General features: G+C 60.0%; 406 protein-coding genes, 9 tRNA genes, 3 rRNA genes, 1 other RNA gene, 3 pseudogenes and 1 riboswitch (1 of these 423 only partly in view). Of the genes and pseudogenes, 237 read left to right on the top strand and 185 right to left on the bottom strand.

Features of this window, described 5'->3' with window-relative positions; genetic code table 11:
* Together AB4O45_RS09675 and AB4O45_RS09670 are read right to left on the bottom strand one after the other, a co-directional pair.
* Positions 1–1,564 carry the 5' portion of a C13 family peptidase gene (locus AB4O45_RS09675; protein WP_056790669.1) on the bottom strand. Its footprint begins 164 nt before the window's first position, so only the first 1,564 of its 1,728 coding nucleotides appear in the window; its start codon is at positions 1,562–1,564; its stop codon lies off the left edge, out of view.
* A 102-nt stretch (positions 1,565–1,666) separates the two neighbouring features.
* Positions 1,667–2,122, bottom strand: coding sequence for a MaoC family dehydratase (locus AB4O45_RS09670; RefSeq protein ID WP_016773011.1), 456 nt, complete (start codon positions 2,120–2,122; stop codon positions 1,667–1,669).
* A gap of 193 nt (positions 2,123–2,315) precedes the next feature.
* Here AB4O45_RS09670 and AB4O45_RS09665 point away from each other — a divergent pair, with 193 nt between their 5' ends.
* Genes AB4O45_RS09665 through AB4O45_RS09655 form a run of 3 tightly spaced genes read left to right on the top strand, consistent with a single transcriptional unit; the run spans position 2,316 to position 3,995 of the window.
* Entirely contained in the window at positions 2,316–2,678 is a 363-nt protein-coding gene (locus tag AB4O45_RS09665; protein ID WP_016773012.1) for a CidA/LrgA family protein, read from the top strand.
* On the top strand, positions 2,678–3,394 hold the full coding sequence (locus tag AB4O45_RS09660) for an LrgB family protein (protein ID WP_236168742.1): 717 nt from the start codon (positions 2,678–2,680) through the stop codon (positions 3,392–3,394). Before AB4O45_RS09665 ends, AB4O45_RS09660 begins: the two co-directional genes overlap by 1 nt.
* A 10-nt stretch (positions 3,395–3,404) precedes the next feature.
* Positions 3,405–3,995 carry an LON peptidase substrate-binding domain-containing protein gene (locus tag AB4O45_RS09655; protein ID WP_041477716.1) on the top strand — a complete coding sequence of 197 codons (591 nt, stop codon included), beginning with the start codon at positions 3,405–3,407 and terminating at the stop codon, positions 3,993–3,995.
* Between the two features lie 87 nt (positions 3,996–4,082).
* Here the strand turns inward: AB4O45_RS09655 and AB4O45_RS09650 are convergent, their stop codons facing one another.
* From AB4O45_RS09650 to AB4O45_RS09635, 4 genes are all read right to left on the bottom strand, one after another.
* Positions 4,083–7,553 (bottom strand): calcium-binding protein, encoded by a 3,471-nt coding sequence (locus tag AB4O45_RS09650; RefSeq protein WP_460161346.1) that lies wholly within the window; start codon positions 7,551–7,553, stop codon positions 4,083–4,085.
* A gap of 69 nt (positions 7,554–7,622) precedes the next feature.
* Positions 7,623–9,494, bottom strand: coding sequence for a hypothetical protein (locus AB4O45_RS09645; RefSeq protein WP_460161345.1), 1,872 nt, complete (start codon positions 9,492–9,494; stop codon positions 7,623–7,625).
* 402 nt (positions 9,495–9,896) lie between these two features.
* On the bottom strand, positions 9,897–11,213 hold the full coding sequence (locus tag AB4O45_RS09640; protein ID WP_041477718.1) for a bifunctional DedA family/phosphatase PAP2 family protein: 1,317 nt from the start codon (positions 11,211–11,213) through the stop codon (positions 9,897–9,899).
* A 153-nt stretch (positions 11,214–11,366) separates the two neighbouring features.
* Entirely contained in the window at positions 11,367–12,092 is a 726-nt protein-coding gene (locus AB4O45_RS09635; protein WP_056790657.1) for a DNA-3-methyladenine glycosylase, read from the bottom strand.
* A gap of 177 nt (positions 12,093–12,269) precedes the next feature.
* Here AB4O45_RS09635 and AB4O45_RS09630 point away from each other — a divergent pair, with 177 nt between their 5' ends.
* The 14 genes and pseudogenes from AB4O45_RS09630 (at position 12,270) to AB4O45_RS09565 (ending at position 26,113) form a co-directional block, all read left to right on the top strand.
* The gene (locus tag AB4O45_RS09630; RefSeq protein WP_460161344.1) at positions 12,270–13,541 is read left to right on the top strand and encodes a glutamate-5-semialdehyde dehydrogenase; all 1,272 of its coding nucleotides are present in this window, start codon (positions 12,270–12,272) and stop codon (positions 13,539–13,541) included.
* On the top strand, positions 13,510–14,232 hold the full coding sequence (gene nadD, locus AB4O45_RS09625; protein WP_460161343.1) for a nicotinate-nucleotide adenylyltransferase: 723 nt from the start codon (positions 13,510–13,512) through the stop codon (positions 14,230–14,232). Before AB4O45_RS09630 ends, nadD begins: the two co-directional genes overlap by 32 nt.
* Before the next feature lie 72 nt (positions 14,233–14,304).
* A complete protein-coding gene (gene rsfS / locus AB4O45_RS09620) occupies positions 14,305–14,799 on the top strand; it encodes a ribosome silencing factor (RefSeq protein ID WP_016773024.1) in 495 nt (164 codons plus the stop codon).
* Positions 14,800–14,808: 9 nt separating this feature from the next.
* Complete coding sequence (rlmH, locus tag AB4O45_RS09615; protein WP_011063671.1) at positions 14,809–15,276, top strand: 23S rRNA (pseudouridine(1915)-N(3))-methyltransferase RlmH; 468 nt, start codon at positions 14,809–14,811, stop codon at positions 15,274–15,276.
* A gap of 10 nt (positions 15,277–15,286) precedes the next feature.
* Positions 15,287–17,182 (top strand): penicillin-binding protein 2, encoded by a 1,896-nt coding sequence (gene mrdA / locus AB4O45_RS09610; protein WP_041477721.1) that lies wholly within the window; start codon positions 15,287–15,289, stop codon positions 17,180–17,182.
* A gap of 31 nt (positions 17,183–17,213) precedes the next feature.
* Complete coding sequence (rodA, locus tag AB4O45_RS09605) at positions 17,214–18,317, top strand: rod shape-determining protein RodA (RefSeq protein ID WP_050977864.1); 1,104 nt, start codon at positions 17,214–17,216, stop codon at positions 18,315–18,317.
* A 17-nt stretch (positions 18,318–18,334) separates the two neighbouring features.
* The gene (mltB, locus tag AB4O45_RS09600) at positions 18,335–19,345 is read left to right on the top strand and encodes a lytic murein transglycosylase B (RefSeq protein ID WP_150638407.1); all 1,011 of its coding nucleotides are present in this window, start codon (positions 18,335–18,337) and stop codon (positions 19,343–19,345) included.
* Positions 19,345–20,353: pseudogene (locus AB4O45_RS09595) on the top strand (septal ring lytic transglycosylase RlpA family protein). The gene mltB and the pseudogene AB4O45_RS09595 overlap by 1 nt, the downstream one beginning before the upstream one ends.
* 187 nt (positions 20,354–20,540) lie before the next feature.
* Positions 20,541–21,698, top strand: coding sequence for a D-alanyl-D-alanine carboxypeptidase family protein (locus AB4O45_RS09590; RefSeq protein ID WP_016773028.1), 1,158 nt, complete (start codon positions 20,541–20,543; stop codon positions 21,696–21,698).
* Positions 21,699–21,784: 86 nt separating this feature from the next.
* Positions 21,785–22,060: a DUF493 domain-containing protein gene (locus AB4O45_RS09585; RefSeq protein ID WP_024014446.1), complete on the top strand. Its 276-nt coding sequence runs from the start codon at positions 21,785–21,787 to the stop codon at positions 22,058–22,060.
* Positions 22,060–22,707, top strand: coding sequence for a lipoyl(octanoyl) transferase LipB (gene lipB, locus AB4O45_RS09580; protein ID WP_076564273.1), 648 nt, complete (start codon positions 22,060–22,062; stop codon positions 22,705–22,707). The genes AB4O45_RS09585 and lipB overlap by 1 nt, the downstream gene beginning before the upstream one ends.
* Before the next feature lie 25 nt (positions 22,708–22,732).
* A complete protein-coding gene (gene lipA, locus AB4O45_RS09575) occupies positions 22,733–23,731 on the top strand; it encodes a lipoyl synthase (protein ID WP_160768663.1) in 999 nt (332 codons plus the stop codon).
* Between the two features lie 132 nt (positions 23,732–23,863).
* Positions 23,864–24,811 carry a S66 peptidase family protein gene (locus AB4O45_RS09570; RefSeq protein ID WP_256810269.1) on the top strand — a complete coding sequence of 316 codons (948 nt, stop codon included), beginning with the start codon at positions 23,864–23,866 and terminating at the stop codon, positions 24,809–24,811.
* Between the two features lie 306 nt (positions 24,812–25,117).
* The gene (locus tag AB4O45_RS09565; protein WP_460066159.1) at positions 25,118–26,113 is read left to right on the top strand and encodes an IS110 family RNA-guided transposase; all 996 of its coding nucleotides are present in this window, start codon (positions 25,118–25,120) and stop codon (positions 26,111–26,113) included.
* A gap of 76 nt (positions 26,114–26,189) precedes the next feature.
* On the opposite strand, the gene AB4O45_RS09560 is transcribed toward AB4O45_RS09565, so the two are convergent.
* The 5 genes from AB4O45_RS09560 to leuS form a co-directional block, all read right to left on the bottom strand.
* On the bottom strand, positions 26,190–27,512 hold the full coding sequence (locus AB4O45_RS09560; RefSeq protein ID WP_460161342.1) for a lytic murein transglycosylase: 1,323 nt from the start codon (positions 27,510–27,512) through the stop codon (positions 26,190–26,192).
* A 61-nt stretch (positions 27,513–27,573) separates the two neighbouring features.
* Positions 27,574–27,738 carry an alternative ribosome rescue factor ArfA gene (gene arfA / locus AB4O45_RS09555; RefSeq protein WP_095181898.1) on the bottom strand — a complete coding sequence of 55 codons (165 nt, stop codon included), beginning with the start codon at positions 27,736–27,738 and terminating at the stop codon, positions 27,574–27,576.
* 181 nt (positions 27,739–27,919) lie between these two features.
* Positions 27,920–28,957, bottom strand: coding sequence for a DNA polymerase III subunit delta (gene holA, locus AB4O45_RS09550; RefSeq protein WP_041477726.1), 1,038 nt, complete (start codon positions 28,955–28,957; stop codon positions 27,920–27,922).
* Between the two features lie 39 nt (positions 28,958–28,996).
* Positions 28,997–29,602, bottom strand: a complete 606-nt coding sequence (locus AB4O45_RS09545; RefSeq protein WP_252868342.1) for an LPS-assembly lipoprotein LptE — start codon at positions 29,600–29,602, stop codon at positions 28,997–28,999.
* A gap of 88 nt (positions 29,603–29,690) precedes the next feature.
* Complete coding sequence (gene leuS, locus AB4O45_RS09540; protein WP_252878951.1) at positions 29,691–32,297, bottom strand: leucine--tRNA ligase; 2,607 nt, start codon at positions 32,295–32,297, stop codon at positions 29,691–29,693.
* 255 nt (positions 32,298–32,552) lie between these two features.
* On the opposite strand from leuS, the gene AB4O45_RS09535 reads away from it, so the two are divergent.
* Together AB4O45_RS09535 and AB4O45_RS09530 are read left to right on the top strand one after the other, a co-directional pair.
* The gene (locus tag AB4O45_RS09535; protein ID WP_024014441.1) at positions 32,553–32,876 is read left to right on the top strand and encodes a hypothetical protein; all 324 of its coding nucleotides are present in this window, start codon (positions 32,553–32,555) and stop codon (positions 32,874–32,876) included.
* Positions 32,877–32,980: 104 nt separating this feature from the next.
* Entirely contained in the window at positions 32,981–33,742 is a 762-nt protein-coding gene (locus tag AB4O45_RS09530; RefSeq protein ID WP_150742306.1) for a YdcF family protein, read from the top strand.
* A 116-nt stretch (positions 33,743–33,858) separates the two neighbouring features.
* Here the strand turns inward: AB4O45_RS09530 and lnt are convergent, their stop codons facing one another.
* The 5 genes from lnt to miaB all read right to left on the bottom strand — a co-directional run bounded on the left by lnt (position 33,859) and on the right by miaB (position 39,333).
* The gene (gene lnt / locus AB4O45_RS09525; protein ID WP_460161341.1) at positions 33,859–35,382 is read right to left on the bottom strand and encodes an apolipoprotein N-acyltransferase; all 1,524 of its coding nucleotides are present in this window, start codon (positions 35,380–35,382) and stop codon (positions 33,859–33,861) included.
* 14 nt (positions 35,383–35,396) lie between these two features.
* Positions 35,397–36,236, bottom strand: a complete 840-nt coding sequence (locus tag AB4O45_RS09520) for an HlyC/CorC family transporter (RefSeq protein WP_024014438.1) — start codon at positions 36,234–36,236, stop codon at positions 35,397–35,399.
* 5 nt (positions 36,237–36,241) lie between these two features.
* Positions 36,242–36,736 carry an rRNA maturation RNase YbeY gene (gene ybeY, locus AB4O45_RS09515; protein ID WP_016773042.1) on the bottom strand — a complete coding sequence of 165 codons (495 nt, stop codon included), beginning with the start codon at positions 36,734–36,736 and terminating at the stop codon, positions 36,242–36,244.
* Complete coding sequence (locus AB4O45_RS09510; protein WP_016773043.1) at positions 36,729–37,721, bottom strand: PhoH family protein; 993 nt, start codon at positions 37,719–37,721, stop codon at positions 36,729–36,731. Before AB4O45_RS09510 ends, ybeY begins: the two co-directional genes overlap by 8 nt.
* A gap of 283 nt (positions 37,722–38,004) precedes the next feature.
* Positions 38,005–39,333 carry a tRNA (N6-isopentenyl adenosine(37)-C2)-methylthiotransferase MiaB gene (gene miaB, locus AB4O45_RS09505; protein ID WP_041477732.1) on the bottom strand — a complete coding sequence of 443 codons (1,329 nt, stop codon included), beginning with the start codon at positions 39,331–39,333 and terminating at the stop codon, positions 38,005–38,007.
* Positions 39,334–39,464: 131 nt separating this feature from the next.
* Between miaB and AB4O45_RS09500 the strand changes: the two genes are divergently transcribed.
* Positions 39,465–39,794 carry a DUF1820 family protein gene (locus AB4O45_RS09500; protein WP_016773045.1) on the top strand — a complete coding sequence of 110 codons (330 nt, stop codon included), beginning with the start codon at positions 39,465–39,467 and terminating at the stop codon, positions 39,792–39,794.
* A gap of 124 nt (positions 39,795–39,918) precedes the next feature.
* On the opposite strand, the gene AB4O45_RS09495 is transcribed toward AB4O45_RS09500, so the two are convergent.
* The 4 genes from AB4O45_RS09495 to AB4O45_RS09480 all read right to left on the bottom strand — a co-directional run bounded on the left by AB4O45_RS09495 (position 39,919) and on the right by AB4O45_RS09480 (position 43,436).
* Complete coding sequence (locus tag AB4O45_RS09495) at positions 39,919–40,473, bottom strand: tetratricopeptide repeat protein (protein WP_041477733.1); 555 nt, start codon at positions 40,471–40,473, stop codon at positions 39,919–39,921.
* Positions 40,474–40,697: 224 nt separating this feature from the next.
* Positions 40,698–41,981: a glutamate-1-semialdehyde 2,1-aminomutase gene (hemL, locus tag AB4O45_RS09490; protein ID WP_460161340.1), complete on the bottom strand. Its 1,284-nt coding sequence runs from the start codon at positions 41,979–41,981 to the stop codon at positions 40,698–40,700.
* Between the two features lie 15 nt (positions 41,982–41,996).
* Positions 41,997–42,620, bottom strand: coding sequence for a thiamine phosphate synthase (gene thiE, locus AB4O45_RS09485; RefSeq protein WP_056790629.1), 624 nt, complete (start codon positions 42,618–42,620; stop codon positions 41,997–41,999).
* Positions 42,621–42,638: 18 nt separating this feature from the next.
* Complete coding sequence (locus AB4O45_RS09480) at positions 42,639–43,436, bottom strand: hydroxymethylpyrimidine/phosphomethylpyrimidine kinase (RefSeq protein WP_007909650.1); 798 nt, start codon at positions 43,434–43,436, stop codon at positions 42,639–42,641.
* Positions 43,437–43,911: 475 nt separating this feature from the next.
* On the opposite strand from AB4O45_RS09480, the gene AB4O45_RS09475 reads away from it, so the two are divergent.
* From AB4O45_RS09475 to AB4O45_RS09460, 4 genes are all read left to right on the top strand, one after another.
* Positions 43,912–46,263: a hybrid sensor histidine kinase/response regulator gene (locus AB4O45_RS09475; protein ID WP_252876954.1), complete on the top strand. Its 2,352-nt coding sequence runs from the start codon at positions 43,912–43,914 to the stop codon at positions 46,261–46,263.
* A gap of 95 nt (positions 46,264–46,358) precedes the next feature.
* The gene (locus AB4O45_RS09470) at positions 46,359–48,014 is read left to right on the top strand and encodes an acyl-CoA dehydrogenase family protein (RefSeq protein ID WP_460161339.1); all 1,656 of its coding nucleotides are present in this window, start codon (positions 46,359–46,361) and stop codon (positions 48,012–48,014) included.
* A gap of 182 nt (positions 48,015–48,196) precedes the next feature.
* Complete coding sequence (gene amn, locus AB4O45_RS09465; protein WP_016773051.1) at positions 48,197–49,696, top strand: AMP nucleosidase; 1,500 nt, start codon at positions 48,197–48,199, stop codon at positions 49,694–49,696.
* A gap of 72 nt (positions 49,697–49,768) precedes the next feature.
* Positions 49,769–50,404, top strand: a complete 636-nt coding sequence (locus AB4O45_RS09460) for a pseudouridine synthase (RefSeq protein ID WP_056790617.1) — start codon at positions 49,769–49,771, stop codon at positions 50,402–50,404.
* Here AB4O45_RS09460 and AB4O45_RS09455 read toward each other — a convergent pair.
* Together AB4O45_RS09455 and AB4O45_RS09450 are read right to left on the bottom strand one after the other, a co-directional pair.
* On the bottom strand, positions 50,399–50,608 hold the full coding sequence (locus AB4O45_RS09455; RefSeq protein ID WP_016773053.1) for a DUF2788 domain-containing protein: 210 nt from the start codon (positions 50,606–50,608) through the stop codon (positions 50,399–50,401). The two genes, AB4O45_RS09460 and AB4O45_RS09455, sit on opposite strands and share 6 nt — an antisense overlap.
* A 675-nt stretch (positions 50,609–51,283) precedes the next feature.
* Entirely contained in the window at positions 51,284–51,763 is a 480-nt protein-coding gene (locus AB4O45_RS09450; protein ID WP_007909658.1) for an Lrp/AsnC family transcriptional regulator, read from the bottom strand.
* A gap of 449 nt (positions 51,764–52,212) precedes the next feature.
* On the opposite strand from AB4O45_RS09450, the gene AB4O45_RS09445 reads away from it, so the two are divergent.
* Complete coding sequence (locus tag AB4O45_RS09445) at positions 52,213–53,151, top strand: DUF6515 family protein (RefSeq protein ID WP_095181888.1); 939 nt, start codon at positions 52,213–52,215, stop codon at positions 53,149–53,151.
* Here AB4O45_RS09445 and AB4O45_RS09440 read toward each other — a convergent pair.
* Positions 53,145–54,041: a cation diffusion facilitator family transporter gene (locus tag AB4O45_RS09440; protein WP_073475637.1), complete on the bottom strand. Its 897-nt coding sequence runs from the start codon at positions 54,039–54,041 to the stop codon at positions 53,145–53,147. The two genes, AB4O45_RS09445 and AB4O45_RS09440, sit on opposite strands and share 7 nt — an antisense overlap.
* Before the next feature lie 13 nt (positions 54,042–54,054).
* A complete protein-coding gene (locus AB4O45_RS09435; protein WP_042610556.1) occupies positions 54,055–54,474 on the bottom strand; it encodes a hypothetical protein in 420 nt (139 codons plus the stop codon).
* 110 nt (positions 54,475–54,584) lie between these two features.
* On the opposite strand from AB4O45_RS09435, the gene hrpB reads away from it, so the two are divergent.
* From hrpB to AB4O45_RS09420, 3 genes are all read left to right on the top strand, one after another.
* The gene (gene hrpB / locus AB4O45_RS09430) at positions 54,585–57,104 is read left to right on the top strand and encodes an ATP-dependent helicase HrpB (protein ID WP_460161338.1); all 2,520 of its coding nucleotides are present in this window, start codon (positions 54,585–54,587) and stop codon (positions 57,102–57,104) included.
* A gap of 130 nt (positions 57,105–57,234) precedes the next feature.
* Positions 57,235–57,807: a hypothetical protein gene (locus AB4O45_RS09425; protein ID WP_256810310.1), complete on the top strand. Its 573-nt coding sequence runs from the start codon at positions 57,235–57,237 to the stop codon at positions 57,805–57,807.
* 13 nt (positions 57,808–57,820) lie between these two features.
* The gene (locus AB4O45_RS09420) at positions 57,821–58,246 is read left to right on the top strand and encodes a hypothetical protein (protein ID WP_052392144.1); all 426 of its coding nucleotides are present in this window, start codon (positions 57,821–57,823) and stop codon (positions 58,244–58,246) included.
* An 11-nt stretch (positions 58,247–58,257) separates the two neighbouring features.
* On the opposite strand, the gene AB4O45_RS09415 is transcribed toward AB4O45_RS09420, so the two are convergent.
* Positions 58,258–59,337: an endonuclease/exonuclease/phosphatase family protein gene (locus AB4O45_RS09415; RefSeq protein WP_315435492.1), complete on the bottom strand. Its 1,080-nt coding sequence runs from the start codon at positions 59,335–59,337 to the stop codon at positions 58,258–58,260.
* Between the two features lie 75 nt (positions 59,338–59,412).
* A complete protein-coding gene (locus AB4O45_RS09410; RefSeq protein WP_016773061.1) occupies positions 59,413–60,087 on the bottom strand; it encodes a YciC family protein in 675 nt (224 codons plus the stop codon).
* Between the two features lie 177 nt (positions 60,088–60,264).
* On the opposite strand from AB4O45_RS09410, the gene AB4O45_RS09405 reads away from it, so the two are divergent.
* The 3 genes from AB4O45_RS09405 to AB4O45_RS09395 all read left to right on the top strand — a co-directional run bounded on the left by AB4O45_RS09405 (position 60,265) and on the right by AB4O45_RS09395 (position 62,432).
* A complete protein-coding gene (locus tag AB4O45_RS09405; RefSeq protein ID WP_150742355.1) occupies positions 60,265–61,026 on the top strand; it encodes a DUF2076 domain-containing protein in 762 nt (253 codons plus the stop codon).
* 285 nt (positions 61,027–61,311) lie between these two features.
* On the top strand, positions 61,312–61,791 hold the full coding sequence (locus AB4O45_RS09400) for a LabA-like NYN domain-containing protein (protein ID WP_016773064.1): 480 nt from the start codon (positions 61,312–61,314) through the stop codon (positions 61,789–61,791).
* Positions 61,792–61,826: 35 nt separating this feature from the next.
* Entirely contained in the window at positions 61,827–62,432 is a 606-nt protein-coding gene (locus AB4O45_RS09395) for a 3'-5' exonuclease (RefSeq protein ID WP_024014425.1), read from the top strand.
* A gap of 116 nt (positions 62,433–62,548) precedes the next feature.
* Here the strand turns inward: AB4O45_RS09395 and AB4O45_RS09390 are convergent, their stop codons facing one another.
* Complete coding sequence (locus tag AB4O45_RS09390) at positions 62,549–63,229, bottom strand: hypothetical protein (RefSeq protein WP_460161337.1); 681 nt, start codon at positions 63,227–63,229, stop codon at positions 62,549–62,551.
* Positions 63,226–63,552 carry a hypothetical protein gene (locus AB4O45_RS09385; RefSeq protein WP_460161336.1) on the bottom strand — a complete coding sequence of 109 codons (327 nt, stop codon included), beginning with the start codon at positions 63,550–63,552 and terminating at the stop codon, positions 63,226–63,228. The genes AB4O45_RS09390 and AB4O45_RS09385 overlap by 4 nt, the downstream gene beginning before the upstream one ends.
* 445 nt (positions 63,553–63,997) lie before the next feature.
* Here AB4O45_RS09385 and AB4O45_RS09380 point away from each other — a divergent pair, with 445 nt between their 5' ends.
* The gene (locus AB4O45_RS09380) at positions 63,998–64,510 is read left to right on the top strand and encodes a BRO-N domain-containing protein (protein WP_236168721.1); all 513 of its coding nucleotides are present in this window, start codon (positions 63,998–64,000) and stop codon (positions 64,508–64,510) included.
* A 106-nt stretch (positions 64,511–64,616) separates the two neighbouring features.
* Here the strand turns inward: AB4O45_RS09380 and AB4O45_RS09375 are convergent, their stop codons facing one another.
* On the bottom strand, positions 64,617–65,069 hold the full coding sequence (locus AB4O45_RS09375) for an Lrp/AsnC family transcriptional regulator (protein WP_056790591.1): 453 nt from the start codon (positions 65,067–65,069) through the stop codon (positions 64,617–64,619).
* Positions 65,070–65,231: 162 nt separating this feature from the next.
* Between AB4O45_RS09375 and yedA the strand changes: the two genes are divergently transcribed.
* Together yedA and AB4O45_RS09365 are read left to right on the top strand one after the other, a co-directional pair.
* A complete protein-coding gene (yedA, locus tag AB4O45_RS09370) occupies positions 65,232–66,167 on the top strand; it encodes a drug/metabolite exporter YedA (protein WP_256810318.1) in 936 nt (311 codons plus the stop codon).
* A gap of 52 nt (positions 66,168–66,219) precedes the next feature.
* Positions 66,220–67,560 (top strand): DEAD/DEAH box helicase, encoded by a 1,341-nt coding sequence (locus AB4O45_RS09365; protein WP_041477749.1) that lies wholly within the window; start codon positions 66,220–66,222, stop codon positions 67,558–67,560.
* A 150-nt stretch (positions 67,561–67,710) separates the two neighbouring features.
* Here AB4O45_RS09365 and AB4O45_RS09360 read toward each other — a convergent pair whose 3' ends face one another.
* Both AB4O45_RS09360 and AB4O45_RS09355 read right to left on the bottom strand, forming a co-directional pair.
* Positions 67,711–68,955, bottom strand: a complete 1,245-nt coding sequence (locus AB4O45_RS09360; protein WP_460161335.1) for a TIGR03862 family flavoprotein — start codon at positions 68,953–68,955, stop codon at positions 67,711–67,713.
* Positions 68,956–69,248: 293 nt separating this feature from the next.
* Positions 69,249–70,169 carry a histone deacetylase family protein gene (locus tag AB4O45_RS09355; protein ID WP_264365807.1) on the bottom strand — a complete coding sequence of 307 codons (921 nt, stop codon included), beginning with the start codon at positions 70,167–70,169 and terminating at the stop codon, positions 69,249–69,251.
* A gap of 82 nt (positions 70,170–70,251) precedes the next feature.
* Between AB4O45_RS09355 and AB4O45_RS09350 the strand changes: the two genes are divergently transcribed.
* The 3 genes from AB4O45_RS09350 to AB4O45_RS09340 all read left to right on the top strand — a co-directional run bounded on the left by AB4O45_RS09350 (position 70,252) and on the right by AB4O45_RS09340 (position 72,392).
* Positions 70,252–70,821 (top strand): GNAT family N-acetyltransferase, encoded by a 570-nt coding sequence (locus AB4O45_RS09350; RefSeq protein WP_122706014.1) that lies wholly within the window; start codon positions 70,252–70,254, stop codon positions 70,819–70,821.
* 111 nt (positions 70,822–70,932) lie between these two features.
* On the top strand, positions 70,933–71,802 hold the full coding sequence (gene tesB / locus AB4O45_RS09345; protein ID WP_056790579.1) for an acyl-CoA thioesterase II: 870 nt from the start codon (positions 70,933–70,935) through the stop codon (positions 71,800–71,802).
* Entirely contained in the window at positions 71,799–72,392 is a 594-nt protein-coding gene (locus AB4O45_RS09340) for an HAD family hydrolase (protein WP_076564193.1), read from the top strand. Before tesB ends, AB4O45_RS09340 begins: the two co-directional genes overlap by 4 nt.
* Before the next feature lie 133 nt (positions 72,393–72,525).
* Here the strand turns inward: AB4O45_RS09340 and AB4O45_RS09335 are convergent, their stop codons facing one another.
* On the bottom strand, positions 72,526–73,479 hold the full coding sequence (locus AB4O45_RS09335) for an alpha/beta hydrolase (RefSeq protein WP_252878939.1): 954 nt from the start codon (positions 73,477–73,479) through the stop codon (positions 72,526–72,528).
* Positions 73,480–74,364 (bottom strand): KPN_02809 family neutral zinc metallopeptidase, encoded by an 885-nt coding sequence (gene ypfJ / locus AB4O45_RS09330; protein WP_460161334.1) that lies wholly within the window; start codon positions 74,362–74,364, stop codon positions 73,480–73,482.
* 391 nt (positions 74,365–74,755) lie between these two features.
* Here ypfJ and AB4O45_RS09325 point away from each other — a divergent pair, with 391 nt between their 5' ends.
* Positions 74,756–75,634, top strand: a complete 879-nt coding sequence (locus AB4O45_RS09325) for a DMT family transporter (RefSeq protein WP_041477756.1) — start codon at positions 74,756–74,758, stop codon at positions 75,632–75,634.
* A gap of 132 nt (positions 75,635–75,766) precedes the next feature.
* Here the strand turns inward: AB4O45_RS09325 and AB4O45_RS09320 are convergent, their stop codons facing one another.
* Positions 75,767–77,104: an MFS transporter gene (locus AB4O45_RS09320; protein ID WP_056790566.1), complete on the bottom strand. Its 1,338-nt coding sequence runs from the start codon at positions 77,102–77,104 to the stop codon at positions 75,767–75,769.
* A 361-nt stretch (positions 77,105–77,465) separates the two neighbouring features.
* Here AB4O45_RS09320 and quiC point away from each other — a divergent pair, with 361 nt between their 5' ends.
* Together quiC and AB4O45_RS09310 are read left to right on the top strand one after the other, a co-directional pair.
* On the top strand, positions 77,466–79,367 hold the full coding sequence (gene quiC, locus AB4O45_RS09315) for a 3-dehydroshikimate dehydratase QuiC (RefSeq protein ID WP_460161333.1): 1,902 nt from the start codon (positions 77,466–77,468) through the stop codon (positions 79,365–79,367).
* A gap of 102 nt (positions 79,368–79,469) precedes the next feature.
* Entirely contained in the window at positions 79,470–80,147 is a 678-nt protein-coding gene (locus AB4O45_RS09310; protein ID WP_016773079.1) for a TetR/AcrR family transcriptional regulator, read from the top strand.
* Between the two features lie 118 nt (positions 80,148–80,265).
* Here AB4O45_RS09310 and AB4O45_RS09305 read toward each other — a convergent pair whose 3' ends face one another.
* The 4 genes from AB4O45_RS09305 to AB4O45_RS09290 all read right to left on the bottom strand — a co-directional run bounded on the left by AB4O45_RS09305 (position 80,266) and on the right by AB4O45_RS09290 (position 84,208).
* On the bottom strand, positions 80,266–81,120 hold the full coding sequence (locus tag AB4O45_RS09305; RefSeq protein WP_095181871.1) for a shikimate dehydrogenase: 855 nt from the start codon (positions 81,118–81,120) through the stop codon (positions 80,266–80,268).
* A 5-nt stretch (positions 81,121–81,125) separates the two neighbouring features.
* On the bottom strand, positions 81,126–81,566 hold the full coding sequence (gene aroQ, locus AB4O45_RS09300; RefSeq protein ID WP_041477760.1) for a type II 3-dehydroquinate dehydratase: 441 nt from the start codon (positions 81,564–81,566) through the stop codon (positions 81,126–81,128).
* A 270-nt stretch (positions 81,567–81,836) separates the two neighbouring features.
* The gene (trmA, locus tag AB4O45_RS09295; protein WP_315435485.1) at positions 81,837–82,916 is read right to left on the bottom strand and encodes a tRNA (uridine(54)-C5)-methyltransferase TrmA; all 1,080 of its coding nucleotides are present in this window, start codon (positions 82,914–82,916) and stop codon (positions 81,837–81,839) included.
* Positions 82,913–84,208 carry an NCS2 family permease gene (locus tag AB4O45_RS09290; protein ID WP_016773083.1) on the bottom strand — a complete coding sequence of 432 codons (1,296 nt, stop codon included), beginning with the start codon at positions 84,206–84,208 and terminating at the stop codon, positions 82,913–82,915. The genes trmA and AB4O45_RS09290 overlap by 4 nt, the downstream gene beginning before the upstream one ends.
* A 220-nt stretch (positions 84,209–84,428) precedes the next feature.
* Here AB4O45_RS09290 and AB4O45_RS09285 point away from each other — a divergent pair, with 220 nt between their 5' ends.
* On the top strand, positions 84,429–84,875 hold the full coding sequence (locus AB4O45_RS09285) for a DUF4879 domain-containing protein (RefSeq protein ID WP_460161332.1): 447 nt from the start codon (positions 84,429–84,431) through the stop codon (positions 84,873–84,875).
* Positions 84,876–84,942: 67 nt separating this feature from the next.
* Complete coding sequence (locus AB4O45_RS09280; protein ID WP_150638450.1) at positions 84,943–85,494, top strand: DJ-1 family glyoxalase III; 552 nt, start codon at positions 84,943–84,945, stop codon at positions 85,492–85,494.
* 5 nt (positions 85,495–85,499) lie between these two features.
* Here AB4O45_RS09280 and AB4O45_RS09275 read toward each other — a convergent pair whose 3' ends face one another.
* Positions 85,500–86,735 (bottom strand): MFS transporter, encoded by a 1,236-nt coding sequence (locus tag AB4O45_RS09275; RefSeq protein ID WP_460161331.1) that lies wholly within the window; start codon positions 86,733–86,735, stop codon positions 85,500–85,502.
* 470 nt (positions 86,736–87,205) lie between these two features.
* Between AB4O45_RS09275 and AB4O45_RS09270 the strand changes: the two genes are divergently transcribed.
* The 3 genes from AB4O45_RS09270 to AB4O45_RS09260 all read left to right on the top strand — a co-directional run bounded on the left by AB4O45_RS09270 (position 87,206) and on the right by AB4O45_RS09260 (position 89,915).
* Entirely contained in the window at positions 87,206–88,651 is a 1,446-nt protein-coding gene (locus AB4O45_RS09270; protein WP_041477768.1) for a cytochrome ubiquinol oxidase subunit I, read from the top strand.
* Positions 88,652–88,654: 3 nt separating this feature from the next.
* Positions 88,655–89,662 carry a cytochrome d ubiquinol oxidase subunit II gene (cydB, locus tag AB4O45_RS09265; protein WP_016773089.1) on the top strand — a complete coding sequence of 336 codons (1,008 nt, stop codon included), beginning with the start codon at positions 88,655–88,657 and terminating at the stop codon, positions 89,660–89,662.
* Between the two features lie 85 nt (positions 89,663–89,747).
* Positions 89,748–89,915, top strand: coding sequence for a DUF2474 domain-containing protein (locus tag AB4O45_RS09260; RefSeq protein WP_016773090.1), 168 nt, complete (start codon positions 89,748–89,750; stop codon positions 89,913–89,915).
* Positions 89,916–89,987: 72 nt separating this feature from the next.
* Here the strand turns inward: AB4O45_RS09260 and AB4O45_RS09255 are convergent, their stop codons facing one another.
* Complete coding sequence (locus tag AB4O45_RS09255) at positions 89,988–91,112, bottom strand: methyltransferase (RefSeq protein ID WP_236168709.1); 1,125 nt, start codon at positions 91,110–91,112, stop codon at positions 89,988–89,990.
* Positions 91,113–91,286: 174 nt separating this feature from the next.
* Positions 91,287–91,997, bottom strand: coding sequence for an autoinducer binding domain-containing protein (locus tag AB4O45_RS09250; protein ID WP_177434230.1), 711 nt, complete (start codon positions 91,995–91,997; stop codon positions 91,287–91,289).
* A 313-nt stretch (positions 91,998–92,310) separates the two neighbouring features.
* Between AB4O45_RS09250 and AB4O45_RS09245 the strand changes: the two genes are divergently transcribed.
* Complete coding sequence (locus AB4O45_RS09245; RefSeq protein WP_095181864.1) at positions 92,311–93,087, top strand: ferredoxin--NADP reductase; 777 nt, start codon at positions 92,311–92,313, stop codon at positions 93,085–93,087.
* 45 nt (positions 93,088–93,132) lie between these two features.
* Here the strand turns inward: AB4O45_RS09245 and mscL are convergent, their stop codons facing one another.
* The gene (mscL, locus tag AB4O45_RS09240) at positions 93,133–93,546 is read right to left on the bottom strand and encodes a large-conductance mechanosensitive channel protein MscL (RefSeq protein ID WP_024014404.1); all 414 of its coding nucleotides are present in this window, start codon (positions 93,544–93,546) and stop codon (positions 93,133–93,135) included.
* Positions 93,547–93,831: 285 nt separating this feature from the next.
* Here mscL and katB point away from each other — a divergent pair, with 285 nt between their 5' ends.
* From katB to radA, 3 genes are read left to right on the top strand one after another with little or no spacing between them, the layout of a single operon-like run.
* On the top strand, positions 93,832–95,373 hold the full coding sequence (gene katB, locus AB4O45_RS09235) for a catalase KatB (RefSeq protein WP_460094698.1): 1,542 nt from the start codon (positions 93,832–93,834) through the stop codon (positions 95,371–95,373).
* 60 nt (positions 95,374–95,433) lie between these two features.
* Positions 95,434–95,979: an ankyrin repeat domain-containing protein gene (locus AB4O45_RS09230; RefSeq protein ID WP_150742268.1), complete on the top strand. Its 546-nt coding sequence runs from the start codon at positions 95,434–95,436 to the stop codon at positions 95,977–95,979.
* Positions 95,980–96,026: 47 nt separating this feature from the next.
* Positions 96,027–97,394, top strand: a complete 1,368-nt coding sequence (radA, locus tag AB4O45_RS09225; protein ID WP_095181861.1) for a DNA repair protein RadA — start codon at positions 96,027–96,029, stop codon at positions 97,392–97,394.
* Positions 97,395–97,566: 172 nt separating this feature from the next.
* On the opposite strand, the gene AB4O45_RS09220 is transcribed toward radA, so the two are convergent.
* Positions 97,567–97,935, bottom strand: a complete 369-nt coding sequence (locus tag AB4O45_RS09220) for a PilZ domain-containing protein (protein WP_041477779.1) — start codon at positions 97,933–97,935, stop codon at positions 97,567–97,569.
* Between the two features lie 159 nt (positions 97,936–98,094).
* Between AB4O45_RS09220 and AB4O45_RS09215 the strand changes: the two genes are divergently transcribed.
* From AB4O45_RS09215 to yjiA, 3 genes are all read left to right on the top strand, one after another.
* Positions 98,095–100,161, top strand: a complete 2,067-nt coding sequence (locus AB4O45_RS09215; protein ID WP_041477781.1) for a carbon starvation CstA family protein — start codon at positions 98,095–98,097, stop codon at positions 100,159–100,161.
* A 15-nt stretch (positions 100,162–100,176) separates the two neighbouring features.
* On the top strand, positions 100,177–100,374 hold the full coding sequence (locus AB4O45_RS09210; RefSeq protein WP_003228401.1) for a YbdD/YjiX family protein: 198 nt from the start codon (positions 100,177–100,179) through the stop codon (positions 100,372–100,374).
* A 152-nt stretch (positions 100,375–100,526) separates the two neighbouring features.
* On the top strand, positions 100,527–101,504 hold the full coding sequence (gene yjiA / locus AB4O45_RS09205; RefSeq protein ID WP_252868312.1) for a GTPase: 978 nt from the start codon (positions 100,527–100,529) through the stop codon (positions 101,502–101,504).
* Positions 101,505–101,618: 114 nt separating this feature from the next.
* On the opposite strand, the gene AB4O45_RS09200 is transcribed toward yjiA, so the two are convergent.
* The 5 genes from AB4O45_RS09200 to morA form a co-directional block, all read right to left on the bottom strand.
* Positions 101,619–102,323: a GntR family transcriptional regulator gene (locus AB4O45_RS09200; RefSeq protein WP_460161330.1), complete on the bottom strand. Its 705-nt coding sequence runs from the start codon at positions 102,321–102,323 to the stop codon at positions 101,619–101,621.
* Between the two features lie 18 nt (positions 102,324–102,341).
* Positions 102,342–103,046: a FadR/GntR family transcriptional regulator gene (locus AB4O45_RS09195; protein WP_016773102.1), complete on the bottom strand. Its 705-nt coding sequence runs from the start codon at positions 103,044–103,046 to the stop codon at positions 102,342–102,344.
* Positions 103,047–103,095: 49 nt separating this feature from the next.
* A complete protein-coding gene (locus tag AB4O45_RS09190) occupies positions 103,096–104,409 on the bottom strand; it encodes a C4-dicarboxylate transporter DctA (protein ID WP_041477785.1) in 1,314 nt (437 codons plus the stop codon).
* Positions 104,410–104,743: 334 nt separating this feature from the next.
* Entirely contained in the window at positions 104,744–105,997 is a 1,254-nt protein-coding gene (gene glyA / locus AB4O45_RS09185) for a serine hydroxymethyltransferase (RefSeq protein WP_460161329.1), read from the bottom strand.
* Between the two features lie 233 nt (positions 105,998–106,230).
* Complete coding sequence (gene morA / locus AB4O45_RS09180; protein WP_041477787.1) at positions 106,231–110,079, bottom strand: cyclic di-GMP receptor MorA; 3,849 nt, start codon at positions 110,077–110,079, stop codon at positions 106,231–106,233.
* 287 nt (positions 110,080–110,366) lie between these two features.
* On the opposite strand from morA, the gene ettA reads away from it, so the two are divergent.
* Together ettA and gdhA are read left to right on the top strand one after the other, a co-directional pair.
* Entirely contained in the window at positions 110,367–112,031 is a 1,665-nt protein-coding gene (gene ettA, locus AB4O45_RS09175) for an energy-dependent translational throttle protein EttA (protein WP_016773108.1), read from the top strand.
* 349 nt (positions 112,032–112,380) lie between these two features.
* Positions 112,381–113,718, top strand: a complete 1,338-nt coding sequence (gene gdhA / locus AB4O45_RS09170; RefSeq protein ID WP_460161328.1) for an NADP-specific glutamate dehydrogenase — start codon at positions 112,381–112,383, stop codon at positions 113,716–113,718.
* On the opposite strand, the gene AB4O45_RS09165 is transcribed toward gdhA, so the two are convergent.
* From AB4O45_RS09165 to AB4O45_RS09150, 4 genes are all read right to left on the bottom strand, one after another.
* Entirely contained in the window at positions 113,715–114,209 is a 495-nt protein-coding gene (locus AB4O45_RS09165; protein ID WP_460161327.1) for a GreA/GreB family elongation factor, read from the bottom strand. The two genes, gdhA and AB4O45_RS09165, sit on opposite strands and share 4 nt — an antisense overlap.
* Before the next feature lie 70 nt (positions 114,210–114,279).
* Positions 114,280–114,636, bottom strand: coding sequence for a hypothetical protein (locus tag AB4O45_RS09160; RefSeq protein WP_460161326.1), 357 nt, complete (start codon positions 114,634–114,636; stop codon positions 114,280–114,282).
* Between the two features lie 219 nt (positions 114,637–114,855).
* Positions 114,856–116,709, bottom strand: coding sequence for an Lnb N-terminal periplasmic domain-containing protein (locus tag AB4O45_RS09155; RefSeq protein WP_252876927.1), 1,854 nt, complete (start codon positions 116,707–116,709; stop codon positions 114,856–114,858).
* 95 nt (positions 116,710–116,804) lie between these two features.
* The gene (locus AB4O45_RS09150; RefSeq protein WP_016773112.1) at positions 116,805–117,293 is read right to left on the bottom strand and encodes a DUF3015 domain-containing protein; all 489 of its coding nucleotides are present in this window, start codon (positions 117,291–117,293) and stop codon (positions 116,805–116,807) included.
* Between the two features lie 302 nt (positions 117,294–117,595).
* Here AB4O45_RS09150 and AB4O45_RS09145 point away from each other — a divergent pair, with 302 nt between their 5' ends.
* Together AB4O45_RS09145 and AB4O45_RS09140 are read left to right on the top strand one after the other, a co-directional pair.
* Positions 117,596–120,034 (top strand): Lon protease family protein, encoded by a 2,439-nt coding sequence (locus AB4O45_RS09145; protein WP_016773113.1) that lies wholly within the window; start codon positions 117,596–117,598, stop codon positions 120,032–120,034.
* A 324-nt stretch (positions 120,035–120,358) separates the two neighbouring features.
* Positions 120,359–120,679: a PA4575 family protein gene (locus AB4O45_RS09140; protein WP_016773114.1), complete on the top strand. Its 321-nt coding sequence runs from the start codon at positions 120,359–120,361 to the stop codon at positions 120,677–120,679.
* Here AB4O45_RS09140 and AB4O45_RS09135 read toward each other — a convergent pair.
* Positions 120,676–122,505, bottom strand: coding sequence for a hypothetical protein (locus tag AB4O45_RS09135; protein WP_460161325.1), 1,830 nt, complete (start codon positions 122,503–122,505; stop codon positions 120,676–120,678). The two genes, AB4O45_RS09140 and AB4O45_RS09135, sit on opposite strands and share 4 nt — an antisense overlap.
* A gap of 160 nt (positions 122,506–122,665) precedes the next feature.
* On the opposite strand from AB4O45_RS09135, the gene AB4O45_RS09130 reads away from it, so the two are divergent.
* From AB4O45_RS09130 to AB4O45_RS09120, 3 genes are all read left to right on the top strand, one after another.
* A complete protein-coding gene (locus AB4O45_RS09130) occupies positions 122,666–123,154 on the top strand; it encodes a TIGR00645 family protein (protein ID WP_016773116.1) in 489 nt (162 codons plus the stop codon).
* Between the two features lie 130 nt (positions 123,155–123,284).
* On the top strand, positions 123,285–123,590 hold the full coding sequence (locus AB4O45_RS09125) for a DUF6482 family protein (protein WP_150638478.1): 306 nt from the start codon (positions 123,285–123,287) through the stop codon (positions 123,588–123,590).
* 120 nt (positions 123,591–123,710) lie between these two features.
* Positions 123,711–124,328 carry an FKBP-type peptidyl-prolyl cis-trans isomerase gene (locus AB4O45_RS09120; RefSeq protein ID WP_039761705.1) on the top strand — a complete coding sequence of 206 codons (618 nt, stop codon included), beginning with the start codon at positions 123,711–123,713 and terminating at the stop codon, positions 124,326–124,328.
* A gap of 139 nt (positions 124,329–124,467) precedes the next feature.
* On the opposite strand, the gene AB4O45_RS09115 is transcribed toward AB4O45_RS09120, so the two are convergent.
* The 3 genes from AB4O45_RS09115 to AB4O45_RS09105 form a co-directional block, all read right to left on the bottom strand.
* Positions 124,468–124,725, bottom strand: coding sequence for a PA4570 family protein (locus tag AB4O45_RS09115; protein ID WP_016773118.1), 258 nt, complete (start codon positions 124,723–124,725; stop codon positions 124,468–124,470).
* A 204-nt stretch (positions 124,726–124,929) separates the two neighbouring features.
* Complete coding sequence (locus AB4O45_RS09110; RefSeq protein ID WP_016773119.1) at positions 124,930–125,271, bottom strand: zinc ribbon domain-containing protein YjdM; 342 nt, start codon at positions 125,269–125,271, stop codon at positions 124,930–124,932.
* A gap of 181 nt (positions 125,272–125,452) precedes the next feature.
* Positions 125,453–126,421: a polyprenyl synthetase family protein gene (locus AB4O45_RS09105; protein ID WP_016773120.1), complete on the bottom strand. Its 969-nt coding sequence runs from the start codon at positions 126,419–126,421 to the stop codon at positions 125,453–125,455.
* A gap of 241 nt (positions 126,422–126,662) precedes the next feature.
* Here AB4O45_RS09105 and rplU point away from each other — a divergent pair, with 241 nt between their 5' ends.
* From rplU to AB4O45_RS09080, 5 genes are all read left to right on the top strand, one after another.
* Positions 126,663–126,974 carry a 50S ribosomal protein L21 gene (gene rplU / locus AB4O45_RS09100; protein ID WP_007924746.1) on the top strand — a complete coding sequence of 104 codons (312 nt, stop codon included), beginning with the start codon at positions 126,663–126,665 and terminating at the stop codon, positions 126,972–126,974.
* A gap of 35 nt (positions 126,975–127,009) precedes the next feature.
* The gene (gene rpmA / locus AB4O45_RS09095; RefSeq protein ID WP_016773121.1) at positions 127,010–127,267 is read left to right on the top strand and encodes a 50S ribosomal protein L27; all 258 of its coding nucleotides are present in this window, start codon (positions 127,010–127,012) and stop codon (positions 127,265–127,267) included.
* A gap of 193 nt (positions 127,268–127,460) precedes the next feature.
* Entirely contained in the window at positions 127,461–128,684 is a 1,224-nt protein-coding gene (gene cgtA, locus AB4O45_RS09090) for an Obg family GTPase CgtA (protein ID WP_016773122.1), read from the top strand.
* A gap of 137 nt (positions 128,685–128,821) precedes the next feature.
* The gene (gene proB, locus AB4O45_RS09085; RefSeq protein ID WP_039761700.1) at positions 128,822–129,940 is read left to right on the top strand and encodes a glutamate 5-kinase; all 1,119 of its coding nucleotides are present in this window, start codon (positions 128,822–128,824) and stop codon (positions 129,938–129,940) included.
* Positions 129,941–129,950: 10 nt separating this feature from the next.
* On the top strand, positions 129,951–130,418 hold the full coding sequence (locus AB4O45_RS09080; protein ID WP_041477794.1) for a CreA family protein: 468 nt from the start codon (positions 129,951–129,953) through the stop codon (positions 130,416–130,418).
* 185 nt (positions 130,419–130,603) lie between these two features.
* Here the strand turns inward: AB4O45_RS09080 and rpsT are convergent, their stop codons facing one another.
* Positions 130,604–130,876, bottom strand: coding sequence for a 30S ribosomal protein S20 (rpsT, locus tag AB4O45_RS09075; protein ID WP_003228351.1), 273 nt, complete (start codon positions 130,874–130,876; stop codon positions 130,604–130,606).
* Between the two features lie 252 nt (positions 130,877–131,128).
* Between rpsT and murJ the strand changes: the two genes are divergently transcribed.
* The 6 genes from murJ (at position 131,129) to ispH (ending at position 138,681) form a co-directional block, all read left to right on the top strand.
* Entirely contained in the window at positions 131,129–132,667 is a 1,539-nt protein-coding gene (gene murJ / locus AB4O45_RS09070; RefSeq protein WP_016773124.1) for a murein biosynthesis integral membrane protein MurJ, read from the top strand.
* 129 nt (positions 132,668–132,796) lie between these two features.
* Entirely contained in the window at positions 132,797–133,735 is a 939-nt protein-coding gene (ribF, locus tag AB4O45_RS09065) for a bifunctional riboflavin kinase/FAD synthetase (RefSeq protein WP_016773125.1), read from the top strand.
* A 13-nt stretch (positions 133,736–133,748) separates the two neighbouring features.
* Positions 133,749–136,580, top strand: coding sequence for an isoleucine--tRNA ligase (ileS, locus tag AB4O45_RS09060; RefSeq protein WP_056790497.1), 2,832 nt, complete (start codon positions 133,749–133,751; stop codon positions 136,578–136,580).
* Entirely contained in the window at positions 136,573–137,085 is a 513-nt protein-coding gene (gene lspA / locus AB4O45_RS09055; RefSeq protein ID WP_150742253.1) for a signal peptidase II, read from the top strand. The genes ileS and lspA overlap by 8 nt, the downstream gene beginning before the upstream one ends.
* Positions 137,078–137,530, top strand: a complete 453-nt coding sequence (gene fkpB / locus AB4O45_RS09050; RefSeq protein WP_122698534.1) for an FKBP-type peptidyl-prolyl cis-trans isomerase — start codon at positions 137,078–137,080, stop codon at positions 137,528–137,530. Before lspA ends, fkpB begins: the two co-directional genes overlap by 8 nt.
* A 206-nt stretch (positions 137,531–137,736) precedes the next feature.
* A complete protein-coding gene (gene ispH, locus AB4O45_RS09045; protein ID WP_016773129.1) occupies positions 137,737–138,681 on the top strand; it encodes a 4-hydroxy-3-methylbut-2-enyl diphosphate reductase in 945 nt (314 codons plus the stop codon).
* Here ispH and AB4O45_RS09040 read toward each other — a convergent pair.
* Positions 138,638–139,207 (bottom strand): GspH/FimT family pseudopilin, encoded by a 570-nt coding sequence (locus AB4O45_RS09040; RefSeq protein WP_095181845.1) that lies wholly within the window; start codon positions 139,205–139,207, stop codon positions 138,638–138,640. The genes ispH and AB4O45_RS09040 overlap by 44 nt on opposite strands.
* Positions 139,208–139,337: 130 nt before the next feature.
* On the opposite strand from AB4O45_RS09040, the gene AB4O45_RS09035 reads away from it, so the two are divergent.
* From AB4O45_RS09035 to thiO, 7 genes are read left to right on the top strand one after another with little or no spacing between them, the layout of a single operon-like run.
* Positions 139,338–139,811 carry a GspH/FimT family pseudopilin gene (locus AB4O45_RS09035; RefSeq protein ID WP_041477800.1) on the top strand — a complete coding sequence of 158 codons (474 nt, stop codon included), beginning with the start codon at positions 139,338–139,340 and terminating at the stop codon, positions 139,809–139,811.
* Positions 139,808–140,257, top strand: coding sequence for a type IV pilus modification protein PilV (pilV, locus tag AB4O45_RS09030; protein ID WP_024014356.1), 450 nt, complete (start codon positions 139,808–139,810; stop codon positions 140,255–140,257). Before AB4O45_RS09035 ends, pilV begins: the two co-directional genes overlap by 4 nt.
* Positions 140,254–140,967: a PilW family protein gene (locus tag AB4O45_RS09025; protein WP_460161324.1), complete on the top strand. Its 714-nt coding sequence runs from the start codon at positions 140,254–140,256 to the stop codon at positions 140,965–140,967. Before pilV ends, AB4O45_RS09025 begins: the two co-directional genes overlap by 4 nt.
* A 10-nt stretch (positions 140,968–140,977) precedes the next feature.
* Complete coding sequence (locus AB4O45_RS09020; protein WP_460161323.1) at positions 140,978–141,457, top strand: pilus assembly PilX family protein; 480 nt, start codon at positions 140,978–140,980, stop codon at positions 141,455–141,457.
* The gene (locus tag AB4O45_RS09015) at positions 141,444–144,533 is read left to right on the top strand and encodes a pilus assembly protein (protein ID WP_460161322.1); all 3,090 of its coding nucleotides are present in this window, start codon (positions 141,444–141,446) and stop codon (positions 144,531–144,533) included. The genes AB4O45_RS09020 and AB4O45_RS09015 overlap by 14 nt, the downstream gene beginning before the upstream one ends.
* Before the next feature lie 15 nt (positions 144,534–144,548).
* Positions 144,549–144,950, top strand: coding sequence for a type IV pilin protein (locus tag AB4O45_RS09010; RefSeq protein ID WP_041477804.1), 402 nt, complete (start codon positions 144,549–144,551; stop codon positions 144,948–144,950).
* A 57-nt stretch (positions 144,951–145,007) separates the two neighbouring features.
* Positions 145,008–146,108: a glycine oxidase ThiO gene (gene thiO / locus AB4O45_RS09005; protein ID WP_315435470.1), complete on the top strand. Its 1,101-nt coding sequence runs from the start codon at positions 145,008–145,010 to the stop codon at positions 146,106–146,108.
* A gap of 92 nt (positions 146,109–146,200) precedes the next feature.
* Here the strand turns inward: thiO and AB4O45_RS09000 are convergent, their stop codons facing one another.
* The 4 genes from AB4O45_RS09000 to AB4O45_RS08985 all read right to left on the bottom strand — a co-directional run bounded on the left by AB4O45_RS09000 (position 146,201) and on the right by AB4O45_RS08985 (position 150,500).
* Positions 146,201–147,547: a sigma-54-dependent transcriptional regulator gene (locus tag AB4O45_RS09000; protein ID WP_460161321.1), complete on the bottom strand. Its 1,347-nt coding sequence runs from the start codon at positions 147,545–147,547 to the stop codon at positions 146,201–146,203.
* Complete coding sequence (locus tag AB4O45_RS08995; RefSeq protein ID WP_460161320.1) at positions 147,544–149,133, bottom strand: sensor histidine kinase; 1,590 nt, start codon at positions 149,131–149,133, stop codon at positions 147,544–147,546. Before AB4O45_RS08995 ends, AB4O45_RS09000 begins: the two co-directional genes overlap by 4 nt.
* Entirely contained in the window at positions 149,123–149,356 is a 234-nt protein-coding gene (locus AB4O45_RS08990) for a PP0621 family protein (RefSeq protein WP_056790465.1), read from the bottom strand. The genes AB4O45_RS08995 and AB4O45_RS08990 overlap by 11 nt, the downstream gene beginning before the upstream one ends.
* A 127-nt stretch (positions 149,357–149,483) precedes the next feature.
* Complete coding sequence (locus AB4O45_RS08985; protein WP_056790462.1) at positions 149,484–150,500, bottom strand: outer membrane protein assembly factor BamD; 1,017 nt, start codon at positions 150,498–150,500, stop codon at positions 149,484–149,486.
* A 151-nt stretch (positions 150,501–150,651) separates the two neighbouring features.
* On the opposite strand from AB4O45_RS08985, the gene rluD reads away from it, so the two are divergent.
* The 8 genes from rluD (at position 150,652) to AB4O45_RS08945 (ending at position 157,529) form a co-directional block, all read left to right on the top strand.
* Positions 150,652–151,614, top strand: coding sequence for a 23S rRNA pseudouridine(1911/1915/1917) synthase RluD (gene rluD, locus AB4O45_RS08980; RefSeq protein WP_016773140.1), 963 nt, complete (start codon positions 150,652–150,654; stop codon positions 151,612–151,614).
* Positions 151,611–152,333 (top strand): peptidoglycan editing factor PgeF, encoded by a 723-nt coding sequence (pgeF, locus tag AB4O45_RS08975; protein WP_310220195.1) that lies wholly within the window; start codon positions 151,611–151,613, stop codon positions 152,331–152,333. Before rluD ends, pgeF begins: the two co-directional genes overlap by 4 nt.
* 130 nt (positions 152,334–152,463) lie before the next feature.
* Positions 152,464–155,028: an ATP-dependent chaperone ClpB gene (gene clpB / locus AB4O45_RS08970; protein ID WP_056790458.1), complete on the top strand. Its 2,565-nt coding sequence runs from the start codon at positions 152,464–152,466 to the stop codon at positions 155,026–155,028.
* 297 nt (positions 155,029–155,325) lie between these two features.
* A tRNA-Asn gene (locus AB4O45_RS08965) sits at positions 155,326–155,401 on the top strand.
* 9 nt (positions 155,402–155,410) lie between these two features.
* Positions 155,411–155,487 (top strand) — tRNA-Pro (locus AB4O45_RS08960).
* Positions 155,488–155,492: 5 nt separating this feature from the next.
* Positions 155,493–155,568 (top strand) — tRNA-Lys (locus AB4O45_RS08955).
* A gap of 97 nt (positions 155,569–155,665) precedes the next feature.
* A tRNA-Pro gene (locus AB4O45_RS08950) sits at positions 155,666–155,742 on the top strand.
* 161 nt (positions 155,743–155,903) lie between these two features.
* The gene (locus tag AB4O45_RS08945; protein ID WP_041477812.1) at positions 155,904–157,529 is read left to right on the top strand and encodes a methyl-accepting chemotaxis protein; all 1,626 of its coding nucleotides are present in this window, start codon (positions 155,904–155,906) and stop codon (positions 157,527–157,529) included.
* A gap of 208 nt (positions 157,530–157,737) precedes the next feature.
* Here the strand turns inward: AB4O45_RS08945 and AB4O45_RS08940 are convergent, their stop codons facing one another.
* From AB4O45_RS08940 to AB4O45_RS08925, 4 genes are all read right to left on the bottom strand, one after another.
* Positions 157,738–159,036, bottom strand: a complete 1,299-nt coding sequence (locus tag AB4O45_RS08940) for an NAD(P)/FAD-dependent oxidoreductase (RefSeq protein WP_460161319.1) — start codon at positions 159,034–159,036, stop codon at positions 157,738–157,740.
* 63 nt (positions 159,037–159,099) lie between these two features.
* Positions 159,100–159,273: a DUF3094 domain-containing protein gene (locus AB4O45_RS08935; protein ID WP_007909875.1), complete on the bottom strand. Its 174-nt coding sequence runs from the start codon at positions 159,271–159,273 to the stop codon at positions 159,100–159,102.
* Between the two features lie 51 nt (positions 159,274–159,324).
* Entirely contained in the window at positions 159,325–159,852 is a 528-nt protein-coding gene (locus AB4O45_RS08930) for an MOSC domain-containing protein (RefSeq protein WP_160768590.1), read from the bottom strand.
* On the bottom strand, positions 159,849–160,475 hold the full coding sequence (locus AB4O45_RS08925) for a DUF1780 domain-containing protein (RefSeq protein WP_007909887.1): 627 nt from the start codon (positions 160,473–160,475) through the stop codon (positions 159,849–159,851). The genes AB4O45_RS08930 and AB4O45_RS08925 overlap by 4 nt, the downstream gene beginning before the upstream one ends.
* Before the next feature lie 190 nt (positions 160,476–160,665).
* Here AB4O45_RS08925 and AB4O45_RS08920 point away from each other — a divergent pair, with 190 nt between their 5' ends.
* Both AB4O45_RS08920 and AB4O45_RS08915 read left to right on the top strand, forming a co-directional pair.
* A complete protein-coding gene (locus AB4O45_RS08920) occupies positions 160,666–161,355 on the top strand; it encodes an energy-coupling factor ABC transporter permease (protein ID WP_252868300.1) in 690 nt (229 codons plus the stop codon).
* Between the two features lie 65 nt (positions 161,356–161,420).
* Positions 161,421–161,636: a hypothetical protein gene (locus AB4O45_RS08915; protein ID WP_016773148.1), complete on the top strand. Its 216-nt coding sequence runs from the start codon at positions 161,421–161,423 to the stop codon at positions 161,634–161,636.
* Between the two features lie 7 nt (positions 161,637–161,643).
* On the opposite strand, the gene yacG is transcribed toward AB4O45_RS08915, so the two are convergent.
* Genes yacG through pilB form a run of 5 tightly spaced genes read right to left on the bottom strand, consistent with a single transcriptional unit; the run spans position 161,644 to position 166,255 of the window.
* Entirely contained in the window at positions 161,644–161,844 is a 201-nt protein-coding gene (gene yacG / locus AB4O45_RS08910) for a DNA gyrase inhibitor YacG (RefSeq protein ID WP_016773149.1), read from the bottom strand.
* The gene (coaE, locus tag AB4O45_RS08905; protein WP_460161318.1) at positions 161,841–162,464 is read right to left on the bottom strand and encodes a dephospho-CoA kinase; all 624 of its coding nucleotides are present in this window, start codon (positions 162,462–162,464) and stop codon (positions 161,841–161,843) included. Before coaE ends, yacG begins: the two co-directional genes overlap by 4 nt.
* On the bottom strand, positions 162,461–163,333 hold the full coding sequence (locus AB4O45_RS08900) for a prepilin peptidase (protein WP_217865200.1): 873 nt from the start codon (positions 163,331–163,333) through the stop codon (positions 162,461–162,463). Before AB4O45_RS08900 ends, coaE begins: the two co-directional genes overlap by 4 nt.
* A gap of 1 nt (position 163,334) precedes the next feature.
* Positions 163,335–164,552 (bottom strand): type II secretion system F family protein, encoded by a 1,218-nt coding sequence (locus tag AB4O45_RS08895; protein WP_460161317.1) that lies wholly within the window; start codon positions 164,550–164,552, stop codon positions 163,335–163,337.
* 2 nt (positions 164,553–164,554) lie between these two features.
* The gene (pilB, locus tag AB4O45_RS08890) at positions 164,555–166,255 is read right to left on the bottom strand and encodes a type IV-A pilus assembly ATPase PilB (RefSeq protein WP_056790439.1); all 1,701 of its coding nucleotides are present in this window, start codon (positions 166,253–166,255) and stop codon (positions 164,555–164,557) included.
* A 226-nt stretch (positions 166,256–166,481) separates the two neighbouring features.
* Between pilB and AB4O45_RS08885 the strand changes: the two genes are divergently transcribed.
* Together AB4O45_RS08885 and AB4O45_RS08880 are read left to right on the top strand one after the other, a co-directional pair.
* Positions 166,482–166,898, top strand: coding sequence for a pilin (locus AB4O45_RS08885; RefSeq protein ID WP_071173630.1), 417 nt, complete (start codon positions 166,482–166,484; stop codon positions 166,896–166,898).
* Between the two features lie 291 nt (positions 166,899–167,189).
* Positions 167,190–167,543 carry a BON domain-containing protein gene (locus tag AB4O45_RS08880; RefSeq protein WP_315435464.1) on the top strand — a complete coding sequence of 118 codons (354 nt, stop codon included), beginning with the start codon at positions 167,190–167,192 and terminating at the stop codon, positions 167,541–167,543.
* A gap of 235 nt (positions 167,544–167,778) precedes the next feature.
* Here the strand turns inward: AB4O45_RS08880 and AB4O45_RS08875 are convergent, their stop codons facing one another.
* The 14 genes from AB4O45_RS08875 to dksA all read right to left on the bottom strand — a co-directional run bounded on the left by AB4O45_RS08875 (position 167,779) and on the right by dksA (position 187,478).
* Positions 167,779–168,078 (bottom strand): DUF2845 domain-containing protein, encoded by a 300-nt coding sequence (locus AB4O45_RS08875; RefSeq protein WP_252878910.1) that lies wholly within the window; start codon positions 168,076–168,078, stop codon positions 167,779–167,781.
* Complete coding sequence (locus tag AB4O45_RS08870) at positions 168,075–171,026, bottom strand: DUF748 domain-containing protein (RefSeq protein ID WP_460161316.1); 2,952 nt, start codon at positions 171,024–171,026, stop codon at positions 168,075–168,077. Before AB4O45_RS08870 ends, AB4O45_RS08875 begins: the two co-directional genes overlap by 4 nt.
* A 222-nt stretch (positions 171,027–171,248) precedes the next feature.
* Positions 171,249–172,265, bottom strand: coding sequence for a class I SAM-dependent rRNA methyltransferase (locus tag AB4O45_RS08865; RefSeq protein WP_460161315.1), 1,017 nt, complete (start codon positions 172,263–172,265; stop codon positions 171,249–171,251).
* A 135-nt stretch (positions 172,266–172,400) separates the two neighbouring features.
* Positions 172,401–174,338 carry an acetate--CoA ligase gene (gene acs / locus AB4O45_RS08860; protein ID WP_041477824.1) on the bottom strand — a complete coding sequence of 646 codons (1,938 nt, stop codon included), beginning with the start codon at positions 174,336–174,338 and terminating at the stop codon, positions 172,401–172,403.
* A 201-nt stretch (positions 174,339–174,539) separates the two neighbouring features.
* Positions 174,540–176,204 carry a glucose-6-phosphate isomerase gene (gene pgi / locus AB4O45_RS08855; RefSeq protein ID WP_016773160.1) on the bottom strand — a complete coding sequence of 555 codons (1,665 nt, stop codon included), beginning with the start codon at positions 176,202–176,204 and terminating at the stop codon, positions 174,540–174,542.
* Positions 176,205–176,563: 359 nt separating this feature from the next.
* On the bottom strand, positions 176,564–177,424 hold the full coding sequence (gene panC, locus AB4O45_RS08850; protein ID WP_460161314.1) for a pantoate--beta-alanine ligase: 861 nt from the start codon (positions 177,422–177,424) through the stop codon (positions 176,564–176,566).
* Positions 177,421–178,221: a 3-methyl-2-oxobutanoate hydroxymethyltransferase gene (gene panB, locus AB4O45_RS08845; protein WP_041477826.1), complete on the bottom strand. Its 801-nt coding sequence runs from the start codon at positions 178,219–178,221 to the stop codon at positions 177,421–177,423. The genes panC and panB overlap by 4 nt, the downstream gene beginning before the upstream one ends.
* A 436-nt stretch (positions 178,222–178,657) precedes the next feature.
* A complete protein-coding gene (folK, locus tag AB4O45_RS08840; protein WP_310220213.1) occupies positions 178,658–179,143 on the bottom strand; it encodes a 2-amino-4-hydroxy-6-hydroxymethyldihydropteridine diphosphokinase in 486 nt (161 codons plus the stop codon).
* A 3-nt stretch (positions 179,144–179,146) separates the two neighbouring features.
* Positions 179,147–180,547 carry a polynucleotide adenylyltransferase PcnB gene (locus tag AB4O45_RS08835; RefSeq protein ID WP_039761624.1) on the bottom strand — a complete coding sequence of 467 codons (1,401 nt, stop codon included), beginning with the start codon at positions 180,545–180,547 and terminating at the stop codon, positions 179,147–179,149.
* A 733-nt stretch (positions 180,548–181,280) separates the two neighbouring features.
* Positions 181,281–182,717, bottom strand: coding sequence for a sigma-54-dependent transcriptional regulator (locus AB4O45_RS08830; protein ID WP_041477828.1), 1,437 nt, complete (start codon positions 182,715–182,717; stop codon positions 181,281–181,283).
* 22 nt (positions 182,718–182,739) lie between these two features.
* Positions 182,740–185,694, bottom strand: coding sequence for a sensor histidine kinase (locus AB4O45_RS08825; RefSeq protein ID WP_460161313.1), 2,955 nt, complete (start codon positions 185,692–185,694; stop codon positions 182,740–182,742).
* A complete protein-coding gene (locus AB4O45_RS08820) occupies positions 185,678–185,854 on the bottom strand; it encodes a hypothetical protein (RefSeq protein ID WP_003176118.1) in 177 nt (58 codons plus the stop codon). Before AB4O45_RS08820 ends, AB4O45_RS08825 begins: the two co-directional genes overlap by 17 nt.
* A gap of 77 nt (positions 185,855–185,931) precedes the next feature.
* A complete protein-coding gene (gene gluQRS / locus AB4O45_RS08815) occupies positions 185,932–186,825 on the bottom strand; it encodes a tRNA glutamyl-Q(34) synthetase GluQRS (protein WP_150638523.1) in 894 nt (297 codons plus the stop codon).
* Positions 186,826–187,034: 209 nt separating this feature from the next.
* A complete protein-coding gene (gene dksA / locus AB4O45_RS08810) occupies positions 187,035–187,478 on the bottom strand; it encodes an RNA polymerase-binding protein DksA (RefSeq protein WP_041477831.1) in 444 nt (147 codons plus the stop codon).
* A 332-nt stretch (positions 187,479–187,810) separates the two neighbouring features.
* Here dksA and AB4O45_RS08805 point away from each other — a divergent pair, with 332 nt between their 5' ends.
* Positions 187,811–188,980 (top strand): pyridoxal phosphate-dependent aminotransferase, encoded by a 1,170-nt coding sequence (locus AB4O45_RS08805; protein ID WP_150638524.1) that lies wholly within the window; start codon positions 187,811–187,813, stop codon positions 188,978–188,980.
* Positions 188,980–189,693: a DNA/RNA nuclease SfsA gene (gene sfsA / locus AB4O45_RS08800; RefSeq protein WP_258707209.1), complete on the top strand. Its 714-nt coding sequence runs from the start codon at positions 188,980–188,982 to the stop codon at positions 189,691–189,693. The genes AB4O45_RS08805 and sfsA overlap by 1 nt, the downstream gene beginning before the upstream one ends.
* Here the strand turns inward: sfsA and AB4O45_RS08795 are convergent.
* The gene (locus AB4O45_RS08795) at positions 189,690–190,007 is read right to left on the bottom strand and encodes a Rieske (2Fe-2S) protein (protein ID WP_122506697.1); all 318 of its coding nucleotides are present in this window, start codon (positions 190,005–190,007) and stop codon (positions 189,690–189,692) included. The two genes, sfsA and AB4O45_RS08795, sit on opposite strands and share 4 nt — an antisense overlap.
* Positions 190,008–190,171: 164 nt before the next feature.
* Between AB4O45_RS08795 and AB4O45_RS08790 the strand changes: the two genes are divergently transcribed.
* The 4 genes from AB4O45_RS08790 to AB4O45_RS08775 are packed head-to-tail and all read left to right on the top strand — an operon-like array spanning position 190,172 to position 193,713.
* Positions 190,172–191,044 (top strand): heme/hemin ABC transporter substrate-binding protein, encoded by an 873-nt coding sequence (locus AB4O45_RS08790; RefSeq protein ID WP_460161312.1) that lies wholly within the window; start codon positions 190,172–190,174, stop codon positions 191,042–191,044.
* A 50-nt stretch (positions 191,045–191,094) separates the two neighbouring features.
* Positions 191,095–192,078 carry a FecCD family ABC transporter permease gene (locus tag AB4O45_RS08785; protein WP_162999784.1) on the top strand — a complete coding sequence of 328 codons (984 nt, stop codon included), beginning with the start codon at positions 191,095–191,097 and terminating at the stop codon, positions 192,076–192,078.
* The gene (locus AB4O45_RS08780) at positions 192,078–192,845 is read left to right on the top strand and encodes a heme ABC transporter ATP-binding protein (protein WP_423663076.1); all 768 of its coding nucleotides are present in this window, start codon (positions 192,078–192,080) and stop codon (positions 192,843–192,845) included. The genes AB4O45_RS08785 and AB4O45_RS08780 overlap by 1 nt, the downstream gene beginning before the upstream one ends.
* A gap of 19 nt (positions 192,846–192,864) precedes the next feature.
* A complete protein-coding gene (locus AB4O45_RS08775; protein ID WP_423663078.1) occupies positions 192,865–193,713 on the top strand; it encodes a ChaN family lipoprotein in 849 nt (282 codons plus the stop codon).
* Between the two features lie 232 nt (positions 193,714–193,945).
* Here the strand turns inward: AB4O45_RS08775 and AB4O45_RS08770 are convergent, their stop codons facing one another.
* The 4 genes from AB4O45_RS08770 to AB4O45_RS08755 all read right to left on the bottom strand — a co-directional run bounded on the left by AB4O45_RS08770 (position 193,946) and on the right by AB4O45_RS08755 (position 197,310).
* Positions 193,946–194,740, bottom strand: coding sequence for a Crp/Fnr family transcriptional regulator (locus tag AB4O45_RS08770; protein ID WP_423663080.1), 795 nt, complete (start codon positions 194,738–194,740; stop codon positions 193,946–193,948).
* Positions 194,741–194,755: 15 nt separating this feature from the next.
* Complete coding sequence (locus AB4O45_RS08765; protein WP_016773175.1) at positions 194,756–195,028, bottom strand: TfoX/Sxy family protein; 273 nt, start codon at positions 195,026–195,028, stop codon at positions 194,756–194,758.
* A 289-nt stretch (positions 195,029–195,317) separates the two neighbouring features.
* The gene (locus AB4O45_RS08760; RefSeq protein ID WP_056790397.1) at positions 195,318–195,662 is read right to left on the bottom strand and encodes a pentapeptide repeat-containing protein; all 345 of its coding nucleotides are present in this window, start codon (positions 195,660–195,662) and stop codon (positions 195,318–195,320) included.
* Between the two features lie 91 nt (positions 195,663–195,753).
* Positions 195,754–197,310 carry a bifunctional aminoglycoside phosphotransferase/ATP-binding protein gene (locus AB4O45_RS08755; protein ID WP_460142353.1) on the bottom strand — a complete coding sequence of 519 codons (1,557 nt, stop codon included), beginning with the start codon at positions 197,308–197,310 and terminating at the stop codon, positions 195,754–195,756.
* A gap of 116 nt (positions 197,311–197,426) precedes the next feature.
* Here AB4O45_RS08755 and mrcB point away from each other — a divergent pair, with 116 nt between their 5' ends.
* The 3 genes from mrcB to AB4O45_RS08740 are packed head-to-tail and all read left to right on the top strand — an operon-like array spanning position 197,427 to position 200,852.
* On the top strand, positions 197,427–199,751 hold the full coding sequence (gene mrcB, locus AB4O45_RS08750; RefSeq protein WP_095181816.1) for a penicillin-binding protein 1B: 2,325 nt from the start codon (positions 197,427–197,429) through the stop codon (positions 199,749–199,751).
* 16 nt (positions 199,752–199,767) lie between these two features.
* Positions 199,768–200,517 (top strand): tetratricopeptide repeat protein, encoded by a 750-nt coding sequence (locus tag AB4O45_RS08745; RefSeq protein WP_041477844.1) that lies wholly within the window; start codon positions 199,768–199,770, stop codon positions 200,515–200,517.
* A complete protein-coding gene (locus AB4O45_RS08740) occupies positions 200,517–200,852 on the top strand; it encodes a YqcC family protein (RefSeq protein ID WP_056790386.1) in 336 nt (111 codons plus the stop codon). Before AB4O45_RS08745 ends, AB4O45_RS08740 begins: the two co-directional genes overlap by 1 nt.
* A 124-nt stretch (positions 200,853–200,976) precedes the next feature.
* On the opposite strand, the gene AB4O45_RS08735 is transcribed toward AB4O45_RS08740, so the two are convergent.
* A complete protein-coding gene (locus AB4O45_RS08735; RefSeq protein WP_095181815.1) occupies positions 200,977–201,393 on the bottom strand; it encodes a DUF4124 domain-containing protein in 417 nt (138 codons plus the stop codon).
* A 399-nt stretch (positions 201,394–201,792) separates the two neighbouring features.
* On the opposite strand from AB4O45_RS08735, the gene AB4O45_RS08730 reads away from it, so the two are divergent.
* The 14 genes from AB4O45_RS08730 to AB4O45_RS08665 all read left to right on the top strand — a co-directional run bounded on the left by AB4O45_RS08730 (position 201,793) and on the right by AB4O45_RS08665 (position 217,244).
* Positions 201,793–203,517 carry an acetolactate synthase 3 large subunit gene (locus AB4O45_RS08730; RefSeq protein WP_252876901.1) on the top strand — a complete coding sequence of 575 codons (1,725 nt, stop codon included), beginning with the start codon at positions 201,793–201,795 and terminating at the stop codon, positions 203,515–203,517.
* Between the two features lie 2 nt (positions 203,518–203,519).
* The gene (gene ilvN, locus AB4O45_RS08725; protein WP_003176102.1) at positions 203,520–204,011 is read left to right on the top strand and encodes an acetolactate synthase small subunit; all 492 of its coding nucleotides are present in this window, start codon (positions 203,520–203,522) and stop codon (positions 204,009–204,011) included.
* Positions 204,012–204,057: 46 nt separating this feature from the next.
* Entirely contained in the window at positions 204,058–205,074 is a 1,017-nt protein-coding gene (gene ilvC, locus AB4O45_RS08720) for a ketol-acid reductoisomerase (RefSeq protein WP_003228216.1), read from the top strand.
* 148 nt (positions 205,075–205,222) lie between these two features.
* The gene (gene pssA / locus AB4O45_RS08715; RefSeq protein WP_016773182.1) at positions 205,223–206,080 is read left to right on the top strand and encodes a CDP-diacylglycerol--serine O-phosphatidyltransferase; all 858 of its coding nucleotides are present in this window, start codon (positions 205,223–205,225) and stop codon (positions 206,078–206,080) included.
* A 63-nt stretch (positions 206,081–206,143) separates the two neighbouring features.
* Positions 206,144–207,157: a protein-methionine-sulfoxide reductase catalytic subunit MsrP gene (gene msrP / locus AB4O45_RS08710; RefSeq protein WP_095181814.1), complete on the top strand. Its 1,014-nt coding sequence runs from the start codon at positions 206,144–206,146 to the stop codon at positions 207,155–207,157.
* Positions 207,157–207,780, top strand: coding sequence for a protein-methionine-sulfoxide reductase heme-binding subunit MsrQ (msrQ, locus tag AB4O45_RS08705; RefSeq protein ID WP_095181813.1), 624 nt, complete (start codon positions 207,157–207,159; stop codon positions 207,778–207,780). The genes msrP and msrQ overlap by 1 nt, the downstream gene beginning before the upstream one ends.
* Before the next feature lie 541 nt (positions 207,781–208,321).
* Positions 208,322–209,858 (top strand): 16S ribosomal RNA (locus AB4O45_RS08700).
* Between the two features lie 81 nt (positions 209,859–209,939).
* Positions 209,940–210,016: transfer RNA gene (locus tag AB4O45_RS08695), tRNA-Ile, on the top strand.
* Positions 210,017–210,046: 30 nt separating this feature from the next.
* Positions 210,047–210,122, top strand: a tRNA-Ala gene (locus AB4O45_RS08690).
* 247 nt (positions 210,123–210,369) lie between these two features.
* A 23S ribosomal RNA gene (locus AB4O45_RS08685) occupies positions 210,370–213,263 on the top strand.
* 153 nt (positions 213,264–213,416) lie between these two features.
* Positions 213,417–213,532: ribosomal RNA gene (gene rrf / locus AB4O45_RS08680) — 5S ribosomal RNA — on the top strand.
* The 16S, 23S and 5S rRNA genes sit together here with 2 tRNA genes alongside, the layout of an rRNA operon.
* 146 nt (positions 213,533–213,678) lie before the next feature.
* Positions 213,679–214,338, top strand: a complete 660-nt coding sequence (locus AB4O45_RS08675) for a paraquat-inducible protein A (protein ID WP_150741809.1) — start codon at positions 213,679–213,681, stop codon at positions 214,336–214,338.
* Positions 214,325–214,948, top strand: a complete 624-nt coding sequence (locus AB4O45_RS08670) for a paraquat-inducible protein A (protein WP_056790346.1) — start codon at positions 214,325–214,327, stop codon at positions 214,946–214,948. The genes AB4O45_RS08675 and AB4O45_RS08670 overlap by 14 nt, the downstream gene beginning before the upstream one ends.
* Positions 214,941–217,244, top strand: a complete 2,304-nt coding sequence (locus AB4O45_RS08665) for a PqiB family protein (protein ID WP_016773187.1) — start codon at positions 214,941–214,943, stop codon at positions 217,242–217,244. The genes AB4O45_RS08670 and AB4O45_RS08665 overlap by 8 nt, the downstream gene beginning before the upstream one ends.
* Before the next feature lie 175 nt (positions 217,245–217,419).
* Here AB4O45_RS08665 and mksF read toward each other — a convergent pair whose 3' ends face one another.
* Genes mksF through mksB form a run of 3 tightly spaced genes read right to left on the bottom strand, consistent with a single transcriptional unit; the run spans position 217,420 to position 222,228 of the window.
* On the bottom strand, positions 217,420–220,260 hold the full coding sequence (mksF, locus tag AB4O45_RS08660; protein ID WP_460161311.1) for an Mks condensin complex protein MksF: 2,841 nt from the start codon (positions 220,258–220,260) through the stop codon (positions 217,420–217,422).
* Positions 220,257–220,958 carry an Mks condensin complex protein MksE gene (gene mksE / locus AB4O45_RS08655; RefSeq protein WP_460161310.1) on the bottom strand — a complete coding sequence of 234 codons (702 nt, stop codon included), beginning with the start codon at positions 220,956–220,958 and terminating at the stop codon, positions 220,257–220,259. The genes mksF and mksE overlap by 4 nt, the downstream gene beginning before the upstream one ends.
* Positions 220,948–222,228: an Mks condensin complex protein MksB gene (gene mksB, locus AB4O45_RS08650; RefSeq protein WP_160768349.1), complete on the bottom strand. Its 1,281-nt coding sequence runs from the start codon at positions 222,226–222,228 to the stop codon at positions 220,948–220,950. The genes mksE and mksB overlap by 11 nt, the downstream gene beginning before the upstream one ends.
* A 242-nt stretch (positions 222,229–222,470) precedes the next feature.
* On the opposite strand from mksB, the gene AB4O45_RS08645 reads away from it, so the two are divergent.
* Together AB4O45_RS08645 and rimI are read left to right on the top strand one after the other, a co-directional pair.
* Positions 222,471–223,217 (top strand): energy transducer TonB, encoded by a 747-nt coding sequence (locus AB4O45_RS08645; RefSeq protein WP_460161502.1) that lies wholly within the window; start codon positions 222,471–222,473, stop codon positions 223,215–223,217.
* Positions 223,210–223,662 carry a ribosomal protein S18-alanine N-acetyltransferase gene (gene rimI, locus AB4O45_RS08640; RefSeq protein WP_039761243.1) on the top strand — a complete coding sequence of 151 codons (453 nt, stop codon included), beginning with the start codon at positions 223,210–223,212 and terminating at the stop codon, positions 223,660–223,662. Before AB4O45_RS08645 ends, rimI begins: the two co-directional genes overlap by 8 nt.
* 119 nt (positions 223,663–223,781) lie before the next feature.
* Here rimI and AB4O45_RS08635 read toward each other — a convergent pair whose 3' ends face one another.
* Positions 223,782–224,186 (bottom strand): serine kinase/phosphatase, encoded by a 405-nt coding sequence (locus AB4O45_RS08635; RefSeq protein ID WP_460161309.1) that lies wholly within the window; start codon positions 224,184–224,186, stop codon positions 223,782–223,784.
* Positions 224,187–224,326: 140 nt separating this feature from the next.
* Here AB4O45_RS08635 and can point away from each other — a divergent pair, with 140 nt between their 5' ends.
* On the top strand, positions 224,327–224,971 hold the full coding sequence (gene can, locus AB4O45_RS08630; RefSeq protein WP_039761245.1) for a carbonate dehydratase: 645 nt from the start codon (positions 224,327–224,329) through the stop codon (positions 224,969–224,971).
* A 9-nt stretch (positions 224,972–224,980) separates the two neighbouring features.
* Here can and AB4O45_RS08625 read toward each other — a convergent pair whose 3' ends face one another.
* Entirely contained in the window at positions 224,981–225,505 is a 525-nt protein-coding gene (locus AB4O45_RS08625) for an SET domain-containing protein (RefSeq protein ID WP_095181644.1), read from the bottom strand.
* Between the two features lie 174 nt (positions 225,506–225,679).
* Entirely contained in the window at positions 225,680–226,852 is a 1,173-nt protein-coding gene (locus AB4O45_RS08620; protein ID WP_460161308.1) for a hypothetical protein, read from the bottom strand.
* Positions 226,853–227,069: 217 nt separating this feature from the next.
* Here AB4O45_RS08620 and AB4O45_RS08615 point away from each other — a divergent pair, with 217 nt between their 5' ends.
* Positions 227,070–227,360: a nucleotidyltransferase family protein gene (locus tag AB4O45_RS08615; protein WP_042609686.1), complete on the top strand. Its 291-nt coding sequence runs from the start codon at positions 227,070–227,072 to the stop codon at positions 227,358–227,360.
* Between the two features lie 60 nt (positions 227,361–227,420).
* On the opposite strand, the gene AB4O45_RS08610 is transcribed toward AB4O45_RS08615, so the two are convergent.
* Positions 227,421–228,839: a short-chain fatty acid transporter gene (locus AB4O45_RS08610; RefSeq protein ID WP_016773194.1), complete on the bottom strand. Its 1,419-nt coding sequence runs from the start codon at positions 228,837–228,839 to the stop codon at positions 227,421–227,423.
* 342 nt (positions 228,840–229,181) lie between these two features.
* On the opposite strand from AB4O45_RS08610, the gene AB4O45_RS08605 reads away from it, so the two are divergent.
* From AB4O45_RS08605 to AB4O45_RS08590, 4 genes and pseudogenes are all read left to right on the top strand, one after another.
* Positions 229,182–230,495 carry an MFS transporter gene (locus AB4O45_RS08605; protein WP_460138350.1) on the top strand — a complete coding sequence of 438 codons (1,314 nt, stop codon included), beginning with the start codon at positions 229,182–229,184 and terminating at the stop codon, positions 230,493–230,495.
* A 114-nt stretch (positions 230,496–230,609) separates the two neighbouring features.
* Positions 230,610–231,338: pseudogene (locus AB4O45_RS08600) on the top strand (PAS domain-containing protein); the annotation flags it as partial.
* A complete protein-coding gene (locus AB4O45_RS08595; RefSeq protein WP_435406314.1) occupies positions 231,318–231,926 on the top strand; it encodes a methyl-accepting chemotaxis protein in 609 nt (202 codons plus the stop codon). The pseudogene AB4O45_RS08600 and the gene AB4O45_RS08595, both read left to right, overlap by 21 nt.
* A gap of 216 nt (positions 231,927–232,142) precedes the next feature.
* Positions 232,143–232,742: a flavin reductase family protein gene (locus tag AB4O45_RS08590; protein ID WP_041480012.1), complete on the top strand. Its 600-nt coding sequence runs from the start codon at positions 232,143–232,145 to the stop codon at positions 232,740–232,742.
* A 53-nt stretch (positions 232,743–232,795) separates the two neighbouring features.
* Here the strand turns inward: AB4O45_RS08590 and ggt are convergent, their stop codons facing one another.
* From ggt to AB4O45_RS08560, 6 genes are all read right to left on the bottom strand, one after another.
* Complete coding sequence (gene ggt / locus AB4O45_RS08585) at positions 232,796–234,628, bottom strand: gamma-glutamyltransferase (protein WP_310218375.1); 1,833 nt, start codon at positions 234,626–234,628, stop codon at positions 232,796–232,798.
* A 216-nt stretch (positions 234,629–234,844) separates the two neighbouring features.
* The gene (locus AB4O45_RS08580) at positions 234,845–235,093 is read right to left on the bottom strand and encodes a bacteriocin immunity protein (RefSeq protein WP_457265289.1); all 249 of its coding nucleotides are present in this window, start codon (positions 235,091–235,093) and stop codon (positions 234,845–234,847) included.
* Positions 235,094–235,143: 50 nt separating this feature from the next.
* The gene (locus AB4O45_RS08575) at positions 235,144–235,413 is read right to left on the bottom strand and encodes a bacteriocin immunity protein (RefSeq protein WP_095181649.1); all 270 of its coding nucleotides are present in this window, start codon (positions 235,411–235,413) and stop codon (positions 235,144–235,146) included.
* Between the two features lie 9 nt (positions 235,414–235,422).
* Complete coding sequence (locus AB4O45_RS08570; RefSeq protein WP_150638766.1) at positions 235,423–236,670, bottom strand: S-type pyocin domain-containing protein; 1,248 nt, start codon at positions 236,668–236,670, stop codon at positions 235,423–235,425.
* A gap of 226 nt (positions 236,671–236,896) precedes the next feature.
* Positions 236,897–236,973 (bottom strand) — tRNA-Met (locus AB4O45_RS08565).
* Positions 236,974–237,088: 115 nt separating this feature from the next.
* Positions 237,089–239,146 (bottom strand): methyl-accepting chemotaxis protein, encoded by a 2,058-nt coding sequence (locus AB4O45_RS08560; protein WP_095181651.1) that lies wholly within the window; start codon positions 239,144–239,146, stop codon positions 237,089–237,091.
* Positions 239,147–239,578: 432 nt separating this feature from the next.
* Between AB4O45_RS08560 and AB4O45_RS08555 the strand changes: the two genes are divergently transcribed.
* Positions 239,579–240,796 carry an MFS transporter gene (locus AB4O45_RS08555; protein WP_039761258.1) on the top strand — a complete coding sequence of 406 codons (1,218 nt, stop codon included), beginning with the start codon at positions 239,579–239,581 and terminating at the stop codon, positions 240,794–240,796.
* A 144-nt stretch (positions 240,797–240,940) separates the two neighbouring features.
* Here AB4O45_RS08555 and ychF read toward each other — a convergent pair whose 3' ends face one another.
* The 8 genes from ychF to AB4O45_RS08515 all read right to left on the bottom strand — a co-directional run bounded on the left by ychF (position 240,941) and on the right by AB4O45_RS08515 (position 247,865).
* Positions 240,941–242,041, bottom strand: a complete 1,101-nt coding sequence (gene ychF, locus AB4O45_RS08550) for a redox-regulated ATPase YchF (RefSeq protein ID WP_016773202.1) — start codon at positions 242,039–242,041, stop codon at positions 240,941–240,943.
* 22 nt (positions 242,042–242,063) lie between these two features.
* Positions 242,064–242,648, bottom strand: a complete 585-nt coding sequence (pth, locus tag AB4O45_RS08545; protein ID WP_016773203.1) for an aminoacyl-tRNA hydrolase — start codon at positions 242,646–242,648, stop codon at positions 242,064–242,066.
* A 173-nt stretch (positions 242,649–242,821) separates the two neighbouring features.
* Positions 242,822–243,424: a 50S ribosomal protein L25/general stress protein Ctc gene (locus AB4O45_RS08540; protein WP_056790308.1), complete on the bottom strand. Its 603-nt coding sequence runs from the start codon at positions 243,422–243,424 to the stop codon at positions 242,822–242,824.
* A 141-nt stretch (positions 243,425–243,565) separates the two neighbouring features.
* Positions 243,566–244,507 (bottom strand): ribose-phosphate pyrophosphokinase, encoded by a 942-nt coding sequence (locus AB4O45_RS08535; RefSeq protein WP_003171603.1) that lies wholly within the window; start codon positions 244,505–244,507, stop codon positions 243,566–243,568.
* Positions 244,508–244,552: 45 nt separating this feature from the next.
* Positions 244,553–244,627: transfer RNA gene (locus AB4O45_RS08530), tRNA-Gln, on the bottom strand.
* Positions 244,628–244,664: 37 nt separating this feature from the next.
* The gene (gene ispE, locus AB4O45_RS08525; protein ID WP_460161307.1) at positions 244,665–245,516 is read right to left on the bottom strand and encodes a 4-(cytidine 5'-diphospho)-2-C-methyl-D-erythritol kinase; all 852 of its coding nucleotides are present in this window, start codon (positions 245,514–245,516) and stop codon (positions 244,665–244,667) included.
* 3 nt (positions 245,517–245,519) lie between these two features.
* Entirely contained in the window at positions 245,520–246,137 is a 618-nt protein-coding gene (gene lolB, locus AB4O45_RS08520) for a lipoprotein insertase outer membrane protein LolB (protein WP_016773207.1), read from the bottom strand.
* A gap of 3 nt (positions 246,138–246,140) precedes the next feature.
* Entirely contained in the window at positions 246,141–247,865 is a 1,725-nt protein-coding gene (locus tag AB4O45_RS08515; protein WP_130928618.1) for a tetratricopeptide repeat protein, read from the bottom strand.
* 182 nt (positions 247,866–248,047) lie between these two features.
* Between AB4O45_RS08515 and hemA the strand changes: the two genes are divergently transcribed.
* From hemA to AB4O45_RS08485, 6 genes are all read left to right on the top strand, one after another.
* Complete coding sequence (gene hemA / locus AB4O45_RS08510; RefSeq protein ID WP_016773209.1) at positions 248,048–249,334, top strand: glutamyl-tRNA reductase; 1,287 nt, start codon at positions 248,048–248,050, stop codon at positions 249,332–249,334.
* Positions 249,331–250,413 (top strand): peptide chain release factor 1, encoded by a 1,083-nt coding sequence (gene prfA, locus AB4O45_RS08505; RefSeq protein WP_016773210.1) that lies wholly within the window; start codon positions 249,331–249,333, stop codon positions 250,411–250,413. The genes hemA and prfA overlap by 4 nt, the downstream gene beginning before the upstream one ends.
* Entirely contained in the window at positions 250,414–251,244 is an 831-nt protein-coding gene (gene prmC, locus AB4O45_RS08500; protein WP_041480004.1) for a peptide chain release factor N(5)-glutamine methyltransferase, read from the top strand.
* On the top strand, positions 251,238–251,993 hold the full coding sequence (locus AB4O45_RS08495) for a molybdopterin-synthase adenylyltransferase MoeB (protein ID WP_095181653.1): 756 nt from the start codon (positions 251,238–251,240) through the stop codon (positions 251,991–251,993). The genes prmC and AB4O45_RS08495 overlap by 7 nt, the downstream gene beginning before the upstream one ends.
* The gene (gene murI, locus AB4O45_RS08490) at positions 251,986–252,777 is read left to right on the top strand and encodes a glutamate racemase (protein ID WP_122747842.1); all 792 of its coding nucleotides are present in this window, start codon (positions 251,986–251,988) and stop codon (positions 252,775–252,777) included. Before AB4O45_RS08495 ends, murI begins: the two co-directional genes overlap by 8 nt.
* A gap of 111 nt (positions 252,778–252,888) precedes the next feature.
* Positions 252,889–253,407 carry an acyloxyacyl hydrolase gene (locus tag AB4O45_RS08485; protein WP_041480001.1) on the top strand — a complete coding sequence of 173 codons (519 nt, stop codon included), beginning with the start codon at positions 252,889–252,891 and terminating at the stop codon, positions 253,405–253,407.
* Between the two features lie 133 nt (positions 253,408–253,540).
* Here the strand turns inward: AB4O45_RS08485 and AB4O45_RS08480 are convergent, their stop codons facing one another.
* The 12 genes from AB4O45_RS08480 to AB4O45_RS08425 all read right to left on the bottom strand — a co-directional run bounded on the left by AB4O45_RS08480 (position 253,541) and on the right by AB4O45_RS08425 (position 263,663).
* The gene (locus AB4O45_RS08480; RefSeq protein WP_024014290.1) at positions 253,541–253,846 is read right to left on the bottom strand and encodes a YkgJ family cysteine cluster protein; all 306 of its coding nucleotides are present in this window, start codon (positions 253,844–253,846) and stop codon (positions 253,541–253,543) included.
* Positions 253,847–253,898: 52 nt separating this feature from the next.
* A complete protein-coding gene (locus AB4O45_RS08475; RefSeq protein WP_150741822.1) occupies positions 253,899–254,390 on the bottom strand; it encodes a DUF2878 domain-containing protein in 492 nt (163 codons plus the stop codon).
* The gene (locus AB4O45_RS08470) at positions 254,383–255,648 is read right to left on the bottom strand and encodes an SAM-dependent methyltransferase (protein ID WP_236168897.1); all 1,266 of its coding nucleotides are present in this window, start codon (positions 255,646–255,648) and stop codon (positions 254,383–254,385) included. Before AB4O45_RS08470 ends, AB4O45_RS08475 begins: the two co-directional genes overlap by 8 nt.
* Positions 255,635–256,450, bottom strand: a complete 816-nt coding sequence (locus AB4O45_RS08465; RefSeq protein WP_056790285.1) for a DUF1365 domain-containing protein — start codon at positions 256,448–256,450, stop codon at positions 255,635–255,637. Before AB4O45_RS08465 ends, AB4O45_RS08470 begins: the two co-directional genes overlap by 14 nt.
* Positions 256,447–257,694 carry an NAD(P)/FAD-dependent oxidoreductase gene (locus AB4O45_RS08460; RefSeq protein ID WP_150638784.1) on the bottom strand — a complete coding sequence of 416 codons (1,248 nt, stop codon included), beginning with the start codon at positions 257,692–257,694 and terminating at the stop codon, positions 256,447–256,449. Before AB4O45_RS08460 ends, AB4O45_RS08465 begins: the two co-directional genes overlap by 4 nt.
* On the bottom strand, positions 257,691–258,473 hold the full coding sequence (locus tag AB4O45_RS08455; RefSeq protein ID WP_252886792.1) for an SDR family NAD(P)-dependent oxidoreductase: 783 nt from the start codon (positions 258,471–258,473) through the stop codon (positions 257,691–257,693). The genes AB4O45_RS08460 and AB4O45_RS08455 overlap by 4 nt, the downstream gene beginning before the upstream one ends.
* On the bottom strand, positions 258,470–258,892 hold the full coding sequence (locus AB4O45_RS08450) for a nuclear transport factor 2 family protein (RefSeq protein WP_071173575.1): 423 nt from the start codon (positions 258,890–258,892) through the stop codon (positions 258,470–258,472). The genes AB4O45_RS08455 and AB4O45_RS08450 overlap by 4 nt, the downstream gene beginning before the upstream one ends.
* The gene (gene phrB, locus AB4O45_RS08445; RefSeq protein ID WP_252886791.1) at positions 258,885–260,330 is read right to left on the bottom strand and encodes a deoxyribodipyrimidine photo-lyase; all 1,446 of its coding nucleotides are present in this window, start codon (positions 260,328–260,330) and stop codon (positions 258,885–258,887) included. Before phrB ends, AB4O45_RS08450 begins: the two co-directional genes overlap by 8 nt.
* 16 nt (positions 260,331–260,346) lie before the next feature.
* A complete protein-coding gene (locus AB4O45_RS08440; protein WP_016773222.1) occupies positions 260,347–261,288 on the bottom strand; it encodes a MerR family transcriptional regulator in 942 nt (313 codons plus the stop codon).
* On the bottom strand, positions 261,288–262,250 hold the full coding sequence (locus AB4O45_RS08435; RefSeq protein ID WP_041479992.1) for a YbgA family protein: 963 nt from the start codon (positions 262,248–262,250) through the stop codon (positions 261,288–261,290). The genes AB4O45_RS08440 and AB4O45_RS08435 overlap by 1 nt, the downstream gene beginning before the upstream one ends.
* Positions 262,251–262,464: 214 nt before the next feature.
* Positions 262,465–262,680, bottom strand: coding sequence for a TIGR02450 family Trp-rich protein (locus AB4O45_RS08430; protein ID WP_076564097.1), 216 nt, complete (start codon positions 262,678–262,680; stop codon positions 262,465–262,467).
* Positions 262,677–263,663: an NAD(P)/FAD-dependent oxidoreductase gene (locus AB4O45_RS08425; RefSeq protein WP_041479990.1), complete on the bottom strand. Its 987-nt coding sequence runs from the start codon at positions 263,661–263,663 to the stop codon at positions 262,677–262,679. Before AB4O45_RS08425 ends, AB4O45_RS08430 begins: the two co-directional genes overlap by 4 nt.
* A 197-nt stretch (positions 263,664–263,860) precedes the next feature.
* Here AB4O45_RS08425 and AB4O45_RS08420 point away from each other — a divergent pair, with 197 nt between their 5' ends.
* Positions 263,861–264,763: a TIGR01777 family oxidoreductase gene (locus tag AB4O45_RS08420; RefSeq protein WP_236168901.1), complete on the top strand. Its 903-nt coding sequence runs from the start codon at positions 263,861–263,863 to the stop codon at positions 264,761–264,763.
* A 13-nt stretch (positions 264,764–264,776) separates the two neighbouring features.
* Positions 264,777–265,802 carry a ferrochelatase gene (gene hemH, locus AB4O45_RS08415; protein WP_122507857.1) on the top strand — a complete coding sequence of 342 codons (1,026 nt, stop codon included), beginning with the start codon at positions 264,777–264,779 and terminating at the stop codon, positions 265,800–265,802.
* A gap of 105 nt (positions 265,803–265,907) precedes the next feature.
* Here hemH and AB4O45_RS08410 read toward each other — a convergent pair whose 3' ends face one another.
* Positions 265,908–267,182: a uracil-xanthine permease family protein gene (locus tag AB4O45_RS08410; RefSeq protein ID WP_071173568.1), complete on the bottom strand. Its 1,275-nt coding sequence runs from the start codon at positions 267,180–267,182 to the stop codon at positions 265,908–265,910.
* 2 nt (positions 267,183–267,184) lie between these two features.
* Positions 267,185–267,823, bottom strand: coding sequence for a uracil phosphoribosyltransferase (gene upp / locus AB4O45_RS08405; protein ID WP_024014279.1), 639 nt, complete (start codon positions 267,821–267,823; stop codon positions 267,185–267,187).
* Positions 267,824–267,987: 164 nt separating this feature from the next.
* Here upp and AB4O45_RS08400 point away from each other — a divergent pair, with 164 nt between their 5' ends.
* From AB4O45_RS08400 to AB4O45_RS08390, 3 genes are all read left to right on the top strand, one after another.
* The gene (locus tag AB4O45_RS08400) at positions 267,988–268,545 is read left to right on the top strand and encodes a hypoxanthine-guanine phosphoribosyltransferase (protein ID WP_016773231.1); all 558 of its coding nucleotides are present in this window, start codon (positions 267,988–267,990) and stop codon (positions 268,543–268,545) included.
* Positions 268,546–268,724: 179 nt separating this feature from the next.
* The gene (locus tag AB4O45_RS08395) at positions 268,725–269,204 is read left to right on the top strand and encodes a hypothetical protein (protein ID WP_315435722.1); all 480 of its coding nucleotides are present in this window, start codon (positions 268,725–268,727) and stop codon (positions 269,202–269,204) included.
* Between the two features lie 63 nt (positions 269,205–269,267).
* Complete coding sequence (locus AB4O45_RS08390; protein WP_460161306.1) at positions 269,268–269,555, top strand: PA4642 family protein; 288 nt, start codon at positions 269,268–269,270, stop codon at positions 269,553–269,555.
* A 137-nt stretch (positions 269,556–269,692) separates the two neighbouring features.
* On the opposite strand, the gene mqo is transcribed toward AB4O45_RS08390, so the two are convergent.
* Both mqo and AB4O45_RS08380 read right to left on the bottom strand, forming a co-directional pair.
* The gene (gene mqo, locus AB4O45_RS08385; protein ID WP_150741831.1) at positions 269,693–271,201 is read right to left on the bottom strand and encodes a malate dehydrogenase (quinone); all 1,509 of its coding nucleotides are present in this window, start codon (positions 271,199–271,201) and stop codon (positions 269,693–269,695) included.
* A gap of 704 nt (positions 271,202–271,905) precedes the next feature.
* Positions 271,906–272,139, bottom strand: a complete 234-nt coding sequence (locus AB4O45_RS08380; protein ID WP_073473490.1) for a hypothetical protein — start codon at positions 272,137–272,139, stop codon at positions 271,906–271,908.
* A gap of 205 nt (positions 272,140–272,344) precedes the next feature.
* On the opposite strand from AB4O45_RS08380, the gene AB4O45_RS08375 reads away from it, so the two are divergent.
* Positions 272,345–272,929: a YajG family lipoprotein gene (locus tag AB4O45_RS08375; protein WP_039761315.1), complete on the top strand. Its 585-nt coding sequence runs from the start codon at positions 272,345–272,347 to the stop codon at positions 272,927–272,929.
* Between the two features lie 346 nt (positions 272,930–273,275).
* Here the strand turns inward: AB4O45_RS08375 and AB4O45_RS08370 are convergent, their stop codons facing one another.
* On the bottom strand, positions 273,276–273,482 hold the full coding sequence (locus AB4O45_RS08370; protein WP_095181665.1) for a hypothetical protein: 207 nt from the start codon (positions 273,480–273,482) through the stop codon (positions 273,276–273,278).
* 193 nt (positions 273,483–273,675) lie between these two features.
* Between AB4O45_RS08370 and AB4O45_RS08365 the strand changes: the two genes are divergently transcribed.
* A complete protein-coding gene (locus AB4O45_RS08365) occupies positions 273,676–273,954 on the top strand; it encodes a hypothetical protein (protein WP_016770663.1) in 279 nt (92 codons plus the stop codon).
* A gap of 94 nt (positions 273,955–274,048) precedes the next feature.
* On the opposite strand, the gene AB4O45_RS08360 is transcribed toward AB4O45_RS08365, so the two are convergent.
* A complete protein-coding gene (locus tag AB4O45_RS08360; protein ID WP_041479984.1) occupies positions 274,049–275,215 on the bottom strand; it encodes a 1-acyl-sn-glycerol-3-phosphate acyltransferase in 1,167 nt (388 codons plus the stop codon).
* Between the two features lie 138 nt (positions 275,216–275,353).
* Between AB4O45_RS08360 and AB4O45_RS08355 the strand changes: the two genes are divergently transcribed.
* The 3 genes from AB4O45_RS08355 to AB4O45_RS08345 are packed head-to-tail and all read left to right on the top strand — an operon-like array spanning position 275,354 to position 276,465.
* The gene (locus tag AB4O45_RS08355; protein WP_041479983.1) at positions 275,354–275,536 is read left to right on the top strand and encodes a CPXCG motif-containing cysteine-rich protein; all 183 of its coding nucleotides are present in this window, start codon (positions 275,354–275,356) and stop codon (positions 275,534–275,536) included.
* Between the two features lie 9 nt (positions 275,537–275,545).
* The gene (locus AB4O45_RS08350) at positions 275,546–275,806 is read left to right on the top strand and encodes a putative signal transducing protein (protein WP_041479982.1); all 261 of its coding nucleotides are present in this window, start codon (positions 275,546–275,548) and stop codon (positions 275,804–275,806) included.
* Between the two features lie 35 nt (positions 275,807–275,841).
* The gene (locus AB4O45_RS08345; RefSeq protein WP_039761324.1) at positions 275,842–276,465 is read left to right on the top strand and encodes an SOS response-associated peptidase; all 624 of its coding nucleotides are present in this window, start codon (positions 275,842–275,844) and stop codon (positions 276,463–276,465) included.
* 205 nt (positions 276,466–276,670) lie between these two features.
* Here AB4O45_RS08345 and AB4O45_RS08340 read toward each other — a convergent pair whose 3' ends face one another.
* Both AB4O45_RS08340 and AB4O45_RS08335 read right to left on the bottom strand, forming a co-directional pair.
* Positions 276,671–277,375 carry a methyl-accepting chemotaxis protein gene (locus tag AB4O45_RS08340; protein WP_370695149.1) on the bottom strand — a complete coding sequence of 235 codons (705 nt, stop codon included), beginning with the start codon at positions 277,373–277,375 and terminating at the stop codon, positions 276,671–276,673.
* A gap of 198 nt (positions 277,376–277,573) precedes the next feature.
* Positions 277,574–277,633, bottom strand: a pseudogene (locus AB4O45_RS08335) (hypothetical protein); the annotation flags it as partial.
* 1,430 nt (positions 277,634–279,063) lie between these two features.
* Here AB4O45_RS08335 and AB4O45_RS08330 point away from each other — a divergent pair.
* Positions 279,064–279,882 carry a M48 family metallopeptidase gene (locus AB4O45_RS08330; RefSeq protein ID WP_016773242.1) on the top strand — a complete coding sequence of 273 codons (819 nt, stop codon included), beginning with the start codon at positions 279,064–279,066 and terminating at the stop codon, positions 279,880–279,882.
* Between the two features lie 157 nt (positions 279,883–280,039).
* Here the strand turns inward: AB4O45_RS08330 and AB4O45_RS08325 are convergent, their stop codons facing one another.
* The 3 genes from AB4O45_RS08325 to AB4O45_RS08315 all read right to left on the bottom strand — a co-directional run bounded on the left by AB4O45_RS08325 (position 280,040) and on the right by AB4O45_RS08315 (position 282,872).
* Positions 280,040–280,624 (bottom strand): TMEM165/GDT1 family protein, encoded by a 585-nt coding sequence (locus AB4O45_RS08325; RefSeq protein WP_041479980.1) that lies wholly within the window; start codon positions 280,622–280,624, stop codon positions 280,040–280,042.
* Positions 280,625–280,712: 88 nt separating this feature from the next.
* A riboswitch (yybP-ykoY riboswitch) is annotated at positions 280,713–280,837 on the bottom strand.
* A gap of 39 nt (positions 280,838–280,876) precedes the next feature.
* Positions 280,877–281,875, bottom strand: a complete 999-nt coding sequence (locus tag AB4O45_RS08320; RefSeq protein ID WP_056790248.1) for a class I SAM-dependent methyltransferase — start codon at positions 281,873–281,875, stop codon at positions 280,877–280,879.
* Positions 281,876–281,906: 31 nt separating this feature from the next.
* Positions 281,907–282,872: a 2-hydroxyacid dehydrogenase gene (locus AB4O45_RS08315; protein ID WP_460161305.1), complete on the bottom strand. Its 966-nt coding sequence runs from the start codon at positions 282,870–282,872 to the stop codon at positions 281,907–281,909.
* Between the two features lie 240 nt (positions 282,873–283,112).
* On the opposite strand from AB4O45_RS08315, the gene AB4O45_RS08310 reads away from it, so the two are divergent.
* The 7 genes from AB4O45_RS08310 to AB4O45_RS08280 all read left to right on the top strand — a co-directional run bounded on the left by AB4O45_RS08310 (position 283,113) and on the right by AB4O45_RS08280 (position 293,783).
* Positions 283,113–283,742, top strand: a complete 630-nt coding sequence (locus AB4O45_RS08310; protein ID WP_056790244.1) for a LysE family translocator — start codon at positions 283,113–283,115, stop codon at positions 283,740–283,742.
* Between the two features lie 268 nt (positions 283,743–284,010).
* Positions 284,011–285,693, top strand: coding sequence for a fatty acid--CoA ligase (locus AB4O45_RS08305; RefSeq protein WP_460138347.1), 1,683 nt, complete (start codon positions 284,011–284,013; stop codon positions 285,691–285,693).
* 337 nt (positions 285,694–286,030) lie between these two features.
* Positions 286,031–287,920, top strand: a complete 1,890-nt coding sequence (locus tag AB4O45_RS08300; RefSeq protein ID WP_073473478.1) for a DUF1302 domain-containing protein — start codon at positions 286,031–286,033, stop codon at positions 287,918–287,920.
* Between the two features lie 27 nt (positions 287,921–287,947).
* Positions 287,948–289,312 (top strand): DUF1329 domain-containing protein, encoded by a 1,365-nt coding sequence (locus tag AB4O45_RS08295; protein ID WP_024014265.1) that lies wholly within the window; start codon positions 287,948–287,950, stop codon positions 289,310–289,312.
* A gap of 175 nt (positions 289,313–289,487) precedes the next feature.
* The gene (locus AB4O45_RS08290; RefSeq protein WP_460161304.1) at positions 289,488–292,223 is read left to right on the top strand and encodes a LuxR C-terminal-related transcriptional regulator; all 2,736 of its coding nucleotides are present in this window, start codon (positions 289,488–289,490) and stop codon (positions 292,221–292,223) included.
* Positions 292,224–292,283: 60 nt separating this feature from the next.
* Positions 292,284–292,928 carry an MBL fold metallo-hydrolase gene (locus AB4O45_RS08285; RefSeq protein ID WP_024014263.1) on the top strand — a complete coding sequence of 215 codons (645 nt, stop codon included), beginning with the start codon at positions 292,284–292,286 and terminating at the stop codon, positions 292,926–292,928.
* Between the two features lie 120 nt (positions 292,929–293,048).
* Positions 293,049–293,783: an OmpA family protein gene (locus AB4O45_RS08280; protein WP_041479972.1), complete on the top strand. Its 735-nt coding sequence runs from the start codon at positions 293,049–293,051 to the stop codon at positions 293,781–293,783.
* 255 nt (positions 293,784–294,038) lie between these two features.
* On the opposite strand, the gene AB4O45_RS08275 is transcribed toward AB4O45_RS08280, so the two are convergent.
* The gene (locus AB4O45_RS08275) at positions 294,039–294,473 is read right to left on the bottom strand and encodes a Z-ring associated ZapG family protein (RefSeq protein WP_042609742.1); all 435 of its coding nucleotides are present in this window, start codon (positions 294,471–294,473) and stop codon (positions 294,039–294,041) included.
* A 144-nt stretch (positions 294,474–294,617) separates the two neighbouring features.
* On the opposite strand from AB4O45_RS08275, the gene AB4O45_RS08270 reads away from it, so the two are divergent.
* The 3 genes from AB4O45_RS08270 (at position 294,618) to zapE (ending at position 297,812) form a co-directional block, all read left to right on the top strand.
* Positions 294,618–295,247, top strand: a complete 630-nt coding sequence (locus AB4O45_RS08270) for an alpha/beta hydrolase (RefSeq protein ID WP_252887985.1) — start codon at positions 294,618–294,620, stop codon at positions 295,245–295,247.
* 24 nt (positions 295,248–295,271) lie between these two features.
* Positions 295,272–296,627: a tryptophan--tRNA ligase gene (locus AB4O45_RS08265; RefSeq protein ID WP_460161303.1), complete on the top strand. Its 1,356-nt coding sequence runs from the start codon at positions 295,272–295,274 to the stop codon at positions 296,625–296,627.
* Between the two features lie 90 nt (positions 296,628–296,717).
* The gene (gene zapE, locus AB4O45_RS08260) at positions 296,718–297,812 is read left to right on the top strand and encodes a cell division protein ZapE (RefSeq protein WP_460161302.1); all 1,095 of its coding nucleotides are present in this window, start codon (positions 296,718–296,720) and stop codon (positions 297,810–297,812) included.
* A 46-nt stretch (positions 297,813–297,858) separates the two neighbouring features.
* On the opposite strand, the gene AB4O45_RS08255 is transcribed toward zapE, so the two are convergent.
* From AB4O45_RS08255 to AB4O45_RS08235, 5 genes are all read right to left on the bottom strand, one after another.
* Entirely contained in the window at positions 297,859–298,845 is a 987-nt protein-coding gene (locus tag AB4O45_RS08255) for an asparaginase (protein WP_460161301.1), read from the bottom strand.
* A 69-nt stretch (positions 298,846–298,914) separates the two neighbouring features.
* Positions 298,915–300,120, bottom strand: a complete 1,206-nt coding sequence (locus AB4O45_RS08250; RefSeq protein ID WP_460161300.1) for a hypothetical protein — start codon at positions 300,118–300,120, stop codon at positions 298,915–298,917.
* Between the two features lie 14 nt (positions 300,121–300,134).
* Positions 300,135–301,022 carry a nitrilase family protein gene (locus AB4O45_RS08245; RefSeq protein WP_130900203.1) on the bottom strand — a complete coding sequence of 296 codons (888 nt, stop codon included), beginning with the start codon at positions 301,020–301,022 and terminating at the stop codon, positions 300,135–300,137.
* A 176-nt stretch (positions 301,023–301,198) separates the two neighbouring features.
* Entirely contained in the window at positions 301,199–303,148 is a 1,950-nt protein-coding gene (locus AB4O45_RS08240) for a flavin monoamine oxidase family protein (protein ID WP_460161299.1), read from the bottom strand.
* 183 nt (positions 303,149–303,331) lie between these two features.
* Positions 303,332–304,228, bottom strand: coding sequence for a GlxA family transcriptional regulator (locus AB4O45_RS08235; RefSeq protein WP_163012735.1), 897 nt, complete (start codon positions 304,226–304,228; stop codon positions 303,332–303,334).
* A 250-nt stretch (positions 304,229–304,478) separates the two neighbouring features.
* Between AB4O45_RS08235 and AB4O45_RS08230 the strand changes: the two genes are divergently transcribed.
* Positions 304,479–305,615, top strand: a complete 1,137-nt coding sequence (locus AB4O45_RS08230; protein ID WP_460161298.1) for an acyl-CoA dehydrogenase family protein — start codon at positions 304,479–304,481, stop codon at positions 305,613–305,615.
* Positions 305,616–305,771: 156 nt separating this feature from the next.
* Here the strand turns inward: AB4O45_RS08230 and AB4O45_RS08225 are convergent, their stop codons facing one another.
* Positions 305,772–306,812, bottom strand: a complete 1,041-nt coding sequence (locus AB4O45_RS08225) for an NADP(H)-dependent aldo-keto reductase (RefSeq protein WP_039761359.1) — start codon at positions 306,810–306,812, stop codon at positions 305,772–305,774.
* A gap of 244 nt (positions 306,813–307,056) precedes the next feature.
* Between AB4O45_RS08225 and rplM the strand changes: the two genes are divergently transcribed.
* The 7 genes from rplM (at position 307,057) to AB4O45_RS08190 (ending at position 311,946) form a co-directional block, all read left to right on the top strand.
* The gene (rplM, locus tag AB4O45_RS08220; RefSeq protein ID WP_003228062.1) at positions 307,057–307,485 is read left to right on the top strand and encodes a 50S ribosomal protein L13; all 429 of its coding nucleotides are present in this window, start codon (positions 307,057–307,059) and stop codon (positions 307,483–307,485) included.
* A gap of 14 nt (positions 307,486–307,499) precedes the next feature.
* Positions 307,500–307,892 carry a 30S ribosomal protein S9 gene (rpsI, locus tag AB4O45_RS08215; RefSeq protein WP_003228056.1) on the top strand — a complete coding sequence of 131 codons (393 nt, stop codon included), beginning with the start codon at positions 307,500–307,502 and terminating at the stop codon, positions 307,890–307,892.
* A 273-nt stretch (positions 307,893–308,165) separates the two neighbouring features.
* Positions 308,166–308,759, top strand: coding sequence for a ubiquinol-cytochrome c reductase iron-sulfur subunit (gene petA / locus AB4O45_RS08210; protein ID WP_041479967.1), 594 nt, complete (start codon positions 308,166–308,168; stop codon positions 308,757–308,759).
* Entirely contained in the window at positions 308,759–309,970 is a 1,212-nt protein-coding gene (locus AB4O45_RS08205) for a cytochrome b (RefSeq protein WP_016773261.1), read from the top strand. Before petA ends, AB4O45_RS08205 begins: the two co-directional genes overlap by 1 nt.
* Positions 309,970–310,752, top strand: coding sequence for a cytochrome c1 (locus AB4O45_RS08200; RefSeq protein ID WP_460161297.1), 783 nt, complete (start codon positions 309,970–309,972; stop codon positions 310,750–310,752). Before AB4O45_RS08205 ends, AB4O45_RS08200 begins: the two co-directional genes overlap by 1 nt.
* 146 nt (positions 310,753–310,898) lie before the next feature.
* Positions 310,899–311,516: a glutathione S-transferase N-terminal domain-containing protein gene (locus AB4O45_RS08195; protein ID WP_007961620.1), complete on the top strand. Its 618-nt coding sequence runs from the start codon at positions 310,899–310,901 to the stop codon at positions 311,514–311,516.
* A 16-nt stretch (positions 311,517–311,532) separates the two neighbouring features.
* The gene (locus AB4O45_RS08190; RefSeq protein WP_016773263.1) at positions 311,533–311,946 is read left to right on the top strand and encodes a ClpXP protease specificity-enhancing factor; all 414 of its coding nucleotides are present in this window, start codon (positions 311,533–311,535) and stop codon (positions 311,944–311,946) included.
* A 48-nt stretch (positions 311,947–311,994) separates the two neighbouring features.
* On the opposite strand, the gene AB4O45_RS08185 is transcribed toward AB4O45_RS08190, so the two are convergent.
* The 4 genes from AB4O45_RS08185 to AB4O45_RS08170 all read right to left on the bottom strand — a co-directional run bounded on the left by AB4O45_RS08185 (position 311,995) and on the right by AB4O45_RS08170 (position 315,438).
* Entirely contained in the window at positions 311,995–312,573 is a 579-nt protein-coding gene (locus AB4O45_RS08185; protein ID WP_024014250.1) for a BON domain-containing protein, read from the bottom strand.
* Positions 312,570–313,163, bottom strand: coding sequence for a phosphoheptose isomerase (locus AB4O45_RS08180; protein WP_008082788.1), 594 nt, complete (start codon positions 313,161–313,163; stop codon positions 312,570–312,572). Before AB4O45_RS08180 ends, AB4O45_RS08185 begins: the two co-directional genes overlap by 4 nt.
* A gap of 101 nt (positions 313,164–313,264) precedes the next feature.
* Entirely contained in the window at positions 313,265–313,627 is a 363-nt protein-coding gene (locus AB4O45_RS08175) for a YraN family protein (RefSeq protein WP_016773265.1), read from the bottom strand.
* Positions 313,627–315,438, bottom strand: coding sequence for a penicillin-binding protein activator (locus tag AB4O45_RS08170; protein WP_423523300.1), 1,812 nt, complete (start codon positions 315,436–315,438; stop codon positions 313,627–313,629). The genes AB4O45_RS08175 and AB4O45_RS08170 overlap by 1 nt, the downstream gene beginning before the upstream one ends.
* A 177-nt stretch (positions 315,439–315,615) precedes the next feature.
* On the opposite strand from AB4O45_RS08170, the gene rsmI reads away from it, so the two are divergent.
* From rsmI to lpxC, 18 genes are all read left to right on the top strand, one after another.
* Entirely contained in the window at positions 315,616–316,521 is a 906-nt protein-coding gene (gene rsmI / locus AB4O45_RS08165; protein ID WP_016773267.1) for a 16S rRNA (cytidine(1402)-2'-O)-methyltransferase, read from the top strand.
* Between the two features lie 73 nt (positions 316,522–316,594).
* Positions 316,595–316,948, top strand: an RNA gene (rnpB, locus tag AB4O45_RS08160) — RNase P RNA component class A.
* 402 nt (positions 316,949–317,350) lie between these two features.
* Positions 317,351–317,806 (top strand): division/cell wall cluster transcriptional repressor MraZ, encoded by a 456-nt coding sequence (gene mraZ, locus AB4O45_RS08155; RefSeq protein WP_007917012.1) that lies wholly within the window; start codon positions 317,351–317,353, stop codon positions 317,804–317,806.
* Complete coding sequence (gene rsmH, locus AB4O45_RS08150; RefSeq protein WP_024014247.1) at positions 317,803–318,750, top strand: 16S rRNA (cytosine(1402)-N(4))-methyltransferase RsmH; 948 nt, start codon at positions 317,803–317,805, stop codon at positions 318,748–318,750. The genes mraZ and rsmH overlap by 4 nt, the downstream gene beginning before the upstream one ends.
* Entirely contained in the window at positions 318,747–319,040 is a 294-nt protein-coding gene (gene ftsL / locus AB4O45_RS08145; RefSeq protein ID WP_016773269.1) for a cell division protein FtsL, read from the top strand. The genes rsmH and ftsL overlap by 4 nt, the downstream gene beginning before the upstream one ends.
* Positions 319,040–320,779: a peptidoglycan D,D-transpeptidase FtsI family protein gene (locus tag AB4O45_RS08140; protein ID WP_174823877.1), complete on the top strand. Its 1,740-nt coding sequence runs from the start codon at positions 319,040–319,042 to the stop codon at positions 320,777–320,779. Before ftsL ends, AB4O45_RS08140 begins: the two co-directional genes overlap by 1 nt.
* Positions 320,779–322,242 carry a UDP-N-acetylmuramoyl-L-alanyl-D-glutamate--2,6-diaminopimelate ligase gene (locus AB4O45_RS08135; RefSeq protein WP_375122669.1) on the top strand — a complete coding sequence of 488 codons (1,464 nt, stop codon included), beginning with the start codon at positions 320,779–320,781 and terminating at the stop codon, positions 322,240–322,242. The genes AB4O45_RS08140 and AB4O45_RS08135 overlap by 1 nt, the downstream gene beginning before the upstream one ends.
* Positions 322,235–323,602: a UDP-N-acetylmuramoyl-tripeptide--D-alanyl-D-alanine ligase gene (locus tag AB4O45_RS08130; RefSeq protein ID WP_095181682.1), complete on the top strand. Its 1,368-nt coding sequence runs from the start codon at positions 322,235–322,237 to the stop codon at positions 323,600–323,602. Before AB4O45_RS08135 ends, AB4O45_RS08130 begins: the two co-directional genes overlap by 8 nt.
* The gene (gene mraY, locus AB4O45_RS08125) at positions 323,602–324,684 is read left to right on the top strand and encodes a phospho-N-acetylmuramoyl-pentapeptide-transferase (RefSeq protein WP_016773275.1); all 1,083 of its coding nucleotides are present in this window, start codon (positions 323,602–323,604) and stop codon (positions 324,682–324,684) included. Before AB4O45_RS08130 ends, mraY begins: the two co-directional genes overlap by 1 nt.
* 5 nt (positions 324,685–324,689) lie before the next feature.
* Entirely contained in the window at positions 324,690–326,036 is a 1,347-nt protein-coding gene (gene murD, locus AB4O45_RS08120) for a UDP-N-acetylmuramoyl-L-alanine--D-glutamate ligase (protein ID WP_460161296.1), read from the top strand.
* Entirely contained in the window at positions 326,033–327,250 is a 1,218-nt protein-coding gene (gene ftsW, locus AB4O45_RS08115) for a putative lipid II flippase FtsW (protein WP_016773276.1), read from the top strand. The genes murD and ftsW overlap by 4 nt, the downstream gene beginning before the upstream one ends.
* Positions 327,240–328,310, top strand: a complete 1,071-nt coding sequence (gene murG, locus AB4O45_RS08110) for an undecaprenyldiphospho-muramoylpentapeptide beta-N-acetylglucosaminyltransferase (protein WP_122611820.1) — start codon at positions 327,240–327,242, stop codon at positions 328,308–328,310. Before ftsW ends, murG begins: the two co-directional genes overlap by 11 nt.
* Positions 328,303–329,763, top strand: coding sequence for a UDP-N-acetylmuramate--L-alanine ligase (murC, locus tag AB4O45_RS08105; protein WP_039761387.1), 1,461 nt, complete (start codon positions 328,303–328,305; stop codon positions 329,761–329,763). Before murG ends, murC begins: the two co-directional genes overlap by 8 nt.
* Positions 329,760–330,734 (top strand): D-alanine--D-alanine ligase, encoded by a 975-nt coding sequence (locus AB4O45_RS08100; protein WP_016773280.1) that lies wholly within the window; start codon positions 329,760–329,762, stop codon positions 330,732–330,734. Before murC ends, AB4O45_RS08100 begins: the two co-directional genes overlap by 4 nt.
* A 4-nt stretch (positions 330,735–330,738) precedes the next feature.
* Complete coding sequence (locus AB4O45_RS08095; protein ID WP_039761388.1) at positions 330,739–331,605, top strand: cell division protein FtsQ/DivIB; 867 nt, start codon at positions 330,739–330,741, stop codon at positions 331,603–331,605.
* A 15-nt stretch (positions 331,606–331,620) separates the two neighbouring features.
* Positions 331,621–332,880: a cell division protein FtsA gene (ftsA, locus tag AB4O45_RS08090; protein ID WP_016773282.1), complete on the top strand. Its 1,260-nt coding sequence runs from the start codon at positions 331,621–331,623 to the stop codon at positions 332,878–332,880.
* A gap of 105 nt (positions 332,881–332,985) precedes the next feature.
* Positions 332,986–334,182, top strand: a complete 1,197-nt coding sequence (gene ftsZ / locus AB4O45_RS08085) for a cell division protein FtsZ (RefSeq protein ID WP_016773283.1) — start codon at positions 332,986–332,988, stop codon at positions 334,180–334,182.
* Between the two features lie 112 nt (positions 334,183–334,294).
* Complete coding sequence (gene lpxC, locus AB4O45_RS08080) at positions 334,295–335,206, top strand: UDP-3-O-acyl-N-acetylglucosamine deacetylase (RefSeq protein WP_007916984.1); 912 nt, start codon at positions 334,295–334,297, stop codon at positions 335,204–335,206.
* Positions 335,207–335,355: 149 nt separating this feature from the next.
* Here the strand turns inward: lpxC and AB4O45_RS08075 are convergent, their stop codons facing one another.
* From AB4O45_RS08075 to AB4O45_RS08045, 7 genes are all read right to left on the bottom strand, one after another.
* Positions 335,356–336,864, bottom strand: a complete 1,509-nt coding sequence (locus AB4O45_RS08075; protein ID WP_460161295.1) for a sensor domain-containing diguanylate cyclase — start codon at positions 336,862–336,864, stop codon at positions 335,356–335,358.
* A 185-nt stretch (positions 336,865–337,049) separates the two neighbouring features.
* Positions 337,050–338,366: an OprD family porin gene (locus tag AB4O45_RS08070; protein ID WP_460161294.1), complete on the bottom strand. Its 1,317-nt coding sequence runs from the start codon at positions 338,364–338,366 to the stop codon at positions 337,050–337,052.
* Between the two features lie 194 nt (positions 338,367–338,560).
* Positions 338,561–338,782: a hypothetical protein gene (locus tag AB4O45_RS08065; RefSeq protein WP_016773285.1), complete on the bottom strand. Its 222-nt coding sequence runs from the start codon at positions 338,780–338,782 to the stop codon at positions 338,561–338,563.
* 299 nt (positions 338,783–339,081) lie between these two features.
* On the bottom strand, positions 339,082–340,446 hold the full coding sequence (locus AB4O45_RS08060; RefSeq protein WP_305381509.1) for a heavy metal sensor histidine kinase: 1,365 nt from the start codon (positions 340,444–340,446) through the stop codon (positions 339,082–339,084).
* Positions 340,436–341,113: a heavy metal response regulator transcription factor gene (locus tag AB4O45_RS08055; RefSeq protein WP_016773287.1), complete on the bottom strand. Its 678-nt coding sequence runs from the start codon at positions 341,111–341,113 to the stop codon at positions 340,436–340,438. Before AB4O45_RS08055 ends, AB4O45_RS08060 begins: the two co-directional genes overlap by 11 nt.
* A gap of 7 nt (positions 341,114–341,120) precedes the next feature.
* Entirely contained in the window at positions 341,121–344,234 is a 3,114-nt protein-coding gene (locus AB4O45_RS08050) for a multidrug efflux RND transporter permease subunit (RefSeq protein ID WP_460161293.1), read from the bottom strand.
* Positions 344,231–345,391 (bottom strand): efflux RND transporter periplasmic adaptor subunit, encoded by a 1,161-nt coding sequence (locus tag AB4O45_RS08045; protein ID WP_150741849.1) that lies wholly within the window; start codon positions 345,389–345,391, stop codon positions 344,231–344,233. Before AB4O45_RS08045 ends, AB4O45_RS08050 begins: the two co-directional genes overlap by 4 nt.
* Before the next feature lie 406 nt (positions 345,392–345,797).
* Here AB4O45_RS08045 and AB4O45_RS08040 point away from each other — a divergent pair, with 406 nt between their 5' ends.
* A complete protein-coding gene (locus AB4O45_RS08040) occupies positions 345,798–346,037 on the top strand; it encodes a hypothetical protein (RefSeq protein WP_016773292.1) in 240 nt (79 codons plus the stop codon).
* Between the two features lie 134 nt (positions 346,038–346,171).
* Here AB4O45_RS08040 and AB4O45_RS08035 read toward each other — a convergent pair whose 3' ends face one another.
* The 5 genes from AB4O45_RS08035 to norR all read right to left on the bottom strand — a co-directional run bounded on the left by AB4O45_RS08035 (position 346,172) and on the right by norR (position 351,005).
* Positions 346,172–346,921, bottom strand: a complete 750-nt coding sequence (locus AB4O45_RS08035) for a YkgJ family cysteine cluster protein (protein ID WP_460161292.1) — start codon at positions 346,919–346,921, stop codon at positions 346,172–346,174.
* Between the two features lie 83 nt (positions 346,922–347,004).
* Complete coding sequence (locus tag AB4O45_RS08030) at positions 347,005–347,331, bottom strand: hypothetical protein (protein WP_252884808.1); 327 nt, start codon at positions 347,329–347,331, stop codon at positions 347,005–347,007.
* A 144-nt stretch (positions 347,332–347,475) separates the two neighbouring features.
* Positions 347,476–347,958, bottom strand: a complete 483-nt coding sequence (locus AB4O45_RS08025; protein ID WP_460161291.1) for a GNAT family N-acetyltransferase — start codon at positions 347,956–347,958, stop codon at positions 347,476–347,478.
* Between the two features lie 3 nt (positions 347,959–347,961).
* The gene (locus AB4O45_RS08020; RefSeq protein ID WP_016773296.1) at positions 347,962–348,864 is read right to left on the bottom strand and encodes a chemotaxis protein CheV; all 903 of its coding nucleotides are present in this window, start codon (positions 348,862–348,864) and stop codon (positions 347,962–347,964) included.
* Between the two features lie 578 nt (positions 348,865–349,442).
* A complete protein-coding gene (gene norR, locus AB4O45_RS08015) occupies positions 349,443–351,005 on the bottom strand; it encodes a nitric oxide reductase transcriptional regulator NorR (RefSeq protein ID WP_252878862.1) in 1,563 nt (520 codons plus the stop codon).
* 163 nt (positions 351,006–351,168) lie between these two features.
* Between norR and hmpA the strand changes: the two genes are divergently transcribed.
* The 10 genes from hmpA to AB4O45_RS07965 all read left to right on the top strand — a co-directional run bounded on the left by hmpA (position 351,169) and on the right by AB4O45_RS07965 (position 360,195).
* Positions 351,169–352,350, top strand: coding sequence for an NO-inducible flavohemoprotein (gene hmpA, locus AB4O45_RS08010; RefSeq protein ID WP_460161290.1), 1,182 nt, complete (start codon positions 351,169–351,171; stop codon positions 352,348–352,350).
* Between the two features lie 222 nt (positions 352,351–352,572).
* Positions 352,573–353,082: a disulfide bond formation protein B gene (locus tag AB4O45_RS08005; protein ID WP_041479949.1), complete on the top strand. Its 510-nt coding sequence runs from the start codon at positions 352,573–352,575 to the stop codon at positions 353,080–353,082.
* Between the two features lie 827 nt (positions 353,083–353,909).
* Complete coding sequence (gene cyoA / locus AB4O45_RS08000; protein ID WP_024014231.1) at positions 353,910–354,851, top strand: ubiquinol oxidase subunit II; 942 nt, start codon at positions 353,910–353,912, stop codon at positions 354,849–354,851.
* Between the two features lie 3 nt (positions 354,852–354,854).
* Positions 354,855–356,885, top strand: a complete 2,031-nt coding sequence (gene cyoB / locus AB4O45_RS07995; protein WP_041479948.1) for a cytochrome o ubiquinol oxidase subunit I — start codon at positions 354,855–354,857, stop codon at positions 356,883–356,885.
* Positions 356,886–356,888: 3 nt separating this feature from the next.
* Complete coding sequence (cyoC, locus tag AB4O45_RS07990) at positions 356,889–357,512, top strand: cytochrome o ubiquinol oxidase subunit III (RefSeq protein WP_024014230.1); 624 nt, start codon at positions 356,889–356,891, stop codon at positions 357,510–357,512.
* Positions 357,512–357,847: a cytochrome o ubiquinol oxidase subunit IV gene (gene cyoD, locus AB4O45_RS07985; RefSeq protein WP_011335842.1), complete on the top strand. Its 336-nt coding sequence runs from the start codon at positions 357,512–357,514 to the stop codon at positions 357,845–357,847. The genes cyoC and cyoD overlap by 1 nt, the downstream gene beginning before the upstream one ends.
* 10 nt (positions 357,848–357,857) lie before the next feature.
* The gene (gene cyoE, locus AB4O45_RS07980; RefSeq protein ID WP_016773305.1) at positions 357,858–358,745 is read left to right on the top strand and encodes a heme o synthase; all 888 of its coding nucleotides are present in this window, start codon (positions 357,858–357,860) and stop codon (positions 358,743–358,745) included.
* 115 nt (positions 358,746–358,860) lie between these two features.
* Positions 358,861–359,205, top strand: a complete 345-nt coding sequence (locus AB4O45_RS07975; RefSeq protein WP_041479945.1) for a hypothetical protein — start codon at positions 358,861–358,863, stop codon at positions 359,203–359,205.
* Entirely contained in the window at positions 359,202–359,516 is a 315-nt protein-coding gene (locus tag AB4O45_RS07970) for a helix-turn-helix domain-containing protein (protein ID WP_041479944.1), read from the top strand. The genes AB4O45_RS07975 and AB4O45_RS07970 overlap by 4 nt, the downstream gene beginning before the upstream one ends.
* A gap of 187 nt (positions 359,517–359,703) precedes the next feature.
* Entirely contained in the window at positions 359,704–360,195 is a 492-nt protein-coding gene (locus tag AB4O45_RS07965) for a RidA family protein (RefSeq protein WP_016773306.1), read from the top strand.
* A 363-nt stretch (positions 360,196–360,558) separates the two neighbouring features.
* On the opposite strand, the gene AB4O45_RS07960 is transcribed toward AB4O45_RS07965, so the two are convergent.
* Positions 360,559–361,260: a hypothetical protein gene (locus AB4O45_RS07960; RefSeq protein WP_016773307.1), complete on the bottom strand. Its 702-nt coding sequence runs from the start codon at positions 361,258–361,260 to the stop codon at positions 360,559–360,561.
* Positions 361,261–361,394: 134 nt separating this feature from the next.
* Positions 361,395–362,321 carry a LysR family transcriptional regulator gene (locus tag AB4O45_RS07955; protein ID WP_460161289.1) on the bottom strand — a complete coding sequence of 309 codons (927 nt, stop codon included), beginning with the start codon at positions 362,319–362,321 and terminating at the stop codon, positions 361,395–361,397.
* A gap of 102 nt (positions 362,322–362,423) precedes the next feature.
* On the opposite strand from AB4O45_RS07955, the gene AB4O45_RS07950 reads away from it, so the two are divergent.
* Entirely contained in the window at positions 362,424–363,596 is a 1,173-nt protein-coding gene (locus tag AB4O45_RS07950; RefSeq protein WP_305381502.1) for an aspartate aminotransferase family protein, read from the top strand.
* Between the two features lie 123 nt (positions 363,597–363,719).
* Here AB4O45_RS07950 and AB4O45_RS07945 read toward each other — a convergent pair whose 3' ends face one another.
* The 3 genes from AB4O45_RS07945 to AB4O45_RS07935 form a co-directional block, all read right to left on the bottom strand.
* Positions 363,720–365,639, bottom strand: coding sequence for an alkaline phosphatase D family protein (locus AB4O45_RS07945; RefSeq protein WP_041479938.1), 1,920 nt, complete (start codon positions 365,637–365,639; stop codon positions 363,720–363,722).
* Between the two features lie 71 nt (positions 365,640–365,710).
* Positions 365,711–366,445, bottom strand: coding sequence for a hypothetical protein (locus tag AB4O45_RS07940; RefSeq protein ID WP_056790172.1), 735 nt, complete (start codon positions 366,443–366,445; stop codon positions 365,711–365,713).
* 100 nt (positions 366,446–366,545) lie between these two features.
* On the bottom strand, positions 366,546–366,911 hold the full coding sequence (locus tag AB4O45_RS07935; protein WP_016773311.1) for a hypothetical protein: 366 nt from the start codon (positions 366,909–366,911) through the stop codon (positions 366,546–366,548).
* 115 nt (positions 366,912–367,026) lie between these two features.
* Here AB4O45_RS07935 and AB4O45_RS07930 point away from each other — a divergent pair, with 115 nt between their 5' ends.
* Positions 367,027–367,776 carry a hypothetical protein gene (locus AB4O45_RS07930; RefSeq protein ID WP_056790170.1) on the top strand — a complete coding sequence of 250 codons (750 nt, stop codon included), beginning with the start codon at positions 367,027–367,029 and terminating at the stop codon, positions 367,774–367,776.
* Positions 367,777–367,811: 35 nt separating this feature from the next.
* On the opposite strand, the gene AB4O45_RS07925 is transcribed toward AB4O45_RS07930, so the two are convergent.
* On the bottom strand, positions 367,812–368,141 hold the full coding sequence (locus tag AB4O45_RS07925) for a hypothetical protein (protein WP_041479934.1): 330 nt from the start codon (positions 368,139–368,141) through the stop codon (positions 367,812–367,814).
* Positions 368,142–368,361: 220 nt separating this feature from the next.
* Between AB4O45_RS07925 and AB4O45_RS07920 the strand changes: the two genes are divergently transcribed.
* Positions 368,362–368,610 (top strand): DUF6429 family protein, encoded by a 249-nt coding sequence (locus AB4O45_RS07920; protein ID WP_460161288.1) that lies wholly within the window; start codon positions 368,362–368,364, stop codon positions 368,608–368,610.
* Between the two features lie 223 nt (positions 368,611–368,833).
* Here AB4O45_RS07920 and AB4O45_RS07915 read toward each other — a convergent pair whose 3' ends face one another.
* Positions 368,834–369,388 (bottom strand): winged helix-turn-helix domain-containing protein, encoded by a 555-nt coding sequence (locus AB4O45_RS07915; protein WP_460161287.1) that lies wholly within the window; start codon positions 369,386–369,388, stop codon positions 368,834–368,836.
* A 325-nt stretch (positions 369,389–369,713) separates the two neighbouring features.
* Between AB4O45_RS07915 and AB4O45_RS07910 the strand changes: the two genes are divergently transcribed.
* Together AB4O45_RS07910 and AB4O45_RS07905 are read left to right on the top strand one after the other, a co-directional pair.
* The gene (locus AB4O45_RS07910; RefSeq protein ID WP_460161286.1) at positions 369,714–372,086 is read left to right on the top strand and encodes an ATP-binding protein; all 2,373 of its coding nucleotides are present in this window, start codon (positions 369,714–369,716) and stop codon (positions 372,084–372,086) included.
* Positions 372,083–373,000 carry a response regulator gene (locus AB4O45_RS07905; RefSeq protein ID WP_460161285.1) on the top strand — a complete coding sequence of 306 codons (918 nt, stop codon included), beginning with the start codon at positions 372,083–372,085 and terminating at the stop codon, positions 372,998–373,000. The genes AB4O45_RS07910 and AB4O45_RS07905 overlap by 4 nt, the downstream gene beginning before the upstream one ends.
* Here the strand turns inward: AB4O45_RS07905 and AB4O45_RS07900 are convergent.
* The 3 genes from AB4O45_RS07900 to AB4O45_RS07890 form a co-directional block, all read right to left on the bottom strand.
* A complete protein-coding gene (locus tag AB4O45_RS07900; RefSeq protein ID WP_460161284.1) occupies positions 372,939–374,273 on the bottom strand; it encodes a DNA cytosine methyltransferase in 1,335 nt (444 codons plus the stop codon). The genes AB4O45_RS07905 and AB4O45_RS07900 overlap by 62 nt on opposite strands.
* A gap of 731 nt (positions 374,274–375,004) precedes the next feature.
* The gene (locus tag AB4O45_RS07895) at positions 375,005–375,385 is read right to left on the bottom strand and encodes a hypothetical protein (RefSeq protein WP_460161283.1); all 381 of its coding nucleotides are present in this window, start codon (positions 375,383–375,385) and stop codon (positions 375,005–375,007) included.
* Between the two features lie 252 nt (positions 375,386–375,637).
* Positions 375,638–375,722 (bottom strand) — tRNA-Leu (locus AB4O45_RS07890).
* A gap of 108 nt (positions 375,723–375,830) precedes the next feature.
* Between AB4O45_RS07890 and queA the strand changes: the two genes are divergently transcribed.
* The 6 genes from queA to AB4O45_RS07860 all read left to right on the top strand — a co-directional run bounded on the left by queA (position 375,831) and on the right by AB4O45_RS07860 (position 381,935).
* Entirely contained in the window at positions 375,831–376,895 is a 1,065-nt protein-coding gene (gene queA, locus AB4O45_RS07885) for a tRNA preQ1(34) S-adenosylmethionine ribosyltransferase-isomerase QueA (RefSeq protein WP_460059094.1), read from the top strand.
* Positions 376,896–376,909: 14 nt separating this feature from the next.
* A complete protein-coding gene (tgt, locus tag AB4O45_RS07880; protein ID WP_160768392.1) occupies positions 376,910–378,025 on the top strand; it encodes a tRNA guanosine(34) transglycosylase Tgt in 1,116 nt (371 codons plus the stop codon).
* A gap of 43 nt (positions 378,026–378,068) precedes the next feature.
* Positions 378,069–378,407, top strand: coding sequence for a preprotein translocase subunit YajC (gene yajC / locus AB4O45_RS07875; protein WP_016773317.1), 339 nt, complete (start codon positions 378,069–378,071; stop codon positions 378,405–378,407).
* Between the two features lie 65 nt (positions 378,408–378,472).
* The gene (gene secD / locus AB4O45_RS07870; RefSeq protein ID WP_016773318.1) at positions 378,473–380,341 is read left to right on the top strand and encodes a protein translocase subunit SecD; all 1,869 of its coding nucleotides are present in this window, start codon (positions 378,473–378,475) and stop codon (positions 380,339–380,341) included.
* A 9-nt stretch (positions 380,342–380,350) separates the two neighbouring features.
* A complete protein-coding gene (gene secF / locus AB4O45_RS07865) occupies positions 380,351–381,265 on the top strand; it encodes a protein translocase subunit SecF (protein ID WP_041479932.1) in 915 nt (304 codons plus the stop codon).
* A gap of 121 nt (positions 381,266–381,386) precedes the next feature.
* Positions 381,387–381,935: a glycine zipper 2TM domain-containing protein gene (locus AB4O45_RS07860; protein WP_041479931.1), complete on the top strand. Its 549-nt coding sequence runs from the start codon at positions 381,387–381,389 to the stop codon at positions 381,933–381,935.
* A 242-nt stretch (positions 381,936–382,177) separates the two neighbouring features.
* On the opposite strand, the gene suhB is transcribed toward AB4O45_RS07860, so the two are convergent.
* Positions 382,178–382,996 carry a type III secretion system regulator SuhB gene (suhB, locus tag AB4O45_RS07855; protein WP_016773320.1) on the bottom strand — a complete coding sequence of 273 codons (819 nt, stop codon included), beginning with the start codon at positions 382,994–382,996 and terminating at the stop codon, positions 382,178–382,180.
* Positions 382,997–383,141: 145 nt separating this feature from the next.
* On the opposite strand from suhB, the gene trmJ reads away from it, so the two are divergent.
* The 21 genes from trmJ to AB4O45_RS07750 all read left to right on the top strand — a co-directional run bounded on the left by trmJ (position 383,142) and on the right by AB4O45_RS07750 (position 402,095).
* Positions 383,142–383,912 (top strand): tRNA (cytosine(32)/uridine(32)-2'-O)-methyltransferase TrmJ, encoded by a 771-nt coding sequence (gene trmJ / locus AB4O45_RS07850; protein ID WP_041479930.1) that lies wholly within the window; start codon positions 383,142–383,144, stop codon positions 383,910–383,912.
* A 3-nt stretch (positions 383,913–383,915) separates the two neighbouring features.
* The gene (cysE, locus tag AB4O45_RS07845) at positions 383,916–384,692 is read left to right on the top strand and encodes a serine O-acetyltransferase (RefSeq protein WP_024014221.1); all 777 of its coding nucleotides are present in this window, start codon (positions 383,916–383,918) and stop codon (positions 384,690–384,692) included.
* Between the two features lie 240 nt (positions 384,693–384,932).
* Entirely contained in the window at positions 384,933–385,424 is a 492-nt protein-coding gene (gene iscR, locus AB4O45_RS07840) for a Fe-S cluster assembly transcriptional regulator IscR (protein ID WP_016773323.1), read from the top strand.
* A gap of 50 nt (positions 385,425–385,474) precedes the next feature.
* On the top strand, positions 385,475–386,689 hold the full coding sequence (locus AB4O45_RS07835; RefSeq protein ID WP_039761430.1) for an IscS subfamily cysteine desulfurase: 1,215 nt from the start codon (positions 385,475–385,477) through the stop codon (positions 386,687–386,689).
* A gap of 100 nt (positions 386,690–386,789) precedes the next feature.
* Positions 386,790–387,176, top strand: a complete 387-nt coding sequence (gene iscU / locus AB4O45_RS07830; RefSeq protein ID WP_003227907.1) for a Fe-S cluster assembly scaffold IscU — start codon at positions 386,790–386,792, stop codon at positions 387,174–387,176.
* A 34-nt stretch (positions 387,177–387,210) separates the two neighbouring features.
* Positions 387,211–387,534, top strand: coding sequence for an iron-sulfur cluster assembly protein IscA (iscA, locus tag AB4O45_RS07825; RefSeq protein WP_003227904.1), 324 nt, complete (start codon positions 387,211–387,213; stop codon positions 387,532–387,534).
* A gap of 8 nt (positions 387,535–387,542) precedes the next feature.
* A complete protein-coding gene (gene hscB, locus AB4O45_RS07820; RefSeq protein WP_460161282.1) occupies positions 387,543–388,064 on the top strand; it encodes a co-chaperone HscB in 522 nt (173 codons plus the stop codon).
* Positions 388,065–388,114: 50 nt separating this feature from the next.
* On the top strand, positions 388,115–389,980 hold the full coding sequence (gene hscA, locus AB4O45_RS07815) for a Fe-S protein assembly chaperone HscA (RefSeq protein WP_039761433.1): 1,866 nt from the start codon (positions 388,115–388,117) through the stop codon (positions 389,978–389,980).
* The gene (fdx, locus tag AB4O45_RS07810; RefSeq protein ID WP_016773327.1) at positions 389,980–390,321 is read left to right on the top strand and encodes an ISC system 2Fe-2S type ferredoxin; all 342 of its coding nucleotides are present in this window, start codon (positions 389,980–389,982) and stop codon (positions 390,319–390,321) included. Before hscA ends, fdx begins: the two co-directional genes overlap by 1 nt.
* A gap of 14 nt (positions 390,322–390,335) precedes the next feature.
* On the top strand, positions 390,336–390,536 hold the full coding sequence (gene iscX / locus AB4O45_RS07805) for a Fe-S cluster assembly protein IscX (RefSeq protein WP_122507802.1): 201 nt from the start codon (positions 390,336–390,338) through the stop codon (positions 390,534–390,536).
* An 87-nt stretch (positions 390,537–390,623) separates the two neighbouring features.
* Complete coding sequence (ndk, locus tag AB4O45_RS07800; protein WP_024014216.1) at positions 390,624–391,049, top strand: nucleoside-diphosphate kinase; 426 nt, start codon at positions 390,624–390,626, stop codon at positions 391,047–391,049.
* Between the two features lie 28 nt (positions 391,050–391,077).
* Positions 391,078–392,226 (top strand): dual-specificity RNA methyltransferase RlmN, encoded by a 1,149-nt coding sequence (gene rlmN, locus AB4O45_RS07795; RefSeq protein WP_024014215.1) that lies wholly within the window; start codon positions 391,078–391,080, stop codon positions 392,224–392,226.
* A 12-nt stretch (positions 392,227–392,238) separates the two neighbouring features.
* Complete coding sequence (gene pilW / locus AB4O45_RS07790) at positions 392,239–392,997, top strand: type IV pilus biogenesis/stability protein PilW (protein ID WP_252876855.1); 759 nt, start codon at positions 392,239–392,241, stop codon at positions 392,995–392,997.
* Positions 392,997–394,016 carry a RodZ domain-containing protein gene (locus AB4O45_RS07785; RefSeq protein WP_460161281.1) on the top strand — a complete coding sequence of 340 codons (1,020 nt, stop codon included), beginning with the start codon at positions 392,997–392,999 and terminating at the stop codon, positions 394,014–394,016. Before pilW ends, AB4O45_RS07785 begins: the two co-directional genes overlap by 1 nt.
* A gap of 3 nt (positions 394,017–394,019) precedes the next feature.
* Entirely contained in the window at positions 394,020–395,129 is a 1,110-nt protein-coding gene (gene ispG, locus AB4O45_RS07780; protein WP_016773332.1) for a flavodoxin-dependent (E)-4-hydroxy-3-methylbut-2-enyl-diphosphate synthase, read from the top strand.
* A 22-nt stretch (positions 395,130–395,151) separates the two neighbouring features.
* A complete protein-coding gene (gene hisS, locus AB4O45_RS07775; RefSeq protein WP_024014212.1) occupies positions 395,152–396,441 on the top strand; it encodes a histidine--tRNA ligase in 1,290 nt (429 codons plus the stop codon).
* A 41-nt stretch (positions 396,442–396,482) separates the two neighbouring features.
* Positions 396,483–397,124 (top strand): tetratricopeptide repeat protein, encoded by a 642-nt coding sequence (locus AB4O45_RS07770; RefSeq protein ID WP_016773334.1) that lies wholly within the window; start codon positions 396,483–396,485, stop codon positions 397,122–397,124.
* A complete protein-coding gene (gene bamB, locus AB4O45_RS07765) occupies positions 397,117–398,268 on the top strand; it encodes an outer membrane protein assembly factor BamB (protein ID WP_016773335.1) in 1,152 nt (383 codons plus the stop codon). Before AB4O45_RS07770 ends, bamB begins: the two co-directional genes overlap by 8 nt.
* 135 nt (positions 398,269–398,403) lie before the next feature.
* Positions 398,404–399,876 (top strand): ribosome biogenesis GTPase Der, encoded by a 1,473-nt coding sequence (gene der, locus AB4O45_RS07760; protein ID WP_024014210.1) that lies wholly within the window; start codon positions 398,404–398,406, stop codon positions 399,874–399,876.
* 291 nt (positions 399,877–400,167) lie between these two features.
* Positions 400,168–401,316: a pyridoxal phosphate-dependent aminotransferase gene (locus AB4O45_RS07755; RefSeq protein ID WP_460161280.1), complete on the top strand. Its 1,149-nt coding sequence runs from the start codon at positions 400,168–400,170 to the stop codon at positions 401,314–401,316.
* Positions 401,304–402,095, top strand: a complete 792-nt coding sequence (locus AB4O45_RS07750) for an amidohydrolase (RefSeq protein WP_122507799.1) — start codon at positions 401,304–401,306, stop codon at positions 402,093–402,095. Before AB4O45_RS07755 ends, AB4O45_RS07750 begins: the two co-directional genes overlap by 13 nt.
* 177 nt (positions 402,096–402,272) lie before the next feature.
* Here AB4O45_RS07750 and leuA read toward each other — a convergent pair whose 3' ends face one another.
* From leuA to xseA, 3 genes are all read right to left on the bottom strand, one after another.
* Positions 402,273–403,952: a 2-isopropylmalate synthase gene (gene leuA / locus AB4O45_RS07745; RefSeq protein ID WP_016773339.1), complete on the bottom strand. Its 1,680-nt coding sequence runs from the start codon at positions 403,950–403,952 to the stop codon at positions 402,273–402,275.
* A 463-nt stretch (positions 403,953–404,415) separates the two neighbouring features.
* Positions 404,416–405,237: a peptidoglycan DD-metalloendopeptidase family protein gene (locus AB4O45_RS07740; RefSeq protein WP_252868233.1), complete on the bottom strand. Its 822-nt coding sequence runs from the start codon at positions 405,235–405,237 to the stop codon at positions 404,416–404,418.
* Between the two features lie 3 nt (positions 405,238–405,240).
* Positions 405,241–406,620, bottom strand: coding sequence for an exodeoxyribonuclease VII large subunit (gene xseA / locus AB4O45_RS07735; protein WP_460161279.1), 1,380 nt, complete (start codon positions 406,618–406,620; stop codon positions 405,241–405,243).
* 219 nt (positions 406,621–406,839) lie between these two features.
* Here xseA and AB4O45_RS07730 point away from each other — a divergent pair, with 219 nt between their 5' ends.
* The 4 genes from AB4O45_RS07730 (at position 406,840) to guaA (ending at position 411,525) form a co-directional block, all read left to right on the top strand.
* A complete protein-coding gene (locus AB4O45_RS07730; protein WP_460161278.1) occupies positions 406,840–407,607 on the top strand; it encodes a sulfite exporter TauE/SafE family protein in 768 nt (255 codons plus the stop codon).
* Positions 407,608–407,743: 136 nt separating this feature from the next.
* Entirely contained in the window at positions 407,744–408,292 is a 549-nt protein-coding gene (locus AB4O45_RS07725) for a sugar ABC transporter ATPase (protein ID WP_041479923.1), read from the top strand.
* A gap of 105 nt (positions 408,293–408,397) precedes the next feature.
* Positions 408,398–409,867, top strand: coding sequence for an IMP dehydrogenase (gene guaB / locus AB4O45_RS07720; protein ID WP_016773343.1), 1,470 nt, complete (start codon positions 408,398–408,400; stop codon positions 409,865–409,867).
* Between the two features lie 80 nt (positions 409,868–409,947).
* Positions 409,948–411,525: a glutamine-hydrolyzing GMP synthase gene (gene guaA / locus AB4O45_RS07715; protein ID WP_016773344.1), complete on the top strand. Its 1,578-nt coding sequence runs from the start codon at positions 409,948–409,950 to the stop codon at positions 411,523–411,525.
* 77 nt (positions 411,526–411,602) lie between these two features.
* Here the strand turns inward: guaA and AB4O45_RS07710 are convergent, their stop codons facing one another.
* Positions 411,603–414,731 (bottom strand): membrane-targeted effector domain-containing toxin, encoded by a 3,129-nt coding sequence (locus AB4O45_RS07710; RefSeq protein WP_460161277.1) that lies wholly within the window; start codon positions 414,729–414,731, stop codon positions 411,603–411,605.
* A 100-nt stretch (positions 414,732–414,831) separates the two neighbouring features.
* A complete protein-coding gene (treR, locus tag AB4O45_RS07705) occupies positions 414,832–415,536 on the bottom strand; it encodes a trehalose operon repressor (RefSeq protein WP_056790138.1) in 705 nt (234 codons plus the stop codon).
* 235 nt (positions 415,537–415,771) lie between these two features.
* Between treR and treP the strand changes: the two genes are divergently transcribed.
* The 7 genes from treP to tadA all read left to right on the top strand — a co-directional run bounded on the left by treP (position 415,772) and on the right by tadA (position 425,176).
* Positions 415,772–417,214, top strand: a complete 1,443-nt coding sequence (treP, locus tag AB4O45_RS07700; protein ID WP_041479919.1) for a PTS system trehalose-specific EIIBC component — start codon at positions 415,772–415,774, stop codon at positions 417,212–417,214.
* 118 nt (positions 417,215–417,332) lie between these two features.
* Positions 417,333–418,979: an alpha,alpha-phosphotrehalase gene (gene treC / locus AB4O45_RS07695; protein ID WP_252878845.1), complete on the top strand. Its 1,647-nt coding sequence runs from the start codon at positions 417,333–417,335 to the stop codon at positions 418,977–418,979.
* 107 nt (positions 418,980–419,086) lie between these two features.
* Positions 419,087–420,310 carry a carbohydrate porin gene (locus tag AB4O45_RS07690; RefSeq protein WP_460161276.1) on the top strand — a complete coding sequence of 408 codons (1,224 nt, stop codon included), beginning with the start codon at positions 419,087–419,089 and terminating at the stop codon, positions 420,308–420,310.
* 50 nt (positions 420,311–420,360) lie between these two features.
* Positions 420,361–422,889, top strand: a complete 2,529-nt coding sequence (gene ptsP, locus AB4O45_RS07685) for a phosphoenolpyruvate--protein phosphotransferase (RefSeq protein ID WP_460161275.1) — start codon at positions 420,361–420,363, stop codon at positions 422,887–422,889.
* A 2-nt stretch (positions 422,890–422,891) separates the two neighbouring features.
* Positions 422,892–423,182: a PTS transporter subunit EIIB gene (locus AB4O45_RS07680; protein WP_056790130.1), complete on the top strand. Its 291-nt coding sequence runs from the start codon at positions 422,892–422,894 to the stop codon at positions 423,180–423,182.
* A 117-nt stretch (positions 423,183–423,299) separates the two neighbouring features.
* Positions 423,300–424,676 carry a multicopper oxidase family protein gene (locus AB4O45_RS07675; RefSeq protein WP_252868226.1) on the top strand — a complete coding sequence of 459 codons (1,377 nt, stop codon included), beginning with the start codon at positions 423,300–423,302 and terminating at the stop codon, positions 424,674–424,676.
* Positions 424,676–425,176 (top strand): tRNA adenosine(34) deaminase TadA, encoded by a 501-nt coding sequence (gene tadA, locus AB4O45_RS07670; protein ID WP_125925672.1) that lies wholly within the window; start codon positions 424,676–424,678, stop codon positions 425,174–425,176. Before AB4O45_RS07675 ends, tadA begins: the two co-directional genes overlap by 1 nt.
* Positions 425,177–425,342: 166 nt before the next feature.
* Here tadA and cmoB read toward each other — a convergent pair whose 3' ends face one another.
* The 4 genes from cmoB to lon form a co-directional block, all read right to left on the bottom strand.
* Positions 425,343–426,299, bottom strand: coding sequence for a tRNA 5-methoxyuridine(34)/uridine 5-oxyacetic acid(34) synthase CmoB (gene cmoB, locus AB4O45_RS07665; RefSeq protein WP_095181720.1), 957 nt, complete (start codon positions 426,297–426,299; stop codon positions 425,343–425,345).
* Positions 426,296–427,039: a carboxy-S-adenosyl-L-methionine synthase CmoA gene (gene cmoA, locus AB4O45_RS07660; protein WP_460161274.1), complete on the bottom strand. Its 744-nt coding sequence runs from the start codon at positions 427,037–427,039 to the stop codon at positions 426,296–426,298. Before cmoA ends, cmoB begins: the two co-directional genes overlap by 4 nt.
* 195 nt (positions 427,040–427,234) lie before the next feature.
* Positions 427,235–427,627, bottom strand: a complete 393-nt coding sequence (locus AB4O45_RS07655) for a protease inhibitor I42 family protein (protein WP_460161273.1) — start codon at positions 427,625–427,627, stop codon at positions 427,235–427,237.
* A gap of 216 nt (positions 427,628–427,843) precedes the next feature.
* Entirely contained in the window at positions 427,844–430,258 is a 2,415-nt protein-coding gene (lon, locus tag AB4O45_RS07650) for an endopeptidase La (RefSeq protein WP_056790112.1), read from the bottom strand.
* A gap of 396 nt (positions 430,259–430,654) precedes the next feature.
* Between lon and AB4O45_RS07645 the strand changes: the two genes are divergently transcribed.
* Positions 430,655–430,843 carry a hypothetical protein gene (locus tag AB4O45_RS07645; protein ID WP_041479908.1) on the top strand — a complete coding sequence of 63 codons (189 nt, stop codon included), beginning with the start codon at positions 430,655–430,657 and terminating at the stop codon, positions 430,841–430,843.
* A 205-nt stretch (positions 430,844–431,048) separates the two neighbouring features.
* On the opposite strand, the gene AB4O45_RS07640 is transcribed toward AB4O45_RS07645, so the two are convergent.
* Both AB4O45_RS07640 and AB4O45_RS07635 read right to left on the bottom strand, forming a co-directional pair.
* Complete coding sequence (locus AB4O45_RS07640; protein ID WP_460161272.1) at positions 431,049–433,460, bottom strand: glucose/quinate/shikimate family membrane-bound PQQ-dependent dehydrogenase; 2,412 nt, start codon at positions 433,458–433,460, stop codon at positions 431,049–431,051.
* 222 nt (positions 433,461–433,682) lie between these two features.
* Positions 433,683–435,044: a carbohydrate porin gene (locus tag AB4O45_RS07635; RefSeq protein WP_056790107.1), complete on the bottom strand. Its 1,362-nt coding sequence runs from the start codon at positions 435,042–435,044 to the stop codon at positions 433,683–433,685.
* A gap of 300 nt (positions 435,045–435,344) precedes the next feature.
* Here AB4O45_RS07635 and AB4O45_RS07630 point away from each other — a divergent pair, with 300 nt between their 5' ends.
* Positions 435,345–435,575, top strand: a complete 231-nt coding sequence (locus AB4O45_RS07630) for a VF530 family protein (protein ID WP_016773359.1) — start codon at positions 435,345–435,347, stop codon at positions 435,573–435,575.
* A 1-nt stretch (position 435,576) separates the two neighbouring features.
* Positions 435,577–436,215, top strand: coding sequence for a Pr6Pr family membrane protein (locus tag AB4O45_RS07625; protein WP_460161271.1), 639 nt, complete (start codon positions 435,577–435,579; stop codon positions 436,213–436,215).
* 121 nt (positions 436,216–436,336) lie between these two features.
* Here the strand turns inward: AB4O45_RS07625 and AB4O45_RS07620 are convergent, their stop codons facing one another.
* On the bottom strand, positions 436,337–437,122 hold the full coding sequence (locus tag AB4O45_RS07620; protein WP_056790103.1) for a siderophore-interacting protein: 786 nt from the start codon (positions 437,120–437,122) through the stop codon (positions 436,337–436,339).
* Complete coding sequence (locus AB4O45_RS07615; RefSeq protein WP_016773362.1) at positions 437,119–437,694, bottom strand: PadR family transcriptional regulator; 576 nt, start codon at positions 437,692–437,694, stop codon at positions 437,119–437,121. Before AB4O45_RS07615 ends, AB4O45_RS07620 begins: the two co-directional genes overlap by 4 nt.
* A 495-nt stretch (positions 437,695–438,189) precedes the next feature.
* Here AB4O45_RS07615 and AB4O45_RS07610 point away from each other — a divergent pair, with 495 nt between their 5' ends.
* The 5 genes from AB4O45_RS07610 to AB4O45_RS07590 all read left to right on the top strand — a co-directional run bounded on the left by AB4O45_RS07610 (position 438,190) and on the right by AB4O45_RS07590 (position 443,873).
* The gene (locus AB4O45_RS07610) at positions 438,190–438,678 is read left to right on the top strand and encodes a CS1 type fimbrial major subunit (protein ID WP_041479903.1); all 489 of its coding nucleotides are present in this window, start codon (positions 438,190–438,192) and stop codon (positions 438,676–438,678) included.
* Positions 438,679–438,791: 113 nt separating this feature from the next.
* The gene (locus AB4O45_RS07605; RefSeq protein WP_056790099.1) at positions 438,792–441,314 is read left to right on the top strand and encodes a TcfC E-set like domain-containing protein; all 2,523 of its coding nucleotides are present in this window, start codon (positions 438,792–438,794) and stop codon (positions 441,312–441,314) included.
* A gap of 4 nt (positions 441,315–441,318) precedes the next feature.
* Positions 441,319–442,536 (top strand): hypothetical protein, encoded by a 1,218-nt coding sequence (locus AB4O45_RS07600; RefSeq protein ID WP_431078189.1) that lies wholly within the window; start codon positions 441,319–441,321, stop codon positions 442,534–442,536.
* A gap of 44 nt (positions 442,537–442,580) precedes the next feature.
* The gene (locus tag AB4O45_RS07595; RefSeq protein ID WP_150638601.1) at positions 442,581–443,324 is read left to right on the top strand and encodes a molecular chaperone; all 744 of its coding nucleotides are present in this window, start codon (positions 442,581–442,583) and stop codon (positions 443,322–443,324) included.
* Between the two features lie 33 nt (positions 443,325–443,357).
* Positions 443,358–443,873, top strand: coding sequence for a CS1 type fimbrial major subunit (locus tag AB4O45_RS07590; protein WP_056790095.1), 516 nt, complete (start codon positions 443,358–443,360; stop codon positions 443,871–443,873).
* A 91-nt stretch (positions 443,874–443,964) separates the two neighbouring features.
* Here the strand turns inward: AB4O45_RS07590 and AB4O45_RS07585 are convergent, their stop codons facing one another.
* The 3 genes from AB4O45_RS07585 to AB4O45_RS07575 form a co-directional block, all read right to left on the bottom strand.
* On the bottom strand, positions 443,965–448,956 hold the full coding sequence (locus tag AB4O45_RS07585) for a dermonecrotic toxin domain-containing protein (RefSeq protein ID WP_460161270.1): 4,992 nt from the start codon (positions 448,954–448,956) through the stop codon (positions 443,965–443,967).
* A gap of 186 nt (positions 448,957–449,142) precedes the next feature.
* Complete coding sequence (locus tag AB4O45_RS07580) at positions 449,143–452,262, bottom strand: transglycosylase domain-containing protein (RefSeq protein WP_431078186.1); 3,120 nt, start codon at positions 452,260–452,262, stop codon at positions 449,143–449,145.
* Between the two features lie 1,813 nt (positions 452,263–454,075).
* Entirely contained in the window at positions 454,076–454,534 is a 459-nt protein-coding gene (locus AB4O45_RS07575) for an REP-associated tyrosine transposase (RefSeq protein WP_056790088.1), read from the bottom strand.
* Between the two features lie 474 nt (positions 454,535–455,008).
* On the opposite strand from AB4O45_RS07575, the gene AB4O45_RS07570 reads away from it, so the two are divergent.
* Positions 455,009–456,430, top strand: a complete 1,422-nt coding sequence (locus AB4O45_RS07570) for an amino acid permease (protein WP_095181733.1) — start codon at positions 455,009–455,011, stop codon at positions 456,428–456,430.
* Positions 456,431–456,606: the final 176 nt, after the last annotated feature.

Here is a 456,606-nt window from a genome sequence, read left to right as displayed (position 1 = left end):
CCTTGGCCAGTTTGAATGCCTGCTCAAGGTCGTCGGTCTGGTTCAGTGCCTGGGCAAACAGCGCATCGCCGAAATAAGTGAAGTTGGCTTCTTCCGAGCAACCGAACGACACCCGATCGGCGCGCGAGGCAGTCATGATCAGCGTGCGTTCGTCCTTCAGCGCCGGGATAAATCCACCGGAATAGCACGAGGAAATCACGATGACCTTGTCGCGATGCTTCAGCGGCGCGAGCACGGCGGCGAGTTCATCGGCGGGCAGGTCGGCCAGTTCCATGCGCGGCTGGTCGAGCACCAGTTCATGTTCGGCGGTGCCGTGGCTGGTCAGATAAATGAACAGCAGGTCTTCCGGCCCGCTGCGTTCGGCAAGGGCTTGCGCGGCGCGGCGCAGGTTTTCGCGGGTGGCCATCGGCCGGTCGCCGAGATGATCGCGATGATTGACCAGGCGGATCTGGCCGTAGGCGCCGAAGCGCGTACTGAGCATGTTGGCGACGTAATCGGATTCACGCAGGAACACGCTTTGCTTGCCGTCGCCACCGAGGGTCAGGGTGTACAACTCGACTGCCGGAGTCGAAGCGGGGATCGCCGCCAGTGCCTCGTCGAGCAGACGACCCTGGGCGAGCAGACCGAGTTCGAGAGTGTCGGGCAGCAACTTGCCGTCGGCGTCACGTACGCGTTGGCCGTTGATCCAGGTGCCGCTGAGCACGCTGCCATCGGTCAGCACCAGAGTACCGCGTCCTGAATAGCTGTCGTTGTCGAAGCCGCCGATGTAGAAGCTGCCATCGGCGAGGTTCAAACGGCCCTGGCCGGTGAAGCGCCAGTCATTGAACACACCGATGTAATGGCTGCCATCAGCGCCGATCAGTTCGCCCTTGCCGGTCAGCGCGCCTTCCTTGAACTGGCCGAGCCAGACGTCGCCGTCGGCGTTCTCGTAGCGGCCTTTGCCGTGCAATTGATTGTTCTTGAAGCCGCCGACGTAGATATCGCCGTCGGCGCTGTTGTAAGTGCCGTTGCCTTCCAGTTGACCGTTGACGAAATGGCCTGTGAACGAATTGCCGCTGGCATCGCCGCGCTGGCCTTCGCCGTTGGGTTTGCCGTGGGCGAACTGGCCCTGGTAGGAACTGCCGTCGTCCATTTCCAGGCGGCCGAGGCCGGAATACTGGTCAGCCTTGAACTCGCCGCGATAGGTCATGCCGTTTTCTTTCAGCGTGCCTTCGCCATCGCGCCGGCCCTGCTTGAAACCACCGGTATAACTGCTGGCATTGGTGCTCAGGCTGCCCTGTCCATCAAACAGACCTTGCTGGAACTGGCCGCGATAGACCTCGCCATTGCTGCCATGCCATTCGCCCTGCCCGTGCCACTGCCCCTTGTCGAACTCTCCGGCGTACCAACTGCCGTTGGGGTAGTCGACGCGGCCCTGACCTTGCAGCAAGCCGTCGACCAGTTCACCGCGATAGCGACCGCCATCGGGCAGGCGCGCATCCGGCGGCAACAGCGATTCGCCGTCGCCGCAAGCGGTGAGCATCAGGGTCAGGGCAAGGGGTGCAAGTCGAGCGATTGAGCGCATAGCGGGATCCGGGCAATTAGGCGACCGAGTATGCCGCAGCTATGCGTCGCATATATACAGACGTGACGCGAAACAGCGTGCGCTGCTTCGCATCCGGGATGATCAGACGAAGCAGAGTGACAGCGGCTCGGCGATGTAGGCCGGTTTGTCCGAGCCTTCTATCTCCAGTGTCGCGGTGGCCTTGAGCAGCCACTGGCCGGGTTTTTTCTCGGTCACCTCGACCATGTCGACCTTCAGTCGGACTTTCGAATTGACCTTGACCGGCTGGATGAAACGCACGCTGTCCAGGCCATAGTTGACGACCATCTTCACGCCTTCGGGCAGCACGAGGATGTCTTCCATCAGTTTCGGCATCAGCGACAGCGACAGGAAACCATGGGCGATCGTGCTCCCAAACGGGGTTTGCGCGGCCTTGACCGGATCGACGTGAATGAACTGAAAATCACCGGTGGCTTCGGCGAACAGGTTGATGCGCTCCTGATCGATGGTGAGCCATTCGGAACGTCCAAGTTCCTTGCCGACATAATCTTTGAGCTCTGCAACGGGAACATAGGGCATTGAGACTCTCCTTGGGTTCATCGGTTTTATAGTTTTTCAGGGGGCGGATTTGACCGGCCTGCGAACCACTGTAGATCATCATGGCGATTTGCTCAGGTCAACCGACCATGCTTTTGGCGAATGCCGGTCCATAGCGCCGGCATGCTTATAATGCCGAGCCCCTGCTGGGTGAAATAGAAGACGGAGATGTCAGATGTTGTTACGTGGCCTGACCCTGCTGGTGCTGTTCCAACTGCTCGGCACGGCGCTCAATCATTTGCTGTTGCCGATATTGCCGGGGCCGATCATCGGGCTGCTGCTGTTGCTGGTGTTCCTGATCATTCGCGGTGAAGTCGGCGAGCCGCTGAATCAGGCGGCGGGCAGCCTGCTGCGTTATCTGCCGTTGCTGCTGGTGCCGCCAGCGGTGGGCGTGATGGTGTATGCCACGGCGATTGCCGCCGATTTCTGGGCGATCGTCGGCGCGCTGGTGGTCTCGCTGATCCTGTCGATGGCCTTTGCCGGCGTGCTCATGCAACGGCTGGTCAAACGTCATGCGCCGCCGGCGGAGGAATCCTGATGCTGTTCGACTGGCAAGGCGCGTGGACCTCGGTGATTCATCATCCGCTGTTCGGCATTGGCATCACGCTAGGCGCTTATCAACTGGTGCTGGCGGCATTCGAGAAAACCCGCTGGATCTTTCTGCAACCGGTGCTGGTCTCCATGTTGTTGGTGATCGGTGTGCTGGTCGGCTGCGGCCTGACCTACGCGGAGTATCGCAAGAGCACCGAAATCCTCAGCATTCTGCTGGGGCCGGCCACGGTGGCGCTGGCGGTGCCGCTCTACCTGAATCTGCGCCGCATCCGGCAATTGTTCTGGCCGATTTTTACTACTCTGGTGATAGGCGGGGTGGTCGCAACGGGCATGGGCGTGGCGCTGGGCTGGTGGTTCGGTGCCGATCACATGATCCTGATGACCATGGCGCCTAAATCGGTGACGTCGCCGATCGCCATGCTGGTTGCCGAGCAGATCGGCGGTGTGGCGGCGCTGGCAGCGGTGTTTGTATTGATCACCGGGGTCATCGGCGCGATCTTCGGCCCGGCGCTGCTGACCCGCCTCGGCGTGCACAGCCCCGAAGCGCGCGGCATGGCGCTGGGCATGACCGCTCATGCGGTCGGCACGGCGGTGGCGATGCAGGAAAACGATGAGTGCGGCGCGTTCGCCGCGCTGGCAATGAGTCTGATGGGTGTGGCCACGGCGGTGTTCCTGCCGTTGGCGGTGTCGATGGTGGTGTAAGGAAATGTCTATGAGTCTGCCGCTTTTTCCGCTGAACACGGTGCTGTTCCCCGGCTGCAACCTCGACCTGCAGATCTTCGAGGCGCGCTACCTCGACATGATCGGCCGCTGCATGAAGCAGGGCGTCGGTTTCGGTGTGGTGTGCATTCTGGAGGGCAACGAAGTCGGTGTGGCACCAGAAGGTTTCGCAATGGTTGGCTGCGAGGCGCGGATCACCGATTTCCAGCAACAGGACAACGGCCTGCTCGGCATTCGCGTCCAGGGCGGGCGGCGTTTCACGGTGTTGCGCACCGAAGTGCAGCGCGATCAGTTGATCGTCGCCGACGTCGAATGGCTGGACGATGAGCCCGAGCAACCGTTGCAGGACGAGGACGCCGATCTGGTCGCGCTGCTCAAGGCGCTGGCCGAACACCCGATGGTCGAAGCGTTGGACATGGGCACTGAAGCCGCCGGTCAACAGTCACTGGCCAATCAGCTTGCCTACCTGTTGCCGTTCGCCGAAGAAGACAAGATCGATCTGCTGCAACTCGACGACCCTCAGCAACGGCTGGATGCGATCCAGGCATTACTCGACGAGTTGCAGGGCGAACTGTTCGCCTAGTTTCACTTGCAAAACGCATGACTCAAGGCGCAAACGAAGATCAGCGCAGGCCCACCCTGACACGATGTTGAAACCGGCAGCGCACGGTCAGCTCATGTTGACCGGGATGAACAGACCTTCGCGGTCGACGCGCTCTTGCAGATCATTGAGCAGGCGCCATTGATTGCTCACCGAGTTGTAAACCAGCGTGCCCGCTGTCTCGGGTTTGTAACCGATGTGGGTGACGTAGACCCGTGCGGCCAGTTCGTGGCGTTGTTTGTGCTTGTCGATATCTGCCAGCAATGCCTCGACACTGGCGTAGCCACGAGCATCGATCACATACAGCTGCAACACCTCAAACAACAGCGACACTTCATAAATGTTGCCGGCTGACGTCACCACACCGATGCACTCCACCGGAGTGTCATCCAAGATGTCCGGCAACTCTACCGTGACGCTGGCAATGCGCAGGCGGTTGCCCTGGAGCTGAATGTCGGCGCGCGTGACGGTTTCTGTCAGGGTACGGGTGAACAGATTCCATCTCGATGCATTGGCCGTTTTTGCCGCAGCGCCCGGTGTGGCCAGACGCAGGATGCTGTTGCTGGCGAGATAAACGTCGTAAGTCGCGCTTTTGCCTTCGAGCAGATAAATCCCGGTGTGCGGCCGCGATTCGATGACCACTTTGCTGTTCTGGGCGCCCAGTGATGGTTTCTCGCTGACCAGCGGACGGATGAATGGATATTTTCCGTTGCGCCGCTTCAACCAGCTCCGCGAGCTGAGCACACGGATGCCGGGATTTCTAGCGTCGTCCCGGTAATCGAACGCGGGCACCTGCACGCGGTATGAAACGTCATCCTGCATGACCAGCACGATGTCCCGGGCCAGAAGCGGTGTCGTGACCTTCAGGCTGTTTTGGCCACTGTAGCCCGTCGCGGCGGCAATCGTCTGGATCACGCCCTTGAAGGCCAGCACTCTGGATGGCAGCAGAATCGACAGGCTGATGTTGTTGTAGGTCAGGTGCGTATTGCCCGAAACACCCTGGCGCAATTCCACGCCATAGCTGACCACCACGTCGACGATCTCGCTGTCCTGGTAATCCAGGTAAATCGTACGGGCGCCGGTAGCGTTGCCTGTGGCGACGAATTCGACCCTGTGCTCGGTACGTGCGACGAAGTGGCGCTGCACGTCCTGACCGTCCAGCGCCACCGTGCCACCGTTGACGATTGCCGGGGCGGGTGCCGGCCGTCCGCTGACAGTGACGGCAACCTCGATGTCCTGACTCAACGCTTCACCAGGTCGAGTGGGCAGTTGCGCGCGCAGTTCATAGCCATCGAGAGTGCGGAACACCCACCGAGCATTGTTCAATTGACGCTGACCGTTGACTGTCTGGTAGACGTTTTCAAGGGTCAGCACATGGTCGGGGTCGCTGCCGTCCCTGCCGCGCAAAGAATTGACCACCAGTGAGGTGCCGATGATTTGCCAGCGTTGAATGACCGCCATCGGCCAGCCGAATTCGATCAGGCTCGAATGGTCGCCACACTCGATGATCGTTGTACGTGCATTGGTGTCGGCGATGTAATAGCGATCTTCGCCGCCGCCGCCCTCTATCGTGCACTCGGTACCAGAGATTGCGATCGTGTCGTTGCCGTCGCCGGCGCTGATGCGGTCGTAACCGTTGGCGGAAATCTGGTTGGGCTGGTCATTGCCCGTGATAGTGCTCGTGCCTTTGCGCAAGGTCGCAACGTTTTCAATGGAGGTCAGATGGGCGACTTCGAGGGTGTCGTTCGCAGAGTCCGGGCCGCGAAGTGAGACCTTGCCGGTTTGCAGGTTGACGTCGTGACCGATGTAACGCGTGTCGGTAATCGCGCGGACGCCTTCGAACGCAACCAGGTCGTTGCCCGAACCGCCATCCAGCACATTGATGTGCGGCGGTTTGCTCGATCGATCCAGTTCCTGATCAGAGACTTCCTGGTAGAACGCATCATTTGTGTCGCCGCCCGTCAGTGCCTTATGGCCGTCGCGGTAAGTGAAGAGGTTGGGCCGCGCCTTGACGCCAACCACGCGGTCGTTGCCATCACCCAGACGCCAGAACACGCCTTTGCCTTCGCCTGGGCTGCCGCTGATCATGCCTTTGAGGTTGTCGGGTAATCCGAGGCTCGCGTCGACTGCATCGTCGCCGCCAACGATCACCGCCTGGCTGTCGAGTCTGAACGGCAACTGCCCGGCGCTTTCGTCCCACTGGTAACGCCACAGTTCGACAGGGCGCAGTTCAGCGCGAAACGCGCCATTGACGACCTGTGCGATGGAGTCCTTATAAGCACCGGCCAGCATGTCTTGCGCCGACAGTTCGAGCTGTTTTCCATAGTCACTGTAAAGCCTGGACAGTTTGAAGCGATCCATCACCTCGGTGTCCAGTTCCTTGCCGGTGAAGGCGAACCATCCCGAGCGCAGACGCTCGAGTGTCGTCAGTTCGATGTAGTCGTCGATATCGTCGACGACCCTGGCGGCCTGATAAATCATCGATCCGCCGATGAGCAACGCAGCGGCCGCAAGGCCGAGCGGGCCGGCAACGCTGCCGAAGCCGGCCAGCGCGGCGACGCCCAGCACCAGGCTGATACCCGCGCCCGCTACACTCAGGGCACCGCTGAAATAATGATCCTGAGCTTGTTTGCCCGATGTCGCGGCGGCGGCGTTGAAGGATTTGATCGCGTCAACGATGTCGAACGGCAAGGTAATCGCGCTGGCGAACAGTCCCGCACCACGGCTCATGTATTTGCCGATTGAGGTCAGCGCAAAACCCCTCAGCACGTTGCTGCCCTGAGTCAGCATCGCCTGGCCTGTTCTGGTCAGGCCCTGCTCGATGATCAGCGAGCCGAGTTCTGCAGCGATGGATCCGCCGTAGTACAGCATTTCCAGTGCCTCGCCTTTCTTGATCGCATCGGTCAGCGCCATGTAGCTGCTGTAGATGCCAAAGGCTTGCATGCCGACTCCCGCGCCGCTCATCAAATAGCTTTTGCTCTTGTTGATCCAGCCCGGTGCGTTTTCAAACGCGTCCGCACGGTGGATTTCCAGCTTTTGCGCAGCCTTGCCCAGCTTGTTGAGACGATCCATGGCGCTGCCGGAAGCCAGCGGCGTGTCACTGATGAACAGTGGGCCGGCATCAATCGAGCGCTTGCAGGCAATTTCGTAGAACAGCATTGCGGCTATGTCATTGTCGGGGAAATCCACGGCCTGCAAGCGCGACTGCACCTGCGCCGATTGAAAATTGAGTCCGTCGAGAAATGCCTGATCCACGCTCTTCATGTGGGCGTTCGCCGCACTGACCGGTTGACCGTCAATGGTCGCCCCCAGCGCTTGCAATTCGACCCGACTGATCATGATCTCACCGATGCGTAGCAGGCCCAGATGCTTGTCCAGGGCTTTGAGGGTTTTGCGAAGCGACGGATCAATGTCAGGCGCCTGCGTCTGATTGCGCATATGGGTGGGCGGCGCATGGGGATTCGCCGAGACGTCGATGGGGGTAACTTCAAGTGCGCGAACGTGGGCGATATGGGTCGCAGGGACGATGAGTTTCGACACGTATTAATCCTTTAATGGTGTGCATGAGGATGCCGGTCTCCTCTCCGGCGTTGTATGGGCGTGCCCGGTTCAGGGCCAGGCGATGTCGTATGCAAACTCGTTTTTATTGCCTGACAGCCTGAGGATTGGCAGTCCTGCCGCTTCCACTTTGTCGATCAGTCGGTCGTATTGGAATTTGTTGGCGTGCCCGGCATGGGTCGCCGCCTCGATGCGCTCAGCGTCCGCGCCGGCCTGTTCCTTGATGTCTGCGACCCTGGCGCCTTTGCTCAGGTCTGTGTTCAGCAACCAGATACGCTCGGCTGGAACTCCGCTGCGGGTGACCGAAATCAGCCCCTCGAAATCGTCGGAGGGAAACCAGGTCGGCGGGTTCTCACGCGCAGCGGAATTGAACGCCATGTTCTCTTCGTGCGGGACGACTTCCAGATTGCGCGTGTCGAGGGCGTACATGAACATTTCTGTCTGCCGCGTGCGTGAGGACCGATAACCCCGCTCGTGATCCCAGGCGACGGGACTCTCAGGATCAGACCAGTCGGATGAGGAACTGCTTGAATCATCGGCGTCGCTTGCGCCGCTGTCTGAGCTGCTGTCACCCGCGTCGCGTCCCGGATATTTATGGGTCTGGCTGTTGAAACGCAGGTATGCGGGATCGGGGGCGCTGGCATACATCTGGCCCTGCTCGAGACTGAACGTCGCGCTGATCGGCTTGTGCGTGGTGGCGCCGGGTTTGTGGTGGTAGCGGGGCAGCATGGTGCCGTCATTCGCCAGCTCGAACGGCGTGCGCTCGTCACCGCGAAACAGTGCCGGGATGTCCGTGCGATACAGGCAATTGTGTTTGTTGCGCAGGTAACCGAGCTGTTTCAACAGCGCCTCGCGGACTTCGGGGGTCAGGCCTTGTTCGGCGTCGTACCAGTCGTGGCGGGCATTGTGCTTGAGGTTGAGCTGCTCGACCGCATCCTTGGCCAATTGCTCGAAGCGTCGCGGGTGGGTGACGTCATCCAACAGGCGCTTGTGCGCCAGTGCCCAGGCTGGAATCGCCAGATGGTCGCTCATCTCCTGCTGCAAGCGGGTCAATTGCCTGGGCAGCAGATTGAACGATTGCAGAAAGGCTTCGCGCTCTGCACGGCTCATCTGCGGATGCAGCCAGCGCAGTGAGTTGCGCAGCAGATCGGTCAGCGGATTTCCGGTGGTTGTGGGATGTGCCCACTGTGGCGGCATGCCGCTGGCCTGAGCTTCGACACGAAAGCGCGCGATGTCCTGGCCCTGCAAGCCATATAGCTGCCAGATCTCATGATCGGTCCACTGTTTGAGGTGGGTCGGCGACGCCGCGAATCCCCCCGACGGAGGATCTACCGGAATGAAATTGCCAAATGAATCCCTGAAGGCGAACAGGGGGGCGTCTGTGCGCGCTGCAAAAAGCGGATGCATTTCGTAGTAACCCTGAGCATCCGGCGAACGCCCCGATGGACTGTAACGGCTTTGATTGATGGGCGTTGTCGCGGGGGCGAGCCGCGCTCGCTTCGGCGCGGGTTGTTCAGTCAGGCGCCAGGTGGGGCTGTCTGCGTTTTTATACAAAAGCGGTCCGGAGGGCACGCGCTCGGTCAGCAACTTGCTGCGCCATGCGCCGGTTTCATCCACGCCGACGTGAGTGGTTTGCAAAGCGCCCTGATATTCGACGTCGACGAACTTTCTGCCAACGACCCAGCGAAATCCATCGGGGTCAGCGGGCTTCATCCCACGCAGAAAAGCCTCTGACAACCAGTAATCGTTTATTGAAGTGGAATGTTCCGAACGATAAGCGCCGTGTGTCGGTAACTGAAAGATTTCGATCGCCGTAAGTCTCGGGTTTGCATCGGCGAGGGGGCTGCCGGAAGTTGTTGTGGGCAGCGTCTGGTCGTGACCACCGGTCCTTCTCGATATTTCAACGGCGCTGGCATCGATCAAGGGGCGATGTGGTGCCGGTGCGTGCGGATCAGTTTGATGCGGCGTTGTAACAGGCGTCTTGCGGGGTATCTTTGGACTCATGAATAACTCGACAAAGAATGAATTGATAAATGCCTCGGCAGAACTTCAATGCCGGGTCCGGATAAATATTGATTGTTGGCAAGTGCTCCAGCCGGGCGGATTGAACTCACGGATTTTCTGTTGCGCGAAATACTTCGCCACCGTGTTCCGGCTGGACTATGTAACGCTAGTTTGGCGTCGATTGGGAATGCGGAAACGTCGGTTTTATAACCAGGAAAGTTAACCGCAGGAGGGGAAGTTAGCGTAGGTAATCAACGCCGCTCTTGTCGGAATATTCCAAAAGAGCGGCGTATAAAAAATCTGGCTTGTGAGTTGTCTGTTTTAGTAGGCGTAACGCAACAATGTATGTGGCAAGTGGCGCAGTACGAAGAAGCCGAACAGAGCAACCATCGATGGCAGGATCAGCCACCAGATCTTGAACGGCATTGCATTAAGGGACGCCTGACGTTGGCTCAACCACAGCATCGCAGCACACACACAACTGGCGAGCATCGCCCCGGCCAATATGTCGGTTGGCCAGTGCGCGCCGAGATACACCCGCGACAGGGCGATAGAGAGTGCCGGGATGCAGGCAATCAGCAGCCAGGTCAGGCGCATGCGCGGCGGCTGACCGCGCCCGGCCAGCACGCCCAGCGTCAGGAACAGGGCGAACGCGCCAGAAGCGTGGCCGCTGGGCATGCTGTAGGTGGTCAATGGATCGCTGAGCACTTCCGGGCGCACCCGGGCGAAAAAATACTTGGTTCCGGTATTGGCCATCGCGGTGACCAACATGGTGGCGCCCGCGAACATTGCCTGGCGCCACTGCTTGCACAGCACCAGCAGAATGACGAGCAGGGCGCTGAACAGCAGCATGTTGCGGAATTCGCCGATCAGGGTCAGCGTCACGGCGATTTCGTCCAGCGCTGGCTGGCGGTGCTCCTGCACCAGGGTCATCACGCCGTTGTCGAGCGCGGTGAGGTATGGATAGCCGATGAACAGACCGATCAGGATCAGCAGGCTCATGCCGCCGATCCAGATCGTCGCGCGACGATGGCGGCGCACGCTGCTGTTGACGCTCAGGCCGACCATTACCGCGATGCTGGCGGCGACAATCCCGGCCTCCAGCCAGAACCCTTCAGGCAATGGCAGACGGAACGCCGCGCCGGTGGCCCAGCCCGGCAGCAGATAAGCCAGGCTCCAGCCAGCAGCGGCCAACAGGCTGACGGCGAAAAAACGCGGGAAGGGCATGTCGCACATCCCGGCGACCATTGGCAGCATTGGTCGTAGCGGGCCGATGAAACGCCCGACCAGCAAGCTGGCGATGCCATAGCGCTGGAAGTACGACTCGGCGCCGGCCATCCATTCCGGGTGATGGCGCAGGCCCGGCAGGCGGCGGATGTTCTGATGGAAATGCCGCCCCAGGAAGTACGAAATCAAGTCGCCGAGGATGCCGCCAAGAAAGCCCAGCAGCAGCGTTTCGCTCAATGACAGCGCGCCACTGCCGGCCAGTACCGCCACGCCGAACAACAGCACCGTGCCCGGCACGATCAGCCCGGCGATCGCCAGACATTCCACGCACGCAACGATGAACACCGCTGCGGCCAACCACTGCGGATTGGCGCCGAGCCATCCAGTGATGCTATCGAGCCATGGGCCCATACAGAAAAACTCCATTCATTCTTTAAGTAATTGTTACGCGGTTGACTGCTGACCTGTGGGAGCGAGCCTGCTCGCGAATACGCTGTGTCAGACGATAGAAGCGTTGGCTGGCACGACCCCTTCGCGAGCAGGCTCGCTCCCACAGGAGGGACATCATTCATTGACGGATGCGGCGTCGGTTACGGGAAGCAAAATATAATCCCGGCCTTCGACCTGACCCCGTCGCAGCGGGTTCCGCGTGCACCATTGCGCATACGCAGCGTCAACGAAGCGATACATCAAGTGTTCATCACGGCCCAGCGGAATGCCCAACCGGGTGGTTTGAATGATCTGCGCGGGTGGCGGTCCCGGGTCCTCGACCAGCAACAGTTCATGATCGAAACGCTTGGCGTCCCACATCGGCACTTTCAAACCCAGCGCCTTGCACAGCAGGGTCTGTCCGGCGCAGAGCTTCTGTGTCGGACGCGGTCGGCCCTGGGCATCGGGATTGTTCAGCAGCATCTGCGCCAGACTCGCCGGACCGCTCACTTCATCGACCCACGGATAGGCGGATTTGATCAGCACCGCGTTGCCCGGCCCCTGCGCACTGAAGTTCAGCGAATCACCGCCGCGTGCGTAGTACATATAGATGTGGCCGCCATCCAGAAACAAAGCCTTACGCTTTTCTGTATAGCCGAGCGAGGCGTGGCTGCCTTTTTCCGCGCAGTAATAGGCTTCGGTTTCGATGATTCGCGCACTCAGCCACAGATCGCCGACGCGATGGCGGATGACTTTGCCGAGCAGCGCCTGCGCCAGCACCTGGGCGTCGCGGTCGAAAAAACTGTCCGGCAGGCCCACGGGCAGGCGCGCGGACTCGGGGCAAAGGGGCACGTTGGTCATGATGGGCAAGGTTGATCCAGGCTCAGGAGGTCGTGATGATAACAACGCTGAGCTTAATTACGTCTGAACGACGGGCAAACGCAGCTCATTTCGACCATCCGCCCGTCACCGCTGTTAGTCCCGGGACGCGGCAGCTATAATCTGCCGCTTTCCTCTTTGCCAAGACCCCAGCAGACCATGACTGAGTCCGTTCTTGACTACATGACCCGATTGGGTCGCGCCGCCCGCGCTGCCTCCCGGGTCATCGGTCGCGCCAGCACCGCGCAGAAAAACCGCGCCTTGCAGGCTGCCGCCAATGCTCTGGACGCTGCGCGCGCCGAGCTGGCCGCCGCCAATGAGCTGGATCTGGCTGCCGGTCGCGCCAACGGTCTGGAGCCGGCGCTGCTGGAGCGTCTGGAACTGACCCCGGCACGCATCGACGGCATGATCGTCGGCTTGCGTCAGGTTGCTGCACTGGCGGATCCGGTCGGCGCGATTCGCGACATGAGCTTCCGTCCATCGGGTATTCAGGTCGGCAAGATGCGCGTACCGCTGGGCGTGATCGGGATCATCTACGAATCCCGCCCGAACGTGACCATCGATGCCGCCAGCCTCTGCCTGAAGTCCGGCAACGCGACCATCCTGCGCGGTGGCTCCGAGGCAATTCATTCCAATCGCGCGATTGCCGCGTGCATTCAGCGCGGTCTGGCCGAGGCCGAACTGCCCGCCGCCGTGGTGCAAGTGGTGGAAACCACCGACCGTGCCGCCGTCGGCGCGCTGATCAGCATGCCGGAATACGTCGACGTCATCGTGCCCCGTGGCGGTCGTGGCCTGATCGAACGCATCAGCCGCGATGCTCGCGTACCGGTGATCAAGCACCTGGACGGCATCTGCCACGTTTACGTCAGTGAACATGCCGATCTGGCCAAAGCCCAAAGCATCGCCTTCAACGCCAAGACCTACCGTTATGGCATCTGCGGCGCGATGGAAACCCTGCTGGTCGATCAGGCTGTTGCCAGGGATTTCCTGCCTTCGATGGCCGCGCAGTTCCGCGACAAAGGCGTCGAACTGCGTGGTTGCGAGCGCACCCGGGCGATCATCGAAGCGGTCGCGGCCTGCGAAGACGACTGGCACACCGAGTACCTGGCGCCGATTCTGTCGATCCGCGTGGTCGACGGTCTGGAGCAGGCGATCGAACACATCAACCATTACGGCTCCCATCACACCGACTCGATCGTCAGCGAAAACCTCGCTGACACCCGCCGGTTCGTGGCGGAAGTCGACTCGGCCTCGGTGATGATCAACACGCCGACCTGCTTTGCCGATGGATTTGAATACGGATTGGGTGCCGAGATCGGCATTTCTACTGATAAGCTGCACGCCCGCGGCCCGGTCGGGCTCGAGGGGCTGACCTGCGAGAAGTACATCGTGGTCGGCGATGGCCAGTTGCGCGGCCAGGCGACGGTCTGACTTGACCGACCTCGACCTGACAGCGCCGCACACCGGCAGCGAGTCGCGCCCGCAACGCATTGGCGTGCTGGGCGGTACGTTCGACCCGGTGCATATCGGCCATTTGCGTGGCGCGCTGGAAGTTGTCGAAGCCCTGGCGCTGGACGAGTTGCGCCTGATGCCGAACGCGCGGCCGCCACATCGCGGTATGCCGCAGGTGTCGGCGCAGGACCGGCTGGCGATGGTCGAGTGCGCGGTGGCCGGATTGCCGCCGCTGGTGGTGGACGCCCGCGAATTGCAGCGGGACAAACCGTCCTGGACCATCGATACCCTGGAGTCGCTGCGCGCAGAGATGCCCGCCGAGACCCAGGTTTTTCTGCTTTTGGGCTGGGACGCATTTTGCGGCCTGCCCACTTGGCACCGCTGGGAAGAGTTGCTCCAGCATTGCCACATCCTGGTGCTACAGCGCCCGGACGCCGACAGCGAACCGCCGGATGCCTTGCGCAACCTGCTGGCAGCGCGTTCGGTGAGCGACCCGCTGGCCCTGAAAGGGCCGAGCGGACAGATTGCATTCGTCTGGCAGACACCGCTCGCGGTTTCCGCCACCCAGATCCGTCAACTGCTGGCCAGCGGTAAGTCGGTACGTTTCCTGGTGCCCGACGCGGTCCTGGCCTACATCGATGCGCACGGTCTGTACCGTGCGTCGAACTGAACAAGGCGCGCTTCACCGATACGGATCACCGTATCCCCAAGCCGCCGAATACATGAGCAAAACGAGTTACATATGACTGATAAAGATCTACCGAAAGTAAAGCGCAAAGGCACGTTCAAGAGCGCACCACTGCCGGAAGCCGTCAACACCAACGAGCCGCTCAAGGGCGACGAACTGGTCAAGATTGCCGTCGCCGCGCTGGAAGACGTCAAGGCCCAGGACATCCAGATCATCGATGTGCGCGACAAGCAGAGCATCACTGACTACATGATCATCGCCACCGGTACCTCCAATCGCCAGATCAACGCGATGCTCGACAAGGTCCGCGAGGAAGTGAAAAAGCAGGGCGCCAAGCCGCTGGGCGAAGAAGGCAAGGGCGACAGCGATTGGGTCCTGCTCGACCTCGATCTGGTGATCGTGCACATGATGACTGCCTCGGCGCGTCAGTTCTACGACCTGGAGCGCCTGTGGGCCGGTGCCGAGCAAAGCCGTGCGGCCGATGCCAAGCACCACAGCCCGGAAAACACCCACGAGCATTTCACCAAGCTCAACAAAGACCAGTTCTAAGGGATTGCTGTGCGACTGCGCCTGATCGCCGTCGGTTCACGCATGCCCAAGTGGGTGGAAGAAGGCTGGCATGAATATGCCAAGCGTCTTCCGTCCGAGCTGGCGCTGGAACTGGTGGAAATTCCGCTCAATACCCGTGGCAAGAATGCCGACGTGGCCCGTTTCATCCGCCAGGAAGGCGAAGCCATGCTGGCCAAGGTCGGGCACAACGAGCGGATCGTCACGCTGGAGGTTCACGGCAAGCCGTGGAGCACCGAGCAACTGGCGGTCGAACTCGATCGCTGGCGCCTGGATTCGCGCACGGTCAACTTCATGGTCGGCGGCCCGGAAGGGCTGGCACCGGAAGTCTGTGCCCGCGCTGACCAGCGCTGGTCGTTGTCGCCGCTGACCTTGCCGCACCCGCTGGTGCGGATCCTGATCGGCGAACAGTTGTACCGTGCCTGGACCGTGTTGTCCGGCCACCCTTACCACAAGTAAGCCTGCCCTCATGTCTCAGCCGATCCGCATCAAGGACCACGAAAAGGACGCCCGTCTGGTGCGCAGCCGTGTCGTGTTCGGTGCGATCGTGATTGTGGCGCTGATCTGTGTGCTGATCGCGCGTCTGTATTACCTGCAGGTGATCCAGTACGAGTACCACTCGACCCTGTCGGAAAACAACCGCGTCCACGTGCAGCCTATTCCGCCGACGCGCGGGCTGATTTTCGACCGCAACGGCGTAGTTGTGGCCGACAACCGGCCGAGCTTCAGCCTGAGCATGACCCGCGAGCGCTCCGGCGACTGGCAACAGGTGCTCGACGTCATCGTCGAGGTGCTGGAGCTGACGCCCGAGGACCGGGTGATCTTCGAGAAACGCATGCGTCAGGGCCGTCGGCCGTTCGAGCCGGTGCCGATCCTGTTCGAGCTGACCGAAGAGCAGATCGCCCGCATTGCGGTGAACCAGTTCCGCCTGCCCGGGGTGGAAGTGGTCGCGCAACTGGTCCGACATTACCCGCAGGGCGCTCATTTTGCGCATTCGGTGGGCTACATGGGGCGGATCAACGAGAAAGAGCTGAAGTCGCTGGATCCGGTCAACTACAGCGGCACCCACCACATCGGCAAGACCGGCATCGAGCGTTTCTACGAGCCGGAATTGCACGGTCAGGTCGGTTACGAGGAAGTCGAGACCAACGCCCGTGGCCGCGTGTTGCGGGTGCTCAAGCGCACCGATCCGATTCCCGGCAAGGACATCGTCCTGAGCCTCGATATCAAGTTGCAGGAAGCCGCCGAGGCCGCGCTGGGCGGGCGACGTGGCGCGGTGGTGGCGCTCGATCCGAAAACCGGCGAAGTGCTGGCGATGGTCAGTCAGCCGAGTTTCGACCCCAACCTGTTCGTCACCGGTATCAGCTTCAAGGCCTACGCCGAGTTGCGCGATTCCATCGACCGGCCGTTGTTCAACCGCGTGCTGCGCGGTCTGTACCCGCCGGGCTCGACGATCAAACCGGCGGTGGCAATTGCCGGTCTCGACGCTGGCGTAGTCACGGCTTCGAGCCGGGTGTTCGACCCGGGCTATTACATGCTGCCCAACTACGACCACAAGTACCGCAACTGGAATCGCACTGGTGACGGCTTCGTCGACCTCGACACGGCGATCATGCGTTCCAACGACACCTACTTCTATGACCTTGCGCACAAGCTCGGCATCGATCGGCTGTCGACCTATATGAACAAGTTCGGCATCGGCCAGAAGGTCTCGCTGGACATGTTCGAAGAGTCCCCGGGCCTGATGCCGTCCCGCGAATGGAAACGGGCGACGCGCAAGCAGGCGTGGTTCCCCGGCGAAACCCTGATTCTCGGGATCGGCCAGGGCTACATGCAGTCGACGCCGCTGCAACTGGCCCAGGCCACGGCGCTGGTGGCCAACAAGGGCATCTGGAACCGTCCGCATCTGGCCAAGTCCCTCGACGGGGTCAAGCCGGTGGATGAAAACCCGATGCCGAACATCATCCTGCGCGACCCGTCCGACTGGAACAAGGTCAACCATGGCATGCAGCAGGTGATGCACGGTGCCCGTGGTACCGCGCGCAAAGCGGCGATCGGCGCGCAATACCGCATCGCCGGCAAGTCCGGTACCGCGCAGGTGGTGGCGATCAAGCAGGGCGAGAAATACGACCGCTCCAAGGTCCAGGAACGCCACCGCGACCACGCCCTGTTCGTCGGCTTCGCCCCGGCCGATGATCCGAAAATCGTCGTGTCGGTGATGGTCGAGAACGGTGAGTCCGGTTCCGGCGTTGCCGCGCCCGTGGTGCGCCAGGTCATGGACGCCTGGTTGCTCGACCAGGACGGCCACCTGAAAGCCGAGTACGCCAGCCCTATCACTGCGGAGGCCCCGGCCCGTGATGAATAACTTCGATCGCATGCTCTCCAGCGAGGATGTGATGCGTCGCCGCGCGACGTTGCTGCAAAGACTGCATATCGATGGCCCGCTGTTGATCCTGTTGCTGATCCTCGCCGCCGGCAGCCTGTTCGTGCTGTATTCGGCCAGCGGCAAGAGCTGGGACCTGCTCGGCAAGCAGGCCACGTCGTTCGGCATCGGTCTGGTGGCGATGATCGTCATCGCCCAGTTCGAACCGCGTTTCATGGCGCGCTGGGTGCCGCTCGGTTACGTGATCGGCGTGATATTGCTGATCGTCGTCGACATCATGGGCCACAACGCCATGGGCGCCACGCGCTGGATCAACATCCCCGGGGTGATCCGCTTCCAGCCCTCGGAGTTCATGAAGATCCTGATGCCGGCGACCATCGCCTGGTATCTGTCCAAACGCACCTTGCCGCCGCAGCTCAAGCACGTCGGCATCAGCCTGATGCTGATTGGCGTGCCGTTCATTCTGATCGTGCGCCAGCCGGATCTCGGTACCTCGTTGCTGATTCTTGCCGGTGGCGCCTTCGTCCTGTTCATGGGCGGCCTGCGCTGGCGCTGGATTCTCAGCGTATTGGCGGCGGCGGTGCCGGTGTCGGTGGCGATGTGGTTCTTCGTCATGCACGACTATCAGAAGCAGCGTGTCCTGACTTTCCTCGACCCGGAAAGCGATCCGCTCGGCACCGGCTGGAACATCATCCAGTCGAAAGCCGCGATCGGCTCCGGTGGCGTATTTGGCAAAGGCTGGCTGCTCGGCACCCAGTCACACCTGGACTTTCTCCCGGAAAGCCACACCGACTTCATCATTGCTGTGCTTGGCGAAGAGTTCGGTCTGGTGGGGATTTGCGCGCTGCTGCTGATCTATCTGTTGTTGATCGGTCGCGGGCTGGTGATCACCGCTCAGGCGCAAACGCTGTTCGGCAAATTGCTCGCCGGCGCGTTGACCATGACTTTTTTTGTTTACGTTTTCGTCAACATCGGTATGGTCAGTGGCCTGTTACCGGTCGTGGGGGTGCCGTTGCCGTTCATTAGCTACGGAGGAACTTCGCTGGTGACGCTGCTGTCAGCGTTTGGGGTTTTGATGTCGATCCATACCCATCGCAAGTGGATCGCACAGGTTTGAATAAGGTGAAGAGTGCAATGCAAGTAATGCGTGGCTGGGCGACTCGATGCGCGCCGCTGGTTGGCCTGGTGGGCCTGCTGGGGAGCGTGCAGGAAGCGCTGGCCGGCGACTATGAAGGCTCGCCGCAGGTGGCCGAATTCGTCGGCGAAATGACCCGCGACTACGGTTTCGCCGGTGAACAACTGATGGGTGTGTTCCGCGAGGCGCAACGCAAGCAGTCGATTCTCGACGCCATCTCCAAACCCGCCGAACGGGTCAAGCAGTGGAACGAATATCGTCCGATGTTCATCACCGACGCACGTATCGCCCGGGGTGTCGACTTCTGGCGTCAGCACGAGGCGACCCTGGCCCGTGCCGAGCAGGAATACGGCGTGCCGGCACAAGTGATCGTGTCGATCATCGGCGTCGAGACCTTTTTCGGACGTAATACCGGTAATTTCCGGGTGATCGACGCATTGTCGACCCTCGGCTTCGACTATCCTCCCCGTGCCGAATTTTTCCGCAAGGAACTGCGTGAGTTCCTGCTGCTGGCCCGCGAAGAGCAGGTCGACCCGCTGACCCTGAAAGGCTCGTACGCCGGGGCCATGGGCCTGCCGCAGTTCATGCCGAGCAGCTTTCGCGCCTACGCGGTGGATTTCGACGGTGACGGCCACATCAATATCTGGAACAACCCGGACGATGCCATTGGCAGCGTCGCCAGCTACTTCAAGCGTCACGGCTGGGTCGCCGGCGAACCGGTGGTCAGCCGTGCCGATGTACGCGGCGAGCAGGTTGATGAAGGCCTGACTACTGGTATCGAACCGGTGAAAACGGTCGCAGAGTTGCGGGCGCTGGGCTGGTCAAGTCATGATGCGCTGCGCGATGATATGCCGGTTACCGCATTTCGCCTCGAAGGCGACAACGGCCCTGAATACTGGATGGGCCTGCAGAATTTCTACGCGATCACGCGTTATAACCGCAGCGTGATGTACGCCATGGCCGTACATCAACTGTCTGAACAGCTGGTACAAGCACGGGGCGTCAAGTAATGCAGGCATTGCCTAACAATAAACCCCTGAAGCTGGTGGCTTTCGCTGCGTTGGCAGTCCTGGTCGCCAGTTGCACGACCAGCCGCACGCCGACGCAGAAAACCCCGTCCACCGCTGTCCGCGCCCAACCGGGCCTGGACATCAACCGCGCGCACAAAGACGGCGCGCCTTGGTGGGATGTCGATGTTTCGCGCATCCCGGATGCGACACCGACCCTGCACACCGGCCCGTACAAGGCCAATCCGTACACCGTGCTGGGCAAGACCTACTTTCCGTTGCAGGAATCCAAGACCTACGTGGCTTCGGGCACGGCGTCCTGGTACGGCACCAAGTTCCATGGCCAGAACACCGCCAACGGCGAAGTGTATGACCTGTACGGCATGAGTGCCGCGCACAAGACCTTGCCGCTGCCAAGTTACGTCCGGGTGACCAACCTGGACAACAACAAAATGGTGATCCTGCGCGTCAACGACCGTGGGCCGTTCTACTCCGATCGAATCATTGACTTGTCTTATGCTGCGGCGAAGAAACTTGGCTATGCCGAAACCGGCACCGCACGGGTCAAGGTCGAAGGCATCGATCCGCAGCAGTGGTGGGCGGCCAAGGGCCGTCCGGCGCCGCTGATGCTCAATGAGCCGCAAGTGGCGCAGAATAGCGCCCCGGTCATCACCGCGTCGGCCGGTACCGTCGAGCAATGGACGCCGCCGCCGCAGCAACACGCCGCGGCCGTGGTGCCCGTGCAGATCGATGCAAAAAAACGCTTCTGCACCAGCGTCTGGCCAGTATCTGCAGGTGGGCGCGTTCGCCAACCCGGACGCTGCCGAGCTGCTGAGGTCGAAGCTCAGCGGGATGGTGAGCGCGCCGGTGTTCATCAGCTCGATCGTGCGCAATCAGCAGACCCTGCACCGGGTACGCCTGGGGCCGATCGGCTCGCCGGGTGAGATCGCCCAGGTGCAGAACAGTGTGCGGCTGGCCAATCTGGGTTCGCCCAGCGTGGTCACCGAGTAACACGTAGACCTTGATTGACGGTTCACTTGCGGTATTCGGGGGGTGAACCAGGTTGTTGGCTCGTCGAAGAACAAAAGCCCGGCAAGGGTGACTGGAGTGAGCAACTGAACACGCGATGGCCCGTTAGAAGGCTGTCTGAATAAGTTTTGCCTTCGGGCAAGTTTCCATTAGCGATTTCGAGAGACGGATGAACATCACCACCTTTGCCAAACGCCTGTGTCTGCTAGTCCCGCTGCTCCTCTCGCCAGCCGCCTTCGCGGCCGAGATGATGCCGTCGCCACCACAACTGGCCGCCAAGGCCTACGTTCTGATGGACGCCAGCAGCGGCAATGTGCTGGTCGAAAACAACGGCGACCAGCGTCTGCCACCGGCCAGCCTGACCAAGCTGATGACCGCCTATATCGCGACCCTGGAAATCCGTCGCGGCCAGATCGGTGAAAACGACCCGGTGACCGTCAGCGAAAACGCCTGGCGCACCGGCGGTTCGCGGATGTTCATCAAGGTCGGTTCGCAGGTGACTGTCAGCGATCTGCTGCACGGCATCATCATCCAGTCCGGTAACGACGCCAGCGTCGCCCTGGCCGAGCACATCGCCGGCAGCGAAGACGCGTTCGCCGATCTGATGAACAAGACCGTCACCGAACTGGGCATGACCAATACCCACTTCATGAACCCGACCGGTCTGCCAAACCCTGAGCACTACTCGTCGGCGCACGACATGGCGATCCTGGCCCGTGCGATCATCCACGAAGACCCGGCTCACTATGCGATCTACTCGCAGAAAGAGTTCTTCTGGAACGGCATCAAGCAGCCTAACCGCAACCTGCTGCTGTGGCGCGACAAGACCGTTGACGGTCTGAAAACCGGCCACACCGATGAAGCCGGCTACTGCATGGTGTCCTCTGCTGTACGTGACGGCCAGCGCCTGATCGCCGTGGTGTTCGGCACCAACAGCGAAGTGGCTCGCGCCGCTGAAACCCAGAAGTTGCTGACCTATGGTTTCCGCTTCTTCGAAACCCAGACCTTCTACCAGAAGGGCACTGAACTGGCGCAGGCGCCGGTATGGAAAGGCACCACCAGCCAGGTCAAGGCCGGTCTGGCGCAAGACCTGACCATGACTCTGCCAAAAGGCCAGCTGAAGAAGCTCGCTGCCAGCATGACCATGAACCCGCAACTGGTTGCGCCAATCGCCAAGGGCGACGTGATCGGTAAAGTCGAAGTCAAACTGGAAGACAAGGTGGTGCACAGCGCCGACCTGATCGCTCTGGATGGCGTCGAGGAGGGTGGTATCTTCCGCCGCATGTGGGATAGCATCCGTCTATTCTTCTACGGCTTGTTCAACTGATTTTGTGTTGACCTGCATGGCCCCGCCCCGATCCGGTGCGGGGCCATGTGCGTTACCACGGCTTGCGCTATAGAGGCCGTTACGCCATGACCGATACCGAAGTAAAGGCGCCAAAGATCGAATTTCCCCAGACCGATTATCCGATCAAGGTGATCAGTGATACGGGTGTTGGCAACAAGGACAAGATCATCGCGATCGTCCTGAAACACGCGACCATCAATGATGAGCGCATCGACGAGCGTCAAAGCAGCAACGGCAAGTACACCACCATCCAGTTGCACATCGTCGCCACCGACCAGGATCAGCTGTACAACATCAACAGCGAACTGCGGGCTTCCGGCATCGTGCACATGGTGTTGTGATGCACGGCACGCTGGGCTTTCGCGAGCTGGGCCAGATGGCTTACGAGCCGGTCTGGCATGCCATGCAGCGCTTTACCAACGAACGCGGCAATGCTGCAGCCGACGAGATCTGGCTCGTCGAACACCCGCCGGTGTTCACCCAGGGCCAGGCCGGCAAGGCCGAGCATCTGTTGCTGCCGGGAGATATTCCGGTGGTGCAGGTCGATCGTGGCGGCCAAGTGACTTATCATGGCCCCGGGCAACTGGTGGCCTATCTGTTACTGGATGTGCGCAAGCTGGGTTTCGGCGTGCGCGATCTGGTCAGCCGCATGGAAGCCTGCCTCATCGAACTGCTGGCCAGCTACGGCGTTAGCGCCGCCGCCAAGCCAGATGCTCCCGGCGTGTACGTCGATGGAGCGAAAATCGCTTCTCTGGGTTTGCGCATTCGCCACGGTTGTTCCTTTCATGGCCTGGCCCTGAACGTGGATATGAACCTGGAACCGTTTCGACGGATTAATCCCTGCGGCTACGCCGGGCTGGCCATGACCCAGCTGAGCGATCACGCAGGATCGATTGAATTTGCCGAGGTAAGTGCCCGGCTGCGCGCGCAGCTCGTCAAACACCTCGACTATGCTGAGCAGACGACCCTCACGGGCGGAATCGACTGATATGACTACTGATGCAGTGCAAACCATGATCCCGACGCTCGACGTGACCGAGCGCCCGGCCCCGCGTCCCAAGGTTGAAGCCGGCGTCAAGCTGCGCGGCGCCGAGAAGGTTGCACGCATCCCGGTCAAGATCATCCCGACCACCGAACTGCCGAAGAAACCCGACTGGATCCGCGTGCGCATCCCGGTTTCGCCGGAAGTCGACCGCATCAAGAGCCTGCTGCGCAAGCACAAGCTGCACAGTGTCTGCGAAGAAGCGTCCTGCCCGAACCTCGGCGAATGCTTCTCCGGCGGCACCGCAACCTTCATGATCATGGGCGACATCTGCACCCGTCGTTGCCCGTTCTGCGACGTTGGCCACGGTCGTCCGAAGCCACTGGACGTCAACGAGCCGGAAAGCCTGGCCATCGCCATCGCCGACCTCAAGCTCAAATACGTGGTGATCACTTCGGTGGACCGCGACGACCTGCGTGATGGCGGTGCCCAGCACTTCGCCGACTGCATCCGCGAAATCCGCAAGCTGTCGCCGAACGTGCAGCTCGAGACCCTGGTCCCGGACTACCGTGGCCGCATGGACATCGCCCTGGAAATCACCGCCGCCGAGCCGCCGGATGTGTTCAACCACAACCTGGAAACCGTGCCGCGCCTGTACAAGGCTGCGCGTCCGGGTTCGGACTATCAGTGGTCGCTGACCCTGCTGCAACGCTTCAAGCAGATGATGCCGCATATCCCGACCAAATCGGGCCTGATGCTGGGTCTGGGCGAGACTGACGAGGAAGTCATCGAAGTCATGAAGCGCATGCGCGAACACGACATCGACATGCTGACCCTCGGTCAATACCTGCAACCGTCGCGCAGCCACTTGCCGGTGCAGCGTTTCGTGCACCCGGACACCTTCGCCTGGTTCGCCGAAGAAGGTTACAAGATGGGCTTCAAGAACGTTGCGTCTGGCCCGCTGGTACGTTCCTCGTACCACGCCGACGAGCAGGCGAAGCTGGTCAAGGCCGAGCTGCTGGGTTCCTGATTCACTGCTGATGTAAAAATGCCCGCCGAGGACGGTTCCTCGGCGGGCATTTTTTTGCCTGAGACAAGGGGCTTTTGTTTGCCTCTTGAGCTGTCTACTGTGTGTGCATGACTTTACCGCTGGAGCCCAAGGATGACCGTTCGACCGAGCCACACCCTCGTTGCCCACCGAGCCGTACCGGCGCTGCCCTCCGAAGGGACGATCGGCGTCATCGCGCCTGCCGGCCCCGGCGCCCTCGACACTGAAAAAGCGCTGCAATGGATGCGCGCGCGCGGCTATGGGCTGAAGGTGTTTCCCGGTGTCTATGAGAAGGACGGCTATCTGGCGGGCAGTGACGACGTACGCCTGCGCGATCTGCACGCGGCATTCGCTGATCCTGAAGTCGACGCGATCATTTGCCTGCGCGGCGGCTACGGCACGCCGCGCCTGCTGGACCGAATCGATTACGACCTGCTCAGCCGGCACGCCAAACCCTTTATCGGCTACAGCGATATCACCGCGCTGCACCTGGCCATCAGTCGCTACGCCGGATTTGTGACCTTTCACGGGCCGCTGCTCAATGCCGACCTGCTGGGCGACAAGGAACCGCCTACCGTCACCTCATTCTTCGCCATGCTGCGCGGGCAAATGAAGTCAGGGAGTGTGCTGAGCCATCCGGCGGCTTATCCATTATCAACCGTCGAACCGGGCATCGCTCACGGGCGGCTGCTTGGCGGCAATCTGGCGATGATTGCTGCAACCCTCGGCACGCCCTACGAGATTGATGTCGAAGGGGTGATTCTGTTTATCGAAGACATCAACGAGCCGCTGTATCGGATTGATCGGTTGCTGACCCAGATGCGTCTGGCCGGCAAGCTGGCCAGACTGCGCGGTGTGCTGGTCGGTGATATCGCCGGAGTGGAGGTCAACGCGCTGAATCGCCTGCTCAAGCAAACCTTTGAGCCGTTGCGAATTCCGGTGCTGTCGGGTTGGCGCAGTGGCCATTGCGACCCGAACCTGACACTGCCGTTGGGCGCGCTGGTGCGCCTGGATGCAGGGAAGCAGGAGTTGCTGCTGGAGCAGGATGTGGTCATCCGATAATTCGGGAGGCAAAAGATCGCAGCCTTCGGCAGCTCCTTGTATGTTCCCCACACACCAGCATGAATGAGATCTAAGCTCGCTGGTGCGACATACGAAGATGTGTTTCTGGGGGAGACCGATCGCTCCTTAAGGCAGGACTTGCTCCTGACCTTGTATGTAGAGAGGTCCCCCCGCCTCATTGCCCACCACGAAGAGTATCGAGAAGCCGACGAGTCGGACTTCGCATTACAAGGTTGCAGTGGCATGAAGTTCGAGGTCAGGGGAACCAGGAAGCATTTTTAACTCAGTTCTCTTGGAGTTGAAAGCATGAACATGCACGTCGGCTTGGATGTGGGATCTCGCACTACAGCGATGGGCTGGCGCAATGGCGGCCGCTTTGCAGGTCAGTGCAATATCGACCAGACACCGGCGGGGCGCAAAGCTGCTGTCGGCAAATTGCTTGAGCTCAAGCCTATGTCTGTGGTGATGGAAGCCACAGGAATCTACTATCTGGACTTGGCCATGGAGCTCGCTGCGGCGGGTTTGCCAGTCTCGGTTATCAATCCGAAGAGTTTTCACAACTTTGCAAAACTGATGCTGAAAAACAGCAAAACGGACGCAATCGATGCCCAGTTATTAGCTGAGTACGGCGAACGCATGAGCCCAAGGTTGTGGACGCCGCCCACTTCAATACAGCTTGAGCTACGCGCTATCGGTCGCCACATCAATCGTTTGACGGGTCATCGCACCCGCGCCAAAAACGAGCTGCATGCACTAAAAGCCACTCAAACAACTCTTCTGATGCTGATTGAAGACGAAGAAGAAGCCATCAACGCCTTTGACAAACGAATCGAGCGTTTCCGACTAGCGGGTCGTGCATTGATCGACAACTGCCCAACGTTGAGCGCCCAGTTCGCCCACATGATCGCCGCCCCTGGCATGGGTGAGATCTCAGTATTTGCGGCGCTGGCTGAACTGACGACCTTACCGGTAACGCTCAAGTCAGCGCAGGTCAGCCGCCATGCCGGACTCGATGTCCGACTCACGCAATCAGGCACCAGCATTGATAAACCCGGCCGGATAAGTAAGGGCGGCAATGCCTATTTGCGATCAGCGATGTACATGCCTGCGCTGACCGCCATACGTTGCGACCCGAACGTTAAAGCGTTTTACGAAGCCTTGGTGGCTCGAGGAAAGAGGAAGATGCAGGCTATTGTCGCAGTCATGCGCAAATACCTGACCGGACTATGGGCCTGCATGCGGGCAGGCGAAGACTTCAGTACAGCCAAGCTTTTTAGCGATAAACACACCCAAAAAGCTTGACCGTGAACAGAGTATCTACATGGGATTGATGATCGTCCTGTAGGAGCTGCCGAAGGCTGCGATCTTTTGATTTGCTCTATTGGTTGCGCAGGCTCTCAAGCAACTTGTGCGTCGGATAACCATCCGCCGGCCAGCCCAGCGCCTGCTGGGCACTGCGAATCGCTTTGCGCGTATTGGCGCCGATAATCCCGTCCGCCGTGCCAGCGTCGTAATTACGCGCGCTCAATAGCGTCTGCAGTTCGATGCGTTCGGTGCGGCTCAGCGGCAGATCATCTTTAGGCCAACTGCCATTGATCAGGCCCGCGCCTTCGAAACGCTCGGACAACAGGCTCACCGCCAGCGCATACGACGACGAATTGTTGTATTTGAGAATCGCCCGGAAGTTGTCGAGGATCAGGAACGCCGGGCCACGATAACCGGCCGGCAGCAGCAGGGCAGCGGACAGTTGTTCGGAGCCGGCTGGCACCTGCGCACCATTGGGCAGGTTCACACCCAGTTGCCGCCATTCGGCGACGCTTTTGCGAATCGCGCCATCGGCCAGGGTGTAGTTGAAGCCGCTCGGCAATTGCACTTCGAAGCCCCACGGCTGGCCACGCTGCCAGCCCGAGCTTTGCAGGTAATGCGCAGTCGAAGCCAACGCGTCGCTCGGGCTGCCCCAGATGTCGCGGCGGCCGTCACCGTCAAAGTCCACGGCGTGGGTGTTGTAGGTGGTCGGAATGAATTGGGTCTGGCCCATCGCGCCGGCCCAGGAACCGAGCATCTTCTCCGGGGTGATATCGCCCTGTTGCAGAATCTGCAGGGCGGCGATCAGTTGCGCGTGAGCAAAGCCCGGACGACGCCCCTCGTAGGCGAGGGTGGCCAGCGAATTGATCACCGACTTGCTGCCCTGGAACTGGCCGAAATTGCTTTCCATGCCCCACACCGACACCAGCGCCTGGCGATCAACGCCATAACGCTGCTCGATGCTTTGCAGAATGTCGGCGTACTGATTGATCAGCGCCTGGCCCTTGCGGACGCGCAGTGGCGACAGCGCACCGTCGAGGTATTCCCACACCGGGCGGGAAAACTCCGGCTGACTGCGATCGGCGCGAATCACGCTGGCGTCGAAGCTGATATTGGCAAATGCCTGATCGAACAGCTCGGGGCGAATCCCGGCGGCGAGGGCGTCCTTGCGGAAACCCGCCTGCCATTCGGCAAAGGTCTGGGTCGGTTGAATATCGAGCGGGTCGGCGGACGGCACTACCGGCGGAATGATCGCTGGGGCCGTGGTGACCGGGGCGGCTTGAAGCGGTTGTGCATCGGCGGCGGTGGGTTTTTCCGCGCAGGCGACAAGCAGGATGAAGCTGGAGGCAGCGATCAATTGGCGCACGGGCCAACGACGGGAAAGACTTGTGGGCATGCACAGTTCCAGGGGAAACGAATCAGGTGCAGACCTTAACATGAGCGAGGGGTAGTGCGCTTCAGGCAGCCAGAAAGTAAAAAGCCTCCCGGTTGTCAGACCGGAAGGCTTCGCGGCGGTAGCTGCCTTTGCCCTTGGAAGGTCGTTCCTGGCGGCTGCGGAACAAGGGCTGGGCGACGATGGATTTGGCCTTGTTGGGGCCATGCTTTGCTGGCTTTTTGCTCATGAGGGTTATCTCGGTGTGGTGGTTTTGCGCCGGGAATAATCTGCCGATGTGGCGCATCTGTCCAGTAGCTCATGCGTAGGAATATTCTGGCGCTTTCGCGAGCAGGCTCGCTCCCACATTGGTACGCGGTCAGCTGTGGGAGCGAGCCTGCTCGCGAATGGACGCTACGCGGTCGACTGCCTTATTCGGCAGGCAAAGACAATCGCTGGCCAGCCATCAACAGCGCCAACCGACTCAGGCTCATCCACGGTGAACCCGCCGCCTGGCCCTTGATCTGCGCATCGATGCGCTGCGCTTCGAGCAGCAACTGTGCCCAGCGTTGCGCCGAGTAACGTTGCAGCGCCTTGCTCATCAGCGGCTTGCGCTTGTCCCAGACCGGCGGTTTCGACTGGCTGAAGCATTTGTCCAGTGGCGTGCCCTGGCTGTATTGCAGGGAGATGTTGGCCAGCAGGCGCAACTCCCGCGCCAATGCCCAGAGGATCACCGGCGGCTCGACGCCTTCACCGCGCAGGCCTTCAAGCATGCGCAACGCGTGCGCCGGTTCGCCGTTGAGCACCGCGTCGGTCAGGCCGAACACGTCAAACCGGGCACTGTCGGCCACGGCGGCCTGCACGGTTTCGACGGTGATCTGCCCACCTTCGGCCATCAACTTGAGCTTTTCGATTTCCTGTGCGGCGGCGAGCAGGTTGCCTTCGACACGCGCGGCAATCAATTCGACGGCGTCCTGACTGGCCGACAGACCTGCCTGGGACAGGCGCTGACGAATCCAGCTCGGCAGCTGATTGGCATCCACCGGCCAGATCTGCACGAACTGGGTTTGCTGGCCTTCGACCAGTGCCTTGCCCCACTTGGTTTTCTGCGCGCTGCCATCGAGCTTCGGCAAGCTGATCAGCAGAACCGTGTCTTCCGCAGGACGCGAGCAGTATTCGATCAGCGCGGCGGCGCCTTTATCGCCAGGCTTACCGGACGGCAGGCGCAGTTCCAACAGGCGTTTTTCGGCGAACAGCGACATGCTTGCGCCGGCCTGCAGCAACGTACCCCAATCGAAATTGGCGTCGGCGGCGAAGACCTGACGTTCGTCGAAACCTTGCTGGCGAGCAGCGGTGCGGATGGCGTCGGCGGCTTCCTGACACAGCAACGGATCATCGCCGCTGATGATGTAGACCGGCGCAAGTGCGCCTTGCAGGTGTTTGCCGAGTTGCGCGGGAGCGAGCTTCATAAGGAAGGGCGAGCGGGGCGCCTGAGCGCCCCGGCCGTCTTACTGCTGCGGGATTTCGAGCGGCGACTGACGCGGAGTTTCCGCCTCAGCCTTCTGCGCCGCTTCCAGCGCATCGGCTTCAGCCTTGGCGCGGTCGTTGGCGGTTTGCTGCAGTTGCTGCAACTGGCCCGGGGTCAGCTGCGACAGGCGCAGCATCATGCGTTGCACCAGCTCGCGACGGATTTCATGACGGGCGTCGTTGGCTTCCTGATCGGAGCCGACGAGGTTGTTGCCGTCGTGAATGAACACCTTCTGCACTTCGAGCTTGTCGCTGATCAGCGACAGGTCTTTCTCGCCGCGGATGTCATAGCTCAGCACAGTGTTGACCTGATACTCGCCTGTGCGCCCGGCACCGGCATAGCTGAGGATGCGCTGGCTTTCCTGCTCGTCAGCCAGATACAGCTTGTACGGCGCGCCGCTGTAAACCTTGACGCCGCTGGACTCCAGCGTCTGACGCAGCTGTCTTACGGTTTCGCCATAAGCGTTACGCGCGCTCAGGTCGATTTCCTTGATCGACAGTTCGTTGGTGCCGGTACCACGCAACTGGAAACCGCAGGCGCTCAGCAGAACGGCGAGGCCCATCACCAGCAGATTGCGTTTGATCATTGTGTTGCTCCCCTTGAAACCAGGTGAGCCGACTCTGCGGCCCGAAAGGTTTTACTGGGTGCCAGGCGAGCCCGGCACCCGATCCAATTTAGCTGGCGACGATGTTGACCAGTTTGCCCGGCACCACGATCACTTTGCGAATGGTCAGGCCATCGACGAAACGCAGCACGTTCTCGTTGATGCGCGCGGCGGCTTCGATCTCTTCGCGAGTGGCACTGGCCGGCATTTCGATCTGCCCGCGCAGCTTGCCGTTGACCTGAATGACCAGGGTCAGGTTGTCCTGCACCAAGGCACTTTCGTCCACGGCCGGCCAGCCTGCATCGATCACCGCATCGGCGTGACCCAACTGCTTCCACAGTTCATGGCTGATGTGCGGGGTGATCGGCGCCAGCAGCAGGGTCACCGCTTCCAGACCTTCGTGCAGCAGCGCGCGGTCCTGTTCGGTGCCTTGGGCGGCTTTTTCCAGCACGTTCATCAGCGTCATTACCTGGGCGATGGCGGTGTTGAATTTGTGGTTCTGGCCGACGTCATGGCTGGCCTGCTTGATCGCCAGGTGAATCGCACGACGCACGGTTTTCTGCTCGTCGCTCAGCGCGGCGATATCCAGTTTGCCCGGCAAACCCAGGGTGACGTGGGCTTGCGCCAGACGCCAGACGCGCTTGAGGAAGCGGTGCGAACCTTCAACGCCGGAATCGGACCATTCCGCGCTCATGTCAGGCGGCGAAGCGAACATCATGAACAGACGGCATGTGTCGGCGCCGAACTGGTCGATCATCGACTGCGGGTCGACGCCGTTGTTCTTCGACTTGGCCATCTTCTCGGTACCGCCGATTTCCACCGGCAGGCCGTCGGATTTCAGCTTGGCGCTGATCACCTTGGCTTTGCTGTCACGCTCCAGTTCCACGTCCGCCGGGTTGAACCAGGTGTAGGCGCCATTGGCTTCGCGACGATAGTAAGTCTCGGCGATCACCATGCCTTGGGTCAGCAGGTTCTTGAACGGCTCGTTGGAGCTGACCAGACCTTCGTCACGCATCAGCTTGTGGAAGAAGCGCGCGTAAAGCAGGTGGAGAATGGCGTGTTCGATACCACCGATGTACTGATCCACCGGCAGCCAGTGATCGGCTGCGGATTTCTCCACCAGGCCACCTTCAAAGTGCGGCGAGGCGTAGCGGGCGTAGTACCACGACGACTCGACGAAGGTATCCATCGTGTCGGTTTCGCGCTTGGCCGGCGCGCCGCATTTCGGGCAGCTGCATTCGTAGAACTCGGGCATGCGCGCCAGCGGCGAACCTGCGCCGTCCGGCACCACGTCTTCCGGCAACACGACCGGCAGTTGATCTTCCGGCACCGGCACGTCGCCGCACGCGGCGCAATGGATGATCGGGATCGGGCAGCCCCAGTAGCGCTGGCGGCTGATGCCCCAGTCGCGCAGGCGGAACTGGGTGCGCGAGGCGCCCAGTTGTTTCTTGATCAGGGCCACTTCCATGGCGTCGAACGCGCCGGCGAAGTCGAGGCCGTCAAACTCGCCGGAGTTGATCAGCGTGCCGTGCTCGCCATAGGCGTCCTGCCACGGCGCCGGGTTGGTGTCACCGGAGCTGGTGCGCACCACCGATTTCACCGGCAGGTTGTATTTGTGAGCGAATTCGAAATCGCGCTCGTCGTGCGCCGGAACCGCCATGACCGCGCCGTCGCCGTAGTGCATCAGCACGTAGTTGGCGACCCATACCGGGAGCTTTTCGCCGGTCAGCGGGTGCTCGACGAACAGGCCGGTCGGCAGGCCTTTCTTTTCCTGGGTGGCGACGTCTGCTTCGGCAACGCTGCCGCCCTTGCATTCAGCGATGAACGCTTGCAGCTCGGGATTGTTCTGCGCGGCCAGGGTGGCCAGCGGGTGCTCGGCAGCGACGGCGACGTAGGTCGCGCCCATCAGGGTGTCCGGACGGGTGGTGAAGACTTTCAGGGTGCCGGCTTCGCCGATCGAATCGACGTTGTACGGGAACTGCACTTCCATGCCACGGGACTTGCCGATCCAGTTGCGCTGCATGGTCTTGACCTGTTCAGGCCAGCCAGTCAGTTCGTCGAGACTTTCCAGCAGCTCGTCGGCGTAAGCGGTGATCTTGAAGTAGTACATCGGGATTTCGCGCTTTTCGATCAGCGCGCCGGAGCGCCAGCCACGGCCGTCGATGACTTGCTCGTTGGCCAGAACGGTCTGGTCGACCGGGTCCCAGTTCACGGTGCCGTTCTTGCGATAGATCACGCCTTTTTCGAACAGGCGCGTGAACAGCCATTGTTCCCAGCGGTAGTAGTCCGGCTTGCAGGTGGTCACTTCACGGGACCAGTCCACCGCGAGGCCGAGGCTGCGCAGCTGCGACTTCATGTAGGCGATGTTCTCGTAGGTCCACTTGGCGGGCGCTACGTTGTTTTTCATTGCGGCGTTTTCCGCCGGCATGCCGAACGCATCCCAGCCCATTGGCTGCAGAACATTCTTGCCCTGCATGCGCTGGTAGCGCGAGATCACATCGCCAATGGTGTAGTTGCGCACGTGGCCCATGTGCAGCTTGCCGCTGGGGTAAGGGAACATCGACAGGCAGTAGTAGGTTTCCTTGCCTGGCTGTTCACTGACTTCAAAGGACTTTTGCTCATCCCAGAACGACTGGGCGGCGGCTTCGATCTCACGTGGCTGATATTGTTCGTGCATGGCTACTTTTGTACTGGATAGGGGTGGCCTAATCCTCTTCGACGGCAGCATCCGGGATGGCCCGGGTGCGCTGGAAGTGGAATGACAGGAAGCGCCGTAGCATACATGACCGCGCTTGGCCGAGGGAAACCCTGATTACAGCTGTTTGCCAGAGCTTTTGGGCGACGAGGGCCGTTGGTCGCGGCGTGTAGCCGGTTCGTGCAGTGAAGCTAAGCTCTAATTGGGGAGTGAGTCTTATCTTCAATGAGGTGAGGGATGGTGGAGCAACGGAAAAAGAACGTAACGAAACCCGAGCTGTATGAAAGGTTGATCGATCGTCTGGGCATGGCGCTGGACGCCGTGAAAACCGCTGACCGGCTGCGCGACGAGCGCCCCCTGGAACTGGAATTGCGTGGCTTGAGCCCCGCCGAGTTCAAACTGGTCAAGGCCTATCTGGATCGCAGTGAACGTGAAACGCAGGGATGCCTGTCTCAAGCAGTGAAGCAACTCGATGCAGCACATTCGGCCAAGGTCATCTGGCTCAAGGACAAGGCGCCGCGCAGAGACACCGGCAAGGTGCGTTCTGTGCAGGCCAAGTAAGCGCATGGCAGGTCAGGAAACGGATCTTTTGCAACAGGATCCCGCCTAATGGTTGTAACGCGTAATCAACACTTTTAGGCTTCGGGCATCTTTGGAGATGCCCGATGCCCTTTCGCTATTTCATCAAACAACTTTTATTGCCGCCCGGCATTCTTTTGCTGCTGTTGCTGGTCGCCTGGTGGCTGCGCCGTTCGCGGCCACGCCTGGCTGGCGTGTGTTTTGCCGTCGGTTTTGGTGGCCTGCTGCTGATGAGCCTGCCGGTGGTCGTGCAGTGGAGCGCCAAGGCGCTGGAACGTGAGCCGCCGCTGGCGCGGTCAGAGTGGACGACCTTGGCGCAACGTGCCGATGCGATTGTGGTGCTGGGCTCGGGGCGCGAGCGTGGAGACATCGCCTGGGGCGAAGACCAGCCGACCGGCATAGGACTGGAGCGGCAGCGTTACGCGGCGCGCCTGGCCAAGGCCTCGGGCCTGCCGATTCTGACCAGCGGCGGCCTGCACTACGGCACGCCGCCGACCGAAGCGAAATTGATGGCGGATTCGTTGCGTGATGATTTCGCCGTAACGGTGCGCTGGCAGGAAGGCGAGAGTCGCACCACATGGGAGAACGCGAAGATGACGGCAGATATCCTCTTGCCGCAGGGGATCAAGCGGGTCGTCGTGGTGACGCAGGCGTGGCACATGCCGCGTGCAGTGTGGAGCTTTGAGCAGGCGGGTTTCGAGGTGGTGCCGGCACCGGTGGGGTTCCTCGGTACGGATAACGCTCGCCCGTTTGGCGGCTGGTTGCCGGAATTCAAGTCGATCTGGCAGAGCGGGCAATTGCTCAATGAAGCGGTGGGGCAGGTGGGGTATTCGTTGTTTTACCGCTGAAGATCATTGTGGCGAGGGGATTTATCCCCGATGGGGCGCGTAGCGACCCCTTTCTTACCTTCAGAAGAGGGGACTGCTGCGCACTCCAGCGGGGATAAATCCCCTCGTCATATTTCTCAGAGGGTCTTCGACATCCGGCTCGCCATCAGCGCCCAGCCAAACAGCAGCAGGCACAACGCGATCAACGGCCACGAGCGCCATTGCAGATACGGCGTCAGGTCGTGCATCGGTACCACTTCGCCGTACAGCACACCTTGTTCGAACTGCGGAATCTGTTCGGTGATCTGGCCGAACGGGTTGATCAGGCCAGTAACGCCGTTGTTGGTCGCGCGGATCATCCAGCGTCCGGCTTCCAGCGCGCGCATCTGCGCCATCTGTAAATGCTGCAGCGGGCCGATCGACGTGCCGAACCAGGTGTCGTTGCTGATCGTCAGCAGCAGGTCGCTGCGTGCCGACAGCCCGGCGGCGAATTCCGGATAGACCACCTCGTAGCAGATGAACGGTGCAATCTGGTAACCCTTGGCTTGCAAGAGCGCTTGATCCGACGGGCCGCGGGCGAAGTCCGACATAGGCAGGTCGAAGAACGCGATCAAGCCGCGCAACACGTCCTGCAACGGCACGTACTCGCCGAACGGCACCAGTTTCTGCTTCAGGTAAGTGCCGTCGCCTTCGCCGACCACGGTGATGCCGTTGAAGAAGCGCCGTTCGTGATGCACGGTCTGGCGGATCGGCACGCCGGTGATCAACGCCGACTTACGCTCGGCGGCGAAGTTGCCCATCATCGTCAGGTAGCCCTCGGCGGACTCCTTCAACACCGGCACGGCGGTTTCCGGCCAGATCAGCAGATCGACCGGTTTGGAGCGGAAACTCAGATCACGGTACAGCGCCAGTTGCGCGTTGAGTTCGGCCGGGTCCCATTTCATGCTTTGCGCGACATTGCCCTGAATCGCGGCGACCGTCAGCGGTGCGCCGGACGGGCTGGTCCACGCGTGGCCCTTGAGGACAATGCCCGCCACCCAAGGCCCCGCCAGAAGTACCAGACCGGCCGCGATGAAAACCTTGCGACGAGCGTGCAACAAGCGCGGCGCGTTGTAGATCAGCGCTGCGGTCAGTGCCAGAACAAACGAGACCAGCCACATGCCGCCCACCGGCGCGAGCCCGGCCAGCGGGCCGTCGAGCTGGCTATAACCGGAATACAGCCACGGGAAACCGGTAAGGAACCAGCCACGAAACGCTTCCTGGCCGACCCACAGCGCTGCAAAGGCCAAGGCATCCGCCAGCGGTGCTTCGTTACGCCGCAACCAGCGCGCCCACAGCCACGCGGGCAGGGCGAAGAACCAGGCAATCGCCGCGGTGAACAGCAGCATCAGGAACCCGGCGAGCAACACCGAAGCGCCGCCGAAATGATGAATGCTGTAATAGATCCAACTGGTGCCGGCACCGAACAGGCCGAAGCCGAAGCACCAGCCACGGCCGAGCGCCTGACGCGGGCTCAGCTCACGCAAACCGGCATAGAACAGACCAACCGCCAGCAATGCCAGCGGCCAGATGTCGAACGGTGCGAGAGCGAATGTGGTGATTGCACCGGCCGCCACGGCCAGCAGGTTACCGGGCCAGCCGGGGCGGGTTGTCCAGCGCATTTCAGTCCTTAGAATTAACGAGCGATAGGCGTCAGTCGCAGCAAATGAATCCGACGGCTGTCGGCGTTCAGGATGCGGAAACGATAAGCGCCGATTTCAGTGGTTTCGTTGCGTTTTGGCAAGTGCCCGAACGCGCTCATCACCAGGCCGCCGACGGTGTCGAACTCGTCGTCGGAGAACTCGCTGTCGAAGAACTCATTGAAGTTCTCGATCGGCGTCAGCGCCTTGATCAGGAAATCACCGCTGGGCAGCGGCTTGATGTAGCTGTCTTCTTCGACGTCGTGCTCGTCCTCGATGTCGCCGACGATCTGCTCGAGCACGTCTTCGATTGTCACCAGACCGGCCACACCGCCGTATTCGTCGATGACGATGGCCATGTGGTTGTGGTTGGCGCGGAACTCACGCAGCAACACGTTCAGACGCTTGGACTCCGGCACGAAGGTGGCCGGGCGCAGCAGGTCCTTGATGTTGAAGCTGTCGCCGTTCTCCTTGAGGATCAGCGGCAGCAGATCCTTGGCCAGCAGTACGCCCATCACGTCGTCATGGCTTTCGCCGATGACCGGATAGCGCGAGTGGGCCGAGTCGACTACGGCGGGGAGGAATTCGCGGGGTGTCTGGGTCGCCTTGATGCTGACCATCTGCGAGCGCGGCACCATGATGTCGCGCACTTGCAGGTCAGCCACCTGGATGGCGCCTTCGACGATGGCCAGCGCTTCGCTGTCCAGCAGTTTGTTCTGATGTGCATCACGCAGCAGCTCGAGGAGCTCCTGACGGTTCTTCGGCTCGTGGGCAAAAGCCTGGGTCAGTTTACCCAGCCATGACTTCTGCCCGTTGCTCGATCGATCTTCGCTCATAGCGATTACTCTGAATCCTTTGTTGTAACGATGGGGGAGTGTTCGGTTTCGTCGTCCGCGTACGGATCGGGATAGCCCAGTTCAGCAAGCAACTCGCGTTCCAGCGCTTCCATTTCTTCGGCTTCGTCGTCATCTATATGGTCGTAACCCAGCAGATGCAAGCAGCCGTGAATGACCAGATGTGCCCAGTGGGCCTTTAGTTCCTTGCCCTGCTCGGCGGCTTCGCGTTCGACCACGGCCACGCAGATCACCAGATCGCCGAGCAGCGGGATATCGAGAAACTCGTCAGGCACTTCCGCCGGGAACGACAACACGTTGGTCGCGTAGTCCTTGTGGCGCCAGGTGTGATTGAGCTCGCGGCCTTCTTCCTCGTCGACCAGACGAATGGTCATTTCCGAATCGGCGCTGCGCTGGCGCAGGGCCAGTTCGCACCACTGACGGAACTCGGCTTCACTCGGCGCGCTGGCCTCGGTGGCGATTTGCAGATCCAGCTCAAGCATCGCGCGAGGCTTCCTTCGCGGCTTCGGCACGGGTTTCGAAGCGCTCGTAGGCCTCGACAATCCGCTGCACCAACGGGTGCCGCACGACGTCCTTGGGCTGGAAGTGGGTGAAGCTGATGCCCGGCACGTCTTTGAGCACTTCGATCACATGGTGCAGCCCGGACTTGGTGCCGCGCGGCAGGTCGACCTGGGTGATGTCGCCCGTGATCACGGCGGTGGAGCCGAAGCCGATGCGCGTGAGGAACATCTTCATCTGCTCGACGGTGGTGTTCTGGCTTTCGTCGAGAATGATGAAGCTGTTGTTCAGCGTACGACCGCGCATGTAGGCCAGCGGCGCGACTTCGATCACCTGTTTCTCGATCAGCTTGGCGACGTATTCGAAACCGAGCATTTCGTACAGCGCGTCGTAGAGCGGGCGCAGGTACGGGTCGATCTTCTGCGACAGATCGCCGGGCAGGAAGCCGAGCTTTTCTCCCGCTTCGACTGCCGGACGCACCAGCAGGATGCGGCGGATCTGCTCGCGCTCCAGCGCATCTACCGCGCAGGCCACGGCCAGATAGGTCTTGCCGGTACCGGCCGGGCCGATGCCGAAGTTGATGTCGTTGCCGAGGATTTCCTTCACGTAGCGCTGCTGATTCAAGCCGCGTGGGCGAATCATGCCTTTCTTGGTGCGCAGGGCGACGGTCGCTTCGGCAGGGGCCGGGTTGTCGATATCTGCTGATTCCTGAATGAACAGGTGCACCAGGTCTGGCGACAGCTCGGTACCCTTGGTTTCCCGGTACAGGCGGCGCAGCAGGTTTTCCGCGGACGTGGTGAGTTTTGGATCGCCAATCAGCTCGAACTGGTTTCCGCGATTGCGGATCTCGATGGCCAGGCGCTGTTCGATCAAGCGCAAATGCTCGTCGAATTGCCCGCACAGATTGGCGAAGCGGCGAGCCTCAAAAGGCTCGAGGAGAAAACGATGTGGTTCGATGGGTGCGTTCAAGGTCGTATTTAGCCGCCCTGGGGCAATTAGGATGAAATCAAGGATAACGCCAGTGGCCTGGGTGCGAAAGCTCTTAAATATCGACGCTGCTTTCGAACCCATTCTCTGTGGCTGGCGGGGTCATTTGTGGTGAGGGGATTTATCCCCGATGGGACGCGAAGCGGTCCTGAAACCATTATCAGAGGTGTATCAGATCACCCGGATTGCAGGTTTTGGGTCGGCTGCGCCAACCATCGGGGATAAATCCCCTCACCACAGAAGCCCCATCCACAATGCGATGGTGTTATTGAACCAGCGAACCACGCAGCGAGTGCGGTTGCGCGGCGTCGATGTGCACATCGGCGAACTGGCCGATCAGGGTGGGATTGTCGCAGCGGAAGTTGACGATACGATTATTCTCGGTGCGGCCCTGGAGCTCGCCTGGGTCTTTCTTCGAATAATCGGTCACCAGAATGCGCTGGATCGAGCCGACCATTTGTCGGCTGATTTCGAAGCCCTGTTGATTCAAACGATGTTGCAGCGCGTTCAGACGTTCTTTCTTCAATTCTTCCGGTGTGTCATCGGCCAGATCGGCAGCGGGCGTGCCCGGGCGCTGGCTGTAGACGAACGAGTAGGAGAAATCGAAGCCGACATCGGCAATCAGCTTCATGGTCTGCTCGAAGTCTTTCTCGGTTTCACCGGGGAAGCCGACGATGAAGTCCGAACTGATGCAGATTCCTGGCACCGCAGCGCGCAGTTTGCGCAGCTTGGATTTGTATTCCAGCGCCGTGTGGTTGCGCTTCATCGCCGCGAGAATCCGGTCCGAGCCCGACTGCACTGGCAAGTGCAGGTGCTTGACCAGTTCCGGCACTTCGGCGTGGGCCTGGATCAGGCTGTCGGAGAACTCCAGCGGGTGCGACGTGGTGTAGCGGATGCGGTCGATGCCATCGACAGCGGCGACCACGCGGATCAGTTCGGCCAGATCGGCCAGGCGACCGTCGTGGGTCTGGCCGCGATAGCCGTTGACGTTCTGCCCGAGCAAGGTCACTTCACGCACGCCGTGTTCGGCAAGGTGAATGATTTCCGCGATCACGTCGTCGAACGGCCGGCTGACTTCTTCACCACGGGTATACGGCACCACGCAGAACGTGCAGTACTTGCTGCAACCTTCCATCACTGACACATAAGCGCTCGGGCCGTCGATACGCGGCTCGGGCAGGTGGTCGAATTTTTCGATTTCCGGAAACGAGACGTCGACCTGCGGCAGCTTGCTGCTGCGCGCGGCGTCGATCATTTCCGGCAGACGGTGCAGGGTCTGCGGGCCGAACACCACGTCGACGTACGGAGCGCGATCGCGAATCGCTGCGCCTTCCTGACTGGCCACGCAACCGCCGACGGCGATGACCATGTCGGGGTTGGCCAGCTTCAGTTCGCGCCAGCGGCCGAGCTGCGAATACACGCGATCCTGCGCGCGTTCGCGGATCGAGCAGGTGTTGAGCAGAATCACGTCGGCGTCTTCCGCGCGAGCGGTGACTTCCAGGGCCTGATGTTCGCCCAGCAGATCGACCATGCGCGAGCTGTCGTACTCGTTCATCTGGCAACCGTGGGTTTCGATGTAAAGCTTCTTGGCCATGGATTCGGTCGTCACGTGATTCAAAGAACCGCGCATTATAGGGAACAAGCCGTCAGGTTCCTACCGCTGTGCGTCCGGTGGCTATGCTATAGTTCGCGCCCTCATTTTTACCCCGATGTTATCCGCCCGCCATGACCAAACGCGAAGCTCCAATCTACAAGGTGATTTTCCTCAACCAGGGCCAGGTGTTCGAAATGTACGCCAAGCAGATCTATCAAAGTGATCTGTGGGGTTTCCTGGAAGTTGAAGAATTCGTCTTTGGCGAGCGCACGCAAATGGTCGTCGATCCGAGCGAAGAAAAGCTCAAGGCGCAATTCGAAGGCGTGGTGCGCAGCTTTGTACCGATGCATTCGATCGTGCGCATCGATGAAGTGGAACGTCTGGGCACGCCGAAAATCAGCGAGGCCCGGGGCGCGGTCGGCAATGTCATGCCGTTTCCGATGCCGATGCCTGAAAAGTAAGCTTCAAGACCGCGTAGCCCCCATTCGCGAGCAGGCTCGCTCCCACAGTAGATCTCCAGTGTTCAGAAGATCCTCTGTGGGAGCGAGCCTGCTCGCGAAGAGGCCAGAATGGTCGGCGCAAAAATCAGGGAAGAGGTGAAAACGGCGTACGCCCATCGGCGTTCTGCAGTTCCATCAGGTATTTGCGGAAAATCTGCCCGAGCACCTGAGTGGCGGTTTCGAGATCCTCGCGGGACATCTTTTCCGAGACTTCGTCGGCCGTGTCCAGCGCCTCTTCGGCACCGTTGACCGCTGCCATCTTCAGCACGATGTAGGCCTGGATATTGTTGGCCTGCACACCTTCACCGTGGAAGAACATGCTGCCGAGCTTGTATTGCGCCTGGGCGTGGCCTTGCAGCGAGGCCTTTTCGAAATAGCTCAGGGCTTGATTGAGGTCGCGCGGCGCGTTCTTGCCGTCGTAGTAGAACTCACCCAACTCGTATTGCGCTTGCGCGTCCCCTTCGTCCGCCGCTTTCTGGCAGGCGGCCAGTGCCTGCGTGACGTCTTGCGGCTGAGTATTGAGGGTGCAACGACCCATCGCCGGGATCAACAACGAGTTGCCGCCTGCTTGTGCATGCGCGAGCAGGGGCTGAAGGAGCAACAGGCAGCCCAATGCAAGGGTGCGGCCGGTGCGGTTCATGGGAATCGACTTACCTCTGAAGGGCACGCGGACCCGTCGAGGGATCCAATAAGCGCGCATTATGAAATAAGCAGGGCCAACCTTACAAAGTCTTTACTCGTTTTTCTGCTGCGTGGGGAATATATCGCCCGATTCGGGCAGGATTTTCGCAGGCATGTCGGAAAAACCGAGCGGATGTAGGCGAAAGCTGACGCTGGCCATAGCCAACGTCAGCGGTACGGCGATTATTTCAATGCGGCGAAGGCGCGCTCGGCGGCGTCCAGCGTCAGTTGCAACTCGGCTTCGCCGTGGGCGATCGAGGTGAAACCGGCTTCGAAAGCGCTCGGCGCCAGGTACACGCCACCTTCCAGCATCAAGTGGAAGAAGCGACCGAACATTGCTGCGTCGCTGGCCATCACGTCGTCGAAGGTGACGATGTCATCGGCGCCGCTGAAGTACAGACCGAACATGCCGCCGGCCTGGGTGGTCACGAACGGGATGCCCGCAGCATCGGCACGCTGTTGCAGACCGTCGAGCATGCGCGCGGTGTAGTCGGTCAATTCGGCGTGGAAACCCGGGCGGCTGATCAGACGCAAGGTCGTCAGGCCGGCAGCCATCGCCAGCGGATTACCCGACAACGTACCTGCCTGATACACCGAACCGAGCGGGGCGATGCGCTGCATGATCTCGCGCTTGCCACCGAAGCAGCCCACCGGCATACCGCCGCCGATGATCTTGCCGAACGTGGTCAGGTCCGGCGTCACGCCGTAGTGCGCCTGGGCACCGCCGAGGGCGACGCGGAAACCGGTCATCACTTCGTCGAAAATCAGCACCACACCATGCTTGTCGCACAGCGAACGCAAACCTTCGAGGAAGCCTGGCGCCGGCGGCACGCAGTTCATGTTGCCGGCGACCGGCTCGACGATGATGCACGCCACGTCCTCGCCCACTTCGGCGAGCATCGCTTCAACCGCGTCGATGTCGTTGAACGGCAGGGTCAGGGTGTGTTTGGCGAACGCTGCAGGCACGCCGGCCGAGCTCGGTACGCCCTGGGTCAGAGCGCCGGAACCGGCCTTGACCAGCAGGCTGTCGGAGTGGCCGTGGTAGCAGCCTTCGAATTTGATGATGCTGTCGCGACCGGTGTAACCACGGGCCAGTCGGATCGCGCTCATGGTCGCTTCGGTGCCGGAGCTGACCATGCGCACCATCTCCATCGACGGCACCAGCGAGCAGACCAGATCGGCCATCTCGGTTTCCATCGACGTCGGTGCGCCGTAGGACAGGCCGTGTTGCAGCTGATTGCGCACCGCGTCGAGCACGTCCGGATGGCTGTGGCCAAGGATCATTGGCCCCCACGAACCCACGTAATCGACATAACGCTTGTCATCTTCGTCGGTGACGTAAGCGCCTTCGGCGTGTTTGAAGAACAGCGGGGTGCCGCCGACGCTCTTGAACGCGCGCACCGGCGAGTTGACGCCGCCGGGGATGTGTTTCTGAGCATTGGCAAACAGGGTTTCGGAACGAGACATGATCGGGCTCTCAAATCAGATTTTCAGAAGTTCGTTGAAGGCGCGGGCGCGGCGGGTCACTTCGGCGCTGCTCTCGGCGCCGAACAAACCGTGGATCACGGCGAGCAGATCGACACCGTGCTCGACCAGTGGCGCGGCGTTATCGAGGGTGATGCCGCCGATCGCGCAGATCGGCAAGTGCAGCGTGCGTTTGGCTTCGTCGAGCAAGTCGAGGCTGCAACTCGGCGCACCGGGTTTGGTGGTGGAATTGAAGAAGCGGCCGAAGGCGACATAACTCGCACCTTCTTTAGCGGCTTGTTCGGCCAGGGCGATTTGCCCGTGACAAGTCGAACCGATGATGGCTTTCGAGCCGAGCAGGGCGCGGGTCGGCGACAGCGGGCCGTCGGTCTGGCCCAAGTGCACGCCGACGTTGAGGCGCGCGGCCAGTTCGGCGTCATCGTTGATGATCAGCTGCGTTTTATAGCGCTCGCACAAGTTGCGCAGCGTTTCGGCCTCGCGCAGACGGCGGGCCTCGTCGCTGCTCTTGTCGCGGTATTGCAGCAGGGTGACGCCGCCGTCGAGCGCCGCCTCCACGTAAGACAGAAACTTGCCGGCCAGCAACTGGCTGTCGGTAATGGCATACAGGCCACGTAGTTTCATCGGGCAGACCTCACGACGTTACGAGCAGAAATCCAGCGGCAGGCGACGCGGCACGAACTGGCCTTTGCCCAGTTGTTCGGCATCGCGCAAAGTGCGCCAGGTGTAATCCAGCGCACTGCGCACGGCACTGGCCAGGTGTTCGCCCTGAGCCAGGCGACCGGCGAGGGCGCTGGCCAGCGTACAACCGGAGCCGTGATAGCTGCCCGGCAGGCGCTGGCAGATAAAGGTTTCGCGCAGGCCGTCGCGGCTGTACACGCGGTTGTGGATTTCAGTTTCGTCGCCATGGCCGCCGGTGATCAGCAGGTTTTTGACGAATGGCAGGAGTTTTTCTGCGCACTCGTCGGCTGTGCCTTCAGGCAGTTCGGCGAGGATGCGCGCTTCAGGAAGATTGGGCGTGGCAATGATCGACAGCGGCAGCAGACGCTCGCGCATCGCATAGCCGACCTCGTCCTTGCCCAGGCGTCCGCCGCCGCCGGCACGCAGCACCGGGTCGCAGACCACCGGCAGATGCGGGTGCGCCGAGAGCAGTTCGACGACCGTGTCGACCATCTCCAGCGAACCGAGCATGCCCAGTTTCACTGCGGCGACTTCGGAGTCGTTGAGCACGGCGTTGGCCTGGGCCAGTACCCATTCACGGTCGAGGACGCGGAAGTCAGTGACGTTGACGGTGTCTTGCACGGTCAGGGCGGTGACGGCCGGAGCCGCATGGCAACCCTGCGCGAGCAAGGCTTCGATATCTGCCTGCAAGCCGGCGCCACCACTGGGGTCGTGGCCGGAGAGACAGAGGACAACGGGGCGGGAGCTGTAGATATTCATGGTGCGCGAGCTTACCACCAAAGCTGATTTTGGGGTTCAGTACTCACGGTGTTTGCGAGCAGATTGTCGGACAACCCCGCAGTCTTTATTTGGAGCACATTTGTGGCGAGGGGATTTATCCCCGTTGGGCTGCGAAGCGGCCCCAAACCCTGCAATCCGGTTCTTTCTGACACATCTCGCTGGATGGACTGGCGACTGCTTCGCAGCCGAACGGGGATAAATCCCCTCGCCACAATTGGTCATCTATCAAGGAGGCTGTCGTCGCGAGTTGACCAACCCAACAGCTCTATCTCAGTGCTTTGCCCTGGAACGCCCGTTCTAGAGCCGTTGTAGGAAAAATTTCCATGGTGCTCAATGGCCATCAACGGCTATGCTAGGCTGGATCCAAACAATCACAGGTAATACCGGTTTTACGTCTACTCAAAGGGAATGGGGGGCTTCCTGACACAACCGGACGAGCCACGCTGGGGCTTCAATGCGCTATTTGCTGATGTTGCTGTTCTGCTTGCCCCTCATGGCGAGCGCTGTCGAATTCGACGAATTCACCCAAAGCCTGCCACTGGGCCGATCGCTGCAAGTGTTCGAAGACCCGAGCGGTCAGGCGACGATTGCCGACGTCCGCGCGCAAGACGCCGCCGGCCAGTTCAAAGCCCACGACAAAGCCACGCTCAACGCCGGTTACTCGCGTTCGGCGTTCTGGCTGAAGATCGACCTGCATTACCGCCCGAGCAACCCGGCCGCCCAGCGCACCTGGCTGCTGGAACTGGCGTATCCGCCGCTTGATCACCTCGATCTGTACTTGCCTGGCGCCAACGGCGAATACCGGCTGGTGCGCCAGACCGGCGATGCCTTGCCCTTCGCCAGTCGCGAGATCCGCCAGAACAACTACCTGTTCGACCTTCCCTTCAAACCGGATCAACAGCAGACGCTGTACCTGCGACTGGCCAGCGAAGGCTCGATCCAGGCGCCGGTGACGTTGTGGTCGAGCAGCGCATACCTCGAAGACCAACCGGTGCGCCTGTATGTACTCGGCATCATTTATGGCGTGCTGCTGGGGATGCTGGTCTACAACCTGTTCATCTACTTGAGCGTGCGCGACACCAGTTACCTCTATTACATCTTCTATATCGGCTCGTTCGGCCTCTATCAATTGTCGGTCAATGGCGCGGCGGTCGAGTATTTCTGGCCGGACAACCCATGGTGGGCCAACGCCGCGACACCGTTCTTCATCGGTTGCGCCGGTCTGTTCGGCAGCCAGTTCGCCCGCAGTTTCCTGCAGACCAAGACCCACAGCCCCTGGCTGGATCGCTTGCTGATCGGCCTGATTGCCTTCAGTGCGCTGGTGATCGGCCTGTCGCTGATGACCAGTTACGCCCTGGCCCTGCGCCTGGCGACCACACTGGCGCTGACCTTCACCGTGGTGATCTTTGCCGCCGGGATTCTTGCCTGGTGGCGCGGCCTGCGTGTGGCGCGTTACTTCATCATCGCCTGGTCGGCGTTCCTGCTCGGCGGCATCGTCAATACGCTGATGGTGCTGGGCCTGCTGCCCAACGTGTTCCTGACCATGTACGCCAGCCAGATCGGTTCGGCCATCGAGGTGGCGCTGCTGTCGCTGGCGCTGGCCGACCGCATCAACGCGATGCGCGAACAACAGGCGCAGACCTTGTTCGACGCCGGGCAGAAACTCGAAGTGCTCAACCAGCAACTGGCCCACAGCAACAAGCTCAAGGATGAATTCCTCGCGACGTTGACCCACGAACTGCGCACGCCGATGAACGGCGTGATCGGTTCGCTGGAACTGATGCAGACCGTCGACCTCGATCCCGAGCTTGAGCAATATCAACAAACCGCCGCCGGTTCTGCCCGCGACATGATGCGCATGGTCAATGGCATCCTCACGCTCACTGAATTGCAGGCCGGCAAACTCAAGGCGACGCCGGGCAGTTTCAGCCTGCGCGCAGTGGTCGAGGCGTTGCGCGTGCAGTTCGAAGGTAATGCAGCGAGCAAGTCGCTGGACTTCAAGGTCGAGGTGCTGCCGACCCTGCCGGATCGCTTGCTCGGCGACAGCGCGAAACTGGCGCAGTGCCTGGAATGCCTGCTGGACAATGCGATCAAGTTCACCCGCGTCGGCGGGCTGGCACTGCGCGTTACCGGGCGGCCGTCGGCGGATGAGCGCATGGCGCTGTCGTTTGCGGTGATCGACACCGGTATCGGTTTCACTGATCTGGGCGAGGCGACCCTGTATCAGCGTTTCTTCCAGCTCGATGGTTCGATGACTCGCGAATACGGCGGCCTGGGGGTGGGGCTGGCGATCTGTCGGCAGCTGGTCGAATTGCTCGGCGGCAAACTCACCCATCGTTCCGAGCCGGGACGCGGCAGCCGCTTCCAGCTCGATGTCGAATTCGAACTGCCGGTGATCGAAGCGCCTGCGGATCAGCCGACCCGCGATTGCATTCGTGCGCCGCAGGACTGCACGGTGCTGCTGGTGGACGACAACAGCGTCAATCAACTGGTCATGCGTGGCATGTTGCTCAAGCTCGGTTTCCGCGTGCGCAGCGCTGACAACGGCGCCGCCGCGCTGGACTGCCTGCAACGGGAAAGCTTCGATGCGGTGCTGATCGATTGCCAGTTGCCCCGCCACGAAGGCGCATCGCTGTGCTGCCAGATCCATGCATTGCCGGGCTGTGCGCACTTGCCGGTATTCATGCTGGCGCTGGGTGCGGATCGCGAGCAATGCGCCCCGGGCGCGCCTATCGACTATCTGCACAAACCGGTCAAATTCGAGGATCTGCAGGCTGCGTTGCAGCGCCGCGTGCTCAGTTGCTGATGGGGTAAAAGCGCCGCAAAAACGGCGTCTATGACACTTTGTTCAAAAAAGCACCAGTGCTTAACTGGTGCCATTGCTGAACACGGAGCGCCGTCATGAACCTGCATCAGTTCGCCGAAACCCACGAAGTCACCAATCAGCCGCCGTCGCTGGACGGCACCAACCTGTACCGCATCGATCTGCCGCTGCAGGAGTGGTCGCGGCGCTTTGGCGCCGGTTGGGCCGAGTCGCGGATCGATGCCTACGGCGCACTGGCGGGCGGGCCGCTGATGGAAGCGGGGTTTCTCGCCAACCAGAACAAACCGGTATTCGCCAGCCATGATCGCTATGGTCATCGCATCGATCTGGTCGAATTTCACCCGGCCTACCACGAGCTGATGCGCACGGCGATCAAACATGGCCTGACCTCGCTGCCTTGGGCACACCCGCAGGACGGCGCACATGTCGCCCGCGCGTCGATGACATATCTGCACAGCCAGGCCGAGGCCGGCAGCGGTTGCCCGTTGACCATGACCTTCGCCAGCGTGCCGGCCCTGCGCTTGCAGCCGGACCTGGCCGAACAGTGGCTGCCGAAAGTCCTCGCCACCGAATACGATCCGCGCAATGTCGGCATGGCGCACAAGGCCGGCGTGACCATCGGCATGGCGATGACCGAGAAGCAGGGCGGCACCGATGTTCGCGCCAACACCACCAAGGCTTATCCGGTCGGCGCCAGCGGCCCGGGTCAGGCTTATGAACTGGTCGGGCACAAGTGGTTCTGCTCGGCGCCGATGTGCGACGCCTTCCTGACATTGGCGCAAACCGACAAGGGCTTGAGTTGCTTCCTGCTGCCGCGCCATCGCCCGGAAGACACGCGCAATCAGTTCTACATTCAGCGTCTGAAAAACAAACTCGGCAACCAGTCCAACGCCTCCAGCGAAGTGGAGTTTCGTGGGGCGCTGGCGTGGATGATCGGCGAAGAAGGGCGCGGCGTGCCGACCATTATCGAGATGGTGGCGATGACCCGTTTCGATTGCATGGTCGGTTCCAGTTCGCTGATGCGCCAGGCGCTGACCCAGGCCAGCCATCACTGCGCGCATCGCAAGGTCGGCGGCAAATTGCTCAGCGAGCAGCCGCTGATGCAAAACGTGCTGGCCGATCTGGCGCTGGAGAGCGAAGCCGCGCTGGCCCTGAGTCTGCGCATGGGCAAGGCGCTCGATCATCTGGATGATCGCCACGAAGCGCAATTCGCGCGGCTGGTGACGGCGGTGGGCAAATACTGGATCTGCAAACGTGCGCCAGGAATGATCAACGAAGCCGCCGAATGCATGGGCGGCGCCGGTTATGTCGAAGACAGCATCCTGCCGCGTCTGTACCGCGAAGCGCCGGTGAATTCGACGTGGGAAGGGTCGGGGAATGTGCAATGTCTCGACGTGCTGCGCGCATTGTCAAAAGAACCGGGCGTGCTCGATGTGCTGTTCAGCGAACTGGGCGACGGCCATGGCGACAAGCGTCTGGCCGCACATATCCAGCAGTTGCAGGCGGAATTCAAGGACACCAGTGAAATTCAGTATCGAGCGCGGCAACTGACTGAAGACATTGCGCTTGGGTTGCAGGCCAAACTTCTGTTGGAGGCGGGGAATTCGGCGGTCAGTGATGCTTTCATTGCCAGCCGCCTGAGCGGTGGCGGTGGCGGTCGCGTCTACGGCGGGTTGCCGCGTGGGCTGGACGTCGAAGCCATCGTCGCACGCTCGACCCCTCAGCTTTTCTGACCCACGTCATATCCCCCCTGTGGGAGCGAGCCTGCTCGCGAAAGCGGTGTGTCAGTCGACATCTTTATTGGATGATCCACCGCATTCGCGAGCAGGCTCGCTCCCACAGAGGACATCATTGGTCTGCAGATTTAAGTGTCGCCACAACGCCACTGTTCCCGTGCGTCCACGATGCAGGCAAGATGAAGCTCTGCAAGTCAGAACACAGGAAGCTGATCGTGACCGAAGCGTTTATTGTCGTTCAAACCGCCGAACAAGCCGTGGATCGTCTGGCCGAGCTGCATGAGCGGGCCACCACTGCGCTGAATTCTGCCCTCAAGCGTTACCTCAAGGACCGCGTCGAACCCGACGCCGAACAGCGTGCCCTGTTTCGTTATCCCGAACTGCGTCTGACCTACCACTGCCAGGGCGAAGTGCCGCAGACCACCCGCGCTTACGCCAAGGTGCAGTTGCCGGGCACTTACAGCGTCACCGTCACCCACCCGGCGGCGTTTCGCAAATACCTGCTCGAACAACTGACGCCGTTGATGCACGACTTCACCGTGACCGTCGAAGTCGGCGTCAGCCAGCAGAACATTCCTTATCCGTACGTAGTCGAGCAGGGCGATGAACTGGCCGGTTCCGGCGTCACTGCGGCGGTGCTGGCGCGGGTGTTCCCGAGTACCGATCTGTCCGCCGCGACCGATGGCATTGCCGACGGCCTCTACGACTGGGAAAACACCGATCCGCTGCCGCTGGCGCTGTTTGATGCGGCGCGCGTGGATTTCTCGCTGCGCCGTCTGGTGCATTACACCGGCAGCGACTGGCGCCATGTGCAGCCGTGGATTCTGCTGACCAACTACCATCGCTACGTCGATCAGTTCATCGTTCATGGTCTGGAGCAGTTGCGCCGCGATCCGCGTTTCGTGCGCATGGTCCTGCCGGGCAACGTGATCATCGAGAAGAGCATGGATCACGGCGAAGCCTCGGCGATTGCCGCCGGCGTGGTCTGGCACCGTTACCAGATGCCGGCCTATCACCTGATCGCCAGCGACGGCCACGGCGTCACACTGGTGAACATCGGCGTCGGCCCGTCCAACGCCAAGAACATCACCGATCACCTGGCGGTGCTGCGTCCGCATTGCTGGCTGATGATCGGCCACTGCGGTGGCCTGCGTCAGTCGCAGACCATCGGCGATTACGTGCTGGCCCACGCCTACATGCGCCGCGACGGCATTCTTGATCGTGTGGTGCCGCCCAATATTCCCATCCCGGCACTGGCCGAAGTGCAGCTTGCGCTTCAACAGGCAGCGGCGAATGTCACCGGCGAGAAGGGCGACGATCTGAAGAAGCGCCTGCGCACCGGCACGGTTCTGACCTACGACGACCGCAACTGGGAACTGCGCTGGGCTCAGGAACGACCGCTGATCAACCTGTCCCGCGCGGTTGCGGTGGACATGGAAAGCGGCACGATTGCAGCGCAGGGTTATCGCTTGCGGGTGCCGTACGGCACGTTGCTCTGCGTTTCGGACAAGCCGCTGCACAGCGAAATCAAACTGCCGGGCTCGGCCAACGCCTTCTATGAACGCGCGGTCAGCCAGCATTTGAAAATCGGCATCGAAGCGGTGGATCTGCTGCGTACCGAACTCAACTCGCTGCACTCGCGCAAGTTGCGCAGCTTCGACGAGCCGCCATTCCGTTAACGGTTAGTCGTGGTCATTTGGCGGTCGGGGCACTAGCATTGTCAGCCCTGATCGCTAAATGTTCTGTCTCTTATGTCCCGTCCCCCGCGTCCCCCTTCCCGCCGCCCTGGCGTGAAGCCTCAGTCTTCTGCCCCGCGCCGTGTTGCCAAGGCACCACCGGCCGAGCCGAAACTGATCCTGTTCAACAAACCCTTCGATGTGCTGACGCAGTTCAGCGACGGTGAAGGGCGGGCGACACTCAAGGATTACATCGATGTGCCGGGGATTTACCCGGCCGGACGTCTGGATCGCGACAGCGAAGGTTTGTTGCTGCTGACCAACGACGGCCAGTTGCAGGCGCGCATCGCCGATCCGAAACACAAACTGGCGAAGACCTATTGGGTGCAGGTGGAAGGCGAGCCGACGGCTGAGCAGTTGCAGCGCCTGCGTGATGGCGTCGAGCTGAATGACGGCATGACTCTGCCCGCCCAAGCGCGGCAACTGGCTGAGCCGCAGTTGTGGCCGCGCAATCCGCCGGTACGCTTTCGCGCGACCATACCGACTTCGTGGCTGGAACTGGTGATTCGCGAAGGGCGCAACCGTCAGGTGCGGCGCATGACGGCGGCGGTCGGGCTGCCGACGTTGCGTCTGGTGCGGGTCAGGATTGGCGACTGGACCCTTGAAGGGCTGGATCAGGGCCAGTGGCGGGAAGTGCCGGCGCGCTTATAAGGCGCCGGACTCGATCAGGCCGATCACCACACTCTTGATGATGAACGCGGCCACGCCCAGGCCCAGCACGAAAAACAGAATGAACGAGCCGAACCGCCCGGCCTTGGACTTCTTCGCCAGATCCCAGACGATGAAACCCATGAAAATGATCAGGATGCTGACCAGACCGGTCATCATCCACTCTTCGAACAGTGCTGGATCCATTGGCGATCTCCGGCGCGGACAGGGCTGAAAGGGCGGCGGCGAGTATACGCCATGGTCGGTGGGGTGGCATTGATCTGGGTCTGATCCGCAATTGTTCCCCTCACCCTAACCCTCTCCCGGAGGGAGAGGGGACTGACCGAGGTGTCTGGCGTCTTACATCGACCTGAAATATCGAGTCGATTATGGATTCACAACAGAACTTTCAGGTCGGCGTACTTCTAGAGCATCTCTAGGTCGGCTCCCTCTCCCTCCGGGAGAGGGGATTGACCGAGGTGTCTGGCGTCTTGCATCGACCTGAAATATCGAGTCGATTATGGATTCACAACAGAACTTTCAGGTCGGCGTACTTCTAGAGCATCGCTAGGTCGGCTCCCTCTCCCTCCGGGAGAGGGGACTGACCGAGGTGTCTGGCGTCTTACATCGACTTGAAATATCGAGTCGATTATGGATTCACAACAGAACTTTCAGGTCGGCGTACTTCTAGAGCATCTCTCGGTCGGCTCCCTCTCCCTCCGGGAGAGGGGACTGACCGAGGTGTCTGGCGTTTTACATCGACCTGAAATATCGAGTCGATTATGGATTCACAACAGAACTTTCAGGTCGGCGTGCTTCTAGAGCATCTCTCGGTCGGCTCCCTCTCCCCTCCGGGAGAGGGCTGGGGTGAGGGGCTTTTGCTTAGCTACGCAAATGAGTCAGCGGCAATTCAGTACTGTTCAAAACCTGGTTCAGCACAAAACTCGACCGCACGCTGGTGACCCCCTCGATCCGAGTCAGGTGCCCCAGCAGTAATTTCTGATAGTGATCCATATCCGGCACCACCACTTTTAACTGGTAGTCGGCATCCACTCCGGTCACCAGACTGCATTCCAGCACTTGCGGCAACGTGCGGATTGCCGCCTCGAAATTCTCGAAGCGCTCGGGGGTGTGCCGGTCCATGCCGATCAGTACATACGCGGTCAGGCTCAAGCCGAGCATCTTGCGATCGAGCAGCGCCACCTGGCGCGAGATATAGCCATCGTCTTCCAGCTGCTTGACCCGGCGCGAGCAAGGCGAGGGCGACAGACCGATGCGTTCGGCCAGTTCCTGGTTGGAGATACGGGCGTCGCGCTGCAATTCCGCCAAAATACTCAGGTCATACCGGTCAAGTTTGCTCATCAATCTGTCCTTGGTCGTAACTATTGCGGCAGATTATCTATCCAGGGTTAAAAATTGCGCAAGCGGTGTTTAATTGAGCAATTTTCGCAATCCTGTGTCGCAGCCTCAGGCTTATTCTTAACACCAGAATCACTGCTCGGTAACACAGTCCACGCGGCCCGCCCAATCAGGCCCGCCGAGGCCGCCACCCCCACCGGGGATGTGCCGGCCCCCGAGCTGCACACTGCCCAGAAGACAGCGTGAGGTGAGCCGACGTCAAAAGCGTCGAGCCAGGACGAAGTTCTCCAGAAGGGAGGCCGACGGGTCTCCCTTTTTCTTGCCTGCGATTTCATGTTGGCGCCTCAATAAATAAGTCGCGCGACTGATAACCTGTTGCAGAACCCGATGGGGCTGTTTCGAGTCTCAGCAACAAGCCCTGCCAACGACAGGCTCCCACAGTGAGGAAAAGCATGAATTCGCGCATCTGGCGTCTGGCCGGTGTTGGTTTGCTGTGTGTGGGTGTCAGTGCGCAAGCGCTGGCCGATGAGCCGCAGAATCGTGGGCCGGGCAACGGGCCGCAGAACGACGGGATCATCCGTGGCGACAACAGCCATCAGTTCGAGCACAACGGCCAGCCGCACAACAATGACGGTCAATGGCAGAACCGCAACCGTGTCGATGATCGTCCAGAACCGCCTCGCCAGCCGGGCAACAACCTGCCGATCCAGCCGCGACCCGACGCCGTGCACCAGACTCAGGAGCCGCGTCAGGGTTACTACCGCGACGAGCGCCCGCAGAACGGTTACCACAATCAGCAATGGCAGACGCGGCCACGTCCCGATGACAACCGCTGGCCGGGACGGCCGAACGGTCATGGCAATGGCTGGGGGCCTGGCCCGCAATATCGTCCGGGCCATGTGATCGATCGTTTCCCGGATCGTGATTACCGCGTGCCGTATCGCGGTCAGGATTACTTCTATTCCGGCGGCTACTGGTATCGCCCGCAAGGCCCGCGCTACATCGTCGTGCAGCCGCCGCGCGGGATCCGCATCCAGTATTTGCCGGATTACGCCCGTGAAGTGTGGATCGGCGGCTCGCTGCTGTTCCTCGCCGCCGGCTCGTATTACGCCTATCAAGAGGCGACGCAGGATTACGTGGTCGTCGAGCCGCCGCTGCAGCAACCGCCGCAACCGCAATCTCAAGGCTATGACGTCGAAGCCTACCCGGCCAACGGCCAGTCACCGCAGCAGGTGCAGCAGGACGGTTACCAGTGCTCGCAGTACGCTGTGCAGCAAAGCGGTTTCGACCCGCGCACCGCGACCTACCAACCGGCGCCCGAAGTGGTTCAGGCCTATCGCCAGGCGCAGGGCAACTGCCTGAGCAGCCGCGGTTATCAGGTCAATTACTGAGTGCGGGCGGCGAGCACCACTTCCTGTGGGTCGGCGTGCACCAGCACCTCGGCCTTCGGATATTCCTTGTGAATCGCCGCCGCCGCTTGATCGCTGATGCCATGGGCGACTGACAGGGTCAGTTCGCCCGGCAATTCCAGGTGCAATTGCACGAACCAGTGGTTGCCCGAGATCCGCGTGCGCAAGTCATGCGCACCGAGCACCCCCGGCACGCTGCACGCCAGCTCAAGCATGTGCTGGCTGACATCGGTCGGCAACTCCTCGTCCATCAACACCGAAAAACTTTCCCGGGCGATCTGGATCGCACTCCAGAAAATGTACACGGCGATCCCCAGCCCGAACCACGCGTCCAGTTGCGCAAAACCCATCCCGGCCAACACCAGCGCGATGAGGATGCTGCCGTTGAGCAGCAGGTCCGAACGGTAATGCAGGGAGTCGGCGCGCACGGCGTTGGAGCCGGTCTGCTTGATCACCCGGTGCTGCAACATCAGCAGCGCCGCCGTCAGCAGCAGGGAAAACACGATCACACCGATGCTCAGCCACGGCGCGCCAAGCGGCTCCGGCGTCTGCAAGCGTTGGTAGGCCTGGAACGCGATCAGCACCGCGCTGCCACCGATGAACAACGCCTGCGCCATACCCGCCAGTGATTCGGCTTTGCCGTGGCCATAACGGTGATCGTCATCCGCCGGACGCAGTGCGTAATGCACCGCCAGCAGATTGAGCATCGAGGTGACGCCATCCAGCGCCGAGTCGGTGAGGCCGGCGAGCATGCTCACCGATCCGCTGAGCCACCAGGCAATCGCTTTGGCGACGATCAGCGTGCACGCGACCGCCACCGAGGCGCGGGTCGCCAGCCGCAGCAGGCGGGCGTGTTCGGGGCTGGAGGTCATTGAACGTCCTTATTCAAGCGGCGGGTTGCAGGCCGAACATCGCCAGTTGCTGAGTGCTGCCCTTGTGCTGGATCAGGCGCGGGTCGTCGAGAGGAAAGTCTTTACCCAGTTCGCTCTCGAGAATCGCCTGCAACTTGTGATTGTCGACCTGACCGTCCGGGCCGATGGCTTGCTTGAGCTTGGCCGGATCGATCTGCGCGGTGTGGCCCGGTTCGAAATAGATCGCCCCGGTGGCGAAGTCGACGGCAAACGCGATCAGCCCGGGAATGATGTAGAACAGCAGGCCGACGGCATCGAGCACGGCAATCGCCGGGTCGATCTTGCCGTCGATCTGGCCACGGCGGTCCGGGTAGAAAATCGAACCGCACGCCGACAGTTGCGTGAGCAGAGTGGCAACCAGAACACCGCCGATCAGGCGAGAGGGTAAGCGCATGGAAATGTCTCCTGAGTCATCAAATAACGAAGCTTCGTCTTGTGAAGTTAAGACCCTGACGAACGTCAGACAGTTCGTCGTTATACTCGCCGCTCTGTTTGGGAGCCAGCATGATTTCTTTGCCGATCGACGATGTTTTACCCGCCCTGCGTGAAGCCCTCGCGTCACGCCACGAAGCCGTGCTCGAAGCACCGCCCGGCGCCGGTAAGACCACCCGCGTGCCCTTGGCCTTGCTCAACGAAGCCTGGCTGGCCGGGCAGACCATCGTCATGCTCGAACCACGGCGTCTGGCCGCGCGCGCAGCGGCGGAACGTTTGGCCAGCGAGCTCGGCGAGCAGGTCGGTGAAACCGTCGGCTATCGCATCCGCCTCGACAGCAAAGTCGGCCCGAAGACGCGTATCGAAGTGGTCACCGAAGGCATCCTTACCCGGCGCTTGCAGGACGACCCGGCGCTGGAGGGTGTGGGCTTACTGATCTTCGACGAATTTCATGAACGCAGCCTCGACGCCGATCTGGCGCTGGCCCTCAGTCTGAACGGTCGCGAGCTGTTTCGCGCTGAACAGCCGCTGAAGATTCTGCTGATGTCGGCCACCCTCGAAGGCGAGCGGTTGGCGGGGTTGCTCGATGACGCGCCGATCCTGCGCAGCGAAGGCCGCATGTACCCGGTGACGATGCGCTGGGGCCGGCCGTTCCAACCAGGGGAATACATCGATCAACGCGTTACCCAAACCGTGCTCGAAGCGCTGCACGACGAGACCGGCAGCCTGTTGGTGTTCCTGCCGGGGCAAGCGGAGATCCGTCGCGTGCATCAGCAATTGGCCGACACCATTGGCGAGCGCAAAGACATCTTGCTGTGCCCGTTGCACGGTGAACTCGACCTCAATGCGCAACGCGCGGCAATCGATCCGGCGCCGCCCGGTCAGCGCAAAGTGGTGCTGGCAACCAACATCGCCGAGACCAGCCTGACCATCAACGGCGTGCGCGTGGTCATCGATGCCGGGCTGGCGCGGGTGCCGCGTTTCGACCCGGGCAGCGGCATGACCCGCCTCGACACTCAACGCATCTCCAAGGCCAGCGCCACCCAGCGTGCCGGCCGCGCCGGGCGATTGGAGCCGGGCGTGTGTTATCGCCTGTGGTCACAGGATCAGCACGAACAACTGGCGGCCTATGGCAGCGCGGAAATTCTCTCGGCGGATCTGGCCAGCCTCTCTTTGCAGCTGGGGCGCTGGGGCGTGACCCCGGGCGAACTGGTTTGGCTGGATGTGCCCCCGGCCGCCGCGTATGCGCAAGCGCAGGATCTGCTGCAACGGCTCGGCGCCTTGCACGGTGACACGCTGACGGCCCACGGCCAGGCCATGGCTGAACTGCCGGCGCATCCGCGCATTGCGCATTTGCTGTTGCGCGGTCAGGCGCTGGGGCTGGCGGCGATGGCCTGCGATGTGGCGGCGCTGCTCGGCGAGCGCGATATCCTGCGCGGCGCTGGCGCGGATCTGCACAGCCGATTGATTCTGCTTTCCGGCGAAGGACGTGCCGGCCGTGGGGCGCAGGGCGGGGTGCAACGTGCCCGGCAATTGGCTCGGCAATATCGCGGCTACTTGCGCGGCAAGCCGAGCGAGCCGGTCAGCGATGCCGAGCATCCACGCTGGCTCGGCGCGCTATTGGCGCTGGCCTACCCGGATCGCGTCGCCCAGCAACGGCGTGCCGGGGGTGCCGAATACCGGTTGGCCAACGGTCGCGCCGCGCTGTTCGCTGAGGCCGACAGCTTGATGAAGCATGAGTGGATTGTCATCGCCGACCTCGGCAGCCGTCAGGGCCAGCGCGAAGAACGTATCTATCTGGCGGCGGATTTCGATCCGGCGCTGTTCGATTCGGTGCTCACCGAGCAAGTGCGCAGCGTCGACCAACTCGATTGGGATGAACGCGAAGGCGTGCTGCGTGCCGAGCGCCAGCGCAAGGTCGGCGAGCTGATTCTCAGCCGCGAACCGTTGACCGGTCTCGATGAAAACACGCGCAGTCAGGCCCTGGTCAATCTGGTGCGACGCAAGGGTCTGGAGCTGCTGCCATGGACGCCGGAACTGCGCCAGTGGCAAGCGCGGGTGGCGCTGTTGCGCCAGCTCGATCTGCGCACTCAGGACGACAGCCAATGGCCGGATGTCAGCGATGCAGCGCTGCTCAATACCCTGGAAGACTGGCTGATGCCGTATCTGGGCAAGGTCTCGCGGCTGAGCCATTTCGCCAACCTCGACCTGTCGAGCATCGTGCGCAATCTGCTGCCGTGGCCGCTGCCGCAGAAGCTCGACGAACTGGCGCCGCATCATTTGAGCGTGCCGTCGGGTTCATCGATTCGCCTGGATTACAGCGACCATCCACCGATTCTCGCGGTGCGCTTGCAGGAGCTGTTTGGTCTGGCCGATACGCCACGGATTGCCGGCGGCCGGCAAGTGGTCAAGCTGCATCTGCTGTCGCCAGCGCGGCGACCGGTGCAGGTCACGCAGGACCTGGCCAACTTCTGGCGCAGCACCTATGCCGAGGTGAAGAAGGATCTGAAGGGGCGTTATCCGAAGCATTATTGGCCGGACGATCCTTTGGTCGCCGAAGCCACGGCGCGGGCGAAACCACGGGGCACCTGACCCGCAATGGCTGCGTGCCATTAGCCCATCCGTGCTAATTGCCCTTGGTTGTTCAGGCTCGCAAAATCGCCGCCTGAACAATAACAAGCCTTGTTGCCTGGCAACTTGTGCCCAAGGAACGGAACTGCCCATGAGCTCTTTCTTCAAGTTCAAGAAGTTGATCTTCTTGTCGGCTGCGCTGCTGGCCGCCTCTAATCCGACAATGGCCGAAGAGTCCAACCCGATTGGCGACTGGTGGATTATCTACGGCAACGGCGTGCCCCAGAAAAACATCATGTACGTCGCCGATGCCACCTCGGTCGTGCCTTCGCAGAAAACCAAAGGCGCAACCATGGTCGCAGTGACCCTGGTGTATGAAGAGCCGGGCAAACCGATGATCGACGTCTACAACCTCGAAGCCCAATGCTCTACGGGCAAGGTGCGTTTTATCAATGGCCAGTCCATCGAGCGTCTTGCCTACACCATGCGTCATCTGAAAGTTGCCAATCAATGGCAGACCCCCAAAGAGTTCTGGGTCCAGCAAGCGCTGAAGTTTGCCTGCGCCCCTGGCAGTCGCGCGAAAAACGACATGGCCGCCGTGGGCAAGATGGAATACCTGCAGATGATCGAGATGCTGCAGCAGATGTTCTTCAAGCTCGCGCCGATTCAGCAAAAGAGCCAGATGATGGACAACATCGACAGCCTGCTCGAACTCAAGAAATAAGCCGGGGCATCCAATGACTTACACACGTTTGTGGCTGGCAACCCTAGTGGCAGGATTGCTCTTGAGCGGTTGTGGCACTATCGCGCAGAGCCGCTGGGAAGGCCGCGATCTCCAGGAAGCACTGGACCTGTTCGGCACGCCTGATTCGATGAAAAAAGAAATCGGCCCAAATGGCGAACCCTTGGCCGTGCTGACCTGGTACAAGTCCGCGAGCTGGACCACCACCGAAGCGGCTGGCACTTCGATGACCCATACCGGCAACGGCATGGTGTACACCGAGCATTATCAGCAAGTTGGGCACAGTTCCGATTGCAAATTGCAGGCGAAGATCGATCAACAGAAGAAGATTGCACAGTTCCTGATCGAGGACGGGCGAATCCTGCATGGCAAGTGCCTGGGCGTCCGGTTTGTCCCCGGTTACATTCCGCCCGGCTTCTAAGGGCAGAGCGCTCAGGGCGCAGCGGGCAGGAGGAACCGCGCAATCACCGGCAAGTGGTCGGAGATGCGCAAGGTATCGTCCTGTCGCACCTGGGCTTGCACTCGTTTGAGCTTCGGGCTGTAGAACAGATAATCCACCGTGCGATCCGGGCCGTTGAGGCCGGGGTCGTTGGGGTAGTGCGTCAGCCATTTGGCTCGATCAATGCCGCCGGCTTCGTTGTTGGTCGGGATCATCGGGTACTTGTCCCACAGCAGATGCAGTTCGCTGTCGGCAGAGTAGGGCGCGCGCCGCTCGACGGGCAGGCGTCGGTACTGGCCGAGCGGCAACAGATTGAAATCGCCACCGATCAGCCAGGGCAGGCCTTGGCTTTCATATTTGTCTAGCACCTTGGCCACGGCGGCGACTTGCGCCTGCAAGTGGCCGTCCGGCTCGCTGGCGCGCTGCAGATGGGTGTTGAACACGGTCAGTTGTCCGCCATCGCTGAGCGGCAGTTTGACTGCCAGCAAAGCGTCTTTGGGCTGGAACTGGCGGCTGATGAAGTTGCTTGGGGCGACGGGCAGTTGCAGGCGTTCGGCGTGTTCGATGCGATAGCGACTCAAGGTGGCCAACTGGCGGCCGACGCTGCCGTAGATATGTGGCTCGGGAACAAAATCCGCCTTCCAGTCGAAGGCGCTGGTGCTGCACGGGTACAGATCGGCGACACGTTCCTGCAACAGTTTGAGCTGGTTCTGGTAATCGCTGGCCTTGGCGCCGTCGTCGAGCTCCTGCAACAGCACCACATCGGGTTGTTCGTCGCGGATCACCCGCGCCACTTCGTCGAGGCTGAAGGCCATGTCTTCGGCGGTCGGCGCTTCGTCGTCGCCCTGAGCCAGGTCATTCCAGAATACGTAGCGCTTGCCGGCGAGGAACTGCACGTTCCAGGTCATGACTTTCAGTGCTTGCCCGGGCACCAGCGTCGGCGCCGTGGTGCTGCAACGGACCGGCAGGGTTTCGCGGGCATCGGGGCGCCAGGTCAGGCTGAACAGCAGTACGCCGAACAGGACGACGGCAAGGATGACGAGAAGCAGGGTGTAGCGCAGCAGACGGGTCATGGCTCGGCTTATAGCGTTACAGGAAGTGGCCCCGAGCATACCTGACGGCAGCCGCGAAGCCCAAGCACGGCGCGGTCAGACCGCTCCGTTACGTTTGTCAGGCAATTCGCTGATCAGCATGAACAGGCGGAACAGCACCACACTGGTGAACAGTTGCAGAAAGCTGTGAGCGCTGTCGATCAGCCCGGCAATCAGCGGATTCTGCGGTTCGGGGTACACCGCCAGCGTCGCGCCCTTGAGCAACCACAACGGAGTCATCACGCAGAGAATGCACAGCAGGATGCGCCAGAAGTGCCCGCGCGTCAGGCGCAGGCTTTCCTTCATCGCCTGCAACGGCCCGAGCCCGCGCAGCACCAACAGGTATTCAGCGAAGGCGAGCATGACCATCAGCATCAGGCCCGGGAGGAAGTACAGCGACAGGCCCAGCAGAATCAGCAAGGTATTGAGCGCGGTCAGCACGGCGAAGCGTGGCCACAGGGTTGCGGCCATCGCCAGCAGGTCGCGGTTGCGCGGCGACTCGCCACGGCTGCGCGCATCGAGAAACAGGATCAGCGCGGCGGTGTACAGCGGATACACCAGCAGGCCGACGATGATGCTGACTCCGGCGAAGGTGTCCGGCCCGGTGGCGTGATCGACCGCCTGCTGCAAGAAAGCTTCGACAATCACCAGCGGCAGGCACAACTGCACGATGCTGCCCAGATGGCGTTTGAAAAAATACAAAGAGTCGCGCAGTACTTCGAGGGCATTCATCAGTCGGTATCGCAGGTCGAAAACAGTGGCTCACTTTAACCGATGCAACGCGGGGCGACACAAACGTAAACATTCGGTAAAGGTCATTGAAACGTTTTGTCACTGTCTCCATTACAGGAGAGCACCGCGCCCAGAGTGGGTGCGGGCACGTTATTACCGGCAATCTACGAGGTCGCCATGAACAGCGAAGAGCAAACCCTGATCGATGGACTGTTTTCCCGGCTGCAACAGGCCGAGACGGAGGCAGCCCCGCGCGACGCCCAGGCCGAGGCGCGGATCAAGGAACACCTGACGCGCCAACCGGCGGCAGGTTATTTCATGACCCAGGCGATTCTGGTGCAAGAGGCCGCGCTGAAAAGCCTCGATGAGCAGAACAAGCAACTGACCCAGCAAGTCCAGCGCCTGCAGGCCGAGCTGCAATCGGCCAAGGCCCAGAGTGGCGCACCGGCAGCGAGCGGTAGCGGTGGCTTCCTGTCGAGCATTTTTGGTGGCGGCAATTCACGTCCGGCGCCGAGCCAGAGCGCAGCGCCGTCGTCCTCCGGCGGCTGGCGTGAACCGGCACAGCAGCAGAGCTACCAGGCACCGGCGCCACAACAGAGCTTCGGCGCCGCGCCGCCCAACTATGCGCAGCAGGCAGCCCCGGCGGCGGGCAACAGCTTCCTCGGCGGCGCGCTGAAAACCGCCGCTGGCGTGGCCGGCGGTGTGATGCTGGCGCAGGGCATCAGCAGCCTGTTCCACCACAATCAGCAACCGGAAGAAATCGTCGAGGTCATCAAGGAAGAACCGGCGCAGGTCGCCGATCAGAGCAACAACGGCTGGGGCGATGATCAGCGCGTGGCGGACAACGGCTTCTCGGGCAATGACCAGGGCGGTTTCAGCGACGCCGATTACAGCAGCGACAATTCGTCGTTCTTCGATGACGACGACTCCTTTGTCTGACATAGCCTCTGAAGGCTGACATGCACCCTGTGGCGAGGGGATTTATCCCCGTTGGCTGCGCAGCAGCCCCGCTTTTCCTGGTTAAAGCGAGGACTGCTGCGCAGCCCAGCGGGGCGGTGCGACGTTTCGCTAAATCCCCTCGCCACAACACCGTTTGTCAGGGACACCTCGGCGCCAGCCGGTGATTATTCGCTGAATCTTTCTCTTGGCTGGCATACTGAGCGCCTTTTTCAGGCCTGATCGCCTGACCCCGCTTCGTGCGCTTGCGCGCCCACAGGAACTCCGGTGAAAAAAATCGCAGTGTTCGCCGATGTGCAGAACCTCTACTACACCGTGCGTCAGGCCTATGGTTGCCACTTCAACTACGCCGCATTGTGGGCGGACATCAGCAAGAACGGGCAGATCGTCGAGGCCTATGCCTACGCCATCGACCGTGGCGACAGCAAGCAGCAGCAGTTTCAGCAGATCCTGCGCAACCTCGGCTTCACCGTGAAGCTCAAGCCCTACATCCAGCGCAGCGACGGCTCGGCCAAGGGTGACTGGGATGTCGGCATTACCCTGGACATCATGGATGCCGCCGACCACGTCGACGAAGTGGTGCTGGCTTCCGGTGACGGCGATTTCGACATGCTGCTCGAGCGCATCATCAACAAGCACGGTGTGCAAGCGGTGGCCTACGGCGTCCCTGGCCTGACCGCCAACTCGCTGATCCGCGCCGCCAGCCGCTACGTGCCGATCGAAGGCGCGCTGCTGTTAAAGAATTAAGCTCAAGAACTTATCTGTACGGAGTTGAACCCGGTTTGGAACGCATCGCAGTCATCGACTTTGAAACCACCGGCCTGTCGCCGAACAGCAGCTGCCGCGCCACGGAAATCGCCGTGGTCATGCTGGAAAACGGCCGCATCGTCGAGCGTTACCAGAGCCTGATGAACGCCGGCGTGCGCGTCCCCGCGTTCATCGAGCAACTGACCGGCATCAGCAACGCCATGCTGCGCACCGCGCCGCCGGCCGAGCGGGTGATGGAAGAGGTCAACGAATTCGTCGGCTGCACGCCGTTGCTGGCGCACAACGCCTCGTTCGACCAGAAGTTCTGGGATTTCGAACTGGGGCGGATCAAACGCACACGCCTGCAGAATTTCGCCTGTTCACTGCTGCTGGCGCGGCGCCTGATGCCGGCGGCGCCGAATCACAAGCTCGGTACGCTCACCACGTTCGCGCAGTTGCCGCACACCGGCCAGGCTCACCGGGCCATGGCCGATGCGGAGATGGCGGCCAATCTGATGGCGCATTTGGCGCAAGAGTTACGGGGCAAGCACGGGGTACGCGAGTTGAATCACGACCTGCTGTGCAAGTTGCAGAAAGTCCCTGCCGCAAAAGTCGGCGAGCATCTGCAGCGTTATCGCTGATCCCTAGCCCACTGCAGAGTGTTGTACACACCACCTTAACCATTATGGGATAAGACGATGTGTACTTTGGAACATCAAATGTCCTCTAGGAGCTGCCGAAGGCTGCGGGTTCGGCTTTAAGCCAGACTGTTGAATTGCTGGCTATTGATCTTGCTTACCGGCATGAAGCCTGTCGTTTTCTTGAAGTTCATAGCGTGTACAAAGTTCTTCATCGAGTCTGATGGATCGATGCTTTGCATGTTGAGCTTGGACAGTGTCTCGCGAGAAATAGCGACGCTGAGGATGGGCTGATCCTCTAAGTGGCCGGTCGCGGAGTTGAGGAGTAAGTCAACGGCCGTAACGATGACGAGGTGTTCGGGAAGAATATTTAGCAGTTCTTGACCCACACGCAGAACGCAGCTGGATACGTAGTCCTGTAACAGCTCATTAAATTTACTGATCGGCATTTTTTTCACCGACAGTTTTCCACTCTGTAGTAGCGACTTGATGTCTTGAGGGATCACTTTGGTCCCGTGTACCGAGAGTGTGCATTCGAGAATGCCGTTATCTGCGACCGAGAAATTAATTGACGTGCCCAAGTGGGAAATATCCGTGAACGGGTTCACGCGCAGAACTGCATCAATTTTCGATTGGCCATTGCCCGCGAGAATTCCTAGCGCGAGTTCGTGATCTATTTTCCAATCCTGATACTCGTTTTCCCACTCCGCTATTTCTTGAGCCAACTGCTGCGTGTCTTTGGCAACCGCTGCTTGAATAGCGTATTCCAGTTTTTTACGCTGTCTGGCCTCAAGTTTCAAAGTGCGCGTAATGAAGCCAGGTTTATAGCTGGCCTGTTTCGCCCTCGCTTGGTTTCATGAGCATTTAGTGCGGCTGGTTTTATCGGTGGAGGTTGATTTGCGAACTCACTCCAGTCGATCCTTTCGCCGCAGTCTTTATGCACAGACAGCAACAAATCTATGTGATTTTCGTAGACCTCAACTTCGTAGGCGGCCTGCTCAAGGACCTCCATTTTTTCGAATTCTTTCTGACGCACCTCCAATTCCCTTTGTCGCCGTTTTGAGTTGCGCTCTGCTCTTCTCGCTGATGCCTGCATTGAGCGTAGGGTTCCCTTCCAAGTCATTTTTGAACTCCTTTCATGTCCATCGGTTTATTTGAGAACGGTCAATTCTCGGCATGTTCAGGACATTAGCTGCTGCGCTGGGTGGCGTCCATCGAACAAAAGTCTCCCGTAATCAGTTTGTTTAATTACGTGTATGGCTCGGCGAAGCATCCTACTGAAGTTTAGGGGGAATCCGTCTTGAGCCTAGATAACCCTGCCGTTAACCTCTGTGCGTCGCTGCAAATTCAGCGATCGGGACTGCAAGCCCGCCGATAGTTTGTTAGGAGACCACTGGCAAACCTATAATCGCGTCGCTTCAATTGGCGACTATCGATTTATGGTAGCTGTGTGCGGGAGACCTTCTGGTCTGCCGAGGTCTCCTACTCGGTCTTGCAGACCCGCGCACAGCTGCCACCCATCATCTGCAAGTGATGCGGGCAGCTCCGATGTTTTAAGGAGATTTGTCATGGTCAAGGTTGTCCCCACGCACTCAGAAAATTTCGATTCAGCATTCTCTCGTGAGCCGCTCATACAGCCCCAATTATTCATCCGTCATCACATTCAACTGCGGGCCACTCTGCAACATGCGGAGGCTTGGTTCTGTGCCCGAGACATCGGTCGTCTCATGGGGCTGGAAATCAATGCACGGCAAGTGCTCAAGCTGGATGAGGATCAGAGGCAGATGATGCATCTGTCTGGGCATGAAGGTGTTGACAAGGCTTTGATGCTGAGTGAGTCCGGCGTCTATTCGATGCTGATCTACCACTACTCCCCTGAGAACCGACACCTTCGCCAATGGCTTACGCATCAGGTCGTGCCCTTGCTTCGGCAGGACGCCAAGTCGGTTGCAGACCCGCATTTGCGTTTACTCGCGTGTGCCGGAGAAACGGTGAGGCTCCTGCATTGGCGCAATGAGCCTTGGATCCGTATGCGGGATATGCCGTATTTGCTGACCGAGGAGGGCCGCAGTTACGGTTGAATATTCGGCTGGTCGCTATGGCGGTGTGTCAGTCAGCTTTGTATTGATTGATGCACCGCCTTCGCGAGCAGGCTCGCTCCCACATTAATCTTTTCGGTGTGCCTGATTATTTACCGTTGCCTTCGATGTGTCCCAACGGCACACGCTTTTCGACTGCGCTTGAAAGCACAATCGACGTCTTGCTGAACCCGAACTGCGCCACCCGATCGATCAACTCTTCCAGCTTCGGCATCGAGGCCACCGCCGCTTGCATGATCACGCACGGGTCGCCGGTGACCCGATGGCATTCGGTGATCTGCGGGATTTTGATCAGTTCATCGTAGGCCTTCTGGTTGCCGTGCTGGTTCAGGCGCAGTTCGATCACGCATTGGATCGGCAGGCCGATTTTCGCCATATCGATTTTTGCTTGATAACCGGTGATCACTCCGGCCGCTTCTAGTTTGGCCACGCGTTCGGCGACGGCGGGGGCTGAGAGGTTAATCTTGCGCGCCAGATCAGCGTAAGACGCGCGGCCGTTTTCCAGAAGTGCGCCGAGCAGCATGCGGTCGTATTTGTCCAAGGCGAACTCCTGAAATGGCCAGACTTTCGAAATCGCGGCTTAACTCGGCGATCTCCGTGTTTTCCAATGTGTACCGGCGCTAAAAACAGGTTTTGTAACTTATTTTTGCTCGTGCGCCTTTCTAGAATAATCCATCCACCGAGCCTGACTGTCGAGCTGCCCATGCCTGCCTTGCGCCGTTTTTCCCTGCCGTTGATCGCTGCGTTTTTTGCGTTGTACGTGATTTGGGGATCGACCTATCTGGTGATTCGCATTGGCGTCGAATACTGGCCGCCGCTGTTGCTGGCCGGGGTGCGCTTCGTCATTGCCGGCAGCTTGATGTACGCCTGGCTGCGCTGGCGCGGTGCTCCTGCGCCGACCTGGGCGCAGTGGAAAGCGGCGGGGCTGGTCGGCATTCTGCTGCTCAGTTTTGGTAATGGCGCGGTCAGCGTGGCCGAGCACACTGGTGTGGCTTCCGGCGTTGCCGCGCTGGCGGTGGCGACGGTGCCACTGTTCACCTTGTTGTTTGGCTACTTCTGGGGCGCGCGCAATACGCGACTGGAGTGGGCCGGTGTGGCGTTGGGGATTATTGGCATCGCCATGCTCAACATGGGTTCCAACCTGCAATCGAGCCCGCTCGGCGCGATGTTGCTGATCTTCGCGGCGGCGAGCTGGGCGTTCGGTTCGGTATGGAGCAAGCATCTGCCGCTGCCAGCAGGGGCCATGGCCAGTGCGGTGGAAATGCTCGTCGGCGGCGTGGTCTTGCTGATCGGCAGTGCGCTGAGCGGCGAGCACCTGCAAGCCATGCCGTCGCTCGAGGGTTGGCTGGCGCTGGCCTATCTGATCTTCTTTGGCTCAATCATCGCCTTCAATTCCTACATGTATCTACTCAAACACGTGCGCCCGGCGGCAGCGACCAGTTACGCCTACGTCAACCCGGCGGTGGCGGTGTTGCTCGGTGTAGTGTTTGTCGGCGAGACCATCGGCATCGAAGAAGCGCTGGCGATGCTGGTGATCATCAGCGCCGTGCTGCTGATCAGCCTGCCGCAGTGGCGTCGACCTGCGCAGCCACCCGTGGAAGAGGCGAAAGCCGTTCCGACGGAAGCGCGTACGAATTAGGGTAAACTGCGCGGCATTGCATCCCCGCGTCATTTTTTCCTACGGTACTCCCATGACTTTCGCCTCCCTTGGCCTGATCGAACCCTTGCTGCGCTCCCTCGAGACGCTCGGCTACCAGACCCCGACGCCGGTGCAGGCGCAAGCCATTCCGGCGGTGCTGGCCGGTCGCGACCTGATGGCAGCGGCCCAGACCGGCACCGGTAAAACTGCCGGTTTCGCTTTGCCGCTGTTGCAGTTGCTGACCATGGAAGGGCCGAAAGTCACCGCCAATTCGGCGCGTGCGCTGATTCTGGTGCCGACCCGCGAGCTGGCCGAGCAGGTCCACGAAGCCGTGCGCCAGTACGCGGAAAACCTGCCGCTGCGTACTTACGCGGTGTATGGCGGTGTCAGCATCAACCCGCAGATGATGAAGCTGCGCGGCGGCGTCGATGTGCTGGTCGCCACACCCGGTCGCTTGATCGACCTGTTCCGCCAGAACGCGCTGAAACTCGATCAACTGCAAACGCTGGTGCTGGATGAAGCCGACCGTATGCTCGACCTGGGCTTCTCCGAAGAACTGGCGAACATTTACCGCATGCTGCCGAAAAAGCGCCAGACCCTGCTGTTTTCCGCGACCTTCTCCGATGATATCCGCCTGCTTGCCGGGCAGATGCTCAACGATCCTTTGAGCGTCGAAGTCAGCCCGCGCAACGTCGCTGCCAACACGGTCAAGCAGTGGATCGTCACCGTAGACAAGAAGCGCAAGGCTGAACTGTTCGTGCACCTGATGCGCAAGAACAAGTGGAAGCAGGTGCTGGTGTTCGCCAAAACCCGCAATGGCGTCGATGCGCTGGTGGAAAAACTTCAGGGCCTCGGTGTGAATGCTGACGGCATCCATGGCGACAAACCGCAGGCCACGCGCCAGCGCGCGCTGGACCGTTTCAAGCTCAGCGAAGTGCAGATTCTGGTCGCGACCGACGTCGCCGCCCGTGGTCTGGACATCGAAGACCTGCCGCTGGTGGTCAACTTCGATCTGCCGATCGTCGCCGAGGATTACATTCACCGCATCGGCCGCACTGGCCGCGCGGGTGCCACCGGTGAGGCGATTTCGCTGGTGTGTGCCGATGAAGTGAACATGCTCTCGGCCATCGAAATGCTGACGCGGCAGAACCTGAAGCGCCAGAACGAGCCGGATTTCGAACCTGAGCACCGCGTGCCTGATACCGATGCCAGCGGTCAGGTGATCAAGAAGCCGAAGAAACCGAAGAAGCCGAAAGCCTCGGGCGGTGGCGGTGGAAAACGCAATCTGGGCAAGTGGGTCGACAGCGGCGAGACCTCGGCACCGGAGCCATCGATCAAGCCAGTGCGCAAAGTGCCGGTGTTCAATACTGGGCCGCGTAAGCGCAAGCCGTGATTTGATGCGGCGTCTGCGATAACGCCTTCGCGAGCAGGCTCGCTCTCACATTGGGGATGCGTTTCCCTGTAGGAGCTGCGGAACGCTGCGATCTTTTGATGTTGATTTTTGAAGATCAAAAGATCGCAGCCTCGTTTCACTCGTCAGCTCCTACAGGGGTTTGTGCTTAAGCCACTGCACAATACCCAACCCAGCCGCCCGCCCGCTGGCAAAACACCCGGTCAGCAAATAGCCTCCGGTCGGCGCTTCCCAGTCGAGCATCTCGCCCGCACAAAACACCCCCGGCAGCGCCTTGAGCATCAAGCGCTCATCCATCGCTTCGAACCTTACGCCACCGGCACTGCTGATCGCTTCATCCAGCGGACGGGTTTTCACCAGTGTCAGCGGCAACGCTTTGATCGCTTGCGCCAGGAGCGCCGGATCGGCGAAGGTTTCGGCATCGGTCAGCTCGCGCAACAACGCTGCTTTAACCCCATCAATCCCCACCTGACTGTGCAGATGCTTGGCCATTGAGCGCGAGCCACGTGGTTTGCTCAGCGCCGCCTGCAATTTATCCACAGGCCGGCCGGGCAGCAGGTCGATGTGGATAACCGCTGCGCCATAGCGATTGATTTCCTCACGAATCGGCGCCGACAGCGCATAGATCAGGCTGCCTTCAATGCCGGTCGCGGTGATCACGCATTCGCCCAAGCGCGGGATGTCGTCGTTCAAACCGATGGCAATGTTTTTCAGCGGCGCGCCGGCGAATTTGCTCACCATCAGCTCGCTCCAGGCCTGCACCTCGAAGCCGCAATTGCTTGGCTGCAACGGTGCCAGATCCACGCCGCGCTGCTCCAGCGGCAACATCCACGCGCCATCCGAGCCCAGGCGCGCCCAACTGCCGCCGCCGAGGGCGAGCAGGGTGGCTTCGGGGTTTACGCTGATTTCGCCTTGCGGACTGGCGATGCGCAGTGCACCGCTTGCGTCCCAGCCGAGCCAGCGATGGCGGGTGTGGATAACCACGCCACCGTCGCGCAGGCGCTTGAGCCAGGCGCGCAACAGCGGGGCGGCTTTCATGTCGGTGGGGAACACGCGGCCGGAGCTGCCGACGAAGGTTTCGATGCCCAGATCGTGAATCCACTGGCACAAGGCATCGGCATCGAATCCGCGTAGCAGCGGGGCGATCTGCGGTGCGCGTTCAGCGTAGCGGGAGAGGAATGCCGGGTAGGCTTCGGAGTGGGTGATGTTCATGCCGCCGACCCCGGCCAGCAGGAACTTGCGCCCGACCGAGGGCATGCCGTCGTACACGTCGACGCGGATTCCGGCCTGGCTCAGCACTTCGGCGGCCATCAGGCCGGCGGGGCCACCGCCGATGATAGCGACGTGGGTGTTTGCGGGGGCGGAGTTCTGGGTCATGGGCGTGCGCTGCGGTATGGCGGGACAAGGCGCGCATTCTAACAGCGCTGAACCCTGTGGGAGACCCCATGTGGGAGCGAGCCTGCTCGCGAACGCGGTCTGTCAGTCAATTAGAAGTTGCGGGTGCTAAAGCTTTCGCGAGCAGGCTCGCTCCCACCGGGGCTGCGGTGTATTTCGAGGCTGGTTAAAAAATAAACAGTGCGCTGGGCGCCATGCCCAGCCTGGCCTGCAGTCCCTTTCACTCAGGTTATCCACAGGCAGTTCCACAGCGATTGTGGGTAACGCAGCACGTTTCAATGACAGCCGTGTGAATCCCAGACCCGTTGCGCGCTGTGATGGAGGATGCCGTGGCGGCGGGCGAGGGCGTGGCGATCCTTGCTGTAGCCGCCGCCGATCACCCCGACCACCGGGATGTCGCGGCCCAGGCAGTGGCGCATCACCCGTTCATCACGCTCGGCTACGCCCTCGTCGGTCAGTTGCAGATAACCGAGGGCATCGTCCTTGTGCACATCGACGCCGGCGTCGTAGAGCACCAGATCCGGTTGATACAGCGGCAGCAGGTAATTGAGCGTGTCATCGACCACCTGCAGATATTCGGCATCGCCCATGCCTTTGGGCAGCGGAATATCCCAGTCACTTTCGGCTTTGCGCGCGGGAAAATTCTTCTCGCAGTGCAGGGAAACGGTAATCGCCTCCGGCGTGTCATGCAGAATCCGCGCGGTGCCGTCGCCCTGATGCACGTCACAATCGAAGATCAGCACGCGATTGACCCGGCCGCTCTGCAACAGGTACTGGCTGATGATCGCCAGGTCATTGAAGATGCAGAAGCCGGCAGGGTAATCGTAGTGAGCGTGATGGGTGCCGCCGGCCAGATGACAGGCCAGGCCATGTTCCAGCGCTTGCTCTGCGGCGAGAATCGAACCGCCCACCGCGCGCACCGTGCGTCGCGCCAGCGCTTCGTTCCACGGCAGGCCGAGGCGCCGTTGGTCTTCGCGGGACAACTCGCCGCTCATGTAGCGTTCGATATAGCTGCGGTCATGGGCGAGGGCGAGGATGTCGTTGGGACAGATCTGCGGGCGCAGCAGGTCGGCGTCGCGGGTCAGGCCGCTGTCGACCAGGTGATCGCGCAGCAGCCGGAACTTGTCCATGGGAAAGCGGTGATCCGCGGGAAACTCGGGGCTGTAGTCTTCGTGATAGATCAACGGCAAGGGCATGGCTTGTTTCGCGCAGAACCAGGGAAAGAATGAACGATCCTACCAGCGATGTAGACTCAACGGCATGGAAATGGAGGGGACGATGGAGCCGATACTGGAGCTGCAAAGCGCGCGTTTGTTGATGCGTCAGTGGCAGGACGAGGATTTGCCGGCATTCGCCGCGATGTGCGCCGATCCACAGGTGATGCGCTACTTTCCAGCGCCGTTGACCCGGCTCGAAAGTGCCGCGCTGATCGGTCGCGTGCGCGGGCATTTTGCCGAGCATGGCTTTGGCCTGTGGGCGCTGGAGCGCAAGGACACGGGCGAGTTCATCGGTTTCACCGGGTTGGGCGTGGTCGGCTTCGATGCGCCGTTTACCCCGGCGGTGGAGATCGGCTGGCGTCTGGCCAAGGAACACTGGGGCCTGGGTTACGCCAGCGAAGCGGCGTGGACGGCACTGCGCGCGGGTTTCGACCAGTTGAAACTGGAGGAAATCGTCTCGTTTACCGCCGGGCAGAATGAGCAGTCGGAGAAGGTCATGCAGGCGATCGGCATGCATCACGATCCACAGGACGATTTCGATCACCCCAGGCTTGCGCTCGATCACCCGTTGCGCCGCCATGTTCTGTATCGCATCAGCCGCGAACAATGGCTGCAAACCTTGCATGAATAAGCCGACACGGACGTTTACAATGGCCGCCATCGTATTTGGCCCGTGCCAGAACCTGAATCGTCCGCCGCAGCCAAGACTGCGCGGCCATTGCTTTGTGTGAGGAGAGTCTGAATGAGCCAAGTGCTGGAAGATCTGGTCGATCTGCTGACCCTGGAACCGATCGAAGAAAACCTGTTCCGTGGTCGTAGTCAGGATCTGGGGTTCCGCCAGTTGTTCGGCGGTCAGGTGCTCGGCCAGTCGCTGTCGGCGGCCAGTCAGACGGTGGAAGAGGCGCGCCATGTGCACTCGCTGCACGGTTATTTCCTGCGCCCGGGCGATGCCAAGTTGCCGGTGGTCTATTCGGTTGATCGCGTGCGTGATGGCGGCAGCTTCAGCACCCGCCGCGTGACGGCGATTCAGAAGGGCCACCCGATCTTCACGTGCAGCGCTTCGTTCCAGTACGACGAACAAGGCTTCGAGCATCAGGGCCAGATGCCCGTGGTGGTCGGCCCGGAAAACCTGCCCTCGGAGCTGGAACTGATTCAGCAGCGTGCGCACCTGATTCCCGAGCACATGCGTGAAAAACTGCTGTGTCCGAAACCGATCGAAGTACGCCCGGTCACCGAAAAGGATCCGTACAACCCGCAACCGGCCGATCCGATCAAATATGTGTGGTTCCGCGCCGACGGCGCCTTGGCCGACATCCCGGCGCTGCACAAATACCTGCTGGCGTATGCCTCGGACTTCGGCCTGCTGACCACTTCGATGCTGCCCCACGGCAAGTCGGTCTGGCAGAAAGACATGCAGGTCGCCAGCCTTGATCACGCGCTGTGGTTCCACAATGATCTGCGCGCCGATGACTGGTTGCTCTACGCGATGGACAGCCCGTGGGCCGGCAACTCCCGTGGTTTTTCCCGTGGCAGCGTATTCAACCGCGCCGGGCAACTGGTCGCTTCGGTGACTCAGGAAGGTCTGATCCGCCATCGCAAGGACTGGGCATGAGCCTGACCGCGGTTCGTCATTGGGTGTTCGACATGGACGGCACGCTGACTGTCGCCGTGCATGATTTCGCGGCGATTCGTGTGGCGCTGGCGATTCCGCCCGAGGACGACATCCTCACCCATCTAGCTGCATTGCCAGCGGATGAAGCGGCGGCCAAGCATGCCTGGTTGCTCGAGCATGAACGCGATCTGGCGCTGGGCTCGACCCCGGCCACCGGCGCGGTTGAGCTGGTGCGCGACCTGCATGCGCGCGGTTATCGCCTCGGCATCCTCACGCGCAATGCGCGGGAGCTGGCGCATGTCACGCTGGAGGCAATCGGCCTGGCCGACTGCTTCGCGGTCGAGGATGTGCTGGGTCGCGACGAAGCACCGCCAAAGCCGCATCCGGGCGGTTTGCTGAAACTGGCCGAAGCCTGGCAAGTGCCGGCCAGTGACATGGTGATGGTCGGCGATTACCGCTTTGATCTGGATTGCGGTCGAGCAGCGGGGGCGCGGACGGTGTTGGTGAATCTGCCGGATAACCCGTGGCCGGAGTTGACGGATTGGCATGCAAAGGATTGTGTTGAGTTGCGGCGGATGCTGCAGGCCTGAGATCGTTGTTGTCTGATCGGACGCCTTCGCGAGCAGGCTCGCTCCCACAGGGGAATGCGTTCCAACTGTGGCATTTATTCCAAATGTGGGAGCGAGCCTGCTCGCGAAGGGGCCGGTGGATCCAGCAAAAAACTCACTGATCAAACAGCGCCTTCTGCCCCTCCGCCGACGTCAGCATGCCATCCCCGTCATGCCCGACCCCAGGCACCTCCACCAGCCGCTGATTGACCCCCTCAGGATGGCGGCGCAGCAAATAGCCGAAATACAGCTTCCCGCGCATCAAGCGGTAAGCCCCTTGCGCCTCGGCTGCGCAGCTCTTGTCCAGCGCCGGGTGTTCCGGGTCGACGTCCTGCTGCCCGAGCAGATAAATCACCTCGCGTTTGACGTAAGCGCTCTCGACCTGCAACGGCGTTTGCCCGCCGGCATACACCGGCATGTCCGCCAGGCCGTACTTCCAGCGATTGAAGCCCGGGCATTGTGCGTGGTCGAACGCCACTGGCCGCTGCTCGTTGAAGTACGCGTAAGAAGAGGGATTGGCCACCACATAGCGCAAGCGAATACCGTTGGCCTTGAGCGCCGGCTGATCCTTGGCCAGCAGGGCGTAACGCTGCACCACCTGACCACCGCCGGAGTGGCCGAAGATCACGATCTGCTTCACGTCCGGAAACTGTTTGCGGTCGCTGAGCCGCGCGACGATTTCGTCCAGCGCCGCATAGGAACTCAGCGGATTCGGCCCGGTGGACAAGCCGCCGCCCATCCACTCGTTGCCCTGCCAGCGCAGCACCGTCGGCGGCAAGGAATACAGGGTGACGTCGCTTTCATTGAGAAACTGCGGAGCGATCACCAGCGTGTGCGCGGTCTGCCCGGCGAGTTCGGCGGCGCTTTCCGCGCTTTTGCGATAGGTTTCGGCGTTGCGCAGGCGACCGTGAATGACGATCAGCACCCGCTCGATCTTTTCCGGTGCCGGGCCGATGCCCACTGCCATTTCCCCGGCCTTGAGTTGCAGGCGACCGGGGCTGATCGCATCGACGCCGGCCGCTTGCGCGGTGCCGGCGATGAACAGTAACGCCACAAGCCATTTATGCATTTACAGGGTTTTCGCCGCGAAGGTGTCGCACTGGCTTACCTGGCCTTGCGCGAATCCGGTTTTGAACCAGCGCACCCTTTGCGCTGACGTACCGTGGGTGAACGAGTCCGGCACCACACGGCCCTGACCCTGTTGCTGCAAGCGATCATCGCCGATGGCGTTGGCGGCGTTCAAGGCTTCCTCGATGTCGCCCGGTTCCAGCCAGTTCAGGCGTTTCTGCGCGTTATACGCCCAGACGCCGGCGAGACAGTCGGCCTGCAATTCCTGGCGAACCAGCAAGCCGCCGTCGCCCTCCATCTGCCGGCCTTGCTGACGCGCCGCCTGCATCTTCGCCGAGACGCCCAGCAGCGTCTGCACATGATGGCCGACTTCGTGCGCAATCACGTAAGCCTGAGCGAAATCGCCAGCGGCTTTGAAGCGCTGCGACATTTCCTGAAAGAAGGCCATGTCCAGATAGACCTTCTGGTCGGCCGGGCAGTAGAACGGGCCGGAGGCAGAAGTGGCCATGCCGCACGCGGAGTTCACCCGATTGCTGAACAGCACCAGTGTCGGGTCTTTGTATTGGCGTCCGGCCTGCTGGAAGATCGGACCCCAGGTGTCTTCGGTGTCGCCGAGGATCGAGCGGACGAATTCAGCCTGTTCATCATTGGCCGGCGGTGCCTGACGGGTTTGCGAGGTGGGCGCCGGTTGTTCCATCTGGCCGGTCAACTGGCCGAGGATCTGCAGCGGGTCCTGGCCGGTGAGCCAGCCGATGCCGACGATCAGCACGATGGCCGTCAGGCTCAGGCCCTTGCCGCCACCGAAGCGCATGCCGCCGCCACCGCCGGCATCATCACCCCGGGCGTCGACGACGTTGTCACTGCGTCGGCCTTTTTTCCATAGCATGTGGGAATCCTCTTTTATTGCCGGTGATGAATCTGCTGGTGATGAGTGTTGCCGCTGTGTGAGTGTGGCGCCAGTCCGGTCGTCCGTCCATGCACACGCGCCCACATGGTGCGGGCCTGGTATTGACGGTCGAGCGGGCCGTGAATTCAATCCCGAGTGGAATTTCTTCCGTTGAATTCATGAACCCGCTGTTTCGACGGCAGTCTGTGATGTTGCACACTGGCCGGACGCCGAAGTGGCGGGAATCTTGCCTCAAGGTTTTGCCTGGCGGCGGTTTCCCGGCGAAGAAGAGTGCAACCTGTGCGGTTGCTGAAAGCTCAGCCGACTATGATTGCCACAACGATTGCCGCCAGCGCGCACGCTCGCCCGGATTTTTTTTCAGAGATTGCCAATGACCGTCAGCACCCCGCTCTCCGGTGTCAACCAGCCCTTCAAGGGGATTCTGCTGATTGTCGTGGCGACGTTCCTGTTTTCCAGCCACGACGCCTTGTCGAAATACCTCTCCGGTTTTTATCCGATCGTGATGGTGGTGTGGGCGCGCTATGTGGTGCACACCTTGTTGATGGCGGGGATTTTCCTGCCGCAGTCCGGTTTGCGCGTGCTGCGCACCAAGAAGCCGTTATGGCAGCTCGCCCGTGCCCTGTGCCTGCTCGGCACCAGCCTGTTTTTCACCACGGCGCTGCTGTACATCCCGCTGGCGGAAGCCACGGCGGTCAACTTTCTCGCGCCGGTACTGGTGACGGCGTTATCGGTGCCGCTGCTCAAGGAACGAGTGACGCGCGGACAGTGGATCGCGGTGATCTGCGGCTTCATCGGCGTGCTGATCATCGTCCACCCGGGCGGCGAACTGTTCACCCCGGCAATCCTGCTGCCGTTCTGCTCGGCGCTGTTCTTCTGCTTCTACCAATTGCTGACGCGCAAGCTCGCCGAAGTGGACAGCCCGACCACCAGCAACTTCTTCGCCGGGCTGTGCAATACCCTGGTGATGAGCGCGCTGGTGCCGTTCTTCTGGCAGGTGCCGACGTTGCCTCATGCCGCGCTGATGCTGGCGCTGGGCAGTTGCGGGATGACGGCGCATCTGTTCCTGACTCAGGCCTTCCGTCACGCAGCACCAGCCTTGCTGGCGCCGTTCGGCTATTGCCAGATCGTCTTTGCCGGGTTGTTGGGCTGGCTGCTGTTCAATCACACACCGAGCGGGTTGACGGTGATCGGTATTGCGGTGATCTGTTGCAGCGGATTGGCGGCAGCGTGGCAGCAGAGCCGGCGCTGAAGAGCGGAATCCCGGTACAACTTGTGGGAGCGAGCCTGCTCGCGAAAGCGGTGTGTCAGTCACCCTGTTCAGTGGCTGACTTGACGCCTTCGCGAGCAGGCTCGCTCCCACAATGGGATGTATGCAGGCAGGTTATTCGGTAATGGTCGGAATCTTGCGCGGTGCCATGAAGTACATCCACGTCAGTGCGAGGAAGTACATCGCCGGAATCAGCGTGAACAGCACCGTGTAGTTGTTGTTGGTAACGGTGAGGATGTGGCCGACGATCTGGGTCATGAACATCCCGCCGATCGCCGCGCACATGCCGCCGAAGCCGAACACCGTGCTCATCATGTGCTTGGGCGTGTAGTCCATCACCAGGCTCCAGATGTTCGCAGTCCAGGCCTGATGCGCGCCGATCGCCAGCGAGATCGCCGCCACCGCCACCCACAGATTCGCCGAGCCGGCGGCCATGACCACGCCGATGATGCAGCAGGCAAACAGCAACATCGACAGCAGCCGCGCCTTGATCGAGTTCATCCCGCGACCGATCAGGAACGAGGACAGAATCCCGCCGCCGACACTGCCGAAGTCAGCCGTGACGTAGATGATGATCAGCGGAATACCCATCTGCGTGACGTTGATGCCGAGGTTGTATTGCTGATTGAGAAACGGCGGCAGCCAGTACAGATAGAACCAGAACACCGGCGCGGTCAGCGAGTAAGCGAGGGCGAAGGCCCAGGTGCCGCGCATGCGCAGGATCTTGCTGAACGGCACGCGGGCCTGTTCCGGTTCGACTTGCTGCTGGATGTAATCGAGTTCCGACTGTTTAACCGTCGGGTGATCTTCCGGATTGAAATACTTCAAGCCCCAGAACAGCAGCCAGATGCCGCCGAGTGCCGCCATGCACAGGAACGCCGCTTGCCAGCCCCACACATGCAGGACCAGTGGCAGCAGCATCGGCGTGAACATCGCGCCGACGTTGGTGCCGGCGTTGAAGATGCCGGTAGCGACAGCGCGTTCACCGGCCGGGAACCACAGGCGCGTGGTTTTCACACAGGCCGGGTAGTTGGCCGCTTCCGTCAGGCCGAGGATGAAGCGGCAGACCATGAAGCCGACTGCCGAGGTCGCCAGGCCATGGGCGCCAGTGGCCAGGCTCCAGAGCAGTACGGCGCAGAAGAACACGCGCTTGACGCCGACCCGGTCGATCAGGCGTCCCTGCAGGACAAACCCGATCGCGTAGCCGACCTGAAACCAGAAGTTGATGTTGGCGTAGTCCATCGCCGTCCAGCTCATTTCCTTGGCGAGGATCGGCTGCATGACGCCGAGGGCGGCGCGGTCGATGTAGTTGAGGGTGGTGGCGAAAAACACCAGCGCCAGCATGCCCCAACGGGTCTTGCCGACAGCCATGGCGCCGCGGATCTTGTCGCCTATGCCACCCGTGGCAGTGCTCATGGCCGGAGCCATGCGGGAAGTCTGTGAAGGAATCATGTGTTCCACCCGTTTTTGGATTTGTTATTTGGTGTTCTTTTCTGTCGAACACCTTGCCCGGTGGTTAGTGGCCGGACTCGATGTGCAACCGATGTTGGGCAGTGAACAAAAAATCGTCAATTCGCCAAATCGCCTTAGTGTTCGATAATCGCACGCAAAACTAACCGGGTAGTACACTTTAAATTGCTGCGCGCAGGGATGCAGCCAATAATTTCCCTCACTATAAAAACCCATTCCCCGGTAGGAGCTGCCGAAGGTTGTGATCTTTTGATTTTGCTGTTTTGGTAATCAAGATCAAACGATCGCAGCCTTCGGCAGCTCCTACAGTAAAGATAAAGCGGCGCAGTCCGGGAGTTGAAACATGCAGCGTTCCATTGCCACCGTTTCCTTGAGCGGCACCCTGCCGGAAAAACTCGAAGCCATTGCCGCCGCCGGGTTCGACGGCGTGGAGATTTTCGAAAACGACCTCCTGTACTACGACGGCAGTCCCCGGGAAATTAAACAGATGTGCGCCGATCTGGGGATCGCCATCACCCTGTTTCAGCCGTTCCGTGACTTCGAAGGCTGCCGCCGCGAGCGCCTGGCGCGCAACCTTGAGCGTGCCGAGCGCAAGTTCGATCTGATGCAGGAACTTGGCACCGACCTAGTGCTGGTCTGCAGCAACGCCTCGCCGGACAGTGTCGGCGATCAACAAATCCTCGTCGATGATTTGCGCCTGTTGGCCGAACGCGCCGGCGCCCGTGGCTTGCGCATCGGTTACGAAGCGCTGGCGTGGGGCCGTCACGTCAATACTTATCAACAGGTCTGGGACATCGTCCGTCAGGCTGATCACTCCAACCTCGGCGTGCTGCTCGACAGCTTCCATACCCTGTCGCTGAAGGGCGATCCCAGCGCGATCGCCGACATTCCCGGCGACAAGATCTTCTTCGTGCAAATGGCCGACGCACCGATCCTGGCCATGGATGTGCTGGAGTGGAGTCGGCATTTCCGTTGTTTCCCGGGGCAGGGCGAATTCGATCTGCCGGGTTTCCTCGCACCGATCATCAAGAGTGGCTATACCGGGCCGTTGTCGCTGGAAATCTTCAACGACGGCTTCCGCGCCGCGCCCCCGCGAGCCAACGCCGCCGACGGATTGCGCTCGCTGCTGTATCTGGAAGAGAAGACCCGTCAGCGTCTCGAGCAGGAAGCGCCGCCGGTGGCCAACCGTGAAATTCTTTTCGAAACGCCGTCCGCCAGCGAATACAACGGTGTGGAATTTCTCGAGTTTGCCGTCGACGAAGCGCTGGGCGCGAAGCTCAGTCACTGGCTGCAACGCCTCGGTTTTGCCAAGGCCGGGCAGCATCGCTCCAAGAGTGTCAGCCTGCTGCGTCAGGGCGATATCAACCTGATCCTCAACTCCGAGCCGTATTCGTTCGCCCACAGCTTTTTCGAAGCCCACGGCCCGTCGCTGTGCGCCACGGCGGTGCGGGTCAAGGACAGCGCCAGTGCGCTGGCACGCGCGGTCGCTTACAAGGGGCAGCCCTATCGCGGGCTGGTCGGGCCGAATGAACTGGAGCTGGCGGCGGTGCGCGCACCGGACGGCAGCCTGATTTATCTGGTCGATGCGGACGCCGACGTGTACGGCACCGATTTCAATCTGTTGCCGGACGCGCAGACCGGCGGCGGCCTCAAGCGTATCGATCACATGGCCATGGCACTGCCGGCGGACAGCCTCGACAGTTGGGTGCTGTTTTACAAAAGCCTGCTGGATTTCGAAGCCGACGATGAAGTGGTGCTGCCCGATCCGTACGGTCTGGTGAAGAGCCGCGCACTGCGCAGCCGCGACAGCTCGATCCGGCTGCCGCTGAACATTTCCGAGAACCGCAACACCGCCATTTCTCATGCGCTGTCGAGTTATCGCGGCTCCGGTGTGCATCACATCGCCTTCGATTGTGACGACATCTTCGCCCAGGTCAGTCGCGCCAAAGAGGCCGGTGTGCCGCTGCTGGACATCCCGCTGAATTACTACGACGACCTCGCGGCGCGTTTCGATTTCGACGATGAGTTTCTCAGCGAGCTGGCCTATTACAACGTGCTCTACGACCGTGACGCCCAGGGCGGCGAGTTGTTTCACGTCTACACCGAGCCGTTCGAGGGGCGTTTCTTCTTCGAGATCATCCAGCGCAAGAATGGCTATGCCGGCTACGGCGCGGCCAACGTTGCGGTGCGGCTGGCGGCGATGGCCAAATCCCGCAGCGGTGCGGTGCGTCAGGCGAAGTTGTAGGGAATTCGTAAACGCGGGATTAAACACCGGCTGCGCGGCTTCCTTCACTGTCCCGCGCGGCCCATAATCGCCAGCTTGTGCAGTGATGGCCGTGAGCCCGCGATGACCATGAATTCAGAACTTTCCGCCGCTGCTGTCGAGTCCGACGCAGTGCCGCGCAAGAGTCGCAAGAACAACCCGGAAAAGACCCGCGAGAACATTCTGCAGGAGGCGATCGTCGAGTTCGTCCAGCAGGGCTTGTCCGGTGCCCGCGTCGACGCGATTGCCGAGCGTATCCACACCTCCAAGCGGATGATCTATTACTATTTCGGCAGCAAGGAGCAGTTGTACGTCGAGGTGCTGGAGAAGCTTTACGGCGATATCCGCAGCACGGAAAACCGCCTGCACCTGGACGAACTGCCGCCTGAGCTGGCGATCCGTCGACTGGTGGAATTCACTTTCGATCACCATGACCACAACGTCGATTTCGTGCGCATCGTCAGCATCGAAAATATCCACAACGCCGAGTACGTAAAGCGTTCCGATGCGATCAAGGCGCTGAACAACACGATCCTCGACACCTTGGGCGGGATTCTGCAACGAGGCGCGGACGAAGGTTTGTTCCGGCGTGGCATCGATGCGCTGGACGTGCACCTGCTGATCAGTTCGTTCTGCTTCTATCGCGTGTCGAACCGCCACACGCTGGGAGAAATCTTCCAGATCGACCTGCCGGACGAAACCATCAAGCAGCGCCACCGCGAGATGATCTGCGAATCGGTGTTGCGCTACCTGAAGGCCTGACTCGATCCCCCCTGTGGGAGCGAGCCCGCTCGCGAAAGCGGTGTGTCAGTCGCCCTGTTCGTTGACTGAATCGACGCCTTCGCGAGCAGGCTCGCTCCCACAAGAGTTACCCTGTTGTTCAGCCATTCATGCTCTGAAAATGCTCGAGCATGCGCTGCACATCCGGCACCACGCCGCTGAACAGTTCAAACGCCTTCACCGCCTGAAACACCGCCATGTTGCCGCCATCCAGCGTGCGGCAACCCAAGGCGCGGGCGTCGCGCAGCAGTTCGGTTTCCAGCGGGAAATACACGATCTCCGCGACCCACATTGCCTTGCGTAGCAACCCGGCCGGCACCGGTGAACCCGGCAGCTTGGCCATGCCCATCGGCGTGGTGTTGACCAGGCCATCGGCCTGCGCCAGCGCCCCGGGCAAATCCGCTCCGGCCTGCGCGCGACCGGCGCCAAAATGTTGATTCAGATTGTTCGCCAGACTTTCCGCGCGCTCGCGATCAACATCAAAAATCGTCAATTGCCGTACGCCTTCGCTGAGCAGCGCGTGGGCCACTGCCGCGCCAGCCCCACCGGCGCCCATCTGGACGACGCGTTCACGGGCAGCGTCTGTCAGACCCCGGCGAAAACCCTCGGCGAAACCGAGGCAATCGGTGTTGTGGCCGACACGCTTGCCGTCCTTCAACACCACCGTGTTCACCGCGCCGATGCCACGGGCTTCCGGCGACAACTCGTCGAGCAGCGGGATGACCGCCTGTTTGCACGGGAAAGTGATGTTCAACCCGGTGTAATTCATCCGCTCCGCCGCTTGCAGCAAGTCGGGCAGGGCCGTGCTGTCGAGGTGCAATTGATCGAGGTCGATGAGCTGGTACAGATAACGCAGGCCCTGCGCATCACCTTCGTGCTCATGCAGTGCCGGCGTACGTGAAGCCTGAATCCCGGCGCCGATCAGCCCGGCGAGTATCACCTTGGAACGCGACATGGTTCTTACCTCTGCAACCGCTGGCTGAAATGCTCCAGCGCCAGGCGATAGCCATGGCTGCCGAACCCGCACATCACCGCCGTGGCAATGCCGGAAACAAATGAATGATGACGAAACGGCTCACGGGCGTGGACGTTGGACAGGTGCACTTCAATCACTGGCAGCTCGCTGGCGACCAAGGCATCGCGAATCGCCACGGACGTATGCGTCCACGCCGCCGGATTAATCACGATCCCGGCGCAACGACCACGCGCGGCGTGAATCCAGTCGAGCAGCTCGCCTTCATGATTGGTCTGGCGAAATTCCACGGACAGACCGAACTCGTCAGCCGCGCGACCACACAGCGCGGAAATATCGGCCAGGGTTTCATGACCATAAGTCGCCGGCTCGCGGGTGCCGAGCAGGTTCAGGTTCGGGCCGTTAAGCACCAGAACGATAGGGGACATGGGGGCAACTCCACTTATTGTTTTTGGCATGGGCCGAGAGGTTCCGGCCTGTGGAGATAAAATGTACTAGATGGTTACATCGGTCAATTGAACAGAAATGACCTTGGCGTTTTATGTTCGGTGATCGCACAGATCAAAAGATCGCAGCCTTCGGCAGCTCCTACAGATAACCGCGTTCCACATGTAGGAGCTGCCGAAGGCTGCGATCTTTTAGAGCACCCACAAAAAAGCCGTCAATCACGACGGCTTTCTCGTACCAACTACCCGCAATCAACGCCGGGTCAGCAGCACACCGGATTCCATGTGATGGGTCCAGGGGAACTGGTCGAACAATGCGCACTTGGTAATGCGGTGGGTGTCATGCAACTGGGCGATGTTGGCCGCCAGGGTGTCCGGGTTGCAGGAAATGTAGAGGATGTTGTCGAAGCGTCGTGTCAGTTCGCAGGTGTCCGGGTCCATGCCGGCGCGTGGTGGGTCGACGAAGACGCTGCCGAATTCGTAGCTCTTCAGATCGATGCCGTGCAGGCGACGGAACGGGCGCACTTCGTTGAGCGCTTCGGTCAGCTCCTCGGCGGACAAACGCACCAGCGTGACGTTATCCACAGCGTTTTCGCTGAGGTTGCTCAGGGCCGCGTTGACCGAAGTCTTGCTGATTTCGGTAGCGAGCACTTTACGCACGCGCGTAGCCAGCGGCAGGGTGAAGTTGCCGTTGCCGCAGTACAACTCGAGCAGATCGTCGCTGCGATCGCCCAGCGCTTCGTAAGCCCAATTGAGCATCTTCTGGTTCACCGTGCCGTTGGGCTGGGTGAACGCGCCTTCGGGCTGGCGATAGCTGAAGGTGCGGCCGCCGACTTCGAGTTTCTCGACGACATAGTCCTGACCGAGCACTTCGCGCTTGCCTTTGGAACGGCCGATGATGCTCACGCCGAGATCGGCCGACAGCTTCGTTGCTGCCGCATGCCAGTGCTCGTCCAGCGGACGGTGATAGCACAGGGTGATCATCGCGTCGCCGGCCAGCGTGGTCAGAAATTCGACCTGGAACAGCTTGTGGCTCAGCGCCGAACTGGCTTGCCACGCGGCCTTCAACTGCGGCATCAACTGGTTGATGCGCAGGCTGGCAATCGGAAATTCCTCGATGAGGATCGGCGTGCGCTTGTCGTCCTGGGAGAACATCGCGTAATGCCGTTCGCCGCCCTCACGCCACAGGCGGAATTCGGCGCGCAGGCGGAAGTTCTGCAGAGGCGAGTCAAACACCGTCGGCTCGGGTGCATCGAACGGTGCCAGCAGATCACGCAAGCGCGTGACCTTGGCTTCGAGTTGTTCGGCGTAGGCTTGGGAATCGAAACTCATGCGTTGAACCAACCCAACTTGATCACAAACAGAATCGACAGAATCACCAGTGCCGGGTTCAGCTCACGGGCACGGCCGGACAGTAGCTTGATGGCGGTCCAGGCGATGAAGCCGAAGGCGATGCCGTTAGCGATCGAATAGGTGAACGGCATGGCCAGCGCGGTAACCACAACCGGCGCCGCCACGGTGATGTCGTCCCAGTCTATTTCCGCCAGGCCGGAAGTCATCAGCACGGCGACGAACAGCAGCGCTGGCGCAGTGGCGAACGCCGGAACGCTGGCCGCCAGGGGCGAGAAGAACAGCGCCAGCAGGAACAGGATTGCCACGACGATGGCGGTCAGGCCCGTGCGGCCACCGGCACTGACGCCGGCAGCGGATTCGATGTAACTGGTCGTGGTCGAAGTACCCAGCAGCGAGCCGGCCATGGCCGCAGTACTGTCGGCGATCAGCGCACGGCCCATTTTCGGCATGTGGCCGTCCTTGCCCATCAGGCCGGCGCGCTTGGCGACGCCGATCAGGGTCCCGGAGTTGTCGAACAGGTCGACGAACAGGAAGGCGAAGATCACGCTGACCAGACCGATGTCCAGTGCGCCTTTGATGTCCAGTTGCAGGAAGGTCGGCGCCAGCGACGGCGGCATTGACATGATGCCGCCGAACTCGGTGACGTTCAGTACGATCGAGGCGATAGTTACGGCGAGAATGCCGATCAGCACCGCGCCGCGCACTTTCAGCGCTTCGAGGGCGACGATCACGGCAAAGCCGACGGTGGCCAGAATCGGTGCCGGTTTGGTCAGATCGCCGAGGCCGACCATGGTCGCCGGGTTGCTGACCACGATACCGGCGTTGTGCAGGGCGATCAGCGCCAGGAACAGGCCGATACCGGCGGCAATCGCCGAGCGCAGTGGCAGCGGAATGGCGTTGATGATCCATTCACGGATGCGGAAGATCGACAGCAGGAAAAACAGCACGGCGGAAATGAACACCGCACCCAGCGCCACCTGCCAGGTGTGGCCCATGTGCAGCACCACGGTGTAGGTAAAGAAGGCGTTCAGGCCCATGCCCGGAGCGAGAGCGATCGGGTAGTTGGCGATCAGGCCCATCACGGTCGAGCCGATTGCAGCCGCCAGACAGGTGGCGACGAAGATCGCGCCTTTGTCCATGCCGGTCTCGCCGAGGATGCTCGGGTTGACGAACAGAATGTAAGCCATGGCCAGGAAAGTCGTGACGCCCGCAAGAATTTCGGTGCGCACGTTGGTGTTGTGTGCCTTGAGTTGAAACAGCCTTTCCAGCATGTCTGCTCCCCGTGGCGCGCGTGGCGCCGTGAATGTATCGACCTCAACAGCAAAGCACAGACCGTCGCAAGCGCCTGGAAAATTGTCGTGGGTCGGAAAAAGCCGCGCATCATACCAGCCGCGGGAGGAATTTGGCGGATGTTGGTGTCGATCGTCGGCGAAGTTTTGCGCAGCCGACAACTGCGCCATACTGCGCGCTGATTTTTTGGAGTGGGCAGGCATGCGCAACGGTTGGATCAGGATTTTCGGATGGATTGCAGCACTGCTGCTGACAGCTCCGGCGTTCGCGGCATCGGCGCCGCCACTTTCCGAGGTGAAGGTGATCAAAGTGCAGTCACCGTCCTGCGGCCTGGAAGATATTGCCGATAACCAGCCGCAAACCCAATGCAATCACAGCGGGCCGAATATCAAAGTCTTCGTGCTGGAAGTCGGCTATGGCCAGAACCAGCCACACGTGACTCTGGATGGCTTCGAGGTCAACGGCACCAGAGGTCCGGTGTGCGCCTTCGATAATGGCAATCTCACCGAGTGCACGCCCGGTAGCAAAACCGTCGGTTCTCTTTATACCTTCGATCTGGCCGGCAAACAGGAAGGCAGCTTCAACTTCAGCAACACCTCGATCAACGCCCCGCGCAACACGCTTTCGACCCAGCTTTACATCAAGTAACGGCTGTCTGCGAACAGGGTGGGACAAAGCTGACTACGCTTGACTGACTATCCAGCGGAAAGCGCCCATGACTTCCAGAGCCCTGATTGCCCTCGCCGAGGGCATCGACGATTTGCAAAGCGTGACCCTGATCGACGTGCTGCGCCGCGCCGGCATCGAAGTGGTCGCCGCCAGCATCGAAGGCCGACGCATGCTGACCTGTGCGCGCGGCACCCGGCTGACTGCCGACGGCATGCTGGTCGATGTACTGGCACAGACTTTTGACCTCATTGTCCTGCCGGGCGGTGCCGTCGGTTCCCGGCATCTGGCGGCGCATCAGCCCTTGCAGCAATTGCTCAAGGATCAAGCCAGTGCCGGCCGACTGTTCGCCGCCATCGGCGAAGCCCCGGCTGTCGCGCTGCAAGCATCAGGCGTGCTGCGCCAGCGACGCATGACCTGCCTGCCCGGCGCCAGCCATCAACTATCAGGCTGTACGTTTGTTGATCAAGCGGTGGTGGTCGACGGCAACTGCATCACCGCCCAAGGCTCGGGACCGGCGCTGGAGTTTGCCTTGACCCTGGTCGAGCAGCTTGGTGGCAAGGCGTTGCGGGCGAGGGTGGCGGGGGAGATGATGGCCTGACGGATTCAGGCCTTCTCTTCCACCGGTACATGCATCCGACCCCGATTCGCCAACGTCGGAAACAGTTTGATCCACGTCCCCGTCACCACCAGCGTGCCGATCCCGCCCATGACCACGGCCGGCACGGTGCCGAACCAGTGGGCAGTGAGGCCGGATTCGAATTCGCCCAACTGGTTCGATGCGCCGATGAACAGCCCGTTCACCGCGCTGACCCGGCCGCGCATTTCGTCGGGGGTTTCCAGTTGTACGAACGAGGCGCGGATGACCATGCTGATCATGTCCGCTGCGCCGAGCACCACCAGCACCGCCAGCGAGAACCAGAACGAGGCCGACAGGCCGAACGCGATGGTAGCGACGCCGAAGATGCCGACGGCGGTGAACATCACCCGGCCGACATTGCGTTCCACGGCAAATCGCGCCAGAAACAGCGACATCAGCAATGCACCCACCGCCGGCGCCGAGCGCAACAGGCCAAGACCCCACGGGCCGGTCAGCAGAATGTCCTTGGCGAACACCGGCAGCAACGCCGTGGCGCCGCCGAGCAACACGGCGAACAAGTCCAGGGATATCGCGCCGAGGATGTCCGGGCGGCTGCGGATGAAGCGAATCCCTGCCAACAGCGAGTCCAGCGTGGCTTTGCCTTTATTCAATGGCGTCTGGCGTGCCGGCAGGTTGAGCATCAGCGCGCAGGCGATCACGTACAGCAGCACGGTCGGGCCGTAGACCCAGACGCTGCCGAACGCATAGAGCAAACCGCCAAGAGCCGGAGCGACGATAGTGGCCGACTGCTGCGCCGATTGCGCGGCGGCAACCGCACGGGGGAAAAGTGCACTGGGGACGATGCTGGGCAGCAAGGCCTGAGTCGTCGGCATCTCGAACGAACGGGCGGCGCCGAGCAGGAAGGCGAGGATGAAAATCATCTCGCGGGTGACGTGATCGGTGGCGCTGCCGATAGCCAGCGCCAAGGCAATCAGTGCCTGCAACGACTGGCAAAGCGCGGCGACCTTGCGCCGATCATAGCGATCGGCAACGTGCCCGGTGTGCAGCATGAACAGCACGCGCGGGGCGAATTCGACCAGACCGACCAGGCCCAGATCCAGCACGTTGCCAGTCAGCTGATACAGGTTCCAGCCGATCGCGACGGTGAGCATCTGGAAACCGCTGGCGGTGAAAATCCGCGCCAGCCAAAAGGCCATGAATGGACGATGGTGACGTAACAGCAGGGGCTCTTGAATGGGCATCTGAAGGCAGGTCTTGGGCGAGTGAACGGCGAGATTATCACCAGTCTGTAACAGGAAGTTGCTAGGAGAAACAATTCAGTTAGCCAGACATCGATCTTTCATGCTGACAATCAACCCTGTGGTGAGGGGATTTATCCCCGTTGGGTCGCGCAGCGGCCCCAAAAGCTGGAAGCGACGACTGCTGCGCAGCCGAACGGGGATAAATCTCCTCGCCACAGGGGAGTGAGGCAACTTGTCACGCGGCAAACCACCACGCAGTTCATTGGTAAAAATGGGACTACTCTTTCAACGTTGCTTGATCCAGATCAAGACCCCGACCGGTACTGATCTGGCGGCCATTTGGCCAGACTCCCTGCGTTGCGATGGTTGCAAAAAAAGAACGAATCCGAATTCGCCGCACTCCATATCCGTGGGGGCAGTGGTGCAGGCCTCCGGGCCAGCTACCCGTATTACCTGACAGAGGAAGCCATATGTTCGGTTTAGAGGCTCTGGATCTCGCCCGAATTCAGTTCGCGTTCACCATCTCGTTCCACATTCTGTTCCCGGCCATCACCATTGGCCTGGCGAGTTACCTGGCGGTGCTCGAAGGCTTGTGGCTGAAGACCCGCAACGACACCTACCGCGATCTCTACCATTTCTGGTCGAAGATTTTTGCCGTCAACTTCGGCATGGGCGTGGTTTCCGGGCTGGTCATGGCTTATCAGTTCGGCACCAACTGGAGTCGTTTTTCCGACTTCGCCGGTGCCGTCACCGGGCCGTTGCTGACCTATGAAGTGCTCACCGCGTTCTTCCTTGAGGCCGGTTTCCTTGGCGTCATGCTGTTCGGCTGGAACAAGGTCGGGCGCGGCCTGCACTTCTTCTCGACGGTGATGGTAGCGATTGGCACGCTGATTTCGACCTTCTGGATTCTCGCCTCCAACAGCTGGATGCAGACCCCGCAAGGCTTTGAAATCGTCAACGGTCAGGTGATCCCCACCGACTGGCTGGCAATCATCTTCAACCCGTCATTCCCTTACCGGCTGATGCACATGGCCACGGCCGCGTTCGTCGCCACGGCGTTCTTCGTCGGCTCGTCAGCGGCCTGGCACCTGCTGCGCGGCAGAGACAACCCGGCGATCCGCACCATGCTGTCGATGGCCATGTGGATGGCATTGATCGTCGCGCCGATTCAAGCGGTGATCGGCGACTTCCACGGCCTCAACACGCTCAAGCATCAGCCAGCGAAAATCGCTGCGATCGAAGGCCACTGGGAAAACCATGGCGACGAAGCGACGCCGCTGATCCTGTTCGGCTGGCCGGACATGAAAGAGGAACGCACCAAGTTCGCCGTAGAGATTCCATACCTTGGCAGCCTGATTCTGACCCACTCGCTGGATAAACAAGTACCGGCGCTGAAGGAATTTCCACCGGAAGACCGGCCGAATTCGACCATCGTGTTCTGGTCGTTCCGGATCATGGTCGGCCTCGGTTTCCTGATGATCTTCACCGGTTTGTGGAGTCTGTGGCTGCGCAAGCGTGACTCGCTGTATACCTCGCGGCCGTTCCTGCATCTGGCGTTGTGGATGGGGCCGTCCGGCCTGATCGCGATTCTCGCCGGCTGGTTCACCACGGAAATCGGCCGTCAACCGTGGGTGGTCTACGGCCTGATGCGCACTGCCGATGCTTCGTCCAACCACAGCTTCATGCAGATGAGCATCACCCTGATCATGTTCGTCGTGGTCTATTTCGCGCTGTTCGGCGCCGGTCTCGGCTACATGATGCGCCTGGTGCGCAAAGGGCCGAAGATCAGCGAAGGCAGCGCAACGCCGGACGGTGGTCCAGGCAAGAAACGCACCCCGGCGCGTCCGTTGTCCGCAGCCGACGATCCGGCCGAGGGCGAGCACGAAGACAACACTCGCTTGACCAAGGAGATTTGACTCATGGGTATCGATCTTCCGCTGATCTGGGCCGTGATCATCATCTTCGGCATCATGATGTACGTGGTCATGGACGGCTTCGACCTGGGCATCGGCATTCTCTTCCCGTTCGTGCCCGGCAAGACCGATCGCGACGTGATGATGAATACGGTCGCCCCTGTATGGGACGGCAACGAAACCTGGCTGGTGCTGGGCGGGGCGGCGTTGTTCGGCGCCTTCCCGCTGGCCTATTCGGTAGTGTTGTCGGCGCTGTACCTGCCGCTGATCTTCATGCTGATGGGCCTGATCTTTCGCGGCGTGGCCTTCGAGTTCCGCTTCAAGGCGAAGGATGAAAAACGTCATCTGTGGGACAAGGCATTCATCGGTGGTTCGATCGCGGCGACGTTCTTTCAGGGCGTGGCGCTGGGAGCGTTCATCGATGGTCTGCCGGTGGTCAATCGCCAGTTCGCTGGAGGTTCACTGGACTGGCTGACACCGTTCACGCTGTTCTGCGGCGCGGCGCTGGTGGTGGCCTATGCCTTGCTCGGCTGCACCTGGCTGATCATGAAAACCGAAGGCAAATTGCAGGAACAAATGCATGATCTGGCGCGGCCGCTGGCGTTCGTCCTGCTGGCGGTAATTGGTATCGTCAGCCTGTGGACACCCCTGTCGCATCCGGAAATCGCCTCACGCTGGTTCAGCATGCCGAATCTGTTCTGGTTCATGCCGGTGCCGATTCTGGTGCTGGTCACTTTGTACGGCCTGATCCGCGCGGTGGCACGTAACGCCAACTACACGCCGTTCCTGCTGACCCTGGTGCTGATCTTCCTCGGCTACAGTGGCTTGGGCATCAGCCTGTGGCCGAACATCGTGCCGCCGTCGATCTCGATCTGGGACGCCGCCGCGCCGCCGCAAAGTCAGGGCTTCATGCTGGTCGGCACGCTGTTCATCATTCCGTTCATCCTGGGTTATACCTTCTGGAGCTACTACGTGTTCCGCGGCAAGGTCACCCACGAAGATGGTTATCACTAATCCAATTGCTGGGCTTGCCCTGTGGGAGCGAGCCTGCTCGCGAAGGCGTCCGCAGTGACGCCTTGGCTTAACGGAGATCGATGCAATGACCGGCAAACATTCCCTGCACGACATTGAAGAAGCCGAAAAAAAGCCGCTGTGGCAGCGGCTCGGCTGGTTGGCCCTGATCTGGGTTGGCAGTGTCGGCGTGTTGTTCATCGCCGCCAGCCTGATGCGCATGTTCATGAATGCCGCGGGTTTGACCACCCACTGAAATATCCCGTCCCGGCGCCTTCGGGTATGGACTCGCAACCCTCCTCACGGAGGGTTTTTTTATGCCGCAGATTTATTTGCGCGCTTTGAGGATGACGAATTTCGGCGTGGCCGCCACTTGCTCGACGCCACGAAACAAGCGCGCCAGTTTGCTGTGATAGCCCAGATGCCGATTGCCGACAATGTACAGCGCACCGCCGACCACCAGCGCCTCGCGCGCCTGCTGGAACATGCGCCAGGCGAGGAAATCGCCGACCACCTGTTGCTGATGGAACGGTGGGTTGCACAGCACCACGTCCAGCGACTGCGGCGCCTGCCCGGCCAGACCATCGCCAGCGCGCACGATGACTTCGCGATCGCCCAATGCCGCGCGCCAGTTCTCGGCAGCCGATTGCACCGCCATGAACGATTCGTCGACCAGCGTGTAATGCGCATCCGGGTTCTGCAAGGCGCTGGCGATTGCCAGAACACCGTTGCCGCAACCGAGATCGGCGACTCGCGCGTGGCCAAGGTTCTTTGGCAGATGCGGCAGAAACGCGCGAGTGCCGATGTCGAGGCCTTCGCGGCAGAACACGTTGGCGTGGTTGAGCAGTTCGATTGCCGGTTCGTCGAGGCGATAGCGAGTCGGATAGGGCGATGTGGCGGGCGCTTTGCTTTCAGGCGTGGCGATCAGCAGTCGGGCTTTCTTCACGGCCAGCGACGCCTGCACCGGGCCAATGTAGCGCTCGAGCAGATCGCCGGCAGCGCGCGGCAGATGCTTGACCATGGCGGCGGCGATCACTTGCGCGCCCGGAGCGAGTTGCCCTTGCAGGCGGATCAACTGCTCTTCCAATAGCGCCAGCGTCTTGGGAACGCGGATCAGCACCCGGTCAAACGGCCCGACCAAAGGCTCACTGGCCGGAATCGGACGAATCGCATCGAACGCCTGGCCATTGCGTAGCAGATTCTTTTCCAGCCCGACGAAACCGAGGAACGAGTCGCCGCTGCTGCTCACCTCGACCTTGCCCTGCAGGCTGATCGCCAAGGCGCCAAAGCTGTCATTGAGCACCAGCACGCGGGTGCTGCTCTGAGGTTGTTCGCTGGCGAGATGATTGAGCAGGTATTCGTCCGCCGCATCGAAGGCTTGCAGCGGTTCATTCTGCTGTTCAGGCTGGCGGATCAGGTCGAGCTGGGCGAAAGGCGTTTCGAGCAAGGGCATGGGGCGGGGACTCAGGATATTCGGCAGATATCCCGTTGCCGGCAGATGGTGCGACGGGATCCGACCGAGTGGACTGCGATGCAAGCAGGTTGCGTCATCACTCGGAAAGGCCTGAATGGTACGTTTTTTTGCGCGTAAATACTCGCAGGATTACCGTGCGATATCGCTCGTCAGTCAGATAATCCCGGCACGAGCGGCGGCAATCACTGCGGAAATCTTGTTGCAGACGTTGAATTTTTCGATGACGTTTTGCACATGATAGTTAACGGTGCGTTCGCTCAGGCTGAGGATTCTCGAGATATCGTGAGCGGTCTTTCCCATGGCGGACAATTTCATGATCTCCAGTTCCCGGGACGATAGCCTCGGTTTGCTGGGTTTGGCCGGTGTGGGAACGGTGCGGGCATACAGGTCACTGAAGTGTCGGTTGGCAAAAAACAGATAACCGTAATGCTCATACAGTTCGAGCGGGCTGATCGGGCAGTGGGTTCGAGCCAGACTGATGATGCTGCACAAACCGCTGGTTTCGTCATGAAAGGCCTGCGACCAGCCATGCTGCAGCCCATTCTGTTTCAACGCCTGCCACAACTCGGGTGCATTGTTGAAGACTCTTTCTTCCCAGACGATGGGTAATATTGAGTGATTGCAATGCGCTATTACCGGATCAATATTGCGGAAGTTCTCTTTGTTGTACTGGATGTTCCATTCTTTCGGATAGTTATTGATTTGCAAGGCATTCAGATGGACATCACGGTGAGGGGACGTCACTGCTATTGCACAGTAGTTAAAGCCCAGGTTCTCGGCAAATCTCAGCAGTATCGGGTACGCCGCTTCAATGCCTTTGGCAAATGTCAGTTGTTTCAATTGTGATTCCTTCCACGTTTCCATGAACTTTGCCTCTGTATCTTGATATCGGGGTGCGGAATGGATCCAAAAGATCCGGCACGAATCGAAGTGTAGGATCTTTCCTGCGAAACGCCTTACATTTTTTCGAGATTGAAACTTTGATGTTTTTTATAAAGTGTTCTTAGCAATACGCGCTGTTATATTTTAACTGCCATCTTAAAGTTATTACTCTAGATCTAAAATTGACATCACATCGAATGTGCAGCGCTGATTCTGTCAATATCATTACCGTTGGCAGGTGTTTGGCAGCGCGGTTTTGCGGGACACTATAGGCAATCGTTTCAAGGAGTGCCTCATGACTGCCAGTGCCGAGAAGTACACCACCCAGACCTTGCTCGATGTGCAACCGTTGACGCCGAACCTGTTCACGCTGCGCACCAGCCGCGACCCCGGCTTTCGCTTCCGTGCCGGCCAGTTCGCCCGGCTGGGCGTCACCAAGGCCGATGGGAGCATGGTCTGGCGCGCCTATTCGATGGTGTCGTCGCCGTTCGACGAGTTTCTCGAGTTCTTTTCCATCGTCGTGCCGGGCGGCGAATTCACCAGTGAGCTGAGCCGGCTCCAGGTCGGCGACAGCTTGATGGTAGAACGCCAGGCGTTCGGCTACCTGACGCTGGATCGCTTTGTCGATGGCCGAGACCTGTGGTTACTGTCCACCGGCACCGGGGTGGCACCGTTTCTGTCGATCCTGCAGGACTTCGAGGTCTGGGAGAAATTCGAGCGGATCATTCTGGTCTACAGCGTGCGGGAGGCGCGGGAACTGGCTTATCAGGAGTTGATCGCCGGGTTGGCGCAACGGGACTATCTGAGCGAATACGCCCACAAGCTGCAATTCATCCCCACTGTGACCCGCGAAGCGCATCCAGGCGCGCTGCAGGGCCGGATTACTACGCTGATTGAAAACGGCGAACTGGAACGCGCGGCGGGCGTTGAGCTCTCGCCAGAGCATTCGCGTGTGATGCTGTGCGGCAACCCGCAGATGATCGACGACACCCGCGCCTTGCTGAAACAGCGCGACATGCGCCTGAGCCTGACGCGCAAGCCGGGGCAGGTTGCGGTGGAAAATTACTGGTAACGAAAACGGCACCCGCGGGTGCCGTTTTGATGACTACCGAATGCCTCAGGGCCGCTCGTTCTGCGCCTTGAGCAGGTCGCGAATTTCGCCCAGCAGTTGCTCTTCCTTGCTCGGGATCGGCGGCGCGGTCGGTGCTACGGCTTCTTCACGCTTGAGGCGGTTGATGGCTTTGACACCCATGAAAATCGCGAAAGCGACAATCACGAAATCCAGCACCGTCTGCAGGAATTTGCCGTAAGCCAGCACCACTGCGGGCGCATCGCCCTGGGCTGCTTTGAGCGTGACAGCCAGATCACTGAAGTCCACTCCACCGATCAACAGGCCAATCGGCGGCATGATCACGTCGCCGACAAACGACGAAACAATCTTGCCAAACGCTGCGCCAATGATGATACCGACGGCCATGTCGACCACATTGCCTTTGACCGCGAAGGCCTTGAACTCGCTAAGCACGCCCATAGTTATTTCCTTGTTACAGATGAGTTTGGTGTAGGCAGTGTAAATCAGCGAAACGCCTCCTGCGCGAAACACCTTCTTACAATGCCCGTTTTTATCGACACATCGATTGACGATTAGTTTGCAAAATGCCAGCAATCGCGCGCGAAATACGCGGTAAAGCGCTGATTGCACAGCCAATTTCATCAATCATGGTGTTACGTTCTTTCTATTTATGTTCTGCGGCACAGGCCTCTAGCCTTGGTGTGGCGCACCTGGATGCGCCCAATAAAACCAGAGGAACCTGATATGACATCCACTCCTGGACTGGGGGCTTTTCCCTTCCGCCGCACCTTCGGCGTACTGACTGCCGGGCTGCTGACCTTCTCGGTCAACGCCGCTCCGCTGACCCGCGATAACGGCGCGGCAGTCGGTGACAATCAGAACTCGCAAACTGCCGGCGCCAACGGCCCGGTGCTGCTGCAGGATGTGCAACTGATCCAGAAGCTGCAGCGCTTCGATCGTGAACGCATCCCCGAGCGCGTCGTACACGCACGCGGCACCGGCGCTCACGGCACCTTCACCGTGACCGATGACCTCAGCGACCTGAGCAAGGCCAAGGTGTTCGCCGCAGGCCAGAGCACGCCGGTATTCGTGCGTTTCTCGGCGGTGGTGCATGGCAACCATTCCCCGGAAACCCTGCGCGACCCGCGGGGTTTCGCCACCAAGTTCTACACTGCTGACGGCAATTGGGATCTGGTCGGCAACAATTTCCCGACCTTCTTCATCCGCGATGCGATCAAATTCCCGGACATGGTGCACGCCTTCAAGCCCGATCCGCGCACCAACCTCGATGACGATTCGCGCCGGTTCGATTTCTTCTCCCATGTACCGGAAGCCACCCGCACGCTGACCGAGTTGTATTCCAACTACGGCACTCCGGCCAGTTATCGGGAAATGGATGGCAATGGTGTTCATGCCTATAAGCTGATCAATGCCAAGAATGAAGTTCACTACGTGAAGTTTCACTGGAAGAGTCTTCAAGGCATCAAGAATCTCACGCCAAAACAAGTCAGCGAAGTTCAAGGTCAGGATTACAGTCATATGACCAACGACTTGGTCAGTAATATCAACAAGGGCAACTTTCCGAAGTGGGACTTGTACGTGCAAGTTCTCAAGCCACAGGATTTGTCCAAGTTTGATTTCGATCCGTTGGATGCAACCAAGATCTGGCCGGGTATTGCCGAGCGCAAAGTTGGACAAATGGTCCTGAACCGTAATCCGGCCAATGTCTTCCAGGAAACCGAACAAGTTGCCATGGCTCCAGCCAACGTAGTTCCGGGTATCGAACCTTCGGAAGATCGTTTGTTGCAGGGTCGAGTGTTCTCCTATGCCGATACGCAGATGTATCGCCTTGGCGCCAACGCTTTGCAATTGCCGGTCAATGCACCGAAAACCGCAGTGAACAATGGCAATCAGGATGGTGCGATGAATTTCGGCGCCAGCCAGTCCGGTGTCAACTACCAGCCAAGCCGCCTGCAACCGCGTGAAGAAACATCATCGGCGCGTTACAGCCAGTCGGCGCTGTCGGGCAGCACGCAGCAGGCGAAGATCCAGCGTGAGCAGAACTTCAAGCAGGCCGGTGATCTGTATCGCTCGTACAGCAAGCAGGAACGCCGCGACCTGATCGACAGCTTCGGCGGCTCGCTGGCCACCACTGATGACGAGAGCAAGCACATCATCCTGTCGTTCCTGTACAAGGCCGACCCTGAGTACGGCAGCGGTGTGACCGAAGTGGCCAAGGGCGACCTCAGCCGTGTGAAAGCACTGGCGGCGAAACTGACCGACTGATAGCCATGCGGCGCACGCGAGGGCCAGTGCGGCCTCGCGTGCGTTCAAGGAGAGAGCCCGATGCGTATTTTTCTTTTGTGCCTGGCCGGGTGCCTGTCGCTTACTGCGTGGGCAACCCCGGTCGAGCAGAGCCCCGAAGCGATCAAGGCGCAGTTGCAGGATTACTACTTCGACGCCGCCCGCCGGGGTGATGTGCCGATGCTCGAGACCTTTATCGAGTCCGGCTATTCCCTCGATACCCGCGATAGCAAGGGGTACACCGCGCTGATTCTGGCGGCCTATCACGGTCAGGCGCCGGCGGTTGAACGCCTGCTCGCCGCTGGCGCGGATGCCTGTGCTCAGGACCAGCGCGGCAACACGGCGCTGATGGGTGCGATTTTCAAAGGCGAATTACAGATCGCCCGGCGCCTGATGGCCACCGATTGCAGCCCCGACCAGCGTAACGGCGCCGGGCAGACAGCGGCGATGTACGCCGGGCTGTTCAAGCGTCTGGAATTGCTTGATGCGTTGAAAGCCAAGGGCGCTGACCTCAATGCCGAGGATCCGCTGGGCAACAGCGCCGCGCGTCTGGCCAGCGGCGAAATCCGTACCGCTGCGCCGCGCTGATCATCGATGGCTGCGTTATCATCGCGTCTTTTGTTCCGGGGGTTCTGATGGCCAAGGCCAAGCGCATGTACGGCTGCACCGAGTGCGGCGCAACCTTTCCCAAGTGGGCCGGGCAGTGCGGCGAGTGCGGTGCCTGGAACACTCTGACTGAAACCATGATCGAAAGCGGCGGCGCCACGGCACCTACCGGGCGCACCGGTTGGGCTGGCCAGCAGGCGCAGATCAAGACGCTCGCCGAAGTCAGCATCGAAGAGATTCCACGTTTTTCCACCGCCTCCGGTGAGCTCGACCGCGTGCTCGGCGGTGGTCTGGTCGATGGCTCGGTGGTGCTGATCGGCGGTGATCCGGGGATCGGCAAATCGACCATTCTGTTGCAAACCCTGTGCAATCTGGCCAAAAGCATGCCGGCGCTGTACGTCACTGGTGAGGAATCCCAGCAGCAGGTGGCGATGCGCGCCCGCCGTCTCGGCCTGCCGCAGGATCAACTGCGGGTGATGACCGAAACCTGCATCGAAACCATCATTGCCACTGCCCGCCAGGAAAAACCCAAGGTGATGGTGATCGACTCGATCCAGACCATCTTCACCGAACAGCTGCAATCGGCGCCGGGCGGCGTGTCGCAGGTGCGTGAAAGTGCGGCGCTGCTGGTGCGATACGCCAAACAGAGCGGCACGGCGATCTTCCTCGTCGGCCACGTCACCAAAGAGGGCGCCTTGGCCGGTCCGCGTGTTCTGGAACACATGGTCGATACCGTGCTGTATTTCGAAGGTGAATCCGATGGTCGTCTACGTCTGCTGCGTGCGGTGAAGAACCGTTTCGGCGCGGTCAACGAATTGGGCGTGTTCGGCATGACCGACAAGGGCCTGAAAGAAGTCTCCAACCCATCGGCGATTTTTCTCACCCGCGCTCAGGAAGAAGTCCCGGGCAGTGTGGTCATGGCGACGTGGGAAGGCACCCGACCGATGCTGGTGGAAGTGCAGGCGCTGGTCGATGACAGCCATCTGGCCAACCCGCGTCGGGTGACGCTGGGGCTGGATCAGAACCGTCTGGCGATGTTGCTTGCGGTGCTGCACCGCCACGGCGGGATTCCGACCCACGATCAGGACGTGTTCCTCAACGTGGTCGGTGGCGTGAAGGTGCTGGAGACAGCGTCGGATCTGGCGTTGATGGCGGCGGTGATGTCGAGTTTGCGCAATCGGCCGTTACCGCATGATCTGCTGGTGTTCGGCGAAGTCGGCCTGTCTGGCGAAGTGCGCCCGGTGCCGAGCGGGCAGGAGCGGCTGAAAGAAGCGGCCAAGCACGGTTTCAAACGCGCCATCGTGCCGAAGGGTAATGCTCCGAAGGAATCGCCGGCGGGGTTGCAGATCATTGCCGTGACCCGCCTTGAACAAGCACTTGACGCACTGTTTGAGTGAACGCCGAACCTCTGTGGTGAGGGGATTTATCCCCGTTGGGGCGCGTAGCGGCCCTGAAAAAAACGGGTCTGCTGCGCAGCCCAACGGGGATAAATCCCCTCGCCACATAAGTCCCTTCACCACATAGATCCCCCTAACCACAGGGCATTCCAATTCGGGGTTGGGGGTGGCGCTAGATTTCGATCAGCGCACCCAGTTCGCGCTCCAGCTCGGCCTCATCCGCCAGATTCAGTTCGATCAACCGGCGCAGGCGCTGGATCGATTCCAGGCTGATATGCCGGCAGATGAACCCCAAGTGGCCGTTTTCCTCGTGGGCCAGATGCACGTCCATTTCGATATCGACGTCTTCGCTCAAATGAATGTCGACTAGGAAGTCTTGCTCTTTATCCCCAAGCCACGGCTCCGGTCGCTCGATCAGCAGGCCCTTGAGCGACAGGTCGATCAGTTTGACCGGCCAGATGTACTCGCCCTGTTTCAGCTCGGTTCGGGCATCGAACGCAATACGTTTGAAACGACGTCGATTGGCGGGGTGCTCGCTCATGGCGCAATCCTCATGAAAGTTCGCTGACTATAGACCGCGAATGCGGGCGCCAGCCAATCGCTCAAGCGTCTAGACCTATGTCGGGGTATGGCCTTTGGCGCCGTAAGCGCTAAACTCGGGGTGGCTGTCTTTCTTGTCCACCCTGGCTGGAATAATAAAATGAAAAATAATAATAGCCTGCTGCGCCACTTACCCTGGCTCGTGCTGGCAATCGTAGGAGCGTGCGCCCTGGGCGTAGTGGCATTGCGCCGCGGCGAGGCGATCAACGCCTTGTGGATTGTGGTCGCTGCCGTGGCCATTTATCTGGTTGCGTACCGTTACTACAGTCTGTTCATCGCCAACAACGTGATGCAACTGGATCCGCGTCGGGCCACCCCCGCCGTGCTCAACAACGATGGTCTGGACTACGTGCCGACCAACAAACACATTCTTTTCGGTCACCACTTCGCGGCCATCGCTGGCGCGGGGCCGCTGGTCGGTCCGGTGCTGGCGGCGCAGATGGGGTATCTGCCCGGCACACTCTGGCTGATTGCCGGTGTGGTGCTGGCGGGCGCGGTGCAGGACTTCATGGTCCTGTTCATGTCGACCCGACGCAACGGCCGTTCCCTGGGCGACATGGTGCGTGAAGAGATGGGCCGGATTCCCGGGACCATCGCACTGTTCGGCTGCTTCCTGATCATGATCATCATCCTCGCGGTGCTGGCGCTGATCGTGGTCAAGGCCCTCGCCGAGAGCCCGTGGGGCATCTTCACCGTGATGGCGACCATCCCGATCGCGATGTTCATGGGCATCTACATGCGCTACATCCGCCCGGGCCGCATCGGCGAGATCTCCGTGGTCGGTGTGTTGCTGCTGCTCGGCTCGATCTGGCTGGGCGGGCAGATTGCTGCCGATCCGGTATGGGCCAAAGCCTTCACCTTCACCGGTGTGCAGATTACCTGGATGCTGGTCGGTTACGGTTTTGTCGCCGCGTCGCTGCCGGTCTGGCTGATTCTGGCGCCGCGTGACTATCTGTCGACCTTCCTCAAGATCGGCACCATCGTCGCCCTGGCGATCGGTATTCTGGTGACCATGCCCGAGCTGAAAATGCCGGCGCTGACCCAGTTCGTCGACGGCACCGGGCCGGTATGGAAGGGCGGTCTGTTCCCGTTCCTGTTCATCACCATCGCTTGCGGCGCGGTATCGGGTTTCCACGCGCTGATCTCGTCGGGCACCACGCCGAAGCTTTTGGATAACGAAACCAACGCCCGCTACATCGGTTACGGCGGCATGCTGATGGAATCGTTCGTGGCGATCATGGCCATGGTTGCCGCTTCGGTGATCGAGCCAGGCGTGTACTTCGCCATGAACAGCCCGGCCGCCGTGGTCGGCAGTGATGCCGCGTCAGTGGCGCAAATGGTCACCAGCTGGGGCTTCGCGATCACGCCGGAAGCGCTGCAAGCCGTGGCCCACGACATCGGTGAAACCACCATTCTGGCCCGTGCTGGCGGTGCGCCGACCCTGGCGGTCGGTATCGCGCAGATCCTGCACAGTGTCCTGCCGGGTGAAAACACCATGGCGTTCTGGTACCACTTCGCGATCCTGTTCGAAGCGCTGTTCATCCTCACCGCTGTGGACGCCGGTACCCGTGCCGGGCGTTTCATGCTGCAGGATCTGCTCGGCTCCTTCGTACCGGCGCTGAAGCGCACCGAATCGTGGACCGCCAACCTGATCGCCACCGCCGGTTGTGTGGCGATGTGGGGCTGGTTGCTGTATCAGGGCGTGATCGATCCACTGGGCGGCATCAACACCCTGTGGCCATTGTTCGGCATCTCCAACCAGATGCTCGCCGGTATCGCGCTGATGCTCGGCACCGTGGTCCTGATCAAGATGAAGCGCCAGCGCTACATCTGGGTCACCCTGTTGCCGGCCACCTGGCTGTTGATCTGCACCACCACTGCTGGCTTCATCAAGCTGTTCGACGCCAACCCGGCGATCGGCTTCCTGTCCCTGGCCAAGAAGTACAGCGATGCGCTGGCCAACGGTCAGGTGCTGGCACCGGCGAAGAGCGTCGAGCAGATGCAGCACGTGATCTTCAACGCCTACACCAACGCCACACTCACCGCGCTGTTCCTGTTCGTGGTGTTCAGCATCCTGTTCTATGCGCTCAAGGTCGGCATCGCCGCCTGGGGCAAGAAAGAGCGTACGGATAAAGAATCGCCATTCCAGGCCCTGCCGGATGCGTAACCAGAGGATTGCAGCATGTTCAATGACCTGAGTCGCCTCGGTAAATACCTCGGTCAGGCCGCGCGCCTGATGGTCGGCATGCCCGACTACGACACCTACGTCGAGCATATGCAAACCAAACACCCGGACAAACCGGTGATGAGCTACGAGATGTTCTTTCGCGAGCGTCAGGAAGCCCGTTACGGTGGCAAGGGTGGGCCGAAGTGCTGTTGAGCTGACAGCCTTCGGTTGAGGTAATCCCCTGTGGGAGCGAGCCTGCTCGCGAATACGGAGTGTCAGTTGATGAAGGATTTGACTGACACACCGCTTTCGCGAGCAGGCTCGCTCCCACATTTGTTTTTGTGTTCTTTTCAGGAGATCGGGTTTTGTCTTCTCCCATTCCGGTAACGGTCCTCAGCGGTTTCCTCGGCGCCGGCAAGACCACTTTGCTGCGTCATTTATTGAAAGCCGAGCACGGCCTGAAAATCGCCGTGATCGAAAACGAATTCAGCGACGCCGGCATCGACACTCAGTTGCTGGGTGACGAGCCGGTGCAGGTCATGACCCTGGCCAACGGCTGCGTCTGCTGCACCATTCACACCGATCTGACCAAGGCGCTGTACTTGCTGCTCGAGCGCCTGGACAGCGGCGAGATCGCCTTCGATCGTCTGGTGATCGAGTGCACTGGTCTCGCCGATCCGGCACCGGTGGCGCAGACCTTTTTCATCGACGAAGAGCTGCGCGAGCGTTACCTGCTCGACGGCATCATCACCCTGGTCGACGCCGCCCACGCGGACGTGCACCTGACCCAGACCATCGCCCAGGCGCAGATCGGTTTCGCCGATCGCTTGCTGGTGAGCAAGACCGATCTGGTCGATGAGCCGACGTTCACCGCGCTGAGCGAGCGCCTTACGCGAATCAACCGCCGCGCGCCGATCCGCGTGGTCGAGCATGGCAACATCGATCTGGCTGAACTGCTGGATGTGCGTGGTTTCAACCTCAATGCTGACCTGGGCGGCGGTTTGAGCTTGCGTCCGGTGAGCAAGGCGCCGTCGATCGATCGCATCTCCAGCCTGGTGCTGCGCACCGATCAGGCGCTGGATATCGATCAGCTCAGCGAATTCATGAACGAACTGCTGGAAGAACACGGCAGGCAATTGCTGCGCTACAAAGGCGTGCTGAATATTGCTGGCGAAGATCGGCGCCTGGTGTTTCAGGGTGTGCTGAAACTCTATGGTTTCGACTGGGACACTGAATGGGCCGAGGGCGAGGCGCGGGAGAGTGTGATCGTGTTTATCGCCGATGACTTGCCGGAAGAGAAGATTCGGGCGGGGTTTGCCAGGGTTGCAGCGCAACAAGCCTGATAATTTCAATAGCTCAACGGGCCTCTTCGCGAGCAGGCTCGCTCCCACAGTAGAACGCATTCTGTCAGAAGGAATGCAATCCACTGTGGGAGCGAGCCTGCTCGCGAAGGCGGTCTAACCGACAGCACAATGCTCAAGATCTGAACCCAGCAGTGTCTGCTCAAGATGATCCAGATGCCGATTCATCAGCCCCTCTGCCTTAGCAGCATCACCTCGCTCCACAACCTCAACCAACGCCAAATGCTCCTGCCACGCGCAACAGCTGCGCGTCGGGCACCGACTCCGCGCAATCGCCAACGACGTCAGCGGCACCAGACTGTGCAGAAAATGCGCCAACGGCACATTAGCCGCCATCCGCGCCAACTGCAGATGAAACTCCCCCGATAACCGAATCGCCGCCCCGCGCCGATCCTGCTCGACGGCGCGCTTCTCGCGCTCTATCAACGTGCGCAAGCAATTCAAATCGTCTGGCTGCGGACGCTGACACGCCAATCGCACCAAGGTGTTCTCAGCCAACCGTCGCGCATGCAAGGTCTGCCGGATCAGCTCCCGATCAGGCGCAGCCACTCGTGGTCGATGATTGGCGCGCAATACCACGATCTGCTCATGGGACAACTGCGTCAGCACCCGTCGTACATCGGCGCGGCCGGCGCCGAACATCGCTTGCAGACTGTCCTCGGTGAACCGGCTGTCTTCATCGATACGCTGCTCGAGAATCGCGTCGAACAGTCGCGGATACAGATCCTCCGTCGGCGTGCCGAGGCGAGAGACGGGCAGGGCGGTCGAATCGGCATGCGAGGCTGAAGCAAAACTGTTCATGGCCGTTCTCCTGGCAAATCAGGTGGGCAGGTTGTCGTCCGGGATGTTCAGCTCAACGCCCATGCGCTGGCCTTCGCGCAGAATGTGCCGACGCATTTCGGCGCTGGCCTGAGCGCTGTTCTTGCTGCGGATCGCGCGGACCACCGCTTCGTTTTCTTCCAGACGTTCGGCCAGATGTTCCGGGGAATTGCGCAACACTTCGGCGCTTTGCTTGAGGGCATTGCTGGTCTGCTGCACCACGCTCTGGAAAATCGGGTTCGAAGTCAGCGTGAACAGTTCTTCGTGGAAAGCGATGTAGGCGCTGACCCCGGCTTCACTGTCACCGGCCTCGAGGGCTTCGCGCATGTCCATCAGGGTCAGGCGCAATTGGCCGACTTCCTTGCTGCTGATCGATTGCGCAACCAGCCCGACAATGAACGGCTCGAGGGTGTAGCGCAGTTGCAGCACATCTTCCAGGCTCGCCCCGGCGACTGCGCTGTCGTGGCTCTGGCTGTCGCTGAGTTGCGCATCGAGGACGACCACGCCTTTGCCCGGCATCGAGCGCACCAGGCCGAGTGTTTCCAGCACGATCACCGCTTCGCGCAGGCTCGGCCGGCTGATGCCCAGCTGTTCGGCCAGTTCACGCTGGCCCGGCAGCATGTCGCCGGAGCGCCACTGGCCTCGGGCCAACGCGGCGCGGAGTTTTTCCACCACTGAATTGACGACGGTTGAAGTTGTAATCACGTATTGGCTCCCTGCGCCGTGCCTGCGCATTGGCAGGCACGGCACTCATTCAGAATTCTTTGGCCGCCGCCGGAGCGACGGTTTTTCGCGGTTGAAAGTTATAGCCCTGTTCGCCGTTGAGGACCTTGTTCGCTCGCTGTACGTCGATGTCCTTTTCCCAGCGGGCGATGGCCACGGTGGCGACGCAGTTGCCGATCAGATTGGTCAGCGCGCGGCCGATGCCCATGAACCAGTCCACGGCCAACACCAGCACCAGGCCGACCACGGGAATCGCCGGAATCGCCGTCAGCGTTGCCGCGAGAATCACCAGCGCCGAACCGGGAATGCCGTGGGCGCCTTTGGAGGTGATCAGCGAAACCAGCAGAATCGTCAGCAAATCGGTCATCGCCAGCGGTGTGCCGGTGGCATTGGCGATGAACACGATGGCCAGGGTCAGGTAGATCGAGAAGCCGTCGAGGTTGAACGAGTACCCGGTCGGGATCACCAGACCGACCGTCGAGCTGCCGATACCGAGGTGTTCGAGCTTGCGCATGATCTGCGGCAGCACGGCGTCGGAAGAGGCGGTGCCCATGACGATCAGCAGTTCTTCCCGCAGGTACTTGAGCAGCGGCCACATGCGCAGGCCGGAGACCCGCATCACCAGACCGAGGATCAGCGCGACGAAGGCGACGCAGGTCAGGTAGAACAGACCGACCAGACTGCCCAGGTGCTGCAGAGAGTCGAGACCGTATTTGCTGGTGGTGAAGGCGATGGCGCCGAATACGCCGATCGGCGCCAGCCGCACGATCATGCCCATGATGCGGAAAATCACGTGGCTGAGTTCGTTGATCAGCCGCGAAATCCCGGAAGCCGCTTCGCCAACCAGATTCAGTGCACTGCCGAACAGCACCGAGAACAGCAGCACTTGCAAGATATTGTTGTCAGCGAAGGCACCGATCACCGAGGTCGGGATCAGGTCCATCAGAAATTGCGTGGTGGTGTGCATGTGCTGGCTGCGCTCGGCGAGGTCGCCCATGTCGGCGCTGGAGAGCTGCTCCAGATGAATGTTCGCGCCGCTGCCAATGCCGGTGCTGAAGGCGAACACCAGACCGATCACCAAGGCGATGGTGGTCAGCACTTCGAAGTAGATCACCGACTTGAGGCCGATGCGCCCGACCTTCTTCAGATCGCCCGCGCCGCTGATGCCGCTGACCACCACGCAGAACACGATCAGGCCAATCAGCATCTTGATCAGTTTGATGAAGCCATCGCCGAGCGGTTTGAGCTGAGCGGAGTATTCAGGAAGGGTCAGCCCGCAGACGATGCCGAGCATCAGTCCGAGAACCACTTGAAGGAAGATTGAACGCGAGCACCATCTGAGCATGGGAGGAATCCTGGGTCGGTGTCCTGGCTGCCGCACGCGTTGCGCAGCGGATGCAGGACTTAATTATTGTGGTCTTACCGGTATGTCCAGTGCAGGCGCAGTCTAGGCTTGGTTTTTTCCTGATTACAAGGGGGAAACATGAAATTGGCATGACCGGTCTGACCAGCGGCCAAAGCCGCGTAGGAGCTGCTGAAGGCTGCGATCTTTTGATCTTGTTTTTAAAATCCAGATAAAAAGATCGCAGCCTTCGGCAGCTCCTACAGGTGAATTGCAGGCGAAAAAAAACCGGCCAATTACTTGGCCGGTTTTTCATGCTGCTGGTTTAACGTCGCGATTAAGCGCCGTACACCGGCAGTTTCTTGCAGATGGCTTTGACTTTCTCGCGAACGGCGTCGATCACCGCTTCGTTATTCAGGTCAGCCAGGATGTCGCAGATCCAGCCGGCCAGCTCTTTGCACTCGGCCTCTTTGAAACCGCGAGTGGTCACAGCCGGAGTACCGAAGCGCAGGCCGGAGGTGACGAACGGCGAGCGTGGATCGTTAGGCACGGAGTTCTTGTTCACGGTGATGAACGCTTTGCCCAGAGCGGCGTCGGCATCTTTACCGGAGATGTCCTGCTTGATCAGCGACAGCAGGAACAGGTGGTTTTCAGTACCGCCCGATACCACGTCGAAACCGCGCGCGATGAACACTTCGGCCATGGCCTTGGCGTTCTTCACCACTTGTTGCTGGTAAGCCTTGAACTCAGGCTGCAGCGCTTCCTTGAAGCAGATCGCCTTGGCCGCGATCACGTGCTCCAGCGGGCCACCCTGGGCGCCCGGGAATACTGCGGAGTTGAGCTTCTTCTCGATCTCGGCGTTGGCACGGGCCAGGATCAGACCGCCACGTGGACCGCGCAGGGTCTTGTGCGTGGTGGTGGTCACGACGTCGGCGAACGGTACCGGGTTCGGGTAGACACCAGCGGCAACCAGACCGGCGACGTGAGCCATGTCGACGAACAGGTAAGCGCCAACCTTGTCAGCGATTTCGCGGAAGCGCGGGAAGTCGAGGATCTGCGAGTAGGCAGAGAAACCGGCAACGATCATTTTCGGCTTGTGCTCGACCGTCAGGCGCTCGACTTCGTCGTAGTCGATCAGACCGTTGGCATCGATACCGTATTGAACGGCGTTGTACAGCTTGCCCGAGGAGGAAACGCTAGCGCCGTGGGTCAGGTGACCGCCATGGGCCAGGCTCATGCCCAGAATGGTGTCGCCACCTTGCAGCAGAGCCAGGTAAACAGCGGCGTTGGCTTGGGAACCGGCGTGCGGCTGAACGTTGGCGTAATCGGCGCCGAACAGTTCCTTGGCACGGTCGATGGCCAGTTGCTCAACCACGTCAACATATTCGCAACCACCGTAGTAACGCTTGCCCGGATAGCCTTCGGCGTACTTGTTGGTCAGGACCGAGCCTTGAGCTTCCATCACCGCTGGGCTGGTGTAGTTTTCCGAAGCGATCAGCTCAATGTGTTCTTCCTGACGCTGAGCTTCTTGCTCCATGGCGGCAAAAAGGTCGGCGTCGTACTTGGCAATAGTCAAATCACGGCTGAACATGGCGGTCCTCAAGGATCGGGGGGGCAGAAAAGGGGGGCATTCTAACCCAACCGCTTTTGGATGACATATGAAACGACGTCATGTCGCAGACAAGTGGCGTTCATGACAGATGTGCGGTGCTTTTGCCGGCCCCTTCGCGAGCAGGCTCGCTCCCACATTTGAGATGCATTCCCCTGCTGCAATGCATTCCCCTGTGGGAGCGAGCCTGCTCGCGAAGGGCGCGCCGCAGATGTTCAGTCGAACATGAACAGCGCATCGTTACAGAACTGCGCTTCAAACCGTCCCGCCGGCATCGGCCGGCCGAACAGATAGCCCTGCACCTCATCGCAACCATGCTCACGCAGGAAGTCCAGTTGCTCGTGGGTTTCCACGCCCTCGGCGATCACCGCCAGGTTCAGGCTGTGGGCCATGGCGATGATCGCCCGGGCGATCTGCGCGTCCTGTTCGCCGGACGGCAGGCCGTCGACGAAAGTACGGTCGATCTTCAGCACGTCGATCGGGAATTGCTTGAGGTAGTTGAGCGATGAATAACCGGTGCCGAAGTCATCGACTGCGATGCTCAGGCCGAGGTTCTTCAGCCCGGCAAGAATCTGCATCGCCTCGCTGACTTCGCGCATCAGGATGCTTTCGGTCAGTTCCAGCTCCAGACACGCCGGTGGCAGGCCGGTTTCGCGCAGGATCGTCGCGATTCGGGTGCCCAACTGGCCGTCGGAGAACTGCCGTGCGGAAATGTTCACCGACACCTTCGGCACCCGCACCCGTTGCTGGTGCCAGGTTTTCAGCTGTCGACAGGCCTCGCTGATAACCCAGTCGCCAACGTCCACCACCAGGCCGAGCTCTTCCAGCACCGGAATGAAATCACCCGGCGGCACCAGCCCGCGACGCGGATGGCGCCAGCGCAGCAGCGCTTCGGCGCCGGTCAGGCGCTTGCCGTCGCCACTGAACTGCGGCTGGTAATACAGGACGAATTCGTTCTGCTCCAGCGCATGGCGCAGATCGCTTTCCAGTTCCAGACGCTCCAGCGCACTGGCGTTCATGTCGGCCTGATAGAACTGGAAGTTGTTCTTGCCGCGTTCCTTGGCGTGGTACATCGCCGTGTCGGCGTTCTTCATCAACTGGCTGAGTTCGTTGCCGTCCTGCGGACTCAGGGCGATGCCGATACTGGCGGTGACGAAGAACTCGCGGCCCTCGAGCACGAACGGCCGCACCAGGCTGGCGAGAATCTGCTCGGCTACGTGAATCGCCCGGTTCAGCGCCAGTTCGCGGTTGGAGCGATGCTGCAACAGCAAGGTGAATTCGTCGCCACCCATGCGCGCGACGGTATCGTCGTCATCGACGCATGCCAGCAGGCGCGTGGCCATGTCTTTGAGCATGCGGTCGCCGGCGGCGTGGCCCAAGGAGTCGTTGATCGGTTTGAAACGGTCGAGGTCGAGGAACATCAGCACTACCCACGACTTCTGCCGTTCGGCCGCTTGCAGCGCGGTGTGCAGACGATCCTGGAACAGCGTGCGGTTCGGCAAATGGGTGAGGGCGTCGTAATAGGCGAGGCGGTGGATGCGCTGCTCGCTGGCCTTGCGCTCGCTGATGTCGCTGAAGAAACACACGTAACTGGCCAGATCGCCCTCATCGTCGAGCACGGCAGTGATGCCGACCCACGCCGGGTAGTGCTCGCCGTTACGGCGCTTCATCCATACTTCGCCTTCCCAGGTGCTGTGCTCGTGCAACTGCTTGAGCACGTAGCGCAGGTGCGCATCCTGCTGTTCGTCGACGGTGAGCATGTTCGGCAACTGGTCAAGCACTTCGCCGACGCTGTAGCCGCTGACCCGACTGAAGGCTTCGTTGGCCTGAACGATATAACCGGCCGGGTCGGTGATCAGAATCGCCGAAGTCGAGTGCTCGAATACCGTAGCGGCCATGCGCAGGTCTTTTTCCGCGCGGCGCTGCTGGCTGATATCGCGGCCGACGCCGAGCACGCCTTCGAACGCGCCGTGTTCGTCCCAAACCAGCACCAGGCGCAGTTCGATCGGAATCTTGCGGCCATCGGCACGCAGGCAATCGAAGAGGAACAGCTGGGTTTGCACCTGACTGCGCAGCAATGCCAGTTGCTCGGGCTTGTCCAGCGCCTTGCTGACGCGGTCCATCAGCACATGAATGCCGTTCAGTTGCCCGGGATTGGCGATGATCGATTGCCAGCCGTTCTGGAAAATCCATTCGGCGTTGTAGCCAAGCACGGCCTGCACCGACGGGCTGACGTAGTTCAGCGAGAGCTTGCTGTCGGTGGAGAAAATCACGTCGCTAATGCTTTCGGCGAGCATGCGGTAACGCTGCTCGCTGTCACGCAGCGATTCGCTGGCCTCGATCTGTTCGGTGATGTCCTTGGCCACGCCGATGATCCGCGTGACCTGATCGTGCTTGTCCCGCGCCAGCGCCTGTTCACGGATGTCGAAGCGCCGCCACTTGCCGTCGCGATGGCGGAAGCGCAATTGGCATTGCAACAACTGGCTGTAACCGGCGTGACGCTGCAACTGCCGCGAGCGATGGTAATAGTCGGCGTCTTCCGGATGCAGAAGGATTTCCCAGAAGTATTCGCCCATCTGATGCAGTTCAGTGCGGTTGTACCCCAGGGTCTGGCCGAGGTGGTGGTTGCTGAAAATCATCCGCTGGCTGATCACGTCCTGCACATACAGATGATCCGGCACGGTGCGCACCACGTCCGACCAGAAGCCTTCGCGCTCCAGCAACGACAGCTCGATCAGCTTGCGGCTGGTGATGTCGTTGATGCTGAGGATCACCGCTTTATAGTCGTGCTGCTCGCTCGGCAGGCGCAGGACCATCCACAGGTGCTGGTCGCGACCATTGCTGTTGGGCAGTTTGATTTCCAGTTCCAGCTGTTTCTGCTGCTGCAGGACGGCGTCGAGGATCTGCTGACCGATCGCGCACTGCGGATGGCGCTGGCCATCGATCAGCAGTTGCCAGGCATCGTCGCAGGAATGCACATCGAGCAGTTGCAGGGCGACCTGATTGACCTCGGTGACGCGCATTTCCGCGAGCAACTGCTGGCGCTGCTGCGGTTGGTCGAGCCAGGCCTTGAGCTGGTCGCTGGTCTGGATCTGCGCCTTGTCGAACATCTGCTTGAGGCCGGACAGGTCAAGCACGCACAAGGCCACGCCGGTGCCTTCGAAAATATCCTGATAACGCCGCCGGCCTTCATGCACCTGGCGCTGGCGCCGACGCATGTTCAACAGGGCGATCACCGGCAACATCGAGAACGCCAGGCCGAGCAGGCATTTGCCGATGAACGCCGGCAGCAATTCTTCCAGTACGCGCTGGCGGTCGAACAGCCCGCGCAGTTGCCAGTCGCTGCTGCTCAGCGGCACGGTCAGCACGGTGTTGGCGACATCGTCAGGCGTCAGCCCGCCAGCCTTGGCCGAGGGCAGCCCCGCTTCGCGGCTGATGATCTGGTGATTGAGGCGGTTTTCCACCAGCCACAACGGGCGCAGGGCGGTGGCGTCCTGTTTGGTCAGCGAGTCGAAGAAGGTTGGCGTCAGGCGCAAGGCCCAGTAACCGCGACTGCTGCCGCTGGCCTGATGCAACAGCAGGTGCACCACCGAGCCGTCATCGGCATTGCTGAAATAATGCGCCTGAGCGCGACTGCGACGCACCAGTTCGGTCAGGTAATCGGCGTCGGAACTGTCGGTGGCGCTGTCGCTGATGATGCGGCCGGAGGGAGAAAGCAGGGCCATGCTGCGCAGATCCGGCAGCGAACGCTGCAACTTGCGCAGGAGCATCTGCTGTTCGTCGGCGGTTTGCGGTTGTTCGACGATCGGTAGCAGATTGAGGGCGATTTGCGCATTCAGCGCCATGTTCAGGCTGACCTGGGCGGCGAGGTCGGCGGTGTAGTCGATGGTGTACTGGCGCTGATTCTTCTGCGTTTCACGCAATTGATCGAGCAGTTGCCAGAACAGCAACGCGAGCAATAACAGCACGAGGGTGGCCAGCGCACCCTTCAATGTCCCGCGCAGGGGCGAGCCGGGCGCCGGTGGGGTGCTGCTCACAGAGGCTGGCGGAGTGACATTGGTCAAGCTGTGATCCTGCGATTTGGCTGGACTGGCGCGACGTGCACTATAAGCCGGACGCCCGAAGGGCGGCTAGCATGCCTTGAGTTGTGGCGAAGTGCCAGCCCCTCTCGGCTGGACTGCCTTCCGGCATTAAGGTAGCTTTGCCGGTTAGACCGGGGGCGTTCCAGCCCCTACAATCAGACTTTTTCCAGCGCGCACGCATTGATTGCGATCAAGTGAACGACGCGCACAGTCTGGCCAGGCATCGCCTGCGCTCCAATCATTCATCTGTCACTGACCCAAGGTTCTCCATGGCTCAATACGTCTTCACCATGCATCGGCTGGGCAAAGTTGTTCCGCCGAAGCGGGAAATTCTCAAGAACATTTCTCTGTCCTTCTTCCCCGGCGCCAAGATCGGCGTGCTCGGCCTCAACGGTTCGGGTAAATCGACGCTGCTGAAAATCATGGCCGGCGTCGACACCGAGTTCGAAGGCGAAGCCCGTCCGATGCCGGACCTGAACATCGGTTACCTGCCGCAAGAGCCGCAGCTCGACCCTGCCAAGACCGTACGTGAGGTGGTCGAGGAAGCGGTCAGCGTGATCAAGGATGCGCAAGCGCGTCTGGACGAGGTCTACGCGGCCTACGCCGACCCGGATGCCGACTTCGACAAGCTTGCTGCTGAACAGGCCAAGCTCGAAGCGATCCTGCAGGCCAGCGACGGCCACAACCTCGAGCGCCAGCTGGAAGTTGCTGCCGATGCACTGCGTCTGCCGGCCTGGGACGCGAAAGTCGAACACCTGTCCGGTGGTGAAAAGCGCCGTGTCGCCCTGTGCCGTCTGCTGCTGTCCGCGCCGGACATGCTGCTGCTCGACGAACCGACCAACCACTTGGATGCCGATTCGGTGGCGTGGCTGGAGCATTTCCTCCACGACTTCCCGGGCACCGTGGTCGCGATCACGCACGACCGTTACTTCCTCGACAACGTCGCCGGCTGGATTCTGGAACTCGACCGCGGCGCGGGCATTCCTTACGAGGGCAACTATTCGGGCTGGCTCGAAGCCAAGTCCGATCGTCTGGCCCAGGAATCCAAGCAGCAGTCGGCTCACGAAAAAGCCATGAAAGAAGAACTGGAGTGGGTGCGCAAAGGCGCCAAGGCCCGCCAGTCGAAATCCAAGGCACGTCTGCAACGCTTCGAAGAAATGCAATCGCAGGAATTCCAGAAGCGCAGCGAGACCAACGAGATCTACATCCCGGCCGGTCCACGCCTGGGTGACAAGGTCATCGAATTCAAGAACGTCACCAAAGGCTACGGCGATCGCGTGCTGATCGACAACCTGTCGTTCTCCATGCCGAAAGGCGCCATTGTCGGCGTGATCGGTGGTAACGGTGCCGGTAAGTCGACGCTGTTCCGCATGCTCATGGGCAAGGAAACCCCGGATTCGGGCAGCATCGAAATCGGCGAAACCGTGCAGCTGGCCTGCGTCGACCAGAGCCGCGAAGACCTCGACGGCAGCAAGACCGTGTTCCAGCAGATTTCCGACGGTTCCGACCAGATCCGCATCGGCAACTATGAAATCCCGTCGCGCACTTACGTCGGCCGCTTCAACTTCAAGGGCGGCGACCAGCAGAAGTTCGTCAAGGATCTGTCCGGCGGTGAGCGCGGTCGTCTGCACCTGGCGCTGACCCTGAAGGAGGGCGGCAACGTCCTGCTGCTCGACGAACCGTCCAACGACCTCGACGTGGAAACCCTGCGTTCGCTGGAAGAAGCCCTGCTGGACTTCCCGGGCGCCGCCATTGTGATCTCTCACGATCGGTGGTTCCTTGACCGTGTCGCCACGCACATCCTGGCGTACGAAGACGACTCGCAAGCGGTGTTCTTCGAAGGCAACTACACCGAGTACGAAGCCGACCGCAAAAAACGCCTCGGCGAAGCAGCGGCCCAGCCTCACCGGGTACGTCACAAGAAACTGGCCTGATTCGGGTTGGTTGCACAAGAGCGGAGCCTTCGGGCTCCGTTTTTTTTGCCCTGGGTTTTTCCTGATAAACCGAGTTGCGGCTTTCGCGAGCAGGCTCGCTCCCACAGGGGTAACGCATTCCAAATGTGGGAGCGAGCCTGCTCGCGAAGACGGTGTAACTGTCGGTGCAAGTCTTGAATCCGTGCTCCCCACTCAGGTGCAAAAACGGATCAAAAACCCCTCGGATTTATATCCTGTGCACCATTTAATTTCATAACTGCGACATTTTGCTCTGTTCCTGTGCGCAATTCGTTTGTTACAGTCCGGCCCAATCTCCTCCAACGACAATAAATTTGCCGAGACTTTGCCCATGATCGAATCCGTCGAATCCTTCCTTGCGCGCCTGAAAAAACGCGACCCGGATCAACCCGAATTCCACCAGGCTGTCGAAGAAGTCCTGCGCAGTCTGTGGCCGTTTCTTGAAGCCAATCCGCATTACCTGACTTCAGGCATTCTCGAGCGCATCTGCGAGCCCGAGCGCGCGGTGGTGTTTCGCGTGTCGTGGGTCGACGATCAGGGCAAGGTCCAGGTCAATCGCGGCTTCCGTATCCAGATGAACAGCGCCATCGGCCCGTACAAGGGCGGCCTGCGCTTCCATCCGTCGGTGAACCTCGGCGTGCTGAAATTCCTCGCCTTCGAGCAGACCTTCAAGAACTCGCTGACCTCCCTGCCCATGGGCGGCGGCAAGGGCGGTTCCGACTTTGATCCGAAGGGCAAGAGCGACGCCGAGGTCATGCGTTTCTGTCAGGCGTTCATGAGCGAGTTGTATCGCCACATCGGCGCCGACGTTGACGTGCCGGCCGGTGATATCGGTGTCGGTGCGCGGGAGATCGGTTTCCTCTTTGGCCAGTACAAGCGCCTGAGCAACCAGTTCACCAGCGTCCTCACCGGCAAGGGCATGACCTACGGCGGCAGCCTGATTCGCCCGGAAGCCACCGGTTTCGGCTGCGTGTACTTCGCCGAAGAAATGCTCAAGCGCCGCGGGCAGACCGTGGAAGGCAAGCGCGTGGCGATTTCCGGTTCCGGCAACGTTGCCCAGTACGCGGCGCGCAAAGTGATGGACCTGGGCGGCAAAGTGATTTCCCTGTCCGACTCCGAAGGCACGCTGTACTGCGAGGCAGGCTTGAGCGAAGCACAGTGGCTGGCGCTGCTGGAGCTGAAGAACATCAAACGCGGGCGCATCAGCGAACTGGCGAACGCTCATGGTCTGGAATTCCGCGCCGGCCAACATCCGTGGTCGCTGCCGTGCGATATCGCGCTGCCCTGCGCGACACAGAACGAACTTGATGCCGAGGCCGCGCGCACGCTGCTGCGCAATGGCTGCGTCTGTGTGGCTGAAGGCGCGAACATGCCGACCACGCTGGAGGCTGTGGATATCTTTATCGAGGCCGGCATTCTGTTCGCACCGGGCAAGGCGTCGAATGCGGGCGGTGTTGCCGTCAGCGGTCTGGAAATGTCGCAGAACGCCATGCGCCTGCTGTGGACGGCGGGCGAGGTGGACAGCAAGCTGCACGCGATCATGCAGTCGATCCACCACGCCTGCGTGCATTACGGCGAAGACAACGGTCAGATCAATTACGTCAAAGGCGCGAACATTGCCGGCTTCGTCAAAGTCGCCGATGCGATGTTGGCGCAAGGCGTGGTTTAAGCCGGTTCGATGCGGATCACTTCGATCAGTTGGTCGCCGGCAGGCCGCTGCCATAGCACTTCATCGTTGAGCCGGGCGCCAAGCAAAGCCCGGCCCAGCGGTGAGGCCCAGTTGATCAGGCCCTGACTGGCGTCGGCCTGATCTTCGCCGACCAGTTGCACGCGGTGTTCTGTGTCGTGTTCATCGGCAAAAGTCACCCAGCTACCGATCTGTACCTTGTCGATGGAAGTCGCAGCGATTGCAACTTGGGCACTGCTCAGGCGTTGAGTGAAATAGCGCAGATCCCGTTGCAGATCGGCCAGACGTTGCTTGTCGGCCTGCTCGCCCTTGGCCGTTTGCTCGGCGTGCAGGCTCTGCAACTCGGCGACTTTCGCCTGCAACTGCGCCAGACCTTGCGGGGTGACGTAGTTGGGCTGCGTGCTGACCTGACGTTCGACCGGCTGATCGGCCTGCGCGGCGGCGTTGTCTTCGTTGACGAATGCGCGACTCATGAAGTCCTCCTGTTAAAGGATTTGGGCCATGATTGCCGGCATTTGGTTTCAACGGATGTCTGCAAGCGACCTATTGCGAGCGATAAGCCCGCCCGACGTCCTGGTCCTTCTGCTGCTGCCAGGCACGTTCGCGTTCATCCCAATGTTCGCTGCGATATTGCTCGCGATCCCTGTTTTCCAGCATCGCCTGACATTGGCGGAAGCCGTCGACCCAGCCGTCGGCGTATTGCTGGTCCTTGAGATAGCGCGGCACATTCTTGCGAAATTCACCGCTGATCGAGCCCGCCGCTTGCCGGCCGCTGACGCAACCGTCATCGAAACCGTCGGCGAAGGCCGGTGGATAGCCTTTGGCGATCAAGTCTTCATGGGTGGTCTGGCAACCGCCCAGCGCCAATACAACGCCCAACAATCCCACGTACCGCCACATCGCACTCTCCCGCGCCGGTTTTCGGCTGATACGGGAAGTCTAGAAGGCGATTCATGAGGCGGCTGTCGAAGGCCTGTGAAAAATCCATTGCACACCACAAAGCGCCTGTGGGAGCGAGCCTGCTCGCGAAGGCGTCGTGTCAGCCAACACTACTATTGATTGACCCACAGCTTTCGCGAGCAGGCTCGCTCCCACAGGAAGATATGCATGGTTTCGGGATCAGTAGTGATACCACTTCACTTCCAGCATGACTTCCGTTTCCGGGCTGGCGAGCTGGCTGAATTCACGCTGAGCGCTCAGGCGCAAACCGAGGTTGCGCGACAGCTCCCACTGCTGATTCAGGCTCAGGCTGCGGCGCACTTCGCCGTTGAAGAAGTAGTCGCCCTTGGCCTCCAGGCTCAGATTGCCCAGCGGGTTTTTCCACAGCACGCCGGTATTGAAGCCACCAGCCGGGGAAACGAACTCGGCGAAGTCGTTGTTGTGTTCCACGCGTACCGTGCCCAGCGCGAAGCCGAGCACGTCTTCGCCCAACTGCCACGTGCCGCCGCCGCCACCGTTGACATGGCTGACCAGCGTCTCGTCATCATGCTTGCCCGGCACCCGCTCAAGGCCACCGGTGACTTGCCACGACAGCGGTTGCAGCAGCTCGTTGCGCGGCGTCAGCGAACGAATGGTCGCCAGATCCAGTTGCTGTAGCTGCCAGTCATTGCCTTCGTATTGGCGCAGCTTCAGTTGCAGGATCTCGATCTGCGCGCCGAGAGGAAAGCTTTCGGCGTTGTCATTGAGGTCGTGATAAGCCATGCGCAGGCCATATTCGCCAAAGGCGCGATCGCCTCGCGTACCTAGGCCGGCCTGCCAGGTGCGGGACTCGTGGCCATCTTCGGGCAGACCGGGTTGCGGAATTTCCAGCTCCGGCGCCGGGTTCTTGTTGATCGCCCGCAGCAGTTCAAAACTGCGCTGCGCTCGTTGCGGGTCGCGCTCCTGACCGTTGGCGCGGTAGCGCTCCAGACGATAGGCGGCGTCGACGATCAACGCCTGACGTGCGCGCGGCAGGGCTTTGAACGTTGGCTCTTGCAGGACTTTTTGATCGGCGCTGACTTTCAGCACCCATTGCTGTTCTTCATCGCTCAACGGTTCGGCGCGGCTGAGCAGTTCACGTTCGCGGGACGGGCGATATTCGATGTGTTCGACCAGCCCGGCCTCTTTCACCGCTTTGACAGTGTCGGTCGGGATCGCGGTCAGCGGGAATTGTTCGGTCAGGCGCAGGCTCGGTCGCGCCACTTGCAGCAGTTCCAGCAAACGATACGAGCAGTTTTCGTCGAAGAAGAAGTAGTCGAACTGGATCTGCTTGAGCTCCCACACATGTTCGACCATGCGTGCGGTTTCTTCCTGAGTCAGGTTGAGGCGGTATTCCCACAGGTCGCGGTTTTCCAGGCTGCGGTATTCCGAGAGTTTTTCCTGATACGGCACCAGCGCAAACAGCCCCGGGTAGCCGCCCATCAAGCCTTTCCAGGCATACAGAATGCTGTTGTCCGAGCCTTCGATGTAGGCACCGAAGTTGATCGCGTAGCTGAGCAGCGAAGTCTTGTCGGCCTGCACATCCGCCTGATCGATGCGCAGCAGGGTGTGGCCGAACATCGACGAAGGGCTGTTGAGATACGCCGCCGGGAAGATCATCACCGCGCTGTGCGGCGAGACGTCCTTGAACCATTGCTTGTATTCGGCGCATTCGGGCGCTGGCAGGTCGGCGAGATTGAGCTGCGCTTTCAGCCAGCGTGTACGCGCCGGGTAGACGCATTGTGCGTGTTGCTCGCCGAGGCTGGCCGGGGCGTACAGCGCCTGCACGGTGGCGGCCAGTTCGCGGTCCGGATGCTCGTTGCCGTCGGGCGCGAGAAAGAACTTCTTGTCGCTGACATAGCTGCGCCAGCCGCCGAGTTTGGCGGTTTCGTAATGACCGAGGGAAATCCAGAAGCGGTCGTTGGCCAGTTGCTGCAAACGTTGAGGATCGATGTGAGGCGCGGCGGACAGCGGGGCGCAGACACAGAGCGCCAGCCAGGCAAGGCGTTTGAGCATAGTCGGCAACTTGAACAGGAAAGTAATAAAGACCCAAAGAGGGGCGGGCCAAAAAAACAAAACCCGCTTCCCGAAGGAAGCGGGCGGGGTCGAGCTTAAGCCTGAGTTGCGTACTTGGCCAGACGTGGGTCCGATTTCAGTACTGCCAGGGTGTTGGTATGCACGTCTTCAGCGGTCACGTCAGCTTTGCTGAAGATCTGCTGGAAGTGCTCGTGGGTCACTTGCGCGAAGTGCGCACGATCTTCCGGTGCTACGCCCAGGACCACGGCATAAGTGGTCAGCGCTTCGCCATTGCCTTTGGCCATGTCTTCGGACAGCTCGTTCATCATGCCATTCATGGCGAACCAGGATTTGCCGCCGTAGGTCAGCGATGCGTTGGTCGAGCAACCGTTGGTGCCGGAAGTCATACCGAACGTGGCGTTACCGGAAGTGCCGTTGGTGGTGGAAGCAAGGAAGTGCGCCGGGGTGCCACGCTGACCTTCGAACAGCATGTTGCCCCAACCGCAATCCGGGCCGCCCGGGGCTTGCGCCATTGCGTTGATGGATACAGCGGTGAAGAGAGTACCGAGAAGAATCCGTTTCATAGCTTTGTTCTCTTTATGTGCATACCAATGGACAGGGTTCTGGCCCTTCGCGCTCTGCCCGAGGACAGAACCGAAAGTGTCAGTGGGCCGGTATTAGTTCCAGCCGCGCAGTTTGGAGTTTAGGCACGTTCCAGCGGTTCCGTGATTTTTTGCAAAATATTTGGAATAAACCTCTGATTTATCGGGATGCGTCGGCCGGCCGCGCGCTTGTCTATGCTTTGTCATGTGGCGCGCCTTGCCAGTGGGGCACGGGCAGCGCCAGAATGCCGCTACCTGCCCCGCCTGATTGTTAAGGAAGCCCGATGCCTGATCCTGTTGCTGCCAGCCTGCGTCTTGCGCCCGAAGCGCTGACTCGTCCGTTTTCCGCTGAACAGTTCAGCTTCACTAGCACCAATGATCTGGAGCCCTTTCGCGGTGTGCTCGGCCAGGAACGCGCGGTCGAAGCCTTGCAGTTCGGTGTGGCGATGCCACGCCCCGGTTACAACGTATTCGTCATGGGCGAGCCCGGCACCGGCCGTTTCTCGTTCGTCAAACGCTACCTGAAAGCCGAAGGCAAGCGCCTGCAGACCCCGGCGGACTGGGTCTACGTCAACAACTTCGATGAACCGCGCGAACCACGTGCACTGGAGCTGCCATCGGGCACGGCGGCCTCGTTCATCGGTGACATCAACGGCCTGATCGACAACTTGCTGGCGACTTTTCCGGCAGTTTTCGAACACCCGTCCTATCAGCAGAAAAAAAGCGCCATCGACCGCGCCTTCAACCAGCGCTACGACAAGGCGCTGGACATCATCGAGCGGCTGGCCCTGGAAAAAGACGTCGCCCTGTACCGCGACAGCAGCAATATCGCCTTCACGCCTATGCTCGACGGCAAGGCCCTGGACGAAGCCGAATTCGCGCAGTTGCCGGAGGCCGAGCGCGAGCGGTTTCACGATGACATTTCCGGCCTCGAGGAGCGCCTGAACGAAGAACTCGCCAGCCTGCCGCAGTGGAAGCGCGAGTCGAACAATCAACTGCGCCACCTCAATGAAGAAACCATCACCCTGGCCTTGCAGCCGTTGCTGGCGCCGCTGTCGGAGAAGTACGCGGAGAACGCCGGGGTCTGCGGTTACCTGCAAGCGATGCAGGTCTACCTGCTGAAAACCGTGGTCGAACAACTGGTCGACGACAGCAAGACCGACGCCGTCGCGCGCAAGTTGCTGGAGGAACAATACGCACCAAGCCTGGTGGTCGGGCATCCGGCCAGCGGCGGTGCACCGGTGGTATTCGAGCCACATCCGACCTACGAAAACCTGTTCGGCCGCATCGAGTACACCACTGATCAAGGTGCGCTCTACACCACTTACCGGCAGTTGCGTCCGGGTGCGCTGCACCGCGCCAATGGCGGTTTCCTGATTCTTGAAGCGGAAAAAATGCTCAGCGAGCCGTTCGTGTGGGATGCGCTCAAACGCGCCCTGCAATCGCGCAAACTGAAAATGGAGTCGCCGCTGGGCGAGATGGGCCGCTTCGCCACCATGACCCTGAATCCGCAGCACATCCCGCTGCAGGTCAAAGTCATCATCATTGGTGCGCGGCAGCTGTATTACACGCTGCAGGATCTCGATCCGGACTTCCAGGAGATGTTTCGCGTTCTGGTCGACTTCGACGAAGACATCCCGATGGTCGACGAAAGCCTCGAGCAGTTCGCCCAGCTCCTGAAGACGCGTACTTCGGAAGAAGGCATGGCGCCGTTGACCGCCGATGCGGTGGCACGATTGGCGACCTACAGCGCACGGCTGGCCGAGCATCAGGGGCGCTTGTCGGCGCGCATTGGCGATCTGTTCCAACTGGTCAGCGAGGCGGATTTCATTCGCCATCTGGCCGGCGATGAAATGACCGACGCCGGCCATATCGAACGCGCCCTTAAAGCCAAGGCCACCCGCACCGGGCGGGTCTCGGCGCGGATTCTCGACGACATGCTCGCCGGAATCATCCTCATCGACACTGACGGTGCAGCAGTCGGCAAGTGCAACGGGCTGACGGTGCTGGAGGTCGGTGATTCGGCGTTCGGCGTGCCGGCGCGGATTTCCGCCACGGTCTATCCGGGCGGCAGCGGTATCGTCGACATCGAACGTGAGGTCAACCTCGGCCAGCCGATTCACTCCAAAGGCGTGATGATCCTCACCGGTTATCTGGGCAGCCGTTACGCCCAGGAATTCCCGCTGGCGATTTCGGCAAGCATTGCGCTCGAGCAGTCGTACGGTTACGTCGACGGCGACAGTGCATCGCTGGGCGAGGCGTGCACGCTGATTTCGGCACTGTCGAAAACCCCGCTCAAGCAATGTTTTGCCATCACCGGTTCGATCAACCAGTTTGGCGAAGTGCAGGCGGTCGGCGGGGTCAACGAGAAGATCGAAGGCTTCTTCCGCCTCTGCGAAGCACGCGGTCTGACCGGCGAGCAGGGCGCGATCATTCCCCAGGCCAACGTCGCCACGCTGATGCTCGATGAGAAAGTCCTCGCCGCCGTGCGCGCCGGCCAGTTCCACGTGTATGCGGTGCGTCAGGCCGATGAGGCGCTGAGCCTGCTGGTGGGCGAGCCGGCCGGAGAGCCGAACGCCGATGGCGAATTCCCCGAAGGCAGCATCAATGCCCGAGTGGTCGAGCGCCTGCGCGATATCGCCGAGATGATCAGCGAAGAGGACTTGAAAGAGGCCGAGAAGGAGCTGGCGCAGGAGGCTCTCGCCGAAGCCAAACCGGCCTGATCAGTTCACGCCAGACCCTGTGGGAGCGAGCCTGCTCGCGAAAGCGCTGTATCAATCGACGAATGAGTTGGCTGATCCATCGTCTTCGCGAGCAGGCTCGCTCCCACAATGCTTTTCCAGATTGATTTCTGCGGGGATCTTCGGGGAATGTGTCACGAGTCTGGCGCCAATATTCACACAATGACCATTCGGCGCCTTCTGGTTCCATTTGGCTTGCGCAGGACACTTTTCTTCTATTCTCAGGTCAAGGATATCGACAGTATCACTGGATCGAGCCAGTCCTCCCATGGGGGCTGAATACCGGCTTTACCGAGGGTCGCCGCCATGTCGCGCAACCTCTGTCTCACCCGTCAATGCCTGGGTCTGGTGACCCGGATCGAATGCGCCGTCAAGCCGCTGGCCGGCGACAACGGCATGTGGACGCTGCTCTTCGCGGCCGGCATGGCCGGCGAACAACCTTCCGCGATCAAAGCCCAAGGCCCGTTCCATGGCCCGGTGGCGGCCGAGTCGATTCTCGACACCATCGTTGAAAGCCTGACCTTGCATGGTTACGAACTGGCCGATGATCCGCAGATCTGGAGCCTGCACCTGCAAGCGCAGTTGCGGCAGATCAACGGCGGTCGTGGGCGCAGCCTCAACGGTTAAGGCGCCGTTTCGTCCACCGGCGCCTTGTCGAGCTTGACCTCAAAGCCGTATTGCACGGTGGCGAGGTCGGTGCGCTGATAGGTCTCCACGCGAGTCGGGCGACCATAAAAGTAGTGCACGCCAAGCAGCGCCGGGCCTTCGGTGCTGGCGTCGTGGCTGACCGAAAGAATCTGCTTGAGGTAGTGGCCACTGTCGTCCTTGACGAAGAAACGCCATTCGTTGGCCGGGAAGGTTTTCAGGTCGACCACCAGCGTGTTGTCCTTGATCGCCAGGCCTTTGGGCAATGACTGCGCGTCGTAGGATTGCTTGACCACAGTCGCCAGAAACAACGGCATCGAACCCACGGCAATCGCCGGGGTTTCCGGAAACAGGTTCAGATCATATGTAATCGTCGCTTGCAGCGGATCGACCTGATACGCCTCGGGCGGCAGTTCGATCGGCTCGTCGAGTTTGCCGCCGCGCTTTTCCGTGAAGAAAGTCACCGGGCTGACGCCGGGATTGAGTTGGTCGCCAAGCAATTCGTCATTGAAGGTGCGGCGGTGGGAAAACTCGATACGCGCCGCGCTCGGCTCTTCCACCGATTGATGAATGCGCACGCCGGCCTTCAATTGTTCCTCGGTCAGGTCCGCGCCTTTGAGCCAGTTGGCGGCGAGATCGTCATACACCACAACTGGCAGGTCCAGCGCCTGCACGGCTTTGGCCGTGGTGTGCGGATTGAAGGTGCGCACCGGCAGGTCCAGGGATTTGCGCGTCACTGTTGCCGAGGAGAAGTCGAGCACACTGACTTCCAGTGTGTCGATCGGGCCGTGGAAATAGACTTTGTTGTAGCGGCGCGGGTGGTCTTTCTCGAAGGCTTGCTGGTCGTCGCTGAGCTGTTTTTCCAGGGTGTCGCTCCAGCTCTTCTGCTTCTGTAACTGCGTCAGTTGCTTCTGGTAGAACGCGACCTGCTCCGGGCTTTCGTTGATCGAGCCGGCGCGCACCAGATATTGGCCGCTGGCGTCGCGGGCCTGGACGATCAGCGGATTGATCCGGGTTTCGGTCACTTCTGCCGCGAGCGGCAGGCTGTTGCTGACTTCGACCTCGGCGTAATTTTTTTCCAGCCTGAGCAGTTTGACGCTGAGGTTGTCGTTGCTGCGGGTCTGGCCGACGTCTTTCTGCGTCAGGTCGAAACTGTACAAGCGACGGGGCGCAATGACCTCGACCTGGCCTTGCAGGCTGACCGGTTGCGGCAGGCTTTTTTTGTCGACGTTGAGGCCATCGATGAACGGGTAGGTCACCGTCAGGTCATCGGGGTTGGTCACGTTGGAGCTGGACGGGCTGAGCTGAATGCCGGGGTCGGTTTCCGACCACTCCGGCTGCCAGGTGATCACGCGTTTGTTGCTCAACGTCACCGAGTGCCACTCGATGCCGTGCGGGAATAGAAAACCGCCGGGAATGTTCAGGTTGAACGGGAATACCGGCTGCAGATCGGTGAGGTAATCCGAGCTGGCGTCCTTGTGCAGCACGAACAGGCCATTGATGAAGGTATCGACCAGCGCCTGCGGGGTAGGGTAGTGCTTGAGCACGGCGAGGGCGTCGGCGCCATATTCGGTGTGCGGCGCGATGTCGTCGAGCTTGAGCCGGGCGCGTTCGAGCAACAGCAGCGAACCGCCGAGTTCGGTAATGGCGTCCTTGAGCTTGGGATCACTGATCGTGTCCAGTGACTGTTCGAAGGTGGCGGTCTTTTCGTCGAGGTTGGCGACTTGTTTTTCATCGCCGGGCGAGCAACCGCCGATGAGCAAGGCGAGGCAGATTCCGGCAGTCGTCAAGGCTGATCGCACATCCATTTCCACGCGTCCTGTCCACTGTCATTGGGCTGTCAATGCTTTGGACACTAGCAGAAAAACTTTGTCACACACACGCAGGTTGCGGATTTTCCGGCGGTTTCTGGCTGTCACAGCGGGCTGCTATACTCGCCGCCATTTCCAGCCCCTTGTGTGAGAGTCAATGGAACGCTTTATCGAAAATGCAATGTACGCCACCCGCTGGCTGCTGGCGCCGATCTATATCGGCCTGTCCCTCGGTCTGCTGGCGCTGGCATTGAAGTTCTTCCAGGAAATCATCCATATCCTGCCCAACGTCTTCGCCATGGCTGAATCGGATCTGATTCTGGTGCTGCTGTCGCTGATCGACATGGCGCTGGTGGGCGGTCTGCTGGTGATGGTGATGATTTCCGGCTACGAGAACTTCGTCTCGCAACTGGACATCGACGAAGGCAAAGAGAAGCTCAGCTGGCTGGGCACCATGGACTCGTCGTCGCTGAAGATGAAAGTCGCGGCGTCGATCGTGGCGATTTCTTCGATCCACCTGCTGCGCATCTTCATGGATGCGAAGAACGTCGATCCTGAGCATCTGATGTGGTACGTGATCATTCACATGACTTTTGTGGTGTCCGCGTTTGCCATGGGTTACCTGGACAAGGTCACCAAGCACTGATCAGCCGATCAAGGCAAAAGAGCCGCCCGTCTGTTGCGAAACAGACGGGCGGTTTAGTTTGTGGCTTGTGCTTTCAAGCGCACCGGCCTATCCCTGTAACGGTGTGATTCGCCATGTGTGAGGTGCTTCCATGAACCTGCAAGAGTTGAACGCGTTTGCTGTTGCCAGGAAGGTCGATGAGTTGAACCTGATCTCGATGGAGGGTGGCATTTACCTGTTGGAAGCGAGGATGCATGGGGCGGCGTATCCGTTGAGCGATCTCAAGGGCAACATGCTGACGCTGCGCTCAGTGGAGCACGCGCGGGATCTGCTGCATGCCTTTCCGGTACTGCCCTTCAATCTTGTGCACACCTCGGTCCACGACGAAATGTGTGGCCTGGTCGGTGACCTCGATGAAAGCCTGAAAGTGCCGCTCGCCTGGCGTTCGGCCCTGTAGCCCCGGCCCCAAGTCCGGGGTATCTGTGCTAGTCTGCTCGCCCTTTTGGTTCCGGGCGCGCCGGGACGCGCTGTGCACGCACGGCAAGTCCTGTGGCCGTCCGCACAGCGGAGCAGTGTCATGTCCGAAGTAAATCTGTCCACCGACGAAACCCGCGTCAGCTACGGTATCGGCCGTCAACTCGGCGACCAGCTGCGCGACAACCCGCCACCGGGTGTCAGCCTGGACGCGATCCTGGCCGGTCTGACCGACGCTTTCGCCGGCAAGCCAAGCCGTGTTGGCCAGGAAGAAATGTCCGCCAGCTTCAAGGTGATCCGCGAGATCATGCAAGCCGAAGCAGCGGCCAAGGCTGAAGCCGCGGCTGGCGAAGGCCTGGCCTTCCTCGCCGAAAACGCCAAGCGTGACGGCATCACCACTCTGGCCTCCGGCCTGCAATTCGAAGTGCTGACTCAGGGCGAAGGCGCCAAGCCGACCCGTGAAGACCAGGTACGTACGCATTACCACGGCACCCTGATCGACGGCACTGTGTTCGACAGCTCCTACGAGCGCGGCCAGCCTGCAGAATTCCCGGTTGGCGGCGTGATCGCTGGCTGGACCGAAGCCCTGCAACTGATGAATGCCGGCAGCAAATGGCGCCTGTACGTGCCGAGCGAACTGGCTTACGGCGCACAAGGCGTGGGCAGCATCCCGCCGCACAGCGTTCTGGTATTCGACGTCGAGCTGCTGGACGTTCTGTAATACCGAGCCTGCCTAGATGGCGGGCTAAAAAATGTGGGAGCGAGCTCGCTCGCGAAGGCGGTTTTTCAGTCGACTCATTCGTTGACTGATTTATCGCTTTCGCGAGCAAGCTCGCTCCCACAGGTTTTTTTAATGCTGCTCATATTTCGATCTTGTTGTGCAGCTCATTGGTCGGGCGCAACGCCCGGGCATAGCAGAACAGGAACAGATTGCGCACCAGCTCCTTGAGCACCAGCGGCTCGCTGGAGTTGAGGCTGCTGACGTCCAGATCACCTTGATCCTGCAGCTCATGCAAGGCTTCTTCTTCAAGCACCGCACAGACTTCGCCGGTTTCTCGATGGAGGATTCTGAGGTACGGGTGTGGGCGATCCAGCCAGGCGTCGATCAAATAAGTCATGGGTCTCATCTCCTTGAAAGGTTTCAATGAGAATAATTCTTATTCATTAAATAGCAAGTGCCTATTGGCGGATCGTGGATTTTTCCGGGTAAAGGTTGTGTCAGGTCAAAATGGCTGGCTGATGGCCATGCGCGAATTCATTGAGCTGGAGCGGGGAGGGCAAAGCTCCATCCCACGACTGGCGCGGGATGGCTGACGCAAGGCTCAGACTTTTCTGACGAACTCGGATTTGAGCTTCATCGGGCCGATGCCGTCGATCTTGCAGTCGATGTCATGATCGCCGTCGCACAGGCGGATGTTCTTGACCTTGGTGCCGACCTTGACCACCAGCGACGTGCCTTTGACCTTGAGGTCCTTGATCACGGTGATGGTGTCGCCGTCCTGCAGGACGTTGCCGACCGAATCTTTCTTCACGGCATCATCGGCCGCCACTTCGGCTTCGCCGCTGGCAGACCACTCGTGGGCGCACTCGGGGCAGACCAGTTGGGTGCCGTCTTCGTAGGTATACTCGGAATTGCATTTCGGGCAGGGTGGCAACGTGCTCACTAAGGTTCCTTGGGTATCAGGAGGACTAAAGGGCGCACATTGTATAGGGTTTTACGCGGAGGAGGGCATAGCGCAGAAACAACTGTGGGAGCGAGCCTGCTCGCGAAAGCGCTGTGTCAGTCAACATTGAGTCGATTGGCAGATTGCTTTCGCGAGCAGGCTCGCTCCCACAGGGGATGAATCAGTGCGTGCGGGCTACCGCGAACTCGCTCAATTCAACCAGCGCATCGCGGTATTCGCTGGCCGGCAGCGCCTCGAGGCACTTGATCGCGCGGGCCACGTAATCGCGGGCCAGTTGCGCGGTGTACTCCAGCGAGCCGGACGCTTCGACGGCGATGCGGATGCTTTCCAGGTCTTCGATCCCGCCTTTCTGGATCGCCTGACGCACCAGTGCCGCCTGCTCGGCCGTACCTTCGCGCATGGTGTAGATCAGCGGCAGGGTCGGTTTGCCTTCGGCCAGATCGTCGCCGACGTTCTTGCCCAGGGTTTCCGCGTCGCCTTTATAGTCGAGCAAGTCATCAACCAGCTGGAACGCCACACCCAGGTGATCGCCGAACGTGCGCAGGGCTTCACTCTGCTCGGCGGTCGCGCCAGCCAGGGCGGCGGCGCTGTGGGTCGAGGCTTCGAAGAGCATCGCGGTCTTGCCGCGGATGACTTCCATGTAGGTTTCTTCGCTGGTGCTGGCGTCACGCACCTTGGACAGCTGCAACACTTCGCCTTCAGCGATGATGCGCGTGGCCTGGGAGAGAATCTTCATCACCGGCATCGAGCCCAGTTCGACCATCATTTCGAACGAGCGCGAATACAGGAAGTCGCCGACCAGCACGCTCGGGGCATTGCCCCACATGGCGTTGGCGGTCGAGCGGCCACGGCGCATGCCGGACATGTCGACGACGTCGTCATGCAGCAAGGTCGCGGTGTGCAGGAATTCGATGGTGGCGGCCAGCAGGCGCATGTCGTCGCCTTCGCGACCCAGGGCCTTGCCACACAGCAACACTAATAAAGGACGCAGGCGTTTGCCGCCGGCCGACGTGATGTAATCGCCGATTTTCGATACCAGCGGCACTCGAGACGTCAGCTGCTTCTTGATGATGCCGTCGACGGCGCTAAAATCGTCCGCCACCGCGCGGTAGAAAGCTTGGGGTTGCATCAGCGAGAGTCGCTCCAGAAGGGTTGCGCGGCATGCTAGGACCCCCGTCCAGACCTGTCAAGGCGCGATGGACGGCCACTTGCGCGAGGCAGATTGCTTGCGTACAATCGCGCACCCTGAACTTCCTGGGCAGCACCTGCCTTACGCAATTGCACTTGGGCCGTTCCAGCCCCATGCAGCCATGCCAGCCAATACCTCTTCTTATAAAGAGCTGGGTGAGCAGGATTATCGGAGAAATACCATGTACGCAGTAATCGTTACCGGCGGTAAGCAATACAAGGTCGCTGAAGGTGAATACCTGAAGATCGAAAAACTGGAAATCGCTACTGGCGAATCCGTGACTTTTGATCGCGTTCTGCTGGTCGCCAACGGCGACGACGTGAACATCGGCGCACCAGTTGTTGCTGGCGCAACCGTCAAGGCTGAAGTGATCTCCCAAGGTCGTCACGATAAAGTCCGCATCATCAAGTTCCGTCGCCGTAAGCACCACATGAAGCGTATGGGCCACCGCCAGTGGTTCACCGAGATCAAAATCACCGGTATTCAGGCTTAATTACAGCCTAATTCCTCACTAGGAGAATTGAACTCATGGCACACAAAAAAGCTGGTGGTAGTACCCGTAACGGTCGCGACTCAGAAGCCAAACGCCTTGGCGTGAAGATGTATGGCGGCCAGGTCATCAAGGCCGGCAACATCATCGTGCGTCAGCGCGGCACCCAATTCCACGCTGGCTACGGCGTTGGCATGGGCAAGGATCACACTCTCTTCGCTAAAATCGAAGGCGTGATCAAGTTCGAAGTAAAGGGCGCCTTCGGTCGTCGTTACGTGAGCGTAATCGCGGCTTAATCGCGAGATCGCTGGAGAAGCCCTGTCTTGCGACGGGGCTTTTTCGTTTGTGGGGTGAGTCTCTTGCAAAGCTGTTTGTATGGGCTGTCGGCGTGCGATGCAGGTCGTGTCTTGGGGTCGCTGCGCTCATTTTTGCAAGAGTCTTATGTCTTGATTGTTTTTCGGCTCGTCCGTACGGCGAGAGGCGTTGGTTATGAAGTTTGTTGATGAAGTATCGATTCGCGTAAAGGCCGGTGACGGTGGCAACGGTGCCATGAGTTTCCGCCGGGAAAAATTCATTGAAAACGGCGGCCCGAACGGCGGTGATGGCGGTGACGGCGGTTCCATCTACATGATGGCCGACGAAAACCTCAATACCCTGGTCGACTACCGTTACACCCGTCACTTCGATGCCGAGCGTGGCTCCAACGGTGGCAGCACCGACTGCACCGGCAAGAAGGGCGAAGACCTGATCCTGCGCGTGCCGGTCGGCACTACCGTGATCGACTCCGCCACCCAGGAAGTCATCGGCGACCTGACCAAGGCTGGTCAGAAACTGATGGTAGTGCAGGGCGGCTGGCACGGTCTGGGTAACACCCGTTTCAAATCCAGTACCAACCGTGCGCCGCGTCAGACTACGCCAGGCAAGCCGGGCGAGCAGCGTGACCTGAAACTGGAAATGAAAGTGCTGGCCGACGTCGGTCTGCTGGGCTTGCCGAACGCCGGTAAAAGTACCTTTATCCGTTCGGTCTCGGCCGCCAAGCCGAAAGTCGCCGACTACCCGTTCACCACACTGGTGCCGAACCTGGGTGTGGTCAGCGTCGATCGCTGGAAAAGCTTCGTCATTGCCGACATTCCGGGCTTGATCGAAGGCGCTTCCGATGGTGCCGGCCTGGGTATTCGCTTCCTCAAGCACCTGGCGCGTACGCGTCTGCTGCTGCACCTCGTCGACATGGCGCCGCTGGATGATTCCAGTGCTCCGGACGCAGCTGAAGTGATCGTCAACGAGCTGATCAAGTTCAGCCCGTCGCTGGCCGAGCGTGATCGCTGGCTGGTGCTGAACAAGTGCGATCAGATCCTTGAAGAAGAGCACGATGCTCGCGTCAAGGAAATCGTCGATCGCCTGGAATGGACTGGTCCGGTGTACGTGATCTCGGCCATCGCCAAGATCGGTACCGAGCGTCTGTGCCACGACATCATGCGTTACATGGAAGACCGTGCCGATCGCCTCGCCGCAGACCCTGCGTACAAGGAAGAGCTGGCCGATCTCGATCAGCGCATCGAAGACGAAGCCCGTGCGCAGTTGCAGGCGCTGGACGACAAGCGTGCCCTGCGTCGCAGTGGCGTGAAGTCGGTCCATGACATCGGCGACGATGACTGGGACGAAGAAGATGTGGATGACGAAGACGGTCCGGAAATCATTTACGTGCGTGACTGATCCGTTGCGATAAACTTGAACGCCGCTCAATCGAGCGGCGTTTTAGTATCCGGAAATCGATCGTTGGTCAGCAATCGCCACGATTAACGTCACGGGCAGTGCCAGGTCGCGCTGCCCTCAAGCTAAGGTTGAAGATGATGCGGAGCAAGGTGACAGGTGCGCAGCGTTGGGTCGTGAAGATCGGCAGCGCTTTGCTGACAGCTGACGGCAAAGGGCTGGATCGCGCGGCAATGAGTGTCTGGGTCGAGCAGATGGTGGCGCTGCATGAGGCGGGCGTCGAGCTGGTGCTGGTGTCCTCCGGGGCGGTAGCGGCCGGCATGAGTCGCTTGGGCTGGACCGCACGACCCAGTGCCATGCACGAGCTCCAGGCGGCCGCTGCAATCGGTCAGATGGGGTTGGTGCAGGCGTGGGAGTCGAGCTTCGCCGAGCATGGCCGGCACACTGCACAGATTCTCCTGACCCACGACGACCTGTCCGACCGCAAGCGCTACCTCAATGCCCGAAGCACCTTGCGTGCACTGGTCGAGCTGAAAGTCATTCCGGTGATCAACGAAAACGACACTGTGGTCACCGATGAAATCCGTTTCGGCGACAACGACACGCTGGCGGCGCTGGTGGCCAATCTGGTCGAGGCCGATCTGCTGGTGATCCTCACTGATCGCGACGGCATGTTCGACGCCGATCCGCGCAACAATCCCGATGCGCAGCTGATTTATGAAGCGCGCGCCGATGATCCGACGCTCGATGCGGTTGCAGGTGGTACCGGCGGTGCGCTGGGGCGTGGCGGCATGCAGACCAAGTTGCGTGCGGCACGCCTGGCAGCGCGTTCCGGTGCGCACACCATCATCGTTGGCGGGCGGCTTGAGCGTGTGCTTGATCGTCTCAAGGCGGGCGAGCGCATCGGCACGCTGCTATCGCCGGAGCGTGGCATGCTTGCGGCGCGCAAGCAGTGGCTGGCCGGTCATCTGCAAACCCGTGGCACTCTGGTGCTGGATGAGGGGGCGGTGTCGGCGTTGTCCAAGGGCAACAAAAGTCTGCTGCCGGTGGGGGTGAAACTGGTTCAAGGCAGTTTCCGTCGCGGTGAGATGGTCGTCTGTGTGGCGCCGGACGGTCGGGAGATCGCTCGGGGTCTGGCCAATTACAGCGCTCTGGAAGCGCAAAAAATCATCGGTCAGTCGTCGGATGCGATTGTCGGTTTGCTCGGTTACATGGCGGAGCCGGAACTGGTTCACCGTGACAACCTGATTCTGGTCTAAGGAAAATTCGATGCGTGTAGCGAAAGGATTGTTGGGCCTGCTGATGGCCATGCCATTGCTGGTCTCGGCCGAGGAAATCGGTCAGGTGTCGACGGTGTTCAAGTTTGTCGGGCCGAATGACCGGATCGTGGTCGAGGCCTTCGACGATCCGAAAGTCGAGGGCGTGACCTGCTACCTGTCTCGCGCCAAGACCGGCGGAGTGAAGGGTGGTCTGGGTCTGGCGGAGGATCGCGCCGAAGCCTCGATTGCCTGTCGTCAGGTCGGGCCGATCAAGTTCAAGGGTGAGTTGAAGGACGGCGACGAGGTGTTCAAGGAGCGCACCTCGCTGGTGTTCAAGACCATGCAGGTGGTGCGTTTCCTCGACAAGAAGCGCAACACGCTGGTGTATCTGGTCTACAGCGATCGCTTGATCGAGGGTAGTCCGCAGAATGCGGTCACGGCCATCCCGATCCTGCCGTGGGTGCCGGTCCAGCAATAAGCGCCACCAATCCGAACTGTGGGGGCGAGCCTGCTCGCGAAGAGGTCATGTCGGTCGATAGAAATATCAACTGGCAGATCGCATTCGCAAGCGGGCTCGCTCCCACAGTTTTTTTGCCTGTAGCTTGTTAAATCACAGGCAATAAAAAACCGACCCTGAGGTCGGTTTTTTAATGACTACGTCGATTAAGCGGCTTCTTTCAGCGCTTTGACGTGGCCATTCAGACGGCTCTTATGACGAGCAGCCTTGTTCTTGTGGATGATGCCTTTATCGGCCATACGGTCGATAACTGGCACAGCCAGAACGTATGCAGCTTGAGCTTTTTCAGCGTCTTTTGCGTCGATGGCCTTAACTACATTCTTGATGTAGGTACGAACCATGGAACGCAGGCTGGCGTTGTGGCTGCGACGCTTCTCAGCCTGTTTTGCACGTTTTTTGGCGGAAGGTGAGTTGGCCACCGTCGAGCTCCTCGAAAGACTTTTTAGGAAATAGCAAACAAAATAGGCCGCGAATCATGCCGATGAAGACTTGTCTTGTCAAGGGCACTTGAATCGTTCCGCTAAGTGGTAGGTATAAAGAGGCGGGATATTTATTTCCGGCGCTTGACCTGTAAACTCGCGAGCTTTGGCTCTGTGCTGTTGCGGCGCGGAGTATCGCACAAGTAGGCGCATTGTTCGCCTGCTGTTTATCGACAGGCACAAACTCTCTCAATGAATCTGCTCAAATCGTTGGCCGCCGTCAGCTCTATCACGATGCTTTCCCGGATTCTGGGTTTTGTTCGTGACACGCTGATCGCGCGGACATTCGGCGCCGGGATGGCCACGGATGCCTTCTTTATTGCTTTCAAACTGCCCAACCTGCTGCGGCGCATCTTTGCCGAAGGGGCTTTCTCCCAGGCGTTCGTGCCGATCCTTGCCGAATATAAAAGCCAGCAGGGCGAAGAGGCGACGCGCACCTTTATTGCCTATGTGTCGGGCCTGCTGACGCTGGTGTTGGCGGTAGTGACGGCGCTGGGCATGATCGCTGCGCCCTGGGTGATCTGGGCCACAGCGCCCGGTTTTACCGATACCCCGGAAAAATTCCAGCTCACCTCCGATCTGTTGCGGGTGACCTTTCCTTATATATTGCTGATCTCGCTGTCGTCGCTGGCCGGCGCGATTCTGAATACCTGGAACCGCTTCTCGGTGCCGGCCTTCGTACCGACTCTGCTCAACGTCAGCATGATCGTGTTTTCGCTGTTCCTCACGCCGTATTTCGATCCACCGGTCATGGCTCTTGGCTGGGCGGTGCTGGTAGGCGGTCTGGCGCAGTTGCTGTATCAGCTGCCGCACCTGAAAAAGATCGGCATGCTCGTGCTGCCACGCCTGAACCTGCGCGACAGCGGCGTGTGGCGGGTGATGAAGCAGATGCTGCCGGCGATTCTCGGCGTGTCGGTGAGTCAGATTTCATTGATCATCAACACCATTTTCGCCTCGTTTCTGGTCGCAGGTTCGGTGTCGTGGATGTATTACGCTGACCGTTTGATGGAATTGCCGTCGGGCGTATTGGGCGTGGCGCTCGGCACGATTCTTCTGCCAACGCTGGCCAAGACCTACGCCAGCAAGGATCGCCACGAATACTCGCGGATCCTCGATTGGGGGCTGCGCCTGTGCTTTGTGCTGGTGTTGCCGTGCGCGCTGGCACTGGGGATTCTTGCCGAGCCGCTGACTGTTTCGTTGTTCCAGTACGGTCAGTTCAGTGGCTTTGATGCCGAGATGACCCAGCGCGCGCTGATTGCCTATTCGGTCGGCCTGCTCGGGATTATCGTAATCAAAGTGCTGGCGCCGGGCTTTTATGCGCAACAGAACATTCGCACCCCGGTGAAAATCGCAATTTTCACGCTGGTCTGCACGCAGTTGTTCAACCTGGCACTGATCGGGCCGCTGGCCCACGCCGGCCTTGCCTTGGCGATCAGTGCCGGTGCTTGCCTGAACGCCGGGCTGCTGTTCTACCAACTGCGCAAGCAAAAGATGTATCAACCGCAACCGGGCTGGGGCAAATTCGGCTTCAAGCTGGTCGTTGCGGTGACCGTGATGTCGGCGGTGTTGCTGGCCGGCATGCATTTCATGCCCGCGTGGGATGAGGGGCATATGCTCGAGCGCTTCCTGCGTCTGGGCGCGCTGGTAGTTGCTGGCGTGGTGGCGTATTTCGGTATGTTGCTGTTGCTGGGTTTCCGCCTGCGAGACTTCAATCGCAAGGCCTTGAGCTGAGGTTTCAGCCTTCATGAGCAGGCATGGGCCGGCGGTTTTGTCGGCTCGTTCACTTTGCGTTACGGTGTTGCCTGTCGTCGGCCGTCGGGTGTGGTTATAATCGACCACTTTATGAGCAAGAAGCGCGTTATGCAGCTGGTTCGAGGCCTCCACAACTTGCGCCCCCAGCATCGGGGCTGCGTCGCCACTATTGGCAACTTTGACGGTGTTCACCGTGGTCACCAGGCTATCCTGGCCCGGCTGCGTGAGCGTGCGCTCGAGTTGGGCGTACCCAGCTGCGTGGTGATTTTCGAGCCGCAGCCGCGGGAGTTCTTTGCTCCCGACACCGCACCGGCACGTCTGGCGCGGTTGCGCGACAAGCTGCAGTTACTGGCCGCTGAAGGCGTCGACCGGGTCTTGTGCCTGGCTTTCAACCAACGGCTGAGCAAGCTCAGCGCCAGTGAGTTCGTCGATACCATTCTGGTCGATGGCCTTGGCGTGCAGCATCTGGAGGTCGGTGATGATTTCCGTTTCGGTTGCGACCGCCTCGGCGATTTCGATTTTCTGATGCAGGCCGGGCAGGTTCACGGTTTCACCGTCGAAGCGGCGCAAACCGTCGAGCTGGACGGCATTCGCGTCAGCAGCACGCAGGTGCGCAACGCCTTGGCTGCGGCCGATTTTGCCTTGGCCGAACGCTTGCTCGGCCGTCCGTACCGCATCGCCGGTCGCGTGCTGCATGGGCAGAAACTGGCCCGGCAACTGGGCACGCCCACTGCCAACATTCAACTCAAGCGTCGTCGCGTGCCGTTCACCGGGGTCTATCTGGTGAATGTCGATATCGACGGCAAGACCTGGCCCGGCGTCGCCAATATCGGCGTGCGCCCCACGGTGCAAGGAGATGGCAAAGCCCACCTCGAGGTCCATCTGTTAGATTTTGCCGGCGATCTGTATGACCGGCGTTTGACGGTGGTTTTCCACCAAAAGCTGCGTGAAGAGCAGCGCTTCGCCTCTCTGGAGGCATTGAAAACGGCGATCAATGCGGATGTCGCCACCGCCCGTGCACTAGCCGCACCTAGCGCCCATCGCTAATGAAGAGCCTTAAATGACCGACTATAAAGCCACGCTAAACCTTCCGGACACCGCCTTCCCAATGAAGGCCGGCCTGCCACAGCGCGAACCGCAGATCCTGCAGCGCTGGGACAGTATTGGCCTGTACGGAAAGTTGCGCGAGATTGGCAAGGATCGTCCGAAGTTCGTCCTGCACGACGGCCCTCCGTACGCCAACGGCACGATCCACATCGGTCACGCACTGAACAAGATTCTCAAGGACATGATCATCCGCTCGAAAACCCTGTCGGGTTTCGATGCGCCGTATGTCCCGGGCTGGGATTGCCACGGCCTGCCGATCGAGCACAAGGTGGAAGTGACCCACGGCAAGAACCTCGGCGCGGATAAGACCCGCGAGCTGTGCCGTGCCTACGCCACCGAGCAGATCGAAGGGCAGAAGTCCGAGTTCATCCGTCTCGGCGTGCTGGGGGACTTCGCCAACCCGTACAAGACCATGGATTTCAAGAACGAGGCCGGTGAAATCCGCGCCCTCGCCGAAATCGTCAAGGGTGGTTTTGTCTTCAAGGGCCTCAAGCCGGTGAACTGGTGTTTCGATTGCGGTTCGGCTTTGGCTGAAGCGGAAGTCGAGTACGAGAACAAGAAGTCCTCGACCATCGACGTTGCGTTCCCGATCGCCGACGAAGCCAAACTGGCTGCGGCCTTCGGTCTCGCGTCGCTGAGCAAACCTGCTGCGATCGTGATCTGGACCACCACCCCGTGGACCATCCCGGCCAACCAGGCGCTGAACGTGCACCCTGAATTCAACTACGCCCTGGTCGATATCGGCGACAAGCTGCTGGTGCTGGCTGAAGAGCTGGTCGAAGCCTGCCTGGCGCGCTATGGCGTGGAAGGTTCGGTCATCGCCACCACCACCGGTAAAGAGCTGGAGCTGATCAACTTCCGTCACCCGTTCTACGATCGTCTGTCGCCGGTGTACCTGGCTGACTACGTCGAACTGGGCGCAGGCACCGGCGTGGTTCACTCCGCCCCCGCTTACGGCGTGGACGACTTCGTGACCTGCAAGAAATACGGCATGGTCAACGATGACATCCTCAACCCGGTGCAGAGCAACGGCGTATACGTGCCGTCGCTGGAATTCTTCGGCGGCCAGTTCATCTGGAAGGCCAACCCGGCTATCGTCGAAAAACTGACTGAAGTCGGTGCGCTGATGCACACCACCGTCATCGAACACAGCTACATGCACTGCTGGCGCCACAAGACCCCGCTGATCTACCGCGCTACTGCGCAGTGGTTCATCGGCATGGACAAGGAGCCAACCAGCGGCGACACCCTGCGCGTGCGCTCGCTCAAAGCCATCGAAGACACCAAGTTCGTTCCGGCCTGGGGCCAGGCGCGTCTGCATTCGATGATCGCCAACCGTCCGGACTGGTGCATCTCGCGTCAGCGCAACTGGGGCGTGCCGATCCCGTTCTTCCTCAACAAGGAAAGCGGCGAGCTGCACCCGCGTACCGTCGAGCTGATGGAAGAAGTCGCCAAACGCGTTGAAGTCGAAGGCATCGAAGCCTGGTTCAAACTCGACGCCGCCGAACTGCTGGGCGATGAAGCGCCGCAATACGACAAGATCAGCGACACCCTCGACGTCTGGTTCGACTCCGGCACCACGCACTGGCACGTTCTGCGCGGTTCGCACCCGATGGGCCACGAGAGCGGCCCGCGTGCCGACCTCTACCTGGAAGGTTCCGACCAGCACCGTGGCTGGTTCCACTCCTCGTTGCTGACCGGTTGCGCCATCGACAACCACGCGCCGTACCGCGAACTGCTGACGCACGGCTTCACCGTGGACGAGTCCGGCCGCAAGATGTCCAAGTCGCTGAAAAACGTGATTGAGCCGAAGAAGATCAACGATACGCTGGGCGCCGACATCATGCGTCTTTGGGTCGCGTCGACCGACTACTCTGGCGAAATCGCTGTGTCGGATCAGATCCTGACCCGCAGCGCCGATGCCTATCGTCGTATCCGTAACACCGCGCGCTTCCTGCTTTCCAACCTGACCGGTTTCAACCCGGCCACCGACCTGCTGCCGGCCGAAGACATGCTGGCGCTGGATCGCTGGGCGGTGGATCGTACGCTGTTGCTGCAACGCGAGTTGCAAGAGCACTACGGCGAATACCGTTTCTGGAACGTGTACTCGAAGATCCACAACTTCTGCGTGCAGGAGCTGGGCGGTTTCTACCTCGACATCATCAAGGACCGCCAGTACACCACCGGTGCCGACAGCAAGGCCCGTCGCTCGTGCCAGACCGCGCTGTTCCACATCTCTGAAGCGCTGGTGCGCTGGATCGCGCCGATCCTCGCCTTCACTGCCGACGAGCTGTGGCAATACCTGCCGGGCGAGCGTAACGAGTCGGTCATGCTCAACACCTGGTACGAAGGCCTGACCGAGCTGCCGGAAGGCTTCGAGCTGGGTCGCGCCTACTGGGATCGCATCATGGAAGTGAAAGTCGCGGTCAACAAAGAGATGGAAATCCAGCGTGCGGCGAAAGCCGTCGGTGGCAACCTGCAGGCCGAAGTGACGCTGTTTGCCGAAGAGGCGCTGAGCGCCGATCTGGCCAAGCTGAGCAACGAGCTGCGCTTTGTCCTGATCACCTCGACTGCCAGCGTCGCGCCATTCGTTCAGGCTCCGGCCGATGCAGTGGCCACCGAAGTCAGCGGTCTGAAACTGAAGATCGTCAAATCGGCGTTCCCGAAATGCGCGCGGTGCTGGCATTGCCGCGAAGACGTCGGCGTGAACCCGGAGCATCCGGAAATCTGCGGTCGTTGCGTCGACAACATCAGCGGTGCTGGCGAGGTTCGTCACTATGCCTGATGCCATTGGCCGTTTCGGACGGCTGAGCTGGCTGTGGTTGAGCCTGCTGGTCCTGGTCATTGACCAGGCCAGCAAGTTCTACTTCGAAGCCAGGCTCGAAATGTTCCAGCAGATCGTGATCATTCCCGATCTGTTCAGCTGGACGCTGGCCTACAACACCGGCGCTGCGTTCAGCTTCCTCGCCGACAGCTCCGGCTGGCAGCGCTGGCTGTTTGCGCTGATCGCCATTGCCGTCAGTGCCGTGCTGGTGGTCTGGCTCAAGCGTTTGGGGCGCAACGACACCTGGCTGGCCGTCGCCCTGGCACTGGTGCTGGGTGGTGCGCTGGGCAACCTGTATGACCGCATCGCCTTGGGCCATGTGATCGACTTCATTCTGGTGCACTGGCAGAACCGCTGGTATTTCCCGGCGTTCAACATTGCCGACAGCGCGATCACCGTAGGCGCGATCATGCTGGCACTGGACATGTTCAAATCGAAGAAAACCGAAGAGGCCGCTCATGACTGAACCGCTATCGACTGAGCAACGCATCGGCCAGAACACCGAAGTCACCCTGCACTTTGCCTTGCGCCTGGAAAACGGTGACACCGTCGACAGTACCTTCGACAAGGCCCCGGCGACGTTCAAGGTCGGCGATGGCAACCTGCTGCCGGGCTTCGAAGCCGCACTGTTCGGCTTCAAGGCCGGCGACAAGCGCACCCTGACCGTCGAGCCGGAAAACGCTTTCGGTCAGCCGAACCCGCAGAACGTGCAGACCATCCCGCGTTCGCAGTTCAACGACATGGAGTTGTCACCGGGTCTGCTGGTGATCTTCAACGATGCGGCCAATACTGAATTGCCAGGTGTGGTGAAGGAATTCGATGACACGCAAGTGACCGTCGACTTCAACCACCCGCTGGCCGGCAAGACGCTGACCTTTGACGTGGAAATCATTTCCGTCAAAGCGATCTAAAAATGCAGGAGTGAGCTTCTGTGGCGAGGGGATTCATCCCCGCTGGGGTGCGAAGCGCCCCCAGACCAGTCAACGGATTCTGAGATAAGTCCGTTGAAGGTCTGCGACTGCTACGCAGCCGAGCGGGGATGATTCCCCTCGCCACAACAAGCAGGTCTCCACAGTCTGTTTTCCATTGTTTTCGCGCGCAAGACACGAGGCACAGCATGCAAATCAAACTCGCCAACCCCCGTGGCTTCTGCGCCGGTGTGGACCGGGCGATCGAAATCGTCAACCGCGCCCTGGAGGTCTTCGGGCCGCCGATCTATGTGCGTCATGAAGTGGTGCACAACAAGTTCGTCGTCGAAGACCTGCGCAGCCGTGGCGCGATTTTCGTCGAAGAGCTCGATCAGGTGCCCGATGACGTGATCGTCATCTTCAGCGCCCACGGTGTTTCCCAAGCCGTGCGCAACGAAGCTGCAGGTCGTGGCCTGAAAGTCTTCGATGCAACCTGCCCGCTGGTGACCAAGGTGCACATCGAGGTCGCCAAATACAGCCGCGACGGTCGCGAGTGCATCCTGATCGGCCACGCCGGTCACCCGGAAGTTGAAGGCACCATGGGCCAGTACGATGCCAGCAACGGCGGCGCGATCTACCTCGTCGAAGACGAAAAGGACGTGGCCGCATTGCAGGTGCGCGATCCGGAAAGACTCGCCTTCGTCACCCAGACAACCTTGTCGATGGACGATACCAGCCGTGTGATCGATGCCCTGCGCACGCGCTTCCCGGCCATCGGTGGTCCGCGCAAGGACGACATCTGCTACGCCACACAAAACCGCCAGGACGCCGTCAAGCAACTGGCCGACGAGTGCGACGTGGTACTGGTGGTCGGCAGCCCGAACAGCTCCAACTCCAATCGCCTGCGCGAATTGGCTGAGCGCATGGCGACTCCGGCGTACCTGATCGACGGTGCCGAGGACCTGCAACAGAGCTGGTTCGACGGCGTCGAGCGCATTGGCATTACCGCTGGCGCGTCCGCACCGGAAGTGCTGGTCCGGGGCGTGATCCAGCAATTGCAGGCCTGGGGCGCGACCGGTGCCGACGAGCTGGCTGGCCGTGAGGAGAACATCACGTTCTCGATGCCGAAAGAGCTGCGCGTCCGTTCGATCTGACGCTTCTGCCTTTGTCGCACAGCGCCTGTTCGGTCTCCTGACTGCCCAGGCGCACGCGACCGGTCGCCGCCAGCACGATCTGCCGCTGGCTGACCGGCTCGCGCGGCGAGCAGACGTGTATTGTCCCCGCCTGAAATCGCCGTCCCGGCATCAGCGGCTGTCCCAGATGACTGAACCGCACGTAGCGGCTCACCCACCAGTTGCCGACAATCGCCACCTTCGCCTCACTGGCGCGTTCAACCAGCAGCGGATTGCTGCTGTCCTCCGGCCCCTTGCCGCTAAGATCCAGAATGATTCGCCAACCCTGACTCCAGTCGCCGTCAATGCCATGGATCACCACACTTTGATTGTGGGTCATAGCCAGGGTGCGAGCGTGGCGGATGCCCTCGAGCAGCGACTGCGCTGCGTGGTCGCGCTGAGTCGCTTGCTTGAGCGCGGCGAACGCCGGGCTGACCAGCAGCAGAACAATTGCGCCAATCGCCAGTCCCATAAGCAGTTCAATCAGGCTGAAACCGTGTTGCGGCATGAAAAATCCCTCCGTGGAATGGTATGAGCAGCGCAATCCGTGCGCCGCGCAGGGCAAATCAGTCGGCGCGTGCCGAGCGAATGTTCTAGCGTGTAAAAGCAGGTATAGCCGACGGCAACGGAGGGCACCGATGGATCTTCGTACAAAAGGTTTCACGCTGGTCGAGTTGCTGGTCGCCATTGCGGTGTTCCTGATACTGATCACGCTGGCGGTGCCGGCCTTTACCCGTACGATCCAGAGCAGCAAGGCAGATACCGAAGTCGGCGACTTGCAGCGGGCAATCAATTTCGCTCGCCTCGAGGCAATCAATCGCGGCGTGACCACGCGTCTGCGTCCGACCGCCGGCGGCAGTGTGTGGACCGGTGAGCTGGCGGTCTACGACAGTACTGGCAATCCGGCCAATGTGTTGCGGGTTGTTCCAGCAATGAGCAGTGGCGCGACTCTGACGCTACCCTCAGGAGTGACCGCACTGGATTTCAACAACCTCGGCGGTCTGGCGGCACCGTCGACGGCGGTGGTCATCGGTTACACGCTGGGCACGCAAAGCAGGACGCTGAACGTGTGTTTGAACGGACGCATTCAACTGGGTGGAAATTGCGGATGAGGGCAGGGAGCAAAAACGCACAGGAGGGCATGACGCTGATCGAAGTGCTGGTCGCGTTGCTGATTCTGACCGTCGGGCTGTTGGGCGCAGCGGCGGTGCAGCTCAATGCGCTGAAGTACACCGACAGTTCGCGGATGACCAGTCAGGCCAGTTTCATCGCCTATGACATGATGGATCGCATCCGCGCCAATTCCGGCGCCAACTACACCGTCACGCCACCGACCTCGGGCAATCTGAGTAATGCGCGGGATCAGGATCTCTACGATTTCACCACCAACATCGCCAACTTCGGCGGCCCGACCGCGACGGGCAGCATCACCCTCAATCAGCGGGTCTACACCATCACCATTACCTGGAGCGATGCGCGCGCGGCCAACTCTGCCAGTGCCCAGCGCAGTTTCGTCCTGACCAGCCGGGCGGCGGTCGATCCGGTGGCCACACCATGAAGTACGCCAGCCGTGGTTTCGGCCTGATCGAGTTGCTGATTGCCCTGGCTTTGGGGTTGATCGTCGTACTCGGTGTGGTGCAGATTTTCATCGCCGCAAAAAACACCTACGTCAGCCAGAACAGCGCCGCAGCGATGCAGGAAGATGCGCGCTTCGTCCTCAGCAAAATGATTCAGGAAATCCGCATGGTCGGCATGTTCGGCTGCCTCGGCACCATCGTCGACTCCAGCTCAGCAGGGGATTTCAACACTGCGCAACTCATCCCGATCAGCTGGGATAACGCCAATCTCAAGCTGACCATGGTCACCGCCGATGTCGGCAGCGGCGGGGGAACGCCGACCTGGACGGTGATTTCCGACTGTCGCAACAGCGCGGTCGCCTACAGCGGATTGCGCAGCCCGACCATGGGGCAGATCGCGTTCCCGATCCGGCGCCTGATCTACAGCTTCAGCAATAACCAGATCCTCATGGGCACTGGCAGCGGCAATCCGGCGCAGCAAGTGCTGGTGAACAATGTCAGCGCCTTCAACGTCACCTTCGGCCTGGCCAGCTCGGCAACCGACGTCGCAGCCTCAACCTACAGCAGCAACCCTGGCGATCCCGCGCGCATCCGCAGCGTGCGCCTGAGCCTGACCCTCACCGACCCGAACAATCGGGTGCGCAATCAAACCTTCAACGTGGTTGCGGCATTGCGCAACCGCTTGCCATGAGGGGGCGGCGATGAGGATTTCCTTGCAACAACGTCAGGCCCAGCGCGGCATGGTCCTGTTGGTGAGCCTGGTGTTTCTGCTGTTGCTCACATTGATCGGTTTGTCCTCGATGCAGAGCGCCAACCTGCAAGAGAAAATGGCCGGCAGCGTCAGCTTGCGCAATCAATCGTTTCAGGCGGCCGAAGCGGCATTGCGTATCGGCGAAAGTGCGGTGCAGCTGGACAGTTACTCGTTGGCGGTGTGCAGCGGCACGAACCAATGTCTGCCGCCGGCGGAGTCGTCAGTGGTCAGCTCGGCCGGCTTCAATTCGACCTCCGGGGTGACCTGGATCGCCGCCGGTAATGGCTTTTATGGCGTGCAGAACGTCGGCACAACCCTGACGGCGGTGAACGTGCCGAGTAACACTTCGGCGACGTTGTATCGAGTCACTGCGGTCGGCATCGCCGGCAATTCGCGTAGCGTGGTGGAGAGTGTCTATGCGAAGTATTGAGCGCGGCGTGTCGCTGCTGATCGGCATGCTCCTGAGTTGTTACCTGGCGGCACCGGCCTGGGCTTTCACGCCTTCCGATTCGCCATTGCTGAGCGCGGCTGCGGTGGCGCCAAACGTGATGCTGCTGATCGACGACTCCGGCAGTATGAACAGCATCATCTACGCCGCCGGATTCGACCCGAACGTCAACCGCACTCCCGCCCGGCAGTGCAATGCCTTCCTCGGCTTGTGCTCTGCACTCAATGCGCCGCAGATTACCGGCGACACGGTGTTTCTATCGAGCCTGCCGACTTCCGGGTGCTCGGGAGGCGCCTATGCGTTCTACAACAACAGCGTGGCGCCGTTGTGCCTGAAACTGCCCGATCCTGTAGGAAACGAGAACACTCGGTATTCCGCCGATTACATTTCCTACATAGTCAGCCTGGCCAACAGCAACGGCACCCGCGACTTCACCACGGGGGCGATTCCCAACGATTACCGGATGAACGTGGCGCGCAACGTTTCCACCGCACTGGTGAGCAGCAACCGCACCTTGCGCATGGGCCTGTCGACATTCAATCCGGCCACCAGCAGCAACCCGGGCAACGGCGGTTTCATCGCTCGCTCGATCACCGATTTGTCACCCGTCGCGGGCAGCGTCACCCAGGCCCAGGCAGACACCAACTACAACGCGCTGATCTCATCGATCAACGGCTTGAACGCCGTGGCCAACACGCCGTTGGCCGAGAGCTACTACGAAGTCACGCGCTACATGCGTGGCTTGGCGCCTTACTACAACGGCACACCGGCGAGCTATACCAGTCCGATTCAATACCGCTGCCAGAAAAACTACGGCGTGGTGATTACCGATGGCTTGCCGACCTATGACCGTACCTTCCCGACCAACGATCCGCTGGGAGGCAGTCGGCTACCGAACTGGGATGGCGTGAATAACGATGGCGACAACCTCAACGGTGACGGCGAAGGTGACACTCTGTATCTGGATGACATCGCCAAATTCGCCTTCGACATCGACATGCGTTCGACCGGCACCGACGCAGCAGGCAAGAGCTGGAACGCGGTGGATTTTCCCCGGCAGAACATGAACACCTACACCGTGGGTTTCGCTGCGGATAACGACATGTTGTCCGACGCCGCCAGTTACGGGCAGGGCAGGTATTACCAGGCGACCGACAGCTCCGGGCTCAATGCGGCGTTATCGTCGGCATTGAGCGATATCACTTCCAAGGCCGGCTCCGGTGGTGCCGGTGTTGCCAGCAGCAGTACATTGACCAGTGGCAGCAGTTTTTACCAGACAACCTACGATCCCAAGGATTGGCGCGGCACGATCAGGTCGTTCGGCTTTACCTCGACCGGCACGGTAAATACCTCGGCGGCGCAATGGTCGACCGACACCACCATCGTGCCCTCTGCCACAGCGCCGACTTTCCAGTCATGGAACACCTTGAGCAACACGCCCATTGCCCTGGCACTCCTCAACTTTTCCCCGGCGCAGCAGACTACGCTGAATCAGGGGTTGCCCGCCGGAATCAACGGCAATGATCTGGTGGAGTGGAGCAAAGGGACCAACAGGGCCGGGCTCAAAGTTCGCAGTGCGCTGTTGGGCGACATCATTAATTCGCCGCTGGTGCTCGCCTCGCCTTCGGACAAGACCGCATCCGATCTGACGGGTGACAGCAGTTACACCAACTACCTGACGACCAAGGCTGCGAACATGAACACCAGTCTGGTGGTGAACGCCAACGACGGTTTCGTCAACGTGATCAATTCGGCGAACGGCACCCGCCGTTATGCCTATATGCCCTCCAGCGTGCTGCCTTCCCTGCGACTGATCGCGGACACCAACTACGTCAACGGCGTCAGCCACAAATTTCTGGTGGATGGTCAGGTCGGCGTGTTCGATGCGCAGGCCGGTACCACCTGGAAAACCCTGGCCATTGGCGGAACGGGGGCCGGCGGCAAAACCTTCTATGGGCTGCAACTGTTCGATGCCTCGGCAGGCAACGTGATCAAGGCACTGTGGGAAGTCAGTGCGCCGGCCACGGCCAACACGGCGAATGCGTTCAATGATCTGGGTTACGCCTATGCCAGGCCGGAAGTGGCACGCTTGGCCAATGGTCGCTGGGCGACATTCATCGCCAATGGTTACGGCAGCAATTCGGGGGTTGCAGCGTTGTATGTGCTGGATGCGCTGGATGGTTCGCTGATCAGGAAAATCGTCATCGACAGCACGGAAACCACTAACGGTCTGTCTTCGGTAAAACTCAGGGTCAATTCCTCGAACGTAGTGCAGGCTGCCTACGCTGGTGACCTGAAGGGGCGTATGTGGAAATTCGACTTGAGCGCACCCGGGGCAGAAAGCTGGGGCGTGGCGTTTGCCGGCAAGCCATTGTTCACCGCCCCGGGCGGGGCAACGCAGCCGATCACCGCGCAACCGCTGCTGGCGGATAATCCGCAGGGCGGCAAGCAGGTGTTCTTTGGCACCGGCAAGTTCAACGAGACTGCCGACAAGACCAACAAGGATCTGCAGGCGTTCTATTCAATCTGGGATGCAGAGGGTGGGGCCGGCCAAATCACCGTTAGCAGTTTGCAAGCGCAGGCGATTACCGGCTCGTTCTCCGGCAGTTCCGGGCAGTTTCTGACCACCAGCCAGAATGAAACGACGTATCCGGCAGAGAAAGGGTGGTATCTGCCGCTGGTGTACAACAACGTGCTGACCGGCGAGCGCGTGATCAATCAGGCCAGTATTGTGTTGGGACGAGTTGTTTTCACCACTGCCAGCGTCGATACCACCGACCCTTGTTCGAGTTTTGGTACGGGCCGACTGGTCGAACTCGATGCGTTCAACGGTAAGATGCTCAACTACGCCGTGATCGACACCACCGGTGACCGTTTGGTCGACAGCAACGATACGATATCCAGTGGCGTGATTTTTACCGGCGGCATTCCGACCCTGAACTTCATCTCGGCTAACGGCGAGCGCAAGGGCACGACTGACACCAGCGGCGCGGTCACGGTCATTGTGGAAAAAGGTGGCGGCGGCAGCCGTCGTATCATGTGGCGACAAATCCAGTAAGCGAGAATTTGAGGCATGCGCAGATCCAGCCGAGGTTTTACCCTGATCGAGATCATGATCGTCATCGCGATTATCGGGATCATCCTCACCATCAGCATTCCCAGCTACAACGAATACGTGAAGAAGGGCCGTCGCGCCGAAGTGGTCTCGCTGCTCTCGGAGCAGGCGCAGACCCTCGAACGCTTCTACACCCGCAACAATGTCTACACCGGCGTCACCGGGCTGAGCCCGGGCAATGATTTCTACACCATCACCCCGACGCTGACCGACCAGACCTTTGTGCTGACCGCGGTGCGTAAAACCGGCTCGGCCATGGCCACCGACAAATGCGGGGATTTCACTCTGACCAACACCGGCGTGCGAAGCATGAACAACGCGACTACCGGTGTGACCGCCAAGGATTGCTGGGGCCGCTGACGCATTCTTTTTCGGGCGCCTTTTGCGCCCACTGTCTTTTTTACGGTTGGATCAAACATGACCAGGCAACAGCAAGTAGTGATTGTCGGCGGCGGGGTGATTGGCCTGCTCACTGCCTACAATCTCGCCTCCGAAGTGCGCAGCGTGGTGCTGCTGGATCGCTCGAATGTCGGCCAGGAATCGTCCTGGGCTGGCGGCGGCATCGTCTCGCCGTTATACCCGTGGCGCTACAGTCCGGCAGTCACCGCGCTGGCGCATTGGTCGCAGGATTTTTATCCACAGCTCGGCGAGCGCTTGTTTGCTGACACTGGCGTTGATCCTGAAGTGCACACCACTGGTCTGTATTGGTTGGATCTGGACGATGAAGCCGCAGCCATGGCCTGGGCCGCGCGGGAAAATCGGCCGCTGCGGGCTGTGGATATCTCGGCGGCACATGACGCGGTGCCGGTGCTCGGCAGCGGTTTCAGCCGAGCGATCTACATGGCCGATGTCGCCAATGTGCGCAATCCACGGCTGGTCAAATCGCTGAAGGCCGCGTTGCTCGGGCTGCCGAATGTGACGATTCATGAGCAATGCGAAGTCAGTGGCTTCGTCCGCGAGGGTGAGCGCGTGGTCGGCGTGCAGACTCCGACGGGCGTGATCAACGGCGATCAGATTGTGCTGACGGCGGGGGCGTGGAGCGGCGATCTGCTCAAGACGCTGAACCTGACGCTGTCGGTCGAACCGGTCAAAGGCCAGATGATTCTCTACAAGTGCGCGGCTGATTTCCTGCCGAGCATGGTGCTGGCCAAGGGGCGTTATGCGATTCCGCGTCGCGACGGTCACATTCTGATCGGCAGCACGCTGGAACACGAGGGCTACGACAAGACCCCCACCGATGTCGCGCTGCAAAGCCTCAAGGCCTCGGCCATCGAGTTGTTACCAGCGTTGGCGAATGCCGAGGTGGTCGGGCACTGGGCCGGGCTGCGGCCGGGGTCGCCGGAAGGCATTCCGTTTATTGGCCGGGTGCCGGGGTTCGAGGGGTTGTGGCTGAACTGCGGGCATTACCGCAACGGGCTGGTGTTGGCGCCGGCGTCGTGTCAGTTGTTTGCTGACGTGATGCTGGGGCGGGCGCCGATTATTGATCCGGCGCCGTATGCGCCTGAGGGCCGGATTTAGTCAGAGGCTGGTAGACCGCCTTCGCGAGCAGGCTCGCTCCCACAGGAATACTCATTCCAAATGTGGGAGCGAGCCTGCTCGCGAAGGGGCCTTCAATCCAGTCCCAATTTCTTCAGCCGATAGCGCATCGACCTGAACGACAGACTCAACCGCTGCGCCGCTGCCGTGCGGTTCCAGCGGGTTTCCTCCAGCGCCTGCAGAATCAGTTTCCTCTCGACGCTCTCCAGATAATCCTCGAGATTGTCGATCTGTGTCAGATCGGCCATCGCCCCATCCGCCGTGCAATTGCCTTCGCTCAAACGCAGATCCTGCGCTTCGATCGTGCGGTTTTCACACAGGGTGTGCGCGCGTTCGAGAACATTCTCCAGTTCGCGCACGTTGCCGGGAAAGCGATAGTTCTTCAGCGCCACCAGCGCTTGCGGGTGCAGGCGCGCTTCGGGTTGTCCGGTGTCTTTGGCCAAGCGCTTGAGTACGTGCATGGCAAGCGCCTCGATGTCGTCGCGGCGTTCGCGCAGGGAAGGCACGCGCAGTTCGATGACGTTGAGCCGGTAATACAGATCCTGGCGGAAGCGTTCGGCCGAAACTTCGGCTTCAAGGTCTTTGTGCGTGGCGCAAAGGATACGCACGTCGACCACCGTTTCCTGCTGGCCGCCGACGCTGCGCACGGCTTTTTCCTGAATTGCCCGCAGCAGTTTCACTTGCATCGACAGTGGCAGATCGGCGACTTCATCGAGAAACAGAGTGCCGCCATGGGCCGCCTGGAATAGCCCCGGCTTGTCTTCGACGGCACCGGTGAAGCTGCCTTTGCGGTGGCCGAAAAATTCGCTTTCCATCAGTTCCGACGGAATTGCCCCGCAGTTCACCGGCACAAACGGCTGGCTGGCGCGCGGGCCTTGTTCGTGAATCAGACGCGCGACCAGTTCTTTGCCGCTGCCGGATTCACCACTGATGTACACCGGCGCCTGACTGCGTGCGAGCTTGTCGATCTGCTTGCGCAGATTGGCCATCGGCGGCGAATCGCCCAGCAAGCGTCGCTCGATTGCCGTGCTCAAGCCGCCCGCTGTCGGCAAGCGCAGCGCCGAGCTGACCAGTTCGCGCAGGCGCGGCAGCTCCACCGGTTTGGTGAGGAAATCGAACGCCCCGGCCTTCAATGCATTGATGGCCGTTTCCAGGCTTCCGTACGCAGTGATCATCGCCACCGGCAGGTGTGGATCGCGTTGCTGAATGTGTTGCACCAGCTCCAGCCCGGTGCCGTCGGGCAGGCGCATGTCGGTCAGGCACAGGTCAAAGTGCTCGCGCTGCAACAGCGCCTGAGCCTCGCCCAGATTGCGTGCGCTGAAGGTCTCGAGTTTCATCCGTCCCAGGGTGATTTCCAGGAGCTCGCGGATATCCGGTTCGTCGTCGACGATTAGAATTTTTTGCCGTGGGCTTGTATTCAACTTTGTTTCCGTCCGTGAGCAAAAGTGATGCAAAAGCAGCAGCCGCCTTGGCGTGATTTGAAGTCTAGGCGTGCCTGGTTGCTTTCGCACAGCTCACGGGACAGATAAAGGCCAAGACCGGTGCCCTGGCTGCTCGTAGTGAAGAACGGCTCAAACAGATGCGCCTGTTCATCGGCCGACACGCCGGGGCCGTTGTCCTGCACTTCGAGCACTGCCAATTGGCTGTCGGGGTCGACGAACAGTGCCAGCCAGACGTCGGCCTGCTCGTGCAGTTGGGCACTGTGACGCCAGGCGTTGCGGATCAGATTGTCGAGAATCTGCCGCAGCTGGTTGGGGTCCATCAGTGTGGTGAAATCGCCGGAATTGATTCGCAGATGAATGTGCTGGCGTTCGGTGGCCTGCTCGCGGGTTTCGCCGACGAAGTCTTCCAGCCACGGCTTGAGGTCCAGCCGTTGCGGCGCGCTTTGCTGGCGGCGGGACAGTTGCAGGACGTTTTCGATGACTCGGTTCATGCGCTGGGAGTGGTCTTGAATAATCTGCGTCAGACGTCGATCTGCGCTATCGAGTTCCTCGGACTCGGCCAACAGCTGCGCGGCATGACTGATCGCGCCCAGTGGATTGCGAATTTCATGGGAGATGCCGGCGGTCAAACGCCCGAGCGCAGCGAGCTTGAGTTGCTGGGCTTGTTGGGTGATTTGCGCCAGGTCTTCGAGAAACACCAGTGTCTGCTGGTTCGGACTCTGCTCGAGAGCGATGAAGCTGGGTTGCAGCTCAAGGCCATTGCCGGGGATTTTCAGGCTCTGCGGGCGCAAGGTCGGGTTGTTGCGCCACAGTTGCAGGCGCTCGACGAGTGCTGGCGAATATTCGTCGATCAAATGACCTTGCAGGTGACTATGGCCGAGCAGACTCTGTGCACTGTGATTGGCCAGTTGCACCCGGCGTTGTTCGTCGAGCACCAGAATCCCCGTGCGCATGCGTTGTAGGATCAACGCGTTCAGCGCCTCTAGGCTGACCACTTCGCTGGCGCGTTGTTCGGCCAGGTTCTCGCTGACTTCGAGGCGACGAATCAGCCCTTGCACCAGCAGTGAGGCGGCGAAGCACAGCGCGCCGAGGGTGCCGGCTTGCAGGTACGCGTTGGCGCTCAAGGGGCGGCTGAGCCCCAGCAGAAAACTCAGGCCGACAATGCCGATCGCCGCAATGGCGGCAATCAGCAGGCCGATGCGTCGGCGCAGCAGGGTGTTGCTGATCGCCACCGAGACCACCAGCAAATTGCCCAGCGCACTGGCCACGCCGCCGGCCGCGTAGAACAGGCCGCACAACAGCAGCACATCGACAAGCGCCAGGGTGAACAACTGCGCCGGGCGCCGGGTGTTTTCAAGGAACACCACCAGCAGCATATTGATGATCAGGTACAGCCAGCTGCCACCGCGCAGCAGATCGTCGTTGGCCGACGTCAGCAGGCGGTTGTCCATGTTGCTGGAGATCAGCAACACCAGAGTGATGCCGACACTTAAACGGTAGAGGTGATAAAGGCGCAGCAGACGCTGCGCCTGTTTCTGGTCGGCGTTGACGGCCTCAGCGACCACTGGCGCCCGGGCCTTGCTCGAGATGAGCCTGGCTGCAATACCACAGTTGCTGGTTGCCCAGCGCGCGGTCGCGCGGCAGGTGCACGCCGCAGTGGGCGCAACGCACCATCGGCGGCGCGTCCTGTTCGCGCGGCGATCGGGCGGACGAGGCGGGGGCCTTGAATTTGCGCCAGAGCCAGATGGCGGCGAAGATCAGGGCAATCCAGAACAATAAACGAAGCATGATGAGCGGCTTTTCGACTGATGATCCGGCAGTTTAGCCAAGGACCCGATCAGCGCACAGCCTATTAAAGCGCGGCAATAAAAAAGGGAGATCCGCAGATCTCCCTTTTTTCGTACAGCCGGTGTGATCAGTCGAACACGCCGAAGGTCATGTAGCTGAACCACGAGCGGTCGGTGTCGCTGGATTCCGGTTCTGGCTCTTCGATCACGTCGCCGTTCTCGTCTTTAGGCTTGAGCTCGTTCGGGATCGCATCTTTCGCGTCCTGGAACTGCTTCTGCACGTCCTGGTTGGCGCGGGTTTCGCCCGGCGGCAGCGGTGGACGCGATTCGATCAGGCCCAAAGTCGCTTTGCTCAGGAACGAACGGTTGTCAGCTTCGGCTACGCGTGGCACGAACTGGCCATCCTCCAGGCTCGGGTGGTCCGGGTAGTTGAGCTTCAGGGTTTCCAGGCTGGTGGCCGCCAGATCGTCGAGGTGCAGACGCTGGTAGGCTTCGGTCATCACCGCCAGGCCGTCGCCGACCGATGGGGTTTCCTGGAAGTTCTCCACGACGTACTTGCCACGGTTGGCAGCGGCTACATAAGCCTGACGGGTCAGGTAGTAGTCAGCGACGTGGATTTCGTAGGCGGCCAACAGGTTGCGCAGATAGATCATGCGCTGCTTGGCGTCCGGCGCGTAGCGGCTGTTCGGGTAGCGGCTGGTCAGCTGCGCGAACTCGTTGTACGAGTCGCGGGCGGCGCCCGGGTCACGCTTGGTCATGTCCAGCGGCAGGAAGCGCGCCAGCAGGCCGACGTCCTGGTCGAACGAAGTCAGACCCTTGAGGTAGTACGCGTAATCCACGTTCGGATGCTGCGGATGCAAACGAATGAATCGCTCGGCGGCAGACTTTGCAGCTTCCGGCTCGGCGTTCTTGTAGTTGGCGTAGATCAACTCCAGCTGAGCCTGATCGGCGTAGCGACCGAACGGATAACGCGACTCCAGAGCCTTCAGCTTGGCTGTGGCGCTGGTGTAGCTGTTGTTGTCCAGGTCAGTCTGAGCCTGCTGATACAGCTCGGCTTCGCTGAGGTTTTCGTCTACGACTTCCTTCGATGAGCAAGCAGCGGTCAATGCGAGGATGGCGATCAGCAGCAGGTGTTTCACTTGCATGGCGGCTTGCGTCCCTATGACGGCCGCTGTCTTGGGCGGGGCCGTCCTGTTATGATGAGCGCCCCGTTGAAAAGCCTCGGGGCAAAAGACGCCGTATTTAACCACAAGCGCGCAGCCGAAACCAAAGGCTGTGCCGACGCCCAGTCCGAGCATGTCCGATAAAATTGAACTTCGCGCAGAGGTGCCGTCCGAATTGGGCGGCCAACGCCTCGATCAAGTCGCCGCCCAACTCTTCGCTGAGCACTCACGCTCGCGCCTTTCCGCCTGGATCAAAGAAGGTCGCCTGACTGTGGACGGGGCGGTGATCCGCCCGCGCGACATTGTGCATGGCGGTGCCGTCCTTGAGCTGACTGCCGAGCAGGAAGCCCAGGGCGAGTGGATCGCCCAGGACATCGAGCTCGACATCGTCTATGAAGACGACGACATCCTGGTGATCAACAAGCCTGCGGGCCTGGTGGTGCACCCGGCCGCCGGTCACGCCGATGGCACCCTGCTCAACGCTTTGTTGCACCATGTGCCGGACATCATCAATGTCCCGCGCGCCGGTATCGTGCATCGTCTGGACAAGGACACCACCGGTCTGATGGTGGTGGCCAAGACCATTCAGGCGCAGACCAAGCTGGTCGCACAATTGCAGAGCCGCAGCGTCAGCCGTATCTACGAGTGCATCGTGATCGGCGTGGTCACCGCCGGCGGCAAGATCAATGCGCCGATCGGTCGTCACGGCCAGCAACGCCAGCGCATGGCAGTGATGGAAGGCGGCAAGCCTGCCGTCAGCCATTATCGCGTGCTCGAGCGTTTCCGTTCGCACACCCACGTGCGGGTGAAACTGGAAACCGGTCGGACCCACCAGATCCGCGTGCACATGGCGCACATCAACTTCCCGTTGGTCGGCGATCCGGCGTACGGCGGGCGTTTCCGCATTCCGCCTGCGGCCAACCCGACCATGGTGGAATCGCTCAAGCACTTCCCGCGTCAGGCGCTGCACGCGCGCTTCCTTGAACTCGATCACCCGACGAGCGGTGAGCGCATGAGCTGGGAATCGCCGCTGCCGGAAGATTTCGTCTGGCTGCTGACCCTGCTCAAGCAGGATCGCGAGGCCTTCGTCGGATGAACTGGCTGACGCCGGACTGGCCTGCGCCGGCCAGCGTCAGGGCCTGTGTCACCACCCGCGAGGGTGGTGTCAGCGAGGCGCCGTTCGACAGCCTGAATCTGGGCGATCATGTCGATGATCGTCCGCAGGACGTCGCTGAGAACCGTCGACGCTTGACCGATCACTTCTCCATACAGCCTGCCTGGTTGCAGCAAGTGCACGGGATCACCGTTGCCCATGCTGATCCGGGCATCGTTGCGACTGCAGATGCCAGTTGGACGGCAACGCCGGGTATTGCCTGTGCGGCGATGACGGCAGACTGTTTGCCGGCATTGTTCTGCGATCGTGCCGGCACGCGTGTCGCGGCCGCTCATGCCGGTTGGCGTGGTCTGGCGGCGGGTGTGCTTGAGGCAACTCTCGACAGCCTCGATGTTCCTGCTGACGAGGTACTGGTCTGGCTCGGCCCGGCCATTGGCCCCAAAGCCTTTGAAGTCGGTCCGGAAGTACGGGAAGTCTTCATCAATCAACTGCCTGAAGCAGCAGAAGCGTTCGTACCGAGCAACAATGCCGGCAAGTTCATGGCTGATATCTATCTGCTGGCGCGCCTGCGTCTGGCTGAACGGGGTGTCACGGCTGTTTATGGTGGCGGTTTCTGCACCGTGACCGATCCGCGCTTCTTCTCCTATCGCCGTGCGTCGCGCACCGGTCGTTTCGCCTCCCTTGTTTGGCTCACCCGCTAAACTCTCTGATCTGCATCAACTCTCCGACGCTTGAATCTCCCAGAATCGACCGCATCTACAGTGGTATCTGGCAGGTTTCTTTATTCAGGATGGTTTCTTAGGTCCGGCCTGCTCAAAAGGAAGGTGACCCATGCGTATTGACCGTTTAACCAGCAAATTACAGTTGGCCCTGTCCGACGCCCAGTCGTTGGCGGTTGGCCACGATCATCCGGCCATCGAGCCGGCGCACTTGATGCAGGCCATGCTTGAACAGCAGGGCGGTTCGATCAAGCCGTTGCTGATGCAAGTAGGCTTCGACGTCAACAGCTTGCGTAAAGAGCTGACCAAAGAGCTCGATCAACTACCGAAAATCCAGAACCCGACCGGCGACGTCAACATGTCGCAGGATCTGGCGCGCCTGCTCAATCAGGCTGACCGTCTGGCTCAGCAGAAGGGCGACCAGTTCATTTCCAGCGAACTGGTGCTGCTCGCCGCGATGGACGAGAACAGCAAGCTCGGCAAGTTGCTGCTCGGCCAAGGCGTGAGCAAGAAAGCCCTGGAAAACGCGATCAACAACCTGCGTGGTGGCGAAGCGGTAAATGACGCCAACCACGAAGAGTCGCGGCAGGCGCTGGACAAGTACACCGTCGACCTGACCAAGCGCGCCGAAGAAGGCAAGCTTGATCCGGTGATCGGCCGTGACGACGAGATCCGCCGCACCATTCAGGTTCTGCAACGCCGTACCAAGAACAACCCGGTGCTGATCGGTGAACCTGGCGTGGGTAAAACCGCGATCGCCGAGGGGCTGGCGCAGCGCATCATCAACGGCGAAGTGCCGGACGGCCTCAAAGGCAAGCGCCTGCTGTCGCTGGACATGGGCGCGTTGATCGCCGGCGCCAAGTATCGCGGTGAGTTCGAAGAGCGCCTGAAATCGTTGCTCAACGAACTGTCGAAGCAGGAAGGGCAGATCATTCTGTTCATCGACGAACTGCACACCATGGTCGGCGCCGGTAAAGGCGAAGGCTCGATGGACGCTGGCAACATGCTCAAGCCTGCGCTGGCTCGCGGCGAGCTGCACTGCGTCGGCGCGACCACGCTCAATGAGTACCGCCAATATATAGAGAAGGACGCGGCGCTCGAGCGGCGTTTCCAGAAAGTTCTGGTGGACGAGCCGAGCGAAGAAGACACCATCGCGATTCTGCGTGGCCTCAAGGAGCGTTACGAGGTCCACCACAAGGTGGCGATCACCGACGGCGCGATCATCGCTGCGGCCAAGCTCAGCCATCGCTACATCACGGATCGACAGCTGCCGGACAAGGCCATCGACTTGATCGATGAGGCAGCCAGCCGTATCCGCATGGAGATCGACTCCAAACCGGAAGTGCTCGATCGTCTGGAGCGGCGCCTGATTCAGCTGAAGGTGGAATCCCAGGCGCTGAAGAAAGAAAGCGACGACGCGGCGAAGAAACGCCTGGAAAAACTCCAGGAAGAAATCGAGCGTCACGAGCGTGAGTATTCCGATCTGGAGGAAATCTGGAACTCGGAGAAAGCCGAGGTGCAGGGTTCTGCGCAGATTCAGCAGAAGATCGAACAGTCGCGCCAGGAACTGGAAGCCGCGCGCCGTAAAGGCGACCTGAATCGCATGGCCGAGTTGCAATACGGGGTGATCCCCGATCTGGAACGCAGCCTGCAGATGGTCGACCAGCACGGCAAGAGCGAAAACCAGTTGCTGCGCAGCAAGGTGACTGAAGAAGAGATTGCCGAAGTCGTGTCGAAGTGGACCGGCATCCCGGTGTCGAAAATGCTCGAAGGCGAGCGCGACAAGCTGATGAAAATGGAGAGCCTGTTGCACAAACGGGTAATCGGTCAGGAAGAAGCGGTCGTGGCTGTGGCCAATGCCGTGCGGCGTTCCCGCGCCGGACTGTCCGACCCGAATCGTCCGAGCGGCTCGTTCATGTTCCTCGGCCCGACCGGTGTCGGTAAAACCGAGCTGTGCAAGGCGCTGGCCGAATTCCTTTTCGATACTGAAGAGGCGATGGTGCGGATCGACATGTCCGAGTTCATGGAGAAACATTCCGTGGCTCGTCTGATCGGTGCGCCACCAGGCTACGTCGGCTATGAAGAGGGCGGTTACCTGACCGAAGCGGTGCGTCGCAAGCCGTACTCGGTGATCCTCATGGACGAAGTCGAGAAGGCGCACCCGGATGTGTTCAACATCCTCCTGCAAGTGCTTGAGGATGGCCGTCTGACCGACAGTCACGGGCGTACGGTGGACTTCCGCAACACGGTGATCGTGATGACGTCCAACCTCGGGTCGATGCAGATCCAGGAACTGGTCGGTGATCGTGAGGCGCAGCGTGCTGCTGTGATGGACGCGCTGACCTCGCACTTCCGTCCTGAGTTCATCAACCGCGTTGACGAAGTGGTGATCTTCGAGCCGCTGGCGCGGGATCAGATCGCCGGCATTACCGAGATCCAGTTGGGCCGCCTGCGCAGCCGCCTGGCGGAGCGCGAGCTGAAGCTGGAGCTGAGCCCGGAGGCGATGGACAAGCTGATCGCCGTCGGTTACGACCCGGTGTATGGCGCACGTCCTTTGAAACGGGCGATCCAGCGCTGGATCGAAAACCCGCTGGCGCAGTTGATCCTGTCGGGTCATTTCATGCCGGGCGACACCGCCACCGGCAAGGTCGAGAACGACGAAATCGTTTTCGGCTAAGCCTCAGCGGCAATGAAACCGGGAAGGCCTCGCATTGCGAGGCCTTTTTTTCGCCAGGCTGTTGAACTCAAAGGAAAAGGCTTGTAAAGTGCGCCCCGCAGTCAGTCACCGGCAGCGTTTCAACCCACCGGGTTGGAATCTGAAATAAGTTGCAAATCATTAACTTGAAAGCAATTTAGGGGGTTGACAGAGGTGTTCTAGGTTGTAGAATAGCGCGCCTCAGACACACGAACGCAGCGATGCGAACGGGTGGCGAGATGCAACAAAGCTTCACCGTTGTAAATTGAAATATGTAGTTCCGTGATAGCTCAGTCGGTAGAGCAAATGACTGTTAATCATTGGGTCCCAGGTTCGAGTCCTGGTCACGGAGCCAATTTCAAACCGGGGTATAGCGCAGTCCGGTAGCGCGCCTGCTTTGGGAGCAGGATGTCAGGAGTTCGAATCCCCTTACCCCGACCATATTTGGGTCGTTAGCTCAGTTGGTAGAGCAGTTGGCTTTTAACCAATTGGTCGTAGGTTCGAATCCCACACGACCCACCATTTTTGAAACCAGTTTGCGCTGGGATCGAATCTTAAGATCAGAGGCCAAAAGCGCTGATCGAAGAAGGCGATCTTTGAAAGGTCGCCTTTTTTTTACCGGGGTATAGCGCAGTCCGGTAGCGCGCCTGCTTTGGGAGCAGGATGTCAGGAGTTCGAATCCCCTTACCCCGACCATATTGAAAATCCTCGTATCGAAAGATACGGGGATTTTTTTTGCCTGCCGAAAGCTGAATCCCTTCAAGTCGTCATACAACCTGCCGATAGCCCGCTAACACGAGGGGACTGCCAACGCTTCGCCCCTTGATCTGGCCATTACAAGAATAAGGGCGTTCGTCATGTTGCTTCGTCAGTTGAATATTGCTCCCCGGGCTGCCCTGGGATTTGCCCTGATCGCGGTGTTGGTGGCCTTGCTCGGCGTGTTTGCGCTGGGGCAGATGTCGAGCATTCGCGACAGTGAGGTGGCGGTGGAGAACCGCTGGTTGCCGAGCATTCGTGGCGGCGACGAGATCCGCGAGCTGATGTTGCGCATCCGTACCATCTCCCTGCGCATGGCGCTCGATCAGGATCCGGCCAATATCGCCACCTATCGCGGCCAGATGGACACGCGCGACAAGGAACTGAGCGAGAAGATCGCCGCCTACGACAAACTGGTCGACACTGCCGAAGGTCAGCAGCTGTATGACCAGTTCAAGAAAACCTTCGCCGCCTATCGCACCGGCATCGCCCAGTCATTCACCCTCGCCGAGCAAGGCAAGCGTGACGAGTTGACCAAATTGTTGCTGGTTGACATGAAGACCGTGGTCGACGGCTCCGGCAAGCAACTCAACGATCTCGCCGATCTGTTCGCCCGCCAGGTCGCCGCCGAAAGCGAGAAGTCCGCCGCGCATTATGAAACCTCGCGGACCATCGTCAGCCTGTTCATTGGTCTGGCAGCGCTGGCCACTGTGGCGCTGGCGATGTTGCTTACGCGCAGTATCGTGCGCCCGCTGAGCAGCGCTGTGGATGCCGCTGAAAGTGTCGCCAAGGGCGATCTCACCCGACCGATCGAAACCCATGGCAACGACGAAGTCAGCCGCTTGCTCAAGGCCTTGGCGACGATGCAACAGAACCTGCGCGAGACGCTGCAAGGTATCAGCGGCTCAGCCACACAACTGGCCACCGCCGCTGACGAACTGAGCGCCGTCACCGTCGACAGCACCCAAGGCCTGCAAGAGCAGAACAACGAAATCGAACAAGCTGCCACTGCGGTCAACGAGATGACCGCTGCGGTGGAGGAGGTCGCGCGCAACGCGGTGTCGACGTCCGATGCCACGCGCCAGTCCAGTCAATCAGCGCAATTGGGCCAGGAGCGCGTCAGCGAAACCGCCAGTGCGATCAACGCCCTGGCCAGTGATGTACAGAACACCGGCGAACTGGTGCAGTCGCTGGCCAATCAATCGCAAGACATCGGCAAGGTTCTGGACGTGATTCGCGCAATCGCTGAGCAGACCAATCTGCTGGCGCTCAACGCTGCCATCGAGGCAGCACGTGCGGGCGAAAGCGGTCGCGGCTTTGCGGTGGTAGCCGATGAGGTGCGCGCGCTGGCGTATCGCACCCAGCAATCGACGCAGGAAATCGAACAGATGGTGCAAGGCATGCGCAGCGGTTCGAGCCAGGCGCTGGAGTCAATGCAGGCCAGCGCATCTCGTGCGGCGAGTACGCTGGTGCTCGCAGAGCGGGCAGGTGAGGCGTTGGTGACGATCACGGCGTCGGTGCACGAGATTCACGAGCGCAACCTCGTGATCGCCAGCGCCGCCGAGGAGCAGGCGCAAGTGGCGCGGGAAGTGGATCGCAATCTGGTGAACATTCGCGACCTGTCGGTGCGTTCGGCTGCGGGTGCTGATCAGACAAGCGCGTCGAGCCATGAGCTGTCGCAACTGGCCAATGCGCTACAGGGCATGGTGCGACGCTTCCAGCTCTGATCGACAGCCAATAAAAAGCCCCGCGCGATGCGGGGCTTGGAATAAAGATCAAAGGTGGGAGCGAGGCTGCTCGCGAATGCGCCGGATCTTCGAGCAGCACGAAAACCTGTGGGAGCCGGGCTTGCCCGCGATAGCGGTGGGTCAGGCGACAGAAATATCAACTGACCCGGCGCCATCGCTGGCAAGCCAGCTCCCACAGATGTTGGCCCTAGTGCAGTTTCAGACGCGGTTCGGTGCCACGACCAATCTTGCTGCCCAGCATCAACATCGCCGTGCGGAACGGCCCGTACAGCGCCATCTGGTGCATACGGTACAGCGACACATAGAACATCCGCGCCAGCCAGCCTTCGAGCATCACGCTGCCGGTCAGGTTACCCATCAAGTTACCCACAGCAGAAAAACGCGACAGTGAAATCAGCGAGCCGTAGTCGGTGTACTTGTACTCCGGCAGGGTCTTGCCTTCGATGCGCAGTTTCAGCGACTTGGCCAGCAGCGACGCCTGTTGATGCGCCGCTTGTGCCCGTGGCGGCACGTTGCGATCGGTGTCCGGTTGCGGACAGGCCGCGCAGTCGCCGAAGGCAAAGATGTTTTCGTCGCGAGTGGTTTGCAGAGTCGGCAGCACTTGCAGCTGATTGATGCGGTTGGTCTCCAGACCGTCGATGTCCTTGAGGAAACCCGGTGCGCGAATGCCGGCAGCCCAGACTTTCAGGCTGGCCTTGATCTCGTTGCCATCGGCGGTGATCAGGCTGTCTGCAGTCACTTCGCTGACTGCTGCATTGGTCATCACATTGACCCCGAGCTTTTCCAGGGTCTTGTGCACCGGCCCGCTGATGCGCTCCGGCAGGGCAGGCAGCACCCGTGGGCCGGCTTCGATCAGCGTGATGTGCATGTTTTCCGGTTTGATCCGGTCCAGACCGTACGCGGCCAATTCATGGGCGGCGTTGTGCAGTTCTGCCGCCAATTCGACGCCGGTGGCGCCAGCGCCGACGATGGCCACGCTGATCTGCTCGACCACATCGGTCTGCCCGGCGTGGGCGCGCAGATAATGGTTGAGCAATTGCTGATGGAAGCGCTCGGCCTGTTTGCGCGTATCAAGAAACAGGCAATGCTGCGCCGCGCCCTGGGTGCCGAAATCGTTGGTGGTGCTGCCGACGCTGATCACCAGCGAGTCATAAGCCACTTCACGCGCCGGTACCAGCTCGACGCCGTTTTCGTCATAGGTTGCCGCCAGCTGGATTTTCTTCTGCGCGCGATCAAGCCCGCTCATGCGCCCGAGCTGGAACTCGAAGTGGTTCCATTTCGCCTGGGCGACATAGTTGAGTTCGTCTTCGGAGGAGTTCAGGGAACCGGCGGCCACTTCGTGCAGCAGCGGTTTCCAGATGTGGGTCAGGTTCGCGTCGACCAGCATGACGCTGGCCGTGCCGCGCTTGCCCAGAGTCTTACCCAGACGGGTAGCCAACTCCAGACCGCCGGCGCCGCCGCCGACAATGACAATACGATGGGACATAGGGATAACTCGCAAGGTTTTTAAAGGAAATCGGTGCGGTTACCCGAGGGAGCGCAAGGCAGCTCATAACGTCAGGTAACTGATAAATCGGCTCAACAGGCCCAGACCAATGGTCACTGCCAGCACCAGCACCAGGAGCATCCACGGCCGGAAAGGCCGGCGCTCGACACGGTGTTGGGACAATTGCAGGTACTCTTCGACATGCTTTTGGTCTTCGGGGTTCAGGCGGCTGGTCATATTTGCCTCGTCAGGTAGACGTTACTGAATGAGCGCAGGCTACAGCGGTTTTCAGCCCGGGTTGAACGCAGCGTAGCCGCTGTCCGGGACCGGTTCGACGCACACGCTATCGTCGAGGCGAATGATGCCGCTTTGTAACACCCGGGCAGTGATCCCGCCATGCCCGCGCACGGCTTGAAACGTGCCCGGGCCGAGATTGTTCTGCAAGCGTGCGCAGGGCTGACACCAGCCAGTGGTTTCGAGTATCGCTTGCCCGATGCGAAAGCGCCGCCCCTTCAGGCTAAACAAATTGATTCCGCTTATAACGAGATTGCGCCGCAGATCTTCAGGCCGGACCGGCTCGTCATCGGGACGGCCCATCAATGCATTGATCACCGCCAAGTGCTCCCACTGAATCAGCGTCACCTGTCGCGCATTGCGAACGCCCGGGCGGGCGTGGTCGCCGGTGAGCCCGGCTTCCAGCCGCGCCTCGACCGCGTCCAGCTCAAGCATCGGCCCACGGGATTCTGGACGCACACCGATCCAGCGCACACGACCGGTTTGCGGAACCTCAGCGATCAACTGCTGCAGCGGCGTCACAGGCTGATACCCACGTCGAACACAATGCTGCGGCCGAGGTTGCTGCGCAGAAAGTCCGGCGCGTCGGGATGAGCAAACAGCACCCTGGCGAATGTCGGGCCGACCAGCGACAGCGAGCGCCAGCCCTGACGCAGATATTCGGTCGGTGGCGGGAAATGACTGTTGAGATCCAGCACTTCGCGCTTGAGGCTGGCGAAGGCGATGATGTCCAGTTCACCCAGATCCATGCCGCGTTCCTTGTAGTTGTGCGCCTTCTTGCGCAGGGTTGGCGCCAGACGCAGGAGAAATTCATTGGCCGGGATGCGCTTGGGTTTGGCTTCGCGGCGCACCAGTTGGCTCAGGGAGAACGCACTGCGCCGACGCTGCAATTCGTCGCGCCATTCATCATTGAGACGGCGGCCTTCGTCGAGGACGAAAAAAACTTCGAAATTGGCATCGCGGAACAACACGTCCGGCGGCTCACCGGCCGGGGCGAATTCGTCGGCGCGGTAGGGGATGTTCAGACCTTGCAGCAGGCGCTGGCAGACCCAACGCTCACGCTCCCATTTGCGGGCATTGGACAGGAACGCGTTGGCTTGCTCGGCCGCGATGGTCAGCAGGCGTAAATAATCTGAATCATCCATAAGCCCAAGCTTAGCGTCCAAATGCGACAAGCAGATAGCTTTGCATCGGCTCAGACATAAACGTCGCGCGATTGCGCCCTTGTAGGAGCTGCCGAAGGCTGCGATCTTTTGCTTTTATAAACAAGATCAAAAGATCGCAGCCTTTGGCAGCTCCTACAAAAAAGCGTGTCGAGTAGCAGGTGAGGGAATCATGATCGGTGCCGAACTGCTTTCAACGGCAAGCCTGACACTCGGCTGGCTGATTTATCTGCCGGCGCTGCTCTGGGCGATCATGCGTGCGCCATGGGTCGAGCTGTTCAGCGACAGTCGCCGGCAGCACTTGCTGTTCGGCACGGTGTTAGCGCTGTTTCTGCTGTGGCTGGTGCGCAGGGATTTCGACACCGGCGTGTCGTATCACTTCATCGGCATGACGGCGGTGACGCTGCTGCTCGATTGGCCGCTGGCGATCGTCGGCGGACTGGTTGCGCAGATTGGCCTAGTGCTTTTGGGCCGTCAGGACCTGGCTGCGGTCGGCGTCAATGGCGCGTTGCTGATTCTGCTGCCAGTGCTGATCACCGAATGCGTGGCAATCCTCGTGGAGCGTGCGCAGCCACGCAATCCATTCGTTTACATCTTCTGTTCCGGTTTCTTCGCCGCTGCGTTGTCAGGCCTGTTGTGCCTGATCCTCAGCCTGACGCTGCTGTGGTACGACGGCCTCTTCGCCATGCCGGAATGGCTGGAAGATTTCGTCGGCTACCTGTGGTTGCTGTTGTTCCCCGAGGCTTTTATCAACGGCATGGTCGTCAGTGCATTGGTGGTGTTCTGCCCGGAATGGCTGGAGACCTTCAACCGCACCCGCTACCTTTCGGCGCCGTGGAAGGACGACGATCCGAAGTCTTGATCCACATCAAACCGGCCATGCCGCAGAGATTTCATGCTCGCGCAAATCCCTTCAGGAGCAGTGGCATGGGCGTTTATGAATGGGCGCGGCAGGAAACCCGGCAGAGTCTGGAGCTGGCGCAGGAAGTGGGCTTTGACCCGGGCCTGAGTTTGCGCGCCCTGCTCAGCGCCGTGGTGCAGCAGAGCAAGGCAGTGCGCAATGCCGAAGACCTGGCCGACGAGTTGCGCTTTCTCGCGGAGAACCTCGACGACAGTCAGGACTACGGCTTTATGCGGCCCTGATCAGCGATCAGTGACGCGGATCGAAATCGCCGGAAAACAGCTCGTCTTCGGCATCCGGGGCGACCGGAATCTTGTGCTCTTCCGAGGCCCAGGCGCCGAGGTCGATCAGTTTGCAGCGGTCGGAGCAGAACGGACGGAATTTGTTCGCCGGGGTGAATTCGACGGGGGCGCCGCAGGTCGGGCATTCAACGGTTGGAATCTGGCTCATGCTTGGCCTTCGGATAAAGTCAGATAAAAGTGATGCAGACGCTCGACCTCGCTGTGCAGCCAGGCGAGGTCGCGGTCGTTGACGATCACGTCGTCGGCACGGCTCACGCGGTCTTCACGGCTCGATTGCGCCTTGAGGATCGCCTGCACCTGCGCTTCGCTGGTCTGGTCACGCTGCAAGGTGCGTTCGATCTGCAGTTGTTGCGGCGCATCGATGACCAGGATGCGCTGAGTCATCGCGTATTGCCCGGACTCGATCAGCAGCGGTGAAACCAGAATCGCGTAAGGCGATTTTGCCTGCGCCAGATGATCAGCGATTTCTTCGCCGATCAACGGATGCAACAGCGCCTCTAGCCAACGCCGCTGTTCAGGGTCTTCAAAAATCAGTTTGCGCAGGGCGGCACGGTCCAGTGTGCCGTCGGCCTGCAACACGCCGGAACCGAAATGCTCGGCGATTTTCGCCAGCGCTGGACGCCCCGGCTCGACTACCCAGCGCGCCGCATGATCAGCGTCCACCACGTGCACGCCGAGGTCGATGAAGTGCTGCGCCGCCGCGCTTTTGCCGCTGCCGATGCCGCCGGTCAGGCCGAGGATCCAGGGTTTTTCCACAGGGGTATTCATTTCAAACCGACAGACTGCCAATAGAAGTCGGTTATTTGACCACCCCAGAGCAAGGCAATCCAGCCGGCAATTGCCAGAAAGGGTCCGAAGGGGATCGGCGTCGAGGTTGCCTGGGCGCGCAGACGCAGCATGACGACGCCCAAAATCGCTCCCACCAAGGATGACAACAGAATTGTCAGCGGCAGAATCTGCCAGCCACCCCAAGCGCCAAGCAAGGCCAACAGCTTGAAATCGCCATGACCGATGCCGTCCTTGCCGGTGAGCAGTTTGAACAGCCAGAACACCGACCACAGCGCCAGATAACCCGCGACTGCGCCCCACAATGCATCGGGCAACGCCACGAACACGCCGAAGCTGTTGACGATCAGCCCCAGCCACAGCAGCGGCAGCACCAGCACATCGGGCAGCAGCTGATGTTCGCAGTCGATCAGACTCATCGCCAGCAAGCCCCACGTCAGCAAAATCAGCAAGCCCGCCGGCCAGCCGAAGCCCAGATGCCAGGCGATGAATGCCGACAGCAGGCCGCAGGCCAGTTCGGTCAGCGGGTAACGTTTACTGATCGGCGCCGAACAGGCCGAGCAGCGCCCGCGCAGCAGCAGATAACTGAGCAGCGGAATGTTTTCCCAAGGGCGGATCCGGTGTCCGCAATGCGGGCACGCGGAGTGCGGCAGCATCAGGTTGTAGGTCGGCACAGGCGTTTCAGTAGGCAGGCCGAGCACATCATGGGCCTGCTGGCGCCAGTCGCGCTCGAGCATTTTCGGCAAGCGCCAGACCACAACATTGAGGAAGCTGCCGACCACCAGCCCGAGCAGCAGCGCGCTGACCACAAAGGCCAGCGGATACACAGCAAACAGTTCTTCGATAGGCATGTCAGATCGCTGAGCCGAGTTGGAAGATCGGCAGGTACATGGCCACCACCAGTCCACCGACGATGACCCCCAGCACCACCATGATGAACGGCTCCATCAGGCTGGTGAGGTTGTCGACCATGTTATCGACTTCCGCTTCATAAAAACCGGCGACCTTGTCGAGCATGTCATCCAGCGCGCCCGATTCCTCGCCGATGGCGGTCATCTGCACTGCCATGTTGGGAAACACACCGGTGCTGCGCATTGAGAAATTGAGCTGCATGCCGGTCGAGACGTCCTGCCGCACCCGCAACACCGCGCGCTTGAACACCACATTGCCGGTGGCACCGGCGACCGAATCCAGCGCTTCCACCAGCGGCACACCGGCTGCGAATGTGGTCGACAGGGTGCGGGCAAAACGTGCGACGGCGGACTTGTACATCAAGGTGCCCACCAGTGGCAGCTTCAACAGCCAGGCATCGCGGCGGTCACGCAGGGCCTGCGAAGTCTTCAACGCGTGGCGAGTGCCGAAAAACGCTGCCACCAGCGCAAAAAGAATCGCCCACCACCACTGCTGCATGAATTCCGACAGGCTGATGATCATCAGGGTGAAGCTCGGCAGTTCGGCGCCGAACCCGGAGAATACCGACTGGAACTGCGGCACCACTTTGACCAGCAGAATGCCGGTCACCACCGCCGCCACCAGCACCACCGCAGTAGGGTAAGTCATGGCCTTCTTGATCTTGGCCTTGAGCGCTTCGCTTTTTTCCTTATAGGTCGCCACACGTTCAAGCAAGGTGTCGAGGGCACCGGACTGTTCGCCGGCGTCGACCAGGTTGCAGTACAACTCGTCGAAGTATTGCGGTTTCTTGCGCAGGGCCGTAGCGAAGCTGTTACCGGCCGCGACCTCCTGTTTGACCTCGTCGACCAGTTTGCGCATGGCCGGGTTTTCGAAGCCTTCGCCGATGATGTCGAAGGACTGCAACAGCGGTACACCGGCCTTCATCATGGTTGCCATCTGCCGGGTGAACAGGGCGATGTCTTGCGGTTTGATGCGTTTGCCGAAGCTCAGCAGGGACGCGGATTTCTTGCGCACCTTGCCCGGGTTGATCCCCTGTTTGCGCAGCTGCGCCTTGATCAGTGCGGGGTTCTGTCCGCTCAACTCGCCGCTGACTTTACTGCCTTTGCGGTCGGTGCCTTCCCAGGCGTAAACGCTGACTTTTGCTGCCTTGACCGCCATGTTCAATCCTTGGTGACCCGGTTGATTTCCTCAAGGCTGGTGATGCCTTGCATGGCCTTGTGCAGCCCGGAGGTGCGCAGATCGGCGAAACCGTCGCGACGCATCTGGATGTCGATTTCCAGCGAATTGCCCTCGGCCATGATCAACCGTTGCAGGTCCGGTGTGTTCTTTACCACTTCATAAATCCCCACGCGTCCTTTGTAACCGCCGTTGCAGTGATCGCAACCGACCGGCTCGTAGATCGTGAAATGACCGATGCGTTCCTCAGGGAAGCCTTCCTTGAGCAAGGTTTCGTGGGGGATTTCCAGCGGCCGCTTGCAGTGCGCGCACAATTTGCGCGCCAGACGCTGGGCGATGATCAGGCTGACCGAGGTGGCGATGTTGAAACCGGGAATGCCCATGTTGTGCAGGCGCGTGAGGGTTTCCGCCGCGCTGTTGGTGTGCAGGGTCGACAGTACCAAGTGGCCGGTCTGCGCGGCCTTGATCGCGATCTCGGCGGTTTCCAGATCGCGGATCTCGCCGACCATGATCACGTCCGGGTCCTGACGCAGAAACGAGCGCAGCGCCTGGGCAAAGTCCAGCCCTTGGCGGGGATTGACGTTGACCTGGTTGATGCCTTCCATGTTGATTTCCACCGGGTCTTCGGCGGTGGAAATGTTGATGTCGACGGTGTTGAGGATATTCAGCCCGGTGTACAGCGACACGGTTTTACCGGAGCCGGTGGGGCCGGTGACCAGAATCATCCCTTGCGGCTGTTTCAGCGCGGCGAGGTACAAGGCTTTTTGTTCGGCTTCGTAACCCAGTGCATCGATGCCCATTTGTGCACTGGACGGGTCGAGAATCCGGATCACCACTTTTTCGCCCCACAGAGTCGGCAGGGTGTTGACGCGAAAATCGATGGATTTGCTTTTCGACAGGCGCATTTTGATGCGGCCGTCCTGAGGTTTGCGCCGTTCCGAGATATCCAGACTGGCCATTACCTTCAAGCGCGCGGCAATGCGCCCGGCCAACTGGATCGGCGGCTTGGCCACCTCGCGCAGCATGCCGTCGGTGCGCATGCGCACCCGATAGTTTTTTTCGTAGGGTTCGAAATGCAGGTCGGAAGAGCCGCTTTTGATCGCATCGAGCAGCATCTTGTGCACAAAACGTACGACCGGGGCGTCGTCGGCATCGAGGCCGCCGATCACGTCCTGTTTGTTGTCATCAATGGACTCGACGTCGAGGCCGTCGAGATCGACATCGGCCATTTCCTCCAGGCCCGAGGCATGGCTGTCGAAGAACTTGTCGATGGCGTCGCTGAGCTTGTCGTCCTCCACCAGAATCGCTTCGGTGCTCAGGCCGGTGCTGAACTGGATGTCGCTGATCGCCTGCTGATTGCTTGGGTCGGAAAGGCCCACGAACAGTTTGTTGCCGCGCCGCCAGAGGGGCAGGGCGCAGTGCTGGCGAACCAGTTTCTCACTGACCAGACCCTTGGGCTGAGTCTCTTTGTCGAGGCAATGCAGATCGAGCAGGGCCATGCCGAAATGTTCCGAGGCGATCTCGGCAATTTGCCGGCTGTTGACCAGTTTGTTGTGCACCAGGTAATTGACCAGCGACACGCGATTGCGCTGGGCCTGCGCCCAGGATTGCCGGGCGCTTGTTTCCGTGAGCAGTTCGGCCTGGACCAATTGCTTGGCCAGACCGCTCAGAGCGATGTCATTCATGGGGATTCCGCACGCTTGCCGTTCATGACTTATAGCCTAGTCAAGTGACAGCGCCAAACACGGCCGGTGCAGGTGACAAAAAGTGTCAGATAGTGCGGTTGCGGGTTGTAGGAAACGGCGCAGGCGATTGCGCGCGCCCAGCAGGCGGGGCCTGAAAGGCGTTGGCATGGGCTGTGCTGAGCCTTGTTCAGATCATGAGATTTCGACTCATGCATGGAGCGTGTCTATGAAAAAACAACAAGGTTTCACATTGATCGAGCTGCTGATCGTTGTGGCGATCATCGGCATTCTGGCGACTATCGCCCTGCCGCAGTATTCGAAGTATCAGGCGCGGTCGAAGGTGACGGCGGGTATTGCCGAAGTTTCCGCCCTCAAAGTCAATTTCGAAGACGTGATCAACGCGGGATCTGGTGATCCAACTTTGGCTAACGTCAACGCAAACGTAGGTGCCACTCAAAACTGCACAATGGGTGTGAGTGGCAAAGTGGCTGACGGTACCGGGACGATTACTTGCAAGTTGCTTAATGCTCCGGCTCCGGTTCTTGGCCAGACGATCACCTTGACTCGTAGTGCGACCGCGGGTTGGTCTTGCGGCTTCTCCGGTTCCAAGGAATACACGACGACCAGTTGCCCTGGCGTTTAACTGAGTACAAAGCGAATGCCCCGCACTGCGGGGCATTTTCGTATGGTCACCTGTCTACAAAAGCTCCAATAATTTCAGCAGCTTATGAACTTTCCAAAAAACCGCAACTTGCATGCGAAGATTGAGCGAGTCATGCATTTTGCATGAAAATGAAAATTGGCATTTTTCATAACTCATTGTTTTTAAAAGAATTTATATGGCAAAAAAAGTTGGCACAGCGTTCGCAATATATCCGGTAACCCTGCTGACAAGCGTTACAGCAGACTTCCAGTAAAAACAGGAGTTACTCGTATGAAGAAGTTCGCTATCACTGCCGCTGCTACCGCTCTGACCCTGACCATGGCTGGTGGCGCTTTCGCCCAGTCCGCTCAGGCTACCCAGTCGCCAATGGTTCTGGCTGCTGGTGAAGTTACCGAGGCTAAAGAAGCTACTTCCGACACTTGGATCACCACCAAAGTGAAAAGCGATCTGGTTACCGAAAAAGGTATTCCAGGCACCGACATCAAAGTCGAAACCAACAAAGGTGTAGTTTCCCTGTCTTCTGACGTAGCAGTAACAGACGCTCAGAAAGCTTCCGCTGTCGCGATCACCAAAAAGATCAAAGGCGTTAAAGCAGTTTCTGCTGACGGCCTGAAAGCCGAGTAAGGCAAGACTTCTCGCCTGAACCGGGAGAAGACGCGACAGACGGGTCGAGCAATACGTCTGCCGCAACTTTAGAGTTCATGCGAACGGTCACACGGATGTGACCATTACAGGCCCCGGCACTTGTGTCGGGGCCTGTTCTATTCGGAGAATCAAAAGATCGCAGCCTTCGGCAGCTCCTACAGGGAAATGCATTCCAAATGTAGGAGCTGCCGAAGGCTGCGATCTTTTGCTCTTCTCAGTTACCGCGTTTGCTGTTGATCTGCCGCAAGCGATTACCTTCGAAGCGCAGGTACTGGTACATGCCGTTGTTCGGCCCGTAGGTCCATTCCTCGACCTGAAACTCTTCGCGGCGATTGGCACTGCGCTTGTAGCCGAGCACATCGCGACTGACCGGCTCACCACATTTTTGCAGCACTTCGCTGGCGCGGTCGCCGAGGCTGATCAATTGGCTGCCGCAGCGCAATGTATCCGAAGCCGACGCATGGCCGGCGGCGCACGTGAGAGCGAGCGCCATCAACCAGTTACGCACGGTCATTCGGCATCCAGGTGCATTTGCGTGACCACGCGGCCATCGCTTTCGGCCTCGCCGAGGTTGGCGTCGATGAAATACACGCGGTCATCCTCGAGCTTGCCCTTGTCGACCAGGTAATCCTTGATGGTGCTGGCGCGGTCCTGGCCCAACTGTCGCAACAGCACGTCGCTGCCACTCCAGAATGCGATCACGCCCTGGCGCATTTTCGCCGTGCGTTCTTCCTTGCCCAGGTCTTTCCATTCAGCCGGTGGCTGGGTTTTCAAGCGGGTGCGGTAGATGCCTTCGAGCAACGCGCCTTTCTCGCTTTCGGGCACTTGCAACAGCGAGGCCTGGGCCGGGACTTTGTCGCCACGGCGCTGGAGCATCTTGTAGTAGTTGTACTGATATTCGCGTTCCAGACGTTGTTCGGCGAGCAGTGGCCCATCGCTGCTCTTCGCGGCAGTGCCTTCGATTTCCAGGCGCAGCGCCGGACGTTCCTTGAGTGCCTGCGACAGTTTCACCAGCGCCGTTTCGGCGTCTTTGCTCAGATCGCTGGAGCCCGGCGCGAAGGACACCGTGCCGAGGTCTTCGGAGCCGCCGCCACTGACCAGCCCGCCGATCATTTTGAACGGTGCTGCGGCCGCTTTGACGATCAAATTGCGCAGGGTTTGCCAGACGATCGGCATCACGCTGAACTGTGGATTATTCAGGTCGCCGGTCACTGGCAATTCGATGGAGATCTTGCCGTCGACGTCCTTGAGCAGGGCGATCGCCAGTTTCAGCGGCAGACTCACCGCATCAGGGCTGTCGACCTTCTCGCCCAGTTGCAATTGCTCGACCACGACTTTGTTGTCGGCTTTCAATTGGCCCTTGGTAATCAGGTAGTGCAGATCTAGGTTGAGCCGGCCCTTGCGGATGCGGTAGCCGGCGAATTTGCCGGAGTAGGGCGTCAGGGTCGTCAGTTCGACGCGCTTGAAACTGGTGGCGATGTCGAGGCTGGCCATCGGGTCGAACGGATTGACCGCACCCTTGATGGTCACCGGCGCATAACGGTCGACCTTGCCTTTGATGTCGACGCTGGCCGGTTTCGCCTGACGACTGTCGATGGTGCCGATCTGGCCGTTGAGCTGCTGCACGGCGGTGGCGAAATTCGGCGTCAGGCTGAAGTCGGCGAAGTTGGCCGAACCATCGTTGATCGCAATCGCGCCGATGTGAATGCCCAGTGGTTTGTCCTTGCCGGCCGGTTTGGCTGCGGTGCTTTGTGCTCCGCTGTCGGCCGGTTGCGGGATCAGCAGGTCGTCGACGTTGGTGGTGCGATCGTCGTTGATCATGAAGCGCACATACGGCTGCAACAGGTTGACCTTGTCGATCGACAGGCTGTCGCCGTGCTGATAGTTGATGCCGTCGACCACTACTTGCTGCCATTTGAGAAAATCGCGGGTCTTGAGCGTATCGAGGGTGTGCAGTTGATCAATCTGCGCGCGGCCGGTGACGCTGAGGGCCAGTGGTTCGGCGCTTTTCAGGTTGACCTTGAGGTCACTGCCGAGCATGCCGCTGCGCAGTTCCAGGCGAATGAACGGGTTGATATAGGACTGTGCGACACGCAAGTCGACGTCCTGGGTTTTCACGTTCAGCTGTGCGTTGACCGGGGCCAGATTGACCGTGCCGTCGGCGCTGATCTTGCCTTGCTTGCCCAGGCCGCTGTCGAGTTTGAGCTTGAAAGGCGAGCCGTTGAGGCTGTCGAAATCCTGCAGGTCGACGTTCAGCGGAGTGATGTCCAGCGCCACCGCCGGTTGCGCCGAGCGGTCAGCGAGATGGACCGTGTAGTTGCGCAGTTGCACATCCTTGACCAGCACCTGCCATGGCTTGCTCGGGGCGCTTGGCTCAGGTTTCGGCGAGTCGGCGGCGGCCGGTGTATCCGCCGGTTCGGCAGCGGCTTTGGCAGCCGGTTTCGACGGCTGGCTGGCGAACAGCTTCTGCCAGTCCAGTTGGCCGTCAGCTTCCAGCGCCGCCCAGGTTTCCAGTTTGTTGCTGCGGATCTTGCCGACCACCACTTGCTGCTTGGCCAGGTCCAGCGAGGTTTCGCTGACGTCGAGGCGTTCGAGCCTGGCCAGCGGACGTCCGCCCGGAGCCTTGATGGCGAACGGCGCAATGCTCACCGCGACGTTGTTCAGCAGCAGTTCGGTTTGTTTCGACAGGTTGAGTTTGTACTCAGTGCTGAGGCTGACCACGCCGTTTTCCAGCACTAGCGGCACGGCGTCGCGCACGTAGGGCCAGAAGGATTTCATCTGGCCATCGGTGACTTTCAGGGTGCCTTCGGAGGTGAACGGGATCAGGCTGAAATTGCCGGTCCAGTCGATCCGCCCGCCAGCGGGGCCGATGGCGACGAGGGTCATGTCGGCGCTGTCCTCGGGCAGGGTACTGAGGTTTTTCAGCTCGAAACTGAGGTCGTCGTAAAGAAATTCGATCGGCTCGCTGGGCCGCATATCCTCGAAATGCACCACGCCGCCGGCCAGTTTGATGTTGTCGATACGCAGCGGGAATGGCTTGGCGTCGGGATCAGCGGGTGTCGGCTCGCTCGGCGGCACGTTGAACAGGCCGAGCAGGTTGAGCTTGCCGTCCTTGGCGAAGAGGATTTCGCTTTTGGGTTTGTCCAGTTCGATGTCTGACAGATGCAGCGCTTTGGTCCACAGGCTGTCGATTTGCAGGTTGGCATAGAGGCGATCGAAGCCGACCTGCTCCTTGCCCGGTTCGCCGATGATCAAACCCCACAGGGTGACCTCAAGGCTGAACGGGTTGAGTTCGATGCGCTGCAGATGCGCCGGCACCGTCGCGTAGTTCGCCAGTTGCTGGTTGGCCACGCGCAAGGCAATGCCCGGCAGGATCAGAAACCCCAGCAGGCTGTAGAGGGCCAGGGCTGTCAGCAGTGCGCCAATCGCGCGAATCAATCCTTTGGGCATGTGCGGCTTCATCTGTCTGAATCGGAGTGCCTTGGAGTATGGCACGCGATTCTGGTTCCGAAGTGCTTGATGTGGGACAGGATTGTTCAGAAATTTCTGTAGGAACAGATCTCCCTTGTGGGAGCGAGCCTGCTCGCGAATGCGCTGGTTCAGTGAAAAACAAGTCGACTGACACTGCGCTTTCGCGAGCAGGCTCGCTCCCACAGGGGAATGTAATCGCTCATGCTTGAGGGATTAGAGCTGCAAAATCAGTGTCTTCAACGGTGGCTGCTGGTCCCGCGAGGGGAAGTCCGCACCCGGGGTCATCACGCTCCATTCGCGCACCGGGCGACCGGCCTTTTCGGCGCAGCGCAGCACCTGTTCGCGCCAGTCGTCCATGCTGACTTTCGCCAGGTTGTTGCAGCAGATCAGTACGCCGTTGTCGGCGGTGGCCAGCAGCGCGGGTTTGAGCAGGCTCTGATAATCGCGTAGCAGGTCGACGGTGCCGAATGCGCTTTTGGCCCACGCCGGCGGATCGAGCAGGACCAGATCGTATTGGCGCTGTTCGAGGCGCTGATAGCTCGGCAGCTTCTGCCCGCGCCGCACGCTGATCGGCAGGCCAGCGAGCTGGCGGATCGCCGGGAAGTAATCGGACTGAATGAATTGCATCGGCGGCAGTTGCGGGTTGAGCAATCCATTCTCCCGACCGACCGCCAGATTGCCCTCGGCAAAGTCCAGGTTGCACACCTCGCGCGCACCGCCTGCCGCAGCACTGAGACCAACGCCACAGGTGTAAGCGAACAGGTTGAGCACGCTTTTGCCTTGCGCATGATCCTTGACCCAGCCACGGGTGTTGCGCAGGTCGAGGAACAGCAGCGGATCCTGCCCGGCATGACGCCCGCGCACGCGGTAGTTCAGGCCCCATTCATGCCCGACCAGATCCCCCAGTGCAGCGTCATCGGCTTTATAGACACTGTCCTCGCGATCGATCCGCGAATTGCCCCGAGAGCGGTCGTTGTAGACCAGCAGGCTGTCGAAGCCCAGGGTCTGGTTGACCATGGCGTGCAGTTGCAGCAGGTCGTCACGTTCGAGCGTCTGGTGAAAACTCTGTACCAGCAGTTGCGGGCCGTAGCGGTCGATGGTCAGGCCGCCGGCGCCTTCCTGGCTGCCATGGAACAGCCGATAGCAATCGGTGCCCTGGCTGTGCAGTGCAGCGAGCAGGTCCTGGCGTTGATCGAGGGCGGCGCGCAGCGCCTGATTCAAGGAAGACATGCGGGCGCCTTGCTGAAAAAACGCGAAGCTTAGCAGTCGGGGAGCTACAAGCGGCAAGTTTCTAGCTGCAAGCTAAAAGCGAAAAGCTGCGCGGACCGCTTTAGCTTGCAGCTTGTAGCTAGAAACTTGCAGCTCTCAAGTATTGAGCCGCTTGTCGACGAGGTCCTGCACCACACTCGGATCTGCCAGGGTCGAAGTATCGCCAAGGCTGTCGAGCTCATTGCAGGCAATCTTGCGCAAAATCCGCCGCATGATCTTGCCCGAACGGGTCTTGGGCAATGCCGGCGCCCACTGGATCAGGTCCGGTTTGGCGAAGCTGCCGATTTCCTTGCTGACATGCGCCAGCAGGTCTTTCTTCAGCTCTTCGTTGGCCTCGGTGCCGTTCATTGGCGTGACGAATGCGTAGATGCCCTGGCCTTTGACGTCGTGGGGATAACCGACCACGGCGGCTTCGGCGATGCTGTCGTGCAGCACCAGGGCGCTTTCCACTTCGGCGGTGCCGATGCGGTGGCCGGAAACGTTGATCACGTCGTCGATGCGTCCGGTGATCCAGTAATCGCCGTCCTCGTCGCGGCGGGCGCCGTCGCCAGTGAAGTAATAGCCGGGGTAGGGTTTGAAGTAGGTGTCGATCATCCGCTGCGGATCGCCGTAGACGCTGCGAATCTGCGCCGGCCAGCTGGATTTGATCGCCAGCACGCCGCTGCCGGCGCCTTTGATTTCCTTGCCGGCTTCGTCAAGCAATACCGGTTGCACGCCGAACATCGGTTGCGTCGCGCAGCCGGGTTTGATCCGTTGGGCGCTGACCAGCGGGCTGAGCATGATGCCGCCGGTTTCGGTCTGCCACCAGGTGTCGACGATCGGGCAGCGCTGTTCACCGACAGCATTGAAATACCATTCCCACGCTTCCGGGTTGATCGGCTCACCGACGCTGCCGAGCAATCTGAGGCTGGCGCGCGAAGTTTCCTTCAATGGTCCGGCGCCTTCGCGCATCAGCGCGCGCAGGGCGGTGGGTGCGGTGTAGAAAATGTTGACCTTGTGCTTGTCGATGACCTGCCAGAAGCGCGAACTGCTCGGGTAGCTCGGCACGCCTTCGAACATCAGTGTGGTCGCACCGTTGGCCAGCGGCCCGTAGACGATGTAACTGTGGCCGGTGACCCAGCCGACGTCGGCGGTGCACCAGAACACTTCGCCGTCGCGGTAGTCCAGCACATACTTGAAGGTCATTGCTGCTTGCAGCAGATAGCCGCCGGTGGTGTGCAACACGCCTTTGGGTTTGCCGGTGCTGCCGGAGGTGTAGAGGATGAACAGCGGATCTTCGGCGTCCATCGGTTCCGGCGGGCAGTCATCGCTGACCTCGCGCACAGCCTGGTGATACCAAAGGTCACGGCCTTCGACCCAATCGACTTGGCCCTGAGTGCGCTCGACGACCACCACGGTGCTGACGTTCGGGCAGCTTTGCAGGGCTTTGTCGACGTTGTTTTTCAGTGGCACGAAGCGGCCGCCACGTACGCCCTCATCGGCGGTGATCACGGTACGGCAGTCGGCGTCGAGAATTCGATCACGCAGGGAATCCGGGGAAAATCCGCCGAACACCACCGAATGAATCGCGCCGATTCGCGCGCAGGCGAGCATGGCGTAGGCGGCTTCGGGGATCATCGGCATGTAGATGCACACCCGATCGCCTTTCTTCACGCCACGGCTTTTCAGTACGTTGGCCAGACGGCAGACGTGGTGATGGAGTTTGTTGTAAGTGATCTGCGCCGATTCGGCAGGATCGTCGCCTTCCCAGAGCAGGGCGGTCTGTTCGCCGCGTTGCTTGAGGTGACGGTCGATGCAGTTGTAGCTGACGTTGAGCTTGCCGCCGGCAAACCAGGCCGCTTCACCGGTCTTCAGGTCATAGCGCTGAACGGTCTGCCACGGCGTGCTCCAATCGAGGAAGCGCGTGGCCTGCTCGGCCCAGAAGGCGCTGGGGTGTTCAATCGATTCGCGGTACAGGCGCCGATACTCGTCCTGGCTCAACTGAGCGGCCTGGCGCACGGCATCGGCTTTGGGGAACGTGCTGATATCGAACATGACGGTTCCTTATTCTTGTGGTGCGACACGAATAAAGATGCGCCGAGCGCTGCACAGGTTCAAGTCATGTGCCAAAACAACTGTGGGAGCGAGCCTGCTCGCGAAGGCGGAATGTCAGTCAACGAAGGTGTTGAATGAAGAACCGCTTTCGCGAGAAGGCTCGCTCCCACAGGGGAACAGCGTTGTGCCCGAAGGCTTTTATCAGCCGCGATGACGCCCACGGAAGTAGTTGATCAGGCCTTGAGTCGAGGCATCGTCAGCCACGGTCTCGTCGCTGCCGACCAGACGGTTGTAGACGCCTTTGCCCAATTCCTTGCCCAGTTCCACACCCCACTGGTCGAAGGCGTTGATGCCCCAGACCACGCTTTGCACGAACACTTTGTGCTCATACATCGCCACCAGGGCGCCAAGGCGACGCGGGCTGATGCGTTCCACCACCAAGGTGTTGCTCGGACGATTGCCCGGGATCACCTTGTGCGGCGCCAGTTTGCGCACGTCGTCTTCGCCCATGCCTTTGTCGCGCAGCTCGGCTTCGGCTTCCGGCAGGGTCTTGCCGAGCATCAGCGCCTGGCTCTGCGACAGGCAGTTGGCGTACAGCCACTGGTGATGGTCGGAAACCGGGTTGAAGCTGACGATCGGCACGATGAAGTCGGCCGGGATCAGTTGGGTGCCCTGGTGCAGCAACTGGTGATAAGCGTGCTGACCGTTGCAGCCGACGCCGCCCCAGATCACCGGGCCGGTATCGGTCGACACCGAGGTGCCGTCCTGACGCACGCTCTTGCCGTTGGACTCCATGTCCAGCTGTTGCAAGTGCTTGGTGATGTTGCGCAGGTAGTGGTCGTACGGCAGGATCGCGTGGCTTTGCGCACCCCAGAAGTTGCCGTACCAGACGCCGAGCAGGGCCAGCAGCACCGGCATGTTCTGTTCGAACGGCGCGGTCTGGAAATGCTGGTCCATGGTGTAGGCACCGGACAGCAGTTCCTTGAAGTTGGACATGCCGATGGCCAGTGCGATCGGCAAACCGATGGCCGACCACAGCGAGTAACGCCCGCCGACCCAGTCCCACATCGGGAAGATGTTTTCTTCGCGAATCCCGAAAGCCACAGCGGCGGCGTTGTTGCTCGACACAGCGATGAAGTGGCGATACAGCTCGGCTTCGGAACCGCCCTGCGCCAGGTACCAGGCGCGTGCGGCCTGCGCGTTCTTCAGGGTTTCGAGGGTGTTGAACGACTTCGACGAAACGATGAACAGCGTGGTCTCGGCGCGCAGTTTCTGCGTCAGCTCATGGAATTCGCTGCCGTCGATGTTTGCCAGATAGTGGCAACGTACGCCTTTCTGCGCGTAGGACAGCAGTGCTTCGGACACCAGCTCAGGACCGAGGAACGAACCACCGATACCGATGTTGACCACGTCGGTGATCGGCTTCTCGGTGTAACCGCGCCACAAGCCATCATGAATTCGGCCAACCAGATCGGTGATCTGGTTCAGCACCTTGTGCACTTCCGGCATCACGTTGACGCCGTTGACCGACAATTTGTCGCCGACCGGGCGGCGCAGGGCGGTGTGCAGTGCCGGGCGGCCTTCGGAGGCATTGACGATTTCGCCGTCGAACAGCGCTTTGATCGCGCCCTTCAGATCGACTTCATTGGCCAGGCCCACGAGCAGGTTGCGGGTCTCGGCGTTGATCAAATTCTTCGAATAATCGAGAAACAGACCGCAGCTACTGAGGGTGAACTGATTGAAACGCTGCGGATCGGCGTTGAAGGCTTCGCGCATGCTGAAATCCTGCATGGCTTGGCGGTGGTCTTTCAACGCTTGCCAGGCGGGCAGAGCGGTAACGTCGTGAGGAGTGCGGTAGTACGCCATCGCTGCGGTTTTCCTTTTTACTTGAACGGCCTTTTGAACACGGTACAGATCAACCACGGGTTTTAGCGCATGGGATCAACTGCGTCGACACGAGATCTGGACACAGGGCGAATACAGTAAACCTCGCGCTGCGTTCTGTCTTGACTTTGTCTGACCAGATCCCTGTACTTTTTTAACATCCGCAGAGGAATCTGGCCAACAAACGGAGGTGCCCGGAAGACTTTCGCCCAACCGGCATGCACCGGAAACACATGTGGGAGCGAGCCTGCTCGCGAAGGCGTGGTGTCAGGCAACTTATAAGTCGCTGATACACCGCCTTCGCGAGCAGGCTCGCTCCCACAGGGAAATTCGTTGCTTGCTTAAATCGGGCTATCGAGATTCAGGTGCAGGTTGTCGATCAACCGCGTGGTGCCGAGGAACGCCGCCGCGAGAATCACCAGATCGCGATCCTCCGCCGTCGCCGGACGCAAGGTCAGGCCATGACGGATTTCCAGATAATCCGGACGCAGCCCCGCTGATTCCAGCACCTGCAACTGCGCAGCGATCAGCGCCGGGTAATCACGCTCACCTTGCTTGATCGCTTCGGCGATAGTGCTCAGCACGCGGTAGACCACCGGCGCCACGGCGCGCTGATCTTCATTGAGGAAGCCGTTGCGCGACGACAGCGCCAGGCCGTCCGCCGCACGTACGGTCGGCTCGCCGATGATCTGGATCGGCATGTTCAGGTCATGCACCAGTGCGCGGATCACCGCCAGTTGCTGGTAATCCTTCTGGCCGAAGATCGCCAGGTCCGGTTGGACCATGTTGAACAGCTTGCTGACTACGGTCGCCACACCTTCGAAGTGCCCCGGACGGCTGGCACCACACAGGCCTTCGGACAATTGCGGCACGCTGACCCTGGTTTGGCCGGCCATGCCGTCCGGGTACATCTCTTCAACCGTCGGCGCGAACAGCAGGTCGCAACCGGCTTCGAGGAGCTTTTCCTGATCGGCGGCGAGGGTGCGCGGGTATTTGTCGAGGTCTTCGCCGGCGCCGAACTGCAGCGGGTTGACGAAAATACTCGCGACGACGAAATCGACTCGCTGCGTAGCCTTGGTGATCAATGCGACGTGGCCGCTGTGCAGGTTGCCCATGGTCGGCACGAAGCCGATGCGCTTGCCTTCACTGCGCGCGCGAGCGACGGCGGCACGCAGTTCGCGTACGGTTTTGACGGTGTTCATGCAGAGAATCCGTGTTCGATGCCGGGAAACGTGGTGGCTTTGACTTCACTGACGTAAGCCTTCAGCGCGGCCTGGATGCTGTCCTGACCTTGCATGAAGTTCTTGACGAATTTGGGTACGCGGCCGGTGATCGACAGGCCGAGCATGTCGTGCAATACCAGCACCTGGCCGTCGGTGGCGTTGCCGGCACCGATACCGATCACCGGAATGCCCACGGCCTGGCTGATTTCTGCCGCCAGTTCGCTCGGCACGCACTCAAGCAAGAGCATGGCCGCACCGGCCTGCTCCAGCGCGATCGCATCGGCACGCATCTGCCGCGCCTGGTTCTCATTGCGGCCCTGCACCTTATAGCCACCGAGGATGTTCACCGCTTGCGGGGTCAGGCCCATGTGCGCGCACACCGGCACACCGCGCTCGGCGAGCAGGCGGATCGACTCCGCCAGCCACAGCTGACCTTCAACCTTGACCATGTGCGCGCCGGCCTGCATCAGCATGGCGCTGTTGTTCATGGTCTGTTCGAGGGTGGCGTTGGCCATGAACGGCAGGTCGGCGAGGATCAGGGCATCGCCATTGCCACGCTTGACGCTGGCGACGTGATAGGCCATTTCCGCCGTGGTCACTGGCAGGGTGCTGTCGTGCCCCTGCAGGACCATGCCCAGGGAGTCGCCGACCAGCAGCACTTCGACACCGGCCTCATTGCAGGCATGGGCGAAGGTCGCGTCATAGCAGGTCAGCATGGTGATTTTTTCACCTTTCTGCTTGAGGCTCTGGAGCGTGGTCAGGGTGATGGCTGGCATGTAAAAAATCCTCGTTCAGGCGCTCTGGAAACTGCTGCGAGTCACGCGCGTGATTCTTCATCTACTCAGGCGCACGGTCTTGTGTCGTGCTTTGAAAGGCCTGGATTGCGCCCGTTCATGCCGGGTTGGCGGCAGCGGGACGCCTATAGTCGTGATGAGCCAACAGGAAGTCAATTGCGTGTGTTACCGCCTTGTTACGCGGGCGGTGTTACCGGCGTTACTGATGCGATTCAGCGGCGCGGCGGGCCTGATTGGGGGGATTTTTGTCTGACAAAAACTGGAGATTGGCAGGTGACCTGTGGCGAGGGGATTTATCCCCGTTGGGTCGCGGAGCGGCCCCATGTTTGTATACGGCTTGGTCAGATTTGGGCCTGCTTCGCAGTCCAGCGGGGATAAATCCCCTCGCCACATAACCACATTTCACAGAAGATTTTTGTCAGGGCTGGGAGATGCGTTCGAGGCCGACGAACGGGCAGGCGGCCAGCAGGTCTGTCAGCGTGCGGCCGTCGGCAAGACGCAGATCCTGCGGTGCCAGTTCAGCGAGGGGATAGAGAACGAACGCCCGCTCCTGAATCTGGTAATGCGGGACCTTCAGCCGTGGCTCATCGATCAGGCGATCGCCGAACAGCAGAATATCCAGATCCAGCGTGCGTGGTCCCCAGCGTTCCAGACGTTCGCGGCCCTGAGCGTTTTCGATCGCCTGCAAGGCGTCGAGCAACTCGATCGGTGCGAGCGAGCTGTCGAGGGCGGCGACAGCGTTGGTGTAGCGCGGCTGGCCCGGCAACAGTGAATCGCTTTGATAAAAGGCTGAAACGCCGGCAAGACTCGTCTGCGGCAATTGCCCCAGCGCCGCGATGGCGCTGCGCAACTGGTCGGCCGGGTCAGCGAGGTTGCTGCCCAGACCAATGTAGATGCGTTCCATCGCTTACTCGCCCGTCGCGCTCGAAGCGCCGGCGCGCTTGCGCTTGGAACCGCCACTGCGGCGACGTTTGCGTGGCGCGCCGCTGGCATCGTCACCCTTGCCGCTGAGGTCGCGGATCATGTCGCGACGCTCGCTGTCGTTGGCGTCCTGATAATCGGTCCACCATTCGCCGAGGCCATCGGTCTCCTCACCGGCGCTTTCGCGCAGAAGGAGGAAATCGTAACCGGCACGGAAGCGCGGGTTGTCCAGCAACAGATCGGCGCGTTTGCCACTGCGCCGTGGCAGGCGTTCCTGCATGTCCCAGATTTCGCGGATCGGCATGGTGAAGCGCTTCGGAATCGCGATGCGCTGGCACTGTTCGGCAATCAGCTCGTGAGCGGCTTCCTGCATCGCCGGAATCGGCGGCATGCCACGTTCCTGCAGACGCAACACGCGGGCCGGCAGTGCCGGCCAGAGCAGGGCGGCAAACAGGAACGCCGGGGTCACCGGTTTGTTCTGCTTGATGCGCAGGTCGGTGTTGGTCAGCGCTTCGCTGATCAAGGTGTGGGTGTATTCCGGATTGTATTCCAGCGCTTCGGCACTGGCCGGGAACAGCGGGGCGAACAGTTGCAGATCAACCAGCATTTCAAAGGTGATCGCGCCGTGCCCGGAGAGGAACAGCTTGAGCACTTCTTCGAACAGCCGCGCCGACGGAATCTCGCGCAGCATCGGCGCCAGCTCACGGATCGGCTGCACGGTGTGCTTCTCGATGCCGAAGTTGAGCTTGGCGGCGAAACGCACGGCCCGCAGCATGCGCACCGGGTCTTCCTGGTAACGCTGCTTCGGGTCGCCGATCAGACGGATCAGGTGATTGCGAATGTCGTGCACGCCATTGGCGTAATCGAGAATGCGCTCGCTGACCGGATCGTAATACAGAGCATTGATGGTGAAGTCGCGGCGTTGCGCGTCTTCTTCCAGGGTGCCGTAGACGTTGTCGCGCAGAATCCGCCCGCTCTCGTTGCGCGAAGACTGGTTGCTGTCTTCCTCGTCTTCGTTGACCGGGTGATTGGCGCGGAAGGTCGCGACTTCAATGATTTCGCGACCGAAATGGATGTGCACCAGTTTGAACCGGCGACCGATGATCCGCGCATTGCGGAATTCGGCACGGACCTGCTCGGGGGTGGCGCTGGTGGCGACGTCGAAATCCTTGGGCGTGATGCCCAACAGCATGTCACGCACGCAACCACCGACCAGATAAGCCTGGTAACCGGCACCTTGCAGGCGTTCGACGATATTCACCGCATAGCGGCTGAACTGCGTTTTCTGCAGCGAATGTTGGCCGCTGTTGAGCACTTCAGGGGTGCTGCGGATGTGTTGCGTACGACGCACGGGAGTTCGGAATGACTGGAACAGCTTCTTCAGCATGGGATGCACTGTTTGAAGGAATGTTCGGCCATACCAAAAGAATGACCGCATGATGGGCGCAGATTCTAGCATTTAGTCGGGGGATGGTGTAGGACGCGGCAGATATGAGCTGCAAGCCCCAAGCTACAAGGGTCCAGCGAGGAAAACGGGGGAATTTCACGGAGGGGAGAAACTACAAGGGGAGCCGAAGCTCCCCAAGAAGTAGTTGCGTGCTCTTTTTATTATTGATTCGGGCTTCTTGTTTTTGTTGAGTGCCCTCGCCACGAAGCGTTTCCTTCGTGACCCTCCCAATCGGGAGCCAAGAGCAAACGGATTGCTTTGGTCGCTGAATTGCAGTGATCTGTCGATCCAACCAGTACAGGCTCTGTCTTAGGACAGTTTTTGTTGTTCTCGGCCTGGTCGTGGGGCAAGCCCCAAATACAACGCCTCTCCAAAAGAATCAGTTAGCTGCGCCTCTCGCCGTCTTGTTTTTATTGTGCGTGAGTCGATTCGTCTTATTTTTATTGTCTTGTGCATTGCTTGTTATTGTTCTTGTACCAAACATATAGCAGGGTGCGTGCCAACTTTTGCCAAGCCCAGTAAAACAAGGGGTTAGGTCGATATAACCGTTTTGCAGGGGCGAAAAAAAGCCGGGGTTTCGTTACCGATAACCCCGGCTTCTGTTACGTGAATCGACTGCGGTAACAGTTTTTTCACATTGTCATGCGTTACCCGCGCACGCGGTGGGTAACGCTCAGCTTTCGCTGGCGACCCCGGTCTTGCGTCGTGGAATGCCCAGACGCTGGCGGCGTTCCCACAGGCATTTGCGGCTGACGCCCAGTTTGCGTGCCAGTTCGGTCTCGGTCATGTGGTCCTGATGCTCGAGGACGAAGTGCTGGAAATAGTCTTCCAGCGACAGATCCTCGGTCGGCTCATGGCTGCTGTTGCTGGCGTTACCGCCGGTTTGCGGCGGCAGACCGATGAACTCGTCGTCTTCCAGATCGCTCAGCTCGATGTCGATGCCCAGCAGGTCGGCCGAAATCTCCGGGCTTTCGCTGAGAATCACCGCGCGCTCGACAGCGTTCTCCAGCTCACGCACGTTACCGGGCCACGAATAGTGCCGGATCGCCTGTTCAGCGTCGGCAGCGAATTTCAGGTCGGTGCGATTGATCCGCGCGCTCTGGCGAGCGAGGAAGGCATTGGCGATTTCGTTGACGTCGGCGCCACGCTCGCGCAGCGGCGGCAGCTTCAGGGCAATCACGTGCAGACGGTAATAAAGGTCTTCACGGAACTGGCCGATTTTCGCCAGGCTCTTCAGATCGCGGTGCGTTGCAGCGATCAGGCGCACATCGACTTTCTGCGACTGCACCGAACCTACGCGGCGGATCTCGCCCTCCTGCAGAACCCGCAGCAAGCGAGCCTGGGCTTCGAGGGGCAGTTCGCCGATCTCATCGAGGAACAGGGTGCCGCCGTCCGCCGCTTCGACCAGACCGGCGCGACCGGCGCTGGCGCCGGTGAACGCGCCTTTCTCGTGGCCGAACAGTTCGGACTCGATCAGGCTTTCCGGAATCGCCGCGCAGTTCACCGAAATCATCGGCGCCTTGGCGCGTTTCGACAGATTGTGCAGGGCGCGGGCCACCAGTTCTTTACCGGTGCCGGACTCACCCTGAATCAATACATTGGAATCGGTTGGCGCGACTTTGCGGATCTTGCTGTACAGGTCCTGCATCGGCGGGCAGGAGCCGATGATGCCAATTTCACCATTGCTGTTATCCACAGCGGCTTTGCCATTGCCGGCGGCAGGCTTGCTCGCCGTGGTTTCGCCGGCAGCTGGCGCCGACTGACGATCACGCAGGATCCGCGCAACCGCCTGGAGCATTTCATCGTGGTCGAACGGCTTGGCGATGTAATCGACCGCGCCCATTTTCATCGAGTCGACCGCCGAGCGCAGGCTGGCGTAACTGGTCATGATCAGCACCGGTGTGCCTTGCCCGAGCTTGATCAGCTCGGTGCCCGGAGCGCCCGGCAGGCGCAGGTCGCTGACGATCAGATCGAACGTAGGAATGGTGAAGCGTTCTTGTGCTTCCTGCACTGATCCGGCTTCGCTGACCTGGTACTGGTTGCGTTCCAGCAGGCGGCGCAAGGCGGAGCGGATAATGGTTTCGTCTTCGACGATCAAAATGTGCGGCATTGATTCGATACTCTCGACGGTCTCAGTTCACAGCGGACGTCGCTTCGACATGACGCGGTAAGGTCACCCGGATACGGGTGCCGCGTTGGCTTTGTACATCAGCCGGGCTGTCGATGGTGATTTGTCCATAATGCTCTTCAACGATGGAATAGACCAGTGCAAGGCCCAGACCGGTGCCTTCACCCGGATCCTTGGTGGTGAAGAAAGGTTCGAACAATCGGTCCATGATGCTCGACGGAATACCGCTGCCTTCGTCTTCGACGATCAGATCGACCGTGTGTTCGCCGGCTTCGCTCTTGACCCGTACCGCACTGTGCGGCGGCGAGGCGTCGCGGGCGTTGGAGAGCAGATTGATCAGCACCTGGGCGAGCCGTTGCGGGTCGCCTTCGACCCAATGATCGGGATCGCACAGGTTGTAGAACTGCACTTCGAAATTGCGCCGGTTCAGCGCCAGCAGGCCGATGGCATCCTGCGCGACTTCGGCCAGACACACCGGTTCGTCGTTGTGCTGATGACTGCCGGCATGGGCGAAGCTCATCAGCGACTGGACGATGCGCGAGACGCGTTTGGTCTGCTCGAGAATCTGCCCGCTGATTTCCGTCAGCTCGCCGTCGTCTTCGCGCTCTTCGCGCAGGTTCTGCGCCAGGCAGGCGATGCCGGTGATCGGGTTGCCGATTTCGTGGGCCACACCCGCTGCGAGTCGACCGATGCTGGCCAGCCGTTCGGAATGCACCAGTTTATCTTCGAGCATCTGCGTTTCGGTCAAATCCTCGACCAGTAACACCAGGCCACTGTTACCCGGGGCCAACGGCTCGTCGATTGCCGCTTTGTGCAGATTCAGCCAGCGGGTCTGACCATCGAGGGCCAGATGCTGTTTGTGCAAATGCTCGTCGGGCAGGTTGATGAAGCCTTGCAGCAGCTCTTTCCACGGGTTGGCGATGGTACTCAGACGCGAACCGACCACTCGCTGCGCAGCGATGCCGGTCAGCTCTTCCATGGCCTTGTTCCACATCAGGATCTCCTGATCCTTGGCCAGCGAGCAGACGCCCATCGGCAGTTCCTGCAAGGTCTGGCGGTGGTAGCGGCGCAGGGCGTCGAGCTCGGCGGCCAGGCCGGTGAGGCGCGAGTGGTAATCCTCGAGACGGCTTTCAATGAAGTGAATGTCTTCGGTGACGTAGTTTTCGCCGCCAGCCTTGTAGGGCAGGAAGGTTTCCACCATATCCTGCGCAACGCTCGGACCCATCAGGCCGGACAGGTTGGCCTCGATGCGGTCGCGCAACCGGCGCAAGGCATACGGCCGGCGTTCATCGAAGGGCAGATACAAGTCGCGCAGCGCTTGCTCGACTTCTTTCTGCGCAGCCTTGGCACCCAGCGGCTTGGCCAGTTGCGTGGCGAACTCCTGCGGCGAGGCGGCGTGCAGTTCGCGGCGTTGCGGGCGGCGCACGTTATCCACCGCACAGGCTTCGGCGGCGCTGGCTTCTTCCGGGCTGGCGTTGGTGAACAGCGAGATCAAAGTGAACATCAGGACGTTGGCGGCCAGCGAGGCGATGGCCGCCATGTGCCAACTGGTGTCGTCGAGCACGTAGATCATGTTCAGCAGCGGGATATAGAAACCCTGCAGATTGCCGACCAGCGGCAGCAGCATGGTCAACACCCAGACCGTGATCCCCGCCAGCAGACCGGCGATGAAACCACGGCGGTTGGCGGTCGGCCAGTACAGCACCGACAACACCCCGGGCAGAAATTGCAGGGTCGCAACGAACGCGACGATGCCGAGATTGGCCAGATCCTGCTCGACGCCGAGCATCAGATAGAAACCGAAACCGGCCATGATAATCGCCACGATCAGCGCCCGACGCGTCCATTTCAGCCAGCGGTAGATGTTGCCTTCGGCCGGCGGCTGATAGAGCGGCAGCACCAGATGGTTCAGCGCCATGCCCGACAAGGCCAGGGTGGTGACGATGATCAGGCCACTGGCGGCGGACAGGCCACCGACGTAGGCAAGCAAGGCCAACGGTTTGCTGTTGGCGGCGATGCCGATGCCGAGGGTGAAATATTCCGGGTCTGTGGTGGCGCCGAGTTTCAGTCCGGCCCAGAGAATCAGCGGTACGGCGAGACTCATCAGCAGCAGAAACAGCGGCAGGCCCCAACTGGCGCTGACCAGCGAGCGCGGGTTGAGGTTTTCCGTAAAGGTCATGTGATACATGTGCGGCATCACGATCGCCGAGGCGAAGAACACCAGCAGCAGCGTGCGCCACGGGCCTTCCTGCAACGGCGTGTGCAGGGCGGCGAGGGCCGTCTGGTTTTGCAGCAGCCACAGTTCGAGCTGTTGCGGGCCGTCGAACACACCATACAGCGCATACAGGCCAACGCCGCCGAGGGCGATCAGTTTGATGATCGACTCAAAGGCAATCGCGAACACCAGCCCTTCGTGTTTCTCGCGCGTGGCGATATGCCGGGAACCGAAGAAAATCGTGAACAGAATGATCAGCGCACAGAACGCCAGCGCCACGCGGCTCTGCACGCGTTCGCCGGTGAGGATGCCGATCGAGTCGGCCACTGCCTGAATCTGCAGGGCAAGCAATGGCAACACGCCAATCAGCATGAAAATCGTGGTCAGCGCGCCGGCCCAGGTGCTGCGAAAGCGGAAGGCAAACAGGTCGGCCAGCGACGACAGTTGATAGGTGCGGGTGATCTTCAGGATCGGATAGAGCAGCACCGGCGCCAGCAGAAATGCACCGGACACGCCGAGATAGCTGGACAGAAAGCCGTAACCGTACTGATAGGCCAGGCCCACCGTGCCGTAGAACGCCCAGGCACTGGCGTAAACCCCCAGCGACAGGGTGTAGGTCAATGGGTGGCGAATGATCGCGCGCGGGATCATGCCCCGTTCGCTGACCCAGGCAACGCCGAACAGCGCCGCCAGGTACGCGGCGCTGATCAGGATCATCTGGGTCAGGCTAAAGCTCATCGGCATCTTTTTGGCTCTGCAGGATGAAGGTCACGACAATCAGGATCAGCCAGAGCAGATAAGGGCGATACCAGGCGCCCGTCGCGTCGATCCACCAATCCATGATGGCGGGGGAGAACAGGTAGATCCCGACGACCAAAAGCAGGACCAAGCGATAGATGTACATCCCGGCCTCTCTTTTTTATGCGCGTGCCCGAAAACGTGCGGCGATGGTAACGGATGGGCGCGCGACTGCAAGTGTCGTCATTGCAGTTGCGCTTCGGGCAGGGTCAGTGTGCGCGGGATCTTGGCAGCATCCCAATGTGCGCTGCCCCAGGCCAGCAGTTCGCGCGGCGAAGCGTGAGCCAGTTCGGTGCCGGGATGCTGCCCCAGCGCGCGCAAGGCCCGCAGCAGCAACGGCGTGGCCTGATCGGCTTCGAGCGGCGGCGAACGGTAGGACTTGCCGAGTTTGTTGCCGTCCGGCTGGGTGATCAGTGGCAGGTGCAGATAGCGCGGCTGTTTCAGGCCGAGCAGTTCTTGCAGGTACAGCTGACGCGGCGTCGAATCGAGCAGATCGGCGCCGCGCACAATATCGGTAATGCCTTGCCAAGCGTCGTCGAGCACCACCGCCAATTGATAAGCGTAGAGACCATCGCGCCGACGAATGACGAAGTCGCCGACGTCGCGGCCCAGGTGCTGACGGTATTCGCCCTGCACGCGATCGATGAAGTGGTATTCCAGCTCAGGCACGCGCAGGCGGATCGCGGCGTCGTGCTGATCATGGCCGGCATTGCGGCAAAACCCCGGATAAATCCCGTGATAGGGCTCCAGTTGTTTGCGCGAGCAGGTGCAGGCGTAGGCCAGACCGTGGTTGAACAGGCTGTCGAGCACTTCGGCATAAGCCGCGCGACGATCGCTCTGGCGGACCATTTCGCCGTCCCATTCGAAGCCGTAACTTTCCAGCGCCTTGAGAATCGCCGCTTGCGCACCGGGCTCTTCGCGCGGCGGATCGAGATCTTCCATGCGCACCAGCCAGCGCCCACCGACGGAGCGGGCGTCGAGGTAAGACGCCAACGCAGCGACCAGCGAACCGAAGTGCAGGTGGCCACTGGGGGTAGGGGCGAAGCGGCCGATGTAGGCGGGGGATTTGGCAGTCATGGAGGCGATAAAGGCTATTCAGAATTTGAGCAGGTTACCTCTGTGGGAGCGAGCCTGCTCGCGAAAGCTGTGTCAGTCATGAAAGAGTTATCTGAGAGGACGCTTTCGCGAGCAGGCTCGCTCCCACAGAGGCAGACGCAGGTTCCGCGGGCAAAACACAGAAACAAAAACGGAGCGTTCACACGCTCCGTTTTTCGTTCAGGCCGAGATTACTTGCCGACCTGCTTTTCCTTGATTTCCGCCAGGGTCTTGCAGTCGATGCACAGATCCGCGGTCGGACGGGCTTCGAGGCGCTTGACGCCAATCTCGATGCCGCAGGACTCGCACCAGCCGTACTCTTCGTCTTCGATCAACTGCAGGGTCTTGTCGATTTTTTTGATCAGCTTGCGCTCGCGGTCGCGGGCGCGCAGTTCGAGGGAGAACTCTTCTTCCTGGCTGGCACGGTCGGCCGGGTCAGGGAAGTTGGCCGCTTCGTCTTTCATGTGATCAACCGTACGGTCGACTTCCTGCATCAAGTCCAGTTTCCACTTGTTCAGGATCTTGGTGAAGTGCGCGCGCATCGGAGCGCCCATGTACTCTTCACCCGCCTTCTGAACGTAAGGTTCGAAGCCGCTGATCGACGTTTGCTGCTGTTGCTTTGCTTGGGTGGGCATGAAATGGACCGCCTCTACTCTTGTAATCCATTGCGCAGGATTGCTCCATCACCGACACCTGCCGGCCCTGCGGCTGCAAGCGGGCGAACTTACCAGATCAAATCAGCCTGCGCTACTCCCGGATGTCGAGCCCCCGGCGGGTGGCGCTTGCAGATGTCTGACAAGCCGTGTCTGTGGGAAGGGAGACCTGTTCAATCACTGATTTTAGTCAATCCTGGAGCGTACGTTCAGATCGTTACAGTCCAGCGTTCTTGAGGCTGTGACCTTCACGGGTTCTCGCTCGTTCCGGCAGACAGGTAGAATCGTCTCTTTTTTCCGTCGAAGGCATTCCAATGGCCCCCTACAGTGCGCGCAGTCGTGCGATCGAACCGTTCCATGTGATGGCGCTGCTGGCGCGGGCCAATGAATTGCAGGCCGAAGGCCACGACGTGATCCATCTGGAAATCGGCGAGCCGGACTTCACCACCGCCGAGCCGATCATTCGCGCCGGGCAAGCTGCGTTGACGGCGGGCAAGACCCGTTATACCGCCGCCCGTGGCATTCCCGAACTGCGCGAGGCGATCGCCGGTTTCTACCAATCGCGTTACGGCCTGAATATCGACCCACGGCGGATTCTGATCACGCCGGGCGGCTCCGGCGCGTTGTTGCTGGCCAGTGCCCTGTTGGTCGATCCGGGTAAACACTGGCTGCTCGCCGACCCGGGCTACCCGTGCAATCGGCATTTCTTGCGGCTGGTCGAAGGCGCGGCGCAATTGGTGCCGGTCGGGCCGGAGGTGCGTTATCAACTGACCCCGGATCTGGTGGCGCGGCATTGGGACCACGACAGTGTCGGCGCCCTCGTCGCTTCGCCGGCCAACCCGACCGGAACCCTGCTGACCCGCGATGAACTGGGCGGACTGTCCACAGCGATCAAGGCCCGACACGGGCACTTGGTGGTGGATGAGATCTACCACGGCCTGACCTACGGCACTGATGCTGCCAGTGTGCTGGAAGTCGATGACGGCGCTTTTGTCCTCAACAGTTTCTCCAAGTATTTCGGCATGACCGGTTGGCGCCTAGGCTGGCTGGTCGCGCCAGACGCGGCGGTCAGCGAATTGGAAAAGCTTGCGCAGAACCTCTACATCAGCGCGCCAAGCATGGCGCAATACGCTGCGCTGGCCTGTTTCGAGCCAGCCACCATTGCGATTCTCGAAGAGCGCCGCGCCGAGTTTGCGCGCCGTCGCGATTTTCTCCTGCCGGCGCTGCGTGAACTTGGTTTCAACATTGCCGTTGAGCCTGAAGGCGCGTTTTATCTGTACGCCGATATCAGCCGTTTCGGCGGCGATGCATTCGCATTCTGCCGACATTTCCTCGAAACCGAGCACGTTGCCTTTACGCCGGGACTGGATTTCGGTCGTTATCAGGCCGGTCATCACGTGCGCTTCGCTTACACACAAAACCTCGCACGTTTGCAGGCAGCGGTGGAGCGCATCGCGCGCGGCTTGAAGAGCTGGCAAGGCTGATGCGCTTTTATCCTGCTCTGGAAGAAGCGCGGCTGATTCGACGTTACAAGCGTTTTCTCGCTGATATCGAGACCGTTAGCGGCGAGTTGCTGACCATTCACTGTCCGAATACCGGTTCGATGCTCAATTGCCAGGTCGAGGGCGGGCAGGTCTGGTTCAGCCGCTCCAACGACCCTAAACGCAAGTTGCCCGGCACTTGGGAAATTGGCGAAACCCCGCAGGGCCGGCTGTTTTGCGTCAACACCGGGCGCGCCAACGGCTTGGTTGAGGAAGCCTTGCACGCTGGGGTGATTACCGAGTTGAACGGCTTTACCGCGTTGAAGCGTGAGGTTGCCTACGGACAGGAAAAAAGCCGCATCGACTTCCGCCTCGAATACCCCAGCGGCCCGGCGTATGTCGAAGTCAAAAGCGTCACCCTCGGCTTTGACGGCACGGCGGTGGCGGCGTTTCCCGATGCGGTGACCCAGCGCGGCGCCAAACATCTGCGCGAGCTGGCGCATCTGGCGCGCGACGGCATTCGGGCGGTGCAGTTGTACTGCGTGAACCTCACCGGCATCGATGCCGTGCGCCCGGCCGAGGAAATCGATTGGGCTTACGCCGAGGCGCTGCGTGAGGCGGTCGCGTGCGGTGTCGAGGTGTTGGCGTATGGCGTGCGCCTTGACCATGAAGAGATGGTCATCGATCGCCGGCTCGACGTGCGGCTCAACGGTTAAACGTCGATCCACACGCCTTGTGTATCCTCCCGGCATTCAATTGCCGTGAGCGACTGCCCGGCGCAGGGGCCGGCGACGCATTCGCCGTTCTCGATCAGAAACAGTGCGCCATGGGTGGCGCACTGGATCAGGCTGTTGCTCGGATCGAGAAACTGGTCGGGCTGCCATTCCAGCCCGACACCCCGGTGCGGGCAGCGATTGAAATAGACAAAGACTTGGCCACCTCGACGCACGGCAAACAGCTTTTTGCCTTCGATTTCGAAACCGCGACTGCCAGCTTCGGCCAGATCGCTGCCGGCGCAGAGAAACTTCATGGCTATCCTCTAATGTCCGCTCGTGTCGGGATATGTCCGAGCTTGACGTTCAAATGCAAACAATTATCAAATGGCGACCTTCTCCCACAAGGAGTCTGGCCGTTGCCGAGGATACTTGGCTCGCTGCGCCGATGCCCGGGAAACCTTGTTCAAGGAAGCTGCGTATGCGCCTGAAAACCCGCGTTGCCGTACTGTGCGTCGGCCTTTTTCTCAGCCATCAGGCGAGCGCAGCGGATTTACCGCAACGCTGGGTCAGCGCCGGCGGTGCGCTGTCGGAATGGGTCAGCGCACTGGGCGGCGAGTCGAAGCTGGTGGGGGTCGATACCACCAGCCAGCATCCCGAATCGTTGCAGGCGCTGCCGAGTATTGGTTATCAGCGCAGCCTGTCGGCCGAAGGCATCTTGAGCCTGCGTCCGGACATTCTGATCGGTACCGAAGAAATGGGGCCGCCGCCGGTTCTGGCGCAAGTCAAAGCAGCCAAGGTACAGGTCGAGTTGTTTTCAGCCCAGCCTGATCTGCCGACGCTGGAAAAGAATGTCACTCATCTGGGCCAGTTGCTCGGTGCGCAAGAGAAGGCTGCGCAGTTGCTGGAGAATTATCAACAGCAGCTCCAGGCGCAGACAGTGCGAGTTGCCCAAGTGCAAACCACACAGAAAGCCCCCGGTGTGTTGCTGCTGCTCGGGCACGCCGGCGGCAAGCCGTTGATCGCCGGCAAGGACACTGCCGCCGATTGGCTGCTGCAACAGGCGGGCGGGCACAACCTCGCGACGCATGCCGGCTACAAACCGTTTTCTGTCGAATCCCTCGCCAGCCTCGATCCCGAAGTACTGGTGTTCGCTGACCGAGCGTTGACCGGCGAAGCGGCAAAAGCCGCGTTGTTCAAGGAAAACCCCATCCTCAATTCCAGCCGCGCGGCCAAGAGCGGGCGGGTGATGGAGCTGGACCCGACGCTGCTGGTTGGCGGTCTCGGGCCACGGTTGCCGGCTGCTTTGCAAACCCTGACGGACAATTTCTACCCGGCCAAGGGCGGCCAATGACCACACTGGTCAAACCCCGTGGCTTGTTCATCGGCCTGACATTGTTGTGTCTGCTGGCGATCTGGCTGTCGCTGGCATTGGGGCCGGTGAGCCTGCCGCTGTTTGACACTTTGCGCGCCGCGCTGCGTCTGGTTGGCGTGCCGCTGGCGCCGGAGGGGCTGGAGCAGGCCGAGCTGATTCTCGGCCAGATCCGCCTGCCGCGAACCTTGCTCGGCTTGGCGGTCGGTGGCGTGCTGGCGCTGTCCGGCGTGGCGATGCAGGGTCTGTTTCGTAATCCGCTGGCGGACCCGGGGCTGGTCGGGGTGTCCAGTGGCGCGGCACTTGGCGCGGCGATTGCGATTGTCGGCGGCTCGTTCTTTGGCGGCCTGCCGGAGTGGTTCGGGCCGTATCTGTTGTCGGTGTGCGCGTTTCTTGGCGGGCTCGGGGTGACGGCGCTGGTCTATCGGCTGGGCAGGCGCAACGGTCAGACCCACGTGGCGACCATGTTGCTGGCCGGTATCGCGCTGACGGCGCTGGCCAGTTCGGCGGTCGGTCTGTTCACTTACCTGGCCGATGACGCCACGCTGCGCACCCTGACCTTCTGGAACCTGGGCAGCCTCAACGGCGCCAGTTACGCGCGGTTGTGGCCCTTGCTGATCATCACCATCGGCGTGGCGCTGTGGCTGCCGCGTCGGGCCAAGGCATTGAATGCCTTGTTGCTCGGTGAATCCGAGGCCGGTCATCTGGGCATCGATGTCGAACGGCTCAAGCGCGAACTGGTGTTCTGCACCGCGCTGGGTGTCGGCGCGGCGGTGGCCGCTGCGGGCATGATCGGTTTTGTCGGGCTTGTGGTGCCGCATCTGGTGCGCCTGCTGGCCGGCCCGGATCACAAAGTGCTATTGCCAGCCTCGGTGCTGGCGGGTGCGAGCCTGTTATTGCTCGCCGATCTGGTGGCGCGCCTGGCGCTGGCGCCGGCGGAGTTGCCGATCGGCATTGTCACCGCGTTTATCGGCGCGCCGTTCTTCCTTTATCTGCTGCTGCGAGGGCGTGCCTGATGTTGTCTGCGCACAATCTGCATGTCCGCCGTGGCCGCAAAGCAGTGCTCAGTGGGGTCACGCTGCAACTCGAACCCGGCGAGGTGCTTGGCGTGCTGGGACCGAACGGCGCCGGGAAAAGCACGTTGCTTGGCGCCTTGTGCGGGGAGTTGCTCGCCAGTGACGGCAACGTTTCGCTCGATGGTCAGGCATTGAGCTATTGGAGCGGAACACAGCGGGCACAACGACTGGCGGTGTTGCCGCAGGTGTCGACGCTGGATTTTGCCTTCGCCGTCGAAGAGGTCGTCGGCATGGGCCGTTTGCCGTACCAGACCGGGCGCGTACGTGATGACGAAATCGTCGCGGCAGCGCTGGCCGCCGCCGATGCCGGTCACTTGGGTGGGCGCAGCTATCTGGCATTGTCCGGTGGCGAGCGTCAGCGCGTGCATCTGGCGCGGGTGCTGGCGCAACTCTGGCCGGGTCAGGCCGGGCAAACCTTGTTGCTCGACGAACCGACATCGATGCTCGATCCGCTGCATCAGCACACCACCCTGCAGGCGGTGCGCGAGTTCGCCGATCGCGGCGCGGCGGTGCTGGTGATCCTGCATGATCTGAATCTTGCGGCGCGCTATTGTGATCGCGTGCTGTTGCTGGAGGAGGGGCGCCCGGTTGCGCTGGATACCCCGCAGCAGGTGCTGCGTCCGGATACGCTCAAAGCGGTGTTCGGCTTGGAGGTTTTGGTGCAACCGCACCCGGAGCGTGGGCATCCGCTGATCATCGCCCGCTGATCAATCATCGAGGTGTCGCATGCGTGGATTGTGGTTGTTGGCACTGGTGTTGCTCGCGGGGTGTCAGCACGTGGTGGCTCCACCGGTGGGCGGCGATATCCGCGATCTGCGCAGCGGCGAGATGCTCACCGCGCAGCAACTGCTGGTGCGTCTCGCTGAACCTGAGCGTTTGATCATCGGTGAGCAGCACGACAATGCCGATCATCATGCTGCGCAATTGTGGCTGTTGCAGTCGCTGGGCAAGCACCGGGCGCAAGGCAGTCTCCTGCTGGAAATGCTCACGCCGGATCAACAAGCGAAAGTCGATGCGCTGCGCCAGTCGAATTCCGTTGCGGCTGATTTGCCTGCGGCATTGACCTGGCAGGAGGGCTGGGACTGGAATCTTTACGGGCCGATCGTGCGCTTCGCTCTGACACAGCCATATCCGCTGCTGGCGGCCAATCTCGATGACACGGAAATCCGTGCGTTTTACCGAAATCCACCTGCGCTGAACGGTCCTCGCAGTAATGCGTTGTCCGTGCAGAACACGTTGCTTGGACAAGTCAGTGAATCCCACTGCGGCCTGCTGCCCGAATCACGGATGCCGGCGATGCTGGCAATTCAGCAACAGCGTGATCGACGCATGGCCGAACGCATGCTGGCTGCGCCAATGCCTTCGATCCTGCTGGCCGGTGCCTGGCATGCGCGCAAGGATGTTGGCGTGCCGCTGCATCTGATGGATCTCGGCGCTGGCAAGCCACCGATCGTATTGATGCTGGCCGAGCAGGGCGCTGCGGTAACGGCGGCGATGGCCGATTACGTCTGGTACACGCCGGCCACACCGAAGCCGGATTACTGCGAGCAGATGCGTCAGCAATTCGCCAAATGACTTTCCGGCAGGCAAAAAAAGACCCGGTAAAAACCGGGTCAAATAACCGTGATTAGCCTGATGAGGAGATAATCTGAGAGTCCGAACCAAGGGCTTTTCAGAATATCGACTGATCTCGCGACCAGTTGTGATAATCATAGCGATTCTCATTACCGCGTCAACCGCTGTTTTTGCAAATCTGTAATTTAGTTTTGCGAGTGGTGGTGAGGCCCTGTGAATAAAGGGCTATGCGCTAGGTGCGCTGCGTCGTCAACTGCGTGATCTGGCGATTCAACTGTCCGATGCGTCGAGCCATACCCTCAATCAGGCCATGGGCGATCTTCGGGTTGCTGCGGGTCATGCTCAAAAACTGATCACCAGGAATCAACATCACCGTGCTCGGCTCGGACGTCACCACCGAAGCGTTGCGCGGCTCGCCGGTAAACAACGCCATGGCGCCGAAAATCTCGTCCTTCGGCACGTCACCGACCTTGTGCCCGTCGACGAACGCCTCGGCGTGCCCGTCGATGATCACGAAGACATGATCCGCTGCATCGCCCTGTTGGATCAGCACGGCGCCGGCCTCGACCCGTTTGAAGCCGTTGGTGCTGCGGAACTCACGGGGTTTCAACTCGGCCACAGCGTGGGCGAGCAGCGCCATTTGCCCGAGCAGATAGCTCAGAAGCTGCTCGGCTCGATCAGGGTCGGCATACAAATGCTGCAAAACCTCTGCGCGACCATAGGGCAGCAGGCGCACAGTGCTGTCGCTGCATACGCGACAGTCGCTCCATTGCTCGCCACGTTGCAGACCGAGCAGATCACCTTCCTGCCAATAGAACAGAGGGCGGCCCGCGATGCAGCCATGCACAACGCCCTCGCTCAGCAAAAACAGCTGATCGTCCGGCAACTGCGCTAACAAATCATCCGTGGCCTCCAGTTCGACAACAGGCGCGCACGGCGACAAATCCTGTAGCCATTGCCCGGGAAGACTCTGCAAGCGATTGATCAATACGTCGGCGTGCGCCGACTGTTCCCCCAGCAAATACATGGCGTCAGCGCCTGTTCAGTTTTTATGGCGCGCAGAAATGGCTTCGAGCTGCTTGTTCAAGGCGTCCTTGCGCTCGGCAGGGATGTCGTTCCAGTGCACGTCCATCAACGCCCCTTCGATCGCATACAACAACACCTTTGAAGCGCGAAAGCCTCGAGTACGCACGGCCCGGTAGGCATCCACTGCACCGAGGCGACGCAAGTCCGAGGCGCTGTGGATGCCCACGGCATGCAGCCATTGCGCCGATGTCTTGCCAAGATTTTTCAGGTGTTGCAGTTCATCATTCATCAAGCCTCCTTGCGACGGCCGAATGGTGCGTGGGCGAGCTTCTCAGCAGTGTAGCCATCAGTAGGAAAAGCGTGGTTGTTTGGTCGGATTCGACGCAAAAGCTTCTAAGAAAGGGGGGTAAAGGACCTGCGAACGCAGAGGGAAGGGAGGTAAACGATTATCAATGGGGGAGCGAGCCTGCTTGCGAAGAGGGCGTATCAGACACAATCGATATCAACTGACACTACGCCTTCGCGAGCAGGCTCGCTCCCACAGGGGCAAGGCGTGGTGTCAGGAAGATTTCCGGATATCAGCGGGTGCGATAGCGCAACCGTGTACCGAAATTCATTGACATCAGGATCTCGTCGGCACTCAGCTCCGGCGGAAAGTACGCACCGGAAATCTGTGCATGGGCCAGGCTGGCGCCTTCGAGCGAAGCCTTGCGGAAATCGATGCCACGCAAATCGGCGGAGCGGAAATACGCATCCCGGAAATCCACGTTATCGGCGTTCAGTTCACGCAGGTCGAGGCCACGGAAATCGCCGCCGACCATGTCGATCAGATCATCCTGTGGACGTTCTTTGTTGAAGCCTGCAACGTCATCTTTGTGCAGCAGGGCGTAAAGCGGAGTGTCGAGCAGTTTAGGCTGGCTCATGTCAGATCACCTGTTGGTTTTATGACGCCAGTATAGTGCCACTATTTGCCGGCCGTGAAGCGAGCGAGGGCTTCACGGCCGAAATAGTTTTTTACAGGCCCGGCAGGCGCTGACGGATCTGCGCGACCACGGTGTCCAGCGTGCCGGATTCATTGGTCTGCACGCGTTTGCTGCGCAGAATCTCCTCCGGGGTCAGCGCTTCGCGGTTGACCTGCTGCGCTTCGATCACTGCCAGGGTGGCGTCGGACGGATCCTTCTGATCGGCCTGGCGCATCGCCAGCCAGCTCTCGATCACGGCTTGCGGGGCGTTGCAGTCGAGGATCAGGAACGGCGTGCCGGTGGCTTCGGCAATCTTCGCCGCGTTGTCGCGCTGTTCACGCTTGAGGTAAGTCGCGTCGATCACCACCGGGAAGCCGGCGTGCAGGATCACCTCGGCGATTTCATGCAGGCGCGCGTAGGTCGCGGTGCTGGCATCGGCGCTGTAAATGCCGGCCTGCACGTCGTTGGCAACGGTCTGCTCACCGAACAGGCGCTTGCGCTCGACATCGGAACGCAGGCGAATTGCGCCCAGCGCTTCGACCAGGCGCATGGCCACATGGCTCTTGCCGACGGCGGAAACACCGTGGGTAATGGCCATGAAGCGCGAAGGAATGGTGCTGTAGCTTTCCGCCAGGTTGGCGTAGTTGCGGTACTGGCGCAGGGTGGTGGCGCGCTGCACCGCAGTCGCGTCCGCCGGCATGCTGAACAATGCCACCTTGGCCCGCACCAGCGCGCGGTAGGCTTTATAGAAGTTCAGCACTTCCAGGCCCTCATAGTCGCCGGTCAGTTCCAGATACTGGCTGATGAGGCGACGCGCCAACGATTTCAGGCCACGGTCTTCCAGGTCCATGGCGAGGAAGCCGGTGTCGGCCCAGACATCAGTGAAACGGAATGGCTCGTTGAACTCGATGCAGTCGAAGATCACCACATTGCCGTCGATGACCGTGGCGTTGCCCAGGTGAATGTCGCCGTGGCATTCACGGGTGAAACCTTGTGTCTTGCGCTGGGCGAACAGGGGCTTGAGGCGCTCGAAGCTGCTTTCGGCCCAGGCTTTCAATGCCTCAAGTTGCAGCAAGTCGTTCTTGTCGCTGAGGAACGGCAGGATCTGCTCGAAATTTTGCGCGACCGGCGCCATCACGCTGTCCGGTGTACCGGCGTCGTGTTCGGCCGGGACTTTCGGGGCGTTGAGATGGAAATGGGCGATCTGCTCGGCCAACGCGTCGATGTGCTGAGTGGTCAGTTCGCCATTGGCTTGCAGGGTGCTGAGCAAGCCGCTCTGCGGGAACTGGCGCATTTTCAGCACGTATTCGATAGCCGGGCCGTCGCCGCCCAGTTGCGGTGCCTCGACGCTGCCGGTGACCGGCAACACGTCCAGATACAAATCATCGGTCAGACGCTGGTTCAGCCGCAGCTCTTCAGCGCAGAAATGCGCACGTGCGTCGAGGCTGGTGAAGTCGAGGAAGCCGAAATTCACCGGCTTCTTCACTTTATAGGCAAAGGGCCCGGTGAGAATCACCCACGAGATGTGGGTTTCGATGACCTGAAACCCTTCGACGGGATGCGGGTAGAGGGCCGGGTTTTGCAGGGCAGCGATCAGGGACTGGCTCACGGGCGATCCTTCAGAGGCGGGGGAATTCGAGGCGGCCATTATGGCTGCTTGCCCGCCTGACGCAAACCTCCGCGCGTGCCTGTTGAGGATCGATAAAGTGCGTATAATCCGCCGCCATGACTCGATCCCGATCCCCCCGTACCAAGAAAAAACCACCAGCCAAGGGCCTCAGCCCATGGTTGAGCTGGGCCATTAAACTCAGCCTGGTCGGCCTTGTAGTGCTGGCCGGCTTTGCCGTTTACCTCGATGCCGTGGTGCAGGAGAAGTTCTCCGGCAAGCGCTGGACCATCCCGGCCAAGGTATACGCGCGCCCGCTCGAGCTGTTCGTCGGACAGAAGCTCAGCAAGGACGATTTCCTCACCGAACTCGATGCCCTCGGCTATCGCCGCGAAGCCGTGAGCAACGGCCCCGGCGCCGCAGCCGTCAGCGGCAATACGGTTGACCTGAACACCCGTGGCTTCCAGTTCTATGAAGGTCTGGAAAAGCCGCAGCCGGTGCGTGTGCGCTTCTCCGGCGATTACGTCGCCGAACTGTCCTCGACCAACGGTTCGAAACTGTCGGTGGTGCGCCTCGAGCCGCTGATGATCGGCGGCATTTACCCGAAAAATCTCGAAGACCGCATCCTGATCAAACTCGATCAGGTGCCGCCGTACCTGCTCGAAACCCTGATCGCCGTCGAAGACCGCGACTTCTACAGCCACTGGGGCGTGTCGCCGAAATCGATCGCCCGCGCCGTGTGGATCAACACCTCCGGCGGCAAGATGACCCAGGGCGGCAGTACGCTGACCCAGCAGTTGGTGAAGAACTTTTACCTGACAAGCGAACGCAGCCTGACCCGCAAGCTCACCGAAGCGATGATGGCGTTGCTGCTGGAACTGCATTACGACAAGAAGGAAATTCTTGAGGCCTACCTCAACGAAGTCTTCGTCGGTCAGGACGGCCAGCGTGCGGTGCACGGTTTTGGTCTGGCCAGTCAGTTCTTCTTCGGCCAGCCATTGTCCGAGCTGAAACTGCATCAAGTTGCGATGCTGGTCGGCATGGTCAAGGGACCGTCCTACTACAACCCGCGCCGCAACCCGGAACGCGCGCTGGAGCGGCGCAATCTGGTCCTCGACGTGCTGGCGCAGCAAGGCGTGGCAACCCCCGAACAAGTCGAAGCGGCGAAGAAAATGCCGCTCGGTGTGACGACTCGCGGCAAGCTCGCCGACAGCTCGTTCCCGGGCTTTATCGACCTGGTCAAACGCCAGTTGCGCGAAGACTACCGCGACGAAGACTTGACCGAAGAAGGCCTGCGCATCTTCACCAGTTTCGACCCGATTCTGCAGATGAAAGCCGAAGCCTCGGTCAACGACACATTCAAGCGTCTGGCCGGGCGCAAGGGCTCGGATGACGTCGAAGCGGCGATGGTCGTGACCAACCCGGAAACCGGCGAAGTCCAGGCGATGATCGGCAGCCGTCAGGCCAGTTACGCCGGTTTCAACCGCGCACTCGATGCGGTACGCCCGATCGGCTCGCTGATCAAACCGGCGGTGTATCTGACCGCGCTTGAGAAACCGAGCCAGTACACGCTGACCAGTTGGCTGTCGGACGATCCGCTGTCAGTCAAAGGCGCCAACGGTCAGGTGTGGAAGCCGCAGAACTACGATCGCCGCTCCCACGGTACGGTGTTCCTCTATCAGGGCCTGGCGCATTCCTACAACCTGTCGACCTCGCGCCTGGGCCTGGAAGTCGGCGTGCCGAACGTGCTCAAGACCGTAGGTCGTCTGGGAGTTACCCGTGAATTCCCGGCGTTCCCGTCGATGCTGCTCGGTGCTGGCGGCATGACGCCGATCGAAGTGGCGACCATGTACCAGACGCTGGCCAACGGTGGTTTCAATACGCCGATGCGCGGCATTCGCAGCGTGCTGACCGCCGAGGGCGAGCCGCTCAAGCGTTATCCGTTCCAGATCGAACAGCGCTTCGACCCTGCCTCGATTTACCTGATCCAGAACGCCATGCAGCGGGTGATGCGTGAAGGTACCGGCAGTTCGGTTTATAACGTGCTGCCCAAGACCCTGACACTGGCGGGCAAGACCGGTACCAGTAACGATTCGCGCGACAGCTGGTTTGCCGGTTTCAGTCAGGATCTGCTGGCAGTGGTCTGGCTGGGTCGCGACGACAACGGCAAGACGCCGTTCACCGGGGCCACCGGTGCGCTGCAGGTCTGGACCAGTTTCATGCGCAAGGCCGATCCGCTGCCGCTGGACATGCCGCAGCCGGACAACGTCGTGCAAGCGTGGGTCGATTCGCGCACCGGCCAGGGTTCGGATGCCAACTGCCCCGGCGCGGTACAGATGCCGTATATTCGCGGCAGCGAGCCGCCACCCGGCGCCGCGTGTGCAAGCGAAACACCTGCCTCGCCGGAATCGGTGATGGACTGGGTCAAGGGCTGGATGAATTAAGCAAAGAGGGTTTCAAGTGAACAAGTGGTTGATTCCAGCGGTGACCGCCGTGGCTTTGCTCAGCGGCTGCTCCACCGTACAGCGTGGTTCGATTCCGGTAGTGGATTCGGGTACGGCCGTGTCCAATAGCGAACGCATCGGCGCCAATGGCGGTTTCCGCCAGACCACGGTCAAGCGCCCGGCGCAGGGCCAGACTCAGGCGATTCCGCAAGGCGATACCGGCGTGGTGGTGATGGTGCCGGGCGGCGGTGCTGCGGTGTCAACACCGATCAGTTCTTCGCCGATCGTCCCGGGGCCTGCATCCGGCGGTATCACGTCGGGGCCTTACAACCCATCGGCGGTTGAGTCGGCACCGATCAACTCCGGCAGCTACAGCATGCCGTCGACGCCAAGTGGCATTCCTTCGGCCAGCAGCGGTGGCGGGCTGTCGGCGGATGAGCAACTGGACGGTCCGGTACTCGCCTTGCTGACCACCGCGCAACAGCAGCAGGCCGGCGGCGACCTCAACGGTGCCTCTTCCAGCCTGGAGCGGGCGCAACGTGTCGCCCCCCGTGAGCCACAAGTGCTTTACCGTCTGGCGCAGGTGCGCATGGCCCAGGGCGATGCGCCGCAAGCCGAGCAATTTGCCCGTCGCGCGTTGACCATGGCCAACGGTCGTCCGGATCTGCAAGCCAGCCTGTGGGAAATCATCGCTCAATCTCGTGAGAAACAAGGCGATTCCGCCGGCGCCGCGCTGGCCCGTCAGAAGGCCAAGGTTTCCCTGTGATGGACGTGCGTTTCCCGAAAATCGCCGATCAGCTGTTGTTGATTGAACGCGAGCTGCGCACCCAGGGCTGGTGGGATGAGGTTCAGCCGTCGGTCGAAGCCCTGAGCAGTGTCGAGCCGTTCTCGGTCGACACGCTGGACTTCGAGCAATGGCTGCAATGGATCTTCCTGCCGCGCATGAAGATGATCCTCGAACAGGATCTGCCCTTACCGAACGCCTCGGGCATTCAGGAAATGGCGGAAATGGTCTTCGCCCAGCGCAACCTTGGCGGCAAGGATCGGCAGTTGCAGGTGCTGCTCAAAGAGTTTGACCGGCTGATCACTGCCTCCCGCTGAGCGCGGTTGTGTAGGAGCTTTGTAGGAGCTGCCGAAGGCTGCGATCTTTTGACTTTAGACGAGCAGGATCAAAAGATCGCAGCCTCGTTGCACTCGTCAGCTCCTACAAGTTCCGACGTCGCGATTACGAGCAATTCTCGGCAATCTGCTTTTTCGCTTCGACGATGCGTTCCTGACGCTGTGTATCGTCGAGCCTGCGCACATCCCCCTCGACCTCCTCACGCAAACGCGGATTGTTCTGCAGTTGCGCCAGGTTCGTGCGTGCCTGTTCGCAAAAGGCCTCGAGCTGCGCCTGCTGCTCGGCGACCTGTTTCTTCACCTTGGCATCAATGGCTTTCTGATCGCCGAGTACGCCGCCGCCCGGCAGCGGCGCGGCTTTCGGCGCGGGTGAGGAGGGCGTTTGCAGGGTCGTCGCCGGTTGGCCCTGCGGCGGTTGTGCATCGAAATGCGTGACGCCTTGGGCATCGACCCATTTGTAGATTTGAGCGGCCGAGCACCATGGGCTGAGACCGATCAGCAGAGTAAGGAGGAGCGTTCGCATGCTGATTCCTTGGCAAAAATGCGCAATTGACGCTAACAGAGTAGCGCTTTTCAGGTTTTTTCTTGCGTTCTCATGTGCTTACCCACAATTAACCCCACAGACGACTTGACTTGCAGAGGGCGAAACAGAAGAATCCAAAGTCCGCTGTAGAGGGACTGCCAGAAGCAGACCCACTCGGTAGATCATGAGGCGCACATCCGCGCCGACCTGTTACACCCGCAACGCGTTACCTCGCGCTGGGTGGGAAAGGCCCGCAACACTTGGGACGATCCCAATACTTGCTCAGTCAGTGCTGACGTAGTCGGCGACCACCGTCGCTCATGCTCTGCCGAGAAGTAAACCTATTAAGACCCGCCCCTTTTTTGTGGACGGTATTCTGGCGTTTTAGAGGTGAACAACGTGGAGCTTTTATCTGGCGGTGAGATGCTCGTCCGCTTTTTGCGTGACGAAGGCGTCAAATATATCTACGGGTACCCGGGTGGTGCTCTCCTGCATGTTTACGATGCCCTGTTCAAAGAACCGGAAGTGACCCACATCCTGGTTCGTCACGAACAAGCGGCGACCCATATGGCTGACGGCTACGCCCGTGCCACCGGTAAAGCCGGCGTGGTATTGGTGACATCCGGTCCAGGCGCCACAAACGCCATCACCGGTATCGCCACCGCCTATATGGACTCGATTCCGATGGTGATCATTTCCGGTCAGGTGCCAAGCACCATGGTCGGCACCGACGCGTTCCAGGAAACCGACATGATCGGTATCTCCCGGCCGATCGTGAAGCACAGCTTCATGATCAAGCACGCTTCGGAAATCCCGGAAGTCATGAAGAAGGCCTTCTACCTGGCGCAGTCCGGTCGTCCGGGCCCGGTCGTGGTCGACATCCCGAAAGACATGACCAATCCGGCCGAGAAATTCGAATACGTTTTCCCGAAGAAAGCCAAGCTGCGTTCCTACAGCCCGGCCGTTCGCGGTCACTCCGGGCAGATCCGCAAGGCGGCAGAAATGTTGTTGGCGGCCAAGCGCCCGGTGCTGTACTCCGGCGGCGGCGTGATTCTCGGCAATGGCTCCGCGCAACTGACCGAGCTGGCGAAAATGCTCAACCTGCCGGTGACCAACACCTTGATGGGTCTGGGCGCTTTCCCTGGCACTGACCGTCAGTTCATCGGCATGCTCGGCATGCACGGCAGCTACACCGCGAACCTGGCGATGCACCATGCCGATGTGATCCTCGCCGTCGGCGCACGCTTCGACGATCGGGTGATCAACGGCCCGGCGAAATTCTGCCCGAACGCCAAGATCATCCACATCGACATCGACCCGGCGTCGATCTCCAAGACCATCAAGGCTGACGTGCCAATCGTGGGTCCGGTCGAGAGCGTCCTGACCGAAATGGTCGCGATCCTCAAGGAAATCGGCGAGACCCCGAACAAGGATTCCGTGGCCAGTTGGTGGAAGCAGGTCGATGAATGGCGTGGCGATCGCGGCCTGTTCCCTTATGAAAAGGGCGACGGCAGCAAGATCAAACCGCAGACCGTGATCGAAACCCTCTGCGAAGTGACCAAGGGCGACGCCTTTGTGACCTCCGACGTGGGTCAGCACCAGATGTTCGCTGCGCAGTACTACACGTTCAACAAGCCTAACCGCTGGATCAACTCCGGTGGTCTGGGCACGATGGGCTTCGGTCTGCCAGCAGCGATGGGCATCAAGCTGAGCTTTCCGGACGACGACGTTGCCTGCGTCACCGGCGAAGGCAGTATCCAGATGAACATCCAGGAGCTGTCGACCTGCCTGCAATACGGCTTGCCGGTAAAGATCGTCATCCTCAACAACGGTGTGCTGGGCATGGTTCGCCAGTGGCAGGACATGAGCTACGGCAGCCGTCACTCGCACTCCTACATGGAATCGCTGCCCGACTTCATCAAGCTGGCTGAAGCCTACGGCCACGTTGGCGTACGCATCACCGAATCGAAAGATTTGAAGTCGAAGATGGCCGAAGCGTTCGCCATGAAGGATCGCCTGGTGATCATCGATGTTGCGGTCGACACCAGCGAGCACGTCTACCCGATGCAGATCAAAGACGGCTCCATGCGCGATATGTGGCTGAGCAAGACGGAGCGTACTTAATCATGCGGCACATTATTTCCCTGCTTCTGGAAAACGAACCCGGCGCTCTGTCTCGTGTAGTCGGCCTGTTCTCGCAGCGCAACTACAACATCGAAAGCCTGACCGTGGCGCCGACCGAAGACCCGACCCTGTCGCGTCTGACGCTGACCACCGTGGGCCACGATGAAGTCATCGAGCAGATCACCAAAAACCTGAACAAGCTGATCGAAGTGGTCAAGCTGGTGGACCTGTCGGAAAGCGCTCACATCGAGCGTGAACTGATGCTGGTCAAGGTCAAGGCCACTGGCGCCCAGCGCGCCGAGATCAAACGCACTACCGATATCTACCGTGGGCAGATCGTCGATGTCAGCGCCAGCGTGTATACCGTTCAGTTGACCGGTACCAGCGACAAGCTCGACAGCTTCATTCAGTCCATCGGCACCGCATCGATTCTGGAAACCGTCCGTAGCGGCGTGACCGGCATTGCTCGCGGCGACAAAGTTCTCAGCATCTAAACCAAATTAGCGCATGGCCTGAACGGCCGGATATAAGGGGAAATTCATGAAAGTTTTCTACGATAAAGACTGCGACCTGTCGATCATCCAGGGCAAGAAAGTTGCCATCATCGGTTACGGCTCCCAGGGCCACGCTCAAGCGTGCAACCTGAAAGACTCCGGTGTCGACGTTACCGTCGGTCTGCGTAAAGGTTCGGCCACCGTTGCCAAAGCCGAAGCTCACGGCCTGAAAGTGACCGACGTTGCTTCCGCTGTTGCCGCTGCCGACCTGGTCATGATCCTGACCCCGGACGAGTTCCAGTCCTCGCTGTACAAGAACGAAATCGAGCCGAACATCAAGAAAGGCGCCACTCTGGCCTTCTCCCACGGCTTCGCGATTCACTACAACCAGGTTGTTCCGCGTGCCGACCTCGACGTGATCATGATCGCGCCGAAAGCCCCGGGCCACACCGTGCGTTCCGAGTTCGTCAAAGGCGGCGGTATCCCTGACCTGATCGCGATCTACCAGGACGCCTCGGGCAACGCCAAAAACGTTGCACTGTCCTACGCCGCTGGCGTCGGTGGCGGTCGTACCGGCATCATCGAAACCACCTTCAAGGACGAGACCGAAACTGACCTGTTCGGCGAACAAGCCGTTCTGTGTGGCGGTACCGTTGAACTGGTGAAAGCCGGTTTCGAAACTCTGGTTGAAGCTGGCTACGCGCCGGAAATGGCCTACTTCGAGTGCCTGCACGAACTGAAGTTGATCGTTGACCTCATGTACGAAGGCGGTATCGCCAACATGAACTACTCGATCTCCAACAACGCCGAGTACGGCGAGTACGTGACTGGCCCGGAAGTGATCAACGCCGAATCCCGTCAGGCCATGCGCAACGCCCTGAAACGTATTCAGGACGGCGAATACGCCAAAATGTTCATCAGCGAAGGCGCAACCGGCTACCCTTCGATGACCGCCAAGCGTCGTAACAACGCCGCTCACGGTATCGAAATCATCGGCGAGCAACTGCGCTCCATGATGCCGTGGATCGGTGCCAACAAGATCGTCGACAAAGCCAAAAACTAAGTCGTCGTCCCTTGCACGAAAAACGCGGCCTAGGCCGCGTTTTTTCGTTTGGGCCGGTGCTTCTGGTATAAAGCTGCATCGTTTGTGGCCGAACTGTCGTCCTCAAGCCTCTGTCGAATTTTTTCCAAACCGTTGCAAGGTAATGTCCATGAGCGAACGTCCCGAAGAGCCGAACAAGGCTTCCGACGCCGAAAGCCTGCTGCCCATCGATGAACACATCGAAGAAGGGCACGACGCCGAAGGTCGTAAAGTCCGGCATCGTGGTATCTATCTGCTGCCGAACCTGTTCACCACCGCCAACCTGTTCGCAGGCTTCTATTCCATCATCAACTCGATGAGCGCGCAGGCCGCGTTGAGCGCCGGCGACTCGGTGAATGCGAGCAAGTACTTCGCCTTCGCTGCAATCGCGATTTTCGTCGCGATGGTGCTCGACGGTCTCGATGGTCGCGTAGCGCGCATGACCAATACGCAAAGTGCTTTCGGCGCCGAGTATGACTCGCTGTCGGACATGGTCGCCTTCGGCGTCGCGCCGGCATTGCTGGCCTTCGGTTGGGCGCTGGGAGACATGGGCAAGGTCGGCTGGATGGTCGCCTTCATATATGTAGCGGGAGCGGCGTTGCGTCTGGCGCGTTTCAACACCCAGGTCGGCACGGCGGACAAACGCTACTTCATCGGTCTGGCCAGCCCGGCGGCGGCAGGTGTGGTGGCCGGCATTGTCTGGGCGTTCAGCGATTACGGCATTCAGGGTTCGAAGATGTCGTTCCTGGTGGCGTTGATGGTGGCGGCGGCCGGCATGCTGATGGTCAGCAACATCAAGTACAACAGCTTCAAGGAGCTGGATCTCAAAGGTCGCGTGCCGTTCGTGGCGATCCTGGCGGTGGTGCTGGTATTCGCTGTCGTGTTCAGTGATCCGCCGCGCATTCTGCTGCTGGTGTTCCTCGCCTATGCGGCGTCCGGTCCGGTGCAGTATCTGTTGCGCCTTCGTCGTCACAAAAACGCCGAGTGATGTAATTTCCCGCATACTCCGCAGTCTATGGGTGCACCTGTCCTCCAAAGCTGCGGAGTTGTCATGTTGATCAAGATCCCCAAAGCATCCGACTGCCATGAGTCGGATGTCACGCCTGAAGCCATTTATCTCTCCCGCCGCCAATTGCTCGGCGCCACTGCTGCCGGTATTGCCGTGAGCAGCCTGCCGCGCTGGGCCAATGCCGCTGATACCCCTCGCTACTCTGACGTCGAATCCGGCAAGGCTCCGGCCTGGTTTGCCGAAAAGCTTCCTTCTACTCAATGGGGGGCGGTCAATGTCAAGGACGAGGCGATCACGCCTTATAAAGACGCTACGAACTACAACAACTTTTATGAATTCGGTACCGGCAAGGGCGATCCCGCGAGGAACGCTGGCGACCTGAAAACCGAACCCTGGAGCGTGGTCATTGACGGGGAGGTGGGTAAGCCGGGGCGTTATGCGCTGGAAGACTTCATGAAGCCGTATCAACTGGAGGAACGTATTTATCGTCTGCGCTGCGTCGAGGCGTGGTCGATGGTCATTCCCTGGATCGGCTTTCCCATCTCGGCCTTGCTCAAGCAGGTCGAGCCGACTTCCAAGGCCAAGTACATCCGCTTTGAAACCCTGCAGGATCCCAAGAGCATGCCCGGCCAGCGTTCCGGTTTTGCCTTGATCGACTGGCCGTACGTCGAAGGCTTGCGTCTGGATGAGGCGATGAATCCTTTGGCAATTCTGGCGGTGGGCATGTATGGACGCGAACTGCCGAACCAGAACGGCGCGCCTTTGCGTCTGGTGGTGCCGTGGAAGTACGGCTTCAAAAGCGTGAAATCCATTGTGCGCATCAGTCTGGTCAGCGAGCAGCCGAAGACCACTTGGCAAAGCATTGCTGCCGATGAATATGGCTTCTACGCGAATGTGAATCCGACGGTTGATCATCCGCGCTGGACCCAAGCCCGCGAGCGGCGCTTGCCGAACAGCCTGTTCAAACCGAATGTGCGCGATACGGAGATGTTCAACGGCTACTCGGATGAAGTCGCTTCTTTATATACAGGGCTCGATCTGCGGAAGAACTACTGATGCGTTATCCGTTCTGGCGAGTGGGCGTGTTCATTGCGGCAGCGATCTGGCCATTGCTGTGGTTCTATCAGGCGTTCGCCGATCTGCTCGGGCCTGATCCAGGCAAGGTGCTGGTTGATCGTCTCGGGCTTGGCACGCTGGTGTTGCTGTTGATTACGTTGAGCATGACGCCGTTGCAAAAGCTGAGCGGCTGGGCGGGGTGGATTGCAGTGCGCCGGCAGTTAGGGCTTTGGTGTTTTGCTTATGTAGCGCTACATCTGTTCAGCTATATGGCGTTTATCCTCGGGTTTGACTGGTCACAGTTGGGCGTTGAGCTACGTAAGCGGCCTTACATCATTGTCGGTGCACTCGGCTTTCTCGGATTGCTGATACTGGCAGTGACGTCGAATCGTTATAGTCAGCGTCGTTTGGGTGCTCGCTGGAAGAAGCTGCATCGCTTGGTTTACGTGATACTTGGGCTGGGTTTGCTGCATATGCTCTGGATCGTGCGGGCCGATCTAGAGGAGTGGGCGATTTATGCCTTTATAGGCGCTGTGCTCTTGCTGCTTCGTGTGCCGCCGGTGATGAGACGAATCCCGCGTTTAATGGCTAAAAAGCAGAATCTGCAAGAAAAGCGAAATTAACGGTTGACGGCAGATTCCAGAGGTCTATAATTCGCCCCACTTCCGGCGCAGTCGAAACGGAAAACTCCTTGAGATTCAAAGAGTTACGCGGTTTTCGACAGCGGCTTGCTTCAGATCATCGAAGCCTGGAAGGAGTTGAAAGAGCAGCGATGTGTAGCTCTTTTAACGGTTCGATCTTCTCGGTCGAAAGCGGAGAAAAAGAGGTGTTGACAGCAGCGATTAACGCTGTAGAATTCGCCTCCCGCTAACGAGAGATCGGAAGCGCAAGTGGTTGAAGTTGTTGAAGAATTCTTCGAAAACTTCTGAAAATAATCACTTGACAGCAAATGAGGCTGCTGTAGAATGCGCGCCTCGGTTGAGACGAAAGATCTTAACCAACCGCTCTTTAACAACTGAATCAAGCAATTCGTGTGGGTGCTTGTGCAGTCAGACTGATAGTCAACAAGATTATCAGCATCACAAGTTACTCCGCGAGAAATCAAAGATGTAACCAACGATTGCTGAGCCAAGTTTAGGGTTTCTTAAAAACCCAAAGATGTTTGAACTGAAGAGTTTGATCATGGCTCAGATTGAACGCTGGCGGCAGGCCTAACACATGCAAGTCGAGCGGATGAGAGGAGCTTGCTCCTGGATTCAGCGGCGGACGGGTGAGTAATGCCTAGGAATCTGCCTGGTAGTGGGGGACAACGTTTCGAAAGGAACGCTAATACCGCATACGTCCTACGGGAGAAAGCAGGGGACCTTCGGGCCTTGCGCTATCAGATGAGCCTAGGTCGGATTAGCTAGTTGGTGAGGTAATGGCTCACCAAGGCGACGATCCGTAACTGGTCTGAGAGGATGATCAGTCACACTGGAACTGAGACACGGTCCAGACTCCTACGGGAGGCAGCAGTGGGGAATATTGGACAATGGGCGAAAGCCTGATCCAGCCATGCCGCGTGTGTGAAGAAGGTCTTCGGATTGTAAAGCACTTTAAGTTGGGAGGAAGGGTTGTAGATTAATACTCTGCAATTTTGACGTTACCGACAGAATAAGCACCGGCTAACTCTGTGCCAGCAGCCGCGGTAATACAGAGGGTGCAAGCGTTAATCGGAATTACTGGGCGTAAAGCGCGCGTAGGTGGTTTGTTAAGTTGGATGTGAAATCCCCGGGCTCAACCTGGGAACTGCATCCAAAACTGGCAAGCTAGAGTATGGTAGAGGGTGGTGGAATTTCCTGTGTAGCGGTGAAATGCGTAGATATAGGAAGGAACACCAGTGGCGAAGGCGACCACCTGGACTGATACTGACACTGAGGTGCGAAAGCGTGGGGAGCAAACAGGATTAGATACCCTGGTAGTCCACGCCGTAAACGATGTCAACTAGCCGTTGGGAGCCTTGAGCTCTTAGTGGCGCAGCTAACGCATTAAGTTGACCGCCTGGGGAGTACGGCCGCAAGGTTAAAACTCAAATGAATTGACGGGGGCCCGCACAAGCGGTGGAGCATGTGGTTTAATTCGAAGCAACGCGAAGAACCTTACCAGGCCTTGACATCCAATGAACTTTCCAGAGATGGATTGGTGCCTTCGGGAACATTGAGACAGGTGCTGCATGGCTGTCGTCAGCTCGTGTCGTGAGATGTTGGGTTAAGTCCCGTAACGAGCGCAACCCTTGTCCTTAGTTACCAGCACGTAATGGTGGGCACTCTAAGGAGACTGCCGGTGACAAACCGGAGGAAGGTGGGGATGACGTCAAGTCATCATGGCCCTTACGGCCTGGGCTACACACGTGCTACAATGGTCGGTACAAAGGGTTGCCAAGCCGCGAGGTGGAGCTAATCCCATAAAACCGATCGTAGTCCGGATCGCAGTCTGCAACTCGACTGCGTGAAGTCGGAATCGCTAGTAATCGCGAATCAGAATGTCGCGGTGAATACGTTCCCGGGCCTTGTACACACCGCCCGTCACACCATGGGAGTGGGTTGCACCAGAAGTAGCTAGTCTAACCTTCGGGAGGACGGTTACCACGGTGTGATTCATGACTGGGGTGAAGTCGTAACAAGGTAGCCGTAGGGGAACCTGCGGCTGGATCACCTCCTTAATCGACGATATCAGCTGCTGCATGAGCTCCCACACGAATTGCTTGATTCATTGAAGAAGACGATAGAAGCAGCCCGAAATTGGGTCTGTAGCTCAGTTGGTTAGAGCGCACCCCTGATAAGGGTGAGGTCGGCAGTTCGAATCTGCCCAGACCCACCAATTTTGTGTGGGAAACGCCTGTAGGAATACGGGGCCATAGCTCAGCTGGGAGAGCGCCTGCCTTGCACGCAGGAGGTCAGCGGTTCGATCCCGCTTGGCTCCACCACTACTGCTTCTGAAGTTTGAAAGCTTAGAAATGAGCATTCCACCGGTACGGTGATGAATGTTGATTTCTAGTCTTTGACTAGATCGTTCTTTAAAAACTTGGGTATGTGATAGAAAGATAGACTGAACGTTACTTTCACTGGTAACGGATCAGGCTAAGGTAAAATTTGTGAGTTCTCTTAGTTGAGAAATTCGAATTTTCGGCGAATGTCGTCTTCACAGTATAACCAGATTGCTTGGGGTTATATGGTCAAGTGAAGAAGCGCATACGGTGGATGCCTTGGCAGTCAGAGGCGATGAAAGACGTGGTAGCCTGCGAAAAGCTTCGGGGAGTCGGCAAACAGACTTTGATCCGGAGATGTCTGAATGGGGGAACCCAGCCATCATAAGATGGTTATCTTGTACTGAATACATAGGTGCAAGAGGCGAACCAGGGGAACTGAAACATCTAAGTACCCTGAGGAAAAGAAATCAACCGAGATTCCCTTAGTAGTGGCGAGCGAACGGGGACTAGCCCTTAAGTGGCTTTGAGATTAGCGGAACGCTCTGGAAAGTGCGGCCATAGTGGGTGATAGCCCTGTACGCGAAAATCTCTTAGTCATGAAATCGAGTAGGACGGAGCACGAGAAACTTTGTCTGAATATGGGGGGACCATCCTCCAAGGCTAAATACTACTGACTGACCGATAGTGAACTAGTACCGTGAGGGAAAGGCGAAAAGAACCCCGGAGAGGGGAGTGAAATAGATCCTGAAACCGTATGCGTACAAGCAGTGGGAGCAGACTTTGTTCTGTGACTGCGTACCTTTTGTATAATGGGTCAGCGACTTATTTTCAGTGGCGAGCTTAACCGAATAGGGGAGGCGTAGCGAAAGCGAGTCTTAATAGGGCGTCTAGTCGCTGGGAATAGACCCGAAACCGGGCGATCTATCCATGGGCAGGTTGAAGGTTAGGTAACACTGACTGGAGGACCGAACCGACTACCGTTGAAAAGTTAGCGGATGACCTGTGGATCGGAGTGAAAGGCTAATCAAGCTCGGAGATAGCTGGTTCTCCTCGAAAGCTATTTAGGTAGCGCCTCATGTATCACTGTAGGGGGTAGAGCACTGTTTCGGCTAGGGGGTCATCCCGACTTACCAAACCGATGCAAACTCCGAATACCTACAAGTGCCGAGCATGGGAGACACACGGCGGGTGCTAACGTCCGTCGTGAAAAGGGAAACAACCCAGACCGTCAGCTAAGGTCCCAAAGTTATGGTTAAGTGGGAAACGATGTGGGAAGGCTTAGACAGCTAGGAGGTTGGCTTAGAAGCAGCCACCCTTTAAAGAAAGCGTAATAGCTCACTAGTCGAGTCGGCCTGCGCGGAAGATGTAACGGGGCTCAAACCATACACCGAAGCTACGGGTATCATCTTCGGATGATGCGGTAGAGGAGCGTTCTGTAAGCCTGTGAAGGTGAGTTGAGAAGCTTGCTGGAGGTATCAGAAGTGCGAATGCTGACATGAGTAACGACAATGGGTGTGAAAAACACCCACGCCGAAAGACCAAGGTTTCCTGCGCAACGTTAATCGACGCAGGGTTAGTCGGTCCCTAAGGCGAGGCTGAAAAGCGTAGTCGATGGAAAACAGGTTAATATTCCTGTACTTCTGGTTATTGCGATGGAGGGACGGAGAAGGCTAGGCCAGCTTGGCGTTGGTTGTCCAAGTTTAAGGTGGTAGGCTGAGATCTTAGGTAAATCCGGGATCTTAAGGCCGAGAGCTGATGACGAGTGTTCTTTTAGAACACGAAGTGGTTGATGCCATGCTTCCAAGAAAAGCTTCTAAGCTTCAGGTAACCAGGAACCGTACCCCAAACCGACACAGGTGGTTGGGTAGAGAATACCAAGGCGCTTGAGAGAACTCGGGTGAAGGAACTAGGCAAAATGGCACCGTAACTTCGGGAGAAGGTGCGCCGGTGAGGGTGAAGGACTTGCTCCGTAAGCTCATGCCGGTCGAAGATACCAGGCCGCTGCGACTGTTTATTAAAAACACAGCACTCTGCAAACACGAAAGTGGACGTATAGGGTGTGACGCCTGCCCGGTGCCGGAAGGTTAATTGATGGGGTTAGCTAACGCGAAGCTCTTGATCGAAGCCCCGGTAAACGGCGGCCGTAACTATAACGGTCCTAAGGTAGCGAAATTCCTTGTCGGGTAAGTTCCGACCTGCACGAATGGCGTAACGATGGCGGCGCTGTCTCCACCCGAGACTCAGTGAAATTGAAATCGCTGTGAAGATGCAGTGTATCCGCGGCTAGACGGAAAGACCCCGTGAACCTTTACTATAGCTTTGCACTGGACTTTGAATTTGCTTGTGTAGGATAGGTGGGAGGCTTTGAAGCGTGGACGCCAGTTCGCGTGGAGCCATCCTTGAAATACCACCCTGGCAACTTTGAGGTTCTAACTCAGTTCCGTTATCCGGATCGAGGACAGTGTATGGTGGGTAGTTTGACTGGGGCGGTCTCCTCCTAAAGAGTAACGGAGGAGTACGAAGGTGCGCTCAGACCGGTCGGAAATCGGTCGTAGAGTATAAAGGCAAAAGCGCGCTTGACTGCGAGACAGACACGTCGAGCAGGTACGAAAGTAGGTCTTAGTGATCCGGTGGTTCTGTATGGAAGGGCCATCGCTCAACGGATAAAAGGTACTCCGGGGATAACAGGCTGATACCGCCCAAGAGTTCATATCGACGGCGGTGTTTGGCACCTCGATGTCGGCTCATCACATCCTGGGGCTGAAGCCGGTCCCAAGGGTATGGCTGTTCGCCATTTAAAGTGGTACGCGAGCTGGGTTTAGAACGTCGTGAGACAGTTCGGTCCCTATCTGCCGTGGACGTTTGAGATTTGAGAGGGGCTGCTCCTAGTACGAGAGGACCGGAGTGGACGAACCTCTGGTGTTCCGGTTGTCACGCCAGTGGCATTGCCGGGTAGCTATGTTCGGGAAAGATAACCGCTGAAAGCATCTAAGCGGGAAACTTGCCTCAAGATGAGATCTCACTGGAACCTTGAGTTCCCTGAAGGGCCGTCGAAGACTACGACGTTGATAGGTTGGGTGTGTAAGCGCTGTGAGGCGTTGAGCTAACCAATACTAATTGCCCGTGAGGCTTGACCATATAACACCCAAGCAATTTGCTGACCTGAAAAGGCACCAGATTGCGGTGTGTGAAGACGAAACGAACCGAAAGTTCGAAGTTCACAAACACCAGCTGTCACATACCCAATTTGCTGAAGCGAGGCCATCTGGTCCCGAGTCAGTACCCGAATTTCTTGACGACCATAGAGCGTTGGAACCACCTGATCCCATCCCGAACTCAGCAGTGAAACGATGCATCGCCGATGGTAGTGTGGGGTTTCCCCATGTGAGAGTAGGTCATCGTCAAGATTAAATTCCGAAACCCCAATTGCGAAAGCAGTTGGGGTTTTGTTTTGCCTGCGAGAAAGTTTCAGCGCTATGGCGAACAAAATTGCACAGTTATTTTCGAAGCAGAACACTAGAATAGCCCCATCTTTATCGGAGCCAGAGCCTGTATGTCAGAATCGGTTGACGCCCCCGGGCTGTCAGATTTACCGCTGGAAGACTTGATAGCCTGCCACGAGTGCGACCTGCTGATGCGCAAGCCGACACTTGCCCATGGTGAGAAAGCACTCTGCCCGCGTTGTGGTTATGAGTTGTACGCCCATCGCCATAACGTGGTGCAGCGCAGCCTCGCCCTGGTGATTGCCGCGTTATTACTTTACGTGCCGGCAAACTTTTTACCCATCATGCAACTCAATATCCTCGGGCAATCCTCGCAGGATACGGTCTGGAGTGGCGTAGTCGGCCTGTTCAGCACCGACATGCAAGGTGTGTCGATCGTCGTCTTCCTTTGCAGCATGGCCATACCGTTACTGAAGTTGTTGTGCCAGCTGTTTGTCCTACTGACGATCCGCTTCAATGTCAGCCGTAGTTATGGCTTGTTGCTCTATCGTATTTACCACCACCTCAGAGACTGGGGCATGCTCGAGGTCTACCTCATGGGCGTGCTTGTCGCGATCGTGAAGCTGGCGGATATGGCAGCAATTACCGTCGGCCTCGGGCTGGCATGTTTCATTGGCTTGTTATTGGTGCAAGTCTGGCTGGAGGTGGTGATGTCACCGCATCAGATCTGGCAGGCATTATCAGGAGAGGATGCCCATGCGGGCGATTGATGCGGGCATTCTGGTGTGCACCGAATGCCACGAGCTGAACAAGCAGGAAGCTGACGTCGACGAGCAGAGCTGTACCCGCTGCGGCGCGCAGGTTCACGCTCGCCGCCCCAACAGCTTGACCCGCACCTGGGCGCTGTTGATCACGGCAGCCATTATCTATGTTCCGGCGAATGTCTTGCCGATCATGACGGTCAGTTCTCTGGGCCAGGGTGAACCGAGCACCATCATGTCCGGCGTGATTGAACTGGTTCAGCACGGCATGATCCCGATCGCCACCGTGGTGTTCATCGCCAGCATTCTGGTGCCCACGTTCAAACTGGTCGGCATCGCATTGTTGCTGTTTTCCGTGCAGCGCCGGCAGCCATTGTCGGCCCGTCAGCGCATCTGGATGTATCGATTCATCGAGTTCATCGGCCGCTGGTCGATGCTCGATATTTTTGTGATCGCCATTCTCGTGGCGGTCGTCAACTTCGGCCGGATAGCCAGTGTCGAAGCCAATCTGGGCGCCGTCGCCTTCGCCTCTGTGGTGATTCTGACGATGCTCGCCGCAGTAACTTTCGATCCCCGACTGATTTGGGATAACACGGAGTCGGACGACGACCATGACTGATTTGCCTGTAGCGAAAACCCGACCGGCTTCGAACTGGTCGGCCATTTGGGTGCTGCCTCTGATCGCGCTGATCATCGGCGGCTGGCTCGGCTGGCGTGCTTATTCCGAGACCGGTATCGAAATTCAGGTGCGCTTCGAAAGCGGCGAAGGCATCCAGGCCAACAAGACTGAAGTGGTCTACAAAGGCATGCCGGTCGGCAAGGTCAAGACGCTCAAGCTCGACGATGAGGGCAACTCGAAAGGGGTGATCGCCACCATCGAGATGAACAAGGATGTTGAGCAGTACCTGAAGACCAGCACGCGGTTCTGGCTGGTCAAACCGAGCGTGACCCTGGCCGGTATCACCGGTCTGGAAACATTGGTCTCGGGTAACTATGTCGCCATCAGTCCCGGTGAAGGCGAGCCGGTGCGCAAGTTCAAGGCACTCGCCGAAGAACCGCCGCTGTCCGACGCCAAGCCCGGTCTGCACCTGACCATCAAGGCCGATCGCCTAGGCTCGTTGAATCGCGGCAGCCCGGTGTTCTACAAACAGATCAAGGTCGGTCAGGTCAAAAGCTACGTGCTGTCCGAGGATCAGAGCACCGTTGAACTTAAGGTGTTCATTGAGCCTACCTACGCCAAACTGGTGCGCAAACATACTCGTTTCTGGAACGCCAGCGGCATCAGCATCGACGCTAACCTGTCCGGCGTGAAAGTGCGCAGTGAATCCCTGGCCAGCATCGTCGCCGGTGGTATCGCGTTCGCGACGCCGGAGAATCGCAAGGACAGTCCGGCGACCGACCCGAGCCTGCCATTCCGTCTCTATGAAGACTTCGACGCTGCCGCTGCCGGCATTCGCGTGAAGGTCAAACTCAGCGATTTCGAGGGCCTGCAAGCCGGTCGCACGCCGGTGATGTACAAAGGCATTCAGGTCGGCAACCTGAAAGCGCTCAAAGTCGATCCGGACCTGAACAGTGCAACAGCCGAGCTGACCCTCGATCCGTTGGCCGAAGACTATCTGGTTGAGGGCACGCAGTTCTGGGTGGTCAAACCGTCGATATCCCTTGCCGGTATTACCGGCCTGGAAGCGCTGGTGAAAGGTAACTACATCGCCGTGCGTCCGGGCGACAAAGGCGCTGCGCCGAAACGCGAATTCGAGGCGCGACCGAAAGCACCACCGCTGGATCTGCGTTCGCCGGGCCTGCATCTGGTGTTGTTTACCGATTCGCTGGGTTCGATCGATGTCGGCAGTCCGATTCTGTACAAGCAGGTCAAGGTCGGTTCGGTGCAGAGCTACCAGTTCTCCAGAACCAAGAAGCAGCTGGTCATCGGCGTGCACATCGAGAAGGAATATGAAAACCTGGTCAACGCTTCGACGCGCTTCTGGAATGTCAGCGGCATTACCCTCACGGGTGGCTTGACCGGCGGCATTCAGGTCAAAAGTGAATCTTTGCAAACCCTGATGGCCGGTGGTATTGCCTTCGAAACCCCACAAGCCAATGCGCCGTTGAAGAAACGTATCCCGCGCTTCCGTCTGTTCGCCGATCACGATGAGGCGAACAAGAAAGGTGCAGTCGTTACCATCAAAGTCGATCGCGCCGACGGTTTGAGCAGCGGTACGCCAGTGCGTTTCAAGGGGTTGGACGTAGGCAAGATTGAAAGCGTCGATCTGACCGACGACATGCAGTCGGTGATCCTCACCGCCCGCATCACCGAAGTGCCGGAGAAGATTGCGCGAGTCGGCAGTCAATTCTGGGTGGTCAAGCCGGAACTGGGTTTGATCAAGACGCAGAATCTGGAAACGCTGGTCACTGGCAAATACATCGAAGTCCAGCCGGCGGCGAAGAATCTCGGCCCGCAGAAGAACTTCGTTGCCTTGGCCGAAGCGCCGGAAGTCACCAAGCAAGAAGCGGGTCTGAGTCTGGTGTTGAGCGCCGCACGTCGCGGTTCCTTGAAGCCCGGCGTACCAGTGACCTACCGTGAAATCACGGTTGGCAAGGTCACCGGTTATGAGTTGGGCCAAACGGCTGACCGTGTGTTGGTGCACATCCTGATCGAGCCGAAGTACGCGCCACTGGTGCGTAGCGGCAGCCGCTTCTGGAACACCAGCGGCGTGGGCTTCGATTATGGGTTGTTCAAGGGCGTGACGGTGCGCACCGAATCGCTGGAGACGCTGATTCAGGGTGGCATTGCCTTCGCCACCCCGGACGGTGAACGCATGGGCAACCCGGCGCGGGCCGAGCAGACGTTCCCGTTGTTCGACAAGTTCGAGGATGAATGGCTGACCTGGGCGCCGAAGATTCAGCTTGGTAAATAGCAGCGTCTGTTGAGACGCCTTCGCGAGCAGGCTCGCTCCCACAGGGGAACGCATTCCAATTGTGGGAGCGAGCCTGCTCGCGAAGGGCCCAGCCAAATCAACACAAAATCCACTCCATAAAAAAGGGCCGCGATCCCAGCAGATCGCGGCCCTTTTTGCCTTCAGCTAAAGCCGATCAAACCGCATCCAGCTCCGGCTCATCCGCCTGCACATTCAGCGTGGCCTTGACCACATCATGGCGGCGGATGTACTTCCAGTCCGCTTCATCGATGTAGATCCCGGCCGGGCCGCTGCCGCCTTCCAGGTCGATTGCGACACTGGCGCAGACCTGCGGCTTCACACTTGCGAGAATCGGCACGAAGCCCAGTTGCAGACTGGTTTCCAGCAGCGCCGCCTGGTTCTTCTCGTCGATGTCCGCCGCCTCGTCGAGGTAGTACGGCAAACGCACGCGGCCGGCCAGATCGCGATCCATCAAGTGCAGCAACAAGTACATGTTGGTCAGCGCCTTGATGGTCATGGTCGTACCGTTGGAGGCCGCGCCGTCGATGTCGGTGTGGATCACCGGTTGGCCGTTGACCTTGGTGATCTCGAAAGCCAGTTCGAACAAGTCCTTGAGGCCGAGCTGGTTGTGGTTCGCTGCCACCAGCCGCGCCAGATATTCCTTGGCCTCTTCGTTCTTGTTGTCCTGCTCGGCGCTCTGGCTGAGGTCGAACACCGACAGGGTTTCGCCTTCTTCGTACTGCCCGGCGCTGTGGATGATCTGGTCGATGTGCTTGAGTGCTTCCTTATTTGGCGCGAGGACGATGCGGAAGCTCTGCAGGTTGGAAACCTGCCGCTTGTTGATCTCGCGGTTGAACAGCGCCAGTTGATGCTCGAGGCTGTCGTAATCGCTGCGGATGTTGCGCAGAGTACGGGCGATGTCGGTGACCGCCGCGCGCCGCGCCTTGCCGAGGGTCAGGGCTTCATCGGTGCGGTGCGCGTAAGCGTTGATCAGCAGCGACAGACGTCGTTCCATGTCGTCTTCGCTGTCGAACTTGGCCACGCCTTTGAGGCGGACCTGCGCGTACAGCGCTTCGATCTGGCCATCGGCACGCAGCAGACCCTGCCAGCTGTCCTGATAGTCGTTGAGCAGCGGCAGCAGGTTGTCCATCGAATCATCGACCGGATCCATGAACGGCGTGCCGAACGGCAGATCCGCTGGCAGCAACTGACGACGACGCAGCGCGTCGTCGAGGGTGCGTTGCTTGGCCTCCATATCGGCGATCTGCCGGCCGACCAGTTGCAGCTTGGCCGACAGTTGCTGGACGCGCTCGGTGAACGCATCGCTGGAGCGCTTGAGTTCGTCCTGCGCGGCTTCCATCTGCGCCAGTTGCTCGAGCTTGTCGCTTTCTTCGGCGCTCAGGGTCTGGGTGCGACGGAAATCTTCCAGCGCCTTCTGCGCGTCCAGCACCTGCTGGTACAGCGCTTCGGTCTGGGTCTTGCTCGCGGCGCGGTCGGCGGCCACGGCCTGCTGGGTTTTCAGTTGCTTGAGCTCTTTTTCCAGACGCTCTTTCTGATCGCGCAACGCGGCGCGGTCAGCCAGAGCCTGCAAGGCCGGCGGCTCAATGTGCGAGATGTCGATCGACAGGCCCGGCACTTCGAAGCGCTCGCCCTTGAAGCCATCAAGAATCAGCTCCACGGATTTGACCCACTCACCGTTCTCGTCGAGGGTGATGCCATGTTCGCCCAGCGGCAGGCTGAACAGCGCGCTGTTGAACAGACGCATCAGACGCTCGACGTCCTGTTGCGAGAACTCTTCGCGCAGGCGGGCGTAGCTGTTGTTGTCGGCGTGATCGAGTTGTTGCTTCACTGACTTCAGGCGTTTTTCCAGATCGCGCAGACGCTCTTCGAGATCTTCTGCACTGAACTGACGCGACTGCGCCAAGGCACCGGCCAGTTCGTCGTGTGCATCCTTGGCGGCGAGCAATTGTTGCTCTAGCACTTTGAGGTCATCGACCAGGGCAAAGCGGTTCTTCAGCACCGACAACTCGCCGAGCCAGCGCTGGATGCCGGAAATTTCCCGCTCCAGACGCATCAGTTCCTGAGTACCACCGCGTTGATCGTTCTGCAGATCGTCCTGCTCGCGACGGTAGTGCTCGGCCTGGATGGTCAGCTCTTCCTTGCGCGCCGTGGCGTAGTCCGACCAGGTGCCGAGCAAGGAATCGAGCAGCGGCGACAGGCGATGCAGTTTGCCGCGCAGCACGTCGCGCTGTTTCACGCCGTTGGCCAGCGCTTCAACCAATGGGCCGGCGGCGACCAGCGAGTTGTAGTCCTGCTCCATGCGCCGCACGTCGCGGAAGGCTTCTTCGCACGCGGCGATGTAATCGACGCTGCCCGAACGCAGGCTGTGCTCGAAAGCATCGAGGAACAGTTGCTTGAGCTTGGCCGCGGTGATTTCGCGCATGTGCAGCAGGTTGATGAACAGCGCGCGGAAGGTCTTCAGGCTCTGCTCGCTGGTGGAGCGCAGCGGGATCAGCGTCAGGTCGAGCGGGATCGACGTATGGCCGCCAACCAGCAAGCGGCGCAGTTCATCCGGCTTGAGTTCGTAGGCTTTCAGGCCTTCTTTTTCCAGATTGCTGAACAGTTCTTTCTGGCGCAGGCAGGTGTCGTTTTTCTGGTAGTGGGCCAGATCGAGCTTGCCGGCGTAAGCGAAGAACTGGTGCCCGAAACCGCCGCCCGGGCCGCGACCGACCACGCCGATCACGTGGGGGCCGTGGGGCAGGTTGACTTCAACGAGGATGTAACTGGTGTCGGAGGCGAAGTAGAAGCGCCGCGATTGTTCGAGGCTGTACTTGCCGAAACTCATGTCCGACATGCGCGCCAGAATCGGGAACTGCAAGGCGTTGATCGACGCTGATTTACCGAGGTTGTTCGCGCCGTAAACCGACAACGGTTCTTCCAGCGGGAACAGACCGAGGCTGTAACCGGCGGTGTTCAAAAGGGCAAAGCGGCGGATGCCGTAGCGTTCCTGGCTCATGCATCGGACTCCTGTTCTTCGGCAATGGCGCGGGCCAGTGCGTCTTCTTCGCTTTCTTCTTCAAATTCGGAAAGATCGAGCGGATCGTCGGTTTCGAGGAATTTCGCTTCGGTTTCTTCGTCGATCAGCACCGGCGCCGGCAGCGGCAGAACGCTGTGGACGCTGGCTGCCAGGTCGCGGTCCTGCTGTACCGACAGGCACACGTCGAGGAAACGGTGCATCGGCGGCAGGAAGCGGTAGACGCCGTTTTCTTCGCCGGCAAAACCAAGTTGAGTCATGCGGCGCATGATTTTTTCTTCGAGTTCTTCGACGGTCTGCACTTCGGCCTGAATGAACAGGTCGCGGTACTTGTCCAGCAGCGACGGCAATTCTTCGCGGCCGAGACTGCCGCCGTCGAGCACGGCAATCGGGTCGCGGCCCTGATCGGCCAGGTGCTCAACGAGGATGAAGGTGAACAGCGCCAGACGCTGGGCGGTCTTGTTCACCGCTGCGGCGGCCATGTCCGGCACGAAATAGTAGAAGCCACGGGTGTCGCAGACCAGTTCAAAGCCCAGCGCCTTGAACAGCGTGCGGTACTGGTCCTGGAAATTCGACAGTTGTGCGTACAGCTCAGGATCACGGCGGCTGACGTGGTAACCCTTGAACAACTCGCGGAAGATCGGCGCCAGTTGCGACAGTTCGGAAAGATCAAGATGCATTTGGGATGCTCGCAGAATCCTCGGCGGCGGTATCGCTGGCCGAGAGCAGGGCGAAGGAGCGCAGGCTGACCTGGTGCTCGTGAGTATGGTATTCGCGGCGTTCCAGACGCTCGCGCTTGAAGCGTTTTTCCCGCGACAGGCGCGAGAACCAGTAAAGCAATTCGTCGGTGGCGCCGTCCGGTTCCTGCTCCAGCAGCCAGGTCATCAGGTCCGGCATCGGCAGGGACTCTTCGCAACGATCGACCATCTCGCGCACGGTGCGCGGTGCACGTGGGGCGTCGCCAGCCTTCTGGGTTTTGTGCGCCTTGGGGAAGCGCGCCGGTTTCGGCTCGAAACGCGCCAGGGCATACACGTAGGCTTCGACCTGACTGGCGCTGCCGAGGAAGGTGCTCTGTGGGCGGGTGAACAGCGGCATCGCCGCTTGCGGCACGGCGTCGATGCCTTTACGCCGGATCGCCGCCAGCGCCAGTGCGGCGCCACGGGTCACGGCGTTATGCCGACGCGCTTCTTCACGCAATGGCAGCAGCAGTTCGCGGGCATGGCGCAGGGTCAGTTGCGCGCTGGTCTGCATTTCGAGGATGCGCGCGTGGGTGCGCAGGAGCATGTCGTCATCGACCAGATGGCCGAGGCGCTGCTGTTCGCTGAGCATCTTCAGCAGCACGGTTTCGACCTTGCGCACGCCTTGCTCGAAGGCACCGTCGGCGTTGACCAGATCTATCATCGGCTCGACGTATTCGTCCCACGTCGCCAGGACTTCGGCGTAACGCTGACGCAGTGGAATCTGCCGGTCGCTGGTTTTCGCGCGTTCGGCCACGGCCACCAGGGCCTGTTCATCGTTGTCGAGTTTCTTCAGTACGTCGCGCACACGCATGTCGAGCAAACGCAACTGGCGCGCCAGATCGTTGCCGTCACGGACGTCGAAAGCGTCCTGTATATAACCGGCCAGACGCTCAAGGTGACGCAGGTAGGCTTCGATTTCCAGGCACAGACCGAGGCGGTGTTCGCGGCGCAGGTAGGCGAGGAAGTCGTGGATCTGCGCGTTGAGCTCGAAACGGTTCGGGCTTTTCGCCACCGGAACCAGAATATCGAGGCGAATCCACACGTCGAGCAGGCTGGTGATGTCCTGTGGCGTGCTGTCGAGTTGTTGGGCGGCCAGTTGCGTGCGCAGTTCGTTGAGGCTCAGGGTGCCTTGGTCGAAGTGCTCGCACAGTGGCTCCAGAAGTGCCCAGTGTTCAGCGAGGGCGCGCAAGACGCGCTTGGGTTCGATCATCGGAATGGCCGGCTGGTTGGCGATTAAAAGCGGCGATTGTACTGCATCACAGGCGCGGCGATTCACTCTCGGGACGGGCTGTCGCATTCTTTGCCCAAAGGGCAGCGGCGCAGCGCAGCGCGGGGTATCGATCAACAGCGAGCGATCTTGTGCGAAGGGCGGTAGAATCAGCGCACTTTCCGTTATCCACAAGTGGCCGACCTTTGCTTATCGAGTCCCGCCGCCGCGCCTATTTGAACGCCATGCAGGTGGTCAACTGGCTGCCGCGCACCGAACTGCCTTTCGCCGCACCATCGCGGCCCGAGCTGCTGGAGATGCCCGAGCCTGAAGTCGAAGTGCCGATTGCACCGGCGCCTCAGGCCGAAGCACCGGCGCAGCCTGCCGCGCGTCAGGTCGAGCGGCCGAAAATCGAAGTGCCGCGTCCGTCGCTGGCCAGTACACGCAACGGCGCCAAACCTGTGGAAGAGGTCGACGAGACGCCGGTGGTGGTCAAGCCTGCGCCAGTGCCGCCGCCGCGTTTTGCCCTGCAACTGCTGCGCGCCGGGCGCTGCCTGCTGCTGGTCGAGTTACCCACAGGCGAAGCGTTTCAGAGTCGCGATCCGGCCTACCTGCTGCTCAAGGATATGCTGCGCGCCGCCGGTTTGCCGGATGCGCCGCAGATCGTCGGCGAACCGGTGCGCTGGCCGTGGCTCAATCGCGGCACGCTGGATCAAGGCCCGGAAGCGGCGCGCGACTTCGTGCAAGGCTTCCTCTCGGTGCAGATGGAAGCAGCACCCTGCGCCTGTTTATGGCTGATCGGCCTGCCGGCGCTGAAGTTTGCCGGGGAAGCGGACGCCGAAGCGTTCAATAGTGAATTGCAGATCGAAGGTCTGGGCCTGGCCTGGGCGATTCCCGGTCTGGAACTGTTAATGGAAGAGCCACAGCGCAAGGCCGCTGTGTGGCAAGCCATGCGTCGGCTGATGGCGCGCTGGAAACAATCCGATGAGTGAGGCTGTAACCTTTCGCCCGATGACCGAGGCAGATCTGGACGCTGTGTTGAAGATCGAATACGCCGCGTACAGCCATCCGTGGACCCGGGGGATTTTTCTCGATGGCCTGGGCAAATACCAGATCTGGCTGATGTTCGAAGGCCAGCAGCAAGTGGGCCATGGCGTGGTGCAGATCATTCTTGATGAGGCGCACCTGCTCAATATCACGGTCAAACCGGAAAATCAGGGGCGGGGGTTGGGCCTGACGTTGCTCGAGCATCTGATGTCGCGAGCGTACGCGGCTGAGGCTCGCGAGTGTTTTCTCGAAGTGCGCGACAGCAACACGGCTGCGTTCAAGTTGTATGAGCGGTATGGCTTCAACGAGATCGGCCGGCGTCGCGATTATTACCCGGCGGTGGGTGGGCGTGAGGATGCGGTGGTGATGGCCTGTACCTTGGTGGATTAGGCCTGTAGGAGCTGCCGAAGGCTGCGATCTTTTGATCCTGTTTTTGTAAGATCCAAAGCAAAATCAAAAGATCGCAGCCTTCGGCAGCTCCTACAGGGGGCGAATTTCAAGTCAGCGGGTCAGCGCTTGCCATCCAGCGGATCCAGATCCGCCAGTTCCGCTTCATCCAGCCCGTCACCGCCGCCGATGTCGTTTTCACTGACCTCGCTCAAATCCCAATCCGCCGGATTGCCCTCGCCGAGTTCATCGGCATCGCGCGCGCCGTCCTCGCGAATCAACGTTTCCGGGCTCAGGTCATCGTCGGTCGGCTGATGATCATCCACCGAAGCCCCGGTCATACCCGCCTCACGCACTCGCTCAGCCGACATCAATTGTTCGCGTTCACGCTCGGGCAGTTCATCTCCGATTTTCGCGCTGGGCTCTTCGTCGTCGAAATCCAGCTCGTGCACCGAGCCCATGCGGTCTTCGTTATCGTCGATGGGTTCCGGTTGCACCGCATCATAAGGGCGTCGTGAATCAGTCATGGCAATTCCTCATACTGTGGGCCTTACTGAGTGGACTCACCGGGCGCGCGAGAATTCCAACGAAAACACTTTGCGCTGGCGGCGTGACTTCGACGGGTGGTCGTCTATCAAACCTGCGCATCTTTCTTGAGGCCTTATCCATGCACGATCTACAAGACCTGATTGATAACAACGAGCGTTGGGCTGACGCGATCACCAAGGAAGACCCGGACTTCTTCGCCAAACTGGCGCGCCAGCAGACCCCGGAATATCTATGGATCGGCTGCTCCGACGCGCGCGTGCCGGCCAACGAAATCGTCGGCATGCTGCCGGGCGATCTGTTCGTACACCGCAACGTCGCCAACGTCGTGCTGCACACCGACCTCAACTGCCTCTCGGTGATCCAGTACGCGGTGGATGTGCTCAAGGTCAAACACATCCTCGTCACCGGCCACTACGGCTGCGGCGGCGTGCGCGCGTCGATGCAGGATCGCCAGTTCGGCCTGATCGATGGCTGGCTGCGGTCGATCCGCGATCTTTATTACGAAAAGCGCGAAGAGCTGGCCAAGCTGGCGACCGAAGAAGAGCAGGTCGATCGCATGTGCGAACTCAACGTGATCCAGCAAGTGGCCAACGTCGCGCATACCAGCATCATCCAGAACGCTTGGCATCGCGGACAGCCGCTGTCGATCCACGGCTGCATCTACGGGATCAAGGACGGCCGCTGGAAAAGTCTCAATACCACCATAAGCGGTTTCGAACAGTTGCCGCCGCAATACCGCTTACGTCCGGTCGGCGCCCCGTAACCACGGCGTTCAGTTACGGCCTGGATGCCGCCAGCGCTGTAAAAAGCGCTGGCCTTCAGGCGTGGGTGGATCGTCGTAACCGGTGATCCACCCACGGCAGCGCGACGAGCCGCAATCGCAGGCGAACTGGCGTAGCAGTTTGTCTTCGGTCGATGCGTAATCGATGCTCAGATGTTCGCCGCTATGGATATCTTTCAAGGCCCACAGCCACAACTCGCTCATGTCGAGAAATACATTCGGATCGCAGGCGTGCTCGAGCACACCGCAAAAGCGCGGATCGTAAACGTGGATGCCGGTTTGCAACTGACGGGTCTGTCGACAGCGATAGGGCAGCAATTGCCCGGAAACCCGGCACATTCGGCTAATGCGCAGAAACTCGCGGCGCGCGACCACCGCCGTGGCCATGCCACGTTCGTCGTGGATAATCTGAAAGTCCTGGCAGGATGGAAAGCCCAGTCGCACCGGAAGTCCGGCGAACGGATAGATGCCTTCTGTATCGCGTGGAAGGTGCCGGCCCATGGCTTGATTGTTCATAACGATCCTTGTTGTTGAGTGTTGCCTCCGGGTTGTGCCCATGCCCCGCCAGGCGAGGCATGATTGGATCCAAGCGTCGCGCAATTGAAGGTAGCGGTCTACTGTCAAACCTGACAGGCGCGATCACCGCTGGCCCGCGTCAGCATTGGCTGACACGGGGGACTCCAGTAGCGATTACAGAGTTGGTGCGGGCACGGCGGCCGCAGGCAGTGGCGCTTTCAGCTGTTGCAGCTGTGTCTTGATGCGTGGCGTGGCGCACTTGGCAGCCGCTTGTTCAGCGCTGAGGTTGCGGATCGAGGTATAGAACAACTCGCAGGTTTTGACCTTTTGCGTCACCTGCCATGTTTGCGTGCAACTGTTCAGCGTGGCCTGCGCATCGCTGCCCGGTTTGCTGCCCATTGCCGCCTGCCAGCAGGCAGCACTCAAATCCTGGCCCATGACTTTCAAGCCCGCCGCGTCTGCCTTCGCCTGGGCATCGTCGCCGGTATAGCTTTTCGGATCGGCGGCGTACCAGATATAGCTCGGATGATTCGAGCCGAGCACCGGCACATTCACTCCTTCGGCCGGACTGATGCTCGCCAGCCCCAGCACCCCCAAGGTCGGCCCGTATTGTTCCTTGATCCAGTTGCGCACCGGCGCCCCGAACGCAACCATCGGCAGCGTCGCGCCGCTGGCGGTCTGGCTGAACTGCTTGACCAGCGTGGTCTGGTAATCCTTGAAGTAGTCGTAGACATCCTCCAGATCCCCGCCGGCATTGGACGGCGCGGCGATCGGCGCGATGTCGATGATGGTCTGGTAAGCCGGCGTCTGCCCGGCGGGGATGCCGTTATCGGTCAGCAACGTCGCCCAGCGATCGGTGGTGTTCGAGCGCAGATAGTCCTGCGCCTGGGTCAGCGAGTAGTCAGGCGGGAAGTGCAGCAACTCGACGCTCTTGCGATTTTCAAAGGCCATGCCCAACGGCAGGAACAGATACCAGCTGTAGGCCCATTTGCCATCGGCATTCAGCTTGCTGGCGCCGGCATAAGCCAGGTCGCCGGCGTCGAGCAACGCCGACAGCGGCTTGTCATAGCCGTCCGGCACTCCGGTGATCTCGGCGTAAAGCTGATCGTTGTCGGTTTTCACCAGCACCTTGGCATCGGCGTAACCGTCGCGCTGGACGCTCTGGCTCAGGTAGTGAGCAACGGTCTGCTCCAGCGTCCAATTGCGAAAGCAGATCACGCTGCAATTGTTGGGGTAGGCGAAGAGGCGGGTGACGCGCTCGGTGCTGCCCAGTTTTACGTCGACATCGGCGTGGACGGCGGCGCTTAGCGTCAGTGCAACGAGGGTAAGTCCTGCGAGTTTGAACATGCTCAGATCCTTTTCAGCGTGGGTTCCCCTCGATTTGGGGGCGCTTCATAGTGGATCAGTGGTGTTTGACAGAAAAGCGGTTGAGTGTGGATTCTTGCCTGAATGCGGTATTACCCAAGCAGCGCACATATTGTTACGGCTGTGCCAACAAGCACGCTGCCTGGTGCGCGTCCGCACTGCTAGACTGCAGCGACATCGAATTTTCCAAGGGTGAGTCATGAAGCCTTCTACTGCTCTCGACATGCAAAGGTCCGCCGTCCGCGAAGTGATCGGGCGCTTTCGCGTGGCCAACCCGCGTGTATTTGGTTCAGCATTGCTGGGGACGGATCTGGACGGCAGCGATCTCGATCTGCTGGTTGACCCACTGCCCGGCACGACGCTTTTTGATCTGGGCGGACTTCAGGTTGAGCTTGAAGACCTGCTGGGTGTTGCGGTCGAGGTGCTGACCCCCGGCGACCTGCCAGTGAAATTTCGTCAGCAGGTGCTTGATCAGGCGCGACCCGTCTAAAGCAGCGATCAAACCAAGTTTTGAGAGCACCTGCCCTTGAGCAGGTGCGTTTTTATCGACTTACGGCATCACCGGCGGCGTATACGCCAATGTCGTCCCCAGCGCCCACAACAACAGCAGCACCAGCGGCGTGTGCACCAGCAGTTGCACAAACGAGAAGCCTATCAAATCCCGCGCCTTCAACCCGAGCACGCCCAGCAGCGGCAGCATATAGAACGGATTGATCAGGTTCGGCAGGGCTTCGGCGGCGTTGTAGATCTGCACCGCCCAGCCGAGGTGGTATTGCAGGTCATTGGCGACTTGCATCACGTAGGGCGCTTCGATGATCCATTTACCGCCGCCGGACGGGATGAAGAAACCGAGAATCGCCGAATACACGCCCATCAGCAGCGCATAGGTGTCGTGGGAAGCGATGCTGACAAAGAAAGTCGAGATGTGATGCGCGAGGGTTTGCGCATCGGCGCCTTTGACCGTGGTCATCAGCGCGGCGATCGAGCCGTACAGCGGAAACTGGATCAACACGCCAGTGGTGGTCGGCACCGCACGGGCCACGGCATCGAGGAAGCTGCGCGGGCGCCAGTGCAGCAGCGCGCCGAGCATGATGAACAGGAAGTTATAGGTGTTCAGGCCGGAAATCGCGGTAATCGCTGGTTTGGTCGAGAACTCGTGAAACAGCCATCCTGCTGCGAGCAGCACCAATACGATGATCAGCAACGGGCTGTGTTCCAGCCATTCGCCGGGGCGAGTGCGCGGTTGCAGCGGCGGCAGGTTGAACGCCGGATCGATGCCGCAGGCCTTGGCGTCGCGTGCCGAATTCGGCCCGGGCGCGGTGGCGTAGGCGATGATGATCGAGATCACGATCAGCGCCAGCAGCATGACCCCGGATTGCCAGAGAAAAATGGTTTCGGTGAACGGGATTACGCCAGTGATCGACAGGATCGACGGCGGCAAGCTGCCCGGGTTGGCCTGCAACTGTGCGGCCGACGATGACAAGCCCAGCGCCCACACCGCGCCGAGGCCCAGGTAAGCAGCGGCACCGGCGGCGCGGTAATCCATCTTCAGATCGGTGCGGCGGGCGAGGGCGCGTACCAGCAGCCCGCCAAATACCAGCGACAGACCCCAGTTGAGCAAAGATGCGACCATCGAAATCAATGCCACCCAGGCCACGGCGGAGCGGCCGTTTTTCGGGATGCGTGCCAGTTTGTCGATCAGTTTGACTGCGGGCGGAGAGCTGGCGACGACGTAGCCGCCGATCACCACGAAGGCCATCTGCATGGTGAACGGGATCAGGCTCCAGAAGCCGTCGCCGAAGGCCATCGCTGCAGCGGTGGGTTTGGCGCCCATGGCCAGAGTGGCCAGCGCAACGATGATCACGGCCAACGCGGCGAATACCCAGGAATCGGGAAACCAGCGTTCGGCAAAACTGGAACAGCGCAGGGCAAAGCGCGCGGAGCGGCTATCTTCGATATCAACGGCCACAGGAAGTACCTCGGATTTTTTATGGTTATTTTGATCCGTGGGAGCAGTCGCCCGGCTCGACAGCCACAGAGAACCCTGTGGGAGCGAGCCTGCTCGCGAAGACGTCGGCACATTCAGCATCAGGTTGTCTGAACTGACGCTTTCGCGAGCAGGCTCGCTCCCACATGGGCGGCTGGTCGGTGTTGGCGTGGTCCCTTGGACAGGCGCTAACAGTAAATCAAGCGCCGCCCTTTTGTTGAGCAGGTTTTCGCAAACCGAGACTATGGTCTGACGGGTTGTCGATCCGCGCATTTGCGTAGACCATGAGCGCCTTGGTTTTTGCCGATGCCTGAGTTCTTTGTCATGACTGCCAACTCCCCAGCCCGACCGGCGCCGTTCAGCCGTGCCGACTACAAGACCCTCGGCCTTGCGGCGCTCGGCGGGGCGCTGGAAATCTACGATTTCATCATCTTCGTATTCTTTGCGCTGACCCTCAGCCAGCTGTTCTTTCCCCCGGAAATGCCCGAGTGGCTGCGTCTGCTGCAAAGCTTCGGCATCTTCGTCACCGGTTATCTGGCGCGGCCTCTGGGCGGGATTCTGATGGCGCATTTCGCCGACCGTCTGGGCCGCAAAAAGGTGTTCAGCTTGAGCATCCTGATGATGGCCCTGCCGTGTCTGCTGATCGGGATCATGCCGACCTACGCACAGATCGGCTATTTCGCGCCCTTGCTGTTGCTGGCGCTGCGCATCCTGCAAGGCGCGGCGGTGGGCGGCGAAGTGCCAAGTGCCTGGGTGTTCGTCGCCGAGCATGCGCCGACCGGCCATCGTGGCTACGCCCTCGGATTCTTGCAGGCCGGCCTGACATTCGGTTACTTGATCGGCGCACTCACTGCGACCTTCCTCGCGCAGGTTTTCACGCCTGCCGAAATTCTCGATTACGCCTGGCGCTATCCGTTTCTGCTCGGCGGCGTGTTCGGCGTGGTGGGCGTTTACCTGCGCCGCTGGCTCAGCGAAACCCCGGTGTTCATGGCCATGGAAGCGCAACGCGAGGCGCGGGTCGAGCTGCCGCTGCGCACGGTGCTGCGTGAGCATCGTCTGGCCATGCTGCCGGCCATGTTGCTCACCTGTGTGCTGACCTCGGCGGTGGTGGTGTTCGTGGTTATCACCCCGACGATGATGCAGAAAACCTTCGGCATGACCGCCAGCCACACCTTCGGCCTCAGTGCCTTGGGCATCGTTTTTCTGAATATCGGCTGCGTGATCGCCGGACTGCTGGTCGACCGCATCGGCGCCTGGCGCACGGTCATGCTGTACAGCCTGTTGCTGCCGCTGGGCATTGGCGTGTTGTATGGCTGCCTGATCATGGGCGGGCATTGGATCGGCATGGCCTATGCGGTCGCCGGCCTGGCTTGTGGGGTAGTGGGTGCGGTGCCTTCGGTGATGGTCGGGTTGTTCCCGGCGCGGATTCGCGTGTCGGGCATTTCCTTCACCTACAACATTGCCTACGCCGCCTGGGCAAGTATCACACCGCTGTTGCTGATTGGTCTGATGCCGTGGAGTCCATGGATCTGCGTGATCTTCTGTGCAGTGATGGGCGCGGTGGGGATTGTGACGGCGGCGTATTTCGGTGCGCGCATGCCACGTAGCGGACCGTGTCAGGCGGCCGGCGCTGCCTGATCCGCAAGCGCCGGATTATTTTCGACTGACGGGTCTGGCGCTGGCTTCAGAAAAGCTGCGCAAGGCCGATGGCAAGGTTGTATCCGCTAACTACCCTGCCATCGGTGCTTTCCCATGTTCAATAAACGCTTGAAACAAGAGCTGGCTGCTCTGCGCGAAGAACTCTCCAGCCTTGTACAAGTGAAGGAAAGCCTGGAAAGCGAAATGCTCGCGCTGACCCTTGAGCCCGATGGGCGGATTCGTTCGGTCAACCAGAATTTTCTCGATGAAATGTTCTACAAGAGCCAGGACCTGATCGGTCGGGCAATCGAAGACGTCGTGCCGGCCCACGTCAAAACCGACGAATTCCACCAGCGCTTCAAAAACTCGATGAGCCGTGGCGAGCATTTTGCCGGCGCCGTGCGCCTGTTGCGCGGCAATGGCGACGAGGCGTGGCTGCGTTCGATCGTGCAACCGGTGCGCTCGTCTGATGGGCGGATCAGACACATCTCCTTCTACGCCAGCGACCTGACCCGCACCATCGAAGCCTCCCGCGAGCATGAGAACCTGATCGGCGCGCTGGTGCGCTCCACCGCCGTGATCGAGTTCGACCTCAACGGCAATGTGCTCAGCGCCAATGATCGCTTCCTCAACGGCATGGGTTACAGCCTGGCGCAGATCAAGGGTAAACATCACCGCACGTTTTGCGCCCCGGAAGAATACAACAGCGCCGAGTACCAGAACTTCTGGCGGCGCTTGAACAGTGGCGAATTCGTCGCAGGCCGCTTCAAGCGTATCGACAGCCATGGTCGTACGGTGTGGCTGGAAGCGTCCTACAACCCGGTGGTCGATGCCAACGACAGACTGTACAAAGTGGTGAAGTTCGCCACGGTGATCACCGATCAGGTCAACCGCGAACAGGCGGTTGCCGATGCAGCCAGCATCGCTTACAGCACCTCGCAACAAACCGACAGCACCGCGCAACGGGGCACCACGGTCGTCACCGAAGCGGTCAACGTGATGCGTGATTTGTCGTTGCACATGCAAGCCGCTGGCGAAGGTATCGAGGCGCTCAACGAGCAGTCGCTGGTGATCGGCACGATCGTCAAAACCATCAGCGGCATTGCCGAACAGACCAACCTGCTGGCGCTCAACGCCGCGATCGAAGCCGCCCGGGCCGGCGAGCAGGGCCGTGGTTTTGCCGTGGTCGCGGACGAGGTCCGGCAACTGGCCTCGCGCACCAGCCAGGCGACGGACGAAATCGTCGGCGTGGTACGGCAGAACCAGGAAATGGCCCGCAATGCCGTGGCGCTGATGACCGACGGCAAGCTTCAGGCCGAACAGGGCCTGGCGCTGGCGGCGGAGGCGGGCACGGTGATCGTCGAGATTCAGGACGGTGCGCAGAAAGTGGTGGATGCGGTGGGGCAGTTTGCCAATCAGCTCTCTCACTGACACCGCACTGATCGTTCCCACGCTCTGCGTGGGAATGCCGCCCGGGACGCTCCGCGTTCCTTCGCTGGCGTGACGCAGAGCGTCACAGGATGCATTCCCGCGCGGAGCGTGGGAACGATCACCGAGGGGCAGCGCCGCATCTGCTCGCTCCCACAGGTTCTGTGATTCTCCAGTGACAGCGCTACAATCGGCTCCTTTTCCTCCGGAGCAGATCCCATGAGCGTTTCCCACCGCCGTCCGGTGCCTCTGAACAAAGCCTACCGCCTGCTCAACCACGGGCCGACCGTGCTGGTCAGCGCCGCTCACGACGGCCAGCGCAACATCATGGCCGCCGCCTGGGCCATGCCGCTGGATTTCGAACCGCCGAAAGTCGCCGTCGTCCTCGACAAATCCACTTGGACTCGCCAGTTGCTCGAAGCCTCCGGCACTTTTGTGCTGAACGTGCCTTGCGTCAATCAGGCCGATATCGTGCAAACCGTCGGCAATACGTCCGGCCTGGAAATCACCCGTAACCAGGGGCACGACAAATTTCAGGCGTACGGCCTGCACACCTTTGCCGGCGAACAGGTTGAAGCGCCGCTGCTCGAGGGTTGTGTTGCCTGGCTCGAATGCCGCCTGCTGCCAGAGCCGCGCAATCACGAGCAATACGACCTGTTCCTCGCCGAAGTCATCGCCGCCCAGGCCGATGAGCGTGTGTTCAGCGATGGGCGCTGGCATTTCGAAGGGCAGGATGGATTGCGTACCTTGCACCACGTGGCGGGGGGGCATTTCCTGAAGATTGGGGACGGGGTGGATGGCAAGACGTTGGCGGTCTGATTTACTACCGGGAGAAGGCCTGCTGCTCGGCAGGCCTTTTTCAATGCGGTGTTTCAGTCCCCCAACGCTTCTCCCTCACGCCGAGGATCGGCACCCCCCGTCAAGGTCGCTTTGCCCTGCGCATCCTTCACCCGCACGATCGCTTGGGTGCCGCTGGTCATGTCGATTTCGCTGAGCGTGTGGCCCTTGTCCTTGAGTGCTTGGATCAGCGCCGGGCTGAACTGTCCCTGTTCCAGTTCGGTGGGGCCGTTGCGGCTGCCGAAATTGGGCAGGTTGATTGCACTTTGTGCATCGAGGTTCCAGTCGAGCAGGCCGATGGTGGTTTTCGCCACGTATTCGATGATTTGCGAACCGCCGGGCGAGCCGACCGTGGCGACGAATTCACCAGTGTTGCGATCAAAGATCAGTGTCGGCGCCATCGACGAACGTGGGCGTTTGCCCGGTTCGACGCGGTTCGCGACTTTCTGCCCGTTCTCTTCGGGGATGAACGAGAAGTCGGTCATCTGGTTGTTCAGCAGAAAACCCTGAACCATCAGGTGCGAGCCGAACGCGGCTTCGATGGTGGTGGTCATCGACACGGCGCCACCAAGGTCATCCACCGCCACCACTTGCGAGGTCGAGATACGCAACGGCGAGCGGTCGGGTGCATAGGCAACCTGCACGCCCGGCGGTGTGCCCGGTTTGGCGCTGCCCATGCTGCGCTCGCCGATCAGGCTGGCGCGGCTGGCCAGGTAGGCCGGATCGAGCAGACCTTTGACCGGTACCGGGACGAAGTCGGTGTCGGCCACGTATTGCGCACGATCGGCATAGGCCAGACGTTCAGCCTCGGCGATCAGGTGCACTGCTTGCGGCACCGGTTCGATGCCGGCCGGCTTATCGGTTTTCGTTGGTTTGAGCGGGGTCAGCGACAGGCGTGGGGCGCGAGTCTCCAGCGCCTGCAACGTGCCGAGAATCTGCGCCACGGCGATCCCGCCCGACGACGGTGGCGGCATGCCGCAGACCTGCCAACGCTTGTAGTCGGTACACAGCGGCGCGCGCTCCTTGGCCTGATAACGCTGCAAATCGTTCAGCGACAGGCTGCCGGGGTTGGCGTGCTGTTGAACCCTGGCGACGATCTCTTCGGCGATCGGACCTTTGTACAGCGCATCGGCACCTTCGCTGGCGATACGTTTGAACACGGCCGCCAACTTCGGGTTCTGCAGGCGCGTGCCGACAGCTTTGACGCTGCCATCGTCATTCAGGAAGTACGCAGCCATGTCTGGCGACTGGCGTATCAGTGGATCGGCAGTCAGCAGCGAATGCAGACGCGGGGAAATCGCAAAGCCTTGCTCGGCCAGTTTGATCGCTGGCTCAAACAGCTTCGCCCATGGCAAGCGACCGTGTTGTCGATGCGCCAGCTCCAGCGCCCGCAATACCCCGGGCGTACCGACCGAGCGCCCGCCGATCTGCGCTTGCGTAAAGGCCATCGGTTTACCGTCAGCCTTCAGGAACAGCTTCTCGGTGGCCCCGGCCGGCGCCGTTTCGCGGCCGTCATAGGTGCGCACCTGCTTGCCATCCCACAACACAATCATCGCCCCGCCACCGATCCCGGAAGACTGCGGCTCAACCAGCGTCAACACCGCCTGCATCGCAATCGCCGCATCAATCGCCGAACCACCCTGACGCAACATCTCCCGCCCGGCTTCGGCCGCGAGTGGATTGGCAGCAGCGGCCATGTGTTTATTGGCATGACGGGTTTGCAGATCAGTGCGGTAACCGGAAGCGGCTTCCGGTGCCAGCGGCAACGAAGAAGAGGGCGGGGCGTTGCATGCGGTGAGGGTCAGAGCGCTGACAAGCAGTGTCAGGGCTGGCAGGTGAAAGCGCTTCAAGGGCTGGGCTGGAAACACGCGGGCTCTCCGTCCGTGGGGTAGAAGTCTTCGGGGACTTTATCGAGCGGGCCGGCGGGGTGCAAACTGCGTGGGGATTACAGCCCTCCCGCTCAGCGGCCGCGCCAATCGATCGGCCGAAAACGATGCCCTTGTGGGAGCGAGCCTGCTCGCGAAAGCGGTAGCTCGGGTGGTGCGATCTTCTTGAGAGTGATGCAGGGTTAGTGAGTCAGAAACTCATTGCTTGAAGCCCGGCAGACCATGGGTAGAGCGCCACTTTTTCACGATTTCGGTAATGCTCTCGGCTGTTTGTTGTTTCATATCCTCGGGCCAATAGATAAGGTCAGTGCCCGCTGGGTGCTCACACAAACGTTCAAATTCAAACAACAGCGGATCGAGAATCTCGTCTGGGCTTGTGTTGGCTGCAAGAACAGATTGCACAAATTTCAAGAATTCTGCTTCGGTGTAGTCGGATATGTTAGTCATAACGTTCTCAAGTTGAAGTTCCACAGTTCAAATGAAACGGGCGGCAGGATTCATGTCTTGAACCCAGGTAGTCGATTCGCTTCGCGCCATGCCATGACTGTACGAGCTATTCCGGCAGATGTTGTATCTGCTCCGGGCTCGGGGTAGTAGATCAGATCCATCCCGCTCGGATGTCCTACTATCTTGTTGAAGTGCATAATCAATGCATCTGCACGGAGATCTGTCGGCGCTATATCCTCCTTTCTTATTTCATCTATGAGATCAATGAAATCCTGCTCGGTATAGTCGGAAAAGCTGCTTTTGATGAATGGGTCGCTCATGCTATGCCCTTATTTACGGTGTACGTCGACATGGTTTTTGGGTGTGTAGACCCTTAGGTTATCTACGTTGTAGATATCACCACCTTCGGATATCGGTTCCACATGATGAATCTCATGAGAGATCCTTTTCCCTGCTGCATCACCTAAGCGGGCGCGGGGCGCATTTCCGTTGCGCATACGTCGTAGATTATCTTCGCTGACCTGTTGTGCCACTGCGCTGTCTTTTGAGGCAACGGCCCAAAAAGCCCGCCTAAACGAATCAAAACTAGAATATTCGCTCCCTCTGAGTTTATCCGCGATGCTGGTCGGAATAGGGGCGCCACCCTGAGCTTGAGCATGGTCAAGCCAAATACCGCCCACATCCTCTCCCACCCCCGTAACGATCCCAGGCGTCTGCCTCGCCGGCCTTGAATAAACCACATACAACGACTTCAGCCCGGTGTCCGCCGGGAACACCAGAATACAATCCTCGGCCGTTACATCCTCGCCCGGCAGTCCCTCAATCTGGCTATCGGTGTTGTCCGGGATCGGGTGGACGAGGATCGGGTCGAGTGCCTCACCGTGGTCGGGATAAACCAGCGGAGGCATCGATCCCAACGGCCCGCGTTGCGGCGTCCAGAGAATGGTGATGCCGTTGAGCTTGGCCTCCATGGCGGTCTTGTCGGCGTTCCACTTGACGTTCACCGTGCGTACGGCGTCGTCGCCAGAGGCGCCGGAATGGATGCCGTAAACCCGCAGAACACCTTCGGCATCACGACGAAACTGGAAGCGCACGCGCGTGGTGGCGCGGCTCATGCGGCGTAGTTCTTCGTCGGTGTGAAGCGTGCCGTCGGCCATTTTGCTCGGCAGCATTCCCAGCACGAACACGCTGGCCGGCCCGCCGGCGCCACGGATGGCCCAGTTCAGGCGCTGTTGCAAAATCCCGCCGCCGGCCAGACGCCCCAAAGCCAGGTCGGCACCTATCGCCGTCGCTACAGCGGTACTGGCGGAGGGCATGAGCATGGCGCCGGCGACCATGATCTTGCCGAAGTTGCTGGCTGGCTCCTCGGCAGTGCCAGCGTCCGTGCGACACCAGTTGTCCGGCGTGCAGGACTTGGCAAAGACCCTGTCTTCGCGTGGCTTGGGCGCAGGCCACTCATCCTTCTCGATGTACACCGGCTCCGGTGCTTTCGGTGGAAGCAAAGTAAACCAGGCCCTGCCACCGCTATACGGATTTAATAACCAGTCATCGTCGAGAAGGTATTTGTATTGAGGCATGCCAACTCCCTGTATGGCGCTGAGTCGAGCCAGGGGAGCTTGTCGGTATAGGAGCGATTCGGGGAGAGAGCGACAGGTGGCTGATGCTACGAAAGATCCGTTTCGTACCAGAGATCTACTTTTTTCTTACGGAGGCATCTGAATTGCATGCAGGGAGCGGGAGGAAAAGGACTTTTCTCGAGGCATAAAAAAACGGCCTACCTTTCGGTAAGCCGTTTTTAGTACTTGGTGGCTACACAGGGACTTGAACCCCGGACCCCAGCATTATGAATGCTATGCTCTAACCAACTGAGCTATGTAGCCAAGTGGCGCGCATTATTCCCCTGAAATGGCAAAGCGTCAAGCGTAAATCGAAAATATTTCTTCCTGTTTTCAACTGCTTATCCTCCAGCCCCGAAAATCGGGGCCGGGGAGGGCGTCAGCGCAGTTGGAATCTGGCGGTATTGGCGCTCAGGGCCTCGCTACCCTGGCTCAAGGTGTCCGCCGCTAGGTTTACGGCGCGTGCGCCTTCGAGCAAACGCACCGCCGCTTGATCGACCTGCTGGATATTGCCGCTGACTTCGTCGGCAGTGCTGGCCTGTTCTTCAACCGCTGTGGCGATTTGCGCCAGGGTGTCGGTGACACTCTGTACGGCGCTGGCGATTTCTCCCAGGCGTTCGCCGAGTCCGGTGACTGCTTCGGCATCCGATTGCGCCTGACCACAGGCGGCTTCCATCAGGCTTACCGCTTCGTTGACCGTGGCGCGCAGGCTGTCGACGGTGCCGGCGATCTGCGCGGTGGACGATTGCGTGCGCTGCGAGAGGCTGCGCACCTCGTCGGCGACCACGGCAAAGCCGCGACCCTGTTCGCCGGCGCGGGCGGCCTCGATGGCGGCGTTGAGCGCGAGCAGGTTGGTCTGCTCGGCGACGCCGCGAATGGTATCCACGACCAGTTGAATCTGCTGGCCTTGCTCGCTGACCCGGCCAAGCGCGGCGGCGGTATCGTTAAGGCGCTGATTGAGCTGCTGAATGCTCGCCGTGGTGCGTTGGCTGTCGCGGCTGCTGTCGGCGGCGATGCGCCGGGTTTGCTGGGCGCTGCCGGAGGCCTGTTCGCAACTCTGCGCGACGCCTTGCGAGGTGGCGGCCAATTGCGTGGCGGCAGCGGCGATCTGGCTGATCTGCAATTGCTGCGCTTCGACTTCGCTCAGGGCGCCGCTGGAGTGTTGGTTGAGGCTGCGCACCGCGTTGCTCAACTGCGAGGTCTCGTGGTCGACGCCGAGCATGCTGCTGCGCAATTGCACCACAGCGACGTTGAGCGCGGTGCTGATCGCTGCCAGCTCATCGCGCCCCACCACCGGCACTTGCAGGCTCAGGTTACCGTCGCGCAAGGCTTCGGCGAGCAAGGTGATGCCGCTGGCGCTACGGCGGATCGAGGCTTGCAGGCAAACGAACAGGTATAACGCGGCCAACAGCAGGCAACCGAAGATTGCGGCGACAACAATGAACTGGCGGATCGCCGAGCTGTAATACGCATCGAGCCGCTGATCCAGCGCGACCAGGGATTGCTGGCGCAGGGAAGCGAGGTCGGTGAGCAGCGCGTCGAGGCTGCGTTCGAAGTCCTCTGGCTTGAGGTTGATGCTGCCGCCAAACACACCGTCGTCGAGGACTTTCAGGCCGCTGTCGAGGTGTTTCAGGCTGTCGTGATACTGGCCGGCCCAAGCTTGCAGCTCGGCTGGCAGACGCGCCTCCAGCAGGCCGGCGGTTTTCACCAGTTGCTCGCGGGCGTCACCAATGCGGCTGCGCAGGTCGCGCAACTGCAGGCGGCTCTGCAGGGTGAACTGACCGGAGACGACCGAAGCCTGGCCGACTGCGGCGAGACGGCCGACACGCTCGATCAGGTCCGGCGCGTGCTGCGTGGAAATCTGCGTCAGCAGGTAGGTTTCCAGCCACGGCGCGAGGGTCAGGCGATTGTCCATGACGATCTGCTCGCGCAAGGCTTGCAGCGCGCCCAGGGCATTGGTGAAGCGGTCATAACCGTCCGGCCACCAGCCGACACTGCTGAGGCTTTTCGAATCAAGGCCATTGAGTGCGGTTTGCAGCGCCTGAAAGCGTTCGAGGATTGCGCCGTCGGCGCCTTGCTGGTTCAGGGCATTGCCCAGCTCTGTGGTGGCTTGCAGCACTGCCGGTTGCACGCCGTCGAAGGCGGCCATTGCGGCGAGGGTGGCCGGTGTAGGCTGACGATTGGTCTCGGTGGCGCGCCAGCGGGCGGCGCGGTCGCGTTGAGCGGCGAGCAGGTTGTCCAGCGCATCCAGCGCGAGCAGCTGACGCACGCCGGCACGTTCGCCCGAGATCAGATTGAGCTTCTCGCGATAGTCATGGCCGATCATCAACAGGCTGCCGGCCAGCGGCAGAATGAACAGCAGAAACAACAATTGGAATTTACCTGCGAAGCCAAACCGCCCCAGCAATTTGATCCCCGGTGAAAGGAAAGCCTGCATGCCTCATGACTCCTCTGGACACCACGCACCATTGGCGTGCATCGCGAGCTGTTGGCTCACGACCCGTGCCCTCTAAAAGGCCTCGAAAGTTCACCCTCGCCCGCTCTGTAGGCCGGCTCTGTAGCGAAACTTCCCATTGTCGAGCGCCTTTGTAAGGCGATCGTGTTCAAGGGCAGAAGCAAGGCAAGATTCAGACCATGGCGTTGAGCTATCACCTTCGCCACCAGCGATCCCCTGTAGGAGCTGCCGAAGGCTGCGATCTTTTGACTTTGATGCTTAAAAGCAAGATCAAAAGATCGCAGCCTTCGGCAGCTCCTACGCGAGATAGGAATGTTGGTTAGTTAGCTGGCTAAGGGGATAGCGCGAGCGCACCGAAAAATGGCACATTGACGCACCTGCCTGCGGGCACCCATCTGCTGTCCGGAATTTTCCATGGCTATCAGCAACGTCCAGACCGCCGCTGCCTCGGCGACCGCTGCTCCGCAAAGCAGCCCCTTGGTGATGCGCATCATCGGCGCGGTGGCGCTGGCGCATCTGATCAATGACCTGATCCAGTCGGTGCTGCCGTCGATCTACCCGATGCTCAAGGCCAACTATGGCCTGACCTTCACCCAGGTCGGCCTGATCACCTTGACCTTCCAGTTGACCGCATCGCTGTTGCAGCCGTGGGTCGGATATCACACTGACCGGCACCCTAAACCGTGGCTGTTACCGGCGGGCACGGTGTGTACCTTGATCGGCATTCTGATGATGTCGGTGGTCGGCAGCTTCCCATTGATTCTGCTGGCGGCGGCGCTGATTGGTATCGGCTCGTCGACCTTTCACCCGGAAGCCTCGCGTGTTGCGCGGCTGGCCTCGGGCGGCCGGTTTGGTCTGGCGCAATCGACCTTTCAGGTCGGCGGCAATGCCGGCTCCGCGTTCGGCCCATTGCTGGCGGCGGCGATCATCATTCCCTTCGGCCAGGGCAATGTGGCGTGGTTCGGTCTGTTCGCGGTGTTTGCGCTGTTCGTGCTGTACCGCATCAGCCGCTGGTACGCCAACCACCTGAACCTGTTCAAGCTCAAGGCCGGCCAAGCCGCGACGCACGGCTTATCGAAGGGCAGGGTGACCAGTGCCTTGGTGGTCCTGGGGCTGCTGGTGTTCTCCAAATATTTCTACATGGCCAGTTTCACCAGCTACTTCACCTTCTACCTGATCGAGAAGTTCGACCTGTCAGTGGCGAGTTCGCAATTGCACTTGTTCCTGTTTTTGGGCGCAGTGGCGGCTGGGACGTTCTTCGGCGGGCCTATCGGCGACAAGATCGGGCGCAAGGCAGTGATCTGGTTTTCCATCCTGGGGGTGGCGCCATTCACCCTGATCCTGCCGCATGTCGATCTGTTCTGGACCAGCATTCTCAGCGTGGTGATCGGCTTCATTCTGGCGTCGGCATTCTCGGCGATCGTGGTGTACGCGCAGGAACTGGTGCCGGGTAATGTCGGGATGATTGCCGGGATTTTCTTCGGCCTGATGTTCGGTTTCGGCGGGATTGGCGCGGCGCTGCTCGGGCATCTGGCGGATGTGCACGGGATTGAGTACGTGTATTTCCTTTGCTCATTCCTGCCGTTGTTTGGTGTGTTGGCGATCTTTCTCCCGCGTACTAAAAAAGCTTGAGATCAAAAGATCGCAGCCTTCGGCAGCTCCTACAGGGGATAGATGTACATCTGTAGGAGCTGCCGAAGGCTGCGATCTTTTAACAATCTTTCGGGCACAAAAAAGCCGCGTATCAAACGCGGCTTTTTCTTGTGCGGCTGTTGCTTAGACGTTGAAACGGAAGTGCATCACGTCGCCGTCCTTGACGATGTAATCCTTGCCTTCCAGACGCCATTTGCCGGCTTCTTTGGCGCCGGCTTCGCCCTTGTACTGGATGAAGTCGTTGTAGGCGATGACTTCGGCACGGATGAAGCCTTTTTCGAAGTCGGTGTGGATCACGCCAGCGGCCTGTGGTGCGGTAGCACCGACCTTGACGGTCCAGGCGCGGACTTCTTCGACACCGGCGGTGAAGTAGGTCTGCAGGTGCAGCATTTCGTAACCGGCGCGGATCACGCGGTTCAGGCCAGGCTCTTCCAGGCCCAGCGCTTCGAGGAACATGTCCTTCTCTTCGCCGTCGTCGAGCTCGGCGATTTCCGCTTCGATCTTGTTGCACACCGGAACGACCATGGCGCCTTCTTCTTCGGCAATGGCCTTGACCACGTCCAGGTGCGGGTTGTTCTCGAAACCGTCTTCGGCAACGTTGGCGATGTACATGACCGGCTTGGTGGTCAGCAGGTGGAAGCCCTTGATCACGGCTTTCTCGTCCGCGCTCATGTTCTTCATCAGGCTGCGTGCCGGTTTGGCTTCGGTGAAGTGCGCGATCAGTTGCTCGAGCAGAGCCTTCTGAACCACGGCGTCCTTGTCACCGCCCTTGGCGTTGCGCGCGACTTTCTGCAGTTGTTTCTCGCAGCTGTCGAGGTCGGCGAAGATCAGTTCCAGGTCGATGATTTCGATGTCGCGTTTCGGGTCGACACTGTTGGAAACGTGAATCACGTTGTCGTCTTCGAAGCAGCGCACCACGTGAGCGATAGCGTCGGTTTCGCGGATGTTGGCCAGGAACTTGTTGCCCAGGCCTTCACCTTTCGAGGCGCCGGCGACGAGGCCGGCGATGTCGACGAATTCCATGGTGGTCGGCAGGATGCGCTTGGGATTGACGATGGCCGCCAGCGCTTCCAGGCGCGGATCCGGCATCGGCACGATGCCGCTGTTCGGCTCGATGGTGCAGAAGGGGAAGTTCTCCGCCGCGATACCGGATTTGGTCAGGGCGTTGAACAGGGTGGACTTGCCGACGTTAGGCAGGCCGACGATGCCGCAATTGAATCCCATGGTGTTTCCCCTCGGGTAAAAGTCAGGCCTTCTGGCTGTGCAGGTTTTTCATCGCGCGGTTCCATTCCCCGGCGAGGATATCCGGCAGCACGCCGAGGGCAAAGTCGATGCTGGCATCGAGTTTTTCCTGTTCGGCGCGTGGCGCACGACCCAGGACGAAATTTGAAACCATACTGGCAACGCCCGGGTGGCCGATGCCAAGCCGCAGGCGGTAGAACGTATTCTGATTGCCCAGTTGCGCAATGATGTCGCGCAACCCGTTGTGACCGCCATGGCCGCCGCCCTGCTTGAGCTTGGCAACGCCCGGAGGCAAGTCGAGTTCGTCATGCGCCACGAGGATTTCTTCAGGCTTGATGCGGAAGAAACCGGCGAGTGCCGCCACGGCCTGGCCGCTGCGGTTCATGTAGGTGGTGGGAATCAGCAGACGAACATCCTGACCCTGATGCGAGTAGCGCCCGGTCAGGCCGAAATATTTGCGATCGGCCACAAGATTCACATTCTGTGCGTGGGCGATGCGCTCAACAAAAAGGGCCCCTGCGTTATGCCGGGTCTGTTCGTATTCAGCGCCTGGATTTCCCAGGCCAACGATCAGTTTGATGGCAGTCACGATAGGGGCCCTTCCTTGGAGTGGTGGATAACATCGCCGCGATCGGGGAAAGCGGCGAAAGTGGACGAAAAATGCTCATTTACCATGGATGTAAACTCCGCGTTCTCGCCCGCTTTCTCGCTACGTTCCAGTCCGCGATGTTACTTGCTCACTCCCCGGCATGACAGAGTGAATTACTCTGCTTCGCCTTCTTCGGCAGGTTCTGCAGCAACACGTGGAGCGTGGACGTTGGCAACAGCCTTGTCATCGCCGTGTGCCAGAGCAACGAACTCAACACCTTTAGGAGCTTTGAGGTCCGACAGGTGAATGATGGTGCCGATTTCTGCTTTCGACAGATCGACTTCGATGAACTCAGGCAGATCTTTTGGCAGGCAGGTCACTTCGATTTCAGCAACAACGTGCGAAACTTCGCCGCCTTTCTTCACTGGAGCTTCTTCGCCAACAAAGTGTACAGGCACGATGGCGGTCAGTTTCTGGCCGGCAACAACGCGTACGAAGTCAGCGTGCATCACGTGGCCTTTGGCCGGGTGACGCTGCAGCGCCTTGATGATGACGTTCTGCTTGGTGCCACCAACGTTCAGCTCGATGATGTGGCTGTAAGCCGCTTCGTTTTCGAGCAGTTTGGCAACTTCTTTGGCCAGCATGCTGATGGATTCAGGGGCTTTGTCGCCACCGTAAACAACAGCTGGAACCAGAGCTGCGAGACGACGCAGGCGGCGGCTCGCACCTTTCCCCAGGTCGGAACGCACTTCAGCATTCAGAGTAAAATCGTTCATTTTGTATCTCCAAAATAGCCATGACCGAGTGGCGTTTGCGACCAGCGCCGAACACGGTATGGGCAAAAAAGCCCCGCCCCGACAGGAATGCCGGGGCGGGGCGCTTTTCGTCAACGAGACATTTCGCGAAGGGCAGGGCCCTTAACGGAACATCGCGCTGATCGATTCTTCATTGCTGATGCGGCGAACCGCTTCGGCAACAACCGGTGCGATATCCAGTTGACGGATACGTGCACAGGCTTGTGCTGCAGCGGACAGCGGGATGGTGTTAGTGACCACCAGCTCGTCCAGCACGGAATTTTCGATATTCTCGATGGCCCGGCCCGACAGCACAGGGTGTGTGCAGTAGGCAAAGACCTTGGCTGCGCCATGCTCTTTCAGGGCCTTGGCCGCGTGGCACAGGGTGCCGGCGGTATCGACCATGTCATCGACCAGAATACAGGTACGCCCTTCGACATCACCGATGATATGCATCACTTCAGAGTGATTGGCTTTCTCACGGCGTTTGTCGATGATCCCGAGATCGACGCCCAGCGACTTGGCAACAGCCCGTGCACGCACGACGCCACCAATATCCGGGGACACGATCATCAGGTTTTCGAAGCGCTGATCTTCGATGTCATCCACCAGAACCGGGGAGCCGTAGATGTTATCTACCGGAATATCGAAGAAGCCCTGAATCTGGTCAGCATGCAGATCAACCGTGAGAACACGGTCGATGCCGACTACGGTAAGCATGTCAGCAACGACTTTCGCGCTGATAGCCACACGTGCGGAACGCGGACGGCGATCCTGACGGGCATAACCAAAATAAGGAATAACAGCAGTGATACGAGTAGCTGAGGAGCGGCGGAAGGCATCAGCCATCACTACCAGTTCCATCAGGTTATCGTTGGTCGGAGCGCAGGTCGGCTGAATAATGAAGACGTCTTTACCGCGAACGTTTTCATTGATCTCGGCTGTGATTTCGCCGTCGGAAAACTTGCCGACAGAGATGTCACCGAGAGGGATATGCAGCTGACGTACGACACGCCGAGCCAGATCGGGGTTGGCATTCCCCGTAAAGACCATCATCTTGGACACGCGCAGTACCTAGAGGCTGAGGGTAACCTGGATGAGTAGAGAAAATGGCAGGGGCGGCTGGATTCGAACCAACGCATGGCAGGATCAAAACCTGCTGCCTTACCGCTTGGCGACGCCCCTGTATCTGTTGCTTTCAAGTGCCGGGCACTTGATTCCTTTAGAGCAGACTTTGCAGCTTGCGATGCAACATCGAAACGTTGCTTCCTTTCGCTACAAACCCTGTAAGGGTCTCTGTCAGAAGGGCCGAGACTTTATCAGCTTCAGCTTTGCTTGGGAAGCCCCCAAACACACAACTTCCAGTTCCGGTGAGCTTTGCTTCGGTAAATTTACCTAACAAATCCAATGCGTTACGTACCTCTGGATAACGCCTTGCGACCACCGGCAAGCAGTCATTTCGACTGTTTCCCTCGGGAACGGGGCGCACTTTAATGGGCGGTGTGTTACGTGTCAACAAAGGATCGGAAAAAATTTCTGCCGTACTAACAGCGACTTGCGGCACGAGCACCAGATACCACGGTTCTTCGGGGTCGACCGGGGTCAGTTTCTCGCCGACGCCCTCGGCAAATGCCGCATGGCCACGGACGAACACCGGTACGTCGGCACCGAGTGACAGGCCCAGTTGCGCCAGACGATCTTCATCCCAGCCCAGTTGCCACAAATGGTTGAGTCCGAGCAACGTTGTCGCCGCATTTGAACTGCCGCCACCGATGCCGCCGCCCATGGGCAGGACTTTGTCGATCCAGATGTCGATACCGAGCGCGCAGGCGGACTGTTGCTGCAACATCTTCGCCGCGCGCACGATCAGGTTGCTGTCGTGGGGCACGCCGGCGAACTCGGTGTGCAGCTGAATCACGCCGTCATCGCGCACGGCGAAAGTGATTTCATCGCCATAATCGAGGAACTGAAACAGCGTCTGCAATTCGTGATAACCGTCTTCACGGCGACCGAGAATGTGCAGCATCAAGTTGAGTTTGGCCGGCGAGGGCAGGGTCAGGCGTGCAGCGGTCATGCTTTATTGCCCCAACTTGCGCGGTTGCCAGGTTTTGATCACCAGCGTCACGTCAAGGTCGGTGCCGTGCAGCTTGATGCGCTCGGGCAGCCAATAACCATTCTGTTCGGTGTAGGCGGTGTATTCGACTTTCCAGCCGTCCTGCTCAAGGCTGGCCAGACGGCTGTCGGCGTCCAGATTCAAGCGACTCTTGCTTTCCGGGGCTGGCAGGCCGCGAACCCACCAGGCCAGATTCGACACCGGCAGTTTCCAGCCCAGCTGTTCTTCGAGCAGGGCTTCAGGAGATTGCGATTCGTAGCGGCCCTGGTTGGCGACTTCCAGTGATACTTTGCCCGGACGCCCGGTCAGGCGTGCCGCACCACGACCCAGCGGGCCGGACAGGCGAATGTCGTAGTAGTCCTGACGCTGCAGCCAGAACAGCGTGCCGCTGCCGGAATCTTTCGGCGCGCGGATGCCGATCTTGCCGTCGATCTGCCAGCCATCGAGGCCGGTCAGTTGCTGTTTATTCGCCGCCCACTGGGCCGGGCTGCCGTGGCCCTCGACCGATTCGCGAGTGCCGAAACCCGAACAGCCGGCGAGCAGGGCGATGAAGCTGAAAACAATAACGTGGCGCAAAAGCATGGTTTAAAGATTCTCGGATCCGGTCAGGCGCTTGATGGTGCTGCGCAGAATGGTGCTGTCGGGCTGATCCTTGAGGAACTTGCCCCACACTTGTTTGGCTTCGCGCTGATTGCCCTTGGCCCAGAGGACTTCGCCCAGGTGCGCGGCGACTTCGTGGTCAGGGAAACGCTCGAGCGCCTGGCGCAGGTATTTCTCCGCGTCGTCCAGATTGCCCAGGCGATAGTTCACCCAGCCGAGGCTGTCGAGTACCGCCGGGTCTTCCGGATTGATCTGGTGCGCCTGCTCGATCAGCGTTTTTGCTTCAGCGTAGCGGGTGGTGCGATCGGACAAGGTGTAGCCCAGCGCATTCAGCGCCATGGCGTTGTCCGGGTCGCGCTTGATGATCAGGCGCAGGTCTTTCTCCATTTGCGCCAGATCATTGCGTTTTTCCGCGAGCATGGCGCGGGTGTAGAGCAGATTGAGATCGTCCGGGTATTTCTGCAGCGCTTGTTGCAGAACTTTCCAGGCCTTGTCGTCCTGTTTATTGGCCGACAGGGTTTCCGACTCGATCAGATACAACTGGATCGCGTAGTCGGGCTGCTCGTCACGCTCGGCGGCCAGCTTGCTCTGCGCTTCGGCGGTCTTGCCGTTGCTCATCAGGATATCGGCCTGACGCAGCTGTGCCGGCAGATAGTCATTGCCCGGACCGACCTGGGCGTATTCGATGAGCGCGCCTTGTGGGTCATTGCGCTCTTCGGCAATCCGGCCGAGGTTCAGATGCGCTGAATCGACGTGGCTTTCGCGAGCGATCAGGTCTTCCAGATAACCCTTGGCCTCATCCCACGCCTTGGCTTCCAGGCACACCAGCGCCAGCGAGTAACGCAGTTCATCGTCTTCCGGGTATTGCTGAACGAGCGTGGAGAATTCGGCCTTGGCGTCGTCCATGCGGTCCTGTTCGACCAGCATGCGCGCGTAAGTCAGGCGCAGGCGTTTGTCTTCCGGGTATTTCCTGATGCTTTTCTGCAACAGCGGCAGCGCTTCGTCGCCACGATTGAGCAATTGAAGCAGGCGCGCACGCAGCAGGATTGGTGCGATCTCGCCATCTTCCGGTGGGTTGTCTTCGAGCAGAGTCAGCGCACCTTGATTGTCGCCATCCTGCTGCAACAGCAGAGCCTTGCCGAAAATCAGCTGATTGTTGTTCGGGTGGCGCTCAAGCAAACGGTCGAAGCTTTTCATCAGGCCGTTGCGGGTTTCCTGATCGGTGTCGGCGGCCGACAGCGCGAGGAAATCGAAATGGGTGTCGCCCTTGCCCTGCAGGACTTTCTCCATGTAGACCATGGAGTCGTCGTAACGCCCGGCGCGGGCCAGTTGCACGGCGGCGGCGCGTTGCGCTTCGAGATCGTCCGGGGCATTGCGCGCCCAGATCAGCGCGGTGTCGAGGGCCGGTTGATCGGCGCCCAGATATTCGGCGATGCGGAACGCACGCTCGGAAACGCCCGGATCCTGGGTGTTGATGGCCTGGGTCACGTAATTGTCCAGGGCAATGTCGAAACGATTGCGCTGGCCAGCGAGTTCGGCGCTCAGCAGGCTGAACACGGTTTCCTCGCTGAACGAGCCGTAAACCTTGGGCTTTTCAGGTGCGGGCGTGGTGTCTTCGACCGGCGGGGTGCCATCCGGCGCAACGGGCGCCATGGCCTGGCAGCCGCTGAGGAAGACAAAAGCGAGGAGCAACGCGGAAGATCTATTCATATAGGAAGAGGACGACTAACCTGCGGTCGGATCATCATGACACAAGCCTTCGGCCAAACATAACCGAGACTCAATTGTGGCCATTATAGGGGCTGACGATTGGGACAATAGTCAGCGGTAGTTGTTCTGAATCTTTCGAAGTAGGACAATTGCCGGCTTCACGTCACCATCAGCGACCTTGAATGGCCTTCCTTGCACTCGGTATTAACCACAAGACTGCTTCAGTAGACGTCCGCGAGCGCGTGGCCTTTACCCCTGAGCAGCTGGTGGAGGCCTTGCAGCAGCTCTGCCGACTGACCGACAGCCGCGAAGCCGCGATCCTCTCCACCTGCAATCGCAGTGAGCTTTATATAGAACAGGATCAGCTGTCGGCCGATGTCGTGCTGCGCTGGCTGGCCGATTATCACCATCTGAGTCTCGACGAGCTGCGCGCCAGTGCTTACGTGCATGAAGACGATGCGGCTGTTCGTCACATGATGCGCGTCGCCTCCGGGCTCGACTCGCTGGTGCTGGGCGAACCGCAGATTCTCGGTCAGATGAAATCGGCCTACGCCGTGGCCCGCGAGGCCGGCACCATCGGTCCGCTGCTGGGGCGGTTGTTTCAGGCGACGTTCAATGCCGCCAAGCAGGTGCGTACCGATACTGCGATTGGCGAGAACCCGGTGTCGGTGGCGTTTGCTGCGGTGAGCCTGGCAAAACAGATTTTCAGCGATCTGCAACGCAGCCAGGCGCTGCTGATCGGTGCCGGCGAGACGATTACGCTGGTCGCGCGCCATTTGCATGAGCTGGGGGTCAAGCGCATCGTCGTCGCCAACCGCACGCTCGAGCGCGCCAGTCAGTTGGCCGAGCAGTTCGGCGCTCACGCGGTGCTGCTCTCGGACATCCCGGCGGAGCTGGTGCGCAGCGACATCGTCATCAGTTCGACCGCCAGCCAGTTGCCGATCCTCGGCAAGGGTGCGGTGGAAAGTGCGCTGAAGCTGCGCAAGCACAAGCCGATCTTCATGGTCGACATCGCGGTACCACGAGATATCGAGCCAGAAGTCGGCGAGTTGGACGACGTTTACCTGTACAGCGTCGACGATCTCCACGAAGTGGTCGCCGAGAACCTCAAGAGCCGTCAGGGCGCTGCGCAAGCGGCGGAGGAGATGGTCTCGGTCGGCGCCGACGATTTCATGGTGCGCCTGCGCGAACTGGCGGCAGTCGATGTGCTCAAGGCCTATCGTCAACAGAGCGAGCGCTTGCGTGACGAGGAATTGCAAAAAGCCCTGCGTCTGCTGGCCAACGGCGGCAACGCCGAAGACGTGCTCGGGCAACTGGCCCGTGGCCTGACCAACAAACTCTTGCATGCGCCCAGCGTGCAATTGAAAAAGCTGTCTGCCGAAGGCCGCCTCGATGCGCTGGCCATGGCCCAGGAACTCTTTGCCCTTGAGGGCTCACCGGATAGTTTTTCGGATAAAAAACCGCAATGAAAGCGTCACTGCTCAACAAGCTGGACATTCTCCAGGACCGTTTCGAGGAACTGACCGCGCTGCTCGGCGACGGTGAAGTCATTGCCGATCAGGCCAAATTCCGCGCCTATTCCAAGGAGTACGCCGAACTCGAGCCGGTAGTGGCCGCCTATAAAAAGCTGCTCGGCGTACAAAGCGATCTTGAAGGCGCGCAGGCGCTGCTCAAGGACAACGACCCGGACATGCGCGAAATGGCCGTGGAAGAAGTTCGCGAAGCCAAGGAGTTGCTGGTCACGCTGGAATCCGATCTGCAGCGCATGTTGCTGCCTAAAGATCCGAATGACGGGCGCAACGTCTTCCTCGAAATCCGCGCCGGCACCGGTGGCGACGAGGCGGCGATCTTCTCCGGCGACCTGTTCCGCATGTACTCGCGTTATGCCGAGCGGCGTGGCTGGCGCGTCGAGATCCTCTCGGAAAACGAAGGCGAACACGGTGGCTATAAAGAAGTCATCGCGCGCATTGAAGGCGACAACGTTTACGGCAAGCTGAAATTCGAGTCCGGCGCGCACCGCGTTCAGCGCGTACCCGCCACCGAATCCCAGGGTCGGATCCACACCTCGGCGTGCACCGTGGCAGTGTTGCCGGAGCCGGACGAGCGCGAAGCGATCGAGATCAACCCGGCGGATCTGCGTGTCGATACTTACCGTTCCTCTGGCGCTGGTGGTCAGCACGTCAACACCACCGATTCGGCGATCCGCATCACCCACATTCCGACTGGCACCGTCGTCGAGTGTCAGGAAGAACGCTCCCAGCACAAGAACCGTGCCCGGGCGATGGCGTGGCTGTCGGCCAAGCTCAACGATCAGCAAAACGCAGCGGCAGCCAACGCGATTGCCAGTGAGCGCAAGTTGCTGGTCGGCTCCGGCGATCGATCCGAGCGTATCCGCACCTACAACTACGCCCAGGGCCGGGTCACCGACCATCGCGTCAACCTGACCCTGTATTCGCTGGATGAAATTCTCGCCGGTGGCGTCGAAGCTGTGATCGAGCCCTTGCTGGCCGAATATCAGGCTGACCAACTCGCAGCGATAGGTGAATAAATGACCATCATCGCCAGCCTGTTGCGCGCCGCCGAGTTGCCGGACTCGCCGACTGCGCGTCTGGACGCTGAATTGCTTCTCGCCGCCGCACTGGGCAAGTCGCGCAGCTTCCTGCACACCTGGCCCGAGCGCATCGTGCCGAGCGAGGCTGCGCTGACCTTTGCCGAGTATTTGCAACGGCGGCGTAGCGGTGAGCCGGTGGCTTATATTCTCGGCCAGCAGGGCTTCTGGAAGCTGGATCTGGAAGTCGCGCCGCACACGCTGATTCCGCGTCCTGACACCGAATTGCTGGTGGAGGCAGCCCTTGAGCTGCTGCCGGCAACTCCGGCCAAGGTTCTTGATCTGGGCACCGGCAGTGGCGCGATTGCTTTGGCCTTGGCCAGCGAACGGCCGGCGTGGAAAGTCACTGCCGTGGATCGTGTGCTTGAAGCCGTGGCCCTGGCCGAACGCAATCGCCAGCGTCTGCACCTGAACAACGCTACGGTGCTGAACAGCCATTGGTTCAGCGCACTTGCAGGCCAGCGCTTTCAACTGATCATCAGCAACCCGCCGTACATTGCCGCCGCCGATCCGCATCTGGTCGAGGGCGATGTACGCTTCGAACCGGCCAGTGCGCTGGTCGCCGGTGAAGATGGCCTCGATGATCTGCGCCTGATTGTTGCGCAGGCGCCGGATCATCTTGAAACCGGAGGCTGGCTGATGCTCGAACACGGCTATGATCAGGCCGAAGCCGTGCGTGATCTGCTGCTTACCCGTGGCTTTGAAGAAGTCCACAGCCGCACCGATCTGGGCGGCCATCAACGCATCAGTCTGGGGCGCCTGCCGTGCTGAATGATCAGGAATTGCTGCGCTACAGCCGGCAGATTCTGCTGCAACACATCGACATCGACGGGCAGCTGAAGCTCAAGGCCAGCCGCGTGCTGATCGTCGGCCTCGGCGGTCTCGGCGCGCCAGTGGCGCTGTATCTGGCAGCAGCGGGCGTCGGCGAATTGCATCTGGCGGATTTCGACACGGTCGATCTGACCAATCTGCAACGGCAGATCATTCACGACACCGACAGTGTCGGCATGTCCAAGGTCGACTCGGCGCTCAAGCGCCTGGGCGCGATCAATCCGGAAATTCAACTGGTCGCCCATCGCCAGGCGCTGGACGAGGATTCTCTCGGTGCAGCGGTGGCGGCGGTGGATCTGGTGCTCGATTGTTCGGACAACTTTTCCACGCGCGAGTCGGTTAACGCCGCTTGTGTTGCCGCGTGCAAGCCGCTGGTCAGTGGCGCGGCAATTCGTCTGGAAGGGCAATTGTCGGTGTTCGATCCTCGGCGTGCCGAGAGCCCTTGCTACCACTGCCTGTACGGTCACGGCAGTGAAGCCGAACTGACCTGCAGCGAGGCCGGCGTGGTCGGGCCATTGGTCGGTCTGGTTGGCAGCTTGCAGGCGCTGGAAGCGTTGAAGGTGCTGGTCGGCTTTGGTGAACCCTTGGTGGGGCGACTGTTGTTGATCGATGCCTTGGGCTCGCGATTCCGTGAGCTTCGCGTCAAGCGCGATCCGGGCTGCAGCGTCTGTGGCGCGCGCCATGCGTGAAGCGCCGATCGGCGTGTTCGATTCCGGGGTCGGCGGCTTGTCGGTCCTCGGCGAAATCCAGCGCTTGCTGCCCAACGAATCGCTGCTTTATGTCGCCGATTGCGGGAACATTCCTTACGGCGAGAAAACCCCGGAATTCATCCGCGAGCGTTGCAGCGTGATGGCCGGGTTTTTTCGCGAGCAGGGGGCCAAAGCTTTGGTGCTGGCGTGCAATACCGCGACCGTGGCGGGGGTTGCCGATCTGCGTCGCGATTTCCCCGACTGGCCGATTGTCGGCATGGAACCGGCGGTCAAACCGGCCGCAGCGGCCACACGAAGCGGCGTGGTTGGCGTCCTGGCCACGACCGGCACGTTGCAGAGCGCGAAGTTTGCCGCGTTGCTCGATCGCTTCGCGGCTGACATAAAAGTCATCACCCAGCCCTGTCCGGGACTGGTCGAACTGATCGAAACGGGTGATCTGCACAGCGCCGAATTACGCACTTTATTGCAAGGTTACGTCGCTCCATTGCTGGCGCAAAACTGCGACACGATCATTCTTGGCTGTACCCATTATCCCTTCCTCAAGCCGCTACTCAGGTCGATGATCGCCGACGATGTCAGCCTGATCGATACCGGAGATGCCGTGGCCCGGCAGTTGCAACGCTTGCTCGCCGAGCGTGATCTGCTGGCGCAACGTCCGAGCCAGCCGGTGAAGTTCTGGACCAGCGGCGATCCGCAATCTCTCAGAAAAATCCTACCGTTGCTGGGCCAAACTGCGTCGAATGTGCAAAACTTCGACTTGTAAAAAAAATGTGAAATAACTAAAAAAACGCTGAACTTCTGACCAAGCGCGGATTTCTATAGCGACAGCAGCAACTAAAAACCAAACGATCGTTCCGGAAAAGGAAGTTTCAAAGTGAAGCGACTATTCTGCTTGGCCGCGATTGCGGCCGCACTGATGGGGCAAAGCATTACTGCACAAGCCGCTGGCGTTGAATTCGCCGTCGGCGGTACCAGCGATTCGACAATGACGTATCGCTTAGGCATGAATTTCGACTGGGACAAGAGCTGGCTGCAGAGCGACGTGGGTCGCCTGACCGGCTACTGGAGCGGTGCCTACACGTACTGGGAAGGTGACAAGACTTCCAGCAACAACAGCCTGTCGTTCTCGCCTGTATTCGTTTACGAGTTTGCCGGTCAGTCGGTCAAGCCATACGTGGAAGCGGGTATCGGCGTGGCGTTCTTCTCCAACACCGAATACGAAAGCAACAACCTGGGCGGCTCCTTCCAGTTTGAAGACCGCATCGGTGTCGGCCTGCGTTTCAACGGCGGCCACGAAGTCGGCATCCGCGCCACGCACTACTCCAACGCCGGCCTGTCCAGCGACAACGATGGTGTAGAAAGCTACGCGCTGCATTACACAATGCCGCTGTAATCCGCCTACGCGGAACCAACGTGGGAGCGAGCCTGCTCGCGAAAGCAGAGTGTCAGTCACTTCAAATGGTGGCTGACACACCGCCTTCGCGAGCAGGCTCGCTCCCACAGTTGTTTCTGCGCCGTCAAAGAAATCAGCGGTAGGCTGTAGCAATTCCCCGGCGCTCTTCGATGCACTCCGGCGCGCCCATTTCAAACTCGCGGCAAATCAGCGGGCGTCGTTCATAGATCGTGCACATCATGCTGTCGCGATCCAGTGCCGCGCACCAGCCGTCGTCCAGACGCAGCATCACTTCGCCGCCCCATTCATCGGTATCGATAAAGCGATCAGGCACGCCGGTGTCGGTGATCAGCATCACTTCGAGCTGGCAGCAGCACGCCGCACAGGTCGAGCAGGTGACCGCCGGTTCGGCGATTTGTGTGTGAGGGATGGTTTTCATCGTGGCAGTGTAAGGCAGTGATCGCGGTGGGTGTGAAAGCGCTGACGGACGCTCACGGCGCCAGACGCCGTGCCATCAAGTGCAACAGCGGGAACAGCCCTGCCCAGAGCAGCCCGATAACGATCAGCGTCGACACTTCGCCGTAAGGGAAATGCACGCCGGCCAGGCGTCCGCCACCGTAGTACGACAATGCCCCGCCCACCGCGCCAAGTCCGCTGGCCAGCCACCATGGCCGCGCGCTCCAAGCCAGGCAGTGGCGCAACGTGGTGGCGAGCAGTGCCCATAGCAGCATCAGCCACAACGGAATCAGCGGTGACGCGTCTGCAAAGCGGAACACGTCGAGGTAACGCAAGACGCTGTCCACCGCCGTGCCGACAATCACCACGCACAGAATCAAACGACCTTCTGCCGCCCAACTGCTGATCCAGCGCAGATGAATCACCAGCGCCGCCAGTGCCAGCAACAGCCATAAACTGTTGCCGCCGAGCACGCAGGCCAGCCAGCCGAGCTGAAACAGCACGGCATTGGCGATTCGCTCACGCATCGAAGCGTCCGAGCAGGGGAGCGGTCATCGCCGCCGGTTTGGCCAGCAGCAATTGCGCGGTGCCGATGGTGCGTTCGAGGAATCCGCCCTCGCAATAGCACAGGTAAAACTCCCACAAACGCAGGAAATAATCGTCGTAGCCCAGCTCGCTCAGGCGACCATGGGCGAGGCGAAAGTTCTCGTGCCACAGGCGCAGTGTCTTGGCGTAATGCAGGCCGAAATCTTCCATGTGCAGCAGGTTCATGTCGGTTTCGCGGCCGACCACATCGAGCATCTTGTGCACCGAGGGCAGGGCGCCGCCGGGGAAGATGTAGCGCTGGATGAAGTCTACGCTGCGCTTGGCCTGTTCGTAGCGTTGTTCGCGAATGGTGATCGCCTGGAGCAGCATCAGGCCGTTGCTTTTGAGCAACTGCGCGCATTGCTTGAAGTAGGTCGGCAGGAACCGATGGCCGACCGCCTCGATCATCTCGATCGACACCAGTTTGTCGTACTCGCCGCTGAGGTCGCGGTAGTCCTTGAGCAGCAGGGTGACGCGATCCTGCAAGCCGAGTTGTTCGATGCGCTTGGCAGTGAACGCGAACTGCTCTTTCGACAGCGTCGTGGTGGTCACGCGGCAACCGTAATGCTGTGCTGCGTAAAGGGCCATGCTGCCCCAACCGGTGCCGATTTCCAGCAGGTGGTCGCTGGGTTTGAGCGCGAGTTTCTGGCAGATGCGCTCGAGTTTGTTCAGTTGCGCCTGTTCCAGGGTGTCGCTCGGCGAAAGGAACTGGGCGGCGGAATACATCATGGTCGGGTCGAGAAACTGTTCGAACAGTTCATTGCCGAGGTCGTAGTGCGCGGCGATGTTTTTCTGCGACCCCTTGCGCGTGTTGCGATTGAGCCAGTGCAGGCCTTGCACGAAGGGCCGGCCCAGACGCGCCAGGCCACCTTCCATGGCATCGAGTACATCGAGATTGCTGACGAACACGCGCACCACAGCAGTCAGGTCCGGCGAACTCCAATAGCCGTGGATGAATGCTTCGCCGGCGCCGATCGAGCCGCTGCTGGCGACCATGCCCCACAGGGCCGGGTCGAGCACATGGACTTCCCCGAGCAGAGCACTGCCCGGCGTACCGAAGAGCATTTGTTCGCCATCCTCGACGACCATCAATTGTCCGTGTTTGAGCTGGGCCAATTGGCGCAACACGCCACGGCGCAGCAGCGAGCCGGTCAAACCGTTGGTGCTGAAGCGACCGAGCGGCAGGCTAGAGGATTTCATGGTGCGGCTCCTTCGGAGGCACAGTGGCGGTTTTAAAGCTGCCGTCGGCAGCCTGGTGAGGGAAGATCGGCGCGCGCTTGAGCAGCAGTCGCAGTGCTTGCCAATAAATCGCCAAGGCGGTTTTTGCGGTCATCCACGGGAAGCGCCGCAGATAGCGATGCAGGCTGCGACGATCGAGCGGTTCGCGGCGCAGATTCAGTGTGGCGTCGAACAGTTTCTCGCTGCCCTGCCAATCGGCCATGTGCACACCCAGGCTTTGCGCGGCCGGGCTGAAGCTCATGCGGTATTCGAGGTCGCGGGGCAGAAACGGTGAAACGTGAAACGCCTTGGCTACAGCAAAATGTTGGTGGAAATCCACCAGACTGGTCGGCGTCTGCGCCGGCAACACGTAATGAAAACGCTCGCGCCATGGCGTATTGGTGACTTCACAAACGATCGCCGCCAGTTGTCCGTCGGCTTCGTGGCAGTAGAAGAAACTCACCGGATTGAACGACAGGCCCCAACTGCGCGGCTGAGTCAGCAGGCACACCGCGCCTTGTGGTTCATGACCGATGGCTGCACCGACCTGCTGGCGCACCGCGTCGATCAGGCGCATGCCCTTGCCGGTGAAGGCTTTGAGGTAATCGGTTTCGCGAAACGAGAACGGCGCAAAGCGGCTGCGCCCCGCCAGCGGCGACAAGGCCAGCACGGCGTCCTGTTCGCTCAGGTCGAGATAGAGCAGGCCAATGCGGTAGCGGAATTCGTGGCGGCGCGGCGCAAAACGTCGGTGGCCAATCACGCCGCTATACAGTGCGCTGTTCACAGGGTTTCACCGAACGCGGCGGCTACGCGCAGCCCGCTGACCACGCCATCTTCATGAAAGCCGTTGGCCCAGTAGGCGCCGCAATAATGCGTGTGCTGCTCGCCGTCGAGTTCGCCCCAGCGGTTTTGCGCGGCCGCTGCGGCGAGGGTGTATTGCGGGTGAGCGTAGGTATAGCGGGCCAGCACTTTATCGGGGCTGATGCCGGCAGTCTGGTTGAGGCTGACGCAGAACGTGGTGTCGCTCTCGATGCCCTGCAGGATGTTCATGTTGTAGGTGACCGCCGCGCGGGTATGGCCGGCGCCGCCGAGGCGATAGTTCCAGCTGGCCCAGGCCAGTTTGCGCGTAGGCAGCAGGCGCGTGTCGGTGTGCAGCACGACGTCGTTGTCGGCGTAGAGCAGGGCACCGAGAATCGAACGCTCGGCGTCGCTCGGGTTGGCCAACAGCCTCAGGGCCTGATCGCTGTGACAGGCGAACACCACCTTGTCGAAATGTTCGAGGCCGGCCGGGCTGTGGATAACCACACCATGCTGATTGCGCTCGACGCGGCTGACCGGGCAGGTCAGGCGAATCCTGTCGCTGAACGAAGCGGTCAGCGGCGCGACGTAGGCACTGGAACCGCCTTCGATGACCTGCCACTGCGGCCGATCACTGACCGACAACAGGCCATGATTCTTGAAAAAACGCAGGAAGAATTGCAGCGGGAAATTGAGCATTTCCGCCATTGGCATCGACCAGATCGCCGCGCCCATCGGCACGATGTAGTGCAGGATGAAGCGCTCGCCGTAGCCGCCGGCCTTGAGGTAATCATCGAGGGTGGTATCGGCGGCGATGCGCAGTTCGATCAGGTCGCGCTGCGCTTCTTTGTTGAAGCGCAGAATGTCGCGCAGCATGCCCCAGAACCCCGGCGACAACAGATTGCTGCGCTGGGCGAACAGGCTGTTGAGGTTGTTGCCGTTGTACTCCACGCCAGTGTCCGGGTCGGTTACCGAAAAGCTCATTTCGGTCGGCTTGAACGCCACGCCGAGCTGGTTGAGCAAGCGAATGAAGTTCGGGTAGGTCCAGTCGTTGAACACGATGAAACCGGTATCGATGGCGAACGATTGCCCGGCCACGCTGACCGGTACGGTGTGGGTATGGCCGCCGACCCAGTCACTCGCTTCGAACACGGTGATGTCGTGGCGGCGGTTCAGCAGGTAGGCACAGGTGAGCCCGGCGATACCGCTGCCAATTACGGCGATTTTCATATCGGGTCCCGCTGCGGTGGGTTCTTGCGCACCATGCGTTTGCCGATCGCCAATTGCGCGCGGGCGGGCAGTTTCGATAGCGGCCACAGCGCGGCCATGAACAGCCCCGGGAAGGCAATTTCCAGCGGACGGTCCTTGAGTTTGGCGAAGATGTGCCGCGCCGCTTTATCCGCAGGCCAGCTCAGCGGCATCGGGAAATCGTTCCTCTCGGTCAGCGGCGTTTCGACAAAACCCGGGCTGATGATGGTGACTTCAATGCCTTCATCCGCCAGATCGATGCGCAGCGATTCGAACAGGTAACGCAGCCCGGCCTTCGATGCGCCATAGGCTTCGGCCCGTGGCAGCGGCAGGTAAGTCACCGAGCTGGCCATGCCGACCAGATGCGGCGCCGAGCCTTTGCGCAACAGCGGCAGGGCGGCTTCGATGCAATAGCTGCTGGCGAGCAGATTGGTGCGCACCACGTGCTCGATGATCGACGAGTCGAACTGGCGCGCGTCGACATATTCACAGGTGCCGGCGTTGAGAATCACGCTGTCCAGCGAACCCCAGGCCTCGGTGATCTGCTCACCGATTTCGCGCACGGTCTGACTGTTGGTCAGATCGCCGGGCACCACCAGCACCTGGCCCGGATAACGCTGGGACAAGACCTTGAGCGGCGCGGCCGAGCGCGAGCTGACCGCCAGGTGCGCGCCGCTTTTCAGAATGTCCTCACACAAGGCTGCACCGATGCCACTGCTGGCGCCGGTCAACCAATACCGCCGTGGAGGTGTACGACTCATCCCATTCTCCTTTTCAGCCAGGCAATCACCCGGCCCAATATTGGCAAGTGTTCATACAGCAGCGCCCCGGCATCGAAATAATCCCGATGGCGATAAACCTTGTCGCGCCAGAGCAGGTGCGAGCAGCCACCGACCCTGATTTCCCGACCGTTGGCCAGGCGCGGATGGCGATAACTCATGACCCAGCGCAGGTAACCCTCACCTTCGCGGATCTGGTCAAAGCCGTGAAAATCGAAACGCAGATCGCTGACGTTGGCGTACAGCTCACTGAAGTAATCCCGCAGTTGTGCCAGGCCCTGAACTTCGTGCAGCGGATCGGTGAAATGAATGTCGTCGCTGTACAGCTCGCCGAGGCGATGCAGGTTGTCTTTGTTCAACCCGCAAAACTCGCGGGCGAAGCTGCGCAGGAATTCACTCATCGCTGCCGCCCACAGGCTGGCGCGACGGCAGGTTCTTGAACGCCGTCAGCGCACGCTCGCGTGAGGCGCTGAGGTTGACGATCGGGGCCGGATAATCGGCCACGCCGAACAGTCCTCCGGCTGCCGCCGGATTGTGCACTTCCTTCTTGTTGAGCCCGGCCAGTTCCGGCAACCAGTGCTTGATGAACACGCCTTCGGCATCGAATTTTTCCGACTGGCTCAACGGGTTGAAGATACGGAAGTACGGCGCCGAGTCGGTGCCGGTCGATGAGCTCCACTGCCAGCCACCGTTGTTGGCCGCCAGGTCGCCGTCGATCAGGTGGCGCATGAAAAAGCGTTCGCCCTCGCGCCAGTCGATCAGCAGGTTTTTGGTCAGGAACATCGCTACGACCATGCGCAGGCGATTGTGCATCCAGCCGGTTTCCAGCAGTTGACGCATCGCCGCGTCGATGATCGGCAGCCCAGTGCGTGCCTCTTGCCAGGCCTTGAGTTCTTCCGGCGCATCGCGCCAGGCCAGCGCTTCGGTTTCCGGGCGAAAGGCGCGATGCCGGGAGACACGTGGGTAGCCGACCAGAATATGTTTATAGAACTCGCGCCACAGCAGCTCGTTGATCCAGGTCACTGCGCCGACCTTGCCGCTTTCGAACTCGCCCTGATTGCTTTGCAGTGCAGCGTGCAGGCACTGGCGTGGCGAGATCACGCCGGCGGCAAGATACGCCGACAATTGGCTGGTGCCAGGTTTGGCCGGGAAGTCGCGTTCACTGCGGTAGTAGTCGATCTGCGCGTCGGTGAAGGTATCGAGGCGGCGTCGCGCCTCTTGCTCGCCGGCCGGCCACAGGGCGCGCAGGGATTCGCTCGGTGTGGCGAAACCTTTTACCGCCTCCGGAATTGCATCGCTGGCGATATCCAGCGCGGCCTGCTTGCCGGGTGCCTTGACCAGTGCCGGCATCGAGCGATGCAGGCGTTCGTAGCAGACTTTGCGAAACTGACTGAACACCTGGAAGTAGGTGCCGGTCTTGGTCAGCACTGTGCCGGGTTTGAACAGCAACTGATCCAGGTAACTGTGGAATTCGATGCCTTCGGCTCGCAACGTTTCGGCCACGGTTTCATCACGGCGGCTTTCGTGAACGCCGTATTCCTCGTTGGCGTGCACCGCCTCGATCTTCAAATGCCGGCAGAGTTTGAGCAGCTCCGCCGGTGCCTGATCCCAGTGCGGTGCGCTGCGAATCAACAACGGGATGTTCAGCGCGCCGAGGCTCTGGCTCAGTTCGCGCAGGTTGCGCAGCCAGAAATCCACTTTGCACGGCGCATCGTCGTGCTCCAGCCATTGCTGCGGACTCAACAGATACACCGCCACGGTCGGGCCGCGCGCTGCGGCGGCCGCGAGGGCTGTGTTGTCATGTAGGCGCAAGTCGCTGCGCAGCCAGATCAGTTGCATGTGATTAAACCCATCATCAAATCAATCCGCGCTCGAGCAGCGCCTGGTGTGCGGCAAGCGGATCTTCAGCCAGGAACAGATCGGCAGTCTGGGCGGTGCGTGCGGACAACTCGGTGTGGTGGATGTGCACCGTGGGGCCAGCAATCAAGGTCGGGCAATTGACGTTTGCCAACAGCTTGGGCAACTGCGCCAGTTGCATGGCTTTGCTCGAATACAGCAGCACGCCACGGGCTTGCAGATGCTCGACGGTCAGCGCCAGTTCACCGGCCGGCAGTGGCCAGTCGAACACTTGCACCGGGCAATCGGCACTGCTGATCAGCCATGCGCACAGCCACAGATGCGGCTCCAGCGGCAGGTCGGAATGATTGATCAACAACAGCGGCGCCGAATGCAGCTGACGGTTGTTATGGTAGATGCGTGCGCCGAATTTGCTGCGCAACCAGGAAAAGAAAAACGTCCGTTCCATCTGCGCACCGAACTGGCCCTGCCAGCGCTGTTCGAGCTCGGCCAGCAGCGGCATCAGCAATTGCTCGCACAACGTCCGTGGCGGATACAAGGCGATGGCCTGATTGACGCTGTCATCCAGCGCGCGCTCATTGAGCGAGGTGACCGCCGACAGCAACGTCTGATGCAGACGCTGCCAATCGTTTTCCACAGTTTCCGTGAAGGCCTGCGGCGCGTCGAGGAGAGGCTTGACCTGACTGACCGCAACGCCACGGTTGAGCCAGGTAAGGATGGCCATGATCCGCTGCACATGTTCAGCGCTATACAGTCGATGGCCCTTGGGCGTGCGCTGGGGCACCACCAACCCATAGCGACGTTCCCACGCGCGCAGGGTGATGGCGTTGACGCCGGTCTGCCGCGCGACTTCGCGAATCGGCAACCAGCCCTCGTCGAGGGCTTTCTTGAAGTCGGCGCCGAGGTCTTCCCGGGCGCTGCTATCGGTTTTATCGTTCATTAGATCGCGTTTCGCAGACTGAGGTTTTCCGGGTGCGGCTGCAGGTAAACCTGCTGCGCGATGTACGGGTCCGGATGGAGTCGAAAATGGTGTTTGAGCAGCGTCAACGGCACCACGAGCGGCACGATGCCCTGGCGGTACTGGCCGATGATCTGCTGCATTTCCTGTTTGTCTTCGGCGCTCAGCGATTGTTTCAAATAACCGCTGAGGTGCAGCAGCACGTTGCAATGGGTGCCGCGAGTGGCGCATTTCTTCAGCGCGGCCATCAGCTCGCTGAAATAGCGCGGGCCGAGTTCGGCGGGATCGCTGTCGGCCATGTTGCCGAGCATCTTGCCGAGGTTTTTGTATTGCAGCGGGTTGTGCGCCATCAGCAGGTACTTGTAGCGCGAATGGAACTCGGTAAGGGCGCGGCGGCTCAGGCCCTCGGCGAGCACTTGCTGCCAGGCGCTGTAGGCCAGCACGCGGGTGATGAAGTTTTCCCGCAGCACCGGATCGTTGAGGCGCCCGGCTTCTTCCACCGGCAAATCCGGATGCTGTGCACAGAATGCCTGCGCATAGATGCCGCGTCCGCCACCATTCACTGGCGCGCCGTTGTCGTGATAGACCTTGACCCGTTCCAGCCCGCAGGAGGGCGACTGCTGCATGAAGATGTAGCCGGAAAGGTCCTGCAGCTCGGCGGCCATTTTCTCGCCGTACTCGGCCAGCGGCCTGGTGACGTTGATGGTCCGGTCAACGGTGCCGACCGCCTCGGGTTGCTCAGGGTCGCCGACCAGCCGAATCGGCTCACGGGGAATGCCCATGCCGATAGCAACTTCCGGGCACAGCGGGACGAAATCGAAATATTCGGTAAGGGTGCGGCTGCACAGCCGCGATTCCTTGTGCCCACCGTTGTAGCGCACTTCTTCGCCCAACAGGCAGGCGCTGATGGCGATCTTCGGCTTGGACAGGGAAGCAGTAGACATGAGCACCTCGAATCTATACCTGTACAGAGAGTTATCTCTGTACAACTTTTCCTCAGCATAGATCGATGGATGTACAAGTCAAATGATTTGTATAAGATTTTTCTACAGCGCTGAATATTTGGGAGCGAGCCTGCTCGCGAAAGCGGTGGGTCAGTCAGTGATTTCGTATCCGATACAGCGCTTTCGCGAGCAGGCTCGCTCCCACAAGGGAAATCTATTTCCAGCCCAGTAACCAGTGCTCGCTGTCTTTCAGCACCTGCCAATCCAGTCGCTCGCTACGCTGGGTCAGCACCGCCTGCAATTCAACTTCCAGCACCGTACCTTCCTCGTCGCGGATCAGTTCGGTGACCAGAAAATGTTTTTCGCGATTTTGCGGGTGGGCTGCTGTCCACTTCGACAGCAGCAATTTGCGCGGATTGATGCGATTCATTGCAGGTGTTCGTGCAAGCGACGTGCAGCCTCCTGACCGCTCAGCCAAGCGCCTTCAACGCGGCCCGACAGGCACCAGTCGCCGCAGGCGTACAAGCCCAGGTCGGCGTCGGCCAGCGTGGTCCACTCGTGGCCGGTAGCGGGGCGGGCGTAGAGCCAGCGGTGGGCGAGGCTGAAGGTCGGCGCAGGCATGGCGCTGTGCAGCAATTCGGCGAACGCACCGTGCAGATGTTCGATTACTGCTTCCTTGGAGAGGTCGATGTGTTGCCGGCTCCAGGCGCTGGTTGCATGCAGCACCCACGTGTCGAGAGTGCTGTCGCGCCCGGGTTTGCTGCGGTTGCGCGCCAGCCAGTCGAGCGGGCTGTCCTGCACGAAGCAGCCTTCGATCGGCGTATCGAGCGGGGTTTCAAATGCGAGGGCGACGGCCCAGGTCGGCTCCATTTTCACCCCGGCAGCGACGCCGGCAAGTTTCGGTGCGGCGGCCAGCAGCGCGGTGGCTTGCGGTGCCGGCGTGGCGATCACCACATGGCTGAAGGGGCCGTGGGTGCAGCCGTCGGCGTCCTGCAGATGCCAGTGCTCTTCGCCGCGATAGACCTCGGTGATGCGGCAGGCAAACTGCACGTCCAGGCCATCGAGCAGGCCACGGGTGATGGCGCTCATGCGCGGCGTGCCGACCCAGCGGGTCTGCTCGTCGGGCGACATGTTCAGTTGGCCGCCCTGGAAGGTGTACAGCTGCGGCGTCCACTCGGCGGCCCAGCCCCGGCTCTGCCAGCGCTGCACTTCGGTGACGAAGCGCCGGTCGCGCGCGGTGAAGTATTGAGCGCCCAAGTCCAGCGAGCCGGCGTCGCTGCGCTTGCTCGACATGCGCCCGCCGCTGCCGCGGCTTTTATCGAACAGTTGGACGGTATGCCCGGTCTCTGTCAGAGCCTGAGCGGCGGAGAGCCCGGCGATGCCGGTGCCGATGATTGCGATAGGTACAGTCATAGGGGCCTCGTTTACCTTTCTGTACAGACTACGCCGTCGATGAAACCTGTACAATTCTGTTTTTTGGTATAACTTCTAGCGTTCTCGTTCTGACAGCTTGGCCTATTGTTAAACCATAGAGCCTGCCCGATCGAAAAGATCCCTGCCTATAAAAATAGACTAGTGATCCGGGTTAAACGCCACGCGAGGAAGATGTCATGCACATATTGCTGACCGGCGGTACTGGTTTGATCGGACGTCAGCTCTGCCGGCACTGGCTGGAGCAGGGCCATCGGCTGACGGTGTGGAGTCGCCGCGCGGAAAAAGTCGCGCAGATCTGCGGCGCGCAAGTGCGCGGGATTGCCCGTCTGGAGGACCTCGGCGAAGAGCCGCTGGATGCGATCGTCAATCTCGCCGGCGCGCCGATTGCAGACCGCCCCTGGACCCATCGTCGCAAGGCGTTGCTGTGGAGCAGCCGCATCACGCTGACGGAAACGCTGCTGGCGTGGCTGGAAACTCGCGCGCAGAAACCGTCGCTGCTTATTTCCGGCTCGGCGATCGGCTGGTACGGCGACGGTGGCGAACGCGAGTTGACTGAAGAATCACCGCCGGGCATCGACGACTTCGCCAGTCAGTTGTGCATCGCCTGGGAAGAAACCGCCCTGCGCGCCGAAAACCTCGGCATCCGCGTGGTACTGGTGCGAACCGGTCTGGTGCTGTCGGCTGAGGGCGGCTTTTTGTCGCGGCTGTTGCTGCCGTTCAAGCTCGGGCTGGGCGGGCCTTTGGGCAATGGTCGGCAGTGGATGCCGTGGATTCACATCGACGATCAAATCGCCCTGATTGATTTTCTTCTGCACCGGAATCAGGCCAGCGGTCCTTATAATGCCTGCGCGCCGAAACCTGTGCGCAACCGCGAATTTGCCAAGACCCTGGGCAGTGTGTTGCACCGCCCGGCGTTCATGCCGATGCCGACCCTGGCGCTGAAAGTCATGCTCGGCGAGCTGTCACTGTTATTGCTCGGCGGCCAGCGCGCGACGCCGGCACGCCTGGTGGAAGCGGGGTTCAGCTTCCGCTTTACGGATTTACGCGCGGCTCTGGATGATCTCTCCAGCCGCCTCTGAAATAGGACGTTGCATGACCGATCACGCTTTGCTTCTGGTCAACCTGGGCTCTCCGGCCTCCACCTCGGTGGCGGATGTGCGCAGCTATCTCAATCAATTTCTGATGGACCCCTACGTGATCGACCTGCCATGGCCGCTGCGGCGGCTGCTGGTGTCGCTGATCCTGATCAAGCGTCCCGAGCAATCGGCACACGCCTATGCCTCGATCTGGTGGGAAGAGGGCTCGCCGCTGGTGGTGCTCAGCCGCCGTTTGCAAGAGCAGATGACCCGCACGTGGAAACACGGCCCGGTAGATCTGGCGATGCGTTATGGCGAGCCGTCGATCGAAACCTGTCTGCTGCGTCTGGTCAAAGCGGGACATAAGAAGATCACTTTGGCGCCGCTGTACCCACAGTTCGCCGACAGCACCACGACCACGGTGATCGAAGAAGCCCGCCGCGTGCTGCGCGAGAAGAAACTCGACGTGCAGTTGTCGATCCTGCAACCGTTCTACGATCAGCCGGAATACATCGAGGCACTGGCCGCCAGCGCGCGTCCGCATCTGCAGCAGGATTACGATCATCTGCTGCTGAGCTTTCACGGTTTGCCTGAGCGCCATCTGAGCAAACTCGATCCGACGGGCAATCACTGTCTCAAAGGCGCCGATTGCTGCCAGACCGCCTCGCCGGCGGTATTGGCAACCTGTTATCGCGCGCAGTGTTTCCGTACCGCCGCCGCCTTCGCCAAAAGCATGGGGCTGGCGGACGGCAAATGGTCGGTGTCGTTTCAGTCGCGCCTGGGCCGGGCGAAATGGATCGAGCCGTACACGGAAGCGCGGCTGGATGAACTGGCCAAAAGCGGGGTGAAAAAGATTCTGGTGATGTGCCCGGCGTTCGTCGCCGATTGCATCGAGACGCTGGAAGAGATCGGCGATCGCGGCAAGGAACAGTTCCGCGAAGCGGGGGGCGAGGAGTTGGTGCTGGTGCCGTGCCTGAACGACGACCCGCAATGGGCCAAGGCGCTGGCGACCCTCTGCGAACGAGCGCCGCTGGCCCTTTAAAACTTCGCGAGCAGGCTCGCTCCCACAGGTTGAAATGCATTCCAGACCTGTGGGAGCGAGCCTGCTCGCGAATGCTATCTGTCAGGCGATGAAGATCCGAAAGCCTTAGATCAGCGGCTCATCCGCCTTCTTCTGCTTCCAGCCATCATTGCCCGGCAGGATCAGGTTCAGCGCAATCGCCACCACCGCGCACAGCGCGATGCCTTTGAGGCCGAAGTCATCAGGACCGGTGCCGGTGCCGACCAGCACGCCGCCGATACCGAACACCAGCGTCACCGAAACAATCACCAGGTTGCGCGCTTCGCCCAGGTCGATCTTGTGACGGATCAGGGTGTTCATGCCCACCGCTGCGATCGAACCGAACAGCAAGCACAGAATCCCCCCCATCACCGGCACCGGAATGCTCTGCAGCAGCGCGCCGAACTTGCCGATGAACGCCAGGGTGATGGCGAAGATCGCCGCCCAGGTCATGATTTTCGGGTTGTAGTTTTTGGTCAGCATCACCGCGCCGGTCACTTCGGCGTAAGTGGTGTTGGGCGGGCCACCGAACAGGCCGGCGGCCGTGGTGGCGATGCCGTCACCGAGCAGGGTGCGATGCAGGCCCGGCTTCTTCAGATAGTCGCGACCGGTCACGCTACCCACGGCAATCACGCCGCCGATGTGTTCGATCGCCGGGGCCAGCGCTACCGGAACAATGAACAGAATCGCCTGCCAATTGAACTCGGGCGCGGTGAAGTGCGGCAGAGCGAACCATGGCGCTGCAGCAATTTTCGCCGTGTCGACCACGCCGAAATAGAACGACATGGCAAAACCCACCAGCACGCCGGAAATGATCGGCACCAGACGGAAGATGCCTTTGCCGAACACCGCCACGATCAGCGTGGTCAGCAGCGCCGGCATGGAAATCATCATCGCCGTCTGATAGTGGATCAGCTCGCTGCCGTCGCCGGCCTTGCCCATCGCCATGTTCGCGGCAATCGGCGCCATGGCCAGGCCGATGGAGATGATCACCGGACCGATCACTACCGGCGGCAGCAGACGGTCAATGAAGCCGGTGCCTTTGATCTTCACAGCCAGGCCGAGGAAGGTGTAGACGAAACCGGCCGCCATCACCCCGCCCATGGTCGCGGCGAGGCCGAACTGGCCCTTGGCGAGGATGATCGGCGTGATGAAGGCGAAGCTCGACGCGAGGAACACCGGCACCTGACGCCCGGTGACGATCTGGAACAGGATCGTCCCCAGACCCGCGGTAAACAGTGCCACGTTGGGGTCCAGGCCGGTGATCAGCGGCATCAGCACCAAGGCGCCGAAGGCCACGAACAGCATCTGCGCGCCGGACAGCACCGTGCGCCAGAGCGGATCGTTGAACTCTTGCTGCATGGTTACGCGTCCTTCTGCTTGGTGCCGAAGATCTTGTCACCAGCATCGCCAAGCCCAGGAATGATGTAGCCGTGCTCGTTCAAACGTTCATCGATGGACGCGGTGTAGATGGTCACGTCCGGGTGCGCCTGTTCGACGGCAGCAATGCCTTCCGGCGCGGCCACCAGGACCATGGCACGGATGTCGCGGCAACCGGCCTTTTTCAGCAGGTCGATGGTGGCAACCATGGAGCTGCCGGTGGCGAGCATCGGGTCGATGATCATCGCCAGGCGTTCGTCGATTTCCGGTACCAGTTTTTCCAGATAGGTGTGCGCTTGCAGGGTCTCTTCGTTGCGGGCAACGCCCACAGCGGAGACCTTGGCCCCCGGGATCAGGCTGAGCACGCCTTCGAGCATGCCGATACCGGCACGCAGGATCGGCACGACGGTGATCTTCTTGCCGGCGATTTTCTCCACCGACACGGTGCCGCACCAACCGGCAATGTCGTAGGATTCGAGCGGCAGATCTTTTGTAGCTTCATAGGTCAACAGGGCGCCGACTTCCTGAGCGAGCTCGCGGAAATTCTTGGTGCTGATGTCAGCGCGGCGCATCAGGCCGAGTTTATGACGGATCAGCGGATGGCGGATCTCGAGGATGGGCATGGGAAAGGCTCCGGCGGCGGGCAAAAAAACCGGCCTAGATTAATCTATCCGAGGGTGATGTCCTATAGGACATTCTGTACGTTAGTCCATAAGAGCTTGATTCGACCTCGCGGGATGCGTACCTTTGCCCGCTTTTCCAATTCCGCCAACCCCTGGAGAGCGCCATGTCCGCTGATCTCGAGCATATCCGTCAAATCATGCGAGAGGCTGACTGCCTGTACACCGAGTCTGAAGTCGAGGCGGCCATCGCTCGCGTCGGTGCACAAATCAACGAACAACTGGCTGACAGCAATCCGGTGGTGTTCTGCGTGATGAACGGCGGCCTGATCTTCTCCGGCAAACTGCTGACGCATCTGCAATTCCCGCTGGAAGCGTCCTACCTGCACGCGACCCGTTATCGCAACGAAACCAGCGGCGGCGACCTGTTCTGGAAAGCCAAGCCGGAAGTCTCGTTCATCGACCGCGACGTGCTGATCATCGACGACATCCTCGATGAAGGTCATACCCTGGGCGCGATCATCGACTTCTGCAAACACGCCGGCGCACGCAAAGTGCACACCGCCGTGCTGATCGACAAGGACCACGACCGCAAGGCACGTCCTGACCTGAAAGCCGATTTCGTCGGCCTGCCGTGCATCGACCGCTACATCTTCGGTTATGGCATGGACTACAAAGGCTACTGGCGCAACGCCAACGGGATTTACGCCGTTAAAGGCATGTAAGAACCTGCATTGCCCCCTGTGGGAGCGAGCCTGCTCGCGAATGCGATGTGTCAGTGACATTGATGTTGACTGACACGACGCTTTCGCGGGCAGGCTCGCTCCCACAGTTGTTTTTGTGTGTGCTGATCCTTGCGCGACAGCCATGCTAGAGTGCTCGGCCCCGCCTTCCGGAGCCTGTCATGAGCCTCTTGATCCGCAGTCTCGCCGCCCTGTTGCTGTCTCTCAGCCTGCCGCTGTCCGCCGCGCCGATGCACAGCCAGTTCCTGCCGCCGGACGATCTGACCCTGCGCGACGCTGAACCCGAGCAGCAGCAACTGCTGCAGGTCAGCGAATATTCGGTGGTGGTCGGTGCGCAGCGCCAGTCCAATCAGCAGCCGATTCCGGTCACCTCGTCCTTGTTGATCCGCCTCAAGGGCAAGTCTCTGAACAAAGGTGCGAACATCAACCAGGTGCTGGTGAGTTTCGACGGCGAAAGCAAAAGCCTGAAGAAACCGGCATATGACGATAAAAGCAAAACCCTGACGCTGTTCTATCCGCTCGCTCAATACCGCGTGGTGATGGATCTGCTGCGCAACGACACGGTGTATGTGCAGTTCCTCAGTTATGCCAATGGCCATATCTGGGCCGATCTTCATACCGGGGCGATTCGTCCGCGTTGAGCCGGGCGGCCGGGCAAGGGTAAACTGCCCGCCCCGTGTCATGTCTGCGAGCTGGAGTCGGCAATGCGTAAAGATAAGAAACAAGTGATTGGTGACGAGATCGGCGATGAGCAGATCAAGCTGTTCCTCGATTTTGAGCCGATCGACGCCACTTCGCCGTCGCTGCACAAACTGATCAAGGCCTATCGCGGTTTGCGCATCGATGATTTCGAGCGCTTTCTGGGCTTCTTCGTTGCGGCGGGTTATGACGTTGATGGCAAGGATGAGCAGGGCAAGACCTTTGTTGACCTGATCGCCGATCAGCGCAACGCCCCGGACTACATCGAGCTGATCGAAAAGTCCCGCTCTTAAGATCAAAAGATCGCAGCCTTCGGCAGCTCCTACAGGTTGAACACAAAACCTGTGTAGGAGCTGCCGAAGGCTGCGATCTTTTGCTTTTCAAGGCCATGAAAAAACGCCCCGATCGGGGCGTTTTTTATGCGGCAAGATCAAGCGTAGCTTGGCGTCTCGCTGCTTTCTTCAACCAGTTCCAAAGCGATGTTGTTCTGCGTGTTGATCTTGCGATACAGCGCAGCATCGGTTTCCAGAACCTTTTCACGGGCCGGGAAGATCTCGGCCAGTTTGGTAGCCCATTCGCCGGACGCCTTGGCCGGGAAGCACTTCTCGATCAGTTCGAGCATGATCGAAACGGTCACCGACGCGCCTGGCGATGCGCCGAGCAGCGCGGCGAGGGAGCCGTCTTTCGCCGCGACCAGTTCGGTACCGAACTGCAGGATGCCGCCCTTTTTCGGATCCTTCTTGATGATCTGCACCCGTTGGCCGGCCACTTCCAGGCGCCAGTCTTCGGCTTTCGCCTGCGGGTAGAAACGGCGCAGCGATTCCAGGCGCTGTTCCATCGATTGCATCACTTCGCTGACCAGGTACTTGGTCAGGTCCATGTTGTTTTTCGCCACCGCCAGCATCGGCCCGATGTTGCCGGCGCGCACCGACATCGGCAGGTCCATGAAGGAGCCATGCTTGAGGAACTTGGTGGTGAAACCGGCGTATGGCCCGAACAGCAGGGATTTCTTGCCGTCGACGACGCGAGTGTCGAGGTGCGGCACCGACATCGGTGGCGAACCCACGGCCGCCTGGCTGTAGACCTTGGCCTGGTGGTGCTTGACCACTTCCGGGTTATCGCAACGCAGCCACTGGCCACTGATCGGGAAGCCGCCGAAGCCTTTGCTTTCTTCGATGCCCGAAGCCTGCAGCAACGGCAGGGCCGCGCCACCGGCACCGAGGAAGACGAACCTGGCGTCGACTTCGCGGGTGTTGCCGTTGTTGACGTCCTTGATGCTGACGGTCCAGCCAGCGCCGTTACGCTTGAGGCCGGTCACGCGCTTGCAGTATTTGACCTGAGTGTCCGGGGCGCTGCTCAGGTGCTTGAGCAACTGATTGGTCAGGGCGCCGAAGTTGACGTCGGTGCCGTTCATCACACGGGTGGCGGCGAGGACTTCGTCCGGCGAGCGGCCCGGCATCATCAGCGGCATCCACTCGGCCATCTTGCCCTTGTCTTCGGTGTATTCCATGTCGGCAAACGCGTGGTGCTTGCTCAGGACATTGAAGCGCTCCTTGAGGAACGACACACCGCTCTCGCCCTGAACGAAACTCAGGTGCGGAACCGGGCTGATGAAGGATTTGCACGAGCCGAACGTGCCTTTTTTGGTCAGGTACGACCAGAACTGCTTCGACACCTCGAACTGGGTGTTGATGTGCACGGCTTTCTTGATGTCGACGCTGCCATCGGCGGCCTGCGGCGTGTAGTTCAGCTCGCACAGGCCGGCGTGACCGGTACCGGCGTTGTTCCACGGATTGGAACTCTCGGCGGCGCCGGAATCCATCAGCTCGACGACTTCCAGCTTGATCGCGGGGTCGAGCTCTTTGAGCAGTACGGCCAGGGTGGCACTCATGATGCCGGCCCCTACCAGAACTACGTCGACTGCTTCGTTATGCGCCATTTAACGCGTCTCCCAAATCTGCAGCACCAAATTGTCGGCATGGCTGCCAGGCGTTCCAGGGCAGGTCAGTGGGCCCGGGCTATCCGTGGTCAGGTGGGCCATGTCCGAATCTTCGCAATTTTTCGCAACTTCGACGGATGCGTGCGGCCTGGTTTCAAGCGTTCCATGAACGCATTTTCGCGCAGGGCTGGCAATTCGACTTATGGTCGAGTCATCCGTTTTCGTGCAACCAAATCCGTAGCGGACAGGCTTCAGGCTCCGATGTTCGAGGTATACCCGGTCCTGTGTCGTTGGGCTGTTTCAGACGCTAATGGTGCATGTTCAGACGCAAAACTATTCATTTGCTCGCCACACTCTTGTGAAGTTGTGAAAACCCGTTTTTTTCACGCTCTTTTGAAGACGTGAACCTCAAAAAAGGGCTGCCTTGGCCTGGCACCTGCCCGCTAGGGCAAAACAACGCGGTGGCCGAGCGAATGACAGCTCTGCAGATTCGCGAAAAGCGGGTTTTTGCCGGAAGAACAGGCAAGCGCGCCAACTTCACTCGATCTGTGTGGGCGGCTCTCTGTGGGCGATTTTGATGTCGATGCATGCGCATTGACGCTGTTGCGGGGCCCGATCAGGAGACGTCCTTATAATCGGGGGGAGATTGTAGCGAAGAAATGCGCGCAGTTGCTCGTGTTTAATGACTTTTATTAGGCATCCGGTCAGATGCTCAACTGCACCTGACCCCGTGCGCGCATTTGTCGCGGTACGACCCGGGCGCTGGCGGGCAGCGGCTGGTTCAGCCAGGTCAGGCGGATTTCTTCGATTTCCACCCAGTCGTCGCCCATCGGTTGCAGGCTGCACTGCTTGAAAGCCTGGCAACGGCCGTTGCGGTCGAGCAGGGCGAAGCTGCGATGCAGCGGGCGTGGGGCGAACAGCGAGATCAGATAACGCATGGCAGAGTTCCTTGAAGGAGGACTGCTGTGAAGCTTGCCGGTGGGCCGTGACGTCGCGGTGTATGGACGGTGAAGAATGTGTGACAGGAACCGCTTTCGGCGGGGTTTGTCAGACATTTCAGTATTCACTGTGCAACGCTGGTTACGCGCAGTGGCCCACCGCTATACTGCCGGCCTGTTTGTGCCTGATTCTGGAGAGAAGAGCATGTTGCAACGCCTGTTGTTCGGTTTGATCACTGTCGCCGGTTTGACCCTCGCCGGCTGCGCCCACAGCCCGCAACAACTGAATCCGGAGCCAAAGCTGACCACGCAATTGCCAGCGGTCGGTCGCGGCCAGCCGGTCATCGTGCGTGTGGTCGACGGTCGTCCGTCGCCGACTCTCGGTACCCGTGGCGGTCTGTATCCGGAAACCAGCGCCATCACCGTGCAGCGCGAGCAGATCCTGCCGAAGCTGCAGGCCCAGGCCGAAGCTGCCGTACGTCTGCTCGGCTTCACCCCGACCACCAGCGCACCTAACGCGCCGCAGCTGACCGTGACCCTGGCCGAGCTGAAATACCAGTCGCCGAAAGAAGGCATGTACGTGACCGAAGCCACCATCGGCGCGACCTTCCGCTCCGACGTGCAGAACGCCAACCGCCGTTACAGCGGCCGTTACGGTGCGTCGCTGGACCAGCGCTTCGGCATGGCGCCGAATCAGGAGACCAATACCAAACTGGTCAGCGATGTATTGAGTGACGCACTGACGCGTCTGTTCAAGGACCCGACCGTGGGTCAGGTGCTCGCTGAGTAAGCGTGCGGCGAATATGAAAAAGCCCGGGGCCAGTGATGGTTCCGGGCTTTTTTGTGGATCTGAGATTTGTGTCGTATGGGAAATCGATTCCCCTCACCCCAGCCCTCTCCCGAGGGAGAGGGAGCCGATCGCGTGTGCTTCAAAACCTGAGTTCGGCGCGGTATCTCAAGTCGGCGTATCTACCGCAAACACCTCGGTCAGTCCCCTCTCCCCAAGGAGAGGAAGCCGATCGCGTGTGCTTCAAAACCTGAATTCGGCGCGGTATCTCATGTCGGCGTATCTACCGCAAACACCTCAGTCAGTCCCCTCTCCCTCTGGGAGAGGGCTAGGATGAGGGTGCTTTTGTTCAGGCAGCCTGGGAATAGAAATCAAGCACGCTCACGCCAGTCAACAAATCGGTCTCGGGCAGGTCCGCATGCTGATGCCCGCCCAGCGCGCAATACACCAGCCAGTGCCGATCCTGCACGTTGAAGGCAAGGCTGCCGATCAGGCTTTGCTGGTCGTCGTAAGGAGTGATGAGGTACAGGCGATCCTGGTTTTCCGCGTGCAGCATGTCGCATTCCATTCGGGTTTCGAGGCGCGCAGGGTGAAGCATCCACGTGACGATGCCATGACACAGGACAGCCATCGGTCGATTGTCAGGTTATTTGTCGCAAAGGCTGGGGCAGGGCGTCAGGGTTTGGGTAGAATCCGCGCCGCGGTCGTCGGTCTGGCGTCTGCCACACCGGTTAAGTTCGAGGTCTGTGATGTCGCTGCACTTGATGACGCTGTTTACCGCCCATCCCGCCAAGTTGATCAACCTGCTGGCCTTGCTGCTGGCCTTTCCGGGCAGCTGGCTGCTGCACGCGACCCGCCGCCGTGAGCAACGCGCCCAGGCCAGTCTGGCGGCACAGCGCCAGGCGCAGCCCAATGCCGAGCCGATGCTCGATTGGGCGACGTTGCGCATGAACCGGTTTTTCTATCGCTTTGGATTTGCTTGCCTGGGCCTGGCTTTGATCGTCTCCTGGATCAGCACCCGCTTTTAAAAGCAAAAGATCGCAGCCTTCGGCAGCTCCTACAGGATGTACATCATTCCCAAGGAGCTGCCGAAGGCTGCGATCTTTTGATCTTGCTGTTGCTTTACAGCGGCAATCCAGCCTTGACCCGATACTGATTGCGCACCGGCGTCGCATATTGCAGCACCAGGTACGGACGATGCTCAGCGGGACAGGCGTCCAGACGGCTTTGCCATTCATCCTGCGCCTTGGCCAGTTCGTCAGCCGGGAACACCTCGGCCGCCGTTGGCACATTCAGTTGCGGATCGGCATCCGCCCACTGCGCGTACGCCAGGTAATGCACCGGGAACAACCGGTAGCCGCCGAGAATCTGCTTGTCCATCTCGATCGCCAATTGCTTGGTGTCCTCGAACACTTCGGTGATCGGCGCGGCAAAGTTTACGTGGACCCGGCCCTTGTAGCCGGTGATGCCCTTGGCAATGCTCACGTCATCCTCGCCCGGCGCCTTGGCGTAGGTGCCGGTGGTGGCGCGGATGTAGAGTTCGCGGGCCTTGGCCTGGTCGCAGGGGTCGTACTCATAGCTGATCGACACCGGCGTCACGTTGAGCGAGCGGATCACTTCGCCGAACGGCTCGTCCTTGCGGCTCATGTGGAACATCTTGAGGATCGCCGACTCGGTACGGTCGTCGCCGTCCTTCGCCCGACCTTCAGCCTGAGCAATCCAGATCGACGCGCAGTCGTTGCGGATCGAGTGGTTGATGTACGCCGACAGCAACTGATAAGCAGCCATCTTCTCGCGGCGGCCGGTGATCGAGCGGTGGACGATAAAGCTCTTGTTCAAGCGCATCAGGTCACTGACAAAAGGCTTCTGCAGCAGGTTGTCGCCAATCGCGATGCGCGGCGTCGGCAGGCCGGCGTGGTACACGGCGTAATTGACGAAGGCCGGGTCCATGACGATATCCCGGTGGTTGGCGATGAACAGGTAGGCGCTGCCGGACTTGAACTGCTCGACACCGGTATAGGTCACGCCGTCGGTGGCGCGCTCGATGGTGTGGTCGACGTAGAACTCGACTTTGTCCTGTAAGGTAGCCACGGAATTCACGTCGGCAAACTCACGACGCAGCCGATGGGCTATAAGAGGTTTGAGCATCCAGCCGAAGGCACCGGCAAAACGCGGGAAGCGGAAGTGGGTGAGGATATCTAGAAACGCCTTGTCGCCGAGCAGCCTTGCCAGTACCGCAGGTACTTCGCTGTCGTCGTAAGGTCGGATGGCATCGAATTCGCCCATCATGCTCTCTTGTTGGAAACGGCTAGGGTAAGTAAAGGGTTTGATCGAAAACCCGCAGGGCACGGTCTGAAAAGTAGCCAGACAAAAATAGCCCTGCAAATAGACCGGCGATTATACGCACAAGTCACTTGGGAGACCGCGATGCTGGAAGATGCACGGTATGAATGTCCGTATTGCGGTGAGGAAGTCGAGACCACGCTGGATTTGTCCGGCGGCGATCAAACGTATATCGAGGATTGCCAGGTGTGCTGTCGTCCGATCACCTTTGTCCTGCAAGTCCATGAGGACGAGTGGCATCTGGAAGTCTTCAGCGAAAACGAGTGAGGGCCGCGTATGCAGCGCATCTACGAACCGGCGAACCTGATGGAAGGCGAGATGCTCAAGGGCATGCTCGCCAACGAAGGAATCGAGGCGCACCTGATCGGCTGTGATCTGGTGGGCGGTACGGGTGAACTGCCGATCTTCGGCCTGCTCGGGCTGTCGGTGGATAACGATCAGGCCGAATACGCCCGCGAGCTGATCAACTTGTACAATGCCGCGCTGCCGCTACACGGCGACGAACCGGAGAGCTTCCCCGGGACGCTGGTCTGTTAGGCTGGCGCTGGTTTTATTCAGAGTTATGTTGCCCCATGTGTGGACGTTATGCCCTGTTTCGCTGGAACCGCGACTTTGCGGCCCTGCCAGGTTTTCCCGCCGATCAACAGGCGCAGTGGAACATTTCCCCCAATGATTCGGTGTTGATGCTGCGTGCCGACGAAGACGGCCAGCGCACGTTGGCCCGTGCGCGCTGGGGCCTGACACCGCCGTGGCTGACCGATCTGTCGAAGACCCCGGCCCATGCTCGCGCCGAAACCGTGGCCGAGCAGCCGATGTTTCGTGAGGCGCTGCGTCTGCGGCGTTGCCTGCTGCCGGCCAACGGTTTCTACGAATGGCGCGGCACTCAGCGCAAGCGGCCGTACTGGTTGACGCCGGGGGAGGGCTCGTCGTTGTTTTTCGCCGCGATCTGGGAAGCGTATCCGGTGCAGGAACAGGTCTGGCTGAGCACGGCGGTAATCACTCAATCGGCGGCGAGTCAGCGGCGACCGTTGATTCTCGATGAAGCGGGGCAGGCTGCCTGGCTTGATCCCGAAACGCCGCTTCATGTGTTGCAGGGTTTGCTCGCCAGTGAACCGGCGGCGCTGCGTGAGCGGGTGTTGGCGAATCTGGTGAATGATCCGAAGTTGAATGGGCCGGAGTGTTTGACCCCGGCTTGATTTGCGTGGATCAAAAGCCCCTCACCCCAGCCCTCTCCCGGAGGGAGAGGGAGCCGAATGGGGATACTTCAGAGGTACACCGACCTGAACGATCTGTTGTGAATCCATAATCGACTGTTTTTTTCAGGTCGATGTATAGCTCAAGACATCGCGGTCGGTCCCCTCTCCCTCCGGGAGAGGGCTAGGGTGAGGGGCTCTTGATCTTTCAGACCTTGAATTGATTGATCAACCGCCGCTGCTGTTCCGCCAGTTTGGTCAACCCGGCGCTCGCCGAACTCGATTCATCCGCACCGCCGGCCACTTCATTCGCCACCTGACCTATGTTGATCACATTGCGGTTGATGTCGTCGGCCACTGCGCTTTGCTCTTCTGCCGCACTGGCGATCTGCGTGTTCATGTCGTTGATCACCGACACGGCCTGGGTGATCGTTTCCAGCGCTTCGGCCGCTTTCGCCGCGTGTTGCACGCTTTCGTCGGTGCGGTTCTGGCTGTCTTCCATGACGCGCACCACATCGCGGGTGCCCTGTTGCAACTGCTGGATCATGCTCTGGATTTCTTCGGTGGCCTTCTGGGTTTTCTGCGCCAGATTGCGCACTTCATCCGCGACCACGGCAAAACCGCGACCCTGCTCGCCGGCGCGCGCGGCTTCGATCGCCGCGTTCAGTGCCAGCAGATTGGTCTGTTCAGCGATGCCGCGAATGGCAGTGAGGATGGCGTTGATGTTTTCGCTGTCCTTGGCCAGCGTCTGCACCACCTCGACAGCCTTGCCGATTTCCACCGCCAGTACGCCAATCGAATTCGAGGTGTCGCGGACGATCTGCATGCCCTGGCTGGCGGCCTGATCGGCGTGGCTTGCCGCTTGTGCTGCCTGGGTGGCGTTGCGCGCCACGTCCTGGGCGGTAGCGGTCATTTCCTGCACCGCTGTCGCCACTTGATCGATTTCGGCCATTTGTTTCTGCACGCCGATGTTGGTGCGGATGGCGATGTCGGCGGTGTGTTCCGAGGAATCGCTGACGCTCTGCACCGAGGTCACCACCTGGGTGATCATCGCCTGCAACTTGCCGAGGAAGGTGTTGAAGCCTTTGGCAATCGAGCCCAGTTCATCGCTGCGGTCGCTGCTCAAGCGCCGGGTCAGATCGCCTTCGCCCTGAGCGATGTCATCGAGCATGGCGACCATTTGTTTGAGTGGCCGCGCAATGCCGTGGCCCACCAGCCAGATCACCAGCAGGCCGATGCCGGCGATGATCAGGCCGACCATGGCCATGCCGAAGGTGTCGGATTTGCGCTGGGCATCAAGATCAGCCTGGAGGTTTTGCAGATCGGCCATGACCGCGTTGAGCGGCAATTGCAGCATCAGTGTCCAGCGTGCGTCGGTCTGGCCGATGCCGAACGGCAGGTACAGTTCGATGCGGCCCTTGGCCTGATTCACCGAATAGGTGACCTCGTCGCGCTTGAGGTTGGCGAGATTGCTGGCCTGTTCGGCGTCGAGAATGTCGCTGACTTTTTCGCCGAATTTGCTCGAATCCTTGGTATAGGCAACGATCCGCCCATTGCCGCCGACCAGGGCCATTTCACCGGCGCCGCTGTAAAGCTTATGGTTGGCGGCGAGGAGCATGTCCTGAATGAAGTTCACCGAGAGGTCGGCGCCGACGATGCCCTGGAACGCGCCGTTGACCATGATCGGTTCAATGAACGAGGCGAGCATGACGATCTTGTCGCCGACCTTGTACGGTGCCGGGTCGATCACGCAGGGTTTCTTCGTCTCTTTCGAGCACAGGTAGTACTCGCTGGCGCGCACCCCGGTGGACAAGGTTTTCTGATCGTCGACATCGGCCAGTTTGTCCACGCCCAGACTGCCGTCGGTATTGCGGAACCACCACGGCAGGAAACGTCCATTGGCTGGATCGATACCGACCACGGCGCTGCCGATGTAGGCCGCGTCATTGTGGTCCAGTGCGTTTTTTTCCCAGCCGATGTAGGTGCCGAGAATCTTCGGGTTCTTTTCGACGTTTTCCTTGATCAGGCTGATCAGTTGCTCGCGGCTGACGCTCAGGCGCGGCTGGCCGTCGGCGCCGGTTGTACCGAGCAGGGCGTTGACGCGCACCAGGCCGCCGGCAATCAGCAGCGGCGCTTCGAGTTCGCGCTGGATCTGGCTGACCTGGGTCTGCGCCAGCGAAGTCAGGCGCTGTTCGATGACTTGCTCGAACTGCGCCTGGGTGCGCTGTTGCACCATTTCTTGAGTGCGGGCGCCGGAAAACAGCGCGTACAGCACCAGCGCCGCGACCACGCTGAGAACGATGGCGCCGGCCAGAGCGGCGACGGAAAACTGGATCGACTTGAACTTCATGGGAGCTCCGCACGCAAGAGGACAATCTGCGAGGGATTTATCGGCGGGGTGGGCGCGGCCATGAGAGACGCTGGTCGGAATCGCCGCGCGATGTCGCTGATGGATCGGTGCACGGCGGATTCAATGCGCGTTGAGGAATTTCCAGCCAGTCTTGCGGCCTTAGGTGGATGTACGCGCAATGCGTCCGTTGTATCTGGCGCCAATACAATTAGCCGCCTAGGATACGCCTCAGGTTTTCAGGGAGCTTTTGAATGAACAAGACATTAGTGGTAAGTGCTTTGAGCGCAGCGCTGTTGCTGGCCGGTTGTCAGTCGGTCAACACCACCAGCGGCGGCGCCGTGGGCGTGGAGCGCAAGCAGTACATGTTCAGCATGCTGTCCTCGCAAGAGGTCGATCAGATGTACGCGCAGTCGTATCAGAAGACTGTCGGCGAGGCGTCGAGCAAAGGTGTGCTGGACAAGACCAGCCCGGAAGCCAAACGCGTGCAGACCATCGCCAACCGCTTGATCGCCCAGGCGCCGACCTTCCGCCCGGACGCGGCGCAGTGGCAATGGGAAGTCAATCTGATCAAGAGCGATGAGCTCAACGCCAACTGCGGTCCCGGCGGCAAGATCATTTTCTACACCGGGCTGATCGACAGCCTGAAACTCACCGACGATGAGATCGCTGCGGTCATGGGCCATGAAATCGCCCACGCCCTGCGCGAGCACGGTCGTGAAGCGATGTCCAAGGCATACGGGATGGAGATGGCCAAGCAAGGCGCCGGTGCCTTGTTTGGTCTGGGTCAGGACAGCCTTGCGCTGGCCGACACCGTGGCCAACTACGGCATGACCTTGCCCAACAGCCGCGCCAACGAAAACGAGGCTGACCTGATCGGCCTGGAACTGGCCGCCCGCGCCGGCTACAACCCGAACGCGGCGATCACCCTGTGGGACAAGATGAGCAAGGCTTCCGAAGGCGCGCCACCGGAATTCATGAGCACTCACCCGGCATCCAGCAGCCGCATTGCTGCGTTGCAGGCAGCGATTCCGAAGGTGATGCCGTTGTACGAAAAAGCCCCGAAGTCCTGAGCCAATGATCGTTCCCACGCTCTGCGTGGGAATGCAGCCCGGGACGCTCTGCGTCCCATTGGAACGCGGAGCGTCCCTTGAGGCATTCCCACGCAGAGCGTGGGAACGATCCTTCAAATCCCCTCACCACAGGTTTTGGGTAGTTCAGTAGACGGGGTTAAACCCAGCCACTGCTCTGCATCGCTTTATAAACCGCAACAATCGCCAGAATCATGAACGCCGAAGCCGCGAGGCGGCGGATCAGGGTCAGCGGCAGTTTCTCTGCGGCAAAGTTACCCGCCAGTACCACCGGCACGTTGGCAATCAGCATGCCCACGGTGGTGCCGATGATCACCAGCCAAAGTTCCGGATATTGCGCGGCGAGCATCACCGTGGCGATCTGGGTCTTGTCGCCGATTTCCGCCAGGAAGAATGCGATCAGTGTGGTCAGGAACGGCCCGAACTTGCGCGCCGTGCTGGCCTCGTCGTCATCCATTTTGTCCGGGACCAGTGTCCACAGTGCCGTGGCGGCGAAGCTGGCGGCGAGGATCCAGTGCAGAACGGCGTCGGAGAAGAAACTGCCGACCCAGGCACCTACCGCACCGGCTGCTGCGTGGTTGGCCAAAGTCGCGGCGACAATCCCGGCAATGATCGGCCAGGGTTTGCGAAAGCGAGCGGCGAGAATCAGCGCGAGCAGTTGCGTCTTGTCGCCGATTTCGGCCAAGGCAACGATAGCGGTGGGAACGAGTAGCGAGTCCAGCATCAGGGATTTCCTAAGGGGCGGGTCGACACGGCTATGACACGTACAGCCTTCCCGCCCCGGGTAAGGTGTGCGTGTCATAGGTCTTGTCAAACCCTGCGATCCGTCTGGTGCGGACGCTTGGGTCGCATACGCCATGATCTGAGGATCAAGTATGTTGACGTATGCCGGACGAGCTTGGCGCTCGTGGGAGACTACTCCCCTAGGACGGAGCGGATTCTGCCTAGGCAAATCCGATTGGGCAAGAACAAATTTTCAACCGCGCTTGGCCCGGTAAATCCGGAAACCGTTGCCTTCAGCCTTGATCGCACACACGCCCAGGTGCTCCTCGATCAACGGCTGATACTTGAGGAAGCTGTTCGCCACAAGGCGCAGTTCGCCACCGTTTTTCAGATGTTTCGCTGCTTTTCGCAGCAGGTTCTCCGTAGCGAAATAATCGGTGTGCACGCCGACATGGAACGGCGGATTGCTCAGAATCGCGCTCAAACCCATCGGCGCGGCATCGATGCCGTCGCCGGTCAGCACTTCCGCCTCCAGACCGTTGGCGGCCAGGGTCAGACGGCTGCTGGCGGCGGCGAACGCGTCGACATCCAGCAAGGTGACCTGATTGTGCGGATAGCGACGTTTCACCGCAGCCCCGAGCACGCCGGCGCCGCAACCGAAGTCGAGCAGATGGCCGCTCGGCAGTTTGTCCAGATGCTCCAGCAGCAGGGCGCTGCCGCGATCCAGTCGACCGTGGCTGAACACGCCCGGCAAACTGATGACTTTCAACGGCCCTTCGGCCAAGGGCAGTTCGTAGGTCTGCGCAAGACTTTCCAGGGATTTCGCTTCAGGCGCATTGGCCACGGTGACTTGCCAGAGTTGGCAGTGCCGGGCGCTGTCGAGTTTGCGTGGCTTGCCGAACGGATTGAGCTGTTTGGATGCGCCTTCGATGCCGCTGCGTTTTTCCCCGACCAGAAACACCTCACGCCCGGCCAGACGCGACGCCACGGCGTTGAGGATGTAATCGGTCAGGTCCTTGGATTTGGGCAGAAACACCACAGCGCTGTCGAACTCACGCTCGGGCACGTTCACGCCGAACTGGCTGCGGCCCTCGAAACGCGCGTCCAGTGCGGCTTGATCGCCAGCGTGCCAGCACCAGCCGAATGCATTGGGCAGGCGTCCGAGCAAATCATCGGCGGGCAGGCCGGCCAACAGCAGCGAACCCTGGAATAACTCGGCCTGACGAAGCAGTACTTCACTGCGCGGATCCATAACTGCTCCTTGAAAAAAGTGCCGCAGTTTATCAACTGACGACCCGCAGCGCCTCACCGCTGAAGAACGCCTGGGCGTTTTCGCTCAGTTGCCCGACGATACGCTGGCGTGCCTCGCGGCTGCCCCAGGCGTTGTGCGGGGTGACGATCAGGCGCGGGATATCGGCGGCGAGCAGCGGATTGCCCTGGGTCGGTGGCTCGACACTCAACACGTCGGTGGCTGCACCGCCGAGGTCACCGCTGCGCAAAGCGTCGGCCAGCGCCTGCTCATCGATCAGGCCGCCCCGGGCGGTATTGACCACAAATGCGCCAGGCTTCATCGCGGCCAGTTCGCGGGCACCGATGAAATGCCGGGTGTGCTCGTTGAGCGGGCAGTGCAGGGTCAGGGCGTCGATCTGCGGCAGCAGTTCTTCCAGCGGCAAGCGATCCGGTCGAGCAGGGCGCCCCGGAATCTGCCCGAGCAACACACGCATGCCGAACGCTTCGGCCAACCGCGCCACGGCGCCACCAAGTTCGCCGTGCCCGAGCAGGCCGAGGGTTTTGCCTTGCAGTTCGACGATCGGGTAGTCGAGCAGGCAGAACTGTTTCGCCTGTTGCCAGCGGCCTGCACCCACAGCTTTCTGGTAATCGGCCAGGCGCGTGGCGAGGTTGAGCAGCAGCATGATCGTGTGTTGCGCCACCGACGGCGTGCCGTAAGCCTGGCAATTGCACACGGTGATGCCGTGGGTGCGGGCGGCAGTGAGGTCGACGTTGTTGGTGCCGGTGGCGCTGATCAGGATCAGTTTCAGTTGCGGGTTGGCGGCTATGGCAGCAGCGTCGATCACGACTTTGTTGGTGATCGCCACACTGGCGCCGTGCAGGCGTTCGCTGACCTGTTCCGGCAACGTCTGGGCGAACAGCTGCAAGTCGCTGAAGCATTCGCGCAACGGACCGAGGTCCAGATCGCCGAGATCCAGCGAAGGGTGATCAAGGAATACCGCGCGGCGCGTGTTCGTCATCAACTGTACCTTTTGTGCTGTGAGCGGAGGGCGTACCCTGCCGAGCCTACCAGATGAAACAATTGGTTACTCGACACCGAGATGCCTTGAACTCTTGTGGGAGCGAGCCTGCTCGCGAAAGCTCTGGCCCAGTCAACATCTCTGTTGGCTTACCCAGCGCTTTCGCGAGCAGGCTCGCTCCCACAGGGAAAGCATTCGGCAATGAGCCCAGTGTGAACATTCGAATCCTGAGGAGCCCCCATGTACTGGACCGAGTTCTTGACCGTTGCCCTGATCCATCTGCTCGCCGTGGCCAGCCCCGGACCGGACTTTGCAGTCGTCGTGCGCGAGAGCGTGACCCACGGGCGCCGCGCCGGCACCTGGACCGCGCTGGGCGTGGGCTCGGCGATTTTCCTGCATGTCGGCTATTCGTTGCTCGGCATCGGTCTGATCGTGTCGCAATCGATCGTGCTGTTCAACGCGCTGAAGTGGGCCGCCGCCGCGTATCTGCTTTACATCGGCTTCAAGGCCTTGCGCGCGCAACCGGCGAAAACCGTCACCGATGACTTGCACCGGGAAACCGGCGTACGCACCGCGCGGGGCGCGTTTACCTCGGGCTTCGTCACCAACGGTCTGAACCCGAAAGCCACGCTGTTTTTCCTCTCGCTGTTCACCGTGGTGATCAATCCGCACACGCCGCTGGCCGTGCAGGCCGGTTACGGCGTTTACCTGGCGGTGGCGACGGCGATCTGGTTCTGTCTGGTGGCGATGCTGTTCAGCCAACACCGCGTGCGCGCCGGCTTCGCGCGCATGGGCCATTGGTTCGACCGCACCATGGGCGCGGTGCTGATCGCTCTCGGCGTGAAAATCGCGTTCACCGAGATGCACTGACCGGGCCGCATTGTTCTCTTGTAGGAGCTGACGAGTGCAACGAGGCTGCGATCTTTTGATCTTGTCTTTTCATAAGCAAATCAAAAGATCGCAGCCTTCGGCAGCTCCTACAGGGGCCATATCCAATTTCCCGATACCTGGGGTGCTGGCGCAAAGCTAGCATTTGTACGGCTCTGCAAATCATTCCTTTGGCTGATTTGACTGTCATGCAGGCGCACTAGAGTACGAATCTCTCCGCCAACACCGTGCAGTCAGAAAAGGGATTCTTATGTTGCAGACTCGGGTCATTCCGCCGGCCGATGGGGCCTACCAGTATCCATTGCTGATCAAACGGCTGCTGATGTCCGGCGCCCGTTACGAGAAAACCCGCGAAATCATCTACCGCGACCAGTTGCGCTATAGCTATCCGACCCTGATCGAGCGGGTTGCGCGGCTGGCCAATGTGCTGACGGCTGCCGGGGTCAAGGCTGGTGACACCGTGGCGGTGATGGACTGGGACAGCCACCGTTATCTGGAATGCATGTTCGCCATTCCGATGATCGGCGCGGTGATTCACACCATCAATGTGCGTCTGTCGCCAGAACAGATCCTCTACACCATGAACCACGCCGAGGACCGCTTCGTGCTGGTCAACAGCGAGTTCGTCGGGCTGTATCAGGCCATAGCGCCGCAGCTGACCACGGTGGGGAAAACCCTGCTGCTGACTGATCTCCCGGAGAAAACCGCAGAGCTGCCGAACCTCGTCGGCGAATACGAGCAACTGCTGGCCGCTGCGAGTGCGCAGTACGATTTCCAGGACTTCGACGAAAACTCGGTCGCCACCACGTTCTACACCACCGGCACCACGGGCAATCCGAAAGGCGTGTATTTCACCCATCGGCAATTGGTGCTGCACACCATCGGCGTGGCGACGATCATGGGTTCGATCGACAGCGTACGGCTGCTCGGCACCAACGATGTGTACATGCCGATCACGCCGATGTTCCACGTCCACGCCTGGGGTTTGCCGTACGTGGCGACCATGCTCGGGCTCAAGCAGGTTTATCCGGGGCGCTACGACCCGGAGTATCTGGTGGAGCTGTGGCGCAAGGAGAAGGTCACCTTTTCCCATTGCGTGCCGACCATCCTGCAGATGCTGCTCAACGCCAAAGCCGCGCAGAGTGCCGACTTCGGCGGCTGGAAGATCGTCATCGGCGGCAGCGCACTCAATCGCAGCCTCTATGAAAACGCCAAGGCCCGTGGCATTCAGCTGACAGCCGCGTACGGCATGTCGGAAACCGGGCCGCTGGTGTCTTGCGCGCACCTCAACGACGAACTGATGGCCGGCAGCGAAGACGAGCGCACCACTTACCGGATCAAGGCCGGTGTACCGGGGCCGTTGGTCGAAGCGGCGATTGTCGACGGCGACGGCAACTTCCTTCCGGCCGACGGTGAAACCCAGGGCGAACTGGTGCTGCGCGCGCCGTGGCTGACCGAAGGCTATTTCAATGAACCGCAGAAGGGCGCCGAGCTCTGGGCCGGCGGCTGGCTGCACACCGGCGACGTCGCTACGCTCGACAGCATGGGCGTGATCGATATTCGTGATCGCATCAAGGACGTGATCAAGACCGGCGGCGAGTGGATCTCCTCCCTTGACCTCGAAGACCTCATCAGCCGCCATGCGGCGGTACGCGAAGTAGCAGTGGTGGGCATCGCCGATCCGCAGTGGGGCGAGCGCCCGTTTGCCTTGCTGGTGGTCCGCGAAGGGCAGGTGATCGGTGCACGGGAACTGAAGGAACACCTCAAGCCGTTCGTCGAGCTGGGACACTTGAGCAAATGGGCGATCCCCAGTCAGATCGCCCTTGTTACCGAAATTCCCAAGACCAGCGTCGGCAAGCTCGACAAGAAGCGCATTCGCCTCGACATCACCGAGTGGCAAGCCAACAACAGTACCTTTCTTTCGACACTTTGAGTGTCTGCTGGCGCGCCGAAACCGGCGCGCCAGACCCACCAAGCAAGCGCTTGGCTTGTGAAATCGAAAAAATCAGCCATCCTTGCCCTGCCGACGTGTGTCGGACTGGCGAAAGGACTGTTCCAGAGTGGTTGGCGGCTGCAAATCACACTTTAGAGGGATCAAGCACTACCACCCGCTGGATATAGTCCCCTCAAGGACTTTTTAGAAACGGAGCACACGCACTGATCGGGGCGAGCAACTCTGGAGTGATTTCGGGCAACCCTGGCGCCCGGTCCTCCACAGCGTTTTTAAAAGTACTCACTGCCATAACAATAATGCACATGGAGTAGCGTCGATGACCTCAGTAAACCAGTTCTGGCGCCGGGCGAAACTGCCTCTGGCGGTCAGTCTTGCCTCCTCGCTCGCCGGGCCTGCATTCGGCGTCAGTTTCAACGTCGGTGAAATCGAAGGCCAGTTCGACTCGTCCCTGTCGATCGGTGCCAGTTGGTCTACTCAGAGCCCGAACAAGAACCTTATCGGCGTCAACAACGGCGGCCGTGGCCTGTCGCAGACTTCCGATGACGGGCACGCCAACTTCAAGAGCGGCGAAACCTTTTCGAAGATCTTCAAGGGCATCCATGACCTTGAATTGAAATACGGCGACACCGGCGTGTTCGTCCGTGGCAAATACTGGTACGACTTCGAACTGAAGGACGAGAGCCGTCAGTTCAAGGACATCAGCGACAGCAACCGCAAAGAGGGCGCCAAGTCCTCCGGCGGGCAGATCCTCGACGCCTTCGTCTACCACAACTACGCGATTGCCGATCAGCCGGGCTCCGTGCGTCTGGGCAAGCAGGTAGTGAGCTGGGGTGAAAGTACCTTCATCGGCGGTGGCATCAACTCGATCAACCCGATCGACGTCTCCGCGTTCCGTCGTCCGGGCGCCGAGATCAAGGAAGGCCTGATTCCGGTCAACATGTTCTATGTGTCGCAGAGCCTCACCGATAACCTCTCGGCCGAAGCGTTCTACCAACTGGAATGGGACCAGACCGTCGTCGACAACTGCGGCACCTTCTTCTCCCAGCCGGACATCGTTGCTGACGGTTGCGACAGCAATCTGCGCGTACTGAACAAGCGTTCGCAGATTCCGGCGATCGCTTTGGGGCCGTTGGCCGCCAACGGTGTGAACGTCGACCAAGAAGGCGTGCTGGTGCGCCGTGGGCCGGACCGTGACGCGCGCGACAGCGGTCAGTGGGGCGCGTCCCTCAAATACATGTTCGAGCCACTCGACACCGAGTTCGGTGCCTACTTCATGAACTACCACAGCCGTGCGCCGATCTTCAGTGCAACCGGCGCACCCCAGTCGGTCTACAACACTGCCGCCGCGCTGCCGGGGCCGTTCGCCGCACTCGCACCCCTGCTGGTCGCGGGCAACTCGAACTACTTCATCGAATACCCGGAAGACATTCGCCTCTACGGTCTGAGCTTCTCCACCACTCTGCCTACCGGTACGGCGTGGAGCGGTGAGATCAGCTATCGTCCGAACGCGCCGGTGCAACTGAACTCCACCGACATCCTGTTTGCCGGCGTGCGTCCACTGGGCGGCGCGCTGACCAACGCTTCGTTGCTCACTGGCGTGCCGGGTCAGGACCTGCATGGCTATGAGCGCAAGGAAATCACCCAGATCCAGACGACCTTCACGCACTTCTTCGATCAGGTCATGGGCGCCAGCCGTCTGACCCTCGTTGGTGAAGTCGGCGCGACCTACGTCGGTGGCCTGGAAAGCCGTTCCGACAAGCGTTATGGCCGCGATCCGGTCTACGGTCCGGGTGAGTTGCCGGCTACTGGCACAGTCGATACCTGCGCCAACATCCTCAACAACAGCACGATCAACGGCGCCGGTCCCGGTTCGCCGCAGAACAACCGCAGCCGCAATTGCGAAAACGACGGCTTCACCACGTCGATGTCGTGGGGCTACCGTGGTCGGGCGATCTGGGAATACAACGACGTGTTTGCCGGTGTGAACCTGAAGCCGAACGTGGCCTGGTCCCACGACGTGAGCGGTTATTCGCCAGGCCCTGGCGGCAACTTCGAGGAAGGTCGCAAAGCGGTCAGCCTGGGCGTCGACGCCGAATACCAGAACACCTACACCGCGAGCCTGGCTTACACCAATTTCTTCGACGGCAAGTACACCACCGTGGATGACCGCGACTTCGTGGCGCTCAGCTTCGGCGTGAACTTCTAAGCACTGCATTTCAGGACGAACGAATTTATGAAAATAACAAAGAGTCTGTTCCACGCCGGTGTTCTGGGCCTGTCGCTGCTGGCGACCAGTGTCATGGCGGCGGTGCCTGCTGCCGAAGCGGATAAACTGGGCAAGAGCCTGACGCCGATGGGCGCGGAAATGGCCGGTAATGCCGACGGTTCGATCCCGGCCTGGAAACCGCTGCCGAAAAATGCCGGCAGCGTCGACAGCAAGGGCTTCCTGTCCAACCCTTACGCCAGTGAGCAGCCGCTGTTCACCATCACCGCCAAGGATGTCGACAAGTACAAGGACAAGCTTGCGCCGGGCCAGTACGCGATGTTCAAGCGCTACCCGGAAACCTTCAAGATGCCGGTCTATCCGTCCCATCGCGGCGCCACCGTGCCGGATGACGTGTTCGCCGCGATCAAGAAGAACGCCACCAGCACCAACCTGGTGTCCGGCGGCAACGGTCTGGAAAACTTCGATACCGCCGTACCATTCCCGATCCCGAAAACCGGTGTGGAAGTGATCTGGAACCACATCACCCGCTATCGCGGCGGCAGCGTGACCCGTCTGGTGACCCAGGCCACGCCGCAACCGAACGGCTCGTACAGCCTGGTGTACTTCCAGGATCAGTTCGTGTTCCGCGACAAGATGAAGGACTACGATCCGGCGAACCCGGGCAACATCCTGTTCTACTTCAAGCAGAAAGTGACCGCGCCGGCGCGTCTGGCCGGTGGCGTACTGCTGGTGCACGAGACGCTCGATCAGGTCAAGGAGCCGCGTTCGGCGTGGGTCTACAACGCCGGGCAGCGTCGTGTGCGCCGTGCACCGCAAGTGTCGTATGACGGCCCGGGTACTGCCGCCGACGGCCTGCGTACCTCGGACAACCTCGACATGTACAACGGCGCGCCGGATCGTTACGACTGGAAGCTCGAAGGCAAGAAAGAGATGTACATCGCCTCCGACAGCTACAAGCTCGACGATCCGAAACTGAAGTACTCGGACATCATCAAGGCCGGTCACATCAACCAGGACCTGGCACGCTACGAGCTGCGCCGCGTCTGGCACGTGGTCGCGACCCTGAAGGAAGGCCAGCGCCACATCTACGCCAAACGTGACTTCTACATCGACGAGGACACCTGGCAGGCAGCGGTCATCGACCACTACGACGGTCGCGGCCAACTGTGGCGTGTAGCCGAGGCGCATGCCGAGAACTACTACGACAAGCAAGTGCCGTGGTACGCCCTCGAAACCCTCTACGACCTGCAGTCCGGCCGCTATCTGGCACTGGGCATGAAGAACGAAGAGAAGCAGGCGTATGACTTCGGCTTCACCGCTACCACCAGCGACTTCACCCCGGCCGCTCTGCGTCAGGATGGTGTTCGCTAAACCTGCGTAAACCCGAGGCCGCATCCTCGTGAAAACGCCCCGACCGGTTCGGGGCGTTTTTGTGTCTGTAGCCTTTTTGTAGCCATTTGTAGCAGCGACCTTCATTACCTCTTCGTTTAAGGCTAGGCTGCGGACATCTGCAACGCCGCCAATCGCCTTCGAACAAGAGCCGGCCATGACTGATCTGTCCCCACTTCCGGGTCCCGCAAGCATCACCGTCGCAGCACTGGACGGGCGTTTTTTTCGCCCACCGCTGCCTGACGGCTATGTCTTGCGGCCGCGCCTTTGCCAGCGTCTCCAGGCCGGGCTCGGAGGTCGGTTGCTACTGGTCAGCGCCCCGGCCGGGTTCGGCAAGAGCTCGCTGGCGGTGGAGTTCTGTCAGAGCCTGCCGGCGCACTGGCAAAGTCTCTGGCTGGGCTTGAGCCCACGGGACAGCGATCCCGGACGTTTTCTCGAGCGCTTACTCGAAGGTCTGCAAGACTATTTTCCTGCGTTGGGCGCTGGTGCCCTCGGCCTGTTGAAAATGCGTCAGCGCCATCAACCATTTGCTTTCGAAGAGTGGCTCGACGGTCTGCTCGATGAGCTGGCGCTGCACCTCGATCCTGCTGCACCGCTGCTGCTGGTGCTCGACGACTACCACCTCGCCCAAGGGCCGGTGCTGGATCGTTGCCTGCAATTTTTCCTCAATCATCTGCCCGATGGCTTGCTGGTGATGGTCACCAGCCGTCAGCGCCCTGACTGGCATCTGGCACGTCTGCGCCTGTCGCGGCAGTTGCTCGAACTGCACGAACAGGACTTGCGCCTGACCCACGACGAAGCCCTGACTCTGCTCGACCGCCACAGCAGCTCACTGCGCGGCGAAGCACTGGAAAGCCTGATCCAGCGCAGCGAAGGCTGGGTCGCCGGCCTGCGCTTCTGGCTGCTGGCGGTGGCCGAGGCGGGCAACGATGCCGCGCTGCCGCAGGCACTGAACGGCGGCGAAGGGCTGATTCGCGACTATCTGCTCGAAGAAGTCATCGATTGCTTGCCGGCCGAAGTGCAATCGTTTCTCTACGAAACCGCTCCGCAGGAACGTTTTTGCAGCGAGCTGTGCGATGCCGTCCGCGAAGCCCACGACAGCGCCGAGATCCTGCGCTTTCTCCTCGCCCACCAAGTGTTTCTGGTGCCGCTGGACGAGCACGGTCACTGGTATCGCTATCACCATTTGTTTTCTGACTTGTTGCGCAGCCGGCCAATCGCCCAAGCGATGGTGCCCAACGCCACCCTGCATTTGCGCGCCTGCCGCTGGTTCAACGCGCAAGGCCTGCTCGACGAAGCGGTGGAGCAGGCGTTGCGTGCCGGGCATCTCGACGTCGCGGCGAATCTGGTACAGAACCTGTCCGAAGAACAGCTGCTCGCCGAGCAGAACGTCGGCATGCTGCTGCGCTGGAAAATGGACTTGCCCGACAGCCTGCTGATCAGCACGCCACGGCTGATCGTGCTCTACAGCTGGGCGCTGGGGCTGGCCTGTCAGCTCGACGCTGCTGAAGAGCTGGCCAGCCATTTGAGCCGCTTTCTGCCAGCACCTTCAGCCACTGCGCAGAAATCCATGCTGGCGCAATGGCTGGCGTTGAGCGGAATCATCGCTCGAGGGCGCGGCCATCGCGAACTGACCCTGCGTTATTGCAGCGAAGCACTGGAGAGCCTGCCGGCCAAGCGTTATGGCCAGCGGCTGATGTGCCTGTCGACCTTGTCCAATCTGGCGATCGCCGACGGTGATCTGTGGCGCGCCCGTGGCCTGAACCGTGAATCCCTCGAGCTGGCGCAACGGGTCGGCAATCCATTATTCGAAGCGTTGGCTCACTACGACAGAGCTCGAGTCTTGCAATCGAGGGGCGAGATTCTGCGTGCGCTCGATGAAGTGCATCAGGGCCTGGAACGCTTGCGCGGTCTGTCGCCGCAACGCCTGTACGCTGTACGCGCGCGGCTGACGTTGTACGAAGGTTTCCTGCTGGCGATGCGTTTGCAGCCGCAAGCCGCACGCGTGCGTTTGCTGGCCGGCATTGGCGAGGCGCGCGCCTGTCGCGATATCAGCGTGCTGATCGGGCACTGCGTGATCGCTCGCCTGGACGGCGCCAGTGGCGAATTCGCCAAGGCCTTCGCCGAACTCGCCGAAGCCGAACGCCTGATGCACATCTGGGACGTACCGCCGATCTACTATCTGGCGATGATCACCCTGGTCAAATGCGAACTGTGGCTGGCCCAGGGCCGGATTGATCTTGCCGAGGCGTGGCTTGCACGATTGGGCCAGACCTACACCGGCGAACACGCTGCGGCACCACCGGAATTCCATCCGCAACTGCCGTTGCATGTGGAGCTGCAACAGGCGCTGCTCGATGTGATTCAGGGGCAGCCGATGCTCGCCGAAGGGCGGTTGAACGTGTTGCATGAAAACGGCCAGCGGACTGGGCGGCAGTTGCTCAGTGTGATGGCGTTGACGCAGAAGGTGGCGCTGTTGCTGTCCAGTGGACGCGAGCCCGATGCGCGCAAGGTGTTGAGTCAGGCACTGGAAGCAGCGGCCGGCGGCGTCTACCAACCCTTTGATGCGCTGCTGAAAAACCATGCCGACTGGTTGCGCGGGCAATTGCAGGCGCTCACTTGCAACGCGGTCGGCCAGCAATTGCTCACGCATTTTCCAACAGCCGCGCCACGCCCGGCTGTGGAAAGCTCCGCTACTGAACAGCTCAGCAGCCGTGAACTGGCGGTGCTGCGCCTGATCGCTCAAGGCTGTTCCAATCAGGAAATCAGCGAGCAGTTGTTCATTTCCCTGCACACCGTGAAAACCCATGCCAGCCATATCAACAGCAAGCTCGGGGTTGAGCGGCGTACGCAGGCGGTGGCGCGGGCGAAGGCGTTGGGGTTATTGCTTTAGCGACGGTAAAATTCGCCATCGGCCGTTGCCAACGGCGTTGACCCTGTCCAGGATTTTTCCATGACCACGCCCAGCCCTGCACTTATCCGCGAAACCTTCCCCGTCGGCCCGCTGCAGTGCAATTGCACCATCATCGGCGATCCGATCACCAAAAAAGCCATTGTCGTCGACCCGGGTGGCAACCCCGACCTGATCATGGCGCGTCTCGATGCGCATGGCCTGAAAGTCGTGAGCATCATCCACACCCACGCCCATCTCGATCACTTCCTGGCTTCCGGCCAAATGAAGGAGAAAACCGGTGCGACCCTGCATCTGCACAAGGAAGACCAGTTCCTCTGGGACAACCTTGAAATGCAATGCCAGATGTTTGGCGTGCCTTACACCCCGGTGCCGTCGCCGGATCGTTGGCTGAGCGATGACGAAGAACTCGCCTGCGGTTGCGGCGTGGCCCTGCACACGCCGGGACATACACCCGGTTCCATGAGCTTCTGGTTTTCCGAGGCTAAGCTGTTGATAGCCGGCGACACGCTGTTTCGTCGCGGGGTAGGGCGCACGGATTTGTGGGGTGGCGATCAGGCGACCATCGTGCGTTCAATCAAGCAGCGGCTGTATACGCTGGACGAGGACGCAACGGTTGTCACCGGGCACGGCCCGGACACGCGTCTGGGTGATGAGATGCGCGAGAACCCGTTTGTGCGTGCCTGAATTTTTTGTCACGGGCAGCGGGCGGAATTTTTAGGCATTGTCATGATCCAACGCCCGCGCAGGTCCATTGATTGATCAGTGGCCGCTGCACCACAGAATGCAGAAAACCAGGAGCTCTCCATGTTCACCACGCGTCGTTTGATTATTGTCGCTACTGCCGTGGCCGTGCTGTCCGGCTGCGCCTCGCCTAATCCGTATGACAATCAGGGTCAGGCCGACGGTGGCTCGCAAGGCATGAGCAAAACCGCCAAATACGGTGGCCTTGGTGCACTGGCCGGCGCACTCGCCGGTGCCGCCATCGGTCACGACAACCGTGGCAAGGGCGCCTTGATCGGCGCTGCTGTCGTCGGTGCCTCCGCAGCAGGCTACGGCTACTACGCCGACCAGCAGGAAAAGAAACTGCGCGCGAGCATGGCCAACACTGGCGTTGAAGTGCAGCGGCAGGGCGATCAGATCAAGCTGATCATGCCGGGCAACATCACCTTCGCCACCGATTCGGCGAACATTGCCCCGAGTTTCTACCAGCCGTTGAACAACCTGGCCAACTCGCTGAAGGAGTTCAACCAGAACCAGATCGAAATCGTCGGTTACACCGACAGCACCGGCAGCCGCCAGCACAACATGGACCTGTCACAACGTCGTGCGCAGAGCGTGGCGACCTACCTGACCTCGCAAGGTGTCAGCGGTGCCAACCTGTCGGCCCGTGGCGCCGGCCCGGATAACCCGATTGCCAGCAACGGCGACGTCAACGGCCGCGCGCAGAACCGCCGCGTTGAAGTCAACCTGAAAGCGATTCCGGGTCAGCAGTATGGTGGTCAGCAGCAACAGCCGGGTACGGTGCAGCAGTATCCATAAGCGATTGCCTGAATGAAGAAATGCCCGATCCTGTGATCGGGCATTTTTTTGTCTGGGCAGTGCCGGCCTCTTCGCGGGCAAGCCCGCTCCCACCGGTATTGGCGGTGGCTACAAAGTCTGTGTTCCACACCTGCCCCCTGTGGGAGCGGGCTTGCCCGCGAAAAGGCCAGTGTTGTCACCGCAAAATCAGCCGATACAAAAAAGCCCCCGGACAACAGCATTGTCCGGGGGCTTTTTGTTGGGCGCGAAACCCGATTACTTCTTCAGACCATAATGCTCATCGAGCATGCCCGGCGAGTTTGGATTCTTCGGTGCATAGTCACGCGGTGGTTCCTGATCGCGCGGTGGCGTCAGGCGTTCGCGTGGTGCCTGCGCTGCGTCGGCGTGCAGGGCGGCGATCAGGCGCTGGCGGGTCTGCTCGTCCAGGGCCAGACGATTGGCGCCCTCGGCGAGGTGGTCCTGCACTTCCTGATAGCTCTGGGTCAGTTTCTTGACCAGCATCGCGGTGCTGTTGAAGTGGGTGACCACTTCGTTCTGATAACTGTCGAAACGCTCCTGGATATCATCCAGTTGACGCTGCGTGCGGCTCGGTGCGGCGTTCGGCGCAACGCGCGCGATCAGGAATCCAATGGCGACACCCACAACCAGGGCAAGAGTCGGTAACAACCAAACTAAGAGCGAGTGTTCCACGAGTCCTTCCTCTATAAACGGCTTTGCTTTACGTTAACGGCTCGAACCTGCGCTGTATACCGCGATTCACTCGCAATAGATTGGCACAGACAATTTGCTAGACGAGTCGACCCGATTCGAGGTCACGGAGTTCCTCCCTTGCTGATGCGTGAAACCCCTGTAGTGATTGACGGCCCTGTCGGCCAAATTGAGGCTTTGTATCTGGATAACGAGCAGCCGCGCGGCATCGCGCTGATCTGCCATCCGAACCCGGTGCAGGGCGGCACCATGCTCAACAAGGTCGTCTCGACCCTGCAGCGCACCGCGCGCGATGCAGGCCTGATCACCTTGCGTTTCAACTATCGCGGCGTCGGCGCCAGCCAGGGCACGCACGACATGGGCACCGGTGAAGTCGACGACGCCCAGGCCGCCGCCACATGGCTGCGGGAAAAACACCCGGATATGCCGCTGACGCTGTTCGGTTTCTCCTTCGGCGGATTTGTTGCAGCAAGTCTCGGCGGCCGTCTCGAAGCCCAAGGCGTGCAGCTTGAGCACCTGTTCATGGTTGCCCCGGCGGTGATGCGTCTGGGTGAACAGGATCAACTGCCGCAGCACGGCGGGTTGACCGTGATCCAGCCGGAAACCGATGAAGTCATCGATCCGCAACTGGTCTACCAGTGGTCGGAACAACTCCAGCGCCCCCATGAGCTGCTGAAAGTGGCAGAATGCGGACACTTTTTTCACGGCAAGCTGACCGATCTCAAGGATCTGCTGCTGCCGCGTCTCTCGAATTGATTGCAGTCTGACAAGCGATTACCCATGACCAACCGTACCCGCATTCTCACCGGCATCACCACCACTGGCACGCCGCACTTGGGCAACTACGCTGGGGCTATTCGCCCGGCAATCCTCGCCAGCCGCGACAGCCAGGCCGATTCGTTCTATTTCCTGGCCGACTACCACGCCCTGATCAAATGCGATGACCCGCTGCGCATCCAGCGCTCGCGTCTGGAAATCGCCGCGACCTGGCTGGCCGGTGGCCTCGATGTCGACCGCGTGACGTTCTACCGCCAGTCCGACATCCCGGAAATCCCCGAGCTGACCTGGCTGCTGACTTGCGTCGCTGCCAAGGGCCTGCTCAACCGCGCGCACGCCTACAAGGCCTCGGTGGACAAGAACGTTGAGACGGGTGAAGACCCGGATGCCGGCATCACCATGGGCCTCTACAGCTATCCGGTGCTGATGGCGGCGGACATCCTGATGTTCAACGCGCACAAGGTGCCGGTCGGTCGCGATCAGATTCAGCACGTGGAAATGGCCCGCGATATCGGTCAGCGTTTCAACCATCTGTTCGGCCAGGGCAAAGAGTTCTTCACCATGCCCGAAGCGCTGATCGAAGAAAGCGTGGCGACCTTGCCAGGCCTCGACGGTCGCAAGATGTCGAAGAGCTACGACAACACCATTCCGCTGTTCAGCAGCGCGAAAGAAATGAAGGACGCGATCTCGCGGATCGTCACCGACTCCAGGGCCCCGGGCGAAGCGAAAGATCCGGACAACTCGCACCTGTTCACTCTGTTCCAGGCCTTCGCCACTCCGGCGCAGGCTGACGAGTTCCGCAGCGAACTGCTCGGTGGTTTGGGCTGGGGTGAGGCGAAGAATCGCCTGTTCCAGTTGCTCGACAATGAGCTGGGCGAGGCGCGCGAGAAGTATCACCAGTTGATCGAGCGTCCTGCGGATCTGGAAGACATTCTGCAGATTGGTGCGAAGAAGGCCCGCGCCGTGGCCACGCCGTTCCTCAATGAATTGCGCGAAGCCGTTGGCCTGCGTTCTTTCGTCAATCAGGTTCAGGTCGCCGCGACCACCAAAAAGAAAGCCGCGAAAGCCGCACGTTTCGTCAGCTTCCGCGAGGACGACGGCAGCTTCCGTTTCCGTCTGCTGGCGGCCGATGGCGAGCAATTGCTGTTGTCGCGCAACTTCGCCGACGGCAAGACTGCCGGCCAGGTGACCAAACAGTTGCAGTCCGGCGAGTCGCTGGATGTGCGTACTGATGACCTGAGCTTCAGCGTCTGGCTGGCCGGTGAGTGCGTGGGCGACAGCCCGGCCTTCGCCGACGCTGCCGCGCGAGACGCCGCCATCGAGGCGTTGCGCGTCGCACTGACTCCAGCTCAAGACTGATCGGCGGCACGACCCGACCAAGGGCCGATTGCCATTCCCTTAGGCCGTCGCTACAGTGACGGCCCGTTTTTGTTGCCTTGCTAACGAATTATGACGCCCCTAGAACGATATCAAGCTGATCTGAAACGCCCGGACTTCTTCCATGACGCCGCGCAGGAAACTGCCGTGCGTCACTTGCAGCGTCTGTACGACGACTTGATCGCCGCTGACCAGAACAAGCCGGGTCTGTTCGGCAAGCTGTTTGGCAAAAAGGATCAGGCGCCGGTCAAGGGCCTGTATTTCTGGGGCGGCGTCGGTCGCGGCAAGACTTACCTGGTCGACACCTTCTTCGAAGCGTTGCCGTTCAAGGAAAAGACCCGCACGCACTTCCACCGCTTCATGAAGCGTGTGCACGAAGAAATGAAGACCCTGGGCGGCGAGAAAAACCCGCTGACCATCATCGCCAAGCGCTTCGCGGCCGAGTCGCGGGTGATCTGCTTCGATGAATTCTTCGTCTCCGACATCACCGACGCGATGATCCTCGGCACGCTGATGGAAGAGATGTTCAAGAACGGCGTGACCCTGGTCGCGACGTCGAACATAGTGCCGGACGGCCTGTACAAGGATGGCCTGCAACGCGCGCGCTTCCTCCCCGCCATTGCGCTGATCAAACAGAACACTGAGATCGTCAACGTCGACAGCGGTGTTGACTATCGTCTGCGTCACCTCGAGCAAGCCGAGCTGTTCCACTATCCGCTCGACGAAGCCGCCCACGAAAGCCTGCGCAAGAGCTTCAAGGCACTGACGCCGGAGTGCACGGCAGCGGTGGAAAACGATGTGCTGATCATCGAGAACCGCGAAATCCGTGCTCTGCGCACCTGCGACGACGTGGCCTGGTTCGACTTCCGCGAACTGTGCGACGGCCCGCGCAGCCAGAACGACTACATCGAACTGGGCAAGATTTTCCACGCCGTGCTGCTCAGCGGCGTCGAGCAGATGAGCGTCACCACCGACGACATCGCCCGGCGCTTCATCAACATGGTCGACGAGTTCTACGATCGCAACGTCAAACTGATCATTTCTGCTGAAGTCGAGTTGAAGGATCTGTACACCGGCGGACGCCTGACCTTCGAGTTCCAGCGCACGCTGAGCCGACTGCTGGAGATGCAATCCCACGAATTCCTGTCGCGGGCGCACAAGCCTTAAACGGAGTTTCGGCGACAAAAAAGGGCCTGCGATTGCAGGCCTTTTTTTATGGGGCCAGTTCAGCGAGGCAGGTTGCCAACGTTGATTGCTGTTGGCAGCCAACCAGAAGCCAGAGCAGAATTCTTGCTTTGCGCGGGCATAGGAACCCAGCCATCACGGCACCTTTACGCGTCATATCGATTTCACTGCCGACGAAGCCATAGGTCACTTGCGCCGTCGCGCCACAACCGGTGCGGGTGGCGATGATCACCGGAATATGTCGGGCAATGCCTTCGATGACGTTGGCCCAGTCCGCTGAAACATGGCCGGCACCGAAGCCAGCGATCACCAGGCCGGCGTAACCTAGCTCCACAACCTTCTCTAGCAGCAGACTGTCTGCACCGAGCGAAGCCTCCAGCAAAGCAATATTCTGGCGGGTGTCTTGGGGCATCGGCAAAACATAGCGCGCAACCGGCGCATGGAAGTAGCGCGGAGCGCCTTCTACTATCAAGCCAGCAGGGCCGGTCAAGGGCGAGGCGAAGGCGTGCATGGCCATTGAATCGACTTTGCGCACGCTACTGGCGCGGTGAATCTCGCCGTTGATAACCACCTGTGCTCCGCGCCCATGACTGCATGCCGCCAACGCAACGCGACCGGCATCCAGCAGGTTTGCCGGGCCGTCAGCCCCTGCTTGCATGGCAGAGCGCATGGCGCCAGTCAGCACCAGTGGCTCGTCGTGCGCCCACAGGTAATCGAAGAAAGTGGCGGATTCCTCCAGAGTGTCTGTGCCCTGGATGATGATGACTGCGGCCACGCCTCGGCTGATCTGCGCGTTGGCCCAGTTCAATACGTCCAAGAGGTATTCGAAATCCAGCGAAGCGCTGGGTAACAGACCGAAAGTCTCGACGGTTGCTCGTGCGAGCATATTCAACTCCGGCACAGTGTTCAGCAACGCTTCGCCGGACACCGCCGGAACGACGCCTTGGCCGTTTTGCGTCGATTGCATGCTGACAGTGCCGCCGAGCGCGGCAATAGCCAGTTTTGGCAGTTCCATGTGATACCTCGCGAAGAAAGACCGGCTGTACCGGGGACTATCCAGATGCCAGCCGGGGCAGGGGAAAGATCAGTGGCTGGCCAGCCATCCGACGATTGGCAGGATCAATAGCGTACTGAGAGCCATCGACAACACGTTACCGATAAAGCCATGCATGAAGCCTGGCAGCCGCTGCGCGAGGGCGCAGGCCAGTGGCGGGGCGATCAGGGCGCCGAGCAGCGCACTGGAGATGATCACTTGCCAAGCGCCGCCGAAGGTAAGGATCGCAGCCGGAACAACGGACACCAGCGGCACATAAGTCGGATACCAACCGCGCTCCATCCACTGCCTGCGCCAGATCACCACGCCCAGTGCCGAGGTCAGCGCCTGACCGACCAGCAATTGCGGCAGCAGACCAGTGCCGTAGACCGGGCTCATCGGGTTGAGTGTAAATGCGAGCAACGCACCGACAATCAGTCCCAGGCTCGCCCATTCATTGCCGAAGAAAGGTGCCTCGGAGAAATCCGCCAAGACCCGGCGCATGCTCCATACCACGCCATAATCCGGCGCCTTGCCGGACACGGTCATGCTGACTTCCTCGGCAGCCGGCTCGGGCTCCGCTGGTCTCACCAGGCTTGGCACGTAGCGACAAAGCACGAAGGCGCCGATGCTGGCGATGGCCATGCCCGAAACATTGCCAATCACCACGGGCAGACCGAGTGGGTTGCATATGTAATTGACCATCAGCAGACACAGAGGTGTCACGAACAGGGCGCCCATGATGGCTCCGTTGATCGCGACCTTCCAGCCTGCACCGAACATCAATACCATTGCGGCAGGCAACGACACGAATGCCGCGAAGGTGGGCTGCCAACTGGTCGCGGTGACGGTCCAGCCCCACAGCAAATTGCTCAGCACCAGACCCAGTAGTGAGCTTGTCACCAGCCACGGCCAGAGCCCGCTGCCGTAACAGATCGTGAAGCCTTGCCAGGCTTTTCCCGTTCGATTAGCCCAATAGCCCAGATATGCACCGGCCAGAAGGCCAATCGAGGCAAACTCGTGTTTATAAAACGCCACCTCGCTGATATCTCCAAGCACCCAACGCAGCCAGGCAGCAGCGTCGGGAAAACTCGAAACCATATGGCTGTAGTCCGGCCAGCGCGCCGACCACAACGAATGATGGGTGAGCGATAGCCAGCCAATCAAAACCGTCGCACCCAGAATCAGGCCGATAATGGTGCTGTCCATCGCGGTTCTGGCCACGATTGTTTTGCGTTGCTTTGCGTGAATGTCCATAGCCCGGCCTCCGGTTAACGCGGCAGGCACGGATGCTGGGTGTAACCGAGCATTCGATCGTAGACATCACAGCGCCGATCACGGTGCAAATCGTTCAGGTCGTTCCAGATTGGCGCACTGCGCGAGCTGGTCAGGTCGATATCGGCGTAGAGGATTTCCTGCTGGTCGGCGGACGCCACGCGGCCAATCGGCCAGCCGTTAGTGCCAGCAATCAAAGAGCATCCAAGGTAACGAGCGCCACGCTCTTCGCCGATTCGGCTGGCCGCCGCAATGAACACATTGTTGACGTGCGCCGCGGTCATGGTCAGGTACGAAGCCATGCACTTGCCGGCGTCATCGAACAAGGGCGGCGGTGTCCAGACCCAGTTGTTCAGGCTGCAGATAATGTCCGCGCCCTGCTGGCTGAGGATTCTCGGGACCTCGGGAAACCAGATGTCCCAGCAGATCAGCAGACCGATACGACCGATCGGCGTTTCGAACACCGGGAAACCGCTATCGCCTGCAGAGAACCAGAGCTTCTCCAGATTCCACAGGTGCGCCTTGCGGTATTTGCCGATGAAACCGTCAGGTCCCAACAACACGGCTGTGTTGTACAACCGTGCCCCTTCGCGCTCGGTCAGCCCTGCCACCAGATACACCTGATGCTGGCGGGCAAAATCCTCCCATCGGCTCACGCTCGGCCCATCCGGAACCGATTCGGCGTGATCGAACGCGTCCTGTCGAGTGCGAAAGAAATAACCGGTGTTTGTCAGCTCGGGCAAAACGATGAGGTTGGCACCACCATTGACCGCCTGCAGTGCCAACTCCAGGCTATTACTCAGATTCGCTGCACGATTTTGCGTACCGACCTGCGGATCACATTGCACAACCGCAACACGAACAGGGCTTGTTGACTCACTCATTTTTCATGATCCCTTATTGTTGTTTTCACGCCATCGGGTGGCGGGGAACATAAGAGTCGAGTCAGCACTGGAAGGTAAGTCGGCGCTTTCCGGTTAAGTTGTAGTACGCCTCCTAGGACGATTAAACACATATCGACGATGCACGTTCAGGACGCTGAATTGCGTGACTGAAAACTTCATGGTCCGGCCTGGTAGTGTGGATAGTCGGTTATCTGGAAGCCGCCATTGAACTGCGCCGAGGTTTTTTCGCAAATATGAATCACCGCATCGATGGCACCGCGAAAGCAGGGCTCGGTCCAGCCGGCATCCACTGAAAACGACTCGCCAGAAAGATACAGCCCGGAAACACTGGAATAGTCGCGGTTGTATTTCATCAGGCTTACAGCGTCGTAGTAGGCGCCGGGGCGGTAAAGTTTGGCGCACCCCAGTGAGTTCTTATCGGTGATCCAGCGCTGTACGACGGCCTGATTCAGGCCAATGAAAGGCGAGATGCGCTGCCCGATATTGCTGCAGTTCATCAGGATTCGATCAAGTTCTTCGGCACATTTGGCGACCAGCTCCTTGTCGCTGAAACAGCAGAGTTTGGTAGCGTCATCTTCGCAGGTGTAACTGAGAAGAATGCAGTCGTAGCTGTAGTGATCGTTATAGCGGTAGGTATAAACATCGTGGATAAAACTGTCCGTGACGATCGCTTGGGGGATGGCGGTATTGCCGGACAGGAAGGATTTCTTCAGCGGCGCGAACACTTTGCAGCTGGTTTCCCAATGTGCAGTCTTGTACGCATTGATCGTTTCGAACGGCAGCATTTGTGCCGTGAAGTTTTCAAGCCTGATTCGTGTTTCGATCAACCACGAAGGCAGCGTCATGATCACGGAGTCATAATCGCTGAAATGTTCCTGGGCCTGATGGGGGCGACTTTGCTTCCAGTTGTAGTAGACACGGGTTTTACCGCTGTCGAGCTTTTTCAGCCGAGTGACGGCGCTATCAGTCAGCAAACCTTCGCGGTATTGCAGGCTGTGTTCGTGGAAAGACTTCGCTGTTTCATCAGGTTTGATGAACATAAGGCTTTCACTCAGCGCCGCGAGACCGAGGTAGCGCGGGCCTTCGAACTGCAGCCCGGTTGAATCGAAAACCGCATTGCTGCGGATATGCGGTGAGTCAGGCAGAGGATCGCCTTTTTCATCTACCCGACCCAGCACCAGTTGCAAGTGACTGCTGAACCCGAATATGGCAGTGCGCAGCGGGTACAGTGCACAGACATCATAAAATGCGCCCCAGCTGCCGTCACCGATGCCGATGGCATAAAAAATGGCCGATTCCTCTGGCGACATTCCCATCCCGCCAAAATCGCCCGGCGCGTCTTTTTCCCAGCGTTGCAGCACCGGCATGCTCACCAGATCACGGAAGGAAATGGCGTGATACCTGGCGACAATAGCTGCCCACACGGACTCCCATTCCTCGCTCGCATAACTGTCGCAAACGTGCCGGGTCATGCGGTCGGCGAACGCTCTCCATTTTGCATACACCGCTTGCAGCTTCTCGCCGGGAGGACGGGTCTGACCGTCGGCGTTTTTCCAGATAAGCATTTGCGGCGTAGCCTGCTCTGACAGGCTGCCCTCGCGCAGATAGATGCCGGTTGATTTGACCCATTGGCTGCCGGGATTGGCAAAGTCTGAAAGGGCCAGGTCGAATATCGTCGCGTAGTAGGCCATCATCGAACGACCGTCCTTCGGCGATTCTCCTTCGCGATTGAACAAAGGCATACGCATCGCACCCATTTCGAACGGGGTATGGCTGGCCTTGGATTGAGGACTGCCGGGAACGGTCAGGTGCCTGCCGCCGATTCGCGAGGACTGTTCGATCAGCGTGATCTGGGTGAAGCCGCAGCGCAGCAATTCTCTCGCTGCCGTCAGGCCTGTGATGCCTGCGCCGATGATGCAGATTCGATGGCTCGAATCAGTCGCTCGGGCGATTCCGCCTGGCTGCTCCAGTAACGCGCGGTAGTCAAAACACAGGTCCGGCGGATTGGGGAAACGGGCTTTCCAGTTGTCCTGTGGCGAACGTTTTTTGCGTTTTTCAAGGCCAGGAGCCTGTGAGGGATAGTTGTAGCTGGAGCCGATGGTCACTGTTGATCTTCCCTGATGCGATGTGCTTGGGAAGTAGTCTGGTCGGCGCAGGCACGTCCGAACAGTCGTAAAACACAGCCAGACGCTGTTCTGTTTTCGTTCATTTGTGTCGGACGAATCACAACTTACAAGCCGGTCCCCGTGGAAGGACTACACCCACAGGGACGTCAGTCTGGCGGAAGTTTACGCAGCCTGCTGAAACTGCTGCCGATACTGGTTAGGCGACAGTTCAGTGTGCTGGCGGAACAGTCGCGCGAAGAAGCTCGCATCGTCGTAACCGACCTCATAACTGATGGTCTTGATGCTCTTGCGCGTGCCCGAAAGCAAGCCCTTGGCCGTCTCGATGCGCAGGCGTTGCAAGTAATGCAGCGGCTTGTCGCCGGTGGCGGTCTGGAAGCGGCGCATGAAGTTGCGGATGCTCATGCCGTGCTCGCGGGCGACGTCTTCGAAGCGGAACTTGTCGGCGAAATGCTCTTCGAGCCACTGCTGGATCTGCAGGATGATCACGTCCTGATGCAGCTTCTGCCCACCGAAACCGATACGTCCCGGCGAATAGCTGCGCTGCACTTCGTAGAGGATGTCGCGGGCCACGGCTTGCGCCACGTTCGCGCCGCAGAAGCGTTCGATCAGATAGATATAGAGATCGCATGCCGAGGTAGTACCGCCGGCGCAGTAGAGATTGTCGGCATCGGTCAGGTGCTTGTCCTGATTCAGATAGACCTTGGGGAAACGCTCGGCGAAGGCATTGAAGAAGCGCCAGTAGGTGGTCGCTTCCTTGCCGTTGAGCAGCCCGGCTTCGGCGAGCCAGAACACCCCGGTAGCTTCGCCGCACAACACCGCACCGCGCGCATGCTGTTCGCGCAGCCACGGCAGGATTTGCGGGTAACGGCCGCACAGGGTATCGAAGTCGTCCCAGAACGCCGGGAGGATGATCACATCGGCGTTTTCCAGGCCACCGTCGACCGGCATGACCACGTCGCTGAAGCTTTTTACCGGTTTGCCATCCGGGCTGACCAGGCGCGTTTCAAACGCCGGTGTCAGGCCGTGGCCCAGTTGTTTGCCGTAACGCAGGCTGGCCACATGGAAAAAATCCTTGGCTTGCATGAGGGTGTAAGCGAAAACCCGGTCGATGGCCAGGATGCTGACGCGCCGCAAGGGCGGGGAGACGTGCTTAGACATAATTCAACTTTTGTTTTGTTTTTATAAGGGAAAGTGGTCACCAGACGGCTGGATCGTCTTATTTTTTGTCGGATGTGTCCAGTGTCCCGTAGCAGGAGTCGGGCTTAGTCTCTGAGAGCCGTATCCCTCCAACAACAAAGAAAGGTGCCGCATGATCCCCAGAACCCTGTTCAGCTCCGAGCACGAATTGTTCCGCGACAGCGTGCGAACTTTCCTCGAAAAAGAGGCCGTGCCGTATCACGCGCAGTGGGAGAAGCAGGGACACATTGATCGCGCGCTGTGGAACAAGGCGGGGGAGGCGGGGATGCTCTGTTCGCATCTGCCGGAAGAGTACGGCGGGCTCGGCGCGGATTTCCTCTACAGCACCGTGGTGATTGAAGAAGTCGGGCGTCTGGGACTGACCGGCATCGGCTTTTCGCTGCACTCGGACATCGTCGCACCGTACATCCTGCATTACGGCAGCGAGGCGCTGAAACACAAATACCTGCCGAAACTGGTCTCAGGGGAAATGGTCACGGCGATCGCCATGACCGAGCCTAGCGCCGGTTCCGACCTGCAAGGGGTGAAAACCACGGCGGTGCTCGACGGTGACGAATATGTGATCAACGGTTCGAAGACCTTTATCACCAACGGCTTTCTGGCTGATCTGGTCATCGTGGTGGCCAAGACCGACCCGAAGGCCGGGGCCAAGGGCACCAGCCTGTTCCTGGTGGAGGCGAATACGCCGGGCTTCGAGAAAGGCAAGCGCCTGGAGAAGGTCGGCATGAAGGCGCAGGACACCTCGGAACTGTTCTTCCAAGACGTGCGCGTGCCGAAGGAGAACCTTCTCGGCCAGGCGGGGGCCGGGTTTGCCTATCTGATGCAGGAGTTACCGCAAGAGCGCCTGACCGTGGCGATTGGCGGCCTGGCCTCGGCTGAAGCGGCGTTGCAATGGACGCTGGATTACACCCGTGATCGCAAGGCGTTCGGCAAGTCGATTGCCGATTTCCAGAACACCCGCTTCAAACTGGCCGAAATGGCTACAGAGATCCAGATCGGCCGGGTTTTTGTCGACCGCTGCCTGGAGCTGCATCTGCAAGGCAAACTCGATGTGCCGACGGCGGCGATGGCCAAATATTGGGGCACCGACCTGCAATGCAAAGTGCTCGACGAATGCGTGCAACTGCATGGCGGCTACGGCTTCATGTGGGAATACCCGGTGGCCCGGGCGTGGGCGGATGCGCGGGTGCAGCGGATTTATGCCGGCACCAATGAAATCATGAAGGAGATTATTGCGCGGTCGCTTTGATGATCGTTCCCACGCTCTGCGTGGGAATGCCGCCGGGGACGCTCCGCGTTCCGCTGTTGAGGTAATCCGACTGGCCTCTTCGCGAGCAGGCTCGCTCCCACAGGGGATCACCGTACCTGTGGGAGCGAGCCTGCTCGCGAAGCCTTTGGCGGTCAGTTACGGCGCGGGATTCGGATGATCCTTGTGAATCGCCTCGATCCCGGCCAGCACTTCATCGGACAGTTTCAGATCAAAACTGGCAATGTTGCTGTCCAGTTGCTCAAGCGTCGTTGCGCCAATGATGTTGCTGGTGACGAAGGGTTGCTGGGTCACGAAGGCCAGTGCCATTTGCGCCGGGTCCAGACCGTGTTCACGGGCCAATGCAACGTAACGGCTGCACGCCGCTTCGGATTGCGGGTTGAAATAGCGGCTGAAGCGGCTGTAGAGGCTCAGGCGTCCTTTCGGTGGTCGGGCGCCGCCTTCGTACTTGCCGGAGAGGAAGCCGAACGCCAGTGGCGAATAGGCGAGCAGGCCGCACTGTTCGCGGATGGCGATCTCGGCCAAGCCGACTTCGAAGCTGCGGTTGAGCAGGTTGTACGGGTTCTGGATCGACACTGCACGCGGCCAGCCACGGGCTTCGGCCAAAGCCAGAAAGCGCATGGTGCCCCACGGCGTCTCGTTGGACAGACCGATGTGGCGAATCTTGCCGGCCTTCACCTGTTCGTCGAGGGCTTCGAGGGTGTCTTCCAGCGGCGTCAGGTTGGCTTCGATCTTGTGCTTGTAGCCCAGCTGTCCGAAAAAGTTGGTGCTGCGTTCCGGCCAGTGCAGTTGATACAGATCGATGTAATCGGTCTGCAGGCGCTTGAGACTGCCGTCCAGCGCCTCGGTGATGTGCTGGCGGTTGTGGCGCAGGTTCTTGTCGCGGATGTAGTCGATGGTGTTGCCGGGGCCGGCGATCTTGCTGGCGAGGATCCAGTCGGCACGGTCACCGCGACTCTTGAAGTAATTGCCGATGTAGCGCTCGGTGGTGGCGTAGGTTTCGGCTTTGGGCGGCACCGGATACATTTCGGCAGTGTCGAGGAAATTGATCCCGGCTTCCTTGGCCCTTTCGATCTGGGCGAAGGCTTCAGCTTCAGTGTTTTGCTCGCCCCAGGTCATGGTGCCGAGGCAGATTGCACTCACGTTCAGATCGGTACGGCCTAGCTGGCGATAGTCCATCGGGTGCTCCTTGGGCAAAACAATCATAAAAGCAGGTTGAAAAATTTTTCGCAATCTGCATAATTGCCGACCTCTTTCTGCAGTGGAAGTGATGCGCCGCCGCCGAAGAATCTTGCCGTTGAACGGACGCGCCGACCCGAGCCCCCGAAAGCGTCTGTATCCGGCTGCCTTTGACTTGTCAAAGTACGCACTATTCAGTAAGATCCGCCGTCTTATTTACAGGCGGCCCCTGAGGCTATAAAGAATGAAAACTTTTACTGCTAAACCGGAAACAGTAAAGCGCGACTGGTTTGTCGTCGACGCTGCTGGTCAGACCCTGGGTCGTCTGGCCACCGAAATCGCGAGCCGTCTGCGTGGCAAGCACAAGCCTGAGTACACTCCTCACGTTGACACCGGCGACTACATCGTCGTCATCAACGCCGAGCAGATCCGTGTTACCGGCGCTAAAACCACTGACAAAATGTACTACTCCCACTCCGGTTTCCCGGGCGGCATCAAGTCGATCAACTTTGAAAAGCTGATCGCCAAAGCCCCTGAGCGCGTGATCGAGACCGCGGTTAAAGGCATGCTGCCTAAAAACCCACTGGGTCGCGACATGTACCGTAAGCTGAAAGTCTATGCGGGCGCTGCACACCCTCATACTGCTCAGCAGCCCCAAGAACTGAAGATTTAACGGAATAGTTCATTATGTCGGCGACTCAAAATTACGGCACTGGCCGTCGCAAGACCGCAACCGCACGCGTTTTCCTGCGTCCGGGTACTGGTAACATCTCCATCAACAACCGTTCGCTGGATAACTTCTTCGGCCGCGAAACTGCCCGCATGGTAGTTCGTCAGCCGCTGGAGCTGACCGAGACTGTCGAGAAGTTCGACATCTACGTCACCGTGATCGGCGGTGGTGTAAGTGGTCAGGCTGGCGCAATCCGCCACGGCATCACCCGCGCTCTGATGGACTACGACGAAACCCTGCGTAGCGCTCTGCGCAAAGCTGGCTTCGTTACCCGCGACGCCCGTGAAGTTGAACGTAAGAAAGTTGGTCTGCGTAAAGCGCGTAAGCGTCCGCAGTACTCGAAGCGTTAATTCCGCTTCCACGTTCAAAAAAGAACGCCCGCCTCCTCACGGAAGCGGGCGTTTTTTTATGCGTGCGATTTATCAAAGAATTGCGTTGTGACAACTTGCCACAGCCGTAGACCCCCTATACTCCAAGGCTTGAGGGGTTGAGCCCCGGGGAATTAACCTTGTCAGAATTGGGGGTTTTCATTACCATTCGGGCAAAATTTTTATAAGTAACATTTGATTTATTTAGTAGACGCCTGATTTAACAGGCCAAAAAAGCTGATGGGAGAGGACTGAATGAGCAATGACGGCGTGAATGCAGGCCGGCGTCGCTTCCTGGTGGCAGCCACATCCGTGGTCGGTGCTGCAGGAGCGGTGGGGGCTGCGGTCCCGTTCGTGGGGTCATGGTTTCCCAGTGCCAAGGCGAAAGCTGCCGGTGCACCGGTGAAAGTGAATGTCAGCAAAATCGAGCCAGGCCAGCAGATGATTGCTGAATGGCGCGGCCAGCCGGTGTTCATTGTCCGCCGTACCGAGGAAATCCTGGGGAATCTCAAGAAGATCGAGGGTCAGCTCTCCGATCCGACCTCCAAAAACTCCACGCAACCCACTTATGTCGACCCGGAAGTACGCTCGATCAAGCCGGAGATTCTCCTGCTGATCGGGATCTGTACGCACCTGGGTTGCTCACCGACCTTCCGTCCCGAAGTGGCACCTGCGGATCTGGGCAAAGACTGGGTAGGCGGCTATTTCTGCCCGTGCCACGGTTCCCACTACGATCTGGCTGGCCGCGTCTACAAGTCGCAACCTGCGCCTTTGAACCTGCCAGTTCCCCCGCATTCCTATGAGACCGATGAGCTGATTGTCATTGGCGTCGATACGGAGAAAGCGTGATGAGCAAGTTCATGGATTGGGTTGATGCGCGCTTTCCCGCGACCAAAATGTGGGAAGACCATCTCAGCAAATATTACGCACCAAAAAACTTCAACTTCTTCTATTTCTTCGGCTCACTGGCGCTGCTGGTGCTGGTCAACCAGATCGTTACCGGTGTCTGGCTGACGATGAGCTACACGCCGTCGGCAGAAGAGGCCTTCGCCTCCGTCGAATACATCATGCGCGACGTCGAGTACGGTTCGATCCTGCGTCTGCTGCACTCGACCGGCGCTTCGGCGTTTTTCATCGTCGTCTATCTGCACATGTTCCGCGGCCTGCTCTACGGCTCGTACCAGAAACCGCGCGAGCTGGTCTGGGTGTTCGGCATGCTGATCTACCTGGCACTGATGGCCGAAGCGTTCATGGGTTACCTGCTGCCGTGGGGCCAGATGTCGTACTGGGGCGCCCAGGTGATCATCTCGCTGTTCGGCGCGATTCCGCTGATCGGCGATGACCTGACCCAGTGGATTCGTGGTGACTACCTGATCTCCGGAATCACCCTTAACCGCTTCTTTGCCTTGCACGTTGTCGCGCTGCCGATCGTGATTCTCGGTCTGGTGGTGTTGCACATCCTGGCGCTGCACGAAGTGGGCTCGAACAACCCTGACGGCGTCGATATCAAGAAGCACAAAGACGAAAACGGTATCCCGCTGGACGGCATCGCCTTCCACCCGTACTACACGGTGAAGGACATTGTCGGTGTCGTGGTGTTCCTGTTCATCTTCTGCTTCATTGTGTTCTTCTTCCCGGAAATGGGCGGCTACTTCCTCGAAAAACCAAACTTCGAGCCGGCTAACCCGTTCAAGACGCCTGAGCATATTGCCCCGGTCTGGTACTTCACTCCGTTTTACGCAATCCTGCGTGCGGTGCCGGACAAGCTCATGGGCGTTATCGCCATGGGCGCGGCGATTGCGGTGCTGTTCGTGCTGCCATGGCTGGATCGCAGTCCGGTGAGATCGATGCGCTACAAGGGCTGGATGAGCAAAATCTGGCTGGTGGTGTTCTGCATTTCTTTCGTGATTCTCGGCATCCTCGGCGTTCTTGCGCCGACGCCGGGGCGCACGTTGCTGTCGCAGGTCTGCACCTTCCTGTATTTCGCCTACTTCATTCTGATGCCGTTCTACACCCGGCTCGAGAAGACCAAACCGGTTCCGGAAAGGGTGACTGGCTGATGAAAAAGTTATTTCTTGCTCTGATTTTTACTGCGCTGCCTTCCCTGGCTTTTGCTGCCGGGGGCCATGGTCCGGAACTGGAAAGTGTCGATATCGACGTCTCCGACAAAGCCGCCCTGCAGGATGGTGCGCGGACCTTTGCCAACTATTGCATGGGGTGCCACAGCGCCAAGTTCCAGCGTTACGAGCGCGTTGCCGATGACCTCGGCATTCCGCACGAGTTGATGCTGGAGAAGCTGGTATTCACCGGTGCCAAGATTGGCGACCACATGAACATCGGCATGCAGCCGGCCGACGCCAAGACCTGGTTCGGCGCGGCGCCGCCGGACCTGACTCTGGTAGCGCGGGTACGCGGCACCGACTGGCTGTACGGTTACCTGAAGTCGTTCTACGAAGACCCGGCGCGTCCATGGGGCGTGAACAACAAGGTCTTCCCGAACGTCGGCATGCCTAACGTGCTGGTCGGCCTGCAAGGTCGGCAGGTCGTCGGCTGCAAGCAGGTGCAGATCGTGGAGGAAGGCAAGAAGCAATACGATCCGCTGACCGGCACGCCGCTGACTCATGAAGCGTGTGATCAGTTGACCATCGTGCCGAAGTCCGGTGCTCTGAACGAAGAGCAGTTCGATGAGAGGGTCAAGAATCTGGTAACCTTCCTGGCTTACTCGGCTAACCCGGTTAAGCTGCAACATCAGCGCATCGGTACTTATGTCTTGCTGTACCTGGCGTTCTTCTTTGTGTTCGCCTACCTGCTCAAGCGTGAATACTGGAAAGACGTGCACTGATACGCTTCAAGCATTGCTGTTAATCGCGCGCGCCCAAGGGCGCCTCCGCTAAAGCAGGATCTGCTCAGTCAGACCCTGCGGGAGGTGCCCTCTGGGCGCGCGCGTTTTTCCGGTTCCGACAAATTCAACAAGCGAGGAGGATCGCCATGGGCGTGACCAATCGGTTGGCCTGTTACTCCGACCCCGCCGACCACTATTCCCACCGAGTGCGCATCGTGCTTGCAGAGAAGGGTGTCAGCGCCGAAATCATTTACGTGGAAGCGGGTCGCCAGCCGCCTAAACTGATTGAGGTGAACCCTTACGGCAGTCTGCCGACGCTGGTCGATCGTGACCTGGCGTTGTGGGAGTCGACCGTGGTGATGGAGTATCTGGATGAGCGTTACCCGCACCCGCCGCTGATGCCGGTTTATCCGGTAGCGCGGGCCAACAGTCGTCTGCTGATCCACAGGATTCAGCGTGACTGGTGCGGGCTGGTGGATCTGATTCTGGATCCCAAGAGCAAAGAGGCTGCACGGGTCGTGGCGCGCAAGGAATTGCGCGAAAGCCTGACCGGCGTTTCGCCGCTGTTTGCCGACAAACCGTTCTTCCTCAGTGAGGAACAAAGTCTGGTGGATTGCTGCCTATTACCCATACTCTGGCGTTTGCCGATTCTGGGTATTGAACTGCCGCGGCCGGCCAAGCCGCTGCTTGATTATATGGAGCGTCAGTTTGCGCGTGAGGCTTTCCAGGCGAGTCTGTCTGGTGTCGAACGCGATATGCGCTAAGGCTTAAGGAGCCGCTATGAACTCCAGTCGACCTTATCTGGTCCGCGCGCTCTACGAGTGGATTGTGGATAACGATTGCACCCCGCACATGCTGGTCAACTCCGAGTACCCGGCGGTGCAGGTGCCACAGGGTTTTGCCAGTGACGGCCAGATCGTCCTGAACATCTCGCCCAGTGCCGTGCGTCATCTGCACATGGACAACGACGTGGTGACGTTCGAAGGCCGCTTCGGCGGTGTTCCGCACAGTCTCTACGTGCCGATCAGCGCGATCCTGGGCATCTACGCCCGGGAGAACGGCCAGGGCATGGTGTTTGACCTCGAGTTGCCGATGGACGACGAGGAAGACATCGATCCGGATGACGACTCGCCGCCACCGGGCAGCGAGCCGCCACGTCCGAGTGGCCGGCCAAGCTTGAAGGTTGTGAAATAAAAAAAGGCGATCCGGATGGATCGCCTTTTTTATGTCTGCCTTTTACGGTCAGTCGATGTATTCGAACAGCTTCACGATCTTCTGCACACCGGACACACCCTGAACCAGATTGGTTGCCTGAGTGGCTTCCTGTTTGGTCAGCAGGCCCAGCAGATAGACGATGCCATTCTCGGTCACGACCTTGATACGCGAGCCGGGGATGCTGGCGTCGGTGAGCATCTGGGTCTTGATCTTGGTGGTCAGCCACGCGTCGTTCTGGCGCGCGAGCAGGGAGGACGGTTGCAGCACTTGCAGTTCGTTGTGCACCTTCTTCACGCGCTGGACGTTGGCGGCGGCCTGTTCGGCTTTGGCCTTGAGGTCTTCGCGTGGCGTCTGGCCGGCGAGCAGGACCACGCCGTTGAAACTGGTGATGACGATGTGCGAGTCGTTGTCCAGGGCCGGGTCGGCCTTGGCGATGTTCACGCCTGCTTTGGTCTCGATCAGCGAGTCGTCGATCTTGCTGCCGAATGTGCGCGTGCCACGGTCGTCTTCGATCGGCGCTTCACGGCTGGCATTCACCACCGAGGTGCAGCCGCTGATGCCGAGGCACAGGGTCAAGGCCAGAAGGCCAAGGCGATTAGGGGTCATTCTTCACTCCCGAACAGTTGGCTGTCGATCAGATCGCAAAGGCAATGGATCGCCAGCAAGTGGACTTCCTGAATACGTGCAGTGACGTTGGCCGGTACGCGAATCTCGACGTCCTCGGGCAACAGCAGCGACGCCATGCCGCCGCCATCGCGTCCGGTCAAAGCTACGACAATCATTTCGCGATCATGTGCGGCCTGGATCGCTTGAATAATGTTCGCCGAGTTGCCGCTGGTCGAAATCGCCAGCAACACATCGCCCGGCTGGCCGAGCGCGCGGATCTGCTTGGAGAACACTTCGTTGTAGCTGTAATCGTTGGCGATCGAGGTGATTGTCGAAGTGTCGGTGGTCAGCGCAATCGCCGGCAGACTCGGACGCTCGCGCTCGAAGCGGTTGAGCAGCTCCGAAGAAAAATGCTGGGCATCGCCGGCCGAACCACCGTTGCCGCACGAGAGCATTTTGCCTTCGTTGAGCAGGGCGTTGACCATGATCTGGCTGGCTTGCTCGATGTGCGGTGCAAGTACGTCCATCGCCTGTTGCTTGGTGTCGATACTGGCCTGAAAAAGCTGGCGAATTCGGGATTGCATGTCCATCTGTGTGACCTTAAGTGGCGCGGCTGTTCGGCACGTGAATGTGCAGCCGGCAAAGCAAAGAGCAAAATGTGTCGGACGAAAACGGGGCAGGGTGCAGGCGATCAACTGTCGAAAGCATTCTGCAACCAGTTCAGCTGATTCGGGTGGCTGTCGATTGCCACCACATCGAAGCGGCAGGGGGAATTGGCCCAACGCGACTCGCGCTGAAGAAAATACTGTGCTGCAAAGATCAGTTTCTGCTGCTTGCGCTCGTCGATACTGGCGAGCGCGCCACCCCATTGAGTGTTTTTTCTGTAGCGAACTTCAACGAATACTACTGTATCGCCATCAAGCATGACCAGATCAAGCTCGCCGCGTTTGCATAACCAGTTCTGCGCCAGCAGGCGCAGCCCTTGTTGTTGCAGATGTTCGAGCGCCTGGCGCTCGGCATCCTTGCCGCTTTGCGAGCGTGACCTGTCGGGCATCAGCGCGGGGTGTCCGGCAGACGCTGCACCTGACCGCTGACGAACTGTGCCCACGGCAACTGGCGCACAACGCGCTGGGTCTGGGTCATGCCGAGGCTGCCCGACTGACCTTCGATGCGGCTGTCCGGCAGGGCCTTGAGTTGACCCAGGCGCGGTGCCAGGCGATAGGCGTCGGCGCCCATGGCGTACAGGCGACCGAGGCTGCCATTGGCTTGCGGCCATTGCGCAGCTACTTGCTGGCGCAGCGGATCGCTGGTTTCCAGCAGCCATGGGGTTTCGCAGAAGCGAATGCCGTTCATGTCGTTGTACTGATTGACGTCGCCGCTGGCGCTGTAGACGTGGGAGGTCGCGTAGACCGGGACGTCACCGGCGTACTGGAAATTCAGGGTTGGCTTGATCTGCTGGGCCTGTTGCGGCGTGGCGGCCAAGAAGATGAATTCGATGTCCTGACGACGCGAAGGCTGCGCGGCGACATTGGTGCCGGCAACATTCTGCAGGCTCTTGGCGCGAGCTTCGCTCTGACGCAGCTGGAACATGTCGGCGATCTGCTGGGCCAGTTGCACCGGCTGATCGACACGCTCGGTGGCAACGATGCTGCCGCCATTGGCTTGCCAGTCCTGGCTGAAGGCACGCAGGACGCGATCGCCCCATTCGCCCTTCGGCACCATGATCGCGGCGCGATGCAGGCCGTCGGCACGGGCGCGACGGGAAACTTCGCGAGCTTCGTCTTCAGCAGCCAGACCGAACTGGAACAACTGCGCCGGACCTTGTTCGCCTTCGCTGTAGTTCAGCGCCAGGGTGGTGATCGGCAGTTGCGGGCGAGTGCTCAGTTGCTTGACCAGTGGTTTTTCCAGTGGGCCGACTACCAGTTGCACGCCGTCAGCCTGAGCCTTGCGATAGAACTCGTCCATCGAGGTCAGCTTCGAGCTGTCGTAGAACTCGATGGCAGGTGGGTTCTGGCCGGCCTGTTGCGCCTGATAATGCGCGGCCATGAAGCCTTCACGCAGCGCTTTGCCGACCGACGCCAACTGGCCGTCCTGTGGCAGCAGCAGGGCGATTTTGCTCAGTGGCTGGCTGGCCAGTTCCTTGAGCTTGGTCAGCGGCAGCGGCAGGTTGATCGCCGCCGGGTGCTTTGGATTTTGCCCACGCCAGTTGTCGATCGCGGCTTGTTGCTGTTCCAGCGTGCCTGCGGTTTTCACAGCTTGCGCCAGTGCCATCCAACCGCCGAGATCGTCGGTGTTGTTCGGTTGCAATTGATCGGTTGGCAGCGAAGCGATCAGGGTCCAGATCGCTTCGTGGTTCTTGCTCGCCGCTTCGCCTTCCAGCATCGGTGCGATGAACACACGCTCACGGGCAGCGGCCAGCGTCTGGCCATCGGCTTCAAGGGCGCGGGCGTGAACAGTGCCAGTGCGCACTTGCTGCTCTTCCGGCATTTCCCCGAGCTTCTGGAAGCTCGGATGGCTCAGGGCGGTCAGCGCAGCTTTCGGCTGATTGCGCGTCATGGCCAGTTCGGCGGACAGCGTATTGGCGAAAATCTGCTGGCCTGGCTTGAGTTGCTCCACCGGCACTTGTTGCAGGATTTGCGCGGACTGGCCGGCATTGCCTTGGCGGTAAGCCTGGTCCGCCGCGCTCAGGCGCAGCAGGGCGGCTTGTTCCGGGGTTTTAGCCTGGGCAGCCTGTTCGAGCAGTTGCTCGATGCTGGCGTCCGGAGTCCGTGGAAGTTCGCCAAGGCTGGAGGAAGGGGAGCTGGCACACGCGGCCAACAAGGCAGCGAGGCAGAGGGCAGTGAACAGCCGCAGGCAAGCGATCATGTAAGTGTTCCTGATACTCGATCAAATTAGCGTGGAATTGTACCCAAGCACTGGCCGGGGCGCGATGTTACTGGCGTGAATCGGTCAATTTAGCTGGAGTAAATGTTGCGGCAGCGCACAACCGGGCGAAAAACCGCACTCGGCCGGAGCGCATCGCAAGCCTCATGACGCGCTACAATGGCCGCTTTTACCGATCACGAGGTGTGCGCTTTGACTGCTCCAGGTCCTTTGAATTCCGCTGCTGGCTCGCTTTATGTGGTGGCGACGCCCATCGGCAACCTGGACGACATCAGCGCCCGGGCCTTGAAGATCCTTCGTGAAGTGGCCCTGATTGCAGCGGAAGACACGCGGCATTCGGCGCGCCTGATGCAGCACTTCGGCATCGGCACGCCGCTGGCCGCATGTCACGAACACAACGAACGGGATGAGGGTAGCCGCTTTATTACCCGGTTGCTGGCGGGCGACAACGTCGCGCTGATCTCCGATGCCGGCACGCCGCTTATCTCCGATCCGGGTTATCACCTGGTGCGTCAGGCCCGTGCGGCCGGCATCAACGTAGTGCCCGTGCCGGGTGCCTGTGCGTTGATCGCAGCGCTGTCGGCGGCGGGCTTGCCGTCCGACCGTTTTATCTTCGAAGGTTTTCTGCCGGCCAAGTCGGTCGGGCGCAAGGCGCGGCTGGAAGCAGTCAAAGAAGAGCCGCGCACCCTGATTTTCTATGAGGCGCCGCATCGCATTCTCGAATGCCTGCAGGATATGGAAGCAGTGTTTGGCGGCGAGCGTCAGGCTCTGCTGGCGCGGGAAATCACCAAAACCTTCGAAACCCTTAAAGGCCTGCCGCTCAGCGAGCTGCGTGCGTTCGTCGAGTCCGACAGCAATCAGCAGCGCGGTGAGTGCGTAGTGCTGGTGGCCGGCTGGACCGCGCCGGAGTCGGAGGACGCGGTCAGCAGCGAAGCCATGCGCATCCTCGATCTGCTTCTGGAGGAAATGCCGCTCAAGCGCGCCGCCGCACTGGCAGCGCAAATCACCGGCGAGCGCAAAAACGTGTTGTATCAGGTGGCGCTGGATAAACAGAAAGGCGTGTAAGCCGTCGCCCATGGCGGTCTGGAGGGTTTTAGCGCTTGTTCTTCCGGCGCTCTGCCGTTAACCTTCGCCGCGGAGAGTCGATCGGACAGTCGCTGCCCTCTATGAAAATTAGGGGGGGGAGGAAAGTCCGGGCTCCATAGGGCGAAGTGCCAGGTAATGCCTGGGAGGCGTGAGCCTACGGAAAGTGCCACAGAAAATAACCGCCTAAGCGCGCAAGCGCCGGTAAGGGTGAAAAGGTGCGGTAAGAGCGCACCGCACGTCTGGCAACAGTTCGTGGCTAGGTAAACCCCACTTGGAGCAAGACCAAATAGGGTCCCAAGGCGTGGCCCGCGCTGGGACCGGGTAGGTTGCTAAAGATGTCCAGTGATGGCCATCGTAGACGAATGACTGTTCAAGACAGAACCCGGCTTACAGATCGACTCTCCACCTTTTTCTTTCCCTGCTTGAAACAAAGAAGACGCGGCTGTGTAATATCAGCCGGCCTGGTCTGAAATTCCGGCAGCGGCACACGCGGTAATAGCCTTTTCCCACCCTGCTTCAATCAACAGCCGAAGCGCCTTTGTAATACCGAAAAAATCTTACTCTTAACAAACTACTTTAACTTTCGAGCGCAGCTTTCAGTGCTGCATCAAGTTATTGACCAAAACTTCACGTCAGATTCTCGTTGAGCCTCCTTTTACGTCGCTAAATCTCCGTTCTGTAAGGCTTTTCCTTTAATCCGCGCCTTGACGGTGTGGTGGGCGCATTCCTATAGTGTGCGCAAGTGGCGGAAAGTGGCATGAAGTGGGTTTTTTGAGCTCAAAACGATAAAAATTGGAGAAACGCTGACGTGTTTCGCGGAGCTAACGCTATCAGTCTCGATGCAAAGGGCCGTCTCGCCATGCCGAGCCGGTACCGTGACGAGCTCGATTCGCGCAGTTCCGGCCAATTGATCGTGACCATTGATGCCGTTGATCCATGCCTGTGTGTCTATCCGCTCGATGAGTGGGAAATTATTGAAACCAAGTTGCGCGCACTCCCTTCGCTTCGCGAAGAGAACCGTCGCCTGCAACGTTTATTGATTGGTAATGCCGTCGACCTCGAACTCGATGGCAGTGGTCGTTTCCTGGTTCCGCCGCGTTTGCGCGAATACGCCAAGCTCGATAAGCGCGCGATGCTGGTCGGCCAACTGAACAAGTTCCAATTGTGGGACGAGGATGCATGGAATGCGGTATCTGCCGCTGACCTTGCTGCTATTCAACAACCGGGCGCGATGCCTGATGAACTGCGTGATTTGATCCTGTGACTATTGATAGCGGCTTTAACCACATCACCGTACTGCTTGACGAAGCCGTCGAGGCTCTCGCCGTACGTCCTGATGGCTGCTATCTGGATGGCACGTTCGGGCGCGGCGGGCACAGTCGGTTGATCCTCAGCCAGCTCGGGCCGGACGGTCGACTCATCGGATTCGACAAGGATCCTCAAGCGATTGCCACCGGGCAAACGCTAGCGGCCGAAGACGGCCGCTTTGTCGTTGTGCAGCGCAGCTTTGCCGAGCTCGGTTCGGTGGTTGCCGAGCAAGGCCTGACCGGCAAGGTCAGCGGCATTCTGCTCGACCTCGGTGTGTCTTCGCCGCAGCTCGATGACGCCGAGCGCGGCTTCAGTTTCCTCAATGACGGGCCGCTGGACATGCGCATGGACCCGTCCCGTGGCATCAGCGCTGCCGAATTCGTCAACACCGCGCCTGTGGAAGAAATCGCCCGGGTGTTCAAGGAATACGGCGAAGAACGTTTCTCCGGGCGTATGGCCCGTGCCGTTGCCGAGCGTCGTGACATCAAGCCGTTCGAGCGCACCGCCGATCTGGCCGAAGTGCTGAAAGTCGCCAACCCGGCGTGGGAAAAGGGCAAGAACCCGGCCACCCGCGCGTTCCAGGGGTTGCGCATTCACGTCAATAACGAACTCGGCGATCTGGAAGCCGGTCTCGACGCCGCGCTGGAAGCGCTGGAAGTTGGCGGCCGTCTGGTGGTGATCAGCTTCCACTCGCTGGAAGACCGCATCGTCAAACTGTTCATGCGCAAGCTGGTGAAAGGCGAGGCCGACAATTTGCCGCGCAACCTGCCGGTTCGCCACGTCGCCTTCGAACCGAAAATCAAAATCCACGGCAAAGCGCAGACGGCCTCCGACGCCGAACTCAAAGCCAACCCACGTTCCCGTAGCGCCGTCATGCGTGTCGCGGAGAAGTTGCGGTGAGCAAGCTTTTCGCCAAACCACTGCCCGGCGGCAGCTTTCTGATGCTGCTGCTGTTTATCGGCGTGCTGTTTTCGGCCATTGCCGTGTCGTACAGCGCGCACTGGAACCGGCAGTTGCTCAACACCCTTTATAACGAACTCAGCGTGCGCGACAAGGCGCAGGCCGAGTGGGGCCGCTTGATTCTCGAGCAGAGCACCTGGACTGCGCACAGCCGCATCGAAGTGCTGGCCACCGAACAACTGAAGATGCACATACCTGGCGCGGCTGACGTGAAGATGGTGGCGCCATGATGAAACTCGAAGGCGCGCTGTTCCCATGGCGCTTCCGCCTGATGGTGGCGCTGCTCGGTCTGATGGTCGCGGCGATCTGCTGGCGCATCATCGACCTGCAAGTGGTCGACCGTGACTTCCTCAAAGGGCAGGGCGATGCGCGCAGCCTGCGGCATATTCCGATTCCGGCGCACCGTGGCCTGATCACCGACCGTAACGGCGAGCCTCTGGCTGTCAGTACCCCAGTGACCACGCTGTGGGCCAACGCCAAGGAAATGCAGTCGGCCAAAGAGAAGTGGCCGGCACTCGCCGCCGCGCTGGGCCAGAACCCGAAAGCCCTGAGCGAACGCCTCGAAGCCCAAGCCAACAAAGAATTCATTTATCTGGTGCGCGGGCTGACCCCCGAGCAGGGTCAGGCTGTGCTCGATCTGAAAGTGCCGGGCGTCTACGGCATCGAAGAATTCCGCCGCTTCTACCCGGCCGGTGAAGTCACCGCGCACATGGTCGGCTTTACCGACATCGACGATCACGGTCGCGAAGGCGTCGAGCTGGCCTATGACGAATGGCTGGCCGGGGTGCCGGGCAAACGACAAGTCATCAAGGATCGCCGTGGCCGGTTGATCAAGGATGTTCAAGTCACCAAGAACGCCAAGGCCGGCAAGCCCTTGGCGTTGTCGATTGACCTGCGTCTGCAATACCTGGCCAACCGCGAGCTGCGCAACGCGATCATCGAAAACGGCGCCAAGGCCGGCAGTCTGGTGATCATGGACGTGAAGACCGGCGAGATCCTGGCCATGGTCAACCAGCCGACCTACAACCCGAACAACCGTCGCAACCTGCAACCGGCGATGATGCGCAACCGCGCCATGATCGACGTGTTCGAGCCGGGTTCGACCATGAAAGCCATTTCCATGAGCGCGGCAATCGAAACCGGCCGCTGGAAACCGAGCGACACCGTCGAGGTGTATCCGGGCTCGTTGCAGATCGGCAAATACACCATCAAAGACGTGTCGAAGACCGAAGGGCCAGTGCTCGATCTGACCGGCATCCTGATCAATTCCAGTAACGTCGGCATGAGTAAGGTCGCCTTCGATATCGGCGGCGAAACCATTTTCCGTCTCGCGCAGAAAGTCGGCCTCGGTCAGGACACCGGCCTGGGCTTCCCCGGCGAACGTGTCGGCAATCTGCCGAACTACCGCGAATGGCGCAAGGCTGAAACTGCAACCTTGTCTTACGGCTACGGTATTTCCGTGACCGCGATCCAGTTGGTGCACGCGTTCTCGGCGCTGGCCAACAATGGTCGCCTCGCGCCACTGACCCTGATCAAAACCGACAAGATGCCGCAGACCACCCAAGTGCTGCCGGAAGCCGTGGCGAAAACCATGCAGGGCATGTTGCAGCAGGTAATCGAAGCGCCGCGCGGCGTGTTCCGTGCGCAGGTGCCGGCCTATCACGTCGGTGGCAAGTCGGGTACCGCGCGCAAGACCTCGGTCGGCACCAAGGGCTACGCAGAAAATTCCTACCGCTCGCTGTTCGCCGGCTTCGGCCCGATGAGCGATCCGCGTTACGCCATTGTTGTGGTGATTGATGAACCGACCAAGGCCGGTTACTTCGGTGGTCTGGTGTCGGCGCCGGTGTTCAGCCGTGTGATGTCCGGCACCCTGCGCCTGATGAACGTGACCCCGGACAACCTGCCGACCACCCAACAGGCCAATGCCACCCCGGTCGTTCCGCTGAAAGCCAATGGAGGGCGCGGCTGATGTCATTAAGTCTGAACAAGATATTCCCCCACGCCGGCCACGATCTGTTGATCCGTGAACTGGCGCTGGACAGCCGCAACGTGCGCGCCGGCGATCTGTTTCTCGCCGTGCCCGGCGGCCGTTTCGATGGCCGTGCGCACATCGCCGATGCCTTGCAACGCGGCGCGGCTGCCGTGGCTTATGAAGTCGAAGGCGCCACCGTGCTGCCGATCACTGACGTGCCGCTGATTCCGGTCAAGGGTCTGGCGGCGCAACTTTCGGACATTGCCGGGCGTTTTTACGGTGAGCCGAGTCATCACCTGAACCTGATCGGCGTCACTGGCACCAACGGCAAGACCAGCGTGACCCAACTGGTTGCGCAGGCACTTGATCTGCTCGGCCAGCATTGCGGCATCGTCGGTACGCTGGGTTCCGGTTTCTACGGCGCGCTGGAAAGCGGCCTGCACACCACGCCGAACCCGATTGCCGTGCAAGCGACCCTGGGTGACCTGAAAAAGGCCGGTGCCAAAGCCGTGGCCATGGAAGTCTCGTCCCACGGTCTGGATCAGGGCCGGGTCACCGCGCTGGCGTTCGACGTGGCGGTGATGACCAACCTGTCCCGCGATCATCTGGATTATCACGGCACTATGCAGGCGTATGCCGAGGCCAAGGCCCGGCTGTTCGCCTGGAATGACCTGAAGTGCCGCGTGGTCAACCTCGACGACGATTTCGGCCTGCAACTGGCGGCGGAAAAGCGCGAGTCGCGTTTGATCACCTACAGCCTGCTCGACAGCAGTGCCTACCTGTTCTGCCGCGAAGCGCAGTTCGACGACCATGGTGTACGCGCCACGCTGGTCACGCCGCAGGGCGAGCATCACCTGCGCAGTACGCTGCTTGGTCGTTTCAACCTGAGTAACGTGCTGGCCGCAGTCGGCGCCTTGCTCGGTCTGGATTACGCCCTCGACGAAATTCTCAAAGTGCTGCCGAAGCTCGAAGGCCCGGCCGGTCGCATGCAGCGTCTGGGTGGTGGCACGCAGCCGTTGGTGGTGGTCGATTACGCCCACACCCCGGATGCACTGGAAAAAGTTCTCACAGCACTGCGCCCGCACGTAAAAGGCCAATTGCTGTGCCTGTTCGGCTGCGGCGGTGATCGCGATCGCGGCAAACGTCCGTTGATGGCCGAAGTGGTCGAGCGTCTGGCTGACCAGGTGTTGGTCACCGACGACAACCCGCGCACCGAAGATCCTGCGGTGATTTTCGACGACATCCGCGCCGGTTTCACCGCTGTGGATAAAGTCACTTTCGTCGCCGGTCGCGGCCAGGCCATTGCGCAATTGATTGCTGGCGCAACCGCTGATGACGTCATTGTGCTGGCCGGCAAAGGTCACGAGGACTATCAGGAAATCAACGGCGTGCGCCATGCCTTTTCCGATCTGGTCGAGGCCGATCATGCCCTGACCGCGTGGGAGGTGGCCCATGCTTAAGGCCCTGACACTCAGTGAACTGACCAACGCCCTCGAAGCCCGTTTGATCGGCGCTGACGCGAGTTTCGACGGCGTCAGCATCGACAGCCGTGCGATCCAGCCCGGCCAGTTGTTCATCGCCCTGACCGGCCCGCGTTTCGACGGTCATGATTATCTGAACGACGTTGCCGGCAAAGGCGCCGTGGCGGCACTGGTCGAGCGCGAAGTCGCCGACAGCGCGCTGCCGCAATTGCTGGTCAAGGACACCCGTCAGGCGCTGGGCCAACTCGGCGCGTTGAACCGTGCTGCGTTCACCCAGCCAGTGGCGGCGGTGACCGGTTCCAGTGGCAAGACCACGGTCAAGGAAATGCTCGCGAGCATCCTGCGCACGCGCGGTCCGGTGCTGGCGACCCGTGGCAACCTGAACAACGACCTCGGCGTACCGCTGACCCTGATCGAACTGGCGCCGGAACACACCTCGGCTGTCATCGAACTGGGCGCTTCGCGTCTCGGTGAAATCGCCTACACCGTCGGCCTGACCAAGCCGCACGTAGCGATTCTGAACAACGCCGGCACCGCTCACGTCGGTGAGTTCGGCGGTCCGGAAAAAATCGTCGAAGCCAAAGGCGAAATCATCGAGGGTCTGGCCGCCGATGGCATCGCCGTGCTCAACCTCGATGACAAGGCTTTTGGTATCTGGAAGACCCGCGCGGCCGGCCGTCAGGTGCTGACCTTCGCCCTGAGCAACAGCGAGGCGAATTTCCACGCCAGCGATCTGGCCACCGATGCCCGTGGTTGCCCGGCGTTCAATGTGCACACGCCTGAAGGTAGCGAGCGCGTGCAACTGAACCTGCTCGGTACTCATAACGTCGCCAATGCCCTGGCTGCCGCCGCTGCTGCTCACGCCTTGGGCGTGTCGCTGTTCGGCATCGCCACCGGCCTCGGTGCGGTGCAACCGGTCAAGGGGCGCACCGTCGCGCAACTGGCAAAAAACGGCATGCGCGTGATCGATGACACCTACAACGCAAACCCCACCTCGATGTGCGCGGCCGTTGATATACTCGCCGGCTTTTCCGGCCGCACCGTCCTGGTGCTCGGCGATATCGGCGAGTTGGGCGACTGGGCGGAGCAGGGGCACCGCGACGTGGGCGAGTACGCCCGAGGCAAGGTTTCTGCGCTTTACGCGGTCGGGCCGAACATGGTCCACGCGGTAAACGCTTTCGGTGAGCAGGCGCAGCACTTCGGCACCCAGGCCGAGCTGATCCAGGCCCTCGCCGCCGAGCAGGACACAAACACCACCATTTTGATCAAGGGTTCGCGCAGCGCAGCGATGGAAAACATCGTTGCGGCTCTGTGCGGGTCCAGTCTGGAGAAACATTAATGCTGCTGCTGCTAGCGGAGTATCTGCAACAGTTCTACAAAGGCTTCGCGGTCTTCCAGTACCTGACCCTGCGCGGGATTCTCGGTGTGCTGACCGCGCTGGTCTTGTCGCTGTGCTATGGCCCGTGGATGATCCGTACTCTGCAGAACCGTCAGATCGGCCAATCGGTGCGCAACGACGGCCCGCAATCGCACCTGTCCAAATCCGGCACCCCGACCATGGGGGGCGCGCTGATTCTATCGTCGATCGGCGTTAGCACCTTGCTCTGGGCTGACCTGAGCAACCGCTACGTCTGGGTGGTGCTGTTGGTGACCCTGCTGTTCGGCGCCATCGGCTGGGTCGACGATTATCGCAAAGTCATCGAGAAGAACTCCCGTGGCCTGCCGAGCCGCTGGAAGTATTTCTGGCAGTCGGTGTTCGGTCTCGGCGCTGCGATCTTCCTTTATATGACTGCCGCGACGCCGGTGGAAACCACACTGATCCTGCCGATGCTCAAGGACTACAGCATTCCGCTGGGCGCCGGGTTCATCGTGCTGACCTACTTCGTCATTGTCGGCTCGAGCAACGCGGTCAACCTGACTGACGGCCTCGACGGCCTGGCGATCATGCCGACGGTGATGGTCGGCGGCGGTCTGGGGATTTTCTGCTACCTGTCGGGTAACGTGAAATTCGCCGAGTATTTGCTGATTCCTTACGTACCGGGTGCGGGCGAGCTGATTGTGTTCTGCGGCGCACTGATCGGTGCCGGCCTCGGTTTCCTCTGGTTCAACACTTATCCAGCGCAGGTGTTCATGGGCGACGTCGGTGCCCTGGCACTCGGCGCGGCACTGGGCACCATCGCGGTGATCGTCCGTCAGGAAATCGTCCTGTTCATCATGGGCGGCGTGTTCGTGATGGAAACCCTGTCAGTGGTCATTCAGGTTGCCTCCTTTAAGCTGACCGGTCGCCGCGTGTTCCGCATGGCGCCGATTCACCACCACTTTGAACTCAAGGGCTGGCCTGAGCCGCGCGTGATCGTCCGTTTCTGGATCATCACCGTGATTCTCGTCCTGGTCGGCCTTGCCACCCTGAAGCTGAGGTAGAACGAGTGTCTCTGATCGCTTCTGACCACTTCCGCATCGTTGTCGGCCTCGGCAAGAGCGGCATGTCCCTGGTTCGCTTCCTGGCGAACCGGGGCACGTCGTTTGCTGTGGCCGACACGCGGGAAAATCCACCGGAACTGGCCACGCTCAAGCGTGACTATCCGCACGTGGAAGTGCGTTGTGGCGAGCTGGACGTCGAATTCCTCTGCCGTGCCGACGAGCTCTACGTAAGCCCCGGCCTGGCGCTGGCGACTCCGGCCCTGCAAGCCGCCGCTGCCCGTGGCGTGAAAATGTCTGGCGACATCGAGTTGTTCGCGCGTTACGCGCGGGCGCCGATCGTCGCGATCACCGGCTCCAACGCGAAAAGCACCGTGACCACGCTGGTCGGTGAGATGGCGGCTGCGGCCGGCAAGCGCGTCGCCGTTGGCGGCAACCTAGGCACGCCGGCGCTGGATCTGCTCAGCGACGATGTCGAGTTGTACGTCATGGAGTTGTCGAGTTTCCAGCTGGAAACCACCGACCAGCTCAACGCCGAAGTCGCCACCGTACTGAACATCAGCGAAGACCACATGGATCGCTACAGCGGTCTGCCAGCCTATCACCTGGCCAAGCACCGGATCTTCCGGGGCGCGAAGCAGTTTGTGGTCAACCGTCAGGACGCCCTAAGCCGTCCATTGATCGGCGAAGGCCAGCCATGCTGGACCTTTGGCCTGAGCAAACCGGATTTCAAAGCGTTCGGCATTCGCGAAGAAGACGGCGAGAAGTACCTCGCCTTCGAATTCCAGAACCTGATGCCCGTGCGTGAACTGAAGATTCGCGGTGCGCATAACCAGTCCAACGCGCTCGCCGCATTGGCACTGGGTCACGCTGTGGGTCTGCCGTTCGACGCCATGCTCTCTGCATTGCGTACGTTTGCCGGCCTCGAGCATCGTTGCCAGTGGGTGCGCGATCTCGACGGCGTGGCCTATTACAACGACTCCAAAGCCACCAACGTTGGCGCCGCTCTGGCCGCGATCGAAGGCCTCGGTGCGGACATCGACGGCAAGGTCATTCTGATCGCCGGCGGTGACGGCAAAGGCGCCGAATTCAACGATCTGCGCGATCCGGTGGCGGCCAACTGCCGCGCTGTGGTCCTGATGGGCCGCGACTCCGACAAGATCGGCGCAGCCATTGGCGATGCCGTGCCGCTGATCCGCGCGACCTCGCTGGTCGACGCCGTCGCGCAATGCCGCGCAGCTGCCCAGCCGGGTGACGTGGTGCTGCTGTCTCCGGCCTGCGCCAGTTTCGACATGTTCAAGAATTACGAAGACCGTGGTCACCAGTTCGTCCGCGCTGTGGAGGAACTGGCATGAACTTGAGAAACATCATCAAGCCGTACCCGTCGCCGCTGATCACCGGGCGTGGCATCGACCTCGACTTCCCGATGCTCGCCGGTTGCCTTGCGCTGCTCGGCCTGGGCCTGATCATGATCGCTTCGGCGTCCACCGAAGTGGCGGCGGCGCAGTCGGGCAGTCCGCTGTATTACATGATTCGCCACCTTATCTATGTGGTGCTGGGCCTGGGTGCGTGCATTGTCACCATGATGATCCCGATCGCCACTTGGCAGCGCCTCGGCTGGATGATGCTGATCGGTGCGTTCGGCCTGTTGGTGATGGTGATCATCCCCGGCATCGGCCGCGAAGTGAACGGTTCGATGCGCTGGATCGGTTTCAGCTTCTTCAACGTGCAGCCGTCGGAAATCGCCAAGGTGTTCGTGGTGATCTACCTCGCCGGTTATCTGGTGCGCCGGCAGAAAGAAGTGCGCGAGAGCTGGATGGGCTTCTTCAAGCCGTTCATCGTGCTGCTGCCGATGGCGGGTCTGTTGCTGATGGAACCGGACTTCGGTGCCACCGTAGTCATGATGGGCGCGGCGGCGGCGATGCTGTTTCTTGGCGGGGTCGGACTGTTCCGCTTCTCGCTGATGGTGGTGCTGGCGGTTGGCGCGGTGGTTTTGCTGATCCAGATGCAGCCGTATCGAATGGCGCGTCTGACCAACTTCGCCGACCCGTGGGCCGACCAGTTCGGTGCCGGCTATCAGTTGTCGCAGGCCTTGATCGCTTTCGGTCGCGGCGAGTGGCTGGGCGTCGGCCTGGGCAACAGCGTGCAGAAGCAGTTCTACCTGCCGGAAGCGCATACCGACTTCGTGTTCTCGGTACTCGCCGAAGAGCTCGGTGCGGTCGGTTCGTTGTGCACCGTCGCGCTGTTCGTGTTCGTGTGTATTCGCGGCATGTACATCGGCCTGTGGGCGGAGAAGGCCAAGCAGTTCTTCGCCGCGTACGTGGCTTACGGCTTGTCGTTCCTGTGGATTGGTCAGTTCCTGATCAACATCGGTGTGAACGTCGGCCTGCTGCCAACCAAGGGTCTGACCTTGCCGTTCCTCAGTTACGGCGGCAGCTCGCTGGTGATCTGCTGTGCCTGTCTGGGTCTGTTGCTGCGCATCGAGTGGGAAAGTCGGACCCACCTGGGCAGCGAAGAGATGGAATTCCAGGAGAGCGACTTCGCCGAGGAGCCGACTCATGGGCGCTAACGTATTGATCATGGCCGGCGGTACCGGCGGCCACGTGTTCCCGGCGCTGGCCTGTGCCCGCGAGTTTCAGGCGCGCGGCTACACCGTGCACTGGCTCGGCACGCCACGGGGGATCGAAAACGAACTGGTCCCGGCGGCAGGGCTTGAACTGCACCGGATCAACGCCAGCGGTCTGCGTGGCAAGGGCAAGCTGTCGCTGCTCAAGGCGCCGCTGATGCTGCTGAAATCGGTGTGGCAGGCGCGGGCGATCATGCGCCGTCTGAAGCCGGTGTGCGTGGTTGGCTTCGGCGGTTATGTGACCGGCCCTGGTGGTCTTGCCGCGAAACTGGCTGGCGTGCCGGTGATCGTTCACGAGCAGAACGCTGTCGCCGGCACCGCCAATCGGTTGCTGGTGCCGTTCGCCGCCCGAGTGTGTGAAGCGTTCCCCGACACCTTTACTCTGTCGGACAGCCGCCGTACCACCGGTAATCCGGTGCGCAGCGAGCTGTTCCTCGAGACATCGCGACCGGCGCTGGCCGGGCGCAAAGCGCGTTTGCTGATCCTTGGCGGCAGCCTGGGCGCAGAACCGTTGAACAAATTGCTGCCTGAAGCCCTGGCCCAAGTCGCTGCCGACCTGCGCCCGGAAGTGTTTCATCAGGCCGGTAAAAACCACGATGAAGTGACTGCCGAGCGTTACCGCGCCGTGGGTGTGGAAGCGCAGGTGCAGCCGTTCATCAAAGACATGGCCCAAGCCTATGGCTGGGCTGACCTGGTGGTGTGCCGCGCTGGCGCGTTGACCATCAGTGAGCTGGCGGCCGCCGGTCTGCCCTCGATGCTGGTGCCTTTGCCCCACGCGATCGACGATCACCAGACCCGCAACGCCGATTATTTGGCCCGCGAAGGCGCTGCCTTCCTGATGCCGCAAAGAACGACTGGTGCCGCGGATCTTGCCGCGCGCCTGACAGAGGTCTTGATGCAACCGCAACGACTCGAAGCAATGGCCCAAGCGGCCCGCCGACTGGCCAAACCCGATGCCACCCGTAGCGTGGTCGATACCTGTCTGGAGGTGGCCCATGGTTGAGAATCAGAAAGCCATGCCACAACCGGAAATGCGCCGCATCCGTCGCATCCACTTCGTCGGCATCGGCGGCGTGGGCATGTGCGGTATCGCTGAAGTGTTGTTGAACCTGGGCTATCAAGTCTCCGGTTCCGACCTGAAAGCCTCGCCGGTCACCGAGCGCCTGGAATCCTTTGGCGCGCAGATCTTCATCGGTCACCGTGCCGAGAACGCCGCTACCGCCGACGTGCTGGTGGTGTCGAGCGCAGTGAACACGTCCAACCCGGAAGTGGCGACTGCCCTTGAACGCCGCATTCCAGTGGTGCCGCGTGCAGAAATGCTCGCCGAGCTGATGCGCTATCGCCACGGCATCGCCGTCGCCGGTACCCATGGCAAAACCACCACCACCAGCCTGATCGCTTCGGTGTTCGCGGCCGGTGGTCTGGACCCGACATTCGTGATTGGTGGTCGTCTGAACGCAGCGGGCACCAATGCCCAGCTTGGCACCAGCCGTTACCTGATCGCCGAAGCCGACGAAAGCGATGCGAGCTTCCTGCATCTGCAGCCGCTGGTGGCCGTGGTCACCAACATCGACGCCGACCACATGGCGACCTACGACGGTGACTTCAACAAACTGAAGAAAACCTTCGTCGAATTCCTGCACAACCTGCCGTTCTACGGTTTGGCGGTGATGTGCCTGGACGATCCGGTGGTGCGCGAAATCCTGCCGCTGGTCAAGCGTCCGACCGTGACCTACGGCTTCAGCGAAGACGCCGATGTGCGCGCGATCAATGTCCGTCAGCAGGGCATGCAGACCTTCTTCACCGTCCTGCGCCCGGATCGCGAGCCGCTGGACGTGTCGGTGAACATGCCCGGCAACCACAACGTGCTCAACTCGCTGGCGACCATCTGCATCGCCACCGACGAAGGCGTCAGCGATGAAGCCATCGTTCAGGGCCTGTCAGGCTTCCAGGGTGTTGGCCGACGCTTCCAGGTCTACGGCGAACTGCCGGTGGACGGCGGCAACGTGATGCTGGTCGACGACTACGGTCACCACCCGACCGAGGTCGCTGCGGTGATCAAAGCCGTGCGCGGTGGCTGGCCGGAGCGTCGTCTGGTGATGGTCTACCAGCCGCATCGCTACAGCCGTACCCGTGATCTGTACGACGACTTCGTCAATGTACTGGCCGACGCCAACGTGCTGCTGCTGATGGAAGTCTATCCGGCCGGCGAAGAGCCGATCCCTGGCGCCGACAGCCGCAAGCTGTGCAACAGCATCCGTCAGCGCGGTCAGCTCGACCCGATCTACATCGAGCGTGGCGTCGACCTGGCGCCGCTGGTCAAGCCGCTGCTGCGCGCCGGCGACATTCTGCTGTGCCAGGGCGCTGGTGATATCGGCGGTCTCGCGCCGAAGCTGTTGAAAAGTGAATTGTTCGCCGGCGCCGTGGCGGCGCCGGTCGAGGGGAAGTTGAAATGACTGCTGCCTACGCCAAGCTGTTCTCCACCATCGCGCCGAAAGACTTCGGCCGCGTCGCCGTGCTCTTCGGCGGCCTGAGTGCCGAGCGTGAGGTTTCGCTGAAATCCGGCAACGCCGTGCTCGAGGCGCTGCAAAGCGCTGGCGTCGATGCGTTCGGCATCGATGTGGGCGAAGACTTCCTGCAGCGTCTGCTCAGCGAAAAGATCGACCGCGCGTTCATCATTCTCCACGGTCGCGGCGGTGAAGACGGCAGCATGCAGGGCCTGCTCGAGTGCGCCGGCATCCCTTACACCGGCAGCGGCATTCTTGCTTCCGCACTGGCGATGGACAAACTGCGCACCAAGCAGGTCTGGCACAGCCTTGGCATTCCGACGCCACGTCACGCCGTGCTGTGCAGCGAAGCCGATTGTATTTCGGCGGCGACGGAACTGGGCCTGCCTTTGATCGTCAAACCGGCGCATGAAGGTTCAAGTATCGGGATGGCCAAAGTGAATTCTGCGTCCGAGTTGATCGACGCATGGAAAGCGGCCAGTACCTACGATTCGCAAGTCTTGGTTGAGCAATGGATTCAAGGTCCGGAGTTCACCATCGCCACCCTGCGTGACCAGGTGTTGCCTCCAATCGCCCTGGGTACACCGCACACATTTTACGACTACGACGCCAAGTACATCGCCAACGATACCCAGTACCGCATTCCGTGCGGGCTGGACGCGGCCAAGGAACAGGAACTCATGGAACTCACGGCCAAGGCCTGTGAGGCGCTGGGTATCGCCGGTTGGGGTCGGGCGGACGTGATGCAGGACGCCGACGGGCAGTTCTGGTTCCTCGAAGTCAATACCGCACCGGGCATGACCGATCACAGCCTGGTGCCGATGGCGGCGCGGGCTGCCGGTCTGGATTTCCAGCAACTGGTTCTGGCCATTCTGGCCGCCAGCGTTGAAGACGCAGGCGCAACAGAGGCGCGAGGTTAAGACCATGCAAGGCGCTCATCTCAGACATCAGCCACCCGCACCCGGCCGCAAGCCGGTGCCGCGGGGTGCCAGCCGAATGGTGGCGAAAGAGCCGATGTCCGCGCGCCTGCCGAAAGCCAATTTCAGCTTTCTGAAAAGCCTGTTCTGGCCAGTGCTGCTGGTGGCGCTGGGGTTTGGCACCTACGAAGGCGCGCAGCGTCTGCTGCCGTACGCGGACCGGCCGATCAGCAAGATCGCGGTGCAGGGCGACTTGAGCTACATCAGCCAGCAGGCGGTGCAGCAGCGGATCGCGCCGTTCGTGGCGTCGAGCTTCTTCACCATCGACCTCGCCGGTATGCGTACCGAGCTCGAGCAGATGCCGTGGATCGCCCATGCCGAAGTGCGTCGGGTGTGGCCGGATCAGGTGGTGATCCGCCTGGAAGAGCAATTGCCGGTGGCGCGTTGGGGCGACGAGTCGTTGCTCAACAACCAGGGCCAGGCGTTCACGCCCAAGGAACTGGCGAACTACGAACACCTGCCGCAGCTGTTCGGCCCACAACGGGCTCAGCAGCAGGTGATGCAGCAGTATCAGGTGCTGAGCCAGATGCTGCGCCCGCTGGGTTTTTCGATTGCACGCCTGGAATTGCGTGAACGCGGCAGCTGGTTCCTGACCACCGGTGCCGGCAGTTCCGGCCCCGGCATCGAGTTGCTGCTGGGACGCGGCAACCTGGTGGAAAAGATGCGCCGCTTTATCGCCATCTATGACAAGACGCTGAAAGAGCAGATTACGAACATTGCGCGCATCGATCTGCGCTACGCCAACGGCCTCGCTGTTGGCTGGCGGGAACCCGTAGCGCCGACGACAGCCCAACCCGCTGTCGCAAAGAATTAAGAAGAGGCAGGACCCATGGCAAACGTGCAAAGCGGCAAAATGATCGTCGGTCTGGATATCGGCACCTCCAAAGTGGTGGCGCTGGTAGGCGAGGTCGCGGACGACGGCCAGCTGGAAATCGTCGGGATCGGCACGCATCCGTCCCGCGGCCTGAAGAAGGGCGTGGTGGTCAACATCGAATCCACCGTGCAGTCGATCCAGCGCGCGATCGAAGAAGCCCAACTGATGGCCGGCTGCCGCATTCACTCGGCGTTCGTCGGCGTTGCGGGCAATCACATCCGCAGCCTGAACTCCCACGGCATCGTCGCGATCCGTGATCGCGAAGTCAGCTCGGCCGACCTTGAGCGTGTGCTCGACGCCGCTCAGGCCGTGGCGATCCCGGCTGACCAGCGCGTGCTGCACACCCTGCCGCAGGATTACGTGATCGATAACCAGGAAGGCGTGCGCGAGCCTCTGGGCATGTCCGGCGTGCGTCTGGAAGCCAAGGTTCACGTGGTCACCTGCGCCGTCAACGCTGCACAGAACATTGAAAAATGCGTGCGTCGCTGCGGTCTGGAAATCGACGACATCATCCTCGAGCAACTGGCCTCGGCCTACTCGGTGCTGACCGACGACGAGAAAGAACTGGGCGTGTGCCTGGTCGACATCGGCGGCGGCACCACCGACATCGCGATCTTCACCGAAGGCGCGATCCGTCACACCGCCGTGATCCCGATTGCCGGTGATCAAGTGACCAACGACATCGCCATGGCGTTGCGCACCCCGACCCAGTACGCCGAAGAGATCAAGATCCGTTACGCCTGCGCCCTGGCCAAACTGGCCGGTGCCGGTGAAACCATCAAGGTGCCGAGCGTTGGCGACCGTCCACCGCGTGAGCTGTCGCGTCAGGCCTTGGCCGAAGTGGTCGAGCCGCGTTACGACGAACTGTTCACCCTGATCCAGGCCGAGCTGCGTCGCAGCGGCTACGAAGACCTGATCCCGGCGGGCATCGTGCTCACCGGCGGTACGTCGAAAATGGAAGGCGCCACTGAACTGGCCGAAGAAATCTTCCACATGCCGGTGCGCCTCGGTGTACCGCATGGCGTGAAAGGTCTGGATGACGTGGTGCGCAACCCGATTTATTCCACTGGCGTCGGCTTGTTGATGTACGGCCTGCAAAAGCAGTCCGATGGAGTTTCGTTCTCCGGCATCGGCAGCCGCGACAGCTACAGCAGCGAAGAGCCTCAGGCGCCGCTGCTGGACCGACTGAAAAAGTGGGTTCAGGGCAATTTTTAAAAAAGCAGCTTGGAGCGACAAGCTTCAAGCGGCAAGCAACTGCAGTAGATACACCGCAACAAACAGCAGTAGGCGAAAAAACTAGAGAATGTAAGGAGAGGGAAAATGTTCGAACTCGTAGACAACATCCCCGCAAGCCCGGTAATCAAAGTTATCGGTGTCGGCGGTGGCGGCGGCAACGCTGTCAATCACATGGTCAAGAGCAACATCGAAGGCGTTGAGTTCATCTGCGCCAACACCGATGCTCAAGCGCTGAAAAACATCGGCGCGCGGACCATCCTGCAACTGGGCACCGGCGTGACCAAGGGCCTGGGTGCCGGCGCCAATCCTGAAGTCGGCCGTCAAGCCGCTCTGGAAGACCGCGAGCGCATCGCTGAAGTGCTGGCCGGCACCAACATGGTGTTCATCACCACCGGCATGGGCGGCGGTACCGGTACCGGTGCAGCGCCGATCATCGCCGAAGTGGCCAAGGAAATGGGCATCCTGACCGTTGCGGTCGTGACGCGTCCGTTCCCGTTCGAAGGCCGCAAGCGTATGCAGATCGCCGACGAAGGCATTCGCATGCTTTCCGAAAGCGTCGACTCGCTGATCACCATTCCGAACGAAAAACTGCTGACCATCCTCGGCAAAGACGCAAGCCTGTTGTCGGCTTTCGCCAAGGCTGACGATGTCCTGGCCGGTGCCGTTCGCGGTATCTCCGACATCATCAAGCGTCCGGGCATGATCAACGTCGACTTCGCCGACGTACGCACCGTGATGAGCGAAATGGGCATGGCGATGATGGGCACTGGCTGCGCCAGCGGTCCGAACCGTGCACGTGAAGCTACCGAAGCGGCGATCCGCAACCCGCTGCTGGAAGACGTCAACCTGCAAGGCGCGCGCGGCATTCTGGTGAACATCACCGCCGGTCCTGACCTGTCCCTGGGTGAGTACTCCGACGTGGGTTCGATCATCGAAGCCTTCGCTTCCGAGCACGCGATGGTCAAGGTCGGTACCGTCATCGATCCGGACATGCGCGACGAGCTGCACGTAACCGTAGTTGCCACCGGTCTGGGCGCGAAAATCGAGAAGCCTGTAAAGGTCATCGACAACACCGTTCACACCTCCATGGCCTCGGCGCAGGTGCAACAACCGGCTCCGGCCCGTCAGGAGCAGCCAGCGGTTAACTACCGTGATCTGGACCGTCCGACCGTCATGCGCAACCAGGCTCAGGCCGGTGCTGCGGCTGCCGCGAAGATGAATCCGCAGGATGACCTGGATTACCTGGACATTCCGGCATTCCTGCGTCGTCAGGCCGATTGATGGAATGTATCAGGGCTATGAAGGTGATTGGTGTTCAGCAAAGGCATGGTCTGCTATCATCGCCAGCCTTTGTTGATACCAGTTCGCAATTTGCGCTGAAGCGGCCCAAGCCATGATTAAACAACGCACACTGAAAAATATTATCCGTGCCACAGGTGTAGGCCTGCATTCCGGCGAGAAGGTCTATCTGACCCTCAAGCCTGCGCCTGTCGACACTGGCATTGTGTTTTGTCGCGCTGACCTCGACCCTGTGGTGCAGATTCCTGCCCGCGCGGAAAACGTCGGTGAAACCACTATGTCGACGACGCTGATCAATGGCGACGTCAAAGTGGACACGGTAGAGCACTTGCTCTCGGCCATGGCTGGCCTGGGCATCGATAACGCCTACGTCGAGCTCTCCGCGTCCGAAGTCCCGATCATGGATGGCAGCGCTGGACCCTTCGTATTCCTGATTCAATCGGCAGGCCTGGAAGAACAGGACGCCGCCAAGAAATTCATCCGCATCCTGCGTGAAGTGACAGTGGAAGACGGCGACAAGCGCGCCACTTTCGTCCCTTTCGAAGGCTTTAAGGTGAGCTTCGAGATCGATTTCGATCACCCGGTATTCCGGGACCGCACCCAGAGTGCAAGCGTGGATTTTTCCAGCACTTCGTTCGTAAAAGAAGTCAGCCGCGCCCGTACCTTTGGTTTCATGAGTGACATCGAGTACCTGCGCAAGCACAACCTCGCACTCGGCGGCAGCGTGGAAAACGCGATCGTGGTCGACGCTGATGGCGTGTTGAACGAAGACGGTCTTCGTTATGAAGACGAATTCGTCAAACACAAGATCCTCGACGCGATTGGCGACCTGTACCTGCTGGGCAACAGCCTGATTGGTGAGTTCAAAGGCTTCAAGTCCGGTCATGCACTGAACAACCAGCTGCTGCGCAAATTGATTGAGCAGACAGACGCTTGGGAAGTGGTGACGTTCGAAGACGCCAGCACCGCACCGATCTCTTACATGCGCCCGGTTGCGGCGGTGTAAGTAAAAAACCTCTCTAGTTTTTTGAAGGCCATCCTCGGATGGCCTTTTTTTATGCCCTTTGAAAGATCAAAAGATCGCAGCCTTCGGCAGCTCCTACAGGGGAACGCATTCCAGATGTAGGAGCTGCCGAAGGCCGCGATCTTTTGACTTTAAACTGACACTACAACGCGATTGCGCCCGCCTTCCTTGGCCTGATACAGCGCCTTGTCCGCTGCAAACAGCAGCTGCTCAAGTGTCATCTCGCTCGCCGATGTCCAGGTGGCGATGCCGATACTCACCGTCATCGCCCGCTCAGCGCCTTCAACCCATGGCAAGTTTTCCACCGCCTGGCGAATCTGCTCGGCGATCTGCTGCGCCCCGGCGCTGTCGGTCTCGGCGAGAATCACCGAAAACTCTTCACCGCCATACCGCGCGACCAGATCCGCCGGGCGCCGCACGTTCGCGGTGATTACCTTGGCCAGTTCGCGCAACACCTGATCCCCAGCCTGATGGCCATGGCGATCATTGAATGCCTTGAAGTGGTCGGCATCGATCATCATCACCGACAGCGGCTGGCCGGAGCGCTGCGCGCGGAACCATTCGTGGCGCAGGGTCTGGTCGAGCATGCGTCGGTTGGCAACGCCGGTCAGATCATCGGTGGCAGCCAGTTGCGCCAGTTCGCGTTCGGCGCGATGGCGCAAACGCAGTTCCCGAGCGAGCAGCCAGGTCAGCCACAACAGCCCCAGGCACAACACGCCGGTGGCGCCGCTGATCAGGATCGCCGTGCGCCGCCAAGTGCCGAACACCTCCTCGCTGGACAGCGCGACCATCACCGTCAACGGCAGATTGCCCACCCGCGAGTAGGTATAGAGCCGGCGTTGTTTATCCATGCTCGAGGTACTGGTGAAACTGCCGCTGCCATCGCGATCGTTGAGAATCCGCACGACGTTGGGGCGGTTGCCGAAACTCTTGCCGACCGAATCGCTTTGCAAATAGGGCTTCTGCGCGAGCAGCACGCCATCGCTGTTGATGATGTTCAGTGTGCTGTCGGTGCCGATGTCGAGGCTTTTGAACAGGTCGTCGAAGTAGTCGAGTTTCAGCGACGCCACCGCTACGCCGAGGAATTCACCGGTCTGCGAGGATATGCGCCGGCTGAAGCTGATGCGCCACTGATCGGCTTCTTCACAATCGCAACGGGTCTTGAACGGGCGGCTGATGAACATGCCGATGTCGCGGTTGAAGGCGTGGGCGAGGAAATAATCGCGATCGGCGAAATTGCCCGGTTTCGGTTCGATGCGCGAGGAGTCGGCGATCACCTCGCCATGCTTGTCGAGCAGGAGGATGTCGCCCTTGAAACGCGCGGTGGCAGAGCGATCGAACAGTGCCAGATGTCGGATCTGCGGCGAGACGTTCTGCAGGTCGTCACGCTGGGCGGCGGCGATCAGGCCTTGCAGCGTCAGGTCGTACAGCTCGACGGTGCGCAGCACATCGGCGTCGATCAATTGCGCAATGGTCGTGGCGCGGCGCGTGGCGACTTCCTGCGCACTGGCGTACTCGCGGATCAGCAGGAAGGTGACGATGCACACCATCGCAATCACGGTCAGCAGACTGCCGAGGATCAGCAGGCGCTCGGGGCGACCGGTAAGGCCTGTGATGGAAGGCGTGCGGCTGGCGATCATGATGGGGAGCCGGTTGAAGTGGTTTCATAAGCTTAGTTGGGCTGACGCCGGACGAACCTGTGGGAGCGAGCCTGCTCGCGAAAGCGGTGTGTCATTCAACACAGATGTTGACTGACAATCAGCTTTCGCGAGCAGGCTCGCTCCCACAGGGTAGATCACAGGATCTGAAAAACGCAGCGCCGATCTTAGAAGACGTTGACCGGGTAGTCGATGATCACGCGGTATTCATCTGTATCCGAATCAATCGCGCCGTAGCCGTTGCCGCCACGGTTGGTGGCCCATTGCAGGCGCACCGCGAGATCCTTGGCCTGGCCGCTTTGCACGACGTACTGCAAATCGATGTCGCGTTCCCAATGCTTGGCGTTATGGCCGTCGGCGCTGTACCAGCTGGAATAGCCTGCGCTGTTCGGGTCGGCTTTGGTCAGATCCACCGTGCCGCGTGAATAGGACAGCGCCGAGGTCAATCCGGGCATGCCGAGGCCAGTGAAGTCGTAAGCGTACTTGAGCTTCCAGGAGCGTTCGTTCGGACCGTTGAAGTCCGAATACTGCTGCGAGTTGTCTAGATAAACGCTGTCGCCCTGGCTGATGTAGTCGAACGGCGTATTACCGTTGACCCGCTGAAAGGCGGCGGTAACGCTGTGATGACCGACGCCAACGGTGAAGTGCAGGCTGTAGGTGTTGTTGTCGATATCGCCGAGCAGCGCATCACCGGCGTCTTGCGTGTGATAGAAGTGCAGGCCCGGGTTGAGGCTGACCAGATCGTTCAGTTGCCAGGTGTAGTCGAGGTCGTAGTAGTACTGGTTCCAGATGTCCTTGAGCTCAGACGCGTAAAGGCTGCTGGTCAGGCCCTCAACGCCGCTCCAGGCCACACCGGCCCAGTTCAAGTGTTGGCTGTCATCGCCATCGGCCAGCGTGCCGTAGGACGTGCCGATTCGGGTATGACCGCTCTGGTTATACGGCTTGGTGAAACTGGCCTGGCCACCTTCGATCAGCCAGCCGTCGAAGCTGCGGTTACTCAGGCTGATGCCACGAAAGGTCTGCGGCAGCATCCGTGTGTCGCCGCCGGCAATCACCGGGTTGGTGAGGAACAGGTCACCGGCCTTCAGTTCGGTATCGAATGCTCGCAGCTTCAGGGTCCCGCCGGCGGTTGAAAACGAGCCCGGCGCTTTGCCGTTGCCGTCGCTGATCGGCAGGATGCTCGAACCGTCGGTACCGCCTCCGCCATCGAGTTTCAAGCCGAGCATGGCATGAGCATCGACGCCGAAGCCGACCGTGCCTTCGGTATAACCCGATTCGAAAACCCCGAGAAAACCTTGCCCCCATTCAATGTTGTCGTCCGCTTTCTGCAAGCGGTTGCGATTCATGTAGTAGTTGCGGGCATTGAGGCTGAGGCTTGAGCCTTCGACGAAACCTTGTTCAGCGAGCTCGTCGGCGTGGACAGCGGGGGCAATCGTTGCGGCAATTGCAATGAACAGCGGGGTGAGGCAGGCAGGGTAAAACACGTGCGGTGGAGCTCCTTGGGTCAGCGGGCCGCTCTGGTTCATGAGCGGCTTGATGTTTCTTGTTTTTTCAGACGCGCCAGACGGCTTTCAGACCACAACGAAAAAAGGCCGCTGAATGGCAGCGGCCTGGAGTGACGACGGTTGAACGGGAAGAGCCAAACAACCGCGTCGAGGGAAACCTTTCGCGGTGCGACTCAGCTGTCTTTCTCGAGCGCTTGAGCCTGGGAAGTAGCGGCCTGCGGGGATTGCGTCGCGTCTTGAGCCTTGGCCATCACTTCGGCCTGATGCTGATCGAATGCCTGTGCGCGCGCGACGTTGTGCGCCACGAACGCTTGCGATTCTTCAGCCATCGCCATCGGCGACAGGATCAATGAGGACAAAACGAATGCGCTGGCAATACCCATACTGTTGGACATCTTGAAAACCTTCTCGCTTGGCGAGTGCTGTTTGGTGCGGGCAAAGATAAGGTTGCCGGGGGTTGGGAAACAGCGCGATTTTCATAAATGACTGTTACAGCAAAAGCAAAGATCGGCACGGGTAACAACCCGGTCTGTGCGTGATGGTGGCCTGTGGCGAGGGGATTTATCCCCGTTGGGCTGCGAAGCGGCCCCAAGAATTCCAGCCTCAAAGATTCTTAGAGCTTGTGCACAGGATTTGCGACTGCTGCGCAGCCGAGCGGGGATAAATCCCCTCGCCACAGGGCTTGGCTGAGCATTCAGACCGGAAGGTGAATGCCAAAGGTGTTCATGCCCCGATCACTGCGCACAAACACATCCCCGCCATGCATCAGCGCAATCGCCTTGACGATCGCCAGCCCCAGCCCGTGGTTATTGCCGCTGTTGCTGCGCGAAGCATCGACCCGATAAAACCGTTCGAACAATCTCGGCAGATGCTCGCTGGCAATCGGCGTCCCGGGATTGGCCACGCCAATGCTCACCTGGTGTTCTTCAACCTCGATGCGCACCTCGATCACCTGGCCCGGATCGGTATGCTGCACCGCGTTGCTGAGCAAGTTGATCAACGCCCGGCGCAGGTGCGCGACCTCGATTTGCACTTGCGCATCGCCGCTGACCTGCACTTCAACCTGCGCGTCCTCAAGAATGAAATCCAGATAGTCCAGTGTCGTCGCCACCTCATCAGCCAGTGACGTCGAGGTCAGTTTTGTCGCCTTGTTGCCCTGATCGGCGCTGGCCAGAAACAGCATGTCGTTGATGATCGAGCGCAGTCGCTCAAGCTCTTCGAGATTGGATTGCAGCACTTCGAAATAGTGTTCGGCGGAGCGCCCGCGAGTCAGTGCGACCTGGGTCTGGCCGATCAGGTTGGTCAGCGGCGAACGCAGTTCATGGGCTACGTCGGCGTTGAACGATTCCAGCCGCGAATAGGCCAGTTCAACCCGTTCCAGAGTTGAGTTGAACGATTCGACAAACTGCTCCAGTTCCGGCGGCAGCGGCGACAGGCGCAAGCGTCCGGCGCGCAGTGGTGGGGCCAGACGCTGGGCTTCCTGCGACAGCTTGATCAGCGGTTTCAGACCAATGCGCGCCACCCAATAGCCCAGCGCCGAGGCCAGCAGCACCCCGACAATCGCCAGACTGATCAGGGCGATGAGCAAGTGATGCTGGGTCTGATGCAGCGTCTCGGTGTCGATGCCGATCATGAAGCGCAGCGGCGGGCGCTGGTCCTTGGCCGGGAACTGACTGACCAGCACTTTCAGCGGGTAGGGCTGATCGGGCAGTTGCAGATCATGCATGCCCAACGGGCCGTTGGTGGCCGCGCGAATCTGCGGCGTAAGGTTGCCGTACTCGTAGCGCGGATCACCGCTGCTGATCCAGAAGCTGATGCGCTTGTCTTCCTCACCGAGCAGTTTGAGCTTGTTGTTGATCTTCACCCAATGCTCCGGCGTGCCGTAACGGCCAACGGTGGATTCGAGCACGCTGTACCGCGCATCCAGCTCGGCTTCGGGCAACAATCCCAAGCCCTTGTCCACCTGTTGATACAGCGCGCCACCAATCAACAGAAACACCACCAGCGCCACCAGCGTGAACATGCCGCTGAGGCGCAAGGCAATCGAGTTACTGGACACCACGGCTCTCCAGCACATAACCCATGCCGCGAATGGTGTGCAGCAGTTTTTCGTTGAACGGCCCGTCAAGCTTGGCCCGCAGGCGTTTGATCGCGACTTCGACGACGTTGGCGTCACTGTCGAAATTGATGTCCCAGACCATTTCGGCGATGGCGGTTTTCGAAAGGATTTCGCCCTGGCGACGGGCCAGCACGCTGAGCAGGGAAAACTCTTTCGCGGTCAGATCCAGGCGCGTGCCGGCGCGGGTGGCCTTGCGGCTGATCAGGTCGATCCACAGGTCGGCGATGGTCACTTGTACCGGTTCGTGGCCGCCACTACGGCGAGTCAGCGCTTGCAGGCGGGCGACCAGTTCGAGAAAGGAAAACGGTTTGCCGAGGTAATCGTCGGCGCCGTCGCGCAGGCCCTTTATCCGATCTTCGACGCGCTCGCGGGCGGTGAGCATGATCACCGGGGTCTGCTTGCGCGCACGTAATGCGCGCAGTACGCCGAAGCCATCGAGCCCCGGCAGCATGACGTCGAGGACGATTACGGCGTAGTCGCATTCCAGCGCCAGATGCAGGCCTTCGACACCGTCGCGGGCAAGGTCCACGGTGTAGCCCTGTTCGGTCAGGCCACGGTGCAGATAGTCCGCGGTTTTTTCTTCGTCTTCGATAATCAGAACGCGCATGACCGCCTCAGTCTGTGGTCGCCAGTGCCGTTGCGGGCGTTGGAGCTGGTGGGTGTGAGTGCCGGTGAAACAGCCGCTCGAGCCATAAGTATATGACCGGCGTGGTGAACAGCGTCAGCATCTGGCTGACCAGCAAACCACCGACCACGGCAATGCCCAACGGCTGGCGCAATTCGGCGCCGGTGCCGTAGCCGAGCATCAGCGGCAACGCACCGAGCAGGGCGGCGAGGGTGGTCATGATGATCGGCCGGAACCGGGTGATGCACGCTTCGAAAATCGCCTCCTGCGGCGGCAGGCCACGCTGGCGCTGCGCCTCGAGCGCAAAGTCGATCATCAGGATGCCGTTCTTCTTGACGATGCCGATCAGCAGCACCAGACCGATCAACGCCATGATCGAAAAGTCCTGGCCGCAGATCCACAGCATGATCACCGCGCCGAGGCCTGCTGCCGGCAGGGTCGAAATGATCGTCAGCGGATGCACGAAGCTTTCATAAAGCACGCCGAGAATGATGTACACCGCCACCAGCGCCGCCAGAATCAGCCATGGCTGGCTGGCCAGCGAACTCTGGAACGCCTGCGCCGCGCCCTGGAAATTGCCGCTGATCGCGATGGGCATGCCGATCTCGGCCTTGGCTTGATTGAGCTGAATCACCGCATCGCCCAATGCCACGCCGGGGGCGAGGTTGAATGACATATTGGCGGCGGGGAACATACCGTCATGGGCAATCGACAGCGGGCCGATGGTCGGCGCGTCGAATCGGGCCAGCGCCGACAGCGGCACCATTTCCCCACTGAGTGGTGAGCGCAGGTAAAAATAGTTGAGGCTTTCGGCCTTGCCGCGTTGTTTGGTATCCAGTTCCAGAATCACGTTGTACTGATTGACCTGAGTCTGGAATTCATTGATCTGCCGTTGGCCGAACGCATCGTACAGCGCCTCGTCGACATCGCTTGCCGTCAAGCCGAAACGCGCCGCTGCGCTGCGATCGATGCTGATGTGGGTGATGCTGCCGCCCAGTTGCAGATCGTTGGAAATGTCGCGAAACGCCGGGTTGCTGCGCAGTTTCTCGGTCAGGCGCTGGGTCCAGGTGGCGAGGGTCGCGCCGTCGTTGCTCTTGAGTACGTATTGATACTGCGCACGGCTCGGGCCGGAGCTGAGGTTGATGTCCTGCCCGGCGCGGAGATACAGGACGATGCCGGGGACTTTCATCAGTTGCGGGCGGATGCGATCGATGAACTGGCTGGCGCTGACATCGCGATCGCCACGTTTTTTCAGGGCGATCCAGAAGCGCCCGTTGGCGATAGTCTGGTTGCTGCCGGAAACCCCGACCGAGTGCGAAAACGCCTGCACCGCTGGATCGGCTGCAACGATTTCGGCCATCGCCAAGTGTTTTTTCACCATGTCGCCGTAGGAGATATCCGCAGCGGCTTCGGTGGTGCCGAGGACAAATCCGGTGTCCTGCACCGGAAAGAAACCCTTGGGAATAAAGATGTAACCGGCAACAGCCAGCGCCAAAGATAAGCCGAACACACCAATCATCAATTTCTGATGATCGAGGGCGCGGCGCAGGCCTTTTTCGTACCAGCCGAGCAAGCGCTCGCTGAAACCCGGTTTGGCGCTGGCGTGATGCACCGGTTTGCGCATGTACAGTGCAGCAAGGGTTGGCGCCAGCGTCAGCGACACCACCACGGAAATCATGATGGTCGATGTCGCAGTCAAGGCGAATTCCTTGAACAATCTTCCGACCACACCGCCCATGAACAACAGCGGAATAAACGCCGCCACCAGCGAGAAACTGATCGAAACGACGGTGAAGCCAATCTCGCCGGCTCCCTTGATCGCCGCCTCGCGCATATCGTCACCGGCCTCGAGATGGCGATGAATGTTTTCCACCACCACGATCGCATCGTCCACAACGAAGCCGACCGCGACGACGATCGCCACCAGCGTCAGGTTGTTCAGGCTGAAGCCGAGGACGTACATCAGGGCGAAACTGGCGATCAGCGAGATACCGAGCACCGCCGAGACAATCAGCGTCGCCGATAACTGCCGCAGGAACAGCGCCATGACCGCGACCACCAGCAGGATCGCGATCAGCAAAGTGATTTCCACTTCATGCAGCGAGGCGCGAATGGTCTGCGTGCGGTCGATCAGGGTTTTCACCTGCACCGAGGCCGGCAGCATCGCTTCGAGGCCGGGCAGGGCGGCTTGAATGCGGTCGACGGTTTCAACGATGTTGGCGCCGGGCTGGCGGAAAATCACCAGATTCACGCCGGGTCGATCTCCGGCCCAGGCCTGCACGTAGGCATCTTCCGCACCGTTGACGACTTTGGCGACATCGCGCAGGTGAACCGGGGCGCCATCCTTGTAGGAAACGATGAGCTGGCTGTAGTCCTCAGGGTGGAACAACTGGTCGTTGGTCGACAACGTGGAAATGCTCGACTCGCCGTACAGCGCACCTTTGGCCAGGTTAAGGCTGGTCTGCTGGATCGCCAGTCTGATGTCGGCGAGGGTCAGGCCAATCGCCGCAAGTTTGTCCGCCGAGGCTTGCACGCGGATCGCCGGGCGTTGCTGACCGGTGATGTTGATCTGGCCGACGCCGTCGATCTGGCTGATCTGACGCGAGAGCAGGGTTTCCACCAGGTCGCTGAGTTCGGTGCCGGGCATTTGCGTCGAGCTGACGCTGAGGATCAGCACCGGGCTATCGGCCGGGTTGACCTTTTTCCATGTGGGCAGCGTCGGCATGTCTTTGGGCAACTTGCCGGCGGCGGTATTGATCGCCGCCTGCACTTCCTGGGCGGCGGTGTCGATGCTTTTGTCGAGAGTGAACTGCAAGGTCAGCAGGGTTGAGCCCAGCGCGCTGCTCGAGGTCATCTGGGTCATGCCGGGGATGGCGCTGAATTGCACCTCCAGCGGCGTCGCCACCGAGGAAGCCATGGTGTCGGGGCTGGCGCCGGGCAACTGTGCAGAGACCTGGATCGTAGGAAATTCCGCTTCCGGCAGTGGCGCAATCGGCAAACGCGGAAAGGCAATTACGCCGACCAGTACCAGAGCGAACGTCAGCAAAATCGTCGCTACCGGGTGATCGATGCACCAGGTCGAGATGCCCTTGTGCGAGTTCATGGCTTGGGCTCCGCCTGCACCACTTGCGGCGGCTCGCTCATGATTTGCACGATCGCCCCGGGCTTGAGCCGCGACTGGCCGTCGGTCACCAGTACGTCACCGGCGTTGACGCCTTTGATGATGTCCTGACCGCTGCCCTGATAAACCATTTGCACCGGCACTGCCTCGACCTTGTCGTCCTTCACGCGGTAAACGAAGTGTTGTTCGAGGCCTCGCTGTACGACGGTGGGCGGAACCACCAGCGCGTCTTTATCCACAGCGGTCTGAATTTTCACCGTCACCAGCAAACCCGGCCAGAGCTTCTGGCTGGCATTGGCGAATTCGGCCTTGGCGCGGATGGTGCCGGTGTTGGCGTTGATCTGGTTGTCGATCAGGGTCAGCTGACCTTCGCCGAGCAGATTGCCGGTTTCGCCATCAGTATCGGCTCCGATGTACGCCTTGACCGGGGCGCGTTGCGGGTCGCTGATCAGGCTCTGCAGGGTCGGCAGCATCTGCTGCGGCAGGGAGAACTCGACGGCGATCGGGTCGATCTGCGTGACGGTGAACAGGCCCTGGGTGTCGGTCATGCGCAGGAAGTTGCCTTCATCGACCGTACGAATACCGACGCGCCCGGTGACCGGCGAGCGAATCTGCGTGTAGGACAGCTGCACCTGCGCCGCATCGATCGAGGCCTGATTGCCTTGTGCCGTGGCTTTGAGCTGGTTGACCAGCGCTTGCTGCTGGTCGAAGGTCTGCTTCGACACGCCGTCGTCGACGCTGAGCAGTTTGTAGCGCTTGAGATTGACCAGCGCGACCTGCAACTGCGCCTGGCTCTCGGCCAACTGCGCCCGGGCCTGGTCGAGGCTGGCGCGGATCGAGCGGTCGTCAATGGTCGCGAGCAGGTCGCCTGCTTTGACCCGTTGGCCTTCCTTGACCAGAATTTTCGTCAGAATGCCGTCGATCTGCGGACGCACCACCACGCTGTGCAGCGACAGCACCGAGCCGATGCCGCTGGTGTAACGCGGCACGTCTTTGGCGCTGACCGTTACGACGCGTACCGGGATGGCGGTCGGTGTAGCCAGTTTGGCCGGCGCCGGTTTCAGCGCGAACCACAGGCCGGCGGCTGCCAGCAGAATCAGGAGAGTGGCCAGCAGGATTTTGTTTTTCTGGATGGACATGCGCGGCGCCGAAGTCTGGAGTTTGGGCAGATTGACCAGTTATAAACCGCTCAGGCGGTCGGCAGGGTGACGGCTGGCTGTCAGGATTGTCAGTTTCGTTTGTATAGATGGGGAGTAGCAGTGTGCGGCGATGGTCTTGTGTTGGATTCGCCCCTCACCCCAGCCCTCTCCCCAAGGAGAGGGAGCCGATTTGTGGGCTTTTCGAACCTGAGTTCGACTCGGTATCCCATGTCGGCGAACCTCGAGTAAACACCTCGGTCTGTCCCCTCCCCAGGGCGAGGGTTACGGTGAGGGGAAACCATTCAGCGCACCGTGCAAATCTTCAGATGCCGAGCCAGAGCGCACAGGTATACTGCGCGCCTTTGCGGCTCACTGATCGGGCCGACTTTATGTTCCCGGAGCTTTTATGACTTCCCCGACCCAACCGCCGGTTGACGACGCTGTGAGCGACGTCCCGGCTGAAGTGGCTGACGCCAGCGAAACCAAGGCCGAGATCCCGGCGTTCAAGTTCCCGTTCAAGCCGGGCGAGCTGGCTTCGGCGAAAGGCTCGAATCAGCCGTGGTACAAGAATGGCGCGAAGAATGGCCATACCAAGACCCCGGGCATGGCGCCGCCGGGGACGCGTCGGTCGATGGGTAAGCGCTGACATCGGAAAGTGATGGTGCTTGTGCTGGCCTCTTCGCGAGCAGGCTCGCTCCCACATTGGATTTGTGTAGAACCCAAACCTGTGGGAGCGAGCCTGCTCGCGAAAGCGACATACGCTACAGCACAAATGTCAGATCAAGCCGCGCGCAATGAAATAAACGCATAAGTCTGCGCCGGTTCAGTCACCACCAGCCCACCCGCAGCCAGCACCTGTCCGGCCACGTCATCGCCGGACAAATGAAACAGCCATTCACTGGTTTGCGCCGCTAGCGGTTGCGCGCTCACTTGGTCGATCACTGCCGCAAAGGCATCCATGTTCGGCAAGTACGCGGTGAACCCGTCACCCTTGAGCGCCGTGGTGCGAATTCCCAGGATTGCGCAGATCGCATCCTTGAGTCTGATGTCGTCCCGATCCGCCTGACGTGAACGCTGAATCAACTCAACCAGTTCCCGATCAACCAACTCGCCCCCCACAATCAGCTCCGGTCCCTGTTCCCAGGACTCCGGTGGGCAATCCTTGGCAGCAGGATTGAGCGGGATGTGCGGATTGATTTCCGCCGGGTAAATCCGGCACACCAGCGGGCGACGCTCGTAGATCCGGCAGCGCTTTTCGTCGTCAAGATTCCGGCAGGGGCCGACGTTGTAGGCGGCAAAGGTGATCGCCACGTGAGCATCAGTAGTGCCACTGCGAACCACCGCCGAACGGCGCTCGGCATGTTCGCGCTGTTGCGCTGGCAGCCCCAGGCCATTGCCGAGAAAAGCCTCGGCCAGCACGATCACCTGACCGCCATCCGCCGCCCACATGCGGGCTTCGGCGAGCGTCAGCGGGACATGGTGATCGGTGCAGCATTTGCCGCAACCTACGCAGGAAAACGTCGTATTCATTGAGCGATCTGTCTTCAATCAGGGTGTGAAACGGTGGCGGAAAACCACCGCACAGGGCCGGGTCGAAGCAAGTTGTGCGCCATTCACTGAGGTTTGGCGGTCGGGCGAATCGAATCCCACTCGGTGACGTACGCGGTTTTCGACTGTTTGTTGTACAGGCACAGCTCGCTGCCTTGCTGGCCTTTCATGTGTTTCTGCGGGTATTGGCCTTGCAGCAGAACGGCGGTGTAACCGACGCGGTCGTCGAATTGCGCCGGTGTGCCGACCGGTTTGGCGTTTTTCAGACCGCTGGCCTTGGTGCAGCTGGCGAGGACGGTCTTGTCATAGGCAGCCCAGGCGTCGGGGCTGGAGGCATGGGCCTGGGAGGCGAGGGCGATGAGGCTGAGCAGCGCCAGGGTGATGGCTTTCATGGTTGGGGCATCCTTGGTTATGGCCAAGGTTGGAGTCTGTCGGATAGCGGAAGTTGCCAGTGCTGCCCTTCGCGAGCAGGCTCGCTCCCACAGTTTGAAATGCAATCCACCTGTGGGAGCGAGCCTGCTCGCGAAAGCGGTAGATCAGTCGGGCACAGGCTCGCGCCGAACCACAACCATCCCGACACTCTCATACAACCGCCGCGCCCGCAGGTTGTCCTCCAGAACCCGCAAATCGACAAACCCCTCGCGCCGCTGTTGAAAGACGCTGAAGGCATGCAGCAACAACGCGCGTCCAAGCCCCCGGCCCTGCATTCGCGGGTGCACCACCAGATTCTTGATATACGCACTGGTCCAGCACTGCGCCACGCCCACCACACCCTCGGCATCGCAGGCGACGAAACACAGCGCTGGATCGTATTCAGGGTCGCTGGCAAAGCGCCGCTGCCAATCGTCCAGTGACGGCACTCGACCGCCACCTTCCAGATGTCCGAGGTACATCAACTGATGCACCGCCGGCGCCAGCTCCTCGCGGTAGACGGACAGCTCAATCCCGTCCGGCCGCTGAGCATCCGGCAGAGGTCCACTCAAGTCGCGGCGCAGCAGAAAGCAAAACGTCTCGGCCAAGACTCAGTGCCCGTTGGCCGCGACGTGCTTGGCGGCTTCGATCAGACGTTGGGTCAGCTCCGGCGAGGAGAACTTGGTCAGCACCGCGTTGGCACCGGCCAGGCGAGCTTTTTCACTGTTCATCGCGCTGTCGAGCGAGGTATGCAGCAAGACGTACAAGTGAGCGAAGTCCGGGGTTTCACGCAAGGTGCGGGTAAAGGCATAGCCGTCCATTTCCGACATTTCGATGTCAGAGACGATCAGATTGATCTGCTGCGCGGTGCCTTGCAGGTCGAGCAGGCAGTCGATGGCTTCCTTGGCACTGCGCGCGGTGTGGCATTGCAGGCCGAGGTTGCGCAGGGTGTGCACCGATTGCTGCAGGGCCACCTGGCTGTCATCGACCACCAGAATGCGCGCGTTGCCGAGCACTTCAGCGTCTTCCATGGTCAGGTCGGTCGGCGCCATTTCGATCTGCGCCGGGGCGATGCTGTGGATGACTTTTTCGATATCCAGCACCTGCACCAGCGTGCCGTCCACCGAGGTCACGCCGGTGATGTAGGCGCGCGAGCCGCCGGAGCCGAAAGGTGGTGGCTTGATGTCGGTGGTCAGGCAGTGGACGATCTTGCTCACCGCCTGCACGTGCAGACCCTGCTTGGAACGGCTGACATCGGTGACGATCAGGCAGCCACCGTTGGGATCCTCCAGCGGCCGTTCGCCGATCGCGCGGCTGAGGTCGATCACCGACAAAGAGGCACCGCGCAGGGAGGCGATGCCTTTGACGTGCGGGTGCGACTCCGGCAGCTTGGTCAGCGGCGGGCAGGGGATGATTTCACTGACTTTCAGCAGGTTGATCGCCATCAGCTTGCCGCTGCGCAAGGTAAACAGCAGAAGCGAAAGTGAATCTGCGCGGGCTTTGGTGGAGGACATAAGAACCTTCTGTGGGGCGAGAGTGGAAATCGCCAGAAACCTTTGATGCCGTGTTATCGGCGTTAAAGGGGTGGGCTTTAGGTTAGTTGTCGGGTAGTCGGCTTGAGTTGATCGCTGTTCTCTCTATCACTGCCCCTCACCCCAGCCCTCTCCCAGAGGTAGAGGGGGCCGACGGAGGTGTCTGGCGTTTTACACCGACCTGAACGATCGAGTCGATTATGGATTCGGAAGAAATCTTTCACGTCAGTGGAGTTCTTCAGTATCCCCCAATCAGTCCCCTCTCCCAGAGGTAGAGGGGGCCGACGGAGGTGTCTGGCGTTTTACACCGACCTGAACGATCGAGTCGATTATGGATTCGGAAGAAATCTTTCACGTCAGTGGAGTTCTTCAGTATCCCCCAATCAGTCCCCTCTCCCAGAGGTAGAGGGGGCCGACGGAGGTGTCTGGCGTTTTACACCGACCTGAACGACCGAGTCGATTATGGATTCGGAAGAAATCTTTCACGTCAGTGGAATTCTTCAATATCCCCCCATCAGTCCCCTCTCCCTCTGGGAGAGGGCTAGGGTGAGGGTGTGCTTTTAGCTCTTCATGCCTAGTCGTTTGGCCATGCGCCCCAGATTCGCCCGATCCACCCCCAACTCTCGCGCCGCGCTCGCCCAGTTATCCTGATGACGCTCCAGCGCTGCACTGATCAGGCGCCGCTGAAACTCATCGGTGGCACTGCGCAAATCACCACCGATCATCGGCATCTCATTGGCCAAATCTGCATAGGCAGGCGCAACCACGTTATCCACAACCTCACGGGGCAAATCCAGATCCGCCGCGCTCAGACTCAGAATCTTCGGCCGCACTTTGCAGTTACCCAGCGCCTTCAGCGCACTGCGCCCGATCAAATGTTCCAGCTCCCGGACATTCCCCGGCCAGGTGTAGGCCAGCAGCGCTTCCTGAGCATCACTGTTCAAGCGCAGGCTGTTGAGGCCCATGCGCGAGCGGTTCTGCTCGAGAAAGAAGCCACTAAGCAACAACACATCACGCCCACGATCACGCAGCGCCGGCACTCGCAGCGGATACACGCTCAAACGGTGGTAGAAGTCGGCGCGGTAGCGACCGCTGCGCACTTCTTCGGCCAGATCGCGATTGGTTGCCGCAATCAGCCGCACATCGACCTGATGCTCCTTGTCCGAACCCAGGCGCTGCAACTGACCGCTCTGCAGCACGCGCAGCAACTTGGCCTGGACCGTCAGCGACAACTCGCCGACTTCGTCGAGAAACAGCGTGCCGCCATTGGCCAGTTCGAACTTGCCACGCCGGTCGCTGGTGGCGCCGGTGAAGGCGCCGCGCACGTGGCCGAACAGTTCGCTTTCGACCAGCGTGTCGGGCAGGGCGGCGCAGTTGAGGCTGATGATCGGTTTGTCGGCGCGCGCGGAGGCGGCGTGGATGGCTTGGGCTACCAACTCTTTGCCGACGCCGGTTTCGCCGGTGATAAGAACAGTCAGATCGCTGCCACCGACCAGATTGATTTCTTCCACCAGACGTTTGTGCGCCTTGCTCTGGCCGATCATTTCGCGGTGCTGCTGGCCGCTGGCCTGGCGGTAGACCTCGGCGCGCTGATGCTCGTCTTCGGCGCGGGTGGCCAGACGTTCGATGCGTTCGGCCGCATTGACCGTGGCCGAGGCGAGGCTGGCAAAGGCTTGCAGGGCGTCGAGTTCGATCGGCTCGAAACGCTCCGGGTCCAGCGCGTCGAGGGTGATCAGGCCCCAGAGTTTTTCATCGACGAATAAAGGACAGCCGAGGCAGTCGTGAACTTCAAGATGATCGTCGAGGCCATCGACCAATCCGTCATAAGGATCGGGCAAGTCGCTGTCGGCGGCAAAACGCGTCGGCCCGGCGCCGGCCAGCAGAATCTCGAAACGCGGATGCTCGCTGACCTTGAAGCGCCGGCCGAGGGTGTCGGTACTCAAGCCATCCACCGCCAGCGGCACCAATGATTCGCCATCCAGACGCAACAACGCGGCGGCATCGCAAGGCAGCAAAGCGCGCATGGCTTCGAGCAGGCGCCGATAGCGCTCGCCCTCGGGCAGTTCGCGGGACAGGTCAGCGACCAGAGGCAGCAGGGCGGTAAGCAGGGATTTGGCGGTCATGGGTATGTAGTCAAATAGACAAGATGTAGTCGCGATGACTATACGTTCATTTGTGTCGAAATGACTATTAAGGTTTCAAGCTATTGAATTTAAAAGATTAATTAGTTGGCATGAAAGCTGATATCCCTAAGGCAATCTTTCCAGAAAGCCCAGGAGTCACCTTATGCTTAGCGTCCAGGATCGTGCCATCATCAAATCCACCGTGCCTCTGCTGGAAAGCGGCGGCGAGGCGTTGATCACGCATTTCTACCGCATGATGCTCTCCGAATACCCGCAGGTGCGCCCGCTGTTCAACCAGGCGCATCAGGCCAGTGGCGATCAGCCGCGTGCCTTGGCCAACGGCGTGCTGATGTACGCCCGGCACATCGATCAGCTCGACCAGTTGGGCGATTTGGTAGCCAAGATCATCAACAAACACGTCGCCCTGCAGATCCTGCCGGAGCATTACCCGATCGTCGGCACCTGCCTGCTGCGCGCCATTTCCGAAGTGCTCGGCGAAGAGATCGCCACGCCTGAGGTGATGAGTGCCTGGGGCGCTGCGTACGGGCAACTGGCCGACATCCTGATCGGCGCGGAAACCGCGATCTATGACCAGAAGGAACAAGCGGTCGGCGGCTGGCGCGGTGCGCGTGAATTCATCGTCGCGGCGAAGGTGCAAGAGAGCGCGGAAATCACCTCGTTCTACTTCGAACCGGCGGACAAAGGGCCGATTCTTGCGGCCGAACCGGGTCAGTACATCGGCATGAAGCTGATGCTCGACGGCGAAGAAATCCGTCGCAACTATTCGCTGTCGGCACTGGCCAACAATGGTCAGTACCGCATCAGCGTCAAGCGTGAACCGAACGGTCGCGCGTCCAACTATCTGCATGATCAACTGCACGTCGGCTCAAGCATTCAGCTGTTCCCGCCGTCGGGCGAATTCACCCTGGCGGCCAGCGACAAGCCGCTGGTGCTGATCAGTGGCGGCGTCGGCATCACTCCGACTCTGGCGATGCTGGAAGCAGCGCTGGCAACCGAGCGTCCGGTGCACTTTATCCACTGCGCGCGCAACGGCAGCGTCCACGCGTTCCGCGACTGGGTCGATGGGCTGGCGGCGCGTCATCCGCAGCTCAAACGCTTCTATTGCTACGCCGAAGAAGATGGCGTCAGCCCGGCGGCGGACAAGGTTGGCCTGCTCAGCGAAGAACTGCTCGGCCAGTGGCTGCCGGCGCAGCGTGATGTCGATGCTTACTTCTTGGGACCGAAAGGGTTCATGGGCGCGATCAAACGGCACCTGAAAGCGTTGGGCGTGCCGGAGAAGCAGAGCCGTTACGAGTTCTTCGGCCCGGCTGCTGCTCTGGAGTGATCCGAGACCGCCTTGTCTCGTTCGCGAGCAGGCTCGCTCCCACCGGATTTGCGTTCGACGCAGATCCATTGTGGGAGCGAGCCTGCTCGCGAATCTTCTGCGCGCCGCGAAGCCATGTTGGTTAATCATTCCTTAACCGCTCTATCGTTTATTGCCCCGGTGTAGACTTGCGACAATTTCAGCCGCCGGCCGGCTGGACCATGGACTTACAAAGGAAAGGCAATGAGCGAGGAAACGATGCGGTTGGGGCGTGAGCGGCGCTATCTGGTGTTGCTGGGGATCATCTGCCTGGCGTTGATCGGTGGCGCACTTTACATGCAGGTCGTGCTCGGCGAAGCACCTTGCCCACTGTGCATTCTGCAGCGCTATGCACTGTTGCTGATTGCAGTGTTCGCGTTCATCGGTGCGGGCATGCGTAGCCGTCGCAGCATCACCGTGTTCGAGACACTGGTAGTGATCTGTGCGATTGCCGGGGCCGGTGTGGCCGGGCATCACGTCTATACGCAGTTCTATCCGGCGGTGAGTTGTGGCGTCGATGTGCTGCAACCGATTGTCGATGATCTGCCGTTGGCGAAAATTTTCCCGCTGGGCTTCCAGGTCGACGGTTTCTGCTCGACGCCGTATCCGCCGATCCTCGGTCTGTCGCTGGCGCAATGGGCGCTGGTGGCGTTCGTGCTGGTGGTGATTCTGGTGCCTCTGCTGACTTCGCGTAATCGAAAAGCGCTGCGCTGAGTCAACTTCTCGGCACAGCTGCCGATAAACAAAACGCCCCGATTTTCGCTGATGAAAATCGGGGCGTTTTGCATTTCAGAGCGTTTGTGAAAACACCGTGACGAACGGCAATGAAGCGTGCGGCAAATGTGCGACATGTTGTCACACAGGGGCTGTCGCAAGGACTCGGGAAGCGGCGGATCGGCCGCCTGTTACATAAAAACATTGGCCAGTTTTAGTGTTTTCGGGCTTGAGCACGGACGTACCAGAGCAGGCAGTTTTAACAGGCGCCGGCAGATGGACGAAGCCCTTGGAACATCGGGCTTTGCGCCGCTCCAGCGTTTGTAGATCGAGTGCAGAGCTGTCTGATTTGAGGCGGTTACGCTGGCAGATTTTGCCGCTTTTATTGAGAAACGCTTTCGATAACTTGCGCAACTTTTGCAAAAAAGGCGATGGATTGTTGCTCTGAGTGATAAAAATTATTTCGGGATAAGACATGGTGTATAGGGCGCTACCTATCTACAATCGCCCGCACTGAATTCCCGACGCTGTTCAGCCTTTATCAAGGAACTGATCAGGAGGTCGGGTGTCGAGCGAGCCGCGAGGCTTTCGAGACACCCTGGTGTCGGTGCCTTTCCAATTTTCCGCACCAAATGGAATTGGTCTGTAACAAGGCCTTTGACCACGAATTCGAATAAGAACTGAACGCTGTCCCAAGGTTTTGTCGAGCGTGAGACGCGCGACGGGCGGCCCTTATTCAATCCAAAGAAAATGCCAACCCTTGGCAGGGTGAAGTGTTGGCGATCAAAACCCAACTGCATTGCGCAAGCTGCTTTAGAGGTCGTGAGATGAGTAAAAACAGGTACCCCAGATTACTAGGCCTAGTGCCGCTGCTCGGCACGTTGTTGCTGGGAGGCTGCAACATGACCTTGCTCAATCCAACGGGCCAGGTCGGCCTGGAACAGCGCAACCTGATCATCACCGCCACGCTGCTGATGCTGTTGGTCGTCGTGCCGGTCATCGTCATGACCTTCCTGTTTGCCTGGAAGTACCGCGCTTCGAACAAGAACGCCGTCTACACGCCGAAGTGGTCGCACTCGACCAAGATCGAAGTGGCCGTATGGACCATCCCGGTGCTGATCATCATCGCCCTGGGCTACATCACTTACATCTCGACTCACGAGCTGGACCCGTATCGTCCGATCGAGTCTGACGTCAAGCCTGTGACCATCGAAGTCGTCGCGCTGGACTGGAAGTGGCTGTTCATCTACCCGGAACAAGGCATTGCCACGGTCAACAAGATCGTGTTCCCGGCGCACACGCCAATCAACTTCAAGATCACCTCCGACGCCGTGATGAACTCGTTCTTCATCCCGGGCCTGGGCGGCCAGATCTACGCGATGGCGGGCATGCAGACCAAGCTGCACCTGATCGCTGACCGCAACGCTGAAATGGACGGTATCTCCGCCAACTACAGCGGTGCCGGTTTCACCGGTATGAAATTCAAGGCTATCTCCACCACTCAGGAAGATTTCGACGCCTGGGTAAGTGAAGTCAAGAAGTCGCCTAAACAGCTTGATCAGGCTGAATACGCGGCCCTGGCCAAACCGAGCCAGAACAACCCAGTCGAACTCTACTCGTCGGTCACGCCGAACCAGTTCCAGATCATCGTCGACAAGTACGAAGGTATGAAGCCGGGCAAGCCGCTGAAGCACGAGAAGAAAGAGAAAGAAGTGGCGGCCACGGATATTGACGCGGGTTCGCATTCAGCTGCCGGGGCAGAGGAGTAAACGATGTTTGGTAAATTAAGTTGGGAAGCAGTCCCATTCCACGAGCCGATCGTGATGGTGACCATCGCCATGATCGCCCTCGGTGGTCTGGCGCTGTTCGCTGCGATCACTTACTTCAAGAAGTGGACGTACCTGTGGACCGAGTGGCTGACTTCGGTCGACCACAAGAAAATCGGCGTGATGTACATCATCGTCGCCATGGTCATGCTGCTGCGCGGCTTTGCCGACGCGATCATGATGCGTACCCAGCTGGCCATGGCCACCGAGGGTTCGCCTGGCTACCTGCCACCTGAACACTATGACCAGATCTTCACCGCTCACGGTGTGATCATGATCATCTTCATGGCGATGCCATTCTTCACCGGCCTGATGAACCTTGCAGTGCCGCTGCAGATCGGCGCGCGTGACGTTGCGTTCCCGTTCCTGAACTCCCTGAGCTTCTGGCTGCTGGTGTCCGGCGTTGTGCTGATCAACCTGTCCCTGGGCGTCGGCGAGTTCGCCAAGACCGGTTGGGTTGCGTATCCGCCACTGTCGGGTCTGCAATACAGTCCTGGCGTGGGTATGGATTACTACATCTGGGCGCTACAGCTATCCGGATTGGGTACGACGTTAACCGGGGTCAACTTCCTCGCGACCGTACTGAAAATGCGTACCCCTGGCATGAAACTGATGGACATGCCGATCTTCACCTGGACCTGCACCTGGGCAAACGTTCTGATCGTGGCTTCGTTCCCGATCCTGACCGCTACCCTGGCACTGCTGACCCTTGACCGTTACATGGATTTCCACATTTTCACCAATGAACTTGGTGGCAATCCAATGATGTACGTCAACCTGTTCTGGGCCTGGGGCCACCCTGAGGTTTACATCCTGATCCTGCCGGCATTCGGCATCTTCTCGGAAGTGATCTCGGCGTTCACCGGCAAGAAACTGTTCGGCCACCACTCGATGATCTACGCCTCGGGCGCGATCTCGGTACTGGGCTTCATGGTCTGGCTGCACCACTTCTTCACCATGGGTTCGGGTGCGAGCGTCAACGCCTTCTTCGGTCTGGCGACGATGCTGATTTCCATCCCGACGGGTGTGAAGCTGTTCAACTGGCTGTTCACCATCTACCAGGGCCGTCTGCGCTTCACCAGCCAGGTAATGTGGACACTGGGCTTCATGGTGACCTTCGCCATCGGCGGCATGACCGGCGTACTGCTGGCCATCCCGGGTGCTGACTTCGTGCTGCACAACAGCCTGTTCGTGATCGCGCACTTCCACAACGTGATCATCGGCGGTGCGGTATTCGGTTACATCGCTGGCTTCGCGTTCTACTTCCCGAAAGCGTTCGGCTTCAAGCTGCACGAAGGCTGGGGTAAAGCAGCGTTCTGGTTCTGGATCTCGGGCTTCTTCGTCGCGTTCATGCCGCTCTATGCACTGGGCTTCATGGGCATGACCCGTCGTCTGAACGCCACCACCAACCCTGAGTGGGTACCGTACCTGTACGTTGCCATGTTCGGTGCGGTGATGATTGCTGTGGGTATCGCCTGCCAACTGATCCAGCTGTACGTCAGTGTGCGCGACCGCAACAAGCCAGAGAACGTTTGCGATCACGGTGACCCGTGGAATGCACACACCCTGGAATGGTCGACCTCGTCGCCACCACCGTTCTACAACTTCGCTGTGCTGCCTAAGGCTGACTGCATCGACCCGTTCACCGAAGCCAAGGAAAACGGTACTGCGTACCAGCGTCCGGCCAAGTACGAGCCGATCCACATGCCGAACAACACCGCCACTGGCGTGGTGATGGGCGCGCTGTTGACCGTCTTCGGTTTCGCGATGATCTGGCACATCTGGTGGCTGGCGATCGCGAGCCTGGTGGGCACCGTCGTTTACTTCGTGATCCACGCTGCACGTGACGACCAGGGCTATATGGTTCCGGTTGAAACGATCGAGCGTATCGAAGCCGAGCAGCACAAGCGTCTGGTCGCGGCAGGGAAAATCCCCGCCAATGCCACCCGTGTTGAAACCTCGTTGGAACAGGCTTAAACCATGTCGAACTTAGTGACCAATGTTGGACACGCCCATGGTGACCATGGGCACGATGACCATCACCACGACTCGGGCGAGATGACCGTATACGGTTTCTGGCTCTACCTGATGACCGACTGCATTCTGTTTGCGTCGATCTTCGCGGTGTACGCAGTACTGGTAAACAACGTTGCCGGTGGCCCGTCGGGCCACGAGATCTTCGAACTGCCATACGTGCTGGGCGAAACCGCTCTGCTGTTGTTCAGTTCGATCACCTACGGCTTCGCCATGCTGGCGTTGTACAAGGGCAAGAAGCAGGCGGTCCTGGGCTGGTTGTTCATGACCTTCCTGCTCGGCGCCGGCTTTATCGCCATGGAGATCAACGAGTTCCACCTGCTGATCTCCGAGGGCTTTGGTCCTAGCCGTTCGGGCTTCCTGTCGGCGTTCTTCACCCTGGTCGGTACCCACGGTCTGCACGTTTCGGCCGGTCTGATCTGGATGGGCATCATGATGTATCAGGTCAACAAGCATGGCCTGACGTCGACCAACAAGACCCGTCTGAGCTGCCTGAGCCTGTTCTGGCACTTCCTGGACGTGGTCTGGATCTGCGTCTTCACCGTTGTTTACCTGATGGGGACTCTGTAATGGCTAACGCACACTCCCATGACAGCCACGATGCTGGCCACGGCAGCGTCAAGTCGTACGCCATCGGCTTCATCCTGTCGGTAATCCTGACCGTCATTCCGTTCGGTCTGGTGATGTACCCGACCCTGCCGAAGTCGACGACGCTGGCAATCGTTCTGCTGTTCGCAGTGATCCAGGTGATCGTTCACCTGTATTACTTCCTGCACCTGGACCGTTCCATTGCACAGCGTAACAACGTGATCGCGTTCGTCTTCACGGCGATCGTGATCGTGCTGCTGGTTGGCCTGTCGCTGTGGATCATGTTCAGCATCCACACGTACATGATGGCGAAGTGAGGTAGACCCGATGTCGCTCAAGCACTTTATCCAAATCACCAAACCGGGGATCATTTTCGGTAACGTGCTTTCTGTGGCAGGCGGGTTCTTCCTGGCCTCGAAAGGGCATGTCGATCTGGCGGTGTTTCTGGCCGCCATGATCGGTACTTCCCTGGTCGTGGCCTCCGGTTGCGTGTTCAACAACTGCATCGACCGCGACATCGACCTGAAGATGGAACGCACCAAGAACCGTGTGCTGGTCCAGGGCCTCATCTCCCTGAAACTGGCGCTGGTTTACGCGACCATTCTGGGTGTTCTCGGCGTTGCCTTGTTGTACAAGGTGGCCAACCCGTTGGCTGCCTTGTTCGCAGTAATCGGCTTCATCATCTACGTCGGCTTCTACAGCCTGTACCTCAAGCGCAAGTCGGTTCACGGCACGCTGGTGGGCAGTCTGTCGGGCGCCATGCCGCCAGTGATCGGTTACGTTGCCGTGACCAACAGCTTCGACATGGCCGCACTTACCCTGCTGGTGATGTTCAGCCTGTGGCAGATGCCGCATTCCTACGCCATCGCGATTTTCCGTTTCAATGATTACCTGGCCGCATCGATTCCGGTGCTGCCAGTGAAACGCGGCATTCAAGTGGCGAAGAAGCACATCCTGCTCTACATCCTGGCGTTCCTCGTGGCGACCTTGATGCTGACCTTCAGCGGCTACGCCGGCATGAGCTACCTAGCCGTCGCCGCCGCCATGGGCATGTACTGGCTGTACATGGCCTGGACCGGCTACAAGGCAGTCGATGACACCGTCTGGGCACGCAAGCTGTTCGTGTTCTCGATCTTCACCATCACTGCGTTGAGCGTCATGATGTCCCTGGACTTCAAGGTGCCGACAGAGCTGTTGCTGACGTACGCGCCGTAAGGTTTGCAAGCTTCAGGAAAAACCCCGCACGTTGAGAGATGTGCGGGGTTTTTTGTTTATTCGAGCAGCGATTTGTTGATAGGCTGTCTATAGTCAAGCTGCTTATAGTTTGGCTATGCGAACAATCTTTTTTGAAACAACGATATTTACCAAAAGCGTTGGCCGCTATCTGACGGACGACGAATATCGAACATTGCAGAACTACCTTCAGAGCAATCCGCTTGCGGGCGATGTAATGCCTCGAACGGGTGGCTTCCGTAAGCTGCGCTGGGCTGATTCTCGCCGTGGCAAGGGAAGACGAGGCGGCTTGCGGGTTCTCTACTATTGGCTTATGAATGATGGTCAGTTCTGGATGTTCGCCATTTACGACAAAGATGAGCTTGAGAAGCTGACTGCCGAGCAAGAGAGGGCACTCAGGACAGCCATTGATAAAGAGTTGAAAAAACGAGGTACCCCATGAAAAAACGCGACCTGTTTGCAGAGTTAATGCAGGGCGTTGATGAGATGGCGGCTCAACGCGAGGGCAAGATCACACTGCGCAATACAGTGCTTGAGGACAAGCCTGTACCTGAAGTGGGCGCACAGGAAATTGTTGCTCTTCGAGAAAAACTGCATATGTCTCAAGCTGTTTTTGCCAGTCGAATCAGGACAAGTCCAAACACCCTTCGAAATTGGGAGCAGGAAAAGTCGAAGCCCAATGCTCAAGCAGCCTTATTGATACGACTGGTTGAAAAATTTCCAGATATGGTTGAGCGCTTGAACACTGTTTGAGCGCCGCTGAAGACCAGCTTGTGGTCCGGGGCATCCGAAAGGTTTAGGGCCTTTTGTTCCATCTACGCTGGTTGCACAACTTAGGCAAACGCCATAGATTTGGATCCAACCTCGACAGTAGTAGCTCCAAGCCATCCTTCGGTGCTCGACTGTCCTAACCCGTGCATTGATCAAAAGGCTGGGCGCAATGACCGAACGGATGACCTGCGATGAGCGTTTTATCGCCCTGGCCGAAGAACTCAACTACGACATCTATGGCGAGAACACCGCCGGTGGCAATTACGCGCCGCTGATCCGTCATCACGACGAGCTCTACATCAGCGGCATGGTGCCGCGGGTCAATGGCAAGATCCTCTATCCCGGTCGCGTGGGGCTGGAATTGAACCTCAAGGATGCGCAAGCCGCCGCAAGCATCAGCGCGATGCGTTGCCTGGCGCTGATCGTCGATGCGGTGGGTTCACTGGACAAGATTCGTGCGTTGTTGCGGGTCACGGTGTATGTGAAATCGACCGCCGACTTCGTCGACCTGAGCGAAGTGGCCAACGGCGCTTCGGATGTGTTCAGCCATGTGCTGGGCGATGCCGGGCGGCATACGCGCACGACCATCGGCGTGTATCAGTTGCCGAAGAATGCGGCGATTGAAGTGGACATGATTGCGGCGTTGCATCCTTCGGCTTGAGGGGGGGGGTAGCGGTTTGCCCTCACCCTAACCCTCTCCCGGAGGGGAGAGGGGACTGACTGAGGTGCTTTCAAGAAATACGCCGACCTGAAATACCGAGCCGAACTCAGGTTTGAAAATCACACAAGTCGGCTCCCTCTCCCGGAGGGAGAGGGGACTGACTGAGGGGCTTTCAAGATATACGCCGACCTGAAATACCGAGCCGAACTCAGGTTTGAAAATCACACAAGTCGGCTCCCTCTCCCTCGGGAGAGGGTTGGGGTGAGGGGCGACGATTTTCGCCTCCTCACGAATCACAAGCCGGACAACAAAAAGCCCCGCCTGAATCTCAGTGCGGGGCTTTTTCGTACAGCGGCTGCGCTATTACTGCGCCGCGATGCTGTACCCGTCAAACGCCGTCTGCTGCTGCAGCGCGGTGATGATGTTCTTGCGGTTCACCGCCTGTTCGGTACCGGCGTTATCGACGAAGGTTTCGCTTTCCAGCTCGGCTTCATCGCCTTCACCCACGAAAGTGAAACCGAGGAATTCCAGTGCCTCACGATCTACGTTCAGACGCGAACGCGGGGTGCGCATTGGCAGGGTCACGCTGGCGCCGTCCTTGCTGATGGTGAAGATTTCCACTTCTTTCTTCTTCGCAGCTTTGCTCTTGCCGCCGCTCGGATTGCTGATCGCCTGATGGGTCTGATTCAGCACCTTCAGCGCCAGGCCATAGACGATTTCCTGGAATGCCGGATCGTCCTTGAAGCTGGACAGAATGCGTCCGATCGAGAACTTGCTGCTCAGGTCTTCCAGCGCGGCAATATCGGCTGCCTCAGCGTCTTTCAGGCGCTTGAGTTCGCCCATCAGCTCGTACGCCTTGTCGTCATCAAAACTGTCATGCGCCTGACGGATCGCCGCACGCAATTCGCGGATCTGGTCGCTTTCGCGGGTCGACTGGAACGCGTCGAGGACCATCTCGCTGATGATTTTGGCTTGAGGCAGGTGTTGTGAAAGATTGATGGAGTTTTCGTATTCCGCTTTGGACGACTGGGTGACTACGGATTCAGCGGTGTTGAAATCGGACATTGAAATTTCACTACTTTTTAACTTGAGTTGAGGCGAGAAAGCACGAGGTCTTTTTCAGGCCGACTAATTTAGGGGAGCGGGGCGGCGTTGTCACGGAGCAACGGTCTGGTGGTCGGGATTTTTCCCGGCGTGCGTTATTTTCCGGGCATGGCGTCAGCGGGTTTCCCCCACGTACGCATCGCAAACTCGACAAAGCGTCTCAGCTTCGGCAGTCGATAGCGATCCTGCGCGTACAACAGATGCATCGGCCTGCTCGGCGGTTGGTAGTCCGTCATTACCCTGACCAGTTTGCCGTCGCGCAGATCCTGCTCCACCAGCGCGTCGGGCAGCATCATGATGCCCATGCCGTTGCGCGCTGCCTGGTGCAAACCGGCGGAGCTGTTGATCAACATCGGCCCGCTGACGTCGACGAGGACTTCGCCTTCCGGGCCGCTCAGACGCCAGCGTTTTTCCACCGATTGCCAGTCATCCCCAGCCGGGTAGGCGAAGGACAGGCAATCGTGCTGCTGCAAATCCTGGGGCGTGTGCGGCATGCCGCGCCGCGCGATGTATTGCGGGGAGGCGCAGACGGTCAGGGTGTAGTCGATCAAGGGCCGGGCGATCAGGTTGGACTGGTCGAAATTGCCTAAACGGAAGGCAACATCGAGGCCGTTTTCCAGCAGATCCGGGCGGCTGTTGGTCAGCACCACGTCGAGTTTCACTTGCGGATACAGCAAGGAATATTCGCTCAGGGCCGGGGTCAGTCGTTCGACGCCGAAGGTCAGCGGCGCGGTGATACGCAGCAAACCGCGCGGCTCGTCCGACGCTTGTTCGGCAAGGCGTTCGGAGTCGGCCACCAGGCCAAGCACTTCCAGGCAGCGTTGATAATAGACGCTGCCGAATTCGGTCAGGCGCTGGCGGCGCGTGGTGCGTTGCAGCAGTTGCACGCCGAGCCGTTGCTCCAGCGCGCGCAGATGATTGCCCACCATCGTCGTCGACATTTCGCACTTCGCAGCGGCGGCCGTCATGCTCCCGGTTTCGACCACTTTGACGTACACGCCCATCGACTGAAACAAATCCATTATCAAGCTCGGCTTTTAAATGATTGAAGTTTTTCCGGGTTTATCCAGCTCAGGTGGCTAACCATACTGCAAAAACACCGACCTGCAATGGAGTTTCACGTCATGACCGCCGCCCTGATGAACACTTACCAACCACTGGCCCTGAGTTTCACCAAGGGCCTGGGCACGCGCCTGTGGGATCAGGCGGGGCGCGAGTATCTGGATGCCGTTGCTGGTGTGGCAGTGACCAACGTCGGCCACTCGCATCCGCGTATCGTCTCGGCGATCAGCGAGCAAGCGGGGCTGCTGCTGCACACCTCAAACCTGTACAGCATCGACTGGCAGCAACAACTGGCCAAACGGCTGGCGGTGTTGTCGGGCATGCAGCGCGCGTTCTTCAACAACTCCGGCGCCGAAGCGAACGAAACGGCGCTGAAACTGGCGCGTCTGTACGGCTGGCGTAAAGGCATCGAAGAGCCGCTGGTGGTGGTCATGGCCAACGCGTTTCATGGCCGCACCCTCGGCACGCTGTCCGCCAGCGATGGCCCGGCGGTGCGGCTTGGCTTCAACGAACTGCCGGGGGACTTCGTCAAAGTGCCGTTCGGCGATCTCGCCGCGCTGGAGCAAATACAGCGCAAACACGGCGCGCGCATCGTGGCGATTCTGGTCGAGCCGATTCAGGGCGAAAGCGGCGTACAAGTCGCACCGCCGGGTTATCTCAAGGCCCTGCGCGACCTGTGCAATCGCCACGCGTGGCTGCTGATGCTCGATGAAATCCAGACCGGCATCGGCCGCACCGGGCAGTGGTTCGCCTTTCAGCACGAAGGCATCGTGCCCGATGTCATGACCCTGGCCAAAGGCTTGGGCAATGGCGTGCCGATCGGCGCCTGCCTGGCCCGTGGCCGCGCGGCGGATTTGTTCACCCCGGGCAGCCACGGCAGCACCTTCGGTGGCAATCCGCTGGCCTGCCGGGTCGGCTGCACGGTGCTGGACATCATCGAAGAACAAGGCCTGCTGGCGAATGCGCGGGTGCAGGGCGCACGGCTGCTGGAACGCTTGCGCGCCGAATTGGCAGACAACCCGAACGTGCTCGCAATCCGGGGGCAGGGCCTCATGATCGGTATCGAACTGAAACAACCGGTGCGCGACCTGACGCTGATCGCTGCGCGGGATCACGGCTTGTTGATCAACGTGACTCGTGGCAAGACCATCAGGTTGCTCCCGCCGCTGACGATTGATGAGCGCGAGGTGGGGATGATTGTCAGAGGGGTTGGGCGGGCTCTGGCCGCACATTGATTGGTCTGCGCAAAACCCTGTGGGAGCGAGCCTGCTCGCGAAAGCGGTCGACTATTCACAGTAGGTGTCGACTGAAATTGCGCCTTCGCGAGCAGGCTCGCTCCCACAGATCAGCGCATGGCTTTAGTCCGGCGCATTTGCAAACTCCGGCGCCAGCATCCTCGTCTTCTCCGCCCCATTCGAGTTGTGCTGAACAATCTCGCTCGGCTGCCCCTGTTCATTGAAAAACACCTGTCCGATCCCCGCCGAATTCCACAACCGTTCCCCGGCCTCGGCATGTTCCGGCGTATACGGGACGATGCGCATCAGGCGGCGCTTGGTGAACCAGTTCAATGGCGAGCGCGGAGAGTAGAGCCAGCGGTTGAGGCGGTCGAACCATTCCAGCAGGGTCGGTGGGAATTCGTTCTTGATGCCGCTGCTGGTGATCTGCCAGATCCGTGGGCCGGCCTTGCGGTGGCGGATCAGGACTTCGTAGACGAAGGAATAATGCACATCGCCGGACAGCACCACGTAGTTTCCGGGTGTGCGCGAGTGTCGGAAAATGTTCAGGATCACCTGCGCCGCGCCGCGATGGGCCATCCAGTTTTCCGCGTCGACCAGCAGCGGATAACCGCACCAGCTGAACACTTTCTGCACGGTTTCAATCAGCTTCACGCCAAAGATCGGCGCCGGCGACACGATGATTGCCGAAGGGTGATCGAGCAGTTCCTGTTGCAGTTCGCTCAAGGCTTCCCAGTCGAGCAGGCCCGACGGTTGCTTGAGGGCCATCTCGCTGCGCCAGCGCCGGGTGCGCGTATCTATCACCACCAGTGCCGGACTGCTCGGCAACACAAAATGCCACTGCTGAAAACGCAGCAACTGATCAATCAGATCGTCCTGCACCGGCATGTCCAGATAGCCGTCATCACCGCTGGCACTCAGTTGCGCGGTCTGTTCCAGCACGTCCTTGAAGGCATCCGGATTGTTGCCCCAGCCCTGACACAACAGATAAGCAATCAGCGCGTTGCCGATGATGCGTTTGGAGAACGGATGGCCGTAGGCGGTTTCCTCCCACTGCGCAGAAAGATTCCAGTCATCGGTGATGTCGTGGTCATCGAAAATCATCAGGCTCGGCAGATGCGCCAGCGCCCGCGCGACGTTGCCCAGGCCCGTCTTGAAGGCATCAATGCGCGTCTGCTCGAGGTGGTAGCGCTTGCGGCGTTCCGGCGTCAGCGTCGGCGCGCTCGGATTGATCAGCGACCACGGCGTCGGCGACCACACCAGCATGTACATGGCCATGACTTCGGCGAACGTCACCAGATGGTTGTCGGCACTGCTGCTGGTGAAAATCGGCTTACGCGCGCCACCGAAAAATCGCTCGCGCAAGGTCTCGTTGCTCTCTAGCGCCGGTAACAAATCCGCACGGTGGTAGTAGCTGGCCGGGTGTTGATAGAGCTTGGCGCTGTCGCTGACCACGGCACCGTCAAGGTGCTCATCGAACAGACCGAGACGCTCGATCAGGGCATGAATCGCCCGCAGCATCGGCCCGGCGACGTCGTCGGCATAAACCTGATCACCGCTCATCATCAGCAGCGCCGGACGGAGTTGCGCATCGGCTTCGTCGGCCAACAATTGATCGACGCAGAGCAAACCATCGGTTGCCGGATGATGCGGCTTGCGGCAGGAACCGTGGAGCAATTGGTCGATCCGCGAACGCACGACGAGGTTCGCGCAGCTGGCACCAGGGTAAAGCAGATGAGGCGCCCACTCAGCCATACCGATGGCGTCATCGATCAGCAGGTCGTAAGCGATAAACGTGTCGCAGGGCAGGGCGCTTTCAAGCTGAACGTCTATCAGATGCACGAACGCATGACGGCCTACGGCAATGACCGTGCATTTCTGCGAGTCGAGCGGAATATCTCCTACACCTTGCAGGCGCAAGGTCAGCGACAGTTCACGCGAGCCCACCAGCCACAGCACCACGCGCGTCGGCTCCAGCCGCCGCAGCAACGGACCGGCCAGTACAGGAGGCAGCGAGATCAGGTCATCAGGTGTTGAAAACATTGAGGGCAAAGTTCAAGGCGCACAGGCCGGCGATGATAGCGCAGCCGGCGCCCTGATCCCTTAAATCAGCCTTAAGAGTCGGCTTTTTGCAGTTTCAGCGCCAGCAGACGCCACTCCCCAGCCGTCGCATCAACCCGTGGCAATTCCTGCACGGAGCAATCGAAACGGTAGGTGACATCGTCGCCATTCATGTTGCGCGCAGTTACGCTGTTGCTGAAGCTGTAGACCTGATCCTTGTAGCGATGACTGACCAGCGCTTTGCTGTCAGCAAAACGCGCCGAAGCGGGATAACGCAGGGTGCTGGTGACAAACGGGCTGCACATGACATACGCGATCATCGACTTGTCGGCCTGTGTGTCGCCGCGCAACTTCTTGTTCAGCGCGGCGAGGGCCATGCGACCCTCGTAGTCGCTTTGATTCAGCACCGTTTGTACCGCCATTGATTTCGGCGCCCGGCTGACGTTATTCGGCAACAGTGCGGAGTCCGGCGGGGAAGGCTTGTCGTCCGCTTCGATGGCAGCAAAAACCGGCGCATCTTTCAGCTCGGTGACGGGCGTGACTGCCTCGGCTTCAGGCAACACAGAGGTCGACTCGACGACTGGCGTGTTTTGCGCCTGCGCCTCGTGATCGAACGACGAAGGAAACAGCGAAAAGGTGATCGACAACATCACCAGCCCGACAATGAACCCACCCGCCGCGCCAACGATGTTGCCGTAGAAAATATTCCAGCTGCCGCGGTTCTTCACCACCCAGCGCCACATGAAACCCCAGACAGCGACGAACGCCAGAAAACGCAAAAACTCCATTTGATCCTTTCCTTACCTTTCAACAATCCAAGCGCGGCGCGAGACGATCAGCGAGCACCGACGATGCGCGGCAAGATAGCAAAATAGACGCGCCGTCCGGCTACGGTTGCGGAAAATAATTCGCCGCCAGAAAAATCAACGTGACCATGCCGGCGGCAACGCCACAGGCGCCCGCGAGCAGTTGACGTGCAACCGGATGCGCCGGCTGTCGACGCTTGGCGATCCACAACCACACACCCGCCAGAACGCCCGCGCTGGTCATGAACACCACCAGGCTGTTATGCAGTCCCGGCGCTGCCATGGTGGTGCCGAACAGCCCGTCATAAAGCAGTGTGAAGACAATGCCCGCCACCACAGCGCTGCCCGCTCCGGCAAGGTTTGCCAACAACAGATTCCAGTGCCCGCGCTGTCGCACCACCCAGAACCACATTGCCGCCATGACCACTAAACACAACACAGCATCCATCGGATTTCTTTCCTTGCCACGAGACAGAGGCGACAACTTGTTCGCCTGTTGAGAGTGGACGGAACGATAGCAAAATAGTAGCGTCGCGCCATGCCTTCTCTGTAATGGACTACCCATGTTTTCCACAACCCGTTTGCTGCAACTGCTCGGCGCTCTCACCCTTGCCGTCTCCATTACCCCAGCCTTCTGCTTCGCGAAAGAACACCCGCAAGCCAGCTGGGATTACTACCTCGCCAATTGCCAGCGGATGCAGGAGACAATCGCCGACGTCCAGAGCGGCCGCGTCTCCGCTGCCTATGCACTAACGTCCGGCCTGCAAGACAGCCTCGCCTCCATGAACGAGCGCCGCCTTAACCTGCTACCGCAACACCTCGACTCCAGCGAGTATGCCCACTGCGAAAACGTCGCGGCCCATGCCGAGGCAACCCTGGCCCAAGGCAAAGCCGAGTTCGCCGCGCAAATGCAACGCGGTGTGGAGGAGGGCCGAATTGCGCACCAGAACTCCCCCGCCTATCAACGCGCCCGTTCCCTCGGCTACAGCGACGTCGGCGACATCTCCTTCCTGAAACTGCACGAAGACACTGACGGCGAAGCCCGTCTGAAAACCATGCTCATCACCGTCGACGAAATCTGCGGCCAATACTTCCGCGCCACGCAATACGTGAAGCCGTATGTGATCTACACAGTGCGACCGTCGGATGGCGGCTGTGGCGAAGTGAAGCGTGTTGCGATAGTTGGCGGAGGGCAGCCAGAGAAGGGCGACTACATTGATCCCAATGGCGAATTTCAATACATGGGCTGGAAAAAACTGGTGGGCGCTGACGGCTTCCCAACAGATATTCGAGTGCTTAAAGCACGTCGCTGATCAGGAGAGATACCGGCATGGCTGTAGCGCGGCACTCAAAGAATGTCGCGCAGATACCCCTTCAGTGCGAGCAGCGGCTGCCCCAGCTGCTCCACCGACCGCGCCTGAGCCAACTCCGCCGACAACTTGCCCAACTCCCGCCCCAACGGCTTCTCCACCCCACCCAAAGCATCCAGTGCCAGATTCAGGCATTCGTTCATCTTGAACTGAATGGCCTCGACATCGCCGCGTTTCACCAGTAACTCGAAAACGTCTTTCTGATAATCGCCCATGACCATGTCATCGCGCAGGATCGGGCTCAGGCCCTCTTCTTCGTAGGCGAGTTTGAGGGAGAAGAGGGCGACGGTTTCCAGTGAGGTTTCCATGGGGATGTCTGTCAATGAAGTGAAGGGCTTGAGCCCGATGTGCGAAGTACCAGCGGAAGTCTATTTTGCGGGCGCGATTATACGGGCGGTCATCGCATGCGAGGCAACCAGCAATCGGCCATCTAAACTCTCAAGCTCGCGCAGCATTGACATCCACTTTGATACGACGCTTTGATTACAAAAACTGAACATCAGCGGAGCGACCATCATGGAATACGACATGAAACTGATCGACGACGCCGTCCTCGCTCTCCTGGCAGCCTATAGCTCCGACGCCGGCAATGCGTGGAAGGGCTATGACTTCGAGATCATGAACCGCTTGCACGAGCAGGGTTTGATCAGTAATCCGGTGAACCGGAACAAATCGATATGGTTGACGGAGGAAGGGTTGGAGCGGGGGCGGGAGATTGCTGAGCGGATGTTTGGAGTGAAGAAGTCGGGTGGGCAGACATCCGGTTCCGAGACCTGATTTGATCTTGGACTGGAAGGCCCGCGAGGCACCAATCACTTTCCACCAGACGAAAAAAAAGGCCCTGCTTTCGCAAGACCTTTTTCTCTGTGTTGGTGCCCGAGGGAGACTCGCTCAGGCTAGGTTTCATAAGGGCTGTGAAAGACTTAACCCTTAAGGGATACATGTGGGGATACAAGACGAAGTGTGCTCGGGGGGGGGGGGCGATGATAGCCTCGATGTTTTAGGGGAGCGACCAGAAGGCATGCCGCCCTTCTTTGCGCTGGACAACCTTGCTTTCCGCATTTAACTCTCCGAGTAACCGGTAGGCGTAAACTTTGCTGATACCCATTCTCTCGTAAACCTCCTGAGTAGACAGTTCACCATCAACGAGGAGGTTGAGGATTTTGTCTTTTCTGGAGTCCATGGTCGCTCGCTCCACCGCGCCATCGACTTTTTCAGTGATACGCTGCACCTGCTCTACCGAAAGGGCGACTTCATCGCCCACCACTTTCGTCAAGCTTCCGATCACCTCCAGCTTCACTGCTTCTTTCAATCGAAGCGATTCTAGATACATCTCCTCATCGGCGAAGTCACTTGGAGCGTAAAGAACTGTATGGTTCCAGTTCAATAGAGCAAAAAATGTTCCGACTATCAGGATTGGAAATATCATGACGAAATAGACAAATGTTGATTGTATTTCTGAAGGCAAGTTTATTAACGAAATAGTCGCGAAGCCCTCAGCTAAGGTTGAAAAAATCGCCACTACGGTGAGAGGGTTGCTGACTTTGGTTGCCATCGGTCGTCCTTGTTAATGTGCTCAGGGGCAGGCAGCTTATCTGCAACGCAGCTTCGTGAAAACGTTTCTTCCTTGCGGGAGCCTGGGGCCCGATCGGACGGTTAGGCATGCACGGTCCCGGTGTCTGATGACGCTCGGCTGGTGTTAACGGTTCAGCCACCCGCGGGCGTAGAATTTGACGTCATTTTTTTGTGTATCTGACGGTAGGTTGGCTAGTATGAAAGCGATACCCTGTCTGCTAGATTACATAAATTTTTCTCTTCTTGATTTTAGCCGTTGTCATAATTTAATAGCTTTTTCATAAAGGCTCGAGGTGATAATTAGGATGGTTATTGCTAATAGTGAAGAACTCCACTTTGATGTAAGTAGCGGGCTTAAAAGTGTGCTTGGAAGCGACCTCATTACAGACGATGAGGTAGCTATATTTGAGCTTGTAAAAAATTCTTTTGATGCGAGTGCAACAGTAGTTAACATATGTTTTTCTGCTGACCAGATCGTGGTTGCTGATAATGGTCAGGGTATGTCATATACCGATATAAAAACAAAGTGGTTGTTTGTCGCATATTCGTCCAAGAAGGGCTCCAGCCGTAATGCTGACTTTCGTGACGATATCGCAGAACGGAAAAGCTATGCGGGGAGTAAAGGCATAGGGAGATTTTCATCTGATAGATTAGGGGCGATTGTAAGGTTACAGACACGTCCTGCACAAGAAATAAAGTCTGGGGTGCACACTGTAGTAGTTGACTGGAGTTTGTTTGATAAAAACTACCTAGAGCACTTTCATAATATAGGTGTTTCTTATTCAGTCAATGAGGGGGGGTTTATACTTCCTGACGGTATTGGCTCCTTAGAGCATGGTACGGTTATCTCAATTGAGAAAACTAGAATAGCGTGGAGTCGTGAAAAGATATTGAGATTGAAATCGGCTTTGGCCAAGTTGATTAATCCATTTGGTGCCGCTACAGACGGTTTTAAAATAGTAATTAGCGCTCCTGAGGAAATGCAGGCGGATAAGGATTGCGAAGAGCAATTTAGAAAGAAAGGCGAAGTGGCGTCTCAAAATAATCTTGTTAATGGTGAGGTAGGGAATTTTATATTTTCAACTTTGCAAGAGAAGACAACGTTTATAGATGTAAAAATAGATAAGTCTGGAAAGTATATTGAGAGTGCACTAATTGATCGTGGCGAATTAATATATCGCATTCGAGAGCCGAATGAGTTTAGGTTACTCGAGAGTTCGGGATTTCGCTGTCAGGTCTTTTTCCTCAATCAGTCCGCAAAAATGACGTTTGCCAGGCGCATGGGCGTGCCCTCCGTTCAGTTCGGCTCAGTGTTTTTATTTAGAAACGGATTTCGGGTTTTCCCGATCGGAGACGAAGGCGACGACTGGTTCGGTATGGATCGCAGAAAGCAGCAAGGTTATGCGCGCTTTCTCGGCACTCGCGATGTGATCGGTAGGATAGATGTCTCGGGTGTCGATAGCGATTTTCAAGAGGCTTCAAGTCGCAACACTGGGTTAATTGAGACTGAGGCGGTCATCGAGCTTAGAAGATGTTTCAGAGATTACTGTCAAATTCGGCTGGAGCGCTACGTAGTACCCGTTACGTTTGTTGATAAAGAGGATAAAAATACAAGCGATGTTTCTCGTTTGCTGACCGATCCTGGTCGTGCTCGAGTCGCGAACGCAGTAGCAAAACTGGTGGATGATAAAAATGTCGAGCTACTCGATTACAGTCGCCGACTTATTGGGATTCTCAGTGAGAGATCTTCACAATTTGAAGCCTCGCTTTCAAGTTTGCGCGCTATTGCGGACAAGACGAAAGATAATTCGCTTTTAAATAGTATTGACGTCGCTGAGAAAAAGTTCGAGGAGCTGAGGCAGTCAGAGGAACGAGCTAGAAAACAGGCAGATGAAGAAAGAAGGGCGAAGGAGGCAGCGCAAAGTCGTGCGTTAGAAGCTGAGCGGTTAGTGTCGACATACACTGAGCAATTAGTAGAAGAGAAGAAAAGGAATCTCTTTCTCTCGTCAATCACGAGCATGGAAGCAGATACAATTATTAATCTTCATCATCAAGTTACGATTTACTCAGTTGATATTCAGCAGCAAATAGAAAACTTTCTCGTGAAAGTGGCCGGGGCTGAAGTGGTACCGGTATCAGATGTTGTTGATGCGCTTGAAAGAATCGCCCTATTGAATAGAAAAGTTATGGGTATCTCTAAATTTGCTACAAAGGCGAATTTTAGGCTTGAATCTGAGAAGATAGAAGCTGATCTCGGCGAGTATATCGAGCAATATATAAATGGAGTTGCTAAAGATTTCTTGTCAGGCCCTATCAGTATCTCTGTCGCAAATGATGGGAAGGGGTTTTTGCAACGCTTTAAGCCTATCGATATATCTGTTGTTGTAGATAATCTTGTTTCCAATGCTCGTCGTGCAAGAGCAAGCAAAGTCTCGTTTGAAATTTCTCATCCAAGCCGTAACTCAGTGCATATATTAGTAACTGATAATGGTCGCGGTTTTTTAAGCAGTATCGAGGACTTAGGTCGAATTTTCGAAAAAGGCTATACTAAGACAGATGGGTCTGGATTGGGCCTATACCATGTGATGCACGTACTTGGGGAGATGAACGGAACCATTGAAGCCTCTCGACCACCAGAAGGCCGCGGAGCCACTTTTTTGATAAGGATCGCTAAATGAGACTCGATTTTAACGTGCTGTGGGTTGAGGATAATCAGGCAAACGTGCACGCACAGCGGGATAGAATTAAAGCCCTTATCAGGAAGGAAGGCTTCCGGTTGCGCGTTGAGTTTGCAGCCTCCGTTGATGAAGCTAAAAAATTACTGTCACAAGATATTTATGGCGACCATATAGATCTGATTCTAATGGATTATGATTTAGGACCTGGGAAGAAAGGAGATCAAGGTCTAGCCGAAGTCAGGGAAATATTTCCCTATAAAGATATAGTTTTTTATTCTGGCATGGCGCCCGCAGATTTGATGAGTAAGGCGATTGCTCTTGGTGTGCAAGGTGTCTTCGCTTCCCATCGCAACGACCTTCCAGATATTGTAGAGGGTGTCTTCGAAAATTTAGTTCGGAAAGTTTTAGATATCGACCATTCGCGCGGTATTGTGATGGGTGCAACAAGTGAGATTGATCAGATTATAAATGAGTTACTTTATGAGTTATTTGATAACTCCGGCGATGAATTCAAAAAAACATCCCTCGCTGCGGTTGTCGAACGTGTTGAAGAAAAGCGCGAAGCATTTACGAAGACTGTAGGTGCGATAGTGGCAATGACGCACTTAAACGAGTTGGCTGATCTCCACGGCGTTTATACTAGTGATGACAGATTGCGGCTGCTCAAAAAATCTTTAATAGATTTAGATATGCATAAAGGGCTTCATCATCGTTTGGATGGATATCGAAGTGAGGTGATGCCAAAGCGAAATGATCTAGCTCATATACAAGTAGTAGCCGAGGGGTTCTCTAGAAAGATATTTGATAGAAAGGGTAAAGAGCTAACAAGCGAAGATATGCGAGCTCTCAGGGTCAAGCTTCTAGAGTATCAAGAGTGCTTTGATGAGTTGACGAGACTAAATAAAAGGCCTTAGTCGGGCTATGTATCAGTCTGCTCAGAGTTACCCCGATTGCCTCGGCCACAAGAGGAGGGACCGCGTTTGCTACCTGTGTGAATCGCGGAACCTCTTTCTTTCTTAATTCGCCACCCGAAGTGTATTTTCCTTGGAACGTAAACCAGTCTGGAAAGCTTTGTAGCCGCGCATTTTCACGGACTGTGAGGGTTCGAGGCTCTGAGTAATGAATCAAGTCATCAGGCATGCTGGTAATTGTTGGTGACGGCGAATTGGGATCCAGGACTCTGATTGCGCTTTTCTTTAACCCGAAACTCGCTTTTATCTCGGCAGACAAAGAAATATTTAGTCTGCCGTTTGCATGACATAGCTCAATAATTTTCTTAAATCTTGCAGCGATTTCTGGTTTGTGGCGTGCTAATCGCGTATCAGATAGAGGCGCTATATTTCCAGTATTCATCAGCTTTTGGAAGCTAGTGAGTGGTCCGTTATATGAGATTTCCATGAAGCCTGCAGTGTCTTTGCTTGGAGCGGTTCCGTTTCTTGCAACTTCTAAATCTGAAATCGCCATTTTTGATGTTACCGGGACAGAAAAGATGCCCTTGCGATTCAGGAAGTTGTGTCGATCAAGCTCTATTTCTCCAAATGGATCGATAGAGTCCAGAAGTAAATCGTTTCTGAACGCGATAATGAAAAATCTGTGTCGTCTCTGTGGGACGCCAAATGTAGAAGTGTCTAACATTTTTGTAGATACTTGATAGTTCTCGGATAATGCCTCTATTATTTTTTTTGCATAGTTGGTAGGTTGGTCGGATAGATTTGCATCGTTAAAATTTGAGGTGATACCGCGTACGTTTTCAATAAGTACAATTTTCGGCTTTAAAATTTTCACAAATTCCAAATATGCCTCTACGAGCTTATTTCGAGGATCATTGATGTTTCGTTTCCCCGCACTTGAGAAGCCCTGGCAAGGTGGACCGCCGACTAACATGTCAATCTTTCCAGAATACTCCGTAAGAAGTTCTAGATTATTTTCGAGAATGGAATATACACTATGGGCGGTTTTGGGAAGTGTTTTAGGCCAAGAAAATTTATTGGTTTTTTCTTCTGCTATAAGATTGCTGTGCAATGTCTTGAACGCGTGTTGGTCGTGTTCTAAGGCAAAAACACCCTCCCACCCAGCTTGCATGAGACCAAGGCTTAGCCCACCACAGCCGGCGAAGATATCAACAAACGTTGGCCTTCCTAGATCCTCAATAGTTTCTATTTCTTTTGAAATTTCTGTCTGAGTCACTTTCCAGTCCCCGGATGCAATTTTTCGATTGTATCGATTTTTTCCTGAATCTTCCAGTTTTGGTTTGGTTTTCTAGAGTGTGTAGTCGGTTAAAAAGAATATTTTTTGAATTTTATTTGGGTGGATTTACTGTCCTTATTATTTGGTATCTTCGATAAAGCGAATGAACCCAACTAAAAGTTTGCGATTGGTAATGGTTTGTTTCTCCATAGTGTCACAGGAACCAATAACTGAATTTCACGCAAATGTTAAATCTGGTACCAATCTCGGATCCGCAATTGCGGAAGCCGACTTCGTCACGCTCATGGATAGGAAAGACGGACATTCATGCGAAAAACTCAGCTAGAGGGATCTCGCGAGTCTGATAACCCGTGTAGGGGACCCCCTTCAGGAGGACCCGTAAAATCTGCCGCTACGGCTCCTTGCCTGGGACTAGTCGCACACAGCAATCGGCAGATCCGGAGCTATCCGTCGCGTCCATTCGCGCTGAAGGTTCACGCCGTGAAAAGGGGCGAGGGGAAAGCTAATCCGTAGGTAGCGAAAAGGCAGTGTTCCACGTGTTCCATGTGTTCCAGAAACGTCGGAGGCCACGGAATACGGGGCTTTCAGAGGCGGAACACTAAATGCGAACAACCGGAACGCCAGTTACGCGGAACACGTTTGGTGTTCCGCGATTTGGTGATCCGGTTAAGGGTGGAAAGCAACACCGTAGGTATTGGCGATGCGGTGAGTCATGCGGCTAGCAACTGCTCCATGGACAGTGCATAGGCTTTATCTCTGATTGTCTTCTCGCTGATGCACGAAGCCCCATGCGGGGTTTGCAAAGGCACATAGAGCTCACTCAACGAGCTTGTCCATCCCAAGGCTTTCTCGGTGGCTTCCAAGTGTGCCGCAACGGTGGCGAATTCCTGAGCGGCCTTGTCCATGCGGTCAGCCCACATGATCCGCGCTACGCGTAGCTGGCGCTGACGAAGATCTTTCAAAACTTCTCTGATCTCTGCAATTTCCACATCGAGCTTCTCGACTTCGTTTTTCAAGGCATGCGCAGTCGCTGCCAATCCTCGCTTGCCACGTGTCACCATTGCCAGTGCTTCGGAGGCGAGACGCAGCACCTTTTCCGCACGCTGCTCATCTGCGTCGTCTCCGTCACTGAGAGCTACCGCATAACTCGCCGCGGCTTGTTTCTCCGCATATTGGGCCTTCTCGACTTCGGCTCGTTTTATTTGCCGACAATGCCGACGGTCTGAATCATTTGGCGACTAAATAAGATGAATCTGCAAGGTGATAGTGCTCGGCATTGCACCAACCACTTTCCACCAGACGAAAAAAAAGGCCCTGCTTTCGCAAGACCTTTTTCTCTGTGTTGGTGCCCCGAGGGAGACTCGAACTCCCACTCCTTTCGAAAACGGATTTTGAATCCGCCGCGTCTACCAATTCCGCCATCAGGGCTCAATGGCGGCGAAGTATAGAGAGGTGATTACCGTTGGTCAATCACGTTTCATGGTCAATTTTTGATATTTCCGCTAGACTTTCCGGCCCTGCTAGACGAACCCCATCATGCGCGTTGCTGACTTTACTTTCGAGCTTCCTGATTCGCTGATCGCCCGCCATCCGTTGGCCGAGCGTCGCGGTAGTCGCCTGCTGACCCTTGATGGGCCGAGCGGCGCCCTGGCACACCGTCAATTCACTGATTTGCTTGAGCATTTGCGCCCGGGCGATTTGATGGTGTTCAACAATACCCGGGTGATTCCGGCGCGGCTGTTCGGGCAGAAAGCGTCCGGCGGCAAGCTGGAAATTCTCATCGAGCGCGTGCTTGATGCGCACCGCGTGCTGGCCCATGTGCGCTCCAGCAAGTCGCCGAAACCGGGTTCGAAGATCCTTATCGACGGCGGTGGCGAAGCCGAGATGCTCGCGCGTCATGATGCGTTGTTCGAGCTGGGTTTTGCCGAGGAAGTCTTGCCGCTGCTCGATCGCGTCGGGCACATGCCGTTGCCTCCTTATATAGACCGCCCGGATGAAGGCTCGGATCGTGAGCGTTATCAGACCGTGTATGCCCAGCGTCTGGGTGCGGTGGCGGCGCCGACGGCGGGGCTGCATTTCGATGAGCCGCTGATGCAGGCGATTGCTGCCAAGGGCGTCGAGACTGCATTCGTGACATTGCACGTCGGCGCGGGGACGTTTCAGCCGGTGCGTGTCGAGAAGATCGAAGATCACCACATGCACAGCGAGTGGCTGGAAGTCGGCCAGGATGTGGTCGATGCGGTCGCTGCGTGCCGTGCGCGGGGCGGTCGGGTGATTGCGGTCGGCACCACCAGCGTGCGTTCGCTGGAAAGCGCGGCGCGCGAGGGTGTGCTCAAGCCGTTCAGTGGCGACACCGACATCTTTATCTATCCGGGCCGGCCGTTTCATGTGGTCGATGCCCTGGTGACCAATTTCCATTTGCCGGAATCCACGCTGTTGATGCTGGTTTCGGCGTTTGCCGGTTATCCCGAAACCATGGCCGCCTACAAGGCCGCCGTGGAAAACGGCTACCGCTTTTTCAGTTACGGGGATGCGATGTTCATCACCCGCAATCCCGCTCCAACTGCCCCTGAACAGACAGGCCCAGAGGAAACAGAATGAGTCGCGAATGTCGAATGTCCTTTGAGCTGCTGGCCACCGATGGCAAGGCTCGTCGTGGTCGCCTGACCTTCCCCCGTGGCACCGTAGAGACCCCGGCGTTCATGCCGGTCGGCACCTATGGCACGGTCAAGGGCATGCTGCCGCGCGACATCGTCGCCACTGGCGCGGAAATCATTCTGGGCAACACTTTTCACCTGTGGCTGCGTCCCGGCACTCAAGTGATCAAGGAGCACGGCGACCTGCACGATTTCATGCAGTGGAAAGGCCCGATCCTCACCGACTCCGGCGGCTTCCAGGTGTTCAGCCTCGGCGCGATGCGCAAGATCAAGGAGGAGGGCGTGACCTTCGCTTCTCCGGTCGACGGCGCCAAAGTGTTCATGGGCCCGGAAGAATCGATGCAGGTGCAGCGCGATCTCGGTTCCGACATTGTGATGATCTTCGACGAATGCACGCCGTATCCGGCTGACGAAGACGTCGCGCGGGTATCGATGGAGCTGTCGTTGCGTTGGGCCCAGCGTTCGAAGAATGCCCACGGTGACAACACCGCAGCGCTGTTCGGCATCGTTCAGGGCGGCATGCATGAAAACCTGCGCATGCGCTCGCTCGAAGGCCTCGACAAGATCGGCTTCGACGGCCTCGCCATCGGCGGTCTGTCGGTGGGCGAACCGAAGCACGAAATGATCAAGGTGCTGGATTATCTGCCGGGCCAGATGCCCGCTGACAAACCTCGTTACCTTATGGGCGTTGGCAAACCGGAAGATCTGGTTGAGGGTGTGCGCCGCGGGGTGGACATGTTCGATTGCGTGATGCCAACCCGTAATGCCCGCAATGGGCATCTGTTCATCGATACCGGTGTGCTGAAGATCCGTAACGCGTTCCATCGCCATGATGAATCGCCGCTGGATCCGACCTGCGATTGCTATACCTGCCAGAACTTCTCGCGCGCTTATCTGCATCACCTGGACAAGTGCGGCGAAATGCTCGGCAGCATGCTCAATACCATCCATAACTTGCGCCATTATCAGGTGCTGATGGCTGGTTTGCGCGAAGCTATTCAACAGGGTACATTGGCCGCCTTTGTCGATGCCTTCTACGCCAAACGCGGACTTCCCGTCCCGCCTTTGGACTGAGTTTTCTGACCCCAAGATTCAACATTTGCAACTGGAGTGCTAAATGAGCTTTTTTATCTCTAACGCCATGGCTGACGCAGCTGCACCGGCTGCTGCAAGCCCAATGGGCGGCGGCTTCGAGTGGATTTTCCTGGTCGGCTTCCTGGTCATCTTCTACCTGATGATCTGGCGTCCACAAGCCAAGCGCGCCAAAGAGCAGAAGAACCTGCTGAGCAGCCTGCAGAAGGGCGACGAAGTCGTGACCACTGGCGGCATCGCCGGCAAGATCACCAAGGTTGCCGATGATTTCGTGGTTCTGGAAGTTTCCGACACCGTGGAAATGAAGTTCCAGAAAGGCGCCATCGCCGCCACGCTGCCAAAAGGCACGCTGAAAGCGATCTAAGAGCAACAACTTCTACTCAATCGACGGGGCGCGCAAGGCGCCCCGCGTTCATAACGGGCGGCGTGATGCTGAACAAATACCCTCTGTGGAAATACATTCTGATCCTGGCGGTGCTGGCGATCGGTCTGATTTATTCCGCTCCCAATCTTTATCCTGATGACCCGGCCATTCAGATCAGCGGCGCCAGCACGGCTCTGCAAGTCAATGACGCCGATCTGGCTCGCGTCAGCACAGCGCTGAAAGAGTCCGGCATCAACGTCAAGGCGGCCACGCTGACGGCTGGCGGCAAGGGCGGTCTGATCCGTCTGAGCAAGGCTGAAGACCAGCTGCCGGCCAAGGATGTTGTGCGCAAGGCATTGGGTGATGACTACGTCGTCGCGCTGAACCTGGCACAGACCACCCCGCAATGGCTGCGCAACCTCGGTGCGCATCCGATGAAGCTGGGTCTGGACTTGTCCGGTGGTGTGCACTTCCTGCTCGAAGTGGACATGGACAAAGCCCTCGATGCGCGCCTGAAAGTCTACGAAGGCGACGTCAAGAGCCTGCTGCGCAAAGAGAAGCTGCGCTATCGCAGCCTGCCGCAACTGGGCGGTGCCATTCAGTTGGGCTTCAGCGATGAAGATTCCCGCGAACAGGCCCGTGCGCTGATCCGCAAGAACTTCAACGATTTCGACATTGTTCCGGCCGACCTCAACGGTCAACCGGTGCTGCGTCTGGCGATGACCCCGGCCAAGCTGGCGGAAATCCGTGAATACTCCATCAAGCAGAACCTGACCACGGTACGTAACCGCGTCAACGAGCTGGGTGTTGCCGAACCGATCGTGCAGCGTCAGGGCGCCAACCGCATCGTGGTTGAGCTGCCGGGCGTGCAGGACACTGCCGAAGCCAAGCGTATTCTCGGCAAGACGGCCAACCTCGAGTTCCGTCTGGCCGCCGAGCCGGGCGCTTCGAAAGCCACTTCCGAGTCGTTCGAATTCCGCGAAGGCAACCGTCCGCCAGCGCAGATCGAGCGTGGCCTGATCATCACCGGTGACCAGGTCACCGACGCCAAGGCCGGTTTCGGCGAGCACGGCACGCCTGAAGTGAACATCCGTCTGGATGGCCACGGTGGCGAGCTGATGAGCCGCGCGACCCGTTCCAACGTCGGTCGCAGCATGGCGGTGATCTTCATCGAACAGCGTCCGGTCACCACTTACACCAAGCAAGTGGTTGATGGTGTCGAGAAAGACGTTGCGGTGCAGACGTTCAAGGAAGAGAAGAAGATCATCAGCCTGGCGACCATTCAGTCGCCGCTGGGTGCGCAATTCCGCATCACTGGCCTGAACGGTCAGGGCGAGTCGTCCGAGCTGGCGCTGCTGCTGCGTGCCGGTGGTCTGGCTGCACCGATGTACTTCGCTGAAGAGCGCACAATCGGTCCGAGCCTGGGTGCTGACAACATCACCAAAGGTATCGATGCTTCCCTGTGGGGCATGCTGTTCGTGTCGCTGTTCATCATCGCCATCTACCGCTTCTTCGGCGTCATCGCCACCGTCGCGCTGGCGGTGAACATGGTGCTGCTGCTGGCATTGATGTCGCTGTTGGGCGCCACGCTGACCCTGCCGGGTATCGCCGGTATCGTCCTGACCATGGGCATGGCGGTCGACGCCAACGTACTGATCTTCTCGCGGATTCGTGAAGAGATCGCCGCCGGCATGACTGTGCAGCGGGCAATCAACGAAGGCTTCGGCCGGGCATTTACTGCGATTCTCGATGCCAACCTGACCACCTTGCTGGTCGGCGGCATTCTCTTCGCCATGGGCACCGGCCCGGTGAAGGGTTTCGCAGTGACCATGTCCCTCGGGATCTTTACCTCGATGTTCACGGCCATCATGGTGACCCGCGCAATGGTCAACCTGATCTTTGGCGGACGTGACTTCAAGAAGTTGTGGATTTAAGGGGCTGCCATGTTACGTACAATCAACTTCATGGGCGTTCGCAACTTCGCGTTCGGCGTCACCGTGTTGCTTACCGTCATTGCCTTGTTCAGCGTCGCCACCAAGGGCATGAACTGGGGTCTGGACTTCACCGGCGGTACGCTCATTGAGCTGACCTACGAGCGTCCGGCCGATGTCACCAAGGTGCGCGAGCAACTGGCGACTTCCGGTTATCACGAAGCTGTGGTGCAGAACTTCGGCGCCACTACTGACTTGCTGGTGCGCATGCCGGGTGAAGACCCGCAGCTGGGCCATCAGGTCGCAGACGCATTGCAGAAAGTCGGCGGCGACAACCCGGCGACGGTCAAGCGAGTCGAGTTCGTCGGCCCGCAGGTTGGTGAAGAACTGCGCGACCAGGGCGGCCTCGGCATGCTGCTGGCGCTCGGCGGCATCCTGATCTACCTGGCGTTCCGCTTTCAGTGGAAGTTTGCGGTCGGCGCCATTGTCTCGCTGATCCACGACGTGATCGTGACCGTGGGTATCCTCTCGTACTTCCAGATCACCTTCGATCTGACGGTGCTGGCGGCGGTGCTGGCGATCATCGGTTACTCACTGAACGACACCATCGTGGTTTTCGACCGGGTACGTGAGAACTTCCGTGTGCTGCGCAAGGCGACGCTGATCGAGAACATCAACATCTCGACCACCCAGACCCTGCTGCGCACCATGGCGACGTCGATCTCCACGCTGCTGGCCATCGCGGCACTGTTGTTCTTCGGCGGCGACAACCTGTTCGGCTTCTCCATCGCGCTGTTCATCGGTGTACTGGCGGGTACCTACTCGTCGATCTACATCGCCAACGTGGTGCTGATCTGGCTGAACCTGACCACCGAGGATCTGATTCCTCCGGCCAACACCGACAAGGAAGTCGACGACCGTCCATAACGGCCAGCGATTTCCCGGCTGTCAGCCAACAAAAGGCGCGAGTTGAACTCGCGCCTTTTTTTGTGCTCCAAGGCTGGGAGAAGCGCGGGCGCGTCCCGCATGTGATGGTCAGGAGGTTCATGTGAACAAGTCGTTGCTGGTTGGTGCGGTATTGGGTGCTGTCGGTGTCACAGCCGGGGGTGCTGTTGCCACCTACAGCCTGGTTAAAAGCGGCCCTGAGTATGCGCAAGTATTAGCCGTTGAGCCGGTCAAGACACAGATCAAGACTCCACGTGAAGTATGCAAGGATGTAACCGTGACCCGGCAGGCGCCGGTCAAGGATCAACACCAGATTCTCGGCACGGCGATCGGTGCCGTAGCCGGTGGTTTGTTGGGTAATCAGGTGGGCGGCGGTACCGGCAAGAAGATTGCCACCGTGGCCGGTGCAGTTGGCGGCGGTTATGCCGGTAACAAGGTGCAGGAAGGTATGCAGAACCGCGACACCTATACCACTACGCAAACTCGCTGCAACACGGTCAATGACATCAGCGACAAGGTCGTCGGCTACGACGTGCGTTACTCGCTCGATGGCAAGGAAGGCAAGGTGCGGATGGATCGCGATCCGGGCAACCAGATTCCGGTCGACAAGGAAGGCAAGCTGATCCTGTCGCAGAATGAGCCGGCTCAGTAAGGATTTACGGTTGTGAAAAGAAGCACCCTGCGGGGTGCTTTTTTTGTACCCGCGATTCAGGGCAGCGCGCGATTCTCACCTGTGGGAGCGAGCCTGCTCGCGAATACGGTCTAACAGTGGATATTTTCTTTGCTGACACGCCCCATTCGCGAGCAGGCTCGCTCCCACAGGGAATTGTGCTGTTTGGAATTGCAGACATAAAAAAAGCACCCCGGAGGGTGCTTTTTGGTTTCGCGGAAAGCTTAGCGCTTCAGCGAGGCCGGCAGGTGCGGCTGGATCGCCGTCAGCACTGCCTTGAAGCATTTGGTGTTGCCGGCAACGATGTGGCCTTTCTCAAGGAAGTCGTGACCACCGGTGAAGTCGCTCACCAGACCGCCGGCTTCTTGAATCAGCAGGGCGCCTGCAGCCATGTCCCACTCGGACAGGCCCGATTCCCAGAACGCATCGAAACGACCGGCAGCTACGTAAGCCAGGTCCAGGCTCGCCGAACCGGCGCGGCGGATGCCGGCAGTCTGGCCAACCAGGGCGCGGAACATGCCCAGGTAGTTGTCGAGGTTGTCCATCTGGTCGTCACGGAACGGGAAGCCAGTGCCGAGCAGGGCGCCGTCGAGGCTGGTACGACCGCTTACGCGCAGACGACGACCGTTCAGTTGAGCGCCGCGACCACGGCTGGCGGTGAATTCTTCCTGGCGAACCGGGTCCAGAACCACTGCGTGCTCCAGGCGGCCACGATATTTGCAGGCAATGCTCACTGCAAAGTGCGGAATGCCACGGAGGAAGTTGGTGGTGCCGTCCAGCGGATCGATGATCCACAGGTACTCTTCGCCTTCGATGCCGGTGCCAGCGTGCAGGCCGGTTTCTTCACCCTGAATCGAGTGATTCGGGTAAGCCTTGCGCAGGGCATCGATGATTTTCTGTTCAGCGGCGCGATCGACCTCGGATACGTAATCCTTGGCGTCTTTTTCGTCGACCTTGATGGTATCCAGGCGCTCGATGGAGCGGAAGATCAGTTCACTGGCGCTGCGGGCGGCGCGCAGCGCGATATTCAGCATGGGCTGCATGGATGTGTCACCTAAGGTTGTTAAAGAAAGCCGCGCATTCTATCAGAACTTTTCTTCAGGTGAAGGACGCTGTTCGCTTTCATAGCTTAACGGTAGGCTGTTCTGTAAGATTTGCCCCCCTTTCCCGTGTCCGAGAGCGCCTCCCTTGCTGCAGAACATTCGTGTCGTCCTGGTCAACACCAGCCACCCCGGCAACATCGGCGGGGCCGCGCGCGCCATGAAAAACATGGGTCTGTCGCGACTGGTGCTGGTCGATCCGCGGGTCTTCCCGCACCACGAGGCCGATGCCCGCGCCTCTGGTGCCGGTGACATCCTTGAAAACGCGCAAGTCGTCGCCACCTTGGAAGATGCTCTGGTCGGCTGCAATCTGGTGCTCGGCACCAGCGCCCGCGACCGGCGTATTCCCTGGCCGCTGCTCGATCCGCGCGAATGCGGCAACAAGGTGGTCGAGGAAGCCGGGCAGGGCGCCGAGATTGCTTTGGTGTTCGGCCGTGAAGATTCCGGCCTGACCAATGAAGAGCTGCAGCGATGTCATTTTCACGTGCACATCCCTTCCGACCCGACGTTCAGTTCGCTGAACCTCGGGGCGGCGGTTCAGGTGTTGAGTTATGAAGTGCGCATGGCCTGGCTGGCCGCACAGGGTCAGCCGAGCAAGGTCGAGAAAGAAGAAGTGGCCTCGGTGAAAAGCGCCGAGCTGGCGACCATGGATGAGCTGGAGCGATTCTATGAGCACCTGGAGCAGACGCTGGTCGCCATCGAATTCCTCGATCCGGAAAAGCCACGGCACTTGATGGCGCGCCTGCGCCGGTTGTACGGACGCAGCTCGGTCAGCCGGGCGGAAATGAATATTTTGCGTGGCATCCTCACGGAAACCCAGAAAGCGGCCCGTGGCGAGCTTCTAAAGCGGAAGGATTGAATGATGTTTGAGCGTTTGCGTGAAGATATCCAGAGCGTATTCCATCGAGACCCGGCGGCGCGTAACGCTTTTGAAGTCCTGACCTGCTACCCCGGCATGCATGCAATCTGGATTCATCGTCTGGCCGGCATGCTCTGGCGCAACGAGCTGAAATGGCTGGCGCGGCTGGTGTCGAACTTTGGTCGCTGGCTGACCGGGATCGAGATTCACCCGGGCGCCAAGGTCGGTCGGCGTTTCTTCATCGACCACGGCATGGGCATCGTCATTGGTGAAACCGCCGAGATCGGCGACGACGTCACCATCTATCAAGGCGTGACCCTCGGCGGCACCAGTTGGAACAAAGGCAAGCGTCACCCGACGCTGGGTGATGGCGTGGTGGTCGGCGCTGGCGCCAAGGTGCTTGGCCCGTTCACGGTGGGTGCCGGCGCCAAAGTCGGTTCCAATGCTGTGGTCACCAAAGAAGTGCCACCGGGCGCCACTGTAGTGGGGATTCCGGGGCGGATCATCGTCAAGACCGATGAAGAGCAGGACGCCAAGCGCAAAGCCATGGCGGAAAAGATCGGTTTCGACGCCTACGGTGTCAGCGAAGACATGCCTGACCCGGTGGCTCGCGCCATCGGCCAGTTGCTCGATCATCTGCAAGCAGTGGACGGGCGCCTGGAAGGCATGTGCGGCGCGCTGAAGGATCTGGGCAGCAATTACTGTGCGAAAGATCTGCCTGAACTGCGTGAAGAAGACTTCGCTTGCGTCAAAGGCAAGGACGAATCGAAAGCCGGCTGAACCGCGGCGCTGCTTTTCGCGAGCAGGCTCGCTCCCACAAGAGCAATGCATTCCAATGTGGGAGCGAGCCTGCTCGCGAAGAACGATCACGCGGTTCCGCTGGCTGTCCGCAGCCCGTCTTTGCTATAGTGCGCGCGCTCTTTTGCGGGTAAACCCGACTAAAGCACTAGGTCTTATAGTTGACTTAAATGCTCGGGAATTGCATACTCCCGCCCATTCCGAACTCCGTGGTAACTGTCCATGCGACTGACTACAAAAGGCCGATACGCCGTGACCGCCATGCTTGACCTGGCGTTGCACGCGCAGCACGGGCCGGTGTCTCTGGCCGATATCTCCGAGCGCCAAGGCATCTCCCTGTCCTACCTCGAGCAGCTGTTTGCCAAGCTGCGCCGCAGCAACCTGGTTTCCAGCGTTCGCGGTCCGGGTGGTGGCTACCAGTTGTCCCGCGACATGCAGGGCATCCAGGTCGCCCAGGTGATCGATGCGGTGAACGAATCGGTCGATGCCACCAAGTGCCAGGGCCAGGGCGATTGCCATTCCGGTGATACCTGCCTGACCCATCATCTGTGGTGCGACTTGAGCCTGCAGATTCACGAATTTCTGAGCGGTATCAGCTTGGCCGACCTTGTCACTCGCCGTGAGGTACAAGAAGTGGCCCAGCGTCAGGACCAGCGCCGATGCAGCAGCAAGGCGCCACGCCTGGACAAGATTGAAGCGTCCGCCGTCGAATGACAGCCGAAGAGCTACCCGCGGCACGCCAGCCCTGATTTAGGAGATAGTCCATGAAATTGCCGATTTACCTTGATTACTCTGCAACCACCCCGGTTGATCCGCGCGTTGCGCAGAAAATGAGTGAATGCCTGCTGGTCGACGGAAACTTCGGTAACCCGGCGTCCCGCTCCCACGTGTTCGGCTGGAAGGCTGAAGAGTCCGTCGAAAACGCTCGTCGTCAGGTGGCCGATCTGGTCAACGCCGACCCGCGTGAAATCGTCTGGACCTCCGGCGCCACCGAATCCGACAACCTGGCGATCAAGGGCGCGGCACATTTCTACGCCTCCAAGGGCAAGCACCTGATCACCAGCAAGATCGAGCACAAGGCAGTCCTCGACACCATGCGCCAGCTGGAGCGTGAAGGCTTCGAAGTGACCTACCTCGAGCCGACCGAAGACGGTCTGATCACCCCGGCAATGATCGATGCTGCACTGCGCGAAGACACCATTCTGGTGTCGGTGATGCACGTCAACAACGAAATCGGCACCATCAACGACATCGCTGCAATCGGCGAGATGCTGCGTGCCAAAGGCGTGCTGTTCCATGTCGACGCGGCTCAGTCCACCGGCAAGGTCGAGATCGACCTGCAGAAGCTGAAAGTCGACATGATGTCGTTCTCCGCCCACAAGACTTATGGCCCTAAAGGCATCGGCGCGCTGTACGTCAGCCGCAAGCCGCGTGTGCGCATCGAAGCGACCATGCACGGCGGCGGTCACGAGCGCGGCATGCGTTCGGGCACTCTGGCGACCCACCAGATCGTCGGCATGGGCGAAGCGTTCCGCGTAGCCAAGGAAGACATGGCTGCCGAAAACGTGCGCATCAAAGCCTTGAGCGATCGCTTCTACCAGCAGGTCGAGCACCTGGAAGAGCTGTACGTCAACGGCAGCCTGACCGCCCGCGTTCCGCACAACCTGAACCTGAGCTTCAACTACGTTGAAGGCGAGTCGCTGATCATGGCACTCAAGGATCTGGCGGTATCGTCCGGTTCGGCCTGCACCTCGGCGTCGCTGGAGCCTTCGTACGTACTGCGCGCCCTGGGCCGCAACGACGAACTGGCACACAGCTCGATCCGCTTTACCTTCGGCCGTTTCACCACCGAAGAAGAAATCGACTACGCCGCGCAGAAAGTCTGCGAGGCCGTTACCAAGCTGCGCGCTTTGTCGCCGCTGTGGGACATGTACAAAGACGGCGTCGATATCTCGAAAATCGAGTGGGCGGCACACTAACTATAGAAGCCGCCGGATACAGATCCTGTAGCGACGCGGCGTTAACGCAGCGCAGTTGCAGGGTCTCAAGAGCGGCCCTGATGAGTGAGGATTGAGAATCATGGCTTACAGCGAAAAGGTCATCGACCACTACGAAAACCCGCGCAACGTCGGCAAGATGAACGCGGAAGATCCTGATGTCGGCACCGGCATGGTCGGCGCTCCGGCGTGCGGCGACGTGATGCGTCTGCAGATCAAGGTCAACGATCAGGGCGTTATCGAAGACGCCAAGTTCAAGACCTACGGTTGCGGTTCGGCAATCGCCTCCAGCTCCCTCGCCACCGAGTGGATGAAGGGCAAGACCCTGGACGAAGCCGAAACCATCAAGAACACTCAGCTGGCCGAAGAACTGGCTTTGCCGCCAGTGAAAATCCACTGCTCCGTGCTCGCAGAAGACGCTATCAAAGCGGCTGTCCGCGATTACAAGCAGAAGAAAGGCTTGATCTGAATTTCAAGATTCGGCGACGAGTAAGGAGTCAACGATGGCTATCAGCATGACAGAAGCGGCTGCTCGACACGTGCGGCGCTCCCTCGATGGGCGCGGCAAAGGTGAAGGGATTCGTCTGGGTGTTCGCACCACAGGCTGTTCCGGCCTTGCCTACGTGCTGGAGTTTGTCGACGAGGTAGTGGCGGAGGATCAGGTGTTCGAGAGTCACGGCGAAAAAGTGATCATCGACCCGAAAAGCCTGGCCTACCTGGACGGCACCGAGCTCGACTTCGTCAAGGAAGGGTTGAACGAAGGCTTCAAGTTCAACAACCCCAACGTGCGCGGTGAATGTGGCTGCGGCGAAAGCTTCAACATCTGAGGCTGGTCGTGGGTATTCCTTGTCATTTCGCTTTATTCGAGCTGCAACCGAGCTTTCGCCTGGACCTCGAGCAGTTGGCCACGCGCTACCGTGAGTTGGCGCGCGGCGTCCATCCTGACCGCTTTGCCGACGCTTCCGAGCGCGAGCAGCGCTCGGCACTCGAGCAATCGGCGCGGCTCAACGACGCCTACCAGACGCTCAAAAGCCCGGCCCAGCGCGCACGCTACCTGCTGAAAATCAGCGGGTATGAAGTGCCGATGGAAGTCACCGTCCACGATCCCGAGTTTCTTCTGCAGCAGATGCAATGGCGCGAAGAGCTCGAAGATCTGCAGGACAGCGCCGACCTCGACGGTGTCGCGGTATTCAAGCGTCGTTTGAAGGCGGCTCAGGAACAGCTCAACGAAAGCTTCGCAGCCTGTTGGGATGATGCAGCGCAACGTGAACAGGCCGAACGCCTGATGCGGCGCATGCAGTTCCTCGACAAGCTCACCTACGAAGTGCGCCAGCTGGAAGAGCGCCTCGACGATTAACCCAGTGCTGCCCTGATTGCACGCTGACAGACAGACAAGACCTGATCACCATGGCTCTACTGCAGATCGCCGAACCCGGCCAAAGTCCTCAACCGCACCAGCGCCGTCTGGCTGTGGGCATCGACTTGGGTACTACCAATTCGCTGGTCGCTGCGCTGCGCAGTGGTCTTTCCGAACCGCTGGCCGACGCCAACGGGCAGGTCATCCTGCCGTCCGCCGTGCGTTATCACGCCGACCGCGTCGAAGTCGGTGAGTCCGCCAAGCTGGCGGCATCCTCCGATCCTCTTAACACCGTGCTCTCGGTCAAGCGCTTGATGGGTCGTGGTCTGTCCGACGTCAAGCAATTGGGCGAGCAACTGCCGTACCGCTTTGTCGGCGGCGAATCGCACATGCCGTTCATCGACACCGTGCAAGGCCCGAAAAGCCCGGTTGAAGTCTCCGCGGATATCCTCAAGGTCCTGCGTCAGCGCGCTGAAGCGACCTTGGGTGGCGAACTGGTTGGCGCGGTAATCACCGTTCCTGCCTACTTCGACGATGCGCAGCGTCAGGCCACCAAAGATGCGGCCAAACTCGCCGGTCTGAACGTGTTGCGTCTGCTCAATGAGCCGACCGCTGCTGCTGTGGCGTATGGTCTGGATCAACATGCTGAAGGCCTGGTTGCAATTTATGACCTTGGCGGCGGTACCTTCGATATTTCGATTCTGCGTCTGACTGGCGGCGTCTTTGAAGTTCTGGCCACTGGCGGCGACAGCGCGCTGGGCGGCGATGACTTCGATCATGCGATTGCCGGCTGGATCATTGAGAGCGCTGGCCTGTCCGCCGATCTCGATCCGGGCGCACAACGCAATCTGCTGCAAACCGCCTGCGCGGCCAAAGAAGCCCTGACCGATGCGGCCAGTGTGGAAGTGGCTTACGGCGACTGGAAAGCACAGCTGACCCGCGAAGCCTTCGATGCGCTGATCGAACCGATGGTCGCGCGCAGCCTGAAAGCCTGCCGCCGCGCCGTTCGCGATTCCGGTATCGAACTGGAAGACGTCCACGCCGTGGTCATGGTCGGCGGTTCGACCCGCGTGCCGCGCGTGCGTGAAGCCGTTGCCGAAGCCTTCGGTCGTCAGCCATTGACGGAAATCGACCCGGATCAAGTGGTGGCCATTGGGGCCGCGATCCAGGCCGACACCCTGGCTGGCAACAAGCGCGATGGCGGCGAACTGCTGCTGCTCGACGTGATTCCGCTGTCCCTGGGGCTGGAAACCATGGGCGGTCTGATGGAGAAGGTGATTCCGCGCAACACCACCATCCCCGTCGCGCGCGCTCAGGATTTCACCACGTATAAAGACGGCCAGTCGGCCATGGCGATCCACGTCTTGCAGGGCGAGCGCGAGCTGATCAGCGATTGCCGCTCTCTGGCACGGTTCGAATTGCGCGGCATTCCGGCGATGGTGGCCGGTGCGGCGAAAATTCGCGTGACCTTCCAGGTCGACGCCGACGGTCTGCTCAGCGTGTCTGCCCGTGAATTGGGCTCGGGCGTTGAGGCGAGCATTCAGGTCAAACCTTCCTATGGTCTGACCGATGGCGAAATCGCCAAGATGCTCAAGGATTCGTTCCAGCACGCCAATGACGACAAGGTCGCCCGTGTTCTGCGTGAGCAGCAAGTCGATGCCCAGCGCCTGCTCGAAGCGGTGCAGGGCGCGCTGGAGGCCGATGGCGAGCGTCTGCTCGACGCCGAAGAGCGCATGGTCATCGAACTGCAAATGCAGGAACTGGCCGAACTGATGAAAGGTACCGATGGCTACGCCATCGAGCAGCAGACCAAGCGTCTGTCGCAAGTGACCGATGCTTTTGCTGCCCGCCGCATGGATCTGACGGTGAAAGCCGCTCTGTCGGGGCGCAACCTGAATGAAATCGAGGATATCTGATGCCGCAGGTCATTTTTCTGCCCCACGAGAAGTTCTGCCCTGAAGGCATGGTGGTCGAGGCTGCGCCCGGCACATCGATTCTCGAACTGGCCCACGAACACCATATCGAGATGGAAAGCGCGTGCGGCGGCGTCTGCGCCTGCACCACGTGCCATTGCATCATCCGCGAGGGTTTCGACTCGCTGGAAGAGGCCGACGAGCTGGAAGAAGACTTCCTCGACCGTGCCTGGGGCCTTGAGGCGCAATCGCGTCTGGCTTGCCAGGCCATCGTCGGTGAGGAAGACCTCACCGTCGAGATTCCGAAATATTCGCTTAACCATGCGGCCGAAGCGCCGCACTGACTGGTAAGACTGTCATGAGCTACGGTTGGAATGATGTTCAACGCATTGCAGAAGAGCTGGCCGAGGCCCACCCGGGTACCGATCCGTATTCTGTTGGTTTCGTCAAACTGCAGCAGATGATCAAGTCACTCCCCGATTTTGACGACACCTCTGGTCGCGTTGGCGAGAAGGTGTTGGAAGCGGTCCAGACCCTTTGGGCCGCGGAATTGGACTGATCGTCTCGCAGGTTAGGCAATACCCAAGAACCCGCGTATAATTCGCGGGTTTAATTTTTCGCAAATTACCGTTTCTGGAGTTACACCATGGCTGTTCAACGTACTTTCTCCATCATCAAGCCTGACGCCGTTGCTAAAAACGTGATCGGCAAGATCACCACTCGCTTCGAAGACGCTGGCCTGCGCGTTGTAGCTTCGAAACTGAAGCAACTGTCCAAAGCCGAAGCCGAAGGCTTCTACGCTGAGCACAGCGAGCGCGGTTTCTTCGGTGACCTGGTTGCTTTCATGACTTCCGGTCCGGTTGTCGTTCAGGTTCTGGAAGGCGAAAACGCTATCGCTCGCAACCGTGAGCTGATGGGCGCTACCAACCCTAAAGAAGCTGCTGCCGGCACCATCCGTGCTGACTTCGCTGAATCGATCGACGCCAACGCCGTTCACGGTTCGGACTCCGAAGCTGCTGCCGCTCGCGAAATCGCTTACTTCTTCGCAGCTACTGAAGTAACCACTCGCTAAGCATTGCTTGCAGAGTGAAGGTGAATCCATGACTACATCGACTGTTAAAACAAACCTGCTGGGTCTGACCCAGCCGGAAATGGAAAAATTCTTCGACTCAATCGGGGAGAAGCGTTTCCGTGCCGGTCAGGTAATGAAATGGATTCACCACTTTGGCGTCGATGATTTCGACGCCATGACGAACGTCAGCAAAGCCTTGCGCGACAAGCTCAAGGCCATTGCTGAAGTGCGTGGTCCGGAAGTGGTCAGCGAGGACATCTCCAGCGACGGCACCCGTAAATGGGTGGTGCGCGTGGCGTCCGGCAGCTGCGTCGAGACCGTGTACATTCCCCAGGGCAAACGCGGCACCTTGTGCGTTTCGTCCCAGGCAGGCTGTGCCCTGGATTGCAGTTTCTGCTCCACCGGCAAGCAAGGCTTCAACAGCAACCTCACCGCCGCCGAAGTCATCGGTCAGGTGTGGATTGCCAACAAATCTTTCGGCAGCGTCCCGGCCACCGTCGACCGCGCCATCACCAACGTGGTGATGATGGGCATGGGCGAGCCGTTGCTGAACTTCGACAACGTCGTCGCCGCCATGCATCTGATGATGGATGACCTCGGCTACGGGATCTCCAAGCGCCGCGTGACCCTGTCCACCTCGGGTGTGGTGCCGATGATCGATGAGCTGGCCAAGCACATCGACGTATCCCTGGCGTTGTCCCTGCATGCACCGAATGACGCATTGCGTAACCAATTGGTGCCGATCAACAAGAAATATCCGCTTAAGATGCTGCTCGAGTCGTGCCAGCGCTACATGTCCGCCCTTGGCGAGAAACGTGTGCTGACCATCGAGTACACCTTGCTCAAGGACGTCAACGACAAGCTTGAGCACGCAGTGGAAATGATCGAGCTGCTTAAAGACATCCCGTGCAAGATCAACCTGATCCCATTCAACCCGTTCCCGCACTCCGGGTACGAGCGGCCGAGCAACAATGCCATCCGCCGCTTCCAGGATCAGTTGCATCAGGCCGGTTTCAACGTCACCGTGCGCACCACCCGTGGTGAAGACATCGACGCCGCATGTGGTCAATTGGTAGGGCAGGTGCTGGATCGCACCCGTCGCAGCGAACGTTACATCGCCGTGCGCGAGTTGAGCGCCGACAGCGATCTGGCACAGAACGCCGCGAACACTAACTAAGAGAGGATCTCTATGTCCCTGCGCTTTGCGCTGCTGTTGCTGTTGGCCAGCCTGTGCGCTGGCTGTGTCCTGTCGGGTGACTACAATCCGATGAAGACCAGCAAGGGCCGCGATGAAGCGCGGGCTGCCTACGTGCAGCTGGGGCTGGGCTATCTGCAGCAAGGCATGACCGAGCGCGCCAAGGTGCCATTGAAGAAAGCGCTGGAGCTGGACAGTTCCGACCCCGACGCCAATGCGGCCCTCGGTCTGGTGTTCCAAGCTGAAATGGAACCGGCACTTGCCGACGAGCACTTTCGCAAGGCCCTGTCCTCACGTCCCGCCGATGCGCGCATCCTCAACAACTACGGCAGTTTTCTCTACGAAGAACAGCGCTACAAGGAAGCCTACGAGCGTTTTGAACAAGCGGCCGCCGATACCCTGTATCCTGAGCGCTCGCGGGTCTTCGAAAATCTCGGCATGACCGCCGCCAAGCTCGGCCAGCGTGATCTGGCCCAGCAACAGCTGGAAAAAGCCCTGCGCCTGAATCGCCAACAACCGCGCGCATTGCTGGAAATGGCTGAGTTGTCCTTCGAAGACAGGCATTATGTGCCCGCGCGTGACTATTACGACCGTTTCAGCCAGCTCACCGAACAAAATGCACGTAGTCTATTGCTCGGCGTTCGGCTGGCAAAAGTGTTTGAAGATCGCGACAAGGCAGCCAGTTACGGTCTGCAATTAAAACGACTCTATCCCGGTACGCCGGAATATCAGCAATACCTGTCGGAGCAATGATGAAAGCGGCGCATCCCGAAGTTGTAGCAGCGAATCGCGTAAATCCCGGTGAGACCCTGCGCCAGGCCCGCGAAAGCAATGGCTGGTCGCTGGCCGAAGTGGCCCTCAAGCTCAACCTCACCGTGACGTCCCTGAGCAATCTTGAAGCCGGCGCTTTCGACAAGCTGCCGGGGCATACCTTCGCTCGCGGTTACATTCGCGCCTATGCCAAATTGCTCGGCATGGACCAGACCGTTCTGGTTCAGCAATTCGACCAGTCCACCGGTACCGATTCCCAGGGCAGCAACGTTCATGCCCTCGGTCGTATCGAAGAGCCGGTGCGCGTTTCCCACACCATTTTGCGTATCGTCAGCCTGTTGCTGCTGATCGCGGTCATCGGCGGCGGTTTCGTCTGGTGGCAGGATCAGACCTCGCAGCGCACCCGCGATCTGACCAGCCTGGCGCCGGAACACGTCGAAGTCGAAGGCGCGGACGGCACCACGCAGATCCACCCGATCGACGAGCCGGAAGATCAGGCTGTCGCCGAAAATCAGGCCGACAGTTCGACAACGCTGGCCTTGCCGCAGTCGGAAACCAGTGCTGAATCCACCGGTGCCGAGTCCGCAGCGCCAGCAACCGAGCCGGCTGCCCCGGCAGTTGCGCCAAGCGCTCCGGCACAGACGCCTGCACCAGTGGTGGCGGCTCCGGCCACTCCAGCGCCGAGTGTCCCAGCGACACCTGTCCCGACCGCGCCGGTTGCTCAAGCGCCAAGCGCTGAAGCAGCTGCGCCGGTTGCCGACGAAGGCCAGGTGCAATTGCAGTTCACCGGCGATTGCTGGGCACAGGTGACCGATGGCCGTGGCAAAGTGATTTTCAGCGGCCTGAAGCATAAAGGCGACAGCGTGAGTGTTTCCGGCAAGCCGCCGCTCGCCGTACGTCTGGGCGTTGCCCGCGCGGCACAGGTCAGCTACAACGGCCAACCGGTCGATATCGCTCCGTTCACCAGTGGCGAGACTGCTCGCCTGAAGTTGGGTCAATAAGTCATGCACGGCGAATCTCCAATCAAACGTCGCGAATCGCGCAAGATCTGGGTCGGCAACGTACCGGTGGGCGGCGACGCGCCGATCGCTGTGCAGAGCATGACCAACAGCGACACCAATGACGTCGCCGCGACCGTGGCGCAGATCAATCGTCTGGAAGCCGCCGGCGTCGACATCGTTCGCGTCTCGGTGCCGGACATGGACGCCGCCGAGGCGTTCGGCAAGATCAAGCAACTGGTCAAAGTGCCGTTGGTGGCTGACATCCACTTCGACTACAAAATCGCCTTGCGCGTGGCCGAACTGGGTGTGGACTGTCTGCGCATCAATCCGGGCAACATCGGTCGCGAAGACCGCGTGCGTGCCGTGGTCGATGCGGCGCGTGATCGCGGCATTCCGATCCGCATCGGCGTCAACGCCGGTTCGCTGGAAAAAGACCTGCAAAAGAAATACGGCGAGCCGACCCCGGCGGCGCTGGTTGAATCCGCGCTGCGCCACGTTGAACACCTCGAACGCCTGAATTTCCAGGACTTCAAGGTCAGCGTGAAGGCCTCCGATGTGTTCATGGCCGTCGAAGCCTACCGCCTGCTGGCGAAAGAAATCGTCCAGCCGCTGCACCTCGGCATCACTGAAGCTGGCGGTTTGCGCTCGGGCACGGTGAAATCCGCCGTGGGCCTAGGTATGCTGCTCGCCGAAGGGATTGGCGATACTATCCGCATCTCGCTGGCGGCCGACCCGGTCGAGGAAGTGAAGGTCGGTTACGACATTCTCAAGTCTTTGCATCTGCGTTCCCGTGGCATCAACTTCATCGCCTGCCCGAGCTGCTCGCGGCAGAACTTCGATGTGGTCAAGACCATGAACGAGCTGGAAGGGCGCCTTGAAGACCTGCTGGTGCCGCTGGATGTCGCGGTCATCGGTTGCGTGGTCAACGGCCCCGGCGAAGCCAAGGAAGCCCATATCGGCTTGACCGGCGGCACGCCAAACCTGATTTACATCGACGGCAAGCCGTCGCAGAAGCTGACGAATGACAATCTGGTGGACGAGCTGGAAAAGCTGATCCGCCAGAAAGCGGCCGAAAAGGTCGAAGCTGACGCTGCCGTTATCGCGCGCGGCTGATCGAACGAATTAAGGAAATTTTGTGAGCAAGTCTCTGCAAGCCATTCGTGGCATGAACGACATCCTGCCCGAACAGACCCCGCTGTGGCGTTATTTCGAAGGCACTGTGGCGCGTCTGCTGGATAACTACGGTTACAAGCAGATCCGCATGCCGATCGTCGAGTTCACCGAGCTGTTCAAGCGCTCGATCGGCGAAGTCACCGATATCGTCGAAAAAGAGATGTACACCTTCGAAGACCGCAACGGTGATTCCCTGACCCTGCGTCCGGAAGGTACTGCTGCGTGCGTGCGTGCCGTGCTTGAGCACGGCATCACCGGCGGTGGTCAGGTGCAGAAACTCTGGTACATCGGCCCGATGTTCCGCCACGAGCGTCCGCAAAAAGGCCGTTATCGCCAGTTCCACCAGATCGGTCTGGAAGTGTTCAACCTCGACGGTCCGGACATCGACGCCGAACTGATCATCATGACCTGGCGCCTGTGGGGCGAGCTGGGCATTCGTGATGCGGTCAAGCTCGAACTCAACAGCCTTGGCACCAGCGAATCCCGTGGTCGCTATCGTGAAGCGCTGGTCGAGTACCTCTCGGCGCACCACGACAAGCTCGATGAAGACAGCCAGCGTCGTCTGAAAACCAACCCGCTGCGCGTGCTCGACACGAAAAATGCCGACACTCAAGCGGTGTTGGTTGATGCGCCGAAAATGGCCGACTACCTCGACGACGAGTCCCGCGCTCACTTCGAAGGCCTGAAGGCGCGTCTGGATGCCGTCGGCATTCCTTACGTGCTCAACCCGAAACTGGTGCGTGGCCTCGATTACTACAGCAAAACCGTTTTCGAATGGGTCACCGACAAGCTCGGCGCCCAGGGCACCGTGTGCGCGGGCGGCCGTTACGACGGTCTGGTCGAGCAGATGGGCGGCAAGCCAACCCCGGGCGTCGGTTTCGCCATGGGCATCGAGCGTCTGGTGTTGATGCTCGAAACCCTTGAGCAGATTCCGCAGGAAATTTCCCGTCAGGTCGACGTCTACCTCTGCGCCTTCGGTGAAGAGGCCGAGCTGGCCGGTCTGGCCCTGGCCGAACGGGTTCGCGATGAACTTCCAAACCTGCGCCTGCAAGTCAATGCCGGCGCCGGCAGCTTCAAAAGCCAGTTCAAGAAGGCCGACAAGAGCGGTGCGCTGTACGCATTGATCCTCGGTGACGACGAAATGGCCCAGCAAGTGGTAGGTTTCAAACCCCTGCGTGGCCAGGGCGAACAACAAAGCATTGCCTGGGATGCGCTTGCCGCTCACCTGGCCACCTGCGTCGTGCAGGGTTGAAGCTGTCTTAACAGCCGATTTAGCGATTAAGGAGTATTGGGGTGTCGAGTACCGAAGACGAACAGTTGGCGGATTTGAAGGACTGGTGGACACGCAACGGCAAACCTCTGGTCACCGGCGGCCTGTTGGCGCTGGTCATCGTGTTCGGCTGGCAGGCCTATCACAAGTACCAGAGCAACCAGTCGCAAGGCGCCTCGGTGCTCTATCAGCAATTGCTGGAAACCACGCTGACGCCTGACGGCAAGCCTGATGCCGCCCGCGTTGCGGATCTGGCCGGCAAGCTCAACAGCGAGTACGGCGGTTCTGCCTATGCGCAATACGGCAGCCTGTTCGTCGCCAAAGTGGCGGTCGACAGCGGCAAGCTGGACGACGCGGCAACCGAACTCAAAGCCATCGTCGACAAACCGGCCAACCCGGCGCTGGGCGAAATCGCCCGTCAGCGTCTGGCGCAGGTGCTGGGCGCGCAGGACAAGGCCGAAGACGCCCTGAAACTGCTCGACGGCGATGCCGACAAAGCGTTCCTGGCCACTCGCGAAGAACTCAAGGGCGACCTGCTGGTGCGCTTGGGCCGTACCGATGACGCGAACAAGGCGTATCAAAAAGCCAAGGCGGCACTGTCGGATGAAGCGGCGGTCGGTGGCCTTCAAATCAAGCTCGACGACCTGGCCAAAGGGGATGCGTGACGTGATCCGTTGGAAGCATGCAGCATTGCTGGCTCTGGCCCTTCTGGCCGCGGGTTGCAGCAGCAACAGCAAGAAAGAATTGCCACCGGCCGAACTGACCGACTTCAAAGAAGAAGTCGTTCTGCAGAAGCAGTGGAGCCGCTCGATCGGTGACGGTCAGGGCGAAACCTACAACATGCTGGTGCCGGCGATCGACGGTGACACCATCTACGCCGCCGATGTGACTGGTGTGGTGATGGCGCTGGATCGCAGCAACGGCGACGTGAAGTGGGACCAGGATCTGGAACTGCCTGTCTCCGGCGCCGTCGGCGTGGGTTATGGTCTGGTACTGATCGGTACGCTGCGTGGCGAAGTCGTCGCTCTGGACACCAGCAACGGTGAAGAGAAGTGGCGTGCCCGCGTCAACAGTGAAGTGCTCGCGCCGCCGGCCAACAATGGCGACGTGGTCGTCGTGCAGACCCAGGACGATCGTCTGATCGGTCTGGACGCTGCCACCGGCAACCAGCGCTGGGTGTATGACAGCACCCCGGCGGTCCTGACCCTGCGTGGCACCAGTGCTCCGCTGGTCACCAACCGCCTGGCGGTAGCTGGCCTGTCGACCGGTAAAGTGGTCGCGCTGGACATCTCCAACGGCGTGCCGGTGTGGGAACAACGCATCGCCATTCCACAGGGTCGTTCGGAGCTGGAGCGCGTCGTCGACATCGACGGCGGTCTGCTGCTGTCGGGCGGCACGCTGTACGTGGCCAGCTATCAGGGTCGCGTTGCGGCACTGGACCTGGAAAGCGGTCGTCAACTGTGGCAGCGCGATGCGTCGAGCTACGCCGGTATCGCTCAAGGTTTCGGCAGCGTCTACGTGAGCCTGTCCTCGGGCACCGTTGAAGGCGTCGATGAGCGTTCCACCACCGCACTGTGGAGCAACGACTCGCTGGCTCGCCGTCAACTGTCGGCTCCGGAAGTGTTCTCCAGCTACGTAGCTGTGGGTGACCTGGAAGGTTATCTGCATCTGCTGAGTCAGGTCGACGGTCGTTTCGTCGGCCGTGAGCGCATCGACAGCGACGGCCTGCGTGCCCGTCCGCTGGTGGTGGGCGACACGATTTATGTGTATGGCAACAGCGGCAAACTGGAAGCCCTGACCATCAAGTAACAACTATGCTTGGGGTTCATCCCCAAGCGGCCCTGCATCAGCAGGGTTTGCAGCGCCCCCGGGTGTTGCCCCGAGCACCAGCCGCTGCCTCGCAGCGGCTTTTGTATTTTCTGAAATAACGAAGTGGAGAGCCGCATGGTTCCCGTAATCGCCCTGGTGGGCCGACCGAACGTCGGCAAGTCCACCTTGTTCAACCGCCTGACCAGGACTCGTGACGCCATCGTCGGCGACCTGTCCGGTCTGACCCGTGATCGCCAGTACGGTGAGGCCAAGTGGCAAGGGCGTTCCTACATTCTGATCGACACCGGCGGTATCTCCGGTGACGAACATGGTATGGACGAAAAAATGGCCGAGCAGTCGCTGCTGGCCATCGAAGAAGCCGATGTGGTGCTGTTTCTGGTAGATGCCAAGGCCGGTTTTACCGCTGCCGACCAGATGATCGCCGAGCATTTGCGCAAACGTAACAAGCGTTCCCACGTGGTGGCCAACAAGGTCGACAACATCGACCCGGAAATGGCCCGCGCCGAATTCGCCCCGCTGGGCATGGGCCACGCGATCCCGATCGCCGGCGCCCACGGCCGTGGTATCACGCAACTGCTGGAAGCCGCCCTGAGCGAATTCCCGCGCGATGATGACGAGCCGGCTGAAGGTGAAGAGGAAGAAGTCGTTGCCGAAGGCGAGGAAGCCAAGCGCATTCCTGGTCCGAGCGAAAAAGACGGGATCAAGATCGCCATCATCGGTCGTCCGAACGTCGGCAAGTCGACCCTGGTCAACCGCATGCTTGGTGAAGACCGGGTCATCGTGTACGACCAGCCGGGCACCACCCGCGACAGCATCTACATTCCGTTCGAGCGCAATGAAGAGAAGTACACGCTGATCGACACCGCCGGTGTGCGCAAGCGCGGCAAGATCCACGAAGAAGTCGAAAAGTTCTCCGTGGTCAAAACCCTGCAGGCGATCAAAGACGCCAACGTGGTGATCTTCGTGATGGACGCCCGCGAGGGTGTGGTCGATCACGACCTGAACCTGCTGGGCTTCGCGATCGAATCCGGTCGTGCGCTGGTCATCGCGATCAACAAGTGGGATGGCATGACGCCGAGCGAGCGCGACTTTGTGAAAGTCGAGCTGCAACGTCGTCTGTTCTTCGTCGACTACGCCGACATTCACTTCATCTCGGCGTTGCACGGCACGGGCGTGGGCAACCTCTACGCTTCGGTGCAGAACTCGTTCAAGTCCGCTGTTACCCGCTGGCCGACCAACCGTCTGACCCAGATTCTCGAAGATGCGGTGGGCGAGCACGCGCCGCCGATGGTCAACAACCGTCGGATCAAGCTGCGTTACGCTCACCTCGGTGGTGCGAACCCGCCGATCATCGTGATCCACGGTAACCAGATCGAGAAAGTGCCGAAGTCGTACGTGCGCTATCTGGAGAACACTTACCGTCGTGTACTCAAGCTGGTCGGTACGCCGATCCGCATCGAGTTCAAGGGCGGCGAGAACCCGTACGAAGGCAACAAGAACACGCTGACCGACCGCCAGGTCAACAAGAAGCGTCGCTTGATGTCGCACAACAAGAAAGCCAGCAAAAAGCGCCGCGACAAGAAGTGATCCGAGGCCCTGCACAATTTTGTGTGGGGCTTTTGTGGCGAGGGGATTTATCCCCGATGGGCTGCGCAGCAGCCCCAAAACCTGTGTCCGCGGTGTATCAGTCAAACCGCATTCAACGGGTTTGCGACTGCTTCGCAGCCGGAACGGGGATAAATCCCCTCGCCACAGGATTGGGTTTGTTCAATGAGAGAAGGGCGCCGTTTGGCGCCCTTTTTTTATGGGCGCCGGATGGGCTATCCTCGGGCTCTCCCGCGCCGTCGTCAGAGCCGGGTGTTGAGCAGAGAACCCCCGATGATCACCAGCAAGCTGCCGAATGTCGGCATCACTATTTTCACGCAGATGTCTCAGCTCGCGGCGCAGACCGGCGCGATCAACCTGTCCCAGGGTTTCCCGGATTTCGACGGCCCGCAGTCGTTGCGTGATGCGGTCGGGCGGCATATCGCCAGTGGCCATAACCAGTATTCGCCGATGACCGGTTTGCCGGCGTTGCGTCAGCAGATCGCGGCCAAGATCGCGCGCAGCTATGGCGTGACTGTCGATGCCGATCATGAAGTGACGGTAACGCCCGGTGCGACTCAGGCAATCTTCTGCGCGATTCAGGCAGTGATTCACAGAGGCGATGAAGTCATCGTCTTCGATCCATGCTACGACAGTTACGCACCGGCAACGGAGCTGGCGGGTGGTCGTTGCGTGCATGTGCAGCTGAATCCGGACGATTTCTCCATCGATTTCGATCAACTCGCAGCGGCCCTCAGTCCGCGGACGAAAATGATCGTCATCAACACCCCGCACAACCCCAGCGGCGCATTGATCAGCCGCGCCGAGCTCGATCAACTGGCGGCGTTGATCCGCGATCGCGACATCTATCTGATCAGCGACGAAGTCTACGAGCACTTGGTTTTCGACGGCGTGCCGCATGTCAGCGTGCTGGCCCATGAAGAGTTGTATCAGCGCGCGTTCGTGGTCAGTTCGTTCGGCAAGACGTACCACGTCACCGGCTGGAAAACCGGCTACGTCGTCGCCCCGCCAGCGCTGACGGCCGAGCTGCGCAAGGTGCATCAGTACGTCAGTTTCTGTGGCGTCACGCCGCTGCAATACGCGCTGGCCGATTACATGGCCGAGCACCCGGAACACGTTGAAGAGCTGCCGGGTTTCTATCAGGCCAAGCGCGATCTGTTCTGCGATCTGCTCGCGCCGTCGCGCTTCAGTTTTACCCGGGTCACTGGCACCTATTTCCAATTGGTCGATTATTCGCAGATCCGTCCTGATCTGAATGATGTCGAAATGGCCATGTGGATGACTCGCGAACACGGTGTCGCGAGCATTCCGGTGTCGGTGTTCTACCAGAATCCACCGCAAGGCCAGCGCCTGATACGCCTGTGCTTTGCCAAACGCGAGGAGACGCTGCGTGAAGCGGCGGCGAAACTATGCGTGATCTGAGTGCATTGCCAGACCTGACTCTGGCGCTGATCCAGACCAGCCTGGCCTGGCACGACCGCCAGGCCAACCTCGAGCATTTTGAGCTGCTGCTGGAGCAGGCCCGTGGCGCCGATCTGATTATCCTGCCGGAGATGTTCACCACCGGTTTTTCCATGGAATCGGAAACCCTCGCCGAAGCCGAAAACGGCCCGACCAGCAAATGGCTGCGGGCGCAGGCGGCCAAGTTCGATGCGGTCATCACTGGCAGCGTGATCATCCAGGCGGCTGACGGCAGCCATCGCAACCGCTTGCTGTGGGCGCGGCCGGACGGTGAAGTGCTGCATTACGACAAACGTCACCTGTTTCGTATGGCCGGGGAGCACAACCATTACACCCCGGGCGAGCGGCAGGTGCAGTTCGAACTAAAGGGTTGGCGGATTCGTCCGCTGATCTGCTACGACCTGCGTTTCCCGGTGTGGAGCCGCGACGCGCAGGACACCGATCTGCTGCTGTACACCGCCAACTGGCCGGGCGCACGGCGTCTGCACTGGAACCGCCTGCTGCCGGCACGAGCGATTGAAAATCTCTGCTACGTGGCAGCGGTAAATCGGGTGGGCAGCGATGGCAAAGGCTTCGCCTATACCGGCGACAGTCAGGTGCTGGATTTCCAGGGCGAGACGTTGCTGGCGGCGGGGGAGGCGGATGGCGTGTTCAAGGTGATTGTGGAAGCGGCGCCGTTGGCGGCGTATCGCGAGCGCTTTCCGGCGAACCTGGATGCCGACACTTTCGAGTTCACCTGATACTCCCAGCGCCTGTCAGGACGCCTTCGCGAGCAGGCTCGCTCCCACAGGGAAATGCATTCCAAATGTGGGAGCGAGCCTGCTCGCGAAGGGGCCATAAAAGTCAGCCAGAAACCTGTAGGCAAAAAAAGGCCCCGGAGCTCACACTCCGGGGCCTTTCGCATTTCAGCAGTCGGATTACGCCGCTTTCGCCTCTGGCTGGCTCAGCGAGCGGTTCAGCGCGCTGAACAATGCCTTGAAACTCGCCGTGGTGATGTTTTCATCGATACCCACGCCGTGCACTGCACGTTCACCGTTCACCCGCAATTCGATATAGGCCGCTGCTTTGGCATTGGTGCCCGCGCCGATCGCGTGTTCGTTGTAGTCCATGATTTCCACTGGAATCGGCAGGCCGGCGACCAGGGCTTCCAGCGCGCCGTTGCCCTTGCCGCGCCAGTGCAGGTTGGTTTCGCCCTGACCTTTGCTGGCCACTTCCACTTCGACGGCGCTGTTGCCGTTTTCTTCCTGCAGACGATGGCTGACCAGCGCGTACGGGGTGTTGGCCTGCAGGTATTCGCTGATCAACAGCGAGTGAATCTGCTTGGCCGTCATCTCCAGGCCCAAACGGTCGGTCTCACGCTGCACGACCTGGCTGAACTCGATCTGCATGCGCCGTGGCAGGCTGATGCCGTATTCCTGCTCCAGCAAGTAAGCGATGCCGCCCTTGCCCGACTGGCTGTTGACGCGGATCACCGCCTCGTAGCTGCGACCGATGTCGGCCGGGTCGATCGGCAGGTACGGCACTTCCCACAGGGTGTCCGGTTTCTGCTGGGCGAAGCCCTTGCGGATTGCGTCCTGGTGCGAGCCGGAGAACGCGGTGTGAACCAGGTCGCCAACGTACGGATGACGCGGGTGCACCTGGATCTGGTTGCACTCTTCGACGACCTTGCGCACGCCGTCGATGTCGGAGAAGTCCAGCTCAGGGTCGACGCCCTGGGTGTACATGTTCAGCGCGACGGTGACGAGGTCGACGTTGCCGGTGCGCTCGCCGTTGCCGAACAGGCAGCCTTCGACGCGGTCGGCGCCGGCCATAAGGCCCAGCTCGGTGGCGGCCACGCCGGTGCCCCGGTCGTTGTGGGTGTGCAGGCTGATGATCACGCTGTCACGACGGTTGATGTTGCGGCCGAACCACTCGATCTGGTCGGCGTAAACGTTCGGCGTCGCGCATTCAACCGTGGCCGGCAGGTTGAGGATCATCTTGTGCTCAGGCGTCGGGTTCCACACCTCGATCACGGCGTCGCAGACTTCCTTGGCGAATTCCAGCTCGGTAGCGCTGAAGGTTTCCGGCGAGTATTCGAAGGTCCACTCGGTTTCCGGCTGCATGGCTGCGTATTTGACGAACAGCTTGGCAGCGTTGACGGCGATGGCCTTGATACCGTCCTTGTCCTGGTTGAAGACGATGCGACGGAAAGAAGGCGAAGTGGCGTTGTACAGGTGAACGATGGCTTTCTTCGCCCCGCGCAGGGATTCGAAGGTGCGCTCAATCAGGTCTTCACGGCCCTGGGTCAGTACCTGAATGGTGGTGTCGTCCGGGATGTGGCCTTCTTCGATCAGCGTGCGCACGAAGTCGAAGTCGGTTTGCGACGCGGCCGGGAACGACGCTTCGATCTCCTTCACGCCGACCTGCACCAGGGTTTTCCAGAAGCGCAGCTTCTTCGCCGCGTCCATTGGTTCGATCAGCGACTGGTTGCCGTCACGCAGGTCGGAGCTGCACCAGATCGGCGCGGCGTCGATGGTCTTCGACGGCCAGGTACGATCCGGCAGGTTGATGACGGGAAACGCGCGGTATTTCGAAGACGGGTCTTTGAGCATGCTCATCGGGAAATTCCTTGTTGTCTGGGCCGAAAAGAGGCGGCCTGCCGGTTGAACGAATGTTCTTGGAAAAGCGTGGGACGAGGCGCAGCGATTCAGCCTGGCAGTCGTGCGCTGACGAGGCACAGGCTGCGGTGCTGGCGAAGCTGAATGAGGGTGTGAGAGGTTTTCATGGCTTCAACCCTAACCGCGAGGGGAAAGGATGGCAAGCAGTCGAAAAAAATTGAGAGGAATACCCGAAAAGCGGGGTTTTGCAGGAATTTATTGCGCTTTAGGCGGTGGAAGTTGTTGATGTTTGCGTAAGGCTAGATTGGGGCGCAATTGAGTTTTAGGAGATTCATTGAGTATGGCGGTGTTTTATAGGCCGCCTTCGCGAGCAGGCTCGCTCCCACAGGGGATCTTTGTTGTGAATAAGATCCAGTGTGGGAGCGAGCCTGCTCGCGAAGAGGCCGGTCGCCTCAACCCATATTCAAGGTTGAAAGGCACCAATGAAAATCGCCGGATCCACCCGCGCATCATTCAGGCTGACGTTCCAGTGCATATGCGGCCCGGTTGCCCGGCCGGTCGCGCCGACTTTGCCGACCACCGCGCCGCGCGCCAGTTGCTGGCCGTTTTTCACGTCGATCTTCGACATGTGGCAGAACATGCTGATAAAGCCTTGGCCGTGGTCAACAAACACCGTGTTGCCGTTGAAGAAGTAATTGCCGATCAGAATCACCTTGCCCGCCGCCGGGGTCTTGATCGGCGTGCCCGCTGGCACTGCGAAATCGAGGCCGGCGTGAGGATTGCGCTCTTCGCCGTTGAAGAAACGACGCACACCGAACTTGCTCGACAGCGGCCCGTTGACCGGTTTGTCCAGCAGCAGATTGCTCGGCGTGTTCGGGCTGAAACTGCGATAAGCCGCGATCTGTTCCGCCAGTTCGCTTTCAATGCGCTTAAGGTTGTCGGCGTTCGGATTGACCTGCTGTTTGTTCTTCAGGGTGATGTGCTGTTCCGGGTATTTCTTGCTGCCCACGGTAAACGGCAGGTTACGCCCGCCACTGCTGATCTGCTGCGAGCCAGGTTTGACCGTCAGCGGCACGCCGACGATCGCCAGCCAATTGTTCTGCTCTTTGACCACCAGCACCGGTTTGCCTTGATAGGTGGCTTTCGGCGCCTGCGCGGCGGTGCCCAGATCCACCACGGCGACGCCGCCCGGCACCGGTTTGTTCAGCAGCCGAGTGATGTAACTGTCGGCGTGGGCGTTGAAGGTCAGGCAGAGCAACAGCAGCGGAGCGAGAAAACGCGGCATGGATCAGTCCAGTAAAGAGAGGGTGACGGGCGTCAGGTGATTGTCCTCGACGCGCACTTGCAGTTCGCCTTCGCCGAGCTTGGCTTTCAGGCGCTGGCCGGTGTGGGTCTGCGCAGCGTTGCGGATCGCGTGGCCACGCTCGTCGAGCAGAATGCTGTAACCCCGGCCGAGAGTCGCCAACGGGCTGACCACGTGCAGCGTCTGCATCTGACTGTGCAATAGCTGACGACGCTGTTTCAGAGCATCGCGCATGGCTCGGGGCAAACGTTCGGCGAGGCTGTCGAGGCGCTGGCGAAGCATCGCCAGTTGGCGTCCCGGATGTTGCCCGGCGAGGCGGGTTTCCAGACGGATCAGGCGTTCGCGGCGGGTATTGAGATGGCGTTCGAAGGCCCGGCGCATGCGCATGTCCAGATCATCCAGACGCTGAGCCTGCTGGCGCAGACGTTCGCCGGGATGCCGCAACCGTCGGGCCATGCCTTCCAGACGCAGGCGATCACGCATCAAGCGGTCACGCATGCGCATCACCAGACGCCGGTGCAGGCTTTCGACCTGACGGATCAGATGGCTGGAATCCGGAGCGAGCAGTTCGGCGGCGGCCGAGGGCGTCGGTGCGCGGACGTCGGCGACAAAATCGCTGATCGAAACATCGGTTTCATGGCCGACGGCGCTGACAATCGGTGTGACACAGGCATCGACCGCGCGCGCCACGGCTTCTTCGTTGAAGCACCAGAGGTCTTCCAGCGAGCCGCCGCCACGGGCCAGGATTAGCGCGTCAAAGCCACGGGCATCGGCCATTTTCAGCGCGCGAACGATTTGCGCGGTGGCCTCGCGGCCCTGCACAGCGGTTGGAATCAGGGTCAGTTGCACCTGCGGCGCACGGCGGCGGAATACGCTGATGATGTCGCGAATCACCGCGCCGGTCGGCGAACTGATGATGCCGATGCGCTGCGGATGCGCGGGCAGCGGCACTTTGCGTTCGGCACTGAACAGGCCTTCGGCACTGAGCTTTTCCTTCAGCGCATCGAAGGCCAGACGCAGCGCGCCGTCACCGGCCGTCTCCACGGTGTCGAGGATCAGCTGATAGTCGCCACGGCCTTCGAACAGCGAAACCTTGCCGCGCACCTTGACCGCCAGACCATCCTTCAACGCCTGACGTACGCGCGCGGCGTTCTGCCGGAACAGCGCGCAACGCACCTGCGCGCCGCTGTCCTTGAGGGTGAAATAGACGTGGCCGGACGCCGGGCGCGCGAGGTTGGAGATTTCGCCTTCGACCCAGATGTTGCTGAACACGTCTTCAAGCAACACCCGCGCACGGCCGTTGAGCTGGCTGACGGTCAGGACTTCACGGTCCAGGCCAAGTCTTGCAAAGGGATCTTTAATCATGGGGCGCAGTTTAAAGGCATTTGCCCGCCAATCACCATGACGCCGCACAAAACCCTGTGGGAGCGAGCCTGCTCGCGAAAGCATTGTGTCAGCGGACAACAACGGGAATGACACTCCGCCTTCGCGAGCAGGCTCGCTCCCACATGGGATCAATTTGATATCTGGTCGTGCTGCCCGCTACTGGCTACAGTCAGCGCGGTCTTATAAAGGATGCGGACGATGAGCATGATGGAGCTGTTGGGGGCGTGGTCGTGGGGCGCTGGCGGTTGGGCGGTCATCGGGTTGGCCATTGCCTTGGCCTACATCGTCTTCGGCATCGCCGGTTTCGGCACTGCGCTGGTCGCGGGGCCGATGCTGATTCTGTTCATGCCGCTATCGAAAATCGTGCCGCTGCTGGTGCTGCTGGATTTCGTCGCGGCGTTCGGCAATCTGCTGCCCTCGCGGCGCGACGTCGCCAAGCCGGAATTGCTCAGGCTGCTGCCGTGCATGGCAATCGGCTGCACGCTGGGGGTGATCTTCCTGCTGAATCTGAAATCCGATCTGTTGCTGCTGTTGATGGGGCTGTTTATCAGTGCCTATGCGGTTTACAGCCTGTGGGTCAAAGCGCGCCCCGCGCAGTTGTCAGCGGCGTGGGCGGTGCCGATGGGCACGGTGGGTGGGTTGTTCGGCGCGTTGTTTGGCAGTGGCGGCTTTCTTTACGCGATTTATCTGAACAGCCGCCTGCCCAAGGAAGCGGCGCGGGCCACGCAAAGTGCGTTGATCAGTTGCAGCACCGTGGTGCGCTTGAGCCTGTTTGTCATCGCCGGTGTGTATGCCGAGCTACCCTTGTTGATGCTGGCGCTGTGTCTGTTGCCGGCCATGGCGCTGGGCTTGTGGATCGGGCGGCGGCTGACCATGAGATTGTCCCGTGAGGCGTTTGTGCGGCTGGTGACTTGGCTGGTGCTGGCCAGCGGCATCGCGTTGATCGTGCGCTATTTCAGCACTTGACCGGATTTCTTCAGGGATTAAGCTGCCGGCCTTTAGAGCGCCTTCGCGAGCAGGCTCGCTCCCACAGGGGATTGCATTCGAATGTGGGAGCGAGCCTGCTCGCGAAGGCGTCAGAAGCCATACCGCAGGACTCTCCATGAACTCGCAAAGCATCATCGTCCCGAAAATCTCCACCCTGCCGGTGCACGAGCCCCGGGCGCGGGCGATCGTGCGCTGGCTGGTGCGCAAGAATATCATCGAAGAACAGCTGACTACCTGCGGCCGCACTGGCAACCGTATGGCCCACGCCATCGCTGATGGTGCTCGCGCCGTGGTGCTGCACCCGCAAGCGCTGCCGTTCGGCGAGCCGGTCAATGGCCTGGAGATCGTCACCAAACGCTGCATCTACACCCCGGCCAAAGGCTTTCTCGAAGAGGCCGGTTGCGCCGAATGTCGCCGCGAAGTGGGCGAGGCGCTGTTCGAGAGTCTTGAAGACTGGTTTCCAGGCCGCACCGACAATTTCACCTGCCCCGAATGCGGGCATGAGGACGACATCAACGGCTTTCTGTTTTTGCAGGAATGCGCGTTTTCCAACCTCGGCTTCATTTTCAACAATTGGCTGGAGGCGGGGTTCAAGCAGAGCTTTATCGACGAGTTCGCCGATTGGCTCGATCAACCTGTCTCTTGGGTCAAGGTGGAGCTGTAGGGCCGGGCTTTTCCATCTATCAATTAGGCTGAGTTTTACATTGAACAGCAGGGGGTGTCTGACTATAATGGCGCGCTTCCATTTTCCCGCTCGGGAGCCCCCGCGATGCTGCGTATCAGCCAAGAAGCTCTGACATTCGACGACATTCTCCTAGTGCCCGGTTATTCCGAGGTACTTCCCAACGAAGTCAGTCTCAAGACCCGTCTTACCCGTGGCATCGAACTGAATATTCCTCTGGTTTCTGCCGCCATGGACACCGTTACTGAAGCCCGTCTGGCAATCGCCATGGCTCAGGAAGGTGGCATCGGCATTATCCACAAGAACATGACCATCGAGCAGCAAGCTGCCGAAGTACGCAAGGTCAAGAAGTTCGAAGCCGGTGTGGTCAAGGATCCAATCACCATCGAGGCCGATGCCACGGTGCGTGATCTGTTCGAACTGACCCGTCTGCACAATATCTCCGGCGTTCCGGTCCTGCACGATGGCGACCTGGTCGGCATCGTCACCTCCCGCGACGTACGTTTCGAAAACCGTCTGGAAGCCACTGTCCGCGAAGTGATGACGCCTAAAGAGCGTCTGGTCACGGTCAAGGAAGGCGCCGACAAGAACGACGTCCGTGAACTGCTGCACAAGCACCGCATCGAGCGCGTGCTGATCGTCGACGACAAATTCGCCCTCAAAGGCATGATGACCGTCAACGACATCGAAAAAGCCAAAGCCTACCCGCTGGCCAGCAAGGACGATCAAGGTCGTCTGCGCGTTGGCGCTGCGGTCGGCACCGGTAAAGACACCGGTGATCGCGTGACTGCACTGGTCAATGCCGGCGTGGACGTGGTGGTGGTCGACACCGCACACGGTCACTCCAAAGGCGTGATCGACCGCGTACGCTGGGTCAAAGAGAACTTCCCTGAAGTGCAGGTGATCGGCGGCAACATCGCCACCGGCGCTGCCGCCAAGGCCCTGGCCGAAGCCGGCGCCGACGCAGTCAAGGTCGGTATCGGCCCTGGCTCGATCTGCACCACCCGTATCGTCGCCGGTGTCGGCGTACCGCAAATCAGTGCCATCGCCAACGTCGCCGCTGCCCTTGAAGGCACTGGCGTACCGTTGATCGCCGACGGCGGTATCCGTTTCTCCGGTGACCTGTCCAAGGCCATCGTGGCCGGTGCGTCCTGCGTGATGATGGGCTCGATGTTCGCCGGTACCGAAGAGGCCCCGGGCGAGATCGAACTGTTCCAGGGCCGTTCGTACAAGGCTTATCGCGGCATGGGTTCGCTGGGCGCCATGTCCCAGGCTCAAGGTTCGTCCGACCGTTACTTCCAGGACTCCTCGGCAGGCGCCGAGAAACTGGTTCCGGAAGGCATCGAAGGCCGTGTGCCGTACAAAGGCACCCTGAGCGCGATCATTCACCAGTTGATGGGCGGTCTGCGTTCCTCGATGGGTTACACCGGCAGCGCCAACATCGAAGAAATGCGTACCAAACCCGAGTTCGTGCGGATCACCGGTGCCGGCATGGCCGAGTCCCACGTTCACGACGTGCAGATCACCAAGGAAGCGCCAAACTACCGCGTAGGTTGAGGCTTCCAGCAAAACGTTAAATCACCGGGGCTGTTCATTCAGCCCCGAGTTGTTTCTGATTCACTACATGAGAATGAGTCATGGCCCTCGACATTCACGCTCACCGCATCCTGATCCTCGACTTCGGTTCGCAATACACCCAGCTGATTGCCCGCCGCGTGCGCGAGATCGGCGTGTACTGCGAACTGCACCCGTTCGACATGGACGAAGATGCGATCCGCGAATTCGCCCCTAAAGGCGTCATCCTCGCCGGCGGCCCCGAGTCCGTGCACGAAGCCAACAGCCCGCGCTGCCCGCAGGCGGTGTTCGACCTCGGCGTTCCGGTGTTCGGCATCTGCTACGGCATGCAGACCATGGCCGAGCAACTGGGCGGCAAGGTTGAAGGTTCCGAACTGCGTGAGTTCGGTTACGCCCGCGTTGACGTGGTCGGCAAGAGCCGCCTGCTCGACGGCATCGAAGACCACATCGACGCCGACGGCCTGTTCGGCCTCGACGTGTGGATGAGCCACGGTGACAAAGTCACCAAGATGCCGGAAGACTTCCACATCCTCGCCAGCACCCCGAGCTGCCCGATCGCCGGTATGTTCAACGACGACCGCGCTTACTATGGCGTGCAGTTCCACCCGGAAGTGACCCACACCAAGCAGGGCGGGCGCATCCTGTCGCGCTTCGTGCTCGACATCTGCGGCTGTGAAGCCCTGTGGACGCCGTCGAAGATCGCTGAAGACGCCATCGCCAACATCCGCGCCCAGGTCGGCACCGACAACGTGCTGCTGGGTCTGTCCGGCGGCGTTGACTCCTCGGTGGTTGCCGCGCTGTTGCACAAGGCCATCGGCGATCAGCTGACCTGCGTCTTCGTCGACAACGGCTTGCTGCGTCTGCACGAAGGCGAGCAAGTGATGGCCATGTTCGCCGAGAACATGGGCGTCAAGGTGATCCGCGCCAACGCTGAGGAGCAGTTCCTCAACAACCTGGCCGGCGAAGCCGACCCGGAAAAGAAGCGCAAGATCATCGGCCGTACCTTCATCGACGTGTTCGATGCCGAATCCTGCAAGCTGGACAACATCAAGTACCTGGCTCAGGGCACCATCTACCCGGACGTGATCGAGTCGGCTGGCGCGAAAAGCGGCAAGGCCCACGTGATCAAGTCGCACCACAACGTGGGCGGCCTGCCGGAAGAGATGAACCTGAAACTGGTCGAGCCACTGCGCGAACTGTTCAAGGATGAAGTGCGTCGTCTGGGCCTGGAACTGGGCCTGCCGTACGACATGGTCTACCGTCACCCGTTCCCGGGCCCGGGCCTGGGCGTGCGCATCCTCGGTGAAGTGAAAAAGGAATACGCCGACCTGCTGCGTCGCGCCGACCACATCTTCATCGAAGAACTGCGCAAGGCCGATTGGTATCACAAGGTCAGCCAGGCGTTCGTAGTGTTCCAGCCTGTCAAATCGGTCGGCGTGGTCGGCGACGGCCGTCGTTACGCCTGGGTCGTTGCCCTGCGTGCCGTAGAAACCATCGACTTCATGACCGCACGTTGGGCGCACCTGCCTTACGAACTGCTGGAAACTGTCAGCGGCCGCATCATCAATGAAATCGAAGGCATTTCGCGCGTCACTTACGACGTGTCGAGCAAGCCGCCGGCGACGATTGAGTGGGAATGATCCTGCTGCGGTTCGAATAACGAAAAACCCTTGGCGTGAAGCCAAGGGTTTTTTCGTTTCAGAGCCCTGATAACTGATCAGGCGGGTAAACGACTTTGCAGGGTCATGCCGAGCTCGATCAGGCGCTCGGCTACTGCGGCGATGTCGCGGAAGACCATGCCGGTGATGCGACGCATCGACTGGTCCCAGATATAAAACCGGCCATCTGCGGTGCAATGCACCCTTGTTTGCACGATGTTGCTGGCGCTGTTGCGCCGCACGAGTGTGTATGTGCTTGGTTCTGTTTTCCGTATCACGAACATGCCATTGCGAGGCAGAAGCTTTTCCAGCGTTGCATCATTCCATGGCGGCACGGGGGCCTTGACCTGCAATCGCAGGTCAGCGAACAGAGGGTCGAAGGCGCTGTTTGTCGTCGCCCCGTTGTAAAACGGGCCGCGAGCGACTTCCACTCCCGGGTCGATCCTGAGGTCGGCCACCTCGTCGGGCCAGACTTCTTCGATGCGCAAACCGATGCCGCCGCGGAGTTCGCTTATGCCTGCCAGATCTCTGAAGGTATTGGTATTCGTGGCATCGACCAGAGCCACCCACTTGCCGGGTCTGTTGAGGAGCTTGTCACGCTCCATGATCTGCGTTGCGAGGCGCGCCTTGATCATCTGCTCTTCGATCGACGTGAGCGGGACTTTCAGCGTGCAGGTTTCTGCTGCATCCAGTCCATGAACCCGGACGCCATTGGCTTGGGCAGCCCGGATCAATTCGAGCATGTTGAACCGGTTCTCAGGGTCGGTACCCAGGCTGGACAAATAGGTACTGAGGTCCTCTGACATGTCTCCCGACAGGTAGAAATGGTTGAGGTCATCCTGGGCGAAATCACTCAGCAACCCACGCACGTAGAGCGTTTTGATATGCCGCGCGAACTTGGGCATGTTCTCGATCATGAAACGCGTGCTGGCGATGCGATCGAGGGTTTCACCGACGGCCAGTCCATCGGTACTGGCAAAGATGAGATCAATCAACTCATTGATCTCCATCTGCGGACTGACGGGCGGAATGACCGGGCGCTGGGGCAGGTTGATCCATTTCAACTCCCGATAGAATGCTTCGGCGTCGTTCAGCAGAGCCGTGCGTTGTTCTCCGAAATGGGCCACGTAGCGGTCGGTCGCCAGCAGATAGCGGCGCCCGGCGCTTGTGGTCTCGGCGGAGGCGTTGGGCAAGTTCATTGCCCATCTTCTCATTCCGGGTATTTCCGTCTCTGAGATACCCTTGAGCTTCGTAACCGGGCGTAGCGGACACGGAACGCCTGGAAGCGGTTCGACGCGTGGCAGGTCCACCGACGGTGTTGCCTCGGTTGAGCTCACATCAGTCTCCGGCAAACATGCCTTGCCCACGCATTGACCGCCTCCGCGCAGCCGCAGCGCTGGCATGCGCTCCCACTTGCCGGCGCTTCCCAGGCGGACCGGCAACGAATAAGCGAACTGATTGGGGCGCTCGGGATTGATGATTGCCCAGTTGCCACTGTCCTGCGAGTCGGCGAAGTAGCGCACGTAATAGGCGGCGCCATCCATTTCGATGGCATGACCGGGTTCTTTGTCGAGGCGGTAGATGCCTTCGTATTTCCCCGGCGTCGCCTCTACAGCGTGTTGCGCAAGTAACTCGTTGCATCGATAGCTGGCCGGTACTTGCGCAAAAGTCGAACCTTGCCGCGGAGCAGGCGTAATCAATGGCTCAGTGACATCGACGAATGCCTTTTCGCCGGGGATCTCGTTTGCCAACTCGCTGGCAGTTTCGTTGGACGACCTGACGGGCGGGGGATCCAGAGGCGGCAATAACCGTGAGTCAGCCGAAGTAAGTTCGATCAGCCCGCGCATCTCTTCAGCCTCGGCATACTCGACCTGTGGCCCAACTTCCAACTGCGCGCCAGTGCCAATCAGGAACGGAATATTGAATACGGTTTCGATCGCGCTGAGCACCGCACCGATAACCCCGGCTCTACGTTCGGTCGCCGTAATGCCGTTGATCGCCTGATCGATGTTCAGCCCCGTGTTAACGACGCCCGCCCCAATCAACGGCAAAGCTGCAGGCCAGCCCACGGCCGCCATCGGGCCGAACACTTTCAGCCCGGCGCTCAGATAGCCGGTCCAGAGTTTCTTGCGCAGGTCACTGTTGGACGTGAGCACCAGATGCGCCTCGGCAACCATGCCCGTGCGGGTCGACTCGCTTAACCACGTGAAGGCGTCACCGCTGATCGCAACGTTGCTGCGGTTGATCATTCGATGATCGCTGTGGCCCCAGGTGCTCACCAAACGGTTCATCAGATCAGTGAGGTTCTCGGTGATGTGATTGCTGTCAGCCAGCGAGAAGTGCTTGAGAAACAAAGAGCGTTTCTGCTCTGAATTCATCTGCTCAAGCATCCACCAGTGCAGATCCGCGGCAGTGTCCATCAGCCGAAAGGCCTGGGCCTGTCCCGGCAGGTAAAGGGTCTGCCGGCCACTGTCTTCGACCAGACGCAGCACGTTGGTGGCGACGTGACCGTCCAGATCCAGCGTGCGCACTTGCGCGCCGACCGGGTACGTCGATCGGAGCATTTGCAGGGTTACCGGCCAGCTTACGGGGCCGATCAGCGAGGTGACGATGCGTTGAAAATCATTGCCGTCAACGTCCCCCTGTTGCAGCGCCTGCACCGCCTGACTGAGGAAGTTGCACTTGGCCAGGGCGCGGAAATCGTCCGACGAGGTTTGCCAGAATTTGGTCAATTGACCGCTGTAACGCGTGCTGAAATCAACGGCCCAGAATGCCTTCAGCACATCGCTGCCAAGCAGTCGCACTTCGTTGCTCTGATTGAAATTCTCCGCGCCCGGGCCATCCGAGTAGAAGCCGCAGTAAAGGCCCAGCAAATCTGCGTTGTCTTGGTCGGTGGCGCGAAATCGATGGACGACCAGTTGCGTGAGGGTGAGCGTTTCATAAGGCTTTTCCAGCAAGTGCTCCCAACCGGTAAAGGTCAGCGTGCTGCTTTGCGCCGTTTTGAAACGATGGAAATAAACCTGGTCGGGATCAAGGCCAGATAGGCCCTTGGCGGCCAGCAGTTCGATCGCGACTAGCCGAGCCTCATCCAGCAGGCTTGGGCAGTTCTGCACAATGGTAGTGGCGATGGCTTTGAGGGCGGTTTTGTCCGCTGCGTTTGGCAGCAGACGACGTTCGGCAGTGGTCATTCGGGTGTTCATCCTTGAGACACAAAGGCAGAAGATGGCCCATGCGCTCAAGGGGAGGGTGTTACTCGGCTATTGCGTGTTGCGTATCGAAAGATATGCCTCAGCGCCGCGCCACATCGGAAAAATAGAACTTGTCCAGCGTATGCCGCGATTCGGTGTACTCGAACTGGCGGCCGTCCTGCAGGAAGGTCTGGTTGCTGACCACGATGACATGGCTCTGGCCGTCGAGGTCCAGATGGTGGTGGTCGTCCTTGCTGCACGGCACGGCTTCGATGGTGCGCTGGGCGTAGGCGATCTGCAGTTGCAGGGTCTGTTCGATGTGGGCGTAGATCGAATGTTCGGCGATGTCTGCAGACAGGTCGGGAATCACCTCGCTGACGAAGTGGTTGATGTCGAGGATGACGCGTTTGCCGTCGATGCGCCGCACCCGTTTGATCCGGGTGATCGGGCTGCCGGGTTCGGCATTGATGTGTTCGAGCAGCGCACCTTCCAGCGGCACCTGACACATCTCGACCACTTCGGTGCTGACGTCGTTGCCCAGTCGCGGGTGGGTCTCCTGGAAACTGACGATGCCGCCGAGCTGGAATTCGATCGGGTTGGTCGACAGCACGAACGCGCCTTTGCCGTGAATCTTCTGAGCGAAACCGCGCTCCTGCAACTGGTCGATGGCCTTGCGCACCGTGCCACGGCTGGCCTGATAGGTGTCCATCAGCTCGGTTTCGGAAGGCAGCCGGGCGCCGCGCTCCAGGCGTTGCGTGGTGATGCTGGCAAGCAAATCGCTGTAGATCTGGTTGTATTTGCTCATGGCTGGACTCTGTGCCGACGGTGCTCAAAACCCCGAACCTTAAGGGCAGGGTAGGGGTTTGTCCATGCGGACGAAGGAAAACATCTTAGGTCAGAGTAGGAAGAATCCGCGTTTTTCTGACGTTCATCCACGGATGCAAACTCGTACAGACGAGTTGTTGCATTAACTCGTACAGACGAGTATTTTTCCTCTCGGCGTGCTGCCAATAACAACAATCCACGACGGAAGAACAAGCATGAGCCATGACTACCCGAACATCGCCAAGGAGCTGCTGGAAAGCCTCGGTGGCCGCGACAACATCGAGCAGGCGGCGCATTGCGTGACGCGTTTGCGCCTGGCGCTGAAGAACCCCGCGCTGGTGAATGTGGCCGCGCTCAATGGCGTCGATCTGGTCAAGGGTTCGTTCTTCACCGGCGGCTTGTATCAAGTGGTCATCGGCCCGGGTGATGTTGAAAAGGTTTATGCCGAACTGCGCCAGCAGACGGGCCTGGCGGCATCGACCATCGCCGACGTTAAACAGAAAAGCGCCGAGAAGATAAACGCCATGCAGCGGCTGGTGCGGGTGTTTTCCGATGTGTTCATGCCGATCCTGCCGGCGCTGATCATTGCCGGCCTGTTGATGGGCATCAACAACCTGCTCGGTGCCAAGGGCATGTTCATCGAGGGCCAGACCCTGCTGGATGCCTATCCGAATCTCGACGGGTTGTGGAGTCTGATCAACCTGATGGCCAACACCTCGTTCGTGTTCCTGCCGGCGCTGGTCGGCTGGTCGGCGGCCAAGCGTTTCGGCGGCAGCGAAATTCTCGGCATTGTCCTCGGTCTGATGCTGGTACACCCGGACCTGCTCAACGCCTGGAATTACGGCAAGGCCGTGGCCGGGCTGGATGGGCAGCAACTGCCGTACTTCGACATCCTCGGCCTGTTCCAGGTGGAAAAGGTCGGCTACCAGGGGCAGATCCTGCCGATCCTGCTGGCGGCGTACGTGATGAGCGTCATCGAAAAATGGCTGCGCGCGCGAGTGCCCAACGCCGTGCAATTGCTTGTGGTGCCGATCACCACCATCGTTGTCACTGGTGTGCTGGCGCTGGCGATCATTGGCCCGGTGACCCGGCATATCGGCATCTACATCACCGAAGGGCTGGTGATGCTGTTCGATCTGGCGCCGTTGGTGGGAGGTCTGATTTTCGGTTTGCTGTATGCGCCGCTGGTAATCACCGGCATGCACCACATGTTCCTCGCCGTGGATCTGCAATTGATCTCGAGCCAGGGCGGCACCTTCATCTGGCCGATGATCGTCATGTCCAATCTGGCGCAGGGCAGTGCGGCCCTGGCGGTGTTCTGGATGACGCGCAATGCGCGGGACAAGAGCATGGCCTCGACCTCGGCGATTTCTGCGTATTTCGGCATCACCGAGCCGGCGATGTTCGGTGTCAACCTGCGCTACAAGTTTCCGTTTTACGCCGCGCTGGCCGGTTCGGCGCTGGGCTGCATGTTCCTCTCGCTGAACAAGATCCAGGCCTCGGCCATCGGCGTCGGTGGCCTGCCCGGTTTCATCTCGATCATTCCGCAGTTCATCCCGATGTTCGTCATCGGGATGCTGATTGCCATGCTCGTGCCGTTTGCCCTGACCTGCGTGCTGAGCATGAAGATCGTCCGCCCGGGTTACCGGGTTGCCTGAAATTGAACTGTAGGAGCTGCCGGAGGCTGCGATCTTTTGATCTTGCCTTTCAAAATCGAAAGATCGCAGCCTCCGGCAGCTCCTACAGAGATCGTAAAATTCAAGAGGGAAATCCGCCATGCAAGACTGGCAACGTTCGGTGATCTACCAGATCTACCCGAAGAGTTTTCACAGCCATGCCGGCAACGCCACCGGCGATCTGCTCGGCATCGTCGCCAAGCTCGATTACCTGCAATGGCTGGGGGTCGATTACCTGTGGATCACGCCGTTCCTGCGCTCGCCGCAGCGCGACAACGGCTACGACATCAGCGACTACTACGCGGTCGATCCGAGCTACGGCAGCATGGCCGACTGTGAACTGCTGATCGCCGAAGCGGGCAAACGCGGGATCAAGTTGATGCTCGACATCGTGGTCAACCACACCTCGATCGAGCATGTGTGGTTCCAGCAGGCGCGCAGCAGCCTCGACAACCCTTACCGCGACTTCTATATCTGGCGCGACCAGCCGAACAACTGGGAATCCAAATTCGGCGGCTCGGCCTGGGAGTACGAAGCGCAGACCGGCCAGTATTATCTGCACCTGTTCGACCACACCCAGGCGGATCTCAATTGGGACAACCCCAAGGTCCGCGACGAAGTGTTCAAGATGATGCGCTTCTGGCGCGACAAGGGTGTGGGTGGTTTTCGTCTGGACGTGATCAACCTGATCTCCAAACCGGCGGACTTTCCCGAAGACGACAGCGATGGTCGGCGCTTCTACACCGACGGGCCGAACGTGCACACCTACTTGCAGCAGATGCACCGCGAAGTCTTCGAAGGGCATGAGCTGATCAACGTCGGCGAGATGTCTTCGACACGTCTGGAACACTGCATTCGTTACTCCAATCCGCAGTCGAAAGAACTGTCGATGACCTTCAACTTTCATCACCTGAAGGTCGATTACCCGAATCTGCAGAAGTGGGTGCGCGCCGATTTCGATTTCCTCCAGCTCAAGCAGATTCTCTCCGACTGGCAGACCGGCATGCAGGCGGGTGGCGGCTGGAATGCGCTGTTCTGGTGTAACCACGATCAGCCACGCGTGGTCTCGCGGTTCGGCAATGACGGCGAATACCGCGAGCTGTCGGCGAAGATGCTTGGTACCGCGCTGCACTTTCTGCAGGGCACGCCTTTCGTCTATCAGGGCGAAGAACTGGGCATGACCAATCCGGGGTTCGAGAGCATCGAGCAATACCGTGACGTCGAGACCCTGAATATCTTTCGCCTCAAGCGTGAAGCCGGGGCAAGCGACCTCGACAACATGGCGGCGATCATGCAGAAGTCCCGCGATAACGGGCGCACGCCGATGCACTGGCACGCCGGGCACAACGCCGGCTTCACTCGCAGCGAACCATGGATCGGTGTGCCGGCCAATGCCGCACAGATCAACGTCGCGCATCAACTGCACGACCCGGAATCGGTGCTGCATCACTATCGGCGCCTGATCGCTTTGCGCCGCACTGAAGCGTTGATCTCCGACGGCGTCTATCGCCAACTACTGCCGGAGCATCCACAGGTCTGGGCGTACCTGCGCGAGGGGACGGGAGAACGCTTGTTAGTGGTGAACAACTTCTATGGCACTGCCTGTGAGGTCGAGCTACCGGCGCTGATCGACGAAGCCCAGGAGCAGCGCCTGCTGATCAGCAACTACCCGGACTGCCCGCAACGCAAGCGTTTGCTGCAGTTGCGACCTTACGAATCCTTCGTGCTGCACCTGACCGACCCCTGATTTTTTAACTGAATAACAACCTTTGAAAAAACACGCAGAACGCTGCGCGGGGGATTTGTGCGCGCTGAATTCCTGCAACCACACAATAAAAACAACGGGTGGCATATATGAGAGCAACCATAAATTACAGTCTGGCAGTCGCGGGGATTTTTCTGGCAATGCCCACGTCCTCACAGGCGCTGGAGTTCGGCGGCTATCTGCGCAGCGGTGTCGGTACTTCGGTCAACAGCAGCAGCCAGTCGTGTTTCCAGTTGCCCGGCGCGCAGACCAAATATCGCCTCGGTAACGAGTGCGAGCAGTACGGTGAGCTCGAGCTGCGCCAGGATCTGTACACCCTCGACGACGGCTCGGTGCTGAGCGTCGACGGCATGGCATCGCTGTACAACCGTTACGACCGCAGCCTGACGTTCAAGGAAGACAACGGCTCGATTCGTTTGCCGCAGGCTTACGCGCAATGGTCGGCGATGCCCGCGCTCAACGGCGGCTCGCTGTGGGCCGGTCGGCGCTACTACAAACGTAACGACATCCATATTTCCGATTTCTATTACTGGAACCAGAGCGCCACCGGTGCAGGCATTGAAGACGTGTTGCTCGGTGGCCTGAAATACAGCTACGCCTTTTCGCGCAAGGACAACCTTTACCAAAAGGATTACATCAACCGCCACGACTTCAACGTCGGCGGTTTCAACAGCAACCGCGGCGGAGAACTGGAGTTCGGCCTCAGCTACATCGACAAGCCCGACAGCCGCGACGCCCACCGTGGCTGGGCGATTACCACTCAGCACGTGCAGCAGGACTTTCTCGGCGGCAAGAACAAACTGGCGCTGCAATACGGCGAAGGGCCGGGCACCGGATTGGGCTATACCGGTAACGTCAGGCTTGATGACCGCAACAAGAGTTATCGGATCGTCGAGTTCTTCGACTGGCAACTGACGCCACGTTTTGGCGGACAATTCCAGGCGGTGTATCAGAAAGATATTCGTCAGGGCGACGCCGACCAGAACTGGCTGTCACTCGGTGTGCGCCCGGCCTATGCACTGAGCGAGCAGTTCAAACTGGTGACCGAACTGGGGCACGATCAGGTCGAGGCGGCGGACGGCACGCGCAAGCTGAGCAAGTTCACCTTTGCACCGACCTGGTCACCGAAAGGCCCGGAATTCTGGGCGCGGCCCGAGGTGCGTCTGTATTACACCTATGCCAGCTGGAACCAGGCAGCCAAGCGTGCCGCCAACCTGTTGGCCAAAGGTTCGGCGCTGTCCGACACCGGCGCGTTCGGCAACGCACGGCACGGGGCCAATGTCGGGCTGCAGGTTGAATACTGGTGGAAATAAGCAAAGCGGCTGCGACCGCTCATTCAATCAATACAAGCTCAGGTGATGTCATGGCCACACCCCAACAATTGCAGCTGCTGGCTCCTTTATCCGGCGTGCTGATGGCGCTGGACCAGGTGCCCGACCCGGTATTTGCCGGGCGGATCATCGGCGACGGTTTGTGCATCGACCCGACTTCGTCAACGCTCTGCGCACCGTTGGCCGGTGTGATCAGCGATGTGCAGACCAGCGGGCACGCGCTCACCATCACCAGTGATGCGGGTGTTCAAGTGTTGATGCACATCGGCCTGGACACGGTGAATCTTGCCGGCGAAGGATTCACCCGCCGCGTTGAAGCGGGGCAGCGGGTCGAAGCGGGGCAGGCGCTGATCGACTTCGATGCTGACTACATTGCCCTGCACGCGCGCAGTTTGTTGACCTTGATGCTGGTGGTCAGCGGTGAGCCGTTCGATTCACTCGTTGGCTCAACCGGGTTGGTCGAGGTGGGCCAGCCAGTGCTGGACGTCGTGGTCGGCGCAGTCGTCGGCGAACATCCAGCACCGGTGCCGGGCGACGCGGTGTTCTCGCAGCCGATCCATCTGCCCAATCCCAATGGCCTGCACGCGCGGCCGGCGGCAGTATTCGCCCAAGCGGCCAAAGCATTTTCAGCGACCATCCATCTGCACAAGCTGCACGCGCAAGCCAACGGCAAATCCCTGGTGGCGATCATGGCGTTGCAAACGGCTCATGGCGACAGTGTGCAGGTCAGCGCCGAAGGCGAAGATGCCGAAGCAGCGGTCGCAGCGCTGACACGCTTGCTGAGCGAAGGCTGCGGCGAAGCGGTGACAGCGCCCGCACCGGTCGAAGCCGGCGCAGCAGAAATGCCGAACATCCTGCGCGGTGTCTGCGCCTCGCCCGGTTCGGCGTTGGGACAAATCATGCAGATCGTCGAAGCGTCGCTTCTGGTCAACGAGTTCGGCGCCGAGCCGCCAGTTGAACTGGAGGCGTTGAGCCAAGCACTGATCGAAGCCGACATGGCCCTGCAACATCTGCGCGACACCGCCAGCGGCCAGGCGCAGGCGGAGATCTTCAAGGCGCATCAGGAACTGCTCGCCGACCCGAGCCTGCTGGATCAGGCCAGGGCGCTGATCGACGCGGGCAACAGCGCGGCGTTTGCCTGGAAGACCAGCACCGACGCAACGGCGGCGATGTTTCGCTCGCTGGGCAATGCCTTACTGGCTGAGCGCGCGGCGGATCTGGATGATGTCGGCCAGCGCGTGCTGAAGCTGATCCTCGGTGTTCACGAGCAGACGCTGGAGTTGCCGGACGACACCATTCTGATCGCCGATCAGCTGACCCCGTCCCAGACCGCCGGGCTCGATACGCGCAAGGTGCTCGGGTTTGCCACCGTCGGCGGTGGCGCCACCAGCCATGTCGCGATCCTCGCGCGAGCCTGCGGTTTACCGGCGATCTGCGGCATGCCGGCGCAAATGCTCGGGCTCGGCAACGGCACGCGGGTGCTGCTCGATGCCGACAAAGGCGAATTGCAGTTGCATCCGGACGCCGAGTCCATTGACCAATTGCGCACGCGGCATGAGCGCCAGCGGCAGCGTCATCAGCAGGAGCTGGCGCAGGCCAGCGAGGCGGCCTGCACCCGTGACGGTCAGCACATCGAAGTCACCGCCAACGTTGCCTCGCAGCAAGAAACCGCCCAGGCCATGGAGCTGGGCGCGAATGGCGTGGGGCTGCTGCGTTCGGAATTTCTCTACCTGGGCCGTCAACAGGCGCCGAGCCATGACGAACAGGTGGCCACTTACAGCGCCATCGCCCGCACCATCGGGCCGGCACACAATCTGGTGGTGCGCACCCTCGATGTCGGTGGCGACAAGCCGCTGGCCTACGTGCCGATGGACAGCGAAACCAATCCCTTCCTTGGTTTGCGCGGCATTCGTCTGTGCCTTGAGCGACCGCAACTGTTGCGCGAACAATTTCGCGCGATCCTCGCCTGCTGTGAACTGACGCGTCTGCACATCATGTTGCCGATGGTCACGAATTTGGCCGAACTGCGTCTGGCGCGGCAGATTCTCGAGCAAGAAGCGCGGGTGCTGGGCCTGGCGCACCTGCCAAAGCTGGGAATCATGATCGAAGTGCCTGCCGCTGCGCTGATGGCCGATGTGCTGGCGCCGCACGTGGATTTTTTCTCCATCGGCACCAACGACCTCACCCAATACACCCTGGCCATGGACCGCGATCATCCGCGTCTGGCCAGTCAGGCGGACAGCTTTCATCCCTCGGTACTGCGCCTGATTGCCATGACGGTGAAGGCTGCGCATGCCCACGGCAAATGGGTCGGCGTCTGCGGCGCCATGGCGTCTGAACGCCTTGCGGTGCCGTTGCTGCTGGGGCTGGGTGTGGATGAGCTGTCGGTGAGCGTGCCGTTGATTCCGGCGATCAAGTCGGCGGTCCGCGAAGTGGATCTGGCCGACTGTCGAATCATCGCCGAACAGGTTTCGAACCTGGAAAGCGCCGCCGACGTGCGCGCAGCCTTGCAGCAGTTTCATGGGGCGAAAGTCGATGCCTCGCCGGTTATGGAGAATTGAACATGTTCGACAAATTGCAGCAGGCATTCTGGAAAGCGCTGACGCCGGATCTAGTCCCGGATGAGGTGAAAGCCGTCGCCGAACCGATTGCCGGCCTGAGCGCCGAGATTGTTGCGGCGCTGGGCGGTGTGGATAACCTCAAGTCGCAGCACCCGGTGGCGCTGACTCGGGTGCGCGTGGCGCTGCACGACGCGGCCTGTGTCGACCGTCAGGCGTTGAGTCTGGCCGGTGTGGCGGGCGTCATGCCGCTTGAGGGCGGCGTGCTGCACCTGATTACCGGGCTGCGCGTATAAGGCCGACAAGACGTGCGGCCGCAGGTCGCCCTTACTGTTTCTCAACTGCGGGTGTATCGTATTCGCCTTTTGCGGATCCCTCGGGGTCTGTCGCTGATACGTGAGGTAGTTGAGTTCATGTCCTTTACCCGTCGCCAAATCCTCGGTGGCCTGGCCGGTCTTGTTGTCGTTGGCGTGGGCGCGGGAGGCGCGTCGCGTTACTGGCTGGGCAAGATGGCCGACGCCGAGGCCGGCCACGACTATGAACTGATCGCCGCGCCGCTCGATGTCGAGCTGGTGCCGGGCCACAAGACCGAAGCCTGGGCGTTCGGCCCGTCGGCGCCGGGCACCGAGTTGCGTGTGCGTCAGGGTGAATGGCTGCGGGTGCGTTTCATCAATCACTTGCCGGTGGCGACTACCATTCACTGGCACGGTATCCGCCTGCCGCTGGAAATGGACGGCGTGCCTTACGTGTCGCAACTGCCGGTGCTGCCGGGCGAATACTTCGACTACAAATTCCGTGTGCCGGACGCCGGCAGCTACTGGTATCACCCGCATGTCAGCAGCAGCGAAGAACTCGGACGCGGGCTGGTCGGGCCGCTGATCATCGAGGAACGCGAGCCGACCGGTTTCAAGTACGAGAAAACCCTGAGCCTGAAGAACTGGCATGTCGACGAGCAAGGTCAGTTCGTCGAATTCAGCATCCCCCGCGAAGCGGCCCGTGGCGGTACCGCCGGGCGCTTGTCGACGATCAATGGTGTGCCGCTGCCGGTGATTGATCTGCCGGCCGGGCAGGTCACTCGGGTACGTCTGCTTAACCTCGACAACACCCTGACCTATCGCATCAACATTCCCGGTGTCGACGCGAAGATCTACGCGCTGGATGGCAACCCGGTCGAGCCGCGCCCGTTGGGCAAGGAATACTGGCTCGGCCCCGGCATGCGCATTTGCCTGGCGATCAAGGCGCCGGCGGCCGGTGAAGAGTTGTCGCTGCGCAACGGCCCGGTGCGCCTTGGCACGCTACGTTCGGTCGCCAACACCGACGCGCCGACGGACTGGCCGAAGGCCCTGCCGGCCAACCCGGTGGCCGAGCCGGATCTGGCCAATGCCGAGAAACTCAACTTCAATTTCGAATGGGTCGGCTCGGTCTCGGTGAACACCGAAAACGGCAAGCCGCCGAGCCTGTGGCAGATCAACGGCAAGGCCTGGGACATCACCGACAAGACCTGTGCTGACCGACCGATTGCCAGCCTGAAACTGGGCCAGAGCTATATTTTCGAATTGAAGAACATGACCCAGTACCAGCACCCGATCCACCTGCACGGCATGAGCTTCAAGGTGATCGCGTCGAACCGGCACAAAGTCGTGCCGTATTTCACCGACACCTATCTGCTGGGCAAGAACGAGCGTGCGCAAGTGGCGCTGGTGGCGGATAACCCGGGGGTGTGGATGTTCCACTGCCATGTCATCGACCACATGGAAACCGGCCTGATGGCCGCGATCGAGGTGAAGTGATGCGCCAGATCCGCCCGGCGGCGATCATCGACCGCAGCCGCGACCGCGACTTCATGCGCGAAGCCTTGACCCTCGCCGCGCAGGGCGCCGCCCTCGGTGAGGTGCCGGTGGGCGCGGTGCTGGTGCAGGATGGCGTGATCATCGGTCGCGGCTTCAATTGCCCGATCAGCACCAGCGACCCGAGTGCCCACGCCGAAATGGTCGCGATCCGCGCCGCCGCGCAGGCAGTGGATAACTATCGCCTGCCGGGCAGCACGCTGTATGTGACGCTGGAGCCTTGCAGCATGTGCGCCGGGCTGATCGTGCATTCGCGGGTGGCGCGGGTGGTGTACGGCGCGCTGGAACCCAAGGCCGGGATTGTGCAGAGTCAGGGACAGTTTTTTACCCAGGGCTTTTTGAATCACCGGGTGTTGTATGAGGGCGGGGTGTTGGCTGAAGAATGTGGTGCGGTGCTGACCGAGTTTTTCCGCGCCAGACGCACTAAAAGCCCCTCACCCTAACCCTCTCCCAGAGGGAGAGGGGACCGACCGAGTTGAATGGACCAAGTCCGCCGACCTGAAATACCGAGTCGGACTCAAGTTTTGAAAAGCTCAACAATCAGCTCCCTCTCCCTGGGGAGAGGGCTGGGGTGAGGGGTAGGCCCACCGCGGTCATGGGAAAATACGCTTACTTCCTGGCGACGATAACTGCCCGCATCGGCGCCGGCAGCCCTTCAATGGTTTTGCTGTGGTCCTCGGGATCCAGAAAATCGCTCAGCGACTGATACTTCATCCACTCGGTCCCGCGCTGTTCCTCAACCGTGGTCGTGCTGACATCCACGCAACGAATATCGCTGAAACCCGCCCGCCGCAGCCACAATTCCAGCGCCGGAACCGACGGCAAAAACCACACGTTGCGCATCTGCGCGTAGCGATCTTCCGGCACCAGCACCTGATGCTTGTCGCCTTCGACCACGAGGGTTTCCAGCACCAGTTCGCCGCCCTTGACCAGGCAATCCTTCAGCGCCAGCAAATGCTCGATCGGCGAGCGACGGTGATAGAACACGCCCATGGAAAATACTGTGTCGAAGCCTTCCAGATTCGGCGGCAGGTCTTCAAACGGGAACGGCAGGTGCCAGGCATTCGGCTCGGACAAGTAACGCTGCACCGCCTGGAACTGGCAGAAGAACAGCCAGTTCGGGTCGACCCCGATCACGCTGTCGGCGCCGGCGCCGAGCATGCGCCACATGTAGTAGCCGTTGCCGCAACCGACATCGAGGATGCGTTTGCCCTTCAGGTCGAGGTGCGGGGAGACCCGCGACCACTTCCAGTCCGAGCGCCATTCGGTGTCGACATGCACACCGAACAGATCGAACGGCCCTTTGCGCCACGGCGACAGGCCCATCAGCGCGGTGCGCATCTGCGCGCGGGTGTCGTCGTCGCAATCGGTGTCGAGTTTCAGGCCGTTGAGCAGGTCGACTTCGCTTGGCTGGATCTTCGGCAAGGCGTCCAGCGCACTTTGCCAGCGCTCCAGATCGCCGTGGCCTTTGTCCATTTTCTTGTCGAGTTGCGCTTGCAGGGTGTTGGCCCATTCGGCCAGCGGAGTACCGGCCAGACGCCGGGCGAGGGGGGACAGATCAATCATGGCAAGGCAATCAACGAGGCAAAGTTAAGACACTGGAACCACGGCACGACTTTCGAGAACCCGGCGGCCAGCAGGCGTTCGCGGTGTTCTTCGAGGCTGTCGGGCTTCATGACGTTTTCGATGGCGCTGCGCTTCTGGGCGATTTCCAGTTCGCTGTAGCCGTTGGCGCGTTTGAACGCTACGTGCAGTTCGGTGAGCAGGGCGTGTTCTTCGGCATCGTTGAAGCGCAGCTTTTCCGAGAGAATCAGCGCGCCGCCGGGCAACAGTGACTGACGGATGCGCGAGAGCAATTCAGTGCGCTGATCCGGGGCGATGAATTGCAGGGTGAAGTTCAGCGCGACTACGGAGGCGGGCTCAAATTGCAGCGCGAGGATATCGCCCTCAATTACCTCGACCGGCAGCAGTTCCTGAAACATCGAATCCTGACCATTGAGATACTCGCGGCAACGCTCGACCATCGCCGCCGAGTTATCCACAGCAATAACCCGGCAACCGTCGGTGCGCACATGGCGGCGCAGGGCTTGAGTCACTGCGCCGAGCGACGAGCCGAGGTCGTAGAGCACGCTGTTCGGCTGGGCGAACTGCGCCGCGAGCACGCCGAGGTTTTCGACGATGGTCGGGTAACCCGGCACCGAGCGCTTGATCATGTCCGGGAACACCCGCACCACGTCTTCATTGAAGGCGAAGTCAGGCACCTGGGCCAAAGGCTGGGCGAATAGGCGATCGGGTTCTTTGCTCACGGCGGCGTCCGGCGGTGTCGGTGGAAAAGGCCGGCATTTTAGCCAAACTGGCGCGGGGATGCTTGGGTTGTCTGATAAAGCACCGAACCGGGTGTAATTCTCGCCGTCTGGGATATGGCTTTCGCGAGCAGGCTCGCTCCCACAGGGGGGGCGCGGTGATCTGTCGGAGCGAGCCTGCTCGCGAAGAAGCTGCAGTCAGTTCACCGAAATGGCGCAGTCAAAGGTGTCCACGGGCAGCACTTCCGGAGCCCACGGTTGTTGCGAGGTCAGGCGCAAACGCCCGGTGCCTGCTGCGAAGGCCTGGAAGCGCCAGGTCGAAACCCCCGCTGCGCCAACCACGCCGGCATCTTCCGGATTGCTGTAAACCTCGGGGCTGAGGGCGCGCAACACGCCGCCAGCTGAATCCTGAATCGCCCAGCGGTAGCCGGTGGTCGGGTTGCTTGGCAGGCTGATGATCAGGTTTTGCCCGACGTTGAGCCGCACGGGACATTCGCTTTGTTTTTCCACGGTCACGTTGTGTTTCGGTTGCGTGGCGCAGGCCGCCAGCAAGGAAAGGGCGAGGGGGAGAAGCAGGCGAGTGGGGGACATGAGGTCAGCAGCTCCGGCGGTTACGACGAACGGCGAGCATAACTGAAGATGGGACAAAGTGTGACGGTCAGGGAGTTCCGTGTTGGCAGCACTGAAGCCATCGCTGGCAAGCCAGCTCCCACAGGTTTCTCGGTTGACCACAAGATTTGTGGGCACATTGAACATTGTGGGAGCTGGCTTGCCAGCGATAGCGGTACATCAGGCACTACATGATTGTCAGAAGAGCACCTTCGCCACGTCCGCAAACCGCTTGGCAAAGTGCACGGTTATCCCTTCCTTCAGATAATCCGGCAACTCGTCGAAATTACCCCGGTTCGGCTCCGGCAGAATCAATTCGAAAATCTTCTGCCGGCGCGCTGCGATGACCTTTTCGCGCACGCCGCCGATCGGCAATACATGCCCGGTCAGGGTCAGTTCGCCGGTCATCGCCACGCCTTTTTTCGGCGGCTGATTACGTGCAAGCGAGAGCAGGGCGCTGGCCATGGTCACGCCAGCGCTCGGGCCGTCCTTTGGTGTTGCGCCTTCCGGTACGTGCAGGTGGACGAAGGCTTCGTCGAAGAACTTCGCATCACCACCAAATTGCTTGAGGTGCGAGCTGACGTAGCTGTAGGCGATCTCCGCCGACTCTTTCATCACATCGCCCAGTTGCCCGGTGAGCTTGAAGCCCCGGTTAAGCGTATGAATCCGCGTGGCTTCGATCGGCAAGGTCGCGCCGCCCATGCTGGTCCAGGCCAGACCGGTAATCACGCCGGTGCCAGACAGCACTTGTTCGTTGCGGAACACCGGATGGCCCAGCGAGGCTTCGAGGTCTTTCGGCCCGAGTTTGATCACCGCTTTCGGATCGTCGATCAGCTTCATCACCGCTTTGCGCACCAGTTTGCCCATCTGCTTTTCCAGCTGTCGCACGCCGGCTTCGCGGGCATAGCCATCGATCAGTGCTTTGAGCGCGGTGTCGCTGATGCTCAGGCTGCCTTTTGATACGCCAGCCTTTTCCAGCAGTTTCGGCCACAAGTGACGCTTGGCGATGGCGACTTTTTCTTCGGTGATGTAGCCCGACAGGCGAATCACTTCCATCCGGTCCAGCAGTGGGCCGGGAATTGAATCCAGGGTATTGGCGGTGCAGACGAACAGGACTTTCGACAAGTCCATGCGCAGGTCGAGGTAGTGGTCGAGAAATTCGACGTTCTGCTCAGGATCGAGAGTTTCCAGCAGCGCCGAGGCCGGGTCGCCCTGGTAGCTCTGGCCCATCTTGTCGATCTCGTCGAGCATGATCACCGGGTTCATCACTTCGACGTCTTTCAACGCCTGCACCAGTTTGCCCGGTTGGGCGCCGATGTAGGTGCGGCGGTGGCCCTTGATTTCGGCCTCGTCGCGCATGCCGCCGACGCTGAAGCGGTAGAACGGCCGCCCGAGGGATTCGGCGATGGATTTGCCGACGCTGGTTTTACCCACGCCCGGTGGGCCGACCAGCAACACGATCGAGCCGCTGATCTCGCCTTTGTACGCACCGACGGCGAGGAATTCGAGGATGCGATCCTTGATGTCGTCCAGACCCGCATGGTGCTTGTCGAGGATTTTGCGTGCGTGCTTGAGGTCGAGTTTGTCCTCGCCGTACACGCCCCACGGCACCGATGTTGCCCAGTCCAGATAATTGCGCGTGACGGCGTATTCCGGCGAGCCGGTTTCGAGGATCGACAGTTTGTGGGTTTCTTCCTCGAGGCGTTTCTGCACCTGGGCCGGCAGGGTTTTGCCTTCGAGGCGCTGCTGGAACTGTTCGAGGTCGGCGCTGCGGTCGTCCTTGGTCAGGCCGAGTTCCTGCTGGATGACCTTGAGTTGCTCCTTGAGGAAGAACTCACGCTGATGCTCGCCGATCTTGCGGTTGACTTCGGCGGAAATTTCTTTCTGCAGGCGCGCGACTTCGACTTCCTTGCGCAGCATCGGCAGGACTTTTTCCATGCGCTTGAGCATCGGCACGCAGTCGAGCACTTCTTGCAGCTCGGGGCCGGTGGCGGAGGTCAGCGCGGCGGCGAAGTCGGTCAGCGGCGACGGGTCGTTGGGGCTGAAGCGGTTGAGGTAGTTCTTCAGCTCTTCGCTGTACAGCGGGTTGAGCGGCAACAATTCCTTGATCGCATTGATCAGCGCCATGCCATAGGCCTTAACCTCGTCGGTCGGCTCGGTGGGCTGGTGAGGGTATTCGACTTCGACCAGGTACGGCGGGCGGTGGTGTTTGAGCCAGGTCTTGATGCGCACGCGGCTCAGGCCCTGGGCGACGAATTGCAGTTTGCCGTTTTCGCGGCTGGCGTGGTGCACCTTGACCAGCGTGCCGTATTCGGGGAGGGCGCCGGTGTCGAAGTGGCGCGGGTCTTCCTGGGGCGTGTCCATGAAGAACAGGGCCAGGGAGTGGTGTTCGGATTTGCTGACCAGTTCGAGGGTTTCGGCCCACGGTTCTTCGTTGACGATGACCGGCAGGACCTGGGCCGGGAAGAACGGACGGTTGTGGATCGGAATGATGTAGACCTTGTCCGGCAGGTTTTGCCCGGGCAGCGCCAGGCCGGTGCCGGAGGAGGTGTGTTCGATGTGGTCGTTTTCGTAATCGTCGTGGTTGTCCGGGCGATCTTGCTGGTCGGTCATGGGGCACCTGCGCAATGGGGTATGGGGTGTTAGATGGGGCAGGGGTGGGGTGGTTTCAATGGGGCGGGTGTGTTTCTGCTTGTGTGTTCAGGTTTGCAAAGTTTTTCACCTTGTTAACCTTGGCGGCCGTTGGGCCGGTGGCAAGATCCTTCAGGTCGGCACGGATGCCTAGTGGAATCTAACAATGTCTGTGCATAACTAGCGAAAAACGCGAGTGTTGGTTAGCTTTTACTATTAAATGGAGTTTTGATGGGTTCCGTTCGGCTTATTTCGAACTGGCCTTGAGCCCCTGTAATTTCTGACAGTAGACAACTGACTCAATCGTCCGAAGATTGCAGTTCAATCTCGAACGCCAGAGAGGTGTTCGAGAATTTACCAACGTCAAGGAATCGAACCATGAGTCATACCGATACGAAATACAGGGATTTCATCATTCGCGAATATTCTTCCGACACGCCGGGTTTGCGTTTCCAGGTGATCTACAGCGAAACGGATAAGAGTTTGTTGCTGGAAACCCGCAAGCATGCCGAGCAACTGATCATCGATCGATTGCAACGGATGGCAAATGGAGGAAAAGCCTTTTGATTCTGTCGGGTCACGCTGACGACAAGCGTTCGAAGGTTGCGATCTTTTGATTTTTTCTTGAAAGCACCGAATTGCCCAAGGCGAAGTGGACAGACTTCATTGATGCCATACACCTTGGTGCGAATGGAGCATGTTGGGCACGCCTCCATGCAAAAAGGCGCCACCCCTCACAGGGTGGCGCCTTCTTTTTTACCGCCGCTACCGCTTATTCCGGCAGTTTGTACGCAATGATGTAGTCACCCATCTTGGTGCCCAGCGAGCCGTGGCCGCCAACAACGAGCAGCACGTATTGCTTGCCGTCCTTGCCGGTGTAGGTCATCGGAGTCGCTTGACCGCCGGCTGGCAGACGCGATTTCCACAGCTCTTTACCGGTATTCACGTCATAAGCACGCAGGTACTGGTCAAGGGTGCCGCTGAGGAAGCCGACGCCGCCGGCGGTAACCATCGAACCGCCCATGCTCGGTACGCCGAGGGTGAAGCCGATCGGGATTGGCGAGCTGTCGCGGCTGGTGCCGTTCTTGCGTTTCCACACGACTTTGCCGGTGGTCAGGTCGATACCGGCGACGTAGCCCCAGGCCGGGGCCTGGCACGGTACGCCCAGTGGCGACATGAACGGGTGCATGATCACCGCGTATGGCGCACCAGTGTTTGGCTGCACGCCCGAGGTTTCGCTCTCGCGCTTGCTGCCGGCTTCGACTTGCTCGCGTGGCACCATTTTCGAGACGAAGGCCATGTAGTTCGGGCTGGTGAACAGCAGTTGGCGAACCGGGTCGACCGAGACGCCGCCCCAGTTGAACACGCCGACGTTACCCGGATAGATCAGGCTGCCCTGTTCCGATGGCGGGGTGTACTGACCTTCGTAACGCAGTTCCTTGAACTGGATGCGGCACAGCATTTGGTCGAACGGGCTGGCGCCCCACATGGCTTTTTCGGTCAGTTCCGGGGCCAGCAGGTTGAGGTCCGAACGGGCCTGGGTCGGTGCGGTGTGGTCGCCTTTCACGGCGCCCTGCGGAACCGGGATTTCCTTGATCGGAATGATCGGCGTGCCGTCACGACGGTCGAGGACGTACAGGCTGCCCTGTTTGGTCGGGGCGATCAGCGCAGGTTTCACGCCGTCAGCGGTTTTCATGTCGAGCAGGGTTGGCTGGCTACCCACGTCCATGTCCCACAGGTCGTGGTGGGTGAACTGGTAGTTCCAGCGCACTTTACCGGTAGCCAGGTCCAACGCGACGAGGCCGGCGCTGAATTTCTCGGCGCCGGGGGTGCGATTGCCGCCCCATTGGTCAGGGGTCTGGTTGCCCAGTGGCAGGTAGACCATGCCGAGTTTTTCATCGACGCTGGCCAGCGACCACATGTTCGCCGAGTTGCGGCTGTAGGTTTCGCCCGGGGCCAATGGCTCGGTGGCGTCCGGCTTGTCGCTGTCCCAGTTCCATACCAGGTGCCCATCGCGCACGTCGAAGGCGCGGATCACGCCCGATGGCTCGTTGGTCGACTCGTTGTCGGTGACGTGACCGCCCATGATCACCAGATCACGGGTAATCGCTGCTGGCGAGGTGGAGTAGTAGCCGCCGGCGGTGAACGGGCCGATGCCTTGGGTCAGGTCGACCACGCCGTTGGTGCCGAAGCCTTCGCAGATCTTGCCGGTGTCGGCGTTCAGTGCGATCAGGCGGGCATCGGCGGTTGGCAGGTACAGGCGACGCGGGCAGGCCTGAGCAACGGCCTGGCCGGCTTCAGAGATGACAGCGGAACCGGCATTTTCAGACTTGGCATAGGGGGCTTCGTCGTAGTACGACACGCCACGGCAGGTCATGTGGGCGAAGCCCTTGAAGCCGACCGGGCTCTTGATCTGTGGATCGAAGCGCCAGATTTCCTTGCCGGTGTCCGGGTCCAGTGCCAGCACTTTGCTGTGCGCGGTGCAGGCGTAGACCATGCCGTTGGCTTTGAGCGGGGTGTTTTCGTTGGTCAGCTCGACCGGGTCATCCGCAGTTGGCAGGTCGCCGGTCTGGATGCGCCAGGCTTCTTGCAGCTTGCCGACATTTTCCGGGGTGATCTGCTTGAGCGGCGAGTAGCGGTCACCGAACTCGGTGCGACCGTACGCTTGCCAGTCGCCATCCGGCATGGCCGGTGCGGTGCTGGTCATGTCGGCGGTGTCGCGGCCCAGTTCACCGAAGGTTTCGCCCGGGTGGGTGAAGAGGCTGGCCAGAGCGGTAACGCCGGCCAGGATCACAGCGACGGTCAGACCGCCAGTGCCGATTTTCGCCGGGCCGTTGAGCAGCAGCGGACGACGGAACCACGGCAGCAGCATCACGAAACCGAGGACAAACCACAGCGCCAGACGCGGCACCAGTTGCCACCAGTCCAGACCGACTTCCCACAATGCCCAGACAGTGCTGGCAAACAGCACGATGGCGTACAGGCCCAGTGCCGCGCGGCGGCGCATCAGCAGCAGAATGCCGCTCAGCGCGATGCCGATACCGGCCAGCAGATAGTAAAGCGAGCCGCCGAGCATGCTCAGCTTGACTCCCCCGGCCAGCATGGCCAGGCCCATCAGTAGAAGCAGGATGCCGAGCAGGCCCGGTAGCAGACGGCCCCGACTCGAAGCACTTTCGGTGCTCATAGTGTGATTCTCCGTGACGTTTATGTAGTCCCGCGCTGTAGTCACTTTAGATGACGATCTGGCGCAGGCATGGTTCAGATAAAAACTTGTTCGGCTAACGAATTTCATGGATCCCTGTGGGAGCTGGCTTGCCAGCGATGGCGATTGCACATCCAACACTGAAAGCGCCAGACAGATTGCTATCGCTGGCAAGCCAGCTCCCACAGGGCCTTGTGGCGTTTTTTAGAACGACGACTGGATCTTGATCCCGCCGATCAGGGCGTCGTCGACGTCGTTCACGCCACCGGGGTGGCGGATGTATTGCAGGTTGGGGCGCACGGTCAGCCAGTTGGTCACGTGCACGCCGTAATACAGCTCGGCGCTGTATTCGGTGTCCTGCGGTGGCAGGAACGCCGGATTGTCGTAGTCGTAGACGGCGTTGGCGCGGTTGCTCGCCTCGGCGTTCTTGCGATAGGCCGGGTTGACGTGCACACGAGCGAGGGCGAAACCGATGTCATCTTTGGCGCGGGCGTCGAACGGGCCTTTGTAGGTCAGGCCGGCCTGCACGTAGTTGTCGATGGCGTTGGTTTTCTTGTCATGCATCGTCGCGTTGGCGAACAGGCTCAAGCCGCGCGAGTGGTCGCTGGCGATGCTGGTGACCTGCTGCTGAATGCCCAGCCATACGCCGTGCTTGCTCGAGGCACTGCGATAGGCTTCGCCGCTCAGCGCTGCCGGTTGGTCATTGCGGTCTTTATAGACGTCAGAGGCCTTGGCATTGCTGTAGTAATAACCGGCGCGGTATTCGCCCGGCAGACCGTTGAGCTTCGGCGTCCACACCAGTTCGACCGGCAGGATCGCGCCTTGCGTGCCGCTGCCGCTGAGTTTGAAGCCGTTGCCGCGATCGAGGTTCGACGGGTTCTGCTCGTAGGCGCCGACCTGCGCATACAGCTCGGGCGTCAGGTGATATTTGACCCGTAGCGCCCACTGGCTGACCGGCCAGTTGTACCAGATGCCGCCGACCCAGTTGCCGACCTGCGAGCCGCAGAAGGCCAGGTTCTGGAAGTCGCAAGGGAAGCTGTTGAAGTCTTCGCCTTCGCCGAAACGGCCGACCTTGATGTCGAGTTTCTGATCGAAGAATTTCTGCTGATACCACATCTGCGTCAGGCGCGTGGTCTGGCCACGACCCCAGACTTCCTGGGCGGAAGTGAATCCGCCAACGCGCGGGTCGTTGATGCGGTCGTTGCTGATGTTGTTGCCGCTGCGCTTGGTGATGGTCAGCTGAAATTCAGCGTCGTTCCAACCGAGGATCTTCTGCAGATCCAGATGCGTGCCGAGGCCGAACTGGTCGCTGTAGCGGGCAGTGCGGTCGTGGTCATAGCCGCCGTGCAGGTTGCTGCCCATTTCGCCGGTGTAATCGAGTTTGAAGTCGTAGCCTTTTTCCGCAAGTTCCGTGCGCGTGCCGTTCCAGTCACCAAGCATGTACGGTGATTCACTGTCGAAGGCCGGCGCCGCGTGGGCGCAAGTGGCAAGGCCGAGGGCGGTGCAGCCGCCAAGGGTGCGCAGGGCAGAGATAGCGCTGTCTCGGGAGAAGGAAAAGTCAGGCATGAAGAAGTCTTTTTTTGATGTTTTCAGGTGCAGGCCGAGCGCTTCAGATTGTCGCAGGCAGTGAAGCGTTTCAGCGGAAGGGCGGCAGGATAATGATCTGTAACAAATTGAGAAAGCGCTTTTGCAGACATGCAGCGTTTCGGATTCGGTAACAGTGCGGCAAACGGGCGCATTGTGAGTCGGGCCACAGCCTGCGATCTTCCTAGGTTGGCCTACATTTGAAGACAGGCCTTCCACCCGCCCGGCCCCTCGGCTAAGGTGCGCGGCTTTACGCATTTTCACTTCGCCCAAAGGCCCGGCATGAACGAACAATCCCCCGATCCGCTGCACGGCGTGACCCTTGAACAGATCCTCAATGCACTCGTGACTCACTACGAGTGGTCGGGGCTGGCCGAGCGTATCGACATCCGTTGCTTCAAGAGCGATCCGAGCATCAAGTCGAGCCTGACCTTCCTGCGTAAAACCCCGTGGGCGCGGGAAAAGGTCGAGCGCCTGTACGTTAAGCTGATGCGCACCAAGCGACCGCTCTGAGATGGACAGCGCGAGGCGCCGACGCCTGATCACCGGCCTGGCCGTGTTGGGCTGGGCCGGATTGACGATTCAGCTGTACCTGATTTTCTTCGCACGATTGAGCATCGGCGCCAGCCTGCTGGGCGGGCTGGTGAGTTTCTTCAGCTACTTCACCATATTGACCAACACACTGGTGGCGACGGTGTTGACCTGCGCGGTCACCGAGCGCGAATCCGCCGCACGGCGCTGGTTTCTGCAACCGTGGGTCAGCAGTGGAATCGCGGTGAGTATCGCCGTGGTCGGTCTGGCCTACAGCATTCTGTTACGGCATTTGTGGCACCCCGAAGGCTGGCAGTTTGTTGCCGATGAGTTGCTCCACGACGTCATGCCATTGCTGTTTCTCGGCTATTGGTGGCGCTGCGTCCCCAAAGGCACGTTGCGCCTGTGGCATCTGCCGCTGTGGCTGATCTATCCGCTGGTGTATTTCATCTATGCCTTGCTGCGCGGGCATCTGCTCGGCGCTTATGCGTACCCGTTCATTGATGTAGCGGTGTTGGGTTATCCACAGGTGCTGATCAATGCCGGGGGGATATTGGTGGGGTTTGTGTTGGTGGGGTTGCTGATTATCGGCCTCGACCGCAAATTGTCCGCACGAAGTTGAGATCCAGTGTGGGAGCGAGCCTGCTCGCGAATGCGGTGCGTCAGCCAGCAAATCTTTCGACTGTGCCGATGCCTTCGCGAGCAGGCTCGCTCCCACAAGGGTGATATGGGTCAGGAAGAGATCACTCTTCCTCAGAGCCCTCGGCGCGCCAGTAGCCGACCGCCTTGATGAACTGTTCATCGAGCCCATGCTCATCGATCAGTACCCGGCGGATCTGCCGTGAGACCTTGGTTTCGGTCGCCACCCATGCGTACAGATTGCCCTTGGGCACCTGCAATTGCTTGACGGTAGCCAGCAGGTTGTCCTTGCCGCCTTCGCGCAGGACCCAGATCACATTGAACGGCGCTGCGCTTTCCAGCACTTGCTGCTCAGCGCCGTTTTCCACTTCGATCACCACCAGCGCCTTGCGATTCGCCGCGAGGTGTTCGAGGCGGCGGGCGATGGCGGGGAGGGCGGTTTCGTCGCCGATCAGCAGATAGCTGTCGAAGATGTCCGGCACGATCATCGACCCGCGTGGCCCGCCGATGTGCAGGAACTGCCCAGGTTGTGCCTGCTCGGCCCAGGTCGAGGCAGGGCCGTCGCCGTGCAGGACGAAATCGATGTCCAGCTCCATTTTTTCCAGGTCGTAACGACGCGGCGTGTAGTCGCGCATCTCGGGCATCGGCCCGTTGTCCTTGCCGGCGCCCAGTTGCATCGTCTCCAGCGCCGCCGCTTGTTCGGCGTTCTGCGGGAACAGCAGTTTGACGTGATCGTCCGTGCCCAGGCTGATGAACCCGGCCAGTTCCGGCCCGCCGAGGGTGATGCGGCGCATGCGTGGGGTGAGATCGGTGACGCGCAGCACTTCAAGCTTGCGCCGTTTGATTTCGTGCATCACGCGGTGAATGGTTTGAGTATCGACTGCAGTCATTCGGCTTTCTCCGTGGCAGGTTGAACGGCAGGGCCGTCGACGATGGCTTTGGCGGTGTCGTTGAGCAGGTCGCGCACGCGCAGGATTTCTTCGGCACTCCAGCGCCCGTGGTGCAGCTGCAAGGCATGGCGCAGGTTGTGCACCGCTTCGTGGATTTCCGGCGGACGATCATGGCCGCGCAGCGAGCGCTTGCTGACGTCAATGCGCATGCGTACGCCGTCGAGCGCCACCGCTTGTTCACTTAAAGACAAACGACCGGCGTCGGTGACGCTGTAACGCTTTTTGCCGGCCTCGGCATCACCGGCAATCAAATCGCTCTCTTCGAGAAAGGTCAGGGTCGGGTAGATCACCCCGGGGCTCGGGCTGTAAGCGCCATCGAACATGCCTTCGATCTGGCGGATCAGGTCGTAGCCGTGGCAGGGCTGCTCGGCGATCAGCGCCAGCAACAGCAATTTCAAGTCGCCGGGGGCAAAAACTCGCGGGCCGCGACCGCCGCGTTCGCGACCGGGGCGTTTTTCGAAGCCGTCGCGGCCATCGCCGTGCTCGCGATGGGGGGAATGATGGTCTCTCATTTCGCTTCTCTCTCGTCGTATTTAGATACAACTTAAGATATATCTTAAGGGTTGCGCAAGACGTTTTTGGCCTTGTCCTGAGCTTGACGGACGAGCGGTCAAAGCGAAAAAGAGCCGGAAAAAGTTTTTTGATCAATAAATCAAAGCGGTGACCGTAAAGTTAAAGTTATCGCTCTAGTTGTACTTGAGTATATGTTCTAATTCCTCGCAAGTTGCCGCGTTAAAGCGGCTAAGTTGCTGTATGGTTTTTTGCCTGTAACTGTGTGTAGGGCGCAACTTACAGCGAATGTTGCAAGTATCTGTTTTTTGTTCTTTTTTCTGGCGGGGTGTGAGGTTGTTTAACTACGAGTTTGTCGGAAGTTGCCTGCTTACATTCCAGAGGCAACAGCCGATGATGCTCGCCATTGAAAGTTCAAGTTGCTCTGGCGGTCGATGAGCAAATGGTTTGTGAACTTTCAATGACACCCCCTATATAAAGCAAACAGGTACTGAACGATGTTCAAGAAAATCGCAATCGCTGCTCCACTGGCTCTTCTGGCAATGTCCTCCACTGCCTTCGCTGCGGGCGAAGCGTCGCACTCCATCAGCCTGATCGCTCATGTGCCAACCAACGGTTTCTATGTGGTGCCGACTGATCCGGATCTGGTCAACAAAGACCAGGACATGAGCTATCAGCCGACCACCGGCAAGATGGCCGACGTCAACGGTTTCTTCGACGTGCGCAATAACAACGGTTCGGTTCACGCCAGTCTGGAAAGCCTGCCGAAACTGGTTGCCGGCAATACCTCGATCGACCTGCAGGTCATGCTCAACAACAAGGAACTGACCCTGACCCCGCAAATGGTCGTCGGTGAATCCGAGTCGGATGTGAACTACCGCGCCCCGCTGAAAATCTCCGCCAAAGGCAGCAACTTCCAGCCGGGTGACTACACCGGTTCCGTGGCGATGATCTTCGACGCCGTGCCACCGGTTGGCGGCAACTGATCGACTGATCAGGTCCAAAACGCTCGCTTTTCAGCAGTGGCGTCAACCGACGGGGCAGGCAGTGATGTTTGCCCCGACGGACTTTCATTGTCAGTCAATCAGAGTACGAGTTCATGTTCCCGATGACACCCATCGCGGCTGCGCTTGCGCTGTTGTTTTGTGCCAGCGCAGCCGTCGCATCCAACACCGCCGGTACGACGCCACGCAGTTTGCTGGCGCAGGCCAAAGGCTTGCCAGCGGATTTCGAGGAGCATTTCTTTGATGTGCCTCTGGCGGTGCGGGTCGAAGTCGACCAACAGCCGTTGGGTGAGGCCATGGTGGTGTTGTCCCGCGATGATCGCATCACCCTTCTCGAATTCACCGACACCAGCGAAAACCGCTTCGGCCCCGCTGAACGGGAAAAATGGGCAAGCTACCTCAAACCCGGCGTGCCATTAGGTGCGTGCAGCGGTTCCTGCCCCGACCAGTTTCTCGCGGTGCATTACAACCTGGAAAGTTCGCTGGTATCGATCGTCACCGAAAACGCCGAACGCGACCTTCAAGCCAAGCGTTATTACGAGCAACCGAGCGGCGGTAGCAGCGGCCTGATGGTGCGCAACCAGCTCAACCTCAACGGTGGCCAGGATCAGGACCTCGGCGGACGCTTCGGCCTGGAAGCCAGTTCAAGCCTGGGCAACTGGAGCCAGACGCTGAATCTGCAATTGGCCCGGCTCGGCGGCCCCGACGACAAGCTCTACCACGCCGTGCACGAGCTGCACACCCAGCGCGAACTGCAAGGCAGCTTCTTGCGCCTGGGCTATTTCACCCCCAATTCCGAAGGACTCACGCGCCAGCCGCGCACGTTTGGCACCAGCCCCGATACGGCGGTCGGCCTCATGTACGGCAGCTCCGACAGCCTCGCGATCAACAGCCCGATGCCCAGCGTTTACCCGATCTACGTGACAGCCAACCGGCAGGGTTCGGTGGAGATCTGGCGCGACGGTCTGTTGATCAATACCCAATCGGTGCCGGCCGGTTTGCAGACCCTCGACACCCGGCCGCTGCCCGGCGGTATTTATGAAGTGGAAGTGCGCCTGATCGAAGACGGCCAGATCACCTCCACCACCCAGGAGTTGGTGTACAAGCCCAGCAACTGGCGCAATCTTGACGAACGCTGGCGCTACAACGTGTTTGCCGGTGAAGAAAGCAAACTGCTGAGCAACTGGGACACGCAATCGAGCGGCAGTCCCACCGCCGGTGCGGCGGTCAATTACCTGCTGCACCCACGGGTGATTGTCGGCGCGTCGGCGCGGCAGATCCGCGAAAAACTGCAATACGGCACTTCCATCGACTGGACCCTGGCCAACCACGTCAGCCTGTATGCCAATGTCTACAAGACCGAGGATTACGGCACCGGTCTGGACCTGCAAAGCCTTTACAACTATGGCGCGGGCAGTCTGGTGATCAGCCACAACCGCAGCTGGCTCGACACCACCAACACCTACGACACGCTGCCGGACGGCACGCGCGTTCGTCCACGTAACGTGTTTGTCGGCCAGACCAGCAATTCGTCGCTGGCGCTCAACCATCGGCTGAGCAGCAAGAGTTCGGTCAATGCCCGGGTCTCGCACAGCGAAGGCAATGTCGAAGGCGTGGGCGTGGATCTGGGCTGGACCCAGCGCGCCGTATTGCTGGGCAGTGATGCCAGTTGGCGCCTGTCGGTCTTTGATCGCCCGGGCAGTTTCAGCAGTGGCGATGCGCGCAATCGCGGCGTCGATCTGAGCATCAACCTGGCGTTGGGCGCTCCCGGTCAGCAGCTCACCGGCAGCATCGGTTCACGCACGGCCCGCGACGGCAAACGCGACAACAATGCTTCGCTCGGCTGGCGCAAGGATTTCAAGGATCACGTGCTGCAAAGCGTCTCGGTGACGGCGCTTACCGACACTTACGGCCTGGGCATGTCGAGCCTGACCAATTTCCGCACCGACGCGGTAAACGGCGACGCCTTCGTCCAGCGCTCTTCCTACAACGGCAACTTCACTGGCGGGCTCAACCTCGACAGCACACTGGTGGTCGGCGGCGAAAAGATGCTGCTGACCAGCCAGAGCGACGTGCGCGGTGCGGGAATGATCGTCGACGTCGAGTCGGATATCGACGACATCGTCCTGCGCGCCGACGACTACAGCGGCGGCGGTGCGGCGCTGAAGCCGGGGCGCAATTTCATTCCGATCACCGCTTATCAGAACAGCTCGGTGAGCTTCGACTTCGAAGGCAACACCGTACCGGCCGCCACCATCGAACCGGCGCGAACCCGCTATCACCTGAACAAGGGCGGCATCGAGTATCGCAAGGTTCGCGTGATGAAAACCCTCACCGTGCTCGGTCGCCTGGTCGATGCAAGCGGGCGGCCGCTCAAGGGCCACCACGTGATCAACCACGCCAGCCGTGGCGTGACCGAAGTCGACGGTTTCTTCTCGATGGAAATGAACGCCGGTTCACCCACCCTGGAAGTGCGCCAGGGCAACCAGTTGTTGTGTCAGTTCCGCTTGAACGAGGCCGACCACCGCAGCGAAAACGACGTGTTGATGATCGGCGATCTGCGTTGCACCCCAGACACCCTCGCCGACGTCACTACCACCGAAATGAAGGCAGGCTGAGCATATGAAAATCTTCCAGGCAGGCTGCGCGCTGACGCTGGCGTTGGCCATGTCCACCGCCCATGGATTCAATCAGGAAATCCGTGCGACGTTTCAGCCTGACCCGACGCAGCCAGGCAAGAATCTGTTCGTGAACAAAACCCCCAACACCGGCTACTGCGCAAGCTACCCGGCGCAATGCGCCGACCACAACATTTTCAGCATCGAGATGCCTGTACGGTTCGACTCCACACGCTTCATCTCACGCGGTGAACCGATGCTGGTGAAAGCCCCGGCCGACTGGCGACAATTGACAGTTACCAATATGCAAACGCAGGAAACCGAAACCGTCGAAGTGCGCATCATCGGTATCGGCTCCACGTACATTCTGGGCGATTCCGCGACCAGCATCACCGGCGTGTCAGACGTGGCTGAAGCGCATGACAAATTATGGGACTCCAGCGGTTGGGTTTATGTGCCGGAACCCTGCCGTTACAGCGGTGTGGCGTCCTACGGTACGCACAGTTATCGCTTCTTCTGGAAGACCCCGGTGCAAGCTGGCTGCTCCAAAAATGTCGCTTACCGTCTCCCGTCAATAGCTTTCGACAAGATGGATTTTGCTTATGAATTAAGGACTCCCAATCCGTTGGGCATGTCTACCGGGCAATATACCGGCTCGGTTACTTACACCTTGGGAGGCGGCCGCGATTTTGTTCTGGGCGGCCTCTTGCTGCAGCCGGACGACCCCACGCTGACCCTGGATTTCGTCCTCGACGTGCAACACACCCTCAAGGTCGACCTGCCCCCCGGCGGCACTCGGGTCACGCTTGAGCCCGTAGGTGGCTGGGAGCCATGGATCAACAGCGGACGCAAACCCACGCGGATATTTGCCGACCAGGTCTTCTACATTTCGGCCTCTTCGCGTTTCAAGGTCATGTTGTTGTGCAATTCCCAAGGCGGAAATGTCTGCAACCTGGGTAGCCCGAAGGGCGATAGCTCTCGGGTTCAAGTCAGGATGAGTCTGCCGCCGGGCATCATTGGCCCCGGCGGCGGTCAGGTCAACCGGATCCCCCTGGATTTCAATCGCTGGTCAGCGCCTTTTCAGCCTGGAATGTATGTGGAGCGCAAGCCTGGCTATCTGCATTTCGACATGGACTCGAGAGAAATCGATTTCCTGCTCAGGCCGGGCAAGAACGACCGTTTGCGCGGCAACGTCACCATTATCTGGGATTCGGAAGTATGAGCGTCCCGGTCCGCTTTCACTCAACGTTCATGGAGTTCAACACGATGAACCGTGGTCTTTTGCTGGGCCTGCTCAGCGTTTTTTGCCTGACGGCGCAGGCCGGGCCGCAGATCAATGTCGGCACCGTTTACGACTATCTGGAAGCCGACAAGAGCACCTATCTCAAACGGGTTTTCAACAGCGGCGACGCCACCGCATTCGTCAAGATCAATGTGCTCGAAATCGTTTACGACGACGCCGGCACGCCCAAGGAAATTGCTGTCGAGAACGCCGCCGATGGCGCCTCGCGCAACGGCCTGATGGCCAGCCCGGCGCGGCTGATCGTCCCGGCGCAAGGCATGCAGGGCACACGCTTGCTGTACATGGGCGAACGGGATCGAGAACGCTATTTCCGCGTGCGCTTCGTGCCCGTGGTGCCGGAAAAGGAAGACGATTTTGTCGTCACCGGTGAAGAGCGGGAGGATTACAAAAAGTCGTTGTCGGCCGGCGTCAACGTCATGACCGGGTTTGGCACGATCTTCTTTGTCCGCCCCAGGGACGCGCGTTACGCCACGGCGATCAACGAAACCGAGAGTCGCTACGAACTGCGCAACAACGGCAATACCGTGGTGATCGTCGATGAGTTCAAGAGCTGTTCGCTGAGCAAGGAAAGCGATTGCGGGGCGACCACCAAACACCATGTGCTGGCGGGCAAATCCTTTGCCTTCAACAAGGAAAAGGGCCGTGAGTACCGCTTCTTTCTGATCGAAGGCAGCGACAAGAAAACCATGAAAGTCGCCAGCCGCTAGGCCGGTTTTCCATTCACGCATCAGGTAGCCAACATGATCAAGCAATGCACCGCCGCCCTGCTGGCGGTCGCCGCCGCGTTGACCGCGGCAGTGACGTGGGCCGCCCGGGAGGAGCACACCTTCGAAGTGTCGCTGACCATTCCCAGTCGGCCCTTCTACATCATTCCGGCACAACCGGACTGGATTCACCGTCCGCAGGTGCTGGCCTGGCACCATGCCACGGACAGCCTGGGCAATCTGGAAAAATCTTTTGACATGCGGCATGACAGCAGCGCCATCGAGGCGCGTCTGGCCACCGAGCCATTCCTTGATACCGGCACAACGGGTGAAGTGATTGAGCTGCGGGTGACGTTCAATGACGTCGTGCTGAGTTCGCACATCATTCCGCAACAAGTGCTTTCGGAAGAAGAGGCGGCTGTCGGTAAACGTGTGCTGCTGAAAATCGAACCCATCAAACCGCCGGGTGGCTACCGCCCCGGTCATTACAGCGGCAACGTCGTGCTGTTGTTCAGCGCCAGCGCGCCAAACGGCAATGACGCTGATGCCTGAATGTCTTACGCGGTGGGTATCGCAAGCACGACCAGGGTCCGTCGGCAGATTCGGCCAGCCTGAAACGCTCGCCGAATGCCGTGTGATGGTTTCAGAGTCCGGCCCTGTCTAGGGCTTCGCGACTCAAGGCGCGGGATAGCTCGTTGCGCTCGTAGCTGATTTTGTCGGCCAGCTTCCTGTACTCCCGGTCGCTGCTGAACACCTGGCTGTCGAGCTGACGGAATTTTTCTTCGAACAGGCGCAGATTTTCCTGATAACGGTCAGGATAGGTATTGCGCAGGTAATCCTCCCAGAAAGGATCGGTATAGAGATCGATCATGCCGTTGACCAGGCCATCCCCTTGTTCGCGCTGGATGATTCTCTGGTAGGCAGCGTTGAGCTTTTCCTCGGTGACCCCGGCCCGAGGCTGCACAGGCATGCCCCCCGCTTGCCAGGGCAAATCCAGACGCTCGCCCAGGCCCGCTTCGAACGCCCGATGAATCTGAATTTCGTCCGGGGCCGGCAGGCGCGGATCGATCAGGTGTTGCTGCTGCTGGCGACTGACCTCCATGGCGGCCTCATCGCTGACCCGATCAAGGCGCGCCGCGCTGCGCGCCAGACGCACGAGTCTGTCTTCCAGCTGCGAGGCCGATGCCGTTTCGTTGTAGGCCTTGGATACCAGGACTTTGAGCCCCAGTGAATTGAACAGCTGCTGGCCCAGATCAGCGCAATCCTGTGCAGACACGTTCTGCTCGAAGAGCTTTTTGCGCAGATGTTCGTCGAGCGCCGCCGCGTCGACCATGTCCCAGACCCGTGCGGTCAAATTCCGCCGCCCCGCGTCAGTCCCGTAATCGGCGGATTCGCGTTGCTTGCGGATCACGCTGAAAAAGCCGGCGGAATCAGGCTCGGCCATCAGGTCATGCCAGGACTGCTCGCGGTATCGGCTGAAGGCTGCCGAAGGGTGGGACGGATCCGCATTGGCGGGCATCAACTTCCAGTAATCAAGCTCATCGGCGGCGGCGGATGAATAACCGGGCACGACGCTCAACCCTACCGACTGGCGATACTCGCCAAGACGCCGCAACTGGTCACCGTCGAATTTGGCAACACTGATCCGTGCGCGAGCCAGCAGGCGCGCCTGATCGCTACCGGGTTCGACCCGGGGCAGGGTGTCCAGCGGATTGTCTCGCATGTCCAGGTAGAACCCCTTCGGGCGCTGCCGTATCTGTCCATCGACTTCAAGCCATCCTGCCGGCCAATCGCGAATGCGCGTATTGACCAGGTTCAGTTCGACCAGTTGCTCCATGCGCCCGATATCCGGCGGCACACGCAGGTTGTTGCCATTGAGATTCAGGCTGTGCAAGCGGGTGAGATTGCTCAGGCGCGTGCTTGAGTCATAGGTCAGTTCAATGCTGTTGTGCGACAGATCCAGCGTCTGCAACTGATGCATTTTCCCGAGGGCAGCCGGCACCTCCTTGAAACCGCAGCGTTGGGCGCTCAATTGCCGCAGATTCGGGAAACTCGCCAGCAGGCTGTCCGGTGTGGTTGAAAGCGCAATGTTGGTGATGTTCAGTCCGGTAATCCGCTCGAAGTATTGCTGCATCCCGGGACGCCGTCGCAAGTCGCGCCACCATGACTCAAGGTTCGGTAGCGGCAGTTCGGCTGAAAGGTCCAGCGTATAGCCGTGTTCCGGATGGGGATTGCGTGCGCCGGGCCTTTCGTTCTCGCGTTTGAAGCACTTCCTCAATTGCTGCTCGATGTACAAGCCGCCCTCGCGGACGAAATCCGTTGGCAGCGCGATCAGTTCCCCGTTGTCTTCAATGACGGGGGTGTAACTGCTGCGCCAGCTGTCGAGGGCGTTGTCGAGCACTTCGCGTTCGCGCTCAAGGTCGCCGATGGCGCGTTCGCTGTTGCTCTTTTTTTCCAGCGCCGCCAGGAAACCCGCGACCTCTCTGTCGTTGAGTTTCGGGTACAACTGTCTGAGCCGCTGTTCCGGGGTTTTTGCCGCCCAGGGCCAGCCGCGTAGAAGAATCTCCGTCTCGCGGGGGGCGACCGTTCGGATCGGCGGTTGCGCCAGAGCAATACGGCGTTCGGCTGGCGGGGCGCTTTGTTCCATGATCCACAGTTTCAAGGCGCGGCCCTGACCGCGCTGATAACCGGTACTCGCCAGCGTTTCGAGCGGGACGGCGCGCAGGATGGCTTCGTGGAAATCGGTACTGTCATGCAGCACCTGACCCTTGGCGTCGCGCACTTCATAACGGCCTTCGCCACGCCTCAGCAGTTGCCTTACGGTGCTGGCGTCCTGCGGCCCGACACTGCAGCGCAACGGACCGTGCGGGCTGCCGTCGAACACTTCGATGCGCAGGTCGGCAAAGGTGTCGGTGTGGATTTTCAGCGTATTGAGCGCCAGGCGTTCGGTTTGTTCGGTCATCAGATCGTCCCGATAAAAACCGTCGTACGCGCGACTGGCCGACGCCTCGAAATCCAGCTCCCGGGCCTGATTCTTCAGGCGTAGCGGCAAGTGCTGTTCATCGCTGATGCGTTGCCGTTCGGCGACGCGAGCCTGGCTCAGAACCGTCTCGGCCAAGGGCAACGGCAGATCCGGAAACGACTGTCTGATCACCGCTATGTCGGCGTCGCCGCTGCGCTGCCCGGCCTGGTACAGATGGCGGGCGACGGCGCTGCGCTGCTCATTGAGCGCGTCGGCCAGTTGACCGCGCAGGACCTCGACCCGTTGCTCGGCAGTGACCATCGGGCCGAGCAGATGATTGAACTCATCGTCGCGCAGGAACCCGGCGACCCGCTCGGGCAAATGTCCGGCGTTGAGATCAGCCTGGCTGATGCGCAACGTGTCGGCTTCGGACGCCAGCGCGTTGCCGTATTTATGCGAGTAGCCGGTCAGGTCCTGACGCGCGAAAACCTCCAGCGCGCGTCGCGGCGGCCAGCCCGGCAGGCTGGTCAGCATCGGCTCCAGCCATACCGCATCGGTATCGATCGGCTTGCCGTTACGCAGGTTCTGCGCAGCCTCGATGACATCCTCGTATGCACTGACGCGCCTGACCGTGTCGGCCAGCAGCGGCGGTGGCGGGCTGTTGTCGCTGTGCATGCGACGCAGTTCATCGTGGCTGGTGCCGCTGCTGCGCCGGATGTCCTCCAGTTGCACAGGCGTAAAGCGCTCGACGCTGTGGCCCAGGCGAGGCATCAGCCGGGCGTCGGGCCAGTCGCCTGGCGATTCTGCTTCATGCAGCCAGGCGCCGTGACCGTTGTGTTCGATCCTTGGCTGGTAGGCATTTTCTCGATTCGGATGTTTGATCCGGTGGGTTTTGCTGGTGGCATCGGCGGAGGCTTTTTCCACCACATAGAGCTTGCCTTCCAGCGGCAGGACGCTGGCGCTGGCATGTTGATGCAGGCCGTGACGATTGGGCTTCGATTGCGCTGCCAGGCTCAGCTCGTCGCGTGCATAAGGGCTTAGGTCGCGATGCCACAGGCTTGGTTTGCCGTCGGGCAATTTGACCTGTTGCATGGCATCGACCTGCGGTGAGAGTTTTATCCGCAACGTTTCGCCAATCTGCGCGCCGGCGCCGAACGCCGCCAGTTGAATGACATCGGTCACCACACTGATGACATGTCCGGCAGCTTCCTCCCAGACGCCTTCGGCCAGATCGACGATGCCTTCAATTACATCGCTGGTCAGTTGATAGGCGGTATAGGCCATCATCACCTCGCCCAGACCAGGCACAAAGGGCGTGGCAATCAGCAGGGCGACGTTGAAGATGTCCGAGACGATCCGCTTGAAGTTGTCCCACCATGCCCAGCGTGCGTTGCTATCGGCATCGGCGGTCGAGACAGCGATTTGCCGCGCATCATTGATGACCTTGTTGAGTTTCTGCTGATAGACGTGCCGCCAGTAATCGCCCTGCAACGGCAAGCGCGTGAACTGCAACCTGGGCTTTTCCACCGGGTCCTTGCGCCACACCGGGCGCTGGTCGGTGCTCTGCTCGCGTTCGTGATGGCGGACGACGAACAATCGCTGTTCGAGTTCGGCAAAAAAATGCCCACGTTGCTGCTGATCGACGAACTGGCTGAAGAATTGCCGGTACGTATGCCCGGTCGAGGCGCTCAGGCGGTCCTCGCGCAACTGGCGGGTCAGTTCGTCACGAAACGCAGCCAGCGACTCGTACTCCTTGAGTGGATGATCCGGATCGTGCGGCACGTAGACGATCAGGCGTCGAACGCCACGACTGTCGGGGTGGCCATGCATCAGCAACAGAATGCCGGTCAGGCGGGTACCGAGCATGGACAGGTCATTGCAGCGAATCGAACGGTTGTTGAGACGCAAGCGCGGGTTTTCCTCTGTGCTGAAGCTGAGCACCATCCTGAAGGTGTCGTACTGGATCTCTGCCTTGAGCAAGGCGATGTGCGCCGCGACGGCGAGGGCGTCTTTGAGGCTGGTGCCGATCTTGTATTGCAGAAGGCTCTCGGCCAGCGCTTCGCCGGGCAGCAAGTAGCCCTGCAAGTGCCTGGCATATTGCCCGCCCAGGTCGAGGTCGCGACACAGTGTCTGGAACTGGCTGATGGGCATTTGGTTTTTGAGCGGCAAGACGTCGAAGTGGCCGCGCGCATCAGGCTGGCTGATGTAGTCCGAGCCTGCGCCGACCGTCTCGTTGGCGGCAAAGTTGTGCAGAGCGGCATCGAGCAGTGAGATCGTACGGGTCGTCGAACCGTCGACCACGTCGATTGCATACCAGGGACTGCTGGCGGGGATATACAGGCGCAGCCAGGTCTTCCTGACGTCCGGCTCGATGCCATGGCATTGCTTGATCCTTGCTTTGAGCAGCGGCTCCGCGAAGGCGTACAGATCGGTCCTGGCCAGCAGATGATCGACCTTGTTCTGCGAGTCCCAGGCCTTGAGATTGGCGGCGGCGAGTCGGCTGGCAAACGTACCGGGTGCGCTGTACCAGGGTTCGCGCTTCAGTGGCGTGGCGGCGAGTGCCAGGCTGCGGCTGAGCGTTGCAGTTTTGAACGGCGCGCTGACAGCCGATTCGATGAACGCGTAATGCCGGCCTTTGTCGGCGGCTGCGGCAGGCTGAGGGGAGTCAGACATGGCCAATCATCCTTGATTGTTTGAGGAATGATCAGCGTACCGGCGGCAGGGCAAAACAAAAGTTCAAAGATCGGGAGCCAAACGTGTGATCGCCTCAGCGATGCGACAAGAATTCGAATCGGAACAATGCACGAATACCACCATTTGCGCCGATGGCCTTCGGCGCGACGTGCAGGCCATGTTCGGTCAGTGCAGCGCCGATGCCACCACGGGCGCCTGTGGCGGTTGGCACTGTGAGTCGCTGCCCGGTTGCAGATACGGCGTGAGAATCGGCGCCATGCCTTTGAGTACCTGCGTGGGCAGAGCCGAGGTGAACTTGAAGTTCTCCGCCGAGCGCCCCGGGACGAACGCGGTGAGGGTGCCGAAATGGTGGTCGCCGATGTAGAACACAAAGGTCGCCGTGCGGTTGATCGACTTCGAACTGATGATCCGCCCGCCAGACCCGATCGCCGCAATGCGGTTGTCGCCGGTGCCGGTCTTGCCGCCCATGGCCAGCGGTGTGCCGTCGGGCAGTTTGAAACTGCCGGACAGCCGTTTGGCGGTACCGGCGTCGACCACTTGCGACAGCGCCTCGCGCATGGCTCGGGCCACTTCCACCGGCATCACGCGTTTGCCCACGTGCGGGTCGTTGATCAGCCTGGTTTCATACGGCGTATCGGCGGCGAAGTGCAGGCTGTCGATGCGCAGCGTCGGCATGCGCACGCCGTCATTGAGAATGGTGCCGATCAGCTCGGCGAGCGCGGCGGGACGGTCGCCGGAACTGCCGATGGCCGTGGCCAGTGACGGCACCAGGTGATCGAACGGGTAGCCGACTTTCTGCCAGCGCTGATGAATGTCGAGGAACGCTTCTATCTCGAGCATGGTGCGAATACGACTGTCTCGCGCACCCTTGTGCCGGCTCTTGAACAGCCAGCTGTAGACTTCCTGGCGCTCGAAATGGCTGGCCTTGACGATCTCGCTGAAGGTCGCTTCCGGGTGATGCAGCAGATAACCCATCATCCACAGGTCCAGCGGATGCACCTTGGCGATGAAGCCTTGGTCAGGCAAATCGTAACTGCCGGGGCCATAGGAATCGTAGAGGCGGATCAGACGGTCGTCGGTGAGTTTTTCGTTGAGTTTGGCGCCTTTGAGGTGCGAGCGCACGAAACGGTTGAAGTCTTCCTGACTGGCCTCCGGCAGCAGATAGCGATGCACCGCCGCCATGCGAATCGGCGTCGGGCGGATGCTGTCGAGGAAGGTTTCCAGGCGCGCCTGGGTGTCCTTGTTCTTGTACTTCTTCCAGAACTTGAGCAGGAACGAGGTGCCTTCGCGGTCGGCGAAACTGGCTAGGTATTCCTGACGGCGCGGATCGCGATCATCCTTGAGCAATTCGCCGTTGGGGCCTGAGTAGGTGGTGTAGCGGACGATGTCGCGCATCAGCCGAATGAACGGCAGGTTGATCGACTCGCGCAGCGAATCGCGCAGGGTCGGCAGGCGACCGTTGTCCTCTTTGCGGAAGTTGTTGAATCTGTGCAGCCCACCGCCGGTAAAAAACGCCTCGCCGGGGCTGGCCGAGTATTTGCGATCCAGCGCGGCGCCGAGCAGCTTCGACAGGTCGTGATCCTTGTTCTGGATCAGGTAGTCGATGACCCAGCGGCTGAGGCGGTCCTGATCGGGCACTTCGACTTTTTTCAATTCTGCCACGCCCATCGCGCCGTATTTGTCGTGCAGCTCGGCGACGATTTGCAGGTACGTGGTCAGCACACGCATTTTCGCCGTCGAGCCGAGTTCAAGCTTGCTGCCTTCGTTGATGTCGAACGGCTGATCAGTGCTGTCGGTCTGCACGCGCACCCGCGAGCCGTCCGGGGTCAGTTCGAACAGGGTGAAGCTGTAGCGCACTTGCGTGGTGCTGGTCGGCGTCAGCAGGCGTTCGCCGAGCAGGCCGATTTCGGCAGCGTAGGCCGGATCGGCGAGTTTTTTCAGATAAGCCGTGGCCTGCGTTTGCAGGTCGCCCTGCAGGGTGCTGGTGGCCGACAGGTCGAGGCGATCGAGGTCGTACAGCGGGCGATTGAGCATGCTCGCCAAGCGGCTGCGGGCAACACTGATGCCCTTGTTGGTTTCAATCGGCTGCATCGTTGGCTGGGTCTGCCAGTCGCGATACGACACGGTGCTCGCCAGCGCAGCGTCAGCGAGGGCGCTGTCGATCACGCCGTTCTGCTTGAGCAGGCGCAGGTGGCTGTCGGTGAGGCTGGCCAGTTCGTCGCGCCCCTTGGTCAGGTAATGCGAAGGGCGGCGCTGGGCGATCATCAGCGAGAGCATTTCACGCAAGGCCAGGCCTTTGGCGGCCATGGTCTGCGGGTCGGTCTTCGGGCTGTTCAGTTGCTCGTTGGCCTTGTTGAAATCGCTGCCGTACCAGACCCGCAAACCTTCGGCCATGCCGTGCACTTCACCGTGGCCGGGCACCGCCGAGAGCGGCACGCTGTTGAGGTAGTCGCGCACGATGTTCTGCCGCGAACCGAGAGTCTGCGGGCCATCCTGATAGGCGCGCACGCTGGCGGAAATCATCTGGCGGATCTTCTCCGCGCCCGACACGGTGAGGCCGTCGGGCGAGTGGCGATACTTCTCCAGTTGCGTTGCCAGGGTGCTGCCGCCGGCCGATTGCCCGGGCAGGTGCAGCAACTTCGCCACTTGCGACCACGCGGCCATGCCGAAACGCGGCCAGTCCACCGCCGGGTTGGCCAGCGGCTGTTTCGGGTCGAGGAGAAAGCGGTTTTCGATGAACAGCAGGCTGCTGACCACCACCGGCGGAATCGCCGCGAAGTCGGCATACAGTTGCTGCGGATAGTTGTATCGATACAGCGGCGCGCCTCGGCAGTCGGTGATCGACAACCCCGCCTGGATCTTTTCCGAATACGGCACGAACAGGCCTTTGTCGGTGTAACCGAGCAGGGCGGGGGAGAAGCGCGTCTGCTCGGTGATCACGTAATTGCGCTTGAGCAGGCGCGGGAGGAATTCGTCCAGAGAGCTGTAACCCAGGCGCAGATCGAAAGGGCCGTTGCCCGGATAACGAATCGCTTCGCTGGGACCGGGTTCCAGTTTGTAGGTCAGCGAAGCGGCGTACTGGCTCAGCTCCCGCGCCTGAAAGCGCGAAGTGCGCATTTCCTTGGACGCGGCGAGTCCCACCACCACCGCAATGATCAAAAACAGCAACCAGAAAGCCTTCCACCCGTGCCGCTGACGACGGGGTTTTTCAGGGACAGGCGCTTCATTCACACGTTCAGTCTGAACCACGGTTTTACTCGAATCGGTTTGCCACAAAGCGCCCATAGTCGACTGATCCATTCACGCAGATTGATCGGACTTGTCTGAAGCTTAGACGGTGGTTGGAGCCGGTGAAGAAAATGTGCAGAGCGGAGGAGACGGCTTGTCTGAATAACTGGAACACACACTGTGGCGAGGGGATTTATCCCCGCTGGGCCGCGAAGCAGCCCCAAAACCTGCCATCACGGTTTTTACAGGCACACGGCATGTGAGCAAGTTGCGACTGCTGCGCAGCCGAGCGGGGATAAATCCCCTCGCCACAAGGATGCTGTTCACATCCCAGGATGTTGTCTGTGTTGAGGAAAGGATTCAGGTGGCTAGCCGATTTATCAGTCATGCGGAAATTCCCTGTGGCGAGGGGATTCATCCCCGCTGGGCTGCAAAGCAGCCCCAAAACTTGCCAGCACGGTTTCTACAGGCACACCGCATGTGAGCAAATTGCGCCTGCTACGCAGCCGAGCGGGGATAAATCCCCTCGCCACAAAGAGGCTGTTCACATGCCGGGATGTTGTCAGTGTGAGGAATTCAGGCGGCTAGCCGATTTATCAGCCATGCAGGAACTCCCTGTGGCGAGGGGATTCATCCCCGCTGGGCTGCAAAGCAGCCCCAAAACCTGCCACCACAGTTTCTACAGGCACACCGAGTCTGAGCAAGTTGCGCCTGCTGCGCAGCCGAGCGGGGATAAATCCCCTCGCCACAAAGAGGCTGTTCACATGCCGGGATGTTGTCAGTGTGAGGAATTCAGGCGGCTAGCCGATTTATCAGCCATGCAGGAACTCCCTGTGGCGAGGGGATTCATCCCCGCTGGGCTGCAAAGCAGCCCCAAAACCTGCCACCACAGTTTCTACAGGCACACCGAGTCTGAGCAAGTTGCGCCTGCTGCGCAGCCGAGCGGGGATAAATCCCCTCGCCACAAAAAGGCTGTTCACATCCCCATGATGTGTCTGTGCGAGTGATGGACTCCCTGTGGCTAGCCGATTTATCAGTCATGCGGGGACTCCCTGTGGCGAGGGGATTTATCCCCGCTGGGCTGCGAAGCAGCCCCAAAACCTGCCAGCACGGTTTCTACAGGCCCACCGCATGTGAGCAAATTGCGCCTGCTACGCAGCCGAGCGGGGATAAATCCCCTCGCCACAAAGAGGCTGTTCCCATGCCGGGATGTTGTCAGTGTGAGGAATTCAGGCGGCTAGCCGATTTATCAGCCATGCAGGAACTCCCTGTGGCGAGGGGATTCATCCCCGCTGGGCTGCAAAGCAGCCCCAAAACCTGCCACCACAGTTCACGCAGGCGCACCGCGTGTGAGGAACTTGCGACTGCTGCGCAGCCGAGCGGGGATAAATCCCCTCGCCACAAAGAGGCTGTTCACATGCCGGGATGTTGTCAGTGTGAGGGATTCAGGCGGCTAGCCGATTTATCAGTCATGCGGGGACTCCCTGTGGCGAGGGGATTCATCCCCGTTGGGCTGCAAAGCAGCCCCAAAACCTGCCACCACGGTTTCTACAGGCACACCGCATGTGAGCAAGTTGCGCCTGCTACGCAGCCGAGCGGGGATAAATCCCCTCGCCACAAGGATGCTGCTCACATCCTCATGATGTGTCTGCGTGGGCATGGATTCAGTTGGCTAGCCGATTTATCAGTCATGCGGGGACTCCCTGTGGCGAGGGGATTTATCCCCGTTGGGCTGCAAAGCAGCCCCAAAACCTGCCAGCACGATTTCTACAGGCACACCGCATGTGAGCAAGTTGCGCCTGCTACGCAGCCGAGCGGGGATAAATCCCCTCGCCACAATAGATGCACTTATTCCAGAGAGCTGTTGCGCTCAGAGCCAGCAGGTATCCCAAAGCGGGTAATCACCGAGGTTATCGACCAGCCCGGCTCGCAAGGGATTATTGATGATATAGCGGGCGATGGGCTCCAGGTCCTCGCCGTCACGGATCGCTCGGTCATGGTAGCCGGTTTGCCACAGCGGTCCGTGACGTCCGGTTTTTCTGTTAACCGCATGCGTACAGCGAGCCTTTACACCGCCAATGACTTCACCAAGTGAGCCGCGTTGCAATTGCATCAGCCAATGAAAGTGGTCAGGCATGACAACCCAGGCGATGGACTGCGCGACTCCTTGCTCATGAGCCCGGCGCAGTTCTGCAACCAGTAATCGGCCTGTCCGCCAATCTGCAAATACAGGCTGGCGTTCGTGGATGACAGAGGTGATGAAGTAGGCACGACCGTTTTCCGAGAAACGACCTTGGCGCAAACGGTGGGAATTGGGACGAACTGGCATGTGAGCTTCCTTGCATATGCTCCTGACTTTTTCAAAGGTTAGTGGTTGGCCGCCCCGGTCGGCGCTGCAACTGTTGAGCGAAATTTCTGAATCCGCCGGGCGATTTATCCGTGATCAAGCGCGAGGGGAGACATCGCGCGGTGAATCAAATGCACCGGGGCTGGAACATGACGCTGCACCATGTCTGTGCAATACTTCGCGGCTTTTTCAGTGGCGACTTTTCCTACGTAATGCAGTTAATGCCTCTCCGCAGAACCCACTATTGCCGAGAGTTGTCGCTGAATGTTGTGACTTTTAGAGTGAAAAATCCTGCCCTGAGCTTTTTATACTGCACGCCCCGCTGATCTTTCAGGCCTGCCCTGCAAGACGCGTCTGCCCACGAAGCCGACGCGGTTTCCTGCCCAGCCAAGGCCTATCGGCCGATGCTTCGAAACCCGGTGGTCATATCCAATAACAAGACGAGGTTGTACCCCTATGCCAGTTGGCAATCCTCTGCCGCACGGCGACACCGCTTCGGGCGGTCCGCTCAAACGTGAACTCGGCGAACGGCATATCCGCCTGATGGCGCTCGGTGCCTGTATCGGCGTCGGTCTGTTTCTCGGTTCGGCCAAAGCCATCCAGATGGCCGGGCCGGCGATCATGCTCTCTTACATCCTTGGCGGTCTGGCGATCCTGGTGATCATGCGCGCCCTCGGTGAAATGGCCGTGCATAACCCGGTGGCCGGTTCGTTCAGCCGCTACGCGCAGGATTATCTCGGTCCGCTGGCCGGCTTTCTCACCGGCTGGAACTACTGGTTTCTGTGGCTGGTGACCTGCGTCGCGGAAATCACCGCCGTGGCCGTGTACATGGGCATCTGGTTCCCCGATGTGCCGCGCTGGATCTGGGCCTTGGCAGCGCTGATCAGCATGGGCTCGATCAACCTGATCGCAGTCAAAGCCTTCGGCGAATTCGAATTCTGGTTCGCCCTGATCAAGATCGTCACCATCATCGCCATGGTCATTGGCGGCGTCGGCATCATCGCCTTCGGTTTCGGTAACGATGGCGTGGCGTTGGGCATTTCCAACCTGTGGGCGCATGGCGGTTTCATGCCCAACGGTGTGACCGGTGTGCTGATGTCGCTGCAGATGGTCATGTTCGCCTATCTCGGCGTCGAGATGATCGGCCTGACTGCCGGTGAGGCGAAGAACCCACAGAAGACCATTCCTGACGCAATCGGCTCGGTGTTCTGGCGGATCCTGCTGTTCTACGTCGGCGCGCTGTTCGTCATCCTGTCGATCTACCCGTGGAATGAAATCGGCACCCAGGGCAGCCCGTTCGTGATGACCTTCGAGCGTCTGGGCATCAAGACCGCCGCCGGCATCATCAATTTCGTGGTGATTACTGCGGCGCTGTCGTCATGCAACGGCGGCATCTTCAGCACCGGGCGCATGCTCTACAGCCTGGCGCAGAACGGTCAGGCCCCGGCGGGCTTCGCCAAGACCTCGAACAACGGTGTGCCACGCCGGGCACTGCTGCTGTCGATCGCGGTGTTGCTGCTGGGCGTAATGCTCAACTATCTGGTACCGGAAAAAGTCTTCGTCTGGGTCACCTCGATCGCCACCTTCGGTGCGATCTGGACCTGGGTGATGATCCTCCTCGCCCAGCTGAAATTCCGCAAAGGCCTGAGCGCCAGCGAACGTGCCGGGCTCAAGTACAAGATGTGGCTGTACCCGGTCAGCTCGTACTTCGCGCTGGCGTTCCTGGTACTGGTGGTCGGCCTGATGGCGTACTTCCCGGATACCCGCGTGGCACTGTATGTGGGACCGGCGTTTCTTGTGCTGCTGACGGTGTTGTTTTATGTGTTCAAGTTGCAGCCGACGCAAGTGACGCAAGGTTCGGTGCGTTCGGTTTCTTGAACCTTAAGTGCGTAAACAACGAAGCCCTGATCGAGAGATCGGGGCTTTTGAGTTTTATAGGCAAGGCGATTAACGGTCAACGCCTTAAAATCGCACGGGAAGAGCTATTGACACGTGAATACGACAAGATGACCGCTGGTCGGATAAAGCCCTCGACCTGTAATTTCTGACAGTAG

The sequence above is a fragment of the Pseudomonas sp. S2_B10 genome, assembly GCF_054668425.1.
Note: the sequence above shows the minus strand (reverse complement) of the source record. Positions and strands in the feature narration are given on the sequence as shown.

Excerpts from the sequence above, each read along its gene's own strand:
- mksB (WP_160768349.1), bottom strand. The coding sequence starts at position 222,228 with ATGATCGAACCCAAGCGCGTCTTGCGCGCCCTCGCTGAACACTGGGCA.
- AB4O45_RS08760 (WP_056790397.1), bottom strand. The coding sequence starts at position 195,662 with ATGAGCCAGCCTAAACTGCTCGACACTCCGCTTTACGCCCTGCTGCAC.
- AB4O45_RS09460 (WP_056790617.1), top strand. The coding sequence starts at position 49,769 with ATGTCCCGTCCCCCGCGTCCCCCTTCCCGCCGCCCTGGCGTGAAGCCT.
- AB4O45_RS07750 (WP_122507799.1), top strand. The coding sequence starts at position 401,304 with ATGCGTGATCTGAGTGCATTGCCAGACCTGACTCTGGCGCTGATCCAG.
- lolB (WP_016773207.1), bottom strand. The coding sequence starts at position 246,137 with ATGCTTTTGCGCCACGTTATTGTTTTCAGCTTCATCGCCCTGCTCGCC.
- mrdA (WP_041477721.1), top strand. The coding sequence starts at position 15,287 with ATGTCTCAGCCGATCCGCATCAAGGACCACGAAAAGGACGCCCGTCTG.
- AB4O45_RS09190 (WP_041477785.1), bottom strand. The coding sequence starts at position 104,409 with ATGCTCAGATGGTGCTCGCGTTCAATCTTCCTTCAAGTGGTTCTCGGA.
- ndk (WP_024014216.1), top strand. The coding sequence starts at position 390,624 with ATGGCTGTTCAACGTACTTTCTCCATCATCAAGCCTGACGCCGTTGCT.
- AB4O45_RS08805 (WP_150638524.1), top strand. The coding sequence starts at position 187,811 with ATGGCCCCCTACAGTGCGCGCAGTCGTGCGATCGAACCGTTCCATGTG.
- AB4O45_RS09335 (WP_252878939.1), bottom strand. The coding sequence starts at position 73,479 with ATGCATAAATGGCTTGTGGCGTTACTGTTCATCGCCGGCACCGCGCAA.
- coaE (WP_460161318.1), bottom strand. The coding sequence starts at position 162,464 with ATGAATACCCCTGTGGAAAAACCCTGGATCCTCGGCCTGACCGGCGGC.
- AB4O45_RS07905 (WP_460161285.1), top strand. The coding sequence starts at position 372,083 with ATGAGACTCGATTTTAACGTGCTGTGGGTTGAGGATAATCAGGCAAAC.
- AB4O45_RS07600 (WP_431078189.1), top strand. The coding sequence starts at position 441,319 with ATGAAAATCTTCCAGGCAGGCTGCGCGCTGACGCTGGCGTTGGCCATG.
- AB4O45_RS09565 (WP_460066159.1), top strand. The coding sequence starts at position 25,118 with ATGAACATGCACGTCGGCTTGGATGTGGGATCTCGCACTACAGCGATG.
- AB4O45_RS08375 (WP_039761315.1), top strand. The coding sequence starts at position 272,345 with ATGTTGCAACGCCTGTTGTTCGGTTTGATCACTGTCGCCGGTTTGACC.
- upp (WP_024014279.1), bottom strand. The coding sequence starts at position 267,823 with ATGCCCATCCTCGAGATCCGCCATCCGCTGATCCGTCATAAACTCGGC.
- AB4O45_RS07925 (WP_041479934.1), bottom strand. The coding sequence starts at position 368,141 with ATGGAAACCTCACTGGAAACCGTCGCCCTCTTCTCCCTCAAACTCGCC.
- AB4O45_RS08370 (WP_095181665.1), bottom strand. The coding sequence starts at position 273,482 with ATGCTGCACGCGGAAAACCAGGATCGCCTGTACCTCATCACTCCTTAC.
- AB4O45_RS09165 (WP_460161327.1), bottom strand. The coding sequence starts at position 114,209 with ATGAGTCGCGCATTCGTCAACGAAGACAACGCCGCCGCGCAGGCCGAT.
- AB4O45_RS08455 (WP_252886792.1), bottom strand. The coding sequence starts at position 258,473 with ATGAGTCGTACACCTCCACGGCGGTATTGGTTGACCGGCGCCAGCAGT.
- AB4O45_RS08920 (WP_252868300.1), top strand. The coding sequence starts at position 160,666 with ATGATCGGTGCCGAACTGCTTTCAACGGCAAGCCTGACACTCGGCTGG.
- AB4O45_RS08475 (WP_150741822.1), bottom strand. The coding sequence starts at position 254,390 with ATGCGTGAGCGAATCGCCAATGCCGTGCTGTTTCAGCTCGGCTGGCTG.
- AB4O45_RS08310 (WP_056790244.1), top strand. The coding sequence starts at position 283,113 with ATGTACTGGACCGAGTTCTTGACCGTTGCCCTGATCCATCTGCTCGCC.
- AB4O45_RS09665 (WP_016773012.1), top strand. The coding sequence starts at position 2,316 with ATGTTGTTACGTGGCCTGACCCTGCTGGTGCTGTTCCAACTGCTCGGC.
- AB4O45_RS07575 (WP_056790088.1), bottom strand. The coding sequence starts at position 454,534 with ATGCCAGTTCGTCCCAATTCCCACCGTTTGCGCCAAGGTCGTTTCTCG.
- AB4O45_RS09270 (WP_041477768.1), top strand. The coding sequence starts at position 87,206 with ATGTTCGGTTTAGAGGCTCTGGATCTCGCCCGAATTCAGTTCGCGTTC.
- glyA (WP_460161329.1), bottom strand. The coding sequence starts at position 105,997 with ATGTTCAGCCGTGATTTGACTATTGCCAAGTACGACGCCGACCTTTTT.
- ispH (WP_016773129.1), top strand. The coding sequence starts at position 137,737 with ATGCAAATCAAACTCGCCAACCCCCGTGGCTTCTGCGCCGGTGTGGAC.
- AB4O45_RS09020 (WP_460161323.1), top strand. The coding sequence starts at position 140,978 with ATGAGGATTTCCTTGCAACAACGTCAGGCCCAGCGCGGCATGGTCCTG.
- AB4O45_RS08935 (WP_007909875.1), bottom strand. The coding sequence starts at position 159,273 with ATGACCAGCCGCCTGAACCCCGAAGACCAAAAGCATGTCGAAGAGTAC.
- AB4O45_RS08290 (WP_460161304.1), top strand. The coding sequence starts at position 289,488 with ATGACTGATCTGTCCCCACTTCCGGGTCCCGCAAGCATCACCGTCGCA.
- AB4O45_RS07675 (WP_252868226.1), top strand. The coding sequence starts at position 423,300 with ATGTCCTTTACCCGTCGCCAAATCCTCGGTGGCCTGGCCGGTCTTGTT.
- lipA (WP_160768663.1), top strand. The coding sequence starts at position 22,733 with ATGATCCCGACGCTCGACGTGACCGAGCGCCCGGCCCCGCGTCCCAAG.
- AB4O45_RS09275 (WP_460161331.1), bottom strand. The coding sequence starts at position 86,735 with ATGCCCATTCAAGAGCCCCTGCTGTTACGTCACCATCGTCCATTCATG.
- amn (WP_016773051.1), top strand. The coding sequence starts at position 48,197 with ATGAAGCTCTGCAAGTCAGAACACAGGAAGCTGATCGTGACCGAAGCG.
- AB4O45_RS09125 (WP_150638478.1), top strand. The coding sequence starts at position 123,285 with ATGAACCTGCAAGAGTTGAACGCGTTTGCTGTTGCCAGGAAGGTCGAT.
- pgeF (WP_310220195.1), top strand. The coding sequence starts at position 151,611 with ATGAACTGGCTGACGCCGGACTGGCCTGCGCCGGCCAGCGTCAGGGCC.
- AB4O45_RS09570 (WP_256810269.1), top strand. The coding sequence starts at position 23,864 with ATGACCGTTCGACCGAGCCACACCCTCGTTGCCCACCGAGCCGTACCG.
- nadD (WP_460161343.1), top strand. The coding sequence starts at position 13,510 with ATGGCCAGTTGCGCGGCCAGGCGACGGTCTGACTTGACCGACCTCGAC.
- leuS (WP_252878951.1), bottom strand. The coding sequence starts at position 32,297 with ATGCACGAACAATATCAGCCACGTGAGATCGAAGCCGCCGCCCAGTCG.
- AB4O45_RS08990 (WP_056790465.1), bottom strand. The coding sequence starts at position 149,356 with ATGCTTCGTTTATTGTTCTGGATTGCCCTGATCTTCGCCGCCATCTGG.
- mksF (WP_460161311.1), bottom strand. The coding sequence starts at position 220,260 with ATGAGCCAGGAACGCTACGGCATCCGCCGCTTTGCCCTTTTGAACACC.
- hemL (WP_460161340.1), bottom strand. The coding sequence starts at position 41,981 with ATGTCTCGTTCCGAAACCCTGTTTGCCAATGCTCAGAAACACATCCCC.
- AB4O45_RS09015 (WP_460161322.1), top strand. The coding sequence starts at position 141,444 with ATGCGAAGTATTGAGCGCGGCGTGTCGCTGCTGATCGGCATGCTCCTG.
- ribF (WP_016773125.1), top strand. The coding sequence starts at position 132,797 with ATGCAGCTGGTTCGAGGCCTCCACAACTTGCGCCCCCAGCATCGGGGC.
- ileS (WP_056790497.1), top strand. The coding sequence starts at position 133,749 with ATGACCGACTATAAAGCCACGCTAAACCTTCCGGACACCGCCTTCCCA.
- rodA (WP_050977864.1), top strand. The coding sequence starts at position 17,214 with ATGCGTCGCCGCGCGACGTTGCTGCAAAGACTGCATATCGATGGCCCG.
- lipB (WP_076564273.1), top strand. The coding sequence starts at position 22,060 with ATGCACGGCACGCTGGGCTTTCGCGAGCTGGGCCAGATGGCTTACGAG.
- AB4O45_RS08095 (WP_039761388.1), top strand. The coding sequence starts at position 330,739 with ATGCAAGGCGCTCATCTCAGACATCAGCCACCCGCACCCGGCCGCAAG.
- ftsZ (WP_016773283.1), top strand. The coding sequence starts at position 332,986 with ATGTTCGAACTCGTAGACAACATCCCCGCAAGCCCGGTAATCAAAGTT.
- AB4O45_RS09380 (WP_236168721.1), top strand. The coding sequence starts at position 63,998 with ATGGTCAAGGTTGTCCCCACGCACTCAGAAAATTTCGATTCAGCATTC.
- AB4O45_RS07730 (WP_460161278.1), top strand. The coding sequence starts at position 406,840 with ATGAGCATGATGGAGCTGTTGGGGGCGTGGTCGTGGGGCGCTGGCGGT.
- panC (WP_460161314.1), bottom strand. The coding sequence starts at position 177,424 with ATGAACACCGTCAAAACCGTACGCGAACTGCGTGCCGCCGTCGCTCGC.
- AB4O45_RS08270 (WP_252887985.1), top strand. The coding sequence starts at position 294,618 with ATGCGTGAAACCCCTGTAGTGATTGACGGCCCTGTCGGCCAAATTGAG.
- mrcB (WP_095181816.1), top strand. The coding sequence starts at position 197,427 with ATGACTCGATCCCGATCCCCCCGTACCAAGAAAAAACCACCAGCCAAG.
- tesB (WP_056790579.1), top strand. The coding sequence starts at position 70,933 with ATGAGCCAAGTGCTGGAAGATCTGGTCGATCTGCTGACCCTGGAACCG.
- AB4O45_RS08925 (WP_007909887.1), bottom strand. The coding sequence starts at position 160,475 with ATGGATGATTCAGATTATTTACGCCTGCTGACCATCGCGGCCGAGCAA.
- pssA (WP_016773182.1), top strand. The coding sequence starts at position 205,223 with ATGAGCGAACGTCCCGAAGAGCCGAACAAGGCTTCCGACGCCGAAAGC.
- AB4O45_RS08285 (WP_024014263.1), top strand. The coding sequence starts at position 292,284 with ATGACCACGCCCAGCCCTGCACTTATCCGCGAAACCTTCCCCGTCGGC.
- queA (WP_460059094.1), top strand. The coding sequence starts at position 375,831 with ATGCGCGTTGCTGACTTTACTTTCGAGCTTCCTGATTCGCTGATCGCC.
- AB4O45_RS08675 (WP_150741809.1), top strand. The coding sequence starts at position 213,679 with ATGTCAGAATCGGTTGACGCCCCCGGGCTGTCAGATTTACCGCTGGAA.
- AB4O45_RS08420 (WP_236168901.1), top strand. The coding sequence starts at position 263,861 with ATGCACATATTGCTGACCGGCGGTACTGGTTTGATCGGACGTCAGCTC.
- AB4O45_RS08735 (WP_095181815.1), bottom strand. The coding sequence starts at position 201,393 with ATGCGAACGCTCCTCCTTACTCTGCTGATCGGTCTCAGCCCATGGTGC.
- iscA (WP_003227904.1), top strand. The coding sequence starts at position 387,211 with ATGGCTATCAGCATGACAGAAGCGGCTGCTCGACACGTGCGGCGCTCC.
- ettA (WP_016773108.1), top strand. The coding sequence starts at position 110,367 with ATGGCTCAATACGTCTTCACCATGCATCGGCTGGGCAAAGTTGTTCCG.
- miaB (WP_041477732.1), bottom strand. The coding sequence starts at position 39,333 with ATGGCCAAGAAGCTTTACATCGAAACCCACGGTTGCCAGATGAACGAG.
- suhB (WP_016773320.1), bottom strand. The coding sequence starts at position 382,996 with ATGCAGCCCATGCTGAATATCGCGCTGCGCGCCGCCCGCAGCGCCAGT.
- AB4O45_RS08765 (WP_016773175.1), bottom strand. The coding sequence starts at position 195,028 with ATGAATGATGAACTGCAACACCTGAAAAATCTTGGCAAGACATCGGCG.
- clpB (WP_056790458.1), top strand. The coding sequence starts at position 152,464 with ATGCGTATTGACCGTTTAACCAGCAAATTACAGTTGGCCCTGTCCGAC.
- cgtA (WP_016773122.1), top strand. The coding sequence starts at position 127,461 with ATGAAGTTTGTTGATGAAGTATCGATTCGCGTAAAGGCCGGTGACGGT.
- cyoA (WP_024014231.1), top strand. The coding sequence starts at position 353,910 with ATGAGTAAAAACAGGTACCCCAGATTACTAGGCCTAGTGCCGCTGCTC.
- AB4O45_RS09080 (WP_041477794.1), top strand. The coding sequence starts at position 129,951 with ATGCGTGTAGCGAAAGGATTGTTGGGCCTGCTGATGGCCATGCCATTG.
- AB4O45_RS07910 (WP_460161286.1), top strand. The coding sequence starts at position 369,714 with ATGGTTATTGCTAATAGTGAAGAACTCCACTTTGATGTAAGTAGCGGG.
- mksE (WP_460161310.1), bottom strand. The coding sequence starts at position 220,958 with ATGCATCTTGATCTTTCCGAACTGTCGCAACTGGCGCCGATCTTCCGC.
- AB4O45_RS09260 (WP_016773090.1), top strand. The coding sequence starts at position 89,748 with ATGACCGGCAAACATTCCCTGCACGACATTGAAGAAGCCGAAAAAAAG.
- thiO (WP_315435470.1), top strand. The coding sequence starts at position 145,008 with ATGACCAGGCAACAGCAAGTAGTGATTGTCGGCGGCGGGGTGATTGGC.
- AB4O45_RS08305 (WP_460138347.1), top strand. The coding sequence starts at position 284,011 with ATGTTGCAGACTCGGGTCATTCCGCCGGCCGATGGGGCCTACCAGTAT.
- AB4O45_RS09255 (WP_236168709.1), bottom strand. The coding sequence starts at position 91,112 with ATGCCCTTGCTCGAAACGCCTTTCGCCCAGCTCGACCTGATCCGCCAG.
- mscL (WP_024014404.1), bottom strand. The coding sequence starts at position 93,546 with ATGGGCGTGCTTAGCGAGTTCAAGGCCTTCGCGGTCAAAGGCAATGTG.
- AB4O45_RS07620 (WP_056790103.1), bottom strand. The coding sequence starts at position 437,122 with ATGACTGCAGTCGATACTCAAACCATTCACCGCGTGATGCACGAAATC.
- AB4O45_RS07635 (WP_056790107.1), bottom strand. The coding sequence starts at position 435,044 with ATGCCTGACTTTTCCTTCTCCCGAGACAGCGCTATCTCTGCCCTGCGC.
- AB4O45_RS07655 (WP_460161273.1), bottom strand. The coding sequence starts at position 427,627 with ATGTCCCCCACTCGCCTGCTTCTCCCCCTCGCCCTTTCCTTGCTGGCG.
- murC (WP_039761387.1), top strand. The coding sequence starts at position 328,303 with ATGGTTGAGAATCAGAAAGCCATGCCACAACCGGAAATGCGCCGCATC.
- lnt (WP_460161341.1), bottom strand. The coding sequence starts at position 35,382 with ATGCGCTGGACAACCCGCCCCGGCTGGCCCGGTAACCTGCTGGCCGTG.
- mqo (WP_150741831.1), bottom strand. The coding sequence starts at position 271,201 with ATGGCGCATAACGAAGCAGTCGACGTAGTTCTGGTAGGGGCCGGCATC.
- AB4O45_RS07935 (WP_016773311.1), bottom strand. The coding sequence starts at position 366,911 with ATGGATGCTGTGTTGTGTTTAGTGGTCATGGCGGCAATGTGGTTCTGG.
- AB4O45_RS08540 (WP_056790308.1), bottom strand. The coding sequence starts at position 243,424 with ATGAACGATTTTACTCTGAATGCTGAAGTGCGTTCCGACCTGGGGAAA.
- AB4O45_RS09360 (WP_460161335.1), bottom strand. The coding sequence starts at position 68,955 with ATGACCCAGAACTCCGCCCCCGCAAACACCCACGTCGCTATCATCGGC.
- prmC (WP_041480004.1), top strand. The coding sequence starts at position 250,414 with ATGACCATCATCGCCAGCCTGTTGCGCGCCGCCGAGTTGCCGGACTCG.
- AB4O45_RS08670 (WP_056790346.1), top strand. The coding sequence starts at position 214,325 with ATGCGGGCGATTGATGCGGGCATTCTGGTGTGCACCGAATGCCACGAG.
- ispE (WP_460161307.1), bottom strand. The coding sequence starts at position 245,516 with ATGACCGCTGCACGCCTGACCCTGCCCTCGCCGGCCAAACTCAACTTG.
- secF (WP_041479932.1), top strand. The coding sequence starts at position 380,351 with ATGTTACGTACAATCAACTTCATGGGCGTTCGCAACTTCGCGTTCGGC.
- AB4O45_RS09630 (WP_460161344.1), top strand. The coding sequence starts at position 12,270 with ATGACTGAGTCCGTTCTTGACTACATGACCCGATTGGGTCGCGCCGCC.
- dksA (WP_041477831.1), bottom strand. The coding sequence starts at position 187,478 with ATGCCCACCCAAGCAAAGCAACAGCAGCAAACGTCGATCAGCGGCTTC.
- AB4O45_RS09210 (WP_003228401.1), top strand. The coding sequence starts at position 100,177 with ATGTTCAATGACCTGAGTCGCCTCGGTAAATACCTCGGTCAGGCCGCG.
- aroQ (WP_041477760.1), bottom strand. The coding sequence starts at position 81,566 with ATGTCCCCTATCGTTCTGGTGCTTAACGGCCCGAACCTGAACCTGCTC.
- AB4O45_RS08870 (WP_460161316.1), bottom strand. The coding sequence starts at position 171,026 with ATGAAGCCGCACATGCCCAAAGGATTGATTCGCGCGATTGGCGCACTG.
- AB4O45_RS09135 (WP_460161325.1), bottom strand. The coding sequence starts at position 122,505 with ATGGATGTGCGATCAGCCTTGACGACTGCCGGAATCTGCCTCGCCTTG.
- AB4O45_RS07975 (WP_041479945.1), top strand. The coding sequence starts at position 358,861 with ATGCGAACAATCTTTTTTGAAACAACGATATTTACCAAAAGCGTTGGC.
- AB4O45_RS08560 (WP_095181651.1), bottom strand. The coding sequence starts at position 239,146 with ATGCAGGCTTTCCTTTCACCGGGGATCAAATTGCTGGGGCGGTTTGGC.
- xseA (WP_460161279.1), bottom strand. The coding sequence starts at position 406,620 with ATGATTAAAGATCCCTTTGCAAGACTTGGCCTGGACCGTGAAGTCCTG.
- cysE (WP_024014221.1), top strand. The coding sequence starts at position 383,916 with ATGTTTGAGCGTTTGCGTGAAGATATCCAGAGCGTATTCCATCGAGAC.
- rpsI (WP_003228056.1), top strand. The coding sequence starts at position 307,500 with ATGTCGGCGACTCAAAATTACGGCACTGGCCGTCGCAAGACCGCAACC.
- AB4O45_RS09470 (WP_460161339.1), top strand. The coding sequence starts at position 46,359 with ATGAACCTGCATCAGTTCGCCGAAACCCACGAAGTCACCAATCAGCCG.
- AB4O45_RS09040 (WP_095181845.1), bottom strand. The coding sequence starts at position 139,207 with ATGCCGCAACACGGTTTCAGCCTGATTGAACTGCTTATGGGACTGGCG.
- iscX (WP_122507802.1), top strand. The coding sequence starts at position 390,336 with ATGAGCTACGGTTGGAATGATGTTCAACGCATTGCAGAAGAGCTGGCC.
- AB4O45_RS08440 (WP_016773222.1), bottom strand. The coding sequence starts at position 261,288 with ATGAACGATAAAACCGATAGCAGCGCCCGGGAAGACCTCGGCGCCGAC.
- AB4O45_RS08265 (WP_460161303.1), top strand. The coding sequence starts at position 295,272 with ATGACCAACCGTACCCGCATTCTCACCGGCATCACCACCACTGGCACG.
- AB4O45_RS09325 (WP_041477756.1), top strand. The coding sequence starts at position 74,756 with ATGACCGTCAGCACCCCGCTCTCCGGTGTCAACCAGCCCTTCAAGGGG.
- yacG (WP_016773149.1), bottom strand. The coding sequence starts at position 161,844 with ATGAGCCAGATTCCAACCGTTGAATGCCCGACCTGCGGCGCCCCCGTC.
- radA (WP_095181861.1), top strand. The coding sequence starts at position 96,027 with ATGGCCAAGGCCAAGCGCATGTACGGCTGCACCGAGTGCGGCGCAACC.
- AB4O45_RS08355 (WP_041479983.1), top strand. The coding sequence starts at position 275,354 with ATGCTGGAAGATGCACGGTATGAATGTCCGTATTGCGGTGAGGAAGTC.
- AB4O45_RS07940 (WP_056790172.1), bottom strand. The coding sequence starts at position 366,445 with ATGGAGTTTTTGCGTTTTCTGGCGTTCGTCGCTGTCTGGGGTTTCATG.
- AB4O45_RS08480 (WP_024014290.1), bottom strand. The coding sequence starts at position 253,846 with ATGAAAACCATCCCTCACACACAAATCGCCGAACCGGCGGTCACCTGC.
- murG (WP_122611820.1), top strand. The coding sequence starts at position 327,240 with ATGGGCGCTAACGTATTGATCATGGCCGGCGGTACCGGCGGCCACGTG.
- ypfJ (WP_460161334.1), bottom strand. The coding sequence starts at position 74,364 with ATGCTATGGAAAAAAGGCCGACGCAGTGACAACGTCGTCGACGCCCGG.
- AB4O45_RS07835 (WP_039761430.1), top strand. The coding sequence starts at position 385,475 with ATGAAATTGCCGATTTACCTTGATTACTCTGCAACCACCCCGGTTGAT.
- gdhA (WP_460161328.1), top strand. The coding sequence starts at position 112,381 with ATGATCGAATCCGTCGAATCCTTCCTTGCGCGCCTGAAAAAACGCGAC.
- pilW (WP_252876855.1), top strand. The coding sequence starts at position 392,239 with ATGTCCCTGCGCTTTGCGCTGCTGTTGCTGTTGGCCAGCCTGTGCGCT.
- AB4O45_RS07955 (WP_460161289.1), bottom strand. The coding sequence starts at position 362,321 with ATGGATTTGTTTCAGTCGATGGGCGTGTACGTCAAAGTGGTCGAAACC.
- rsmI (WP_016773267.1), top strand. The coding sequence starts at position 315,616 with ATGGCCGCTTTTACCGATCACGAGGTGTGCGCTTTGACTGCTCCAGGT.
- phrB (WP_252886791.1), bottom strand. The coding sequence starts at position 260,330 with ATGCAACTGATCTGGCTGCGCAGCGACTTGCGCCTACATGACAACACA.
- AB4O45_RS09500 (WP_016773045.1), top strand. The coding sequence starts at position 39,465 with ATGACCAAACGCGAAGCTCCAATCTACAAGGTGATTTTCCTCAACCAG.
- AB4O45_RS08430 (WP_076564097.1), bottom strand. The coding sequence starts at position 262,680 with ATGAATCGCATCAATCCGCGCAAATTGCTGCTGTCGAAGTGGACAGCA.
- AB4O45_RS09545 (WP_252868342.1), bottom strand. The coding sequence starts at position 29,602 with ATGATCAAACGCAATCTGCTGGTGATGGGCCTCGCCGTTCTGCTGAGC.
- AB4O45_RS08035 (WP_460161292.1), bottom strand. The coding sequence starts at position 346,921 with ATGAATACGACGTTTTCCTGCGTAGGTTGCGGCAAATGCTGCACCGAT.
- AB4O45_RS07590 (WP_056790095.1), top strand. The coding sequence starts at position 443,358 with ATGATCAAGCAATGCACCGCCGCCCTGCTGGCGGTCGCCGCCGCGTTG.
- AB4O45_RS07570 (WP_095181733.1), top strand. The coding sequence starts at position 455,009 with ATGCCAGTTGGCAATCCTCTGCCGCACGGCGACACCGCTTCGGGCGGT.
- AB4O45_RS09530 (WP_150742306.1), top strand. The coding sequence starts at position 32,981 with ATGCCCTTTCGCTATTTCATCAAACAACTTTTATTGCCGCCCGGCATT.
- AB4O45_RS08880 (WP_315435464.1), top strand. The coding sequence starts at position 167,190 with ATGAAGAAGTTCGCTATCACTGCCGCTGCTACCGCTCTGACCCTGACC.
- AB4O45_RS09340 (WP_076564193.1), top strand. The coding sequence starts at position 71,799 with ATGAGCCTGACCGCGGTTCGTCATTGGGTGTTCGACATGGACGGCACG.
- AB4O45_RS09230 (WP_150742268.1), top strand. The coding sequence starts at position 95,434 with ATGCGTATTTTTCTTTTGTGCCTGGCCGGGTGCCTGTCGCTTACTGCG.
- AB4O45_RS08410 (WP_071173568.1), bottom strand. The coding sequence starts at position 267,182 with ATGCAGCAAGAGTTCAACGATCCGCTCTGGCGCACGGTGCTGTCCGGC.
- can (WP_039761245.1), top strand. The coding sequence starts at position 224,327 with ATGCACGATCTACAAGACCTGATTGATAACAACGAGCGTTGGGCTGAC.
- treR (WP_056790138.1), bottom strand. The coding sequence starts at position 415,536 with ATGAGCAAATACAACCAGATCTACAGCGATTTGCTTGCCAGCATCACC.
- AB4O45_RS08065 (WP_016773285.1), bottom strand. The coding sequence starts at position 338,782 with ATGTCCAACAGTATGGGTATTGCCAGCGCATTCGTTTTGTCCTCATTG.
- AB4O45_RS09310 (WP_016773079.1), top strand. The coding sequence starts at position 79,470 with ATGACCATGAATTCAGAACTTTCCGCCGCTGCTGTCGAGTCCGACGCA.
- AB4O45_RS08365 (WP_016770663.1), top strand. The coding sequence starts at position 273,676 with ATGTCGCTGCACTTGATGACGCTGTTTACCGCCCATCCCGCCAAGTTG.
- AB4O45_RS09025 (WP_460161324.1), top strand. The coding sequence starts at position 140,254 with ATGAAGTACGCCAGCCGTGGTTTCGGCCTGATCGAGTTGCTGATTGCC.
- lspA (WP_150742253.1), top strand. The coding sequence starts at position 136,573 with ATGCCTGATGCCATTGGCCGTTTCGGACGGCTGAGCTGGCTGTGGTTG.
- hmpA (WP_460161290.1), top strand. The coding sequence starts at position 351,169 with ATGCTTAGCGTCCAGGATCGTGCCATCATCAAATCCACCGTGCCTCTG.
- AB4O45_RS07630 (WP_016773359.1), top strand. The coding sequence starts at position 435,345 with ATGAACGAACAATCCCCCGATCCGCTGCACGGCGTGACCCTTGAACAG.
- AB4O45_RS08515 (WP_130928618.1), bottom strand. The coding sequence starts at position 247,865 with ATGAATAGATCTTCCGCGTTGCTCCTCGCTTTTGTCTTCCTCAGCGGC.
- AB4O45_RS07960 (WP_016773307.1), bottom strand. The coding sequence starts at position 361,260 with ATGTCCGATTTCAACACCGCTGAATCCGTAGTCACCCAGTCGTCCAAA.
- AB4O45_RS09405 (WP_150742355.1), top strand. The coding sequence starts at position 60,265 with ATGAACAGCGAAGAGCAAACCCTGATCGATGGACTGTTTTCCCGGCTG.
- panB (WP_041477826.1), bottom strand. The coding sequence starts at position 178,221 with ATGCCAGCCATCACCCTGACCACGCTCCAGAGCCTCAAGCAGAAAGGT.
- cmoB (WP_095181720.1), bottom strand. The coding sequence starts at position 426,299 with ATGATTGATCTGTCCCCCCTCGCCCGGCGTCTGGCCGGTACTCCGCTG.
- AB4O45_RS08185 (WP_024014250.1), bottom strand. The coding sequence starts at position 312,573 with ATGACCCCTAATCGCCTTGGCCTTCTGGCCTTGACCCTGTGCCTCGGC.
- iscU (WP_003227907.1), top strand. The coding sequence starts at position 386,790 with ATGGCTTACAGCGAAAAGGTCATCGACCACTACGAAAACCCGCGCAAC.
- AB4O45_RS09480 (WP_007909650.1), bottom strand. The coding sequence starts at position 43,436 with ATGAATATCTACAGCTCCCGCCCCGTTGTCCTCTGTCTCTCCGGCCAC.
- AB4O45_RS08250 (WP_460161300.1), bottom strand. The coding sequence starts at position 300,120 with ATGGACATTCACGCAAAGCAACGCAAAACAATCGTGGCCAGAACCGCG.
- AB4O45_RS09010 (WP_041477804.1), top strand. The coding sequence starts at position 144,549 with ATGCGCAGATCCAGCCGAGGTTTTACCCTGATCGAGATCATGATCGTC.
- AB4O45_RS07645 (WP_041479908.1), top strand. The coding sequence starts at position 430,655 with ATGAGTCATACCGATACGAAATACAGGGATTTCATCATTCGCGAATAT.
- AB4O45_RS07930 (WP_056790170.1), top strand. The coding sequence starts at position 367,027 with ATGTTTTCCACAACCCGTTTGCTGCAACTGCTCGGCGCTCTCACCCTT.
- AB4O45_RS08915 (WP_016773148.1), top strand. The coding sequence starts at position 161,421 with ATGGGCGTTTATGAATGGGCGCGGCAGGAAACCCGGCAGAGTCTGGAG.
- AB4O45_RS08230 (WP_460161298.1), top strand. The coding sequence starts at position 304,479 with ATGATCCCCAGAACCCTGTTCAGCTCCGAGCACGAATTGTTCCGCGAC.
- AB4O45_RS08615 (WP_042609686.1), top strand. The coding sequence starts at position 227,070 with ATGAAGCCTTCTACTGCTCTCGACATGCAAAGGTCCGCCGTCCGCGAA.
- rplU (WP_007924746.1), top strand. The coding sequence starts at position 126,663 with ATGTACGCAGTAATCGTTACCGGCGGTAAGCAATACAAGGTCGCTGAA.
- mraY (WP_016773275.1), top strand. The coding sequence starts at position 323,602 with ATGCTGCTGCTGCTAGCGGAGTATCTGCAACAGTTCTACAAAGGCTTC.
- AB4O45_RS07605 (WP_056790099.1), top strand. The coding sequence starts at position 438,792 with ATGTTCCCGATGACACCCATCGCGGCTGCGCTTGCGCTGTTGTTTTGT.
- guaB (WP_016773343.1), top strand. The coding sequence starts at position 408,398 with ATGCTGCGTATCAGCCAAGAAGCTCTGACATTCGACGACATTCTCCTA.
- AB4O45_RS08200 (WP_460161297.1), top strand. The coding sequence starts at position 309,970 with ATGAAAAAGTTATTTCTTGCTCTGATTTTTACTGCGCTGCCTTCCCTG.
- AB4O45_RS09155 (WP_252876927.1), bottom strand. The coding sequence starts at position 116,709 with ATGCTCAAACGCCTTGCCTGGCTGGCGCTCTGTGTCTGCGCCCCGCTG.
- AB4O45_RS09350 (WP_122706014.1), top strand. The coding sequence starts at position 70,252 with ATGGAGCCGATACTGGAGCTGCAAAGCGCGCGTTTGTTGATGCGTCAG.
- AB4O45_RS08795 (WP_122506697.1), bottom strand. The coding sequence starts at position 190,007 with ATGAAGTTTCTCTGCGCCGGCAGCGATCTGGCCGAAGCTGGCAGTCGC.
- AB4O45_RS08395 (WP_315435722.1), top strand. The coding sequence starts at position 268,725 with ATGAGCCTCTTGATCCGCAGTCTCGCCGCCCTGTTGCTGTCTCTCAGC.
- AB4O45_RS07970 (WP_041479944.1), top strand. The coding sequence starts at position 359,202 with ATGAAAAAACGCGACCTGTTTGCAGAGTTAATGCAGGGCGTTGATGAG.
- arfA (WP_095181898.1), bottom strand. The coding sequence starts at position 27,738 with ATGAGCAAAAAGCCAGCAAAGCATGGCCCCAACAAGGCCAAATCCATC.
- acs (WP_041477824.1), bottom strand. The coding sequence starts at position 174,338 with ATGTTCGATATCAGCACGTTCCCCAAAGCCGATGCCGTGCGCCAGGCC.
- AB4O45_RS09640 (WP_041477718.1), bottom strand. The coding sequence starts at position 11,213 with ATGGGCCCATGGCTCGATAGCATCACTGGATGGCTCGGCGCCAATCCG.
- AB4O45_RS07950 (WP_305381502.1), top strand. The coding sequence starts at position 362,424 with ATGACCGCCGCCCTGATGAACACTTACCAACCACTGGCCCTGAGTTTC.
- AB4O45_RS08180 (WP_008082788.1), bottom strand. The coding sequence starts at position 313,163 with ATGGACATGCAATCCCGAATTCGCCAGCTTTTTCAGGCCAGTATCGAC.
- AB4O45_RS09105 (WP_016773120.1), bottom strand. The coding sequence starts at position 126,421 with ATGCAACCCCAAGCTTTCTACCGCGCGGTGGCGGACGATTTTAGCGCC.
- petA (WP_041479967.1), top strand. The coding sequence starts at position 308,166 with ATGAGCAATGACGGCGTGAATGCAGGCCGGCGTCGCTTCCTGGTGGCA.
- AB4O45_RS09425 (WP_256810310.1), top strand. The coding sequence starts at position 57,235 with ATGAGCTCTTTCTTCAAGTTCAAGAAGTTGATCTTCTTGTCGGCTGCG.
- AB4O45_RS08380 (WP_073473490.1), bottom strand. The coding sequence starts at position 272,139 with ATGCGTTATCTGATCTCGCTGTTCGCCCCACGCCCGCTGCATCGCAGC.
- pilB (WP_056790439.1), bottom strand. The coding sequence starts at position 166,255 with ATGAATGACATCGCTCTGAGCGGTCTGGCCAAGCAATTGGTCCAGGCC.
- AB4O45_RS08295 (WP_024014265.1), top strand. The coding sequence starts at position 287,948 with ATGAAAATAACAAAGAGTCTGTTCCACGCCGGTGTTCTGGGCCTGTCG.
- AB4O45_RS08360 (WP_041479984.1), bottom strand. The coding sequence starts at position 275,215 with ATGATGGGCGAATTCGATGCCATCCGACCTTACGACGACAGCGAAGTA.
- AB4O45_RS08030 (WP_252884808.1), bottom strand. The coding sequence starts at position 347,331 with ATGAAAGCCATCACCCTGGCGCTGCTCAGCCTCATCGCCCTCGCCTCC.
- AB4O45_RS08190 (WP_016773263.1), top strand. The coding sequence starts at position 311,533 with ATGAACTCCAGTCGACCTTATCTGGTCCGCGCGCTCTACGAGTGGATT.
- AB4O45_RS08425 (WP_041479990.1), bottom strand. The coding sequence starts at position 263,663 with ATGACTGTACCTATCGCAATCATCGGCACCGGCATCGCCGGGCTCTCC.
- proB (WP_039761700.1), top strand. The coding sequence starts at position 128,822 with ATGCGGAGCAAGGTGACAGGTGCGCAGCGTTGGGTCGTGAAGATCGGC.
- AB4O45_RS08940 (WP_460161319.1), bottom strand. The coding sequence starts at position 159,036 with ATGTCCCATCGTATTGTCATTGTCGGCGGCGGCGCCGGCGGTCTGGAG.
- AB4O45_RS08645 (WP_460161502.1), top strand. The coding sequence starts at position 222,471 with ATGCAGGTGGTCAACTGGCTGCCGCGCACCGAACTGCCTTTCGCCGCA.
- AB4O45_RS09495 (WP_041477733.1), bottom strand. The coding sequence starts at position 40,473 with ATGAACCGCACCGGCCGCACCCTTGCATTGGGCTGCCTGTTGCTCCTT.
- AB4O45_RS07680 (WP_056790130.1), top strand. The coding sequence starts at position 422,892 with ATGTTCGACAAATTGCAGCAGGCATTCTGGAAAGCGCTGACGCCGGAT.
- AB4O45_RS08885 (WP_071173630.1), top strand. The coding sequence starts at position 166,482 with ATGAAAAAACAACAAGGTTTCACATTGATCGAGCTGCTGATCGTTGTG.
- AB4O45_RS09440 (WP_073475637.1), bottom strand. The coding sequence starts at position 54,041 with ATGACCTCCAGCCCCGAACACGCCCGCCTGCTGCGGCTGGCGACCCGC.
- thiE (WP_056790629.1), bottom strand. The coding sequence starts at position 42,620 with ATGAAACTACGTGGCCTGTATGCCATTACCGACAGCCAGTTGCTGGCC.
- AB4O45_RS07725 (WP_041479923.1), top strand. The coding sequence starts at position 407,744 with ATGAACTCGCAAAGCATCATCGTCCCGAAAATCTCCACCCTGCCGGTG.
- cyoE (WP_016773305.1), top strand. The coding sequence starts at position 357,858 with ATGTCGCTCAAGCACTTTATCCAAATCACCAAACCGGGGATCATTTTC.
- AB4O45_RS08130 (WP_095181682.1), top strand. The coding sequence starts at position 322,235 with ATGCTTAAGGCCCTGACACTCAGTGAACTGACCAACGCCCTCGAAGCC.
- cyoD (WP_011335842.1), top strand. The coding sequence starts at position 357,512 with ATGGCTAACGCACACTCCCATGACAGCCACGATGCTGGCCACGGCAGC.
- AB4O45_RS08135 (WP_375122669.1), top strand. The coding sequence starts at position 320,779 with ATGTCATTAAGTCTGAACAAGATATTCCCCCACGCCGGCCACGATCTG.
- AB4O45_RS08620 (WP_460161308.1), bottom strand. The coding sequence starts at position 226,852 with ATGTTCAAACTCGCAGGACTTACCCTCGTTGCACTGACGCTAAGCGCC.
- AB4O45_RS09410 (WP_016773061.1), bottom strand. The coding sequence starts at position 60,087 with ATGAATGCCCTCGAAGTACTGCGCGACTCTTTGTATTTTTTCAAACGC.
- AB4O45_RS09140 (WP_016773114.1), top strand. The coding sequence starts at position 120,359 with ATGTCGCGCAACCTCTGTCTCACCCGTCAATGCCTGGGTCTGGTGACC.
- AB4O45_RS08570 (WP_150638766.1), bottom strand. The coding sequence starts at position 236,670 with ATGCCTCAATACAAATACCTTCTCGACGATGACTGGTTATTAAATCCG.
- AB4O45_RS08740 (WP_056790386.1), top strand. The coding sequence starts at position 200,517 with ATGGACGTGCGTTTCCCGAAAATCGCCGATCAGCTGTTGTTGATTGAA.
- AB4O45_RS08140 (WP_174823877.1), top strand. The coding sequence starts at position 319,040 with ATGAAACTCGAAGGCGCGCTGTTCCCATGGCGCTTCCGCCTGATGGTG.
- hemA (WP_016773209.1), top strand. The coding sequence starts at position 248,048 with ATGGCCTTCCTTGCACTCGGTATTAACCACAAGACTGCTTCAGTAGAC.
- AB4O45_RS08460 (WP_150638784.1), bottom strand. The coding sequence starts at position 257,694 with ATGAAAATCGCCGTAATTGGCAGCGGTATCGCCGGGCTCACCTGTGCC.
- AB4O45_RS09320 (WP_056790566.1), bottom strand. The coding sequence starts at position 77,104 with ATGATTCCTTCACAGACTTCCCGCATGGCTCCGGCCATGAGCACTGCC.
- AB4O45_RS08825 (WP_460161313.1), bottom strand. The coding sequence starts at position 185,694 with ATGCCGATGAGCTTTAGCCTGACCCAGATGATCCTGATCAGCGCCGCG.
- AB4O45_RS09305 (WP_095181871.1), bottom strand. The coding sequence starts at position 81,120 with ATGTCGCGTTCCAAGGTGATACTCGCCGGGCTGATCGGCGCCGGGATT.
- AB4O45_RS09435 (WP_042610556.1), bottom strand. The coding sequence starts at position 54,474 with ATGCGCTTACCCTCTCGCCTGATCGGCGGTGTTCTGGTTGCCACTCTG.
- AB4O45_RS08325 (WP_041479980.1), bottom strand. The coding sequence starts at position 280,624 with ATGCTGGACTCGCTACTCGTTCCCACCGCTATCGTTGCCTTGGCCGAA.
- hemH (WP_122507857.1), top strand. The coding sequence starts at position 264,777 with ATGACCGATCACGCTTTGCTTCTGGTCAACCTGGGCTCTCCGGCCTCC.
- hrpB (WP_460161338.1), top strand. The coding sequence starts at position 54,585 with ATGATTTCTTTGCCGATCGACGATGTTTTACCCGCCCTGCGTGAAGCC.
- AB4O45_RS09220 (WP_041477779.1), bottom strand. The coding sequence starts at position 97,935 with ATGAGCGAGCACCCCGCCAATCGACGTCGTTTCAAACGTATTGCGTTC.
- ptsP (WP_460161275.1), top strand. The coding sequence starts at position 420,361 with ATGGCCACACCCCAACAATTGCAGCTGCTGGCTCCTTTATCCGGCGTG.
- AB4O45_RS09115 (WP_016773118.1), bottom strand. The coding sequence starts at position 124,725 with ATGACTTATTTGATCGACGCCTGGCTGGATCGCCCACACCCGTACCTC.
- AB4O45_RS08665 (WP_016773187.1), top strand. The coding sequence starts at position 214,941 with ATGACTGATTTGCCTGTAGCGAAAACCCGACCGGCTTCGAACTGGTCG.
- AB4O45_RS09130 (WP_016773116.1), top strand. The coding sequence starts at position 122,666 with ATGGAACGCTTTATCGAAAATGCAATGTACGCCACCCGCTGGCTGCTG.
- AB4O45_RS09420 (WP_052392144.1), top strand. The coding sequence starts at position 57,821 with ATGACTTACACACGTTTGTGGCTGGCAACCCTAGTGGCAGGATTGCTC.
- secD (WP_016773318.1), top strand. The coding sequence starts at position 378,473 with ATGCTGAACAAATACCCTCTGTGGAAATACATTCTGATCCTGGCGGTG.
- yedA (WP_256810318.1), top strand. The coding sequence starts at position 65,232 with ATGCCTGCCTTGCGCCGTTTTTCCCTGCCGTTGATCGCTGCGTTTTTT.
- AB4O45_RS08450 (WP_071173575.1), bottom strand. The coding sequence starts at position 258,892 with ATGAGTGAATTCCTGCGCAGCTTCGCCCGCGAGTTTTGCGGGTTGAAC.
- AB4O45_RS08770 (WP_423663080.1), bottom strand. The coding sequence starts at position 194,740 with ATGTATTTGCTGGGGGAACAGTCGGCGCACGCCGACGTATTGATCAAT.
- AB4O45_RS08315 (WP_460161305.1), bottom strand. The coding sequence starts at position 282,872 with ATGACGAACACGCGCCGCGCGGTATTCCTTGATCACCCTTCGCTGGAT.
- ychF (WP_016773202.1), bottom strand. The coding sequence starts at position 242,041 with ATGGGATTCAATTGCGGCATCGTCGGCCTGCCTAACGTCGGCAAGTCC.
- gluQRS (WP_150638523.1), bottom strand. The coding sequence starts at position 186,825 with ATGACTGCCAAATCCCCCGCCTACATCGGCCGCTTCGCCCCTACCCCC.
- AB4O45_RS09655 (WP_041477716.1), top strand. The coding sequence starts at position 3,405 with ATGAGTCTGCCGCTTTTTCCGCTGAACACGGTGCTGTTCCCCGGCTGC.
- murJ (WP_016773124.1), top strand. The coding sequence starts at position 131,129 with ATGAATCTGCTCAAATCGTTGGCCGCCGTCAGCTCTATCACGATGCTT.
- AB4O45_RS09355 (WP_264365807.1), bottom strand. The coding sequence starts at position 70,169 with ATGCCCTTGCCGTTGATCTATCACGAAGACTACAGCCCCGAGTTTCCC.
- pgi (WP_016773160.1), bottom strand. The coding sequence starts at position 176,204 with ATGGCGTACTACCGCACTCCTCACGACGTTACCGCTCTGCCCGCCTGG.
- AB4O45_RS08945 (WP_041477812.1), top strand. The coding sequence starts at position 155,904 with ATGTTGCTTCGTCAGTTGAATATTGCTCCCCGGGCTGCCCTGGGATTT.
- AB4O45_RS08345 (WP_039761324.1), top strand. The coding sequence starts at position 275,842 with ATGTGTGGACGTTATGCCCTGTTTCGCTGGAACCGCGACTTTGCGGCC.
- pilV (WP_024014356.1), top strand. The coding sequence starts at position 139,808 with ATGAGGGCAGGGAGCAAAAACGCACAGGAGGGCATGACGCTGATCGAA.
- AB4O45_RS08100 (WP_016773280.1), top strand. The coding sequence starts at position 329,760 with ATGACTGCTGCCTACGCCAAGCTGTTCTCCACCATCGCGCCGAAAGAC.
- guaA (WP_016773344.1), top strand. The coding sequence starts at position 409,948 with ATGGCCCTCGACATTCACGCTCACCGCATCCTGATCCTCGACTTCGGT.
- rpmA (WP_016773121.1), top strand. The coding sequence starts at position 127,010 with ATGGCACACAAAAAAGCTGGTGGTAGTACCCGTAACGGTCGCGACTCA.
- AB4O45_RS07740 (WP_252868233.1), bottom strand. The coding sequence starts at position 405,237 with ATGCCGCGTTTTCTCGCTCCGCTGCTGTTGCTCTGCCTGACCTTCAAC.
- AB4O45_RS08625 (WP_095181644.1), bottom strand. The coding sequence starts at position 225,505 with ATGAACAATCAAGCCATGGGCCGGCACCTTCCACGCGATACAGAAGGC.
- folK (WP_310220213.1), bottom strand. The coding sequence starts at position 179,143 with ATGGAACGCATCTACATTGGTCTGGGCAGCAACCTCGCTGACCCGGCC.
- AB4O45_RS09215 (WP_041477781.1), top strand. The coding sequence starts at position 98,095 with ATGAAAAATAATAATAGCCTGCTGCGCCACTTACCCTGGCTCGTGCTG.
- cyoC (WP_024014230.1), top strand. The coding sequence starts at position 356,889 with ATGTCGAACTTAGTGACCAATGTTGGACACGCCCATGGTGACCATGGG.
- norR (WP_252878862.1), bottom strand. The coding sequence starts at position 351,005 with ATGACCGCCAAATCCCTGCTTACCGCCCTGCTGCCTCTGGTCGCTGAC.
- AB4O45_RS09535 (WP_024014441.1), top strand. The coding sequence starts at position 32,553 with ATGGTGGAGCAACGGAAAAAGAACGTAACGAAACCCGAGCTGTATGAA.
- fdx (WP_016773327.1), top strand. The coding sequence starts at position 389,980 with ATGCCGCAGGTCATTTTTCTGCCCCACGAGAAGTTCTGCCCTGAAGGC.
- AB4O45_RS09250 (WP_177434230.1), bottom strand. The coding sequence starts at position 91,997 with ATGGAAACGTGGAAGGAATCACAATTGAAACAACTGACATTTGCCAAA.
- AB4O45_RS07945 (WP_041479938.1), bottom strand. The coding sequence starts at position 365,639 with ATGTTTTCAACACCTGATGACCTGATCTCGCTGCCTCCTGTACTGGCC.
- AB4O45_RS07965 (WP_016773306.1), top strand. The coding sequence starts at position 359,704 with ATGACCGAACGGATGACCTGCGATGAGCGTTTTATCGCCCTGGCCGAA.
- AB4O45_RS09450 (WP_007909658.1), bottom strand. The coding sequence starts at position 51,763 with ATGAGCAAACTTGACCGGTATGACCTGAGTATTTTGGCGGAATTGCAG.
- ftsW (WP_016773276.1), top strand. The coding sequence starts at position 326,033 with ATGAACTTGAGAAACATCATCAAGCCGTACCCGTCGCCGCTGATCACC.
- AB4O45_RS09585 (WP_024014446.1), top strand. The coding sequence starts at position 21,785 with ATGACCGATACCGAAGTAAAGGCGCCAAAGATCGAATTTCCCCAGACC.
- AB4O45_RS09200 (WP_460161330.1), bottom strand. The coding sequence starts at position 102,323 with ATGAACAGTTTTGCTTCAGCCTCGCATGCCGATTCGACCGCCCTGCCC.
- trmA (WP_315435485.1), bottom strand. The coding sequence starts at position 82,916 with ATGAGTTTCGATTCCCAAGCCTACGCCGAACAACTCGAAGCCAAGGTC.
- AB4O45_RS08580 (WP_457265289.1), bottom strand. The coding sequence starts at position 235,093 with ATGACTAACATATCCGACTACACCGAAGCAGAATTCTTGAAATTTGTG.
- AB4O45_RS08020 (WP_016773296.1), bottom strand. The coding sequence starts at position 348,864 with ATGTCCTCCACCAAAGCCCGCGCAGATTCACTTTCGCTTCTGCTGTTT.
- AB4O45_RS09445 (WP_095181888.1), top strand. The coding sequence starts at position 52,213 with ATGAATTCGCGCATCTGGCGTCTGGCCGGTGTTGGTTTGCTGTGTGTG.
- AB4O45_RS08635 (WP_460161309.1), bottom strand. The coding sequence starts at position 224,186 with ATGACTGATTCACGACGCCCTTATGATGCGGTGCAACCGGAACCCATC.
- AB4O45_RS08170 (WP_423523300.1), bottom strand. The coding sequence starts at position 315,438 with ATGATCGCTTGCCTGCGGCTGTTCACTGCCCTCTGCCTCGCTGCCTTG.
- iscR (WP_016773323.1), top strand. The coding sequence starts at position 384,933 with ATGCGACTGACTACAAAAGGCCGATACGCCGTGACCGCCATGCTTGAC.
- yajC (WP_016773317.1), top strand. The coding sequence starts at position 378,069 with ATGAGCTTTTTTATCTCTAACGCCATGGCTGACGCAGCTGCACCGGCT.
- prfA (WP_016773210.1), top strand. The coding sequence starts at position 249,331 with ATGAAAGCGTCACTGCTCAACAAGCTGGACATTCTCCAGGACCGTTTC.
- AB4O45_RS07585 (WP_460161270.1), bottom strand. The coding sequence starts at position 448,956 with ATGTCTGACTCCCCTCAGCCTGCCGCAGCCGCCGACAAAGGCCGGCAT.
- msrQ (WP_095181813.1), top strand. The coding sequence starts at position 207,157 with ATGCGTTATCCGTTCTGGCGAGTGGGCGTGTTCATTGCGGCAGCGATC.
- leuA (WP_016773339.1), bottom strand. The coding sequence starts at position 403,952 with ATGAGCATGCTCAAAGACCCGTCTTCGAAATACCGCGCGTTTCCCGTC.
- AB4O45_RS07710 (WP_460161277.1), bottom strand. The coding sequence starts at position 414,731 with ATGACCACTGCCGAACGTCGTCTGCTGCCAAACGCAGCGGACAAAACC.
- AB4O45_RS08045 (WP_150741849.1), bottom strand. The coding sequence starts at position 345,391 with ATGTCCATCCAGAAAAACAAAATCCTGCTGGCCACTCTCCTGATTCTG.
- AB4O45_RS08205 (WP_016773261.1), top strand. The coding sequence starts at position 308,759 with ATGAGCAAGTTCATGGATTGGGTTGATGCGCGCTTTCCCGCGACCAAA.
- cyoB (WP_041479948.1), top strand. The coding sequence starts at position 354,855 with ATGTTTGGTAAATTAAGTTGGGAAGCAGTCCCATTCCACGAGCCGATC.
- AB4O45_RS07920 (WP_460161288.1), top strand. The coding sequence starts at position 368,362 with ATGAAACTGATCGACGACGCCGTCCTCGCTCTCCTGGCAGCCTATAGC.
- AB4O45_RS07785 (WP_460161281.1), top strand. The coding sequence starts at position 392,997 with ATGAAAGCGGCGCATCCCGAAGTTGTAGCAGCGAATCGCGTAAATCCC.
- AB4O45_RS08055 (WP_016773287.1), bottom strand. The coding sequence starts at position 341,113 with ATGCGCGTTCTGATTATCGAAGACGAAGAAAAAACCGCGGACTATCTG.
- AB4O45_RS08400 (WP_016773231.1), top strand. The coding sequence starts at position 267,988 with ATGTCCGCTGATCTCGAGCATATCCGTCAAATCATGCGAGAGGCTGAC.
- lon (WP_056790112.1), bottom strand. The coding sequence starts at position 430,258 with ATGACCGACCAGCAAGATCGCCCGGACAACCACGACGATTACGAAAAC.
- quiC (WP_460161333.1), top strand. The coding sequence starts at position 77,466 with ATGCAGCGTTCCATTGCCACCGTTTCCTTGAGCGGCACCCTGCCGGAA.
- AB4O45_RS08435 (WP_041479992.1), bottom strand. The coding sequence starts at position 262,250 with ATGTCTACTGCTTCCCTGTCCAAGCCGAAGATCGCCATCAGCGCCTGC.
- rplM (WP_003228062.1), top strand. The coding sequence starts at position 307,057 with ATGAAAACTTTTACTGCTAAACCGGAAACAGTAAAGCGCGACTGGTTT.
- AB4O45_RS08340 (WP_370695149.1), bottom strand. The coding sequence starts at position 277,375 with ATGACCGCTACCGCCCAGGACGTGGCGCGCAACGCCACCCAGGCAGCA.
- mltB (WP_150638407.1), top strand. The coding sequence starts at position 18,335 with ATGCAAGTAATGCGTGGCTGGGCGACTCGATGCGCGCCGCTGGTTGGC.
- AB4O45_RS08350 (WP_041479982.1), top strand. The coding sequence starts at position 275,546 with ATGCAGCGCATCTACGAACCGGCGAACCTGATGGAAGGCGAGATGCTC.
- fkpB (WP_122698534.1), top strand. The coding sequence starts at position 137,078 with ATGACTGAACCGCTATCGACTGAGCAACGCATCGGCCAGAACACCGAA.
- AB4O45_RS09520 (WP_024014438.1), bottom strand. The coding sequence starts at position 36,236 with ATGAGCGAAGATCGATCGAGCAACGGGCAGAAGTCATGGCTGGGTAAA.
- AB4O45_RS08835 (WP_039761624.1), bottom strand. The coding sequence starts at position 180,547 with ATGCTGAAGAAGCTGTTCCAGTCATTCCGAACTCCCGTGCGTCGTACG.
- tgt (WP_160768392.1), top strand. The coding sequence starts at position 376,910 with ATGTCCTTTGAGCTGCTGGCCACCGATGGCAAGGCTCGTCGTGGTCGC.
- AB4O45_RS09035 (WP_041477800.1), top strand. The coding sequence starts at position 139,338 with ATGGATCTTCGTACAAAAGGTTTCACGCTGGTCGAGTTGCTGGTCGCC.
- AB4O45_RS07595 (WP_150638601.1), top strand. The coding sequence starts at position 442,581 with ATGAACCGTGGTCTTTTGCTGGGCCTGCTCAGCGTTTTTTGCCTGACG.
- ilvC (WP_003228216.1), top strand. The coding sequence starts at position 204,058 with ATGAAAGTTTTCTACGATAAAGACTGCGACCTGTCGATCATCCAGGGC.
- AB4O45_RS08225 (WP_039761359.1), bottom strand. The coding sequence starts at position 306,812 with ATGGACTATCGCCAGCTAGGCCGTACCGATCTGAACGTGAGTGCAATC.
- katB (WP_460094698.1), top strand. The coding sequence starts at position 93,832 with ATGACATCCACTCCTGGACTGGGGGCTTTTCCCTTCCGCCGCACCTTC.
- AB4O45_RS08900 (WP_217865200.1), bottom strand. The coding sequence starts at position 163,333 with ATGCCTATCGAAGAACTGTTTGCTGTGTATCCGCTGGCCTTTGTGGTC.
- AB4O45_RS08575 (WP_095181649.1), bottom strand. The coding sequence starts at position 235,413 with ATGAGCGACCCATTCATCAAAAGCAGCTTTTCCGACTATACCGAGCAG.
- ybeY (WP_016773042.1), bottom strand. The coding sequence starts at position 36,736 with ATGCTTGAGCTGGATCTGCAAATCGCCACCGAGGCCAGCGCGCCGAGT.
- AB4O45_RS09560 (WP_460161342.1), bottom strand. The coding sequence starts at position 27,512 with ATGCCCACAAGTCTTTCCCGTCGTTGGCCCGTGCGCCAATTGATCGCT.
- AB4O45_RS08875 (WP_252878910.1), bottom strand. The coding sequence starts at position 168,078 with ATGACCGTGCGTAACTGGTTGATGGCGCTCGCTCTCACGTGCGCCGCC.
- rsfS (WP_016773024.1), top strand. The coding sequence starts at position 14,305 with ATGACTGATAAAGATCTACCGAAAGTAAAGCGCAAAGGCACGTTCAAG.
- AB4O45_RS09290 (WP_016773083.1), bottom strand. The coding sequence starts at position 84,208 with ATGCTGGAAAGGCTGTTTCAACTCAAGGCACACAACACCAACGTGCGC.
- AB4O45_RS08865 (WP_460161315.1), bottom strand. The coding sequence starts at position 172,265 with ATGTCTTCCTTGAATCAGGCGCTGCGCGCCGCCCTCGATCAACGCCAG.
- AB4O45_RS08280 (WP_041479972.1), top strand. The coding sequence starts at position 293,049 with ATGTTCACCACGCGTCGTTTGATTATTGTCGCTACTGCCGTGGCCGTG.
- AB4O45_RS08255 (WP_460161301.1), bottom strand. The coding sequence starts at position 298,845 with ATGGAACTGCCAAAACTGGCTATTGCCGCGCTCGGCGGCACTGTCAGC.
- bamB (WP_016773335.1), top strand. The coding sequence starts at position 397,117 with ATGCGTGACGTGATCCGTTGGAAGCATGCAGCATTGCTGGCTCTGGCC.
- AB4O45_RS09385 (WP_460161336.1), bottom strand. The coding sequence starts at position 63,552 with ATGACTTGGAAGGGAACCCTACGCTCAATGCAGGCATCAGCGAGAAGA.
- AB4O45_RS08895 (WP_460161317.1), bottom strand. The coding sequence starts at position 164,552 with ATGGCGGTCAAGGCAGCAAAAGTCAGCGTTTACGCCTGGGAAGGCACC.
- AB4O45_RS08320 (WP_056790248.1), bottom strand. The coding sequence starts at position 281,875 with ATGGATCCGCGCAGTGAAGTACTGCTTCGTCAGGCCGAGTTATTCCAG.
- AB4O45_RS09475 (WP_252876954.1), top strand. The coding sequence starts at position 43,912 with ATGCGCTATTTGCTGATGTTGCTGTTCTGCTTGCCCCTCATGGCGAGC.
- AB4O45_RS08775 (WP_423663078.1), top strand. The coding sequence starts at position 192,865 with ATGCGTGGATTGTGGTTGTTGGCACTGGTGTTGCTCGCGGGGTGTCAG.
- AB4O45_RS07755 (WP_460161280.1), top strand. The coding sequence starts at position 400,168 with ATGATCACCAGCAAGCTGCCGAATGTCGGCATCACTATTTTCACGCAG.
- lpxC (WP_007916984.1), top strand. The coding sequence starts at position 334,295 with ATGATTAAACAACGCACACTGAAAAATATTATCCGTGCCACAGGTGTA.
- AB4O45_RS09245 (WP_095181864.1), top strand. The coding sequence starts at position 92,311 with ATGACTGCCAGTGCCGAGAAGTACACCACCCAGACCTTGCTCGATGTG.
- AB4O45_RS07640 (WP_460161272.1), bottom strand. The coding sequence starts at position 433,460 with ATGAGCACCGAAAGTGCTTCGAGTCGGGGCCGTCTGCTACCGGGCCTG.
- rlmN (WP_024014215.1), top strand. The coding sequence starts at position 391,078 with ATGACTACATCGACTGTTAAAACAAACCTGCTGGGTCTGACCCAGCCG.
- AB4O45_RS08390 (WP_460161306.1), top strand. The coding sequence starts at position 269,268 with ATGCGTAAAGATAAGAAACAAGTGATTGGTGACGAGATCGGCGATGAG.
- AB4O45_RS09415 (WP_315435492.1), bottom strand. The coding sequence starts at position 59,337 with ATGACCCGTCTGCTGCGCTACACCCTGCTTCTCGTCATCCTTGCCGTC.
- AB4O45_RS09150 (WP_016773112.1), bottom strand. The coding sequence starts at position 117,293 with ATGAAACGGATTCTTCTCGGTACTCTCTTCACCGCTGTATCCATCAAC.
- AB4O45_RS09670 (WP_016773011.1), bottom strand. The coding sequence starts at position 2,122 with ATGCCCTATGTTCCCGTTGCAGAGCTCAAAGATTATGTCGGCAAGGAA.
- AB4O45_RS08245 (WP_130900203.1), bottom strand. The coding sequence starts at position 301,022 with ATGAGTGAGTCAACAAGCCCTGTTCGTGTTGCGGTTGTGCAATGTGAT.
- AB4O45_RS08300 (WP_073473478.1), top strand. The coding sequence starts at position 286,031 with ATGACCTCAGTAAACCAGTTCTGGCGCCGGGCGAAACTGCCTCTGGCG.
- AB4O45_RS09160 (WP_460161326.1), bottom strand. The coding sequence starts at position 114,636 with ATGTGGCGGTACGTGGGATTGTTGGGCGTTGTATTGGCGCTGGGCGGT.
- AB4O45_RS08555 (WP_039761258.1), top strand. The coding sequence starts at position 239,579 with ATGGCTATCAGCAACGTCCAGACCGCCGCTGCCTCGGCGACCGCTGCT.
- AB4O45_RS09590 (WP_016773028.1), top strand. The coding sequence starts at position 20,541 with ATGAACATCACCACCTTTGCCAAACGCCTGTGTCTGCTAGTCCCGCTG.
- AB4O45_RS09635 (WP_056790657.1), bottom strand. The coding sequence starts at position 12,092 with ATGACCAACGTGCCCCTTTGCCCCGAGTCCGCGCGCCTGCCCGTGGGC.
- rluD (WP_016773140.1), top strand. The coding sequence starts at position 150,652 with ATGTCCGATAAAATTGAACTTCGCGCAGAGGTGCCGTCCGAATTGGGC.
- treP (WP_041479919.1), top strand. The coding sequence starts at position 415,772 with ATGAGCCATGACTACCCGAACATCGCCAAGGAGCTGCTGGAAAGCCTC.
- AB4O45_RS08005 (WP_041479949.1), top strand. The coding sequence starts at position 352,573 with ATGAGCGAGGAAACGATGCGGTTGGGGCGTGAGCGGCGCTATCTGGTG.
- AB4O45_RS08195 (WP_007961620.1), top strand. The coding sequence starts at position 310,899 with ATGGGCGTGACCAATCGGTTGGCCTGTTACTCCGACCCCGCCGACCAC.
- msrP (WP_095181814.1), top strand. The coding sequence starts at position 206,144 with ATGTTGATCAAGATCCCCAAAGCATCCGACTGCCATGAGTCGGATGTC.
- AB4O45_RS08040 (WP_016773292.1), top strand. The coding sequence starts at position 345,798 with ATGACTTCCCCGACCCAACCGCCGGTTGACGACGCTGTGAGCGACGTC.
- AB4O45_RS09285 (WP_460161332.1), top strand. The coding sequence starts at position 84,429 with ATGCGCAACGGTTGGATCAGGATTTTCGGATGGATTGCAGCACTGCTG.
- AB4O45_RS07580 (WP_431078186.1), bottom strand. The coding sequence starts at position 452,262 with ATGGGCGCTTTGTGGCAAACCGATTCGAGTAAAACCGTGGTTCAGACT.
- AB4O45_RS07625 (WP_460161271.1), top strand. The coding sequence starts at position 435,577 with ATGGACAGCGCGAGGCGCCGACGCCTGATCACCGGCCTGGCCGTGTTG.
- AB4O45_RS08985 (WP_056790462.1), bottom strand. The coding sequence starts at position 150,500 with ATGCAAGTGAAACACCTGCTGCTGATCGCCATCCTCGCATTGACCGCT.
- AB4O45_RS08075 (WP_460161295.1), bottom strand. The coding sequence starts at position 336,864 with ATGATCGCCAGCCGCACGCCTTCCATCACAGGCCTTACCGGTCGCCCC.
- tadA (WP_125925672.1), top strand. The coding sequence starts at position 424,676 with ATGCGCCAGATCCGCCCGGCGGCGATCATCGACCGCAGCCGCGACCGC.
- AB4O45_RS08830 (WP_041477828.1), bottom strand. The coding sequence starts at position 182,717 with ATGCCGCACATTTTGATCGTCGAAGACGAAACCATTATCCGCTCCGCC.
- AB4O45_RS08330 (WP_016773242.1), top strand. The coding sequence starts at position 279,064 with ATGAACAAGACATTAGTGGTAAGTGCTTTGAGCGCAGCGCTGTTGCTG.
- AB4O45_RS07915 (WP_460161287.1), bottom strand. The coding sequence starts at position 369,388 with ATGGCAACCAAAGTCAGCAACCCTCTCACCGTAGTGGCGATTTTTTCA.
- AB4O45_RS07690 (WP_460161276.1), top strand. The coding sequence starts at position 419,087 with ATGAGAGCAACCATAAATTACAGTCTGGCAGTCGCGGGGATTTTTCTG.
- cydB (WP_016773089.1), top strand. The coding sequence starts at position 88,655 with ATGGGTATCGATCTTCCGCTGATCTGGGCCGTGATCATCATCTTCGGC.
- AB4O45_RS09660 (WP_236168742.1), top strand. The coding sequence starts at position 2,678 with ATGCTGTTCGACTGGCAAGGCGCGTGGACCTCGGTGATTCATCATCCG.
- AB4O45_RS08590 (WP_041480012.1), top strand. The coding sequence starts at position 232,143 with ATGAGCGTTTCCCACCGCCGTCCGGTGCCTCTGAACAAAGCCTACCGC.
- AB4O45_RS08820 (WP_003176118.1), bottom strand. The coding sequence starts at position 185,854 with ATGTACATCTATCGCTTGGTCCTGCTTTTGGTCGTCGGGATCTACCTG.
- hscA (WP_039761433.1), top strand. The coding sequence starts at position 388,115 with ATGGCTCTACTGCAGATCGCCGAACCCGGCCAAAGTCCTCAACCGCAC.
- AB4O45_RS08780 (WP_423663076.1), top strand. The coding sequence starts at position 192,078 with ATGTTGTCTGCGCACAATCTGCATGTCCGCCGTGGCCGCAAAGCAGTG.
- AB4O45_RS08790 (WP_460161312.1), top strand. The coding sequence starts at position 190,172 with ATGCGCCTGAAAACCCGCGTTGCCGTACTGTGCGTCGGCCTTTTTCTC.
- zapE (WP_460161302.1), top strand. The coding sequence starts at position 296,718 with ATGACGCCCCTAGAACGATATCAAGCTGATCTGAAACGCCCGGACTTC.
- AB4O45_RS09365 (WP_041477749.1), top strand. The coding sequence starts at position 66,220 with ATGACTTTCGCCTCCCTTGGCCTGATCGAACCCTTGCTGCGCTCCCTC.
- holA (WP_041477726.1), bottom strand. The coding sequence starts at position 28,957 with ATGAAGCTCGCTCCCGCGCAACTCGGCAAACACCTGCAAGGCGCACTT.
- AB4O45_RS08050 (WP_460161293.1), bottom strand. The coding sequence starts at position 344,234 with ATGAACTCGCACAAGGGCATCTCGACCTGGTGCATCGATCACCCGGTA.
- ilvN (WP_003176102.1), top strand. The coding sequence starts at position 203,520 with ATGCGGCACATTATTTCCCTGCTTCTGGAAAACGAACCCGGCGCTCTG.
- treC (WP_252878845.1), top strand. The coding sequence starts at position 417,333 with ATGCAAGACTGGCAACGTTCGGTGATCTACCAGATCTACCCGAAGAGT.
- sfsA (WP_258707209.1), top strand. The coding sequence starts at position 188,980 with ATGCGCTTTTATCCTGCTCTGGAAGAAGCGCGGCTGATTCGACGTTAC.
- AB4O45_RS09120 (WP_039761705.1), top strand. The coding sequence starts at position 123,711 with ATGTCCGAAGTAAATCTGTCCACCGACGAAACCCGCGTCAGCTACGGT.
- AB4O45_RS07610 (WP_041479903.1), top strand. The coding sequence starts at position 438,190 with ATGTTCAAGAAAATCGCAATCGCTGCTCCACTGGCTCTTCTGGCAATG.
- AB4O45_RS08175 (WP_016773265.1), bottom strand. The coding sequence starts at position 313,627 with ATGCCCGACAGGTCACGCTCGCAAAGCGGCAAGGATGCCGAGCGCCAG.
- ispG (WP_016773332.1), top strand. The coding sequence starts at position 394,020 with ATGCACGGCGAATCTCCAATCAAACGTCGCGAATCGCGCAAGATCTGG.
- AB4O45_RS09455 (WP_016773053.1), bottom strand. The coding sequence starts at position 50,608 with ATGGATCCAGCACTGTTCGAAGAGTGGATGATGACCGGTCTGGTCAGC.
- AB4O45_RS08470 (WP_236168897.1), bottom strand. The coding sequence starts at position 255,648 with ATGAAATCCTCTAGCCTGCCGCTCGGTCGCTTCAGCACCAACGGTTTG.
- ftsA (WP_016773282.1), top strand. The coding sequence starts at position 331,621 with ATGGCAAACGTGCAAAGCGGCAAAATGATCGTCGGTCTGGATATCGGC.
- rimI (WP_039761243.1), top strand. The coding sequence starts at position 223,210 with ATGAGTGAGGCTGTAACCTTTCGCCCGATGACCGAGGCAGATCTGGAC.
- murI (WP_122747842.1), top strand. The coding sequence starts at position 251,986 with ATGCGTGAAGCGCCGATCGGCGTGTTCGATTCCGGGGTCGGCGGCTTG.
- AB4O45_RS09280 (WP_150638450.1), top strand. The coding sequence starts at position 84,943 with ATGACTTCCAGAGCCCTGATTGCCCTCGCCGAGGGCATCGACGATTTG.
- AB4O45_RS07615 (WP_016773362.1), bottom strand. The coding sequence starts at position 437,694 with ATGAGAGACCATCATTCCCCCCATCGCGAGCACGGCGATGGCCGCGAC.
- der (WP_024014210.1), top strand. The coding sequence starts at position 398,404 with ATGGTTCCCGTAATCGCCCTGGTGGGCCGACCGAACGTCGGCAAGTCC.
- AB4O45_RS08605 (WP_460138350.1), top strand. The coding sequence starts at position 229,182 with ATGACTGCCAACTCCCCAGCCCGACCGGCGCCGTTCAGCCGTGCCGAC.
- AB4O45_RS09145 (WP_016773113.1), top strand. The coding sequence starts at position 117,596 with ATGCCTGATCCTGTTGCTGCCAGCCTGCGTCTTGCGCCCGAAGCGCTG.